We start from the raw sequence: 454,667 nt of genomic DNA, 5'->3' as shown, positions 1-454,667 counted from the left end.
GCCGCGGGCCTTCGTTTGGCGGTGTGCCGCCACTACCCCATTCCCCCCCCCGGGGGGGGGGGGGGGGCCCCCCCGGGGGGGGGGGGGGGGGGCCCGGGCCCCCGGCCCCCCCCGCCTCCTGTGGTCCGAGGGTCGATCAGACCTCGGGCGCGACCCAGTCGCCGGTCGCGAGGTACTGGACCTTCTTGGCGATCGAGACGGCGTGGTCGGCGAAGCGCTCGTGGTAGCGCGACGCGAGGGTGGAGTCGACCGTGTCGACGGCCGCGCCCTTCCAGGTCTCGCCGAGCACCTTGTCGAAGACGCTGAGGTGCAGCTCGTCGATGCGGTCGTCGTCGTTGCGGATCTCTTCCGCCAGGCGGACGTCCTCGGTCGTGAGCAGCTCGGTGAGCTTGTTCGCGATGGCGACGTCGAGCTCGCCGAGCTCTTTGAACGTCGGACGCAGCGACTTGGGCACGACCTTCTCGGGGAACCGGTAACGGGCGAGCTGGGCGATGTGCTCGGCCATGTCGCCCATGCGCTCGAGCGAGGCGCTGATGCGCAGCGCGCTGACCACGATGCGCAGGTCGCGGGCGACCGGGTTCTGGCGGGCCAGGATGTCGATGGCCAGCTCGTCGAGGGCGATGGCGCGCTCGTCGATCTTGTCGTCGTCGGCGATGACCTGCTCGGCCAACGAGACGTTCGACTCGTTGAAGGCCGTGGTCGCGTTCGCGATCGAGACGGCGACGAGGCCGGCGATCTCGACGAGACGCTCCTGCACCTCCAGGAGTTCCTGCTGGAATACCTCGCGCATGTCGTGTTCGACCCTCTCGTCGTGGGGGCTCGGTGGCCCTGGGAGCACGGTGGCTGTGAGCGACGTGCGGGTCGCACGGTCGGCTCGTGACGTGGGGCAGAGTCGCCCGCACAGTCCCGACGATGGTCTCCGGTGAAGGTTAACGACCGGTGATCACCGCCTGAACTCTGACCAAAGTACAGCGGATGGGACGACCTCCCGTTCATCCGCCCGCCGGGGGGTCACTACTGTGAACGACATGGAATCCGCCTGGCTGGTGCCGTTGTCGCTGGCCTTCGGGGTCGTCGTCGGCGCCGCGATCGTGGTGGTCGTCGTCTCGGCCCACCGACGAGCCGTGCGTGCCGCGGCACTCGTCGACGTCGCCCTGCCCGACGGCATCGACGCCGTGCTCGACGCACTCGAGTCGGCGGGCCTCGTGGTCGACCCGTCGGGCAACGTGCTCAAGGCCTCGGCGGCGGCACGTCAGCTCGGCCTGGTCTCGGCCCAACAGCACCTCGTGCACCCCGAGGTCGAGACGATCGTGGACGCGGTGCGTCGGCACGGCGACCCGGTGGTCGAAGAGCTCACCCTCCCGCGCCTGCCCGGCAGCGAGGCCACCATCGCCGTGCACGTGCGGGCTGCCGCACTCGGTGGACGATTCGTGCTGGTGCTCGCCGAGGACCGCACCGAGGGTCGTCGGCTCGACGACATGCGCCGTGACTTCGTCGCGAACATCAGCCACGAGCTCAAGACGCCGATCGGGGCCGTCGGCCTGCTCGCCGAGGCGCTGGAGTCCGCGTCGTCCGACCCCGAGCAGGTGCGCCACTTCGCCGCTCGGCTGACCCGAGAGGCCGGCCGCCTCGGCCGCCTCACGCAGGACATCATCGAGTTGTCGCGTCTGCAGGCGACCGACGCCCTCGAGACCAGCGAGTCGGTCGACGTGCGCCACGTGGTCGACACCGCCGTCGACCGCAACCGCGTGGGTGCCGAGGCGAGGGGCATCGACCTCGTCGTCCGGGGTGGCAAGCACGCGCACGTGATCGGCGACCAGGCGATGCTCGTCACGGCCGTCGACAACCTGGTCGCCAACGCGATCAACTACTCGCCGGACGGTTCGCGGGTCGGCATCGGCGCCACCCTCGACCAGGCCGGCGTGGTCGAGATCTCGGTGACGGACCAGGGCTACGGCATCCCCGACGACGAGCTCGACCGGGTGTTCGAGCGGTTCTACCGGGTCGATCCGGCCCGGTCGAGACGGACCGGCGGCACGGGACTCGGACTCGCCATCGTGAAGCACGTGGTGCAGAACCACGGCGGCGACGTGCGCGTCTGGTCGCAGGTCGGCAAGGGGTCGACCTTCACCCTGCGCCTGCCGGCGGCGGACGTCGACCCCGTCACCCGATCGATCCCGACCACGGCCGCCTCGGCACCCGAGCACCAGGAGACACGATGACCATGGAGACCCGATGACCCACATCTTGATCGTCGAGGACGAAGAGTCCCTCAGCGAGCCGCTCGCCTACATCCTGCAGCGCGAGGGCTACCAGGTGAGCGTGGCCGAGGACGGCCCGGCCGCCGTCGCGGCGTTCGACAAGACCGGTGCCGACCTCGTGCTGCTCGACCTCATGCTCCCGGGCATCCCGGGCACCGAGGTCTGCCGCGTGATCCGCACCAGGTCCCAGGTGCCGATCGTCATGCTCACCGCCAAGGACAGCGAGGTGGACATCGTGGTCGGCCTCGAGCTGGGTGCCGACGACTACGTCACGAAGCCGTACTCGACCCGGGAGCTGCTCGCCCGCATCCGGGCCGTGCTGCGCCGCCGCGTCGACCCCGACGACCTGTCCGACTCGATGCTCGAGGCAGGCGACATCCGCATGGACGTCGAGCGTCACGTGGTGACGGTCCGCGGGGACGACGTCGCCATGCCCCTCAAGGAGTTCGAGCTGCTCGAGCTGCTCATGCGCAACGCCGGTCGCGTGCTCACCCGCGGTCAGCTGATCGACCGGGTCTGGGGTTCGGACTACTTCGGCGACACCAAGACGCTCGACGTGCACATCAAGCGCATCCGCTCGAAGATCGAGGCCGTGCCGTCCGAGCCGAAGGCGCTCGTGACGGTACGCGGTCTCGGCTACCGCATCGAGGCCTGATCCCGAGGGCGGGCCGTCGGCCCGTCCCCACCGCGCCGACGGCCCCGAGGAGGCGCGGTGCACGGAGTACGCGAGAGGCCCGGCACCGCACTCGGCGGGCCGGGCCTCTCGGCTGACGTGGCGGAGACGCTACGGCGTCGGCGACGAGGAGGGTGCTTGCTGGGTCGCCTCGGGCAACGGCGTCGACGACGGCGTGGCCTCGCCGGACGGCGTGGGCGAGGGCAGCAGGGTGGCGTACTCGCCCAGCGCGCCCGTGAGGACGGGTACGACGAACGACTTGCCGGTCTCGGTGCCGTACTGGACGAAGATCGTCACGAGGGCACCCGGGTCGGAGTCGAGGGACTCCATGAGGAACTGGTCCTGACCGGGCTCGGTGCCCAACGAGACCTGCGACGAGCCGTCGACGTCGACGGTCTGGGTCTTCTTGCCGTCGGTCGTGGGGTACTCGAACGAGACCTCGGCGGCTTCGTCGCTCGTGTTGAGCACGACCATGCTGAGGCTGGCGGTGCCGCCGTCGCCCTCGCTCGCGGTGAGGGCGATCGCGTTGCGCACCTGGATGGCGCCCACGTTGACGCTCGTGCCGTCGCTCGCGTCGTACTGCTTGGTGGTGGCCTGGGGGCTGATGAAGTTGCAGCCGGCGGCGGTCAGGACGACCACGGCACCGACGGCGGCGGCCGAGACGAGCCGCGTCGTCAAGCCACGCGACTTCAGGGTTGGGGCTCGCACAGGTGTCCTCCAGGATCAGCGTCACGACAAACGTACGTCGGCCAGCTTATCCGCGCCCGCAGGGGTCGGTTCCTTAGGGCAGCCTTACCAACGACGGCTTATGGTATCCTGGGTGTCGCAGAATGGAGCCTGATTCATGCAGTTCGAGGTCGGCGAGACCGTTGTATACCCGCATCACGGGGCAGCGACAATCTCAGAAGTCAAGAAGCGGATCATCAAGGGCGAAGAGAAGCTGTACCTCAAGCTTCGCGTCACCCAGGGTGATCTGACCATCGAAGTACCCGCAGACAACGTCGACCTGGTCGGCGTGCGAGACGTCATCGGCAAAGAAGGGCTGGACCGCGTCTTCGACGTGCTCCGCGCCCCCTTCACCGAAGAGCCGACCAACTGGTCGCGCCGCTACAAGGCGAACCTCGAGAAGCTCGCCAGCGGTGACGTCATCAAGGTGTCCGAGGTCGTCCGCGACCTCTGGCGTCGCGATCAGGACCGTGGCCTCTCGGCCGGCGAGAAGCGCATGCTCGCCAAGGCTCGTCAGATCCTGATCAGCGAGCTCGCGCTCGCCGAGAAGACCGACGAAGAGAAGGCGTCGAGCGTCCTCGACGAGGTCCTTGCGTCCTAGCACTCCCGACGACCGCTCGGTCGACGACGGCGGGGTCCACACCCCGTCCGCCGCCGGTCGGGCGGTCGTCGTCGTTGCGGCCGGAAGCGGCACGCGCCTCGCCCTCGGCAAGCCGAAGGCCTTCGTCGAGGTGGCCGGGCGCAGCATCCTCGAACGCTCGCTCGACGCCGTCTTCGCCTCGGCCGTGCCGACGCAGGTCGTCGTCGTCGTGCCCGAGGCGCTCGTCGACGAGTCCCGCACCCTCGTCGACGCCCTCGCCGGCCCGGCCCGTGACTACGCCTCCGTCGTCGTCGGCGGTGCCACCCGCCAGCAATCGGTCGCCGCCGGCCTGACGGCCCTGGGGCCCGACGTCGAGACCGTGCTCGTCCACGACTGCGCCCGACCGTTCACGCCCACCGCCCAGTTCGACCTGGTCGCGACGACCGTCGAGGCGAGCGGTGACGGCGTCGTCCCGGGGCTCCCGGTCACCGACACGATCAAACGCGTCGACTCTGACGCCGCCTTCGTCGTCGACACCGTCGACCGCAGCGAACTCGTCGCCATGCAGACGCCGCAGGGGTTCCCGCGCGCCGCCCTCGACCACGCCTACGCGACGGCGTCCGTCGAGCACACCGACGACGCGGCGCTCTTCGCCGCCGCCGGTCACCGCGTCCGCGTCGTGGCGGGCGACCCCGTGGCCTTCAAGATCACCACCCCGTGGGACCTGCGCCGGGCCGAGACGGTCGTCGCCGAGACCGAGGCGACCCGGCCGGGTCCTGACGCGAGCGCTCGACCGGCCCCGCGCCTCCTGACCGGGGTCGGCACCGACGTCCACGCGTTCGACGCGGCCCAGCCGATGCACCTCGGGCTGCTGCACTTCCCGGGCGAGGCGGGCCTCGCGGGCCACAGCGACGGCGACGCGGTCGCCCACGCGATCGTCGACGCCCTGCTCTCGGCCGCGGGCCTCGGCGACATCGGGTCGAGTTTCGGCACCGACGACCCCCGGTTCGCCGGGGCGTCCGGCGACGTCTTCCTCACGGCGACCCTCGAGCTGCTCGCGGCGGCGGGGGCCGCTCCGGTCAACGTCGCCGTCCAGGTCGTCGGCAACCGGCCCCGGCTGTCCTCCCGCCGCGTCGAGATGCAGGCGGGGCTGACGCGCGTGGTCGGCGCCCCGGTGAGCGTGTCGGCCACGACGACCGACGGGCTCGGCTTCACCGGTCGGGGCGAGGGCGTGGCCGTGATCGCGACGGCACTCGTCACGCGCGACGGGTCGTCCACGGGCCACGGGGCGTCCCCGGGCGACGCGACCGAAGCCGCGTCAAATAGGCTGATCACGTGACCATCAGGCTCTACGACTCCCGTCAGCAGACGCTCGTCGACTTCGTCCCGCTCGTGCCCGGCCAGGTCGGGCTGTACGTCTGCGGACCCACCGTCCAGTCGTCGCCCCACATCGGGCACCTGCGCTCGGCTCTGGTCTACGACCTCTGGCGTCGGTGGTTCACCTACCGTGGCCTCGACGTCACCCTCGTGCGCAACGTCACCGACATCGACGACAAGATCCTCGCGCTGGCCGCCGACACGACCGAAGAATGGTGGGCGCGCGCCTACCGCTACGAACTCGAGTTCACCGCCGGCTACCAGGCGCTCGGCATCCTGCCGCCGACCTACGAGCCCCGGGCGACCGCCAGCGTCAGCGAGATGCAGCAGATCATCACGACCCTGCTCGAGAAGGGGCACGCCTACGTCGCCCCGGACGGCTCGGGCGACGTCTACTTCGACACCGCCGCCTGGCCGACGTACGGTGCCCTGACCAACCAGTCGATCGACGACATGGCACCCGCCGCCGACGCCGACCCGCGGGGCAAGCGCGACTCCCGCGACTTCGCCCTCTGGAAGGGCCACAAGGCCGACGAGCCCGAGTCCGCCTCGTGGGCCTCGCCCTGGGGTGAAGGGCGACCGGGCTGGCACATCGAGTGCTCGGCGATGTCGGCCCGCTACCTCGGCGAGGCGTTCGACATCCACGGCGGCGGGCTCGACCTGCGGTTCCCGCACCACGAGAACGAGCTGGCGCAGTCGACCGCGGCCGGCATGGGCTTCGCCTCGTACTGGATGCACAACGGCCTCGTCGCCGTCGAGGGCCAGAAGATGTCGAAGTCCCTCGGCAACTCGATCTTCGCCGCCGACTTCCTGGCGCAGGCCCGTCCCGTCGTCGTCCGCTACTTCTTCAGCGCCGCGCACTACCGGTCGACCATCGACTACCACGAGGGCGCGCTGCTCGAGGCCGAGGCAGCCCTCGACCGCGTCGAGACGTTCCTCGAACGGGCTCAGCGTCGCCTCGCCGACACGCGCTTCGCCGGTGTCGGTGCCCGCGTCGTGCCCGACGAGTTCGGCGAGGCGATGGACGACGACCTCAACGTCCCCCAGGCCGTGGCCGTGCTGCACGACACGGTGCGCGCCGGCAACGTGGCCCTCGACGACGGCGACCTCGACACCGCCGCGCGCTCCTGGCAGCACGTGGCCGCCATGGTGGCCGTGCTCGGCATCGACCCGACGGCGCCCGAGTGGCGTGCCGGTGACGAGGCCGACGCGCACCGCGCGCTCGGCACGCTGGTCGACGTACTCTTGGCCGAACGCCAGCAAGCCCGGGCCGATCGCGACTTCTCGCGGGCCGACGAGATCAGAGGCGTCCTGACGGGCGCCGGCATCACCATCGAAGACACCCCCAGCGGGTCGCATTGGAGCCTCGAACAGTGAAGAACACCAGCGGAGCACGCAAGGGCCGTCCCGGCAGCAGTGCCGTGCGTCAGGGCAGCAAGGGCAAGCAGGTCGGCAGCGGCGGCCAGGGGCGCCAGGCGCTCGAGGGCAAGAAGCCCACCCCCGCGGCGGAGGACCGCCCGTACCACCCCGCGGGCAAGGCCAAGGCGGCGCGCGAGCGACTCGAGGCGGCCCGTGGTCGTGGCGGAGCCGGTCCCCGTGCCGGATCGCCGATCGCCGGTCGCGGCGGACCGGACGCCCCCCGTCGTCGCCCCAAGTCGGCCGACGACCACGAGATGGTGACCGGTCGCAACTCCGTCGTCGAGGCCCTGCGGACGCGCATCCCCGCGACGACGCTCTACATCGCCGCCCGCATCGAGATGGACGAGCGCACGAAAGAGATCCTGCAGCTCGCCACCCGCCGCGGCCTGCCGATCCTCGAGGTCATGCGCCCCGAGCTCGACCGCATCACCGGGCACGACTCCGTGCACCAGGGCGTCGCGCTCAAGGTGCCGCCGTACGAGTACGCGCACCCCGTCGACATGCTCGAGGCCGCGGTCAAGCGCCAGCAGAAGCCGCTCTTCGTCGCGCTCGACGGCATCACCGACCCGCGCAACCTCGGAGCGATCATCCGCTCGGTGGCCGCGTTCGGCGGGCAGGGCGTCATCGTCCCGCAGCGTCGTTCGGTCGGCCTGACGGCGTCGGCCTGGAAGACCTCGGCCGGCGCAGCCGCGCGCATCCCCGTCGCGATGGCCTCGAACCTGACCCAGACCCTCAAGTCGTTCAAGGAGCAGGGCGTGTTCGTCGTGGGCCTCGACGGTGACGGCGACGTCATGCTGCCGGGGCTGGAGCTCGCCGACCGCCCGATCGTGGTCGTCGTCGGCAGCGAGGGCAAAGGCCTGTCGCGCATCGTCGCCGAGACCTGCGACGCGATCGTGTCGGTGCCGATCACCGGTGCCGTCGAATCGTTGAACGCCGGCATCGCGGCCTCGGTCACGTTGTACGAGATCTCGAAGCTCCGCGCCGAGCGCAAGAAGAAGTAGCGCAGGCGCCCGCGAGACGCGGGGCCTCGAGGAGGCGCGGGTCGGCTGGTCGCCGGCCCGCGCCTCCTGCATTCTCAGACCTTGCTGCGCCAGTCCTCGTCCGCGTCGGCCTCGTCGGCCTCGAGCTGGGCGGCCTCGGGCAGCGTGAGGGACTCGGTCGCGGGCTCGATCACCATCTGCTCGTCGCGACGGTGGCGCAGCACGTCGTTGATGTACGAGGTGAGGGCCTCGGCGATCGGCACGTCGCGGTTCTCGGCCTGCGACTGGTACCAGCGGTGCTCGAGCAGCTGGTGGAAGACCTCGGCGGGTTCGAGCCGTCCGCGCAGGTCGCGGGGGATCGAGCGCACGACGGGCTCGAAGACGCGCGAGGCCCACTCGTGGGCGATCATCTCTTCGTCAGAGTCCGACTGGTCGGTGCGCATGCGGTACGCGTCGAGGTCGTTCAACAGTCGACGCGCCTGGTTCTCTTCGACGTCGAGGCCGGTGAGTCGGAGCAGGCGGCGCGAGTGGTGCCCGGCATCGACGACCTTGGGCTGGATCTTGACCTGGCTGCCGCCCTCGGCCGTCTTGATGGCCAGTTCTTCGATGTCGAAGCCGAGGTCGTTCAGGCGCTCGACGCGGTCGTTGATGCGCCAGCGCTCCGAGCTGTCGAAGGTCTCGGCCCCGGTCAGTTCGGTCCAGAGGCTGCGGTACGCGGCGACGATGCCGTTGCTCACGTCGACCGGGTCGAGGTTGTCGTCGAGGCGACCCCCGGCCTCGAGGTCGAGCAGTTCGCCGGCGATGTTGACGCGGGCGACCTCGAGGTCGTTCTCGCGCTGCCCGTTCGAGAGGCCGCCCGGATAGAGCTTGCCCGTCTCGGCGTCGACGAGGTACGCCGCGAACGCACCGGCGTCCCGGCGGAAGAGCGTGTTCGACAACGACACGTCGCCCCAGTAGAAGCCGATGATGTGCAGCCGGACGAGCAGGAGGGCGAGCGCGTCGACGAGGCGACGAGCCGTGTCGGGGCGCAACGTCTGCGAGTACAGCGCCCGGTAGGGGAGCGAGAACTTCAGGTGGCGCGTGACGAGCACCGGGTTCAGCGGCGACCCGTCGGCGTCCTGGCGGTTGGTGATGACCGCGAGCGGGTCGACGCACGGGATGTCCATGCGCTGCAGCGTGCGCAGCATCTCGTACTCGCCGCGGGCCATCTCGCCCGACGTCTCCTTGATGGCGATGACGAAGCCGCTGAGGTGCGCGAACCGGACGAGGTGGCGCGAGATGCCCTTGGGCAGGGTCGCGATGGCCTCGTCGGGCCACTCCTCGAGCGGGAGGGCCCAGGGCAGGTCGAGCAGCGCCGGGTCGGCCGTGGCCGAGGTGATGTTGAGGGAGTCGGGCATGAGGGCCTCTCGTGCGGGGGAGCGCCGCCTGAGGCGAGGCGGCGGGGGTGGTTCGGGAGGCGCGGGGCCGGAACGCGGGACGGCCCGCCGGGCCGATCGGAGGAGTGCTCCGAGCGGACTCGACGGGCCGACCCGACGGGGTGCTACGCGCTGACGACGGCCTTGTCGCCGAGGCGCTCGCCGCTCTCGGTGTCGAAGACGTGCACGTGGTGCGCCTGCGGGGTGACGTAGATCGTCTCGCCCAGCTTGGGGTGGTTGCGACCGTCGACGCGGACGACGACGTCGACGCGGTTGCCGTCGACCTCGGTGTGGCCGTAGAGGTACCCGTCGGCGCCGAGCTCTTCGACGACGTCGACGGTGACCGCGAGGCCCTCGCCGGTCGTGTTGACCACGACGTCCTCGGGACGCACGCCCACGGTCACGCTCTTGCCGTTGGCCTGGCCGACGGTGTCGCGGTCGACCGCGGTGACGGCTGTGCCGAACTGGATGCCACCGTCGACGACGTCGGCGGGCAGCAGGTTCATGGCGGGCGAGCCGATGAAGCCGGCGACGAAGACGTTCTGCGGCTTCTCGTACAGGTCGCGCGGCGTGCCGACCTGCTGCAGGACGCCGTCCTTCAGCACGGCGATGCGGTCGCCCATGGTGAGCGCCTCGGTCTGGTCGTGCGTGACGTAGACCGTGGTGACGCCCAGTCGGCGCTGCAGCGACGCGATCTGGGTGCGGGTCTGCACGCGCAGCTTGGCGTCGAGGTTCGACAGCGGCTCGTCCATGAGGAACACCTGGGGCTGACGCACGATGGCGCGGCCCATGGCGACGCGCTGACGCTGACCACCCGAGAGGGCCTTGGGCTTGCGCGAGAGGTAGGGCTCGAGGTCGAGCAGCTTGGCGGCCTCGAGGACGCGGGTGGCCCGCTCTTCTTTGCCGACGCCGGCGATCTTCAGGGCGAAGCCCATGTTCTCGGCGACCGTCATGTGCGGGTAGAGCGCGTAGTTCTGGAAGACCATCGCGATGTCGCGGTCCTTCGGCGGGACGTCGGTGACGTTGCGGTCGCCGATGTAGATGTCACCCGAGTTGACCTCTTCGAGGCCTGCGAGCATGCGCAGGGTGGTCGACTTGCCGCAACCGGAGGGGCCGACGAGCACGAGGAACTCGCCGTCGGCGACCTCGAGGTCGATGCCGTCGACCGCGGCGCGGGTGCTGCCGGGGTAGAGACGAGTTGCCTTGCTGAACGTGACTGACGCCATGATCTTCTCCTTCACCGGCAGGTACGTGCCGGACGATCCGTTGTGAATGGACGGTGATCAACCTCAGAGGTCTGCGGTGACCACCACCGATCAGCATGCCATGAAAATCTCTCGGATCGCCACGGGAGCGCCTCTTCTCCACCCGCTCTCGCCCGCGCCTGGCGGACTTCTGCCAGGCTCGCCTCGTACCATGTTTCGTGGCCACGACTCGTGGCGACCGTCCCCACCACCCGCTCGACGCGACCATGCGAGGCCGTCGCGCACCGGAGCCCCATGACTGACCTGAATCCCGACGACTCGTCGTTGACCAAGAACCAGCGGCGCGCGGCGGCCCGCCAGAAGGCCCAGCTGGCGCGCCAGAAGCAGAAGCGGCGTCAGCGCGCGGGCAAGTGGGCGCTGCAGGGCGGTCTCGCCCTCGTGGTGATCGCGATCGTCGTCGGCGTCGTGCTGGTGATCACGAACAGCATCCGCCCGGCCGGCCCCGGCCCCGCCAACATGGCCAGCGACGGCATCAAGATCGGCCAGGGCTTCGAGGCCGTGCAGACCGGGGCCCTCGGCCCCGACGACGAGCCCACGGCGTCGGCGTCCACGGCGTCGAGCGACACGGTCGACATCGTCGTCTACCTCGACTACCTCTGCCCCATCTGCGGCGAGTTCGAGCAGGCGAACAACGACTACATCAGCGGCCTCGTCGAGTCGGGGGCGGCGACGGTCGAGTACCACCCGGTCGCCATCCTCACGAACCAGTCCCTCGGCACGAAGTACAGCAACCGGGCGGCCAACGCGGCGGCCTGCGTGGCGAACTACTCGCCGAACTCGTTCTTCGACTTCAACACCGCCATGTTCGAGCAGCAACCCGAAGAGGGCACCCGCGGCCTCGACGACTCGCAACTCGCCGACATCGCGACCGGCGTCGACGGGGTGACGAAGGCGAGCGACATCACGAGGTGCATCGACGACGACGAGTTCGGCTCGTGGGTGACGGCGTCGACGCAGCGGGCCATCGACGGGCCCCTGCCGAACAGCGACCTCGACGCCCTGACGGGCACCCCGACGGTCCTGGTCAACGGCCAGAAGTACGACGGCAGCCGTCCGTTCACGGTGCAGGAGTTCCGCAGCTTCGTCGTGACCGCGGCCGGCAACAGCTACACCGAGTCGGGCACGGCCAGCCCGTCGCCGACCCCGACCGAGTCGGCCCCGGCCGAGACGCCCGCCGGCTAGGTCGTCATGCGGGGGTGCGGAAGCACCCCCGTGCGGTCCCGTGCGGCGACGGGCAGCTCGTGCAGCACCACGTCGCGCACCTCGCCCGCGTCGAGGGTCAGCGTGAGGTAGGTGGCGTGCGGCTGGCGCCGACGGTCCGTGGGTGACCCCGGGTTCAGCAGGCGCAGGCCCGCGGGCGTCGTCGTGTCCCACGGGATGTGGCTGTGCCCGAACAGCAGCAGGTCGGTCTCGGGGAAGGCACGGTCCATGCGGGCCTCGCGCCCCTCCTTGGCTCCGGTCTCGTGCACCACGGCGAGGCGTACGCCCTCGATCGTCGTGCGGGCGACCTCGGGCAGGCGCACGCGCAGCCCGTCGCCGTCGTTGTTTCCCCGGACCCCGATCAGGAGGCTCGCGCGGGCCTCGAACTCGTCGAGCAGCGGTTCGCCGGTCCAGTCGCCCGCGTGCACGACGACGTCGGCCCGTTCGACCGCGGCCCAGACGACCCCCGGCACGGCCTTGGCCTTCTGCGGGACGTGGGTGTCGGACACGACGAGGACGGAGGTCGGCATGCCTTCCACGCTAGGCGCGCGCCGGGTCGCGGGGGCACCGATCCGGCCCGATATTCTCGTGACGGGGTTGGCTGTCCTAGTCGGGCCGATCAGCCCCGCCGCCTCCGTCGGCGCACCGGCACGCGGCCGTGCCCGACCGTGCCTCTTCCGGCGCCCCTCTCGACCCCCGCACCACCAGAAACGAGGACGACACCGTGGGACTCTTCCGCAGCCAAGAAGCCGAGGTGGCCCGTGAGGACGCCGCCGTCCGGCACTCCCTCTGGGCCGACGCCTTCGGCACGCTCGCGACGCGTGCCGTGCAGATCATCGCCGTCCTGATCGTCGCGATCGGCGTCATCTACGTCTTCCTCAGCCTGAGCCTCGTCACCCTGCCGGTGCTGCTCGCGCTGATCTTCGCGTCGGCCATGTTGCCGGTCGTCGCCTTCCTGCGGCGACACAGGGTGCCCTCGGTGCTCGCGACCCTGATCTGTCTCTTCGCCGTCCTGATCATCCTCGGGCTCGTCGCCTGGCTGATCGTGTGGGCCGTCGAGAGCCAGGCCAGCTCGCTCGCCGACTCGGCCACCTCGGGCTTCAACAAGCTGCAGGACTGGATCACGACCCTGCCGTTCTCGATCAGCGACCAGCAGATCGACGACGTCCGCAACGCGGCCGTCGACTTCGTCACGAGCTCGCAGTTCGGCTCGGGGGCGCTCGCCGGGGCTTCGGCGGTCGGCAGCTTCGCGACCGGCCTCGTCCTGATGATCGTCGTCCTGTTCTTCTTCCTGAAGGACGGCCCGGCCATCTGGGAGTTCCTGCTCCGCCCGTTCAAGGGCGAGAACTACGCCCGGGCCCGCCGCATCGGCGACAAGACGGTCACCACGCTCGGCGGCTACGTCCGTGGCACGGCGACGGTCGCCGCGGTCGACGCGATCGGCATCGGCGTCGGCCTCTGGATCGTCGGGGTGCCCCTGGCCCTGCCGCTCGCGGTCATCGTGTTCCTGACGGCGTTCATCCCCCTCGTGGGCGCCACGGCCGCGGGCATCCTCGCGGCCCTCGTCGCCCTCGTCGCACTCGGCCCGGTCCAGGCGCTGATCGTCGTCGGCATCGTGGTCGTCGTCAACCAGCTCGAGGGCAACTTCCTGCAGCCGGTGCTCATGGGCCGCACGCTGCAGCTGCACGGCCTCGTCATCCTGGTCGCGCTGACCGCCGGCACGATCCTCGGCGGCGTCGTGGGCGCCGTCATCGCCGTGCCGCTCATGGCCGTCGTCTGGGGCATCACCCAGGTCTGGAACGGCGACCACCAACCCGCCGAGATGTTCCGGCAGAAGAGGCCCGAAGAGGTCCGCTGACCCGGAAGGCCCTGACGGAGGCGCGGTGCGAGGAGGACTCGCACCGCGCCTCCTGCGTTCCCTCGCGACCGCGTCGCGGAGTTCGAGAAAGATTTCTGCAGCAACTGCAGTGAAATGGTTGCGGATCGTCAACGAAAGCGTATGGTTGACGTTCTGCAACCAACGGACACGGCCAACGGCGATCGGTCCCTCACCATCTCGAACCACCGGAGCGCACCTTGTCGCAGACCACGACCGCCACGGGCACCAAGCCCGCGGCACCCCACGAGCCGGGCGAAGCGCCCGGCATGAGCCATCGTGAAGTCCTCACGGCCCTGTCGGGCCTGTTGATGGGCATGCTCGTGGCGATCCTCTCGTCGACCGTCGTGTCGACCTCGCTGCCGCGCATCGTCAGCGACCTGAACGGCAGCCAGACCTCGTACACCTGGGTCATCACCGCGACCCTGCTGGCCACCACCGTCAGCACGCCGCTGTGGGGCAAGTTCAGCGACCTGACGAACCGCAAGGTGCTGCTGCAAGTCGCCCTCGTCCTGTTCGTGCTCGCCTCCGTCGCCGCGGGTTTCTCGCAGAACACCGCGACGCTCATCACCTTCCGCGTGTTCCAGGGGCTCGGTGCCGGTGGCCTCACCGCTCTGGTGCAGGTCGTCATGAGCGACATCATCAGCCCGCGTGAGCGCGGCCGGTACATGGGCTACCTCGGCGCCGTGATGAGCGTCGGCACCATCGGCGGGCCGCTGCTCGGCGGCGTGCTCACCGACTCGATCGGCTGGCGCTGGAACTTCTTCGTCGGCGTGCCCGTCGGCGTCGCCGCCCTCATCGTCATCCAGCGCACCCTGCACCTGCCCCCGAAGCCCAAGAAGGCCGTCGTCGTCGACTACTGGGGCGCGGGCCTCATCGCCGGTGGCGTCTCGCTGCTGCTCGTCTGGGTGTCCCTCGGCGGCAAGCAGTTCGACTGGAACTCGACCACCAGCTGGTTGATGGGCGTCGGTGCTGCCGTCCTGCTCGCGCTCGCCGTCGTCGTGGAGTTCCGCTCGAAGGAGCCGATCATCCCGCTCACCCTGTTCACGAACCGCACGTTCACCTTCGCCGTGATCGCCTCGCTCAGCGTCGGCGTCGCCATGTTCGGCACCAGCGTGTTCCTCGGCCAGTACATGCAGCTCGCGCGCGGCCAGTCGCCGACGATGGCGGGCATCCTGACCCTGCCGATGGTGCTCGGACTGCTGATCTCGTCGATGGTCGCCGGTGCGCTCATCTCGAAGTACGGCAAGTGGAAGCCCTACATGATCGTCGGGTCGATCCTGCTCGCCGCCGGTCTCTTCCTGATGTCGACCATCGAGTACGACACCAACTTCGCCATCGTCTCCGTCTTCATGGCCATGATGGGGCTCGGCATCGGCATGGTGATGCAGAACCTCGTCCTCGTCGTGCAGAACTCGGTCGACGTCAGCGTCGTCGGTGCCGCCTCGTCGAGCGTCGCGTTCTTCCGCAGCCTCGGCGGCACGATCGGCGTCTCGGTCATGGGCGCCGTCCTCGGCACCAAGGTCTCGGGCTACATCACCGACGGCCTCACCGACGCCGGGGTCGACCCCAGCGCGCTCGGCAGCGGCGGCTCGACGAGCATCCCCGACCTCAGCACCGTGCCCGGCCCGATCCGGACGATCATCGAATCGGCCTACGGTCAGGGCGTCGCCGACGTGTTCCTCATCGCGGCTCCGCTGGCGATCATCACCATCGTGTTCGTCTGCCTGCTCCCGAACGTCGAGCTCGGCACCAAGACCGGTCTCCAGCGTGCGGCGGCGAAGACGGACGGCCCGGCGGCCGACTCGTCGGCGGCCACGGCCTCGGACGACAGCGACGGAGGCGCGGCCCCGGTCGACGCGAACGCCGCGTCCCCGGCCGCCAAGGGAGTCGCGGCCACGGCCGGCCTGGCCCCCGCCGTGTCGAGCGCCCCGGCGACGGAGTCGACGCCGGCACCGGTCTCGCCGATCGACGAGGGACGCGAACCCGCCGAGGGCCAGCGCCGTCACCACGGCCACACGACGACCGCCACCGGTACCATCGACACGATCATCGCGACGGGTGCCGCCGAGGTGGCAGGGCACCCGGTGCCCGCCGACGAACTGGCCGAGAGCCCGGTGTTCTCGTCCCTGGTCGAGGAGAAAGATGTCGCAGCCGACCGTTGACGGCCAGCCCGAGGGTGCGGTGCTCGACGCGCCGCGCCCCTCGGGGGGCGACCCTGCCGACCAGGCCGCACCGCACCTCCTCGGGGCTGCGGGGCAGGCCGCACCGCACCTCCCGGGTCCCGACGACGACGGCCGTGAGGGCCTCATGGCCGGCGTGGTCGACGAGATCGGCTCGATGATGGTCGAGGCCAAGCGCACGATCGCCGCGGCGGCGTCGCGCTTCGACCCGGACGTGCCGCCCACGGCCTTCTACGTGCTGCGCTACGTGATGAAGCACCAGCCGTGCAGCGCCGGTGACATCGTCAAGGCGATGGCGATGGACAAGAGCGCGGTCAGCAGGCAGGTCACGTTGCTGCGCGAGGCCGGGTTCGTCGACGTGGTGCCCGACGCGGCCGACGGTCGGGTCATGACCCTGCGCAGCACCGAGCGCGCCGAGAGCCGCATGCTCGAGGTGCGCCACGAGAACCGCGCCGTGTTCCGCAACCACGTCGAGGGCTGGTCCGACGACGAGCTCGCCGAGTTCGCCGGCTGGCTGCGCCGGTTCAACACCCCCGCCGGGTAGCGCCGGAGCCGTCTGGCAGCGCCCCGCCCCGCGACGACGAAGGCCCCCTCCCGTGACGGGAGGGGGCCTTCGTGCGTGCAGGCGGGTGCTAAATGGTCGCGGTGTCGATCACGAAGCGGTAGCGGACCTTGCTGGCGACGACGCGCTCGTAGGCCTCGTCGACCTCGTCGGCGCCGATCGTCTCGATCTCGGCTCCGATGTGGTGCTCGGCGCAGAAGTCCAGCATCTCTTGCGTCTCGGGGATGCCGCCGATGTTCGAGCCGGCGAGGCTGCGCCGGCCACCGATCAGCGAGCCGGCGCTGAACGACTGCGGGTTCTCGGGCAGGCCGACGAACACCATGGTGCCGTTCAGGCGCAGGGTGCGGGCGTAGGCGTCGATGTCCATGTCGGCCGAGATCGTGTTGATGATCAGGTCGAACGAGCTGCGCAGCTGCGTGAACGTCTCGGGGTCGCTCGAGGCGTAGTAGTGGTCGGCACCGAGCTTGAGGCCGTCCTCCTGCTTGGACAGGGTCTGGCTGATGACGGTGACCTCGGCGCCCAGCGCGTGGGCGATCTTGACGGCCATGTGGCCGAGCCCGCCCATGCCGACGACCGCGACCTTCTTGCCGGGACCGGCACCCCAGTGCTTGAGGGGCGAGTAGGTCGTGATGCCGGCGCAGAGCAGCGGCGCGGCCTCGTCGAGCGAGATGCCCTCGGGGATCGACAGCACGTAGTTCTCGTCGGCGACGATCTGCTTGGCGTAGCCGCCGTAGGTGGGCTCGCCCGAGTACTGGCGGCCGTTGTAGGTCGCGACGTTGCCCTTGACGCAGAACTGCTGCTCGCCCGCGAGGCAGTTCTCGCACTCGCGGCAGCTGTCGACGAAGCAGCCGATGCCGACGCGGTCGCCGACCTTGTGCTTCGTGACGTCGGAGCCGACCTCGGTGACGATGCCGGCGATCTCGTGGCCGGGCACCATCGGGAAGATGGCCTTGCCCCATTCTTCGCGGGCCTGGTGGATGTCGCTGTGGCAGATGCCGGCGAACGCGATGTCGATCTGGACGTCGTTCGGGCCGACGTCGCGCAGTTCGACCGTGGAGTGCTCGAAGGGGGCGCCGGCGGACGGCGTGAGCAGGACGGGGACGGTGGTGGGCATGAGATGACCTCTCTGCGAGTGGTGGTGCGGTGGTGGTGCGCGCCCCGCGGGCGCGACGGATTCCGACGACGTTGTGGGATGCAACCCAGCCTAGGCGGCACCTCCGACACCGGCTCCCAGAGAAGCGGCGGACCGGAGGAGGCGCGGGTCGTCGACCCGAGGAGGCGCGGCTCAGCCGAGCAGCTCGGCCTGCCAGACGAGCGCCGCGGCCCCGACCAGGGGGCTCTCGTCGCTCAGGCCCGAGCGGACGACCCGGACGCGACGGGCGTACTCGTTGACCGGCGCCTCCTGGACCGCGGCCCGGACGAGGTCGAGGTAGTCGTCGCTGACGCGCGAGAAGCCGCCGCCGATCGCGACCACGTCGAGGTCGAGCAGGGTCGTGACCGACGAGATCGCCTCGCCCACGGCGTTCGCGGAGCGACGCACCGCCGCGACGGCGATCGCGTCCCCGGCGACGTAGCCGGCGGCGAGGTCCTCGCCGCGCTCGCCCGTCCAGCCTCGTTGCCGGGCCCAGGCGACGACGTTCGGGCCCGAGGCGATGACCTCGAGCGTGGCGGCCCAGGCGCTCTCGCCCTCGGGGCGGTCCGCGATCTGGATCTGGCCGATGTGACCGGCGTTGCCCGTGCCTCCCGAGAGCAGCCGGCCGTTGACGATCAGGCCGCCGCCGACGCCGGTCGAGACGGTGATCGCGAGGGCGTTGTCCGCCCCCTGCGTGGCACCCACCCAGTGCTCGGCGAGGGCGAGGCTGACGCCGTCGAGCCGTAGCGTGACCGGGGCCGCGTCGGGCAGGGTCGACGCCGCCAGGGCCGCCACCTGCTCGCGCAGCGGATAGCCGCGCCAGGCGTGCAGGTTGATCGGCGAGACGGTGCCGTGCACGAGGTCGACGGGCCCGGCGCTGCCGATGCCCGCCCCGACGAGGGCGTCACCCTCGGGCAGGGCGTCGAGGGCGTGCGCCACGACCGCGCGGACCGCCTCGGCGAGTTCGTCGGACGTCGACCCGGCACCGGTGGGGCGTCGGTCGCGACTTCCGTCGAGGAGGGCTCCGTCGGAGGCGACCAGCGCCGCCTCGACCTTCGTTCCGCCCACGTCGACGGCCAGTGCGTAATCGGTCACGTCGGCCAGCGTAGCGGGGGAGTGCGGCCCGACCGCGTGCCGGAATAGGGTGGCTCCCGGCACGCTGACGAAAGGCACCCCCATGGACACCACCGACGGTCGGGTCGTCGTTCTCGGCGACGCCCTCATCGACGAGCTCCGGACCGACGAGGGCTCGACCGACCACGTCGGCGGGGCCGGCCTCAACGTCGCCGTCGGGCTGTCTCGCCTCGGCGTGCCCACGACCTTGCTCGCCTCGATCGGGGACGACGCCGACGGCGAGGCCATCCGGTCGTTCCTCGCCGAGCACGGCGTCGAGCTCGTCCCGACGATCAACCCCCTCGGCACCGGCCGCGCGGTCTCGCTGCGGGTGGCCGGCGAGCCGACCTACGTCTTCACCGACGCCGCCGTCGCCCGCGGTCTCGACTTCTCGCCCGGGCAGCGGGCCGTGCTCGACGCCGCCCCCGTGGTCGCCGTCAGCTCGTACCCGTTCGACGACGCCCCGCTGACCGATCGCTTGCTGCGCGCGGTCGGCACCGACCCCGTGCGGCTCGTCGTCGACCCGAACCCGCGGCCGGGGTTCCTGCCCGGCGGGGCCGCGCAGATCGCCGACTTCGCCGCCGGCTTCGAGCGGGTCGCGGCCTCGGCCCTGCTCGTCAAGATCGGTGACGACGACGCCGAACTCGTCGCCGGGCGCTCGCTCGACGACTGGCAGGAGGCGCTGCTCGCGGCGGGCACCGGGGGAGTGCTCGCGACCCGCGGCTCGGCCGGGGCGGGTCTGGTGCTGGCCCCGTCGGCCGGCGACACGGCGGGCACCTCGCTCACCCGCGGCATCTCGGACGCCGACGGCGAGGTCGTCGACACGATGGGTGCGGGCGACGCGACCTTCGCGTCGATCGTCGCCTCGTTGCTCGCCGAGCGGCGCGGGCCCGGTTCGGTCGACTGGGCGGCCGCCCTCGGGCGGTCCATGGACGTGGCGGCGGCGACGGTCAGGGCTCCGGGAGCGCTCCTCCGGCTGCCCCGGTGACGTCGGCGGGTCCGGTGGTGCGCGCCTCCTGCGCCCGCCCGCCTCGCCCGCCGGGCGGGAGGCTCAGCCCAGCGACTCGGCGACCGCCCGTGCCTTGCCCGACAGGTACCAGTGCGAGCGGGCGCCGGTCTCGACCGGTTGCATGCCGACGACGACCTTGCCGCGCGAGTGCTGCTCGGCGAGGTCCTCGAACGCCTGGGCGATGTAGTCGAACGGGTAGAAGCCCGAGACGAGCACGCGCAGCTTGTTCTCGGCGATGAGCTTGGCGAGGGCCGAGAGGATCATCGCGGGTTCGGTGTCGTCGCGCTCGGCGCCGATGAAGCGGATCTCGCGCTCGAGGCGGTCCTCGCTCGAGCTGAAGCGCGAAGGCAGCACGCCGAGGTCGGTGCTGAGGGCGGGGTTGTCCCCGCCGAAGTTGTCGATGAACGCCGTCACGTGGCGGTCGGTGCCCGCGGCCTTGTCGATGCGCTCGCGGAGGCCTTCGCCGTAGTCGACGGGCACGACCCCGATCGAGCGGAGGTAGTCGTGGTTGCCCGGGCTGCAGGTGCCGATCACCTTGGCTCCGAGCTGCAGGGCGAGCTGGCACTCGATGTGGCCGACGCCGCCCGCCGCGGCCGTGATGACCACGACGTCGTCGGGTCCGAGGTGCAGGCTGCGGACCGTGTCGTAGGCGGTGGCCCCGGCGAGGTAGAGCCCACCGGCGACCTCCCACGGGACGTGCTGCGGCTTGGGCACCACGGCGCTGGCCGGCACGGCGATGTAGGTCGCGTGCGCGCCGCCGCCCACCGCGTGGCCGATCACCTCGGCGCCGACGGAGAAGTTGCGCACGGCGGCCCCGCGCTTCTTGACGATGCCGGCGAAGCACGACCCTTCGCGGGCCGGGAAGTCGAGGGGCAGCCGGTCGACGAAGTCCCCTTGCCGGATGAAGTTCTCGATGTGGTTGAGGCCGGCACAGATCACCTCGACGACGACCTCGTCGTCGGCGGGCGTCGGCAGCGGCTGCTCGACGAAGTGCAGCTGCGAGACGTCTCCGTACCCGTCGAACTCGATGGCCTTGCCCGGTCGTGCCATGACGCGCCTCCACTGCTGTCGTCGCGGCGGCGCCAGTGCCGTCGCGAGGGTGAGTGAAGTGTGCGCCCTCCGGACCGCCGTCGCCCGGAGGACGCGCTTCGAGTTGCCTGGACGCACCGTGCCGCGGTGCGGCGTCGACCGTCAGGAGGCGCGGGTCGGCCTCGTCGTCAGAGCTGGTCGGTCGGCACCGAGAAGGTGTCGCAGGCCGTCGCGCCCTGGCTGCGCCCGGTCTCGAACCACCTCTGACGCTGCTCGGCCGAGCCGTGCGTCCAGGTGTCGGGGTCGACCTGGCCGCCGCTCGCGGACTGGATGCGGTCGTCGCCGACGGCGGCGGCCGCGTCGAGCGCGTCGGCGACCTGCTGGTCGGTGACGGGCTCGAGGAACGTGGTGCCGTCGGCGTCCGCGATGGTCGACGCCGAGCCGACCCACGCCCCGGCGTAGCAATCCGCCTGCACCTCGAGCCGGATGGTGTCGGAGCCCGGCCCGGTGTCGCTGCGGTCGGCGCGGTCGAAGGCCCCGGTCAGCTGCTGGACGTGGTGGCCCCACTCGTGGCCGACGACGTACATCTGGGCGAGGGGGCCGCCGCTGGCGCCGAACTGCGACCGGAGCTGCTCGAAGAAGTCGGTGTCGACGAAGAGGGCCTCGTCGGGCGGGCAGTAGAACGGGCCGGTGGCGCTCGTCGCCCCACCGCAGCCGGTGTCGGTCGAGCCGCTGAAGAGGAAGAAGTCGGGGGTGCGGTAGTCGGTGACGCCGAGTGCCGGGGCCTCGGCGGCCCAGTACGCGTCGAGCGAGTCGGCCGCACCGACCATGCGGCAGTCGACGCTGTCGTTGGCCTGCGCGCCGGTGGTGCACTCGGACGACAGGTCGCCCTCGCTGACCGGCTGGGCGCCCCCGCCGGCCGTGCCGCCGCCGAGCAGCCCCGAGACGTCGACGCCGGTGACCTGGCTGATGAGGAAGACGGCGATCACGCCGACGATGCCGATGCCGACGCCGGCGACACCCACCGTGCGACCGCGACCGCGTCGCTTGACCTTGCTGCCGTCGAGGCGCGCGTCGTCGTTGAAGGACATGTCGCCGACGGTAGCGCAGGGCGGGGGTCAGTGCCCTTCGGCGGCTTCTTTCGCCTCGCGCTCCTTGCGGAGGACCTCGCGGCCGGCGTTGCGCTCCTTGACGCGCAGTTCTTCTTCGCGCACGTCGGCGTGGATGCCGCGTTCGGTGCGCAGCCAGTCGGGCATCTCGTCGAGCAGGGCGTGGATCTCGTCGGTGGTCATGACGTCGTCGACGCCGGCACGGGCGAGGCCCGAGGTCGAGATGCCGAGCTTCTGGGCGACGACCGGCCGCGGGTGCGGACCGGTGCGGCGCAGGTCGGACAACCACTCGGGCGGGTTCGTGCTGAGCTCGGCGAAGGCCTCGCGCGTGACGGGGGCGGCCTGGAACTCGGCGGGCGTGGCCGGCAGGTACACGCCGAGCTTCTTGGCGGCCGTGAAGGGCTTGAGGGTCTGCGGCTGCTTGCCGGACGGCGCGTCGGAGGTCATCTGCCCAGGGTACCGGGCCGATACCCTCGACCCATGACGACCGAGCCGACCCGCGCCCCGTTCCGCATCGGGGTCGTGCCCGGCGTGACCCTGTCGAAGTGGTCGAGGCTCTGGGAGGAGCGCCGCCCCGAGACCCCGCTGGCCTTCGTGCCGCTCGCCGACGTCGACGCGGTGCCCGCCCTCGACGACGACCGGGGCGACGACCGGGTCGACATGGTCCTGGCCCGACTGCCGATCGAGGTCGAGGGGTTGTCGGTCATCCGGCTCTACGACGAGCGGGCCGTCGTCGTCGTGCCGAAGGACCACGCCGTCGCCGTGGCCGGCGCCGAGGACGAGGTCGAGGCCGTGGCGTTCGCCGACGAGCGCCGGCACGACCTCGACCCGTCCCTGTCGCTCGCCGACGCCGTGGCCGTCGTCGCGACCGGGGCCGGCGTCGCCGTCATGCCGCAGTCGCTGGCACGGCTGCACGCCCGGAAGGAGGTCACCTACCGTTACGTCGCCGATCTGCCGCCGACCACGATCGCGCTGGTCTGGCCCGAGGGCGAGCTCACCGACGACCTCGACGACTTCATCGGCGTCGTGCGGGGTCGCACGGCCCGCAGCTCCCGGTCGAGGAGGCGCGACGAGCCCGAGCAGGAGGCCCCGGCCCGCAAGGGGTCGGCTCCCGACCCGCGCGGGGCGAAGCCGAAGCGCACGCCGCCGAAGGGCCGAGGGCCCCAGCGTGGCACCGGTCGCAGCCGACCGCGCCGAGGGCGCTGACCCCCTCGCCGACGGGTCGACCGGTCTGCCAAGCTGAGCGGGTGTCGAAGGAGACCCGCATGTCGAAGAAGATCTGTCTGCTCACCGGTGCCGGCCGCACGAACTCGATCGCGAACGGCATCGCCCACGAGCTCGCCGCCGACGGCTGGGACCTCGCGCTGACCACCTGGGATGGTTACGATGCCGCCATGCCCTGGGGACTCGCGGCCGTCGACGTGGGGTCGCTCGTCTCCGAGCTCGAGGCCGCGGGTGCGCGCGTGGCCGTGTACCCGGCGGACCTGGCGGACCCCGCGACCCCCGCGCGCCTCCTCGGGGCGGTGAACGACGACCTGGGGCCGGTGACGGCGCTCGTGCTGTCGCACTCGCACAGCGTGGACTCGTCGATCCTCGACACGACGCTCGAGAGCTGGGACGCGCACTACGCCGTCAACGTGCGGGCGGCGTGGCTCGCGATCAAGGCGTTCGCCGAGCAGCTGCCCCCGGTCGACCTGCTCGACGACGGTGCCCGGATCGTCGCCCTGACGAGTGACCACGTCGTGCACAACCTGCCCTACGGCTCGAGCAAGGGCGCCCTCGACCGGCTCGTCATCGCGGCCACCCGAGAACTCGGGCACCTGGGCGTCTCGTCGAACGCCCTGAACCCCGGGCCGATCGACACGGGCTGGATGGACGACGAGATCCGCGCGAGCGGCACCGAGCGGCAACCGACCGGCCGTCTCGGCACGCCCGCCGACCTCGGTCGGGTCGTGCGCTTCCTCCTGTCGCCCGAGGGACGCTGGATCTCGGGCCAGCTGATCAAGGCCGACGGCGGCTTCTCGGTCTGACCGGTCCGGCCCGCCGCCCGACCACGGATCGCCGCGCCCTGTACCCCGCGTCGCTGGGTGACGGGTCGGCGCAGGCGGGGTACCGTCCACGCCACCACCGCGCGGCACCGGACGCCGACGGACGGATCGACACACCAAGGAGGCGCGATGTCGTTCAGCAAGGGAGATCACGTCACCTGGAACACCCCCCAGGGCGAGACCCACGGCACGGTCGTGGAGAAGCGCGTCAAGGAGTTCCAGCTCGACGGGCAGAAGTTCAAGGCCTCGGACGAGGAGCCCTACTTCGTCGTCGAGAGCGACAAGAGCGGGGCGAAGGCCGCCCACAAGGGTTCGTCGTTGAGCCCGAAGAAGAAGTAGCACCAGCCGCACCCCACCCACCACCGCCCCACCCCACCCACCACCGCCCCACCCCACGAGGAGAACACCATGGCCGACCTGAACGACGTGCGCTGGAACGACGAAGCGCGCGACAAGATCCTGACCGACGCCGACAACGTGCTGCGCGACGCCGTCCGCGACGCGGCCGCAGCCCACTCGGGCGAGTCGTGGGAGGAGTCCTTCAAGGCGATCAACGACGCCGTCAAGGACCGCTTCATCGACTACGAGCCCGGCCCGGACGTCCGCAAGTACGCCGAGGCGATCGAGCGCGGCGACTTCAGCTGACCCGCGCCTCCTGGCCGGCGTCGATCCGTCGCACCCGTGAGCTCAGCGCCACGGCCACCGCGACGGCGACCACGAGGCCGGCCAGGGCGGCGAGGGTGGCCGGGGTGCCGATCACCTGGGTGAGCGGTCCGACCACCACCTCGCCGACGGGCACGCCCGCCAACGACGCCAGCGTCAGGCACGAGAAGACGCGCCCCAGGTAGGCCCCCGGCACCTGCCGCTGGACGACCACGTCCAGCGGCACCGTGAAGACCTCGAGCCCGACGCTGGCGGCGAAGAGGCCGAGGCTGATCCAGAAGAACCAGTGCAGCGGGTCGAAGACCACGGGGTCGGTGCCGTAGGCGAACGACAGCAGCACGAGCGGCAGGGCCAGCGCCGCGGCGCCGAGGCAGGCGGCCCACAACCGGAGCCGCCCGCGGAGGGCCCCGGCCCAGTACGCCCCGACGATCAGGCCGAGGGTCTGCAGGGCACCCGCGAACCCCCAGAGCAGACGTCCGAACGACTGGTCGGCCACGAGCGGGCCGACCACCTGGACCCCGCCCGCGAAGGCGAACTGGAACGTGAACGCGAGCGCCGCGGTCGAGACGAGCCAGCGCGTGCGCCAGACGAAGCCGAGTCCGCTGCCGAGATCCTCGAGCACCGACGTCCCTCCGGAGGCGCGGGCACCGTCCCGGGGCAACCCCACGAAGACGACCGCCGCGACCACGAAGACGACCGCGCCGACGGCCAGGGCGACGCCCGATCCGGCGGTCGCCACCACGGCCCCGCCCACCGCCGTGCCGATCACCAACCCGACGTTCATGCCGACGCGGCTGAGAACCGTCGCGTCGCGCAGCCGGTCGTCGGGGACGGTCTCGCGCAGCAGGGCGCTCGTGGCAGGGCCGAAGAAGGCGGCCGCGGCGCCGTTCACCGCGCCCACCGCCGCGAGGGTGGGCAACGTCTCGGTCTGCGTCAGCATCAGGGCGGCCGCGACGACGAGCGACGCCGCCGACAGCCACGACGAGGCGATCGCGACGGTGCGTTTCGAGAAGCGGTCCGCGAGGGCCCCGCCGACCAGGACCAGGGCGATGTTGGGCACCGACCGGGCGACGACCACGAGCCCGAGGTCGACGGCGTCGGCCCCCAGGTCGATCGCCGCGAAGACGATGGCCAGGGGCGCGAAGCCGCTGCCCACCCACGAGAACAGGCGCCCGACCCAGAGGGCCCGGAAGGCAGGCGTTCTCAGCAGCGACCACGGCACCGCTGAACTCTATGCCGACGCACCGTGTGCGGACGCCGCGTCCCGCGGCGTCGTCATCCGCGCGGGGACGACCTAGGCTGACCCCGATGGACGCCCCCGAGCCCGACACGACCCGCGCCGACGTCACCGACGTCCCGCCGGTCGCTGCGGTGCGCGAACCCGGCCGCTACCGCAAGGGCATCGCCAAGCGCGAGGCGATCCTCGACGCGGCCCTGCCGGTCTTCGGCAAGGTCGGGTTCCACGGTGCCACCCTGCGCGAGATCGCGCGGCGGTGCGGCGTCTCGCACCAGTCGCTCATGCACTACTTCCCGACCAAGGACGAACTGCTGATGGCCGTGCTCCGGCGGCGCGACGAACGACTGCGACGCCACTTCGACGACGACGGTGGCATGCGCGTCGACGAGCTCGTCGCGCTCGCCGAGTACAACGTCGACGTGCCGGTCGTCATCTCACTGTTCATCACGGCGTCCGCCGAGGCCACCTCACCCGACCACCCGGCGCACCGCTACTACGCCGACTACTACGAGCGCATCGTCTCGTCGACGTCGGCCTACCTCGGGCTCGCCCAGGCCCGCGGCTGGTTGCGCGACGGCTACACCGCCGAGTCGGCGGCTCGCGTCGTGCTCGCGGTGCAGGACGGTCTGCAGTTGCAGTGGTTGTACGAGCGCGACGCCGTGGACGTCCCGGCCCTGATGCGCCTCGTGATCGCGAGCGTCCTCACGGTGCCGACGAGCGAACTCGACGCCGCCGTGCGCGAGGCGGCCGGGCACGCGGGCTGACCCGCGCCTCCTCGGCGGACGGGCGACGCCAACGGCAGGCGACGGGCGTCCGCTACTTCGCGCTGATGCGCTGGAACTTGCGGATGCACAGCGGCACGAAGACCACCAGCATCACGGTGATGCCGAGCAGGACGGTCGCGTAGGGGTGCTGCATCGTCCAGATGTCGGGCACCGGCGTGGCGCCCAGGTTGCCGAACGAGGTGCGGGCGGCCTGCACGAGCGACGACACCGGGTTCCACTCGGCGAAGACCCTCAACACGGTCGGCAGGGTGTCGCTCGGCACGAACGCGTTCGAGACGAAGGTCAACGGGAACAGGATCATGAACGACGCGTTGTTGATGGTCTCGGGCGTCTTGACGCTCATGCCGAGCAGGGCCATCACCCAGCTGAACGAGTAGCTGAACAGCAGCAGCAGGGCGACCCCGCCGACGAACGAGGCAGGTGAGGCGTTCACCCTCCAGCCGACGGCGAGACCGGTGAGCATCATGATGACCATCGAGATCGTGTTGAGCGCCAGGTCGCTGTTCGTGCGACCGATCAGCACGGCCGACGGGCTCATCGGCAGGGTGCGGAACCGGTCGATGATGCCCTCCTTCAGGTCTTGGGCCATGGCGGCACCGGAGAAGGTCGAGCCGAAGACCACGGTCTGCGCGAAGATGCCCGCCATGAGGAACTGCGTGTAGTCGGTGCCCTGGACCGCGATGGCACCGCCGTAGACCTGGCTGAAGAGCAGGACGAACATGATCGGTTGCAGCACGGCGAAGATCAGCATGTCGGGCGAGCGCTTCACCTTGATCAGGTTGCGCTTGGTGACCGTCCAGCCGTCCGAGGCCCAGGTGCCGAGGCCCGTGTCGGTCGACGGGACGAGCGTCTGCGCCAGGGCGGAGGTGGTTCCGGTGGTGGTCATGCCCGTGCCTCTCTCTTCTTCGCACCGCGCCGACCGCGACCTCGACCGCCGGCCGGGTCGTCGTCGGGGGAGTCGTGGTCGTCGCCCGCGTCGTCGTCGGCCGCGCGGTGGCCGGTGAGCTGGAGGAACACGTCGTCGAGGGTGGGTCGTCGCATGCCGGCGTCGTGCAGCTCGATGCCGGCCGCCCCGAGGTCGGCGAGCGTCCGCTGCAGGGCGGTCGGGCCGTCGGTGACCGCGACCTCGAGCTGGCGGCCGTCGGCCCCGACGGCCGGCTCGGAGTCACCGTGCCGCCGGAGCACCTCGACCGCCTGGTCGGCCCGCGCCTCGTCGACGAGGGCGACGACGAGGCGGTGGCCGCCGACCTGGGCCTTGAGCTGGTCGGCCGTGCCCTCGGCGATGACGGCGCCGCCGTCGATGACGGAGATGTCGTCGGCCAGGCGATCGGCCTCCTCGAGGTACTGCGTGGTCAGCAGCACCGTCGTGCCACCGTCGACCAGCCCGGTGATGATGTCCCACAGGGCGAGGCGGCTGCGGGGATCGAGCCCCGTCGTCGGCTCGTCGAGGAAGAGCACGCGCGGGTTCGTCACGAGCGCCCCGGCGAGGTCGATCCGTCGGCGCATGCCGCCGGAGAAGCCCTTGACCGGCCGGTCGCCCGCAGCGGCGAGGTCGAAGACCTCGATCAGCTCGCGGGCGCGGTCCCGACTCACGCGGCTGCCCAGGTGGTACAGCCTCCCGATCATGTCGAGGTTCTCGAATCCGGTGAGGTTCTCGTCGACCGCGGCGTACTGCCCCGAGACGCCGATCGAGCGGCGCACGGCCTGGGCGTCGGCGACGACGTCGAGCCCGGCGATCGTGGCCGTGCCGGCGTCCGGACGTTCGAGGGTGGTGAGCATCTTGACGCCCGTGGTCTTGCCCGCGCCGTTCGGCCCGAGCAGCGCCTTGACGGTGCCCTCGGGCACGATCAGGTCGAGGCCGGTCAGTGCGTGGACCGGGCCGGACTTCGACCGGTAGGTCTTCGTGAGGCCGCGGGCCTCGATCATCGCCATGGGTGCTCCCGGTGCAGGGGGCCCGTCCATCCGCAGACGGGTCCGTCTTGGCGGGCGCTGTGCACCGCCTGAACGCGCCCAAGGTAGCGCTGTCCGGCCCTCGCCGCCAGTGCCGATCGACCCCTCGTGGAGAAGGAGGCGCGGCCACGTTACGGTCTCGTGTCAAACCTTGCCAGGTGGCAAGTTCCGCCCTACATTCATCCCATGACCACCATCGACGAGACGGCGGGGCCGTCCACCGCTGAACAGCTCCTGCCCGTCGGCATCGGCGACGACGCCGTCGCCCTCGCCCGCCGCTGGGCGCACGAGGCGTCCGGCGCCCCGAGCACCGGTTCGGCCCACCTGCTCGCCCAGGTCCTCAAGGACGAGTCGGGCCTCGCGTTCACGATCGGTTTCGTCGACCGGGTCGTCCGGCCCGAGGACCTCGGCGTCGCGGCCCGCAACCTGTCGACCCTGGCGAAGCAGGCACCGGCCTTCCTGCCGTGGCACATGCGTTCCGCCGTGCGTCTCGGCGGCGTCATGGCACCCGTGCTTCCCGGCGTGGTCGTGCCGATCGCCCGTCGCGTCCTGCGCGGCATGGTCGGCCACCTCATCGCCGACGCCCGCCCCGCCAAGCTCGGTGCGGCCATCGCGAACATCAAGAGGGACAGGACGCGGCTCAACCTCAACCTGCTCGGCGAGGCCGTCCTCGGTGACGCCGAGGCCGAGCACCGCCTCGCCGGCACCCGGGCGCTCCTCGCCCGCGACGACGTCGACTACGTGTCGATCAAGGTCTCGTCCATCGTCAGCCAGCTCTCGATGTGGGCCTTCGACGAGACCGTCGAGCGCGTCGTCGAGAAGCTCACCCCGTTGTACGAACTCGCCGCCCGGTCGCCGAAGCCGAAGTTCATCAACCTCGACATGGAGGAGTACCGTGACCTCGACCTGACGATCGCGGTCTTCACGCGCCTCCTCGACCAGCCGCAGCTGAAGGGCCTCGAGGCCGGCATCGTCCTGCAGACCTACCTGCCCGACGCCCTCGGCGCCCTGCAGCACCTCACCGCCTGGGCGACCGAGCGGGTCGACGCCGGCGGGGCCGCGATCAAGGTGCGCATCGTCAAGGGCGCGAACCTCGCGATGGAGACCGTGGACGCCACGGTGCACGAGTGGCCGCTCGCCACCTACGGCACCAAGCAGGACAGCGACACCAACTACAAGCGCGTCCTCACCTGGGCCTTCACCCCCGGACGCACCCGTGCCGTCCGCGTCGGCGTCGCCGGCCACAACCTCTTCGACATCGCCTTCGCCCACCTGCTCGCCGAGGCCCGTGGCGTGAGCGACCGGGTCGAGTTCGAGATGCTGCTGGGCATGGCCGAGGGGCAGGCCGAGCTGGTCAAGGCCGACGTCGGCGGGCTGTTGCTCTACACGCCCGTCGTGCACCCCCGCGAGTTCGACGTCGCCATCAGCTACCTGATCCGCCGCCTCGAGGAGAACGCGTCGAGCGAGAACTTCATGTCCGCCGTGTTCGAACTCGCCTCGAACGAGGCCATGTTCGAGCGCGAGAAGGGCCGGTTCCTCGCCTCGCTCGCCGAGGTCGACGGAGACACCCCGGCACCGCACCGCGTGCAGAGCCGCCTCGACGCGGCCCAGGCGTTGCAGCCCCGCGCGGCCGGCAGCGGCTTCGACAACGAGCCCGACACCGACCCCGCCCTGGCCGACAACCGCGCCTGGGGTCGTGAGATCGCCGCCCGCTCGGCCGACTCGCGCCTCGGCGTCGAGCTCATCGAGTCCGCCCGGGTGACCGACGAGGCCACGCTCGACGCGATCGTCGCCGAGGCCGTGGCCGCCTCCGCCGCCTGGTCCGACCGCGGAGGCGCGGGTCGTGCCGCGATCCTGCGCGAGGCCGCGGCCACGCTGTCGGCCCGCCGCGCCGACCTGATGGAGGTCGCCGCGAGCGAGACCGGCAAGACGGTCGCCGAGGGCGACGTCGAGGTCAGCGAGGCCATCGACTTCGCCAACTGGTACGCCCACCTCGCCGAAGAACTCGACCGGGTCGACGGTGCGACGTTCGTCCCCGAGCGACTCACCCTCGTCACGCCGCCCTGGAACTTCCCCCTGGCGATCCCGGCCGGCTCGACCCTCGCCGCGCTCGCCGCGGGCAGCAGCGTCGTCGTCAAGCCGGCGGGCCAGGCCAAGCGCAGCGGGGCCGTCATGGTCCAGGCGCTCTGGGACGCCGGCGTGCCCCGCGAGGTGCTGAAGCTGGTCGACGTCGACGAGGGCGACCTCGGTCGTCACCTGGTGTCGCACCCGTCGGTCGACCGCGTCATCCTCACCGGCGCCTTCGAGACGGCCGCGCTGTTCACCAGCTGGCGCAACGACCTACCCCTGCTCGCCGAGACGAGCGGCAAGAACGCCATCATCGTCACCCCCAGTGCCGACCTCGACCTGGCCGCGTCCGACGTCATCAAGTCGGCCTTCGGCCACGCGGGTCAGAAGTGCTCGGCGGCGAGCCTGGTGATCCTGGTCGGCTCGGTCGCCACCTCCGAGCGCTTCCGCCGTCAGCTCGTCGACGCGGCGTCGACCATGCGCGTCGGACTGCCCTCCGACCCCACCACGCAGATGGGCCCGATCGTCGAGCCGGCCCACGGCAAGCTCGAACGTGCGCTCACCACGCTCGGCGCGGGCGAGACCTGGCTCGTCGAGCCGAAGCGACTCGACGACACCGGGCGCCTCTGGTCGCCCGGCGTGCGCGCCGGCGTCGCCGCGGGCAGCGAGTTCCACCTCACCGAGTACTTCGGACCGGTGCTCGGCGTCATGACCGCGAAGACGCTCGACGAGGCGATCGAGCTGCAGAACGCGACCGACTACGGCCTGACCGCGGGTCTGCACACCCTCGACCCCGCCGAGCTGTCAACCTGGCTCGACCGCGTCGAGGCGGGCAACCTCTACGTGAACCGCGGCATCACCGGGGCGATCGTGCGTCGCCAGCCGTTCGGCGGCTGGAAGAAGTCGTCGGTCGGTGCCGGCGCCAAGGCGGGCGGGCCGAACTACCTCGTGCACCTGGGGTCCTGGCAGCCGACGACGCTGACCGAACCGCAGGAGGCGCGCCCGGGTCGCGAGGCCCTGGCCGCCCTCGAGGCCGCGTCGTCGCTGCTCGGGGCGTCGGGTGCGTCGGCCTCCGACGACCTGCGGGCCGCCGCCGCCAGCGACGAGCACTTCTGGGCCACCGAGTTCGGCGTCGCCCGCGACGTGAGCGACCTCGGCCTCGAGCGCGACCTGCTGCGCTACCGTCCCCTGCCCGTCACGATCCGCGCCGCCGACGGCGCGGCCCCGGCCGACGTGGTCCGCGTGCTGCTCGCCGGACGGCGCTCGGGTGCGCCGCTCACGGTGTCGTCGTCGGTCGAGCTGCCCGGCGCCCTCGTCCGTGCGCTCGGCCTCGCGGCATCCGACGTCGTGCACGAGGACGACGCCACGTGGCACGACCGGGTGCGTGCGCGGCGCCTGTCGACCGAGCGCGTGCGGTTGGTGACCGGTGCCGGTGACGCGACCCGCGCCTCCTCGGCCCTGGCGGACGTCCTGGGCGGCGACCCGGCGGTGGCCGTGTTCGCGGCCCCGGTCACGCCGACCGGCCGCCTCGAATTGCTGCCGTTCCTGCGCGAGCAGGCCGTCGCCATCACGGCCCACCGCTTCGGCAACCCCGACGCCTGGAGCGCCTCGGTCATCTGACCCCGCCGGCGCACGCAGACGCCCGAACCCGCCGGACCCTTCGGGAACCGGCGGGTTCGTGTCGTCCACGGTGGTCCGGCGACGGCCCGCCGGGAGCGACGGGAACCGCCGGCCCGAGGCCCTAGCCGGGGACGACCTCGACCTTGGTCCAGCCGGGCTCGCGGCGGTCGAACGCCTCGTAGGCCTCGATGGCCGAGCCGATGCCCTCGTGCTCGGTGATGAACGCCGTGGGGTCGAACTGACCCGAAGCGACCAGGTCGATCAGCGGCGGGGTCACCGAGTGGTGGTCGCAGTTGCCCATGCGGATGGTGAGGTTCTTCAGCATCGCCTCGCCGAAGGGGAACGACGTCACGGTCGGCGAGTAGACGCCGATGACTCCGATGCGACCGTACTTCGCCACGACCTCGACGGCCCAGCGCAGGGCCTGGGTCGGTGCGTTGCCGGGCACCCACTGGTCGCCCTGCGGGTTCGCGTCGGGGGCGACCTGCTCGACCTCGGCGGCGAACTCGGCGGCCGTGTCGGAGTCGGGGGCGGCGGGACCGTGGCTCGCGTGCTGTGCGTCCACGCCGACCGCGTCGATGACGGCGTCCACGCCCGCACCGCCGGTGAGGCGCTTGATGGTCTCGACCGGGTCCTCCTTGTCGAAGTTCACGATCTCGGCGTTCTGGGCGAGCGCCTGCGCCAGACGGGTCTCCTCACGGTCGACCACGATCACGCGGCTCGCGCCCTGCTTGAAGGCCGAGGCGATCGCGAACTGGCCCACCACCCCCGCACCGAAGACGGCGACCACGTCGCCGCGGGTGACCCCGGCGAGTTCGGCGCCGAACCAGCCGGTGGGGAAGATGTCGCTCAACAGGATGGCCTGCTCGTCGCTGACCGTGTCGGGCAGGCGGTGCATGGTGTTCTGCGCGAACGGGACGCGCACCTGCTCGGCCTGCAGGCCGTTCACCGGGCCGGTCGAGGCCGGGCCGCCGAAGAAGCAGGTGCCGGCGTCGGGGCCGTTGGGGTTCGCCACGTCGCATTGAGCGGTCTGGCCCTGGCGGCAGTAGCGGCAGGTGCCACACGACACCGTCGAGTTGATCACGACCCGGTCGCCGGCACTGAAGCCGCGCACGTCGTCGCCGACCGCGGTGACGACGCCGACCGCCTCGTGGCCGAGGATCGTGCCCTCGGCCATGGGCGCCATCGTGCCGCGCACGAAGTGCAGGTCGGTGCCGCAGATCGCACTCCGGGTGATGCGGACGACCGCATCGGTCGGGTCGACGATCGTGGGGTCGGCGACTTCGTCGAGTCGGATGTCGCCGATGCCGTGCCAGACGACTGCCTTCATGGGATGGTCCTTCCGTTGAGCCCTGGGCACCGGAGCTGCCCGGTACCCGTGCGACGGTAGGCGGCACGACGCCGGAGCGACATGTGCCCTCACACAGAGAACGGGGGACGCCGCCTCGCCCTGGTTCCCTCCGCCCGGGGGAGTCGGCGGGCTCCCGTCACCCCTGGCGGGTCATCGCCGACCCGCCGGGCACGACGGGAACCCGCCGACCCGAGGGTGGCCGGGCGGCGGGTCTCAGACGGAGGGCTGCCCGGCGGCGTACCAGGCGGCGAGACGACTCAGGCCCTCGTCGACGCTCACGGCCGGTGTCCACCGCAGGTCGCGCTGGGTGCGTCGCTGGTCGAACCAATGCGCCGTGGACAGCTGCTCGGCGAGGAACCGCGTCATGGGTGGTTCGTCGGTGCCCGGCCGCACGGCCCAGACGCGCTCGACCAACGACCCCGCGGCGCGGGCGATCCCGGCCGGCACCCGCAGGCGAGGCGCGGGCACACCGGCGGCCGCGCAGATCCCGGCCATCAGGTCGGCGACGGTGCGGGGCTCGTCGTTGCTGATCACGTACGACTCGCCGCTGACCTCGTCGACGCGTGCGAGCGCGGCGGCGATGCCGGACGCGGCGTTGTCGACGTAGGTGGAGTCGATCAGGGCGGCGCCGTGGTCGAGCAGCGGCAGGCGGCCGGAGCGCGCACGGTCGACGATGCGCTCGACGAGCTGCGTGTCGCCCGGGCCCCAGACGAGGTGCGGGCGGACGGCCACCACGCGCAGGTCGGCGTCGGCGGCCCCGAGGGCGACCCGCTCGGCCGCGGCCTTGGTGCGGGCGTAGTCGCCACGAGCGTGTCCGGGCGAGGCGGGCAGGGCGTCGTCACCGACGATGGACGACCCGGCGTGCGCCACGGACGGCGACGAGACGAAGACCAGCCGGGGCACCGAGGAGGCGCGCATCGCCTCGACCAGGGAGCGCGTGCCCCCGACGTTGACGGCCTCGAACTCGGCCGGTTCACCGGTGAGCGACACCTTGGCCGCGAGGTGGACGACGGCGTCCTGGTCGCGGACGGCGGCGGCGACGGCCCGCGGGTTCGTCATCGACCCGAGCACGTCGCGGGCGCCGGGCACGCCGGAGGGTCGCCGTTGGAAGGTCGTGACCCCGTGCCCGGCGTCGGCGACGGCCCGGGCGACGGCGCCGCCGAGCAGGCCGCTCGCGCCGGTGACCAGCACCCTCACGGGCGACGCATCCGGCCGCCGGACAGCACGGACGTCGCCCATGCGGCCAGGCCCGTGCGGTCGATCTTGCTGTTGTGTCGCACATCGGTCGGCAGCTGCGGCACGACGAGCACCGCGGCCACGGGTCGACCCGACGCCGACCGGACGGCCGAACGGACCGAGGCCGCCAGGGCCGCGGATGCCAGCCCCGGGCGACGAGCCGGGGGGACGGTCTCGGCCACGACGACGACCTGCTGCGTGCCGGCCGGACCGACGCCGACGACGGCGGCGCGCGCGATGGCGGCCCGCGCCTCCACGGCCTGTTCGGACGCCACCGGCGTCAGCACGCCCGTCGACGTCGTGATCACGTGGGGCAGGCGGCCCTCGACCCAGAGTCGGCCCTGGGCGTCGAGGTGCCCGACGTCGCCGGTGCGGTGCCAGCGGGTCTCGGCGGTCGAGCCCAGGCGGCTGAGGCGGTGCGTCAGCCAGAGGCGGTCGTAGTGGTCCTCGACATGGGGCGCCGAGACGACGATCTCGCCCGTGACGCCGGGGGCGTCGGTGAACGCCGAGGAGGCGCGACCCCCGTCGTCGAGCGGAACGATCCGCACCGTCGTGGTCGCGCCGGGCAGCCCGACGCAGACACCGCCGGCGTCGGGCGCGCCCGCGGCGACGGCTGCCCCGCGGTCGGCGGCCGCGGAGCGCACGCCCTCGAGCGTGACGTCGGTCATCAGCAGGCCCTCGGTCATGCCGTAGGGCGTGTGGGGCGTCGCGTTCGGCATGAGGTCGCCGGCCGCCGCCAGCAGCGCCTCGGAGACGGGCGCGCCCGCCGACAGGAAGGTCTCGACGCCGGCCAGCGCGCGGTGGTCCGCGTCGTCGAGGTCGTCCGACGTCGCGACGACGTTGGTGAGCGCGGCAGGGGAGAGGAACACCACGGTGGCGTCCACCGCCGCCGTGGCGGCCGCGACGGCCCGGGCGGTGAGGGTGCGCGGTTTCGTGACGTCCATGTCGGGGGTGACGCTCGTCGCCCCGAGGGCGGGGCCCAGCAGGGAGAACGGGGCGAAGCCGGCCACCAGGCCCGTGCCCGGACCGACGTCGTATTGCTCGGCCAGGGCGTCGCGCAGGGCCGTCAGCTGGCCGTGCCGGTAGACGACGCCCTTCGCGGGTCCGGTCGAGCCCGAGGTGAACAGGATGGCGGCCTCGGCGTCGGCCGTGGGGGCGTCGGGCAGCTCGGCGAGGGCACCGCGGGCGCGGCGGCCGAGGGCGGCGATCTCGGGCAGCGAGGCCTCGACGCCGAGTGCCCGGGCGGTGACCGGCGACAACGTCGTCGTCGAGATCTTGCGGCCCGGCCAACCGAGGGCGGTGGCCGCCGTGAGCCCCGGGAGCTGGCCGATCACGTGGTCGGGCCACGCGCCGCGGACGGCGCGGGTCAGGCCGCGCACGCCGAGACCGGCATCGGCCACGACCACGACGGCACCGAGGCGGACGCAGGCGTAGAGCACCGCGGTCAGGTCGGCACCGGGCTGGACGAGCAGCGAGACGCGGTCGCCGGGGCGCACGCCGTGCTTCCGCAGACCGAGCGCGATCTCGTGGACGCGACGGGCGAGCAGGCTCCAGCTGATCGAACGCGGGCCGTCGGCACCCGCGGGTGCCATCTCGACGAGCGCGGTGGCCGGGCTGTCGGCCAGGGAGTCCAGGTACGACCAGAGGGGGCGGTCCTGCGGTGAGGCGACCCGCGCCTCCTCGGTTCCGACCGGGGTGGCGACTCGGGCCTCGGTGGCGGCCCGGGCCGGGGCGTCGACGGCGGCCGTCCCGCCGGGCAGCCGGTCGCCCAGCCAGGTGAGCACGGCTCCGGCGTAGTCGACGTCCTCGGCGACGAGGTGGCCCGCACCCTCGAAACGGTGGACGTCGGCGTGCGGCAGGCGGTCGACCAGGTCGTCGAGGTACCGGTCCGAGAAGATCGGATCGCGCGGGCCCCAGAGCATCAGGGCCGGCACGGTGAGGCCGCGCAGGCCCTCGGCGATGCGGTCGAGCTCGGGGCTGCTGACGTGCCCGTCGTCGACCGGGATGTCGGCCACGAAGCCACCGATGCCGCCGCGGCGGTCGGCCTGGCGGTACGGGGCACGGAAGCCGGCCTTCACCTCGGGCGAGAGCGGCGGGTGGGCGAGGCCGAGGGTCACGTCGAGGAACCCGGTGGTGCCGACGGTCGCCCGGCCCAGCACGCCGCGGGCGAGGGTCAGGCGCAGGGGAGCGGGGATCTTCTCGCCCTCGGGCTGGTGGATCGCGGTGTTGAGCAGCATGAGCCCGGCCAGCCGGTCGGGGTGGTCGACCGCCCAGCCCATCGAGACGACGCCGCCCCAGTCGTGGCCGAGGGTGACGACGGGCCCGGTGACCTCGAGGGCGTCGGTGAGGTCGCCCAGGTCGGCGACGCGGCGGGCCAGCGTCTGCGGCGAGCCCGTGCGCTCGGAGAAGCCCATGTCGAGCTGGTCGACCGCGACGACGCGCCACGCGGGCCCCCCGGCGACGGCCGTCTCGACCGTGCGGGCGACGAGGCGGCGCCAGAGGTACGACCAGGTCGGGTTGCCGTGCACGCAGAGGATGGTGCCGACCGGTTCGGCGCCGACCTCGGCCAGCGCCTCGGCGTTGTCGAGGACGTGCCAGGTGCGGGAGGCGCGGTGTGCGCCGAGCCCGTACGGCACGTCGACGAGACGCGACCACGACGGGTCGAGCCCGTCGAGACCCGCGGGGGGACGTGACGCCGGCGCCGTGGCGGAGGCGGACCGCGGGAGCCGACTCACCAGGCGAGCTCCATCATCGCGGTGTTGATGCCCGAGCCGACGCCCATCAACAGGACGCGGTCGCCCTTGCTGAGGGTCTTGCTCTCCTCGACCAGCGTGATCGGGATCGACGCCGGGCCCACGTTGCCGAGGGTCGGGTAGGTGAGCGGGACGAGCTTCTTGTCGATGCCGGCGGCCTTGACGAAGGCACCCGTGTGCACGTCGCTGACCTGATGCATGATGTAGCGGTCCATGCGCTGCCAGTTCCAGTCGCGCTTGGCCTCTTTCCAGGCCGAGACGACGAGTTCCATGCCGCGCTTGAGCAGGGCCTTGGCGTCGGTGAACATGCCGTCGACGCTGCCGACGCAGAGGTCGTAGTTCTCGGTGGCGGCGCGGGTGACGCCGCCGACGATGCGGTGGCCCTCGGGGTGGAGGTCGGCACGGCCGATGACGGCGGCGGCGGCCCCGGAGCCCAGGGTGAGGCTGGCGAACTCGCTCATGAAGTCGTCGCGGCCGTAGCCCTTGGTGAGGAGGCGGTCGATCGTGTTGACCTGGACGTCGTCGGCGTCCTCGCCGTCGATGATGACGGCGTAGTCGATCTGACCCGCGTCGATCAGCTGAGCCGCGAGGGTCATGCCGTTGACGAAGCCGAGGCAGGCGTTGGCGATGTCGAAGTTCGTGGCCGACGAGGGCAGGCCGAGGCCGTGGTGCAGGCGCACGGCCACCGAGGGCTCGAGGTGGGGGCGCGTGACCGACGTGTTGATCAGCAGCCCGACCTGGTCGGGGCGGATGCCGGCCTCGGCCAGCGCACGCTTGCCCGCGTCGATCGCCGCCGCGTCGAAGCTCTGCTCGGTGCTCCAGTTGCGGCGCTCGTACACGCCGGCGACGCGCTGCAGCAGGCCCGTGGGCAGCTTGAGGCGCTTGAGTACGGGGCCGAGCTTCTCGTCGATGCTCTCGGAGGTGGTGACCCGGTCGGCCATGGTGCTGGTGACCGACAGCAACGCGACGTTGCTGTGCCGGGTCGTAGCGTTTCCGTTCAACGGAACTCCCTGTCGAGTTGTGGCGGGGTGGGGCTGCACGCGCGCGCGGGGTCGCGAGCGGAGCCGAACGTCGTGGGCACCGGTTCGGTGCATCAGTCAGTTTACGGCGGCGCACGCTGGGCGGTTGCCAGGTTGACGGGGCACGTCCATGCCCTGAACGGCATGTGACCGGGGGTTCCGGCGTCAGGCCCCGGGGTCGCGGGGCAGCCGGACGATGCGGCGGCGGTCGTCGCGCGTCCACCAGACGAGGTCGGCCACCGCCCAGGTGACGGCACCCAGGCCGGCGGCGACGACGACGACGGTGACGACGGTGACGTGGCCGCCGCCGACCGTCAGGGCGGCGACGATGCTCGCGATCACGACGAGCGCGCAGAACGACGTGACGAGGGGCAGGGCGAGGCCGCCGCGTTTGGTGAGCAGCCAGTTCGGCACGTCGGGATCGACGTGGACGTCGCGTCGTCGCACGGTGCCTCCTCGGCGGATCGGGGTCCCGGCGATCGTAGCCCGCGCACCTTGTACCCTCGGGTGCATGAGCGACCTGCGGCGACCCTGGTTCACCCTGACGAAGACGGGTGCCGTGGTGCCCGCCGTGTTCGAGGTGCTGATCGGCCTGTTCGGCCTCGTCGTGCAGGTGCTCAACATCGCCTCGGGGGTGCCGGTCCAGGCGATCACCGTCATCATCCTGATCGTCGCCGTGCTGCTCGTCGCGCAGGGCGTCGCCGACCTGGTCTGGTGGAGCAAGGACGGCCGCCGGGCGAGGGCGCGCCAGGCCTGACCGCTCGGCAGGGGCCACCCGGCCCCTCGGGTCAGACGGACGCCTCCGGCCGGGGCCTCCGCAGCCGGTGCGTCGCGAGCAGCACGACGACCACCACGCCCACGCCGATGGCGGTGTCGGCCGTCCGGGCCGCCACGAGGGCGCCCACGTCGACGGGTGCGCCGCCGAGTGCCCGCATGCCGAGCGCCATGGGCGTGATGGTGACCAGCGCGAGCCCGTAGTTGCGGACGATCAGCAGCTCGGTCGCGAACTGGAGCACGCCGAAGGCGACGATCAGGGCCGCGACCCCGGGGTGCCACGCCAGCAGCAGAGCGGCGAGGCCCACCCCGACGAGGGTGCCGAGGAGGCGGTGCCCGGCCCGTACGAGCTGGCCCGCCGTCGCGGTCCCCACCACGGGCACCACGGCCGACACCATGGCCCAGTACGGGCTCTGCACCCCGAGGCCGAGGCTGATCAGCCCGGCCGCGATCGAGGCGACCAGGCAGACGGCGGCGTGGACGACCGTCCGCCGGCCGTCCAGGGGACGGGGCCCGCGCCTCCATCGGCGTCCGTCGACGGTCGCGAGCGCGCGACGACCGGCGGGCAGCAGCACGCCCGCGAGCGACGCGAGCAGGGCGAGGGCGAGGCTCGCCGGGGCGACCACGGCCGCGACGGCGACGGTCGACCCGGTCGCGGGCACGAACGCGGTGACGCCCAGGCCGAAGACGAAGAAGAGCGGCCCGGGCGGGCTCCAGCGGCGCAGGTCGGAGAGGGCCGAGGTGATGCCGGCCACGACGCCGATCGTGACGACGAGCAGCCAGACCGGGGCCGCCGAGGCGGCCAGCGCGGTGCCGAGCACCACGCAGGCGACGAGGACGAGCCCGGCCTCGAGCTGCATCTCGAGCCGCTGGAAGCGGGGCAGCCCCCGGCCGAAAGCCGAGGCGAAGGCCCCGAACACCGCGTAGGGCGTCCACTCCACGTGGCCGATCAGCGCCAGCACGACCATCGGTGCCAGGACGGACGCGGCGACGCGGGCTGCCGGTCGGTGGGCGCCGTCGTGCGGGCCGAAGCGGACCAGGTCGCGCGGGTGCGGCAGCAGGCGGTGAGGGGAGGTCGTGGTCGTGATGGGCGGTCCTCTGGTCGGCGCGGCGTGGGCGCTCGTCGTCGAACTGCTTCACGGGTGAATGATCTGCGCATCACTTTACTCGTGAAGCATCGCTAGGCTCAAGGGCATGACCGATCCCGGGCTCCGAGACGTGATGGACGACGTCCACGACCGGTGGCGCGAACTCCGGCCCGACCTCGACGTCTCGGCGATCCCGGTCGTCGGCCGGGTGAACCGGCTCGCCCGCATCGTGCAGCGTCGCAGCGACGACCTCCTGGCCCAGTTCGGCCTGGGGCGCGCGGACTTCGACCTGCTCGCCGCCCTGACCCGCCGCGGCGGACCGATGAGTCCGACGCAGTTGGCGGACGAGACCCTGCTCTCACCGCCGGCCGTGACGAAGCGCGTCAAGGGGCTGCTCGCGGCAGGCCTCGTCGATCGCTCGGCGAACCCCGCCGACCACCGTGGCTACTTCGTCGCGCCGACCGCGGCCGGGCGCCGTCTGATCGACCGCGTGCTCGAGGTCCAGCTCGCGGACGAGCGGGCCGTGCTCGCCGCCCTGCCCGAGGAGGCGCGCTCAGCCGTCGCGGACGGCCTGCGTCACCTGCTCGTCGCCCTCGAGGGCTGACCTCGAGGGGCCGGGGCTCTCGGCGGATGGTCGGTCGGCCCTGGATACGCTCCTGACGTGCGACCGACGACGACCCGGCAGAGCTCCACGGGCGTGGGCCGCCGCGACGAGAAGACCCGATGGCGCAGGTTCGCCGTGATGACGGCCGGGCTGTGGGGCTCCGCGGCGCTGGTCGCCCTCGGGTTGGCCGCCGGGGGACCCGTGCCGCCACAGGCCTCGGCTCCGTCGGTCACACCCGTTCCCTCGAACTCCCCGTCCGCCGGGCAGCCCACCGTCGGCCCGGGCGCGGTCGCGGGCTCGACGGTCGAGACGTCGGACGGCACGGTCGTCGTCAGACCCCAGCGCCCCCGCGGCGACGTGGTCGTGTACTTCCACGGTGCCGGCCAGACCGCGTCGACGATCGTCGACGATCCCGAGACGAGCGGGCTGGTCGACGAGTTGGTGGCGGACGGCTACACGGTCGCGGCCCGAGACGCGGGCGGCAACTCGTGGGGTGACGGGCCGAGCGTGCGGGACTACCTCGACCTCGTCGGCGATCTTCAGCGCTCGTCGCCGGGTGCACGGATCTTCCTGGTCGCCGAGTCCATGGGTGCGGTCGCGGCGGCACAGGTCGCCGGACGCGCCGACGTGGCGGCCTGGGTCGCGATCTATCCGGTCTGCGACCTGTCGACCATCTCGGAACCCGGCCTCCGGGCGCAGATCCGCTCGGTCCACGGCACCGACCCGCCTGCTCGGTTCTCGCCCCTCTCGTGGCCGGACGTGCCGGTGGCCACCTGGGCGTCTCCCGATGACACCATCGTCGACGCCGAGGCGAATGGTCGGTCCTGCACCGAGCGGGTGTCGGGCGTCTTCACGTCCACGGTGGGCGAGCACGGCGACGCGTCGAACTTCGACGGTGCCTCCGTCACCGCGTTCTTCGACGCACATCGCTGAACGGAGGACCGGTCCATGAGGTCTCCTCGGCGATGACTATGCTCGTCCTGTGAGTGACGCGTCGACCGAGCTGGCCCGCAGGCGGAACAACCTCGACGCCATCCGCCTGGGCGGTGCGCTGATGGTCGTCCTCGGGCACTCGTACGTGCTCTCGGGCAAACCCGTCGCCCCGCCGGTCATCTTCGACGTGCCGATCCACACCCTCGGCGTCTTCGTCTTCTTCATCATCAGCGGCTACCTGATCACCAAGAGCTGGCTGCGACGACCGCAGTGGAAGAGCTACCTGGCCGCGCGGTCGCTCCGCATCTTCCCGGCGCTGATCGTCGCCGTGCTGCTCTCGGTCTTCGTCCTCGGGCCCGTCTTCACGGTCATCGACCTGCACGCCTACTTCACCGATCCGAACACGTGGCTGTACCTCCGGAACCTCTTCCTGCAACCCGTCTTCGGTCTGTCGGGCGTGTTCACGACCGTCCCGTACCCGAACGTGGTGAACGGTTCGCTCTGGACGCTCCCCATCGAATTCTCCTGCTACCTGTTCGTCCCGTTGATGATGGTGGTCCCCCGTCGGGCCCGCGTCCCGGTGGTGGTCGCCTTCGGCCTCGCCTGCGTCGCCGCCGTCTTCTTCGCGACGCCCGCCCAGAACGTGTTCGGCTTCTACCTGCTCGTGACGGCGGCCGAGCCGTGGGTCTTCTTCGCCGGGGGCATGCTCTGTGCGCTCCTCCTCGAGCGTCACCTCTTCCGGCTCGACGCCGCACTGCTCGGCCTGTTCGCCCTCACCGTCGTCGAAGCGGTCCGACCGTCTCTCGGCCACGTCATGATGTGGGTCGTCCTGCCGTACGCCGTGCTGGCGCTCGGGCTAGCGTCCTCGCCGATCATCCGTCGGGCGTCCCGTTTCGGTGACTTCTCGTACGGGATGTACATCTACGCGTTCCCGGTCCAGCAGATGGTCTTCGCGACGATCGGAGTGCGGAGCCTCACCGTGAACCTGGTGATCGTCGTCGCCGTGACCGCAGCCCTCTCGGTCGCGTCCTGGCACCTGATCGAGGCGCCGGCCCTCAAGCTCAAGACGAGGTTCGAGTCGACGGTGCCCGCCCGCGGGCGACGACGGGCGAGCTCGAGCCCGAAGACGCTCGTCAGCAGCGACATCGTCGACTGACGTCCCCCAGAGCCGGCCACGGGACTCGAACCCGTAACCTTCCGATTACAAGTCGGATGCGCTACCAATTGCGCCAGGCCGGCGGAGCGTGCCCATCTTACCCAGCCCGCGCCTCCTCACCCGGCGAGCAGCATGCGGTCGGCGCAGGATTGGCGTTCCGAGGCCGAGAAGTGGTGAAGTAGACGCAGCGCACCGCGCCCGCCGGACGCACCGACCTGAGGAGCCCCCTTGTCCACGATCTTGACCGCGCTCGGTTCGCTCGCCATGCTCTTCGTCAGCTTCGCCCTGTTCGCCTACTCGTTCGGCTCGGGCGAGCCCAACGCCTTCGTCTTCTTCGGGGGCATCGTCCTGATGACCGGGTCGTTCTGGCTGCCCATCACCGTGATCGGCAACAGCCACAAGACCTGGTGACCGGCGCGGCACCCGCGACCGGGTGCCGCCGAGGGCGGTCGACCCGCTACGGCGTGCTGACGAACTGCTCGGGGTCGAGCAGCTTGCGAGGCTTGGCGTCGTCACCGTCGCGTCCGCCCACGTAGAGCCAGCCCAGCAACTGCTCGCCCTCGCGCAGGCCGTGCGCGGCCGCCACCTGGGGAGCGCGGGTCAGGACGCCCGTGCGCCAGAACACGCCCCAGCCCTCGTCGTCGAGAACGAGCGACAGCAGGTGCGCGACGCCCGAGGCGACGGATTCCTGCTCCCAGTAGGGCACCTTGCGGCTGTCGCGGGGCGAGACGACCACGGCGACGATCAGCGGCGCCCGCAGCGCCTTCTGCGTGAGCTTGTCGCGGGCGTGGCCCTCGGCCCCACCCGCGTCGGCCAGCGACCGGCCCACGACGAGCCGGTCGTCTCCGCGGAACTCGATCAGGCGCCAGGGCCTCAGCTCGGAGTGGTCCGCCACCGTCGCCGCCGACCGCACCGCGTCGAGCAACTGCTCGTGCGTCGGCGCGACGTCGGTGACCTTCGACCGCGACCGACGACGTCGGGCGGCGTCGGCGACGGCGCTCACTACTCGGCGGCCTTGAAGTCGAGCGAGATGCTGTTCATGCAGTAACGGTCGCCGGTCGGCGTGCCGAAACCGTCGGGGAACACGTGGCCGAGGTGCGAACCGCAGTTCGCGCACCGGACCTCGGTGCGGGTCATGCCGAGCGAGTTGTCCTCGATCAGCTGGACCGCGTCCGGGTTCACCGACTCGTAGAAGCTGGGCCAGCCGCAGCCGCTGTCGAACTTGGTGCCGCTCTTGAACAGTTCGGCGCTGCACGCCGCACAGGCGTAGACGCCGGCACGGCTCTCGTCGAGCAGTTCACCCGTCCACGGGCGCTCGGTGGCGGCCTCCCGCAGGACGGAATACTGCTCGGCGTCGAGCTCTTCGCGCCACTGCTCGTCGGTCTTCTCGATCTTGTACGCCACGATGATCTCCTTGCTTGTCGGGACTCCTCATTCAACACGGTCGGCCGGTGCACGATTCCCCGGCCCCCACCGGGCTGTCAGACTCCTGCTCGTGAGCACCTCCGACCGCTTCCTGGCCGCGGCCCTCGCCTTCGACCGCGAGGGGTCGCCGTCGCAGGCAGAACTCGCGCGGGGCGTCGCGGGTGATCCGGCGGCGCTCGCCGTCGTCGATCGAGCCGAGGAGGCGCGGCGCCAGCCCGTCCTCGTCCTCGCGGTCTGCCGGTGGCTGGGTGCGCCGCACGGCCCCTGGTCGGTGCTGCGGCCCTGGCTGCTCGCCCGCTCCGACGACCTCGTGGCCGAACTCGGCCGACGGCTCACCCAGACCAACGACGTGCGCCGCTGTGCCCCGTTGTCGATCGCGCTGGCCCGCGTGCCGGGCCCGATCGCCCTCATCGAGGTCGGCGCCTCGGCCGGGCTCTGCCTCGGTGTCGACCGCTACGGCTACCGCTCCGGTGGCCGGAGCTGGGGCGATCCGTCGAGCACGGTGCAGCTCGGGATCGACGTCGTCGTCGAGGGCGCGGCCCGGTCCGAGGTGGAGCCGCCGACGGCCCCGCTTCCCGAGATCGTCTGGCGGGCGGGGATCGACCTCGACCCGGTCGACGTCCGCGACCCCGACCAGGTCGCCTGGCTCGCGACGCTGCTGCCCCCCGAGCGCGCCGATCGGCGGGACCTGCTGGGGCGGGCCGTCGCGCTCGCCCGCACCGCGCCTCCTCGTCTCGTGGCGGCGGACGCCGTCGACGGTCTCGCCCCGCTCGCGGCCGAGGCCCCGACGGGCGTCACGCTCGTCGTCGTCTCGACGGGCACGCTCGTCTACCTGCCGGGTCGCCGGCGTCAGGCCTTCGTCGACGAGGTCGGCCGGCTGGGCGCGCGGTGGATCTCGTACGAACGACGAGACCTGCTGACCGACGTCGTCGCCGAGGTGCCCCCGGGAGTGTCTCCCGACGACGCGTTCGCGGCCCTCGCCCTCGACGGCCGGGTGCTGGGGGTAGGGGACGCCCACGGCACGCGGCTGCACCTCACGGCCTGACCACGGGTCGGGAGCTCGCGGCACCGGGCGGCTCCCCGAGCGGGCGGACGGGTTGTCGGACCACGCCCCCGGCCTCCGCGATCGGTCGGGGCGCCGCCCATAGGATGACCCGGAACCCCGAGGAGGGCCTCGACGATGGACGAGAAGGCGACAGGTGACGACGTGCGCTCGAGCGCGTTGTCCGAGCTCGACCGTGCCGTCCTGGACTTCGAGCAGCACGCCCCGGCCGCCGCCGGTGCCCGGGAGGCCGCCGTCCGTCGCGAGTTCGGCCTCGGGATCGTCCGCTACCAGCAACTGCTCAACTCGCTCATAGACCGACCCGCTGCACTGGCCTACGCACCCATGCTCGTCGGCCGCCTGCAGCGCCTGCGAGTCGCCCGCCGCGACGCCCGATCGACCCGTTCGTTCGGTCCGACTCGCTGACCCACGAGAGACCACGCATGCCGAAATTCGACCGAGACCGGTTCGACGACGTCCCCGCCGACCTCGACCGGGTCGGAGCCCACCGGGCCGAGAAGCGCCCCGGCAGCGGCTGGATCGCCTTCGCCTGGGCCGCGTTGGCCGTCGGCGTCCTGGTCGGTGCCGGCGTGGTCTACCTCGGCGTCGCGAACAACAGCTTCCAGTTCGTCAACCCCTCGTCGTCGAGCACCGCCGAGGCCGGGGCTCCCGAGAGCGACACGCCGACCCCGACGGCCACGCCGTCGGTCACCCCCCTCACCGACCCCTCACAGGTCGACCCCTCGGTGACGACCATCACCGTCCTGAACGGCACCGCCACGGCCGGGCTCGCGGGTTCGGCCTCCGAGCGGCTCGAGACCGCCGGCTGGGTCGTCGGCACCCAGGGCAACGCCAGCGAGCGCGTCGCGACGTCCACCGTCTACTACTCGGCGGCCGTCGACGAGGCCGTGGCGCTCGGGCTCGCCCAGCAGCTCGGCATCTCGGACGTCGAGCTCACCGAGGCGTTCCCCGGGGCAGCGGTCACCGTCGTCCTCGGGGCCGACTACAGCGCCTGAAGACGCCGCTCCCGCGGTATCGATCCGAGGAGGCGCGCGTCCCGTCGGGCCCTCACCGCACCTCCCGTGTTACGCCCACGTTTAATAACCGGTGAAATCCTCGTTTTCTGCGGGTGTTTCTCGGTCGGGGCGCGCTTTTCCGCTTTTCCCGTGGTTACCATCTGGAATTGGTCGCCCCTCACGGCTCGCCGACCTGGTGTTCTGCACGAGTGACGCTGTCCCGTCCGGGTTCGCAGGTCGCTGCGTCGACGACCCGGCCCTGCAGCACCGCACGCGCCGTACCACCACAGCAAAAGGGGAGCGACACCATGGCAAACGGGACCGTGAAATGGTTCAACGCGGAGAAGGGCTACGGCTTCATCACCGTCGAGGGTGACGGCCAGGACGTCTTCGTGCACTACTCGGCCATCGACATGAGCGGCTACAAGGTGCTCGAAGAGGGCCAGGCCGTCGTGTTCGAGGTCGGCACGGGCGACAAGGGGCCGCAGGCGGAGTCCGTCCGGCTCGCCTGAGGCCCGTCGGAGCGCCTCGCCGCGCCCACTCCCACGCCGCACGCCGTCACGGTCCACCGTGGCGGCGTGCTCGTGCGTCCGGGCCCCGTCACGTCACTTGCACTCTCATCGGGCGAGTGCCAGAATCGTTGCTGGCACTCGCGACACGTGAGTGCCAATGCTTCTGCTTCATGACGTCCGGGAGGGACGAAAAACACACATGGCTAAGATCATTGCTTTTGACGAAGAGGCCCGTCGTGGCCTCGAGCGTGGCCTGAACATCCTGGCCGACGCGGTGAAGGTCACGCTCGGCCCGCGTGGTCGCAACGTCGTGCTCGAGAAGAAGTGGGGCGCCCCCACCATCACGAACGACGGCGTCTCCATCGCCAAAGAGATCGAGCTCGACGACCCCTTCGAGAAGATCGGTGCCGAGCTCGTCAAAGAGGTCGCGAAGAAGACCGACGACGTCGCCGGTGACGGCACGACCACCGCGACGGTGCTGGCCCAGGCCCTCGTCCGCGAAGGTCTGCGCAACGTCGCGGCCGGTGCCGACCCCATCTCGCTGAAGCGCGGCATCGAGAAGGCCGCCCAGGCCGTCTCCGACCAGCTGCTCGCCGACGCGAAGGACATCGAGACCAAAGAGCAGATCGCTGCCACGGCCTCGATCTCGGCCGCCGACCCCACCATCGGTGCGCTCATCGCCGAGGCGATCGACAAGGTCGGCAAAGAGGGCGTCGTCACCGTCGAGGAGAGCAACACCTTCGGCACCGAGCTCGAGCTCACCGAGGGCATGCGCTTCGACAAGGGCTACCTGTCGCAGTACTTCGTCACCGACCCCGAGCGTCAGGAGGCCGTCTTCGAGGACGCCTACGTGCTCATCGTCAACTCGAAGATCTCGAACATCAAGGACCTGCTGCCGATCGTCGACAAGGTGATCCAGTCGGGCAAGCAGCTGCTGATCATCGCCGAGGACGTCGACGGTGAGGCCCTGGCCACGCTCGTCGTGAACAAGATCCGCGGCATCTTCAAGTCGGTCGCCGTCAAGGCCCCCGGCTTCGGTGACCGTCGCAAGGCTCAGCTCCAGGACATCGCCATCCTCACCGGTGGTCAGGTCATCGCCGAAGAGGTCGGTCTCAAGCTCGAGAACGCGACGCTCGACCTGCTCGGCCGTGCCCGCAAGGTCATCATCACCAAGGACGAGACGACCATCGTCGAGGGTGCCGGCGACGACGAGCAGATCGCCGGCCGCGTCCGTCAGATCCGCAGCGAGATCGAGGCGACCGACAGCGACTACGACCGCGAGAAGCTCCAGGAGCGCCTCGCGAAGCTCGCCGGTGGCGTCGCCGTCATCAAGGCGGGTGCCGCGACCGAGGTCGAGCTGAAAGAGCGCAAGCACCGCATCGAGGACGCCGTGCGCAACGCGAAGGCCGCCGTCGAAGAGGGCATCGTCGCCGGTGGTGGCGTCGCCCTCATCCAGGCCGGCAAGACCGCTCTGGCCAACCTGCAGCTCGAGGGCGACGAGGCGACGGGTGCGAACATCGTCCGCGTCGCGATCGACGCTCCCCTGAAGCAGATCGCCTTCAACGCCGGCATGGAGCCCGGCGTCGTGGCCGACAAGGTCCGCGGGCTCGACATCGGTTGGGGCCTCAACGCCGCGACCGGCGAGTACGTCGACATGCTGGCCGCCGGCATCATCGACCCCGCCAAGGTCACGCGCTCGGCCCTGCAGAACGCCGCGTCGATCGCCGGTCTGTTCCTCACGACCGAGGCCGTCGTCGCCGACAAGCCCGAGAAGAACCCGGCCCCGGCCGGCGACCCCTCGGGTGGCATGGACTTCTAGTCCGCAGCCGCGCGGCTCACGCCGCGCACACGCTCAAGGGCGGTTCCCCTCCGGGGGAGCCGCCCTTCGGCGTCGCCGGGGGAGAGGCGCGCCTCGTGCTCGGTGGTTCGGCCGCTTCCGCTTCCGTGGAACACGCCAGGACGTGGTCACGACGCCACGAGAAAACGTGGTGCAGTGCCCACGTCGTGGCGTCGTGTCCAGGGCGCGGGGTGCCGGCCGTGCCGGTCGGGCTAGGCGGTCACGCCGGCGGGCTCGGCCGCGATGACGGCGTCGGCGGGCATCAGCGGCAGGGCGACACGGAAGGTGGCTCCACCGCCGGGGGTGTCGTCGACGTCCACCGAGCCACCGTGGGCCGCGACGATGCCCGAGACGATGGCCAGGCCGAGGCCGCTGCCACCGGTGTCCCGCGTGCGGGACGAGTCGGCACGCCAGAACCGCTGGAAGATCTTCTCGCGGATCTGCGGCGGGATGCCCTCGCCGTGGTCGACGATGGCGACGGTGGCCACACCGCGTCCGGGGTCGGACTGCACCACGAGTTCGATCGGGCTGTCCGGCTCGGTGAACCGCATGGCGTTGCCCATCAGGTTGGTGATCACCTGACGGATCTTGTTCTCTTCGCCGTGCACGATGGCCGGGGCCTCGAACCTCTGCACCTCGTCCTGCAGCTGGGCGGCCGTCGCCGTGTCGCCGTTGCGGACGGCCCGAGCCCTCAGGCTGCGGAGGCGCGCGAGGGTCGCGCCCGCGAACGAGATCGGGCTCGTCGCGCCGACGGCTGCGCCCGTGAGCGCCGTGCCCGTCGCGGGGGTGTTCGCGGCGGGCGAGGCCGTCTCGGGGGAACGTCCGTCGGCCGGGGTCTCGTCGCCGTCGGCGGGGGTGGGCGACGGCGCGAGGACGGGCTCGAGCACGATCACGTCGATGTCGCGATCGGGGTTCGACGCCATGGTGTCGAGGGCCGAGTCGCGGGCGAGCTGGACGAGGTCGACGGGGCCGAGCTCGAGCGGCTTGGATTCGTCGAGACGGGCGAGGGCGAGCAGGTCCTGCACGAGGACGCCCATGCGGATGGCCTCCTTCTCGATCCTGTCCATGGCCTGGGCCACGTCCTCGGGTTTCGTCAGGGCACCCATGCGGTAGAGCTCGGCGTAGCCGCGGAGGGAGACGAGCGGCGTCCGGAGCTCGTGACTGGCGTCGCCGACGAAGCGGCGCATCTGGTCGATCGTCTTGGCCCGGTCGTCGAAGGCGCTGTCGATCCGGTTGAGCATCGTGTTGAGGGATCGGTTCAGACGCCCGACCTCGGTGTTCGGCGTCGTCGAGTCGAGCCGCTGGGTGAAGTCGCCGTCGGCGAAGCGGGCCGCCGTGGCCTCGACGTCACGCAGCGGCGCGAAGGTCGACGTGACGAGCAGGCGGGTGAGGGCGGCGCCGAGCACGACGACCGAGAGGCCGAAGCCGAGGAAGATGCCGCCGAAGCGCCCGATCGTCGCATTGGTGCCCGCCAGGTTCGTTCCGGCCACGATGACGGCGGGCACGGTCGTCACGCTGCCCTGGGCGTCGGTCGAGCGCAGGGCGGCCGCGTGGGCGAAGAGGCGCCACTCGTTGTCGCGGCTCGAGTTGTACCGGTTGAAGGCCTCGTCGAGGGGAGCGCCGGCGACGCCGACGCCCGTGAGGTCGGGGGCGTCGGTGGCACTCGACAGCTGCGAACGGGTGTCGCAGATGAGGTCGCCCTCGTCGTCGAGGATCGCGACGTAGCTGCTGGTCAGGCCCGCGAAGTTCACGGTGCACGAACGGGAGTCCGCCTGGTCGAACGAGGCGCTGGTGAAGTTGGTCGCCGAGTTCCGCAGGGACGTGTCGACCTGACCCATGAGATAGGTGCTGAGGACGGTCATCGTGCCCAGGCCGGCGACGACGAGGCCGAGGGTGACCAGGGTCACCGTGATGCCGGTGATCTTGGTGCGGATGGAGATCTCGTTCCACCACTGCGAGAGGCGAGCGTGCATGAGGACAGACGCTAGCGGAACCGGCTGGGCGCACCCCGCCCGTCGGAGCACGCACGACGACGCCCGACCGCTCGGGGCGGTCGGGCGTCGTCGTGTTCACGCACCAGGGCTGGTGGTCAGGCCTTCGTGGCCTTGAGCATGTAGCCGAAGCCCCGCTTGGTCTGGATGATGGGCTCCGTCGAGAACTGGTCGAGCTTGCGACGCAGGTACGAGATGTAGCTCTCGACGATGCCGGCGTCGCCGTTGAAGTCGTACTCCCACACGTGGTCGAGGATCTGGGCCTTCGACAGCACGCGGTTCGGGTTGAGCATGAGGTACCGGAGCAGCTTGAACTCGGTGGGGCTGAGCTCGATGGCCGTCTCGCCGATGGTGACCTCGTGGGTGTCCTGGTCCATCGTCAGCTCGCCGGCACGGATGATGGCGTCTTCGTCCTCGTTCATCGTGCGACGCAGGATCGCCTTGATGCGCGCGACGATCTCGTCGAGGCTGAACGGCTTGGTGACGTAGTCGTCGCCGCCGACCGTGAGGCCCGTGATCTTGTCCTCGGTGTCGTCCTTCGCCGTGAGGAAGAGGATCGGCGAGGTGTAGCCCGACGAGCGGAGGCGCTTGGTGACGCCGAACCCGTTCATGTCGGGCAGCATCACGTCGAGGATGATCAGGTCGGGTTCTTCTTCGAGGACCGCCGAGATCGCCTGCGCACCGTTGCCGACCGCACGGACGGCGAAGCCCGCGAAACGCAGGCTGGTGGTCAACAGGTCGCGGATGTTCGGTTCGTCGTCGACGATCAGGATCTTGGGGCCGTCACTCATGCGCCCAAGTATCTGCGCGCCTCCTCGGTGTTTCCTGTGAGCCGGAGGCACGCCACCCGCACGCTGCCGGAGCGGCAGCCCTCAGGTGGCCGAGACAGCGGGACGCATGATCGTGGACGCGGACGCTCAGGCGTCGGGGGCGGACCACTCGACGTTGGGCACCAGGGCGACGCGCGTCGTCAACTCGAGCAGCTCGTCGGGCACGGCCAGCGTGAAGTCGACGCCCTCGCGCCGCTCGAGCACCGCGGTGTAGCCCGAGGCCCGGGTGATCTGCCACCCCGGGAACTCCTCGACCGAGGCGGCGACGACCTGGGCCTCGGAGGCGTCGTCGGTGGCGCCGATCGCGGTGAGGCCGGCGAACAGGTGGTCCTTGACCGGCGACCCGGCGAGCAGGTCGCTGCGTTCGATCACCTCGGGATCGGGGCTCCAGGTCACGATGCTGAGGGTCGCCCCCGCGTGGAGGCCGCCCTGCACCTCGTAGGTGCGGGCGACCGACACGACGACGGACGGGTCCCACTCGGCGAACCGGGCGACCTGGCCGCGGAACTCCATGGCGTCGTGGTCGAGGGAGGCCACGAGCGGACCGAACGTCGCGAACGGGGCCTGGTCGGCCGCGAACACCCTTCGCAGGCTGTCGCGCCAGAGCTCGTCGTCGCCCAGGGGGAGGTCGGCGTCCGTGGCGTCGCTCACGCGGCGACCACCGGCGAGTCGAGGATCGTGTAGCTGTAGCCCTGTTCGGCCAGGAACCGCTGACGGTTCTGGGCGAAGTCCTGGTCGACCGTGTCGCGGCTGACGAGCGTGTAGAACGAGGCCGGCAAGCCCGACTTCTTCGGCCGCAGCAGACGACCGAGTCGCTGTGCCTCTTCTTGCCGCGACCCGTACGAGCCGCTCACCTGGATGGCCACGGTCGCCTCGGGCAGGTCGACCGAGAAGTTGGCCACCTTCGAGACGACGAGCACCTTGAGGTCGCCGTCGCGGAAGCGCTGGTAGAGGCGCTCGCGCTCGTCGATGGCCGTGCTGCCGGTCAGCGTGGGGGCGTCGAGCACCGCGGCGAGCTCGTCGAGCTGGTCGAGGTACTGGCCGATGACGAGGATCTGCTCGCCGTCGTGCCGGGCCACGAGGTGCTTGACCACGTCGAGCTTGGCCGGGGCCGTCGCGGCCAACCGGTAGCGCTCGTCGTCGGGGGAGGCCGCGTACTCGAGCCGCGCCTCCTGGGGGAGGTCGACCCGCACCTCGTAGCACGAGGCCGGCGAGATGAAGCCCTGGGCCTCGATCTCCTTCCACGGGGCGTCGAAGCGCTTGGGGCCGATCAGGCTGAAGACGTCGCTCTCGCGGCCGTCCTCGCGGACCAGCGTGGCGGTGAGGCCGAGGCGCCTGCGGGCCTGCAGCTCGGCCGTCAGCTTGAAGACCGGCGCGGGCAGGAGGTGCACCTCGTCGTAGACGACCAGGCCCCAGTCGAGCGCGTCGAGCAGCGAGAGGTGCGTGTACTTGCCCCCACGGCGGGCCGTGAGGATCTGGTAGGTGGCGATGGTGACCGGCTTGACCTCTTTCACCGAGCCGGAGTACTCGCCGATCTCGTCCTCGGTCAGCGAGGTGCGCTTGAGCAGCTCGTCCCGCCACTGTCGCGCGGAGACGGTGTTCGTGACGAGGATCAGCGTGGTGGTGCCGGCGGCCGCCATGGCCCCGGCCCCGACGAGGGTCTTGCCGGCGCCGCACGGCAGCACGACGACGCCCGAGCCGCCCTCGAAGAAGTTGTCGATCGCCTTCTGCTGGTAGTCGCGCAGGTGCCAGTCGCTCTCGTCGAGGTCGATGGCGTGCGGGGTGCCGGGCGTGTAACCGGCGTGGTCCTCGGCGGGCCAGCCGAGCTTGACGAGCTGTTGCTTGACCTCGCCGCGCGCCCACGGCAGGAGCTCCCACAGGTCGTCGGCCCGCTTGACGCCGAGCAGCTCGCCGACCTTCTTGGCCCGGGTGACCTCGCTCAGCACGGAGCTGTCGGTGCCGCGCAGCAGCAACTGGTCGCCGTCGCGCTCGATGACGATGCGGCCGTAGCGGGCGACGGTCTCGGCGATGTCGACGCTGACGCTCTGCGGCACCGGGAACTTGCTGTACTTCTCGAGCGTGCCGAGCATGTCGTCGGCACTGTGCCCGGCCGCCCGTGCGTTCCACAGTCCGAGGCGGGTGATGCGGTAGGTGTGCACGTGCTCGGGAGCGCGCTCGAGCTCGGCGAAGACGCTCAGGTCGTGCCGCGCGTCCTCCGCCTGCTCGTGCGCGACCTCGAGCAGGACGGTGCGATCGCTCTGCACGATCAGGGGTCCGGTCATGAGGGTCGAGTCTAGGCGCGCCCGGTCTCGGCTCTCACAGCCGGGCACCGGTCGGCGCCCACCCGGCAGGACGAGGAGGCGCGGCTCGGCCGACGAGGGGCGCCCGCCTCAGTCGCGACTCGCGACCGCCACCACGTTCTTCAGCGGCAGCGTGCGCTCGACGTCGGACTTCTTGTCGCGACCGCGGACGCGTCCGCCGCCGATGCCGGTTGGCTCCATGTCGAGGGTGGTGGTGCTGCCGTCGGGCATCGCGACCGTCACGGTGACCGTCAGACGGCCCTTCACGGCGGCGTCGAGCTGGCGGGCGATCCAGGCACGGTCGGTGGACTCGTCACCGGAGCCGGCGTCGGTGTGCAGACGCTGGACGAGTTCGCGCAGCGGGTCACGCGTCTCGATCGGGGCCGGTCGCCGGGGTCGGCGTCGGGACGGCGGGACGACCTCGGCACCGCCCTCGTCGACCACGACGACGGGGTAGCGCTCGTCGCTCAACGACCAGAAGACGGTGTCGCGTTCGAACCGGCTCGCCACGGTCGTCGCGTCGACCCGGGTCAGGGCGAGGGGCGAGAGCGACTGGTCGACCTCGAGGGTGTCGAGGCTCGCGCGGTCGTCCGCGACCACGAGCGACAGCGCGTCGCCCGGCACGCCCGCGGGGGAGCCGCCCGGCGCGATCGCGCGGACGCGGTAGCGCCCGTGCCGTTCGGCGCTCTGCTGGATCAAGTAGTCGAGCGGCTGGGGGATGCCCGTCGACGAGATGCCGCCGAGGAACTCGCGCAGCGAATCGGCGGACTCGCCCTCGCTCAGGGCCCGTTGCAGTCCGCCCTCGGTGATGCGGTAGGTGGCCGCGAGGCCCGCGCTCTCGACCACCGCGATGACGCGGAGCCGGGCGTCGATGGCGGGCGACAGGGGCCCGGGCGACACGACGCTGAGGTCGTGCTGCAGGTAGACCTGCTCGACCGCGTCGGGCAGCAGGGCGGCGACCCGGGTGCGGGCGGCGGCCGGACCTTCGCGGAACAGGGCGACGGCCGCCGAGGTGGGGGTGTCGTCGGAGGTCAGGCCCAGCACCTCGGCGCTGCGCGAGAACGCGGCGATGCGCTCGGTGATCCAGCTGCCCCCGGCCGGGTAGGACCAGTCGGAGAACTCGCGCAGCGGCAGTCCCCACGACGTGTCGACGCGTTGCTCGAGCACCGCGAGGATCTCGGTCGGCAGCGATGCGAGCCAGGCCCGCGTCAGCGTCTGCCACCGGTCGGGCCAGGAGGCGCGGAGCCAGTCGGTCGCGTCGGCGGCCACGACCCAGCCGTCCGGGCTCGGCGCGGCCAACCCGGCCCGCACGGCGATGGCGAGCACGGTCGCCACGTCGTCGACGTCGATGCGGGCGGCCTCGGCGAGGCGCCTCGACTCGGGCAGGGCCAGGCCCCCCTTCGCGAGCTCGCGGGCAGGTGACTGCTCGAGGGCACGGAGGATCTCGGCGACCTCGATGACGACGGCGTACAGCCGCTCGGCCGAGCGGGCGTCGGCGTCGTCGCGGGCCTGGTCGAGGACGGTCTCGAGCACCACCGGCGGTCGTTCGGAGGTCAGGACCTCGAGGGCCAGGGCGGGGTCGTCGTCGAGTCGCTCGCCCACGGCGTCGAGGGTCGAGACGGAGTCGCCGCGGCGGACCACGAGGAAGGCCTCGTCCACGCGGTCGAGCGCGGCGGCCACCGTCTCGCGGTCGACCTCGAAGGCGGCGTCGATGCGCTCGTGCACGGCGTCGACGTCGCCCGGCACCCTCACGACCTGCAGCACGATGAGCGCGACGCGGTCGAGGTGGGTGAGGGCGTCGCGCACGCTGGCCGGCTCGAGCAGGACGTCCGCGAGGTCGAAGGCGTCGTGGACGCTCGACGCCCGGACCTGCCGTCGAGCGAGGCGGCGCAACAGGTCGTCGTCGTCGATGGCGCGCAGGACGCCTGCGAGGTCGAGTGCACTAGCCATGGTCGAGGCCTCCAGCCGTCGTGCAGCCCGGGTCTGCGGTTACCGTCTGGTGCCCCGTGAGTCGCGGCTGCGACGCACGGCGCTCGCCACCACGAATGCGAGGAGCATCGCGAAGGCGATCGGGAGCCCGATGAGGGGCAGGATCGTGAGTGCGGGCCAGACGCCCGCGGTGAAGTCGGTGACACCCGTCGCCACGCCCACGAACCTCGTGAAGAACGCGAGGACCGAGACGACGACGATGGCGAGGATCATGAAGAGGAGGACGCGCTCTGTACGATTGACGTCAGAGGGCGCACTCGGTTCGATCTTCTTGGCCACGGGTCAACGATAGTGCGGTGCGGCCCTACCCGGCGATCTAAGCTGGGGCGACCCACCCTCAGGGTCACCCGTCTTCACGAGAGGTCCAGTCATGCCCACCGGCAAGGTCAAGTTCTACGACGACGAGAAGGGCTTCGGCTTCATCAGCAGCGATGACGGCCAAGAGGTCTTCCTCCACGCGTCGGCCCTGCCCGCCGGCACCGTGGGTGTCAAGGCGGGAACCCGCCTCGAGTACGGCATCGCCGACGGCAAGCGCGGCGCGCAGGCCCTGTCGGTCCGCGTGCTCGAAGCCGCCCCCAGCCTCGCCAAGATGAACCGTCGCTCCGCCGACGACATGGCCGTCATCGTCGAAGACCTCGTCAAGGTGCTCGACAAGGCCGGCGGCGACCTCCGTCACGGCCGGTACCCGCAGAACGGCGCCCGCATCGCCGTGCTGCTGCGCACCGTCGCGGACTCGTTCGATGCCTGAGGCCGCCACGCGCACGCCCTGGTCCGAGCTCGCCCGTCGCGCTCTCACCGAGATCACGCCCGACGAGACGATCGGTGCCGAGGCCGACCCGATCGACGACGAGCCCGGCGTCACCTCGGTGCGCTTCGCCACGCTGCTGCCCGGCTACCCCGGCTGGCACTGGACGGTCAGCGTCGCCCACCTCGACGGCGAAGAGCCCTCGGTGCTCGAGGCCGAGCTCATGCCCGGTCACGGCGCCCTGCTCGCCCCGGACTGGGTGCCGTGGGCCGACCGCCTCGCCGACATGAAGGCCCAGGAGGCGCACGGCGACGACGAGGACGACGAGTCGGACGAGGACGACGACGAAGACGACTCGGACGACGACGACGCGGACGACGAGGACGAGTCCGACGACGAGCGCGGGTCGATCGTGCACGGCGGCGACGTGGACGGCGTCGACATCGACGACCTGGTCGACGCCTCCGAGGACTCCGACGATTCCGGGCGGGCCGTGGACGCACCCGTCGTGCCGGCCGCGCACCCCGAGGCGGACCTCGACGACGACTCGCACGACGACGACTGGGACGGCGAGGATGAAGACCCGCTGAGCAGGCGACGGAAGTAGTCCCTCAGGCCCGACCCGCGCCTCCCGCGTTGGGGTCGGACGGACCACGACGAAGGCCCCGACACGATCGTGTCGGGGCCTTCGTCGTGCGGGCGATCGGTCAGAGGGCGTCGACGACGAACTCGATCGACCGGATCAGCTGGCGGACGTCGTCGGGCTCGATGGCCGTGAAGGTCGCGACGCGCAACTGGTTGCGGCCGAGCTTGCGGTAGGGCTCGGTGTCGACGATGCCGTTGGCGCGGAGCACCTTCGCGATCGCGGCGGCGTCGATCGACTCGGCGAAGTCGATGGTCGCCACGACCTGGGAACGGTGCGACGGGTCGACGACGAACGGGGTCGCGTACTCGGAGGCGGTGGCCCAGTCGTAGAGCGCCGACGACGACTCGCGCGTGCGGGCGTCGGCCCAGGCGAGTCCGCCGTTCTCGAGCATCCAGCGGGTCTGGTCCTCGAGCAGCAGCAGGGTCGTCAGGGCGGGCGTGTTCAACGTCTGGTCGAGCCGCGAGTTGTCGACGGCGTTCTTGAGGCTCAGGAACTCGGGGACGTAACGGCCGCTGGCGGCGATCCGCTCGACGCGCTCGATCGCCGCGGGGGAGAAGATCGCGAACCAGAGGCCGCCGTCGCTCGCGAAGTTCTTCTGCGGGGCGAAGTAGTAGACGTCGGCCTGCGAGGCGTCGACGTCGATGCCGCCCGCCGCGCTCGTCGCGTCGACGACGGTGAGGGCGCCGGGGTCGCCCGCGACCCGGGTGACCGGGGCCATGACGCCGGTCGAGGTCTCGTTGTGCGGCCAGGCGTAGACGTCGACGCCCTCGAGCACCTCCACCTCGGCCAACGAGCCGCCCTCGGCGGTGACCACGTGGGGGGCCTCGAGCCAGGGGGCCGCGACGGCCTTGGCGAACTTCGAGCCGAACTCGCCGAACGACAGGTTCTCGGCACGCTTCTCGACGAGCCCGAACGCCGCCGCGTCCCAGAAGGCGGTCGAGCCGCCGTTGCCCAGCACGACCTCGTAGCCGTCGGGCAGGCGGAAGAGCTCGCCCAGTTCGGCGCGGACGCGACCCACCAGGTCCTTCACGGGGGCCTGACGGTGCGAGGTGCCGAGGATCGTCGCGCCGGCGGTGACGAGGTGCTCGAGCTGGGCGGCCCGCACCTTCGAGGGGCCGCAACCGAAGCGGCCGTCGGTGGGCAAGAGGTCAGTGGGAATCCGGATGTCCGCCATGCGCTCGATCCTAGTGACGCGGCGCGGTGCCCAGCGTGCAGCCGGTAGGCTTGCGGGGTAGTCCACGTGTTCCACCGGGAGGCCCCTGTTGACCGATCTCGTCGACACCACAGAGATGTACCTGCGCACGATCCTCGACCTCGAAGAAGAGAACATCGTGCCGCTGCGTGCGCGCATCTCCGAGCGTCTCGGCCACTCCGGTCCGACCGTGTCGCAGACCATCGCCCGCATGGAACGCGACGGCTTGGTCGTCGTCTCCGGCGACCGACACCTCGAGCTCACGCACGACGGACGCGCGAAGGCGACCCACGTCATGCGCAAGCACCGCCTCGCCGAGCGCCTGCTCGCCGACGTGATCGGCCTCGACTGGGCCTACGTGCACGACGAGGCCTGCCGGTGGGAGCACGTCATGAGCGAGCAGGTCGAACGACGCCTGCTCGACATGCTCGACCACCCGACCGAGTCGCCTTACGGCAACCCGATCCCCGGGCTCGACGAGCTCGGCGACTCTCCTGCGGGGCGCTTCCTCGACGGCGTGGTCAACCTCGTGGCCGTGCTCGCCGAGCATCCCGAGGGTGTCACCCGGCCGATCCGTCGCCTGGCCGAGCCGGTGCAGTTCGAGCCCGAGCTGCTTCAGCAGTTGCAGGGCGCCGGCGTGCTGCCGGGCGGCATCGCGACCCTCCGCTCGGCGGGGTCGTACGTCTTCGTCAAGGTCGAGGGCCACGACGAGGGCCTCGAGCTGCCGACCGAGGTCGCACAGCACATCTACGTCGGGCTCTGACCGCTCACCGAGGCGGGATGCGGCCGCGCGGGATTCTTGCGTCCGTGCGCCGCGCCTCCTGCGTTCTGCGCCGGATCACGCAGTCGTTTACCGATTCGTTACAAATATCCCTCTCGAGGATGATCTCGCAGGGGTCGCTGGGCTACAGTCGCTGAGTCCCCAGGCTGCTGAACCGGCCGCCGGACCCGTGGCAGGACGTCTCTCACGCCCGTCTCCTGCCGTGTGTCGTCGCGATACGAACGAACGGACGGGACAGCTTCCCGAAAGCTGTCGAGACGCAGGAGACCCACCCTCTTGACCCTCCCCGGCTCAGACCACACCCCCGACGTGCGCCCGAACCGCACCGTCGCCACCCGCACCCCCGCCGATCTGCCGACCCGCTCGTCGCTGCGTCGCGCCCAGGCCACGGCCGCGCCCGCCGCCCGCCCGGGCCGCCCGTCGGTCAAGCGCAGCGTGGTCTCGGTGACCGTGATGACGCTCACCGCCGGTCTGATCGGCACGATGGCGCTGCCGGCGTTCGCGTCGAACCCGGCGGCGGCGAACGGCCCGAGCATCGGCGCCGCGTCGACGAGCTCGTCGACCAGCCACGCGCAGAGCGTCGCGGTCGCGGACGACGTCGCCCTCGCGGACGCCACCCGGGACGGCTACACGGCGACGTCGCAGGCGGACCTCAACGCGGCCGCCCTCGCCAGCCAGCGTGAGGCCGAGCGTGCGGCGTTGGCCGCGAGCTACGCCAGCTACACGGGCCCGACGGCCGCCCAGAACGTGGCCGCCGCGACGACCTCGGCGACGGGCACGGTCGCGACGCCGGGCGCGTTCAGCCTCAGTGCCGTCTACGCGACGGCCCTGCAGTACGTCGGCACGCCCTACGTCTTCGGCGGCGCGACCCCGGCCGGCTTCGACTGCTCGGGCTTCGTGATGTACGTCTACTCGCAGTACGGCATCTCGCTGCCGCACTCGGTCACCCGCCAGGGAGCCCTGGGCACGCCGATCTCGGCGGCCGAGGCGCAGCCCGGCGACGTCGTCATCTTCAACGACGGGTCGCACGACGGGTTCTACGCCGGAAACGGCATGATCCTCGACGCACCGAAGCCCGGTGGCTCGGTCAGCGTCCGCCCGCTGTGGACCTCCGCGGTGCACTACGTGCGCTACGGGGCGTAGGCGACCCGCGCCTCCTGGGGCACCGCGCCTCCCGGGACACCGCGCCTCCTGGGGCATCGTGCGCCCGGACGGCGCCCCGCGTGAACAACCTGTGAAGGGTCGTCCTGCCTCTAGGCAGTGCGACCCTTCCGGGGTTAACCTGGCGATCTCGGAGTTCCGTTGAGACCAGGAGCGTCAGATGCCTCGTTCGACCGCCACCCGCACCATGGGTGCGCTGTCGCACGAGCACATACGACACCCCGCCATGTGACAGAGCACCGTCCTCGTGACGGTGCTTTTTTCGTATCGGTGGGCCTGCTGGGCCTGCGCCGCCCCGAGAGATCGAATCCCTGGAAGCCGTCCAGGGTGCTTCGAAAGGGAAAGCATGCGCACTCTCGTCCTGAACGCCGGTTACGAGCCCCTCGCCGTCGTGTCCGACCGGCGGGCCCTCGTCCTCGTCATGAGCCAGAAGGCGACCGTCGTCGCCGCCGATGCGGAACACCCCGTGCTCGGGGCGGTGACGTCGTGGGATCGCCCGTCGGTCATCGTGCTGACGCGGTACGTGCGCATCCCGCACACCCGGCAGATCCCCGTCTCGAGGCGGGGCGTCATGCGGCGCGACTCGCACCGGTGCGCCTACTGCGGTCGGTCCGCGACGACGATCGACCACGTGCAGCCGCGGTCGCGGGGCGGGGCGGACAGCTGGGAGAACCTCGTCGCGTGCTGCCTCAAGTGCAACAACCTCAAGAGCGACCGCACCCCGCACGAGATGGGTTGGGAGCTGCTCTTCACGCCCAAGCCGCCGCACGGGGTCGGCTGGGTCGTGCGCGGCATGGAGCGGACGCAGGCGAACTGGGACGAGTACCTCGCCGCTGCGTGAGGCCTGGCGCCGGCGCCTGCTCGTCTGCCCATGAACCCCGTTTGCGAAGACGAACCCCGCTTCATCGGGGTTCATCTTCGCGAACGGGGTGCATGGTGGGCCGGACGGCAGGAGGCGCGGGTTCGGTAGACTCGCGGGGTCAGCCTCTGTAGCTCAATGGAAGAGCAGTTCCGTCCTAAGGAAAGGGTTGGGGGTTCGAGTCCCTCCAGGGGCACCTGACGTCGCTTCGCGACGATGCCCCTGGAGGGACTCGAACCCCTGCGGCTCCGCGCTCTGCGCGCCCGTCCAGGGGCACTCCTCGCTTGCGCTCGTCGAGCCCCTTGCGGGCCTCGAACCCGCGCGGCCCGACGGCGCTGGCGCGCCGTCCCCTCCAGGGGCACCTGACGTCGCTTCGCGACGATGCCCCTGGAGGGACTCGAACCCCTGCGGCTCCGCGCTCTGCGCGCCCGTCCAGGGGCACTCCTCGCTTGCGCTCGTCGAGCCCCTTGCGGGCCTCGAACCCGCGCGGCCCGACGGCGCTGGCGCGCCGTCCCCTCCAGGGGCACCTGACGTCGCTTCGCGACGATGCCCCTGGAGGGACTCGAACCCCTGCGGCTCCGCGCTCTGCGCGCCCGTCCAGGGGCACTTCTCACGAGCGCCGATCGGCTACGCGGGCAGTTCGGGCAGGGCCAGGAGCGCGATGCCGAGTGCGGCCGCCACCGCTCCCAACGCCGTGATCGCCACGCCCGGCAGGGCGCTGCCGCCGTCCCGCTGCCGGACGATCAGGACGCCGCCGACGATGCCGACGAGCCCGAGGACGAGGAGGGTGATCGAGAACACCATGAGGAGCCTTCCGGTTGGTGGGAGCGGTGCTGACGTCGCCGAGCCCGCGTGGGGGAGTCGCCGGCGCACACGCCACCGTGAGTGCCCATCGCGCTCAGACGGCCGGGAACCACGCTACCTGGAGGCCAGGATCGCCGAGGGGCCAGAGTGGGCACATGCCGACCGCCGCTGAGACCGCCCGCACGACCCGCTACGACCGGCAGATCGGCCGTCGCGACCTCACCGAGTGGCGCTCGAGGCCGGGCCGGCGTCTCGCGTCGCGGCACAAGGCCGTCGCGCAGAAGGTCGGCGCCCGTCGCGCCCTGGTCGCGACGCTCGCCGTCGGCGGAGGCATCGCCCTCGCGGCGACCGCCGGGGCGGCCTACATCTACGACGGTGTCACGGGTCGGGACGGCATCGAGAGCCTCGACCGGCCGGCGCTCGAGCGCGCGAAGAAGCTCCGCTCCCCGGCGACGAACGGCGCGGCCGCCGCCCTCGCCCACGTCTTCGGGCCCGTCGTCCTGCCCGCCGTCACCGTCGGAGCCGCAGCGGCCTTCGGCTTCCGGGATCGCCACCCTAGCCCCGTCGCCCTCGTCGTGGCGGCCGGTGCGGGATCGCTCGCCATGACGGTCGTGGGCAAGAGGCTCATCAAGCGCAACCGGCCCGACCGTCACGAGGCCATCCCGCCGTACGAGAAGTCCCCGTCGTTCCCGTCCGGCCACACGCTGAACACCACGACGATCCTCGGCGTGCTCGCCTACCTCCTGGCTCTCCGGCAGGAGAAGCAGGCACCGCAGGTCGCCCTCGTCGGCGCCGCAGCCGGGACGGCCGGCGTCGTGGGGTTGTCCCGCGTGCTGCTCGGGGCCCACTGGTTCACCGACGTCGCCGTCGGCTGGGTCAGCGGCATCGGCTGGCTCTCGCTGATCGTCACGAGCCACCGGCTCTACCTGAGCACCCAGGACGACGACGACGTCCACGAGTGACGTGGAGCACGACCGACGCGACCACCGCGGAGGGCGGGCGCCGCGCCTCCTCGTCCGGCGCCTCCTCGTCCGGGGCCTCGTAGTCGGACGGCGGCGACGGGCGTCACGCGCGGTCGTGCAGGGTGACCTGGTAGCCGTCGGGGTCGACGAAGGTGAAGGTGCGGCCGAAGGGGCCGTCGACCGGCGGGGTGGCGATCTCGACGTCGGCGGCGACCAGGGCGTCGTGGATCGCCTGCGCGTCGGGGGCGAGCAGCCAGAGGCCGACGCCGCGACCGAGCGGGGCCGCGTCGAGGTCGACGCCGGGCAGCGGGCCCCGCACGGCGAACGCGATCGGGGTCGTGGCGAAGACGACGGCGTGGGGCGGGCCGTCCTGCCGGGTGAGCCCGAGGTGCCGTTCGTAGAACGCGGCCGAGCGCTCGACGTCGCGGACCTGGAGGGAGATGAAGTCGGGGCCGGTGGCGGTCATGGTGCCTGCTCTCGTGTCGTGGCGGTTGATGTCAGTTGACTGACACAACAGAACCTATGTCAGACTACTGACATGAGTCAAGCCGCGTCGACCATCGACCTCGAGACCTCCGTGGGGTATCTGCTGAAGGAGGCGTCGAGTGCCCTCCGCGCCGCCATGGAGGCCGAGCTGCGCCCGTTGGGCATGACGATCACGCACTACTCGTGCCTCGAGCTCCTGGCCCAGCGCCCCGGGCTCTCGAACTCCGAGCTCGCCCGCGGCGCCTTCGTCACGCGACAGTCCATGAACGTGCTGCTGCAGTCGCTCGAGCGCGACGGGCTCGTGCGGCGGGCCGAGCGGGCGCCGTCGGGGCGGGCGCTGCCGACCGAGTTGACGGCGGCGGGCCGCCGCCAGCTGGCGACGGCGAGTGCCGCCGTGCGGGGCGTCGAGGACGCGATGACGCGAGGGCTCGACCAGGAGGCGCGGCGTCAGGTGGTCACGGCCCTGCGGGGATTCGCGGCCGCGTTGCGCTGACCGACGTCGTCCGGGCTCGTCTCGTCGCGCCTCCCCGTGTGGTGCCGGGGACGGGTCAGGCGCTCTCGCGCCACATGATCTCGGTCGGCAGCAGGAGCGCGGTGTGCGTCTCGTCGGTGCCGCCGAGCTGGTCGAGGACCTGGCGGGCGGCCCGTCGGCCCAGCTCTTCGGCGGGCTGGCGCACGGTCGAGAGGGGCGGGGTGCAGCGCAGCGCCCACGAGCTGTCGTCGAAGCCGACGATGCCGAGGTCGCCGGGCACCGAGATCCCGCGCCGGTGGAGGACGTCGAGGGCCCCGGCGGCGACGGCGTCCGACGCCGCGAAGACGCCGTCGACCCGGGGGTCCCGCTCGAGCAGCTCGGTCATGCCGTCGACGCCGGCCGAGTAGCTGTAGAACGGGTTGCGCACCACGAGGTGCGGGTCGTAGAGGTCGTCGAGCGCGGCGCGGAAGCCGGCGAGGCGGTCTTCGCCCGAGTCGCGGTCGAGTCCCGAGGCGAGCATGCCGACCCGGGTGCGCCCCGTCGACACGAGTCGGCGCACGATCGCCTCGGCGGCGGCCTGGTTGTCGATGCCGATGAACGGGATGTCGGGAGCGTCGCTCGGGTGGCCGACGAACGAGGCCGCCAGCCCGAGCTCGGCGACGGCCTGCGAGATGGGGTCGCCCGTCCGGGCGGACAGGATGATCGCCCCGTCGACGAAGCCGCCGCGCAGGTACTCGACCACGCGGTCGCTGTCGCGCTGGGAGTCGATCATCAGCGTGACGAGTTGGTGGTCGGCCTGCGACAGCACGGCGTTGGTGCCGATCAGGATGTTGCCGATGTTCGGGTCGTCGAGCACGACCGAATGGGGCTCGTGGACGATCAGCGCGATCGCGCGCGACCGCTGGGTGACGAGGTTGCGCGCAGCCGCGTTGCGGACGTAGCCCACCTTGGCCACGGCGGCCTCGACGGCCTCGCGCGCCTGGTGCGAGACGTACGGTTCGTTGTTCAGCACGCGCGACACGGTGCCCCGGGAGATGCCGGCCTCGGCGGCCACGTCGTGGATCGTGGCACGCCGACGCGGAGATCTCGGACCGGGCATGTCGGTCACCCTAGCGGAGCCCGGGACCCTCGGGATCGTTCCCGGGAGGGCGAACGGAGGTCGCACGGAGGGCGAAGGACGGGCGGCCGGTCGGGTCACCGTACGATCACGGTCGGCCCCTCCGCTTTGACAAACCGGCGACCGTGGGCTTAGCTCTGTGAACGTTCCCAGAAAATGCCACCCGATTCTTCGGGTCATCCTCTGGGAACGATCACAGAAACCCTGTGAACCTTCGCCGTCGAAGGGCCTCCGGCCGTTCGTGAAGGACACCCGCCGAAGAAGCCGAGGCCCCGTGTGACCCAGACTGCTGCCGAGCCCGCCGTCGTCGCCCCGCCGTCCCCGCGTCCGACGAGACCGCGGAAGCCGTTCCGGTACCGCAAGGCGATCGCGATCTTCATCGTCCCCTTCGCGGCGCTCTTCGCGGCGTTCTACCTGACGCCCATCCTCTACGCCGTCTTCCAGTCGCTGCAGAAGGTCGAACGCGAGGGCACGTTCGGTGCCCCGACCCAGGTCTTCGGCGGCCTCTCGCAGTACGCGTTGGTCTTCCAGAACACCGAGTTCTGGTCGTCCATCGGCCGGGTGCTGCTCTTCGGCGTCGTCCAGGTCCCCGTGATGCTGCTGCTCGCCCTGCTCTTCGCGCTGCTGCTCGACTCGCCCCTGCTGCGCGGCAAGCGGTTCTTCCGCCTCGCGTTCTTCGCGCCCTACGCCGTGCCCGGCGTCATCGCGGCGATCATGTGGGGCTACCTCTACTCGCCGAGCCTCTCGCCGTTCTCGGCCGTCACGTCGCGGGCCGGCCTCCTCGACGGCGGCACGGTGCTCTGGGCCGTGGCCAACGTCGTCACCTGGGTGTTCGTCGGCTACAACATGCTGATCATCTACTCGTCGCTCCTCGCGATCCCCACCGAGATCTACGAGGCGGCCCGCCTCGACGGGGCCTCGCAGTGGCGCATCGCCGTGTCGATCAAGATCCCGCTGGTCGTCCCCGCGATCGTGCTGACCGCCGTCTTCTCGGTCATCGGCACCCTGCAGCTGCTGACCGAACCGCTGGTCTTCCGCCAGTTCACGTCGACCATCTCGTCGACCTTCACGCCGAACATGCTCGTCTACTCGACGTCCTCGGTGCCCAACTTCAACCTCGCGGCGGCGTTCAGCGTCGTCCTCGCGGTCGCCACGTTCATCCTCTCGATCGGGTTCCTCCGGTTGACCCAGCGGAAGGCCGACCAGTGACCGTCGACGCCCCCATCCGTCCCGCCCAGTCGTTCGACGACGCGACGACCCCTGCTCGCCGACGCGGCGGGGGGCCCCGCGAGAGCGTGATGTCGCGAACGGCCGCCATGGTCATCATGGGTGCCTTCACGCTGTACTTCCTCGTGCCGATCTTCTGGCTGCTGGTGTCGTCGACCAAGACGCTCGACAACTTCAACTCGAGTGCCGCCCTGTGGTTCTCGCCGACGTCGGCGCAGGACTTCGTCGGCAACGTCGGCCGGCTCTTCACGTACAACGACGGCATCTTCCCGCGGTGGATGCTCAACAGCATCGTCTACGCGACGGTCGCCGGCGCGCTCGGCACGATCCTGTCGGCGATGTGCGGCTACGCCCTGGCCAAGTACCGCTTCTGGGGTCGGGAGGCGCTGTTCAACATCTTCCTGGGTGGCGTGCTCGTGCCGGCGACGGCCCTGGCGCTGCCGCTGTTCCTGATCTTCAGCAAGGTCGAACTGACCGACACCTTCTGGGCGGTCTTCCTGCCCAGCATCGTCAGCCCGTTCGGCGTGTACCTCAGCCGCATCTACGCCGCGTCGAGCGTCCCCGACGAGATCGTCGAGGCCGCCCGCATCGACGGCTCGAGCGAACTGCGCACGTTCTTCACCGTGGCGATCCGGCTGATGTCGCCCGCCCTCGTGACGGTGTTCCTGTTCCAGTTCGTCGCCATCTGGAACAACTTCTTCCTGCCGCTGGTGATGCTGCGGTCCCAGGAGCTCTTCCCCGTGACCCTCGGCCTCTACACCTGGAACTCCAACGTGAGCCAGTACCCCGAACTGCGCACCCTGGTGCTCGTCGGCGCGCTGGTCTCGATCATCCCCCTGCTCGTCGCCTTCCTCAGCCTGCAGCGCTTCTGGCGCAGCGGCCTGGGGTCCGGTGGCCTCAAGTAGCCGGTCCGCGGCCCCGGCCGTCCCGATCTGCCGCTCCCGTCCTGATCCACCGACCCGCACCTCCTCGACCTCCTCTCCGCAAGGCAACGACGTCGTTCCCTCCCGTGGCCGGCCCCTCCGGCTCCGCACCCCGATTGGACACCAGATGAAGAAATCCCGAGTACTCACGATCGCGGCGGCCGCCGTGGTCTCGACCATGGCCCTCGCCGGTTGCAGCTCCGGCAGCGGCTCGGACGGCGCCTCCGGCGACTCCGCCTCGTGCGAGGCGTCCTCCGGCAAGGTCACCCTGAACTTCACGACCTGGGTGCCGAACATGGACAAGGTCGTCGCCCTCTGGAACGAGGAGAACCCCGACATCCAGGTCAAGGTCTCGATCGTGCCGAACGGCAACAGCGGCACCTACCAGAACTTCTTCAACCAGCTGCAGGCCGGCAACGCCCCCGACATCGGTCAGGTCGAGTACGACACCCTGCCCGCCTTCCGCGTGCAGGACGGACTGGCGAACATCGCCTCGTGCGAGGGCGTCTCCGCCGCGAAGGCCGACTACTCCGACGGCCTCTGGAACCAGGTCACCTTCGGCGAGGACGACTCCGTCTACGCGATCCCGCAGGACTCCGGTCCCATGGCGTTGTACTACCGCAAGGACCTCTTCGAGCAGGCCGGCCTCGACGTCCCCACCACGTGGGAGCAGTACGCCGAGGACGCCGTGAAGATCAAGGAGATGGGCGGCAGCATCACCAACTTCGCCAAGGGCGACGTGAACCAGTTCGCCGGTCTGGTGTCGCAGGCCGGTGGCCAGTGGTTCGACACCGCGGACGGCACCTGGAAGGTCGACATGGGCGACGAGGCCTCGACCAAGGTCGCCGACTACTGGCAGGACCTCATCTCGAAGGACCTCGTCACGACCCTGCCGAGCTTCACCGACGAGTGGAACAACGCGTACAACACCGACCAGGACTGGACCTGGGTCTCGGCCGTCTGGGGTGCCAACACCATCTCGAGCGGCGCCCCCGACACGTCGGGCAAATGGGCCGTCGCGCCCATGCCGCAGTGGAAGGACGGCGAGTCCGCGTCGGCCGCCTGGGGCGGATCGTCGAACGTCGTCTTCAAGGGCAGCGAGCACCCCGCCGAGGCGTCGAAGTTCCTGGTGTGGCTGAACACCTCGACCGAGTCGCTCGAGGCGCTGAACAAGGAGGCCAACCTGTACCCGGCCTCCACGACCGGTGCCGACCTGCCGGCCCTGACCTCGGGCGTCGAGTTCTACGGCGACCAGGCCATCTACGAGGACTTCGCGAAGGCCGCCGAGAACATCCAGCCCTTCACGTGGGGACCGACGATGACGCAGACCTACAGCGACATCTCGGACGGCTTCGGGGCGGCCGCCTCGGGTGACGGCACCCTCCTCGACGCCTTGGAGTCGGGCCAGGAGAAGACCGTGGCCGCGATGAAGGCCCAGTCGATCACCGTCGAGTAGCGATGATCCGAGGAGGCGCGGTGTCGGTGATCCCGGCACCGCGCCTCCTCTGCGTCTCCGGCGGGTGTCCGTCCGCGGCGCCTCAGCGCCCCGCGGTGGCCCGGTTCCTCGCCCGCGCGACGAGGTGCAGCACGGTGCCCGCCGCGAGCAGGATCGCCCCGAACAGCCAGACCTGCCCGCTCTGCTGCGACATCAGCAGCAGGCAGGACGCGACGCCGGCCACCGGCACGGCCGTCCAGACGCGGAAGTGCGCGTGGTCGACCCGGTCGCGACGCAGCACCAGCACGGCCACGTTCGTGCTGATGAACACGAACAGCAGCAACAGGACGACCGTCTCGGCGAGGACGCTGATGTCGCCGACGGTGGTCAACGCCATGGCGACGGCCGTGGTGACCGCGATCGCGGCCCAGGGCGTCTTCCGTCGGGGCAGGACCGCACCGAACGAGCGGGGCAACAGCCCCTGCTCGGCCATGCCGAAGGTCACGCGGCTCGCCATGATCATCGTCAGCAGGGCGCCGTTGGCGACGGCCACGAGGGCGATGAGGCTGAACACCCAGGTGGGCACGCCGACGCCGGTCGCGGCGACGACCGCCAGCAGGGGACCGGTCGAGTCCGCGAGCTCGGCGGGCGGCAACGCCACGGCGCTCGCGAGCCCGACGAGCACGTAGACCACGCCCGCCGTCGCCAACGCGCCGAACAGGGCGCGGGGGTAGACCCGGCTCGGTTCGCGCACCTCCTCGGCGACGTTCGCACTCGTCTCGAAGCCGACGAACGAGTAGTACGCGATGATCGCCGCACCGAGCGTGGCCAGGGCGGGGTTCGCGTCGACGGGGAACTCCCCGACGCGCGAGACGTCTCCGCCCCCGCCGCCGAGCATCACGGCCACGACCACGATCACGATGACGAGCCCGCTCACCTCGACGACGGTCATGACCACGTTGCCCCGCAAGGACTCGCTGATGCCCCGGGCGTTGAGCAGGGCGACGAGTGCCAGGAAGGCGATGGCGGTCGGCACCGGGGGTAGGTCGACGAAGGTGCCGAGGTAGTCGCCGGCGAAGGCCAGCGAGAGGCCCGCCGCACTCGTCACGCCGGCCGCCAGCATGCTGAAGCCGACCAGGAACGAGACCAGTGGCCGACGGAACGCCCTCTCGGCGAAGATCGCCGCCCCTCCTGCCTTGGGGTACTTGGTGACGAGCTCGGCGTACGAACCCGCGGTCAGCAGCGCCAGGAGCAGGGCGAGCACGAGCGGGGCCCAGAGCGCCCCACCGACCTCGGCCGACAGGGTTCCCATCAGGGCGTAGATCCCGGCTCCGAGCACGTCGCCGAGGATGAAGAGGTAGAGCAGCGGGCCCGTGATCGCCTGCTTGAGCTTGGACTGCCCGACGGCCGGGTCTCCGGTCGGGGGCTGCGAGACGTCGCGGGTCGCCGGCTCGGCCATGGGTCCTCCTCGATCGGGCCGGGCGGGGTGCGCAGGCCTCGCCGACGAACGAAGCACGACCGAGCCGTCGGGGGCCGAGTGCCGGCCGGGGGTTGACGAACGGTCGCCTCGTGGGCCATGAGCTGGCCGACGGGGTCGGTCGGGTCGCCGTGTCGGGGCGACCGGATCGCTGCGTCGAGCCGCCCCGGTCGGGCGTCGCGGCCCGCTCAGTCGGTGGGGCGGGCGGCGTCCGACGGCCCGGCCGCCTCGGCGAGCCCGGCCCCGTGCGTCGGGGTGCCGTCCAGGGTGCGGCCGAGCGACACCGTGCCCTCGTCGTCCGCGTAGTGGCCGTAGGCCGCGATCGGCCGGTAGCCGGCCGACTCGTAGAGGCGGATCGCGGTGTCGTGGGCCACGTTGGTCTCGATCACCATCTCGGTGACGCCGGCGTGTGCGGCCGACCGTTCGAGCCAGTGCAGCACGAGCCGGGACAGGCCGTGCCCGCGCCGGTCGGGCCGCACGTACATCCGCTTCAGCTCGGCCCGTCCGTCGGGCAGCAGGCGCCAGGCGCCGAGCGCCACGGGCTCGCCGGCCTCGTAGGCCACCGCGAACGTGCCCCTCGGCAGCTCGAACTCGGAGCGGTCGATCGGGCTGTCGTCGCGCCCGCCGTAGAACTCGACGTACAGCTCTTGCAGTCCCTCGACGAGCTGCTGCACGTCGGGGTGGTCGTAGGGGCGGGGTTCGATGCTCGTCGCGGGCGCCGGAGTGGTCACCGGACCATCTTCGCCGATCAGGCGAGGTGCGGCTCGGCCCGGTGCGGCCCGGTGCGTCAGCCCGCGTCGCGCCCGGTCACCCGGTCGAGACCGGACGAGGAGGCGCGGCGAGCGTCCCCGAGGTCGCACCCGAGGGCCACGAGCACGCGGGCGACCAGCTCGACCGTCCACGCGGGGGTGACGAGTTCGGGGTTCGACCACCAGGTGTGCAGCCCGCCGAGGAGGCTGCCGCCGACCAGGGACAGCGCCAGGTCGACGTCCAGCTCGGCGAAGGAGCCCGCCGCCTGCCCGGCCTGCACGAGAGCCCGTGCCTGCGGCACCAGCGCGGCCTCGGCGTCGAGCAGGCGCAGGCCGTTGCGCGCGACGACCACGGCCACGGCCGGGTCGCTCTCGGCCAGCCCGAGGACCACGTGCATCGCGATCGCCGCGGTCGTCACGGGGGAGTCGTCCGCGCGCCCGAGCGTCGCCATGCGCTCGGTCTGCGCGTCGAGCACGGTCTGCACGGCCTCGTCGAACAACGCGTCCTTGCCGGCGAAGTGGTTGTAGAACGTGCCGAGGCCGACATCGGCCAGCTGCGTGATCTCGGCGACGGGGACGGCGGCGTAGTCGGCCCGCCGCAAGAGGACGACGCCGGCCTCGACAAGCTTGCGACGCGTGTCGCGCGTGCGGCGGGACGTCCTCGAGGGGGCGACCCGCGCCTCCTCGTCGTCCGGTTTCACAGCGGCCTCTCACGTGTCGGGCGGGATGTCTCGCTACATTCTGTCACGACTGACGAATCCGTCAATCATGACGAATCATTCGAGGAGACACCGTGCCCGACGTGACCATCACCGCCGCCCGCCCGGACCAGCTGGACGCGGCCGCCGCCGTGCTCGCCGAGGGGTTCCGCGACGATCCCGTCATGCTCGGGTTCGTCCCGCGCGGGCGGCGGCGCCATGCCCGTCTGGTCGACCTCTTCTCCGCGATGATGCGGTCGATCCCGGCGGGCCGTCGCACGGTCGACGTGGCCGTGGCGGACGCCGGCCGGGACGTCGTGGGGGCGGCCGTCTGGGAGGCGCCGCGCCCCCGACCGTCCTCGCCGCTGCGCCTGCCGGTGTCGTTCGCGGAGCTCGGGCAGCTGCCGCGGTACCTGCGGGCGCTCGGACTCGGCGGGCTCGTGCCGGCGGCCCGCCACCAGGCGACCCTGGCGGCGCCCCGGCCGCGGCTGCCGCACTGGTACCTCGGCGAGATCGCGGTCGGCGACGCGGCCCGGGGGCTCGGCGTGGGCACCTCGTTGATCGAGCACCGCCTCGCGGCGATCGACGAGACGGGCGGCGCCGCCTACCTCGAGTCGTCGACCGAGCGGAACCGGGCGCTCTACCGGCGCCTGGGCTTCGTCGAGCTGGGCCCGATCGGCGGGCTGCCGGGCGCGACGCCCGCGGCGATGTGGCGCCCGGCGACACGGACGACCTGAGCCGCGTGGGCGGGCCGTCCAGACCGGGCATGTATCTTCATGTCGAGAGACTTCTGCGCGGTAGCGTAGAGGCAGCACCACCGAGCACACGCATGCCCGACAACGAGGGAGCACCTGCCGCATGGCGAAGATCATCTACACGCTGACCGACGAGGCGCCCATGCTGGCGACCTACTCGTTCCTGCCCATCATCCAGGCCTACGCCAAGACCGCGGGGGTCGACGTCGAGACCCGCGACATCTCGCTGGCGGCCCGCATCATCAGCCAGTTCCCCGAGCGCCTCACCGACGAGCAGCGCCAGGGCGACGCCCTCGCCGAGCTGGGGGCCCTGGCGAAGACGCCCGAGGCCAACATCATCAAGCTTCCGAACATCTCGGCCTCGATGCCGCAGCTCAAGGCCGCCGTGGCCGAACTCCGGTCGCAGGGCTACGACCTGCCCGACTACCCCGACTCGCCCTCGACCGACGCCGAGCGCGACGTCAAGGCCCGGTACGACAAGGTCAAGGGCAGCGCGGTCAACCCCGTGCTGCGCGAGGGCAACAGCGACCGTCGTGCTCCGCTCTCGGTCAAGAACTACGCCCGCAAGCACCCGCACCGCATGGGCGCCTGGACGGCCGACTCGAAGACGAACGTCGCGACCATGGGCGTCGACGACTTCCGTTCGAACGAGAAGACGGTCGTCATCCCGGCCGACGACACCCTGCACATCGAGTTCGTCGGCACCGACGGCGAGACCCGCGTGCTGCGCGAGTCGATCCCCGTGCTGGCCGGCGAGGTCGTCGACGGCACCGTGCTGCACGTCGCCGCGCTGCACGAGTTCCTGGCCGCACAGATCGCCCGGGCCGAGGCCGAGGGCGTCCTGTTCTCGGTCCACCTCAAGGCCACGATGATGAAGATCAGCGACCCGATCCTCTTCGGCCACGTGATCCGCGCCTTCTTCCCCCGCGTCTTCGAGCAGTACGGTGCCGACCTGCAGGCTGCCGGGCTCGACCCCGCCAACGGTCTCAACGGCATCCTGCAGGGCCTCGCGGCACTGCCGAACGGCGACGAGATCAAAGCCGCCTTCGACCAGGGGATCGCCGACGGGCCCGACCTCGCCATGGTCGACTCCGACAAGGGCGTCACCAACCTGCACGTGCCGAGCGACGTCATCGTCGACGCGTCGATGCCCGCGATGATCCGCACGTCGGGCCACATGTGGGGCCCCGACGGCGACGAGCACGACACCCTGGCCGTCATCCCCGACTCGAGCTACGCCGGCATCTACCAGGCCGTGCTCGACGACTGCCGTGCGAACGGCGCCTTCGACCCCGCGACCATGGGCTCGGTGCCGAACGTCGGCCTGATGGCGCAGGCCGCCGAAGAGTACGGCTCGCACGACAAGACCTTCGAGGTGCCCGGCGACGGCACCGTCCGCGTCGTGGACCAGGCGGGCGAGACGCTCATCGAGCACGAGGTCGCCACGGGCGACATCTGGCGCGCCTGCCAGACGAAGGACGTCCCGATCCGCGACTGGGTCAAGCTCGCCGTCACGCGGGCCCGCGCCAGCCAGACCCCGGCGGTCTTCTGGCTCGACGAGACCCGTGCCCACGACGCGACCCTGATCGGGCTCGTCCGCACGTACCTCGCCGAACACGACACCGAGGGCCTGCAGATCGAGATCCTCTCGCCCGTCGACGCGATGGCGTTCTCGCTCGAGCGCATCCGCCGTGGCGACGACACCATCTCGGTCACCGGGAACGTGCTGCGCGACTACCTGACCGACCTGTTCCCGATCATGGAGCTCGGCACCTCGGCCAAGATGCTCTCGGTCGTGCCGTTGATCAACGGCGGCGGCCTGTTCGAGACGGGTGCCGGCGGTTCGGCCCCGAAGCACGTCTCGCAGCTCGTCGAGCAGGACTACCTGCGCTGGGACAGCCTGGGCGAGTTCCTCGCCCTCGCGGTCAGCTTCGAGCACCTCGCGACGTCGACCGACAACGCGCGGGCGCAGATCCTCGCCGACACGCTCGACCGCGCCACCGGCACCTTCCTCGACGAGAACAAGTCGCCCGGTCGCAAGCTCGGCTCGATCGACAACCGCGGCAGCCACTTCTACCTGGCCAAGTACTGGGCCGACGAGCTCGCCGCCCAGACCGACGACGCCGAACTGGCCGCCGCCTTCGCCGGGCTGGCCGCCACCCTCGGCGGGGCCGAAGAGGCGATCGTCGCCGAACTGATCGAGCCCCAGGGCACGGCCGTCGACATCGGGGGCTACTACCACCCCGACGCAGCCAAGACCGAAGCCGTGATGCGCCCGTCGCGCACGCTGAACGAGGCGCTCGCGACGCTGTAGGTCGTCGGTCGCCGGGCGCAGGTCGCTCGAGAACAGGAGGCGCGGTGCCCGTCGGCACCGCGCCTCCCGTCGTCCGTCGGGTCGGGCCGTCGTCCGGTCGGTCGTCGACTGGTCGCGAATCGTCCTTCGGGGGCGCGCGAAGGACGATTCGCGACCACCCGACCGGCGAGGCGGGGCGTCAGGGGTGCAGGGCGTGGCGGGCGGTGGCACGGACGGCGTCGGTGACGGCCTCGAGGAGGGGCGAGGCGAGGGTCCAGCGCTGCCAGAAGAGCGGCACGTCGACCGGGTCGCCGGCGGCCAGTTCGACCAGACGGCCGGCGTCGAGTTCGGGGCCGGCCTGCGCCTCGGGCAGCATGCCCCAGCCGAGGCCGAGCACGACGGCCCGGGCGAAGTCGGCCGAGGCGGGCACGTGGTGCCGGGGCGCGAGCGGCTCGTGACCGGTGAGCCGGCGCGCGAAGTCGTGCTGCAGGTCGTCGGCGCGGTCGAAGACCACCATCGGGGCACGATCGAGCCGACCGTGGAGGCCCCCGCGCTCGGCGGTTCCCCCCGCGCTCGGTCGGGCGGCCAGCCACCGCTCGACGAACCCCGGACTGGCGACCGCGCGGTAGCGCATGACGCCGAGCGGCTCCGAGCTGCAGCCCTGCACGGGCTCCCGGGTCGCGGTGACGGCGGCGAGCACGTCCCCTGATCGCAACAGCTCGGCCGTGTGCTGTTGGTCGGCCCGGCGCAGGTCGAACACCACGGGCACCGTGGGCGGGACGGCGGCCAGCGCGTCGAGGAACCAGGTCGCCGTCGAGTCGGCGTTGACGGCGATGGGGAGGGTGGTGGGGACGGGGTCGTCACCGTCGTCCCCTCCGTCGGGTCGGCCGGCGCCGAGCCGGGCCAGCGCGTCCGACGTGAGCAGGTCGACCTGGCGGGCGTGACGCAGCAACACGTCACCGGCCTCGGTCGTGGTGACCGGTGTCGTGCGTCGCAGCAGCACCTGCCCGGCCGCTCGTTCGAGCTGCTTGATGCGCTGTGACACCGCGGACTGCGTGACGTGCAGGCGTCTCGCCGCCGCCTCGAACGTGCCCTCGTCGACGACGGTGCGGAGGGTGTCGAGCTGGTCGAGCGCGAAACGGGCCATGAGTCGAGCTTATGCAGCATCACGAACATGAGTTGGCGTGATGGCCTGGTGCGCCCCTAGCGTGTCGCCATGACCTTCGCGACCGTGCTGCCCGCCGCCCTCTTCGGTTTCGGTACGAGCCTCGCCCTGATCGTCGCCATCGGTGCCCAGAACGCCTACGTGCTGCGCGTCGGGCTCCAGGCCGTGACCCGCGTCGTCGTGCCGGTCGTCGTGGTCTGCGCGGTGAGCGACGCCGTGCTGATCAGCGCCGGGGTGGCCGGGGTCGGCGCGCTCGTCGAGGCCGCGCCTCAGGCGGTCGTCGTCGTGCGGATCGTCGGAGCGGGGTTCCTGCTGGTCTACGGCGCCTTCGCCGCAAAGCGCGCGATCCGGCCCGTGGGCGCGCTCACGGTCGAGGCCGGCGCGCCGCCCGCGCGGGTCGTCCCGGCCGTCCTGGGCGCCCTCGCCTTCACCTGGCTGAACCCGCACACCTACCTCGACACGATCGTGTTCCTCGGCTCGGTCGCGAACCACCAGCCGCCCGAGCTGCGGTGGTGGTTCGCGGGCGGGGCCGTCACGGGCAGTCTCGTGTGGTTCTCGGCGCTGGGGTTCGGTGCGCGCCTCCTACGTCCCCTGTTCGCGAAGCCGGTCGCGTGGCGGGTGCTCGACGCGGTGATCGCCGTCGTGATGGTCGCCCTCGGGCTGCGGCTGCTGTTCGGGCTCTGACGGCCGGCCGCCCCTCGAGGGGTCGGGACGGGCCGCTCGGTTCCGCAGGTCGGCGGCACGTCGTGACGTCTCGCCGCCGGTAGGGTCGCCGCATGGTCAGCTTCGCCGACAAGCCCGTGCTCGACGTGACGGTCGAGCAGTGGCGCGAGTACCTCGAGGGCGACCCCGACGTGGGCGGGGTGCGACTGACGCTCCGCAAGGTGCGGTCGACGAAGCCGGGCATGACGTGGTCCGAGGCCCTCGACGTCGCGCTCTGCCACGGCTGGATCGACGGCCAGACCAGCCGGCTCGACGACGACTTCACGCTCACGGCGTTCCAGCCGAGGCGGAAGGACAGCCCCTGGTCCCAGGTGAACCGCGAACACGTCGCACGCCTGACCGCCGAGGGGCGGATGACCCCCGCGGGACAGGCCGAGGTCGACCGGGCGAAGGACGACGGCCGCTGGGACGCCGCCTACCGCCAGAAGGACGCCGTGCCTCCTGACGACCTGCAGGCAGCGCTCGACGCCGACCCGGTGGCGGCGGCGCACTTCGCGACGATGACGAAGACCGAGCGGTTCCGGGTGTACTTCCGGCTGGCCGCACTGAAGCGGCCCGAGACCCGGGCGGCCCGCATCCGCGACGTGATCGCGGCGGCCGCCCGCGGCGAGCAGCACTACCGCTGAGCCGCCGCAGGCCGAGCGCTGGAGGCGCGGGTCGCGTCATGGCCGCATCCCGCCACGATGTAAACAAACCGCCACGCAAACTCGTGGCGGTTTGTTTACATCGTGGCGGGGTGGCGGGGTGGCGGGGTGGCGGGGTGGCGGGGTGGCGGGGTGGCGGGACGTGACGTCGCGGCGGCGGCGCGACGTGCCGAGCGCAGGAGGCGCGGGTCGCGTCAGCGGCGCGAGCGCTGCTTCCAGAAGCGGCCGGCGAGGCGCGCCAGACCGACCAGCGCGACCGACAGCACGGCGAGTGCGACGAGCAGCACGACCATGTAGAGCGCCACGGGGCCGTAGCCGCCCAGCGCCTCCGGGTCGTAGAAGGGGTAGGGGTAGAACGACGTGACGGCGCCGCGGACGAGCGAGTACACGCTGTAGAGGACGGGCACGACGAGGCCGAGGCCCGCAGCGGCCCAGGGCAGGCGACGGCCGACGGGCAACACGAGCCAGTCGACCAGCACGGCGACGGGCATCACCATGTGCACGACGACGTTGACCCAGGGCAGCACGCCGCCGGCCACCTCGGTCAGCAGCAGGTTGAAGACGAGGCCGACGAACACCATGTTCACGACCGCGATCAGCCGGACGACGTCCCAGGCCCGGCTGCCGGGACGGCGGCGCAGCGTCCGGACGCCGCCGACGGTGAAGACCACGACGGCGAACAGGTTGCTCAGGTTCGTGAAGAACGAGAAGAAGTTGACGACGCTGTAGTCGTTCTCGAGGGTGTCCGCGAACTGGGCGGAGACGGCCACGAGGGCGAGCGCGGCGAAGACGAACCGGTACGGGACCATGAGCTGAGCGCGCGTCATGTCCTCACCCTAGTGAGGCGGAGCCGACCCGTAGCCGCTCACGAGGTCATCGGGTCGACGCCGGCGTCCGGGTCAGGCCTGCTCGATCTTCTCGATCAGGGTCGCCTTGGTGTGACGCGACACGTTCGTGATGCCCTTGGTGCGGGCGAGGGCGCGCAGCGCGACGAGGGTCTGCGCGTGCAGGTCGACGTGGGCGTCGTGACCGTCGGACAGCTGGACGGTGGTCTCGTCGACCTCGGGCAGGGGCGGCGTGTAGATCGAGCGCGGCTCGGCCGGGGTGGCGGACGACGTGCTCGACGACGAACCGCTCGACGACGAACCTTTCGAGCCCTGCACGGCACCCTTGGCCGTCTTCTTGGCGTCCTTCAAGCCGGACGTGGCGTCGTCGAGGGCGTTCTCGAGCGGCTTCACCGACGGGCGGCTCTTCTTGGCGAGCTTCTTGGCGCGACGCTTGGCCTCGGCGACCGCGGCGCGGGCATCGGTGACGGCGTCCTCGGCCTTGTCGTAGGCCTTGGCGGCGGATTTCTTGAGCTTCTTCTGGTCGGCCACGGGATCGGCCCCTCTCTCGAACGTGCGGAAATCGTGCCTGTGAGCGTGGCACGCCCACCTGGGACGGCTGTCAGTCGACCGGCGTCGTCTTGCCGCTCGCGATGCGGTCCCGCTCGGCACGGAGCGACTCGATCGTCTCGGGATCGAGGAAGTCCACGAACGGGTTCGGCTGCCCCGTGCGGGCGGCCACCACCTCGGTGTAGGCGGCCGAGGCGCGGCGCACCTTCGCGGTGGCGCGACCGAGCCGTTTGGACGACGACGACTTCGCCGTGACGACCTCGGCGTGGTGCTCGAGGGCGTCGACGAGTTCGGCGAGCGCGGTGGGGATCTTCTTGGCCATGCGGGGGCCTCTCGGGTGAGGGAAACGGGTGGCGGGGCGTCCCGGACCGGTCGGGAGTGGTCACGGACGCCGACCGGATCATCACCCCACCCGGAGAACGGCAGGTGAACGGACCCGCGGCGCGAGTGCGGTCGCGGCTAGGCTCGCCTGCCGTGACGGGCGCGCGGGTGTGGCTGGTCGACCTCGACCTCGACCTCGACCTCGGCCGAGAACGCGACGCCGGCGCGCCTCCGGCGAGCGAGGTCTGCGACGCGCACGAGCGGGTCCGCGCGGCGGCCTTCGTGGACGCGACCGACGCGCGTCGGTACCTGGCCTCGCATCGTGCGCTGCGCCTCCTGCTCTCGTCCGTGACGGGCCGGGAGGCCGGGTCGATCGAGTTCGGACGCGAAGCCTGTCGCTCGTGCGGTGGTCCGCACGGTCGGCCGGTGCCGGTGCCGTCGGACGACCTGCACGTGAGCCTCAGCCGGAGCGGTCGCTGGGCCGCCGTGGCGGTGCGGGCCGGGGCGCCCGTGGGCGTCGACGTCGAAGGGGCCCGTCCGGCCGGTGCGCTTGAGCACCTCCGGCCCGACGTGTGCCCCGAGGACGTCGACGTGGACGTGCTGCGCGCCTGGGTGCGGAAGGAGGCGCTGCTCAAGTCGACGGGGGAGGGGCTGACCACCGCGATGTCGGCGCTCCGTCTGGGGCCCGGGCCCGGGGGCACGACCACGGACGGTCGACGCGGACTGGTCCACGACCGGCGCTCGGCGACCGGGGTCCTCCTCGCCGTCGCCGGTCCGGCCCTGGACGCGGTCGAGTTCACCGACGTGACACCTGGGGTCCCTACCGTGCGGCCGTGAGCCAGACACTGCCCGGCGTGATCGCCGGTTCGCCCGCGGCCCCCGCACCCCGGACGCTCGTCGACGTCCTGCGGGCCACGGCGCTCGAGCACCCGGACGCCTCGGCCCTCGAGGACGAGCGGGGCGCGTGGAGCTACGCGGAACTCGTCGTCCGCGTCGGAGCCGCTTCGCGCGCGCTCGCCGACGCCGGGGTGCGCCGCGGCGACCGGGTGGGCGTGCGCATGCCCTCGGGCGACTCGTCGCTCTACCTGACGATCCTCGCCGTCCTGGCCGCCGGGGCCGCCTACGTGCCGGTCGACGCCGACGACCCCGACGAGCGGGCCGCCCTGGTCTTCGGCGAGGCCGGTGTCGTGGGCATCGTCTCGGCGGGGGGACGCTTCACCCCGCGTGACGCCGACCGACCCGACAGCCTCGTGCTCGCCGCACCGGCCGGGCACGTCAGCGGGCGGGGCACGGCGCTCGCCGACGACGACCGGTCGCCGACCCCGGACGACGACGCCTGGGTGATCTTCACCTCGGGCTCGACCGGCACGCCGAAGGGCGTCGCCGCGAGTCATCGCTCGGCGGCCGCCCTGGCCGACGCCGAGGCGAGGATGTTCCTCTCGTCGCCCGGGCTCGATCCGCTCGGACCGGGCGACCGGGTGCTGGCCGGACTGTCGGTCGCGTTCGACGCCTCGTGCGAGGAGATGTGGCTGGCCTGGCGCAGTGGCGCCTGCCTGGTGCCGGCCCCTCGCAGCCTCGTCCGGTCGGGTGCCGATCTCGGGCCGTGGCTCGTCACCCACGGCATCACCGTCGTCTCGACCGTGCCGACCCTCGCGGCCCTCTGGCCGGACGAGGCCCTCGAGAGCGTCCGGCTGCTGATCTTCGGCGGAGAAGCGCTCCCGCCCGAGATCGTCGACCGGGTCGTCGGCGACGACCGCGAGGTGTGGAACACCTACGGGCCGACCGAGTCGACCGTGGTGGCCACCGGGGCGCTGGTGCGTGCCGGAGAGACGGTGAGGATCGGTCTGCCGCTCGACGGGTGGGACGTGGCCGTCGTCGACGCCGAGGGCGACCCGGTCGCGGAGGGCGAGGTGGGCGAGCTGATCATCGGCGGCGTCGGCCTGGCCCGCTACCTCGACCCCGCCAAGGACGCGGAGAAGTACGCCCCGCACGAGCAGCTCGGTTGGCAGCGCGCCTATCGCAGCGGTGACCTGGTGCGGTTCGACCGGGCCGGACTCGTGTTCCAGGGGCGGGCCGACGACCAGGTCAAGGTCGGCGGGCGCCGGATCGAGCTCGGGGAGATCGAGACCGCGCTGCAGGCCCTGCCCGGGGTCGGCGGCGCCGCCGCGGCGGTGCGGACGACGGCGGCCGGCAACCAGGTGCTCGTCGGCTACCTCGCGGTCGCGTCGGCCGAGACCTTCGACCGAGGCGCCGCCCTCGCCCGCCTCCGGGACGGACTGCCGGCCGCGCTGGTGCCGCTGCTGGCGCTGGTCACCGGCGACCTGCCGACGAAGACGTCGGGCAAGATCGACCGCGACGCGCTGCCCTGGCCGTTGGTCGACTCGTCGACCGGTGGCGACGGGAGAGGTGGCCGGCCCGACGGTGCCGGTTCGATGACCCCGGTCGAGCAGCTCGTCGCCGACCGCTGGCGCGAGGTCCTCGGCGTACCCGTCCCGGACGCCGACGCGAACTTCTTCGACCTGGGCGGGGGATCGCTGGCCGCCGCCCAGCTCGTGGCCCGGCTGCGCGAGCTCGACCCGGAGTTCACCGTCGCCGAGATCTACTCGCACCCCCGGCTCGGCGCGCTGGCCGAGGCGCTGACGGTGGCGGACGTCGACGACGAGGCCCCGCCGGCCGTGTTCCACCGGTCGGTGCCGACCCCGCGCCGCACCCAATGGCTACAGACCCTGCTCGGGGTGCCCCTCCTCGTGCTGTCGGGTGCGCGCTGGCTGACCTACGCCCTGACCGCGAGCACCGTGCTGCGCTGGTGGAGCGGGTTCGACGCCCTGCCGGCGGTCGACGGCGGGCTGCTCGTCGTCGCGATCCTCGTGTTCGCGACCCCGCCGGGACGCATGGCGATCTCGGTGCTGGCCTCGCGCCTCCTCCTCCGGGGGGTCGAGGCGGGCGATCATCCGCGCGGCGGCAGCGTGCACCTGAGGCTCTGGCTGGCCGAGCAGGTCGCGCACCAGATCGGGGCGGTCGGGCTCGCCGGCGCCCCGTGGATCAGTTACTACGCGCGGGCCCTCGGGGCTCGCATCGCACCCGACGTCGACCTGCACGCGCTGCCGCCCGTCACCGGCATGCTGCGCATCGGTCGCGGGGCGTCGGTCGAGCCCGAGGTCGACCTGGCCGGGCACTGGATCGACGGCGACGTCGTCCGCATCGGGGCGATCCGCATCGGTGCGGGCAGCACGATCGGCATGCGGAGCACCCTGCTGCCCGGCACCCGGATCGGCAAGGACGCCTCGATCGCGCCCGGGTCCGCGGTCTTCGGGCGGGTGCCCTCGGGTCAGCACTGGGCCGGTTCGCCGGCCGAACGCATCGGCCGCACTCGCGCCTGGTGGCCGGAGGACCGACCCCCGGCACCCACCCGGTGGTTCGTCGCCTACGGGGCGTCGGCCGTCGTCGTCGCGTTGCTGCCGGTGGCGTCGCTGAGCGCAGGAGGCGCGGTCGTCGCGCTCGGCGTGCGGGGTGCGGGTTCGCTGACGGACGCGTGGTGGCGGGCCCTCGCCCTCCTGGTGCCGGGCACGCTCGTGGCCGGGCTGGTGGCCGCCGTGCTGGTCGTCGCACTCACCCGGCTGTGGGCCCTCGGGGTGACCGAGGGCACCTTCGCGGTGCGGTCGAGGGTCGGTTGGCAGGTCTGGAGCACCGAACGCCTGCTCGACCTGTCGCGCACCCTGTTGTTCCCGCTCTACTCGAGCCTGTTCACGCCGGTCTGGCTGCGCCTGCTCGGGGCCGAGATCGGGCGGGACGTCGAGGCGTCGACCGTCCTGCTGCTGCCGTCGATGACGACCGTCCGCGACGGAGCCTTCCTGGCGGACGACACGCTCGTGGCGTCGTACGAGCTCGGCGGCGGCTGGCTGCGCGTGGCCCGGGCCGAGATCGGTCGGCGGGCGTTCCTGGGCAACTCGGGCATGACCGCCCCGGGCCACAAGGTGCCGAAGGACGGTCTGGTGGCCGTGCTCTCGTCGGCTCCGCGCAAGTCCAAGGCGGGGTCGTCGTGGCTCGGTTCACCCGCGGTGCGCCTGCGCCGCACGGTCGCCGTCGCCGACGAGACCCGCACCTTCCGCCCGGCCACGCACCTCCGGGTGGCCCGCATCGCGTGGGAGCTCAGCCGGATCGTGCCCGTCGTCGTCACCTGCGGCATCGGCCTCGGCCTGGTCGTCGGACTGTGGGCGCTGGTCGACGCGATCGGGGTCGGCGCGACGGCCGCGGTCGGCGGCGTCGTGATGCTCGCCGTCGGGGCGGCGGCCGCCGGGGTCACGACGCTCGCCAAGTGGGCGCTCGTCGGGCGCATCCGGGCCGGCGAGCACCCGCTCTGGTCGTCGTTCGTCTGGCGCAGCGAGGTGTCCGACACCTTCACCGAGATGTGCGCGGCCCCCTGGTTCGCCCACGCGGCGGCCGGCACCCCGGCCCTCGTGTGGTGGCTGCGCTCGCTCGGGGCCTCGATCGGTCGCGGCGTGTGGACCGACAGCTACTGGTTGCCCGAGGCCGACCTGGTGCGACTCGACGACGCGTCGACGGTGAATCGAGGATGCGTCGTGCAGACCCACCTGTTCCATGATCGAATCATGAGCATGGACACCGTCACCCTGGCCGCGGGCTCGACCCTCGGACCCCACAGCGTCGTGCTGCCCGCGGCCCGTCTGGGCGAACACGCCACGGTCGGTCCCGCGTCGCTCGTCATGCGCGGCGAGGTCGTCCCCGTCGGCAGCCGGTGGAGCGGCAACCCGATCGGCCCGTGGCGGGACGTCACGTTCGCGGACTACCACGCCGTCTCGCAGTGACCGGTCCGGCGGCGACCCCGGACGGCTACACGCCCGAGAGCGGCAACACCGGGTACGGCGTGCGCTCGTACGACCTCGTGGTCGGGTACCGCGTGGCGACGAACCGACTGGACGGCGTGGCGACGCTGACGGTCGTGCCGACCGAGGCCGTCCGCACGCTCGTGTTCGACCTGCTCCGCCTCCGTGCCGCGAAGGTGCGGGTGGACGGGCGCAAGGCGCGTCACGCGCAGTCGGCGACGAAGCTCACGGTGACGCTGCCCGAGGAGACCGTGCGGGGTGAGCCGGTCGAGGTGGTCGTCGAGTACGCGGGCTCGCCCGCACCCCGCCGCACCCGCTGGGGCACCCTCGGCTGGGAGGAGCTGACCGACGGCGCACTCGTCGCCTCGCAGCCGAACGGGGCGGCGACCTGGTTCCCGTGCAACGACGACCCGGCGGACAAGGCGACCTACCGGGTGCAGGTCACGACCGAGCAGCCCTACGCCGTCGTCGCCCACGGTGAGCTGACCGACCGGCACACGCGGTCCGGCCGCACGACCTGGGTCTACGAGCAGCCCGAGCCCACGGCGACGTACCTCGCGACGGTGCAGATCGGCCGCTACGAGTTGGTGCCGGTCGTGCTCGCGGGGGTGCCCGGCGTCTTCGCCGGGGTGCCCGCGATGCGGTCCCGCATCGGTCGTGACTTCGGCGAGGTGGCCGACATGATGGCCTGCTTCGTCGAGCGGTTCGGTCCGTACCCCTTCGCGTCGTACTCGGTGGTCGTCACCGACGACGACCTCGAGATCCCGCTCGAGGCCCAGGGCCTCGCGATCTTCGGGGCGAACCACGCCGACGGGGCGGGCGGGTCGCGTCGGCTGATCGCGCACGAACTGGCGCACCAGTGGTTCGGCAACAGCGTGGGCCTGACGACCTGGCGCGACATCTGGCTGAACGAGGGCTTCGCCTGCTACGCCGAGTGGATCTGGTCCGAGGCCTCGGGCGGTCCGTCGGCCGCGCGCATCGCCGCCCAGACCCGCGCGCGGCTGGCCGGTCTGCCCCGCGACCTGCTCGTCGGCGACCCCGGCCCCGACCTGATGTTCGACGATCGCGTCTACAAGCGCGGGGCGCTCGCGGTGCACGCGCTGCGCTCGGCGGTCGGCGACGTCGCGTTCTTCGACGTGCTGCGTGCCTGGACCGCCGAGCACCGACACGGCGTGGCGACCACGGCCGACTTCGTCGCCCTCGCCACCCGCGTCTCCGGCCACCCCGTCGGACCGCTGCTGCGTCCCTGGCTCGACGAGCGGGCCCTGCCGCCGTCGCCGTGACGATAACGTGACGGCATGACCGCCCCGACGCTGTCCGCACCGCCCGTGATCGCCCTGCTCCGCGACCTCGTCGCGATCGACTCGACCAGCGGCTCACCGGGCGAGGCGGCCGTCCTGCGCCGCGTCGCCGCGGAGTTCGAGGGCGTCGAGGAGGCGCGGGTCGCCTTCGCCCCCGGGGCCGACGGCGAGCCCGCGGCCCTCCTGGTCTCGCCGACGTCCGTCGCCGTCGACCGGCCGCTGCTCGTCTTCGCGTCGCACGCCGACGTCGTGCCGGTGACCGACGCCTCGGCCTGGACCCACGATCCCTTCGCCTCGACCGTCGTCGGCGACCGCCTGTACGGGCGGGGTGCCTCGGACATGAAGTCCGGCCTGGCCGCCTCGATCGTCGCCGTGCGGGACCTCCTGCGCCAGGGTGCACCCGTCGCGCTCGCCGTCTCGACCGGTGAGGAGGTCGGCTGCCTCGGGGCTCCTGCCGTCGTCGACCTGCTCGCGGGCCTGCGCGTGGGGGCCGTGGTGATCCCCGAGTCGACCGACGGGCAGGTCGTGCTCGGTCACCGCGGCGCCCTCTGGGCGACCGTCCGCACCTCGGGCGTCGCCGCGCACAGCAGCACGCCCGAGCGGGGCCACAACGCGATCCTCGACCTGGTGACCGTGCTCGGGCGCCTGGACGACCTGCCGCTCTCGTCCCATGCCGACCTCGGGCGCGAGACGGTCAACGTCGGCGTCGTCTCGGGCGGCAGCGTGCCGAACATCGTGCCCGACGTCTGCGAGGCGCGCATCGACCTCCGCGTCGTCCGGGACGACGTCGACGAACTCGTCGACTGGTGGCGTGGCCAGCCCGAGGTGACCGACGTCCGCGTCGACCTCGACCTGGCCGCCGTGTGGACCCCGCGCGACCATCCCTGGCTCGCCGGGCTCGACGCCCCGGTCTCGGAGGCGCCCGCGTCGTACTTCACGGATGCCTCGGTCCTCGTGCGGTCGCTCGAGGACGGGGTGCCCGTCGTGGTCTGGGGCCCGGGCGACCCCACCGTCGTCCACACGGTGGACGAGTCCGTGTCGGTCGAGGCGGTCCTGCGGGCCGTCGAGCAGTTCGGCCACGTCGGCGGGCGGTGGGCCGTCGAGCACTGACCGACGCCCGACGGGGCGGACGGGCACTGACCGAGGCCCGACGGGGCGGTCGGGTCAGGCGGGTCAGGCGGGCTCGGGAGTCGACGACCGCGTGCTCTGCCGGCGGACGAGCCTCGGCGCGAACGAGACGCGCGCACCTCCGAGTCCTCCGTCGTCGGAGCCCCGCAGCGAGAGCAGTCGCAGCGCCTCGGCGGCCATGCGGTCGGTCGGCTGCGCCAGGGTCGTCAGGGCCGGGGTCACGTACGAGGCGAAGACGATGTCGTCGAAGCCCGTGACCTGCAGCTCGTCGGGCACCGACACCCCGAGCTCGCGGGCCGCCCTCAGCACGCCCATGGCGATCAGGTCGTCCGCGCAGACGATGGCGTCCGGGCGGTCGTCGGAGGTCAGCAGTCGGCGGGCCGCCGCGTCGCCGCTGTCGACCGAGTAGTCGCCGAGCACGACCCCGTCGCGCACCTCGCGGATGCCGAGTTCGGCCGCCCAGTGCCGGAAGCCCCGGAGGCGCAGGGTCGTCGACGAGTTCGTCAGCTCGGAGGTCACGAACGCGGCCGAGCGGGCACCGGTCCCGGCGAGGTGCGTCAGGACGAGCTTCATCGCCTCGGCGTCGTCGAGGCCGATCCAGTCGGTGCCGGCGACGTCGACCCGGCGGTCGAGCTGCACCAGCGGGACGGCCCGGGCGGACGCGGCGACGGCCGCCGCGCTCTCGGTGTCGTGCACGGGGCTGACCACGATGCCGTCGACGTGCCGCTCGATGAGCGACCGGAGGTGCTCGGCCTCGACGGCGGGGTCCTGCCGCGAGTCGCAGAGGAACAGCTGTTTGCCCTCGCCGTGCAGCGCGCTCTCGAGGCTGTCGACCAGGGTCGTGAAGAACGGGTTGAGGATGCTCGGGACGACCATGCCGACCGTGTCGGTGCGGCGGGTGCGCAGGGCGCGGGCGATGCCGTTGCCCGAGTAGCCCAGCTCGGCGGCCGCCAGCCGCACGCGGGCCTCGACCTCGCGGCCGACCGGGCGCGACGCCGACATGACGCGCGAGACCGTCGCGGCGGAGACGCCCGCCCGGCGGGCGACGTCCGAGATGGTGACGGCGTTCATGGGCTCCTCAGGGCGTGGCCGCCGGGGACGACGGGTGATGCCGTCATCGTATCGTCCCCTCGCGGGAAACCGATTGCCCGCCCCGGATCTCTTTTACACGTCGGAAACACAAAGGTGTTGACACTCGAAACACGGAGGCGTCACTCTTGACGCAGTTCCCGACGGAAATCGATTGCCCGTCGATCTCGACCCTACCGAGATCGCCCCCTCGCCAGTCCCGCATGCTCCACCTCGTCCTCCCCAGGAAGGCTCCTCATGCCCACGACCCGTACCGTCCTCGCCGCATTCGCCGTGGGCGCCATCGCCATCGGCACCCTCGCCGGCTGCGACTCGTCCTCGACCACCGCCTCCGGCTCCGCGTCCGGCGGCTCGACCTCGACCCGCCCGGCCCCCACCGACGTCCCCCAGGCCTGTGCCCCCGAGGGCGGCGGCACCCTGCAGCTCGGCATGGTCGACATCAACGAGCAGACCGCCTTCTTCACCCAGATGAACGAGGGCGTCCAGGACGTCGCCGACGAGGCCGGTGCCGACCTGCAGATCGTCAGCGGCGACAACGACAGCGCCACGCAGGTCTCGGGCGTCGAGAACCTCGTCGCCTCGGGGGTCGACGCGCTCATCGTCGACCCGGTCGACGCGACCGCGTTGATCCCGGCGCTCACCGCGGCGAAGGCGGCCGGCATCCCGGTCGTCGCGGCCGACGGTTCGGTCGAGGACGCCTCGGCGATCGACTCGTACGTGGGCACGGCGAACGAGGACGGCGGCGCCCAGCTCGGGAAGGCCTTCCTCGACATCACGGGTGGCGAGGGCGAGGTCGGCGTCGTCGGAGCGCTCAACAGCGCGATCCAGATCCAGCGCCAGAACGGCTTCACCGACGCGGTCGAGGCCGGCGGCATGACCATCGGCACGATCGTCGACGGCCAGAACGTCAACGAGGACGCCCAGGCGGCGGCCGAGAACCTGCTCACCGGCAACCCCGACCTCGAGTACATCTACGCCACGGGCGAGCCCGCGCTGAACGGCGCCATCGCCGCGGTGAAGAGCCAGGGCGCCCAGGACCGCGTCACGATCGTCGGCTGGGACCTCTCGCCCTCGGCCGTCGAGGGTCTGCAGGACGGCTACGTGAAGGCCGTCATCCAGCAGGACACCTTCGGCTTCGGCTACGAGGCCGCGAAGGCCGCGATCAACCTGGCCTGCGGCACCGCCGACGTGCCGACGACCGTCGACGTGCCGATCACGATCGTCACGCCCGACAACCTGGCCGACTTCTCGTACTACCTGGAGGGCTGATGACCGACGTCACCACCGGCGACCTGCTCGTCGAACTCGAGGGCATCCGCAAGTCGTACGGCGCCGTCGACGTCCTGCGCGGCGTCGACCTGCGCCTCGCGCGCGGCGAGGTGCTCGGCCTGGTCGGCGACAACGGCGCCGGCAAGTCCACCCTCATGAAGGTGCTCGCCGGTTCGGTCCAGCACGACGGCGGCCGCATCAGCATCAAGGGCAAGGAGGTGCGGTTCCAGTCCCCGAGCGACGCCCAGGCCGAGGACATCGGCATCGTCTACCAGGACCTCGCCCTCTGCGACAGCCTCAACGTCGCCGCCAACCTGTTCCTCGGCCGCGAGCCGCGGGTCGGGCCCTTCCTCAAGGTCGGGGCCATGCACGCCGAGGCCACGGCCGTGCTCAAGGAGTTCGGCGTCCGCGTCACGTCCACGCACCAGCTGATCTCGCAGCTGTCGGGTGGTCAGCGCCAGTCGGTCGCCATCGCGCGCGCCGCGTCGGTCGACCCCGACGTGCTGATCCTCGACGAGCCGACCGCCGCCCTCGCCGTCACCGAGGTCGAGTCGGTGCTGCGCCTCATCAAGGAGGTCGCGGCCCGAGGGGTCGGCGTCATCCTGATCACCCACCGGCTGCAGGACCTCTTCCGGGTCTGCGACCGCATCACCGTCATGTACGAGGGGCGCAGCGTCGACGACGCCCGCATCGACGACCTCACCATCGAGTCGCTCGTCGACATGATCACCCGTGAAGGGAGCGCTGCCGCATGACCGCGACGACCTCTGACCCCACCCGCACCGACGGCCCCGAGCCGGGTCGCGGGCACGGCTCCACCGACGTGCGCGAGCGCCGCTGGGAAGCCCTGCAACGCGTCAACAAGTCCACCCTGCTGATGCTCGTCGTGACGCTGGTCGTCATCGTCGTCTTCTCGGTGGCGACCCCGACCTTCCTCACCGGCACGAACCTGCGGAACGTCGCCGTGCAGGTCGCCCCCGCGGCGATCGTCGCCGTCGCGATGACCTTCGTCATCACGGCGGGCATGATCGACCTCTCGGTCGGGTCGACGCTCGCCCTCGTCTCGGTGATCGGGGCGGTCCTGCTGCGGGCCGGTCTCGAGTCGGTGCTGGTGATCGTCATCTGCCTGGCCGTCGGAGCCTTCTGCGGGTTGGTCAACGGCTGGTTCTCGAGTTACCAGGGCATCCCGTCGTTCATCGTCACGTTGGCCACCATGTCGATCGTGCGGGGCGTCGCCCTGCTGATCACGAAGGGCTACTCGATCGCCATCGGCTCGGGGCTGATCTTCGCCCAGGTCGGGCAGGGCCGGCTGTTCGGGCTCGGGTACCCGGCCTGGCTCGCGCTGATCATCGTCGGCGTCGGCATCGTGGGGCTGCAGCGCATGCGGTTCGGCCAGTACATCACCGGCATCGGCTCGAACGAGGAGTCGGTCCGCCGGGCGGGCGTCGACACCCGCTTCGTCAAGATGATGGCCCTGGTGCTCAGCGGCACGGCGGCCGGCGCGGCCGGCATCATCACCGCGGCCCGACTGGGGTCGGGCGACGCCAACTCGGGCGTCGACTTCGCCATGACGGTCATCACCGCCGTCGTGATCGGCGGCACGAACCTGCTGGGCGGCAAGGGCAGCGTGATCGGCACGGCGATCGGGGCGATCCTGACCGGCGTCATCACCAACGGCCTCACGCTGCTCGGCCTGAGCCCCTACATCGTGCCCATCGTGACCGGCAGCCTCCTGATCATCGTCATCTGGATCAACCTGCGGGGCGGCTCGTTCACCGACCTGGTGCGCAAGCGGGTGACCCGATGAGCCGCGTCGGAGGGTTCGGGGTCGAGACGACCACCGTCGTCGAGGTGCAGACCGTCACCGGTCCCGTGCCGAGCGACCGGCTCGGCTACACGCTGCCGCACGAGCACCTGATCAACAGCATCGAAGAGGGCGGGCTCGAACCCGACCCCGACTTCCCCGAGCTGTTCGACGCCCCGGTCACTCCCGAGATCGCCTGGTTGCTGCGCGACCGTCCGCTCGCCTGCCGCGACAACTGCGTGCTCGACGGCGACGACGACGCGGTCGACGAGCTCGTCGCGTTCCGCGAGCTCGGCGGCAGCACGGTCGTCGAGCTGACCTCGGACGGACAGGGGCGCGACCCCCGCCGTCTCGCCGAGATCTCGCGCCGCAGCAGGGTCGCCGTCGTCACCGGCGGCGGCTGGTACCTCGAGCGGTTCCACCCCGAGGCCACGGGCCGCGACACCGTCGACGACCTGGCCTCGCGCCTGGTCGCGCAGTACCGGGCCGACCCGGCCGAGACCGGGGTGCCCCGGTCGGGCGTGATCGGCGAGATCGGCGTCTCGCCCGGCTTCACCGAGCGGGAGGAGCGTTCGCTGCGCGCGGCCTGCCGCCTGCAACGCGAGACCGGCCTGCCGATGTTCGTGCACCTGCCCGGCTTCGTCCGGCACGGCGGCCGCGTGCTCGACGTCGTGCTGCGCGACGAGGGCGTCGACCCCACGGCGGTCGTCCTCTGCCACATGGACCCGTCCGGCAGCGACCCCGACTACCAGCGCAGCCTCGCCGAGCGCGGGGTCTGGCTCGAGTTCGACATGATCGGCATGCCGTACCGCTTCTCCCTGCCCGGCGAAGGGCAGTCGCCGTCGCCGGTCGAGACGGCCACGGCCATCGCCCGTCTGGCCTCGGCCGGGTTCGGCCGCCGTCTGCTCTTCAGCCACGACCTCTTCCTCAAGAGCATGTTGCGCAAGCACGGCGGCAACGGCCTCTCGTACGTCCCCGCCGTGTTCCTCGACCGGCTGACCGACCTCGGCGTCGACGCCGAGATCGTGCACGGCGTCGGCACCCGCAACGTCCGCGACCTCTTCGAGGGCGCCGCCCTGACCCGCTGAGGGGCGACGACGCGGCACCGAGCCGCTCGCGCCTCCTCGTCCCGAACCGTCCCGTCACCACCGGAAGGCCCCACCATGTCCCGCATCCTCATCGCCGGCGAGAGCTGGATCACCGCGACGACCCACACCAAGGGCGTCGACGAGTTCACCGCCCACTCGTACACCGAGGGCGTCGCGCAGCTGCGCACGGCCCTGCAGGCCGGCGGCCACGAGGTCGTCCACCTGCCCGCCCACCTCGTCGCCACCGACTTCCCCGAGACGCAGGAGGCGCTGGACGCCTACGACGTCGTGGTGCTGTCCGACATCGGCGTCAACTCGCTGCAGCTCGCGCCCGCCGTCTTCGAGAAGAGCATCCCGGGTCGGGACCGCGTCCGCGAGCTCGCCCGCTGGGTCGAGGCCGGAGGCGCGCTGCTGATGATCGGCGGCTACCTGTCGTTCTCGGGCTGGCAGGGTCGTGCGGGCTACGCCCGCACCGAGATCGCCGACGTGCTGCCGGTCGAGATGCTGATCGGGGACGACCGCGTCGAGCGCCCGGCCGGCGTCGTCGCCACCGTGCTCGACGCCGAGCACCCCGCCCTCGGCGGCGCGGGCACGGAGTGGCCGCTGCTGCTCGGCTACAACCGCACCGTCGTGAAGCCGGGCGCGGTCGAGCTCGCCCGCCTCGACGGCGACCCGCTCGTCGTCGTCGGCGAGGCCGGCGCGGGGCGCACGGCGGTCTTCACGAGCGACTGCTCGCCGCACTGGGCGCCGCCGGCGTTCTGCGAGGAGTGGGACGGCTACGCCCGGGTGTTCAACGGCATCGTGTCGTGGCTGACCGGCCGCTGACGATGGCGGGCACGACCCGGCCCGAGGGCGTCGGCACGGGCCGGCCCGAGGGCGTCGGCACGGGCCGGGCGGCGGCGATGGTCGCCCGCTGCTCGGCCGAGCTCGACGCCTCGGCGTCGGTCCCGCTGCTGGCCCGGATGGCCGACGGCACGCTCGACGACCCCGCCTTCGGTCGCTACCTCGCGATCGAGCAGGCGTTCGTCCGGACGGCGGCCCGACTCGCGGGCTACTGCCTCTGGCAGCAGCCCGAGTGGTCCCGCGCCGAGCGCCACGCCGAGGCCGTCGCCGACCTCGTCGGTCCGCAGAGCCGGTACTTCGAGCGGTTGCTCTCGACGCGACCGGTCGACGACGCGACCTCGACCGACCTGCTGCGCCGCGCCTCCGTCCTCGAGGGGGCGGTGACGGCGGCACTCGCCGAGGGCGGCTACGCCGGAGTCGTCACCAGCCTCGCCGCGGCCGAGACGCTCTACCTGCGGTGGTGCACGCGGGCGGCCGAGCGTGCCGTGCCCCGACCGGACGACGTGCAACGGTGGATCGAGCTGCACGTCACCGACGGCTTCCGCGCCCAGGTGGCCTTCTTGCACCAGCTGGTCGACGAGCTGCCCGCCGACGTGACCGACGCCCGGCTGGACGCCTGGTTCGTCGGCATGCTGCGCGCCGAGGACGCGTTCCACGCGAGCGCCCTCGTCGAGGTGGCCGCGTGACCGGCCCGGCCGTCGACCCGGTCGGCCCGGTCGGCCCGGTCGACCCGGTCGGCCCGGTCGGCCCGGTCGCGATCGACCTGCGCGCCGTCGAGGCCCGCCTCGCCGCGGCCGGCATCGCCTCCGAACGGGTGGCCGTCGGACCCGACGCCGTCGTGGTCGTCTCGTCCTACGGAGGCCGCGTCTACGGCCCCTTCTTCGCCGAGGGCGAGGCCGAGAACTGGCTGCCCGATGCGTTCGCCGACGACGACGCGTTCGGCGCGTTGGTCGACTCGGGCGACTGGAACGTCGGCGGCGACCGGGTCTGGATCGGGCCCGAGATCGCCTACATGATCCGCGACCGCAGCGACTACTGGGGCAGCTACGAGATGCCGCCGTCGCTCGACCCCGGCCGCCACGACCTCGGCCGCACGGGCGACCGCGTGACGCTGTCGCGGGTCGCCGAGCTCGAGGCGTTCACGGAGCCGACCGGGCTCGTGCGGGCCGACCTCACGCTCGTCGTGCGGCCGGCGGCCCACCCGCTGCGACACCTGCGCGGGGCGTCGGCCGGGGGCCCCGGCGGCGCACCGCTCGTCGACGCCGTCGAGTACGGCGGCTACGTGACGGAGGTGCGGCTCGGCATCACCTCGGACGGCGCGCACGAGGCCGAGTCGTGGATGCTCGACCAGGTGCGGGCGGGCGGCACGGCGTTCGTCGCGGCCGTGCCCGACACCCAGGTGACCGACTACTACGAGCCGGTCGGCGAGCTGCTCGCCGAGGTGCCCGGCGGCGTCGCCGTGTCACTGACCGGTGCCGACCGCTTCAAGATCGGCTTCGCGGCACCGCACGTCACCGGACGCGTCGGGTACGTGCGCGCGGTCGGCGACCCGGCCGACGACCGTGCCGTGCTCTTCGTGCGTGGCAGCCACAGCGACCCGTCGGCCGAGTACTCGGAGGAGCCCGACCCGTCCCCGGGGGTCCGGGGCGACTCGCTGCACCTGTACGACGACGACGGCGGGCTCGGCGGGTTCGCCGAGATCGAGGCCCGGGGCACGCCCGTCCTCGGGCCGCGACCCGAGGCGGTCACCGACCGGTTCGCCAGCTGGTGGTTCCGGGGGAGGACGGACGACGTCGCCCGCGTGGCCCAGCACCTGCTCGGGGTGCCCGCCACGACGGTGGCGCAGGCCGCCCGGGGGGCCGCGCCGCGCCTCCTCGGTCCGTCGGCCGCGTCGTCGACCGCCACCACGACACCGTCACCGACCCCGACCCCAGAGCCGTTACCGAGAGGCACGACATGACCCACGACACCGACCCGGCCGCGGCGCAGCGCGCGGAACGCGCCTACGACGACCTCGTCGCCCTGGTCCAGCACGGCCCCCGGTTCCACGGCACCGCCGGGATCGCGGCCGCGGCCGACTGGCTCGAGCAGCGATTGACCGCGGTCGGGTGGCCGGTCGCCCGGCAGCCCGTGACGCTGCCCGGCTGGCAGCCGGGCAGCGTGCACCGGGTCGCGGTGCAGCAGCCGATCGCCCGTGAGCTGCCCGCCTGGCCGATGCTCTGGAGCGGATCGACCGGCGGTGCGCGCCGGGGCACGGTCGAGGCCGTCGGCCCGCAGGGGCTCTGGGGCGACTCGATGGTCTGGCAGAAGTTCGTCGTGCGGGCGGACGGCGGCGACGTCGTGGCCTACCTGCACGCGCGGGACGACGGACCCGCCGCACCGCAGCCGCTGCCCTCCGGGTCGGACCACGACGTGGCCCACCTCGCGATCGGCCGCGTCGACGGTCTGCAGCTGACCGAGTGGATCGCCGACGGCAAGCCCGTCGAGGTCGAGATCGAGGCCGACGGCGGCCCGGTCGACGCCGCGACCAGCGACAACCTGGTCGTCGACGTGCCCGGCACGGGCGACGGGTCGGTGCTGCTCTGCGCGCACTACGACACGTTCTTCAACACGGTCGGCGCCTACGACAACGGCAGTGGCACGATCGCCCTGCTGCAGCTGGCCGAGCGGTGGGCGGCGGCCCCGCCGGTCGCGTCGGTCCGCCTCGTCTTCTTCACCGCCGAGGAATGGCACCTGGGCGGGTCCCGGCACTTCGTCGACAGCGCCTCGTCCGACGAACTCGACGCCATCGACTACGTGCTCAACGTCGATGGGCTCGGGCGCGGATCTTTCGTGGAGGCGTTCGGCGCCCCCGAGGCGTTCTCGACGGCGTTCCGCGGGGCGCTGCTGGAGCACGCCGCGGCCACCCGGCCCGACCTCGAGCTGGTCACCCGGTTCCCGCCGACGACCGGCACCGACGACGCGTCGTTCTACCGGGCGGGCGTGCCCAGCGCGTTCCTGACCTTCAACGACCTGCACCGCCTGCACCAGCCCGACGACGAACCGAACCGCGGCATCGCGGCGAACGTCGCGTGGACCGTGCCGCTCGTCGAGCACCTCGTGGCGACCCTGGCGCGACCGACGCGGGCCGCGCCTCCCGGGGTGTTGTAGACCAGGCGGCACGGCACGTCGTGGCGTCGCGGCGTGCCCGGGTGCCGGGCGCCGGGCTCAGGCCACCGGCTCGGCGAAGACGATCCGGTTCTGGTCGTAGTGGCCCGAGCCGCGGTCGAAGACGCCGCCGCAGGTGATCAGCCGCAGCTGGTCGGTCGGCTGCGCCCCGAAGACCCGGGCGGTCGGGAACTCCGCCTTCGGCGCGTCGACGACCTCGGTGACGGCGTAGCCGACGACGTCCCCGTCGACCGTGGTCACGTCGACCCGGTCGCCGACGACGAGTTCGTCGAGGCGGGCGAAGACCGCGGGGCCCGACGCCGAGTCGACGTGGGCGGCGATCACGGTCGGCCCGCGCCCGCCGGGTCGGCCCCCGCCGGTGAACCACCCGACGTCGTCCGCGTCCACGGGTACCTCCATGGCGCCGTCGTCGGCGATGCCGAGATCGATCAGCGGGGCGTCCAGCCCGATGGCCGGCACCGAGACGGCCGCCGGAGCGACGCCCTCGCCGACCACCTCGCCGCTGCCGTCGACCCCGCCGCCGTCGACCCCGCCCACCGCAGGAGGTGCGGTGCCCGTCGCCGACGGAGCCGCGGTCGTCGAGGGGCTCGCCCCCGCCCCCGGGGCCGGCGTCACCGTCGGTGCGACCACCCCGGGTGACGCGCACCCGGCGAGGGCCAGCACGACGCCGACGGCGACCACCGGGCGGAGGGAGCGGAGCACGTCAGGCCCGGGCCGCGCGCTGACGACGGGTCAGGACGTACGCACCCGCACCGAGCAGGGCGAGGGCCCCGGCGCCACCGGCCGCGAGGCCGAGACCGCCGGCCGACGCGCTCTCGGCGGCCGCGCCTCCGAGTCCCGTGTCGACGCCACCGACGGGCACCTGCGTCAGCTGGCCGCGGACGACGCCGGCCGCGAACGTGGCCGTGTGCGAGTCGCCCGTGAAGCCGGCCGGGTTCGCCTCGAGCTGCTTCAGGCTGAAGCCGGTGCCCGTGTCGGCCCCGGCGGCGCTCATGACGCCGGTCGTGAAGGGCCCCTGCAGGCAGCCGCTGCTCGTGCGCGTGCCGTCACCGCGGTCGACCGGGTTCGGGAACGAGATGCGCGGCGGGCCGGCCTGGCCCTTCGCGGCCTCGTGGATGTGCGTCGCGGTCTTCGCCGGGCTCTGGTACTCGCCCGTGACGCCGCGCAGGGTGATGTCGTAGCAGATCACCTCGGTGTCGCTGTTGACGCGGAAGTCGAACGTGCCCGTGGCACCGGCCTCGCCCGGTGTGGCGACCCCGTCGTTGTTGATCACCTGGTCGGGCGTCGCCATGACCGTGTAGGCGCTGGTGAAGGTCGCGGGCTCGGGCACCTCGGTCTCGGCGAACGCGGGCGTCACGCCGAACAGGGTGACGGCGGTGGCGGCGGCGCCACCGATCGTCAGGGTGCGGATGGCGGTCTTCTTGGTCGTGCGCGTCATCTTCGGCATGCTCCGGGTCCTCTCGACGGGGCGGCGCCCGGGCGGGTGCCGCTCGACAGGGCCTACGTCGTCGGGCCTCGATGCGTTCACCAGGTGCCGAGAAAGTTTTCTCGACGGTGCGGTGAACGCCGGAGGCGCAGCGGACGTAGACCCCGTCGGCATCCGCGAACGGCGTGGATAGGCTGGAGGGCAGACGGATGATCGCCGTCATGGGTCGCGCGGGGCCCGTCCCGGGCCGCGTCGCAGATCGGAGCCCGATGAGCGAGGGGTCGTCCGGTCTCGACGTCCGGGCCGCGTTCGTCGAACACGGCTCGTCGCTGCTCGGTTTCGCCGTCAACGCCCTCCGCGACCGGGCGCTCGCCGAGGACTGCGTGCAAGAGACCTTCGTGCGTGCCTGGCGCGCCCGCGACTCGTTCGACGCCGACCGCGGCAGCGTCCGCACCTGGCTGTTCGCGATCGAACGCCGCGTCGTGCTCGACGTGTACCGGGCACGCACGCGCACGCCGTCGGTCGTGCCGCTCGAGCACGCCCCCGACCCCGTGGCGACCGTCGCCGACCCGCTCGAGCGCCTGGGCATGGCCGAGGGGCTCGCCCGCCTGAGCGACGACCACCGGGCGGCCGTGGTGGCCGTCCACCTCGAGGGCCTGAGCTACCGCGAGGTCTCCGAGCGCACGGGCGTGCCCGTCGCGACCCTCCGCACCCGCGTGTTCCACGCGCTGCGTGCCCTCCGCACCCACCTCGACGACCAGGAGACGACCGATGACTGACCGCACGCCAGGGGTGGGGGCCGATGACGGTACCGGTGCCGGGGACGGCGGGGGCGCCGACGGTGTCGGGGGCTCCGACGCCCGCCGCGACGAGTTGACGGCCGCGGCGCTCGCGGACGACCTCTCGCCGAGCGAACGCGTCGAGTTCGACGCGTTGCGGGCCGCCGACCCGTCGATCGACGCCGAGTTGGCGTCGCTGGGCGTCGTCGTCGGAGGGCTCTCGGACTTGGGTCGCTGGGACGAGGTCGCCCCGAGCGACGGACTCCGCGAGCGCGTCCACGCCGTCGCCCGGGCCGGAGACGACCCGGCCGCCGGGCGGGCGACCGATGACGGCATCGCCTCGGACGTCGGCACCGCCTCGGGCGTCGGTACCGCTTCCGACGTCGGCACCGCCTCCGATGCCGGCGCCCTGTCAGGCGCCGGCACGACGGGGGACGACCCGACGCTCCCGCGAATCGGTCCGCACGTCGCCACCGCCCGCTCGGGCCGGGGCCGTCGCCCGCTGCTGATCGCCGTCGCCGCCGCCGCATGCCTGGCGATCGGGGCCGGGGGCGGAGTCCTGCTCGCGATGCCTCGCGACACGGTGGTGGCCGGCCCGGCCGGGACCCTCGGCGCCGTCGAGCACGTGGACTTCGTCGGTCAGCCCGCCGGGGTCGACCTCGACGGGGACCTCGTCGCCCACACCTGGGGCACCGAGACCGTCCTCAGCATCGACGGCCTGCCGACGGGCTCGGCGTTCACGGTCGTGGTGGTCGGGGGCGACGGGCGTGAGTACGAGTCCGGTGCGTTCCTCGGGTCGGACGTGCGCGTCGACTGTCGGTTGAACGCCGCCGTGCTGCGGCCCGACGTCGCGTCCGTCGAGATCCGTGCCGCGGACGGCCACGACATCGCCGTCGCGTCGGTGCCCCCGGTCGCGAGTTGAGCCGAGTCCTGGGCTCGGGCACGGGTGGCCGAGAGGTCCGACGTGCCGCTCCACCCTGGACCTGAGCCACACGTCGTGACGTCTCGGCAGGGTCAGACGACGGTCAAGGAGGCGCGGGTCGCCTCGATCGTCGCGAGCAACGACCTCGAGTCGGCCAGCGAGTGCAGAGGCGAGTCGCGCAGCCCGGCATCGACGTAGGACGCCAGGGCCGTCGCCTGGTAGGCCAGGCCCTGGCGGCCGGTCGGGACGGTCGGGTCGCTCCAGACGGCCGAACCACGGCCCGTGGTCAGCTCGAACGTCGCCGGGAAGACCAGGTTCTGCAGGGTGCGGATCGAGCCGGTCGTGCCCGAGATCGTGCCGAGCCCGGGCGAGGTCGTGAGCAGGCTGGTCGCCGCGGTGGCCAGCACCCCGTCGGCCGTGCGGGTGACGACGGCCGCGTCGAGGTCGACGCCGTCGGCCCGGGTCGAGCCGGTGGCGTGCCACTCGACGGGGTGACCGGTGGCGAACTGGGTGAACCAGAAGGCGTAGACGCCGATGTCGAGCAGGGCGCCGCCGCCGAGGGCCGGGTCGGTCATGCGTCCGCCGGCTGAGAGGTCGTTCGCCCAGGCGACGTCGGCGGTCGCGAGTCGCACGTCTCCGATCGCCCCCTCGGCGAGCAGTTCGGCGATGACGGTGGTGTGCGGCAGGTAGCGCGTCCAGAGCGCCTCCATCGCGAGGACCCCCACGGCGCTCGCCGCAGCCACGATCTCGTCGGCTTCGGCGGTGCTGGTCGCCATCGGCTTCTCGATCAGGACGTGCTTCCCGCCACGGATCGCGGTCAGGGCGTCGGGCAGGTGCCGGGTGTGGGGCGTGGCCACGTAGACGACGTCGACGTCGGGGGAGGCGACCAGCGCCTCCGCGTCCCCGTAGGCGGTGTCGACGCCGTGGGCGCGGGCGAACGCCTCGGCCCGGTCGAGGCTGCGCGAGGCCACGGCGACCACGCGCTGGTCGGTGTGCGCGTGCAGGGCGTCGGTAAAGTCGCCGGCGATCTCGCCCGGGCCGATCACGCCCCAGCGGAGGACCGGCCCGCCCCGCAACGGGACGGCCGTCGAAGCGGGGAAGCTCGGGGTGCTCGGGGTGCTCGGGGTCTGCGGGGACATGCGTTCTCCTCGGGGTCACGTCGTCGTGGGTGCATCCATCTTCGCGGGTGCGGGTGCGGGTGTGGGTGCGGGCGGCTGCCAGTGTGCGTGTGCGTGTGCGGCTGCGCGTGTCCGACGGTCGCCCCTCGCCCTCACTCGTGTTCGGCGAACCGCCCGATGCCGATCACGTCGAGCAAGCGCAGCTTGGCGTCGTCGTCGGACCCGGGCGTCGCCGTCAGCACGAGGAGCGTCTGCGACTGGTCCTCGGTGAAGAGGGCCTGGCAGTCCACCTCGATGCGGCCGAGCTCGGGATGCAACAGCGTCTTGCGGTCGTCGAAACGTTGGTGGACCGCGTGACGGCTCCAGATCGTCGCGAACTCGTCGCTCGAGGCGAGCAGCGCCTCCACCAGTTCGCGCGGTCGCCCGCGGCCGCCCGCCAGGCTGAGCGCCGCCCGCAGCCCGGACGCCTGCAGCTCGAGCTGGTGCGCGTGGTCCTCGACCGGGTAGGAGGCGCGCTCCGCCGGGTCGGTGAACCACCGGTGGAACGCGCTGCGGTCGAGACCCTCGTGCCTCATCTGGTCGCCGAGCAGGGCGACCGCGAGCCGGTTCTGCGCGAGCGTCTCGGCCAGGTCGCTGAGGACGAGCGCGGGGGTGTCGTCCAGACGGTCGAGCACCCGCAGCAGGGCGGGACTGACGTGGTCGCCGCCGCGTGTGCGGCGCGGCGGGTGGTGACCGGTCAGGCGGTAGAGATGATCGCGCTCGTCGAGGCTCAGCCGCAGCGCCCGGGTGAGCGCGACCAGCATCTGCTCGGACGGTTGGGGGCCGCGCTGCTGCTCGAGCCGCGCGTAGTAGTCGGTCGACATGCCGACGAGCCCCGCCACCTCTTCACGACGCAGTCCCGCGGTTCGCCGACGCACGCCCTCGGGCAGCCCGACGTCGGACGGCCGCAGCGCCTCGCGGCGGTGGCGGAGGAAGTCGGCGAGTTCGGCGCGGTCCATCGCCCCATGCTGTCAGCCCCGTGGCTCGCCGACCAGGGAGTGGCGATCCCTGGACGAGCGCTCTCTGCCGCCGCGCGCCTCCCCGGGTCAGAGTGGGGTCGTCGCCCCGACCACCCTCGGCGCGGCGACGACCACCGGCCGCGCCGAGCGCGGCACACCCGAAGGAGCAACCGTGAAGATCAGCGGCAACACCGTGTTCATCCCCGGAGCCACGTCCGGCATCGGCCTGGGCCTCGCCCTGCGCCTGCAGGCCGCCGGCAACACCGTCGTCGTGGCGGGCCGACGCCGGGCCCTGCTCGACCAGATCGTCCGCGACCACCCGGGCCTCGAGGCCGTCGAGCTCGACACCACCGACCCGCAGGCCGTCGTCGACGTCTCGGCCGAGGTGCAACGCCGCTGGCCCGAGACCAACGTCGTGGTCGCGATGGCCGGCATCATGCAGACCGAGGACGTCACGACAGGTGAGTTCCTCCCGACCGCCGAGGCGATCGTCACGACGAACCTGCTCGGGCCGATCCGCCTGATCGCCGCGTGGACGTCGTTCCTGCAGTCACGGCCGGCGGCATCGATCGTGACCGTGTCGTCCGGGCTCGCGAGCGTGCCGCTGCCGATCACGCCGACCTACAACGCGACCAAGGCGGCGATCCACTCGTTCAGCGAGGGCATCCGCGTGCAGCTCGCCGGCACGAGCGTCCAGGTCGTCGAACTCGTGCCGCCGGCCGTGCAGACCACCCTGCTCGGCCAGCAGGACGACCCGTCGGCCATGCCGCTCGACGAGTACCTCGACGAGACCATGGCGCTGCTCGAGGCCCAGCCCGACGCCCACGAGATCCTGGTCGAGCGGGTCAAGTTCCTGCGCAACGCCGAGGCCGAGGGGCGCTACGACGAGGTGCTGGCGCGGCTCAGCGGTCACTGAGGCGGGCTGGGGGCCGCACCCTAGGCTGGGTGGATGAGCACATGGGATGACTGGGGTCCGGCGGTGGTGGCGATCGTCGTGGCGGTCGTGTACCTCGTGATCGTCGTCAGCATCGTGCGTGCCGTCCGACGGCGTGCCGACACGACGCAGCTCGAGCGCACGGTCTGGACGGTCGCCGCCGTCCTCTTCCCGCTCGGTGCCGGTGCGGTCTGGCTGCTGCTCGGGCCGCACCCGCTCGGGCTGCGCATCGACCACGAGCACGACTGAGCCGGACCCGGCCGGGTGTCGGTGGCCGCACCTAGCCTGCGGGGGTGACCAACCCGACGCCCCGACCCGACGACACCTGCCGAGGAGGCACGGGGCGGCTCGGCGACGACTCCTGCGGTCGTCCGGTCGATCCGTCGTCCCCCGTGCCGCTCTGCGATCGGCACCTCGCGCTCGCCGCCGACTGGGCCGCCTCGCTCGAGGGGTCGGGCGAGGGAGTCACCGACCTGCTGCCGTCGCCGTGCCTCGCGTGCGGGTCGCGGCTCGGCGTGCACTGGCCGTCGGGGTGGCTCTGCGCCGTCTGCGAGTGGCGTCAGGGCGACGTGTCCGACGGCGAGCTCGGGGTCGTGCGGGTCGACGTCGTCTACTACATCCGCTTCGAGGACCGCATCAAGATCGGCACCTCGTCGAATCCCCGACAGCGGCTGAGGACGCTCTGGCACGACGAACTCCTGGCCTTCGAGCGCGGCGACCGCCTGGTCGAACGGCGACGGCACGGCCAGTTCGCGGCGTCCCGGTTCGGTCGCACCGAATGGTTCGCCCGGAGTGCCGAGCTCGACGCCCACGTGGCGGCGCTCGCCGAGGGCATCGACGATCCGTGGCAGCGCTACGCCCGCTGGCGCAGCGAGGCGCTGGCCCTGCGCGGCTGAGCCCGACTGGCCTGGCTAGCCTGGCTGGCCCGGGGGTCGCGTGACACCACGTTCTGAACGTCGCACCGTGTTTCGTGCAGCGCACCGCGACGAGATCGAGTGCCGTGCACGAAACGCGGTGCCGTGTCGTGGTCCCGCCCGCCCGCCCGGCCCTGCCGCCCGGGGGCGCGCCGTACTCAGCGGCGCAGGTAGGCGTCGACGAGCAGCGGGCCGCGGATGGCACGCAGCTCGTCGAGCAGCAGGGGCACCGTCTGCCGCGTCAGCCCCGAGAGTTGCAGGTCGTGGGGGCCGAGCCGGGGCAGCTTTCCGGTCCGGAGCCGTACGACCTCCCAGCCGGCGGCCCGCAGCGCGGCGTCCTTGCGGCGGTCGGCGGTCTCGCGGTGCCCGACGTGCTCGAGCCCGTGCCGCCCGGTCGAGTCGTACTCGATCGCGACCCGCAGCTCGCTCAGCACGATGTCGGGCCACACCTCGACGTGGTCGAAGAACGGACGCCCGACCCGCACCGCGTTCAGACCGGGCTCGAACTCGAGCCGGGCCGTCAGTCCGGCTCGCAGCTCGGCCTCGACCGCCGACGCCGGCTTCGGGGCACACGCGCTGACGAAAGGCGTACCGGTCGGCAGGGCCGGCGTCTTGTCGCACACCGGCCGGGAGGCGCGGGTCGGCCGAGGGGCGCGGGCCGGCGGGGAGGAGCGCTCGGTGCGGGAGCCACTGATGGCCGGGGAGGCGAGCTCGGTGCGGGAGGCGCCGGTGGGCGGGGAGGCATGCTCGGTGCGGGAGGCGCCGGTGGACGGGGAGGCACGCTCGGTGCGGACCTCGCTGACCAGCGGCGAGGTGGGGGAGGCGCGGGAGGGCTCGGGACTGCGGCTCGCCTCCGCGCGCGGCGTCGTCGACGGCAGACCCGTGCTCGAGCCGCGGCGACGCCGGGGCGGGGGTGACGGGGCCGCCGGCACCGCGCCTCCTGCGGTCTGGGCCGCCCAGGCCTGGCCGGACGCCGTCCCGGCATCGCTCGGTGCCGGCCGGGCCTGGCCCGGCGCACTCGCGCCCTGCGTCGGCATGCCCTCGGCCTGTGCGCGGACCACCGCCGCCGGTGCCATCGGCGGTCTCATCGGCAGAGCACGCGGAGCGGCGAGTTCGCTGCACTCGGGGCACCACGACGACCGCCGTCGCTCGCGCCCGGGCCGGTGCCGCTGTTCGTCGGGGGTGGCGACGAAGACGTGGCCCGCGTCGCAGAGCCAGCACAGCCACACGTCGGCCGCGGGCGGGATCTGGCTGAGCACGATGCCGCCGTTGTGTTCGGGCCGGTACTGCCGCACGAGCACCGGGTACGACGCCCACGCCTCGCGGTAGCTGCCCACGGGGTAGGGCACGGCGAGGCCGCGCGACGACCGGCGTCGCGCCCACCAGGCGGCGATCGGCTCGGGCACGCGCACACGCTACGACGGGCCACCGACACTCGGCCCGCAGCCCCGCAGCCCCGCAGCCCCGCAGCCCCGCAGCTCCGCAGCCCCGCAGCCCGCCGACACCCCGCCGACGCCGCACCGGCACCCCGACGGGCCACCGGCACCCGGGCCGAGTCCGTCGGACACCCGTAGCATCGACCGGATGCCCGACACCGCCCCTCCCGACGTGCCCGCCGACGCCCCCGCCGACACCCCCGCCGACGTCCACGCCCGCGGTTTCGTCCGCGTCCGCGGCGCTCGCGAGAACAACCTGCGTGCGGTCGACGTCGACGTCCCGCGCGACAGCATCGTCGCGTTCACGGGAGTCTCGGGCTCGGGCAAGTCGTCGCTGGCCTTCGGCACGATCTTCGCCGAGGCGCAGCGCCGCTTCTTCGAGTCCGTCGCCCCCTACGCGCGGCGGCTGATCGCCCAGGGCGGCGCCCCGCACGTCGACGAGATCACCGGCCTGCCCCCGGCCGTCGCCCTGCAGCAGCGCCGCGGCGCCCCGAGCTCGCGGTCGACCGTCGGCACCCTGACCACCCTGTCGAACTCGATGCGGATGCTCTACTCGCGGGCCGGCAGCTACCCCGCGGGGGCCGACCGGCTCGAGTCCGACTCGTTCTCGCCGAACACGGTCGCGGGGGCCTGCCCGCGCTGCCACGGGCTCGGCGTCGCGCACGAGGTGACCGAGGCGTCCGCCGTCCACGACCCCGACCTGAGCATCCGCGACGGCGCGATCACCGCCTGGCCGGGAGCCTGGCAGGGCAAGAACCTCCGCGACGTCACGAGCGTGCTCGGCTACGACATCGACCGCCCCTGGCGTGACCTGCCGCAGGCCGATCGCGACTGGCTGCTCTACACCGAGGAGCAGCCCGTGGTCGAGGTGACCCCCCAGCGCGACCGCGTCGCCAAGCCGTACAAGGGCCGCTTCTGGAGCGCCCGCGCCTTCGTCCTGCACACCCTCGCCGACTCGCAGAGCGAGACCCAGCGGGCCAAGGTCCTGCAGTACGTCGAGAGCGGTCCCTGCTCGCTCTGCGGTGGCAGCGGCCTGACCCGGGCGGCGCTCGCCGTGACCTTCGCCGGCCGGACGATCGCCGAGCTCAACGCCCTGCCGATCGCCGAGCTGGGCGACGTCCTGCGGCCGACGGCGACCCTGACGAGTGCGTCGGCGGCGGTGTCGAACGCGTCGTCGGGCGAGGTCACCGAGGTCGCCGTCCGCATCGCCTCCGACCTGCTGGCCCGGACGACCGTGCTCGCCGACCTCGGGCTGGGCTACCTCAGCCTCGGCCGTGCGACGCCGACCCTGTCGCCGGGCGAGATGCAGCGTCTCCGCATCGCGACCCAGCTGCGCTCGGGCCTGTTCGGCGTCGTCTACGTGCTCGACGAGCCGAGCGCCGGCCTGCACCCCGCCGACGCCGAGTCCCTCGTCGAGGTGCTCGAGCGGCTGCGGGCGAGCGGCAACTCGGTGTTCGTCGTCGAGCACGACATGAGCATCGTGCGTCGCGCCGACTGGGTCGTCGACGTCGGCCCGGGGGCGGGCAGTCAAGGAGGCGCGGTGCTCTACAGCGGGCCCGTCGCGGGGCTCGCCGGGGTCGCCGACTCCGTCACGAGGCGGTTCCTCGACCCCTCCGCCGACGGTCGCGCCCAGGGCGGGTCGCCCGTCCGCCGCGAACCGACCGCCACCCTCGAACTGCGTGGCGTCACCCGGCACAACCTCGACGGCGTCGACGTCGACCTGCCGCTGGGCGTGCTGACCGCGGTCACGGGGGTGTCGGGCTCGGGTAAGTCGACGCTGGTCGGCGGCGTGCTGGCCGAGACGGCGACGAGCCACGAGCGGGTCGACCGCGTCGTGCAGGTCGACCAGAAGCCGATCGGCCGGACTCCGCGGTCGAACCTCGCGACGTACACGGGCCTGTTCGACGCGGTGCGTCAGGCCTTCGCCGCGACCGACGAGGCACGGGCCCGGGGCTACGGCGCCGGACGCTTCTCGTTCAACGTCGCCGGGGGCCGCTGCGAGGTCTGCCAGGGCGAGGGATTCGTCTCGGTCGAGCTGCTCTTCCTGCCCGGCAGCTACTCGCCGTGCCCCGAGTGCCACGGAGCCCGCTACAACGCCGAGACGCTCGAGGTCACCTGGCACGGCGCGACCGTGGCGGACGTGCTCGCGATGACGGTCGACGAGGCGGCGACGTTCCTCGCCGAGGTGACCAGCGCCTCCCGGGCCCTCGAGACGTTGCGGCAGGTCGGGCTCGGCTACCTGCGACTCGGTCAGCCGGCCACCGAACTCTCGGGTGGCGAGGCGCAGCGCATCAAGCTCGCGACCGAACTGCAGCGGGCACGCTCGGGCCACACGCTCTACCTGCTCGACGAGCCCACGACGGGCCTGCACCCCGCCGACGTCGAGCTGCTCGTCACCCAGTTGCAGCTGCTCGTCGACGCGGGCAACACGGTCGTCGTGGTGGAGCACCACATGGGCGTCGTGGCGGCGTCCGACCACGTCGTCGACCTGGGCCCCGGCGGAGGGGACGCGGGCGGGCGCGTGCTCGCCGTCGGGACTCCCGAACAGGTGGCCGGAGCCACCGGTAGTCGCACCGCGCCGTACCTCGCGGCGGCGCTGCCCGCCTGAGCCGCCGGGGGCCGCTGACCCGAGGAGGCGCGGTCCAGCCGACCCGCGCCTCCTCGGTTCCGTCGTCGGTCGGGCTACGGCGAGACCATGCCGCCGTTGACGTTGAGCGTCTCGCCCGAGACGAAGCTCGACTCGGCCGAGGCGAGGAACACGTAGGCCGGGGCCTGCTCGGCGGGCTGGCCGGCGCGACCGAGCGGGGCCTCGCTCGAGCCGAACTCGGGCAGCGACTTGGGGTCGACGCCGTCGGTCACCTGCAGCACGGTCCAGGTCGGGCCGGGCGCGACGACGTTGACGCGGATGCCCTTCGTGATGAGCTGCTGCGCCATGCCCTTCGACAGGTTGTTGACCGCACCCTTGGTGGCGGCGTAGTCGAGGCGGTCGGGCGCGGGCGTGTGGGCCTCGGCCGAGGCGGTGTTGATGATCGTCGAGCCGGGGGCGAGGTGCGGCACGGCGGCCTTGACGATCCAGAACGGGGCGTAGACGTTGGTGCGGAAGGTCAGGTCGAACTGCTCGTCGGTGATGTCGGCGATGTCCTCGTGCCAGACCTGCTTGCCGGCGACGTTGACGACGGCGTCGAGGCCGCCGAGTCCGTCGACCGCCTTCTGCACCAGTTCGCGACAGAAGGAGGCGCTGGTCAGGTCCCCGGGGAGGGCCACGGCCTTCTGCCCCGCGGCCTCGACGAGCGCGATGACGTGGTCGGCGTCGGACTGTTCGCTCGGCAGGTAGTTCAGGGCGACGTCGGCACCCTCGCGGGCGTAGGCGATCGCGACGGCGGCGCCGATGCCCGAGTCGGCACCCGTGATGAGGGCCTTGCGCCCCTGCAGGCGTCCCGTGCCGCGGTAGGTCTCCTCGCCGAGGTCGGGGACGGGCGTCATCTGCGACTGCAGGCCGGGCTCGTCCTGGTGCTGCACCTCAGGGCTGATCGTGGGGTAGAGCGTGCGCGGGTCGGAGAAGGTGTACTGGTCGCGGGTCATGCGGGGTCCTCTCTGGTTCTGGGGTGCCCTGGACGCTACGCCGGACCGCCTCCGCCGACGCGGCGCGTTCGGGGTACGGGCCCGGACGCAGCGGACGAGTGGCCGCGGATCGTGCCCGCCATCGTGGCGGAGGACGATCGGCGACCACTCGTCCGGATCGTCGGCGGGGTGCGGGGGGCCCGTCGGCGGAGTACGGGGGACGCGTCAGCGGGTGACGGCGAACGCCGGGGGAGGGGCGTCCACGATCGTCGCCGCGCCGCACGCGATCGCGCGGCTGATCCGCTCGACCAGCTGGTCGGGGACGGGGCGGCCCCAGCCGAAGGCGACGGTGTCCTTGGCGCGTCGGTGAGGGGAGACGTCACCTTCGAGGGCTTCGTCGAACCGGGGCACGGGGTAGATGCCGAGGTGGCGCGTCCATGCCGCGAAGTAGAGCGTCTGCCCGTCCTCGAAGCGGATGGCCGGCATGCCGTACCGCAGGCTCTCGACGCCGCCGGTGCAGCCGGCGTGGATGGCCCGCCTCACCCGCTCGAGCGCTTCGCGTCTCTCGGGCGGGAACCCTGCGATGTACTGATCGACCACGGTGTCGCTCATGACGAGTCCTCTCGTTCGCTGGGCACCAGTGTGCGACGGAACGAGCGCGGGCGCCAGCCCCCGGGTCGAGCGCTCGTGTGCGGCGTCGAGGTCGGCGTCGGATCACATCGCTTCTTTCACGCCCGACCTGATGAGGAACCAGTTGACGGGATAGGAGGTCGCGAACCCGGCGAGCATGGCGATCTGCATGACGAACCAGAATTCCGGGCTGACGACGTCCGCGCGCCCGCCGAAGAGTGAGGGCAGGACGAGGAACTGGGCCAGCGCCATGACCCCGTACATTCCGACCTGCCACGCCGAGATCGACAGGGCGTCGGCCTTGAGGGCGGCCACGATGCCGGCTCGGAGGCCGAGGCCGCGCATCGGGGCGATGGGGAAGTACTGGAACACGATCCCGAGAGCGAAGGCGAGGACGAAGTCGATGATCCAGCCGGCGAAGATCTCGTCGTCGTACAGGGTGCCCCGGCCGACGACGACGCCGATGACGGGGAAGGCGACGAGGGCGAACTCTGCGACGAGGTCGCCGATCGCGCAACCCGCGCCGCAATGGCTGGTACCCGTGGCGACGGAGACCGCCATCGAACTCCCGCGCTCGTCCTGGCTCAGTCCTCGCAGGGCGGCGCGCGCGGTCCGACGGTAGAACAGCAGCCACGCGAGCCCGCCGAACAGCATCGTCACGGGCCACACCACGTTCATCACGGCCATCGGCTGTGGGCGGCGGGCCACGTCGGCCGCGACACCGACCGCGCAGACGACACCGATGGCGATGAAGGTCCACGAGAGGAACGTGAACCCGACGGGGAACGCGTCGACGGTCAGGACAGGTGAGGCGGCGACCATCCATCGACGCAACACCCTGACGATGCCGAGCGTCGACGTCGACGAGAACGTCGTGAGGCCCGCTGTTCGACGCCGATCTGCTCGGCACGTGCCTCCGGCCCGATCCCGGGGGATGAATCGGTCAGGCCGCTTCCGTTTCTGCGATCAGTCGACGGAGGGTGATCAGGGCATCGCGGATGCGGGTCTTCATCGTCCCGATGGCGACGCCGGCCTCACGGGCAGCCTCGCTGTGGCTCAGCCCGCCGAAGTACACCAGCTCGAGGGCTTGCTGCTGCAGGTCGGTCAAGGTGCGCATGGCCTTCGTCACTCGCTCGTGCTCGACCCGGGTCTCGGCCGTCTCCGCCACGTCGTCCCGTGCGTCGACGAATTCCTTGGCACCGACCGCGAGGTCGCGGTCGCGTGAGGACTGGGAGGCGCGCACCCGGTCGACGGCGCGGCGGTGCGCCATCGTGAGCAGCCACGACGATGCCTTGCCACGCGCGGGATCGAAGCGCCCGGCGGTCTGCCAGGCCTCCAGGAAGATCTCCTGCGTGACCTCCTCGGACTGCGCCGGATCGACCAGGATGCGACGGACCAGTCCGAGGACACGGGCAGCCGTCCGGTCGTAGAAGACCGCGAAGGCTTGCTGGTTGCCTTCGGCGACGAGGACGAGGAGGTCGTCGTCGGAGCGCTCGGTCCCCACGGGTGGCGCAGGTGCAAGAGACATGGCGTCCAGTCCGGGGGGCTCGGGATCGAGGTTTCGTGCCACCGACGGCACCCCTCGAACTCTATGCGCTTGAATTGAAAGCGGTGACCCCAGACCGAGGGTCACGAGTCGTGTCTGCGGTGGTCGTCAGCTGCCGGGCAGACGCGGAGGTGACGGGCGCGGTGAGCACGGCGCTCGTCACCCCCGCCGCGTCTCCTGACCCCCGGCCGTCAGTGCGCGAAGAACCCGGTTCCGAACGATGCACCCCGATTCTTCTGGGTGCGTCGTTCGAAACCGGGTTCACGGCCGCCTGACCCCGGGCCGGGCCCTGGGCGGGCAACGGAAAAACCCCGCCCCGTGCGTGAGCACGAGGCGGGGTCCACCGGGATCGCCGACCCCGTCGAGCAGGGCGGGGCCGGTGCGTCGTCACGGAGACGACCCGGGTTCCAGGCCGCACCTCGCGAGGCGGGGTGCGGCCAGACAGGTACTACTCCGTGGCGGCGGTGATCTTCGCGACGCCGACGAGCATCTCGTCCTGGACGGCATCGGTCTTGAAGGTCTGGTTCAGCAGCGACGCGGCGTCGGGGCTGATGTGCACCGTGGTGCCCTCGAGGACGGCGTTCGAGCCCTCCATCTGGATCGGCTTCAGCGTGCCACCCCAGAGGTTGAAGAGGTAGGCGTCCTCGGCGGCGACGGTGCCGTTGGCGGTCACGGTGCCGTAGAGCTTGCTCTCACCCGGGTCGATGCGGAAGTCGGTCAGTTCGACGACGGTGCCGTCGGCCGAGGTCAGCGACAGGCCGGAGCCGTCGTGGTCGATCTCGCCCTGGACGTAAGGTCGCACGTCGCTGTCGGGGCCGTAGTAGTCGACGTTGCCGCCCGTGATGGGGAAGGCGAAGGTGCCGTCGGTGAAGGTCGCGGTGCCGACGACGCCGGGGGTCAGGCCCAGGCTCGTGAGGGCGTCGACGAAGGACGCGTCCACGGCGACCTGGGTGTCGACGCCGTTGCTGAGGTCGGCGATCGACGCGGCGGGCGTCGACGCGGCGCTGGGCTCGGAGGACGACGAGCTCGACGAGGAGGACGTGTCGGTCGAGGTGCCGGAGTCCATCGAGCACGCGGCGAGGGAGAAGAGCAGGGCGCCCGAGGCGACGAGGCCGAGGGTGGTCTTGGTGATGTTCTTGCGAGTGAAAGCGTTCATGGTGAAGCTCCTTGTCAGTTGGTCCCGGTGGGGATGTACAGGGTTCGCCACCGGGCCCGAAAAGGATTGGAACGCATCAACTTCGTTACCCCGCCGTGACCTCCACCGCCGCGTTCGGCAGATCCGACGTGTCCTAGTCTCGGTCCGTGCTCTCGACCGTGCTCGCCCTGGTGCCGTGGCTCGCCTTCTCGGTCCTGGTCGGCGTCGTCGTCGTCGGTCCGGTCGCCGGACTGTGGCTCGTGGGACGCCGACGGACGACCGGCGTTCTCCTCGGCCTGGCAGTGCTCGCGGTCCTGGCGCTCACGCTGTACCCGGATGGCGCGCCCTACCCGGGCATCACGTGCAACCCGGGCCTGCCGTACCTCTCGCCCACTGCGGTGGAGTCGACCGCGAACGTCCTCTTGTTCGTCCCGGTCTCGTTCTTCGCGGGGGTGCTCTGGCGACGACCGGTGGTGGCAGTTCTCGGTGCCGTCGCACTGTCGGGTGCCATCGAGCTGCTCCAGGCGCTGGTGGTGGTGATCGGTCGGGCCTGCGACACGAGTGACTGGATCACCAACACCGTCGGTGCCGTCGTGGGGGGCGTGCTCGCGGCGAGTGCCCTCACCTGGCATCGACGCCGCACGCCCGGTGCGCGAGGCCGCCTCGGCGGCTAGTCGGTGGGGACCACGTCCCAGTGCTCGCGGATGAGGCCGCCGTCGACGCGGAACAGGTCGGCCGCGAGCAGCGGGTCCCCGGGCTTCGCGCCGACCGCCTGCGAGAAGGTCCAGACGATGTCGCCGTCCGAGAGCGAGATGACGGACTGCTGCGCCGGGAACTGCGCACCGCTCCCGAACAGCTGCTTCAGCGCTGCCGTCCCGTTCGGAGCCACCGGGTTGTGCTGCAGGTACGCGGGGTCGAACGCGCGGTCGAGGATCGACGGGTCGTGGTCCCGGAACAGCGTGTCGTACGCCGACACCGCGAGGACGCGATTGCGTTCTTCCTGACGTTCCGACGGCGCGGCGGTCGGACGCGCCGGCCGGTAGAGGTCGCTGAACATCGAGTTCGTGTTCCCGCTGGCCGGTGTGCCGGTCCGAACGGGCTGCTCGAGCGACCAGTGCTCGACGATCCGGCCGTGCTCGAGGCGGAACAGGTCGACGGCGGCGTCACCGCGTCGTTCGTCGCCGGGGTCCGGCGTGATCTGCCAGTGCACCGCGACGAGGTCGCCGTCGGCTGCGACGTGTTTGATCACGGCGTGGGCACCGGGAACGCGGATGCGGTCCGCCGCGAACTGGGCGAGGAGTCCCTCCGGCCCCGCGGCGGTCCCTGCTCCGTGCGCGACCGCGGTCGGGGAGACGAGCCGGGCCGCGAGCTCGCGGGAGGACGTGCCGTCCGGGTCGGCGAAGGTCTGGGTGAGGAGCGTCCGCACGGCGCAGGCGTTGCGGTGTTCGGTGGTGGTGTCCCGCCGGTCCGCGGCAGCCGTCACGGTCGACTTCGGTGGGGTCCCGGGAGCAGCGGCCGCCGGCGTGGCGACGCCGAGTCCGGTGAGGAGGGCGACTCCGGCGAGGACGGCCGTGCCGCGGGCGAGGCGGCGGGAGGAGCTGCGCGTGGTCAGGTCGTTCGTCATGTGTTCTCCTGCTCGTGTGGTCGGCGGGTGATCGCAGCATCGCAGGAAGCCCCGTCGTCGGCAGGTACGCACTTTCTCGTAAGCCACTCACGTGGAGGTCGGAATCGTGGAACCGCCTGCGCCGACCGCGCAGGATCGTGGCGCACTCGTTCGCGTCCCTGCGGCGTGTCCGACGCGAGTCGTGCTCACGCCCGTCGCGAGTCGGCGGGGCGTGCTCCTGGCGTGCGGGCCGCCGGCACGCGCCGGCGCTGTCGTCCACGACCATCACGCCGTCTCTGCCGGCGCTCGCTCACGGGTCAGAAGGGCAGGGGCGTCAGCAGCCAGAGAAGCAGCAGACACCCGCTGACCGCCAGCCCGAGAAGGCCGAGCGCCATCCCGGCCGTGACGAAGCGCGGTCGGTCGTCAGGAGCCGACTCGACGTCGTCGCGGGCGAAGGCGACGGCGGCGACTCCGAAGAACACGGACACGACCGCCCAGAGATCCAGCAGGATGCTCGCCCAGGGCACGAGTGGGGTGCCGATCAGCGAGGGGGCGTTGCCCGCGACCAGCAGGACCGGGCCGGACAGGCTCAGCCAGCCCAGGGCCCAGGCCCAGGACCGCGGCTCCGACGTCCTTCCCGGTGATGTCACGACGATCCCTCTCTCCCTCGACGACGACCCGTCCGCCTCCTCGTGACCCTCTCAGCATCGAGCCGCGGGCGCGTCCTCCCGACGGATGACACCCCCGGCGGGGTCGCGTGCTGCGGAGCCGCCGAGAGCGTTCCGCGGCACGGGTTGCCGTGCGACGGACGTCCCCGCCCGCCCGCCCCCTCGGCAGGAGGGGCGGGCGGACGGGGACGTCGGCGCGTCGGGGGCTACTCGGCCCGGCGACGGCCTCGGATCGGGCCGACCACGCGACGGCCGCGACGCGAGAGCGCCAGGCCGAGCGCGACCCCGAGCAGGGCCATGGCGGCGATGCCGAGCACCGACGCGCTGCCGGTGAAGGCCAGCTGCGTCGCCGACAGGATCATCGGGAACGACACCGTGACGACCGCCTGGACCGTCTCGCCGGCCGTGTCGGTCACGCGGTACTGCACCGACGCCTTGGAGTCGAAGCCCTTCGCGGGGGTGAAGACGACGGTTCCGTCGACGACCGTCCAGGTGCCCTGCTCGGGCACGGTCAGCGTGCTGACCCCGTCACCGGTGGCCGGGTCGACGATCACGACGGTGCCGCGGTCGAAGGTCGCACCCTCGGTGGGGGCGTCGTTCGCCGTGACGTCGACGGCGACCGGGTGGTCCGTCGTGCCGCGCTGCTCGTCGTCGACCGCGACGGCCGCGCCCAGAACCGTGATGGTCACCGTCGCCCGGGACGTCTGCCCCGAGGCGTCGGTCGCCGTGTAGTCGAACGAGTCTGCTCCCACGAAACCGGCGTCCGGCACGTACTCGTACGAGCCGTCGCGCGTCATCGTCACGGTGCCGTGGGAGGGCTTCGAGGCCAGGGCGACCCAGAGGGCCGACCCGTCGTCGTTGCCCAGCACGCCGCCGACCTTGCCCGAGACCAGGCGCTGACCGGCGATCGTCGTGCCCTCGTCGTCGACGGCCTTGACGCCCACGGTGATGCGGACCGTTGCGGTGGCGGTGCCGCCGTCACGGTCGGCGACCGCGTAGGTCACGGCGTCCGGGCCGGAGTAGCCGGTCGTCGGCGCGTAGACCAGGCGACCACCGGCGTCGATGGTGACCGTGCCGTGGGTGGCGGTGCCCGTCCCGGTGACGCGCAGTCCCGTACCCAGGTCGTTGCCCAGCACGCCCGGGGCGGCCACGGTCAGCGTCGTGTCGGCCGGTGTCGAGGCCCCGTCGTCGACCGCCGTCGGCAGCACCGTGATGGTGACCGTGCCCGTGCGGATCTGACCCTCGGCGTCGGTGGCCGTGTAGGTGAAGGCGTCGACACCCGAGAAGCCGGGCTTCGGCGCGTAGACGTACGAACCATCCTTCGCCAGGTCGACCGTGCCGTGGGCGGGGCGCCCGTCGATCGTCGCGGTCAGCGAACTGCCCGAGTCGTTCGCGAGCACGCCGTGCGTGGCGTCGACGGTCAGCGGCGTACCGGCGCGGGTGGCGCCGGCGTCGTCGACGGCGAGGGCGCCGACGACGATCGTGGCGACGGCCTTCGTGCCGCGGCCCGACGCGTCGGTCGCGGTGTACTCGACGTGGTCGGTGCCCGAGAAGCCCGCGTCCGGCGTGTAGGCGGCCGAACCGTCCCGCTGGGTGACGATCGTGCCGTGCGCCGGGGTGCCGACGCTCGTCACGGTCAGGCCGGTGCCGAGGTCGTTCACGAGCAGGCCGGGGGCCGGCACGGAGAGCGTGGTCGCCGCGGGCGTCGTGTAACGGTCGTCGATCGCGCGGGGCGTCACGGTGACGGTGACCGTCGCGGCGTCGGTTCCGCCGTCACGGTCGGTGACCGTGTAGACGACGATGTCGTCGCCCGAGAACCCGGGGGCCGGCGTGTAGTCGAACGTGCCGTCCGGCGCGACCGTCACGGTGCCGTGCGGCGCCGGAGTGACCGCGGTGACGGTCAGGCCGGTGCCGACGTCGTTGCCGAGCACGCCGGGGGTGGCGACCGTCACGTGACCGTCGGCCACGACGGTGGCGACGTCGTCGACGGCCTTCGGGGCGACCACGACGGTCACGGTGCCCGTGCCCTTCTGGCCGTTGCCGTCGGTGACCTCGTAGCCGAAGGTGTCCTTGCCCGAGGTGCCGGGCTCCGGGGTGTACGTGTACGAACCGTCGGGGCCCGTGGTCACGGTGCCGGCCTTCGGCTGGTCGGTGACCTTCGCCGTCAGGTCGGTGCCCTTGTCGTTCGAGAGCACGCCGTGCGCGGCGTCCACGACGAGGGGCTGGTCGGCCACGGTGCCACCGACGGGCGAGTCGTCGACCACGATCGGACCGACGTGGATCGTCACGGTCGCGACGTCCGCGGCGCCGGATGCGTCGGTGGCGCGGTAGGTCAGCAGATCGGTACCCGAGAATCCGTCGGCGGGCGTGTAGGTGAAGGTGCCGCCGGCCGCGATCGTGGCCGTGCCGTGGGTCGGGGCGTCGACGATCTCCGCGCGCAGGTCGGTGCCGAGATCGTTGCCGAGCACGCCGGGCTCCGCGACGGTGACCGCGGTGCCGGCCTTCGTCGACGTGACGTCGTCGACGGCGTCGGGCACGACGACGACGGTCACGATGCCCGTGCTCTTCTGCCCCTCGGCGTCGGTCGCCGTGTAGGTGAAGGTGTCGGTGCCCGAGAAGCCCGTCACGGGGATGTAGACGTACGAGCCGTCCTTCGCGACGGTCACGTCACCGTGGCGGGGGGCGCCGTCGAGGGCGCCGGAGAGGCCGGTGCCGCTGTCGTTCGACAGCAGGCCCTTCGCGGCGTCGACCGACAGCGGTCGGCCCGCGGTGGCGGTGCCCTGGTCGGCCGCGGCGAGGTCGCCGACGATCACCCAGGCGCGAGCCGTCGCGGTCTGACCCGAGGCGTCGGTCACCTGGTACTCGAACGAGTCGGTGCCCGAGGTGCCGGCGTCCGGCGTGTAGCTCCAGCTGCCGTCGGCGTCGACCGTCACGGTGCCGTGGGCGGGCGTGCCGTGGTCCGTCACGCGCAGCCCGGTGCCGAGGTCGTTGGCGAGCAGTCCGGCCGAGGCGGGCGTGGTCACCGTGGTGCCGTTCGGCGTGGTCGCCGCGTCGTCGACGGCCACCGGCGTCACGGTGATCGTCACCGTCGCGGTCGAGGTGCGACCCGCGGCGTCGGTGACCTGGTAGGTCACGGTGTCGGTGCCCGAGAAGCCGGGCGCCGGCGTGTAGTCGAACTCGCCGTTCGTGGCGACGGTCGCGGTGCCGTGCTGCGGCCCGGTCTCGACCGCGGCCGTCAGGCCGGTTCCGAGGTCGTTGCCCAGCACGCCGGGCCCGTCGAGGTGGGCGTTGCCGCCCGCCGTGACCTGAACCGCGTCGTCGACGGCCTCGGGGGCGACCGCCACGCTGGCCGTCGCGGTGCTCGTGACCCCGTTGCCGTCGGTCAGGGTGTACGTGAACGAGTCGGTCCCCGAGAAGCCCTTCTCCGGCGTGTAGACGAACGAGCCGTCCGGCGACACCACCACGGTGCCGTGCGAGGGGGCGGTGGCGACCGCGGCGGTCAGGGGGCCGGTGCCGCCGTCGTTCGCCAGCAGGCCACGACCGGCCGGGACGTCGAGGGGAGCACCCGCCACGGCGTCGACCGAGTCGTCGGAGGCGCGGGGGGCGACCGTCACGGTGACCGTGGCGGTGTCGGTGCCGCCTTGGCCGTCGGTGACGGTGTAGTCGAAGGCGTCGGTGCCCGAGAAGTCGTCCGCGGGCGTGTAGACGACGTCGCCGGAGGGCGTCACCGAGGCGGTGCCGTGCCCGGGCGTCGAGACCGCGGTCACCGTCGTGTCGAGGCCGTCGTCGTTGCTCGTCAGGTCGCTGCCGGCGATGGTCGTCGGGGTGCCCGAGGCGGCGGTCGCCGTGTCGTCGACGGCGGTGGGCAGCACGGTGACGGTCACCGTGCTCGTGGTGCTCGCGCCCTCGGAGTCCGTGGCCGTGTAGGTGAAGGTGTCGGTGCCCGAGAACCCGTCGGCCGGGACGTAGCGGTACGAGCCGTCACGACCGAGCACGAGGGAGCCGTGAGAGGGTCCGGTCGCCACGGCGGCGGTCAGACCGGTGCCCGAGTCGTTCGCCAGGACGCCCGAGGCCGCGTCGACCACGAGGGCCTGGCCGGCACGGGCGGTCGCGACGTCGTCGCTGCTCGCCGGGGTGACGGTGATCGTGACCGTCGAGGTCGACGTGCCACCGCCTCCGTCGGTCGTCGTGTACTGGAAGGTGTCGGTGCCCGAGAAGCCCGTCGCGGGCGTGTAGACGTACGAGCCGTCGGCCGCGACGGTGGCCTGCCCGTGCGCCGGCTGCGTGTTCGACGTCACGGTCAGGTCGGTGCCCGCGTCGTCGGCGAGGACGCCGGGCGCGCCGACCGTCAGGGTGGTGCCGGAGGCGGTGGTCCCGGTGTCGTCGGAGGCTGCGGCCGAGATCGCCGCCACGGTGTTCGCGAAGGTGCACACGACGTCGGTGCCGTCGGCGCTGGTCGCGGCCGGGAAGGTGAACTGCGCGGTGTTGCCCGAGCCCGACGCGACGGTCGCGTCGTCGGTGACGTTCGCGCAGCGGTACGTCGTCGAGTAGTCGGCGAGGCGCGTCGAGCTGTTGCCCGCCGTCTGCGAGACGGTGTACGTCCGGGCCGGGATCGCGAGCGCGGCGCCGGCCTTCTGGGCCTGGACTCCGTTCGCGGTGCCGGAGGTCGTCGCGGTGGACGGCGACGACAGGTTGCCGCCGTCGACCTTGAGGGCGAACTGGTCGCCGGACTTCCAGCGGCCCGTGACGTCCGCCTTGCCCGTCAGGGTGTTGGCGTAGTTGCAGCTCGCGAGGTCGGAGTACGAGGTGATGTTGCTGATGGCCGGGGTCGTCATGCGGCTGACCTCGGTACCCGAACTCGAGTCGAGCTTGATGATCTGCATGCCCGACGAGACGTACAGGTATCCGTCGGACGAGAAGGCGATGCCGGGGCTGTTGGTGCCCGTGGGCAGGTCGGTCAGCTTGGTGGCGGCGAGGGAGGTGGTGCCGGCCGTGGTCGGGATCGTCTCGTCGTTCAGTCTGTAGACCGCGTTGCTCGCCACGACGAAGAGCAGCCCCTGCGTGCTGAAGGCGAAGTCGCCGTTGCCGGCCTGCAGGCCGGGGATGCGGCCGACGACGCCGATCTTGTCCCCGGTCTTCGGGTCGTACGCCGAGATCGTCGACGGGTCGCCACCGGTCGCGTAGTAGTAGATCCCGGTCACCGGGTTCACGGCGCCCCGCAGGGTCGAGGCGGGTGCGCCCGACGGGTTCGCGTTGGCGACCGTCGTGACGGCCCCGGCCGCCGAGTCGTAGCGCGCGAGCGTGTTGCCGTTCGAGTTGTTGGCCGCGCCGTTGGTGAAGGCGTAGGCGTCGAGGCCGTTCCGCCCGACGCCGAGACCGTTGTTGGCCGGTGAGAACGGGTTCGCCGTCCCCGCGATCACGTCCGACACCGTGTTGGCCGCGACGTTGATGGCGACGAACTGGCCCTGACCGGCCGTCGCGTAGATCGTGTTCTGGTCGCACGAGAGCGCTGCGGCGGCCTGGGCCGGCGCCGGCGAGACGGCCTGGGTCACGGCGACGGCCGCCAGCAGGGAGGCGGTGGCGAAGGCCGCGAACGAGAGGGCGCGACGACGGGGGCGCACGGAGGCGCGGAGAAGCGACATGGGGGTGTCCTCGGGTGGGGGCGTCCGGCCGGGTCGGATCCGGTCGGACGTCGGTCCTGCTCGACACGCGGGGGTTCAGGCGCCCGCGTGTCGCCCCCACGGGTACGGGGGCTCCACGGAAGTGGATGCTTCGACAATAAAGCTTCTCGTTTGTCGAGTGGAGTCCCCAGAGCAGGGGTGATTTCGTCCGCCTTGTGGGGGACATCGGGGTACAGCGGGGCGGATGGCGGTGCCGAGGACGCGATCCGCGCCTCCTGCGTCCTACCGGCGGGGGCGACGCCCGCCGTGGCCCTGGCCCACGGTCGGGATCGACGTCGTGACGACCGCCACCGACGAGGTGATGACCGCGAGCGACGAGGTCGACAGGGTCGCCTGCGCGTGACCGGTCAGCGGGAATCCGCGTCGGCCCGCCACGATCACGACGAGGCTGATCGCGACGATGGCCGCGGCGGCGAACGGCACCGTGGCGAGGCCCGTCATCCCGTAGACCTGCCCGCCGATCGCGGCACCGGCGGCGATGCCGACGTTCGAGCCGGCGTTGATCAGCGCGCCCGCGATGTCGGGGCTGACCCCGCCGGTGCGGATCGCGGCCGCCATGAAGAGCGTCCCGGTCGTGCCGTTGGCGGCCATCCACAGCCCTGCGATGACGAACGTGCCGACGAGCGAACCGTGCACGAACGGCAGGGCGGCCAGGGCGCCGATCATCACCGCGACCGCGACGATCAGCGTCTGCCGGGGTGCCCGGTCGACGAACGCGCCGGCCGCGAGCAGGCCGACCACGCCCGTGCCGCCGAGCACGAGCAGGGCGCCGCCGACGAGGTCCTCGCCGAGGCCGGCCCCGGTCAGGTACGGGCCGATGAACGTGTAGACGACGTAGTGGCCGGCGAAGAGCATGAGGTCGGCCACGACCACGGCGAGCAGCCCCGAGCGTGCCCACGAGCGGACCGAGCCGACGTGCGGCGACGACTCGCCCTGGACGTGCGGCAGGAACAGCGCGGCCACGACGGCCAGCACCGCGGTGGCGACGGCGACCGCGCCCACGGCGGGACGCCAGCCGAGCTGGTCGCCGACCGTCGTCGCGAGCGGCACGCCGACGACGAAGCCCAGCGAGCTGCCCGAGTAGACGAAGGCGATGGCGCGGCCCGCCAGGCGCGGCGGCACGATGCGCGTCGCGTAGGCCGAGGCCACCGAGAAGAACAGGGCGTGCGCGATGCCACCGACCACGCGACCGGTCAGCAGCACGCCGAAGCTCGGGGCGAGCGCGACCATCAGGTTCGAGGCCGTGTAGCCGACGAGGGTCGTGACGAGCACGGCCTTGCGGGGGAAGCGTGCGGTGGCCCAGGTGAGGGGCAGGGCCAACGCGGCGACGGCCACGGCGTACACCGTGACGACGACGCCCATGCGCGCCTCGCTGACGCCGAGGTCGGCGCTCATGGTCGAGAGGAGGCCGACCGGGCTCAGTTCGGTGGTGATCGCGAAGAACGTCGCGAGGCCGAGCACGGCGATGCCGACGACGCCCGAGGGGGTCAGGCGGTGCGGCTGGGGCGTGGGGCGGGTGTCGCGCGGGTGCGTCGACGACGAGCGCGGGGGAGGTGCGGCGGCGGGCGTGCGCACGGCGGGCGTGCTCGAGGTCTGGGGCGGGCGCTGAAGGGTGTCGGTCACGGGAATGCCTCCGGGCCCGGGGCGCGTGCGCACGACGATCATCTCGTCGGGGGCATCGTGGACCTCGGCGGCCGACTCGTGGTCGACCCCGGTCTGCACGATGCAGCACACTCGTCGCGGGCCATGCTGCTGGCGGGTGGATTGGGGGGATTGCCACTCCACGACGAGGGCGCTCCTCCAGTGTGACATGCCACCCCCGGGGGCTCGCAAGGCCCCCGAACGAGAAACCGAACGACGTTCGCTCGCGGCGAGCGAACCGGGCGGCGATCCGGCGTCCGGCCGGATTCCCGGACCGCATCCCCCGGCCGGTCGGGGACGAGGAGGCGCGGTCGGCGTGCCCGAGGCCCGTCACCGCGCGTACCCTGGTCGCCATGAGCACCGACACCGCCCCCGACCGCATCCTGATGTTCGGCGCCGAGTGGTGCCGTGACTGCCGTCGCTCCAAGGCGCTGCTCGACCGCGAGGGCGTGGCCTACGACTACGTCGACCTCGAGGCCGTCGCCGACGGTGCCGACCGCGCCTACGCCGTCAGCGGTCGCACGCAGATCCCCGTCGTGGTCTTCCCCGACGGCAGCCACCTGGTCGAGCCGACCGACGCCGAGCTCGCCGCCAAGCTCTAGCCCGGCACCGCGGCACCGCGGCACCGCGGCACCGCGGCACCGCGGCACCGCGGCACCGCGGCACCGCGGCACCGCGGCACCTCGTCACCTCGCCACGCGCCGACCCTCCACCCCGCCACGAAGTAAACAACCCGCCACGCGAACGTGTGGCGGGTTGTTCACTTCGTGACGGGATGCCCGGCGACGCGCTCGTACGTCGTGAGCGCGTTGTACGACTTCGCCGGCCCGCGCACCGTCCACCGCTCCTCGAACGACGTCGGTGAGAGCACCCGGGTCTCGACGAGGTAGGCGTCCGGTGCGCACGGGTGGTGCGCCTCCCAGGCGCCCGACCGCAGGTCGAGGTCGACGAAGTGGCGGCCGTCGGCGAAGCGCACGTCGAGCGATCCATCACCCCGGGCCGCGTAGCCGAGTCGTCGGGTGGCGGGCGTCCGCCGGTCGGCCACGACCAGCACGCCGGCCTCGTCGTACGTCGCCACGAGGTCGGAGCCCGCCCGCGCCTCCTCGATCGTGGCCGTCCCGTCGAACCGGGCGTGCTCGCCGGTGCGGTGGTCGTCGATCTCGCGCGTGACGGACCACCGGCCGAGCAGCAGCGCCAGCGTCTCAGCCGGCATGCCGGTCGAGGAACTCGTAGACCTCGGTGTCCTCGACGCCGGGGAAGGTGCCGGACGGCAACGGTGCCAGCACGTGCGCGTGCAGGCGGGCGCTGGGCCAGGCCGCGTCGCGCCACCTCGTCGTGAGCCCTGCCGGGGGACGACGGCAGCACGACTCGTCCGGGCAGGTCGAGGTCTCGCGACGCTCGGTCTCGCGTCCGCGGAACCACTTCGCGTCGGCGAACGGCACGCCCACCGTGATCGAGAACTCGTCGTGCTCGGACGTGCCGGTCTGCGACGCCGACCAGAAGGTGCCGGCCGGGGTGTCGTCGTACTGGTAGTGCTCGGTCGTGCGGTTCGTCCGGGCGAAGGCCGTGCGGGCGGCCCAGTGCCGGCAGACCAGCTGGCCCTCGACGGCTCCGGTGACGTCGGTCGGCAGGGGCAGCCCGTCGTTCTCGGCCGCCTTGGCGATCGCTCCGTCGCCCGTCACCCGCAGGAAGTGCATGCGGATGCCGAGGTGCGACGTCAGCAGGTTGCTCATGCGCATCGCCGCCGCCTCGTGGGTGACGCCGAAGCCGTCGCGGAAGTCCTCGACCGAGAGGTCGCGCTGTGCCTTGGCCTTCTGCAGTGACTCGACCGCTGCCCTGAGCGGCATGAGGCAGGCCGACGAGAAGTAGTTGATCTCGAGCCGCTGCTTGAGGAACTCGGCGTAGGTCGAGGGTCGTTCGTGGCCGAGCAGACGGTGCGCCATCGCCTGCAGGGCCAGCGCCCGCAGGCCGTGACCGCCCGGGATCGAGGCGGGTGGCAGATAGATGCGCCCGTTGGCCAGGTCGATCACCGAGCGGGCCGAGTGCGGCAGGTCCGAGACGTGCATGATCTCGAGCCCGAGGCTCCGGGCCATGCGACTCACGCTGCTGTGCGACAGGGCGCCCGAGGTATGGCCCACGGTGCCGAGCAGGTCGGCCGCCGCCTCCTCGACGTAGGGCAGGTGGGAGTCGCGCCCGCGCATCCAGAGCCGCAGCTCGGTGTTCGCCCGCCGCGCCTCCTCGGGGGTGGCGCTGGCCTCGCTGTGCCGACGGGCGAGCTCGCGGTGCAGCCCGAGGATCGTCTGCAGCACCGGCGTGCTCATGCCCTTGTTCGCCTTCACGTCGGGCAGGCCGAGAGAGCGGTACAGCGACCCGCGCTGCGCCTGCGTCAGCTCGATCTCGAGGGCCGCCCGCTCGCTCGGCGGCTCGGCGGCCAGCAGTGTCGCGAGGGGCACGTCGAGGGCCGCCGCCAGGGACCGGACCAGTCCGACCTTGGGCTCGCGACGGCCCGTCTCGATCAGTGAGAGCTGACTGGCACTGACCTCGACCCGTGCCGCGAGCTGGTCGAGGGTCAGGGCACGGGCCGTGCGGGCGTGCCGCACCGCCTGGCCGAGCAGCAGGGGGTCGGCGTCGACCACGGGGCACCCCTCTCGGGAGGTCGTGTTTGACGAGAGCGAAAGAACACCCGATCTTTACGCATCGGCCATCTGCAGATCAAGGGTGTGGGCGCTCATCGTGGAGAAACACCCCTTTCGACGACGAGAGAAGAGATCATGGCATCGGCCCCCACCGCCGCGACGGAACCGCTCGACGACACCACCGCCCGGTACGACGACCGCCAGGACGAGTGGGCCGGGCGCGTGGCGCTCGCCGAGGCGATGATCCCGGTGATCGGTCGGCTGTGGCGTCGAGACGGCGTGGTCGTGTCGATCCACGGACGCAGCCTCCTCGACCGGTCGCCGGTCGGCGTGCTCAAGCTGCACCGTTTCGCCCGCCAGCTCGACGACCACGTTCTCGATCCCGTCGAGACCCTGAAGGTGCTGCAGCTGCTCGACGGCCTCGAGCTCGGCCCGGCGTCGATCGACCTCGCCCGGCTGAGCGCCCGGCACCGGGCCGCCCTCGTCGAGCAGCCCGAGAGGTCGCTCGTCGACGTCGTGAACGTCGAACTCGCCGAGGTGGTCGGACGCCGCGGCGACGGTGGGCCCCCGCCCCGCGACGTCGTGCTCTACGGCTTCGGCCGCATCGGTCGGCTCGTCGCACGGCTGCTGATCGAGCACGCCGGCGAGCGCGGCGGTGCGCGGCTCCGGGCGGTCGTCGTGCGTCGGGGGTCGGCCGACGACCTCGTCAAGCGGGCTAGCTTGCTGCGGCGCGACTCGATCCACGGCCCGTTCGCGGGCACGATCGTCGTCGACGAGGTGGCCGACACGATCGTGGCGAACGGCACGACGATCCAGGTGATCTACTCGGACGACCCCGCGACGGTCGACTACGAGCGGTACGGCATCCGAGACGCGATCGTCGTCGACAACACGGGCCGGTGGCGCGACGAGCCGTCGCTGCGACGACACCTGGAGGCGCGGGGCACGTCTCGCGTGCTGCTCACGGCCCCCGGGAAGGGCGCGATCCCGAACGTCGTGTTCGGCGTGAACCACGAGACGGCGGGCGACGACGTCGTGGTCGCCGCGGCGTCCTGCACGACGAACGCGATCACGCCGGTGCTGACCGTGCTCGACGACCGCTGGGGCGTCGAGTCGGGACACGTCGAGACCGTGCACGCGGTGACGAACGACCAGAACCTGACGGACAACTTCCACCCCGGCGACCGGCGGGGTCGGTCGGCGTCGCTCAACATGGTGCTGACCGAGACGGGTGCGGCGAAGGCCGTCGCCAAGGCGTTGCCGCAGCTCGCCGGGCGCCTGACCGGAAGCGCGATCCGCGTGCCCACGGCGGACGTCTCGGTCGCGGTGCTCAACCTGCGGCTGAGGACGCCCGTCGACCGTGACGAGCTCAACGCGCACCTGCGTCGGGCCTCGCTCGACTCGCCCCTGCGCCGCCAGATCGACTACGTCGAGTCGCCCGAGGTCGCGTCGACGGACTTCGTCGGCTCGCGCCACGCGGGCGTCGTGGACGGGCTCGCGACGGTGGTGTCCGGGGACGGCGACGGTGACGGCGACGGGGCGGGCGACCACGGCTCGGGCCGCCGGGTCGTGCTCTACGTCTGGTACGACAACGAGTTCGGCTACAGCTGCCAGGTCGTCCGCCTGCTCGAGCACCTCGCCGGAGGAACGCCCCCGTCCCTGCCTCGTCCGACCCGCGCCACCTCAGCACCGACCGACGACCTGCTCGACCTGACCCTGGAGGCCACGCGATGATCACCACCCGACCCCTCGACCCCGGCGTCCTCGGCGACGCGACCCGCGCCTCCTCGGTTCCGCCTCCGGCACCCATGACCGACTGGGCGGGGGCTGCGCGGCGCCGCCACGTGCCCGCCCCGTCGTGGGCTCCCCGCACCCTGGTCGCGTGGGTCGCCGAGCAGGTCGACCTGCTCGAGCCCGACGGTGTGCAGTGGATCGACGGCTCGGACGCCGAGGCCGAGCGGCTGACGGCCGACCTCGTCGCGACCGGGGCGCTGATCCCGCTGAACCCCGACCTGCGTCCCGGCAGCCACCTCGCCCGGACCGACCCCGGCGACGTCGCCCGCGTCGAGGACCGCACCTTCATCTGCACCACCGATCCCGCGGGCGCCGGCCCCACCAACAACTGGCGCGAGGCCGGGGCCATGAGGCGCGAGCTCCGGCCGTTCTTCGCCGGCTCGATGCGCGGACGCACGATGTTCGTCGTGCCGTTCAGCATGGGCCCGGTCGGCGGCCCGTTGTCGCAGCTCGGCGTGCAGCTGACCGACTCGGCCTACGCCGTGCTCAACCTGCGCATCATGGCGCGCGTCGGTTCCGAGCCGCTGGCCGCGTTCGGCGGTGCCGACGGAGACGTGCCGTTCGTGCGCGGCGTGCACAGCGTCGGCTACCCCCTGCGCGACGCCGACGGCACCGCGCGGGACGACGTGGCGTGGCCGTGCAACGAGACGAAGTACATCACCCAGTTCCCCGAGACGCGAGAGATCTGGTCGTTCGGCTCGGGCTACGGCGGCAACGCGCTGCTGGCCAAGAAGTGCTTCGCGCTGCGCATCGCGTCGACCATGGGGCGCGACGAGGGCTGGCTCGCCGAGCACATGCTGCTGATCAAGGTCACCAGCCCCGAGGGGCGGGCCGTCCACGTCGCCGCGGCGTTCCCCTCGGCCTGCGGCAAGACCAACCTCGCGATGATGCAGCCCACCCTGCCCGGCTGGCGGGTCGAGACCCTCGGCGACGACATCACCTGGATGAAGCCCGGCGCCGACGGCCGCCTGTGGGCGATGAACCCCGAGACCGGCTTCTTCGGGGTCGCCCCCGGCACGGGTGAGGTGTCGAACCCCATCGCCGTCCGCACCCTGCACGCGAACACGATCTTCACCAACGTGGCGCTGACCGACGACGGCGACGTCTGGTGGGAGGGGCTGACCGACGAGGCGCCCGCGCACCTGACCGACTGGCAGGGGAACGACTGGACCCGCGCCTCCTCGTCCCCGGCCGCCCACCCGAACTCGCGCTTCACCGCGCCGGCCGAACAGTGCCCGTCGCTCAGTCCCGACTGGGACGCGTTCGAGGGCGTGCCGCTCGACGCGATCGTCTTCGGCGGGCGACGGGCGACGAACGTGCCGCTGGTGACCGAGGCGCGGTCGTGGCGGCACGGCGTGTTCGTGGGCGCGACGGTGGCGTCCGAGCAGACCGCGGCGGCCGAGGGCGTCGTCGGCGAGCTGCGGCGCGACCCGTTCGCCATGCTGCCGTTCTGCGGCTACGACATGGGCGACTACTTCGCGCACTGGCTGCGGCTCGGGGCGGAGCTCGGCGATCGGGCGCCGCAGGTGTTCCAGGTCAACTGGTTCCGCAAGGGTGCCGACGGCTCGTTCCTCTGGCCTGGCTTCGGCGAGAACTCGCGGGTGATCGCCTGGATCGCCGGTCGCCTGGAGGGCACCGCCGACGCCGTCGAGACGCCGCTCGGCCTCGCCCCCGCACCGGGAGCCCTCGACCTGACCGGTCTCGACCTCACCGAGGAGGCGCTGGCCGAGTCGTTCGCGGTGCCCACGGACGCGTGGCTCGCCGAGTGCGACCTCACCGACGAGTTCTTCGACCGCTTCGGCTCGACCCTGCCGGACGCGCTGCGCCACGAGCTGGCCGCCCTGCGCGCCCGGCTCGAGGCCGCGTAGCCGCCCGCACGCCTGCCGAGGAGTCACGACAGGCCGCTCACGTCCACACCTGAGCGGCACGTCGTGACGTCTCGCCGGGCCCGACGACTCCCGTCGCCCGTGATCAGGGGGTGACGGGGCCGGGGCTCCGCGTCGTGGGGACGCGGGGCCCCTTCACGCCACACCGCGTCTCGTGCACCGCACCCCGACCATTCGCGGTGCGGTGCACGAGACGCGGTGCCGTGCATGACGAGGGTCTCGAGGGCGTCCGCCGCAGTCGTGCTCAGCCGTGGTGGGAGCTCTCGCGGGGTATAAGTCGGGGCGGCAGGATGCGTGACACGTGCTGGTGGGTCTGCGGGTTCTCGAGCTCGTCGCGAAGCAGGCGCATCGCCTGGACGCCCATCTCGACCCCTGGCTGTCCGACGGTCGTCAAGGGCATCGCCGTGCTCTGCGCGAAGTGGTTGTCATCGTAGCCCGTGATCGAGACGTCGGCGGGTACTCGCACGCCACCGAGCAGAAGTGACTGCACGATCCCGGACGCCAGGGCGTCGGACGCGGCGACGATGCCGTCAGGCCTGGGTGGGGCACCCTGCGCGAGCAGGTCGTCACCGACGGCGAGGCCTGCGCGGACGGTGAGCGCCGTCGTCGGCAGGAGTCGAAGGGGGACCCGGGCCTCACGGGCGGCCGCGGAGGCGCCCTCGAACCGGTGTCTGACTGCCGTCAAGTCGAGCGGCCCCCCGACGAAGACGAGGTCTCGACGTCCTTGCTCAATGAGGTGTCGAGCCGCGAGTCGACCGCCGAGCACTTCGTCCACGACCACGCCACAACTCTCGTCGGCCTCGCCGGGCCAGTTGACGTAGACGACGCGCAGGCCCCGGCGACGCAGCCTGCGGGCCTCGTCCAACGGGCCGTCGAAGGGCGCGAGCACGATGCCTGCCGCCTGGGCGCGTTCGAAGAGGTGGAGGTAGCCCGTCTGTTTGTCGATGTCGACATCGGAGTTGCCCAGCAGGACGGCCTGGCCGCTGAGATCCGCCTCGCGTTCGACACCGCGGGCGATGTCGAGGAAGTACGAGTTGCCCAGGTCGACGGCGACGAAGCCGACCAGGGTGCCCCGTCCGGCCGCGAGGGTGCGAGCCGAGCTGTTCGGGACGAACCCGAGCGAATCGATGGCGTCCTCGACGCGCCGCCGGGTGATCGGCTTGACCCTCGACGGAGAGTTGATCACGTTCGACACGGTGCCGAGAGACACACCCGCCAGCCGCGCGACGTCCGCCATGACCGGGGGGCGTCGCGACGACGGAGGGGACGAGGTGCTCATGGTGTCGTCGAGCTTAGCTCTCGTCTCGACGGAACTCGCGGTTGACAAGCGCGAACCTCTCGGTTGATTATGAAGCGCTTCAACTATTTGAAGCGCTCACCATTCAAGGAGGAATGATGTCCCGCACCTCACGCCGTGCTGCCGCCTTCGCCGTCGCCAGCCTCACCATCGCTGGTCTCACCGCATGTTCCGGTGGAGGATCGGGTCAGGCCGCCACCGAGTTCACCGTCCTCGGCAATGTCGAGAACGAGGTCGTCCCTGCAACGCTTCAGACTCTCGCCGACGGCGCCTGCGCGGCGGAGAACGAGGCCATGCCACTCAAGGTCGAGACCGTTCCGCAGACCAACCTGAACCAGCAGGTCCAGCTCCTCGCCGGACAGGGCGGACTGCCCGTCATGTACGCCGTCGACACGAACGAGCTCGTCCAGCAGCTCGACGACGCCGGCTTCGTCGCCCACTTCGACGAGCTCTTCGACGAGCTGGGCGTGGCCGACTCGATCGAGCCCGCCGCGCGGTCGACCGTCGAGTCGCTCTACGACGGTGAGTTCCTGGTACTGCCGACCGAGTACAACATCGAGGGCATCTGGTACAACAAGGACCTGTTCACAAAGAACGGTGTGGGCGTCCCCGAGAGCTGGGACGACGTCGTCGCCGCGGCCGGCACCTTCCAGGACGCCGGTCTGACCCCCTTCGCCGCGAGTGGCGAGCAGGGCTGGCCGCTGACCCGCCTGGTCGGCAACCTCATCGAGCGCGAGCTCGGACCCGACGCCCTGCAGGCCGTCGCCGACGGCGACGCCGAGCTCACCGACCCCGAATACGTCGCCGCTGCCCAACAGGTCGCCGACCTCGGTGCGTCCGGTTACTTCGGCGAGGGCGTCGGCTCGATCGACTACGACACGTCGATCAACCAGTTCCTCAACGGCAGCTCGCCCATGCTCTACATGGGTAGCTGGGTCCTGAGCAACTTCGCCGACGACACGGCGAACCAGATCGGCGAGGACTCCATCGGCTACCTCCCGTTCCCCGACGTCGACGGCGGCGACGGGGACAGCAGCCAGCTCGTGGCCAACGTCGGTCTGCCGTTCACCGTCAACCCGAGCGTGCTGAACGACGACAGCAAGGCGTGGATCGCCTGCATCGCCGAGAACTACGGTCAGGTGGCACTCGAGGACAGCAGCCGGATCTCGGGTTTCACCGTCTCGGGCGACGCTGCGAGCAACGCGCTGACGACCGAGGTCCGTGACCGGATCGCGGCGACCGACACCACCATCCCGTGGTTCGAGGCGTACTTCAGCACGCAGGCGACGACCACCTCCCAGCAGAACGCGGCGCAGCTCGTCACCGGCGCCATCACGGCCGAGGAGTTCATGACGCTCGTCCAGGGCGACCTGGGCTGACGTCCCGACGGAACGGGGGCGCGTCGGCCGCGTCCCCGTCCCGTCGCGCCCGACCCGATCCGCCCCTCGTCCCGAAGGCCACTCATGAATCCCCTGCTCGGCGACCGGCGCGCGACCCTGATCCTCATCGGTCCCGCCCTGCTCATCTATTCCGTCGTCATGCTCGTCCCGATCGTCGCCTCGTTCGGTTACACCTTCACCACCGGCAACGCCATCACGGGGTTCACGTTCTCCGGGTTCGACAACTACGTCCGGCTCGTCTCCGACGCGCGCGTCCGAGACGCCCTGCTCGTGACGATCCGGTACGCCGTGCTGATGACCGTGTTGCAGGTCGGCTTCGGCTACCTGCTGTCGCTGCTCTACGTCTTCGTGCTGCGGAGATGGTCGAGCGCCGTCCGCACGCTGGTCTTTTTCCCCGTCGTCCTGCCAACCGTCGCCGTCGCGCTGCTCTTCCAGCAGATGTTCGCGATCGCCCCTCAGAACGGTCTCGTCAACACCGCCCTCGAAGCGGTCGGGCTGTCATCGGTCGATTGGTTCGGGGACGGAGGGACGGCCTTCCTCGTCATCATCGTCATGGACGTCTGGCGGTCGATGGGGTTCTACGGCGTCCTCCTCTACGCCGGTCTGCTCGACATCCCGGAAGAGGTCTTCGAGTCGGCCCGCATCGACGGCGCGTCCGGCTTCGGCCTGGTCCGTCGGATCGTCCTGCCCCTCTCGCTGCCCGTGCTCGTCTCGTCGTTGATCTTCTCCGCCAACGGCACCTTGAAGGTCTTCGACAGCATCCTCGCCCTCACCAACGGCGGCCCGGGCACGTCGACCAGCCCCCTGACGATCTACATGTTCGACACGTCGTTCCGTTTCGGCCAGTACGGCTACGGCAGCACCGTCGCGTTCCTGCTCACGATCGTGTCGCTGCTGGTGACCGTCTTCATCTTCCGCGCCAATCGACGCGACCTCACGAAGGACTGACCGATGACCTCAGTCGACACCTCCCTCCCTCCCGCGGCCACGCCCCTCCGTCGTCCCGCACCGCGTCGGCGTCGGGCCCCGCGACGACGCCTCGGGCAGGTCGTCAGCGGCGTGCTCGTGGCGTTCCTCCTCGTCATCGTCCTGGGGCCGCTCGTCTGGATGCTGCTCGGCTCGTTCAAGACGCAGACCGAGTTCCTCGAACAGCCCGTCTGGGCCCTGCCCCGGCAATGGAATCTCGACAACTACGTTTTCGCCTGGACTCAGGGCAACTTCGCGCAGTACGCGCTCAACTCCGTCCTGACGGTCTTCCCGTCGTTGCTGCTCGTGCTGCTCTTCGGCTCGATGGCCGGCTTCGCCCTCGAGGTCCTCGTGTGGAAGGGACGCGGGGCGATCCTCATCACGTTCCTCGCCGGCATCATGGTGCCGACCCAGATGATCCTGTTGCCGCTGTTCGCGGCGTACTTCCGTCTCGGCCTCACCGGCACACTGTGGCCGCTGCTCATCACGTACACCGCGACGAGCCTGCCTCTGGCGGTCTTCCTCATGGCGACGTTCTTCCGCGCCGTCCCCCGCGAGATCTTCGAGGCAGCGACCCTCGACGGCGCCGGACTCATCCGGTCGTTCTTCCTCGTCGGGCTGCCCATGGTGCGGAATGCGCTCTTCACCGTCGGGCTGGTGCAGTTCTTCATGCTCTGGAACGACCTTCTGATCGCGCTGACCTTCACCAATTCGGGTTCGCTCCGCACGCTGCAGGTCGGCCTGCTGAACTTCACGGGCCAGTTCGGATCGGTGCAGTACGGACCGCTCTTCGCAGCCATCTGCCTCAACGTCGGGGCGATCCTCGTGATCTACCTCTTCCTCAACAAGCAAGTGCAGAAGGGTCTGACCGCAGGGGCGGTCAAGGGATGACGATGAGCACGACGGTCATCGACCTCAGCGTCGAGCACACTCGTGAGGCCCTGGGTCTCGGCACTCCGCGTCCCCGTCTGAGCTGGCAGCTCGACGGGCCGACCGGCTGGCGACAGGAGTCCGTCGAGATCGCCCTCGAGTCCGGTGCGCGACGAGTGGCAACGGCCGTCATCTCGACGCGCGATCAGGTGCTCGTGCCCTGGCCCTTCGCCGACCTCGCATCGAGGCAGCGTGTCCAGGTGCGCGTCCGGGTCTCGGGCGCCGATGGCTCGGTGTCGCCGTGGAGCGCCTCGACGGCCCTCGAGGCCGGCCTCCTGGCACCGTCCGACTGGCAGGCCCGGCCGGTGGGCGGCTCGTGGGACGAGGAGGCGGGTACCGACCGGCGGCCCGCCCGGGTCCGGCGCTCGTTCGAGCTCGACGGCGATGTCGTCTCGGCCCGGCTCTACGCCACGGCCCACGGTGTGTTCGAGGCCGAACTGAACGGCACACGGGTCGGCTCGGACGAACTCTCGCCGGGATGGACCTCCTACGGCAGCCGCCTGCGGTACCGCACCCACGACGTCACCGACCTCCTGGTCGCCGGCGAGAACGTCCTCGGGGCGTGGCTCGGCGACGGCTGGTACCGGGGACGACTCGGCTTCAACGGCGGGTACCACGACCTCTACGGGACCGATCTCGCGTTCCTGGCCCAGCTCGAGGTCGAACTCGCCGACGGAAGGCGCGTGGTCGTCGCGACGGACGACCGGTGGGAGGCGCAAGCGAGTCCGATCTCGTTCAGTGGGCTCTACGACGGTGAGCGCCACGACCTCCGCCTCGACGATGACGCCTGGTCCTCCGTCGGGGGCGACGGCCGGGGATGGACCCCTGTGACCGTGGGGGAGCGCGACCCCCGGACTCTCGTCGCGCCCGAGCAGCCCCCGGTGCGCTGCACCGACGAGCTGACCCCCGTGGCGCACCGGATCACCCCCCGGGGCACCGTCGTGCTCGACTTCGGGCAGAACCTCGTCGGTCGACTCTGCATCACGGTCGACGGCGAGGCGGGTCGGGTCGTGACCCTGCGTCACGCCGAGGTGCTGCAGGACGGGGAGCTCTACCGACGCACCCTGCGGCTGGCCGCCGCCGAGGACGTCGTCACGCTGCGCGGTGACGGGCCGGTCACCTGGGAGCCCCGCTTCACCGTCCACGGCTTCCGATACGCCGAGATCGAGGGCTGGCCGGGTGAGTTCGATCCGACCGCGGTGGTCGCCCGCGTGCTGCACACCGACATGGAGCGGACGGGCTGGTTCTCGTGTTCCGACCCCGGTCTCGAACGCCTCCACGAGAACGTGCTCTGGAGCACCCGGGGCAACTTCGTCGACATCCCGACGGACTGTCCCCAGCGGGACGAACGACTCGGCTGGACCGGTGACATCCAGGTCTTCGCGCCCACCGCCTCCTTCCTGTACGACTGCTCGGGCATGCTCGGCTCCTGGCTGCAGGACCTCGCCGTCGACCAGCTTCCCGACGGCACGGTGCCCTGGTTCGTGCCGCGCATCCCCGGCGGCCCCTCGTGGGAGCCGATCGAGCCGGGGGCCGTCTGGGGTGACGCCGCGGTGCTGACGCCCTGGACCCTCTACGAGCGCTTCGGCGACGCGGGGGTACTGGCTCGCCAGTGGGACTCCGCCAAGGCCTGGGTCGACCTGATCGTCTCGAGGGCCGGTGAGGACCGGATCTGGGACGAGGGCTTCCAACTCGGCGACTGGCTCGACCCCGCTGCGCCTCCGGACGACCCGGCCGACGCGCTGACCGACCGCCACCTGGTCGCGACGGCATATCTCTACTGGTCGACCCGGCACCTCGCGATGACCGCACGGGTCCTCGGGAGGACCGCCGACGCGACCCACTACGACACCGTCGCCGACGAGGTGCGGGTCGCGTTCGTCGGTCGCTACACCGACGGCCGGGGTCGCACGACGAGCGATGCGCAGACCGCCCTCGGCCTCGCCCTCGAGTTCGGGCTCGTCCGAGGAGACGATGCCCGGACGGCCGGCGACCGTCTCGCCGAACTCGTCACCGCCGCCGGCAACCGCATCGCCACGGGTTTCGCGGGGACACCCGTCGTGGCTCCGGCCTTGACCGGGGCGGGGCACGTGGACCGGGCCTACGACCTGGTGCTCGAGCGCTCGTGCCCCTCGTGGCTGTACACGGTGGACATGGGTGGCACGACGATCTGGGAGCGCTGGGACAGCATGCTGCCCGACGGAACGGTCAATACCGGAGAGATGACGAGCTTCAACCATTACGCGCTCGGTGCCGTGGCCGACTGGATGCACGCGACCGTCGCAGGCCTCGCGCCCGCGGCGCCCGGGTGGCGACGCGTGAGGTTCGCTCCACGCCCGGGCGGGGGGCTCACGCACGCGTCCGGCCGACACCTCTCGCCGTACGGCGAGGTCTCGGCGGCCTGGCGACTGGCGGGCGAGGCGTTCCACCTGACGGTGACGCTGCCCGTGGGGACCACCGGGGAGGTCTCGTTGCCGGACGGGACCGTTCTCGAGGTCGGGCACGGGCGCCACGAGCTGACCTGCCCGGTCGCCGAGGAGGTCGGCACGGCCTGACCCGTCGAGGTCGAGGTCGGGCCCCGCCGTCAGGACGTCGGCGGGGACCCGGGCACGGTGCTCGCCCGGACCACCAGCTCGGGCGCGAAGACGACGCGGCGTGGTTCGCGGGTCGGGTCGTCGATCTCGTCCTGGAGGATGTCCATGGCGGTCCGACCGATGAGGGTGCTGGGTTGGCGGATGGAGCTCAGGGGCACGACGGCGGCCCGGGCGAAGTCGATGTCGTCGTAACCGATCAGTGCCACGTCGCCGGGCACCCGGAGGTCGCCGAGCATCACGAGTGACTGCAGGACGCCCATCGCCACGAGGTCGTTCGCGGCGAAGATGCCGTCCGGGCGTTCCGTCCTGGGCCTCGCCATCAGCTCGGCGGCTGCGGCCCGCCCGTGTTCGACGGTGAGGCCGGGCACCTCGACGACCTCGAGGGTGACCTCGGCATCCGCCGACCGCGCGGCCGCCCGGGCGCCGTCGAGGCGGTCTGCGACCTGTTGCAGGCCGAGGGGCCCACCCACGAACGCGAGACGCCGTCTTCCGATCTCGACGAGGTGCTCGACGGCGAGGTGTCCCCCTCGCACGTCGTCCACCGAGACGGAGGAGAACGGGGTCAGCCCTGCCTGCCGGTCGACGAGGACGGCGGGCGTGCCGCGCCGACGCAACCTCGCGAGGCGTTCGGTCACGTCGCCCACGGGTGAGATGAGGATGCCGAGCACGCGGTTCTGCTCGAACAGGTCGAGGTAATGCGCCTCGCGCTGTCCTTGCTGGTCGCTGTTGCCGAGCAGTACGACCCGGCCGGCCTCTTCGGCAGCGGTCTCGGCGCCCCGTGCCAGGTCGCTGAAGAAGGGGTTGCTGCCGTCGAGGATGATCAGCCCGACGGCGCGGCTGGCGCCGGCTCTCAGCTGGCGGGCGGCGTCGTTGCGGACGAAACCGAGCTGGTCGATGGCCGCGTGCACCCGGTCGACGGTGGCCGGGCTCACCTTGGCCGGGTGGTTCAGCACGTTCGACACGGTCCCGACCGAGACCCCCGCCGTCGTCGCGACGTCGCGGATGCTGACCGACTCCACCCGCGCCTCCTGATCGTGGCCGTTCGCGCCGGCCGACGGCCGGGGGGTCGACACCGGGCCGACCGGGCCGAGTCTAGGCGGCGGCGCCGTCGGGGCGGGCGGTGCCGCCGGGTCGGGGCAGCGCCGTCGGGGTGCGACGCGCCCGTGACGGAACTGGTGCTTGACGCCGTCCGGCCCCGCCCCTAGTGTCGTCCCCGACCCACTTTGAAACGATTCATTTCTCGATGAGGAGAACGATCGATGACGATCGACCCGACGCCCCCCGGCTTCTCGCCGACGGCTCCCGTCCTCGAACTGCGCGGGGCACGGAAGACCTTCGGTGCCGTGGTCGCCCTGGCCAGCGGCAGCGTGCAGCTCCGGGCCGGCGAGATCAACGCGCTGGTCGGCGAGAACGGCGCGGGCAAGTCGACGATGGTCAAGATCCTCGCCGGCGTGCACCAGCCCGACAGTGGTGACTTCCTCTTCGACGGGCACCCGATCGTGTTCCGCAGCCCGGCCGAGAGCAAGGCCGCGGGCGTCAGCGTCATCTACCAGGAGCCCACGCTCTTCCCCGACCTGACCGTGGCGGAGAACATCTTCGTCGGGCGCCAGCCCACCTCGCGCTTCGGGTTCATCGACCGGGCCGCCATGCGTGCCGACGCCCGCGCCCTGTTCGAGCGTCTCGGCGTGCCGATCGACCCCGACCGCGTCGCCGAGGGCCTCTCGATCGCCGACCAGCAGATCATCGAGATCGCCAAGGCCATCTCGCTCGACGCCAAGGTGCTGATCATGGACGAGCCGACGGCCGCTCTGAGCGGGGTCGAGGTCGAGCGGTTGTTCGGCGTCGCCCGGGCACTGCGCGACCGCGGCAGCGCGATCCTGTTCATCTCGCACCGCTTCGACGAGGTCTTCGGCCTGAGCGACCGCATCACGGTCATGCGCGACGGCGCCTTCATCTCGGAGCACGCCACCGGCGATGTCACGACCGCCGAGATCGTCCGCGCGATGGTCGGGCGCGACGTCGACCAGCTCTTCCCCAAGCAGGATGCGCGGGTCGGCGACACCGTCGTCAGCGTCGACGGTCTGACGCGGCAGGGCGTCTTCCACGACGTCTCGTTCGAGGTGCGGGCAGGCGAGATCGTCGGCCTGGCCGGGCTCGTCGGCGCGGGCCGGACCGAGGTCGCCCGGGCCGTGTTCGGCATCGACCGCTACGACGCGGGCAGCGTGACGATCGCAGGGCGTCCGCTGCCGAAGCGCGACCCGATGGCGTCGATCACGGCCGGGATCGGTTTCGTGCCCGAGGACCGCCGCAAGCAGGGGCTCGTGATGGACATGTCGGTCAGCCGCAACACGACCCTCACCCTGCGCAAGACCCTCAGCCGGTTCGGCCTCGTCAGTGCCCGCCGCGAGCGCGAGGCGGCGGCCGACTGGTCGTCACGCCTCCAGGTGAAGACCGGCAGCCAAGAGTTGCCCGTGTCGACCCTGTCGGGCGGCAACCAGCAGAAGGTCGTGCTGGCCAAATGGCTGGCGACCGATCCAACCTTCCTGATCGTCGACGAGCCGACCCGCGGCATCGACGTCGGCACGAAGAGCGAGGTGCACCGGCTCATCAGCGACCTCGCCGGGCGTGGCATCGCCGTGTTGATGATCTCGTCCGAGCTGCCCGAGGTGCTCGGCATGGCCGATCGCGTGCTCGTCATGCACGAGGGCCGCCTCACCGCGACGCTCGACCGGGCGGAGGCCACCGCCGAGCGCGTGATGCACGCGGCCACCGGTTCGGGTGCGACCGACCTGACCGAGCACGCCCCGACCGGCACCGCCGACCCGACCGGCACCGCCATCCCGACCCCGACCACGGAGGCTGCCCGATGACCACGTCCCACGCCCTCGCCCCCACGACGGGCCGCAGCCCGTTCGCGTCGTTGGTCAAGCAGCGCGAGGTGCCCGTCGCCTCGGCCCTGATCGTGCTGGTGATCGTCACGACGATCGCCAACCCGCTGTTCGTGTCGCCGCAGGGCGTGAAAGACCTCATGCTCAACGCGACGATCACGGTGATCATGGCCGTCGGTCTCGGCACCGTCATCATCACGAACAACATCGACCTCTCGGTCGGCTCGATCCTCGGTCTCGTGGCCTTCGCCACGGGCACGGTGTTCAACGCCGCGCCGGGCATCCCCCTCGTGTTCGTGTTCCTCATCGGGCTCGCGATAGGTGCCCTGCTCGGGGCCGTCAACGGGTTCCTGGTGACGGTGGCGCGGGTGCCCTCGCTGGTAATCACCCTCGGCATGCTCTACATCTACCGCGGCCTCAACAACGCCTGGGCCGGCGGGCAGCAGTACTTCGCCGGCGACCGCCCCGCGGCCTTCGGTCGTCTGTCGGTCGACACGGTGCTGGGCATCCCGATCATCACGATCATCGCCGTGGTCGTCGTCGTGCTCGTCGCGATCTTCCTGGCTCGCACCCGCCCCGGCCGCGACCTCTACGCGATCGGCTCCGACGACCAGGCTGCCCGCCTGTTCGGCATCAAGGTGAGCAAGCGCGTGCTGACGGCCTTCGTGCTGAACGGCACGCTGACCGGACTGGCGGGCGTGCTCTACGCCTCGCGCTTCAACTCGGTGGGGGCGACGACCGGTACGGGCCTCGAACTCGACATCGTCGCGGCGGCCGTCGTCGGCGGCATCGCGATCTTCGGCGGCTCGGGCAGCGTCGTCGGTGCGGCGATCGGCGCCGTGCTGCTGACGACCATCACGAGCAGCCTCACCGCCCTGGGCGTCGACAAGTTCTGGCAGCAGGCCATCGTCGGCATCCTCATCCTGACCGCCATCCTCGTCGAACGGATCGCCTCGATCCGCACCGCCCGACGACTGCGCACGAGCGAGGCCACCAATGCCTGACCGGACCACCACCACGACCGCCTCGGTGACGGGGGCTCCCGCCGTCGACGCCACCCGCGCCTCCTCGTCGCGTCCGCCCTCGGGTGCGCGAGACACCGAGTCGGCGGCCGAGAAGGTGCTGCGCCGGCGTCGGCTGCTGACCGGTCGCGGCGCGATCATGGTCTACGCGCTGCTCGCGACGCTGCTGGTCTGCGCCCTGACGGTGCCGCGGTTCGCCAGCGTGCAGACCACGGGGTTCCTGCTGCTCGACGCGATCCCGATCCTGATGATCGCGATGCCGATGGCCCTCGTGATCATCACCGGCGAGATCGACCTCTCGGTGGCCAGCACGGCGGGCCTGACCAGTGCCGTGATGGGCGTGCTCTGGGCCGCGGGCTGGGGCATCCCCGAGATCTTCGTCGTCTGCGTGCTGATCGGCGTGGTGTGCGGTGCCGTCAACGGTGCCCTCGTCACCACGGTGGGGCTGCCGAGCCTGGCGGTGACGATCGGCACCCTGGCGCTCTACCGCGGTCTCGCCCTCGTGGTGATCGGCGACAACGCGGTCGCGAACTTCCCGCCCGCCCTCACGTCGTTCTTCACGTCGAAGCTCGGCGGCACGGGCATCCCCACGGTCATGGTCGGCGTGCTCGCGATCATCGTGTTCTTCGGGGTGCTGCTGCACAAGAGCTCGTTCGGCCGGGCCCTGCCCGCGATCGGTTTCAGCACCGAGGCCGCGAGCTTCGTCGGAGTCCACGTCGGTCGGGCCAAGTTCTGGATGTTCGTCGCCACCGGCGTCGTCTCGGCCCTGGTCGGCATCTACTGGACGCTGCGCTACTCGAGCGCCCGCAGCGACAACGCCACCGGCATCGAGCTGGCCGTCATCGCCGCGGTGCTGCTCGGCGGCGTCTCGATCTTCGGCGGGCGCGGGTCGATCCCGGGCGTCGTCGCCGGCGTGCTGATCATCTCGAGCATCAGCTACGCGCTGCGGCTCGGCGGCATCAGCGACGTCGTCCTCAACGTGGTGACCGGTCTGCTGCTCGTCGGCAGCGTCGTCACCCCGAGCCTGATCGCCGTCGCCCGGGAGAGATCCCGGGCGCGACGAGCAGCCAGGGACGTGCTGGCGGCCTCGGCCGCGCACTCCTGACCGTTCCCTCCCGCCCACCGCCACCCGATTCCCACCCACAGCAAAGGACAGAACGATGGAGTTCCCCACCTTCCCCCGCGGCCGCACCCTGAGGCGCGCCGCCGCCACCGTCGCCGCCCTCGCCACCGTCACGCTCGTCGCCTCGGGCTGCGCCCTGACGGCCGGCAGCGACGACGCGAGCTCGGGCTCCGGCTCGGGCGGCACCGAGTCGATCGCGTTCGTGCCGAAGCAGCTCAACAACCCGTACACCGACGTCGTGCTCGGCGGCGGCGAGGAGGCCTCGAAGGCGATCGGCTACGACTACAGCGTCGTCGGTCCGCTCGAGGCCAGTGCTTCGTCGCAGGTGACCTTCCTCAACACGCTGACGCAGCAGGGCACGAACGTGATCGTCATCGCGGCGAACGACCCCGACGCGGTCGGGCCAGCCCTGAAGGAGGCGCGTGACGGTGGGGCGAAGATCGTCGCGTTCGACTCCGACACCAACCCCGACTACCGCGACGTGTTCGTCAGCCAGGTCGAGGCCAAGGACGTCGCCCTCATCCAGATCCGTCAGATGAGCGAACAGATCGGCGGACAGGGCGACATCGCGATCCTCTCCGCGACGGCGAACGCCACGAACCAGAACGAGTGGATCAAGTACATCCAGGAAGAGGTCGACACCAACCCCGACTACGCGGGCATCACCATCGTGAGCACCGTGTACGGCGACGACGACGACGCCAAGTCCTTCCAGGAGGCGCAGGGCCTGCTGCAGGCCAACCCCGACCTGAAGGGCATCATCTCGCCCACCACGGTCGGCATCGCCGCGACGGCCCGCTACCTGTCGACGTCCGAGTACAAGGGCAAGGTCGCCCTGACCGGCCTCGGCCTGCCCAACGAGATGCGCGAGTTCGTCAAGGACGGCACCGTCACGGCGTTCGCCCTGTGGGACCCTGCCCAGCTCGGCGAGGTCGCGGCCTACGCCGGACAGGCACTCGTCGACGGCACCATCACCGGCGAAGAGGGTGACACGTTCACCGCGGGCGACCTCGGCGAGCGCACCGTCGGCGCCGACGGCATCGTGATCGTCGGGCCGCCGACCGAGTTCACCGCCGACAACATCGACGACTACGACTTCTAGTCGTCATCGGTGACCGGGGCGGCGGGGTCACCACCCGACCCGCCGCCTCCGGGCACCCTCCCTCGACACCGGACCCGCGCCTCCTCGGCGCCGTCGCATCGGAGCGATCACCCATGAGCACCACCGCCTCGCCGGTCGGCGACCTGCTGCCCCCCTTCCGCCGCCGTCGCACGCGCGTGGGTCTGGTGGCCGGCGGGCTCGGCACCTACTGGCCGCAGTTCCCCGGGCTGCTGCCCCAGTTGCAGGAATCCACCCGTTACGTCGTCGACCGCTTCGGCGGCCTCGACGCCGAGGTGGTCGACACCGGATTCATCTCGGACGCCCAGGAGGCGCGGGTCGCGGCCGACACGCTGCGCACGGCCGACTGCGACCTGATCGTCGTCTTCCTCACCACCTACCTGACCTCGTCCATGGTGTTGCCGATCGCGCAGCGGACCGGTGTGCCCGTGCTCGCGATCGACCTGCAGCCGAGCGAGAAGATGGACCACGACCGCTTCGACACGGGCCTCTGGCTGGCCTACTGCGGTCAGTGCCCGGTGCCCGAGGTCGCCAACGTGTTCCGCCGGGCCGGCATCGAGTTCCGCTCGGTGACCGGACACCTGCGCAGCGAACGAGCCTGGGCCCGGATCGAGCGCTGGGTGCACGCCGCCGGCGTCCGCGCCCGGCTGCGGGAGGCGCGACACGGCCTAATGGGCCACCTGTACCCGGGCATGCTCGACGTCTCGACCGACCTGACCCTGCTCTCCACGCATTTCGGCTCGCACGTCGAGGTCCTCGAGTTCGACGACCTGCGGGTACGGGTCGACGTGGTCACCGACGCCGAGGTGCGCGAGCGGGTCGGCCTGGCGCGCGAGGTGTTCGAGGTCGACGCGTCGGTCGACCAGGAGGACTTCGACTGGGGCGCCCGCGTCTCGGTCGGGCTCGACCGGCTGGTGGCCGACTTCGACCTCGACTCGCTCGCCTACTACCACCGGGGGCTCGAGGGCGAGCAGCACGAGCGGCTCGGGGCCGGGATGATCCTCGGGGCCTCCCTGCTCAACGCCCGCGGGCTGCCCGCGGTGGGGGAGTACGAACTCCGCACGTCGGTCGCCATGCTCGCGGCGCAGGCCCTCGGGGTCGGCGGCTCGTTCACCGAGATCCAGGCGATCAACTTCGACGACGACGTGGTCGAGATGGGGCACGACGGTCCGGCGCACCTCGCGATCTCGTCGTCGCGGCCGATCCTCCGCGGTCTCGGCGTCTTCCACGGCAAGCGCGGCTACGGGGTCAGCGTCGAGTTCGACGTGCAACCAGGGCCCGTCACGACGTTCGGCCTCGGGCAGGACCGCGACGGGGCGCTGTCCTTCGTCACGAGCGAGGGCGAGGTCGTCCCCGGACCCTTGCTCGCGATCGGCAACACGACCTCGCGCGTCGACTTCGGCGGCGACCCCGGTGAGTGGGTCGACCAGTGGTCGCGCACCGGCATCGGGCACCACTGGGGGCTCTGCGTCGGGCACGTCGCCCGCGAGGTCGCCGCGGCCGCCTCTCTGCTCGGCATCGATCACCGGCACGTCTCGGCTCCGTTCGACGACGCCGACGGGTTCGCCCGCAGCCTCGGACCGACGGAGAAGCCGGCATGACCGCCGACGGCCACGAGCGCTACGCCTTCCGCCTGCAGGTGTCTCCGGACCGCCTGACCGAGTACGCGCGACGTCACGCCGAGGTCTGGCCCGAGATGCTGCAGGCGTTGCACGACAGTGGGTGGCACTCGTACTCGCTCTTCGCCTCACCCGACGGGCTGCTGGTCGGCTACGTCGAGGCGCTCTCGCTCGACTCCGCCCAGGCCGCCATGGCCCGCACCGACGTCAACGCCCGCTGGCAGGCCTCGATGGCCGAGTTCTTCTCCTCGCTCGACGGCACCCCGCCCGACGAGGGCTTCGAGCTGCTGACGCAGGTCTTCAACCTCGAGGCCCAACTCGGCCTCGCCGGCGGTGGCCGCTACCGCACCCCGCACACGCACACCACCACGACGGAAGAAGCATCATGACCACCTTCGAGTCCATCGCCCCGACGCTCGAGCGCCAGGCCATCGAGCTGCCCAGCTGGGCCTTCGGCAACTCGGGCACGCGGTTCAAGGTGTTCGGCACGCCGGGCACCCCGCGCACGCCCGAGGAGAAGATCGCCGACGCCGCCCGCGTGCACGAGTACACCGGCCTGGCACCGAGCGTGGCGCTGCACATCCCGTGGGACGAGGTCGACGACTTCGGCGCCCTGCGCTCGTACGCGGCCGGGCTCGGCGTCTCGCTCGGCACGGTGAACTCCAACACGTTCCAGGACGACGCCTACAAGTTCGGCAGCCTGGCGCACAGCGACGCGGCCGTCCGCCGCAAGGCGGTCGACCACCACCTGCGCTGCCTCGAGATCATGCACGAGACGGGCTCGCGCGACCTCAAGATCTGGCTCGCCGACGGCACGAACTACCCCGGGCAGGACAGCCTGCGCCAGCGGCAGGACCACCTGGCCGAGTCGCTCGCCGAGATCTACGCCGGCCTCGGCGACGAGCAGCGGCTCGTGCTCGAGTACAAGTTCTTCGAGCCGGCGTTCTACCACACCGACGTGCCCGACTGGGGCACGAGCTACGCCCAGGTGAGCGCCCTCGGCGACCGGGCGCTGACCTGCCTCGACACCGGCCACCACGCCCCGGGCACCAACATCGAGTTCATCGTCATGCAGCTGCTGCGCCTCGGCAAGCTCGGCTCGTTCGACTTCAACTCTCGCTTCTACGCCGACGACGACCTGATCGTCGGGGCGGCCGACCCGTTCCAGCTGTTCCGCATCCTGTTCGAGGTCGTCGACGGCGGCGGACTCGACGTCGGCTCGCCGGTGCAGTTCATGCTCGACCAGTGCCACAACGTCGAGGACAAGATCCCCGGCCAGATCCGCAGCGTCCTGAACGTGCAAGAGATGACGGCGCGCGCCCTGCTCGTCGACCGTCCGGCGCTCGACTCCGCCCGCGCCTCCCACGACGTGCTCGGCGCGAACGCCGTGCTGATGGACGCGTTCTACACCGACGTCCGCCCGGCCCTCGCCGACTGGCGCGCGTCGCGCGGCCTGCCCCGCGACCCGATGGCCGCCTACCTCGCGAGCGGCACGCCCGAACGCCTCGCCGCCGAGCGCGTCGGCGGCAAGCAGCTCAGCTGGACCTGAGCCGCCGCACCCCGCACCGACCACCGACGTCCCAGAGAGAACGAGTGATGACCACCACGAGCACCACCACCCCCGCCGACCTGATCGCACGCAGCAACCGCCTCGGCGCCGACCCGGTCAACACCAACTACGCGGGCGGCAACACCTCGGCCAAGGGCACCGCGACCGACCCGGCGACGGGCGAGCCGGTCGAGCTGCTCTGGGTCAAGGGCAGCGGCGGCGACCTCGGCACGTTGACCGAGCCGGGTCTCGCGGTGCTGCGCCTCGACCGGCTGCGCGGCCTCGCGACCGTGTACCGCGGGGTCGAGCACGAGGACGAGATGGTGGCCGCCTTCGACTACGCCCTGCACGGCAAGGGCGGCGCGGCACCCTCGATCGACACGGCCATGCACGGGCTGGTCGACGCGGCCCACGTCGACCATCTGCACCCCGACGCCGGCATCGCGATCGCGACCGCCGCCGACGGCGAGCGCCTGACCGCCGAGATCTTCGGCGGTGCCGTCGTCTGGGTGCCGTGGCGTCGGCCGGGCTGGCAGCTCGGCGCCGACATCGCCGCCGTCAAGGCAGCCCACCCGGAGGCGCGGGGCACCATCCTGGGCGGTCACGGCATCACCGCGTGGGGCGACACGAGCGACGAAGCCGAGCGCAACTCGCTGTGGATCATCGAGACCGCGCAGGCCCATCTCGACCGGCACTCGCGGCCCGAACCGTTCGGCCCCGAGCTCGACGGCTACACCGCGTTGCCGCAGGCCGAACGCCGGGCGAAGGCGGCGGCACTGGCCCCCGTGCTGCGCGGGCTCGTCTCGACCGACAAGCCCCAGGTCGGCTCGTTCACCGACAGTGCCGAGGTGCTCGACTTCCTGTCCAGCGCCGAGCACCCTCGCCTGGCCGCCCTCGGCACCAGCTGCCCCGACCACTTCCTGCGCACGAAGGTCACGCCGCTGCTGCTCGACCTGCCCGCCGATGCCGGCATCGACGAGTCGATCGTCCGACTGCGCGAACTGCACGAGCGGTACCGCCTCGACTACCAGGCCTACTACGACCGCCACGCGACGGCCGACAGCCCGGCCATCCGCGGGGCCGATCCGCTCATCGTGCTGGTGCCCGGCGTCGGCATGTTCTCGTACGGCAAGGACGCCCAGACCGCCCGCGTGGCCGGCGAGTTCTACGTCAACGCGATCAACGTGATGCGCGGCGCCGAGGGCGTCTCGAGCTATGCGCCGATCGACGAGGCCGAGAAGTTCCGCATCGAGTACTGGGCCCTCGAAGAGGCGAAGCTGCAGCGGATGCCCGCGCCGAAGCCCCTCGCGACGCGTGTCGCGCTGGTCACGGGCGCGGCGTCGGGCATCGGCAAGGCCATCGCCACCCGCCTCGCCGCCGAAGGGGCGTGCGTCGTCGTCGCCGACCTCGACCTCGCTGCGGCGCAGGCCGCCGCCGCCGAGATCGGCGGCCCCGACGTGGCCCGCGGCGTCGCGGCCGACGTCAGCGACGAGGCCGCGGTCAAAGCGTCGATCGACGAGGTGCTGCTCGCGTTCGGCGGGCTCGACCTGGTGGTCAACAACGCCGGGCTCAGCCTGTCGAAGTCGCTGTTCGAGACGACCGAGGCCGACTGGGACCTGCAGCACGACGTCATGGCGAAGGGCTCGTTCCTCGTCGCGAAGAACGCCGCGCGGGTGCTCGTCGACCAGGGCCTCGGCGGCGACATCGTCTACATCTCGTCGAAGAACTCGGTCTTCGCCGGGCCGAACAACATCGCCTACAGCGCCACGAAGGCCGACCAGGCCCACCAGGTCAGGTTGCTCGCAGCCGAGCTCGGCGAGCACGGCATCCGCGTGAACGGCATCAACCCCGACGGGGTCGTGCGCGGCTCGGGCATCTTCGCCAGCGGGTGGGGCGCCAACCGTGCGGCGACCTACGGCGTCGACGAGAAGGATCTGGGTGCGTTCTACGCCCAGCGCACCATCCTCAAGCGCGAGGTCGTGCCCGAGAACGTCGCCGCCGCCGTCTACGCGATCTGCACGAGCGACTTCTCGCACACGACCGGGCTGCACGTGCCGGTCGACGCGGGGGTCGCCGCGGCCTTCCTGCGATGAACCCGTCTGCGATGAACTCGTCTGCGATGAGGCCCGCCAGGCCGGTCGCGGGTGGCGTCGTCGCCGCGGTCGACCTCGGCGCGACGAGCGGGCGCGTCGTGCTCGGCCACGTCGACCGCGACAGCGTGCGGCTGCAGCACGTCGCCCGCTTCGCGAACGAGCCGGTCACGCTGCCCGAGGGACGGCCCGTCGGTCAGGGCACGAGTGCCGGAGGCGCGGGCCGGGTCGGGCTGCACTGGGACGTCACGGGGCTCTGGCGGTCGGTCACCGCGGGGCTCGCGCAGGCACTCCGCGACGAACCCGGTACGGCCTCGGTCGGCGTCGACTCGTGGGCGGTCGACTACGGCCTGCTCCGCGACGGACGCCTGCTCGGCGCCCCCTACCACTACCGGGACGAGCGGTCGGCGGCCGGCGTGGAGGCCGTGCACGCCGTCGTGCCGCCCGCCGCGCTCTTCGCCCGCACGGGTCTGCAGCACCTGCCGTTCAACACGGTCTTCCAGCTCGCGGCCGACCGCGCCGCCGGGGTGCTCGAGCCCGCCGATCGGGCCCTGCTCGTGCCCGACCTCGTTTCGTGGTGGCTCACCGGCACCGCCGTCACCGAGCGCACGAACGCGTCGACGACGGGGCTGCTCTCGCCCGTGACGGGGGAGTGGGACGTCGAGCTGCTCGGTCGTCTCGGCCTCGCGACCGACCTGTTCGCACCCCTCGTCGACCCGGGTGCCTCACTCGGGGCGCTGTTGCCCTCGGTCGCCGCGGCGATCGGGGCGCCGACCTCCCTCGGGGTCACGGCCGTCGGCTCGCACGACACCGCCTCGGCCGTGGTCGCCGTGCCGCTCGCGGGCGACGACGCCGCCTACGTCTCGAGCGGCACGTGGTCGCTCGTCGGTCTCGAGCTGCCGTCGCCCCTCCTCGGCGACGAGGTGCGGGCTGCCGGCTTCACGAACGAGGGCGGCGTCGACGGCCGCGTGCGCTTCCTCAAGAACGTCTCGGGCCTCTGGCTGCTCAGCGAGTCGATGCGTGCCTGGAGCCGCTCGGGGACCTCGGCCGCCGAGCGTAGCAGCGACCTCGCCGCCCTCCTCGCCGAGGCGGCCGCCGTCACCCGGCCCGTCCCGGTCTTCGACGCCACCGACACCCGCTTCACGCCGCCCGGCGACATGCCCGCACGCATCGAGACGTGGTGCGTCGAGCACGACGTCGCGCCCCCGCGGGGCCGGGCCGAGACGGTGCGGAGCATCCTCGAGTCTCTCGCGGCGGCCTACGCGGCGACCCTCCGGGACGCCGAGCGGCTCTCGGGTCGCACGGTCCGCACCGTGCACGTCGTCGGGGGCGGGTCGCAGAACGAGCTGCTCTGCCAGCTGACCGCCGACCGCACCGGCCGCACCGTGCTCGCCGGTCCCGTCGAGGCGACCGCCCTCGGCAACGTACTCGTCCAGGCGCGGGCCGCCGGTCTCGTCGACCGCTCGTCCTCCCTCGAGTCGCTCCGCGCGCTCGTGGCCGCTTCGTCCGCCCCCGTGACGTACCGCCCGCGGTCGGGAGCGTCCTCGGCCGCCGCCCGCGCCTCCTGATCTCCTCCCTCCCCACCGACCCGGAAGGACCGTCCCCATGGTCGACCGCCGCCTGCCGAAGTTCCACGACCTCGCGCCGCTCATGCAGTTCAAGAAGCCCACCTTCGACCTCAAGGCGAAGCGCCTCCGCGAGGCGTTGACGATCGAGGACCTCCGGCGCATCGCGAAGCGGCGGACGCCCACGGCGGCGTTCGACTACACCGACGGCAGCGCCGAGGCCGAGATCTCGCTGCGACGCGCACGACAGGCGTTCCGCGACGTGCAGTTCAACCCGGCGATCCTGCACGACGTCGCGACGGTGGACACCGGGTGGGACGTGCTCGGGAGGCGGGTCGAGCAGCCGTTCGGGATCGCACCGACCGGCTTCACCCGCATGATGCAGACCGAGGGCGAGAAGGCGGGTGCCGCCGCGGCCGCCGCCGCGGGCATCCCGTTCAGCCTGTCGACGATGGGCACGGCGAGCGTCGAGGACGTCGCGGCCGCCGCACCCGGGGGCCGGAACTGGTTCCAGCTGTACATGTGGAAGGACCGCGACCGATCGATGGCGCTGGTCGACCGGGCGGCGAAGGCCGGGTTCGACACGCTGCTGGTGACGGTGGACGTCCCGGTCGCGGGGGCGCGCCTCCGGGATTCGCGCAACGGCATGACGATCCCGCCCTCGCTGACGCCGAAGACGATCATCGACGCGTTGCCTCGGCCGTGGTGGTGGGTGGACTTCCTCACGACCGAGCCGCTCGCGTTCGCGTCGCTCGACCGCTGGTCGGGCACGGTCGCCGAGCTGCTGAACACCATGTTCGACCCGACGGTCACCTACGACGACCTGGCCTGGATCAAATCACAGTGGCCGGGCAAGCTCGTCGTCAAGGGCGTGCAGACCGTCGACGACGCCCGCCGCGTGACCGATCTCGGCGTCGACGCGCTCATCCTGTCGAACCACGGCGGGCGTCAACTCGACCGGGCGCCGATCCCGTTCCACCTGCTGCCCGACGTCGTGAAGGAGGTCGGCGCCGACACCGAAGTCCATCTCGACACGGGCATCATGTCGGGTGCCGACATCGTCGCCGCGGTCGCGCTCGGGGCCCGGTTCACCCTGATCGGCCGGGCCTACCTGTACGGGCTGATGGCCGGCGGACGCGAGGGCGTCGACCGGGCGATCGAGATCCTGTCGGTCGAGATCGCCCGCACGATGCGTCTGCTCGGGGTCAACTCCCTCGACGAACTCGAGCCCCGGCACGTCACCCAGCTCGAGCGCCTGGTGCCGCGCGCTCGCGGGTGACACCCCACACCGCGTTTCGTGCACCGCACCCCGACCAGTCGTGGTGCGGTGGACGAAACGCGGTGCAGTGCGAGCCGGCGCCTAGTGGCGGGTGGGGTCGTCCGAGTCCTTGGCGACCGTGACCTTCTCGCCGTCGACCTCGTCGCGCTTGGCCTTCTGGGCGTCGCCGCGGGTCTTGGCGAGGCTGGCGATCGTGGCCACGGTGATGGTCGCGCCGATGAAGAGCAGCGAGAACCAGATCGGGATCTCGGGCACCCACAGCAGCGGTTCGCCGCCGTTGATGAACGGCACCTCGTTGACGTGCAGGGCGTGGAAGACGAGCTTGACGCCGATGAACGCGAGGATGATCGCGAGACCCTGCGACAGGTACACGAGACGCTCGAGCAGTCCGCCGATCAAGAAGTAGAGCTGGCGCAGACCCATCAGGGCGAAGGCGTTGGCCGTGAAGACGATGTACGCCTCGTTGGTCAGGCCGTAGATCGCGGGGATCGAGTCGAGGGCGAAGACCAGGTCGACGAAGCCGATCGCGATCACGCAGAGCAGCAGCGGCGTCACGAAGCGCTTGCCGCCCTTCTTGACGGTGAACTTGTCCTCGTGGAACTCGTCGTCGACGGGCAGGACGCGGCGGGCGATCTTGACGAAGGCGTTGTCGGCCGCGTTGCCGCCGTGGTCGCCCTTGATCTGCTGGTAGGCCAGCACGAAGAGCAGGGCGCCGAAGAGGTAGAAGACCCACGAGAAGTTCTCGATCAGCGCGGCGCCGGCGGCGATGAAGCCCGCACGCATGATGAGCGCGATGACGATGCCGATCATCAGCACCTTCTGCTGGTACATGCGCGGCACGGCGAACCCGGTCATGATCAGCAGGAAGACGAACAGGTTGTCGATCGACAACGCCTTCTCGGTGAGGTAGCCGGCGAAGTACTCGCCGCCGAAGCCCCAGCCGCTCACGAAGCCGATGCCGACGCCGAACAGCAGCGCGAGGCCGATGTAGAACGCCGACCAGCGGGCGGACTCGCCGATCGTCGGCTCGTGCGGCTTGCGCACGTGGGTGAAGAACTCGAACACGAAGAACGCGATGGTGACGGCGATCGTGATGAGCCAGGTGGTCAGTGAGACGTCCACGGGGATGCTCCGGGTGGGTCGGGCTGATGAGGCGGGTCGGGCTGAGCGGCGCGAACGGCCGGACAGCGGAGAAGGCTCGTGACGAGCGGAAAGGCTCCTGAGACGACGGTACGTGGGGGTCCGCTGGGGGCGTGCCCTCAAGCGACCGTGACAGTGCTGAGAAGCTGCAGTGCGTGCAAGGCCCGCACCCGCATCACCGGGGCGGCCGATGCCCCGGCCGGCACCGAGGCAGGAGGCGCTCCGGCTACGGCCGGGGCGGCAGGTGCACCCCGGCGAGCATGCAGCGCACGGACCCGCCGGCGAGCTCGATCGTCGGCACCTCGAGCGGCAGTGGCCGTGCGTGCCGCCATACGGTGCGGCGTTGCGACGGGGTGAGGGACGCCCATCCTCGTGCCGAGATCGCCAGCACGGGCCCGTCGGCCCCCGCCAGTTCGAGCGCGTTGCCCGCGAACTCGCCGAGCTGGGCGCGGGTCAGGGCGACCACCTCGCGTCCGGAGGCCGACAGGCGCTCGACCACGCGCCTCCGTTCGCTCGGGGACGCGATCGACTCGAGGCCGACCAGGGCGAACCGCGACGCCACGCTCATCATGACGTTCGTGTGGTAGATCGGCACGCCCGTCGCGTCGGTCGCGGTGAAGGTCAGGGGCTCGTAGCCGAGGTCGGAGCAGACCAGGGCGACGGCAGCCCGTTCGGCCCGGTGCGAGAGCGTGACGTAGGCGACGCGCCCGACGTGGTCGAGGACGAGCGCCCCGGTGCCCTCGACGACGATCCCGCGCCGTTCGAGCGGGGACCGGTCGAGCACCTCGGTGACGCGGTACCGCTCGCGCAGCAGGTCGACGACGTCCGTGCGTCGCTCACCCCGACGGTTGGGCGAGTGCATCGGGTAGAGCACCACCCGGCCGTCGTCGTGGGTCGAGAACCAGTTGTTCGGGAACACCCCGTCGGGCCGGTCGGTCCGCTCGTCGTCGACGAGGTGCACCGTGACGCCCGCCGCGCACAGTGCCTCGGTCGCCCGGGTCACCTCGTCGAACGCGCGCGCCGCGAGCTGGGCCCGGGTCGCGTCGACCTCGGCCGGGTCGGTCTGGAACGCGTTGTCGGCCGCGGTCTGCGGGTTCGGCGTGAAGTGGTGCGGCCGCACCATCACGACCGCGGCGGGCGACTGGAGGGCCGTCCGCGCCTCCTCGTCGGCGCTTCGGGTGCGCGAGGAGGCGCGGAGTGCGGGGGACGCCGGCGGCGTCACCACGGCGGTCGCCGGGGACGAGGAGGCGCGGGGCGGGGGAGCGACGGTCGTCACGACGGTCTCGGCGCGGCTTCGGCGGTGGGTGCGGTCCGGGGCGGTCGGGGACTCAGGCGCCGACGGGTCGGCGGGCGGCGACGAGGCCGAACAGGTCCTTCGGGTCGTCGGGGTCGGCGACGAGGTCGATCTCGACGGCGTAGTCGGTGCCGACGACGTCCTGTCGGAGGTACTTCAGGGCGCACACGTCCTCGACGGCGAAGCCGACCGAGTCGAAGATCGTGATCTGCTCGTCGCTCGTGCGCCCGGGGCGCTGCCCGGCGACGACCTGCCACAGCTCGGTGACGGCGAAGTCGGCCGGCTGGTGCTGGATCTCGCCCTCGACGCGGGTCTGCTCGGGGTACTCGACGAAGACGTCGGCCCTGCGCAGCGTCGCGGGGTCGAGCTCGGTCTTGCCCGGGCAGTCGCCGCCGATCGCGTTGACGTGGACGCCGGGGCGGACGGCCTCGTCGGGCAGGACGACCGCGTTCTGCTTGTCGGCCGTGCAGGTCGTGATCACGTCGGCGCCGTCGGCCGCCTCGCCGGGGCTCGCGCAGACCGTGATGTCGAAGCCGAGCGGCTCGAGGTTGCGGACGAACTTCGCGGTGGCGCCGGGGTCGACGTCGAACACGCGGACCGTGTCGAGCCCGAGGGTCGAGCGCATCGCGAGGGCCTGGAACTCGGCCTGCGAGCCGGCGCCGATCAGGGCGAGCACGCGCGAGTCGGCCCGGGCGAGGCGCTTGGCGGCCATCGCGCTCGTGGCGGCGGTCCGCAGCGCGGTGAGGATCGTCATCTCGGCGAGGAAGGTCGGGTAGCCCGTGTCGACGTCGGCGAGCACGCCGAACGCGGTGACGGTCTGGTAGCCGCGGCCCGGGTTCGACGGGTGGCCGTTGACGTACTTGAAGCCGTAGGTCTCGCTGTCGCTGGCCGGCATCAGCTCGATGACGCCGATGGGGCTGTGGGAGGCGACGCGGGGCGACTTGTCGAAGGCGGGCCACCGGGCGAAGTCGCGTTCGAGGGCGGTCACCATGCCGCTGGTGATCGGGCCGACCCCGCGGTCGGTGACCCATCGGATCATGTTCTGCACATCCACGAAGCGCACCACGGCGACCTCCTCCTGCTCGGCCCGGTTCGGTCGTCGCGTCCGGGTGGCACCACGTTAGGACTGGGCGATGTGCAGCCACAATCACCATCGAGCGCCATTCCGCACGCTCGATCACCCGTTGTGCGCGGTCGTGCTGTACGTTTCGATCCATGGCGGATCTCGACGAGCTCGACCGGCGCCTCCTGGCGGCCCTGCGGGTCGACGCGCGCGAGTCGGCCGCGAGCCTCGCGCGGCGGTTGGGCGTGACGCGGGCGACGATCACCTCACGGCTCGACCGGCTCGAGGCGTCGGGAACGGTGCTCGGCTACACCGTGCGGGTGCGAGAGGCCGACGATCCCGACCTCATCCGTGCGATCGGCTTCATCGAGATCGAGGGGCGGTCGACCGACCACGTCATCCGGCAGCTGCGCGGGTTCCCCGAGGTGGCGTCGCTCCACACGACGAACGGCGGCTGGGACCTCGTCGCCGAGCTGCGCACGTCGTCGCTCGGCGAGTTCGACCGCGTGCTCGCCCGCATCCGCAGCGTCGAGGGCGTCGTCAACAGCGAGACCAGCCTGCTGCTCAGCTCCGTCCTCCGCTGACCGGCACCTGCGCGGCGGCCGCCGTCCTCGGCCGGGTCGCACCAGGGGTGCTCAGGCCGCGCCGCGCCTCCCGGCGACGATGCTCTTCAGGGCCTCGTCGAGGTGCGGGTGGACGAACTCGTACCCGCCGTCGACGAGGCGCTCGGGCAGCACCCACCGGCTCTTGAGCACGAGCTCGGTCTCGGTGCGGAGCACGGCCGTGCCGAGCTCGAGCATCCACCGCCAGGCCGGCAGGCCGAACGGCACGCCCAGCACGCGGCGGAGGGTGCGCATCACGGTGCGGTTGTCGCTCGGGTTCGGGGACGACAGGTTGAGCGGGCCCTCGACGGACGAGTCCGCACGGGCGAAGCGGATCGCCCCGAGCACGTCGTCGACGTGGATCCAGCTGAACTTCTGCCGTCCACCGCCGCGACCCTCGTGGTGGTACGTGCCGGCCGCGAGCCGTGCCCGGGTGGCCGGCCACGGGCCGTCGAACTGCGGCCCGCCGAGGCCCACCCGCACCAGGTTCATCAGGGGGACGAGCGCGCTGCCGTCGCCCAGCACGATGGCCATGCGCAGGGCGACGCGGCGGGTCGCGGGCAGCTCGCCCGAGAAGAACTCGGCCTCCCACGCGGTGGCCACGTCGACCGAGAACCCCGACCCGATCTCGCCGTCCGACTCGGTCATCGGGCGGTCCTCGGCGTGGCGGTAGATCGTCGCCGTCGACGAGTTCATCCAGACCCGAGGAGGCGCGGCGCACGCGAGCACCGCCTCCTTCAGTTCGCGCGTGGTCTCGACGCGCGAGCGCACGATCTCGGCGCGGTTCTCCGGGCCGTAGCGGCAGTCCACGCTCTTCCCGGCGAGGTTGACGAGCAGGTCGGCGCCCTCGAGCAGGGCGGTGATGCCGGCGGTGTCACCCCACGACGCGTCGGGTCCGTGGCGGCCGATCAGGCTGACGCGGGCACCCTCGGCGCGGAACGCGGCCGCGAGGTGCTGCCCGATGAAGCCGCTGGCTCCGGCGAGGACGATGTGGTCGGTCATGGGCTCAAACTAGGGGACCGGACGGTCACCGTCGGCGCGGTCCCTCGACGTCGAGAAGTCCTCACCTGTGGGACGCCGGTTAGCCTCGTCGGCATGAGCCATCCCCTCGTGACCGCCGCCGAGCTCGACGCCACCCTGACGGGAGGGGGAGTCGTGCGCCTGCTCGACGTCCGGTGGCGGCTCGACCGGCCGGACGGCCGTCCCGCCTTCCGCGAGGGGCACCTGCCCGGCGCCGTCTACGTCGACCTCGACTCCGAGCTCGCCCGGCACGGTGAACCCGTCGAGGGGCGTCATCCGCTGCCCGACCGGGCCGACCTGCAGGCCGCCGCCCGGCGCTGGGGACTCCGCGACGGGGACGCCGTCGTCGTGTACGACGACCTCGGCGGGCAGTCCGCGGCCCGCGCGTGGTGGCTGTTGCGGGCCTCGGGCGTCGCCGACGTGCGTCTGCTCGACGGCGGGCTCGTGGCCTGGACCGACGCGGGCCTGCCCCTCGAGCGGGGCGACGCCGACCCGGTGCCCGGCGACGTCACCCTCGGCGACGATCCGTGGCCCGTGATCGACGCCGACGAGGCGGCCTCGTGGCCCACCACGGGCGTGCTGGTCGACAGCCGGGCCGCTGAGCGCTACCGCGGCGACGTCGAACCGGTCGACCCGCGGGCCGGTCACGTCCCGGGCGCCGTCAACCTGCCCACGGCGGGCAACCTCGACCCGTCGGGCCGCTTCGTCGACGCCGCCGCGCTGCGGACCCGGTTCGAGGAGGCGGGGGTCACTCCGGCGACGCCGGTGGCCGTCTACTGCGGGTCGGGCATCACGGCGGCCCACAACGCCCTGGCCGCGACGATCGCCGGGTGCGACCCCGTGCTCTTCGCCGGGTCGTGGAGCGCCTGGTCGAACGACCCCGCGCGACCCGTCGCCACCGGCGACCGCCCCGACTGAGTCGCGACCGGGGTCGCCGGGGCCCGGTCCGTCAGTCGGCGTGACCCGGTTCGGGCACGGTCGTCCGGTCGTCGACCACCGCGTCGACGGCGGTTCGACGCAGGTCGTCGATCGCGTTCATCGCCGCGCCCTTCTGGCGATGGCCCTCGGAGGAGGCGATGACCACGCCGTTGCCGGTGGTGAGGGCGAAGCGGTACTCGCCCGAGGCGTCCTGGGTGACGACGAAGGTGCCTGCCATGGGGGTCCCCTTGCACGAAGTGGTGCGCGCGCTCTGCGTGGCGACAGCATAGGGCCGCACCCCGGGCGGGAGGCCACGCGCGTCGCGGGGTCGGGTGGCGCCTCCCGCGGGTCGGCCACCCGGCGACCACTTGACATGTGACATTCCAACTGTCACACTGTGTGAGTCGGTGCGGCCGCCCGCGAGTCTCGTCCCCCCTCCGAGACCGGGCGGCCGCACCGGTCCGTCTCGGTCGCGCGCCGAGCACACGAGAGCGCCCGACCCCGGATGGCAGTCGCGGGGTCGGGCGCTCTCGTCGTCCCGGGCGGTGGCCGCGGGTCTCGGGTGCTAGGTCAGTCGGCCAGCAGGACCGCCATGGCGCCCTTCAGGGCCTCGCGGTCGCGGCGCAGCTTGGCGACCTCCGCCTCGAGCTCGGCGACGCGTTCGGCCGTGGCGGCCGACCCCGAGCCCGGGGGGCGACCTCGGCGCGGGGCCACGGTGGTCGACGGGGCGGGCTCGTCGTCGTCCGAGGTGACGTCGAGTTCCTTCTCGACCGCGTCGTCGGGTGCCGGCGTGGGGGCGGTCGCCCGCTCGTGGGCTCGGATCCAACCGCGCAGGGACTGCTCGCCGACCTCGAACTCGGATGCCGTCTCACGGATGATCGACCGGTTGCCCGGCTCGGCCTCGCGACGCTCGAGCACCCGGGCGAGCGACTTCTCTCGCGTCTCGTCGCTGTACTTCTGTTCGAAAGGCATGTGCGCTCCTGGTGTCGAGACACGGTGTCGTGTCGGCTCATTGAATAGCCCCCGTGATGACCGTACTGTACGGTGACGTACGAGCGCACGGTTATGACGACAACTCACGTAACCGATCATGTCGCGCATGATGACGGATGGTGTAACACGACCGTCGATGGGCATCAGGTGTCGCCGATGCGTCCGCCGCCGCCGGGGTGCCGCCCCACGGCGACTCGCGGTGGAACCGCCCGTCCTCCGGGAGTTGTCGGGGCGGACCGCTTAAGGTGTCAGGGTGTGGCGAGCCGACAGACAGCATGACAACGACGACGACGAGAACGACTCCGTCGCCGTCCCGACCGGCGCGCCCACGGGCGTGATCACACCCCATGCCGTCAGCCTCGGGCACCCGGGTCAGTCCCTGGGCAACGTGGCCGAGCCCGTCTGGAACACCTGGCGCGAGTCCCTCCGCCGGGTGGGTGGCCCCTCCACGTTGCTGCACTTCGGCGACTCGCAGCGGTCCCGCATCGAGCTGAGCACGACCCACCCCGGTGGCCTCGCGCAGTTCATCACGGGCAAGACGACCCTGCTCTCCAGCCTGATCCGCGACGACCTCGCCCTGCGCACGGCCCGTGCCGCGGCCGGTGAGATCGCCGCCAAGGGGCTCGAGCTGAGCACGGTCCGTGGCATCGACGCCGTCCACCTGGCCATCGGCGTCGCCGCCTGGTCCTTCGCCGGAGAAGACTTCCGGGCGCCCGTGTTGCTGCGGCCGTTGGCGATCCGTCGCCACGGGCGTGACTTCGAGGTCAAGCTGCTCGGCGAGCCCTTCCTCAACCCGGCGTTGGTCGACGCGCTGCACGACCAGTTCGGCATCACGCTCGACGCCGAGTCCTTCGTCTCCCTCGCCAGCCGAGAGGGGTCGTTCACGCCCAACCCGGTCATCGACCGGCTCCGTGGGCTGACCGCCCACCTCGAGTGGTTCACGGTGCAGCCCCGCCTCGTCGTCTCGACCTTCACCGAGGTCTCGACCGAGATGGCCCTCGACGCCCGCGAGCTGGGGCACCCGGTGCTCGACGCGCTCGCCGGCAACCCGATGGCCATCCGTCAGGTCGAGGAGGCCTACCGCCCGACCACCGCCACCCCGCAGGACGAGCGCAGCCCCGAGACCGACACCCTGCTGCTCGACGCCGATCCCGAGCAAGAGAACGTCGTGGCCCAGATCGCCGCCGGCAACTCGGTCGTCGTCAAGACCCTGCCGGGCACCGGTGGCACGCAGACCATCGTCAACGCGGTGGGTCGCCTGGTGTCGCAGAACAAGCGCGTCCTCGTGGTCAGCGCCCGCCGGGCGACCCTGCGCGGCATCACGAGCCGTCTCGCCGAGGTCGGCCTGCCGGGCGTCGCCGTCAGCCCGACCACGCTGCGTCGTGACGTGATCCGGTCGATCTCCCGCAACGAGAAGGCCACCCACCCGCAGATGGGTGAGGTCGACGACGCCCTCGTGCGCCTCCGCAAGGTGCTCGTCGACTACCGCGGCGCCCTCAGCCGCCGGGACCCCGAACTCGGCGTCTCGGTGCTCGACTGCCTCACCGAGCTCTCGCGGCTGGCCCTGCTGCCCTCGGCCCCGGCGACCACCGCCCGCCTCAGCCGACGCAGCATCGCCGCCATGGTCGACGGTCGTGGCCGCGTCGCCGAGACGATGGTCGGTGCCGCCAACCTGGGCGAGTTCAAGTACGGCCCGGGCGACTCGCCCTGGTACGGCGCGCGCTTCACCGAGAGCGTCGGGGCCGGTGACGCGCACCAGCTCGCCAAGAACCTCCACCACCGCGACCTGCCGCGTCTGCTCGAGCGCGCCGAAGAGGTGATCGGCAGCACGCGCATGCGCCCGTTCGAGAGCGTCGCCGAGCTCGGCGTCTACCTGCGCCTGCTCACCGAGATCCGCGACACCCTCGACAAGTTCATGCCCGTCGTGTTCGACCGCTCGGTCGCCGAGCTCGTCGCCGCGACGGCGCCGAAGCGCGAGGCACCCGACATGTCGAGCGCCAACCGCCGTCGGCTCAAGAAGCTCGCCCGCGAGTACGTGCGACCCGGCGTCCACATCGCCGACCTGCACGGTGCGCTGCAGCGCATCCAGCAGCAACGCGTCGTCTGGCAGCGCTACGTGTCGGCGGGCACCCCGCCCGAGGTGCCGACGGGCATCGCCGACACGCACGTGCTGCACCAGCAGGTGTCGCAAGACCTCGAGCGCCTCGACGGCCCCCTCGGCCTGACGGGTGACGACGGGCTCACCGAGATCGGCATCGTCGAGTTGCAGCAACGACTCGAGGCCCTCGCCGCCGAGAGCGACGTCCTGCAGAACCTCCAAGAGCGCACCGAGCTCATGACGACCCTGCGCGACCTCGAACTGACCCCGCTCATCACCGACCTGGCCAACCGCCACGTGCCGGAGCACCAGGTCGCGGCCGAACTCGAGCTCGCCTGGTGGCGCTCGGCGCTCGAGTCGCTGCTCGAGGCCGACCGGGCCCTGCTCGGCGCCAACACCGCGATGCTGGACCGACTCGAGGCCGACTTCCGCCTCGTCGACGAGGCCCACGCCGCGGGCAGCGCCCAGTTGCTCGCGTGGCTCCTGGCCGAGAACTGGAAGATCGGGTTGGTGGACTGGCCCGACGAGGCGTCGGCGCTCAAGGGCCTGCTGCGTCAGGGCCACCTGACCGCTCGCCTGCTGCACGACGCGGCCCCGCACCTGTCGCGCGCCATCGCTCCCGTCTGGGTCGCGTCGCCGTACGAGGTCCACACCATCGCCGACACCGTGCCGTTCGACACGGTCGTGCTCGTCGACGCCGGGGCCACGACCCTGGCCGAGAACGTCGGGGCGATCCGTCGGGGCAAGCAGACGGTCGCGTTCGGCGACCCCGTGACCCAGACCCCGTCCGAGTTCGACATCGGCGTCGTGCCGGGCAAGCCGCCCGTCGACGCGGACGAAGAAGCCCTGGCCGCGTCGCACTCCGAGAGCGCCCTGGCGCGCCTCGCGACCCTGCTGCCCACGCTCTCCCTCACGCGCAGCTACCGTGCCGGCGGAGAAGACCTCGCCGAACTCGTCAACCGTCGTTTCTACGGCGGACGCATCGAGTCCCTTCCCTGGGCGGGCAGCTTCCTCGGCCACGGCAGCATCGCGCTCGACTACGTCTCGGGCGGCACCGCCGTCCCCGATCCCGAGTCCGGCGCCGTCGAGAGCGTCGACGCCGAGGTCGACCGCGTCGTGTCCCTCGTCCTCGAACACGCCCGCACGCGCCCGAGCGAGTCGCTCATGGTGTTGACGGCGTCGGCCAAGCACGCCATCCGCGTCCAGCAGGCCGTGCTGACCGCCGTCTCGGGGCACAAGGACCTGACCGAGTTCGTCGTGGGCGACCGCAGCGAGCCGTTCATGATCGCCACCCTCGAGCAGAGCGTCGCGCAGAGCCGCGACCACGTCGTGTTCTCGATCGGCTACGGCCGCACCCCGCACGGCCGCGTGCTCAGCGACTTCGGGCCGCTCGGCCAGCCGGGTGGTGAGCGCCTGCTGGCCGTGGCCATGACGCGTGCGCGTCGCTCGATGGTCATCGTCACCTGCTTCCAGCCGGGTGACATCGACTCGAGTCGCATGGGCCACGGAACGGTCGCGCTCAGCGAGATCCTCACCGAGGTGCAGGCCAGGACGTCGGCCGAGCACGTCCCCGACGACAGCGAGCCCATGCTCGTCGACCTGGCCCGCCGGCTCGAGGTCAAGGGCATCCCCGTCGCTCTCGGGCACCGGGGCAAGCTCGGTCTCGTCGCCGCCCACGACGGCGTCTGCGTCACGATCGAGACCGACACGACGCTCTCGCGCACCAGCCTGCGCGAGTCGCTGCGCTCGCGTCCCGAGGTGCTGCGGCGGCTCGGCTGGCACTACATCCGCGTGCACGCGTTCCAGCTCTTCACCGATCCCGACGCCGTCGCCGAACGCGTCGCCGAGGTGCTCGGCATCGGTGACTCGCACACGCACGAGGTGCCGGCCCTGTCGGCCAGCCAGCACGTCAACCGTCGATGACCGCAGGAGGCGCGGCGTCCGAGGGCGACGCCCCTCACGCCCTCGAGGCGGCCGAGCCGAGCCCCCTGGTGGTGCGTCGGCGGTCCGGGCGTCGCGTCAGCACCGACCCGGTGCCGGGCAGCGACCCCACGCCCGCGCCCGAACCCGCTCGGCAGGGGTCGAGCGAGAACGACCAGCGACTGCGTGCCGACGTCCCGCCGCACTGGGGCTGAGTCGGCCTCGGGCGGCGACGCACGCCCGACGTCGGCATGAACCACGAATGCGACGATGAACCCCGATTCCGGGGGGTTCATCGTCGAATTCGGGGTTCACGGGCGGTCGGAGCCCGGGGGAGCCGCCGGGGCGTCAGCGGCTGCCGAGCGGACCGTTCTCGCTGTGGGGGTCGCGCGACTCGAGCACGGGTGCGGCGTGGGAGCCGCCGCCCACGGCGGGTGCGGCCTGCGCACGCAGCAGGTCGCGGATCTCGCTGAGCAGTTCGACGTCGGTCGGCGGGACGTCGGCGGGGGTCTCCTCCGCCTTCTGCTTGGCGAAGGTGCGCTTGAGCAGGTTGTTGACCGGCAGCACGAGCACGAAGTAGACGACGGCCGCGATGATCAGGAACTGGATCGCGGACCCGATGACGGCGCCGAACTTCAGCTGGGCCTCGCCGCCGGCGAGCGTCGGGATCGTGACGATGAGCGCCTCGTCGAGCATGGTCGCGTTGAACGCGGCCCCGATCAGCGGGTTGAACACGTTGGTCACGAGCGACGTCACAATGGCGGTGAAGGCCGCACCGATGACGACCGCGACGGCGAGGTCGATGACGTTGCCGCGCAGGATGAACTCTTTGAAACCCTTCACGGGCGACTCCTTCTGATCGGACGAGATGAGATTCTCGACGTCAAGCAAACCACGGAGGCGCGCTCGGGTGGCCCCGCCGGTCGCCGCGGCCGGTCAGGACGAGCTGGACGAGCCGCCCGACGAGCTCGAACCGGACGAGCTCGAGCCCGACGAGCCGGAGCCGGACGAGCCGGAGCCCGACGAGCCGCTGCCGGACGAGGACGAACCCGACCCGCTGCCCGAGGCGCCCGACGAGGACGAGCCGCTCGCGCCTCCTGAGCTCTTGTCGGACGAGCCGGACGACGATCCCTTCTCGCCGGAGCCGCCCGACGAGCCCGAGCCCGACGTGCCCTTCGAACGCGAGTCGGTGCGGTAGAAGCCCGACCCGTTGAAGGTCACGCCGACGGGGCTGAACACCTTGCGGAGCTTGCCCTGGCAGACCGGGCAGACCGTCAGGGTGTCGTCGGTGAACGACTGGACGATGTCGAAGGCGTTGTCGCACTCGGTGCAGCGGTAGGAGTAGGTGGGCACGGAGGCGCTCCTGAAGGAAGGCGAGTCTAGAACTCGTGGATGCCGGAGGGGGTGACGACGCCGTCGACGGGTTGGTCGTGCCGCTCTCGGGGCACCGACTCGACGTACTCGGGGTCGAACACCACAGCATAGACGGGCGGACGACGCTCCATCGAGCCGAGGGTCTTGTCGAAGTAGCCCCGGCCCCAGCCCATGCGCATGCCGCCGTGGTCGATGGACGCCGCGGGCACGACGATCAGGTCGACGTCGTTGACCGCCATCGGGCTGAGCACCTCGCCGACGGGCTCGGGCAGGTCGAAGAGGCCCCGGGTCTCGCTCTCGCCGTCACCCACCGCCCAGTCGAGCAGGCCGTCGGCCCGCGTGATCGGGAACAGGACGCGGACGCCGTTCGCGAAGGCCCAGTTCAGGAACGGACGCGTGTTCGGCTCGACGTCGGTCGACAGGTAGGCCGCGATCGAGCGCACCGACAGGCCCGTCGCGAGGTCGGTGAGGTGCCGCGTGATGCCCTCGGTGGCCTGGTCCCTCTCGTGCGCACCCAGGGTGCGACGCTTCTGGCGGATCTCGGCTCGCAGGGCGCGTTTGGCGTTGCCGACGTCGTCAGTCATGACGACGAGCTTAACCGTCCGACTATTAACCTCCGCGAAACGTCGGGGATGGATACGCTGACCCGCATGGGCTTCACGATTTCTAAAGCAGTCATTCCCGCCGCGGGCCTGGGGACACGATTCCTGCCCGCCACGAAAGCAATGCCGAAGGAGATGCTGCCGGTCGTCGACAAGCCGGCGATCCAGTACGTCGTCGAGGAGGCCGTCAACGCCGGCCTCACCGACGTGCTGATGATCACGGGACGCAACAAGAACGCGCTCGAGAACCACTTCGACCACGTCAGCGAGCTCGAGGAGACGCTGAAGAAGAAGGGCGACCACGACAAGCTCGCCAAGGTCAACCAGTCGACCGACCTCGCCGACATGCACTACGTGCGCCAGGGCGACCCGCTCGGCCTCGGCCACGCGGTGCTCCGCGCCAAGATGCACGTCGGTCGCGAGCCGTTCGCCGTGCTGCTCGGTGACGACATCATCGACGCACGCGACCCGCTGCTGACGCGCATGGTCGAGGTGCAGGGGCAGAAGAACGCCACCGTCATCGCCCTCCTCGAGGTCGACCCCTCGCAGACCCACCTCTACGGCATCGCCACGGTCGAAAAGACCGACGAGGACGACGTCGTCAAGGTCACCGGCCTCGTCGAGAAGCCGGCCCAGGGCGAGTCGCCCTCGAACCTGGCCATCATCGGCCGCTACGTCATCCGCCCCGAGGTCTTCGACGTCCTCGAGAAGCAGGAGCCGGGCAAGGGTGGCGAGATCCAGCTGACCGACGCCCTCATGAAGATGGCCGGTGCCGAAGAGTGGACCGGCGGCGTGTACGGCGTCGTCTTCCGTGGCCGTCGGTACGACACCGGCGACAAGCTCGACTACATCAAGGCCATCGTCCAGCTCGCGTCCGACCGCGAGGACATCGGTGGCGAGCTGCGCCCGTGGCTGCAAGAGTTCACCGCCGGGCTCGAGAAGTAAGCAGGCGACTCGTTCCGTGACGAACATCCCCACGCTGACGGAGGGGGCGGTGACCATCCGCCCCCTCCGTCTCCGTGACACCCGCGACCTCGACCAGGCCCTGATGGAGAACCGGTCGTGGCTGCGGCAGTGGGAGGCCACCAACCCGAACGGCTTCACCAGCCACGACGTGCGCGGCAGCATCCGCTCGTTGCAGACGAACGCCCGGGCCGGGCTCGGTCTGCCGTTCGCGATCGAGCTCGACGGCCGGTTCGTCGGCCAGCTGAACGTCTCGGGCATCGCCTACGGCTCGCTCGGCTCGGCCACCATCGGCTACTGGGTGACCCAGGCGGCGGCGGGCCACAACGCGACGCCGATCGCGGTGGCCCTCGCGACCGACCACTGCTTCCGGGCACTGGGGCTCCACCGCATGGAGATCTGCATCCGGCCCGAGAACGCCCCCAGCCTGCGCGTCGTCGAGAAGCTGGGCTTCCGCTACGAGGGTCTGCGGCGGCGGTACATCCACATCAACGGTTCGTGGCGCGACCACTTCTGCTTCGCGCTGGTCGCCGAAGAGGTCCCCGAGGGCGTCCTGCGTCGCTGGACCACGGGCACCGTGCCGGTCGGGCAGGGCAGCGTGCCCGCCGACGCCCTCGCCGAGGCCGGGCGCGCGCTGCCGCTCTAGCGACTCCGCCCCCGGGGGCGCTCGTCGGGTCGCGAGGCACATCCGTGCCGCGACACGCGGACACACCTGTCGATCAGCGGCCTCCGGGGCCCGCCCGCTCATACCTTGGTCACCATGAACATCGAGTCGTGGGGTGGAGGCGTCGTCCTCGCTCTCGTCGCCGCGCTCTGGCTCGTCTACCTCGTGCCCACCTGGCAGCGCCGACGCGAGTACCTCGCGACCGAACGCAACGCCGTGCGGCTGCAGCAGACCCTGCGCATCCTCGCCCAGACGGCCGAGGTCCCCGACGAGGTGCGCATCGAGGCGAACGCCCGCTCGGTCGCCGACGCGCAGAAGATCCTGCGACACGAGGAGGCGCGGCGCGAGGCCCTGAGGCGTGCGCACGAGGCGGCGCGGCAGCGTGCCGTCACCCGCGAGCTCGCCGCGGCCGCCCCCGTGTTGCGTGCCGCCGACCGCGACCCGGCCCTCGCCGCCCGTCGGCTCCGGCGCTCACGCCTGGTCTCGACCGTGGTGCTCGCCGTCAGCGTCGTCGCCGTCGTCGGAGGCGTCGCCGCGGGCCTGACGTCGTCGTGGGTGCTCGTCGTCGCCGGCCTCGTCTTCGGCGCCGGCGCCGTCGCGATGCTGACCCAACTCGCCGCCGTGTCGCGGGCGCGCGCCCGCCGGGCGGTCGTCGCCCCCGTCGCGCAGCCGCTCAAGGACTTCTCCGGCGTCATGGGCGACGGCGTCGTCATCCGCGACGAGCAGGCCTCGGCCGAGTCGCGCCTGTGGACCCCCGTGCCCGTCCCGAAGCCCCTCTACCTGCGGCGCGGCCGCCAGCGCCCCGTCCCCGACGCCTCGGTGGACGCCGCGTCGGCCGACGACGCGGCGGCCGAGCTGCAGCGGGACTCCCGTCGCTCGGTCGAGTCCCTCCGGTCGGCCCAACACGACGCCCTGCGCGAGGCCGCGCGGGCCGAGGCCGCGCTGCAGTCGACGCGACGGGCGTCGGTGGCCCGCACCGCGCCTCCTGCACCCGTCGCGGCTCCCGCCGTCCCCGCCGAGGAGGCGCGGGTCGAGCCGGTCGCGCCCCCTCGCCCCCCGAGTCGCTTCGCCCGCATGGGCATCATCGACGACCTGCCGCAGTCGGACTTCTCACTCGACGAGGCCCTGCAGCGTCGCCGCGCCGTCTGACCCGCGGAGCGTCCGGCCCGGGTTCATGCGGGTGTCGACGAGGTGCTATCGTGGCAGAGCAGTTTCTGGGGCTATGGCGCAGTTGGTAGCGCGTCTCGTTCGCAATGAGAAGGTCAGGGGTTCGAATCCCCTTAGCTCCACCACATCAGGCCCGGGTCGATCACGACCCGGGCCTTCCTCATGCCGGCGCCGCCGTCGTCGGCCCGGGCGACCTGATGGATCCGCTGTGAGCGGGTGCGGCGGGCCGAGGGCGGTCGTAGCATCCGGGCATGTCACTCGCAGTCAGCATCGTGCAGCACGACGAACACGACCACCCGGTCTGGTACCTGCAGTACTCGTACGCCCGCGCCCTGCCCGGCGCGCCGGCCCGGGGGCCGTACCACTCGCGATCCGAGGCCGAGGAGGCGCTGCGCCACCTGCGCGACGCCGCCCACATGTACGGCGAGTTCGAGATCTCGGTGCTGCCGGCCTGACGACCCCGATTCGGCGCATGACCGCCGAGAGGTTGCGGAGGGTGAATCAATTACGACAGATCGGTAACGAAAACCGGTCGCGCAGCCTGTTCGACCCTCGGGGACGTCGAGATCACGACATGCTTGCCTGATGAGCACTCCGCAGCCGCCCTACGGCTCGTCCGACGAGCCCCGTGACCCTCGCGACGAGAACGGACGCGGCGACCAGACGCCTCCGCCGTCGGCACCCCAGCCCCCGCAGCCGGCCTACGGCACGACGCCCCCGCCGAGTGCTCCCCAGCCCGCCTACGGAGCCCCGCAGCAGCCCTACGGCGGGCAGCCGCAGGGCGACCGCCCGCAGCAGCCCTACGGCGGACAGCCGCAGCAGCCCTACGGTGGCCAGCAGCAGCCCTACGGTGGCGCCCCGACCGGCGCTCCCGCCTACGGTCAGGCCCCGCAGTCGCCGCAGGGCGGCAACGGCCTGGGCATCGCCTCGATCGTCGTCGGCGGCGTCGGACTGCTGCTGTCGTTCGTCGGGTTCGGCGTGATCCCTGCGATCGTCGGCCTCGTGCTCGGCATCATCGCGCTCGTGAAGAAGAAGGGTGCGCGCATGCTCGCCCTGATCGGCACGATCGTGTCGGGGCTGGGCGTCCTGATCGGCATCGCCGTCGTGATCTTCGGTGTCATCGTCGGGCTCGCCTCCGTCCAGGCCATCAACGAGTCCCTGCCCACGAGCGGCTCGATCGACTCGGGTGACACCGGGACGGCCGACGGCGACGCCTCGGCCGAGAACAACGCCTTCGGCGACACCTTCACCTACGACGACGGCATCGCCCTGACCGTCTCGGCCCCCGAGGCGTACACGCCCGGCGAGTACTCGAGCGGCGCCGACCAGGCGGCCTCCGTGGTCTTCACCGTGACGATCGAGAACGGCACCGACGCCAACTTCGACCCGATGCCCTACGAGACGGCCACCTCGGGCGGCGTCGAGGCCAGCAAGGTCTACGACTCCGACATCGAGAGCTCGCCCACGACGGTCGTCCCGGCCGGCCAGTCCATCTCGTACCGAATCGTGTTCTCGGTGGCCGACGCCGACCAGATCGTGTTCCAGATGTCCCCGTCGTTCGACTACGACGACGTGGTGTTCACCAGCTGACGCGTTCCGCGTCCACCGGCCCGTGTCGGGCGGAGCCCCCGTCGTCCGCGACGGGGGCTCCGTGGCGTCCGGGGCGACCGGTGTCGCGCCTCCTGCACCATGATGGTCGGGTGCCTCCGACGACCCCGACCGATGCCCCGACGCCCCACCTCTCGACCGATCCCGAGCTGCTCGCGCGGCTGAGGGCCGACCTGGCGTCGTCCGGGTTCACGGTCGAGCGGCTGCAGGGTGCCGACGCGTGGGGCTCGCACGCCGGGGCCGCACTCTTCCGCGGCGAGCGGGTCGCAGCCCGTCGTGCCCTCGCCCGCAGCGCGGCTCGCGACGAGTCCGTGCGTCCGGCCGCCACGCTCGCGTCGCTCTTCGTGCTCGGCTACCCGCAGACCGTCGACGCGGTGGCCGGCGCCCTGCCGACCCTGGGTGCCGAGGGCGCGGTCGCCCTCGGGCTCGTGGCGAGGGAGGGCGACTCGGTCCGTGCGCTCGTCGACCTCCGTCCGTACGCCTTCGTCGACGCCTCGGGCGAGGCGAGCTGGTGGATCGCCTCCGACCTCGGCGAGCTCGTCGTCGAGGGGGCGCTGCGCGAAGACCACGTGCTCGGCGTCGGGGGAGCCTCGGCGACGCTCGCCGGCCTGATGATCTCGCGCCAGGTCGACCGGGCGCTCGACCTCGGCACCGGCTGCGGCATCCAGGCGCTGCACGCGGCCCGGCACGCGCGGCACGTCGTGGCCACCGACATCTCGCAGCGCGCCCTCGACTACGCCGCGTTCAACGCCGCGCTCAACCTGGTCGACGGCATCGAGCTGAGGCTGGGCAGCCTGTTCGAGCCCGTCGCCGGCGAGACCTTCGACCACATCGTCTCGAATCCGCCCTTCGTCATCACGCCGCGAGCCGAGGGCGTGCCCGAGTACGAGTACCGCGACGGCGGCATGGTCGGCGACGACCTCGTCGCCTCGGTCGTCGAGGGCCTCGGGCGCCACCTCGCGCCGGGCGGCCTCGCGCAGCTGCTGGGCAACTGGGAGTCCGGAGGCGCGGGTGCGGTCGCCGGCAAGAGGGGCGCGTACTCGGTCGCCGACTGGGCGGCCCGGGGTGGCGTGCCCGTCGACGTCTGGGTCGTCGAGCGCGAGGTGCAGGACCCGACCGCGTACTCCGAGACCTGGATCCGCGACGGCGGCACCCGACCCGGTTCCGCGGACTTCGAGCGCCTGTACGAGGCGTGGCTCGGCGACTTCGAGGCCCGGGGGGTCGTCGAGGTCGGGTTCGGCTACCTGACGGTGCGACGGCCCGCAGGCGACGCGAGCCTGCCCGTGGTGCGCACGGAGCGCCTCCTCGGCGGTCTCGGCCAGAACGACGTGGGACTCGGTGCCCACCTGCTCGGCACGCTCGACGCGATCGACCTGCTGCGCGACCTCGACGACGAGCAGCTGGCCGCGCGTCGGCTGGTCGTCGCGGGCGACGTCACCGAGGAGCGCCACTACTGGCCGGGCAACGACGACCCCACGGTCATCTCGTTGCGGCAGGGCGGCGGCTTCGCCCGCACGATCGACTCGGGCACGGCCCTGTCGGCCCTGGTCGGTGCCTGCGACGGCGAGCTCAGCGTCGGGGCCATCGTCGGTGCCCTGGCCCAGCTGCTCGGGGCCGACGAGGCCGCTCTGCGGGCGGAACTGCTGCCCCAGGTCCGCGAACTGGTGACGACGGGCATGCTGCGGGCCTGAGCCGGACGGGCGTGTCCCGTCCCGGGCTCGGGAGACGTGCCGGGCGCCGGCCGGACGGGGTCAGCCGGGGGTCGTCACCGTCGCCAGCGCGAGGCGCCAGACGAGCTCGACGTGCTCGGCCATGTCGGTGGCGGGGTCGAGCATCCACTGGATCTGCATGCCGTCGCTGACCGCGAGAAGGACGGTCGCGAGGCGGGTGGGGTCGACGCCCGCCGGCACCTCGCCCCGTCGCTGTCGGGCGGTGATCGCCTCGGCGACCTGGGCGCGGATCGACGCGTAGCGCTCGACGAAGTACGCGTGGGCGGCATGGCTCGGGTCGCTCGTCGCGGCCGTCGACATGCTGGCGAACAGCTGGACCAGCCCGGGCACGTCGGCGTTGTGCCGGATGACGGTGATCAACTGCTCGACGATGTCCGCCTGCGGGTCGGCGAGGGCGAGGTCGACCTCGTCGCGTCGACGCAGGATGGCCGTGAAGAGTTCGTCCTTGCTGTCGAAGTAGTGCAGCAGCCCGGCCTGGCTGAGGCCGACCGAGTCGGCGAGCTCCCGGACCGACGTGCCGCGGAAGCCGTTGCGGGAGACCACCTCGAGCGCCGTGTCGAGGATCTCCGTGCGCTTGGCCACACCCTTCGCGTACGAACCCCGTTGTGCCATGCGGTCAGGCTAGCGCGACCGTCGGCGGTCGGGCCCGAAACCCACCGTCACTCGGTTTTCGCTGGTAGCGTCACGTCATGACCCTCCACCACGACGGCGACGCGGCCGACGACCAGATCCGAGACGACCAGATCCGAGACGACCAGATCCGAGACGACCAGGCCCGGGACGACCAGGCCCGACTGACCGAGTTGCTCGGGCGACTCACGCTCGACGAGAAGGTGCAGCTGCTCACCGGCCGCGACTTCTGGACGACCCACCCGAACGAGAAGATCGGCCTGCGGCGCATCCTGGTCAGCGACGGCCCCAGCGGGGTGCGCGGCGAGGTGTGGGACGAACGCTCGCCGTCCCTGAACCTGCCCAGCGCCTCCTCGTTGTCGTCGTCCTGGGACCCCGACCTGGCCCGTCGTTACGGTGCCGCGGCCGCCGTCGAGGCCCGCCGCAAGGGCGTCGACGTCGTGCTCGGCCCGACCATCAACCTGCACCGGTCGCCCCTCGGCGGTCGGCACTTCGAGGCGTTCAGCGAGGACCCGGTGCTCACCGCCGAGCTCGCCGCTGCGTACGTCCACGGCGTGCAGGACAACGGCGTCGGCGCGACCCCCAAGCACTACGTCGCCAACGACTACGAGACGGACCGCTTCACCGCGAGCACCGTGGTGAGCGACCGGGCCCTGCGCGAGCTCTACCTGCTGGCGTTCGAGAAGGCCGTCACCGAGGCCCACGCCTGGCTGGTCATGTCGTCGTACAACTCGATCAACGGCGTGACCGCGACCGAGAACGAACTGCTCGAGACGCCGCTGAACAGCGAGTGGGGCTTCGACGGCGTCGTGGTCAGCGACTGGACCGGCGTGCGGAGCGTCGAGAGCGCGAAGCACTCGCAAGACCTCGTGATGCCCGGCCCGGACGGCCCCTGGGGCGACGCCCTCGTCGCCGCCGTGCGGGCGGGAGAGGTGCCGGAGGCCTCGATCGACCGCAAGGTGCTGCGCCTGTTGCAGCTCGCCGCCCGCGTCGGAGCCCTCGACGGCTTCGAGCCGGTCGCCGCGACGCCGACCACGGTCGAGGACGGCATCGCCTTCGTCCGCGAGGCCGCGGCCGCCGGCACCGTCCTGGCCCACGACCGGGGAGGCGCGGTGCCGGTCGACCCCGCGATCGTCCGGTCCGTCGCCGTCGTCGGCCACAACGCGCGGTTCGCGCGGACCCAGGGCGGTGGCAGCGCCACCGTGCTGCCCGAGAAGGTCGTCACGCCCGTCGAGGGCATCGAGCAGGCCTTCCCGGGCGCCACCGTGACCTACTCGGTCGGCGCCGTCGTGCAAGAGGGCGTGGCCGAGCTGCCCCTCGACCGCATCACCAATCCCGAGACGGGCGAACCCGGCGTCCGTGTGTCGTTCCGCTCGGGCGACGACGAGCTGTTCTCGGAGGACCGTCGGGCCACCGCGCTCGTCTGGTTCGGTGGCGACGCCCCCATCGAGCGCAGCGACACGGTGCGCTTCTCGACCCGCTACACGCCGGAGGTCACGGGCGAGATCCTGCTCGGCGTGGCCTCGGTCGGCCACTCGGTCATCCGCGTGGACGGCGAGGTCGTGCTCGACGGCACGAGCGAGGCCGTCGGCGACGACCTCGGCGCGGCGTTCCTCGCACCGCCGTCGCAGTCGGCGGCCGTGGCGGTCGTCGAGGGGCGACCGATCGACGTCGTCATCGACCACACCATCGGGGCGAGCGCACTCGGCGGAGCCCTGAGCTACACCTTCGGCATCGAGCCCGACGACGCCGACCCGTCCGGGCTGATCGACGAGGCCGTCGCGGCCGCGGCGGCCGCCGACCTGACGATCGTCGTGGTGGGCACGAACAGCAAGGTCGAGTCCGAGGGCTTCGACCGCACCTCGCTCGACCTGCCCGGCCGCCAGGACGAGCTCGTCTCGCGCGTGGCGGCGGCCGCCGCGACGACCGTCGTGGTCGTCAACGCGGGATCGCCGGTGACGATGCCGTGGCGTGACGAGGTCGACGCCCTGTTCCTCACCTGGTTCGGTGGTCAGGAGTACGGCCACGCGCTCGGCGACGTCCTCACCGGTGCCGTCGAGCCCGGCGGCCGTCTGCCCACGACGTGGCCCGCCACGCAGGCGGACGTGCCCGTGATCGACGTCACCCCCGTCGACGGCGAGGTCGTCTACGACGAGGGCATCCACGTCGGCTACCGCGCCTGGCTGAAGGCCGGCACGACCCCGGCCTACCCCTTCGGGCACGGCCTCGGCTACACGACCTGGTCGCTCTCGGGCCTCGACGTGACCTCGACGGTGAGCGCAGGAGGCGCGGTGCAGGTGGCCGTCGACGTCACCAACACCGGCGCCCGCGAGGGCAAGCACGTGGTCCAGGTCTACGCCTCGCGCCTCGACTCCGTGGTCGACCGTCCGGTGCGGTGGCTCGTCGGGTTCGCGCCCGTCGTGGTGCCGGCCGGGGGGACGAGCCGCGTCGAGGTGACCGTCCCGGCCCGGGCGTTCGCCGACTGGCGCGACGGGTCCTGGGCCCACGAGCCGGGCGCCTTCACGGTGCACGTCGGGTCGTCCGTCGCCGAGCTGCCGCTCGAGGCGACGGTCGTGCTCGAGGGGTGAGGCGCGCCGCGTGACGCGACCCGCGCCTCCTGGTCCGTCGGATCAGGAGGCGCGGGTCGTCGGTGCGCGGAGGGGGCGTCAGCCGCGGTGGTTGCCCGTGCGCTCGCCCCACTCGCGCCACGAGTACTCGGGCACGAAGCCGAGCAGGTCGCGGGCCTTGTCGCTGCTGAGCAGCGGCTCGACGCCCTCGACCGCCCGGCGCTTCTCGACCTGCGGCCAGTACTGCTCGGCGAGCACGGCCGTCGGCGTGTTCATCACGGTGTCGGCCGCCGCGATGATGAACGCCTCGAAGCCGACGAGGTCGCTCTCGAGCGCCTTGCGCACGGCCTGGGCGCCGTCGCGGGCGTCGATGTACGAGAACAGGTTGAAGGTGCGCTTCTCGGGGGTCTCGTCGAAGGGGTACTCCGAGTAGTCGCCGTCGTCCATCACGTTCGAGAAGCGCAGGCCGATCAGCTTGAGCTGACGGTCCCACCGCGTGAAGTGCCGCGCCATCTCCTCCTCGACGGCCTTGCCCAGCGAGTACGACGACTCGGGGCGCACGGCGTACTCCTCGTCGAGCGGCAGGTACGGCGGATCGATGTCGAACGGGATGCCGAGCAGGGTCTCGCTCGAGGCCCAGACGACGTTGCGGATCTTCGCGGCACGGGCGGCCGCGAACACGTTGTAGCTCGACGTCACGTTGTTCGTGAAGAGGGCGGCGTTCGGCACCAGGCCGGGGGCCGGGATGGCGCCGAGGTGCACGACGGCGTCGATGTGGTCGTACCGGTCGTCCACGCTCGTGAGCGCCTGGGCGACCTGGCCGTAGTCGGTCAGGTCGACCTTGACGAACACGACGCCCTCGACGGGGTCGGGGCTGGGGACGCGGTCGAGCAGGACGACCTCGTAGCCGTGTTCGGCGAGGTCGCGGACGACGGCGCGGCCGAGCTTGCCGCTGCCGCCGGTGACGGCGACTCGGGTGGTGGGGGTGCGGGGAGACGACATCGTCGGCCCTTTCTGCCGGACGCCCGGCGGGTCTGTGGGTGCGCGGATCGGGCTCCGCGCCTCCGTCGTTTCTACTAGCCGGCGGGCCTCCGTGGTCGGACCCGGGTGGTCGGGCCGACTCCGTCCCGACGCCCGGGAGGCGCGGCGGGGGTCCGCATCCGCTGGGAGCCGTATCGGACGTGCCGGGTAGCTTCGGCCTGACCGGGGTCGACCGTCGGCCCCCGAGAGAGGCCCTCATGAGCACGCCCACGAACCCCGCGAACCACGACGCCGACGAGCGCACCGACCCGGCGGCCGTGCACGGCGACAGCCCCGAGGAGGTCGAGCTGAACGGCGAGTCCCCGGCCGACGAGGCCGCCGTCGAAGGCGCCGTCGACCAGGTCGACGGGCTCCTCGGCGGCCCGGGACGCGTCGCCTGAGCCGTCGGGCCGGTCGACGCGTCAGCCGATCGGCTGCAGCGAGTGGAAGGCGGTGCCGTGGTAGACGAGCGGCGCCGCCGTGTCGTCGACCCGGGCGCCGAGCACCTGCAGGATGACCACGACGTGGTCGCCGGCGTGCACCTCGCGGTGCACCACGCACTCGAGCCGCAGCGGGGTGCCCGACACCAGGACGGCCCCGTCGTCGGTGACGACGTGGTCGACGTCGGCGAACCGGGCGGCCCGCGTGCGCGACGAGAGCTGACGACAGAGCAGGCCCTGGTCGGCGGCGAGCACCGAGACGCCGAGGCGTGGCGCCGTGCGCAGGCGGGCCCAGGTCGCCGAGTCCTGACGTGCGGAGAACGTCACCATCGGCGGGTCGAACGAGGCCCCGACCGTGAAGCTCGAGACGACCATGCCGTCCGGGCCGTCGACCCCGGTGGCGGCGAGCGCGGCGACCCCGCTCGGGAAGGCGGCGAACGCCGAGCGTTCGACCGGGTCGAGCGACGTGGTGCGGGTCATCGGGGCTCCCGTCGAGAGATGTGAACCAGTTGGTTCATCGCGACGTTAGCCGTCCGGTGTTTCATCCGGATTACGAGGTGTTCCAATCACCTGGAAGTCACCCACCACCTCGGGCATCGTCCGAGGTACGGTGTAGTGCGCTCACCGGCTGGTTACCGGGGCGCCCGTTCCCGTCAAGCGGCCGACGAACGCAGCGTGGTCTCCTGATCCGACTTCGTGAGGTCCTCGGCCGTGGGTCCGGTGGGCACGCCCTGGTCCGAGCTCCGCTCGTCGACCGGGGCGTGCCCTCTTCTCGTCCCGGAGGTCGTCGCGGACCGCGCGTCCTCGGGGTCGCGAGTCGCGCCTCCTCGTGATTTACTTGAGTCCCCCTCACCTCGTGGAGGTTCAGGGCACGAGGCGGGGGACCGGCCGCGGGGGCGTCGTCGCGCTCCCGCGGCCGGACGACCCGTCCGTGGTCGTCGCCCTCGGACCGGTGGATGGTGCAGGGTTGACTCATCATGTCGCCCGCTCCCGTCGCCCCCCTCGCCGCCCTGCTCCCCTCGACGCCGGGCGCCGACTCGTACGACGCCGACGCGGCGTACACGGCCTTCGCCGAGTGGGCCGAGTCGCGGGGGCTGCCCCTCTACCCGGCCCAGGACGAAGCGATGATGGAGCTGGTCGGAGGCGCCTCGGTGATCCTCAGCACGCCGACCGGCACGGGCAAGTCGCTCGTCGCGGCCGGCGCCCACTTCGTCGCCCTGAGCCAGGGTGGGCGGTCGTACTACACGGCCCCGATCAAGGCCTTGGTCAGCGAGAAGTTCTTCGCGTTGGTCGAGCTCTTCGGGCCCGAGAACGTCGGCATGGTGACCGGCGACTCGTCGGTGAACTCCGACGCGCCGATCATCTGCTGCACGGCCGAGATCCTCGCGAACCTGGCCCTGCGGCACGGGGCCGACGCCGCCGTCGACCAGGTCGTGATGGACGAGTTCCACTTCTACGGCGACCAGTCTCGCGGCTGGGCCTGGCAGGTGCCGCTGTTGCTGCTGCCGCGTGCGCAGTTCCTGCTGATGTCGGCGACGCTGGGTGACGTCACCCGCATCACCGATGACCTCGCGCGGCGCACCGGTCGGCCCGTGGCTCGGGTCACGGGCGTCGAGCGTCCCGTGCCGCTGCACTACTTCTACGCGCAGACGCCCGTGCAGGAGACGGTCGAAGAACTGCTCTCGACCGGCGAGGCGCCCGTCTACGTCGTGCACTTCTCCCAGGCCGCGGCGCTCGAGCGGGCGCAGGCGCTGTCGAGCATCAAGGTCGCCAGCCGCGAGCAGCGCGACGAGATCGCCGAACTGATCGGCGGTTTCCGGTTCAGCACCGGGTTCGGCAAGACCCTCAACCGCCTGGTGCGCTCGGGCATCGGGGTGCACCACGCGGGCATGCTGCCCAAGTACCGTCGCCTCGTCGAGCAACTGGCGCAACGCGGCCTGCTGCGGGTCATCTGCGGCACGGACACGCTCGGCGTCGGCATCAACGTGCCGATCCGCACGGTGTTGCTGACGGCGCTGACCAAGTTCGACGGCATCCGCATGCGCCAGGTCAGCGCGCGAGAGTTCCACCAGATCGCCGGGCGGGCCGGTCGCGCGGGCTACGACACCTCGGGCACGGTGACGCTGCAGGCGCCCGAGCACGAGATCGACAACCTCAAGCAGATCGAGCGGGCGGGCGACGACCCGAAGAAGAAGCGCAAGATCGTCCGCAAGAAGGCGCCCGACGGCTTCGTGTCCTGGGGCGAACCCAGCTTCACCAAGCTCATCGCCGCCGAGCCGGAGGCCCTGACCTCGCACATGCAGGTCACCCACGCCATGCTGCTCAACGTCATCGGGCGCGGCGGCGACGTCTTCGCCAACGTGCGCTCGCTGGTCTTCGACAACCACGAGCCCCTCGCCAAGCAGTACGCCATGGCCCGGCAGGCCATCTCGATCTACCGCACGCTGCGCACCGCCGAGGTCGTCGTACAAGAGGCCTCGCCCGACGGAGGCGCTCCGACCATCCGCCTGACCGTCGACCTGCAGGCCAACTTCGCCCTCAACCAGCCGTTGTCGCCCTTCGCCCTGGCGACCTTCGAGGTGCTCGACGTCGAGTCGCCCACCTACGCCCTCGACATGGTGTCCGTGGTCGAGGCCACCCTCGACGACCCCCGGCCGATCCTGTCGCAGCAGCAGTTCAAGGCCCGCGGCGAGGCCGTCGCCGCGATGAAGTCCGAGGGCATCGAGTACGACCAGCGCATGGAACTCCTCGAAGAGGTCACCTGGCCCAAGCCGCTCGACGAGTTGCTGACCGCCCTGTTCGAGACGTACGCGGCCTCGCAGCCCTGGATCGGCGACTTCGCGCTCAGCCCCAAGTCGGTCGTGCGCGACCTGTACGAGCGCGCCATGACGTTCGGCGACTTCGTGGCCTTCTACGGGTTGGCCCGCTCCGAGGGGCTCGTGCTGCGCTACCTGTCCGACGCCTTCCGTGCGTTGCGGCAGACGGTGCCGGACGAGGCGAAGACCGACGAGCTGGTCGACGTCATCGAGTGGCTCGGCGAACTCGTCCGGCAGGTCGACTCCAGCCTGCTCGACGAGTGGGAAGAGATGGTGAACCCGAGCGAGCTCGAGGCCCACGACGAGATCGTGCCCCCGACGCTCCGCAACCTCACCGCCAACGCGCGGGCCTTCCGGATCATGGTGCGCAACGAGCTGTTCCGTCGCGTCGAACTCGCCGCCCGCGACGACGCGGACGCCCTCGGGGCCCTCGACGCGGGTTCGGGCTGGGACGCCGACCGCTGGGGCGAGGCCCTCGACCGGTACTACTACGAGTACGACTCCATCGGCACGGACGCCGCGGCCCGGGGGCCGCAGATGCTCCAGGTCGAGCAACTGCCCACGGTGTGGCGGGTGCGGCAGATCCTCGCCGACCCCGAGGGCGACCACGACTTCGGCATCTCGGCCGTGGTCGACCTCGCCTCGAGCGACGAGCGAGGCGAGGCCGTCGTGACCGTCACGGCCGTCGGGCCGGCCTCCGAGCGGAGCAGACCGTCACCCGTCGAGGGGTAATCTCGTAGGGTCGCGCCCCACCCCGGCAGCCGACCAGCTCCACCCGCGTTCCACCACGAAGAGGTCGCCATGTCTCGTCTGTCCGGCAAAGTCGCCATCGTCACCGGGGCAGCCTCGGGCATCGGCGAGGCGATCGTCCGCCGGTTCGCCGACGAGGGGGCCCGGGTCGTCGCGACCGACATCGTCGACGGGGCGGCCGTGGCCGCCGAGACGGGGGCCGAGTTCGTGCAGCACGACGTCGCCAACGGCGGCGACTGGAAGCGCGTCATGGACCGCATCGCCGAGCACTACGGCCGACTCGACGTGCTGGTCAACAACGCCGGCATCGTCTCGGGTCAGTCGATCGACGTCACCCAGCTCGAGAGCTGGAACCGCGTCTTCGCGGTCAACGTCACCGGCGTCATGCTCGGCACGCGCTTCGCCATCGAGCAGATGCGCGCGAACCCCGACGGCGAGGGCGGGTCGATCATCAACCTGGCTCCGGCGACGTCCTTCCTCGGCTTCGGTGACGACGCGGCCTACACGGCGAGCAAGCACGCGCTGGTCGGGCTCACCCGGTCGAGTGCCGCTCACGCCGCCCAGGAGGGCTGGAACATCCGCATCAACTCGCTGCACCCCGGCCCGACCGACACCGCCCTGTTCCGCCGTCAGGTCGAGGCCCAGCCGCAGGTGCTCGACGCGTTCCGCGCGATGAGCCCGCGGGGTCGACTCGCCAAGCCCGACGAGGTCGCCGGGCTCGCCCTGCACCTCGCGAGCGACGACTCGGCCTTCTCGACCGGCGCCCAGTTCGTCGTCGACGGCGGGCTGTCGAGCACGCACCCCTCGATGTAGCCGCGCTGCGTGGTGCGGTGCGGTGCGGTCCGGTGTGGCGCGGTGCACGGTGCGGCACCGCGATTCGTGCACGGCACCGCGTCTAGATCAGGTGCGGTGCACGATTCGCGGTGCGGTGCGGGCGGGGCGCGTCAGAAGAGCGTCGCCGGAGGCGCGGGCGGGGTCGCCGGCGCCGCGATCGGGTCGGTCGTGGCGACCGGTGCCCCCGGCCAGCCGGGCCCGGACGGCACGTCGGTGCGGTTCTGGAACGCCGTGGCCGCGCCCCGGGCCCGCACGTCGGCCGCCTCGTTCATCTCGTGGCCGACGTGGCCGCGGACCCACTCGAAGCGCACCTTCCGCCCGGCCAGGGCGGCGTCGAGCTCCTTGAGGATCTCGACGTTGAGCACGGGCTTGCCGTCGGCCTTCCGCCAGCCCTTGCGCTTCCAGCCGGGCATCCACTCGGTGCAGGCCTTGATCGTGTACTGGCTGTCGCACAGGATGTGCAGGTCGTCGTCGGTTCCGGCCGTGGCGCGCAGCAGCTCGAGCACGGCGGTGAGCTCGCCCTGGTTGTTGGTGGCACGCGGCCAGCCGCCGGCCGCCCACCGCTCGTCGTCGACGTACCAGGCCCATCCGGCGGGGCCGGGGTTGCCGAGGGCCGATCCGTCTGCTGCGGCGGTGATGGTCATGCGGGGTGCTCCTTGCGTCGACGGGTTGCCGGTCCACGGTAACGTGCCGGGCGCGACCGACCGGACCCGCGCCTCCTGCGGGGGTGTCGGCGATCGCCCGGTGGGGTGGCGCCCGCCCGTGTCAGCCGTTGTGGTCGGGGTGCGACCCGGTGCGCTCGCCCGTCTCGATGCCCGCGACGGCGGCGAGGTCGCCGGCGTCGAGCTCGAAGCCGAAGACGTCGAGGTTGGCGCGGATGCGCGACGGCGTGACCGACTTCGGGATCACGACGAGCCCCTGCTGCAGGTGCCAGCGGATCGTCACCTGGGCCGGGGTGACCCCGTGCTTCGCGCCGATGCGCACCAGGGCGGCGTTGTCCAGGATGCGCCCTCGCGCCAGCGGTGACCACGCCTCGGTGACGATGCCGTGGGCGGCGTCGAAGTCGCGCAGCTCGCGTTGCTGCAACCACGGGTGCGCCTCGACCTGGTTGATGGCCGGCACGACGTCGGTCTCGGCCATCAGGCGCTCGAGGTGCGCGATCTGGAAGTTGCTCACGCCGATCGAGAGCGCGCGGCCCTCGGCCCGGATCGTCTCGAGCGCGCGGTAGGTCTCGACGTACTTGTCCTGCCGCGGAGCCGGCCAGTGGATGAGGTAGAGCTCGACGTGGTCGGTGCCGAGCTTCGTCAGGCTCTCGTCGAACGAGCGGAGCGTCTCGTCGTAGCCGTGCGCGGTGTTCCAGACCTTGGTCGTGAGGAACACCTCGTCGCGCGGCACGCCCGAGGCCCGCAGGGCCCGGCCCACGCCCCGCTCGTTGGCGTAGAACTCGGCCGTGTCGAGGTGGCGGTACCCCTCGGCGAGGGCGGTCTCGACGACCCGCTCGGCCTCGTCGTCGGCGACCTTGTAGACGCCGAGGCCGAGCTGGGGGATCGTGCGGCCGTCGTTGAGGGTGATCTGGGGCACGTCGATGGAGGGCATGCCCCAACTCTGCCAGCGACCGACCGACGCGTGTCGCACGCACCGGGCGACCGTCCGGTGAACGGTGCGCGCCGGGCCCGACGCCCGAGGGACGAGGAGGCGCGGGTCAGCTCGTCTGGACCGGCACCGGTTCGGTGTCGGGCAGGGGGCTGGCGTCACGGCCGCGGAGGTCGGGCAGCGCCTTGTGGAACGCGGCCCCGACGATCATGCCGACGAAGGCGAAGCAGGCGGCGACGATGAGCCCGCCCTGGCCGCCGACGTGGTCGATCGCGAAGCCGGCGATGGCCGAACCCAGGGCCGAGCCGATCAGCTGGCCGGTGCCGGCCCAGCCGTAGGCCTCGGCCGTGTCGCTGAACTTCACGCTCGACGAGACGATCGCGAACATCACGGCCAGGGCGGGTGCGATGCCGACGCCCGCGATCAGCAGCGTGATGCTGATCGGCCAGAGGCCCGTCGCGAAGATCGCGAGGGTCATGCCCACGAACACGATGGCGATGCGGCGGGCGAGCGCCCACGGGCCGACCGGGACGTGCCCGAGGGCGAGACCGCCGACCAGCGACCCCGCGGCGAAGATCGCCAGGGCGATGCCCGAGTCGGCGCTCCCCTCGCCGAAGAGCGCGACGACGCCGGCCTCGACCGCGGCGCAGGCGCCGATGAGCAGGAACCCGGCGACGGTCGCGAGCAGCACGGTCGGCCGGGCCAGCACCTTGCCGAAGGCCCGCTTGCTGCGGGGGATGCGGACGCGTCCGACCTCGGGCGAGGCGATGAACCAGATGCCGCCGCCGACCAGGAACGCGGCCGCGAGCCAGATCGCCTCTCGCGTGCCGACCTGCGTGCCGACGAAGGTCGTGATGACCGGACCGGCGACCCAGATGATCTCTTGCGCGGACGCGTCGAGGGAGAAGAGGGGGGTGAGCTGGTTCGAGGTGACCATCTTCGGGTAGATGGTGCGGACGGCCGGCTGGACGGGAGGCACGCTGAGGCCCGTCACGAAGCCGAGCGCCATGAACACCGGCACCGAGAAGTCGTACAGGGTGAAGGTGACCATCGTGATGAGGCAGACCACCAGGGTCAGGGTGAGCACGGGGCGCATCGCCCAGCGGCCCATCCACCGGCTGGTGAGCGGCCCCGAGATCGCCTGACCGATGCTCGTCGCCGCGAGGACGAGACCGGCCGCGGCGTACGAGTGGTGGACGTGCTCGACGTGCAGCAGGAACGCGAGCGACAGCATGCCGAACGGGAAGCGCGCGGTCAGCTGGGCCGCGATGATGCGCGAGACGCCGGGCGTCTTCAGCAGGGTCGAATAGGTGCTCACGAGGGGACAAGTCTACGAGTGGGTCCGCGGTCCGCGACACGCCGTGGTCCCGAACTGGGGACATCCGTCGACGAGTGTCGGTGGTGGGGACGAACATGTGGAGAACGGCGCAGAACCGGGGAGAACCGCCCTCGTTCTGTGCAAAACGTGTGCGGTTCCCTGTGGACAACTCTGCGAGACGAACTACAGGCGTGTAACACCGCATCTAGTTGTGGGGGCAACCCCGGGCCACTAGATGTAGTATCGAGGAGTCGCCACGGGCACCACGACCCGCAGGCTCACGAACCACCGATCCGGCCTCAGGGGCCGGCCAGAACACAGGGGATCCCATGGCCATCACCGTCTACACCAAGCCGTCCTGCGTCCAGTGCACGGCCACCTACCGAGCCCTCGACAACAAGGGCATCGAGTACGACGTGCTCGACGTCACGGCCGACGACGCCGCCCTCGAGAAGGTCCGCGCCCTCGGCTACATGCAGGCCCCCGTGGTCATCGCCGACGACGACCACTGGAGCGGTTTCCGCCCCGACAAGATCGCCGCGCTGGCCGCCAAGGTCGACTAGTCGACCCGGCGCACAGCGCCCCACCAGTCGGATGACCCGGGGCTCGGGCCCACAACACGTCGGAGGCGAGGACTCGTCATGACGAACGAACTCGTCTACTTCTCGAGCGTCTCGGGCAACACCGACCGCTTCGTCAAGAAGCTCGGTCTGCCGGCCCGGCGCATCCCGCTGTTCCCGTCCGAGCCGCCGCTCCACGTCCGTGACCCCTACGTCCTCGTCCTGCCGACCTACGGTGGCGGCGAAGGACGAGGCGCCGTCCCGAAGCAGGTCATCCGGTTCCTCAACGACGAGGGCAACCGGCGCCTCATCCGAGGCGTGATCGCGGCGGGCAACACCAACTTCGGAGAGGGCTACTGCCTGGCCGGTGACATCGTCGCCGCCAAGTGCGACGTTCCCCTTCTCTACCGTTTCGAAGTCTTCGGAACACCAGACGACGTACAAGCCGTACACACAGGATTGGAAGAATTTTGGACGCAGCAGTCGATGACCTCGAAGTGATCGCCGCCCCGGGGCAGGGTCTCAGCTCGGGGATGGACTACCACTCCCTGAACGCGATGCTGAACCTCTACGGTCCGTCCGGCGAGATCCAGTTCGAGAAGGACCGCGAGGCGGCGAAGCAGTACTTCCTGCAGCACGTCAACCAGAACACGGTCTTCTTCCACAACCTGCGTGAGCGTCTCGACTACCTCGTCGAGAACGAGTACTACGAGCTCGCCACCATCGAGCAGTACGACTTCGCCTTCATCGAGAAGCTGAACGACCTCGCCTACTCGAAGAAGTTCCGCTTCCAGACCTTCCTCGGCGCGTTCAAGTACTACACCTCGTACACGCTCAAGACGTTCGACGGCAAGCGCTACCTCGAGCGCTTCGAGGACCGCGTCGTCATGACCGCCCTCGGCCTCGCCCAGGGCGACGAGAAGCTCGCCGTCGACCTCGTCGAAGAGATCATCGCGGGCCGGTTCCAGCCGGCCACGCCGACCTTCCTCAACACGGCGAAGGCCCAGCGCGGCGAGCTCGTCAGCTGCTTCCTGCTGCGCATCGAAGACAACATGGAGTCCATCTCGCGCGGCATCAACTCGTCGCTGCAGCTGTCGAAGCGCGGTGGCGGCGTCGCCCTGTCGCTCTCGAACATCCGCGAGGCCGGCGCCCCGATCAAGCAGATCGAGAACCAGTCGTCGGGCATCATCCCCGTCATGAAGCTGCTCGAAGACAGCTTCAGCTACGCCAACCAGCTCGGTGCCCGCCAGGGTGCCGGTGCGGTGTACCTCAGCGCACACCACCCCGACATCATGCGGTTCCTCGACACCAAGCGTGAGAACGCCGACGAGAAGATCCGCATCAAGACGCTGTCCCTCGGCGTCGTCGTGCCCGACATCACGTTCGAGCTCGCCAAGAACAACGAAGACATGTACCTCTTCTCGCCGTACGACGTCGAGAAGGTCTACGGCGTCCCCTTCGGCGACGTCGCGATCAGCGAGAAGTACCGCGAGATGGTCGCCGACTCGCGCATCAAGAAGACCAAGATCAAGGCGCGCGACTTCTTCCAGACGATTGCCGAGATCCAGTTCGAGTCGGGCTACCCCTACATCGTGTTCGAGGACACGGTCAACAAGGCGAACCCGATCAAGGGTCGCATCAACATGTCGAACCTGTGCTCCGAGATCCTGCAGGTCAACACGCCGACGACCTTCAACGAAGACCTCTCGTACAACGAGATCGGCAAGGACATCAGCTGCAACCTCGGCTCGATGAACATCGCCCTGTCGATGGACGCCCCCGACCTCGGCAAGACCGTCGAGACCGCGATCCGTGGCCTCAGCGCCGTCAGCGACATGAGCCACATCACGTCGGTCCGCTCGATCGAGGTCGGCAACGACCAGTCGCACGCCATCGGCCTCGGCCAGATGAACCTGCACGGCTACCTCGCCCGCGAGCGGGTGCACTACGGCACGCCCGAGGCGATCGACTTCACGAACATCTACTTCTACACGGTGCTGTTCCACGCCCTGCGCGCCTCGAACACCATCGCGATCGAGCGTGGCGTCACCTTCGGCGGCTTCGAGGACTCGACCTACGCGTCGGGCACCTTCTTCGACAAGTACACCGAGACCGAGTGGAAGCCCGAGACCGAGCGGGCGGCGGCACTGTTCGCCGACGCCGGCGTCGCGATCCCCACGCAGGACGACTGGCTCGCGCTCAAGGCCAGCATCATGCAGCACGGCATCTACAACCAGAACCTCCAGGCCGTGCCGCCGACCGGGTCGATCTCGTACATCAACCACTCGACGTCGTCGATCCACCCGATCGCGTCGAAGATCGAGATCCGCAAAGAGGGCAAGCTCGGTCGCGTGTACTACCCGGCGCCGTTCATGACGAACGACAACCTCGAGTACTACACCGACGCCTACGAGATCGGGCCCGAGAAGATCATCGACACCTACGCCGCGGCGACGCAGCACGTCGACCAGGGCCTGTCGCTCACGCTGTTCTTCAAAGACACGGCGAGCACGCGCGACATCAACAAGGCGCAGATCTACGCATGGCGCAAGGGCATCAAGACGATCTACTACATCCGCCTCCGCCAGCTCGCGCTCGAGGGCACCGAGGTCGACGGCTGCGTCAGCTGCATGCTCTAGGCCCTGCGCCTCGAGTCCTTGCGCCACCCGGCGCGGGCCGGTCTCGACGACCGGCCCGCGCCTCCTGAACTCACACTCCTGCTCCTGAAAGGCACGTCATGACCCTCACCGATCCGGTCCACGCCACCGGCAAGTCGGTCCCGCTGATCTCGTCGGTCAGTGCGATCAACTGGAACCGCATCCACGACGACAAGGACGTCGAGGTCTGGAACCGGCTGGTCAACAACTTCTGGCTGCCCGAGAAGATCCCGCTGTCGAACGACGTCCAGTCGTGGAACACCCTCACGCCCGAAGAGCAGCAGATGACGATGCGGGTCTTCACCGGCCTGACGCTGCTCGACACCATCCAGGGCACCGTCGGCGCGATCAGCCTGATCCCCGACGCGATCACCCCGCACGAAGAAGCCGTCTACACGAACATCGCGTTCATGGAGTCGGTGCACGCCAAGAGCTACTCGTCGATCTTCTCGACCCTCGCGTCGACCCCCGAGATCGACGACGCCTTCCGCTGGTCGACCGAGAACGTCAACCTGCAGAAGAAGGCCCAGATCGTCCTCGACTACTACACGGGCGACGACCCTCTGAAGCGCAAGGTCGCCTCGACGCTGCTCGAGTCGTTCCTGTTCTACAGCGGCTTCTACCTGCCGATGTACTGGTCGTCGCGCGCCAAGCTGACCAACACGGCCGACCTCATCCGCCTCATCATCCGCGACGAGGCCGTGCACGGGTACTACATCGGCTACAAGTTCCAGAAGGGTCTCGAAGGCGCCTCGGACGAGCGCAAGCAAGAGATCAAGGACTACACGTTCAACCTGCTCTTCGAGCTCTACGAGAACGAGATCCAGTACACGCAAGACCTCTACGACGGCGTCGGCCTCAGCGAAGACGTCAAGAAGTTCTTGCACTACAACGCCAACAAGGCGCTGATGAACCTCGGCTACGAGCCGATGTTCCCCAAGGAGACGACCGACGTGAACCCGGCGATCCTGTCCGCGCTCTCGCCGAACGCCGACGAGAACCACGACTTCTTCTCGGGGTCGGGTTCGTCGTACGTCATCGGCAAGGCCGTCAACACCGAAGACGAGGACTGGGACTTCTGACCCACCCCCGCACCACGCAGCAGGCGTCGCCCATCCCGGGCGGCGCCTGTTCTGCGTCCGGTCCGACCGCGTGCGGGCTCAGTCGGCGAGCAGCGCCGCACGGATCGCGGCGATGCCGATCCGCACCTCGGCGAACGAGGTGCTGAGCGGCGACAGTCCGATGCGCAGGGCGTCGGGGTTGCGGAAGTCCGGCACGACACCGGCCTCCCAGAGCCGCGCCACGATCGACCGGAACGAGTCGTGCGTGATCGTGACGTGGCTGCCGCGGCGGTCCGGTTCGCGAGGCGTCGCGACGGTCACCCCGAGCGGCACGAGCCAGGCGTCGACGAGGTCGAAGGCGTAGTCGGTCAGGGCGAGCGACTTCGACCGGATGGCATCGATGCCGGCCTCGTCGATCAGGTCGAGCATGTCGTGCATCGCGAGCATGCCCATCACCGGGGGAGTGCCGCTGATGAACCGCCGGATGCCGGTCGCCGGCTGGTACCCGTCGGCCATGGCGAACACGTCGGCGGCGCCCATCCACCCCTGGATCGGCTGGTCGAGCTCGGGCAGCAGCGAGGCGCGGGCGTAGACGAACGCGGGAGCTCCCGGCCCACCGTTCAGGTACTTGTAGGTGCAGCCGACGGCGAGGTCGACGCCCCACTCGTCGAGCTGCATCGGCACGACGCCGACGCTGTGGCAGAGGTCGGCCAGCACGAGACCGCCCGCCTCGTGCACGAGCGTCGTGATCGCGGGCAGGTCGACCAACCAGCCCGACCGGTACGACACGTGGTTCACCAGCAGCAGTGCGGTGTCGGGCCCCACGACGTCGCGCACCTGCGACACGGTCACGCCGGTCGCCTTGTCGACGGCGATCCAGCGGATCGTGGCCCCGTGCTCGCGGGCGATGCCCTCGACGACGAAGCGGTCGGTCGGGAACTGGTCGTCGTCGATGACGATCTCGTGGCGGTCGGGCCGAGCCCGCAGGCCCGCACGGATCGCCTTGTAGAGCAGCACGGTCGTCGAGTCCGCCACGACCGTCTGGCCCGGGGCGGCACCGAGGCAGGCCGCCGCGATGCGGTCGCCGAGCTCGGTCGGCAGGGCCATCCAGCGTTCGTCCCACGAGCGGATCAACCGCGTGCCCCAGGCGCCCTCGACGAACTCGGACAGCCGCGACAGCGTGGCGGTCACGGGCCGCCCGAGCGAGTTGCCGTCGAGGTACGACACCACGTCGACGGCCGGTACGAACCGGTCGACGTACGACGCCAGCGGGTCGGTGGCGTCGAGCGGGCCGGCGGGATGCGCCGAGGCCTGCTCGTCGGGGTCGGTGGCGTCGACGGGGTAGGCGAGCGGATCGGTCATCGGGTCTTCTCCTCGAGGGCGACGGCGAGCAGCTCGTCGGCGGTCAGTGCGGTCGCGCGGGCGAGCCAGGCGGCCCGTTCGTCGGAGGCCGCGGAGGCGCGGGGCGCGTCGGCGATCCAGGTCACGCGGGTGAACGGCAGGCGCGCACCGCCGGTGGGCCCGGCGACGTCGGGGGCGAGGGCGTCGAGCAGGCCGGCCAGCCCGAAGCCGGCCCGACCCATCGCGCGCAGCTCGCGTTCGTTCACCCCGAGCGGAAGGTCGCCGTTGCCGAGGTCGGTGCCGTAGAGCACCCGGCCCCCGGCGGCACGGAACCGCGACAGGTTGTCGACGGCTGTCTCGTGCGCGACCCCACCGAGACCGTAGCCATGGATGTCGAGCGTGCTCACCCACGTCGTGGACGCGGCCAGCCGGGCGATGAGGTCGTCGTCGAGCCGTTCGCTGAAGGGCGTGTGGGCGAGCCGGTCGACCCCGGCGTCGGCCGCGCGTGCCGCCTGGCCGACGCCCTGGACGTGGGCGACCACGGGCAGGTCGAGCCCGTGTGCGGCGTCGACGACGGCGGCCAGCATCGCGTCGTCGAGGACGGGGCCGACGTCGGAGTTCAGGGCGACCTTGACGATCGAGGCGCCGAGGGCGTGCTGCTGCTCGACGAGCCGGGCCGCGCGGCGCAGCCGGGTCGAGGCGCGGAGGCCGCCGACCGGGAGGGAGGCGCGGGGCGGCGCCCAGCCCGCCCGGCTCGGGTACCCGCCCGGCGCCGTGATCAACCCGCCGGCGATCGCCACCTCGGGCCAGCCGTCGCGACCCGACCGGCCGAGCCAGCCGGAGGCGACCGTCGGGTCCCACCCGAGGTCGACGACCCGCGAGATGCCGCCGACGGGCAGCTGCGTGGCGTCGATCAGGCCGAGGTGGACGTGCGAGTCGGTGAAGGGGGCGAGCACGGTGCCCGGCACGTGGGGCAGCTCGGCGCCGGCCAGGGTGTCGGCGTCGTGCGCGTCGGCCGATCCGGCGAAGACCACGCCGTGGGCGTCGAGGCGCAACAGGCTGCGACCGGACCACCGGCCCGACCAGGCGTGGTCGACCGTGACGAGCCGCGCCTCCTGGTCCATGACCCGACCCTATTCGTGCGTGCTGCCCGTGCCCTGCAGGCCCGCCCGCGTCCGGGGACGACGAGGCGGGCTCGCAGGGTGGGTGCCGACGAGGCGGGCTCGCAGGGTGGGTGCCGAGGAGGCGCGACTCAGCCGGGCAGGACGGCCCGCGAGCACCGCGCCACGTAGGGCAGGCGGATGAGGTCGGCGCCGCGGGTGTCCGGGTGCGTGTCGAGCAGCCGCTCGACGTCGCGCAGCAGGGCCGCGCGGTCGTCGGGCGAGAGCGTGATGACGTAGCTGCGCGACGCGATCATGGCGAGGAACTCGTCGCGACCCAGCTCGTGCACCCAGGGGACGTCGTACCGCTCGACGGTGCCGAACGGCGCACCGACGACCGGTGCGTCCGACCCCATGTCGCGCTCTCGGGGTTGGCGCATCACCCGGCTGAGCTCCGCCAGCCACGGCACGGACTCGTCGCGGATGTTCCAGACGAGGCCGAGGGTGCCGCCGGGACGCAGGACGCGGGCGATCTCGGGCACGGCGCGGGCGGGGTCGACCCAGTGCCAGGCCTGCGCGACGAGGACGGCGTCCACCGAGTCGTCGCCGAGGGGGATGTCCTCGGCCGACCCGGCGACCGACGTCGCCCCGGGGACGACCTGCTCGAGGGTCGCGCGCATGCCCGGCGAGGGCTCGACGGCCGTGACCGACGGGGCACGGTCGAGCAGCAGACGGGTGAGCTTGCCCGTGCCCGCCCCCAGGTCGACCACGTGACAGGCGCCCTCGGGCAGCAGCCAGTCGACGGCGTCGAGGGGGTACGACGGGCGACCCCTCTCGTAGACGTCGGCGGCCAGCCCGAACGAGGCGGCGAGGTCGGAATCGGGTCGTGCGGGGTCGAAGCCGTGGGCGGCCGGATCGAACCCCTCCTGGAGTGGTTGATGTGTCACCGGAACACTGTCGCACGTCACGATCCGTCACACACCCTCTGTTACGTCGGCCTCGGGCGCAGCATGGAGGGGATGACTTCCTCGCTGCCTCCGACCCCCTCGTCCCCGCGTCCGACCCGTCCCCTGCGGGTCGTCGCGGTGTCCGGCACCCTCAGCACGCCGTCGAAGACCGACGCCCTCGTGCACGAGATCGTGACGGCGCTGGGTGACGTCCTGCCGATCGAGGCGCACGTGATCCGGGTCAGCGAACTCGGCCCCCTGTTCGCCGGCGCGCTCACCCGGGACCAGCTCGACGAGCGGGTCGAGCGCGAGCTGGTCGCCATCGAGACCGCCGACCTGCTGATCGTCGCCTCGCCCGTCTACCGCGCCTCCTTCACCGGGCTGTTCAAGCACCTGTTCGACTTCGTCGAGCAGTACGCGCTCGTGGACGTGCCCGTGCTGCTCGCCGCGACGGGGGGCAGCGAGCGCCACGCGCTGATTATCGAGCATGCGTTGCGACCGCTGTTCGGGTTCTTCCAGGCCCTCACCCTGCCGCTGGGCGTCTACGCGCACACGACCGACTTCACGGCGACCGGAGGCGCGGAGAAGTACGCGGTCACGGCCCCTCTGCTGCAGGAGCGCATCCGCCACGCGATCCAGCGCGGCCTGCCGCTGATCCGCTCGAGCATCGCCGAGAAGGGGCGCATCGAGCAGACCCTCGACGACGGCGACGCGCGCGACGACCTGGCGGGGGACGACCCGCGCGCCGGCGAGCTCGACGTCACGACCCCGACGCGCCTGTTCAGCTGAGCGCGACCCGAAGGCGGGGCAGCCGCTCCGGGATGCCCACCGGTATCGTGATCGTCGTGAACCCCGACCCGACTCCCCGTGGCCCGTCCGTCGCCCGCGCCGAGATCCGCGACAGCGAGGCACAGCGCCGCCTCGGCCTGTTGCCCTCCGGCGTGCTGCCGGGGCGCGCGGCCCGATGGGTGGACGACGGCGTGGACGACCTGTCCGTGCTCGCGCTCGCCGAGGCACAGACCAGCACCGACGACGCCCGCGAGGCGCTCCTCGCCCAGGCGGCCGTCGACCTCGGCCTCGGCTTCGGCTCGGTGCGCGAGGCGCGTGCCCACCACGGTCAGCGCGTCGTCGAGTCGATGACGGCCGCGTCGGCCCCTGCCGACGCCCTGGGCTTCTCGAACGGCTTCACCGACACCATCGAGGAGTCGGTGCGCGACAGCATCGCCCGCCTCTTCAAGCCCCGCGGCTGATCCCGGGCGTCGACGCGACCGGACGCAGGAGGCGCGGTGCCGGTCGTGACCGGCACCGCGCCTCCTGCGGTCGTGCCGTGGGTCAGGCCTTGCCGACCTCGAGCTCGACGACCGCCCACGAGAGGGCGGGCAGGCGGAGGCGCGCGGTGCCGCCGTCGACCGTGACGCCGGTCAGCGGCACGAGGCCCACGGTGTCCTGCGCGCCCTCGGTGTTGGACGAGAAGCGGTCGCCGCCCTCGGGGACGGCCAGGACCTCGGCGCGGGTGACGCGTCCGCCGCTGAAGCCGCGCAGGGCGACCTCGACGTCGGCCGCCTCGTCGAGACCGCGGTTGGCGAGGAAGAACGCGACCGTGCCGGCCTCCTCGTCGTAGGTGGCGCTGACGTCGACCAGGTCGGCGTCGCCGTACTTCTCGGTGTCGACCTTGTCGCTCGTGACGAGGGTGCGCAGGATCTGCCCGGTGGCGAGCGCGGCCATGCGGGCGAACGGCCAGAAGATCGACTGACGCCACGCGGGCCCGCCTGCCTCGCTGCGGATCGGCGCGATGACGTTGACGAGCTGCGCCTGGTTGGCGATCTTGACCCGGTCGCCGTGACGCAGCAGCGAGTTGAGGAAGGTGCCGACCACGACCGCGTCGGTGACGTTGTACTGGTCCTCGATCAGCCGGGGGTGCTCGCGCCAGCCCTTCGACACGTTGTGCGGCTGGTCGTCCGAGTCGAGGCCCGTCTGGTACCAGACGTTCCACTCGTCGAACGAGATGTCGACCTGCTTCGTGTGCTTGCCGGCGGCCTTGACGCCGTCGATCGTCGACACGACCTCCTCGATGAACGCGTCCATGTCGACGGCCGTCGCGAGGAAGCTCTTCGCGTCGCCGTCGTGCTCCTGGTAGTACGCGTGCATCGACACGTAGTCGACCTCGTCGTAGGCGTGCGTCAGGACCTCGTGCTCCCAGGTGCCGAAGGTGGGCATGCCGCGGCCCGAGCTGCCGACGGCGACCAGCTCGATCGAGTCGTCGACGAACTTCATGGCCTTGGCGGCCTCCTGGGCGAGGCGGCCGTACTCGGTGGCCGTCTTGTGGCCGATCTGCCACGGGCCGTCGAGCTCGTTGCCGAGGCACCAGAGCTTGATGTCGAAGGGGTCCTTGGCGCCGTTGGCGATGCGGCGGTCGCTCAGCGCGGTGCCGCCGGGGTGGTTGGCGTACTCGACGAGCTCCCGGGCGGCGTCGACGCCCCGGGTGCCGAGGTTGACGGCCTCCATCACCTCGGTGCCGGCGAGCTTCGACCACGCGACGAACTCGTGCAGGCCGAAGGCGTTGGTCTCGACGGTGTGCCAGGCGCCGTCGAGGCGACGGGGGCGCTGGTCGACCGGGCCGACGCCGTCCTCCCAGTTGTACCCCGAGACGAAGTTGCCGCCGGGGTAGCGGATGACGGTGGCGCCGAGCTCCTTGGTGAGGTCGAGGACGTCCTGGCGGAAGCCGTTCTCGTCGGCGGTGGGGTGGCCGGGTTCGTAGATGCCGGTGTAGACGCAGCGGCCCATGTGCTCGACGAACGAGCCGAACAGGCGGCGGGGGACCGGGCCGATGGTGAACTCGCGGTCGACGGTGATGCGGGCGGTGGACATGGGTCTCCTAGGTGAGGGGATCGGCGTGCGTGTGGTGGGGACGAGGAGGCGCGGTGCGGCAGGGCGGTCGCGTCCGGGGCGGTCGGATCACTGACCTCCGAACCCGGTGGTCGAGATGCCCTTGATGATCTGCCGCTGGAAGAACAGGAACACGAGGATGAGCGGCAGGGCGGCGAGGACCGCGGCGGCCATGTTCTGCGCGTACTGGATGCCGTAGGCGCTCTCGATGGTCTGCAGGCCGACCGGCAGGGTGAGCAGCGACGCGTCGTTCGTGACGATGAACGGCCACAGGAAGTTGTTCCAGGCGCCGATGAACACGAAGATCGACACCGCGCCGAGGATGGGGCGCGACAGCGGCAGCAAGATCGTGAAGAAGACCCGGATGCGCCCCGCGCCGTCGACGCGGGCGGCGTCCTCGAGCTCGATCGGCACCTGGTCGAAGAACTTCTTCAGCACGAACACCATCGCCGGGGCGATCGCCTGCGGCAGGATGATGCCCCAGTACGTGTCGACCATGTCGAAGGCGAGCATCTGGTAGAACAGCGGCACGATCAGCACCTGCGGCGGGATGATGATCGACGCGATCGTCGCGACGTACAGCCACTTCTTGCCGCGGAAGTCGAGGCGCGAGAAGGCGTAGGCGACGAGGGCCGAGGTGGCCACGACGATCAGCGTGATGACGATCGAGGTGAACAGGCTGTTGAACAGCCACACCGGGATGTTGCCCTGTTCGAGCACCCCGCGGTAGGCGTCCAGCGTGAAGCCGCCGGCCGGGATCCAGGTCTGCGGCGTCGCCGCGGCGTCGGTCTCGCTCTTGAACGAGGTGGCGAGCGACCACAGGAACGGCAGCAGCCAGAGGACGGCGAGCACGACCAGGATGGCCACGCTGATCACGGCCATGGGGCCGAACGGCTTCTGGCCGGGCTTGTGGCCCTTCCGGCCCCGGCCGGCGGTGGGGGCCCGCAGGTCGGACGTGGGGGCGAGGGCGGGGGCGGTCATTTCTGGGCTCCCTTGCGGTTGCGGGCGGTGATGCTGAACTGCGCGATCGAGATGACGACGATGACCGCGAAGAAGATGTACGAGATCGCCGACGAGTAGCCGAAGCGGTAGCCGGTGAAGCCGGTGTCGAAGATGTACTGCACGGCCGAGCGGGTGCTTCCCGCCGGTCCGCCGGTGGTCATCTGGTAGATCTGGTCGAAGACCTTCAGCGAGGCGAGCACCTGGAGGATGACGATCAGGCCCGTGGTCGGGCCGAGCTGCGGGATGGTGATCGACAGCAGCGACCGCCAGCGTCCGGCGCCGTCGAGCGACGCGGCCTCGTACTGCTGGTCGGGGATGTTCTGCAGGGCGGCGAGGTACAGCAGGAAGTTGAAGCCGACCGTCCACCAGACGGTGGTCGCGACCACGGCGATCATGGCGGTGTCGGGGTCCTGCAGCCAGGCGGGTTGCGGCAGCCCCAGCGTGCCGAGCACGTTGTTGATCGGGCCGAGGGTGGGGCTGTAGAGCTGGATCCAGAACAGCGAGACGACCGTCGAGGCGAGCAGGTACGGCAGGAAGAAGCTCAGCCGCCAGAGCCACTGACCCGGCAGCCCGGTGTTGACGAGGATGGCGAGCACGAGCGCGACGACGACGAGCGGGATCGTGCTGAGCACCGTGAACCACAGCGTGTTGAGCATCGAACGCCACATGTCGCCGTCGGCGAAGGCCTCGGCGTAGTTGGCGACGCCGATCAGCTCGCCGCCCTGGCCGGTCAGGCTCTGGCCGGTGAAGCTCAGGTAGAAGCCGTGGAGCAGCGGCCAGACCAGGAACACCGCGAAGAGCACGGTGAACGGAGCGGCGAAGCCCCAGCCGATGCGGTTGTCGGAGGGGCCGGTCCGCTTGCGGGAGGCGCGGCTGCGGTCGGTCGCGCGGGCGTCGGACCGCGTGCGCTCGGCGGTGGCCCGGGGGGCCTTGACCGTGGTGGAGGTCACAGATCGACTCCTTCGTCGTCGTGATGGTCGGGTCGTGCGGAGGGGGAGGAGGGCGGTGTCGGGCGGTCGGGGCGGCGGTGTCGTGTCGGCGTGGGGGAGGGCACGACGGTCACACCGGAGCCGGCCGCGACAGCTGTGTGTTGACTCGCGCGACGAACCGACGCATGCCGTCGGCCGCGTCGTCCTTGGCGAGGATCACGGACTGGATCGAATCGAGGAAGTACGTCTGGAAGTCCGAGCCCGAGCCGGTGAACCAGGCGGGCGGGTCGTAGTTCAGGTAGTCCGCCGCCTCGGCGTAGTTCGCCTGCGGTCGCAGCTCGGCGTACTCGGGGCTCTCGACGATCGGCAGGTAGGCCGGGATGTGCCCGGCCGCGGCCCAGGAGATGGAGTCCTTCAGGATGGTCGAGACCATCTTGTAGACGTCCTCGCGCTTGACGTCGTCGACCTCGCTCTGCCTCGGCAGCACGAACGCGTGCGAGTCGGCGTAGACGGCCGGCGTGCCGAAGAGCGTCGGGATGATGCTGCCGTCGAACGGGATGCCCGCGTTCTCGGCGCTCGGGACCTCCCACACGCCGGTGAAGAGCATGCCGCTCTCGCCGCTGACGAACTCGGCGATGCCCGACTGGATGTCGCTGGCCGTGGCCATCGCCGTGCCGTCCGTGAGCTGCTGCATGAACTGGAGCGCGGTGACGGCGGCCTGCTCGTCGTACTCGACCGTGCCGCCCTCCTTCAGCACCATGTCGGCGCCCTGCTGCTTGTAGAACGTGTAGAACATGCGCCACAGCTGTGCGCCGTCGTTGAGGTAGCCCCACGAGGCGCCGTGCTTGCCGGTCACCTGCTGCATGGCGTTCGCGACCTCGAGGAACTGTTCGGGGCTGGTGATCTCGACGAGCTTGCCGTCCGGGCCGAGGGCACCCGCCTGGGCGGCGATGTCGGTGTTGTACAACAGGATGAACGGGTGCGAGTCGAGGGCGACCGAGTAGAGGTCGCCGCCGTTGAAGCCCTTCTTCCACACGGCCTCGGCGAAGTCCTCTTCGCGGACGCCGTACGACGCGAGCTTCTCGACGTCCCACGGGTCGAGCAGGCCGCCGGGGGCGTAGCCGGGCACGCGCGAGGCGTGCATGATCGCGACGTCCGGTGCGCGACCGCCGGCCGAGGCCATGGCGAGCTTCGTGTAGTACGGGGTGCCCCAGGCGAGCACGGTCTGCGTCGCGTGGAACCCCGGGTTCTGCTCGTTGGCCTGGTCGATCAGCGCCGACATCTTGATGCCGTCACCGCCGCTGAGCAGGTGCCAGAACTTCAGCTGCGCGACGTCCGTGCCCGAGCCGGTGACCGCCCCGGGCGCACAGCCCGAGAGGCCCGTGGCGACGAACGCCCCGCCGACGAGGGCGGCCGAGCCGAGCAACATGCTGCGGCGGCTGAGGCCGCGGGGGGTGGCGGTGCCGGCGGTGGTGCCCGGTCGCGGTGCCGGGGTCGTCCGATGGTTCTCGGTCATCTTCACTCCTTCGTGATGCGTGACGAGAGCGACTATTCCATCGTTGTAACGGATGCGCAAGAGGTTTCCGGCACACCATCAGGACAGGGCCACAGCGCCAGGCTCTCTTCTGGCGTCGTGCCCCTCTCGTGGTGTCAGGCGCGGCCGCGGGTGCTGGCGCGCACGACGATCTCGTGGGGGACGATCACGAGTTCGGCCGCGCCCTGCCGGTCGGCGATGCGGGCCGCGAGCAGTTCGAGGGTGCGGTCGACGAAGAGGCGCTTGTCGAAGGTGACGGTCGTCAGCGGCGGCACGGAGAACCTCCCGTCGACGATGTCGTCGAAACCGGCGACCGCGACGTCGTCGGGGACCCGCAGGCCCGCCGACGTCAGCGCGCTGACGGCGCCGATGGCGAGGGAGTCGGTGAAGCAGAAGATCGCGTCGGGCCGGTCGCCGCGCTCGACGGCCGCCCGGACGACCGAGAAGGCGTCGGCCGAGGTCCACTCCGGGCACGAGTACTGCAGCGCGTGGTCGAGGGGCAGGCCGGCCTCGGCCATGGCCTGCTCGAAGCCACGGGTGCGGGCGCGCGCCGTGGCCGTGTCGAACTCGCCGGCCGAGTCGCCGAGGGTGGCGATGCGGCGGTGTCCGGCGGCGATCAGGTGGGCCGTCATGTCGCGGGCCGCGGCGACGCTGTCGACCCGCACCTGGTCGACGAGGGTCTGCTCGACCTCGCCGATGACGACGACGGGCGGCAGCGAGTCGGTGGCCCCGGTGCCGGTGCCGGTGCCGGAGCCGTTGCCGGCGGACGACAGGGCGCTGGCGTCGAGCGTGATCGGGTTGAGGACGAGGCCGTCGACGAGGTGCTCCTTGCCGCGCGAGAGCAGCTCGCCCTCGCGCTCGGGCCGCGAACCGGTCTGCTCGAGCTGGATCGACCAGCCGCGCTCGTGCGCCTGCTCGACGAACCAGTGCGTCATCTCGGCGCTGTACGGGGTGCTCAGGTCGGGGAACGCCAGGGCGATCGACCCGGTGCGCCCGGTGCGCAGGCCACGCGCGCTGAGGTTCGGCACGTAGTCGAGTTCGGCCAGTGCGCTCTCGACCCGGGTGCGGGTGTCGGGCCGGACGAAGACGACGCCGTTGATCACGTTGGAGACGGTCTTCGGCGACACCCCGGCGAGTGCCGCCACGTCCTTCACCGTCGCGCGCATGCGTTCAGGCTAGTGGCGGCAGGCGCTCAGGCGGAGGCGAGCACCTTGACGATGCGTTGCAGCGAGACGCTCTCGCTCGGCCGCAGGTCTTGTGCGAACAGGCTGAGGCGGAACTCCTCGATCATCCACCGGGCGCGGACGAGTGCAGGAGGCGCGGTGTCGGCGGGCGGGAACGTCCCGCCCGCGGCCTCGTACCGCTCGGTCGCCTGCTGCACCTCGCTGAGCCAGACGCGGTCCCGCCCGGGGTTCTCGAGCAGTTTCGCCGTGCGCTTCGTGATGCCCACGAGGTACACCGGCACGCGCTGCAACTGCTGGAGCCCGGTCTGCGACACGAAGCCCGGACGGATCAGGCGATCCCGCTGCTGCCGCATGTCGGTCAGCGCCGCGAGCAGGGTCATCGAGGTCGCACCCTTCAGGGCCTTGTCGGCGTCGCGGGCGGCGGTCAGCGTGCGGGCGACGAGCGAGACGGTCTGGAACATCTGGTCCATCACGGCCCCCGAGACCCGGTCGCGGGTCGAGAGGAACTCCTTCTTCGTCATCACCATGCCGTCGGGCTTGACGCGGAACAGCACGTCGTCGACGACGGCCACGAGACAGTCCGCGAAGAGCGCCGACGTGTTCTGGTACGGGCTCGTCGCGAGGATGAGCTTCTCGGCGCTCGTCAGGTGTTGCTGCACGTAGGCCACGGGCGACGGGGTCGCCAGCATCAGCAGGCGCCGCACGCCCTTCGGCGTCGCCAGGGCCTGGTCGGCGGGCGTCGCCATCAACGTGATCGAGACCGAGTCGCCGTGGTCGACCAACGCCGGGTAGGCCCGGATCACGGTGTCGCCGTGGCGGGTGTCGACGACCGCGGGGAGCTCGTCGAAGTCCCACGACGTCAGGCCCTCGCGCTCGATCGAGCTCGTGGGGCGAGGCGTGACGGGCGTGGCGTCGCCCCCCGCGCCTCCTCGTCCGCGACCCCGGCCACGGCCGCGCTCGTCGCGCCCGCCGCCCTGCGTGACGCGCGCGACGCTGTCGCGCGTGGCGTCGCGCAGCCGGTGCTGGAGCGCGTCGAGATCTTTGTCGGCCCCGACCGTGCGGCCCCGCTCGTCGACCACGGCGTACGTGACCCGCAGGTGCGCGGGCACGCGGTGCAGGTCGAAGTCGTCGGTCGAGACGGGCGTGTAGGTGAGCTTCTTGATCGCCGCGGCCACGGTCGCCGTGAACGGCTCGTCGACGTCGGCCGGAGGTGCGTCGGGCAGCTCGTCCGTGATCTTAGACGCCCAGTCGGCGGCGGGCACCACGTTCTTGCGGATCTGCTTCGGCAGCGACTTGATGAGCGACGTGACGAGCTCGTCGCGCAACCCCGGCACCTGCCAGTCGAAGCCGACCGGACGGAGGCGCGGCAGCAGCGGCAGCGGAACGATCACGGTCACGCCGTCGTCGTCGGCCCCCGGCTCGAACTTGTAGCGCAGGGTCAACGTCTGATCGCCCTGCTGCCACGTGCTCGGGAAGCCCTGTTCGTCGACGTCGGGTTCGTCGTCCCCGAGCAGGTCGGCGGCGGTCATGGTGAGCAGGTCGGGCGTGTCGACCTTGGCCTTGCGCCACCAGCCCTCGAAGTCGCGCATGCTCGCGACGTCGGCCGGGATGCGCCGCTGGAAGAACTCGAACGCGGCGTCGCCGTCGACCAGGATGTCGCGGCGACGCGTCCTCTCTTCGACCTCGGTCAGCTCGCGGATGAGCTGCCGGTTCTTCTGCTCGAAGGCCTGGTGCCCCTCCCAGTCGCCCTCGACCAGCGCGTGCCGGATGAACAGCTCGCGGGCGTAGGCCGGGTCGATGCGCGAGAACTGGATGCGTCGTCGCTCGACGATCGGCACCCCGTAGAGCGTGACGCGCTCGTAGGCGACGACGGCGCCCTGCTTCTTCTCCCAGTGGGGTTCGCCGTAGCTGCGCTTGACCAGGTCGGGCGCCAGCGGTTCGGCCCACGCCGGGTCGATCGAGCCGGCGACGCGGGCGAACAGGCGACTGGTCTCGACGAGTTCGGCGGTCATCACGGCCGCCGGCGGCTTCTTCGCGAGGCTGCTGCCCGGGAAGATCAGGAACCTCGTCTGGCGCGCGCCGACGAAGTCCTTCTTCTGCGGGTCGAACAGGCCGATCTGGCTGAGCAGGCCGGCCAGCAGGCTGCGGTGGACGCCGTCGGGGTTCGCGCTGCGCTCGCCGATGTGCAGCCCGAGGGGCCTGGCCGCGCGGCTGAGCTGGCGGTAGACGTCCTGCCACTCGCGGATGCGCAGGTAGTTGAGGAACTCGTCGCGGCACAGACGCTTGAAGGCGTTGCCGCTGAGCTCCTTCTGCTTGTCCTCGAGGTACTCGAACAGGTTGAGCAGCGTGAGGAAGTCGCCCTTGGGGTCGCGGAAGCGCGAGTGCTTCTCGTCGGCCTGGGCACGCCGCTCGAGGGGCCGCTCGCGGGGGTCCTGGATGCTCAGGGCCGAGACGATGGCGAGCACCTCGCGCGTCGTGCCCTGCGTCTTGGACTCGACCACCATGCGGGCGAGGCGCGGATCGATCGGCAGTCGCGTGAGCTGCTTGCCGACCCGGGTGATCTGGCCGCCCTGGGTGACGGCGCCGAGCTCGCGCAGCAGGTCGAGTCCGTCCTTGATGCCGCGCGAGTCGGGCGGCTGGAGGAAGGGGAAGGCGGCGATGTCGCCGAGGTTCAGGGAGATCATCTGCAGGATGACCGCGGCGAGGTTGGTCCTCAGGATCTCGGGCTCGGTGAACTCGGGACGCTTCTCGAAGTCGGTCTCGCTGTAGAGGCGGATCGCGATGCCGCTGCTCGTGCGACCGGAGCGGCCCGACCGCTGGTTGGCGCTCGCCTGCGAGATGGCCTCGATCGGCAGGCGCTGCACCTTGGCCCGGGTCGAGTAGCGGCTGATGCGGGCCGTGCCGGCGTCGATCACGTACTTGATGCCGGGCACGGTGAGGCTGGTCTCGGCGACGTTGGTCGCGAGGACGATGCGGCGCCGGGTGCCCGCGGTCGTGCTGGGCTGGAAGACCCGGTGCTGGTCGGCGGCGCTCAACCGGCCGTACAGCGGCAGCACCTCGGTGAACGGCAGGTTGCGGCCGCGGATGCTCTCCTCGGCGTCACGGATCTCGTTCTCTCCGCTGAGGAAGACGAGGACGTCGCCGCTCGACTCGCGGGCGAGCTCGTCGAGGGCCTCGTTGATGCCCTGCAGGTAGTCCTTGTCGTCGGCGCGCTGCCTGCGGTCGCCGGCCCGCGCCTCCTGACGGTCGCCCTGGCGACCCGCGGGGCGGTCGTCGTCGTCGAGGTCGCCGTCGTCGTCGCTCGTGGTGTCGTCGGCCACGAGCGGTCGGTAGCGGACCTCGACCGGGTAGGTGCGACCCGAGACCTCGACGATGGGCGCGTCGCCGAAGTGCTTCGAGAACGACTCGGGATCGATCGTGGCGCTCGTGATGATGAGCTTGAGGTCGGGGCGGCGGGGCAACAGCTGCTTGAGGTACCCGAGCAGGAAGTCGATGGTCAGGCTGCGCTCGTGGGCCTCGTCGATGATGATCGTGTCGTAGCGCTCGAGCTCGCGGTCGAAGTGGATCTCGTTCAGCAGGATGCCGTCGGTCATCAGCTTGATCTGCGTGTCGGCACCGACCTTGTCGGTGAACCGCACCTGGTAGCCGACCACGCCGCCGACCTCGTCGCCGAGTTCTTCGGCGATGCGCTCGCTGATGGTGCGGGCCGCGATGCGGCGCGGCTGGGTGTGGCCGATCTTGGTCCGGCCGAGCTCGAGGCAGATCTTGGGCAGCTGGGTCGTCTTGCCCGAACCGGTGGCGCCCGCGACGATGACGACCTGGTTGTCACGGATCGCCGCGGCGATGTCGTCGCGCCTCTGGCTGACCGGCAGCTCGGCGGGATACGTGATGGTGGGGATCATGAGCCCTCCATCGTAAGCCGCCCGGGGCCGGACCGGGCGACGGGGGTTCGCCGTCGGGGTCCCTCCGCTCGTCGTGGTCGCCGGGGGATGTCCGGGAAACGAGTACCGCTCGGCTCCCACGGACCGATGTCGGTGGTGCGGACGATGATGGCCGCGTGTCCGCCCCGTCCTCGACGCTCCCGTCGCTGTCGTCCCGCCGCCCTCCGGCGCTCGGCGACTGGGGCCTCCACGCCGTCGACGAGACGATGATCGTCGGCGGGCTCGACCCCGATGCCGCGGTCTGGCAGGTGCGCGACCGGGCCGGCGACGAGTGGGCGGTGAAGGCCACCCGGCGCGACTGCCGGTTCGGGCTGGCCCTCGCCGCGGTGCTCGGCCCGGGGTCGGGCGTCGTCGCACCGCTGCCGACCCTCGCCGGCCACCACTGGGTCGAGCGCGGTGGGCTCCTCGTGTCGGTCTCACCGTGGGTCCTCGGCGACGACGCCGCCGAGGACGCGCGCGGCCTCGACCTCGCGCAGTGGGCCGAGCTGGGCGCCGTCGTCCGCCGGGTGCACGACCAACCGCCTCCGTCGTCCGTCGCGCCGCTGCGCCACGGCGTCAAGCGCACGGGCCGTCGGGCCCGCGTGCGCCTCCGCGACCTCGACGCCCGCTTCGTCGGCGCCGCTCGGGCCCCGGGGGTCGACCCCTGGCTGGCCGATCTCTGGCACGCCCACCGCGACCGTCTCCGGCTCCTCGAGACGACCGCGCTCCGACTGAAGGAGGCGCGGGGCGCGACCGCCCGGGTCTCCTGTCACGGCGATCCCCACCTCGGCAACGTCGTGGTCGATCCCGAGGGCCGCCCCTGGCTCATCGACCTCGACGAGGCCACCGTCGCCCCACGCGAGGTCGACCTCGTGCTCGTCGAGCTCGGCGTGCTGCCCGGGCTGCCCGTCGAGCCCGAGCACCGGGCGGCGTTCCGCACCGGCTACGGCGACGACGTGGTGCTCGACCACGACCGCATCACCCGGTTCGGCTGCGTCCGCGCACTCGAAGACGTCACGGCGGTCGTCCTGGCGCTCGAGGGAGCACACTCTGCGCAGCACGACGGCGACAGGGCCGGGGTACAAGCCGGTCTCGACGCCCTGCTCGGGCCACACGGCCTCGTGTCGTTGGTCGAGGCACGCCTGACCGCGTCGTGACGGTCGCCCGTCTCGTCGAGACGGGAACGCACCCTCCACAGCACCGATCCGCACCGCACCGCATCGAGCACCCCAGCACCGATCACGACCGCACCGACGCCAGGAGACCCACATGACGACCCGACGCACGACCCGACGCACCACCGCCGCCGCTGCGGCGTCCCTCGCCCTCGCCGCCGGCCTCTCCGGCTGCAGCGGTTTCACCGGCGGTTCCGACGACGCCGCCGACGGCACCCTCACCTTCACGACCTGGGCCAGCGAATCCGAGCAGGACTCGTTCGAGAAGCTCGTCGCCCAGTTCGAGAGCGAGCACGACGGCGCGACGGTCGACCTCAACGTCGTGCCCTACGACCAGATGTTCTCGAACATCGACGCGCAGCTCTCGACGGGCGACGCCCCCGACGTCTTCCGGGTCGACTACGGCAACCTCGGCGTGTACTCGAGCCAGGGTCAGTTGCTCGACCTCACGGGCCGGATCGACGACGAGGACTCCTTCCAGCCCGCCATGCTCGAGGCCGTCTCGTACGAGGGCGCCCCCTACGGCGTGCCGCACCAGACCGACGTCTCGGCGCTGCTCGTCAACACCGAGCTGCTCGCCGCAGCCGGCGTCACCGACCTGCCGACGAGCCAGGCGGACGCGTGGACGTGGGACGAGTTCGGCGAGGTCGCGACGAAGCTCCGCGCGAGCCTCCCCGCCGACCAGTACCCGTTCGGGGTGAACTGGCAGCAGGGTGGCACGCCGCGCTGGCTCAGCTGGTTGTTCCAGGCCGGTGGCGCCCTGCTCGCCGACGACGGGACGACGAGTGAGATCGACTCGCCCGAGGCGGCAGAGGCGCTCGGCTTCACCCAGTCCTTCTTCGAGCAGGGGTGGGTGGCGCCGAGCAGCAGCGTGAAGTCGACGACGTACGCCGACACCGAGTTCGGCGAACAGACGACGGCGATGGCGTTCGTGGGCTCGTTCCTGGTGCCCGAGCTGGCCTCGACCGACTTCGACTGGACGGCCGTGCCGATGCCGGTCGACGAGCGCGGGGCGACCGACCTCGGCGGCAACGCCCTCGTCGCGACGGCCGACACCGACCAGGGCGAGCTCGCGACCGAGTTCCTGAACTTCATGGCCTCGGCCGACGCGATGACGGAGTTCTGCGCCGCGACCAACGAGCTGCCGACCCGGACCGACATCGACGCCTCGTCCATCGACTTCGCCGTGCGACCCGACGTGATGCCGGTGTTCGTCGACCAGGCCACGACCATCCAGCCGAGCGACGTCAAGCAGTTGACCTCGCCGTACCTGGCCGAGATCACCGTCGCGATGCAGGACCAGCTCGAGGCGGCCTTCACCCAGGGGCAGTCGGTCGACGACACCCTGAGCGCCCTGGACGAGGCCGTCGGCCAGGCCACCGACTGATGACGGCGATGCCGGGTGCGCGCCGTCCGGGACGACGCGCCGCCCGCCTCCGGGAGAACCTGGTCGGCTGGGCCTTCATCGGGCCGAACCTCGTGCTGCTGTCGGTGTTCCTGCTCGTCCCCATCCTCTGGGCCGTGCAGCTGTCGTTCCAGGAGACCCGCGGCTTCGGCGACCCCGAGTGGGTCGGCGGCGCCAACTACGCCCGCATGGTCGCCGACCCCGTCTTCTGGCAGACGCTCGGCAACACGGTGCTCTTCACCGTGGTCACCGTGCCGGTCGAGATGGCGGTGGGACTCGGGCTCGCGGTCCTGCTCGACGGGGTGCTCCCCGGTCGACGGACCTGGCGGACGATGCTCGTGTTGCCGATGGTCGTCTCGGGCGTCGCCAGCGCGATGATCGCCGTGATCCTGTTCACCGAGGCGAACGGTCTCGTCAACAAGGTGCTGCGCGCCCTCGGGCTCGGGGCCGTGCCGTGGCAGTCGGACGGCGCGTTCGCGATGGTCTCGGTCATCGTCACGATGATCTGGCTGCGCGTCGGCCTCAACATGATCATCTACCTGGCGGGCCTCCAGTCCGTCTCACCCGAGCTCTACGAGGCGGCCGAGCTCGACGGCGCCGGTGCCTGGCAGCGGTTCCGCTCGATCACCGTGCCGCTCGTCGGGCCGTCGACGTTCTTCCTGCTCGTGCTCAACGTGATCGCGTCGTTCCAGGTCTTCGACCTCGTCTTCGTGCTCACCGGCGGCGGCCCCGGCTACTCCACGTCGGTGCTGGGCACCTACGCCTACCGCAACGGCTTCCAGATCCGCGAACAGGGCTACGGCGCCGCGCTCGGCGTCGTGATCCTCGTCGTCACGCTGGCGTTCACCGTCGTGCAGTGGCGCACCAACCGCACCCGCGACCTCACCGAATGACGAGGAAGAGAACGTGACCACACCCCAGTCCGTCGCCGACGTCCCCGCGGCCGGCGCGCCGCGGAGCACCGTCCGCGGCGCCGATCGCGTCGCCGGCGTCCGTGCCCCGCGCAGGCGACCACGTCGCCGTGGTGGCTTCGTCGTCCTCCGTACCGTCGTCGCCGTCGTGGCGTCCGTCGTCGTCGCGTTCCCGTTGCTGTGGATGCTCGTCGTGGCGTTCTCGCCACGGGGTGAGGTCTTCGGACGCGGCCTCCGCCTCCTGCCCAGCGCCGTCACCCTCGAGAACTTCACCCGGGTGCTCGAGCGGTACCCCGTGGGCGCGTGGTTCGGCAACTCGATCGTCATCGGGGTCTTCGTCACCGTGCTGACGGTCGTCGTGAGCCTGCTCGCCGGGTACGCCTTCGCACAGCTCCGCTTCGTCGGGCGCACGGCGGTGTTCCTCGTGTTCCTCGCGACCCTGATGATCCCGGTGCAGGCGATCATGGTCGCTCAGTTCCGGCTGGTGAACGGGCTCGAGATCTACGGCACCTACTGGGCGGTGATCCTCCCGTCGGCCGCCACCGCGTTCGGGGTGTTCCTCGCGCGCCAGTTCATGCTCGGCATCCCGCAGGAGCTGATCGAGGCCGCCCGCCTCGACGGTGCCGGCCCGATCAGGGTCTTCACCCTCATCGTCCTGCCGCTGAGCGGTCCGTTGGTCGCGGTGCTCGTGTTGCTCACCCTGCTCGGCAGCTGGAACGACTTCGCCTGGCCGTTGATCGCCCTCAAGGACCCGGACCTCTACACGCTGCCCGTCGGGCTGCTCTACCTGAAGGGCCAGACCAACCCGGACTACAACGGCATCATGGCGCTCGCCGTCATCTCGGTGCTGCCCATGGTCGCGTTGTTCCTCGCGTTCCAGAGGTTCTTCGTGCAGGGCTTCGTCCGGAGCGGGGTGCGGTAGCAGGGCCCGCCGGCTCGGACCCGGGCCCGACCCGGGCCCGACCAGGGCCCGACGAGGGCCGGCTTCCCCGCACGGCGTCGTAGGATCGCGTCGAACTGCACGTCAACGGAGACGGAGAAGTCACGATGTCATCAGCACCCAGCCCCCGAGGCCACGCCACCGCATCGGTCGCGGCCATCCTCGCCGAGTCGGCCGGCCGGTACCCCGACGACGTCGCCGTCATCGTCGGGCCCACCTCGACCACCTACGCCGAACTCTGGCAGCAGACCCTGGCCTACGCCGGGGCCCTCCGCGCCCGGGGCGTCGGCCCCGGGGACCGGGTCGCCATGCTCGTCCCGAACGTCGCGGACTTCCCTCGCGTCTACTACGCGACGCTCGCGCTCGGCGCGGTGGCCGTGCCCGTCCACGCCCTCCTCAAGCGACACGAGATCGAGTACGTGCTGCGCGACAGCGGCTCCCGCCTGCTCGTCTGCGCCGCACCGCTGCTCGGTGAAGGAGGCGCGGGAGCGCAGCTCGCGGGGGTCGACGTCCTGACCGTGCTCGCGCCTCCTGCCGGCCAGGAGGACGACGGGCCCGACCGCCTCGAGGACCTCGCCGCGGCCAGCGCACCCCTCGACACCTACGTGCCCCGCGACCCGTTCGACACCGCCACGATCCTCTACACGAGCGGCACCACGGGCCAGCCCAAGGGGGCCGAGGGGTCTCACCTCGCCCTGATCGAGCAGGTCAACACCAACCTGATGACGACGTTCGACATGCATCGCGGCGACGTGCTGCTCGGGGCCCTGCCGCTCTTCCACACCTTCGGACAGACCTGCACGATGAACACCGGGTTCCGGGTCGGCGCGACGATCGTCATGCTGCCGAAGTTCGACGGCGACGCCGCGCTCGCCGCGATGGTCGAGCACGGCTGCGAGGTGTTCATGGGCGTGCCCACGATGTACATGGCCCTCATCGCCGCGGCCACCCGCAGCGAGGCGCGCCCACCGCTGCGCTACGCCGTCTCGGGTGGGGCGTCGCTGCCGCTCGCCGTGCTCGAGAAGTTCCAGCAGGTGTACGACGCCCCGATCCACGAGGGCTACGGGCTGACCGAGACCTCGCCCGTCGCCACCTTCAACCACGTCGGGGTGCCACCGCGGCCCGGCACCATCGGCACGCCGATCTGGGGCGTCGACGTCGAGATCGCCGACCAGCACGTCGAGGACTCGATCGTGCTGCTGCCGCACGGCGAGATCGGTGAACTCGTCATCCGGGGGCACAACCTCATGAACGGCTACCTCGACCGGCCCGAGGACACCGCGAAGGCGATCGTCGACGGCTGGTTCCGCACGGGCGACCTCGGCACGAAGGACGACGACGGCTACCTGACGATCGTCGACCGCACGAAGGACATGATCATCCGCAACGGCTACAACGTGTACCCGCGGCAGGTCGAAGAGGTCCTCGCGCAGCACCCCGACGTCACGATGGCGGCCGTCTTCGGCGTGGCGCACGAACTCCACGGGCAAGAGATCGAGGCGGCCGTCGTCCTCCGTGACGGGGCCACGGCGACCCCCGACGAGTTGGTCGCCTTCGTCGCCGACGAGATCGCGGCCTACAAGTACCCCCGCGTGGTCCACGTCCTCGACGCCTTGCCGCTCGGCCCCAGCGGCAAGGTGCTCAAGCGCGAACTCGTGGACCGGTTCTCGGCCGCCGTCACCGGGGTCGGCGAGGGAGCCGCGGCGCCCCGCTGACCGGGTCACGAGGGCACCCCCCGGACGGGGATCACCAGGACGGGGGCTGCCCGGACGGGGGCTGCCGGGCGGACGATCGGGCTTCTAGCCTCACAGCAGAACCTCAGCCCGATCTGACAGGACCCCCGTGAACCCTTCCATGTCCCGAGTCCTCGGCGTCACCGCCGCCGTGGGCGGCCTCGTCGCCCTGAGCCTGGCAGGCGTCACCGCGGCGACCGCCGAACCCGCCACCGGTTCCTTCACCGGGTCCGACGCCTCCGCGGCGGCGGCCCCCGCCCTCGACCGCTACCAGGGCGCCGACCGTTTCGCGACGGCCGCCGACATCGCCGGCCGGGCCTACCCCGACGGTGCCGGCACGGTCATCATCGCGAACGGCCTGCAGTTCCCCGACGCGCTGAGCGCCGCTCCGGCCGCCGCGCTGATCGAGGCGCCGCTCCTGCTGACGGCTCCGAACGCCCTCCCGTCGTCGGTGGCCGACCGCCTCGTCGCCCTCAAGCCGCGGAACGTCGTCGTCATCGGTGGCGTCAACGCCGTGTCGCCCGCCGTCGCCACCCAGATCGGCAAGATCACCGGGGCGACGGTCGATCGCGTCCAGGGCGCCGACCGTTACGCGACCTCGCGGGCCGTCGTCGACGCGTTCTTCGCCGAGACCGGCGTCTACCGCGCCTTCGTCACGACGGGCCTGAACTTCCCCGACGCCATCAGCGCCAGCGCCGCGGCCGGCGCCGGCAGCACCGACTCGACCGGTGCGCCGGACGCCGTGGTGCTCGTTCCGGGTTCTGCGGAACATCTCGACCAGGCCACGTCGACCCTGCTCGACGACCTCAACGTCCAGACGGTGGCGGTCGTCGGCGGATCGCTGGCGGTCTCCGACGGGATCTTCGCGGATCTCGACGCGCAGTTCCCGGGCGACGTCGCGCTGCTGGCTGGCGAGGACCGCTACGAGACCTCGGCCTTCGTCTCGTTCTTCGCCTTCAGCGACGCGAAGGGCGACACCCCCCGTACCGACGACTCGGGCACCGCGTACCTCGCCTCCGGTCAGAACTTCCCGGACGCCCTCGCCATCGCCGCGGTCGCCGGCGCCGAGAAGTCGCCCGTGCTCCTCACCCCGCCCGGCTGCACGAACTACTACGCCGAGGACCTCATCGCGGGCCTCGAGTCCGAGAAGGTCGTCACGATCGGTGGCACGGCGGCCGTCTCCGAGAACGCGGCCGCGTTGAACTACTGCCCGGGCCCGCCGCGCACCTGACCCGCGCCGTCGGTACCCTCGCACGATGATCGCCATCGTGCTCGCCGCGCTCCTCTGGGGCACGACGGGCACGGTGGCGTCTTCTCTTCCCGGCGACGTCGGCCCGCTCGCCACGGGCGCCGCGACGATGTGCGTCGGCGGTCTGCTGCTGGCGCTCACGGCCCCCCGGCTCACGCGAGCGGTCCTCCGGGGTGGCCCGGCGGCGTGGCGCTGGCTCGTGCCGGGGGCCCTGGGCGTCGTGGTCTACCCGCTGGCGTTCTACTCGTCCATGTCGCTCGCCGGCGTCGCCGTGGGCAACGTGGTCTCGCTCGGGACGGCGCCCGTCTTCGCGGCGCTGCTCGAACGCCTGCTCGACCCGCCCGGCCGGCGGCGTCCCCTCGAGCCCCGCTGGGTGGCGAGTGCGGCACTGGCCGTCGTGGGCGTCGGAGTGCTCGCGGCGACCGGGCAGCACGGTCAGGCGGGCACGGCGGCGTCCCCCGGGTCGGCCCCGCTCGGCATCGCCCTGGGCGTCTTCGCGGGTCTCGCCTATGCGACGTACACCTACACCGCGGCTCGGCTCATGGCCGAGAGCCACCCGTCGCGCGGGGCCGTGTCGGCCCAGTTCGGCCTCGGTGCGGTGCTCCTGCTGCCGGTGTTGCTGGCGACCGGGGCTCCGTTGCTGCAGTCGGGCGCCTCCGTGGGGGCGACGGCCTACCTCGCGATCGGGCCGATGTTCGTCGCCTACCTCCTCTTCGGCCACGGCCTGCGCACGGTGTCGAGTTCTCGGGCGACGACCGTGACGTTGCTCGAACCGTTCGTCGCGACCCTGCTGGCGGTGCTCGTGGTGGGCGAGCGGCTCGAGCCGCCGGGCTGGATCGGCCTCGCCCTCGTGCTGGCGGGTGTCGTCTCGATCGTGCTGACGAGACCCGTCCGCCCCTCCCGTCCCGAGGCGCTCGCCACCTAGAGTGGAGCCTCGACGATCGTGTCGCGGCCCCGTCCCGACACGACCGGCCCGCTCCGGCGGGCCCGCCTCATCACGAAGGAGTGACATGAGCGACACCATCACCGCACCCGCCCCGGCCGCCTCCGACGGTCCCGAGATCCACAAGGGCCTGGCCGGCGTCACGGTCGACCGGACGGCGGTCTCGAAGGTCGACGCGGCCAGCAACTCGCTGCTCTACCGCGGCTACCCGGTGCAGCAGCTCGCCGCCGAGCGGGACGTCGAGGACGTCGCCTGGCTGCTGCTGCACGGCGACCTGCCGACCGTCGACGAGCGACGCGACTTCGACGCCGAGCTGCGCTCGCACCGCACGCTGGCCCCCGGGCTGCAGCACCTCATCGACCTGATCCCCACCTCGGCGCACCCCATGGACGTCGTCCGCACCGCGGTGAGCGCCATCGGCGCCGCCCGGCCCGAACCCACGACGGGTGCGGGCGCCTACGACGTCGCCGACACGCGTCGACTCGCCACGCACCTCTTCGCCGTGCTGCCCGCCGTGATCGCCTACGACCAGCGGCGCCGCCACGACCTGCCGCCGGTTCCGCCGCGGGACGACCTCGGCTACAGCGCCGACTTCCTGCACCAGGTGTTCGACCGCGAGCCCGACCCGCTCGACGTGGACGCGTTCGACACCTCGATGACGCTCTACGCCGAGCACTCGTTCAACGCCTCCACCTTCACGGCCCGGGTCGTCGCCTCGACGCTGTCCGACCTGCACTCGTCGATCGTCGGCGCGATCGGGGCGCTCAAGGGCCCGCTGCACGGCGGCGCCAACGAGGCCGCGCTCGAGCTGCTCGACCGGGTCGGACCCGCCGACGGGGCCGTGGCCTGGCTCGACGAGGCGTTCGCGCGCAAGGAGAAGATCATGGGATTCGGGCACCGGGTCTACAAGAACGGCGACAGCCGGGTTCCCACCATGGAGGACGCCCTCGGCCGTCTGGTCGACCGGGCCCGCGAGCGGGGCGACGACCGGGTCGACGGGCTCAAGGAGACCTACGACGTCGTCGCCGCGACGGTGTTCGAGCGCAAGGGCCTGAAGCCCAACGTCGACTACCCGTCCGGGCTGGCGTACCACCTGATGGGGTTCGAGACGCCGGTCTTCACGCCGCTGTTCGTCGCGTCGCGCGTCCTCGGCTGGAGCGCCCACGTCATCGAGCAGCGCGAGGCCAACTCCCTCATCCGCCCCTTGAGCGAGTACGACGGCGCACCCCTGAGGGACGTCCCCGCGCGCTGACGCCTACCGTGGCCCGCATGCCGAACCAGCTGCGAGACGCCGTCAGCCCCTACCTCAGGTCGCACGCCGACAACCCCGTCGAGTGGCGTGCCTGGGGGACGGGGCCGTTCGTCGAGGCCGTCGAGCGGGACGTGCCCGTGATGGTGTCGATCGGCTACTCGACCTGCCACTGGTGCCACGTGATGGCGCGCGAGAGCTTCTCCGACCCCGAGGTCGCCGCCCAGCTCTCGGCGGGCTTCGTCTCGGTCAAGGTCGACCGCGAGGAGCACCCCGACGTCGACTCCAGCTACCTGGCCGCCGCCTCGGCCTTCACCGAGGGGCTCGGCTGGCCGCTGACCGTCTTCGTCACGCCCGAGGGTCGGCCGTTCTACGCCGGCACGTACTTCCCCCCGGTGCCCGTGCAGGGTCGGCCGTCGTTCCGACAGGTGCTCGACGCGGTCACCGACGCCTGGACCACCAGGCGGTCCGAGGTCGACGCGACCGCGTCGGCGGTGCAGGAGGCGCTGGCTGCGGGGCCCGCGTCGGTCACCGGCACCGCGCCTCCTGGTCCCGGTGCCGGGGTCGCCCTGCCGGGACGGCCCGAGCTCGCCCACGCCGTCGCCCGGCTCGTCGCCCACGAGGACCGCGAGCACGGCGGCTTCGGCGGGGCACCGAAGTTCCCGACGGCGCCGGCCCAGCTGGCGCTGCTCGCCCTCGGCGCGGGAGGGGACGACGGCGCGCTCGAACTCGTGTCGCGGACGCTCGCCCGCATGGCCGCGTCGCCGATGCGCGACCCGGTCGAGGGCGGGTTCTTCCGGTACGCGGTCCGACGCGACTGGTCAGAACCCCACTACGAGCGCATGCTCTACGACAACGCCCAGCTGCTGCTGGCCTACTCGCGGCTCTCGGTGCTCGACCCGGCCCCGGCCCCGGGCCCCGCGCCGACGTCGGCAACTCAGGAGATCGGCTCGGATCCGGCCCGGGTCGCCGCCGGGGTCGCCGATTTCCTGAGTTCCCGACTGCGCACGGCCGACGGGGCCTTCGGCTCGGCGCAGGACAGCGAGAGCACGATCGACGGCGTCCGTGACGAGGGCGGCTACTACCGGAGGGACGCTGCGGGCCGCGCGGCCCTCGACCCGCCGCCCGTCGACGACAAGGTGCTCACCGGCTGGAACGGCCTCGCGATCGCGGCGCTCGCCGAGGCGGGGTCACGGCACGGTCGCCCCGACTGGGTGGACACTGCCCGCGGCGCGGCCGACCTGCTGCTCTCGCGTCACGTGACCGACGACGGTCGTCTCCTGCGCGCCTCCGTCGGGTCGACCGTGTCGGACGCCGTGGCGACCCTCGAGGACCACGGCCTGTTCGCGTCCGGCCTGCTGGCCCTCTCGCTCGCGACGGGCGAGGCCCGGTACGCCGTCGCCGCGCGGTCGTTCGTCGACGCCTGCCTGCTCGACGACGCCGACCCGCGGGTCGTGGCGGCCCCGTCGGGTGGCGACCCCGTGCTGGTCTCGCAGGGCGTGGCCCTGTCGAGCGACCCGAGCGAGGGTGCCTACCCGTCGGGACGCAGTGCGGTCGCGGCGGCCGCGCTCACCCTCCACCAGCTCACCGGGGAGGCGCGCTACCGGTCGGTGGCCGGACGGCTGGTCGCCGAGGTGGCCGGTTTGGCCCTCGACAACCCCCTCGCGTACGGCGCGGCCTTCGGGCTGCTCGTCGAGCTCGAGGCCCCGCTGACGCAGCTGGTCGTAATCGAGCCGTCCCCGGTGGACCGCGCCGACGACGGCCTCGCCCGCCGGGCACGCCGCGTCGTCCGCCCGGGCAGCGTCGTCGCCGTGCTGGACGAGGAGGCGCTGGTCGCCTTCGAGCACGTGGGCTTCGAGTTGTTCGCGGGTCGCTCGGCCCCCGGGCGCGTCCCCACCGCGTACCTCTGCCGCGACTTCGTCTGCCGACTGCCGGTCACGACCGTGGACGACCTCGACGGACTGCTGCTCGAGGGGTGACGACACGACCGCGTCGATCTCCCAGGCTCCGGCGACGCACCGGGTAGGGGCACCCGCCCGGCGAAGCGCCGGGTAGGGGTGCCAGGCGGGGGCGCCCGGCGGGTGAACCGTGCGGGGCGCCGGGCGGGGGCGTCAGGCGGCGGCGCGCACGAGCGGTGCGGTCGGGTCGGCGACCCACTCGGCGAGCGAACCGTCGTACACCGCGACGTCCGAGCGGCCGAGGACGGCGAAGGCGAGGGCGTCGACGCTGGCCGACACCCCCGAGGCGCAGTAGACGACCGTGCGCGGTTCGTCGGGCACGACGGCGAGGCGGTCGCGGAGGACCGGGTCGCGGGCGAGCGTGCCGTCGTCGGCGAGGAGCGTCTCGGCCGGCACGTTGACGCTGCCGGGGATGTGCCCGGCGCGGGTGAGCGGGCTCGACATGCCGTCGAACTCGTCGCGGGGCGAACCGGAGACGAGCGCCGCCCTCTCGTCGCCCGCCACCACGGACTCGACGAAGGCCTTGTCGACCCAGTGGTCGGGACGTTCGGTCGCGACGAACGGGGCGGGCGTCGGCAGGACGTCGCCGAGGTCGTACGGCTTGCCCTGCGCGAGCCACTGCGACCACCCGCCGTCGAGCACCGCCACGGCGTCGTGCCCGTAGGCGCGGAACAGCCACCACAGGCGGGACGCCCAGCGGCCGTCGACCGTGTCGTACACGACGACCGTGCTGTCGTTCGAGACGCCCAGCGCGGCCGCCGCGGCCTGGAAACGGTCGACCCCGGGCCGGGTGAAGGGCAGGTCGGAGCCGGGGTCGCTGAAGTCGACGAGCAGGTCGGCGAGGACCGCCCCGGGGACGTGACCGTCTCGCTCGAACCCGTCGCGGCCCGTGGTGAGGGCCGCCGGGCCATCGCCGCGACCCGGATCGACGCCGCGACCCGGATCGATGTCGAGGTCGAGGTCGACGAGCACCGTCGCGTCGACGATCGTCAGGTCGTCGGCGCCGAGGTGGTCGGCCAACCACTGTGTCGAGACGACGGGTGAGGTGAGGACGGGTGCCATGCGGGCCACGGTAACGCCGACCGGTGACATCGGACCCTGAGTCCGCAATGAAGCGTCACAACGTGTGCGCCGCGACGAACGGGGAAACCGCGACCCGCCCCGACGGTCGTGTCAGCGACCGGCCTTCTTCGCGGTGATGACGCCGGTGTCGAAGCCCATCAGGTTGAGCCCGCCGTTGAACCGGGCGTGCTCGACCTTCATGCAGCGGTCCATGACGACGGTGAGGCCCTGTTCTTCGCCGTACCGGGCGGCCTCCTCGTCGTAGATGCCGAGCTGTACCCAGATCGTCTTCGCGCCGATCGCGAGCACGTCGTCGACGACCGAGCGGATGTCGGAGGCCTTGCGGAACACGTCGACGACGTCGGGCACCTCGGGCAGCGAGGCCAGATCGGGGTAGGCCTTCTGGCCCAGGATGGTGTCGGCGCGGGGGTTGACGAAGTAGACGCGCAGGTCGGTCGACTGCTGCAGGTAGGTCCCCACGAACGAGCTCGACCGGCTCGGGTTGGGCGAGGCACCGACGACGGCGACGCTCTTCGCCGAGCGCAGGATGGCCTGGCGCTCACGGGCCGTGGGTCCGACCCACGTCCGCTGCGACTTGAGCAGCTTGGCGAGGGGCGACGACGCGGGCAACTCGCAGGTCAGCCCGTTGGTCAGCTGCGTGGTGACGGTGTCGGTCACGTCGGGTCACTCGCCTTTCGTCGCCGCGGCCAGCGCCTGGTCGAGGTCGTGGATGATGTCGTCGGGGTCTTCGATGCCGACGCTGATGCGCACCGAGCCGGGCAGCACCCCCGCGTCGACGAGCTGCTGTTCGCTGAGCTGGGCGTGGGTGGTCGAGCCCGGGTGGATGACGAGCGTCTTCGCGTCGCCGATGTTGGCGAGGTGGCTGGCGAGCTCGACCGACTCGATGAAGGTCTTGCCGGCCGGACGGCCGCCCTTCAGCTCGAACGTGAAGACCGAGCCGGGACCCTTCGGCAGGTACTTCGCCGCGCGCTCGTGGTGCGGGTGCCCGGACAGGCCGGCCCAGCGAACGCGCTCGATGCGCGGGTCGGCGTCGAGCCACTCGGCGACCTGGCGGGCGTTGTCGACGTGGGCCTGCATGCGGAACGGCAGGGTCTCGACCCCCTGGGCGAGCAGGAAGGCCGAGTGGGGAGCGAGGGCCGGGCCGATGTCGCGCAGCTGCTCGGCGCGCAACCGGGTGAGGAAGGCGTACTCGCCGAAGTTGCCGGACCAGTTGAGGCCGCCGTAGCTCGGCACGGGCTGGTCGAAGAGCGGGAACCGCTCGCTGTCCCAGTCGAAGCGGCCGGACTCGACGACGACGCCGCCGAGCGTGGTGCCGTGCCCGCCGAGGAACTTCGTGGCCGAGTGCACGACGACGTCGGCACCCCACTCGATCGGCCGGTTGAGGTAGGGCGTGGCGATGGTCGAGTCGACGATCAGGGGCAGGCCGTGCGAGTGGGCCACGTCGGCCAGCCCCTCGAGGTCGGCGACCTCGCCGGACGGGTTCGCGACCGTCTCGACGAAGACCAGCTTCGTCTCGGGACGGATGGCGGCGGCGTAGTCCGCCGGGTCGGAGGACTGCACGAAGGTCGTCTCGACGCCGAAGCGACGCAGGGTGACGTCGAGCTGCGTGATCGACCCGCCGTAGAGGTTCGCGCTCGCGACGATGTGGTCGCCCGCGCCGGTCAGCGAGGCGAACGTGACGAACTGGGCGCTGAGGCCGCTCGCCGTCGCGACGGCGCCGAGGCCGCCCTCGAGGCTGGCGACGCGCTCCTCGAAGGAGGCGGTGGTCGGGTTGGCGAGGCGGCTGTAGATGTTGCCGTACTTCTGCAGGGCGAACCGCGCCGCGGCGTCGTCGGTGTCGTCGAACACGAAGGCGCTGGTCTGGTAGATGGGCAGCGCCCGTGCCCCCGTCGCCGCGTCGGGGATGTTGCCCGCGTGGATCGCCCGCGTGCGGAAGCCGTACTCACGATCTGCCATGCCCCCACGCTAGCCGCTGGTCGTCACGCGGGGACCCGGGACGTCACACGGCGGAACACGGCCGACCCGCGCCTCCTGCGGGGGAGGAGCCGTCGGTCGGCCGACGGCGGCTCCGACGCCTACTTCCAGCTGGGGATCCAGTAGTGCAGCCGGATGAACTCCCAGTCCTCCAGTTGCGCCGTCCACAGGGGGTAGAAGAAGACGGACACGGCGACGGCGACCACGACGACGATCGCCGTGACGCCGATGCCGCTCAGCCGACGGGACCGGTCGTCGGTGCGTCGGCCGAGGACGATGCCGAACACTGCGGCCAGGCCGAGCACGAGGTAGGGCTCGAAGGCGATCGTGTAGAACTGGAACACCGTCCGGTCGGTGAACGCCAGCCACGGCAGGTAGGCCGCCGCGACGCCGACGAGGATCGCCCCGTACCGCCACTCGCGGTACCGCGCGACGCGGTAGACGAGGTAGAGGCAGGCCGCGACCGCCGCGTACCAGATCAGCGGGTTCGCGACCGAGGTGATCGCCTCGCCGCACCGGGCCACGTCGCAGCCGCCCTGGCCCTCGTCGAACCCCTGGTAGTACATGCTCGTCGGTCGCAGCATCAGCAGCCAGGTGAGCGGGTTCGCCTGGTAGGCGTGCGGGGTGTGCAGGCCGACGTTGAACCCGTAGACGCCCGCCTGGTAGTGCCAGAAGTTCTGCACCACGTCGGGCACCCACGCCAGGGCTCCCGTCCACCGCGTGCCGCCGTCCTCGACCCAGCTGCGGTAGTAGCCGCCCGACGTCGCGAACCAGCCGGTCCAGCTCGCCAGGTACGCCACCACGGCGACGGGCACGGTCAGCAGGAAGCTCACCGGTGCCTGCCTGAACAGGGTGCCCGACAGCCAGAACTCCACGCCGGCCCGGCGGCGCGCCACCATGTCGACGACCACCGTGTAGACCGCGAAGAACGCCAGGAAGTACAGGCCGTTCCACTTCACGGCCGTCGCCAGCCCGCACAGGAGGCCGGCCGTCACCAGCCAGGGACGCGCCCACAGGGCGGGGCCCCAGGCGATGTCGCGACAGGCACCGCGCCTCCTCGCCCGCCAGGCCTCGAGCCGGCGGGCGCTCTGCCGTCGGTCGAGCAGCACCGCCCCGAAGGCCAGCAGGCCGAAGAACATGACGAAGTTGTCGAGCAGGGCCACCCGGGACATGACGATCGCGTGCCCGTCGATCGCCAGGAAGAACCCCGCCAGCGTGCCGAGCAGCGTCGATCGCAGCAGCAACGACCCGATGACGGCGACCAGGGCGACCGCGAGGATGCCCACGACGGCCGTGCTGATGCGCCAGCTCGCCGGGTTCTCGGGACCGACCGCCGCCATGCCGAGTCCGATCAGCCACTTGCCGAGGGGCGGGTGCGCCACGAACGATGGTGCCGCGAGGAACCCGCCGACCCCGCCCGCGGCGAAGGTCGGGTCGTAGTCGGCCGGCCACGACCCCTCGTAGCCGAGGTTGAACAACGACCAGGCGTCCTTGACGTAGTACGTCTCGTCGAACACGAGGGTCGCGGGGGAGTTCAGGTGCCACAGGCGCAGCACCGCGGCCAGCAGCGTGACCGCGAGCGGGCCCGCCCAAGCCCAGACGCGCCTCCTGACCGGGGTGCGCAGCACGCGCCCCCACCAGGCGTCGAGCCGGGTCGGGGGAGCCTCGCGGGCGTGGGCCGCGGTCGCGTCGTCGACCGGGGTGCCGACGGGCGGGACGGTCACCCGGTCGGTGAGCGGGTCGGCCGACGCGAGGCCCGGCTCGCCCGCCGTCGGACGGGCAGGAGGCGCGGTGCCGGCCTCGACGAGCGCGTCGAATTCGCGCTCGGGCCCGGTCGTCATCGGGCCATCGTAAGTGGGCGGTCCGGGACCGGGGGACAATGGGCGGGTGATCGTGCTCGCCGCCACCCCCATCGGAAACCTCGGCGACGCCAGCCGTCGCCTGATCGAGACGCTGTCGAACGCCGAGGTCGTCGCCGCGGAGGACACGCGCACGGCGATCCACCTGATGCGCGCCCTGGGCGTCGAGAACCGCCCCCGCCTCATCGCCCTGCACGAGCACAACGAGCGCGAGAAGGCGGGCGAGATCGTCGAGCTGGCCCGCGCCTCCGACGTGGTCGTGCTCACCGACGCCGGCATGCCCGCCATCAGCGACCCCGGGTTCCCGCTCGTCGAGGCCGCCGCGGCCGCGGGCGTCACCGTCACGGCGATCCCCGGCCCGTCCGCGGTGCTCACCGCGCTCGCCGTGTCGGGACTGCCCACCGACCGCTTCAGCTTCGAAGGCTTCCTGCCGCGCAAGCAGGGCGACCGTCTGCGCGTGCTGGGGGCGCTCGCCGACGAACGCCGCACCATGGTGTTCTTCGAGTCGCCCCACCGCCTGGCCGACTCCCTCGGCGACCTGGTCACCGCTCTCGGGGCCACGCGCCGCGTGGTCGTCTGCCGTGAGCTGACGAAGCTGCACGAAGAGGTTCGCCGCGGCAGCGCGGCCGAGCTCGCCGAGTGGGCGGCCGAGGGCGTCCGGGGCGAGATCTGCATCGTGGTCGAGGGCGCCCCCGAACGCGTCGTCGACCTGGCCGCCGGGCTCGCGCAGGTGCAGGCCCTGGTCGCCGACGGCACCCGCCTCAAAGAGGCCACCGCCGACGTGGCCGCCGCCACGGGTCTGTCGCGCCGCGACCTCTACCAGGCCGCCCTCGCCGCCCGCCCGCCCCGCGCGTAGGGCGTGGCGTACCCCGCCCAGCCCGGCGGGTGCAAGCTCGGAGGAGGCGCGTGCCCGGAGGAGGCGCGGCCCACCACGAGCAGGAGGTACGACATGAAGGCGGTCCGTTTCGAGCAGTACGGCGACATCGACGAGCTGAAGGTCGAACAGGTGGCGAAGCCCGAGGCGGGTGCCGGCCAGGTCGTGGTCGCCGTCAAGGCGGCGGGCCTGAACCCCGGTGAGGCGGCGATCCGCGCCGGACTGATGCACGACGCGTTCCCCGCGGCGTTCCCGTCGGGCCAAGGGACCGACTTCGCCGGCGTGGTCGACGAGGTCGGCGCGGGGGTCGACGAGTGGTCCGTCGGTGACGAGGTCGTCGGGTGGGCCAACCGGTCGTCTCACGCCGAATTCGTCGTCGTCGACCACGACGAACTCGTGGCGAAGCCCGAGAACGTGCCGTGGGAGGTCGCGGGCAGCATCAGCGTGACCGGACCCACCGCCTACGCCGCGCTGCGTGCCGTGCAGGCCACCGAGGGCGACACGCTCGTCGTCTCGGCCGCGGCCGGCGGCGTCGGCGTGATGGTGTCGCAGCTCGCCGTCCTCGGCGGGCTCACCGTGATCGGCACCGCGAGCGAGCGCAACCACGACTTCCTGCGGCAGCTCGGCGTCACGCCCGTGGAGTACGGCGACGGCGTCGTCGACCGCATCCGTGAGGCCGCCCCCCAGGGCGTGGACGCGTTCGTGGACTGCTTCGGCCAGGGCAACGTCGGGTACGCCCTCGAGCTCGGCGTCGCGCCGCAGCGCATCGACACGCTCATCGACTTCGCGGCCGTCGAGCAGCACGGCGTCAAGGCCGAGGGCAGCGCCCAGGCGACGTCGCAGGCCGTGCTGTCCGAGCTGCTCGAGCTGATCTCGACCAACAAGATCATGGTGCCGATCGACGGGATCTTCCCCCTCGACGACGTCAAGGACGCCTACCGCGACCTCGAGGACGGCCACGCCCGGGGCAAGTACGTGCTCGGCATGGACGTCGTCGAGTACCCGGGCGAGCACGCCGGCGAGCGGGCGGGTTCCGACGACCGCACCGAGGAGCACGACGCGACCTGACCGGTCGACGCGACCCGCGCCTCCTCGTCCCCGGCGGCGGACGCAGGAGGCGCGGGTCGCGTCATCACGACGGTGCCCCCACCTAAGATGGTCCCCATGCCCGCCGGCGACTCCTTCTTCATCGCAACGCCCATCTTCTACGTCAACGACGTGCCGCACATCGGTCACGCCTACACCGAGGTCGCAGCCGACGTGCTCGCCCGGTGGCACCGTCAGCGGGGTGACGACGCCTGGCTGCTGACCGGCACCGACGAGCACGGTCAGAAGATCCTGCGCACGGCCACGAGCCACGGCGTGACCCCGCAGGAGTGGGCCGACAAGCTCGTCACCGAGTCCTGGAAGCCCCTGCTCGAGACCGTCGACATCGCCAACGACGACTTCATCCGCACGACCGACGCCCGCCACGAGGCCGGCGTGCAGAAGTTCCTGCAGAAGCTCTACGACGACGGCTTCATCTACCAGGGCGAGTTCGAGGGCTTCTACTGCGTCGGCTGCGAAGAGTACAAGCAGCCGAGCGACCTGGTGCCCGGCACCGGCGCCTACGAGGGCGAGCAGGTCTGCGCGATCCACAGCATCCCGGTCGAGGTGCTGCAAGAGAGCAACTACTTCTTCCGCATGAGCGACTTCGAGCAGCGACTGCTCGACCTCTACGAGGCCCAGCCCGACTTCGTGCAGCCCGACTCGGTGCGCAACGAGGTCGTCTCGTTCGTCAAGCAGGGTCTGCGCGACCTGTCGATCTCGCGGCAGAGCTTCGACTGGGGCGTCAAGGTGCCCTGGGACGAGAAGCACGTCGTCTACGTGTGGTTCGACGCCCTGCTCAACTACGTCACGGCCATCGGCTACGGCGTCGACGACGACGAGTTCCGGCGTCGCTGGCCGGCCGTGCAGCTCGTCGGCAAGGACATCGTGAGGTTCCACGCCGTCATCTGGCCCGCGATGCTCATGGCGGCCGGGCTGCCCGTCCCCAAGAACGTCTTCGGCCACGGCTGGCTGCTGGTCGGCGGCGAGAAGATGTCGAAGTCGAAGCTCACGGGCATCGCCCCTCAGCAGATCACCGACGTCTTCGGTGCCGACGCGTTCCGGTACTACTTCATGCGCGCCATCACCTTCGGTCAGGACGGCAACTTCAGCTGGGAAGACATCGCGGCCCGCTACCAGGCCGAGTTGGCCAACGGGTTCGGCAACCTGGCCTCGCGCGTCGTGGCCATGATCACCCGCTACTTCGACGGCACCGTGCCCGTCGCCGGCGACCTCACCGAGGCCGACCTGGCCGTCCGCGAGACCGAACTGCGGGTCACGGCCGAGGCCGACGCGGCGATCGACCGGTTCGCCATCAACGAGGCGCTCGCGTCCATCTGGCAACTGGTCGACCAGCTGAACGGGTACATCACCGAGCAAGAGCCCTGGGCCATCGCGAAGGACGAGTCGCAGCGCGAGCGCCTGGCGACGGTCCTCGCCACCGCGCTGCGGGGTCTCGGCACCCTCACCGTGCTGCTGTCGCCGTTCATCCCGACGGCCACGCGCACCCTGTGGCAGTCGATCGGGCAGGGCGAGCTGACCAGCCAGCCCGTCGATCGTGCGGCCGAGTGGTCGAGCGCTCCCGACGTCCAGCCGCTCGCCGCCGGTCTCTTCCCGCGCATCGAACAGCCCGAGCCCGCGGCATGAGCGACGACACGTCCGGTGGCGGCGGCGCGACCTCCGGGCCGGCCGACGGAGTCCCGGCGACGCACGTCCGCCACCGCTCGTCGGGCGCGGACGGCCAGAAGCGCGACCTGACCTACCCCGCGCCTCCCCAGCCCCTCGTCGTGCCGGTCTACGACAACCACACGCACCTCGAGATCGCCGACGGCGTCGGAGACGACGGCGACGGCCCCCTCGACTACCGCGAGCACCTCGACCGGGCCTCGTCCGTGGGCGTGCGCGGCGTGGTGCAGGTCGGCACCGACCTCGAGACGTCCCGCTGGTCGGCCGAGATCGCCAGCCGCGAGCCCCGGGTGCTCGCCGCCGTCGCCATCCACCCGAACGAGGCCCCGGCCCTCGCGGCCGCGGGCACCCTCGACGAGGCGCTGTCCGAACTGGACGGGCTCGCCGCGAGGCCGCGCGTGCGCGCCGTCGGCGAGACCGGGCTCGACTTCTTCCGCACCGGCGACGACGGTCGGGCGGCCCAGCTCGAGGCGTTCCGCGGCCACATCGAGATCGCCAAGCGCCACGGCCTGGCCCTGCAGATCCACGACCGCGACGCCCACGACGACGTGGTCGACCTGCTGCTCGAGGTGGGCGCTCCCGAACGCACCGTCTTCCACTGCTTCAGCGGCGGGCCCGAGCTGGCGAGCATCCTCGCCGAGAACGGCTGGTACGCGTCCTTCGCCGGCACGGTGACGTTCAAGAACGCCCAGCCCCTGCGCGACGCCCTCGTGCAGTTGCCGCGCAACCTGATCATGGTCGAGACCGACGCGCCCTACCTGACGCCGGTGCCCTACCGCGGTCGCCCCAACGCGCCGTACCTGATCCCCTTCACGCTGCGGTCGATGGCCGAGACGATCGGCACCGACGTGTCCATGCTCGCGGCCCAGATCTCGTCGACGACCGAACTGGTCTACGGCAGCTGGGACAGCGAGCCCGTGACGGTCGAGGGCTGATGTCGCGCGCCACCCTGCTCGGCCCCGCCGAGATCCGTGACCTCGCCGACCTCCTCGGCGTGCAGCCGACCAAGAAGCTCGGGCAGAACTTCGTCCACGACGCCAACACCGTGCGTCGCATCGTCGCCGCGTCGGGTGTCTCGGCGGGCATGACCGTCGTCGAGATCGGCCCCGGGCTCGGCTCCCTGACCCTCGGCCTGCTCGAGGCGGGTGCCAAGGTCGTGGCCGTCGAGATCGACAAGCGCCTCGCCGAACAGCTGCCGAAGACCGTCGCGCAGCTGCAGCCGGCGGCCGACCTCACCGTCGTCGTCGACGACGCCCTGCGCGTGACGACCCTGCCCGACGAACCCACCCACCTCGTGGCGAACCTGCCGTACAACGTCAGCGTGCCGGTGCTCCTGCACTTCCTCGAGCACTTCGGCGGGCTCGAGCACGGGCTCGTCATGGTGCAGTCCGAGGTCGGTCTGCGCCTGGCCGCCGAGCCCGGCTCGAAGGTCTACGGCGGCCCGAGCATCAAGGCGGCGTGGTACGGCGAGTTCCGGGCCGCGGGCCAGGTCAGCCGCCAGGTGTTCTGGCCCGTGCCGAACGTCGACAGCATCCTCGTCGCGTTCGACCGCAAGCCGGCCCGCGGCAGCGAGCTCGAGCGTCGGGCGACCTTCGCCCTCGTCGATGCCGCGTTCCAGCAGCGACGCAAGATGCTGCGCCAGTCGCTGTCCTCCCTCTACGGGTCGTCCGCCGCCGCCTCCGAGGCCCTCGAGCGTGCCGGACTCGCCCCGACCCAGCGGGGAGAGCAGCTCACCGTCGACGACTTCCTCGCCGTGGCCCGGGTCAGCGACGTCGACGCCCTCGCCGGGGCGTCCGTCGCCGCCGTGCTGCACGCCGACGAGGGCGAGGCCGGCTGAGCCGTGCCCCGACGCAAGAACGGCCCCGACGGCGCGCCGTCCGGCAGGGCCAGGGGCAGGGACGGTGGCGGTGACGAGCGCGGGCACGGTGAGCAGCGGCTCAGTGACGCCCGGCTCGGGTCGGGCACCGGACGCGGTGCGGCCGAGTGGTTCGCACGGCTCGACGCCGCGGGGGCGGCGCGACTGTCCCACGAGCAGATCTCGCGCCTCCTGGTCGACGAGTTCGAGGTCGTGCCGTGGTGGGCCGAAGGGATCACGGTGCGCTACGAACAAGAACGCGGCGTCGAGCCGCCGGGGCGTCAGTCCGACGGCAGCTACGCGGTCACCGTCGGCCGCAGCCTGAGGGGTGCACCGCTCGAACTGTTCGACCTCGCCGTCGACCGGTTCGCCCGGTACGCCGGCGGTCCGCCCGAGGTCGTCGCCCGGTCCGCGACGCGTCCGACCGCCGACTGGACCCTCGCGCACGGGGACACGCTGCGCCTCCAGGTGGTGTCGACCGCCGGTCCGAAGTGCTCGGTGTCGTTGACGCAGGGCAGCCTGCGCCTGCCCGAACGGGTGCAGCCCGTGAAAGAGGGGTTGACGCGGGCGTTCGGCGTCATGAGTGATCGCCAGAACTGACTAGGTTGGACGCATGACGTCCGTGGCCGCCCCGACCGTGGTCCACACGCGTGCGCCGGGCAAGATCAACGTCTTCCTCGCCGTCGGCGACCTGCAGGACGACGGTTACCACGACCTCGCGACCGCCTACCAGGCCGTCTCCCTCTACGAGGACGTGCGCGCGCGTCGCGCCGACGACTTCACGGTCAGCGTCACGGGTGGCCCGTCCATCGACGTGTCGGGCGTGCCGACCGACGGGGCCAACCTGGCGATCAAGGCCGCCCGCCTGCTGGCCGAGACGACCGGCTACACGGGCGGCGTCGCCCTGACCGTCGACAAGGCGGTGCCCGTGGCCGGCGGCATGGGGGGCGGATCGGCCGACGCCGCCGCGACGCTGCTCGCGTGCGACACGCTCTGGGGAACCGGCGTCGGTCGTGACGAACTCCTGCGGCTCTCGGCCCGACTCGGTGCCGACGTCCCGTTCGCCTTCGCCGGGGGCACCGCGATCGGTACCGGTCGCGGCGACGAGCTCAGCCCGGCCCTGGCGAAGGGGCAGTTCCAGTGGGTCCTGGCCGTGGCCGACGTCGGCCTCTCGACGCCGCGCGTCTACGACGAACTCGACGCGCACCGTCTGCGGCACCAGGGCGAGATCCGCTCGGTGCGGCACCCCGTCGTCGACGCCGGCGTCCTGCAGGCACTCCGGGCGGGCGACCCGGGCATGCTCGCGGACGCCATGCACAACGACCTCCAGGCGCCCGCCCTGCACCTCCAGCCGGGCCTGGCCGACGTCCTCGAGCTCGGTGAGGGCAACGGGGCCCTCGCGGGCATCGTGTCGGGCTCCGGCCCGACGGTGGCGTTCCTCGCACCCGACCTCGACGGCGCTCTCGAGCTGCAGATCGCGCTGAGCGCCGCCCGCCTCACGGTCGTCCGCGCCACGGGCCCGGTCCACGGCGCCCGCGTCGTCACCGACTAGGCCCGGGCCCCAGGGCGTCGCCGAGCCCCCCCGCGCGCGCAGGGGGGCTCGGCGACGCCCCGGGGTCTCGCGGGCTCAGCGCTCGTACTTGAGCACGTTCGTGCGGGTGAGGTGCCACTCGTCGGCGACGTGGAAGCCCTTGGCGGCGAGGTCCGCGGTGACCCGGGGCCTCCAGTCCTGCTTGTCGCTCGTGATCAGCCAGACGACGTCGAGGTCGTCGGTGCGGTCGATGACGTCCTCGAGCGGGTGCTGGACCTCCCACAGCCCGCCGGTCTCGGCCGCGGGGGTCTCGAGCGTGAAGTCCGACATCCCTTCGAACGCCGCGGGGTACGTGTTCTCGATGATGCGCGACGTGGCCTTCGGGTGTCGACGCACGGGGCCGAAGACGACGCCCTCGGCCGTCCCGGCCGGTTCGAGCGCCCGTTGCTCGCTCACGAGGTCGGCCACCTGGTTCCACGCGGCCGAGTCCTTCGCCTCGGGCTGACGCTGACGTTCGTAGGTCGGGGCGGTGAGCACCACGGCGACCAGCAGGACGAGGGCGATCACCCGCCGCCAGGGGATGGCGGCCACGGCGACGGCCATCATGATCGCGACGGCCGGGGTGCCGAAGGTCAGGTAGCGGGGCGAGTAGAGCGGCTCGGTCACGAGCGAGACGCCCACGAGGCCGACGGTGGGCACGATCATCCAGGGCAGGACGACCTCGGCCAGTCCCCGGGCACGGGGCACGAGACCGGCGACCACGACGACCAGGCTGGCGAGCACCAGCATCCAGCCGAAGACGGCGAAACGGTCGTTCTGGTAGAACCACTGCGTCGTCAGCACCTGGTCGATCGTCGCGAAGCTCGGCCGGTCGAGCCAGCCGACCTGGCCGCTCTGCTCGGACGTGAAGTACACGACGGGCAGGCTCGCGAGTCCGGCGACGGCCGCACCGGCGAACCAGCCGAGGAACGAACCGCGTGCTCCGTGCGGTGCGCCGACGAGCGGGGTCGACGCCACGGCGTCCTGCGACGTCGCCACCGACCCCGAGGAGGCGCGGAGCCGGCGCTCGCGTCGCCACTGCACCAGCATGGTGACGCCGTGCCCCACCACGACGAAGGCGACGTACAGGAAGAAGAGAACCGAGACGACGGCGAGCACGGCGTAGGCGACCCACCAGCGGACGGCCGAGGCCCGGGTGCGGGTCTCGCCGACCTGCGCGGTCCGGCGCGAGGCGGTGACGAGGACGAGGGTCAGGGCGACGGCGAACATCGCCGAGAAGGCGTACGAACGGCCCTCGCCGCCCATCCAGGTCACGCGGGGGATCAGGCAGAACAGCAGGCCCGCCACGACGGCCGTCCGGCGGTCGGCCAGGGTGCGGGCGAGCACGACCGTGAACGCGGCGGCGAGCCCCGTGACGATCGTGCTGGGCACCCGGAGCGAGATCGGCGAGTACGGGAAGACGTCGAACCACAGGTGCATGAACGCGTAGTACGTGGCGTGCACCAGGTCGACGGTCTGGACCATCTGCCAGAGCTGGCCCCAGCTGCGGGTCGCCGAGATGACCGTCGCGGCCTCGTCGTACCAGACGGACGGCACCCAGAGGAAGGCGCCCGACAGCACGGCGGCGAGCAGGCCGACGAGCACGGCGTCGAGATGACGCCAGTGCCGGAGGCGCGTGAGGGCCGTGCTGCGGCCGGTCCCGGGCGTCGTGGATACAGTGGGCGCGGTCGATCGACCGTCGGCCGGATGCAGGAGGTTCGTCATGTCGTCTCTTCCCCCTCTCGGAGGATCTCGCGTGCGACACGGGGGTGACGCGCGCGGGGCGGCCGTGCACGACGGTGGCGTGCACGGTGCCGGCGTGCGCGACGGTGGACACGGCGGCGACCCCGTCGAGGGCGAACGCTACTCGCGAAGCGTGCGCCTGCCGGGGTTCGGTCTGGGCTCCCAGGGGCGCCTGGCGGCGTCGAGGGTGCTGGTGGTCGGGGCCGGCGGGCTGGGCGCGCCGGTCATCCAATATCTCGCAGCCTCGGGTGTGGGAACCCTGGGAATCGTCGACGACGACGCCGTCGATCTGTCGAACCTACAACGGCAGGTGCTCTTCCGCCCCGACCAGCTGGGCTTCCCGAAGGCCCGCGCCGCCGCCGACTGGGTGCGTGCCGCCAACCCGGACGTGATCGTCGTCGCCCACCCCGTCCGACTGAGCGACCGCACCGCCGACCTGCTCGACGACTACGACCTCGTGGTGGACGGCAGCGACTCCTTCGACACCTGCTACCTGGTGGCCGACGCCGCGGCCGAGCGCGGTCTGCCGGTCGTCTGGGGCAGCGTCAACCGCTGGGACGGACAGTTCAGCGTCTTCTGGGACGACGCCCCGGACGGCCGGGCGGTCGACTACCGCGACCTGCACCCTGCCCCGCCCGCCTCGGGCTGGGACGAGTCCTGCGCCGACGTCGGCGTGCTGGGGCCGCTGTGCGGGACGGTGGGCGCGAGCATGGCCGGAGAGGTCGTCAAGCTGCTGACCGGTCTCGGCGATCCGCTGCTCGGCCGGGTCGTGACCGTCGACGCCCTGGGCGGCACCTGGCGGGAGAGCCGGTTGGCCCGCGCCCCGCACCGGGCCGAGGCCCGGGCGACGGTGAACGACGCGCGCCGCGCCTCCTCGTCCTCGGTGCCCGAAGGCCAGGCGACCACCGCCGACGGGCCCGCGGCCCGTGGTCGCCGCGTCGGCCCCGACGTCGACGCGGCCGAGTTGACGACCCTGCTCGGGGCGCGAGCGACGGGCGACGCCGACTTCACGCTGCTCGACGTGCGCGAGGTCGACGAGCACGACTTCGCCCACATCTCCGGTGACGTACAGGCTCCCGGGTACGGCACGCGCACCCGCCAGCGGCCCGAGCTCGATCCGGCGCAGCGGGTGGTCGTCTACTGCGCCCGAGGGCCGCGGGCCCGCGCCGCGGCCGACCTGCTGGCGGGCGAGGGCTTCGACGTGTCGGTGCTGCACGGCGGCATGCTCGGGTGGCAGCTCGCGCAGGGGGCACCCACGCGGCCGTAGGCGGGCGTTCAGCCGCCGGCGAACGGCGGCATGACGTCGATCACCGCGCCGTCGGGGACGAGCTGCTCGCGGTCCCGCGTGGTCAGGCCGTCGACGAGGAACGAGCAGCGCAGCAGCACGTCGCGGAAGTCCGCGGCCGACACGCCCTCGACCGGGCGGACCTCGGTGAGCAGGCGCCCGATGGTCGGACGTTCGCCCGCGGGCACCTCGACGCGCTGGTCGTCGCGGCCCACGGCGGTGCGGGCGGCGGCGAAGAACCGCAGCGTCGCCGAGACGGGGGCCGAGGCGGCTCCGTCGACGGTGGGGGCGGGGTTCGTGGTCGTCATCTCAGCCTCCGATGGCGCTCATGGTGCGTTCCGGCTGCACGAAGTCCGGGTCGTCGATGCCGTGGCCCGAGGGCTTGGCCCACATGGCACCGCGCCAGGCGTCGGCCAGTTCGAGGTCGCTCGCCCCGCTGCGAAGCAGGTCGCGCAGGCCGGTCTCGCCGCCGCTGAAGAGGCAGCTGCGGATGCCGCCCTCGGCGGTCATCCGGGTGCGCCGGCAGTCGGCGCAGAACGGTTCGCTGACCGAGGCGATGATGCCGACCCGCCCGGCCAGTCCGGCGTCGTCGCCGCGGCCGACGGCGTCGAACAGCTCGGCGGGTGCTCCGTCGCGCTCGACGTCGGCGGGGCTGAGGTCGAAGCGCGTGGCGATCAGCGAGTGGATGTCGCGTGAGGTGACGAAGGAGGCGCGGTCCCAGCTGCGGTCGGCGTCCAACGGCATCTGCTCGATGAACCGCAGCTCGTGGCCGCCGCGCAGCGCCCAGGCGAGCAGGTCGGGCGCCTCGTGGTCGTTGATGCCGGGCAGCAGGACGGCGTTGATCTTGACCGGGGTGAGGCCGGCCGCCGCCGCGGCGTCGACGCCGGCGAGCACCTTGTCGAGGAACGGACGACGCGAGACCTTCATGAACGTCTCGGCGTGCAGCGAGTCGAGCGACACGTTGACCCGGTCGAGCCCGGCGTCGGCCAGGGCCTGGGCGCGGTGCGCCAGGCCGATGGCGTTCGTCGTCAGCGACACCTCGGGCCGCGGGTCGATCGCGGCGACCCGTCGCACGATGTCGATGAGGTCGGCACGCAGCAGTGGCTCGCCCCCGGTGAACCGCACCTGCCGGACGCCGAGGTCGCGCACGCCGATGCCGACCAGGCGCACGATCTCGTCGGCGTCGAGCGCCTGTTCACGGGGGAGGGCCGGCAGGCCCTCGGCCGGCATGCAGTAGGTGCAGCGCAGGTTGCACTTGTCGGTCAGCGAGACCCGCAGGTCGGTCGCGGTCCGACCGAAGCGGTCGAGCAGTCCCGGAGCGGCGTCGCTCGACGGCCGCGCGGGCAGCAGGTCGTCGGCGGGGGCCCGGCCGGGCATGGTGGGCAGTCCGAGCGAGACGGTCATCCGTCGAGGTTAAGCCCGCGGGGCCGAACGTGGGGTGTCCATGGGAGGCGACCCGCGCCTCCTTTCGCTCCGCCGTGCACGACGCCCCGCCCCGCAGGCTCGTCCGGGGCCACTCCTTGCGGCTGCGCGACCGCGCATTCGGAACTAGGCTCGCGTCCATGACGCAGATGCGGATCAAGGACGCGGCGGCGTTCCTCGGCGTGAGTGACGACACCGTGCGGCGCTGGATCGACCTCGGCCTGCTCGAGAGCGAGAAGGACGATGCCGGGCGCGGCGTGGTCGACGGGCTCGCGCTCGCGACGCTCGCCCGGAAGAACGCCGTGCTGCCCGCCGACCCGTCCGAGGTGGGGCGGTCGGCACGCAACCGCCTGGTGGGCGTCGTGACCGAGATCACCGCCGACCGGGTCATGGCCCAGGTCGAGCTGCAGTGCGGCCCGCACCGCATCGTCTCGCTGATGAGCAGCGAAGCCGTCCGCGAGCTGGGCCTCGAACCCGGTTCGGTGGCCATCGCCGTCGTGAAGGCCACGACGGTCATCATCGAGACGCCCGGCGGGAAGGCCTGACCATGAGACGGACCCCCCGCGTCGTCACGGCGCTCGTCGGAGCCCTCGCGGTGGCGACGGCCCTCGCCCTGACGGGGTGCTCGGGCGCGACCGTCGACACGGCGACCAGCGCGACACCGACGGCCTCCGACCCGACCCTCGAGGGGTCGATCACCGTCTACGCCGCCGCCTCGTTGACGACGACGTTCACCGAGCTCGCCGACGAGTTCGAGAAGGCGAACCCGGGCACGACCGTCGACCTGACCTTCGCGGGCTCGTCCGACCTGGTGACGCAGATCACCGAGGGAGCCCCGGCCGACGTCTTCGCCTCGGCCGACGAGAAGAACATGGCGAAGCTGACCGACGCCGGACTCGTCGACCCGTCGGCCTCGAAGGACTTCGCCACGAACGTCCTCACCATCGCCGTGCCGCCGTCGAACCCCGCCGACGTCACGGGCTTCGCCGACCTCGGTAAGTCCGACGTGAAGACCGTGGTCTGCGCGGCCCAGGTGCCCTGCGGGGCGGCGACGGTCGCGGTCGAGCGGGCCACCGGCGTCACGATCTCGCCGGTCAGCGAGGAGTCCTCGGTCACCGACGTGCTGGGCAAGGTCACCTCGGGGGAGGCCGACGCCGGGCTGGTCTACGTCACGGACGTCGAGGCCGCCGGCGACAGCGTGACAGGCATCGAGTTCCCCGAGGCCGACCAGGCCGTCAACACCTATCCCATCGCCCCTGTGGCCGACACGGCGAACCCGGCGGTGGCCGAGGCGTTCGTCGCCTTCGTCACCGGCGAGGTCGGGCAGGGCGTGCTGCGGGACGCCGGCTTCGGCACGCCGTGACGCCCGCCCTGCACCGCGCCTACGCCGGCGTCCCGGTGTGGATCGCGGTCGTCGCGGCCCTGGGGGCGGCCTTCGTCCTGCTGCCCCTCGTCGCCATGGTGTCCCGGGTCGACTGGGCCGAGTTCGTGCCGCTGGTCACGTCGGAGTCGTCGGTGGCCGCGTTCTGGCTCAGCCTCCGCACATCGGTCACGGCGACCCTCCTCTGCGTCGTGCTCGGCGTCCCGATGGCGGTCGTGCTGGCCCGCACCGGGTTCCGGGGCCAGAGGGTGCTGCGGTCGCTCGTGCTGCTGCCGTTGGTGCTCCCGCCCGTCGTCGGAGGCATCGCGTTGCTCTACACCTTCGGGCGCCGCGGCCTGCTCGGTCAGGCGTTCGACGCGCTCGGCGTGACGATCGCGTTCTCGACCACGGCGGTCGTGCTGGCCCAGACCTTCGTCGCCCTGCCCTTCCTGGTGCTGAGCCTCGAGGGCGCCCTCCGCACGGTGGGCACGCGCTACGAGGCCGTCGCGGCGACCCTGGGCGCCCGGCCCACGACCGTGCTGCGGCGGGTCACGCTGCCGCTCGTGTTGCCCGCCCTCGTCTCGGGCGCCGTGTTGTCGTTCGCGCGGGCCCTCGGCGAGTTCGGGGCGACGCTGACCTTCGCGGGATCGTTGCAGGGCGTCACGCGCACACTTCCGCTCGAGATCTACCTGCAACGCGAGACCGACCCCGACGCCGCCGTGGCGCTGTCGCTCGTGCTCGTCCTCGTGGCGGTCGTCGTCGTCGCCCTGGCCCACCGGGCGGGCGGGCCGTCCGGCGTCGCCACCCGGAGGCGCGGGTCGTGACGCTCGAGTTCGCGGCGGTCGTCGAGGACCGCGGCTTCGACGTCGAGCTGGAGGTGGCCGACGGAGAGACGGTGGCCGTCCTCGGCCCGAACGGGGCCGGCAAGTCGACGCTGCTGTCCCTGATCGCCGGCCTCCTGCGACCCGACCACGGCACGGCCCGCCTGGGCGACCGCGTGCTGTTCGACGTCGACGGCCGCGGGCGCGGAGCCTCGCTGCGCCCGCACGAGCGCGGCGTCTCGATGCTCGCCCAGGAGGCCCTGCTCTTCCCGCACCTCAGTGCGCTCGACAACGTCGCCTTCGGCCCGCGCAGCACCGGGGTGCCTCGACGCGAGGCCGGCCGCCGAGCCCGCGACTGGCTCGACCGGGTCGACGCCACGGGACTCGCCGAGCGGCGTCCGGCGCAGCTCTCGGGTGGACAGGCGCAGCGGATCGCCGTCGCCCGTGCCCTGGCCGCCGACCCCCGCCTGCTGCTGCTCGACGAGCCGATGGCCGCTCTCGACGTGTCGGTCGCGCCCGCCCTGCGACGGACCCTGCGCGACGTCCTCGCCGACCGCACGGCGGTGATCGTCACGCACGACGTCCTCGATGCTTACACCCTGGCCGACCGGGTCGTCGTGCTCGACGCCGGCCGGGTCGTCGACGCCGGCCCCACGCGCGCCGTCCTCGACCGTCCGACCACGCCGTTCGCCGCGGGGCTCGCGGGGCTCGACCTGCTGACCGGCACGGCCCGCGGGGGAGGCGTCCGGCTGGAGGACGGCACCCTGCTGACCGCCCGATCCGCCGACGGGCTCCCGGCGGGCGCCGCGGCCGCGGTGGCCGTGCGGCCGAGCGCCGTGCGCGTGACGACCGGGACCCCCTCGGGTCGGACGCCGTCCGAGAACGTCCTCGACGTCGTCGTCACGGACCTCGAACCCCGCGGGGACGTCGTCCGGGTCCGGGCCGGCGACGTGTCGGCCGACGTCCCGCCCGGCGTGGTCGCCGGCCTCGACCTCGTGCCGGGCAGTGCCGTCCGGTTCTCGTTCGACGCCGGGGACGCCGTCGCCTACCTCGTCTGAGCGGGCCCGGGGCTCGACGAGGGGGTGGACCGTCGGCGGCCGACGACCCGACGCAGCCGGTCGAGGTCGCGCCCGACGGCGTCGAGCAACCGGTCCGTGAACCCGGGGCCGGCCCGCCAGAGCGTCACGAGCAGGATGACGAGCACGGCCGAGGCGAGCGACGCCCGCTGCAGCGCCATGCCCGGCTCGAGCTGGCGCACGAGCAGCGCGAGCGGGATCGCCAGCCACTCGACCCGCCCGGTCAGCGCGACGAACGGCACCAGCAGCAGGGCGTACCAGGGGTAACGGGGGCTCACCGCCACGAGCGTCACGCCGATCATCACGAGCTGGCCGAGCCACGGGTCGTGAGCCGGGGTCTTCACCCACACGAGCACCGCCGTGACACCGACGATCAGCACGGCGACCGGTGTCGTCCACGCGTCCGGCATGAAGGCCGACAGGAACACGAAGCGCGAGCCGTCCTCGTAGCCCTCTTCGGTCAGGTAACCCGGCAGGTACCCGAGCACGCCCCACCCGGTCATCGCGACGTAGGGCACGTAGAGCACGGCGAAGGTGACGACGGAGGCGCTGATCACCTTCCAGGGCTGCCCGCGCAGCAGGGCGGGTGCCGCGATCACCGGGATCAACTTGGTCGCGATGGCGGCCCCGAGCGCGATGCCGCCGCGGAAGCGCCGACCGGTGGCGACGAGCAACGACGCGGCGACCACGAGCACGGCACCCAGGAGGTCGACGTGCGAGTTCGTGACGCCCTCGCCGACCACGAGCGGGCACCAGCCCCACAGCGCGGCCCAGCGGGGGTCGAGACCCCGCCGGCGCAGGGTCGCCAGCAGGGCGACGGTCGTGCCCAGCACGAGCACGAAGCCCATCGCCTGCAGCGGGAAGAACCCGGCGTCGGGGCCGACCACGGCGGACACCGCCCAGAAGTACAGCTCGGCCATCGGCGGGTAGATGGTCGGCACGTCCGGTCGGTTGATCAGCGTGCAGACGACGTCGCCCGTCTGGCTGTCGTAGGCACGGTGGACCTGGCGGTCGGGTTCGCCGCAGCGCTCGCCGATCGTGCCGTCGTCGCGGGTGAACGGCGTCGACTCGGGGAAGATCCAGGCCGGCCGCAGGTCGCGCAGCTCGCCCGCGTCGGGCGTGTACTCGTACGGCGAGACGCCGGCGGTCTGCACGATGCCGTCCCAGGCGTAGCGCGCCGGGTCGGTGCTCGTGTTGGGGACGCCGGTCAGGCCCGCCCCGCCGACCAGGGCCGTGCCCGCGACGACGAGAGCGGTGACGTGGCGCGCGGGCACCCGGCGCAGCAGCAGAACCGCCAGGGCGAACAACGCCCAGCACACGGCGGTCCAGACGACGAAGTCGGTCCGCAGGTCTTTCATGAGGAATCCGACGTTCACGACGCCCCAGGCGATCGCCCCGGCCAATCCGAGGACGGCCACGGCCGCGAACACAGTACGCACGCCCCCAGTCTGGCCGAATCGGCCCTGGGAGTCGTGCACATCGGAGATGATGAGCCACATGAGACGACCGACACCATGAGGCGCCTGCTGTACGAGGCGCGCCGCGCCGCCTCATCGCCGAACCGCAACGCCCGGTCGGCGACCGTCTTCGGTCGCCTCCTCGGCGCCGCGTTCGTCATCTGCCTGCTGACCGGGCTCTACAGCCACTTCCTGCAGGAGCCGCTCGACGGGATGCGGTTCCCGACGAGTCCCGTCTGGCTCTACCAGGTGAGCCAGGGCGTCCACATCACCGCGGGCATCGCCTGCATCCCCCTGCTGCTGGTCAAGCTGCACTCGGTGTTCCCGCAGCTCTTCCAGCACCCGCCGATCAAGCACCCGGTCGACGTGCTCGAGCGCGCCTCCATCGCCCTGTTCGTGGCGACGTCGATCCTCCAGCTCGTCACCGGCCTGCTGAACACGTACCAGTACTACCCGTGGCCGTTCCCGTTCAAGCAGGTGCACTTCGCCCTGTCGTTCGTCATCATCGGCTCGCTCGCGATCCACATCGCCGTCAAGCTGCCGCTCATCACCCGCTACTGGCGGGCGCGGGACAGCTACGACGCCGAGGGGCGCTTCGTCGAGCCGTCGGCCGAGCTCGACGAGGCCCGCGCCGCGTTCGTGGCCGAGAGCGAGGCGACCGCCGAGCTCGCCCGGTTCCGTGCCGTGCGCGACGCCGACGGGACGCGACGCGACCGTGATCCGCACGCCGCGCCTCCTGCGCCCGCCCGCGGCCTCACCGGACGCGTCCTCCGCTGGATCGACTCCGCACACGAGGTCGACCGCGAACCGGGCCGCGCCCGGGTGTCCCGCCGCGGCTTCTTCACCGCCGCCGGCGTCGCCACCGGGGGAGTCGTCGCGCTCACGGCCGGGCAGTCCTTCGCCCCGCTGTCAGCGCTCAACGCCTTCGGCCCGCGGCAGCGCGGGCTCGGCCCGAACGACCTGCCGATCAACCGCACGGCCGCCGCCGCCCGGGTGCTCGAGACGGCCATGGACCCCGACTGGCGGCTCGACGTCCTGGTGGGCGGCGTCGCGACCTCGTTCACGCTCGACGCGCTGCGCGGGTTCGACGGGGCCGACGAACGCCTGCCGATCGCCTGCGTCGAGGGCTGGAGCCAGACCGGCGCCTGGCGCGGCGTCCGCCTCGTCGACCTGCTGGCGGCTGCCGGCGCCCCGACCGACCAGCGCCTCCGGCTCACCAGCCTCGAAGAGAAGGGTGGCTACCGCGTGACCGAGATGGGCCCCGAGTACGCCTCCGACCCGCGCACCCTCGTCGCCCTCGAGCTGAACGGCGAGCCGCTCAGCATCGACCACGGCTACCCGGCGCGCATGATCGCCCCGGGCCGACCCGGCGTGCTGCAGACCAAGTGGCTCAGCTCCATCGAGGTGCTCTCGTGAGCGCCCGGGTGCCCTCGGCCGCGTCGAGCGCGGGAGGCGCAGGCACGTCGCGCACCGTCCGCGTCGTGCGTGGGGTGCTGATGGCCCTCGGTGTGGCCCTCGTCGGCCTCGGCGGCTGGGTGCTCACCGACACCGTCTCCCCGAACCGGTACGGCGGACTGCTGCTCTGGCTGGCCGGTTCGGTCGTCGTGCACGACGCCGTGCTCGCCCCCGTGGTCGCCGCGGTCTCGCTGCTCGTGCGGCGGACCGGACGCCGCATCCGGCCCGCGGTCCTCTGGATCGTGCAGGGCGCGGTCGTCGTCGGGGCGATCTTCTCGCTCGTCGTCGTGCCCGAGATCGTGGCGAAGGCGAAGGGGCCGAAGAACGACACCGTGCTGCCGTTCGACTACGGCCTGCGCCTGGCCGTGCTGTGGCTCGTCATCGCGGCGCTGACGGCCGCTCTGGTCGCGCTCTACCTGGCGCGCAGGCGGCAGAAGGTGCGTCCGTCGACCGACCAGGTCTGAGCGACCCGCAGGCCCGCGCGTCGAGCGTGGCGGTGCAGGGCCTCGCGGCCGACCTCCGCCCAGGGGAAGGTCGCGCTGGCGTGACCCTGGTCGTCGACCACGTGGGCCTCGTAGCTGTCGTCGAGCGACGCCTCGGGGGCGGTCTCGACGACGACCGAGCCGGTCGCGGTGAGGATCTCGGCGCAGCGGGTCAGCAGCGCCGTCGGGTCGCCGCCGATGCCGACGTTGCCGTCCAGCAGCAGCGCGAGGTTCCACTGGCCCTCGCGGGGCAGCGGGTCGAAGACCGACCCGCCGGCCACGGGCAGGCCGGCCTCGCGGGCCATCGCCACGGCCGTGGGCGAGACGTCCAGACCCAGGACGGTCAGGCCGCGGTCCACGGCGGCGCGCACCATGCGGGCCGGCCCGCAGCCGATGTCGAGCACGGGGCCGGTCTCGCCGTCGAGGGTGGTGAGGTCGGCCGCGTCGGCGTCGGCGCTCCAGCGCGCGACGTCGAACGCCTCGTCGTCGCCGACCTCGGGGGGCGACGCGGGGCGTCCGGCACCGCCGGCCGCGCGGACGAGTTGCAGGAGCCCCTCGTGACGCAGGGCGCGCGCGTACGGCTCCGCGCCTCCTGAACCGAAGGTGGCGGGCTGTTCGGGGGCGATGGTCATGAGGTGACCCCTTCGGTGGCGGGATCGGTCGTGCGGGCGACGCCGTTCGTGGTGGTGGTCGTGGGGGGCGCCTCGGCGTGCCGCAGGGCGGCGGCGAAGCGGCTGTCGGGTGCGACGGACGCGACGAGGCGGGCGTCGTCGATCGTGTCGACGTCGACGAGCTCGGGCAGCATGCGCACGGTCAGGCCGGCGTCGGCGAGTCGGCGGAGCTGGTGGGCACCCGTGTCGTCACGCGACATGGGGACGCCGCGCAGCAGGTCGCCGGTCGGCCGCGAGAGGCCCAGCGCCCAGAATCCGCCGTCGTTCGCCGGGCCGAACCAGGCGTCGACGTCGTCGGTCCACGCGTCGAAGACGGGGGCGAGGGCCTCGACCGTGACCTGGGGGGTGTCCATGCCGATCAGCACGGTCTTCCCGTCGACCTCGTCGAAGAGGGCGCCGAGGCGTGCGTCGAGGTCGCCACCGATCTGAGGGATCACATCGAAGTCTTCGGAGCCGACGGGCCTGCGGTTGCCGTCGAACAACAACACGCGACGCGTGGCGGGCAGCCGACGGACGACGTCGAGGGTGTCCTGGATCGCGGCGGCCGCGACGTCGGCGGCCTGCTCGAGGCTGAGCGGGGGGTGCAGGCGCGTCTTGACCTTGCCCGGGATCGTCTCCTTCGCGATCACCACGAGGGTCGTCATCGGCCGACCTCCCTCAGGAGTCGGGACATGTCCTTGATCGCGACGGACGTGCCGCGGATGGTGCCGGTCACCTTGCTGCGGCCGACCCGGGGCGAGTAGGGCGCGTCCTGTTCGACGATCCGCCAGCCGGCCTCGCTCGCGCGCAGCACCATCTCGAGCGGGTAGCCGCTGCGGCGGTCCTTCAGGTCGAGGTCGAGCAGTGCCCGGCGCCGCGCGACGCGCATGGGGCCGAGGTCGTGCAGGGCGACGCCGCTGGCCCGCCGCATGAGGTGCGAGAGGGCGAGGTTGGCGATGCGGGCGTGCACCGGCCAGGCGCCCCGGGTCGTCGGGCGCCGGCGGCCGAGGACGAGATCGGCGTCACCTGCCATCACGGGGGCGGCGAGGGCGACGAGGTCGGCGGGGTCCATCGACGCGTCGGCGTCGCAGAACGCGACGTAGTCGGCCGTGGCGGCCTCGAGACCGGCGTGGGCGGCGCTGCCGAAGCCGCGCCGCGCCTCCTGCACCACGGTCGCGCCGTGCTCGGCGGCGACGCGGGCGGAGTCGTCAGTCGAGCCGTTGTCGACGACGATCGCGTGCCAGCCCTCGGGCAGGCGGCCGAGGACCCAGGGCAGCGCGCCTTCTTCGTCGAGACAGGGAAGCACGACGTCGACTCGGGGGCTGCTCATCCTCTCGACTGTACGGATGCGATCCCATGAAGGTGATGGGAGCGGGCGGTGCGCACCCGAACGGGGGGCGGCCGCGCCCGCCTAGCGGACGACCGCGGCGCGCAGCGGGGCCGTGGCGAACTCGTGCATGCCCTGCTCGAAGGTCACGCTCGGTCGCCAGCCCAGCTCGCCCTGCAGCCGCGCCGACGACGCCGTCACGTGCCGCACGTCGCCCGCGCGGTACTCGCCCGTGACGACGGGCGTCGGTCCGCCGGCCTCGCGCGCCAGGGCCTCCGCCATCTCGCCGATCGTGTGCACCGTCCCGCTGCCGACGTTGAACGCGCGGAACGTGTCGGTCGGCTGGTCCGCGGTCCACTCGAGGGCCGCGAGGTTGGCGGACGCGATGTCGCGGACGTGGACGAAGTCGCGACGCTGGGCGCCGTCCTCGAACACGCGCGGGGCCTCACCGCGTTCGAGGGCGGAGCGGAAGAGCGAGGCCACGCCGGCGTAGGGCGTGTTCTGGGGCATGCCCGGGCCGTAGACGTTGTGGTAGCGCAGGGCGGCGGCCCGACCGCCGGTGCTGCGCGCCCACGAGGTCGACAGGTGCTCCTGCGTCAGCTTCGTGATGGCGTAGACGTTGCGGGGGTCGAGCGGGGCCTCCTCGCCGATCAGCTGCGGCTCGAGCAGTTCGCCCGCCTCGTCACGCGGGTCGAAGACGCCCGCGTCGAGGTCGGCGATGCGGCGGGGTGCCGGGCGTTCGGTCGCACCGGTCGAGGTGCGGTAGCTGCCCTCGCCGTAGACGACCATCGATGAGGCGACGACGAGGCGGTCGACGCCGGCGCGGTCCATCGCCGCGAGCACGACGGCCGTGCCGAGCTCGTTCGACGAGACGTAGTCGGGCGCGTCCTGGAAGTCCACGCCGAGCCCGACCTTGGCCGCCTGGTGACAGACCGCGTCGACGCCCGCGAGTGCTCGGTCGACGGTCTCGGCGTCACGTACGTCGCCGTGCACGAAGTCGACGCGCGGGTCGACGGTCGGCTCGCCGCCGTGCACGTCGGCCCGCAGGGAGTCGAGCACGCGCACGCGCCAGCCGCGGTCGAGGGCGAGGTCGACGATCGCCGACCCGATGAAGCCAGCCCCACCGGTGACGAGCAGCAGGCCCGGGCCGTCGGTGGACGAGGAGGCGCCGGTCGCGCTCACAGCGCAGCCCTCCGACCCGAGACGGGCCGGGCGAGCACCTCGGCCACCGCCCCGGGCGGCATCAGCTCGCGGGGCGAGTAGTCGCCGGGCATCGCGGCGACGATCGACGCGATGGCCGCGACGATGCGCGGTTGGGCGGCCGCGAGCCGTTCGAAGACGAGCGAGGCGCTCACTGCGTCGGCGTCGGGTGCGTCGCCCTCGGCCGGGGCCAGGCCGGCGTCGCTGTCGGTCACGTACGAGAGGTTGACGGCTCCCATGCCGAGTTCGAGGGTGAGCGGGATCTCGGGGTACATCGTCATGTTGACCGTGTGCGCGCCCGCGGCCCGGAACCACAGCGACTCGGCCCGGGTCGAGAACCGCGGCCCCTGGATCACCACGCAGGTGCCGGTCGGGGAGAACGGCTCACCCTGCGCCTCGAGGGCCGCGATCGCGGCGGCCCGGAGCACGGGGTCGAACGGGTCGGCGGCGATCAGGTGCTGAACCTGCCCCTCGACGTCGAAGAACGTGTCGCGTCGTCCCCAGGTGCGGTCGATGAACTGGTCGGTCACGACCATGGTGCCGGGGGCGACGTCGGGGCTGACCCCGCCGACCGCCGACGACGACACGATGGCCTTCGCGCCGAGCGACGCCAGTGCCCACACGTTCGCCCGGTAGTCGATCAGGTGCGGCGCCACCGCGTGGCCCGCGCCGTGCCGGGTGAGGAAGGCCACGCGCTTGCCGCCCAACTCGCCGATCGTCACCTCGCTCGAGGTCGGGCCGTAGGGCGTCTCGACGACGTGCCGGGTCGCCTCGCCCTCGGCGAAGAGCGAGTACAGCCCCGATCCGCCGATGACGGCGACGTCGACGGGCGGCGGCCCCGAGGAGGCGCGGGTGGGCTGGGGGACGTCGGGCTCGGTCGCGGGGTCGGTCACCCCCGATACGCTACTGACGATCGCCCGAGAGGAACCGCGTGCGCACCATCGAGACCCACCTCGCCGAGGTCACGGCCGTCGTCGAGGCGGCCGTGCGGGCCCGTCCGGTCGACGCGTTGGTGGTGAGCCCCGAGGCGCTCGCCTCGCGCTCCGACCGGTACCGCGACCGCGTCCTCGCCGCCGACGTCGTCGCCCCGATCGACCTGCCGCCCTTCGCCAACTCGCAGATGGACGGCTACGCCGTCTCGACCGCCGGGCTCGACCCCGATGCGCCCACCAGCCTCCGGGTCGCCGCGCGCATCCCCGCCGGGCGGGCCGCCCCCGACCTGGTCTCCGGCGCCGCGGCCCCGATCATGACCGGCGCGGCCGTCCCCGCCGGTGCCGACGCGATCGTGCCCATCGAGAAGGTCTCGCCGGACGCCTTCCCTCCCGTGGGCGTCGAGACCGTCGTCGAGGTGCCGCCGGGCGTCGCCGCCGGGGCCTTCGTCCGCGCCGCGGGCAGCGACGTCGCCGCGGGCTCCGTGCTCTTCGCGGCCGGGACGCGACTGACGCCCGCGCGGTGGGGCGTGCTCGCCGCCTCCGGGATCGACGCGGTCGAGGTACGGAGCCGCCCGCGCCTCCTGCTGGTGTCGACCGGCGAAGAGCTCGCCGCACCCGGTGCCCCGCTCGGGCCCGGCCAGATCCACGACGCGAACGGCGTCGCCCTGGCCGCGGCGCTCGCCGAGGTCGGCGTCGTCGTCACCTTCGCCCGGGTGACCGACGACGCGGCCGCCCTGCTCGCCGTCGTCGCCCGCCACGCCGACGAGGTCGACCTCGTGCTCACGAGCGGCGGGGTCAGCGCGGGTGCCTACGAGGTCGTCCGCGACGCCTTCGAGGGTGCCGGCGTCACGTTCGGTCCGGTCGCCATGCAACCGGGCGGGCCGCAGGGCTGGGGGACGATCCGCGTGCACGACCGAGAGCTGCCCGTCGTCTGCTTCCCCGGCAACCCCGTCAGCTCGCTCGTGTCGTTCGAGGCCTTCCTGCGCCCCGCCCTGCAGGGCGTCACCGGCGTCGGCCTGCCCCGACGGCGCTGGACCGTGCCGATGGCGCACCCCGTGGACTCGCCGGTCGGCAAGCACCAGCTGCGTCGCGGCCGGGTCGACGTCGACGGGCGTGCCCACCTCGTCGGCGGGCCGAGCTCGCACCTGCTCGCCGCCCACGCCGAGGCCACCGTGCTCGTCTCGATCCCCGTCGGGGTCGACCGCGTCGACGCGGACGACCGGGTCGAGGTCTGGGCGCTCGACGACCCCGCCCCCCACGAGAAGGCCGACCGATGACCCCGACCCCGCCCGGCATGCCGCCGGCCGACCTGCCGACCGACGCCCCGACCGACGCCCCGCTCTCGCACGTGCGCGAGGACGGCACCGCGCACATGGTCGACGTGACCGGCAAGTCCGAGACGAAGCGGATCGCCACCGCCCAGGCCGTGCTGACCACCCGGCCCGACGTCGTCGCGCGACTGGTCGACGGATCGCTGCCCAAGGGCGAGGCCCTCGGCACCGCCCGCATCGCCGGCATCCTGGCGGCCAAGCAGACGCCGACGCTCATCCCGCTGTGCCACCCGCTGCCGCTCGGCGCGATCACCGTCGACTTCGAGACCGCGGAGGCGCAGGTCACCGTGATCGCCCGCGTCTCGACCCGGGGCGTCACCGGGGTCGAGATGGAGGCCCTGACCGCCGCGTCCGTCGCGGCCCTGACCCTCTTCGACATGATCAAGGCGGTCGACGCGCTCGCCGTGATCGGCGAGATCAAGGTGCTCGACAAGCAGGGCGGCAAGTCGGGGGACTGGTCGCGATGAGCGGCGTCCCGGACGAGACGGCCGACGTGACCGCGCCCGGCGTGACCGCGCCCGGCATGACCGCGCGCCGTCGGGCCGTCGTCGTCGTGGCCTCCACCCGGGCCGCCGCCGGCACCGCCGACGACACGACCGGGCCGGTCATCCGCGACTGGTTCGTCGCGCGGGGGTGGCTGGTCGAGGGGCCCGTCGTCGTGGCCGACGGCGAACCGGTCGGCGCGGTGCTAGAGGCCGCCCTCGAGTGGGGCGTCGACGCCGTCGTCACCACCGGCGGCACCGGGGTGTCGCCGACCGACGCGACGCCCGAGATGACCCTGCCGCTGCTCGACCGCGAACTACCCGGCATCGCCGAAGAACTCCGGCGCAGGGGTGCGGCCTCGACGCCCCTGGCCGTCCTCTCCCGGGGGCTCGCGGGCGTGGCCGGCGGCACCTTCGTCGTCAACCTGCCCGGCTCCCGCGGCGGGGTGCGCGACGGGCTCGCCGTCCTCGAGGACGTCCTCGACCACGTGGTCGACCAGTTGCACGGGGTCGACCACGCCCAGAACCGCCATCCCAGTCCCGAGGGGGCCGCATGACCGCCGACGATCCGACCCTCCTGCCCGGCGGTGCGTCCGCCGGGGCACCCGCCGCGCCTCCCGCCTCCGAGCGCGTGCTGCTCGCCCGCGTCGTCGACGTGACCGTGTCGGTGGCCGAGTGCTCCGCGCTCGTGACGAGCCGCGCCTCCGGGGCGGTCGTGACGTTCGAGGGCGTCGTCCGCGACCACGACGAGGGGCGGGGGGTCGAGGCGCTGCACTACGAGGCGCATCCGACGGCGACCGAGGTGATCCACGAGGTTGCGGTCGCCGTGGCCGAGGCGCACCCCGAGGTCGCGATCGCGGTCGAGCACCGCTACGGCGACCTCGTCGTGGGCGACGTCGCGCTGGCCTGCGCGGTGGCGTCGGCCCACCGCGCCGAGGCGTTCGCGGCCTGCGCCGCGCTCGTCGACGAGGTCAAGGCCCGCACCCCGATCTGGAAGCGCCAGGAGTTCACCGACGGCTCGGACGAGTGGGTGGCGTCGCTGGGCTGACCCCGGTCGCGCACCGTCGAGTCGGCCGCCCGGCCCGGGCCGTCTACGCTTCTGTGGTGGCTCATCTACTCGGCGCAGAAAACCTCCGTCTCGAATTCCCGACCAAGGTCGTCCTCGACGGGGTGACCCTCGGCATCGACGAGGGCTCCCGCATCGGTGTCGTCGGCCGCAACGGTGACGGCAAGTCGACGCTCATGTCGGTGCTCGCGGGTCGGCTCGAACCCGACGACGGTCGGGTGACGACCCGCCGCGGCCTGACCATCGGCATGCTCGACCAGCGCGACGTGCTGCCCGAGGGCGCCACGGTCGGCAGCCTGATCGTCGGCGACCGCGACGAGCACGAATGGGCCGGCGACGCGCGCATCCGCGACGTCATCTCGGGCCTCGCCACCGACATCCCGTGGGAGGCGCGGGTCGAGGACCTCTCCGGAGGCCAGCGTCGACGCGTGGCCCTCGCGACCCTGCTCGTCGGCGACTGGGACGTCCTGTTCCTCGACGAGCCCACCAACCACCTCGACGTCGAGGGCGTCGCCTGGCTGGCGCAGCACCTCTCGCGTCGCTGGTCGACGAACTCGGGCGCCCTCGTGGTCGTGACCCACGACCGGTGGTTCCTCGACGAGGTCTCGACCGACACCTGGGAGGTCCACGACGGCATCGTCGAACCCTTCGAGGGTGGCTACGCGGCCTACGTGCTCCAGCGCGTCGAGCGGGACCGCATGGCGTCCGCCTCCGAGGCCAAGCGCCAGAACCTCATGCGCAAAGAGCTCGCCTGGCTCCGTCGCGGGGCCCCGGCGCGCTCGACCAAGCCCAAGTTCCGCATCGACGCGGCCAACGAGCTGATCGCCGACGAGCCGCCCGTGCGCGACGCCGTCCAGCTGTCGCAGATGGCGACCGCGCGCCTCGGCAAGGACGTCGTCGACCTCGTCGAGGTCGGCGTCTCGTTCGGAGACAAGCGCGTGCTGCAGGACGTCGAGTGGCGCATCGCGCCGGGGGAGCGCACCGGCGTGCTCGGCGTGAACGGCGCCGGCAAGTCGACGCTGCTGAAGGTCGTCACCGGGGCCATCGCCCCCACCGAGGGGCGCGTCAAACAGGGCAAGACGGTCAAGTTCGCGATCCTCGACCAGCAGCTCGCCGACCTCCACGAGGTCGCGCACGAGCGGGTGAACGACGTCATCGGCCGGCAGCGCACCTCGTACGTCACCGGGGGCAAAGAGATGACGCCCGGGCAGCTGCTCGAGCGCCTCGGCTTCACCAGCGCCCAGCTGCAGACCCCCATCAAAGACCTGTCCGGTGGCCAGAAGCGCCGCCTGCAGTTCCTGTTGATCCTGCTGAACGAGCCGAACGTGCTCATCCTCGACGAGCCCACCAACGACCTCGACACCGACATGCTCGCCGCGATGGAGGACCTGCTCGACGGTTGGCCCGGCACCCTGCTCGTCGTCTCGCACGACCGGTACCTGCTCGAGCGCGTCACCGACCAGCAGTACGCCGTGCTCGAGGGCCGCTTCCGGCACCTGCCCGGCGGTGTCGACCAGTACTTGCAGCTGCGTCGCGAGGCGACCCAGAACCAAGGAGGCGCGACCGACCGCCCGACGGCCGTCCAGGGGGCCTCGGCGTCCGTCGCGGCCTCGGCCGCCGCCTCGGGCCTGTCGGGAGCCGAGAAGCGCAACGCCGAGAAAGAGCTCGGATCGATCGACCGCAAGCTCGCCAAGGCCTCGGGCGAGCGCGAGACCCTGCTGGCCCAGTTCGCCTCCTTCGACCAGTCCGACTTCGACGGCCTGGCCGCGTTGCAGGCGAAGCTGACGGCGCTCGACCACAAGACGGGCGAGCTCGAGGTGCGCTGGCTCGAGTTGAGCGAGTTGCTGGCGTAGCGAGCGAGCGGGCGAGCGGGCCGGCGTGCTCCGCCGGTCGACCCGACTCAGTCGCCGAGCGTGAGGCTCAGCGTCCGCAGCAGGTCGGTCAGCCGGCGGCGGTCGTCGTCGCTGAGGTCGCTGAGCAGGGCGTCCTCGGCCGTGACGAGACGTTCGATCGCGGCGTCGACCGCGCGCCGTCCGTCGCCCGTCATCGTGACCAGGATGCCCCGGCCGTCGTTCGGGTCGGTGCGGCGTTCGACCAGGCCGCGGGCCACGAGCCGGTCGATGCGGTTGGTCATCGCGCCGCTCGAGACGAGGGTCTGCTGCAGCAGCGTCTTGGGGCTCAGCTGGTAGGGGTCGCCGGCCCGACGCAGCGCCGAGAGCACGTCGAACTCCCACGACTCGAGGTCGCTGGCGGTGAACGCCTCGCGACGGGCGCGATCGAGGTGCTTCGACAGCCGCCCGACGCGCGAGAGCACCTGGAGCGGCGCGAAGTCGAGGTCGGGTCGCTCGTGGCGCCACGCCTCGACGATGCGGTCGACCTCGTCCTGCTCGGGCATCCGCCCATCATGCCCGAGGCCGTCGTCGGGTGCGGGAGGCGCGGTGCGGCCCGGCGGGCCCGTCGCCCCGCGCGGGCACCTCGGTCGAGTCGTGGTCTGGCAGAATGGACCGGCGCGCACGCGCGGTCCGCCATGGTGTAACGGCAGCACGACAGCCTTTGGAGCTGTTAGGTCTAGGTTCGAATCCTGGTGGCGGAGCCCCGAGCGTCGCAGGTCGCGGTCGGCTCGTCGGGTCCGTCCCGCCCCGACCGCGGGCGCCCCGGCGTCCATCCGACGACGAGGACTCCAGCCATGTCGAAGACCGATCCCACGCCATCCCTCGTCCGGGCCGTCCTGCTCGGCGTCCTCAGCGGGTCGCGCTCGGCGACGCCGCTCGCCGTCCTGGCCCTGAACCACGACGCCCAGGAGGCGCGGGGCCCCTGGCAGCGCTGGCGCCTGTTCCGCTCACCCCTCGGCCGCGGTGCCCTGGTGGCCGCGGGCGTCGGTGAGCTCGTCGGCGACAAGCTGCCGGCCACGCCGAGCCGGGTCGGTGCCGGCCCGCTGTTCGGTCGCGCGGTCTCCGGCGCCGTCGCGGGGATCGCGATGGCAGGCACCGGCCGTCGGGGCACCCCCGTGGCCGCAGCGCTCGCCGGGGCGTCCGGTGCCCTCGTCGGCAGCTGGCTCTTCTACCGGGCACGCAAGGCCGTCGTCGACGGGACCGGGCTGCCCGACGTCGCCGTCGCACTCGTCGAGGACGCCGTCGCGGTCTCGGGCTCGGTCGCCGTCGTCCGCTCCCGCTGACTCCTCCCCACCGCGTCTCGGCGTCGGCGGCGTCCCCACGCCGGGCCGGTGACCCGTGGTCGGGCGGCCTCCCGTGGGAGGATCGGCGGTGATCACGCGCCACCCCTCACCAAGGAGCATCATGCCCGAACGCCAGCTCGCCGTCGTCGTCCTCGCCGCAGGGCAGGGCACCCGCATGAAGTCCTCGACCCCGAAGGTCCTGCACCGCCTGGCGGGGCTGCCGCTGATCCAGCACGTGCTCGAGAGCGCCGGCGCGCTCCGGCCCGACCACCTCGTCGCCGTGGTTCGGCACGAGCGCGACCTGGTCGTCGCGAGCGTGCTCGACACCGCCCCGCACGCGCTCGTCGTCGATCAGGACGACGTGCCCGGCACCGGTCGAGCCGTCGAACAAGCGGTGGAGGCGCTGCCCGCCGAGTTCACCGGCGACGTCGTGGTCGTCAGTGCCGACGTGCCCTTCCTCGACCACGCGACGCTCACCGCCCTGCTCGACCAGCACCGTGCCGCCTCCGCCTCGGCGACGCTGCTGAGCGCCGTGCTGCCCGACGCCACCGGCTACGGGCGGGTCGTCCGCCGCGAGTCGGGCGACGTCGACCGCATCGTCGAGCACAAGGACGCCACCGACGACGAGCGGGCCGTGCGCGAGATCAACTCGGGCACCTACGTCTTCACCGTCGCCGCCCTGCGCACCCACCTGCCCCGCATCGGGTCGGCCAACGCGCAGAACGAGAAGTACGTCACCGACATGGTGGGCCTGCTCACCGGTGCCGGCGAGGTCGTCGCCGCACGGGCGATCGACGAGACGTGGCGCCTCGAGGGCATCAACGACCGCGTGCAGCTCGCCGCCGCGGCCCGTCGGCTGAACGACCGCATCGTCGAGCACTGGCAGCGCGAGGGCGTCTCGATCGTCGACCCGCAGACCACCTGGATCGACCGCGACGTCTCCCTCAGCCCCGACGTCGAACTGCTGCCGGGCACCCAGCTCCGCGGCGCGACCTACATCGCCCCGGGCGCGGTCGTCGGCCCCGACACCACCCTCGTCGACACCGAGGTGGGCGAGGGGGCGACCGTCAAGCGCACGGACGCGACGCTCGCCGTCATCGGTGCCCGCGCCTCCGTCGGGCCGTTCGCGTACCTGCGTCCCAACACGCTCCTGTCCGCCGACGGCAAGATCGGCACCTTCGTCGAGACCAAGAACGTGCAGATCGGCGCCGGATCGAAGGTGCCCCACCTCAGCTACGTGGGCGACACCGAGGTGGGCGAGGGGTCGAACATCGGCGCCGGCACCATCACGGCCAACTACGACGGCGTGAACAAGCACCGCACCGAGGTCGGGTCGCACGTCCGCACCGGGTCGCACAACGTCTTCGTCGCCCCCGTTAGGATTGGCGACGGAGCGTACACAGGCGCCGGAACGATCGTCCGCAAGGACGTGCCGGCCGGTGCCCTGGCCTTGAGCATCGCTCCACAGCGCAATGCGAGCGGATGGGTCGAGGCGAACCGCCCCGGCTCGGCGGCTGCCGAGGCCGCCGCTCGCGCCGAACGAACGACCGACTGAACCCGGTCGGGTTGGCCCCTCGGGGCCGGAGAGCGAGTGACGTGTCCGGAATCAAGATCACCGGCGAGAACCGACTCGTTCTGATCTCGGGGCGTGCGCACCCCGAACTGGCCAACCAGATCGCCGCCGAGCTCGGCAGCGAGCTGATCCCGACCGACGCCCGCACCTTCGCCAACGGCGAGCTCTACGCCCGCTTCGACGAGAGCGTCCGTGGCTCGGACGCCTTCGTCATCCAGTCCCACTCGGCGCCGATCAACGAGTGGCTGATGGAACAGCTGATCATGGTCGACGCTCTGAAGCGGGCCTCGGCCAAGCGCATCACCGTCGTGGCGCCGTTCTACCCGTACGCCCGGCAAGACAAGAAGGGCCGGGGCCGCGAGCCGATCTCCGCCCGGCTCGTCGCCGACCTCTTCAAGGCGGCCGGCGCGCACCGGATCATGAGCGTCGACCTCCACGCCCCGCAGATCCAGGGCTTCTTCGACGGCCCGGTCGACCACCTCTTCGCCATGCCCGTGCTGCTCGAGCACTTCCGCGCCAAGCTCGACAACACCACCCTGACGGTGGTCTCGCCCGACATGGGGCGCGTCCGCGTCGCCGACATCTGGAGCGAGAAGCTCGACGCCCCCCTCGCGATCATCCACAAGCGCCGTGACCCGTTGGTGCCGAACCAGGTCACCGTCCACGAGATCGTCGGCGACGTCTCGGGTCGCGTGTGCCTCCTCGTCGACGACCTGATCGACACCGGTCGCACCATCGTCAAGGCCGCCGAGGCGCTCAAGGCCAACGGCGCGATCGGCGTCGTGGTCGCCGCGACCCACGCGGTCTTCAGCGACCCCGCCCCCGAGATCCTCAACAGCGAGTTCATCGACTCGGTCGTCGTCACCGACACCCTGCCGCTCACCGAGCACCAGAAGTTCGACAAGCTCGAGATCCTGCCCATCGCCCCGCTGATCGCCCGGGCGATCCACGAGGTCTTCGACAACGGTTCGGTCACCTCGATGTTCGACGGCGCCGCCTAGCCCCACCCCGCCCGACACCTCCCGTCGCCTCGGCGCACGGAGTCGACCGGCCCGACCGTCTGGCCCCGACCGCCCGGCTCGCCTGACTCCGACCGGCCCGGCCGCTCGGCCCCGACCGCTCGGCTCGCCTGGCCCCGACCGGCCCGGCTCGCCTGGCTCCGACCGGCCCGGCCGCTCGGCCCCGACCGGCCCGGCCGCTCGGCCCGGCCGCTCGGCCCGGCCGCTCGGCCCCGACCGGCCGGGCTTGCTCGTCCGATGTCGGCAACTCCGGAGTCCGGCTGCGCCGCCCCTCCTACCCGCCGTTTCGGCGGTCGTTCTCCTGACTTGCCGACGTGGACCTGCTCGACCCCACCCGGCCGCTCGGCCCCCACCGGCCCGGCCTGCCCGTGCGAGTCGGCAACTCAGGCGATCGGCTGCGCCGCGCCTCCTGCCCGCCGTTTCGGCGGTCGTTCTCCTGACTTGCCGACGGGTACCTGCTCGACCCCACCCGGCCGCTCGCTCCCGACCGGCCCGGCTTGCTCGTCGGATGTCGGCAACTCCGGAGTTCGGCTGCGCCGCGCCTCCTGCCCGCCGTTTCGACGGACGTTCTCCTGACTTGCCGACGTGGACCTGCTCGACCCCACCCGGCCGCTCGGCCCCGACCGGCCCGGCTTGCTCGTCCGATGTCGGCAACTCCGGAGATCGGCTGCGCCGCGCCTCCTGCGGGCCGTTTCGACGGACGTTCTCCTGAATTGGCCACGCGGGCGGCGTGGGGCCTGGCTGCGTGCGGCCCGGCCCGCCTGGTCCGCGACCTGCCCGCGCGAAGTCGGCAACTCCGGAGTCCGGCTGCGCCGCGCGTCCTGCGCGCCGTCTTGGCGGTCGTTCTCCTGACTTGCCGACGTGGGTCTGCTCGACCCGCCCGGCCCGTGCCGCCTGGGTCACGCGACCGGCAGGCCACGGCGGCCCGAGCGGCCCGCCTGGCCCGCGACCTGCCCGTGCGAAGTCGACAACTCAGGAGTTCGGCTGCGCCGCGCCTCCAGAGGGCCGATTCGGCGGCCGTTCTCCTGAGTTGTCTACGTCGACGTCGGAAGCTCCGAGATCCGCTGCGGCGGAACGACGAACGGGCGTGCCCGATGCCGCCCGCCGCAGCGGCACCGCATCGACGGGCACGCCCGTCAGGACGCAGGAGGCGCGGTGAGCGCCCCTGCACCCGTCAGTGGGTCGACGGCTCCGTCTCGATCTCGGACCGGTCGCCCGACCAGAGGGTGTGGAACGTGCCCTCCTCGTCGACGCGCTGATAGGTGTGTGCCCCGAAGAAGTCCCGCTGTCCCTGGATGAGGGAGGCAGGCAGGCGTTCGGAGGCGAGCGAGTCGTAGTACGACAGGGCCGAGGCGAACCCGGGCACGGGGATGCCCGAGAGGGCGGCCTTGGCCACGATGCGGCGCCAGGCCTCTTCGCCGTCCCGGACGGCCGCGGCGAAGTAGTCGTCCTCGAGCAGGGTCGCGATCGACGCGTCCTTCTCGTAGGCGTCGACGATGCGGTTGAGGAACTGTGCCCGGATGATGCAGCCGCCGCGCCAGATCTTGGCGATGGCGCCCTTGTCGATGTCCCAGTCGTACTCGTCGGCACCGGCGATGATGGCGTCGAAGCCCTGGGCGTAGGCGACGATCTTCGAGGCGTAGAGCGCCTTCTGCACGTCGTCCTCGAAGCCGTCGCCGGCCTCCTGGATCTCGGGCCGTCCCTGCAGGGTCTTCTGCACGGCCGAGCGCTGGGCGGGCTTCGACGACACGGCGCGGGCGAAGACGGCCTCGGCGATCCCGCCGACCGGCACACCCAACCCGACGCTGTTCTGCACGGTCCAGACGCCCGTGCCCTTGGAGCCGGCCTGGTCGACGATCGAGTCGACGAGCGGGCCGCCCGTCTTCGCGTCCGTCTGGCGGAGCACCTCGGCCGTGATCTCGATCAGGTACGACTCGAGCTCGCCCGTGTTCCACTCCTCGAAGACCGAGGCGATGGCGGCGGGCTCGTGGCCGCCCACCCGGCGCAGCAGGTCGTACGACTCGGCGATGAGCTGCATGTCGGCGTATTCGATGCCGTTGTGGATCATCTTGACGAAGTGACCCGCGCCGTCGGCCCCGACGTGCGTGACGCAGGGCTCGCCCTCGGCCACCGCCGCGATCGACGCCAGGATCGGGCCGAGCGTCTCGTAGGCCTCCTTCGAGCCGCCGGGCATGATCGACGGCCCCTTCAGGGCGCCTTCCTCACCGCCCGAGATGCCGGCGCCCACGAAGTTCAGTCCGCGCTCCTTGAGGGCGGCCTCTCGTCGGCGGGTGTCCTGGAAGTTCGCGTTGCCGCCGTCGACGATGATGTCGCCCTCGTCGAACACGTCGGCGAGCTGGCTGATGACGGCGTCGGTGCCGCGACCGGCCTGCACCATGACGATCGCGGTGCGCGGCTTCTGCAGGGATGCGGCGAAGTCCTCGATCGACTTCGAGGCGATGAACCCGGCGTCACCGTGCTCGTCCATGAGGGTGTCGGTGCGCTCGGGGGAGCGGTTGTAGACGGCGACCGTGTTGCCCTCGCGACTGGCGAGGTTGCGCGCCAGGTTCGAGCCCATGACGGCCAGGCCGACGACTCCGATGTTCGCCTGGGCGGTGGACTGCGATGCTGCTCCGTGTTCGGTCACGGTGCCTCCTTCTCGGTCGGTGGTGTTCGCAGACTATGCCTCGGTGCCGAGCGTCCGACAGGCTCCGTCCGTACCCCTCCACGGCGGCTCGCCTAGGGTTGACGCAACCGTTTCCCCGATCGAAGGCCGTCCGTGACCGATCAGCCCCACCCCGCTCCCTTCCCGCCCGTCGTCGTGATGGGGGTCTCCGGATCGGGCAAGTCGACCGTGGGCGAGCTGTTGGCCGAGACCCTCGGCGTCCCGTTCGTCGACGCCGACGACCTGCACCCCGAGGCCAACCGGCTCAAGATGGCCGCCGGGCAGCCGCTCGACGACGACGACCGGTGGCCGTGGCTCCGCATCGTCGCCGACCGCATCGCCGCGGCGGGGGACGACTCGGTGGTCGTCGCCTGCTCGTCCCTGAAGAAGGCGTACCGCGACGTCCTGCGGGAGGGCGACCCGCGCCTCCGGTTCGTGCACCTGACCGGCGTGCGCGACCTCGTCGCCCGACGTCAGCGCGAGCGCAAGGGGCACTTCATGCCGGCCGGCCTGATGGAGTCGCAGTTCGCCACCCTCGAGCCGCTGACCGACGACGAGGCCGGTTTCGAGGTCGACGTGGAGCCCGGTCCCGACGACGTCGTGGCGGCCGTGACGGCCCTCCTCGGGGTCGTGCGACGAGGCGAACTCGGGCACTGACGAGCCCGACTCGGGCGCTGAGGGGGCGCCCTCGCGGACGGACGAGCCGAGGAGGCGCGGGTTGGCGACACGCCCGGCCGACGTGTAGCCTTGGTAGCTGAACCTCGGCGAGGGGTGCTCCGGCACCCGTGATCGACGCGGTAGGCAGGCGCTCGGTGCTCACGCACCACTCGTGCAGCGGTGATCGTCCCTCGGGCGGCACCCCTCGGGTTGCGGGTCCTTCCTCACGCGATTCGCGTTCGAGTTGACACCGACCACACACCCCCGGGCCGTCACGGCCCCTGCAAGGAGACGACATGTCCGACCAGAACAACCTCAGCGCCCTCGTGCGCACCAGCTTCGGCAAGGGCGCGGCCCGCAAGATCCGTGCCAAGGACCAGATCCCCGCGGTCATCTACGGCCACGGCACCGACCCCCAGCACGTCACGCTGCCCGGTCACGAGACCATGCTGATCACCCGTCGTGCCAACGCCGTCATCACGCTCGACATCGAGGGCACGAACCAGCTCGCCCTCGTCAAGGACATCCAGCGCGACCCGGTCAAGCAGACCATCGAGCACATCGACCTCATCGTCGTCCGCCAGGGCGAGAAGGTCACCGTCGAGGTGCCCGTGCACGTCGAGGGCGAGTCGGCTCCCGGCACGATCCACGTCGTCGAGCTCAACGCCGTCGAGCTCGAGGTCGAGGCCACGCACATCCCGCAGAACGTCGTCGTCTCGATCGAGGGCCTTGAAGAGGGCGCCCAGATCTCGGCCGCCGACCTCGTGCTGCCCAAGGGCGCGACCCTGGTCAGCGAGCCCGAGACCCTCGTGCTCGCCGTCTCGGTGCCCCAGCTCGACCTGACGACCGACGCGGTCTCCGACGAGGACGGCGAGGCCGCCGAGGCCGAGGGCGACGTCGAGTCCATCGAGGACGAAGAGCGCTCCGAGTAACACGACGCAGCTCGAACACCCTGCCGGCGCAGACCCACTGAGAGAACGACGACCACGACGATGGCACTCGACGACCAGTGGCTCGTGGTCGGGCTCGGCAACCCCGGGCCCGGCTACGCCGGCAACAGGCACAACGTGGGGCAGATGGTCCTGGCCGAACTGGCCGACCGGCTCTCCACCGGGTTCAAGAACCACCGCACGAACGCGACGGTCGCCGAGGGGCGCACCGCTCCCGGCGGCCCTCGCTTCGTGTTGGCCAGGCCCGCGACCTTCATGAACGTCTCGGGCGGGCCGACGCAGGCACTGTTGAAGTACTACGACCTCGACGTGTCGCGGCTCATCGTCGTCCACGACGAGCTCGACATAGACTTCGACGTCGTCCGGCTGAAGCACGGTGGCGGCCACGGCGGCCACAACGGCATCCGCGACATCATCGCCGCCACGGGGTCGAACGAGTTCACCCGGGTTCGGGTCGGCATCGGCCGTCCGCCCGGCAGGCAGCCAGCCGCCGACTTCGTCCTCAAGGACTTCTCCTCCACGGAACGCAAAGAACTTCCGTTCCTGGTCGCCGACGCGGCCGACGCGGTCGAGATGATCGCCACCGACGGGCTCACCGCGGCGCAGCTGAAGTTCCACACCGCGAAGAGCTGACGCGTCCGGAGCCCGGCCGACCACGGACGTGGTCGAGTCGCGGACCGCGACGAGCGGGTCCGTCCCGCCGGTGACCGACCTCCGGGCGCCTCCCGGTGTCGCCGACAGCGAACCCCGACCGCGGTGTCGGTGGTGCCGCGTAACATCGTCCGGGTGATACTCGCGGGCTTGATCCAGGCGCTCTCGCGCGCCTCCACGTTCTCTGCCGCCCTCGACCGGGCCGCACGCAGCACCGATTTCTCCGTCGTCGACGGCCTCCGCGTTCCCCTGCTGGCCGGTCTGCTCGACCGTCGCGAGGGTCCGCAGGCGATGCTGGTCGTCACGGCCACGGGTCGGGAGTCCGAGGCGGTGCGGGGGTCGCTCACCAGCTACCTGCCCGAGGCCGAGGTCATCGAGTTCCCCGCGTGGGAGACCCTGCCCCACGAACGTCTCAGCCCCAGCGCCGAGACGGTCGGCAAGCGGATCCACGCCCTGCGGCGTCTCGCCACCTGGCGGCAGGAAGCTGCCGAGGCGCCGGGTTCCGTCCGCCCCATCGTCGTCGTCGCCGGTGTGCGCGCCGCCCTCCAGCCGCTCAGCGACAACCTCGTCGAGCTCGACCCCGTGCGGCTCACCGTGGGCGAGCGCGGCCACGACCTCTCGGGCATCGCCGTCCATCTCGTCGACCTGGCGTACGCCCGGGTCGACATGGTCACCCGCCGTGGCGAGTTCGCCGTCCGCGGCGGCATCCTCGACGTGTTCCCGCCCACGGCCGAACACCCGGTGCGCGTCGACTTCTTCGGCGACGAGGTCGACCAGATCCGTCGGTTCTCCGTGGCCGACCAGCGAAGCCTGGACGGCGAGGTCACGTCGGTCGAGCTGCCGCCGAGTCGCGAGATGCTGCTCACCGAGGCGGTCCGTCAACGGGCTCGCGAGATGCAGCACGAGTTCCCCAGCCTCTCGCAGATGCTCGCGAAGATCGCCGAGGGCATCCCGGTCGAGGGCATGGAGAGCCTGGCACCCGCGCTCGTGCACCGGCTGGTGCCGGTGACGCACTACCTGCCGGCCGGCGCCTCCATCGTCGTCCTCTCACCCGAGCGGGTCGTGTCGCGCGCCCAGAGCCTGGCCGAGACGAACCGCGAGTTCCTGTCGGCCGCCTGGAACGCCGCGACGGCCGGTGCCGAGGCACCCATCGACCTCGACTCGGGCGACTTCCTCAGCCTCCGCGACCTGCGTGACGCAGCGGGCGACCGGTCCTGGTTCACGATGAGCGGCTTCGACTCGGGCGAGGTCCTGTCCGACGACGAGGCGGTCGCGGCGGCCGGCGACTACGTCCGCGTGGACGCGGCCGTCGTCCCGAGTTTCAGCGGACACGCCGAGGGGGCGGTTGAGCACGTCGTCGAGCGCGTGCGCGACGGCTGGTCCGTCGTCGTCACGGCCCGCGGCACGGGGCTCGTCGAGCGGGCCCGAGACGTCCTCGCCGAGCGCGAGGTCGCCGCCCGCCTCGAGGAGAGCCTGCCCGAGACCCTCGAACCCGGCGTCGTCCACCTCGTGGCCGGTGGTGTCGAGGCCGGTTTCGAACTGATGGAGTCCAAGATCGCCGTCCTCGGCGAGTCCGACTTCTACGGCCGTTCGGCCAACTACGACTCGCGTCAGGTCAAGAAGCTCGCGACCCGACGCAAGAACGTCGTCGATCCCCTCCAGCTCAAGCCGGGCGACGTCGTCGTGCACTCGACCCACGGCATCGGCAAGTTCCTCGAGCTCACCAGCCGCGAGGTGTCGAGCGGTGGCAAGAACGCCGTCAAGCACTCTCGCGAGTACCTCGTGCTCGAGTACGCGCCCTCGAAGCGCGGTTACCCCGGCGACAAGCTCTACGTCCCGACCGATCAGCTCGACCTGCTCAGCCGCTACGTGGGTGGCGAGGCCCCGACGCTCAGCAAGATGGGCGGCGGGGACTGGGCGGCCGCCAAGGGCAAGGCGCGCAAGGCCGTCCGCGACATCGCGGTCGAGTTGGTCAAGCTCTACTCGGCCCGCATGGCGAGCAAGGGCCACGCGTTCCCGCCCGACACCCCGTGGCAGCGCGAGCTCGAAGAGGCGTTCCCGTTCGCCGAGACCCCCGACCAGCTCACGACCATCGACGAGATCAAGGCCGACATGGAGCGCCCGATCCCGATGGACCGCCTGCTCTCGGGCGACGTCGGCTACGGCAAGACCGAGGTCGCCGTCCGAGCGGCGTTCAAGGCCATCCAGGACGGCAAGCAGGTCGTCATGCTCGTCCCGACGACCCTGCTCGTGAAACAGCACTTCGACACCTTCAGCGATCGCTTCGCCGGGTTCCCCGTGCACCTCCGGAGCCTCAGCCGGTTCCAGTCGGCGAAAGAGTCCAAGGAGACGATCGCCGGGCTCGGCGACGGCACCGTCGACATGGTCATCGGTACTCATCGACTGTTGAGCGAGGGCATCTCGTACAAGGACGTCGGCCTCGTCATCATCGACGAAGAGCAGCGTTTCGGCGTCGAACACAAGGACGCCCTGAAGAAGCTCAAGACCAACGTCGACATCCTGGCCATGTCGGCGACCCCGATCCCGCGGTCGCTCGAGATGGCCGTCACGGGCATCCGCGAGATGTCGACCCTGGCCACCCCGCCCGAGGACCGCCACCCGATCCTCACCTTCGTGGGCCCCGAGAGCGACCGGCAGAAAGCCGCCGCGATCCGGCGCGAGCTGCTGCGCGAGGGCCAGGTGTTCTACGTGCACAACCGCGTGTCGAGCATCAACCGCATCGCGGCGCAGATCGCCGAGCTCGTGCCCGAGGCCCGCGTCGCCGTCGCCCACGGCCAGATGGCCGAGTCGACGCTCGAGCAGGTGATGGTCGATTTCTGGGAGCGCAAGTTCGACGTCCTCGTGTCGACCACCATCATCGAGACCGGTCTCGACATCGCCAACGCCAACACGTTGATCATCGACCGGGCCGACAAGTACGGTCTGAGCCAGCTGCACCAGCTGCGTGGGCGGGTGGGTCGAGGCCGGGAGCGAGGCTACGCGTACTTCCTCTACGACGCCGACAAGCCGCTCAGCGAGACCGCACAAGACCGGCTCGAGACGATCGCCGCCAACAACGAGCTCGGTGCGGGCATGCAGGTCGCCTTGAAAGACCTCGAGATCCGTGGGGCCGGCAACCTGCTCGGCGGAGAGCAGTCGGGGCACATCGCCGGGGTCGGTTTCGACCTCTACCTCCGCATGATCGGTGAGGCCGTCAGTTCCTTCCGCGGGGACGTCGCCGAGGGGCAGACCGAACTCCGGCTCGAACTCCCGGTCGACGCCCACGTCCCCGAAGAGTACGTCGAGAGCGAGCGGCTGCGCCTCGAGGCCTACCAGAAGCTCTCGACAGCCAGCTCGCCCACCTCCACCGACGACCAGATCGACTCGGTGCTCGACGAACTCACCGACCGTTACGGTGAGCCCCCGGCACCCGTGCTGGCGCTGATCGAGGTCTCCCGCCTGCGTCGGGCGGCCCAGAAGGCCGGCCTCAGCGAGGTCGTGGTCATGGGCAGCAACCTGCGGGTCTCGGGCGTCGACCTGCCCGACAGCATGCAGGTCCGTCTGCAGCGGATGTACCCGGGTGCGCGGTGGTTCGCGCAGACGAACGCCGTCAGCGTGCCCCTGCCGCGAGCGCACGGGCAGGCACCGAGCGACGACGAGTTGATCGTCTGGGTCGAGCAGCTGCTGTCGGCGATCTACGCGGCCCCGGTCGCGCGTCCGGCGACCGACACGGCCGCGGCGAGCTGACCGTGTCGGGTCGCCCGGACGGAGCCCACGACGAGGAGGCGCGGGGCGCCTCCGAACCCGGGGCGGGCGCTCGGCTCGACGAGCTCGTCCGCGTGGTCGACGCCCTCCTCGCCGACGAGGGCGGCTGCGCCTGGAACCGTGCGCAGACCCCACGGTCCCTGATGACCTACCTCGTCGAAGAGACCTACGAGCTCGTCGAGGCGATCGAGGACGGCACCTCGGACGACGTCCGGGAAGAGCTCGGGGACGTGCTCTACCAGGTGGTGCTGCACGGCGCCCTCGCCGCCCGCGCCTCCTCGGGGTCGTTCGACCTCGCCGACGTCGTGCGTGACGTCGCCGAGAAGACCGTGCGGCGTCACCCCCACGTCTTCGGGGCCGACCGGGCCGACGACGTCGACGAGATCGTCCGACTCTGGTCGGCGGCGAAGGCCGACGAGAAGTCGCAGCGGACGAGTGCCTACGACGGCGTCCCCGTCGGGCAGCCCGCTCTCGCGCGCGCCCAGAAGCTCGATGCGCGACGGGCTGCCGCAGGTGGCGTCCGCCCCGAGCCCGATCGGGCACCGACCACGACGTCGGGCACGGAGGTGACGGGCACGGCGGCGACGGGCACGGTGGCGATGGGCACGGAGGCGACGGACGCCCGGACCGAGTCGCGCGAACTCGCGTGGGGCCGATCGCTGCTCGCGCAGGTCGACGAGGCCACCGACCGGGGCATCGATGCCGAGCGCGCGCTCCGGGCCGCCGTGCGCGAGCGCGAGATTCTCCTGCGGCGAGACGAGGCCGAACCGGCCGAAAGTGGGCAGCTCGAGGGCGGCCAGGCAGAAGGCGAGCAGCCCGAGGGCGCCCAGGCCGGAGGCGGCACGATCGAAGGCGGCACGATCAAGGGCCGTCCCGTCGAGCAGGTGCCCCCTCAACCCGAATGAGGGGGCACCTCGGCGTCGCCCGCTCAACCCGAATGAGCGGCGAGGCCGGCGCTCGTCCACCAGAGGGTCGGCCCGAGGGGCAGCGACCCGGTGGGGTCCGAGTGGTGTCCTCAATGTAGAGGATGTGTGTTGACATGTCAAAAGCCGACATGTCGGTGCACTCGGCGTCCCGCCCAGGGTGCCCGGGGGCCTCGCGGATGCCGGTCGACCGACCGGTCGGCCACGACAGACGTCTGTTATGGTCCACTACGACGACGGCGACCGCGCAGGGCGAGTACGACTCGTCGGCACGAAGGAGCGGCACCATGCCTCGCAAGCCTGATCCCACCCGCAAGCCCGAGCTCCTCGGCCAGATCCTCGAGCACCTCCGGGGTCGCTCCCTCGCCACCGTGTCGTTCCGCACCCTGGCCGAGGCCCTGGGGGTCAGCACGTACGTCTTCGTCTACCACTTCGGCAACCGGGCGGAGCTCATCGCCGAGATCGTCCGCGCGGTCGTCGCCCGCAACGACGCCTTGCTGTCGGTCGCGGTCTCCGAGCTCGACCGCGAGGCCTTCGGCAAGCACCTGGCCAAGGTCTGGCACGAGGTCACCACCGAGCGGGGCCGAGACCTGCACCGCCTCGAGCTCGAGGCGGCCCTGCTCGAGACCGTGGCGGGCGAGGTCGGCGGCACGGCCCGCGGGGCGGTCGGGCGATGGGTCGACCACGTGGCGGGCTGGGTCTCGGCGAACGGGGTCGCGCCGGCCGAGGCCAAGGTCGCGGCGCGGGTCTTCGTCGATGCGTTGTTCGGCCTGCAGTACGACGCCATCGTCTCGGGGGACGGACGTCGTGCGTCCGCAGCGTACAAACATGCCGTCGAGACCCTCGTCTCGCGCGTTCCTCAGCACTGACCCTGCTCGCCGTCGGCCTCGGGGTGGGTGGAACCTGATGGTGTCGGCGGGCGTCGGGTCGGGCTGAACCGGGCCGAGCGCTCAGCGCCCGGCCCGGCCAGGGCCCTCACCGCAGGGAAGGGAGGGCCGAGTGGTGTGACCGACACGCAACCCGATTCGCGCCGACCACCCGAGAAAACCATAACGTAGAATGTGACATGCCTGCAAGTCGGTGCCGACGTCAGGGGTGCGGCGTCTCTGGGATGATGTCCTCATGCCGACCCCCGTCAACCCGCCGCGCGGCATGCGCGACCACCTGCCCGCCGACAAGAGGCGCCGCGAGGGCGTGCTCTCGGTCATCCGAGGCGTCTACCGCTCCTACGGCTTCGACGAGATCGAGACGCCCGTGGTCGAAGAGAGCTCGCGCCTCCATTCCGGGCTCGGGGGCGACAACGAGAAGCAGGTCTTCGCCGTCCTCCGGCGGGGCCTCGACCTCGACGACCTGCGATCGGCCGAGAGCGTGCTCGGACTCGCCGACCTCGGACTCCGCTTCGACCTGACGGTGCCGCTCGCTCGCTTCTACGCGTCGCACCGAGCCGAGCTGCCGACGGTCTTCCGCTCCGTGCAGATCGCCCCGGTGTGGCGGGCCGAGCGTCCGCAGAAGGGCCGCTACCGCCAGTTCGTCCAGTGCGACATCGACGTCCTGGGCGAGGCCGGGCCGCTGGCCGAGATCGAACTGATCCAGGCCACGACCGCCGTGCTCGACGCCCTCGGCCTCACCGGCACGACGATCCGCGTGAACGACCGCCGCATCCTGCTGGCGATGCTCGCCCACTGGGCGGTACCCGAAGCGCTGACCGACCAGGCGCTGATCGTCGTCGACAAACTCGACAAGATCGGCGTCGACGGCGTCGTCGCCGAACTCGCCGACCTCGGCGTCACCACGCCGGGTCTCGGCGAGGCGCTCACCCAGCTGGCCGGCGCCTCCTGGGCCATCGGTGAGGCCACGGACGCCCCGTGGCTCGACCGTGCGGCGTTCGCCGACCTCGTCGCGCTGCGCGAGGCGCTGCCGGGCTCCACCCTCGAGTTCGATCCGACCCTGGTCCGCGGCATGGGGTACTACACGGGCACGATCTTCGAGATCGCCCACCCGGACGTGCCCTATTCCCTCGGCGGCGGCGGTCGCTACGACGGCATGATCGGCCGCTTCCTCGGCAGCGACGTGCCCGCGGCCGGTTTCTCCCTCGGCTTCGAACGCCTCGTCGACCTCGTGACCCTCGAGACCGACGGCGACGAGGGGCTCGCGGTGGTCTACGACAAGAAGGTCGAACCGGTCGAGCTGCTCGCCCTGCAGCGCGCGTTGCTGGCGGGCGGCGAACGGCGCGTGCGCCTCGAGAAGAAGGCCAAGAACTTCACCAACCAGCTCGACGGACTGGCGGCGGCGGGGTTCGGCCGCTTCGTCACCGTGCGCGGGGGCGAGTCGGCCGCCGACCTCGAGGTCCGCACGATCGGCTGACCGTCGCCGACGGCTCCTCGCCACGAACCAGGGCAGGAGGCGCGGCTAAGCTGGGCCGCGGACCTCGCGTCCCCAGACGAACGACTACTAAGGAGCTCTCCAGTGGCAGCAATCGACGCCGTAGGCGCCCGCGAAATCCTCGACTCGCGGGGCAACCCCACCGTCGAGGTCGAGGTCTTGCTCGAGGACGGCACGGTGTCGCGTGCGGCCGTCCCCTCGGGTGCATCGACCGGGGCCTTCGAGGCCTACGAGCTGCGTGACGGCGACAAGAGCCGTTACCTCGGCAAGGGCGTGCTCAAGGCCGTCGCCGCCGTGATCGACGAGATCGGCCCCGAGGTCGAGGGGCTCGACGCCACCGACCAGCGCCTGATCGACCAGGCCATGATCGAACTCGACGGCACCGACAACAAGAAGCGTCTCGGCGCGAACGCCATCCTCGGCGTCTCGCTGGCCGTGGCCCGGGCGGCGGCCGACTCGGCCGACCTGCCCCTCTTCCGCTACCTCGGTGGGCCGAACGCGCACACGCTGCCCGTCCCCATGCTCAACGTCATCAACGGCGGTTCGCACGCCGACAGCAACGTCGACATCCAGGAGTTCATGATCCTGCCGGTCGGCGCGTCCTCGTTCGCCGAGGCGCTGCAGTGGGGTGCCGAGACGTACCACGCCCTGAAGAGCGAGCTCAAGGCCAAGGGCCTCTCGACCGGTCTGGGCGACGAGGGTGGCTTCGCGCCGAACCTCGACAGCAACCGCGCCGCGCTCGACCTGCTCGTCGAGGCCATCACCAAGGCCGGCTTCACCCCGGGCAAGGACCTCGCCCTGGGTCTCGACGTGGCCTCGAGCGAGTTCTACGCGGACGGCAGCTACACCTTCGAGGGCGAGAAGCGCGACTCCACCTTCCTCGCGAACTACTACGCCGACCTCGTCGCGTCGTACCCCCTCGTCACCATCGAGGACCCGCTCGACGAGGACGACTGGGAGGGCTGGGCCCACCTGACGAGCGAGATCGGCTCGAAGACGCAGATCGTCGGCGACGACCTGTTCGTCACGAACCCCGAGCGACTCGCCAAGGGCATCAAGGCCGGCGCTGCCAACTCGATCCTCGTGAAGGTCAACCAGATCGGCACGCTGACCGAATCGCTCGACGCCGTCGCGCTCGCCCAGCGCAGCGGCTACACGACGGTCCTCTCGCACCGTTCGGGTGAGACCGAGGACACCACGATCGCCGACCTCGCCGTCGCGACCGACGCCGGCCAGATCAAGACCGGTGCCCCCGCCCGCAGCGAGCGCGTGGCGAAGTACAACCAGCTCCTCCGCATCGAGGAAGAGCTCGGCGACGCCGCGGTCTACGCCGGGTACAGCGCTTTCCCGCGCTTCTCCGCCTGACGCGACCCGCGCCTCCTCGGGGCCCGTCCTGCTCGTGCGGGGCGGGCCTCCGTCGTTCCCCAGAGACGTCCTTTAGGCTCGTCCCATGCCCCGTGAGACCGCGAACCGCCGTGTGCCGGTGACCCTGCCGACCGGCGAGACGCCGACGGGCCACTGGCTGCGGTCGATCCGGTTCTCGGGGTTCAGCGTGCTCATGCTGGTCATCCTGGTCATGTTCGTCGTCATCCTCGCGCCCTCGCTGCGCACCCTGGTGCAGCAGCAGCAACAGATCGCGGCCCTCCAGGACGACGTCCGGCAGCAAGAGCAGTCCGTCGACGAGTTGAAAGAAGACGTCGCGCGATGGAGCGATCCGGCGTACATCGAGGCCCAGGCACGCGACCGCCTGCTCTACGTCTACCCGGGTGAGTACAGCTACCTCGTGATGGGCGACGACGCGGCCCAGGCGCCCGGCACGGCTCCCGGCACCGGCACGACGATCAGCGACTCGCTCCAGACGCCCCAGGTCGACTGGGTGGCGGCGATGACGGCCTCGGTGCTCGACGCCGGGCTGAGCGACGAGCCCGCGACCGAACTCGTCGCCCCCGACATCAGCGGCAGCCAGGTGCCCGCCCCGACCTCCGAGCAGACAGGTGGCACGCCGTGACCACGCCCCCCTTCGACCCCGTGACCGACCACGACGTCCGTGTCGTGACCGCCCAGCTCGGGCGGCCCGCGCGCGACGTCATCGGCATCGCCGCGCGCTGCGTCTGCGGCGCACCCACCGTCGTGGCGACGAAACCGCGGCTGACCGACGGCACGCCCTTCCCCACGCTCTACTACTTGTGCCACCCCGGTGCCACGGCTGCCGTGTCGACCCTCGAGGCCACCGGGGTGATGGCCGAGTTCACCGAGCTCCTCGAGTCCGACCCCGAGTTGCGAAGCCGATACCACGCCGCGCACGAGGCGTACCTGGCCGACCGCGAGGGCATCCAGCACGTGGACGAGATCGACCACGTCACGGCGGGTGGCATGCCCGAGCGGGTCAAGTGCCTGCACGCCCTCGTCGGTCACTCGCTGGCGGCCGGGCCGGGGGTCAACCCCTTCGGCGACCTCGCCCTCGAGCGGGCGTCGTGGAGTCCCGACGTGTGCCGGTGCCCCGACTTCCTGGCCGACGACCAGCAGGCCGCCGCCTCGCCCGAGATCGGTGGGGGAGCCTGACGCGCGTGCGCCGTTCCGGGGGGTTCGTGGTGGCGATCGTGCTGGGGGCCCTCGTCGCTGCCGTCGTGCCGGCGTCGGCCGCATCGGCCGACCAGGTCCGCGATGCCGAGTACTGGCTCGCCGACTACGGCATCCAGCGGGCGTGGCAGACCACACGGGGGGCGGGGACGACCGTGGCCGTGATCGACACCGGCGTCGATTCGTCGGTGCGTGAACTCCAGGGCGTCGTCGTCGGCGGCACCGACGTGTCGGGGCTCGGCTCGGCCGACGGTCAGACGCCCGTCGGCGACGACCCGAACCACGGCACGCTGGTCGGATCGATGGTCGCCGGCCGTGGCACCGGGTCCGGCGACGGCGTGATCGGCGTCGCGCCCGAGGCCGACCTGCTCTCGGTGTCGGTGGGCTTCGGCTCGTCGGCGGTGGACTCCGACGACCAGATCGCCCGGGCGGTGCGCTGGGCGGTCGACGCCGGGGCGGACGTCATCAACATGTCCCTGACCCGCAACACGCTCGACTGGCCGACCAGCTGGGACGACGCCTTCCTCTACGCCATGCAGCACGACGTCGTCGTCGTCGCGGCGGCCGGCAACCGCGGCAGCGGCACGACCGAGGTCGGCGCGCCCGCGACCATGCCGGGCGTCCTGACCGTCGCCGGCGTGGATCGCCAGGGCACGGCGAGCTTCGACGCGTCGAGCCAGGGCATCACGATCGGCGTGGCCGCCCCGAGCGAGGACCTCGTGGGTGTCGGTCCCGGTGACGTCCACTACAGCTGGAGCGGCACGAGCGGTGCCACGCCCCTCGTGGCGGGCATCGTCGCCCTCGTGCGCAGTGCCCATCCCGAGCTCGACGCCGACGACGTCATCAACCGCGTCGTCGCGACGGCCACGCCGAAGGGCGCCACGACTCCCGACCCGCTGTACGGGCACGGCCTCGTCGACGCGGCCGCGGCCGTCTCGGCCTCGGTGCCGACGGTCGCCGAGAACCCCATGGGCGACCTGGCCGAGTGGATCCGCGTGCACCGGCGGGCGGACGTGCCGGCGCCGTCGGCGCAGGCGACGAACCCGACCGTCGAGGCCCCCGTGCCGACACCGGTGACCGATCCGGGTCAGCCGTTGGCGGTCCTGCTGCCCACGGTCGAGACCATGAGGTCGACGGGCATCCCGTTGATCGTCCTCACGGTCTTCGGGGGAGCGGCCGTCCTCGTCGCCGTCGGGGCGGTCCGCCAGTTCAGGCGTGCGCGGCGCTCGGGGTAAGGTCGTCTGCGACACCCCCATCTCAAGGAGACATTCGCCGTGCCCAAAATCCTGATCGTCGGCGGCGGCTACGCCGGTTTCTACACTGCCTGGAAGCTCGAGAAGTGGTTGCGCGCGGGTGAGGCCGAGGTCACGATCGTCGACCCGCTGCCCTACATGACGTACCAGCCGTTCCTGCCCGAGGTCGCCGCCGGGTCGATCGAGCCGCGCCACGCGGTCGTCGCCCTCCGACGCCACCTCAAGAAGACGAACGTCGTCACGGCCAAGGTCACCGGCGTGGACCACGCCTCGAAGACCGCCACGATCACGCCCGAGGTGGGCGACGCGTGGACGATGCAGTACGACCAGATCGTGATGACGGCCGGCGCCGTGTCCCGCACCTTCCCGATCCCGGGCGTCGCCGACGAGGCCATCGGCCTCAAGACCATCGAAGAGGCCGCCGCGATCCGCGACAAGGTGCTCACGAACTTCCAGAAGGCCGCCAACCTGCCGGCCGGTCCCGAGCGCGACCGCCTGCTCACGGTCGTCGTGGTCGGCGGTGGCTTCGCCGGCATCGAGGTCTTCGCCGAGCTGCGCAGCTTCGCCAGCGACCTGCTCAAGAACTACCCCGACCTCACCATCGACGACACGCACTTCCACCTCGTCGAGGCGATGGGCCGCATCATGCCCGAGGTCTCGCTCGAGACGAGCCACTGGGTGCTCAAGAACCTCGCCGAACGCGCCGCGACGGTCCACCTCGACACGCAGCTGCAGTCTGCGGTCGGCGGGAAGATCGAACTGTCCACGGGCGAGTCGTTCGAGTCCGACCTCATCGTCTGGACGGCCGGCGTCATGGCCAACCCGATGGTCCGCGGCACCGACTTCCCGCTCGAACAGCGCGGACGCATCACCGTCAAGGCCGACCTGCGCATCGTCGACGGTGAGACCGTCGTTCCCGACGCCTGGGCCTGTGGTGACGTCGCCGCCACACCCGACCTCACCGGGAAGGGCGTGGGCGGCTTCTGCGTGCCGAACGCCCAGCACGCCGTCCGCATGGGCAAGCGTCTCGCGAAGAACATCGTCGCCTCGCTCCGCGGAGAAGGACTCGTCGACTACAAGCACGAGAACCTCGGAGCCGTCGCCGGCCTTGGGCTCAACGTCGGCGTCTTCCAGAGCGGCAAGTTCGCCATGAAGGGCTTCCCGGCCTGGGCCGCCCACCGCGGGTACCACGGCCTGGCGATGCCCTCCTTCGAGCGCAAGTTCCGCGTCGTCGGCGGTTGGTGGAACAACTTCTGGTTGGGACGCGACATCGTCTCGCTCGACAACCGTGAGCGTCCCCGGGCGGCCTTCGAAGAGTTCGCCTCGCGTCCCAAGGCGGCCGTCGAGACGCCCGCCGAGGCTCCCGCGCCCGCATCCGTCGGTGCCGGCCAGCCCGCCGGCGAGGCGGGGCCCGCGTACGCGAACCCGGTCGAGGACGACGGAACGGCCAAGAAGGGCACGGCCGAGGTCGGCGAGGCAGCGACCGGTGCTCCTCGCAAGGCGCCCGCGCGCAAGCCCGCCGCCGAGTAGGAGATCACCGGCGAGACCGCGGTGACCGACGGGGTGCCCGCCTCCGAGTGACCCTCGAGTACGTCCGAGACGCCCGCCCGCTGCCTGCAGCGTGGCGGGCGTCCGCGTCTCGTAGGCTGGTCGCTCGGGCCCCCGTAGCCCAATCGGCAGAGGCAGGCGACTTAAAATCGCTTCAGTCAGGGTTCGAGTCCCTGCGGGGGCACGTGCCGCCCCTCCCTGCCAGGTCACGTGCCGCCCGAGGTGGCGAGGTGGCATCTGCCCCGGCGCTCGGTGCTGATCGCGGCCGGGCCCCTGCGGAACGCAAGCGCCTCGCTGTCGACCCCGCCGCGCCTCCTGCTCTCGCGTAGGCCCCAGCCCGCGCGTCCGCTCGTCCGCTCCCACCCCGTAGCCCCGCCAGCTCGGCCAGCCATACCGCCCGCCCGCCCGCCCGCCCGCGCGGCGCGAGCATCGTCGGCAACTCAGGAGATCGGCGTGCTCCGGGGCACGTCGCGCGCGTTCCGGCGTCGTTCCCCTGAGTTGCCGACTTCACGCGTCCGGCCGGCGGTCGCGTCAGCCGTGTGGCCGCATCGCCTCGGCCCCTGTCGCGCGCCGTCCGCCCGCGTGTTCCGCTCCGCCGCCCCCTGCCGCGCCCCGAGCTAGCCCGCCGCACCCTGCCGGCCGCGCTCAGCCCTGCTCTGCCGCGCTGTGCCCCGCTCCGCCCTGTCCCTGCCCCGCTCTGTCTGCCCTGCCCTGCCCCGCCCCGCTCCGCCCTGCTCCGTCTGCCCTGCCTAGCCCTGCCCTGCCCTACGTTGACAACTCAGGAGATCGGAGGATCGGCAGGCCGTTTCCGTCCGTTCGTGCGTCGGTTTCCTGAGCTGACGACGACGACGACGGTGACGACGGCGGCAGGCAATGCGGCGAGACCGGGACCACCGGCAGCCCGACGGCCTGGCAGCCGTCCGCGCGACATCCGCCGCCCCGACCGCCGCCGCCCCGCCCGCCGCCGCCCCGACCGCCGTCGCGTGAGCCGCAGTCGAGACGGCCGGCGACGGAGGCGCGTCAGGTCAGGCGTCGTCGGTGTCGATCTCGACGAACGACGTCCAGAGCCAGGCCGCGACGCAGAGGCCCGCGGTCACGGCGGCGGCCACGACCGCGCCTCCGATCGGGAAGGACGACGAGCCGCCCGTGAGCACGGCGGCGGCCGCCGTGACGCCGACGACCGTGAGTGCCACGTGCAGCGGGCGTGACCAGGCCCAGAGGCGTCGACCCGGCAGGGAGCCCACCGGCACGAGCGCGAGCACGAGCGATCCGAGCCCGGTCAGGCAGACCGTCGCGCTCGTCTCGAGGGCCAGCTCGGTGATGAACCCACCGGTGGCGGGGAGGGCGCCGTGGACGGCCCAGGCTCCGGCCGACACGACCACCAGGGCGGCGACCTGGACGAGCGCGAGCAGTCCTGCCTCGCGATCGCCCACCTCACCGGTCCGGCCGTGGTGCGCCGACCGGGGCGCTGCGGCGATGCTTCCGACGAGCACCACCCCGAGCACGAGGGGCGGGTCCAGGCCGAGCGACCGCGTCACCGCGCAGGCGACGACGGCGACGAGGAGGAGGCGCGGTGACATGCGGATGCGCGCCTCGCGGTCCGGGGAACGCCCCATCACCAGGGTGGGGACGACGACCGCGAGCACGTTGACCAGGGCGACTCCGACGACGATCCCGGCGAACAGGCGTGCGTAGCGGACCTCGTCGTCGAGGCCGGCCGCCAGCCCGACCACGGCGGCTCCGGCCGCGATAGTCAACCCGGCGGCGAGGCGCGGGTCCAGGGTGGCGGTCGAGAACGAGGTCGGGAGTTCCCGACGACGGTTCCGGCCGGTGAGCCGCGGGGCGCGAGGCGCGAGGCGACCTCGCATCGCCGTGGCCAGCAGACGTGCCGGGGCGACGACGAGCAGCACGAACGCGACTGCGAGGCCGAGAGCGATCAACCATCCCGACCCGGTCATCGTCCGGCCGAGGGACGGCAGGTCGCGACCGAACGTCGTCGCGGCCGCCCAGGAGTCCGCCGCCGGTGTGGTCGCTTCGGGTGGTACCTCGCCGACGCCACCGGGAGCGCCTCCCGGCCCGTCACCGGTCCCCGGGGCTCCGGGCGCCCCGGCAGACGGCTCGGAGGGGACGGCGCCCCCGGACGCGCCGGGCGCCGCCGGCGGTGCCGGTACGGCCGAGGACGAAGGAGGCGCGGGCTGCGTGGCCGACGACGTCACCGTGATCGAGATGCCCGTGCTGGGCGGCCCGACGTTCACCGACGGGTCGATCTGTGCGGCCTGGACCACGTGCTCGCCGTCGGCGAGGGTGGCATCGGACGACGTGCAGGCCCATGCGCCGCCGGAGACCGTGGCCTGGCAGACGGGGGTGCTGTCGACGTAGGCGGTGACGGTCGCGCCGTCTTCTCCGGTCCCCGAGAAGGTGAGCGGTTGCGAGGCGACCCGTTCGCCGGCCCGGGGCGAGAGCACGGCCGGCGGGGCGGGTGGGTCACGGTCGATCGTGACGGTGACGCCGGTGGAGGTCGAGGACCGGGGCACGGCGGGAACGGAGTCCGAGGACTGGGACGCCGTGACCGTGTACCGGCCGGTCGGCCAGGTCGCCGACGGGAGCACGGCCGACCAGGCCCCGGCGTCGTCGGCCGTCGCCGAGACCGGTGCCGCGCCCCCGCCGACGGTGATGCGGGCACCGGGGAACGCGGTGCCCGCGACCTTGCCACCGACGGCGGGTCCGCCCTGGACCGTGGGCGGGCCGAGCACCGAGAACGGAGCGCTGACGGTGTCGTCGACCACGGCGGCATTCGTCACGTCTCGGACCGTGAGGGTCTGGTCGGCACCGTCCTCCAGCGTCACCGGGCACGACCAGGGGACGCCGGCCGGGTCACCGGTGGGCAGGGTGACCTCGCAGAGGGCTCGACTGGGGACGCGGGGGTCGAGCACCCTCACGGTGGCTCCGGGCGTGCCGGTCCCGCCGACCACGATGGCGTTCACGTCCCGGTCTCCGACGTCGCCGATCGTGGGTGCGACCGGACCGGGAGGGGACTGGCCGAGCGACGGGCCGGGTGCGGGGGTGCCCGACGGACTGCCCGCGGCGAGCGCGCCGACTCCGCCCGACAGGGCGAGCGAGAGACCCAGCACGACCGTCGCGAGGGTCGAGGCGACACGTCGTCCGTGTCGCGGCTCGACCACGAGCCGTCCGTCGACGGGGGTCGACGGACGCGGGGGACGCAGGGTCGGCGGCTCGAACACTGTCACCCATTCAGCACGTTCGCGGGGTACAAGTCAATCCGTTGTGCGGGGGAGTTGTGCGGGGGAGATGCCCGGTCGGGCCCTCCTCGGGAGTCTGCTTCGAGATCACCCGCCGGGCAGGGACCCCACATGCAGCGCATTTATAGTGTCCAACGGACTCCCGACGACCCGACCCCGGTCGCGGGCGACCATCCGGCGCCCGCCGTCATCGGTCCACCACCTAGGAGTGACACGTCATGCAACCGGCCACGATCGGCATCTTGGTAGCAGCAGGGATCATCGTCCTGCTCGCGGTCATCATCGGCATCTACCTCTGGGCCACCTACAACTCGTTGGTGACCCTGAAGGTGCGCGTCGACGAGGCGTGGAGCGACATCACGATCCAGCTCAAACGCCGGGCCGACCTGATCCCCAACATCATCGAGGCGGTCAAGGGATACGCCTCGCACGAATCGTCCGTCTTCCAGAACGTGACGGCGGCCCGTGCCGAGACCATCGGGGCGGGCACACCGGCCGAGGCGTCGGCTGCCGAAGGGCACATGCAGACCGCCCTGAAGAGCATCTTCGCCGTGGCCGAGGCCTACCCGCAGCTCCAGGCGAGCCAGAACTTCTTGCAGTTGCAGTCCGAGCTGGTCGACACCGAGGACAAGATCCAAGCCGCGCGCCGCTTCTACAACGGCGGCGTTCGCGAGTTCAACACCAAGAACCGCGTCTTCCCCAACTCCCTCTTCGCGAAGCGGCTCGGCTTCAGCGAGCGGGACTTCTTCGAGGTCTCCGAGCCGTCGGCGATCGCCGAACCGCCGCGCGTCCAGTTCTGATCCAGTCCGAGTCGTCCTCGACACCGTGTACTCCGCGATCTCGCGCAACAAGCGCAACACCGTCTTCATCGTCCTGATCTTCCTGGTGATCGTCGGGGCCCTCGGGTTCGCCGCGAGCGCAATCTGGAACAACGGGTCGATCGGTTTCCTGGTTCTCGGCGGTGCCGCGGTGTACGCCGTGATCCAGTACTTCGCGGCCAGCGGGCAGGCGCTCTCGATGAGCAACGCCCAGCAGGTCGACGGTGTGACGGCTCCGCGGTTGTACCGCACGGTCGAGAACCTCAGCATCACGATGGGCATGCCGATGCCCAAGGTCTACGTCGTGGTCGATCCGGCCCCCAACGCCTTCGCCACGGGCCGCGACCCGGAACACGCCGTGGTCGCCGCCACGACCGGCCTGCTCGAGATCATGGACGACAGTGAGCTCCAGGGCGTCATGGCTCACGAGCTCGGTCACGTGAAGAACTACGACATCCGTGTGTCGACCATGGTGTTCGGCCTCGTCGTGGCCGTGGGCTTCCTGGCCGACATCCTGTTGCGCATGTCGTTCTTCAGCGCGTTGTCAGGGGGGAACCGCAACTCGAACAACAACGGTGGGGGCGGCGGGAACCCCGTCTTCCTGGTGCTCGGTCTGGTGGCCATGATCATCGCCCCTCTCGCCGCGGCAGGTGTCCAGGCGGCCGTCTCGCGTCAGCGCGAGTACCTCGCCGATGCCACCGGGGCGTTGACGACGCGGTACCCCGAGGGTCTCGCCCGAGCCCTCGAGAAGCTCGGTGCCCAGGGGCGGCCCATGCGGCAGCAGAACACCTCGATGTCGCACCTCTGGATCAGCGATCCGATGAAGCCCGGCGTGATGGACCGACTCTTCAGCACGCACCCTCCGCTCGCCGATCGCATCCAGCGGCTGCGACAGAACGCCGGGACCTTCTAAGCGAGTGGGTCGGCCGGGCCGGCCGCGTCGGCCCGGCCGGTCAGCACCGTGCGGAGTCGGCCCGCCAGGTCGCCCCGATCGGCCACCTCGACGGCGTCCAGTCCCTGCCAGGCGGCCGCTCGGCGCAGCGTCGTCACGAGCCGCTCGACGTCGACGGGGAGGTCGCGCTCATGCCATGCCGCCTGCACCCGCAGGACGCCCGACTGACGATCGCTCTTGAGGTCGACCCGCCCCACCAGCTGGTCGTCCTGCAGGACGGGGAGGACGTAGTAGCCGTGCACGCGTTTCTCGCGCGGGGTGTAGATCTCGATGCGGTAGCGGAAGTCGAAGAGGCGTTCCGCCCGGGGCCGGTGCCAGACGACGGGGTCGAACGGTGACAGCACGGCGTCGGCCTCGAGCCGACGGGGTACGCGGGCGTCACGGTGCAGCCATGCGGTCGCACCCCAACCCGGCACGTCCACGGGTTCGACGACACCGTCGTCGTGGAGCTCGCGCAGGGCGGGTACGACGTCGGCGGCCTTGAGGCGGAAGTAGTCGGCGAGGTCGGCGGCCGTCGCGACCCCGGAGGCGCGGGCCGCGTGGGCGACGAGGCGCCGGTGGGCCTCGTGGCGGTCGACGTCGACGGCCAGGACCTCGGCCGACAGCACCTGTTCGGGCAGCGCGTAGACGCGCTCGAACCGACGGCGACCGGCACTGACCAGGGCGCCCGTGCGGAACAGCGACTCGAGGCCGCGCTTCACGTCACCCCACCCCCACCACGGGCCCGTCCGGTCGGGCTGGGGGAAGAGGGCGGCGTCGGCCTCGACCAGGCTGGCCGGCAGCGGCCCCTTGTCGCGGATCTCGTCGAGCAGCCAGCGTTCCATGCGCGGACTCGTCGACAGCCACGAGGAGGCGTCCCCCCGCCACTTCGCGTCGTAGTCGCGCATGCGCCACCGCAACAGGGGCCAGGTCGACACCGGGACGATGGCGGCCTCGTGGGCCCAGTACTCGACGTACCGCCCGCGGGGAGCGAAGGTGAGGCGGTCGAGGGTCGCGCGGTCGTACGCGCCCAGTCGTGCGAACGCGGGCAGGTAGTGGCTGCGCTCGAACACGTTCACCGAGTCGATCTGCAGCAGGCCGAGGCGATCGACGAGGCCGTTCAGCTGCCGCGTCCCCGGGCGGGCAGGGCCGTCGACGGGCCTCCCGAAGCCCTGGGCCGCCAAGGCGACACGACGGGCCTGGGCGGGGGAGAGCTGCTGACGGGGCACGCGGACGACTGTAGCGACGGCCACCGACGCGCGCCGCGCCTCCTGGTGTCGCCTGGTCCCCGTCGACACATGCGTGCACCGGCATGTGGAGGGGTAGGTGACCGGCCCCGCAGGGCCATAAACTGACGCGATGATCTGGCGGAACCGCCCCACGCGCGGCGACGAGGTGCAGGGCGACGTCACGAGCGGTCGCGCGGCCGGTGTCGTCGCCGATCCGTCGGTGCCGCGGGGCATGGTCATCGCCGGGGCCTGGTCCTGGCGCATCCTGGTGATCGTGGCCGTGGCCGGCGTCGTCATCTGGTCGATCACCCAGCTGCGGGTCATCGTCATCCCCTTCTTGGTGGCCCTGTTGATCTCCGCGCTGCTCGTCCCGCTCTCGGGGTGGCTGCAGCGGCACCGCTGGCCCAAGTGGTTGGCGGTCGTGTCCGTCCTGGTGGGGTTCCTCGTGGTGGTCTCGGGCCTCGTCGTCCTGGTCGTCCTCCAGATCGTCGACGGCTGGCCCTCGTTGCGCGATCGCTCGATCGCCTCCTACGGCGACTTCAAGGACTTCCTGCTGACCTCGCCGTTGCACCTCACCGAGGCGCAGATCAACGGGTACGTGTCCGACGCGGTGGCGGCCGTCCAGCAAGACAGTCAGCCGCTCGTGCGCGGTGCGCTCTCGGTCGGGTCGACCGCGGGTCACGTCGCTGCCGGGCTCGTGCTGGGGCTCTTCGCGACGATCTTCGTGCTCGTCGGCGGGGCCGAGATCTGGCGGTGGGTCGTCCGGCTCTTCCCCCGGGCCTCGCACCCGGCGATCGACGGGGCGGGCCGCGCGGGCTGGCTGACCCTGACCAACTTCGTCAAGGTGCAGATCTTCGTCGCGTTCGTCGACGCCGTGGGCATCGGGTTGGGGGCGCTCTTCCTGGGCCTGCCCCTGGTGGCACCGATCGCCATCGCGGTCTTCCTCGGGTCGTTCGTGCCCGTCGTGGGCGCCGTCGCGACCGGAGCCGTCGCCGTCGTCATCGCCCTCGTCTACAACGGCTGGGTCGTGGCCCTGCTCATGCTCGCCGTGGTGATCCTCGTGCAGCAGATCGAGGGGCACCTGTTGCAGCCGTTCGTCATGGGCAGTGCCGTCAAGGTGCACCCGTTGGCCGTCGTCTTCGCCGTCGCGGCCGGCACCCTGGTCGCCGGGATCCCCGGCGCCCTCTTCGCGGTCCCGTTCGTGGCCGTGCTGAACGTCATGATCACCTACGTCGCGAGGGGTACGTGGCGAGAGAAGCCGCGACCCGTCGAGCACGACGTCACGCGGCCCGGAGGCCTCACCGATGTCTGAACGCACCCTGGCCGGTCCCACCCTCGTCGAGATCGAGGAGGCGCGCGACCGCGTCTCGCAGGTCGTCCGCGTCACCCCGATGGAGACCTCGCAGTACCTCGCCGAGGTGCTCGGTTCGCGGGTGCACCTCAAGTGCGAGAACCTGCAGCGCACCGGGTCGTACAAGATCCGAGGCGCCTACAACCGCCTGACCCAGCTGAGCGACGACGAGAAGGCGCGCGGGGTCGTCGCCGCGTCGGCCGGCAACCACGCTCAGGGTGTCGCCCTGGCGGCCCGTGAACTCGGCATCGTGGCCACGATCTTCATGCCCGTCGGCGTGGCCCTGCCCAAGCTGCAGGCGACCCGGCACTACGGCGCGGACGTCGTCCTCCGGGGGCACACGGTCGAGCAGTCGCTGCGAGCTGCACAAGAGTTCGCCGACACGACGGGCGCCGTCTTCATCCCCCCGTTCGACCACGCCGACGTCGTGGCGGGCCAGGGCACGCTGGGGCTCGAGATCCTCGAACAGGTGCCCGACGTCGACACCGTGATCGTGCCCGTCGGCGGAGGTGGGCTGGCGGCCGGCGTCGCCAGCGCCTTGAAGCAGAGCGCGGCACGCACCGGGCGCGACGTCCGCATCATCGGCGTGCAGGCGGCCAACGCCGCCCCGTACGCCGTCTCGATGAAACTCGGCGTGCGGACCGACATCGACGCCCAGCCCACGATCGCCGACGGCATCGCCGTGGCGAAACCCGGCGTGCTCAACTTCGAGATCATCCGCGACACGGTCGACGAGATCGTCACGGTCAGCGACGACGACACGGCCCGGGCGATGCTCGTGCTGCTCGAGCGCGCGAAGCTCGTCGTCGAGGCCGCGGGTGCCGTGGGCATCGCCGCCATCCTCACCGAGCAGGTGCGTGACCTCGGCACGACCGTGGTGATCCTCAGCGGCGGCAACATCGACCCGCTGATGATGGAGCGAGTGATCGGTCGCGGCCTCGCAGCCGCCGCCCGCTACGTCAAGCTGCGCATCGGCATGCCCGACCGCCCCGGCCAGCTGACCCGCGTCAGCGAAGTGCTGTCCGACGCCAACGCGAACGTGGTCGAGGTGCTGCACACCCGCCACGGTCGCGGGCTCCAGATCAGCGAGGTCGAACTCGAGCTCAGCGTCGAGACGCGCGGGCCGGACCACGTCGAAGAGGTCCTGCAACGGCTCCGCGACGCCGGGTACGAGCCCAACGTCGACTTCTGAGCCGACTCCGCGAGACGCGCCCCGCGCCTCCTGACCGTGGCCGTGCCTCCTGACCAGGTCTGCGCGTCCTGACCGTGTCCGCGCCTCCTGACGGTGGCCCGCGCCTCCCGACCGGGTGTTCGCCTGCTGAACGTGCCCGCGCCTCCTGACGGCCCCTCTGCCCGTCGGCAACTCAGGAGAACGGCCGTCCGCGGGCGCAGGACTGCCGCGGACGACGCCGCATTCCGGAGTTGCCGACACCCCCGTCGAGGGTCCGGGCCCCCGCGGCCGGGACGACGAAGGCCCCCGCTCCGTTCGAGCGGGGGCCTCGGGCGTCGGACCTACGGCTGGTAGGTCTCGACGTTCGTGATCGACACCGAGATGTCCTTGCCGTTCGGGGCGGTGTAGCTGGTCGTCGTGCCGACCTTCAGCCCGTTGATGGCCTGGCCGAGCGGGCTGGTCTCGCTGTAGACCGAGAGGTCGCTGCCGGCGGCGATGATCTCGCGGTTGCCGAGCAGGAAGGTGCTCTCGTCGCCGGCGATGGTCGCCGTGACGACGGTGCCGGGGCCGACGATGCCGTCGGCGGCCGTCGAGTCACCGACCGTCGCGTGCTTCAGCAGGTTGATCAGCGTACGGATGCGCGCCTCCATCTTGCCCTGCTCGTCCTTGGCGGCGTGGTAGCCGCCGTTCTCCTTCAGGTCGCCCTCTTCGCGGGCGGCTTCGATGCGTGACGCGATCTCGCGACGTCCCTCGCCGCTGAGGGTGTCGAGCTCGGCCTGCAGACGGTCGCGGGCGTCCGTCGTGAGCCAGGTGGTCTCGTTGTCAGTGCTCATGGTGTCTCCGTTTCGTGCGGCGGCCGAACCCGGTCGGGCGACTCGAGCCGAGGAGGCGCGGTGCCGGGAGCCGGGGCGAGGTCGCCCACCGAAAAAAGGAGACCGGCCGAGTGGCCGGTCTCGTCGTGCGATTCCGAGCAGTCTAGGGAAGCCAGCACCGGTAGATCAAGCCCGTGACCGCCCGTTCCGACGTCGCGAGCGAGGTCGTGTAGGTCACCGAACGGCGCTCCGAGGCGGGCAGGTGGACGATCTTCCAGCCGACGACCGCGAAGCCGCTGTTCTGGGCTTCGACCGCACAGTCGACTGCCTCGCCCGTGTCCGCGGTGACCGTGTACTGGACCTCGACGGCCCGGTCGGAGGTGACCTGGTAGCCCACGTCGGCGGATTCGAGCTGGGACGAGGTCCCGTCGAAGGCGGCGAAGACGACCCACGCCGCGAAGACGACGACGAAGGCGACGGCGACGGACAGGCCCACGACGAGGCGCCTGCGCCGACCCCGCGGTGAACGCCCGTACCGTGCGTCGAGGCGCGACGAGGGCGAGGTGACACGGGGCGTGGACGTCACGCGGATCTCCGTCCGATTAAGCTGTCCCCAGGGTAGCAACGTCTGCCCGGCACACATTGCGAGGAAGAATTGACCCTGCGCCTGCTGGCGGTCCACGCCCACCCCGACGACGAGTCCAGCAAGGGCTCGGCGACCTACGCCTACTACCGCAGCCTCGGCGTCGACGTCCTCGTCGTCAGCTGCACCGGCGGCGAGCAGGGGTCGATCCTCAACGAGCAGCTCGAGGCCCGAGCTCACGCCGAGCGCGACATCGCGGGCCTGCGCGTGCACGAGATGGCGGCCGCCCAGGCGGCGATGGGCATCGACCACCTGTGGCTCGGCTACGCCGACTCGGGCCTGCCGGCCGAGGGCGAGTCGGTCGCGGTCAACTCGTTCTCCACCATCCCGCTCGAGATCAGCGCCGAGCCGCTCGTCGCGATCATCCGTCGGTTCAAGCCGCAGGTGCTGGTGACCTACGACGAGAACGGCGGGTACCCGCACCCCGACCACATCCGCACGCACGAGATCTCGATGGCGGCCTACCGCGACGCCTCCGACCCCGAGCGCTACCCGGCGACCGGCGACGCGTGGCAGATCGACAAGGTCTACTACGACCGCATGTTCAGTGCCGGACGCATCGGCGCGATGATCACCCACCTGCGCGAGAGCGACCCCGAGTCGCCCCTCATCGAGTCGTTGACCGAGATGCTGGCCCGCTTCAGCGACCGGCCCGACCTGGCCACGACCCGCGTGCCGGTCTCCGACTTCTTCCCCGTGCGCGACGCCGCCCTTCGGTCGCACGCCAGCCAGGTGCCGCTCGACAGCGCGTTCTTCTTCTGGCCCCACGACCTCCAGGTCGCCGCCTGGCCCACCGAGGACTTCCAGCTCGTCGAGTCGAACGTCGGGTCCGACCTGCCCGAGGTCGACCTCTTCGCCGGGGTCGTCGACCCCGACACCGGTCTCGTGGGGGTGCAGCGATGAGCGTGCTCTCCGAATCGGTGGTCGCGGTCACGACCCGTCTGCTGGCGCAGCCGCAGACCCCCGACCCGACGCTGCCGCCGTCCACCATCCCCGACGAGGCCGTCACGCCCGGCGTCTGGGGTTTCGTCGCCATCGCGTTCGTCGCCGTCGCGACGGTGCTGATCGTCGTCGACATGACCCGTCGGGTCCGACGCACCCGGTACCGGGGCGAGGTGCGCGAGCGCATCCAGGCCGAGCGCGACGAGGCGACCGTGGCGGCCGCGGCTCTCGACGACGAAGAACTCCCCGGAGACGCCGATCGGCGGGCTCGCCCCGTCGAGGGCGACCTCGACGACGACGGCGACCGCAGGAGGCGCGAGCGCGACTCGTGACCGACGCGACCGGTGCCGGGGTGGCGACCCGCGCCTCCTCGGCTCGGGCGACCTCGCGCTAGAAGGTCGGCGGGTCCAGGGCCACGAGCAGGATGCCCGTCCAGTGGCAGAGGTACGCCAGCACCGTCATGGTGTGGAACAGCTCGTGGAATCCGAAGTGCCCCGGTACGGGGTTCGGCCTCTTGATGCCGTAGAACACGGCACCCGCGATGTAGAGCGCGCCGCCGACCAGCACGAGCACCATCATCGCGACGTTCGCGTCGAGCAGGTCGACGATGAACCCCAGGGCGCCGACGCCCAGCAGGACGTAGAGCGGCACGTACAACCACCGCGGCGCGTTGAGGAAGAACACCCGGAAGAGGATGCCCAACACGGCGCCCGTCCAGACGAGCACGAGCAGCGTGACGCCCTTCGACGGCGGCAGGGCGATGACCGCGATCGGCGTGTAGGTGCCGGCGATCAGCAGGAAGATGTTGGCGTGGTCGAGGCGCTTCAGGAAGCGTTTCGCGTTCGGGCTCCACGGGAAGCGGTGGTAGGTCGCCGAGATGCCGAAGAGCAGGAGCGACGTGGTCATGAAGACCGCGCAGGCCCAGGTCGCCGCCACGCCCTGCGCGAGGACGACGAGCACCACGCCGGTCGCGATCGCGACCGGGAAGGTGCCCGCATGGATCCAGCCGCGCCAACTCGGTTTACGCTCGATGTCGGGGTAGGCGAGGGCGTCGTCGAGCAACGGCAGGTTCGGGATGTCGGCCCCGTCGGCCCCGTCTGCCCGGTCGGCTCCGTCGACCTCGTCTGCCCGGAGGCTCGCGCGATCTCCGTCGGTGTGGCTGCTCATGGGGCCGAGCCTAGGGGAGCGTCCGAGGAGGCGGGCTGAGAATCCTCGGCTCTGTGGACGGCCCGCCGTGGGCTACCGTAGCCCTGTGAAAAAGCGCCGTCCCTCTCCCCTCGCCAGGGGAGTCCTGTACGGCCTCTACCAGAACCGCATCCGCCGGAGCCTCGACGGTCAAGAGCTGCCGCACCACGTCGCCATGATCGTCGACGGCAACCGGCGCTGGGCCAAGCAGCGCATGCTCGAGACCGCTGCCCACGGGCACCGCGCGGGTGCCGCGAAGATCAGCGAGTTCCTCACCTGGTGCGACGACCTCGGCATCAAGGTGGTCACGCTGTACCTCCTCTCCGCCGACAACCTCGGCAACCGACAGTCCGACGAGTTGACCGAGCTCTTCGGCATCATCGGCGACGTCGCCGACGAGCTCTCGCGTCAGCGGGACTGGCGCGTGCAGCACGTCGGCGCGACCGACGACCTGCCGCCGGCGCTCTGCTCGGCCCTGCGCGAGGCCCAGGCCCGGACCGCCGACAAGACGGGGCTGCACGTGAACCTCGCCGTCGGCTACGGCGGGCGCCGTGAGATCGCCGACGCCATGCGCAGCATCGTGCGGGCGCACGACGCCGCAGGGGGCACGCTCGACGCCCTGGCCGAGGTGCTCACCCCCGAGCTCATCGCCGACCACCTCTACACCGGCGGCCAACCCGACCCCGACCTCGTGATCCGCACGTCGGGCGAGCAACGGTTGAGCGACTTCATGCTGTGGCAGAGCGCCCACAGCGAGTTCTACTTCGTCGAGGCCTTCTACCCCGACCTGCGCGAGGTGGACTTCCTCCGGGCCGTGCGCGACTTCGCCCTCCGGCACCGGCGCTACGGCAGCTGACGCGGGTGCGGCTGTCGGCTCGGTGACCGGGCTGCTGTCGGCAACTCCGGACTCCGGCTGCGCCGCGCCTCCTCAAGGGGTTCTGGTGCGTCGTTCTCCTGAGTTGCCAGCCGGGCGCGCGGTGACCGGGCTGGTGTCGGTGACTCCGGAATCCGGCTGCGCCGCGCCTCCTGCTGGGGTTCTGGTGTGCCGTTCTCCTGAGTTGCCGGCCGGGCGCGCGGTGACGGGGCTGGTGTCGGCGACTCCGGAGTTCGGCTGCGCCGCGCCTCCTGAGGGGGTTCTGGTGTGTCGTTCTCCTGAGTCGCCGGCCGTGTGCGGGCCTGCCGCGCACGCCCCCGCGTGGACGACCGGACGAGGAGGCGCGGGTCGGCGGACCGCGGACGGCACTACGGTGGACCAGTCACCGCCGCCTAGGAGAACACCGTGAAGACCATCGACGACCTCGCCTCGGGGTTCACCGACGAGCCCGGATACTTCGACTTCGCGAAGTGGGGTCCCATCTCGAGCTCCGTCGCCGACGAGCAGCGCTCGTTGGTCGAGGTGCAGGCGAGGGCCCGCTTCGGGTCCGAGATCGCCCTGACCGAGCAGGCCGGTCGCGTCGGACGGGCGATCTCGTCCCTCGTCGGCTTCGCACCCGACCACGTCGTCTTCCAGCCGAACACGAGCGAAGGGCTCACGCACACGCTGTTCGGTCTCACCGGGCAGGTGCTCATGTCGCCGCGCGACTACCCGAGCATGCCCGTCGCGGCGACCCGCTCCTCCGAGGCCCTGCGCGTGCTCGAGCCGGTCTGGATGGACCTCGACCACGACGTGGTCACGCCGGCCGTGGTGCAGCGTCACCTCACCGACTCGGTCACCGCCGTGGCCGTCAGCCTGGTGGACTACCGCACGGGGTACCTGGTCGACCTCGAGGGCATCCGCCAGGTGATCGGCGACCGGTTGCTGATCGTCGACGCGATCCAGGGGTTCGGTGTGGTCGACGCGCCCTACGCCGTGGCCGACGTCGTGGCGTCGGGCGGTCAGAAGTGGGTCCGCGCCGGGTGGGGGACGGGCTTCCTGGCCCTGAGCGACCGGGCGCTCTCGGCCCTGACACCGGTGTTCAGCGGTGTCGCCGGGAGCGACCTGACCCTCGGCGGCTCGTACCACGGACGGCAGCCGACCCGCCCGGGTGCCGCGGCGTTCCAGCTGACGAATCCCGACCCCATCGCCCAGGCGCGCCTCGCCACGGCCCTGGAGGACCTCGCCGACGTGGGCGTCGCCGCCGTCTCGCGGGCCGTGGCCGAGCGGGCCACGCGGGTGATCGACCTCGCCGACGAGTTCGCGGTGCCGGTGGTCTCGCCGCGCGACGAGGCGGAGCGCGCCGGCATCGTCGTGCTCGAACCCGCCCTCGACCAGATGACGACGCTGACGGCCGCACTGATCAACCACGGGGTCACGGCCACCGTGCGCGACACGACCGTGCGGCTGAGCGTGCACGTGTCCACGGGCGACGATTCGTTCGAGATGCTGCGGGGTGCGTTCACCTCGTTCGGCACGACCGTCTTCTACTAGGCGGGACCGCCGTGCGGGGTGGGGCTCGCGCGCCGCACCCTCGACCGTCACATGAGGGTCGTTCACCTGATCGTCACACGACACGGTGGCGTCGATGATGCGGATGTCGGAGGCGCGTCGTAGGTTCGTCACATCGGGCAAGGAGCCCGATCGAGACGGCCACGAAAGTTCGCCTCGCAACTGCTCCGCGGCCGTCTCTGCCGAAGGTACCCGGGTGCCCAGCCGCCCGAGGACGGAGTGGTCGTGACCGCGTCGAACATCACCTCAACCGAACGCAACACCGCAGCAACCGCGGGGGGTGACCAGTCGGTCGCCCAACGCACGTACGTGCTCGACACCTCGGTGTTGCTGTCCGATCCGCAGGCGCTCTTCCGCTTCGCCGAGCACGACGTGGTGCTTCCCGTCGTCGTCGTCAGCGAACTCGAGGGCAAACGTCACGACCCCGAGCTGGGCTACTTCGCGCGCCAGGCCCTGCGCCTCCTCGACGACCTCCGCGTGAAGCACGACCGTCTCGACTTCCCGGTGGCCGTGGGTGACGGGGGCTCCCTGCGGGTCGAGCTGAACCACTCGAACATGTCGGTCCTGCCCTCGGGCCTGCAACTGAACGACGCCGACTCGCGCATCCTCGCCGTCGCGTCGAACCTCGCCGCCGACGGGCTGGCCGTCACGGTCGTCTCGAAAGACCTGCCCCTGCGGGTGAAGGCCGCGTCGATCGGACTGGCCGCCGAAGAATACCGGGCCGAACAGGTCGTCGACAGCGGGTACACCGGGCAGACCTCGATCGACGTCTCGAGCGACCAGATGGCCTCGTTCTACGAGTCCGAGAAGATCTCCGCCCGCGCACTCGCGGACGTCCCCGTGAACACCGGGGTGGTCGTGCACTCGGAGCGGGGCTCGGCACTGGGGCGCGTGGTCGCCCGCGGCGAGGCTCGTCTCGTCCGCGGCGATCGCGACGTCTTCGGGCTGCACGGTCGATCGGCCGAGCAGCGCCTCGCGATCGACCTGCTGCTCGACCCCGAGGTGGGCATCGTGTCGCTGGGGGGCAGCGCCGGCACGGGCAAATCGGCCCTCGCGCTCTGCGCCGGCCTCGAGGCCGTCCTCGAGAAGCAGCAGCACAAGAAGATCATGGTGTTCCGCCCGCTCTACGCGGTGGGCGGCCAAGACCTGGGGTTCCTCCCGGGCGACGCCGGCGAGAAGATGAACCCGTGGGCGCAAGCCGTCTTCGACACGCTGGGAGCGATCGTGTCCCAGAACGTCCTCGACGAGGTGGTCGAGCGGGGCATCCTCGAGGTCCTGCCCCTGACGCACATCCGGGGCCGGTCGTTGCACGACGCCTTCGTGATCGTCGACGAGGCCCAGTCCCTCGAGCGCAACGTCCTGCTGACCGTCCTGAGCCGCATCGGCCAGAACTCGCGGGTGGTGCTGACCCACGACGTGGCGCAGCGCGACAACCTGCGCGTCGGCCGGCACGACGGGGTCGCCTCGGTCATCGAGACGCTCAAGGGTCACCCGCTGTTCGGTCACGTGACGCTGACCCGCTCCGAGAGGTCCGCGATCGCCGCCCTCGTCACCGAGATGCTCGAGTCGAACGACCTGGTGTAGCAGGGACGCAGGAGGCGCGGGTCACCTGACCCGCGCCTCCCGCGGTCCGGCGCCGCGCCTCCTGCGGTCTGGCGCCGCGCCTCCTGCGTGTCTGGCGCCGCGCGTCCTGCGTGTCTGGCGCCGCGCGTCGTGTCGGCAACTCCGGAGATCTGCGTGTTGCGGGGAGGCTCAGGCCGCACCTGGTCGCCGTTCTCCTGAGTTGCCCACCGGACTGTGCTCGGGGTCGCGTGGTGCTCGGTGGTCCGTGACGAGTCGGCGTCTCGGTGCGACCCGTGCCGTGCTCGACCGGCACGAGGGACCACCTGCCGGTCGGCAACTCAGCAATCCGACACGGTTCGAGGCCGTGTCGAGGTCGGTGGGCGGTATTCTCCGGACTTGCCAGCATGGTCGGGAACGCCCGGACGGGCGCGGGGCGCGGGCGTGGGCGCGGGCACGGGCGCGCCGCGGGGTCGACGAGCCGCCGTGAGGGACGCCTCGGCCCCACCTCGCGCGACGCGGACGTTCTCCACCGGCGGGCTCTCGCGTGCCGCGGAGGAGGTGCGGGTCGCGTCAGCCTGTCGGCATGCAGCAGATCGCGACCCACGTCAGGAAGGCAGGCGGCGTCCTCCACAAGCGGGATCTCGTCGCCCTCGGAGCCACCGACCGGATGCTCACCGCAGCAGTGCGATCCGGGCACGTTCACCGGGCCCGACGCGGGTGGTACACGACCTTCGCGCCGGGGGACGCACGGTACGAGGCCGTGCGCATCGGGGGCCGGTTGACCGGGGCGTCGCTCTTGGCCCTGCTCGGGGCGTGGATGTGGACCACCGTTCCGATCGTCAGCGTCGTGGTGCCCCCTGGAGCCTCACGACTTCGGGCCAGGCACGGTGCGAGGGTGCTGTGGCGGTCCGACGGGCGCGTGCCCCCTCGTCCGTCCCCCGGGATGGTGCCCCGTCGGCCGGATGACGACGAACACGGATCGGAGGACGCACGGCGGGCGGCCTGGGCCGTCCCCGTCGGCACCGCTCTGGTGGACGCCGTGACGGCGGCTCCTCTCGACGAGGCCGTCGCCCTCCTGGACTGGGCGCTGTCGAGCGGTCACTTCTCGGTCGCCGGACTGCATGCGGCGTTCGCCGAGGCTCCCGCGGATGTGAGGGGCATCGTCGACTGGGCCGATCTGCGGAGCGAGAGCTTCATCGAGAGCGTCATGCGGGTGACGTTCGCCGACCTGGGGCACCGCGTCGAGTCCCAGACCCGGGTCGGCCCGGAGGACCGCCGCCGCATCGACATCGTCGTCGACGGTGTCGTCGCCCTCGAACTCGACGGGCGCAGGTGGCACGGCGACACGTTCGACGCGGACCGTCTGAAGGACCTCGCGATCACGGTCCAGGGACGAACCGCCCTTCGAGCGAGCTACGAGATGGTGCGCGACCATCGATCGCTCATCGTCGAGGCCGTGCACGCGGTGCTCGACGACGCCCGGCGACCTCGACGGCGACCTCGACGGCGACTCGTCGTGACGACGGGCCGTGCCCCCCGTCCGCGAACCCGGCGCACGCGAGGTCGACGCCCGTGGCATCTGGTCCGACCAGCTCGGGGACGTAGTCCGCATCCGGGTCGGTCAGGATCGGAGACGGCCTCGTCATCAGGAGCATCGTGAGCTCGCCGGAAGGTCTCGTGGACGAGACGGTGTCGCCGGACGGGACGGTGTCGCCGGACGGGACGGTGTCGCCGGACGGGACGGTGTCGCCGGACGGGACGGTGTCGCCGGACGGGACGGTGTCGCCGGACGGGACAATGTCGCCGGACGGGACGGGCTCGTCGGACGGGGATGCGGTTCGAGGTGGTGACGGACCGCGACAGGAGCGCACGCAGGCCCTCGAAGCAGTCGCCGCGGCTGCACTGTCGGCGGTCGCCGTCGCTGCCGCCACACTGCGTCCCGACCCCCTCGTGGGCACGAGCGCCGGGGCGGTGACGCTCGTCGGATGTCTCGGAGTCGCGGCCGTGACTCCGGCCCTGGTCCGGATCGACATCGCCGAGCGTCGACTGCCGAACGTCCTCGTCGGAGTGGCCGCGGGTGCGTGGGGAGTGTCGACCGTCCTGCTCGTCGCGGGGGGCGGTATCGCCACGGCGGCCACGAGCCTGGCCTTCGCCCTGGTCGCCGCCGTGCTCGGTCTGGTGGCCGCCATCGCCGGCGGCCTGGGCATGGGGGACGTCAAGCTGGGCGCCGTGCTGACCGGACTCGTTGCGACGGGTAGCCCGGCGGCTCTCCTGAGTCTCTGGGCTCTTGCCGGAACGTTCGCGGTCGGGGTGGCCGGCGTTCGGACGTTGGGCTCGAGGCCGCGACGGGCCGGCACGCCTCCGCGGCCAGAGCTGGCATCGGTCAGCCGAGGCATCCCTTTCGGGCCGTGCCTGCTCGCGGCCTTCTGGTGTGTCGTGGCCAGCCCGTCGGTGGCCGTCGCTGTCGATGCCGTCGTGACGGGTCCGTGAGGTCCGCGTCGCGGCGTGCCCCCGTCGACGGGAACGGGAACGGGAACAGGAACGCGAACAGGCAGGCGAGAGGGTAGAGAAGCCTAAAGGTCGAGGAGGCGCGTGTCCGTCGACGACGGGCGCGCGCCTCCTCGACGTGCTGTGGTCCCGGCCGGCCGGGGATGGGCTCAGGACGGAGGGCTCGACCCGGGCCGCTCGGGGCTGGACTCAGGCGGGTGGGCTCAGCCCGGATGGGTCATGCTGAGCACGTCGAGTGCGGTGTCGAGCTGCTGCTCGGTGACCTCGCCCCGCTCGACGAACCCGAGATCGACGACGGCCTCGCGAACGGTGAGCTTCTGGGCCACCGCGTGCTTGGCCACCTTCGCCGCGGCCTCGTAGCCGATGACGCGGTTGAGCGGCGTCACGATCGACGGGGACGACTCGGCGAGGGCCCGGGCGTGCTCGACGTTGGCCTCGAGCCCGTCGACGGTCTTGTCCGCCAGGGCGCGGGTGGCGTTCGAGAGCAGGCGGATCGACTCGAGCAACGCCGTCCCCATCACGGGGATCGCCACGTTGAGTTCGAAGGCTCCGGACGCGCCCGCCCAGGCGATCGTCGCGTCGTTGCCGATCACCCGTGCCGAGACCATGAGCACGGCCTCGGGGATGACCGGGTTGACCTTGCCCGGCATGATCGACGAGCCGGGCTGCAGGTCGGGGATGTGCAGCTCGCCGAGACCCGCGTTGGGCCCAGAGCCCATCCAGCGGATGTCGTTGTTGATCTTGGTGAGGCTCACGGCGAGCACGCGCAAGGCACCGGAGGCCTCGACGAGCGCGTCGCGGGCCCCCTGCGCCTCGAAGTGGTCGAGCGCCTCGGTGACGGGCAGCCCGCTGTCGTCCGCGAGGGCGGCGATGACCCGCTGCGGGAAGCCCTGAGGCGTGTTGATGCCGGTGCCGGTGGCCGTTCCGCCCAGGGGGACCTCTGCCACGCGCGGCAGGGCGCTCTGCACCCGTTCGATCGCGAGACTGATCTGCCGGGCGTAGCCGCCGAACTCCTGCCCGAGCGTGACCGGCGTGGCGTCCATGAGGTGGGTGCGGCCCGCCTTCACCACGTCGGACCAGGCCGTGGCCTTCTTCTCGAGGGCGACCGCCAGGTGATCGAGGGCGGGCACCAGGTCGTGAAGCAGCGCGCCCGTGACGGCGACGTGCACCGAGGTCGGGAACACGTCGTTCGACGACTGCGACGCGTTGACGTGGTCGTTGGGGTGGACGGCGACGCCGTCGACCGTTCCGGCGAGGGTGGCGAGCACCTCGTTCATGTTCATGTTCGAGGACGTGCCGCTGCCGGTCTGGTAGACGTCGACCGGGAACTGGTCGTGATGGCTGCCACCGATGATCTGGTCCGCGGCCGAGACGATCGCATCGGCGACGGGACGGTCGATGATGCCCATCTCGCCGTTCACCAGGGCGGCCGCGCGCTTGATGCGAGCGAGCGCGACGATCTGCGCCGGCTCGAGACCGGCCCCGCTGATGGGGAAGTTCTCGACGGCACGCTGCGTCTGGGCGCGGTAGAGGGCCGATGCGGGCACCCGCACCTCGCCCATCGTGTCGTGCTCGATGCGGTACTCGGTCTCGGATGTGGTCACGACGTCGTGGTCCTTTCCTCGGGCCCTGCCGGGCTGCTGCGCCCGTCGAGGGCGCGGGGCGTCGGAGCGTTCGCCCCGACTCGGTTCAGAGTCGGCCGACGACGACCGAAGGGTCGACCCGCCCGTTGGCGAGGTCGTAGTTCGCGCCGACCACGGCCAACTTACCGTCCGCGACGGCGGACGCGATGAGGGCGGACCGGTCGACGAGCGTGCGGACCGACGCCTCGATGTGCAACTGGCCGACCGTGCGGGGGTCGAGGTCGGCACCCGTCTCGAGGTCGAGCTGGGCACGCTCGACCGACGGCATGATCATGTCGATCAGCCCACCCAGGAAGGCCGACCCGGGGGCGGCGTCGGAGCCGATGGAGTCGATGGCCGAGGCGACGGCGCCGCAGCTGTCGTGGCCGAGCACCACGATGAGGGGGACGTGGAGCACCGAGACCGCGAACTCGAGCGAGGCGATGACGGTGTCGCCGACCACCTGGCCGGCGTTGCGCACGACGAAGAGGTCACCGAGGCCGACGTCGAAGATGATCTCGGCGGCCAGTCGCGAGTCGGCGCATCCGAAGAGGGCTGCCACGGGCTCTTGACCGGCAGCGAGGGACGACCGCCGGTCACTGTCCTGGTGGGGGTGGCGAGGTGCCCCCTCGACGAAGCGGTGGTTGCCGTCCACCATCCGGCTCCATGCCGTCCCCGGCTCGGACGCGCTCGCCGGCGCGATGGCCGAGACGTCCGTGGGCAGGGACGTCGCGGTGTTCTCGGGTGCGGAAGGGGCCGCGGTGGCGGGCACACCGGCGGCGGGGTCGTGTCGGGTCACGTCATTCGCTTTCTTGGCTGGAGATCTGCTCGGCCAGGGAGGTGGCCAGGACGTCGAACTCGGCGTCGTCGGCCGTGCCGTAGAGCACGTACGAGCTGCGGTCGACCGTGGTGGTCAGGGCATAGGCGTAGTTGCCCGGGTCGTCGGCGTCGCGCCGATCGTAGACGTCCCAGGTCAGACCGCCGATCGACCGGGTCGACGTCGCCGCCGCGTTCTGCACCTGCAGGCTGACCCAGGTCGGATTGGCGTCGATGCCCTGTTCGAGCCCGATGAACTGCTGGGCCGGCGTGATCAACCCCACGTACCAGGTCGGTACGTCGTCGCGGGTCGTGGAGCGGACCTCGGCGGCGTTCGAGCTCCAGCCGTCGGGCAGCGGAGGCGCGGCCAGGGGGGCGTCGACGCTCGCCTGGGCCTGCGACGCGACCTGGACGTAGTCGATCTCTTGCCGGTTCACCGTGCCACTTGGGCGGACCACGACGAGCACGAGGAAGAGCACGATGCCGAGCGAGGCGACGATCGACAGGGTCAGGTTGATCGCCGTCTGGTTCGCGTAGTGCTTGCGGGTGTTCTCGGCCTTGCGCGCGGCGGTCTCGTCCGGGGTCTCGGGTCGGCCGAGTTCGGCGACGATGCGGGGCTCTCGGGGACGTCGCGAGCCCCGTGGGCCGCCGTCGGAGGGGGAGGTCATTCTGCCGACACCTGACGGCGGGCCGCCTCGAGGCGCTCGCGCGCCCCCATCAACCATTCTTCGCAGCGCCGGGCGAGCGCCTCGCCGCGTTCCCAGAGGGCCAGCGAGCGCTCGAGGGTCGAGGCGCCTTGCTCGAGTTCGGACACGACGGACACGAGCTCGTCGCGGGCCTGCTCGTAGCTGAGCGACGAGACGTCGGGCGGGGTGCTGGTCGGGGTGGTGTCCACGTGACGATCCTAACGAGGGGTGCTGACGGAGGTCGTGGCGGACGCCACGGGTGACGACTCGTCGGGAGCGTCGGAGCCTGGGGAGGAGGCGCCGGTGCTGACGGCGCCCACCGCGCCTCCGTCGGTGGTCACGAGGAGGCGCGTCTCGGCGGGGGCCTCGGCGGGGGACCGCAACACCCCGCCCGACGGCAGCTGCACGATCGCGTAACCGCGGCGCAGCGTGCCCTGCGGCGACAGGGCGCGCAGCTGGGCCGTGAGCTCCGAGACGCGGGTGTGCGCCCTCTCGACGGCCCGGCCGACGAGTTCTTCGCCGCGGGCCACCGCCCGGACGACCTCGTCGGCCCGGACGTCGACGAGGGTCTGGGGCGACGCCAGCACCGGCCGGCTGCGGATCTGTTCGAGCCGGTCGATCTCGGTGGCGACCAGCGAGGTCAGACGCACGCCGATGCGGGTGCGCGCCTGTTGCACGCGCGACAGTTCTTCGGTCACGTCGGGGACGACCCGTTTCGCGGCGTCGGTGGGCGTGGACGCGCGCAGGTCGGCGACGTCGTCGAGTAGCGGCCGGTCCGCCTCGTGTCCGATCGCGCTGACGACCGGCGTGGTGCACTCCGAGACGGCGCGGACGAGGCCTTCGTCGCTGAAGCCGAGGAGGTTCTGGAAATCGCCGCCGCCTCGCGCGACGATGATGACGTCGACCTCGTCGTCGGCGTCGAGGCGCTGGATCGCCGCCGTGACCTCGCCGACCATGCGATCGCCCTGCACCGCGGCGTGCACGACGCGGAACGAGACCGAGGGCCATCTCAGCTGGGCGTTGCGCAGGACGTCTTTCTCGGCGTCGCTGTCCTTGCCGGTGACGAGGCCGATGCAGCCGGGAAGGAACGGCAGGGCCCGCTTGCGCTCGGGGGAGAAGAGCCCCTCGGCCGTGAGCTGGCGTCGGAGGCGCTCGAGTCGTTCGAGGAGGTCGCCGAGCCCGACGTGGCGCATGTCGAAGACCTGCATCGTGAGGCTGCCGCCCTTGACCCAGTAGTTCGGCTTGACGGCGGCGATGACCCGGTCGCCCTGCTTGAGGTCGGCGGGTACGCGTGACTTCACGCTGGACCAGATCGAGAACGAGACGGTCGCGTCGTGTTCGAGGTCGCGGAGCTTGCCGTAGACGTTCCCGCCCGAGACGTTCCACTGGGTGATCTCGCCCTCGACCCAGGCCGTCCCGAGGCGGTCGATCCAGTCGCGCACCTTGCTCGCGAGGAGCCCGACGGGCCACGGGGACTCGGCGGTGGGGGGAGGGGGAACGATCGTCATGGAGCTCCGTTCGAGGGGTGGTCGACACCGGCAGGACGAGCGGCGACCCCGGTGATCGACCGGCCGCGCGGTCGCTCCCAGTACGCGACCAGTCCGGCACACCTAGACTCGTCGGGTGAGCCACATCTCCAACGGCGCCCTCGCCATCGACCTGCCGACACCGCGTGTTCCTGCGGTGCGGAACAGGCTAAAGGATACCCCCGTCAACGGACGCAAGCAGGTGCTGCTCGCGGCACCCCGCGGGTACTGCGCCGGCGTCGACCGCGCCGTCATCGCGGTCGAGAAAGCCCTCGAGCACTACGGCGCGCCCGTCTACGTCCGCAAGCAGATCGTCCACAACGTGCACGTGGTCGCGACCCTCGAGAGCCAGGGGGCCATCTTCGTCGACGAGGTCGACGAGGTCCCCCCGGGGTCGCACATCGTCTTCAGCGCGCACGGCGTCTCGCCGGCCGTCGTGAAGGGTGCGGCGGATCGCGAGCTGCAGGCCATCGACGCGACCTGCCCCCTCGTCACGAAGGTCCACCGCGAGGCCGTGCGCTTCGGCAACCAGGGCCGGCACATCATCCTGATCGGCCACGCCGGGCACGAAGAGGTCGAGGGCACGATGGGCCACGCGGCGGATCGCACCACCCTCGTGCAGAACCCGGGCGAGGTCGACGACCTCGTCGTCGCCGACCCCGACAACCTCGTCTGGCTGTCGCAGACCACCCTCAGCGTCGACGAGACGATGGAGACCGTGCGTCGACTGCGTGAGCGGTTCCCGAACATCCAGAACCCCCCGAGCGACGACATCTGCTACGCCACGCAGAACCGCCAGGTCGCCATCAAGAAGGTCGCCCAGGGCGCCGACCTCGTCATCGTCGTCGGATCGGCGAACAGCTCCAACAGCGTGCGTCTCGTCGAGGTCGCCCTCGAGCACGGCGCCAAGGCCGCCTACCGCGTCGACTACACGAACGAGATCAAGCAGGAGTGGCTCGACGGCGTCGAGACGGTGGGGGTCACCTCCGGCGCGTCGGTTCCCGAGGTGCTCGTCGACGAGGTGCTGGCCGACCTGTCGGACGCCGGCTACGTCGACGTCCACGAGGTCGTCACGGCTGAGGAAGACCTGATGTTCTCACTGCCGAAAGAGCTGCGGAAAGACGCGACGGGCCAGGTCGACGCCCGCGGCCTCGGCGGTCGCACCCGATGACCGACGACCGACCGAAGCCGCGCTACGGCGAGTACGCGCCCGAGGGCTGGGTCAACCCCGCCGCGGCCGAGGCCGACGCCGCCGAGGAGGCGCGGGTCACCGGTCAGGACGCTCGGCCCGCGGTCTCGACCGACGTCCGCCCCGGTGACGAGACCCGCACCGCGCCTCCTGCGCTCTCGACCGGGCGGCGCATCGACCGGGTGGCGACGTTCGCCCTGATCGGGCTGGGTGCCTTCGGGGCGATCCAGGCCGTCGCCCGCGTGCCCGGTTACGCGACGACGCAGCTCGCCCAGTTCGAGACGTTCGGGCTCGACCTCTCGGGGTTCGGCTCGTCCGCTGCGCTGCAGACCTTCGGGGTCGTCATGGCCGTGTTGGCCGTGACGCTGTTCGCCGTCTCGACCTGGTGGACCCTCCGGCGGCTGCGCGCCGGGCGTCTCGGCTTCGTGGTGCCCCTCGTCGCCGGTGTGGTCTTCGGCCTCGTGCAGGGCTTCGGAGCGGCGGCCATCCTGATGGGTGACCCGGCCTTCGCCGAGGCGATGCAGAGCTTCACGAACGACTACTTCTCGGGGTCGAACTGACGTCCGCCCCTAGCCTCGACGACGAAGCCCCCGAGCACTCGCTCGGGGGCTTCGTCGTGCGACCAGGAGGCGCGGGTCAGCTCGCCGACTGACCGTACGACCCGAGCTGCTTCGTCGCCTCGACGACGCGGGCGGCCATGGCGCTCTCGGCGACCTTGCCCCAGGCGCGGGGGTCGTACTGCTTCTTGTTGCCGACCTCGCCGTCGATCTTGAGGAACCCGTCGTAGTTCTTCAACACGGTGTCGGCGATGGACCGGCTGAAGGCGTACTGCGTGTCGGTGTCGAGGTTCATCTTGACGACGCCGTTCGAGACGGCCTCGGCGATCTCGGCGTCGGACGACCCCGAACCACCGTGGAAGACGAGTTCGAGGGGCTTCGCGGCGGTGCCGAACTTCTCTTGGATGCCCTGCTGGATCTCGCCGAGCAGTTCGGGACGCAGCTTGACGTTGCCCGGCTTGTACACGCCGTGCACGTTGCCGAAGGTGAGGGCGGCGATGTAGCGGCCGTGTTCGCCGAGGCCGAGCGCCTCGACCACGCGGGTGACGTCGCCCACCGTGGTGTAGAGCGCGTCGTTGGTGCCTTCGTGCTGGACGCCGTCTTCCTCACCGCCGACGACGCCGATCTCGACCTCGAGGATGGCGTTGATGGCCTTGGTGCGCTTCAGCATGTCCTGCGCGATCGAGATGTTCTCGTCGAGCGGGACGGCCGAGCCGTCCCACATGTGCGACTGGAACAGCGGGTTGCGACCGGCTCGGACCTCTTCTTCGGAGGCGGCGATGAGCGGGAGCACGAAGCCGTCGAGGGCGTCCTTCGGGCAGTGGTCGGTGTGGAGGGCGACGGTCACCGGGTAGTTCTTCGCGACCTCGGTCGCGAACTTGGCGAAGGCGATGGCGCCCGCGGCGCGGTTCTTGACGGTGTGGCCGGCGAAGTAGTCGGCGCCGCCGGTGGTGACCTGGATGATGCCGTCGCTGCCCGCCTCGGTCAGGCCCTGCAGCACGGAGTTGATCGTCTGCGACGACGAGACGTTGACGGCGGGGTAGGCGAAGCCCTTGTTCTTCGCCTTGTCGAGCATCTCGGCGTACTGCTCGGGGGTTGCGACGGGCATTGAATCTCCTTCGATCACGGCTGGTGGCTCATCCACCCTAGTCAGCGCACGTCTGTTCGTCCTGGTCGTCGGAGCCCGGTCGGGAGGCGCGGCGCGGGTAAGATCCGGAGCATGGCTGACACGGATTCCGGAACCCTCTACTCGCACCCCGACCGCAACCTCGGCATGGAACTGGTCCGGGCCACCGAGGCGGCCGCGATCCGTTCGGCGCCGTTCATCGGCAAGGGCGACAAGAACGCCGCCGACAAGGCCGCGGTCGACGCCATGCGCAAGTTCTTGGGCACGGTGGCGTTCGACGGCGTGGTCGTGATCGGCGAGGGCGAGAAGGACGAAGCCCCGATGCTCTTCAACGGCGAGCACGTCGGCAACGGCTTCGGCCCGGCCTGCGACATCGCCGTCGACCCGATCGACGGCACGAGCCTCACCGCGGCGGGACGCATGAACGCCCTCTCGGTGATCGCCGTCAGCGACCGCGGCAGCATGTACGACCCCAGCGCCGTCTTCTACATGGACAAGATCGTCACGGGCCCCGAGGGCCGCGGCATCATCGACCTCGACCGTCCCATCGGCGAGAACATCACCGCCCTGGCCGCCGCCAAGGGCATCGCCGTCGAGGACATGCAGATCGCCGTGCTCGACCGTCCCCGTCACGCCGACCTCATCGCCGAGATCCGGGCTGTAGGCGCGTCGACCCGGCTGCTCCTCGACGGTGACGTCGCCGGGGGGATCAACGCGGCCCGTCCCGACTCCCGCATCGACATGTGCGTCGGCGTCGGTGGCACGCCCGAGGGCATCATCACGGCCTGCGCGGTCAAGGCCCTCGACGGCCTGATCCTCGCCCGCCTCGCCCCGAAGGACGACGCCGAGCGCCAGAAGGCGATCGACGCGGGTCACGACCTCGACCGCGTCCTCGACCAGGACGACCTCGTCACGGGCGACAACGCGTACTTCGTCGCCACGGGTGTCACCGACGGCGCGCTCGTCGCGGGCGTCACGCGCAAGCAGGGCATGATCCGCACCTCGAGCATCGTGCTGCGCTCGCACTCGGGCACCATCCGCCGGGTCGAGGCCGACCACCTCGTCTCGAAGTGGTACGGCGAGAAGGCCTGATCGGCGCGACACCCGCCTGACACGACGAACGCCCGGCCTCGGCCGGGCGTTCGCCGCATCAGGGGTCAGTCGTGGTCGGTGCTGCGGTCACCGAGAGCCGACGCGAGCTCGGGGGCGGTGAGTTCTCGGGGGGACTCCTCGACGGTCGTCGGGGTCGCGAGGACCTTGGACTCGTCGAGCATGCTGAGCCGACGGGCCGACGGGAGGACCGTCCGCTCGAGCGACCCGACGAACCGGTTGTAGTCCGTGACGCCGGCGCGCAGCGACCGGCCGAGCTTGTCGACGTGGCCGGCCATGGTCGACAGTCGACCGTAGAGTTCGCGGCTGAGGTCGAAGAGCTCTTTCGCCTCGGCGGTGACGACGTCCTGTTGCCAGCTGAAGGCGACGGTCTTGAGCACCGACCAGAGGGTCACGGGCGAGGCGAGGGCGACGCGCTTCTGGAAGGCGTAGTCCATCAGGGCCGGGTCGGCCTCGAGGGCGGACGACACGAGCGACTCGCTCGGGATGAACGCGATGACCAGCTCGGGCGAGGACTCGAGCCCGGCCCAGTACGTCTTGCCCGCCAGGGCGTCGACGTGGGCCCGCAGCGCCTTGACGTGCTGCCGGACCAGCTGGTCGCGTCGTGCGCCCTCGTCGCCCGTGGCGGATGCGGGGATGGCGCTGGCCTCGAGGTAGGCGGAGAACGGCACCTTGGCGTCGACCGCGATGTTCTTGCCGCCGGGGAGGTGCACCACCATGTCGGGGCGACCGGAGCCGGCGTCCGACGAGATCGACGTCTGCACGTCGAAGTCGACGCGCTCGACGAGACCCGCTGCCTGCACGACGTTGCGCAACTGGGTCTCGCCCCAGACGCCGCGCGTGCTGTTCGACTTCAGCGCGGAGGCCAGCGACTCGGCCGTCCCGCGGAGCCGTTCACCCGATTCGGCGGCGGTGCGGAGCTGCTCGCTGAGGGCGCCGTACTGGAGGGTGCGTTCGGCTTCGAGCTCGGCCACCTTCTGCTGGACGGCCTGCAGGCTCTCGGCCACCGGGCTGAGCGCGACGAGCACCTGACCGTCGGTGCGCGCCCTCTCGGCCTCGGCGATGCGGACGTCGCGGAGGCGGTCCTGGAACTCGCGGAGGCGGTCTTCTTGCTGCGCGATCTGTCGACGGTACTGGTCGTCCTGACCTTCGAGGCGCTCGCGCGACGCGTCGGCCACGGCGCGGGCTGCGGCGAGGTCGGACGACAGGCGTGCCGTCGCCTCCGCGGCGCGGGTACGGGCGACGAGTGCCCCGACGGCGACGCCGAGGACGAGACCGAGCAGCAGGGCGAGGAACAGCGCGAGCGGAAGGGGCATGGCGGAAGTGTGGCAGCGGCCACCGACACCGGTCGGGAGTCGACGCGATGGGGTCGGGAGAGACCGACGCGCCCCGGGGGCGTCGGACTGGCGTGAGGAGGCGCCTAGCCCAAGGCCATCGGGCGTCGGTCGGCCCGGGGCACGGCGGGCGCCGTCGGCGCCCCGGCCGGCTGCAGCACCTTCACCTTGACCGACGCGATCGTCGCGAGTTCGGCCAGGTCGGAGGCACCGTGGAACAGTGCGGCGTGGGCGACGATGGCCGCGCAGGCCTCGGCGTCGGCGAGGGCGTCGTGGTGGGAGAAGACGTCGAACCCGGCGGCCGTCGCGGCGACCGGCAGCCGGTACGAGTCGAGCGAGTAGGTCTTGCGGGCGACCTGCAGGCTGCAGAGGTACGACCACGGGGGAGGGGTGAGCCCGGTCGCCGCGCAGGCGGCCTTGATGACGCCCATGTCGAAGCCGGCGTTGTGGGCGACGAAGACGTCGTCGCCGGCGAAGTCGGCGAGCAGCTCGAACTGTTCGGCCCAGCCGAAGGCGCCGACGACGTCGTTCGCGACGATGCCGTGGATGCGGGTGTTCCACTCGGAGAACTCGTCGTGCCCGGTGGGTGGCTGGATCAACCAGCCGACCTTGTCGACGACGACACCGTCGCGGACCTTGACGAGGCCGACGGAGCAGGCACTGGCGCTGCTCGAGTTCGCGGTCTCGAAGTCGATCGCGGTGAAGTCGATGGGCATTGACTCATGCTCTCACGCGCCTCCGACACCGCCTCCCCAGGCGCGGTGGGCGACCGTTCCCTCCACAGCGGACCCGGTTCCGACGGCACGGCTCGGCAGGCCCGGTACGCTTGACCCTCGTGGCTCTCACTATCGCGATCGTCGGACTGCCCAACGTCGGCAAGTCCACCCTGTTCAACGCCCTGACCAAGAACCAGGTGCTGGCGGCGAACTATCCGTTCGCGACCATCGAGCCCAACGTGGGCATCGTCAACCTGCCCGACCCGCGCCTCCAGGTGTTGGCCGGTCTCTTCGGCAGCGAGAAGATCCTGCCCGCGCCGGTGTCGTTCGTCGACATCGCCGGCATCGTCAAGGGGGCGAGCGAGGGCGAGGGCCTGGGCAACAAGTTCCTGGCGAACATCCGCGAGGCCGACGCCATCGCCGAGGTCGTGCGCGGCTTCGACGACCCCGACGTCGTGCACGTCGACGGCAAGGTCGACCCCGAGAGCGACATGGGCACGATCAACACCGAGCTGATCCTCGCCGACCTCGAGACGGTCGAGAAGGCGCTCGTCCGGTACGAGAAAGAGCTGCGGCTGAAGCGCGTCGAGCCGATCGTGCACGAGACGGCCGTGGCCGCCAAGGAGGCGCTCGAGCGAGGCGAGGCGCTCTCGGCCACGAGCATCGACCTCGAGCCGATCCGCGAACTCGGGTTGCTCACGGCGAAGCCCTTCATCTACGTCTTCAACGTCGACGAGGCCGTCCTCACCGACGAGGCGCGCAAAGCCGAACTGCAGGCCCTGGTCTCGCCGGCCGAGGCCATCTTCCTCGACGCGCAGGTCGAGTCCGAGCTGATCGGCCTCGACGACGAGGACGCCGCCGAGCTGCTCGCGTCGCTCGGCCAGGACGAGTCCGGTCTCGACCAGCTCGCCCGCATCGGCTTCGAGACTCTGGGCCTGCAGACCTACCTGACGGCCGGCCCGAAAGAGACCCGCGCCTGGACGATCGGCAAAGGATGGAAGGCCCCGCAGGCTGCCGGGGTCATCCACTCCGACTTCGAGAAGGGCTTCATCAAGGCCGAGGTCATCTCGTTCGACGACCTGGTCGAGACCGGCTCCATCGCCGAGGCCCGCTCGGCCGGCAAGGCCCGCATCGAGGGCAAGGAGTACGTCATGCAGGACGGCGACGTGGTGGAGTTCCGCTTCAACAACTGACCCTCCGGCTCGGGGGCGAGCGCCACTCATCTACTCTCAAGCATGAGCCAAACGGATTCCCCGCCCACCGGCACCACCTCCGGCGCCCCCGCACTGCTGCGCCTCGGCGTCCTGGCCACCTCGCGCAAGCCCGACGAGCGGCGACTGCCGATCCACCCCGCCCACCTCGACCGCATCGACGCCGACCTGCGCGCGAGCATGACCCTCGAGCGCGGCTACGGCCTGCGCTTCGGCATCCCCGACGCCGACCTCGAATCCCTCGTGGCGATGGCCGACCGCGAGCAGATCGTCGCGGACAGCGACGTCGTCCTGCTGCCCAAGCCCCAGGCCGCCGACCTCGAGGGCCTGCGCGACGGTCAGACCCTCTGGGGCTGGCCGCACTGCGTCCAGGACCGCGAGATCACCCAGCTCGCCATCGACAAACGGCTCACCCTCATCGCGTGGGAGGCCATGAACCACTGGCAGTCCGACGGCGGCTACGGCCTGCACGTCTTCCACAAGAACAACGAGCTCGCCGGCTACTGCTCGGTGCTGCACGCCCTCCAGCTCTGCGGCTCGACCGGCGACTACGGCCGCCGCCTCAGCGCCGTCGTCATCGGCTTCGGCGCCACCGCCCGCGGCGCCGTCACGGCCCTCAACGCCCACGGCATCCACGACGTGCGCGTCCTGACGAACCGCAACATCGCCGCCGTCGGGTCGCCGATCCCGTCGGTCGACATCTTCCAGTTCGAACACGACCCCGAGACGCCCGGCGCCAGCACCGTGAACACCCCCGACGGGCCGGTCGCCCTCGCTCCGTTCCTCGCCGCCGCCGACATCGTCGTCAACTGCACCCTCCAGGACCCGAACGCCCCGCTCACCTACCTGCGCGAGACCGATCTCGACGCCTTCCGCCCCGGCAGCCTCATCGTCGACGTCTCGGTGGACGAGGGCATGGGCTTCGACTGGGCCCGCGCCACGACGTTCGCCGAGCCGCTCGTCACGGTGGGCGCCACCACGAACTACTACGCCGTCGACCACAGCCCGTCGCTGCTCTGGAACTCCACGACGTGGGAGATCAGCGAAGCCCTCCTCCCGTTCCTCCGCACCGTCATGGAGGGGCCGACCTCGTGGGCGGCGTCCGACACGATCCGCCGCGCCGTCGAGATCGCGGAGGGGCGGGTCGAGAACGAGGCGATCCTCGAGTTCCAGCACCGCGCCTCCTCGTACCCGCACGCACCGCTCGACTGAGCGGAGCCGCAGGCCGGGCGGTCGCGGGGACGGCTCAGACCATAGGAGGCGCGGCGAGGGCCGCGAGGACGCGCTCGGCCCCGAAGTCCCACGCCCTGTCGACGTCGCCGCCCAGCTGGAAGCCGCCGTTGAGCTCCATGATGACGAAGCCCGCCACCCACGCCGTCAGCGTGCGGGCGGCGTCGAGGGCTCGCTCCGGCCCGACGAGCTGCTCGCCGACCCGGAGGGCGGCGGCGCTCGCCGCGGCGCCGAACTCGCGTCGCGCGGTGGGGACGCCGGGCCCGGGCGTCATGACCAGTTGGAACGCGGCCGGACGTTCGTGCCCGAAGGCCCGGAAGGCGTCGAGCACCTCGCGGGCCGACCCCGCCCCGTCGAGCCGCGCGGCCAGGTCGGTGAGGGTGGCCTCCGCGACCGACCGCAGCAGCGCCTCCCGGTTCTCGACCCTCTTGTAGAGCGAGGGTGCACGCACGCCGACCCGTGCCGCGACCGCGGCCATCGTGAGGCCGGACGGGCCGTCGGCCTCGAGCAGCTCGCGCGCGGCGAGCAGGATGGCGTCGGGTGAGGTGCGGTCGGGTGTGGGCATCCGTCGAGTATAGCTATTGACAATAGCCATGATGGCTAACTACCGTAGCCATCATGGAACTCGCCCCCTCCCTCCACCGCATCGGCAACGACATCGTCGCCGCGTACCTCGTCGTCACGCCCGAGGGCGTGACCGTGATCGACGCCGGTCTGCCCGGCCTCTGGTCCGAACTCGTCTCCGAGCTGGCCGCCGTCGGACGCACCCCCGACGACGTGAAGGGCGTCGTCCTCACCCACGGTGACTCCGACCACGTCGGCTTCGCCGAGCGGCTGCGTCGCGAACACGGGGTGCCCGTGTACGTCCACGCCGCCGACGCCTCGCGGGCGAAGGGCGGGCCGAAGCCGGGGAACGGCATGCCGCCGATGAAGCTCGGCCCCCTGCTGGGGTTCGCCGGCTACAGCCTGCGCAAGGGCGGGGCGAGGACCGCGTGGCTCACCGAGGTCGTCGAGGTGCACGGGGGCGAGACGCTCGACCTGCCGGGTGCGCCTCGGATCATCCCGATGCCCGGGCACTCCGAAGGCAGCATCGCCGTGTTCGTCCCGGGCGTCGACGCCGTGTTCGTGGGCGACGCCCTGACCACGCGCCACGTGACGACCGGGCACGTCGGGCCCGCACCGGCTCCGTTCACCGACGAGCCCGAGCAGGCCCTGGCGTCGCTCGACGCCCTGCTCGGGACCGGCGCGACCTGGGTGCTGCCGGGCCACGGCGCCCCCTGGGACGGTGGCGTGGCCGCGGCCGTCACGGCCGTCCGCGCCGCCGCCCGCTGACCCGACCGAGCCGGCTCGGACGGCGCCGCCCGGCGACGGGCCGACCCGGGGTCAGACCCCGACCGGCACCGCCGCCGGCGTCACCCGCACCAGCACGGCCTTCGACACCGGGGTGTTGCTGCCGATCGACGCGCTGTCGAGCGGCACGAGCACGTTCGCCTCGGGGAAGTACGCGGCGGCGCACCCGCGGGCCGTGGGGTAGGCGACGATGCGGTAGTCGCGCAGCACCCGCTCGACGTCGTCGGTCCAGACCGTCGACACGTCGACCTTCTGGCCGTCGGTGAGCCCGAGGTCGTCGAGGTCGAGCGGGTTGACGAAGACCACGTGCCGACCCTTCTTGATGCCGCGGTAGCGGTCGTTGAGGCTGTAGATCGTGGTGTTGTACTGGTCGTGCGAGCGCAGGGTCTGCAGCAGCAGCGTCCCCTCGGGGCGCTCGACGTGCTCGAGGTCGTTGACCGTGATCATCGCCTTGCCGACCTTCGTCGCGAAGGTCCGCGAGTCGCGCGGCCCGTTCGGCAGCACGAAGCCGTCACGGCTGCGCACCCGCTCGCTGTAGCGCTCGAAGCCCGGCACGACCCGGCTGATGTGGTCGCGCAGCCTGTCGTAGTCGTCCTCGAAGCCCTTCCAGTCGATCTCGAGGTCGGCCCGGTCGCCGAGCGTCGCCCGCGCCAGGCGACTGACGATGGCGACCTCGCTGAGCAGGTCGGGCGCGACCGGCGGCACCTGGCCGTGGCTGCCGTGCACCGAGCACACGGTGTCCTCGACCGAGACGAACTGCGGCCCGGCCTCCTGCACGTCGATCTCGGTGCGGCCGAGCGTCGGCAGGATGAGCGCCTCGGCGCCGACCACGGCGTGCGAGCGGTTCAGCTTCGTCGACACCTGGACGGTCATGTCGGTCCCGCGCATCGCGGCCTCGGCGAGCTGGGTGTCCGAGATCGCGGCCACGAGGTTGCCGCCCATGCCCATCCAGAACTTGATCCGCCCCTCCTGCATGGCCTTGATGCCCTTGAGGGCGTCGACGCCGTGCTCGCGCGGCGGGTCGAAGCGGAACTCCTTCTGCAGGGCGTCGAGGAACTCGTCCGAGACCTGCTCCCAGATGCCCATCGTGCGGTCGCCCTGCACGTTGCTGTGCCCGCGGATCGGCGAGGCGCCGGCACCCGGCTTGCCGATGTTGCCGCGCAGCAGCAGCAGGTTGATGATCTCCTTGATGGTGTCGACGGCCTTGCGGTGCTGCGTGATGCCCATCGCCCAGGTGATGATCACGCGGTCCGAGGCCAGGTAGCGGTCGGCCAGCTCATCGATCTCGGCGCGGTCGAGCCCGGTCGCGAGCAGCACCTCGTCGTCGTCGACCTGCGCGATGTGCTCGCGGAAGGCCTCGAGCCCGACGGTGTGCTCGGCCAGGAACTCGTGGTCGAGCACCGTGCCGGGGGCGGCGTCCTCGGCCTCGAGGACGCGCTTGGCGACGGCCTGCAGCAGCGCCATGTCGCCACCGAGCCGGATCTGCAGGAACTGGTCGGCGATCTCCGTGCCGCGACCCGCGACGCCGCGCGGCAGCTGCGGGTTCTTGTAGCGACGCAGGCCGGCCTCGGGCAGCGGGTTGACCGCCACGATCTTCGCGCCCTTGAGCTTGGCGTCCTCGAGGGCCGTCAGCATGCGCGGGTGGTTGGTGCCCGGGTTCTGCCCGAGGATGACGATCAGGTCGGCCTGCTCGAAGTCGTCGTAGGCGATGGTCGACTTGCCGATGCCGACCACCTCGGCCATGGCGAGGCTCGTCGACTCGTGACACATGTTCGAGCAGTCGGGCAGGTTGTTCGTGCCGAAGGCGCGCACGAACAGCTGGTAGGCGAAGGCCGCCTCGTTCGAGGTGCGGCCCGAGGTGTAGAACGACGCCTCGTCCGGACTGTCGAGAGACCTCAGCTTGTCGCCGACGATGCGGAACGCCTCGTCCCACGACACCTCGCGGTAGTGGTCGCTGCCGGCGGGCTTGTGCACGGGCTTGGTGAGGCGGCCCTGCATGCCGAGCCAGTACTCGGTCTTGTCGAGCAGGTCGGTCACCGAGTGCTCGGCCCAGAACGTGTCGGGCACGAGCACCGGGTTGGCCTCCCAGGTGACCGCCTTGGCGCCGTTCTCGCAGAACTCGGCCACCTTGCGGTGGTTCGGGTCGGGCCAAGCACAGCTCATGCAGTCGAAGCCGTCCTTCTGGTTCAGCGACGTCATGAGCTTGACGGTGCGGGCCAGCCCGAGCTGCTTGATGGCCGGGTCCATCGAGTGCAGCACGCCGGGCACGCCGGCGGCCCACTCGCGCGGGGGGCCGACCTCGATGTCGGCGTCGGTCACGTCGGAGACGGGGGGTTTCTCGGTCACGGTCTGGTTCCGATCGTCAGGGGGACGGGCGAGGAGGCGCGCGTCGCGCCGCCGGGGGAGTGGGCGTGGGCGTCGGCGGCGTCGGCGGAGTCGCGGGACGAGGAGGCGCGGGTCGCGTCGCCGGCGTCGCGCGAGCGGGCCGACGGCTCGGTCCCGTCGGGCTCGCCGAGCCGGTCCGGTCGCGAGTAGACGACCATCGACCGACCGCGGAGGAACCCCACGATCGTGACGCCCAGCTCGGTCGCGAGGTCGACGGCGAGCGACGACGGTGCCGACACGGCGGCGAGCACCGGGATGCCGGCCATCGACGCCTTCTGCGTGAGCTCGAACGAGGCGCGACCCGAGACCATCAGGACGGTCCCGCCCAACGGCAGCCGCGCCTCCTTGACGGCCCAGCCGACGACCTTGTCGACGGCGTTGTGCCGACCGACGTCCTCGCGCAGGACGAGCAGCTCGCCCGTGCGGCCGTCGAAGAGCGCCGCGGCGTGGAGCCCGCCGGTCTTCTCGAACACGTCCTGGCCCTCGCGCAGGCGGTCGGGGAAGGTCGCGAGCAGGGCGGGGTCGACGACGAGGGGGTCGTGCCGCACGTCGTGTTGCGACGTCGTGCGGACGGCGTCGATCGAGGCCTTGCCGCACAGCCCGCACGAGCTGGTCGTGTAGAACGCCCGCTCGAGGCTCGGGTCGGGCGCCGGCACCCCGGGCGCGAGCGTGACGTCGAGCACGTTGTACGTGTTGAGCCCCTCGGCGGTGGCCCCGGCGCAGTAGCGGGCGGCGAAGAACTCGTCACCGGTCGAGATGACGGCCTCGGACACGAGGAACCCCGCGGCCAGGTCGAAGTCGTGACCGGGCGTGCGCATGGTGATGGCGAGCGACGTGCCGCCGACGCGGATCTCGAGGGGTTCCTCGACCGCGAGGGTGTCCATGGTCTTGCGGACGCCCGCGCTGCCGTCGTCACCGACCGTGATGCGGGTCACCGGTTTGCGGGACGTGATGCGTGCCATGGGTCAGGTCTACCCCTCGAACCCCGGAATCGAAAGCCGGCGGGGTCCGCACCTCACCACGGGAGGCCGAGCGAGGGGACGACGTCGCCCGCCCGCGCCCCGCCCTCGGGCACGACGAGCAGCCCGTCGGCGTCGGCCAGGCCGCGCAGCATCGCCGACGACTGGCGCTCGGTCGGCACGGCTCCGTCCGGGGTCGCCCGGTACGCCTGCACGAGCGCGCCGGGTCGGGGGTGGGCCACGTCGACGGCGAGAGTGACGGACCCGGGAGGCGCGGGTCGCCTCCCGAGGAGGCCGTCCACCACCGCGGTCCCCACGACCACGAGCCCCACGTAGGCGGCCATCGGGTTGCCCGGCAGGCACAGGTAGACCGTGTCGCCGCGGCGCGCGACGACCAGGGGCTGCCCCGGACGCATCGCGAGACCGTCGACCACCAGCTCGGCGCCCAGCCGGTCGAGGGCGGCGCGGACGTGGTCTGTCGGGCCGTGCGCGGTGCCGCCGGTCGTCACCACGAGGCGACGGTCCGGGCGGTCGAGGGCGGCGATCGTCGCGTCGAGGTCGTCGGCCACCCGCGTCGTGGTCGCGGACGCCGTGCCGAGGGAGCCGAGGAGGCGCGGCACCGGCACCGAGAACACGTCGCGGACCGTGCCGCGCTCGGGCACGCCCTCGGCCACGACCTCGTCGCCGAGCACGGCCAGGGCCACCGTCGGGCGGGTCACCACGGGCACGGCGTCGTGCCCGCCGAGGGCCAGCACGGCGACGCGGGGCGGGGTGAGGAGCGTGCCCGCGGTGATCAGGGCGTCGCCGCGGTCGATCTCTTCTCCGGCTCGCCGGACGTGCGGCGGACGGCGGGGGTCGTCGTCGGCCGTCAGGACGCCGTCGGCCACGTGCCCGGACTCCGAGCGCAGCACCCGGTCCGTCCCGTCCGGGACGACGGCGCCCGTGGTGACCGGTCGCGCGACCCCGGTCGGCAGCGAGCCGTCGTCGTCGGCGACCCGGCCCGCGACGATCGACGGGCCGAGTCGCCAGGGGCCCTCGCCGGCGACCGCCCAGCCGTCCATCGCCGAGACGTCGGAGCCGGGCACGCGCGCGAGGCTCGTGGCGTCCCGGGCCAGCGTGCGACCGACCGCGTCGGCGAGCAGGACGGTCTCGAGGTCGCGGGGCAGGGCCCGGGCGGCGTCGGACGCCTCGGCGCGGGCCACCCGCCAGTCGGCCCGCCGGACCGTCACGCCGGGTCGGCCGTGGCCAGCGCGGTGGCGGTCGCGGTCGCCCGGTCCAGCTCGGCCTGCGATCCGCCGGCGAGCCCCGCGGCGTAGCCGACGAGGAACGTCGTCAGCGGGGCGGCCGGGCGGGCGACGCCGTGCGCCGCGTCGCGGGCGAGGTCGAGCACCACGGGGACGTCGACCACGAAGTCGTCGGGCAGGCCCAGGGCCCGGACGAGTCGTGCGGCCCAGGCGTCGAGTTCGGCAGGTGTGTCGGTCATGGTCGACACTCAACCAGTCGCGTCGGCCTCGCGCCGGACGACACCCAGGCGGTCGGCGTCGGCGACGGTGTCGACGTCGGCGCAGAGCGCGTCGGGCACGGGGACCTCGAGCAGGTCGAGCCCGTCGAGCAGACGGCGGAGCGACAGGCCCTCGAGGGGGCCGTCGGCCCGCAGCCCTCGGAGTCGCGTCCGCAGGGCGTCGGTCCGGTAGAGAGCGAGCAGTGGCTGACGTCGCCCGTCCGAGTCGACGGCGAGCCGACCGTCCCGGTGTTCGTCGTCCTCGGCGCCGCCGGCGAGGAGGGCCGCCACGGCCTCGGGCGCCCGCGGCAGGTCGCAGGCCAGCACGAGTGCCCACGGTGCCGGGTCGCCGACGACGGCGAGACCGGCCGCGAGGGCGGCCACCGGCCCGGACCAGGCGGGCTCCTCACGGGTGAGCAGGGCTCCGGCGGGCGGCACCCGACCGTCGCGCAGGCCGACCACGACGAGGGTCCGGGCTCCGGCCGCCGCCTGGACGGCCCGGTCGAGGAGCGTCGCGTCGCCACTCGTGAAGCCGGTCTTGTCGGCACCGTGCACCCGGGAGGCGCGACCCCCGGCGAGCAGGACGGCGTCGAACCCGGCGTCCCCGGTCATGCCCTGCCACCCGCGTCCACGCCGCGAGCCTAGACCTGCCCTCGACCGGCGTCCTCGGGGCGAGGCCATCCCGGAGGATGATCCGATGTCGTCCTCGGAGCCGAGGCTTCCTCGTGTCGTTGTCGTTAGGCTGGAGAGATCAGCCGACAGACCGGTCCGGCATCGGCCTGGCGAGGGGGAGACGACCATGAAGCGTTCCGTGAACACCGCCCTCGTCGGTCTTGCACTGGCCGGACTGCTGGCCGGTTGCGCGCCGGCGACGGGTGGAGCGGGCGCGTCGACGTCCGGTCCGACCGCCCCGGCGACCGACGTCGCCGCCTCGCCCGAGGCCACCGCGACCCCGTCGGAGACCCCGACGGCGACTCCGTCGCAGACCCCGACGACGCGGCCCGTGTCGATCCCGACGGACTGCACCGACCTGGTGGACGCCGCGACCTACGCCGCCACGATGGGCGACGCCCCCCTCAACGACCCCGCCTACTTCGGTCAGCCGATGGGACAGGTCGCTCCCACGGCACCCGGCGCCGACGCCGACCTGAGGGACGTCGTGGCGTCCGCCCAGGTGCTCCGCTGTGGCTGGGCCGACGTGCGGGCCGACGTCACGGGCCTCTTCGCCGACGTCAGCACGGTGGACGCCGCGACGGCCGCGGCGTATCCCGCCTGGCTCGCCGAGGGACGCGAACCCACCTCGGTCTTCTGGCTCGACGGCGTGGTCTACGACTGCTCCGAGGCGTACGGCGGCTCGCTCTGCCAGTACGTCACGACCCACCCGATGTACGGCGTCGACATGGCGGACACCGTGCTGGTGCGCGACGACGTCGTCGTCACGGTGTCGCAACGGAATTTCCCGACCGACGACCTCATGGGATCGATCGTCACGCGCCTCTGGGGCTGAGGAGCGACCGGACGCCAGGAGGCGCGGTGCCGATCGAACCGGCACCGCGCCTCCTGGGTCTCCGACGGGCGTCAGCCCGCGGCGACCTGCTGGTCGCGCTTCGGCAGCACCCAGCCCGGACGGACGAAGTGGCAGGTGTAGCCGTAGGGGTCCTTCTCGAGGTAGTCCTGGTGTTCTTCTTCGGCCTCCCAGAAGTCGCCGGCCGGGGTGACCTCGGTGACCACCTTGCCGGGCCAGAGGCCGGACGCGTCGACGTCGGCGATGGTGTCGAGGGCCGTCGCGCGCTGCTCGTCGTCCGCGTAGAAGATCGCCGAGCGGTAGCTGTCGCCGACGTCGTTGCCCTGGCGGTCCTTCGTCGACGGGTCGTGGATCTGGAAGAAGAACTCGAGGATCTCGCGGTACGAGGTCAGACCCGGGTCGAACACGATCTCGACGGCCTCGGCGTGGCCGCGGTGGTTGCGGTACGTCGCGTTCGGCACGCTGCCGCCCGAGTAGCCGACGCGGGTCGAGACGATGCCCGGTCGGCGGCGGAGCAGCTGCTGGGCGCCCCAGAAGCAGCCGCCGGCGAGGATCGCGGTCTCGGTCGTGCCGCTGGGGGCGGGGGTGGATTCGGGGGAGAAGAGCGTCATGTAGGCACCGTATCCTTCGGTTTCGAGTGAGGCGTAGGGGACGAAGCGGAGAGCCGCCGAGTTGATGCAGTACCGCAGCCCGCCGGTGGCGGTGGGTCCGTCGCGGAAGACGTGGCCGAGGTGGCTGTCCCCGGCGGTCGAGCGCACCTCGGTGCGCTTGAAGAACAAGCCCTCGCGCTTCTCGACGACGTGTTCGGCGTCGATGGGTCGCGTGAAGCTCGGCCAGCCGGTGCGGCTGTCGAACTTGTCGACCGAGGCGAACAGGGGCTCGCCCGAGACGACGTCGACGTAGATGCCCGCGTCCTTCGAGTCCCAGAACTCGTTGCGGAAGGCGGGTTCGGTGCCACCGCCCTGGGTCACGCGGCGCTGGGTCGAGGTGAGGCGGGCGACCGCCTCGGGGTCTTTCCGGTACTGGTCCGACATGATGCCTCCTGTTCGTCGGCGTCGGTGCGATCGGATGGGTCGGGTGCCCGCCGTCGCCTCGATGCCTCTCACGACAACAACCGGGCGGCGCCGGGTGTTCCGTCGGCCTGCGAGGATCGACGCATGAGCCTGATCCGACTGAACGACGTGACCGTCCGCTTCGACGGCACCCCGGTGGTGCGCGAGGCGTTCTTCCGCCTCGACGAGAAGGAGCGCGTGGGGATCGTCGGTCGCAACGGCAGCGGCAAGTCCACGCTGCTCAAGCTGATGCTCGACCAGGTGCAGCCCGACGAGGGCACGGTCACGCTCGAGCAGGGCGTCCGGGTGGGGTACTTCTCGCAGTTCTCCGAACTCGACGGCACGCAGACCATCGTCGAGGTGCTGACCGGGCTCTTCGCCCACGAGCGGGCGATCGAGGCCGACCTGGCGCAGATCGACGCCGACATCGCCGTGGTCGCGATGGACCCCGACGGCGGGGACGCCCTCGACCAGCTGATCCACCGACAGTCCGAACTGTTCGCCGAGATGGACCGGGTCGACGGCTGGGAGTACCCGCGCCGCATCGACACGGCCCTGAGCGTGCTCGGATTCAGCGACGCGCACCGCACCAGCCCGATCGACGACCTCAGCGGTGGTTGGCGCAACCGGGCGGCCCTCGCGAAGATCGTCCTCGAGGACCCCGACGTGCTGCTGCTCGACGAGCCCACGAACTTCCTCGACGTGGCCGGCGTCGAGTGGCTCGAGTCGTGGTTCCGCGACTTCCACGGCGCGGCCGTGGTCGTCTCGCACGACCGCAGCTTCCTCGACGCGGTCGTCACCCGCATCGTCGAGGTCGAGAACTTCCACCTGCACGACTACCCGGGCGACTTCGCCGAGTACGTCGTGCAGAAGCAGTTCCGGCTGAAGAGCCTCGAGCAGCAGTTCGTGCACGAGTCCGAGCTGCTCGCGTTCGAGGCCGAGGGCATCTCGGACCGTCGCGACGCCGCCAAGGCCGCCAAGCGCCAGGACGGCGGCGACCTGCTCAAGCAGCTCGCCAAGGTCAAGAAGTCGCGGGCCCCCCGCCCCGTCGACCAGATCATCACCGAGATCTACTCGGGCCTGCACGTCAAGGACGTCCTGTGCCGGGTCGACGGTCTCGGCAAGGCCCGCGACGACCGGACGCTCTTCGACGACCTCACGTTCGAGCTGCGGCGCGGCGACCGCCTGGTGATCACGGGGGCGAACGGCAGCGGCAAGAGCACGCTGCTGCGGGTGCTGACGGGGGAAGAACGCGCCGACGCCGGTCGGGCCGCCTGGGCGGGCGGGGTCAAGGTGGTCTCGTACGACCAGGTGCTGGCCGAGCTCGACGCCGACGACACCGTCACGCACTCGGTCAACGCGATGCCCGACAGCCTCGCCCTGACCGCGACGCGGAAGTCGGTCGGGCGGTTCCTCGCGATGTTCCAGTTCAGCGAGGCCGATCTCAAGAAGCGCATCGGCGCGCTCTCCGGTGGTCAGCGGGCCCGCGTCGCGATGGCGCAGTGCCTGCTCTCGGGGGCCTCGGTGCTGCTGCTCGACGAGCCCACCAACCACCTCGACGTCCCGAGCGCCCAGGTCATGGAGCGGGCGCTGCAGCACTTCCCCGGGGCGGTCGTCGTGGTCAGCCACGACCGGTTCTTCGCCGACAAGGTCGCCACGCGGCGTCTGGTCTTCGGCGCGGACGCCGACCGTCCCGAGCGCGTGGTCGTCACCGCAGCCTGAGCCGCGGGGCGCCGGGCGCGGGGCGCGGGGCGCGGGGCGCGGGTCGGGTCCGCGTGCGGCCGGGCTCAGCCCTCGGTCGTCAGCTGCCTGACGACCTCGGCGACGCCCGAGACGACGAGCCCGGACGCACCCCCGTCGAGTGCGGCGCGAGCGGCGTCCAGGTCGGACACGATGTGGCCGAGGACCGGCTTGCCGGTGGCCGTCATCGTCGCCCAGGTCGCGGCCGGGGCGGACCAGTCGAGGCCCAGCATGCTCCAGCTGGCGGAGGTCCGGGTGAGCAGCTCGGGGTCGTCCGCCAGCTCGTCGGCGTAGTAGTACCCCCAGGTCGCGCACCCTTCGGAGGCGGCGAGGTCGCCCCACTCGGTCTGCGTGCAGTACCCCTTGCCGACGAAGGTCTGCGCCACCTCGGACGTTTCGAGCTGCATCCACGCGATCTCGAACAGCTCGGGGTAGAAGCGGGGGTCGACGTACTTCGGGTCGACGAACAGGGCGTGTTCGCGGCCGAACTCGCGCACGATGTCGTCGAAGCGGGCGTACGGCTGGTCGGACTGCTCGGGGTCGTTCGTCTCGGCCGCCGAGATGCGGTACTGCTGCACCTCGCTCCACGTGTGGTCGGCGGGGACGAACCCGGTCGTGCCCGAGGTGCGGTCGAGGGTCTCGTCGTGCAGTCCGAACCAGACGCCGTCCGAGGTGCGGGAGAGCGACACCTCGAGCCCGTCCACCCCGGCGGCGACCGACTGCCGGTAGGCGAACATCGACATCTCGGGCCAGTCGCCGGACCCGCCGCGGTGGGCGACGGTGGAGGGTCGAGCCGCCAGGAGGGTGTCGACGGGCCGAGGAGGCGCGGCTCGGGTGACCGGCGCCTCCTCGCTCAGTCGCGCGGAACGCAACCCGAGGGCGACGGCGGCCGTCCCGAGGACGGCGACGCCGCCGACGCCGAGCAGGACCGTTCGACGGGAGAGGCGTGCCAGGGGCTCGGGCGTGCGGGGCATGTGCCCACTATGGGGGGAGACCGGGTGCCGCGCCGACCACCGCCCGCCGGATCACCCGTCGTTCGCCCGGTTCAGTCGGCCGCGTACTCGTCGAGTGCGGGCAGCGGGCGACCGTCGTGGTCCCACATCGCCTGGTTCTCCCACGCGTTGCCCGAGGTCGGGTCGTCCGGGTCCCATCCGGCACCGTCGACCGCGGTCCACGCGGGTTCCCACGCGACGACGCCGATTCCGCGGCCGCCCGGGGCCGAGGCCACGACGTCCTGGATCGCACGGAAGTTCGCGGCCTGCCCCTCGGGCGTCGCGGGGTAGCCCGCGACGAGCTGCGACGGGTCGACGACGACGTTCTCCCAGAGGTGGTCGGGGTCGTCCTCGAGCGTCCAGGGGTACGACGTCTCGACGATCAGCACGTCGCGGTCGTAGCGCTCGGACAGCGTCGTGACCGCCTGCTGCATGCCCGACAGTCCGCCGTGCCAGTAGCCGTAGTACGACAGGCCGATCAGGTCGAACGGCACGCCGCGTGAGGTCGCCTCGTCGAACCACCAGGTGAGGCCGTCGACGCCGGCGTTGATGTTGGTCAGGTGCAGCACGACCTGCGACGTGGGCGAGGCCTCCTTCACCGCCGTCGCTCCGGCCGTGAGGAACATGGCCAGGTTGCTCCACTGTGCGCCGCTGACGCCGTCGCTCGGGTCGACGTCCCAGGTCTGGCCCAGCGGCCAGACCATGCCGGGGTTGATCTCGTTGCCGACCTGCACGGCGTCCGCCGTGATGCCCTCGGCGGCGAGGGCGTCGAGCACGCTGCGGGTGTGGTCGTGAATCCTCGCGGCGACCTCGGGGGCGCTCAGTCCGAGCCAGGCCCTCGGCATGGTCTGGGCGCCCGGGTCGGTCCACCGGTCGCTGTAGTGGAAGTCCACGAGCAGCTGCATGCCCGCCGCCTTCACCCGCGCCGCCATCGCGACGACGTCGTCCTGGTCGTTGTAGCCGTCGGTCGGGTCGACCCAGACCTTCAGCCGCACCATGTTCGCCCCGTGGTCCGCCAGCTGCGTCACCGGGTCGGTGGGGCGGCCGGCGGCGTCGAGGTAGACGGCTCCGCGATCCTCGTTGCGGGGCAGACCCGACAGGTCGGCACCCCGCACGTCGCGCGTCACCCGCCCGGGCGTGACGGTGACGTCGTCGATGCTCGCCCAGGCACCGGCCGCACCACTCGTGGTGAACGTCGGAGTGCACTGGCTGTGCGTCACCTCGGCCGAGACCGAGAGGCGCAGCCACCCGTCGTCGGACTCGGTCGAGGGGATCACCGTCGTCGCCGCGGCGTCCTTGCTCGCGCCGGTGCCGCACCCGGTCAGCGACAGCGTGCTTGAGGCCAGGCCGCCACCGCTCTTCACCCAGGCCGAGAAGGTCCACCACCCGGGCGTCACCTTCTTGAGCTTCTGGCTGGTCGTGGCCGTGCCGGCCGTCGGCAGCACGTGCGTCAGGCGCGTGGCCGAGTCGTGCCCACCCGCCTCGAGCGTCGTGGTGCCCGACCCCTTCGAGACCCAGCCCGTCGCGCCGTCCTCGAAGCCGGGGTCCTGCACGACGACGGGGCGAGGAGCCGGGCCGCCGGGCACCGCGGTCGCGGGGGCGCCCGACAGCAGGCCGGCTCCCAGGGCCGCCGTGGCGAGGGCGGCGCCGACGGCGAGACCGCGCCGGCCCCTCCGGTCGACGGGGGGCCGGGGTGTGGTGGTGGGTCGTGTCATCGCGTCGTCCTCCTTGACGATCGGTGTGGCGGGGTGCTGCGGGGGCGGTACGGGGTTCGGGACGGTGGGCGCAGGAGGCGCGGTGCAGGTCTCGACGCCGGCACCGCGCCTCCTGCGGTCGCCTCGCGTCGCGGCTCAGCCGCGCGGGCGGCTCACGACGCGGACCGCACCGGCGGGGACGCTCACGCGGCCGTCGACGGCGTCGCCGGTGATCAGCTCGGTGCCCTGACCGACCACGACGTCGGTCGCGGTCTCGGCGTGGTTGACCAGGAAGGTGAAGTCGACGTCGTCCCCGTGGCGCACGACGACCTCGAGCCCCTCGGGGTGGTCCACCGGCAGCGGCACCCCGGCGTCGTCGAGCACCGACCGGACGAGACCCTCGAGGTCGGCCCCGGTCGTGCGCGTCGAGACGTACCAGGCCGAGCCGTCGCCGTGGGCGTGGCGGGTGACCGCCGGACCTCCCGCCGCCGGGCCGTCGACGTAGCTCGCGACCGCCACGGCGCCCTCGAGCACGATGTCGTCGGACCAGCCCGTGCCCGTCGTGCCGTCGTCGAGGGTGACGACCTGGTCGGCGTACAGGGGCAGGAACTCGGGCACCGAGAGGCCGAGCACCTCGCGCAGGGCGCCGGGTGCACCACCGGCGTGGACGGTGTCGTTCTCGTCGACGACGCCCGAGAAGTACGACGCGACGAAGGTGCCGCCCTCGCGGACGAACGCGCCGAGGCCGTCGGTCGTCCGCCGGTCGGCCAGGTACAGCGAGGGCGCGAGCACGAGGTCGTAGCCCGACAGGTCGTCGTGCGGGTGGCGGAAGTCCACCGTCACGCCGAGCTGCCACAGGGCGGAGTACCAGGCGACGACGCGCTCGCGGTGCTGGAGTTCGACCGACGGCCGCCATTCGAGGTCGTGGGCCCAGAAGGACTCGACGTCCCAGAGGATCGCGACCCGCGCCTCCACCCGGCTGCCGCGGACGGCCGAGAGCCGACCCAGGTCGGCGCCGAAGTCGACGACCTCGCGCCAGGTGCGGGTCGAGGTGCCGGCGTGCGGCAGCATCGCGGAGTGGAACTTCTCGGCGCCGTACCGCGACGCCCGGAACTGGAAGAACAGGATCGCGTCGGCGCCCCGGGCCAGGTGGCTCGCGGCGTTCCGGGCGAGCTCGCCGGGGCGCTTGGCGATGTTGCGTGGTTGCCAGTTGACGGCCGAGGTCGAGTGCTCCATCAGCATCCACGGGGCACCGCCGGCGAGCGAACGGGTGAGGTCGGCGTCCATGGCGAGCAGCACGTGGTTGTCGCGGCGCTCGGCCACGAGGTAGTGGTCGTTCGCGACGACGTCGACCTCGCGGGCCCACCTCCAGTAGTCGATGGAGGGGCAGTTGGTGGCCATGAAGTTCGTGGTGACCGGGAGGTGCGGCGCGTGTCGTTTGATCGCGTCGCGTTCGGCGGTGAAGCAAGCCAGCAGGGCGTCGGAGGTGAAGCGGGCGAAGTCGAGGCGCGAGGTCTGGTTCACGACCGTGGCCGAGGTGCGCGGGGCGTCGATCTCGTCCCACTCGCCGTAGGTCTGGCCCCAGAAGCGGGTGCCCCAGGCCTCGTTGAGCGCGTCGAGGGTGACGTACTTCTCCTCGAGCCAGGTGCGGAAGGCGAGCACCGAGTGGGGGCCGTAGTCCTCGCTGATCGGGGCGCCGTACTCGTTGTGGACGTGCCAGAGCACGACCGCGGGGTGGTTCGCGTAGCGCTCGGCCAGCCGCTCGGTGATCGCGAGGGCCGCCCGGCGGTAGTCGGGGCTGCTCGGGCTGACCATGCCGCGGGAGCCGCGACCCAGGGTGACGCCGTCCTGCGTGACCGGGTGGGAGTCGGGGTAGGCCTTCCAGAACCAGGCCGGCGGGACGGTCGTCGGGGTGGCGAGGTCGACGTCGATGTCGGCGTCGTGCAGCAGGCCCAGGATGTCGTCGAGGAAACCGAAGTCGTACTCGCCCTCGCGGGGTTCGAGCAGGGCCCACGAGAAGATGCCGACGCTGACCAGGTTGACGCCCGCCTGCTTCATCAGGGCGATGTCCTCGAGCCAGACCTCGCGCGGCCACTGTTCGGGGTTGTAGTCGCCGCCGTAGCGCAGGTCGGCTCGGCCGGGCAGCCAGGTCGTGGTGGCCTGGGGCGTGGGTCGGGCGTCGAGCTCGAGTGACATGCGGTGATCTCCTTTGACTGTGTGCGCTCCCAGTTGTAACACACCGGTATCGAGCGGCGAAAGGGCCCGTAACGGTGTTGACAAGCGAAAACTGCTGTGCGTAACTGTAACCGCTCACAGGCACAGCGACGTGGTTCTCCGAAGCACGCGCTGTCCCGCCCCCACCACAGCTCTTGCTTTCCTCAAGGAGGACGAATGCGCAGCTCATTCCGCCGTCTCGGTGTCGCCACGGTCGCGACCGCCGCCCTACTGCTCACCGCCGGGTGCTCCGGCGCCGGGGGAGGCGCGGCCGACGACGGTCCCGTCGAGCTCAGCTACTGGGCCTGGGCCCCGAACCTCGACAAGGTCGTCGACCTCTGGAACCAGGACAACCCCGACATCCAGGTCACCGTCAACAAACAGGACGGCGGAGACCCGGCCATCACCAAGCTGCTCACCGCCATCAAGGCCGGGAGCGGCGCGCCGGACCTGATCCAGGCCGAGTACCAGAAGATCCCGACGCTCGTGTCCTCGGACGCGCTCGCCGACATCTCCGACCAGGGCGCCGCCGACCTCGAGGGCGACTTCTCGGAGGGCACCTGGTCGTCGGTGACCCTCGGCGGTGACGGCGTCTACGCCATCCCGCAGGACTCCGGCCCGATGATGGCGTACTACCGCACCGACGTCCTCGACCAGTACGGCCTGAGCGTCCCGACCACGTGGGACGAGTACGCCGACGTCGCCACCAAGCTCCACGCCGCGGACCCGACGAAGTACCTCGGCACCTTCTCGGCCAACGACGCCGGCTGGTTCGCCGGCCTCACGCAGCAGGCCGGGGCCTCGTGGTGGTCGATCGACGGCGACAGCTGGGGCGTCGACATCGAGGGCGGCCCGACGGAGAAGGTCGCCTCGTACTGGGGCGGGCTCGTCGAGAGCGGAGCCATCGACAACAAGCCGATGTACACGCCCGAGTGGAACGCCGGTCTGAACGACGGCAGCCAGGTCGGCTGGATCAGCTCGGTCTGGGCGCCGGGCGTGCTGGGCGGCAACGCCCCCGACACCGCCGGCAAGTGGACCGCGGCCCCGATGCCGCAGTGGGACGCCTCGAAGCCGGCGGACGGCAACTGGGGCGGCTCGACCACGGCCGTGACGACCCAGTCCGAGCACAAGGAGGCGGCGGTCGAGTTCGCGACGTGGCTCAACACCGACCCCACGGCCGTGGCGGCGCTCGCCGACATCGCCGGCGTCTACCCGGCGGCCACCGACGCGGCGTCGGACGCGCTGACCACCAGCCCCGAGTTCTTCAGCCAGCAGGACGACTTCTACGACATCGCCGCCGAGGCGTCCGAGTCGGTGCAGCCGTTCACCTACGGCCCGAACGTCAACGTGGCCTTCAGCGCCTACAACGACGAGTTCGCCAAGGCGGCCGACGCCAAGACGCAGGCGGCCTTCGAGAACGCGGTCGCGGCCATGCAGAAGATCACCGTCGACGACCTGACCAAGAGCGGCTTCTCGGTCAAGTAGCGACATCGGGCGGGGCGGCCGGGGTCGCCCCGCCCGCCCCGTCACCCCTCCGTCACACCCGTCTCGACCCAAGGACACGGCATGGCCGACACCCTCACCCCCCTCAGCCCGCGAACCGACGGGGCCGGCCCTCCGCCGTCGTCGGCCGGCCGCGAGGCGCCCCGCCCGGCGACCCGCAAGGGCAACGGCAGCTTCCGCACGCGGGTGCTGACCCCCTACGCCATGCTGGCCCCCGGCATCGTGCTCTTCGTGCTGTTCATGGCGGCGCCCATCGTCTACACGCTGTTCCTCAGCTTCCAGAAGAAGCAGGTCGTCGGCCTGGGGCTCGGCTCGGGCGGCGAGAGCCAGGTGTTCGCCGGGTTCGAGAACTACGTCGGTTCTCTCACCGACCCCGAGTTCGCCTCCAGCGTGGGTCGCGTCCTGCTCTACGGCGTCGTGCTGATCCCGTGCATGCTCGGCCTCGCGCTGCTCTTCGCCCTGCTGCTCGACTCGAAGCGCACGCGGGCCACCGCCTTCTCGCGGGTCTCCATCTTCCTGCCCTACGCGGTGCCCGCCGTGATCAGCTCACTGCTCTGGGGCTTCCTCTACCTCCCGGCCGTGAGCCCCTTCTACTACGTGTTCGACCGGCTCGGCTGGGACGTCGACGGGGTGCTCGGCTCGGGAACCGTGCTGTTCGCGATCGCGAACATCGCCCTCTGGGGCGGTGTCGGCTTCAACATGATCGTCATCTACACCTCGCTCAAGGCCGTGCCGACCGACGTCTACGAGGCCGCCCGCCTCGACGGTGCCAGCGAGGTGCAGATCGCCCTGCGCATCAAGATCCCCATGGTCGCGCCGGCGCTCGTCATGACCGCGCTGTTCTCGATGGTGGCCACCCTGCAGGTGTTCGCCGAGCCGACCACCCTCCGTCCGCTCACGAACAGCCTGTCGACCAGCTGGTCGCCGCTCATGCTCGTCTACCGCGACGCCTTCACCCGCGACGACATCTACTCGGCGGCGGCGACCTCCGTCGTCATCGCGCTCGCCACCTTCATCGTCAGCTTCTTCTTCCTCCGGGTCGTCCAGAAGCGCGCATTCGGCCAGGAGGACTGACCATGACCACGATCGACCTCGACGGCTCCCGAGAGGCCACGGCCCCGGTGCCCGACCCGACCCGCGCCTCCTCGACGGGCCGCCGTCCCTCGGGCAGGGTGCCGCGCGACCCGTCCGCACCGCGCCTGCACGCCGAACGGCCGAGCGTCGTCTCGACGGTGCTGCTGCTGATCGGCGCCGTCTACTGCCTGTTCCCGGTGCTCTGGGTCGTCATGGCCTCGACCAAGGACGGCGGCGAGCTCTTCTCGACCTTCACCCTGGCGCCGAGCGGCCACCTGCTCGACAACGTCGTCGCCCTGACGCAGTACCGCGACGGGCTGTTCTGGCGATGGATGCTCAACACGGCCCTCTACGCCGGCCTCGGCGCGATCGCCTCGACCTTCGTCTCGGCGCTCTCGGGCTACGTCCTCGCGAAGTTCGAGTTCCCGGGCAAGAAGGTCGTCTTCAACGTGCTGCTGATGGGCGTGCTCGTGCCCGGCGTCATCCTGGCGATCCCGCAGTACTTCCTGCTCGCGAACGTCGGCCTGACCAACACCTTCTGGGGCGTGCTGCTGCCGCAGATCATCAGCCCCTACGGCATCTACCTCGCCCGCATCTACGCCGCGGCCGCCGTGCCCACCGACGTGATCGAGGCCGCGCGCACCGAGGGGGCCCGCGAGATGGGCATCTTCTCGAGGATCGCCGTGCCGATGCTGCTGCCCGGGCTCGTGACGATCTTCCTGTTCCAGTTCGTCGCCATCTGGAACAACTTCATGCTGCCGTACATCATGCTCGGCGACGACTCGCTGTTCCCCCTCACGGTGGGACTCAACGGGCTGCTCAACCAGGGGGCCTCGGCGCCGGCGTTGTACACGCTCGTCATCACGGGTGCCCTGCTCTCGGTCATCCCGCTGATCGCGATCTTCCTCGTGCTGCAGCGGTTCTGGAAGGTCGACCTCGCGGCCGGCGCGGTCAAGTAGTGCGGCCTCGACGACCGGTCGTGCCGGCGGGGCGGAGCGCGCCGTCGGTCCGGCGGTCGCCGCACCCTATGCTGGCCGCGTGAGCAGCACGACCGGCCGCGGCCGACCGACCATCGACGACGTCGCGACCGCCGCCGGCGTCTCGCGGGGCACGGTGTCACGGGCCCTGAACGGCGGCCGGTGGGTCAGCCCCGAGGCCAAGACCGCGGTCGACGCCGCCATCAAGGCCACCGGGTACCGCGTCAACCCGCACGCGCGCAGCCTCGCGACCAACCGCACCGGCTCGGTCGCCTTCCTGCTCACCAAAGACCACGAACAGCTCTTCGAGGACCCGAACTTCTCCATCCTGCTGAGGGGGGCGGCCTCGGCGCTCGCCGAGCGCGACGTCTCGCTCGTGCTGATCATGGCCGGGTCGCCTGCCGAACAGCAGCGGGCGTTGGCCTACATCGGGGCCGGGCACGTCGACGGCGTCCTGCTCGTCTCGGCGCACAGCGGCGGAAGGCTGCTCGCCGACGTGGTCGAGTCGGGGGTCCCCGCGATCGCCTGCGGCATCCCGATCGGCCACGAGAAGAAGATGGGGTGGGTGGCCGCCGACGACCGCGAGGGCGCGCGCGAGATGGTCGCGTACCTCCGCGGCCTGGGGCGCAGGCACATCGCCACGATCGCCGGCCCCGCCGACACCCCCGGCGGCATCACCCGCCTCGAGGGGTACCGGGCCGAGCTGGGCGACGACGCCGACGACGCGCTCGTGCGCCACGGCGACTACGGGCGTGAGAGCGGCCGCGTCGCGATGCAGTCCCTGCTCGCCGAACGGCCGGACCTCGACGCCGTCTTCGCCGCCAACGACCGCATGGCCGCCGGGGCGATCGACGCCCTGACGGCCGCGGGGCGGCTCGTGCCGGACGACGTCGCGGTCGCGGGCTTCGACGACTCGAGCGTCGCGACCGCGACGTCGCCGGCCCTCACGACCATGCGTCAACCGTTCGACCGCATCAGCAGCGAGATGGTGCGCCTGCTCCTGCAGGTCATCGACGGCGAGAAGCCGGCTGCCATGACGTTGCCGACCGAGCTGGTGGTGCGCGCGTCCGCGTGACGCGACCCGCGCCTCCTGCGGTCCCTCGCCCCGGCGTCCCACCGGGACGCGCGCGTAGGGTCGGCGGCATGACCGATCTCGACGGAGCCGTGGTGCTCGTGGCCGGTGCGTCCGGTGGACTGGGGCAGCGTCTCGCAGCGATGCTCGAAGACGAGGGGGCCGTCGTCGTCCGCGCGGCCCGACGACCCGAGTCGCTCTCCGGCCCCGGCGCCTACCTCGCCGACCTGCGTGACCGGTCGGGAGGCGCGGCGCTGGTCCGGTCGGCGCTCGACGAGCACGGACGCCTCGACGGCGTCGTGGTCGCCGCGGGCGTCGTCGCGTTCGGAGCGGCGAAGGACCTCGACGACGACACGCTCGACGAACTCGTCGAGACGAACGCTCTCGGACCCATCCGTCTGGTGCGTGCCGCGCACGCCGCCCTCGCGGAGTCCGCGGCGGCCGGTCGCGAACCCTTCGTCGTGACGATCAGCGGCGTCGTGTCCGAGGCCGCGACCGTGGGGATGGCCGCCTACTCGGCGTCCAAGGCGGCCCTGGCGTCCTTCGCGTCGGCCGCCGGACGCGAGTACCGGCGAGACGGCATCCGCATGCTCGACGCACGCCCGGGGCACACCGACACCGGCCTCGCCACGCGGGCGGTCGCCGGGAAGGCGCCGGCGTTCGGCGCGGCCCTCGACCCCGACGCGGTGGCCGAGCGGATCGTGCGGGCGATCGTCGACGGCGAGAAGGACCTGCCGAGCTCGGCGTTCTCGAGCTGACTCCCGACCGGCCCGACGCTGCTAGCTGAACTCGTCGCCGACGAGCCGCAGCAGGTCGGCGAGCTGGGCCTGCTGGGCGGGTGACAGCGAGTGCAGCCGGGCGCTCTCGGCGTCGACCAGGCTCAGCATGGCGGCGTCGACCCGCGCGATGCCGTCCTCGGTCACGCGCACCAGCACACCGCGGCCGTCGCTCGGGTCGCCGTGGCGTTCGACGAGGCCGCGCTCGACCAGACGGTCGAGTCGGTTCGTCATGGTGCCGCTCGTGACCATGGTCGCCGTGACGAGGTGCTTCGGGCTGAGCTGGAAGGGGTCGCCGGCCCGACGGAGGGCCGAGAGCACGTCGAACTCCCAGATCTCGAGGCCCGCATGGGCGAACGCCTCGCTGCGGATCCGGTCGAGGCGCCGCGACAGGCGGCGGAGGCGCGAGAAGACGTCGAGGGGTGCGAAGTCGATGTCGGGGCGCTCGCGGGCCCAGGCGTCGATGATCAGGTCGACTTCGTCGTTCGTGGCCACGGTGCTGCGTTCCCATCGGTCGGTTTCGGACTCCTCATCTTCGTCCACCTGCCGGTGAATCGTCCGCACGGGTCGCCGGGGCGACCCGGGTGGTGGGCTACTGGTACGTCACGAGGTCGGGCGTCGGCGACACGTCGGCCATCGTCTGCTCGGGGCTCAGCACGGGCACGTCCTCGTCGTAGAAGTTCTTCCAGCCCCAGGCGACCCCGGCCGGAGCGCCGTCGTGCAGCGCGCGCCAGGTGGCCTGCTTGTCGGGCTGCGAGCCCTGACCGTCGGCGTGGATCAGCGTGGCCAGCTCGGGCCGCGACGTGTCGATCGACGCCCGGTCGCGCAGCATGTCGAGTCGGAACTGGTGCAGCACGAACATCTTCGGCGGCAGACCCTTCGAGGCCACGAGGTCGGCCAGCCAGGTCGACACGGCGTTCACCTCGCCCGCCTCGACCCCGCCGATCTGGCGCAACGGCACCTGGTCGGCCTCGAGGCGCCATTCGGGGTCGAGGGCCAAGCCGACGTTCGGCCGCGACAGCAGAGACTCGTAGCGCTTCGCCTGGCTGAGGAAGTCCGCCCGACCCGGCTGCAGGTCGATCACCACGTACTGCCCCGCGGCGACGGCCGCGTCCACGTAGGGCTCGATGCTCTCGACCGACAGTTCGTTCGAGTAGTCGCCGTCGTCCCCGGCGGCACCGGCGGCGACCGTCGCGATGACCTCGAGCATCGGCACCACGGGACGGTCGCTCGCCGCGTCGTAGCTCGCCGCGACGTCGGCGGCACGCTGCACGGTCGCGGCGACGTCCTGCTCGCCGAGGACGCCGAGCGCCCCGGTGCCGGGCGCGCCGTAGAGCGCCACGAACCGCCGGTCTGGGAAGAACCGTTGGCCGCCGCCGGGCAGCTGTGCCCCGGACCGGGCCGCCGCGACCGACCACGCGGCGTCGCGCACGGTCGAGAAGGACGAGCCGATCAGGACGGTGTCGGTCGTCGTCGAGGCGTGCAGCGCGTCGATCGCCTCACCGGAGGCCTGAAGGTCGACGACCCCCTCGGGCAGGGCCTGGACCTCGGCACCCGCGGCCCGGGCTGTGGCCGTGGCCGCGACGTCCTCGGCTCCGGCCACGACGGCGAGGACGTCGTCCAGGGGCGTCGCCGGGTCGGGCACGTCGACCGAGGAGGCGCGGCTCGCGATCTCGACGCCCGCCCCGTCGATCGCGCCCACGTCGCCGACCGCCAGCACGGTCTCGACGCCGAGCCGGTCGAGCTCGGCCGCCAGGACGGACGGCCCGGTCGTGGGGCTGTCGCTCGACGGGCCGGCGGACGGCGACGCCGTCGGCGCCCCCGCCGGGGCGAGCAGCAGGGGCACGCCCAGTCGCTCCGCCTCGTCGGCCGCCTCCGCCTGGCCCGCCGCGTCCCCGTCCGCTGCGACGACCGCGACCGGACTGGAGGCGAACAGCGCCCGGCTGGCCTCGACGGCCCTCTCGGGGGCGGTGGCGCCGCCGACCACCGTGACCCGCGCCTCCTGCTGGTGGGTGACGAGGGCCGTGCGCCCGTCGGCGTCGTCGGTCGACGTGGACGTGCAGCCGGTCGCGGCGAGCAGGGCCACGGTGGCGAGCGACGCCGCCACGGTCAGGCGGAACGGGCGGGAGGGGACGCGGGATCGGCGGGTACGGGAAAGCACCGATCCACGGTAGCCGCGACCGCCGACACGGGCGCGCCGACGGCTCAGCTCAGGACGTCCTTCGTGGTGAACCGGCCGAGTGCCAGGGCACCGAAGACCACGACGTAGCCGGCCTGCAGCAGGGCGTTGGCGCCGAACGAGTCCCACGAGACCGGGTCGCGCATGAGGTCGGCGAATCCCAGCCAGTGGTGCGTGAACAACCAGGGGTCCAGGACGTCCAGTTGCGGCAGCGCATCGACGATCTGGGCGACGGTCGAGAGCACGATCGTGGCCGCCATGGCCCCGACGGGCACGCTCGTCAGCGTCGAGGCGAACAGGCCGATGGCGCTCAGGCCGAGCAACGACATCGTGACGTAGAGCGCCATCAGCAGCAGCCTCAGGGCGTACTCGCCCAGGCCGATCGTCTGCCCGGAGAGCAGGGTGACCGGCCCGACCGGGAACAGCGCCGCCCCGGCGATCGCCCCGAACACGACCACCACGAGCGTGGCGGCGAGGCAGAACGCCGCGGCCGCCGCGAACTTGACGAGCAGGAGGCGCACCCGGCCCACCGGCGTCACCAGCAGGTACCGCAGGGTGCCGAGGCTCGCCTCGCCCGCGATCGTGTCGCCGGCGACGACGCCGACGGTCAGCGGGAGGAAGAGCGGGATCGCCACCGTGAGGGCGGTGAGCGAGACGAAGAGGCCGTTCTGGGTGATGTCGCCGAGGAAGGCGGGCCCGCGACCACCGCCGCCGTCGGACGACGTGACGCGCACGGCGACCGCGAGCAGCACCGGGATGAGGGCCAGCGCGGCGAGCAGCGCGATCGTGCGGACGCGGCGGAAGAGCATCGCCAGCTCGCTGCCCAGCAGGCCGAGGCCCAGCGCGCTCCGGGGGCGGTCGACGGCGGGGGCGGCGTCGGGACGCGCGCCCGCGGACTCAGCCGGCGACATCGAAGCCCTCCCCGGTCAGGTCGACGAACCGGTCCTCGAGGCTGGCACCGGCCACCTCGAACCCGCGGATGCGCACGTCCGCGACGACGAGCGCCGCGACGATCGACTCGGGTGAGAGCCCGTCGACCGCCAGCTCGGCCTCGACGCCGACCGCGCCATCCGCGGTCGCGGGCGTCGCGTCGGGCCGTGCCCGCGCCTCCGGGGAGAGCCCCAGGCGGACGAGCACGTCGCGGGCGGCGTCCGGATCGGGCGTGAGCAGGCGGACCCGGTGCGTGCCGAGCGCGCGCAGGTCGTCGAGCGTGCCCTGGGTCAGCAGCCGCCCGGCGCTCATCACGCCGATGTGCGTGCACATCTGCTCGACCTCGCTGAGCAGGTGGCTCGAGACGAAGACGGTCGTGCCCTCGTCGGCCAGGGAACGGATGAGGGTGCGGACCTCGCGCGTGCCCTGCGGGTCGAGGCCGTTGCTGGGCTCGTCGAGCACCAGCAGGTCCCGCGGCATCAGCAGGGCGTTCGCGATGCCGAGGCGCTGCTTCATGCCGAGCGAGTAGGCGTGGGCCTTCTTCGACGCCGCGTGACCGAGGCCGACGCGGTCGAGGGCGGCGTCGACCCGGGCGCGTCGCGTCGAGGCCGGGGCCGAGCGGTCGCCCGAGTCGAGGCGGTGCAGGTTCGCCCGTCCCGACAGGAACGGGTAGAACGCCGGACCCTCGACCAGGGCGCCGACGCGGGGGAGGACGCGGCGCAGGTCGTCCGGCATCGACCCGCCGAGCACCCTGATGTCGCCGCTCGACGCCGAGGTGAGCCCCAGAAGCATGCGGATCGTGCTGGTCTTGCCCGAGCCGTTCGGACCGAGGAACCCGTAGACGCTGCCGTGCGGCACCGCGAGGTCGACTCCGTCGACGGCGCGCTGGCGTCCGAACTGCTTCGTCAGGCCCGTCGTCTCGACGGCGAACGCCCCTCGGGGTGCGTCGCCGACGGCGGGCACCCGGGCGGCGGGGGTGTCGAGGCTCACCGGCCGGAGGTCACTGCCCGGCCACGGCGGCCTGCAGGGTCGAGGCGTCGACCGCCCCGGCGAACACCCGACCGTCGTCGGTCAGCAGGACGGTTACCAGCGACGTCTCGAGCACCCGGCCACCGTCGACCTTCGTGGTCAGCTGGTCGAGCAGACCCCGGGTGTCGGCATCGATCGACGAGGTGCCGTCGCTCGACCCGGCAGCCGGGGTGACCCCGACGATCGTGCTCCAGCCGGAGCCGATGACGGTCTTCTCGGCGTGGGCCGCGTCACCGTGCGACCGTCCGGAGGCGCCGGTCGGCACGGTCACGTCGGTCACGGTCGCGTCCGCCGGGGGAGTGAACGCGAAGACGGACGCCGCGGGGGCGCCGAAGTCGACCGAGGTGAAGCCGGCCGACAGCGCCGGATCGCTCTGCCCCTTCGCGGCGACGACCACCTTGAGCGGGACGCCGGTCTCGGCGTCGACGGTGAGGGTCGCGCTCGCGACGAGGGTCGAGGAGTCCTTCGGGGTCAGGACCACCTGGTACGCGTCGCGTCCGGCCACCCTCACGTCGGAGTCGGCCGTGACGGTCGTCGTGGGCTCGACCGACGACAGGACGAGGTCGGCCAGTTCGGCGGGCGTCTGCGGCACGGCGGTGCCGTCGGGGAGGGCGCTCGGCGTCGGGGTGCTCCCCTGGTCGGGCAGCGTCGCGTGCGTCGCTTCCTTCGTCTTCGAGTCGTAGGCCCACACGCTCGACCCGTCACGGATGACGTCCCGCTCGGCGAGCTGGTCGATCACCTGGACGCGTTGCTTCGTGGCGCCGTCGGCGTAGACCTTGGCCGTGTGGCTGCCGGTCAGCAGTTCGAGGGCACCGGCGGCGTCGGACGACGATCCGCCGCCCGTGGCCTGGGCCGACACGTCGGGCAGCCCGAGGTCGGAGGTCTGCTCGACCGTGCCCGAGTAGGACGCTCCCGAACTCGAGGCGGCGAGGGCCAGCACCTGCTGCGGCGTCTTGTCGGGCAGGTCGACGTCCGCCGTGGCCGAGACGGCGGGGACCACGATGCTCGCGGCGATGACGGCCACGGGGACGGCGGCGGCGGTGGCCCAGCGGGTGGACTTCTTCATGACGATCGCGACCTCTCACGCCGGGCCCCGAGCGGGCGGCGATTGGGCAGGAGACTACGCGCGAAGCCTGGAGATCGCTGTCATCCTCGCCCCCGGTCGCTCGACGTCGAACGAGCCGTGCCGACGCCGGCCGGACGCCCCGGCGCGACCGTCCCGGTCAGAGGTCCACGACCTCGAACTCGAGCAGGTCGGCACCCGTCGCGACGGGCCCGCGCGGGGCGTCACCGGATCCGGCGGGGCGGGCGTGGGCGGCCTTGGCGCCGTCGGCCGACCAGGCCGCGAAGTCCTCTTCGCTGCGCCAGGTCGTCACGACGAAGTAGCGGTCCTCGCCCTTGACGGGACGCAGCAGCTGGAACCCCTCGAACCCCTCCGCCCCGTCGACCGAGTGCTTGCGGGCGGCGAAGCGATTCTCGAGCTCGGAGCCGGAGCCCTCGGGGACGTGGATGGCGTTGATCTTGACGACGGACACGACGGTGCCTTTCGGTGGGGACGGGAGCGGGAGGGGGAGCGGGTGGGGGACGACGGGAGGCGCGGTGCGGTCGGCGGGACGGCCGCGCGTCAGGCGGTCTTCATGACGTTGGCCGTGAAGCCCTGCACCCGTTCGGCGAGTCCGGCCGAGCGGCGGGCGATCTGCTCGGGCGGGTTGAGGTGCGGGGGAGCGACCCGGATCAGCAGCGAGCAGGCGAGGTCTTCACAGATGTAGGTGCCGAGCGTGTTGCCGTTGAGCCCGGCCTCGCCGGCCTTGGGGGCGGTGAAGAGGCGTACCTGCGTGGCCGGCTGGGGTGAGTGGCAGAGCGAGCACATGGCGGCGATGCCGGGGCGCAGCGAACTGCTCGACGACCGGACGACGAGTCCGACGGGTCGGCCGTCCATCCAGTGGACGATGTAGCCGCGGTGGTGGGCCTGCGGATCGCGCCAGCCGAGGAACTCGCGTTCCTCCCAGAGCATCTCGTGCAGTCCGGGGATCGGCAGGCGGTCGAGGTCGCCCGGCAGGGCGTTGACGAACGACTCGCGGATGTCGGTCTCGGTCAGCGGCTTCATGTTCTCCCTCGTGCCGTCGGGTCTCGTCAGCCTACGCGTCGGTCTAGCGTGGGCGCGTGACGATCCCGGAGACCGACCGCGAGCTGATCGTCGCGCGTCGCCTCCGAGCCGCGGGCTGCGTCTTCGCCGAGGACGAGGCGCGCCTGCTGGTGGCCGCCGCCGACGCCGGAACCCGGCCCGACGCCGACGCCGGAACCGAGGCCGACGCCGACGCTGACGCCGACGCGCTCGAGTCGATGGTCGCCTACCGCGTCGCCGGACGACCGCTCGAGCAGATCCTCGGCTGGGCGGAGTTCGCGGGGCGGCGGATCGTCGTCGAGCCGGGCGTCTTCGTGCCCCGCCGCCGGACCGAGCTGGTCCTGGGGCAGGCCTCCGCGGCGCTCGTGGACGATGCGGCACCCGTGGACGAGGGCTGCGGTCCGGCGACCCGTTCCCCCACCGTGCTCGAGCTCTGCTGCGGTGCCGCCGCCGTCGCGACCGTGCTCGCCGCCGAGCACCCCGGTCTCGACCTCTGGGCCACCGACCTCGACCCGGTCGCCGTGCACTGCGCCCGTCGCAACCTCGACGGGAGGGGGACCGTCGTCCGGGGCGACCTGTTCGACGGGCTGCCCCCGTCGCTGCGCGGCCGGTTCCGGGTGATCGCGGCGAACGCGCCCTACGTGCCGACCGGGGCGATCTCGTCCCTGCCGCCCGAGGCGCGCCTCCACGAGTCGTCGCTCGCCCTCGACGGCGGGGCCGACGGGCTCGACCTCCACCGACGGATCGCCGCCGAGGTCGGCGAGTGGCTGGCACCGGGCGGCACCCTCGTCCTCGAGACGAGCGAGCGTCAGGCTCCCGACACGCAGGAGGCGCTGGTCGCCGCGGGCCTGCGGGCCCGGGTCGTGCGCGACGACGAGATCGACGGCACGGTCGTCGTCGCCGTCGCGCGGTGAGGCGGTCGGCCCCCGGCGCGGTGGTCCGTGACCGGACTCAGACGTCGGCCGGGGTGACGGAGTCGACGACCGGGGCGTCGGGGGTGCCCGAGATCTGGCAGGTCCACTCCGTCGCGGGGCGGCCGTCGGCGAGGTGGCCCATCGTGACGGTGGCCACGGCGCCCGTGGCGCTGTCGCGGACGTCGTCGGCCTCGTAGGCCCACACGTCGCCGAGGTACGGCAGGTCGGGGTACTGCTGACCGATCGCCGTGACGCACGCGTGCCAGGCGGGGGGCGCCTCCTGGGCCTGGGCCGTGGCGGGGGCGGGCGGCTCGGTCGTCGGGAGCGCGGTGGCGTCGGGCAGGGCCGTCGCATCGTCCGAGGCCGTCGGCGTGGGGGTCCGCGACGCCGCGGCCGTCGGGCCCGGCGACGAGGCCGGCGCGCCCCCGGCGCTCCCGGCGCACCCGGACACGAGCAGCACGAGGGCCAGACCCGTGACGGCGAGGGCCGGGGCGGCGGTTCGGTGGGACGGGCGGAGGCTACGGGGCACGAGGGCTCCTCGAGGTGGGTGCGACACGGCGGGGTGTTGCACAGGGTAGCGAGTGGCCGGGCCGCCCACCACGCGCGACGCTGAGCCGACACGGAGGTTCGCCCGGCAGGCTGGTCGGATGACCGACACGGACAACCGCGAAAAGACCGCACTCGAACAGGCCATCAGCAAGGGCCAGGCGGGTGAGGGCGACATGAACAGCGTGCTCGCCGAGTTCGTCAACGCCCAGGTCGTCGTCGCCACGGCCACCGACGCGCAGGAGTCGCTGAACGACCTGCAGCCCGTGCTCTTCGACCGCGAGGGCGTGCCCATGCTGGCCGCCTTCACGCACGTCGACATGATCGGCGAGCAGGTCAGGGGCGTCGCCGAGTTCTCGGCGACCCTCCCGGCGGCCGAACTCGTCCAGGCCATCCCGGCCGAGACCGGCCTCGTCGTCAACCCGGGCAACCGCGAGGGCTTCGAGATGCTGCCCGAGGGCGTCGCCCAACTGGCGGACGACGTGCGCAAGCTCGTCGCCCAGCACGAGGCGGCCGGTTCGCCCGAGCCCGGGCAGCCCTCCCGCGCCGTCTGACGCACCCGCACGACCCCACGACGCCCCGACCGCACCCGGTCGGGGCGTCCGTCGTCGTCCGGGTGGCCCGGATCGCGTGAGATCCCGAAACCTGCGTGTCACACGACGACGCTAGGCTGGCGCCACAATCGAACATCGGGCCACGAACACGTCGCGGGAGAGCCCCGGTGCGCAGAGACTGCGCCGACCGGGCACCGAAGGAGCAAGCTCCCCGCCAATCTCTCAGGTACGCGTACCGCGACGGACTGGCCACTCTGAAAAGCAGGAGGCGCGAGGCGGTCGACAGACCCCCTCGCCGGTCCTCGCCCACGGTGAAAACCGGCCTCGGCCGGTGAAGCTCTCAGGCCCATGACAGAGGGGGAGCCCCGACCGGCGGACCGCCGGACGGGGCTGCCCCGTCGTGCCCCATCCGCACGACACCGTTCCCGGCCGAGACACCTGGCGGCCGGTCCGTCCCTCTCAGGAGCACGATGTCCGACGCAGCCTCGAACCTTCCCGCCGCCCCCGGGCCCGACGACGACGACCTCGGCGGTGCCGACGCGTCCGCCGTGCTCGACGGCGACGTCGTCCTCTCCGACGACGGCACCGAGGGCATCGCCACCGGGCCGGGCGACGCCCACGACCTGACCGGTACCGACGAGCCCGACGAGCGCTACAGCCCGTTGCACGGGGTCCACGTCGCCGCCGGCGCCGTCTTCACCGACTTCGCGGGGTGGCAGATGCCGGTCCGCTACGACTCCGACCTCGCCGAGCACCACGCCGTCCGCACCGCCGCGGGGCTCTTCGACCTCTCGCACATGGCCGAGATCGCCGTGGTGGGGCCCGACGCCGGCGCCTTCCTCGACCACGCCCTGGCCGGCACCCTCTCGACCATCGCCGTCGGGCGGGCGAAGTACTCGCTCCTGCTCGCCGCCGAGGGCGGGATCGTCGACGACCTGGTCGTCTACCGCCTCGACGAGCACGACTTCCTGGTCGTGGCCAACGCGGGCAATCGCGAGGCGGCGTTCGCGGCGTTGGCGACCCGCGCCTCCGGGTTCGACGTCACCGTGGACGACGAGAGCGACGACACCGCGCTGATCGCGGTCCAGGGGCCCGAGAGCGAGGGCGTGCTCGACGAACTCGTCACGGCCGACCGCCTCCAGCCCGACGCCCCGCTGTCCACGCTGCGGTACTACCGCGTGCTGCAGGCCACCTTCGACGACGCCCCCGTGCTGATCGCGCGCACCGGGTACACCGGCGAGGACGGCTTCGAGCTCTACGTCGACCCCGAGACCGCCCCGTCGCTGTGGGCCGCGATCGCCGAGGCCGGCGGACCCCGGGGGATCGTCCCCGCGGGGCTGGCCAGTCGCGACACGCTCCGTCTCGAGGCCGGCATGCCGCTCTACGGCCATGAACTCGGCCTCGACGTCCGCCCCGACCAGGCGGGGCTCGGCCGGGTCGTCGACACCTCGAAGGACTTCGTCGGGCGCTCGAACGTCGAGCCCGCCGCCGGTGCCCGCGTCCTCGTCGGACTGACGCTCACGGGGCGCCGGGCCGCCCGGGCGGGCTACCCGGTCGTCACCGACGACGGCACCGTCGTCGGCGAGGTCACGAGCGGCGCGCTGTCGCCCACCCTCGGCCACCCGGTGGCCATGGCCTACGTCGACCCCGACGTCGTCGACCGCGGTCCCGCCCTGGCCGTCGACGTCCGCGGCACCGCCGTCGCCGCCACCGTCGTCCCGCTGCCCTTCTACAAGCGCTCCTAGGCACCCCCTCCCTCGAAAGGACCGGCCATGACCGATCTCACCGCACTGAAGTACACCGCCGAGCACGAGTGGCTCCTGATCGACGGCGACACCGCCACCGTGGGCATCACCGACTACGCCGCCGACAAGCTGGGCGACGTCGTCTACGTCGACCTGCCCGCCGAGGGCACCGAGGTCGAGACCGGCACGGTCGTCGGCGAGATCGAGTCGACCAAGTCGGTCGGCGAGCTGTTCGCCCCCGCGCTCGGCACGGTCCTCGAGGCCAACCAGGCCGTCGTCGACAGCCCCGACCTCGTCAACAGCGACCCGTTCGGCGACGGCTGGCTCATCAAGATCACCCTGTCGTCGACCGACGGCCAGGGCCTGCTCTCGCGCGACGAGTACGTCGCGCTGACCGCCGAATGAGCGCCGAGCAGACGGGCGGGTCCGTCTTCGGCGGCTGGTCCGACCAGGTCGCCACCGGCTTCGTCGACCGCCACGTCGGCACCACCCCGGACGACCAGGCGACCATGCTCGCCGCTGTCGGGCACGACAGCGTCGAGTCGCTCGTCGCGGCCGCCGTGCCCGACGCGATCCACGCCGCACCCGTCGAGGGCAGCGTGCTGCCCGAGCCGATCGGCGAAGAAGAGGCGCTCGCCGAGCTGCGGGCGCTCGCGGGGCGCAACCGCGTCTCGCGCAGCCTCCTCGGTCTCGGGTACTACGACACCGTCACCCCGGCCGTCATCCAGCGCAACGTGCTCGAGAACCCCAGCTGGTACACCGCCTACACGCCGTACCAGCCCGAGATCTCGCAGGGTCGACTCGAGGCCCTCATCAACTTCCAGACGATGGTGGCCGAGCTGACCGGGCTCTCGACCGCCAACGCATCGATGCTCGACGAGGGCACGGCCGTCGTCGAGGGCATGCTGCTGGCCCGCCGTGCGTCCAAGGCGAAGACCGACGTCTTCGTCGTCGACAGCGACACCTTCCCGCAGACCAAGGCCCTGCTCGCCGGCCGCGCCGAGGCCGTCGGGATCGAACTCGTCGAGCTCGACCTCTCGGTGCTCGACCCCGCCGAGCTGCCCGAGTCGTTCGGCCTCTTCGTCCAGTACCCCGCGGCGTCCGGGTCCGTCTGGAGCCCGCGCGCCGTCGTCGAGGCGGCCCACGCCCAGGGCGGTCTGGCCGTCGTCGCCGCCGACCTGCTCGCGCTCACGCTGATCGAGGCACCCGGCGAGTTCGGGGCCGACGTCGCCGTGGGCACCAGCCAGCGCTTCGGCGTGCCGATGGGCTTCGGCGGTCCGCACGCGGGCTACATGGCCGTCCGCACGGGGCTCGAGCGTCAGCTGCCCGGGCGCCTGGTCGGGGTCTCGCAGGACGCCGTCGGGCAGCCCGCCTACCGCCTCAGCCTGCAGACCCGCGAGCAGCACATCCGTCGCGAGAAGGCCACGTCGAACATCTGCACCGCACAGGTGCTGCTCGCCGTGATGGCGTCGATGTACGCGGTCTACCACGGCCCCTGGGGGCTGCGGCACATCGCGACGCGCGTGCACGGCCACGCCTCCGACCTGGCGGCCGCGATCGGGGCGAGCGAGCTCGAGCTCGAGCGGGACTCGTTCTTCGACACCCTCCAGGTCTTCGTGCCGGGTCGGGCGGCCGAGATCGTCGCCGCGGCACACGCTCGGGGCTACCTGCTGCACGCCGTCGACGACGACTGCGTCCGTCTCTCGTTCGACGAGACCACGACGCGGGACGACGTCCGGGTCGTCGCCGAGGTGCTCGGCGTCGAGCTGCTCGACGATGCCGCACCCTCGGGCCTGCAGGAGGCGCTGCTGCGGACGAGCGACTACCTCACGCACCCGGTCTTCCGCACCCACCGCAGCGAGACCAGCATGATGCGCTACCTCAAGCACCTGGCCGACAAGGACTACGCGCTCGACCGCGGGATGATCCCGCTCGGCAGCTGCACGATGAAGCTCAACGCGGCGACCGAGATGGCCGCGGTCACCTGGCCCGAGTTCGCCGGCGTGCATCCGTTCGCCCCGGCCGACGACGTGGCGGGGTACCTCGACCTGATCGGTCAGCTCGAGGGATGGCTGGCCGAGGTCACGGGCTACGACACGGTCTCGCTGCAGCCCAACGCCGGCAGCCAGGGCGAACTCGCGGGTCTCCTCGCGATCCGCGGTTACCACCTGTCGAACGGCGACGGCGAGCGGACGGTGTGCCTGATCCCGCAGAGCGCGCACGGCACGAACGCGGCCAGCGCGGTGCTCGCGGGCATGCGCGTCGTCGTGGTGGCCTGTGACGAGGGCGGCAACGTCGACCTCGACGACCTGCGCGCCAAGGTCGAGCAGCACGCGGCCCAGCTCGCGGCGCTCATGATCACCTACCCGTCGACGCACGGCGTGTACGAGCACGACATCGTCGCCCTCACCGACGCCGTGCACGCGGCCGGAGGCCAGGTCTACGTCGACGGGGCGAACCTCAACGCCCTGCTCGGGGTGGCGCGCTTCGGTGACTTCGGCGGCGACGTCTCGCACCTCAACCTGCACAAGACCTTCTGCATCCCGCACGGTGGGGGCGGTCCGGGCGTGGGTCCGGTCGCGGCCAAGGCCCACCTCGCGCCCTTCCTGCCCGGTCACCCGATGGCCCAGCAGGCCGACCGTCGCCCGGGTTCGGCCCCCGCGGCCGAGGGGGACCGTCTCGCCCACGCCGGCGTGCCCGTCTCGAGTGCTCCGTACGGGTCGCCGAGCATCCTGCCGATCAGCTGGGCCTACGTGCGCATGATGGGCACCGAGGGCCTCACCCGGGCGACCGGGGCGGCCGTCCTGGCGGCCAACTACGTCGCCGCCCGCCTCCGCGAGCACTTCCCCGTGCTGTACGCGGGCGAGAACGGCCTCGTCGCGCACGAGTGCATCCTCGACCTGCGGCCGTTGCGCGACGCGACCGGGGTCACCGTCGACGACGTGGCCAAGCGCCTCATCGACTACGGCTTCCACGCCCCGACCATGTCGTTCCCCGTCGCGGGCACCCTCATGGTCGAGCCGACCGAGAGCGAGGACCTCGCCGAGATCGACCGCTTCGTCGACGCGATGATCGCGATCAAGGGCGAAGCCGACGCCGTGGCGGCTGGTCGGTACACCGCCGAGTCGAGCCCGTTGCGCGGTGCGCCCCACACGGCCGAGTCGGTCGTCGTGGGCGAGTGGACCGCCGAGTACGGCCGCGAAGAGGCCGTGTACCCGGTCCGCTCGCTCGTGCGCAGCAAGTACTGGCCGCCGGTGCGTCGCATCGACCAGGCCTACGGTGACCGCAACCTGTTCTGCAACTGCCCGCCGGCCGAGGCGTTCGCCTAGATCGCGTCGGGCGCCGACCGCGCCTCGGACGGGAAACCGCCAGCACCCGATCCCGTCGAGTGCTGGCGGTTCCCTCTGGGTCCCTCGGGCGTCGGCCGCCGAGTGTCGCGGAGGGCGTTCACGTAGCGGCGACCGTCCCGATCGACGCCCGGGGGACAGCTCACGCTGTGTGGCTAGCTCGGGGTGCTCCGACCCGTGGGTACATCAGACTCGCCCCCCGAACGAGTGTCAAGACCCAGTTCCGCCCGCGAGCGTCCCCGGACGATCCCTCCCGGTGCGTCAGGACGGCAGCCCGAAGAGGGTGGGGAAGGTCGTCGCGGCCCACGGGTAACCCACGAAGACGGCCGCGTCCATCAGGACGTGCGCGACGACGAGCGGCAGCACCCGGCCGAACCGTACGTAGAGCCAGCCGAAGGCGACGCCCATGACCACGTTGCCGACGAAGGCGCCGAACCCCTGGTAGAGGTGGTAGCTGCCGCGGAGCAGGGCCGCCGTCACGATGATCGACCACGTGCGCCAACCGAGGTCGCGGAGGCGCGCGAAGAGGTACGCGACGACGATCACCTCCTCGGTCACCCCCGCGCGCAGCGCCGAGAGCAGCAGCACGGGGACGGTCCACCAGTGCTCGCCGAGGTTCGTCGGCACGACGGTGACCGTCAGGTCGAGCGCCTTGCCCACGAGGTAGAGGCCGATGCCGGGGATGCCGATGGCGAGGGCCAGCCCGACGCCGCCGAGGGTGTCCCGTCCGGCACGCGAGAAGTCGACGCCGAGACGTCCCAGGTGGGGTCGCTCCTCGCGCCACAGCAGGAAAGCCACGAGCACCACCGGCACGAGGTCCACCGCGACGCCGAGCACCTGGTAGGCGAGGTCGAAGAACTCCCGACTGCTCAGTGGTGAGTTCAGCGTGGCGGTCTGCTGCGAGAGGGCGGTCTGCTGGGTGAGCCGGTTCACGATCGAGAGCACCGAGTACACGGCCGACGCGCCGAGCGAGAGGCCGAGGACGATCGCGATCTCGACCCGGAGGCGCGCACGCGTCATCGGGGCCGGGCGCGGTGCGAGGGCATCGCGTGGTGTCACGGCGGAGGCGGGGTCCTGGGGGCGGCTCACGGGGGCGATCGTACGGGACCGGCGTGGGTGGGCCGACCCGCGCCTCCTGCCGTGGCGGAGAACAATACCTGCCAGGTGGCGGATTTCTCGCAGCCGATTCATGCGAACTTCAGGCCCCACGCGCAACGAACCGGGTGCCGACGCAACGATCCGGCGAGTTGGTTTCCGTCGTGTAACCGTTGACGTCGGGGTTTGGTGATGCCCGAACGGGGTGCCTAGGCTCACACCATCCAACGCGGCACGGCCCCTGGGCACAGTGCTGCGTCCTTTCCCGCATCAGGAGGAACATTGAAGAAGACGCGCATGGGCCTGTCGGCCGTCGCCGTCGTGGGGACGGCAGCACTCGTCCTCACCGGTTGCGCCAGCGGCAGCGGGGACGACGACACGTCGTCCGGTGACGCTACCGCGATCATCAAGACGAACGGCACCGAGCCCGAGAACCCGCTCGTCCCGTCGAACACCACCGAGACCGGTGGTGGCCGCATCGTCACCTCGATCTTCGCCGGTCTCGTCAGCTACAACGCCGACGGCACCACCAAGAACGAGGTGGCCGACAGCATCGAGAGCGACGACGCCACCGTGTGGACCGTCACGCTCAAGGACGGCTGGAAGTTCACCGACGGCACCGACGTCACGAGCGAGTCGTTCACGAAGGCCTGGAACTGGGCGGCGAGCTTCGACAACGTCGCGAACTCGTCCGGCAGCTCGTTCTTCGAGAACTTCAAGGGCTACAGCGACACCGAGCAGAGCGACCTCGACCTCACCGTCGAGAGCCCGACCGAGTTCACGGTCACGCTCAACACCCCCGAAGCCGACTTCCCGCTGCGCCTCGGCTACTCGGCCTACTCGCCGCTGCCCGAGTCGTTCTACGCCGACCCCGCCGCGTTCGGCGAGAACCCGGTCGGCAACGGCCCGTACATGCTCGACGGTGAAGGCGCCTGGACGCACAACCAGGGCATCAAGCTCAAGACGAACCCCGACTACGACGGCAACCGCAAGCCGAAGAACGGCGGGCTCGACATCAACTTCTACACCTCGCTCGACTCGGCCTACGCCGACGTGCAGGGTGGCAACCTCGACGTGCTCGACCAGATCGGCCCGGCGGCGTTCCAGACGTACCAGAGCGACTTCCCCGACACGAACGTCAACCAGCCCGCCGCGGTCTTCCAGGGCATGACGATCCCGCAGTACCTCGCTCACTTCGGTGACGACGAAGAGGGCGACCTGCGTCGTCAGGCCATCTCGATGTCCATCAACCGCGACGACGTCACGAAGGTCATCTTCCAGGGCACGCGGACGCCGGCCAAGGACTTCACCTCGCCCGTCATCCCCGGTTACACCGACGAGCTCGAGGGTGAGAGCGTCCTCTCGTTCGACTCCGACAAGGCCAAGGACCTCTGGGACCAGGCCGACGCGATCTCGCCCTACGGCGACACCACGTTCACCATCGGCTACAACTCCGACGGTGGACACCAGGAGTGGGTGGACGCGGTCACCGCGAACATCTCGAAGACGCTGGGCATCAAGGCCGAGGGCAAGCCCTACCCGACCTTCGCCGAGTTCCGCACCGACGCCTCGGGTGGTGCCATGACCGGTGCCTTCCGTTCGGGATGGCAGGCCGACTACCCGTCGCTGTACAACTTCCTGTACCCGACGATGGCCACCGACGGCAGCTCGAACGACGGCAAGTACTCGAACCCCGAGTTCGACGACCTGCTCGCCGAGGGCAGCGCCGCGAGCGACGTGGACGACGCGAACGCCTCGTACCAGAAGGCCCAGGAGGTCCTGCTCAAGGACCTGCCGATCATCCCGCTGTGGTACGCGAACGTCAACGGCGTCTGGGCCGACACGGTGAGCAACGTCGAGTACGGCTGGGACTCCGTGCCGATCTACGAGAACATCACCAAGTAACCAAGTAAGGTCGTCGCTCACGCGCTCGACCGACGCTCGACGGGGTCCGGGCAGTGTTCGCACTGTTCGGACCCCTTCGGCGGGCCCACCCACCTCTCCCTCCACACGATTGCGATAACGATGCACGCGCAGACGTCCGAGGAAGCCTGATGCTCTGGTACACCGGACGCCGGCTCCTCCAACTGATCCCCGTCTTCTTCGGGGCGACGTTCCTCATCTACTTCATGGTCTTCGCGCTGCCCGGTGACCCCGTGGCGGCGCTGTTCGGCGACAAGACCCCGTCGCCGGCCGTCATCGAGGCCATCCGCGCCGAGTACAACCTCGACCAACCGTTCATCGTGCAGTACCTGCTGTACATCGGCGGCCTGTTCACCGGCGACCTCGGAACGACCTTCTCCGGGCGTCCCGTGGTCGACGAGCTGATCCGCGCGTTCCCGATCACGTTCCGGCTCGCGATGCTCGCCCTGCTCTTCGAGGCCGTCGCCGGCATCGTCGTGGGCCTGATCGCCGGGCTCCGCAAGGGCAAGCTCTTCGACACGAGCGCCCTCGTCGTCAGCCTGCTGCTCATCTCGGTGCCGACGTTCGTCATCGGATTCCTGCTGCAGTACGTCTTCGGCATCCAGCTCGGCCTGTTCCGCACGACGGTCAGCTCGCAGGCGCCCTGGGACGAACTCGTCCTGCCGGCCATCGTGCTCGCCTCGGTGTCGTTCGCGTACATCGTCCGCCTGACCCGCGCCTCCGTGTCCGAGAACTCGAGCGCGGACTTCGTGCGCACCGCGTCGGCGAAGGGCCTCACCCGTGGCCGCGTCGTCACGGTGCACATCCTGCGCAACTCGCTCGTCCCCGTGGTCACCTACCTCGGCGTCGACATCGGTTCGCTGATGGTCGGTGCCATCGTCACCGAGGGAATCTTCAACATCCAGGGCGTCGGCGGAACCGTCTACCGGGCGATCACGCTCGGCGAGGGCCCCACCGTCGTCTCGTTCGTCGCCGTGATGGTGATCATCTTCATGATCGCCAACCTCCTCGTCGACCTGCTGTACGCCCTTCTCGACCCGAGGATCCGCTATGCCAAGTAACGACTCGTCGGCGTTGTCCGCCGACCACTTCGTCGCCGATCTCGACGAGACGCCCGTCAAGGCCGTCGACGCGATCGACGAGTCCGAGAAACCCCGCAGCAGTTGGAACGACGCGTGGGACGCCATGAAGCGTCGCCCGACGTTCTGGATCGCGGCGTTCCTCATCGTCGTCGTCATCATGGTGGCGCTCTTCCCGGGGCTGTTCACCAGCGTCTCGCCGACGGCCGCCGACCTGCCCCGCAGCAACGAGGGCCCGTCGGCCGGGCACCTGCTCGGTTTCACCTTCCAGGGAACGGACGTGTTCGCCCGCATCGTCTGGGGCACCCGTGCCTCGTTGACCGTCGGACTGCTGGCGACGATCATCGTCACGATCGTCGGCATCGTCATCGGGTCGCTCGCCGGGTTCTACGGCGGATGGCTCGACGCGATCGTCTCGCGCCTGGGCGACATCTTCTTCGCGATCCCCACCGTCCTCGGTGCCATCGTGTTGATGTCCATCCTGCCGACCAGGACGCCCCTCACCGTGGCCCTCGTGCTGTCGGTGTTCGCCTGGCCCCAGATCGCGCGCGTCATGCGTGGTTCGGTCCTCAGCGCCCGGGCCGCCGACTACGTCACGGCCTCCGCGGCGCTCGGCGTGTCCCGCTTCCGCATCCTGGTCCGACACGTCGTGCCGAACGCCATCACCCCGGTCATCGTCGTGGCGACCGTCTCACTCGGCACGTTCATCGTGGCCGAGGCGACGCTGTCGTTCCTCGGCATCGGGCTGCCGCCGAGCACCATGTCCTGGGGCAACGACATCAACGCCGCACGCAACTCGCTCCGCGTCGCGCCGATGCCCCTCTTCTGGCCCGCAGCGGCGTTGTCCGTGACGGTGCTGTCGTTCCTCCTCATGGGCGACGTCGTGCGCGACGCCCTCGACCCGAAGGCGAGGGCACGTCGATGACCGACACCTCAACCCGACCCGAGACGGCGGGCACCGCGTCGTCCTCGACGCCCCTGCTCGAGATCAAGGGCCTGAAGATCGGCTTCAAGACGCAGGCCGGGTACGTCGACGCCGTGCGCGGGGTCGACCTGACGATCCGCCAGGGCGAGAGCCTCGCGATCGTGGGCGAGTCCGGCTCGGGCAAGTCGACGACCGCCACGTCGATCATCGACCTGCTGCCCGGCACGGGAGAGGTCACCGGCGGCCAGATCCTCTTCGAGGGCAAGGACCTCACGAAGGTCAGCGCGTCCGAGATGCAGGCCATCCGTGGTCGCGACATCGGCTACGTGCCGCAGGACCCCATGTCGAACCTCAACCCCGTCTGGAGCATCGGCTTCCAGGTCGAGGAGGCCATCCGGGCGAACGGCGTCGCGACCGGCAAGCAGGCCGTGCGCCAGCGAGCCATCGACGTCCTGAAGGAGGCCGGGCTCAACGACGCGGGCGACCGCCTCAAGCAGTTCCCCCACCAGTTCTCGGGCGGCATGCGCCAGCGTGTGCTGATCGGCATCGGCCTGTCGTCGCGGCCCAAGCTCCTGATCGCCGACGAGCCCACCTCGGCCCTCGACGTGACCGTCCAGCGCCGCATCCTCGACCACCTCGAGACCCTGACCCGCGACTACGGCACCTCGGTGCTCTTCATCACGCACGACCTCGGCCTCGCCGCCGAACGGGCCGAGAAGCTCGTCGTCATGTACAAGGGTCGCGTCGTCGAGTCGGGGCCGTCCAAAGAGATCCTCGCCAATCCTCAGCACCCCTACACGCAGCGACTCGTCGCCGCCGCTCCTTCGCTGGCCAGCCAGCGCATCCAGTCGAGCATCGCACCCACGCACTCCCACGGGCTCGCGATCTCCGACGAAGGCGCCGACGACGCCGAGCTCATCGCTCGCGCCCGTCAGCGGGAGGAGGCCGGCAAGAAGGACTCCGAGTACATCTCGGTGACGAACCTGTCCAAGGTCTACAAGATCCGCCAGGGCGGCTTCAAGACGACCGAACTCCGGGCCGTCGACGACGTGTCCTTCTCGATCCCGCGGGGCACGACGATGGCACTCGTGGGCGAGTCCGGTTCGGGCAAGTCGACCGTGGCCAAGCTCGTGCTCCAGCTCGAGTCGATCACCTCGGGCACCGTCGCGGTCGGCGGCCAGAGCGTCGGGGCGCTGAAGGGCCGCGAGCTCTTCGACTTCCGTCGTCGCGTCCAGCCGGTCTTCCAGGACCCCTACGGTTCGCTCGACCCGATGTACAGCGTGGGCAACACCATCGCCGAACCGCTCGTCACGCACGGCATCGGCGACCGGGCCAGCCGTCAAGCCCGCGTCCGCGAGTTGCTCGACCAGGTGTCCCTGCCCGCGTCGACGGTCAACCGGTACCCGAACGAGCTCTCCGGTGGTCAGCGCCAGCGCATCGCCGTCGCTCGGGCGCTCGCCCTCAAGCCCGACGTCATCGTCCTCGACGAGGCGGTCTCGGCACTGGACGTCCTCGTCCAGGGGCAGATCCTCGACCTGCTCACCGACCTGCAGACCGAACTCGGGCTGACCTACCTCTTCATCACGCACGACCTCGCCGTCGTCCGCCTCATCGCGGACAACGTCAGCGTCATGCAGAAGGGTCGCGTCGTCGAGGCCGGCACCACGGACGACATCTTCGCGAACCCGGCGCAGCAGTACACCCGCGAACTGCTCGAGGCGATCCCCGGCGCGAACTTCGAGTTCGGCCGGTAGTCGACCCGCGCCTCCTGGTGTCGAAGGGGCCCCTCCGCCGTGCCGAGAGCACGGCGGAGGGGCCCCTTTACCACGTGCCGTAGACTGTTCCCGCCGGGCTCCGACCCGACCACTTCCCCCTCTCTCTTCTCGTAAGGAATACATCCATGGCGACTGCCATCCGCAGCGACCTGCGCAACGTGGCGATCGTGGCCCACGTCGACCACGGCAAGACGACCCTCGTCGACGCCATGCTCAAGCAGACCAACTCGTTCGACGCGCACTTCGACACCGAAGACCGCATGATGGACGGCAACGAGCTCGAGCGCGAGAAGGGCATCACGATCCTCGCGAAGAACACCTCGGTGCTCTACAACGGTGCCCACGCGACCGACGGCCCCATCACCATCAACGTCATCGACACCCCCGGCCACGCCGACTTCGGCGGCGAGGTCGAGCGCGGCCTGTCGATGGTCGACGGCGTCGTGCTGCTCGTCGACGCGTCCGAGGGCCCTCTGCCCCAGACGCGCTTCGTGCTGCGCAAGGCCCTCGCGGCCAAGCTGCCCGTCATCCTGCTGGTCAACAAGACCGACCGCCCCGACGCGCGCATCGACGAGGTCGTCGCCGAGAGCCAGGACCTCCTCCTCGGTCTCGCCAGCGACCTGAGCGAAGAGGTCGACGACCTCGACCTCGACGCCATCCTCAACGTCCCCGTGGTCTACGCCTCGGGTCGCAACGGCGCCGCGTCGACGAACAAGCCCGACGACGGCTCGCTGCCCGACAACCCCGACCTCGAGCCCCTCTTCGAGGCGATCCTCACGCACGTGCCGGCACCGCGCTACGACGACGAGCACCCCCTGCAGGCGCACGTCACCAACCTCGACGCCTCGCCGTTCCTCGGTCGTCTCGCGCTCCTCCGCGTCTTCCACGGCACCCTGCAGAAGGGCCAGACGGTCGCCTGGGTCAAGTCCGACGGCTCCGTCCAGAACGCACGGATCACCGAGCTGCTGATCACGAAGGCCCTCAGCCGCTACCCCGCCGAGAGCGCGGGCCCCGGCGACATCGTCGCCGTCGCCGGCTTCGACACCATCACCATCGGCGAGACGCTGTCCGACCCGGACGACGTGCGCCCGCTGCCGACCATCACGGTCGACGACCCGGCCATCTCGATGACCATCGGCACGAACACCTCGCCGATCATCGGCAAGGTCAAGGGCCACAAGCTGACCGCCCGCATGGTCAAGGACCGCCTCGACCGCGAACTGGTCGGCAACGTCTCGCTCAAGGTCCTCGACGTCGGACGTCCCGACGCATGGGAGGTCCAAGGTCGCGGCGAGCTCGCGCTGGCCATCCTCGTCGAGCAGATGCGCCGTGAGGGCTTCGAGCTCACCGTCGGCAAGCCGCAGGTCGTCACGCGTCGTGACGAGAACGGCAAGCTCCAGGAGCCGTTCGAGCACATGACCATCGACGTGCCCGACGAGTACCTCGGCGCCGTCACGCAGCTCATGGCCGCCCGCAAGGGCCGCATGGAGAACATGGCGAACCACGGCTCGGGCTGGGTCCGCATGGAGTTCATCGTCCCCTCGCGCGGCCTGATCGGCTTCCGCACGCAGTTCCTCACCGACACGCGCGGCACCGGCATCGCCAACGGCATCAGCCACGGCTACGGCCCCTGGGCCGGCGAGATCTCGACCCGCACCAACGGCTCGATCATCGCCGACCGCTCCGGCGTGGTCACCCCCTTCGCGATCATCAACCTGCAAGAGCGCATGTCGTTCTTCGTGCAGCCGACCGAAGAGGTCTACGAGGGCATGGTCGTGGGCGAGAACTCGCGCGCCGACGACATGGACGTCAACATCACCAAAGAGAAGAAGCTGACCAACATGCGTCAGTCGACGGCCGACAACTTCGAGTCGATGACGCCCTCCAAGGTGCTCTCTCTCGAAGAGGCCCTCGAGTTCGCCGGTGACGACGAGTGCGTCGAGGTCACCCCCGACGCGATCCGCATCCGCAAGGTCGAGCTCGACGCCAGCGCCCGCCAGCGCAGCACCGCTCGCCTGAAGAAGCAGAACGCCTAAGCAGCACCGCTCCACCGCACCACCCATCGAGGAGGCGGTCCGCACCAATGCGGGCCGCCTCCTTCGTGCATCGTCGGCACGTTCCACGCCCGCCCTCAGCGACCGCGGTTAGCCTCGCGGGGTGCTGATGCAGAAGACGACCCTCGCCCGCTCCGCCGCCACGCTCGCGCTGGCGGCCGGCCTCGTGACCGGCCTCACCGCCTGCGGCGCGGGCTCGCCCGTCGACAACATCGTGGGTGGCGCGGTCGACAGCGGCATCGAGAGCCTCAAGGGCACGGCGCAGAAGGCCGTCGAGGACGCCGCCGGGGAGGCGCTGAACGGTGCCGGCATCACGACCGACGGCACCCTGCCCGCGAGTTTCCCGACCGAGGTCCCGCTCGTCCCCGGGACGACCCGCGGTGGGGGAGCCGGTCCCGACGGCACCGGCTGGGTGGCCCAGATCGCGGTCTCGGGTGCCGACCAGTTCACCGTCGCCCAACAGCAGCTCGAGGCCGCCGGGTTCACGGCCTCCGGGGTCGACACCGACGCCGAGAGCGGCTTCGGCACGTTCACGGGTTCCGCTTACCGCGTCGTGCTCACCGTCTCGACCGACAGCGAGGGCCAGGCGATCGCCACCTACGTCGTCACGTCCGTCTGAGCGACCGCGGCGCATCCCGACGGACTGTGCGAGTCCCGCGGGTCTCGGCGAGTCCCGGGGCCCGACGGTCGCGTCAGGCGAAGAGGGTCTCGCCCACCCAGCCGTCCTGGGACGCCCCCGGTGGAACGGCGAAGATGCCCGATCCGACGTGCTTCACGTACTCGTTCATCCGGTCGTTCCGCGACAGCGCCTGCTGGATGGGCACGTACTGCCGCCGCGGGTCCCGGTTGAAGGCGATGAAGAACAGCCCGGCGTTGAGGCGGCCGAGTTCGTCGTTGCCGTCGACGAAGTTGTAGCCGCGGCGCAGCAGCGTGGCCCCGTCGTTGTTCTGGGGGTGCGCCAGGGCGACGTGCGAGTCGGGTGCGATGGCCGGCCCGCCACCGGTCGGGGCGGACGCGGCGAAGTCGGGGGCCGTGAACTCGGTGCCGCCCGAGAGCGGAGCCCCCTCGCCCTTGTCCCGACCCACGACCGTCTGCTGCTCGGCCAGCGAGGCGTGGTCCCACGTCTCGATCGTCATGCGGATCTTGCGCGCGACGAGGTACGAGCCGCCGCTCATCCACCCGGCGCCGTCGGACGCGGTCGCCCAGACGCCGTCCTCCACCGCGGTGACGTCCTCGGCCTTGACGTTGGCCGTGCCGTCCTTGAAGCCGAAGAGGTTGCGGGGCGTCGTCTGGCCACGGGTCGTCGACGAGGTCCGACCGAATCCCAGCTGCGACCACCGCAGGGAGGCGCGGCCGAAGGCGATCCGCGAGAGGTTGCGGATCGCGTGCACCGCGACCTGCGGGTCGTCGCTGCAGGCCTGTACGCAGAGGTCGCCGCCGCTCGCGGCCGCCACGAGCTGGTCGCCCGAGAAGTGGGGCAGGTCGACGAGGGCCGGAGGCCGCTTCGAGGCGAGCCCGAAACGGTCGGTGCCGTCGCTCGTGGTGAACAGCGACGGACCGAACCCGATCGTCACGGTCAGCCCGGCCGCGGGCAGACCCGTGGCCTCGCCCGTGTCGTCCGGAGGTGCCAGGGGGCTGCCGCCCGTGGCGCCCGTCGGGCTGACGTCGAGGCCGGCCGTCAGCCTCGACGCGGCGTAGCTCCAGTCCTTCAGCAGCTCGACGAGTTCGGCGCGGGAGACCCCGTCCGCGACGTCGAACGAGGCGAAGTGCAGGCGGTCCTGCGCGGCGGTGACGATGCCCGACTGGTGCCGACCGAAGAACGGGTACGACGGCGAGGCCCCGGAGGACCCGTCGGCGTGGGCCTGCACGGCTCGGTCCGTGCCGATTCCGACCCCGAGGCCGAGGACGCCGGCTCCGACGCCCGTCCCGACGAGTCCCAGCAGACCGCGGCGCGAGAGGCCGCCTCCCTCCGTCACCGTCAGGCGACCAGCGCGGAGGTGAGCTCGCTGAGCGGCTCGCTGAGGGCGTTGACGGCATCCGACAGCTTCTTCTTGTCGGCGTCGGTCAGGTCGGTGTACGACGGGTACCCCGTGTCGAGGCTGCCGTACCCCGCGAGCAGCGTCTCGACCTTCGTCAGCCGGTCGTCGATGGAGGTCGCCAGCTCGGGGTCCTTCTGGTCGACGATGTCGCGCACGCCGTCGAACGCCACCCGGGCGCCCTCGAGGTTGCCCTGGAAGTCGTAGAGGTCGGTGTGCGACCAGATCTCTTCCTCGCCGGTGATCTTGCCGGTGGCCACCTCGTCCATCAGGCCGACCGCGCCGTTGGCGATCGCGTCGATCCCGACCGTGAAGTCGTCCGCGGTGACCTCGTCGTAGAGGTCCTTCGTGTCGCTCGTCAGCAGGCCGGCGTAGTGGGCACGTTCGTCGGCCGTCAGGGGGACGTACGCCGCGCCTCCGTTCTCGGACGCCGCGGGCTGCCAGAGGTCCTTCTCGATGCGGTGCCATCCGGTCCACTCGGTGCCGGCTTCGACGTCGGCCTCGCGGAAGTCGATCTTCGGGTCGAGGTCGCCGAACGACTCGGCCACCGGCTCGATGCGCTCGTAGTGCGCCCGCGCCGACGGGTAGAGCGACCGGGCCTTCTCGTCGTCGCCGGCGGTGTACGCGGCGAGGAACTCGTCGGTCGCCGTGACGAGCTGCCCGGTCTGGTCCTTCACGTAGCCTACGTACGCCGTCGCCGCGGCGTCGATCTGCTGCTTCTCGCTGCCCGTCGCCTCGACGGCCGCGCCCGAGTCGGTCACCGTGAAGGAGGCGCGGACGCCTTCTCCGACGAGTCCCGGGACGCAGGCGGTGTAGTAGTCGCCGGCCGGCACCGAGACCGTCATCGAGCCCGTCGTGCCGGGGCCGATGTTCTCCTTCTCGCTGATGATGCGGAGACCGTCGTCGGCGAGCAGTTCGAACTCGCTGTTGTCGCTGCCGGTGTTCGTCATGGTGAACGTGACGGGGCCGCTCGGGACCGAGGTGGTCGAGAGCGAACACGTGTCGTCGGAGCCGTCGACGGTCACGGCGGTGGCCGCGGAGGAGCCGGCGGGAGCGTTCGCGACGCAGCCGGTCAGGGCCAGCGCGAGGGCGGCGACGCCCGAGGCGACGGCGAGGGGGCGGAGGGGGCTGGCGATCATCGTGATGCTCCTGCGGTGCGGGGTGACGGGGTGGTCGAGGGGACGGACGTGCCGAGGGTCGCGGACGAGCCGGACGGGGTCGTGGTACCGGGTCGACGTCGGCGGGTCGCCCGCACGAAGAGGGGGACGACGACGGCGAGGTAGGCGAGCCAGACGACGACCTGCAGCCAGCTCGGCGTCGGGGTGAAGTTCACGAGCCCCTGGAGCAGGGTGCCGTACCAGCTGGTCGGCGGAACGGCAGCGCTCACGTCGAAGGCCAGGGAGGCGCGGCCCGGCAGCACGGACGCCTCCTGCAGGTCGCCCACCCCGTAGGCGAGGACGCCCGCCGCGACGACGACGAGGAAGTAGCCGGTCACCCGGAAGAACCGGGCGACGTCGAGGCGGACCACGCCACGGTAGATCGCCACCTGGACGGCGACCGCCGTGACGATGCCGAGGAGCGCACCCACCAGCGGCGTCGCGCCGCCGCCGGTCGACTGCACGGTGGCCCAGACGAAGAGAGCGGTCTCGATGCCCTCGCGACCGACCGAGAGGAAGGCCAGCGCGACGACCGCCCAGGCGCCGCCGCCGAGGGCTCGCTCGAGGCCCGACTCGAGTTCGCCGCGCAGGCCGCGCGCGGTGCGGGCCATCCAGAAGACCATCCAGGTCACGAAGCCCACGGCCACGATCGAGAGACCGCCGCCGATGATCTCCTGGGCTTGGAAGGTCAGCCCGTAGGTGCCGAAGGAGAGCACGGCGCCGAGGCCGAGCGAGAGGACGACCGCGGCGCCCACGCCCAGCCAGAGGCGGGGGAGGACGTCGCGTCGGCCGACCTTGACCACGTAGGCGATGAGGATGCCGACCACGAGAGCGGCCTCGAGGCCCTCTCGGAGTCCGATGAGGTAGTTGGCGAGCACGGGGACGGCTTTCTCGGGGGAGTGGAGCTCGTCGTCGAGCAGGATGGGGATCAGGGACGCGGTCGACCGGTCGGACCGCAGAGGGACCGAACGGGCTGGTATGGTTAGGCTAACCTCACTAAGGGCACCCTGAGCCAGACCGACAGTAGTGCGGCGCGGCATATCCTGTCCAGTGATGAACTCCTCCGCCTCGCCGACGCCCGCGTCGCCCTCGACCGCCGGCGACCCTCGGCTCGAGCGCGTGCTCTTCGTCCACGCCCACCCCGACGACGAGACCATCACCACGGGTGGCACCATCGCCGCGATGGTCGAGGCCGGTGCCGCGGTCACCGTCGTGACCTGCACCCGGGGCGAACTGGGCGAGGTGATCCCCGACGACCTCGCCGCCCTTCGGGCCGACCAGGCCGCCCTCGCCGTCCACCGCGAGGGCGAGATCGCCGCCGCCATGCGAGACCTCGGCGTCGACGACCACCGGTTCCTCGGTTCGGCCGGTGCCCGCACGCCGGGGCTCCCCGAACGGGTCTATCGCGACAGCGGCATGGTCTGGCGGTCGGACGGCGTGGCCGGGCCGACGCCCGACCTGCACCCCGCGGCGTTCTGCGCCGCCGAGTTCGGCGAGGTCGTGAGCGACCTGTCAGCCGTCGTCCAGTCCGTGCGCCCGACCGCGATCGTCAGCTACGACGAGGACGGCGGGTACCACCACCCCGACCACGTCCGGGCCAACCGGGTCGCCGTGCGTGCCGCCCGCCTCGTCGGCGTGCCGTTCTTCGCGATCGTGGCCGGTGCCGAGTCGGCCGAGGGGGCGGAGGCCGAGGCCCTCGCCACCGACGACACCGTGCTGACGACCGACACGCGTCACGTGGCTCCTCGCAAGCTCGCCGCACTCCGCGACCACCGCAGTCAGGTCGAGGTCGTCGACCTCCCGGGTGGCCGGGCCGGCATCCGGTTCCCGCACGGCGCCGTCGAGTCCGTGACGGTCCGCGAGTCGTTCCGCTTCGTGCCCGAGCCGACGGTGGACGAGGGCGATTCCGAGATGGCCCGGATGACGACGGGCGGACGCGTCGTCGCGCTCGTCCTGGCGCTCGCCGCCGGGGCCGTGTTCGGCACCATCGGCACCGTCATGCACCAGTCGACGATCACCGTCGCCGGCTCGCCGTTCTGGTCCGGGCTCGTGCTCGCGTTGCTCATGAGCCTCACGCTCCTCGCCGGTCTCCGCTCGGTCTTCGGCTCGCGGGCGATGGCCGGGGCCGCCGCCGTCGGTCTCATCGGGGCGCTCGTCGTCCTGTGGCAGGCGAGTCCCGGGGGGTCGATCCTCGTGCCCGACAACACGCCCGCCCTGGTCTGGCTCGGCGGAGTGTTCCTGATCTGCCTCGTGGTGCTGGGGTGGCCGCGATTGCGGGGCCCGGCCGCCGGGGGAGCGACGCCGCCCCGCGACGCGGCCCGCGCCTCCTCGGTCGAGGCACAGCCGGCAGACGATAAGCTGGACGCCCTGCCCGACGCGAAGGGAACCCCCCAGACGTGACGTACGTGATCGCACTTCCCTGTGTCGATGTCAAAGACCGTGCCTGCATCGACGAGTGCCCCGTCGACTGCATCTACGAGGGCGAACGCTCGCTCTACATCCACCCCGACGAATGCGTCGACTGCGGTGCGTGCGAGCCCGTCTGCCCGGTCGAGGCCATCTACTACGAAGACGACCTGCCCGACAAGTGGGCCGAGTACTACAAGGCCAACGTCGAGTTCTTCGACGAGATCGGTTCCCCCGGCGGCGCGGCCAAGGTCGGCGTCATCGCCAAGGACCACCCCGTGATCTCGGCGTTGCCCCCTCAGGGCGCCGGCGCCTAGGACGGCCCCCGTGGCGCTCGACCTGCCCGAGTTCCCCTGGGACGCCCTGGTGCCGTACGCGGCCACCGCCCGGCGCCACCCCGGAGGCATCGTCGACCTCAGCGTCGGTTCGCCCGTCGATCCGACGCCCGAGGTCGTCCGTGAGGCCCTCGCGGTCGCGACCGACGCGCACTCCTACCCGCAGGTCGCCGGCACCCCGGCCCTGCGGTCGGCCATCTCGGAGTGGTACGCGCGCCGCCGAGGGGTGACCGGACTCGGCGACGCGAACGTCCTGCCGACCATCGGCTCGAAAGAACTCATCGCCGGCATGGCGCTCTGGCTGGGCATCGGTCCGGGCGACACGGTGGTCTACCCGACGAACGCCTACCCGACCTACGCGCTCGGCGCCGCCCTCGTCGGAGCGACGGCCCTCGCCTCCGACGACCCGGCCGAGTGGCCCGTCTCGACGAAGCTGGTCTGGTTGAACAGCCCGGGCAACCCCGACGGGGCCGTGCTGGGCTTCGAGGCTCTCCGCGCCGCCGTCGCCCGTGCGCGTGAACTCGGTGCCGTGATCGCCGGCGACGAGTGCTATGCCGAACTCGGGTGGACGGGCGAGTGGGCCGACCGCCCCACGCCCTGCATCCTCGACCCACGCGTGGTCGGCGACGACCTCCGCGGCGTCGTCTCGGTCTACTCGCTCAGCAAGCAGTCGAACCTCGCCGGGTACCGCGCGGGCTTCGTCGCGGGCTGCGACCACGTGCTCGGGCAGCTCCTCGCCGTGCGCAAGCACGCGGGCCTCATGCCGCCGGCCCCGGTGCAGCAGGCCATGGTCGTCGCCTTGGCCGACGAGGCCCACGTGGTCGAGCAGAAGGCGCGGTACGCGGCCCGCCGAGCGCGCCTCCTGCCCGCTCTCGAGGCAGCGGGGTTCCGCATCGACCGCAGCGAGGCCGGCCTGTACCTCTGGGCCACGCGGGACGAGGACGCCTGGGCCTCGGTGTCCTGGCTCGCCGAGCGCGGCGTGCTCGTCGCGCCCGGGTCGTTCTACGGGCCTGCCGGTGATCGCCACGTCCGAGTGGCGCTCACGACGACCGACGAGCGCATCGACGCCGCCGTGGGGCGACTCGGCGGCTGACCGCTAGGCTGACCGGGTGACTGACACTGCCAACGACGCCCAGAAGGCCACGCTGCAGTTCCCGGGGGGAACAGCCGAGTTCCCGATCGTCGCGAGCACCGAGGGTGCCTCGGCGATCGACATCTCGACGTTCACCAAGCAGACCGGTTACACGACCCTCGACACGGGTTTCGTGAACACCTCCAACGCCCGAAGCACGATCACCTACATCGACGGTGATCAGGGCATCCTGCGCTACCGGGGCTATCCGATCGAACAAGTCGCCGAGAACTCGACCTACCTCGAGACGGCCTGGCTGTTGATCTACGGCGAACTGCCCACCCCCGACCAGCTCGCCGACTTCGACGCGCGCATCCGGCGGCACACGCTGCTGCACGAAGACCTGCGCCGCTTCTTCGACGCCCTGCCGCACAACGCCCACCCGATGTCGGTGCTGTCGAGCGCGGTCGGCGCACTGTCGACGTTCTACGAAGACAGCATGAGCGTGCACGATCCCGAGCAGGTCGAGCTCCAGACCGTCCGACTGCTGGCGAAGCTGCCGGTCATCGCGGCGTACGCACACAAGAAGAGCCTCGGCCAGGCGTTCCTCTACCCCGACAACTCGCTCAGCTTCGTCGACAACTTCCTCAAGCTGAACTTCGGCACGATGGCCGAGCCGTACGAGGTGAACCCCGTCCTGTCGAAGGCGCTCGAACGCCTGCTCATCCTCCACGAGGACCACGAACAGAACGCGTCGACCTCGACCGTGCGTCTCGTCGGCTCGACGCAGGCCAACATGTTCTCGTCGATCTCGGCGGGCATCAGCGCCCTCTACGGGCCGCTGCACGGCGGGGCCAACGAGGCCGTCCTCAAGATGCTCGCCGAGATCCGCGACAGCGGGCAGGGTGTCGAGCGCTTCGTCGAGCGGGTCAAGAACAAAGAGGCCGGCGTCAAGCTGATGGGCTTCGGCCACCGGGTCTACAAGAACTACGACCCGCGCGCCAAGCTCGTCAAGGAGAGCGCCACCGAGGTGCTCGAGTCGCTCGGCGTGAAGGACGACCTGCTCGACATCGCGATGGAGCTCGAGGGCATCGCCCTGGCCGACGACTACTTCGTCGAGCGCAAGCTCTACCCGAACGTCGACTTCTACACGGGCGTCATCTACAAGGCGATGGGGTTCCCGCCCCGCATGTTCACGGTGCTCTTCGCCATCGGTCGCCTCCCCGGCTGGATCGCCCACTGGCGCGAGATGAACACCGACCCGACGACCAAGATCGGCCGCCCCCAGCAGTTGTACCTGGGCGCGACCGAACGCGATTGGCCGCAGCGCTAGTTCGCCGGAACGATCGGCACGACGCGAAGGGGTGGGCACGACGCCAGGTTCAGACCTGGAGTCGTGCCCACCCCTTTCGGTCGTGGTGCTTGTCGAAGACCTACGCGTGCAGCTGCGAGTTCAGCGTGATGCCGTGGCCCTTGCGGGGCAGCACCTCGACGGCGCCGGTCAGCGAGTTGCGGCGGAAGAGCAAGCCCGGCTGGCCCGAGAGCTCGACGGCCTTGACCGTCTGCGGCGAACCGTCGTTGGTCGGGGTGCCGCCCACGACGACGACCTTGGTGCCCGCCGTCACGTAGAGCCCAGCCTCGACGACGGTGTCGTCGCCGATCGCGATGCCGATGCCGGCGTTGGCGCCGAGCAGGGCGCGGGCGCCGATCGTCACCCGCTGGGTGCCGCCGCCCGACAGCGTGCCCATGATCGAGGCTCCGCCGCCGATGTCGGACCCGTCACCCACGACGACGCCCTGGGAGATGCGGCCCTCGACCATCGACGACCCGAGCGTGCCCGCGTTGAAGTTCACGAACCCCTCGTGCATGACCGTGGTGCCGGGGGCCAGGTGGGCACCGAGCCTCACCCGCGACGCGTCGGCGATGCGGACGCGGTCGGGCGAGACGTAGTCGAGCATGCGGGGGAACTTGTCGATGCCGGTCGCGACGATGCCGGCACGCTGCAGCATCGGACGGAGCCGTGCGAAGTCGTCGGGGTGGACCGGCCCCGCGTTCGTCCAGGTGACGATGGGCAGGTGCGCGAACACGCCGTCGAGGTTGACCGTGTTGGGCTCGACGAGGAGGTGGCTCAGCAGGTGCAGTCGCAGGTACGCGTCGGGCGTGGATGCAGGAGGCGCGCTCAGGTCGATCTCGACGGTCACCGGGACGAGGTCGACCGCGCGGCGCTCGTCGGGTCCGGCCGCGTCGGCCAGCTCGGCCGGGACGATCTCGGGGTCGCGGTCGGCCGGGAGGGTGCCGAGCCGGGGGGAGGGGAACCAGGTGTCGAGCGTGGTGCCGTCGTGCGAGACGGTCGCGAGGCCGTACCCGTAGGCGTGGGTCGGGGCGGTGGCGGTGGCGTCGGAAGTCATGGACCCGAGCGTATCGGCAGCCGCCGACGGACCGCTTCGGAGGTGACCCGTGCCCTGGCCCCGTAAACTCGCCCGCATGGCACCGATCGACCTCTCCGTCTCGCCCGTCGACGTCACCAGGCAGCTCTGCGACATCCGGTCGGAGTCGGGTGACGAACGCCTCGTCGCCGACGAGATCTGGGCCACGCTCGACGGTTGCGACCACCTCGAGTTGTTCCGCGACGGCGACGCGATCGTCGCCCGGACCCGGCTCGGCCGGGCCTCGCGGGTCGTCATCGCCGGTCACATCGACACGGTGCCGATCAACGACAACGTGCCCACGCGCTACGAGACCGAGGACGGGGTCGACTACCTCTGGGGTCGCGGCACCGTCGACATGAAGGCCGGCTGTGCCGTCCACCTGAGGCTCGCGGTCGAGTTGACCGAGCCCGGCGTCGACGTCACCTGGGTCTGGTACGACCACGAAGAGGTCTCCGACGCCCTGAACGGCCTGGGCCGCCTCGCGCGCGTCCGACCCGACCTGTTGGCCGGCGACTTCGCCGTCCTGGGAGAACCGAGCAACAGCGGGGTCGAGGGGGGCTGCAACGGCAACCTGCGCGCCGAGATCCGCACCTTCGGCGCCCGCTCGCACAGCGCCCGCTCGTGGGTCGGCGACAACGCCATCCACAAGGCCGCGCCGATCCTCGACGTGCTGGCGGCCTACGAGGCGCGAGAGGTCGAGGTCGACGGGCTCGTCTACCGCGAGGGCCTCAACGCCGTGGGCATCACGGGCGGCGTGGCCGGCAACGTCATCCCCGACGAGTGCATGGTGCACGTCAACTACCGGTTCGCCCCGAGCCGCAGCGGCGACGAGGCCGTCGTCCACGTCCGCGAGCTCTTCGAGGGCTTCGACGTCACGATCGTCGACCTCGCCCCCGGGGCCCGGCCCGGTCTGGACGCCCCGCTGGCACAGCAGTTCCTGCGTGCCGTGGGCGGCGAGGCCAAGCCCAAGTACGGGTGGACGGACGTCGCGCGGTTCTCCGCGCTCGGTGTCCCCGCGGTCAACTACGGTCCCGGTGACCCGATGCTGGCCCACCACGACGACGAGCGGGTGCCCGTGCAGCAGATCCTCGACAACGAGCGCGGACTGCGGGCGTGGCTGACGGCCTGACCGTCGACGACGCGAGTCGCGCCTCCTCGTCCCCGTCGACGCGGCACGATCCCCGACGACCGACCTCGGCGTCGCGGCGCCTCCTGTTGCGCTACCGGCTCACGCCGTGGTGGGCCCGGGTGCTCGTGGTGTTCGTCCTGTCGCGCGCCGTCAGCACGATCGCGCTGCTCACCTTCGCCGGTGCCCAGCAGGCCAACGCGTGGACCCTCGCGAGCCCGGACTACGGCAGCTTCGCCACGATCTGGGACGGTCACTGGTACAACATCATCGCCGTGGTGGGGTACCCGCGCGACCTCCCCATCACCGGCGACGGCCACGTCGGAGAGAACGCCTGGGCGTTCATGCCCGCCTACCCGTTCGTCGTCCGTGGGCTGATGGGCCTGACGGGCCTGTCGTTCGCGGCGCTGGCCGTCGTCGTGTCTGTCGCCTGTGCCGCGGGGACGGCCCTGTTGTTCTACCGCCTCATGCGGCACGCGCTGCCCGAGTCGACCTCGTTGTTCGCGGTCGTCCTGTTCTGCGTGGCGCCCCTGTCGCCGCTGCTGCAGGTGGCCTACGCCGAGTCGATGTTCCTGCTGCTGCTCTGCGCGAGCCTGCTCATGCTGGTGCGGCGGCAGTACCTGGCGATGCTGCCGGTCGTGCTGATCATGTCCTTCACGCGGCCCGGAGCCCTTCCGCTCGCCCTGGCGATCGGTCTACACGGGGTGCTGCGCTGGTGGCGCCGGCACGACGATCCCTTCCCGGTGCGCGAGCGCGTCCGGGTGGCGGTGTCGGCGGCGGCCACGGGCGTGTTCGGCGTAGCCTGGCTCGTTGTCGCCGGCGCGGTCACGGGCGTGCCGGGTGCGTACACGGAGACCGAACTCGCCTGGCGGGCGCCCTACATCGGCTACGGACCGCTCGTGCCGTTCACCCCGTGGGTCGACGGGGCGAACTGGTGGTTTCCGGGTGGTTCCGGCATCGCCCTCCTCGCGGTCGCGCTCGTCGCCTTCGTGGCCCTGTTGCTGTCACCCTGGGCGCGCCGGACGAGCATCGACCTGAGGCTGTGGGGCGTCGCCTACGGGCTCTACCTGCTCGCGGTGTTCTTCCCGCAGTCCAGCACCTTCCGGCTCCTGATGCCTCTCTTCCCCCTGCTGGGCGTCCTCGCGGTGCCGCGCTCGAAGGTCTACCGGGCGCTGCTCGTCGCCGTGTTCGTGGCTGGGCAGTGGGTGTGGCTCTACTACTGCTGGTGGGTGAACGGGTACGACTGGACGCCGCCGTGATCGGCCGAGGAACGGCGTCGTTTAGGTCGGGGGCCCGAAATCACGGATAATGGGACCAGCAACTTGCGAAAGGGGACTATCTGATGGCAGCCATGAAGCCGAGGACCGGCGACGGGCCTATGGAAGCCGTTAAGGAGGGCCGTCTCATCATCGTGCGTGTTCCGCTCGAGGGTGGGGGACGCCTCGTGGTGTCGGTCAACGACGACGAAGCCAAAGAGTTGCACGACGCCCTCGCCGGCGTCGTCAGCGCCTAGTCGGCCGCCTCCTTAATAGCCCCGGACGCCCCGCCCGCCGCACCTGCGGCGCGCGGGGCGTCCGTGCGCGTGCCCGCTTCCGTGCGCGTGGCCACTTCCGTGTGCCGGCTACCGCGCCGGTTGCCTGCTGCACGGGCAGGGAGCCCGGCGGGGGTGCGTCACCGCTTGATCAGCGAGAGCAGTCCGTCGCCCGCCGTCGAGAGCGAGCTGATCACGGCCGGTGAGGTGGACACCTCGGTCAGCAAGGTGCGGAAGCCCGTGGTCGTGCTGTCGCGGACGGCGGGATTGGCCACCCGTCCGTGCCAGAGTGCGTGCGCGACGAGGACGAGTCCGCCCGGGCGGGCGAGGCGCAGGCCGTGCTCGACGTACTCGATGACCGAGCCGGGGTCGGCGTCGACGAAGACGATGTCGTACGAGTTCTCGTTCATCCGGGGCAACACGTCGGCGGCGCGGCCGTCGATCATGCGGAAGCGGCTGGCAGGGATCCCCGCCTGCAGGTAGGCGTCCCGGGCGGCCTGCTGGTGCTCGATCTCGCGGTCGATGGTCGTCAGGACGGCCGCGGGGGCGCCCGAGAGCAACCAGAGCCCGCTGACGCCCAGGCCCGTCCCGACCTCGATGATCGACGACGCGTTCGAGGCGGCGGCGACGACCGCGAGCTGGGCGCCGACCGCCGGCGAGACGGCCTCGACCCCGACCTCCAGCGAATGCTGTCGAGCCTCGGCGATCGCGTCGCTCTCGGTGACGAGTTCTTCCGCGAACTTCCAACTTGACTCTATCTGCGACACACCCACTCCTCGAAAGGCCAACTCTAGGGGGTTCCCCGAGTCGTCACCGGTTAGTCTGCTTGCGTGTCCATGTTCGGTCTGACGTTCGACAAGCTGCTCATCATCGGTGTGCTCGCGGTCTTCCTGCTCGGTCCCGAACGACTGCCCGGCTACGCGGCGAAGCTCGCCCAGCTCGTGCGGACGGTGCGTGACATGGCCAACGGTGCGAAGACGCGCATGCGCGACGAGATGGGCCCCGAGTTCGACGACGTCGAGTGGCAGAAGCTCGACCCCCGTCAGTACGACCCGCGGCGCATCATCCGCGACGCGTTGCTCGACGGCACGGATGCCGCCCCCAAGCCCTCGGCGCCGAGCATGGCGACGGCCGGTGCCGCCGCCGCGGCTGTGTCCGCAGGGTTGCCGGGGGGTCGTTCCTCCGCACAGGTGGTGCCGCTCGCGACGGGCGAGGTGCCGCCGTACGATTCCGAGGCGACCTGACCCGCCTGCGGCACCGCACCTCCTGACCTCGTCGCCCGCCTCGTGGTCTGCCGTCACGTGGCTCTTCGCCTCCAGCCCCTCACTCGGTCTCCACGTGGCCCGTGGGCGGCGTGGTGGTCAGACGCCTCCGTGCAGTGCCGCCACGCGTGAGGCCTCGGCCCTGAGCGCGTCGACGACCCGTCGCACCGAGGGGCGCTCGGCCCGGTCGCGCCGCATCACGGCGGACACCCAGCGCACGGCCCGGATGCTCTCGAGCGGCACGAGCACCATGTCGTCCCGGGCGTCCTTGGCGGTGAAGCGCGGCAGCACGGCGATGCCGAGGCCGGCCCCGACGAGCGACTCGGTCACCTTGGTGTCGCTGAAGCGCTGGGCGACGCGGACGGGGCTGCCGGTCACCCGCTCGATCTCGCGGTAGACCCACTCGAACGGGAAGTCGTGCGGGACGCCGATCCAGTTCTCGCCCTCGAGGTCGCCGGGTGCGAGCGAGGCGCGACCGGCGAGACGGTGGTCGGCGGGCAGAGCGATGTCGAGGGGCTCGGTCAGCAGGGGGACGGTGACGAGTCCGCGACCGGGCCACGGCTTGTCGTCGGACGAGTGCGCGACGACGACGTCGTGGTCGGCGGCCAGCTCGGGGAACTCGCGGATCGACGGGTCGTGGTCGCTCGCGACGACCACCAGGCCGGGGGTCTCGGCCACCGTGCGCAGCAGCCCCGGCAGCAACATCTGCCCGCCCGTGGGGAAGGTGGCCAGCGTGACCTCGCCCTGGGGGGTGGCGACGAAGTCGTCCCAGACCGCCTGGGCTCGCTCCAGTGCCACGGCGACGTCGGTGGCCGTCTGGGCCAGCACGCGCCCGGAGCCGGTGAGCACGATGCCGCGTCCCACCCGCTCGGTCAACGCCACGCCCGCCTCGCGCTCGAGCACCTTGAGCTGCTGCGAGACGGCACTCGGGGTGCGGTGGGTGGCCCGGGCGACGGCGGCCACGCTGCCTCGTTCGGCGAGTTCGCGGAGCAGTTCGAGACGCTTGACATCCATGTAGCAAATCTACGCTGTTTCGGTAGAAACGTGAGATTGATCTACCGCTTCTCGGGGCGCATCATTGAGGAGTCCCCGGAGCGCGTCGTAGCGCTCCCGAGCTCCGGTCGACCTGGTCCCGGGCTCGGTGGCGAATCCATCCCACCACGCAGAATCGCGCGTCGAACCGCGCCAGAAAAGAGTCCCCCATGCTCACCGGAATCATCGTCCTCGCCATCGCCGCAGTCGTCGGAATCGCCGGCTCGCTCGTCTCGGTCGCCCGAGACGGTTTCCGCGCCATCCCGACCAAGACCTACAACCGCTGGTCCTAGTCCGCTTCGCGGTGGTCGGCGCGTCTCCCTCCTGAGCGTGCCGCCACCGCGTGTGCCGCCTCCGTGCTGGGGTGCGGCACGAGCACGTCGCCGCCCCTCGGGCGAGACGCTGTGACGAAAGGGCACCTCGCCACGCGAGGTGCCCTTTCTGCACGTCCGGGGTGCTCGACCCCGGTCAGGTGACGCTGAGTCCGAGCTTCCGGCCGGCCAACCCCCGGGCCCGCACCGCCAGTCGGCCAGCGAGCTCGTCGATGGCCGTGGCCGCAGGATCGTCGGGAGCGGCGAGCACGACCGGTACGCCGTCGTCGCCCCCCTGGCGCAGGCTCAGACTGAGCGGCACGCTGGCGAGCAACGGCACCTCGGCCTCCTGACCGGACGACAACCGGCGGGCGGTCTCGACGCCACCACCGGAGCCGAAGAGCTCGAGGACGCTGCCATCGGCCTGGGGCAGACCCGCCATGTTCTCGACGACCCCGAGCAACCGCTGACCCGTCTGGCGTGCCACGAGCCCGCTGCGCTCGGCGACGTCGGCGGCGGCCGGTTGAGGCGTCGTGACGACCAGCACCTCGGCGTGCGGCAGCAACTGCCCCACCGAGATGGCGACGTCGCCCGTCCCGGGCGGCAGGTCGAGCAACAACACGTCGAGGTCGCCGAAGTACACGTCGGTCAGGAACTGCTGGATCGTCCGGTGCAGCATCGGCCCGCGCCAGGCGACGGCGGTCGAGGCGTCGTCGACGAACATGCCGATCGAGATGACCTTCACGCCGTGGGCCACGGGCGGCAGGATCATGTCGTCGACGCGGGTGGGCTTCACCGAGGCGCCGTCCGGGCCGACGAGGCCGAGGAGTCCGGGGATGCTGAAGCCGTAGACGTCGGCGTCGACGATGCCGACGGCCAGACCACGGGCCGCGAGGGCGACCGCGAGGTTGGCGGTCACGGTGGACTTCCCCACCCCGCCCTTGCCGCTCGTGACGGCGTACACACGGGTCAGCGTGTCGGGGCCGAACTGCATGCCGCGCGCCGCCCGGCCCGCCCGCAGCTTCTCGGTGAGGGCGTGTCGTTCGTCCTTGGTCATGACGGTCACGTCGACGGTGACGTCGGTGACGCCGGTCACCGAGGCCGTGGCCTCGCGGACGTCGCGTTCGATCGTGTCGGCTGCCGGGCACCCCACGATCGTGAGCTTGACGGCCACCGTGGCCGCGCCTCCTGCGTCGACGACGACGTCACCGATCATGTCGAGTTCGGTGACGGGCTTGCGGATCTCGGGGTCGAGCACCCGCGCGAGCGCGCGACGGACGTCGTCCGGCGTCGCGGGGCGGGTGGCGGCGACCGGCTCAGCCACGGTGGTGGCCGTCGCGCCGGGCGTCGCGTCGTGACGACGAGGAGGTGCGGGTCGGCTCGACCGCGGGGCTCTCGTCGTCGTCGCGCCGGTCGAGCTCGTCGAGCAGCGAGCGGAGCTCGGCCCGGATGAAGTCCTTGCTGGCCATGTCGCGGATCGCGATCCGGAGCGCGACGACCTCACGGGCCAGGTACTCGGTGTCGGCCAGGTTGCGTTCGGCGCGCTGACGGTCCTGTTCGAACTGCACGCGGTCGCGGTCGTCCTGCCGGTTCTGCGCGAGCAGGATGAGGGGAGCGGCGTACGACGCCTGCAGCGACAGGATCAGCGTCAGGGCCGTGAAGCCGATGGCGGCGCTGTCGAAGCGGATGTCGATCGGGGCGACCGTGTTGTAGATCATCCAGACGACGCAGAACAGGGTGAGGGCGATCAGGAAGTAGGGCGTGCCCATGCCCCGGGCGATGGACTCGGTCGCCCGACCGAAGCGGTCGCTGCTGACCCGCTTGCGCCCGGGCAGCACGCGGGGGCGCAGACCCTTAGGGGCGTCGAGGCGGACGTCGTTGCGGTTATCGCGGGCCATCGTCGCTCCTCGTGCTCTGGCCGATCGCGGGGCGACGGGCGCGGCCACGCGGTCGGCTCGGGGTCAGCGGTTGGTCGGGGTCCTGACTGCGCCAGTCGTCGGGCAGGACGTGGTCGAGGACGTCGTCGATGGTGACGACGCCCACGAGGCGGTGCGCCGAGTCGACGACGGGCACCGAGACGAGGTTGTAGGTCGCCATGACCCGCGTGACCTCGAGGGCCGTGGCGTCGACGCGGACCGGTTCGGTGGTCTGGTCGAGGATCGTCCCCAGGCGCTCGTTCGGCGGGTAACGGAGCATCCGCTGGAAGTGCACCATGCCGAGGAACCGGCCGGTGGGCGGTTCGTAGGGTGGCAGGACGACGCAGACCGCCGCGCCGAGCGCCGGGGCCAGTTCGTGACGACGGATCAGGGCGAGGCCCTCGGCGACCGTGGCGTCGGCCGAGACGATGACGGGCTCGGTCGTCATCAGTCCGCCGGCGGTGTCGGAGTCGTAGCTGAGCAGCATGCGCACGTCGTCGGCCTCGTCGGGCTCCATCAGCGTGAGCAGCTGCTCGGTGCGTTCGTCGGGCAGCTGGGCGATGAGGTCGGCCGCGTCGTCGGGCTGCATCTGGTCGAGGACGCTCGCCGCACGGTGGTCGTCGAGGCCCGTGAAGATCTCGACCTGCTCGGCCTCGGGCAGCTCTTCGAGCACGTCCGCGAGGCGGTCGTCGGACAGTTCGCCGGCGACCTCGAGCCGCCGCTCGGGCGTGAGGTCGAGCAGGGTGTTCGCGAGGTCCGCTGGCACGAGGTCGGAGTACGCGGCGATCAGGTGCTCGGCGCTCTGCGCCTCGCCCGGTCCGGCCTCCTCGACGACGTCGTCCCACGCCGCGAACGCCGTCGGCGCCTTGACGAACGGCGACGGCGACGTCTTGGGCTTGCGCAGGAAGAGCTGGCCGACCTCCCAGTCGCCCTCGCTCACCTCGTCGATCGCCACGTCCTCGATGGTGGCGTGGCCGCCACCGTGCCGGAACGACACGCGACGACCGAGCAGGTCGGCGATGACCCGGGTCTCGCCGCCACGCTGCTCGAAGCGGCGGAGCGTGATGACGCCGTTCGTGATGATCTGGCCCGAGCCGATGCTCGTGACGCGTCCGATCCCCACGAAGACCCGGCGCTTGCCGGGGACCTCGACCACGAGGCCCACCACGCGCGGCGCCCCGGTGCGGCGGTAGACCACCAGCACGTCGCGCACCTTGCCGACCTTGTCGCCCGCAGGGTCGAAGACGGAGCAACCGGCCAGCCGGGCGACGAAGACTCTGGTTGCACTCACGCGTCCAATTTAGTCGCTCGCGGGGTCGCCGCCGACGGGTGCCCGGCAGGGGCACCGTGTTTAATGCTGGGATGACGAACCCGGGCCCCGTGGGCCGCCGCCCGCCGATGGTGCCCACCCTGCCGCGGGGCGACGTCCTCGGCACCTACGACACGTATCCCGAGGCGCAGCGCGTGGTCGACCGGCTGTCACAGGCCGAGTTCCCGATCAAGCGGCTGGCGATCATCGGCAACGACCTCAAGACCGTCGAACGCGTCACCGGTCGCCTGAGCTACGGGCGTGCCGCGCTGGCCGGGGCCGTGACCGGACTCTGGCTCGGCGTCTTCTTCGGGCTCGTCATGCTCGTCTTCGCGACCGAGACCGCCACCGCGGCCACCGTCGGGGCGGCGGCCCTGCTCGGAGCCGGCTTCGGCATGCTCTACGGCATCGTCAGCTTCGCGATCACCCGTCGCCGCCGTGACTTCACCTCGACGCACCAGGTGCTCGCGTCGAACTACCAGATCGTGGTCGACCCCGAGGTCTCCGGGCGGGCGCACGAGATCCTCGCGCGTCCCGAGACCCCGCGCCGCTGACGTACCCTGGTGTCGACATGGCACCCCGCGACCCCTCCACGACGGCCACCCGGGCCGAGCGCTTCGCGCGTGGTTGGCTGACCGCCGGTGCGTCGACCCTGGTCGCGGCCTTCTCCCACGTGGCCGGCGGTGGCATGGAGCCCGGACTGCTCGGCGTCGTCCTCGCCCTGGCCGTGGCCGTGCCCGTCTCGATCGCCCTGGCGGGCGTGCACCTCTCGACCGTGAGGCTCGCGGTCGCGGTTGCGCTCAGCCAGGTCGCGTTCCACCTGCTGTTCTCCCTCGGAGCCTCGGACGGCGGGGGCGCCTCGGCGACGGGCGGGCACCACTCCGCACTCGTGATCTCGACGATCGCCGACGGCGCCGCGTCCGGTGGCGGCGTCGGCCAGGCCATGGTCATGGGTGGCCCCGCCATGTGGCTGGCCCACGCGCTCGCGGCCGTGGTCACGATCGTCGCCCTGCGGCGTGGCGAGGGCGCCGCGTGGGCCCTCGTCCGACTGGCCGTCCGCGGTCTGGCCGTCGCGCGCCTCCTGACCGCCGGGCACCGGCCCGAGGCGCCCGTCGTCCGGCGCCCGCCGACTCCGGTCGGCGTCCGTCCGCGCCCGCCCGGCCGACGACACCTCACGGCCCGACCCCGTCGCGGTCCGCCCTGCCCTGCCTGACCCCGCACACCGCCGACCTCCGTCGCCGGTGACCCCGTCGGACGCGCCCGTCGCGCCGTCGGGCCCCATCGTCATGCACCGCAGACCGATCGCACTCGCGATCGAGAGGACCAGATCCATGAACCGCAGCACCAACCCCATTTCCGTCGCGTCCCGCCGTCCCCGGTCGTCCGCCGTCGTCGCCCGTTCGGCAGCGGCCCTCGGCGCCGCCGCCCTGCTCGCGTTGGCCGCGCCCCTCGCGGCCTCGGCCCACGTCCACGTCGAGCCCGGTCAGGCCGAGGCCGGGTCGTACGAGACGTTGACCTTCAAGGTGCCGAACGAGTCGGCGACCGCGGGCACCGTCGGGCTCGTCGTCGACCTGCCCACCGACACCCCGTTCACCTCGGTGTCGTACGAGCCCCTCCCGGGGTGGACCACCGAGGTCACCACCAGCACGTTGCCCGAGCCGGTCGAGCTCGACGGCACGACGATCACCGAGGCGCCGACGCAGGTGACCTGGACGGCCGAGGGCGACACGCAGATCGCACCCGGACAGTTCCAGCAGTTCGTCATCTCGGCCGGTGCGGTGCCCGACACCGGGTCGATCGCGCTGCCGGCCCACCAGCGCTACTCGGACGGCACGGTGGTCGACTGGGCCGACGCGCTTCCCGCCTCGGGAGAAGAGCCCGAGCACCCCGCACCGACCCTCTACGTCAACGACGCGCCGCCGGCCGACGAGCACGCCGGCCACGCGACGGACGACGACGCGACGACCGCGGGTGTCGGCACCTCCGGCGACTCGGCGTCGGGCTCCGGCGACGGCGCGGTCGGACCGCTCTCGATCGGCCTGGGCATCGGCGGTCTCGCCCTGGGTGCGCTGGCGCTCGTCGTCTCGGTCGTCGCGCTGACCCGTCGGCCCCGGGCGACCGCGTCCCGCACCTCGACGAACGGCGGGGTGGACGCGTGACGGCCGCGCGCTCGCGGACACCGCGCCTCCTCGGCGTCCTCGTGACGGCCGGGCTGGGTACCGCGGTCGGTGCCCTCGCCCTCGTACCGGCGGGATCGGCCGCGGCGCACGACTACGTCGTGAGCAGCACGCCGGCCGCGGGCTCGACCGTCGACTCGTCCCCGGCGACCGTGTCGATCACGTTCAACGACGTGATCCTCGACCTCTCGGGCACCGGTAGCTCGAACGTGCTCGAGGTGACGGACGCCGCCGGTCTGCACTACGAGGACGGCTGCTCGACGACCTCGGGACCGACGCTGACGACCGGTGTCGCGCTCGGGTCGCCCGGCGCCTACACGATGACCTACCAGGCCGTCTCGGCCGACGGCCACACGGTCTCGGACGCAGTCCCGTTCACCTACGCCCCCGCCGCGGGCACCGCGGAGGGGGCAGGCTCGCCGACCCGTCCGAGCTGCGGCAGCGCAGGAGGCGCGGCTGGCGGTGCCGGCGCCCCCACCGGTGACGAGACCGAGGCGGCCTCGCCCTCGGCCTCGTCCGAACCCGAGATGACGACCATGGCGACCCCGGGTGACGACACCGTGGCGACGCCGTCGGCTGCGCCCGAGTCGGGCTCGGTGAACGCCGGACTCGTCATCGGCATCGCGGTCGCGATCGTCGTGCTGGCCGCCGCCGGTGTGGTCGTGGCCATCGTCACCGGCCGGCGACGTGACGGGACACCGTCCGAGACCGACGACACGTCGGCCCCGGACGGCGACTCGTCGTCCGACGGTCGATGACCCTGCCTCGCTGATCGGGGTGTGAACGGGCGAAAGGCCCCGGGTGCGATGCACCCGGGGCCCTTCGGTGTCGGACCTCAGTCGCGGGAGATCCACGCCTCGACGTCGGCGACCGTGCGGGGGATGCCCACCGAGAGGTTCTCGGCCCCGTCGGCGGTCACGAGGATGTCGTCCTCGATGCGCACGCCGATGCCGCGGAACTCCTCGGGCACGGTGAGGTCGTCGGGCTGGAAGTACAGGCCGGGTTCGATCGTGAACACCATGCCGGGCTCGAGCACGCCGTCGAGGTAGAGGTCGCGGCGGGCGGCGGCGCAGTCGTGCACGTCGATGCCGAGGTGGTGGCTCGTGCCGTGCACCATGTAGCGACGGTGGTACTGGTGGTCGGGCTTCAGCGACTCCTCGGCGGACACCGGCAGGAAGCCCCATTCGGCCGTCCGTTCGGCGATGACCTTCATGGCCGTCGCGTGGATCTCGCGGAACGCGATGCCCGGACGCACGATCGCGAACGCCGCGTCGGCCGCCTCGAGCACGGCTTCGTACACGAGACGTTGCACGTCGGTGAACCGGCCCGAGACGGGCAGTGTGCGGGTGATGTCGGCCGTGTAGAGGCTGTCGAGTTCGATGCCCGCATCGATGAGGATGAGGTCGCCGTCGCGGACGACGCCGTCGTTGCGGGTCCAGTGCAGGACGCAGGCGTGGTCGCCCGACGCGGCGATCGTGTCGTAGCCGACCGTGTTGCCGTCGGCGCGGGCCCGACGGTTGAAGGTACCCTCGACGAGCCGCTCGCCGCGCGGGTGCGCGACGATGTCGTCGAAGTCGGCGATCACGTCGGTGAACCCCTTGCCCGTCACCGTCACGGCCTGGCGCATCTGCGCGACCTCGTACGCGTCCTTGACGAGACGCAGCTCGCTCAGGTCACGGGCCAGGTCGGCGGAGGTCGCCCGCTCGCGGGGGCGGTCGTCGTCGGAGATCACGACGGCCGTCGTCCCCGCCGAGACGGGGGACTGCTCGGCGGCGGCCTCGACGACGGCGTCGAGACGGCGGGTCAGGTCGGGGTCGGCTTCGCGGACGACGAGGGTGCCGGCGTCGATGGTGCCGACCACGGCCTCGAAGTCGGCCAGGTCACGCGTGGCGAGACCCAGGTCGGCGGCGACCTGCGTCAACGACGGGCGCGGGCCGATCCAGAACTCGCCGATCTCGGGGTTGGCGTAGAACTCGTCCGAGTCACGCCCGGCGCTCGCCCTCAGGTACAGGGTGGCGTCGTGGCCCTCGGCCGTGGGCTCGAGCACGAGCACCGAACCGGGCACGGTGTCGGAACCCCAGCCCGTCAGGTGCGAGAACGCCGAGTGCGCACGGAAGGGGTAGTCGCAGTCGTTGGACCGGACCTTGGCGGAGCCGGCCGGCACGACCAGGCGGGTGCCCGGGTGCAGCGCGGACAGCCGCGCGCGACGGTCGGCGGCGAACGGCGCCTGCTCACGCGGCTCGGGGAGGACGTCGGGGCGGTCGGCCCACTGCGACGAGATGTAGTCCTTGAACGTGTCCGACCCGGGGGTGGTGGAGCGGTTGGTGGTCGCGCGCGGCGCCTTCTGATCTGCCATGCCCACCATTGTCCCGCCAATCGGGCCGGACGCCCAGTCGGTGGGCTCAGGCTCCCGTGCGACTGAGCTGGGCGACGACCGCCCGGTGGTCGCTGCCGGCGTCGTCGAGCTCGGTCACGACCCGGAAGCCGGTCGGCAGCCACTGCTCGGTGGCCATGACGTGGTCGATCGGCGCACCGAGGAGGGGAGGGACGTCGGTCGGCCAGGTCCCGACGCCGGCGTTCGCGGTCGCCTCGGCGGCATCGCGGCAGGCGCCGAGCGCTCCACCGTCGCTGCCGAGCCCGGCCATGTGGTCGAGGGTGGCGTTGAAGTCACCCGCCATGATCACGTCCCCCGACCGGCAGACGTCGGCGAGGTACCCCAGGCCGGCACGCCACTGCCCCATGTGCTCGGGCGTCGGCGACACGGGATGGGCGGCGACGATCGTGGGGCCCTCGCCCGACACGGGTGTCGCGACGACCGTCGGGAGGACGGGCGTCGTCCGTGCGTCGGTGGTGCCGTCGTCACCGATCGCGACCTGGTAGTCGCCCAGCGCGGCACTGATCAGGAGGGTCGTCGAGCGGCCGCTCGCGATCTGGTCGTAGGCCACCGTGTGCACCCACATGGGCTTGCCGGCGGCGGCCATGGCCTCGGCGACGGCGACGCCGACCTCCTGGCGGGTCTCGGGCAGGGCGATCACGTCGGCACCGACCTCGGTCGCGAGGGCGACGACGGCGTCGGCCCCGGTCGCCGCGCCGAGGGTGTTCCACGACAGGACGGTGACGTCGGTGGGCGTCTTCTCGACGAAGTCGGTGCGGCCCAGGCCGCGAGCCGTCACGACGCCCGCCGAGAGGACGCCGAACACGAGCAGCAGCACGGCCGCGCTCGCCGTGAGCGACCGGATCGGCCTCGCGACCAGGCCCAGCACGAGCAGCAGCACCATCAGGACGATCGCGACGGCCCCGGCGACGAGGCGGAACGACACCACCTGACCGACCGGGAAGACGCGCTGCAGCCCGACGGTCTGGGGCCAGAGGGCGGCCAGGAGCACGGCGGCGACGGCGAGGACGAAGACGAGGGCGACGAGACGACGGATCATGGCCCCTGGAGCCTAGGGGAACCCCCGACCGCACGTCGGGCGCCGCACGGACGGCTCGGATGCGCGCCGCCTACGATGGGGGGATGCCCACGCGCCTGGTCGACCTGCACACTCACTCGAGCGTGTCGGACGGCACCGAGGCGCCCGCCGCGCTGGTCGCGTCGGCCGTGCGCGCGGGGCTCGACACCGTCGCCCTGACCGACCACGACAGCACGGCCGGGTGGTCCGAGGCCACGGCCGCCGTCGCCGGTACCGGTCTCACTCTCCTCCCCGGCATGGAGCTCAGCACCCGGCTCGGACTGAACAGCGTCCACATGCTCGGCTACCTCTTCGACCCCGCCCACCCGGGCCTCGTCGCCGAGACGGCCCGCCTGCGCGACAGCCGTCTGCACCGGGCCGAGCGCATCGTCGAACGCATCGCCGCCGACTACGACCTCACCTGGGGCGACGTCCTCGCCCAGGCCAGCTCGGGGGCGACCCTGGGACGGCCGCACATCGCCGACGCCCTCGTCGCCAAGGGCTACGCGCCCGACCGCAGCGCCGCCTTCGCGGGCATCCTGCACTGGCGGTCCGGGTACTACGAGCCGCACGAGGCACCCAGCCCCCTGATCGGCGTCCGCCTGATCCGGGAGGCCGGGGGCGTCCCCGTCATCGCCCACCCGGCGACGCGGGGTCGCGAGCCGAACGTCTCCAGCGAGGGTTTCGAGGCCCTCGTCGACGCCGGCCTGCTCGGCGTCGAGATCGACCACCGCGAGAACACCTCGGCCGGTAAGGTGCGGTTGCTCGAGCTCGCCCGACGGTACGACCTCATCGTGACCGGGTCGAGCGACTACCACGGCGACGGCAAGCCCAACCGGTTGGGTGAGAACACCACGGCTCCCGGACAACTCGACCGGATCGTCGACGCGGCGACCGGGTGGGTGCCCGTCCGGGGCTGAACCGGCCCGCGCCTCCTCGTCCGGACGGCTCCCTGCCGGGCGATGACGTGCCGGACGGCGGCGTTCCGGACGGTGACCTGCCGGACGGCGACGTGCCGGACGCACGAGACCCCCTCGCCGCGGACGGTCGAGGGGGTCTCGTGCTGGATCGGTCGTCAGCCCTGCGGCTGTGACGACGAGTCGCCGGCGGGACGACGGCGACGGTTGCGGCTGCGCTTGCGCGGGGCCTCACCCGTGCCCTCGCCGGCCGGAGCCGCCGCGTCGGGCGCCTGTGCGGCGCCGCGGCCCGTGGTCGAGGGCTCACCGGAGGCCCGCACGGGAGCGTCGCCACGACCGCGACCGCGACCCCTGTCACGATCGCCCTGGGGGCCGCCGGTGCGCTCGCGCGAGCCGACCGAACCCGCCTTGACCGCCGACAAGGAGCTCGCGCGCAGGCGTCCCTTCGTCCCGGCGGGGATGTCGAGGTCGGCGAAGAGGTGCGGGCTCGACGAGTAGGTCTCGACCGGCTCGGGTTGGCCCATGTCGAGGGCCCGGTTGATCAGGGCCCACTTGTGCAGGTCGTCCCAGTCGACGAACGTCACGGCGATGCCGGTCTTGCCGGCGCGGCCGGTACGGCCGGCGCGGTGCAGGTAGGTGTCGTGGTCGTCGGGCACGGTGTGGTTGATCACGTGCGTGACGTCGTTCACGTCGATGCCTCGGGCCGCGACGTCGGTCGCGATCAGGATGTCCTTCTTGCCCGCCTTGAACGCGGCCATCGCGCGCTCGCGCTGCTCCTGGTTGAGGTCACCGTGGACGGCCGCCGCGTTGAAGCCGCGGTCGTTCAGCTCTTCGACGAGCTTGGCGGCCGCGCGCTTGGTCCGGGTGAAGACGACGGTCTTGCCACGCCCCTCGGCCTGGAGGATGCGCGCGATCACCTCGTCCTTGTCGAGCGAGTGGGCCCGGTAGACGACGTGCTTGATGTTCGCCTGCGTGAGGCCCTCGTCGGGGTCGGTCGCGCGGATGTGGATCGGCTTCGACATGAACCGGCGTGCCAAGGCCACGATCGGGCCGGGCATGGTCGCCGAGAACAGCATGGTGTGACGGGTGGCCGGCACCTGCTGGAAGATCTTCTCGATGTCGCTGAGGAAGCCCAGGTCGAGCATCTTGTCGGCCTCGTCCAGCACGACCTCTTGCACCTCTTTGAGGTTCAGGAGGCGCTGGCCGGCCAGGTCGAGGAGGCGCCCGGGGGTGCCCACGACGATCTGCGCGCCGGCCTTGAGTTGCTCGACCTGGCCCTCGTAGGCCTTGCCGCCGTAGATGCTGACGATCTTGGTCGCCCGGTTCGAGGTGGCGAGCTCGAGGTCGTCGGCCACCTGGACGCAGAGTTCGCGGGTCGGGACGACGACGAGCACCTTGACGCCGGGGGCCGGGTCGAGGCCGATGCGCTGGATGATCGGGAGGCCGAAGCCGAAGGTCTTGCCGGTGCCCGTCTTGGCCTGGCCGATGATGTCCTGCCCGGCGAGGGCGAGGGGGATGGTCTGCGTCTGGATGGGGAAAGGTTCGAGGATCCCCTTCGACGCCAGAGCGTCGACCATGTCGGGGTCGATCGCGAGGTCAGTGAATGTCAAAGTGTTGCCCTGTCTCATATAGGGGGATGCGTCGAGTTTAGCCCGTCGCGACGGGCGGCCCCTCGGACCCCGTAAGATGTGGGCGTGGTGTCCTGGCCCGGTCGAGGTGCGAAACGCGGCGTCCCGTCCCTGCAGTGGCCGCGGCCCGCGGCGAAGCCGACCCCCGCGGCCCGGGTTGAGCTCGACCAGTTCACCCCCGACCTGTTGGTCTTCCTGGGGCACGCGGCCTACCTCGAACTCGCGCTCTTCGAGACGCTGGGCCGCTCGTCGGCCTTCGCCCCCGACGTCCGTGCGAAAGAGACCACCGGCCGCATCGCCGAGACGACCTTGGCCCGACACCGCGGCCTGGTGGCCGAGATCGAACGGTCCGGCCACGACGCCACCGAGTCGATGGAGCCCCACATCGCCGCCATCGACGAGTTCCGGGCCCGGACCGGAGGCACGGACTGGTACGAGGCGATCGTCGCGGACTACGTCGCGGCCGGCCTGCTCAACGACGTCTTCGTGCGGTTGGCGGCCGGACTGCCGGCGGACCACCACAAGCGGATCGTGGCGGTGCTCGAGGCCCACGACGACGCACCGCTCGTGGTGCGAGAACTCTCCGCGGCCATCGAGGCCGACCCGCGGCTCGCGTCACGGCTGGCCCTCTGGGGGCGCAGGTTGGTGGGAGACACCCTGTTGGTCGCTCGCGCCGCGGTGTCCGCGTCGCACGTGTCCGCCGACGACGAGCGTCTCGAACCCGTCTTCACGGAACTCATCGCCGCCCACACGCGCCGCATGGACGCCCTCGGACTCACCGCCTGAGCGCTGACCGCTGGTAGTCCTCCGGCTGGCGGGACTGTTCTCGGCGACCTGGCGTGGCCGCCCTGGGCGACCGGCCGTGCATCGAGGGCATGGCGGAGGCGCGGCGTCAGGAGGCGGAGCGCACCAGGCGGGCGAAGTGCTCGCTGTCGTGAGCCCGGCGGCGGGCCGCCGCGACACGGCAGACCACGAACGCGACGACGGCGGGGAGGACGAGTGCTGCGACCCAGATCCATCCGCCGTCGGCGGGCCATCCGGCCCAGGTCAGGACCTCCCACACGATCGCCGCCACGACGGCGCCGGACGCGGGCGCGAGCAGGACGCCGCGGGTGTCGCCGTCGGGCAGCGCGTAGTGGAGGACGAACCCGAGGATGGCGCCACCCAGGACGACGAAGAGGAGTTCCACGACTAGCTGACGAACCCGACCTTGCGGCTCTCTTCGCTGCCGACCTCGACGTAGGCGAGCGATGCGGTGGGGACCAGGTAGGTCTTGCCCTTGGAGTCGGCGAGGGTGACGTACGACTTGCCGCCGTCGAGCGCGTCGCCGACGACCTTCTCGACCTCGTCGGCGGTCTGGGCCGTCTCGAAGCTGATCTCACGGGGGCTGTTGGTGATGCCGATGCGAATGTCCACGAGGTCACGATATCCGACCTCGCCGTCCCGGCTCTGCACGTTCTCTGTCGGCGCACACGGGGTGGCCCGTCGGGCCGTCGACGGTCCACGCGACCGACCTCGATGTCGGTGCCAGCCGGTAGCGTCGGGACATGGCCTCGACCGTCTCACCGCCCCTCTCGAGTCCGGCCCGAGCCTCGGTGCCGCCGGTGCTCGACGACTCGCAGCGGGCCGTGCTCGACCTGGCCGACGGGCGGTCGGCCGCGGTCCTGGGTGCCCCGGGCTCGGGCAAGACCCGCACGCTCGTCGAGTTCGTGGTCGACCGCGTCGAAAGGCGCGGTTGGGGTCCGGCCGCCGTCATGGTGCTCGCACCGACGCGCTCGACGGCGACGACGCTCCGTGACGTCATCGCGTCGAGGCTCACCGTGCCGACCCCGGGGCCCCTGGCCCGCACCGTCTCGTCCCTGGCATTCGACGTGGTCGGCCATGCGGCGCGGCTCGTCGGCCTGCCCACGCCGACCCTGCTGACGGGCGGCGACCAGGACAGCATCGTCCGTTCCCTCCTCGAGGGGCACGAGGTCGACGGCACGGGCCCGTCCTGGCCCGAGGGGCTCGGCCCGACCGTTCGTCGACTCCGCGGCTTCCGCACCGAACTGCGCGAAGTCCTCATGCGGTCGACCGAGCACCGCATCGGGTCCGAGGGGCTCCGACGAGCCGCCGAGAGGGCCGACCGGCCCGAATGGGCGGCGGTGGCCGACTTCCGCGACGAGTACCTGAGCGTCCTCGACGCCGCACGGGGGCGGCACCTCGACTCGGCGGACCTGGTCGACTACGCCGTCGCCGCCCTCGACCGCGGCGAGACCTCCCCGGTCGTCGAGGGGCTGAGGGTCGTCCTCGTCGACGACGCGCAAGAAGCGACCGAGTCGACCCTGGCGCTGCTCCGCGCCCTGACGCGGCGGGGTGTCGCCGTGGTCGCGTTCGGCGACCCCGACCTGTCCACCAGCGCGTTCCGCGGGGGCACGCCCGACGTGCTCGGTCGTCTCGGCCCTCGGCTCGGCCTGTCCGACGTCGAGACCCTGTACCTCTCGACGGCCCATCGGCACCAGCCTCCGTTGCGTGATCTCGTGCAGCGGGTCACGTCGCGCATCGGGACGGCCGGTGCCGGGCGCCAGCACGCCGCGGTGGCGGCTCCGGCGCTCGAGCCCTCCGAGGCCGGGGGAGCGGCGGACTCCGTGGCGGTCCCGATCGTGACCGTCCGGGCCGACAGTCCGAGCCACGAAGTGGCGTCGGTGGCCCGCCTGCTGCGCGAGCACCACCTGGTCCGCAGGGTGCCGTGGTCGCGCATGATGGTGGTCGTCCGCAGCGGTGGACAGGTGGCCGGAGTCGCCCGGGGGCTGCAGCTCGCCGAGGTCCCGACCCGCACCTCCGTCGCCGGACGCGCGGTGCGCGACGAACACGCGGCCCGCCACCTGCTGCTCGCCGCCGCCGTCGCCGTCGGTCGCGACGAGCTCACCGTCGAGCTCGCGACCGAGCTGCTGCTGGGGCCGCTCGCCGGCTTCGACGCGTTGTCGCTCCGACGCCTGAGGCTCGCCCTGCGAGCCGACGAGCTCGGCACGGGCGGCGTCCGCTCGGCCGACGACCTGCTCGTCGAGGCGCTCGAGGGGGCCGGTCGCTTCGTCACGATCGACTCGAGGTTCGCGGCCCGAGCCGGGCGTTTCTCGACCAGTCTCGACGCGGCCCGCCGTGCAGCCGCGACCGGCGCGAGCATCGAAGAGGTGCTCTGGGGCCTCTGGGAGCGCAGCGGACTCGCGGCCGAGTGGTCGGCCCAGAGCGACGGTCGCGGCATCGTCGCCGCCGAGGCCGACCGTCACCTCGACGGTGTCGTCGCCCTGTTCACGGCAGCCAAGCGCTTCGTCGAACGCACCCCCGAGGCACCCGCCGGTGCCTTCCTCGACTCGCTGCTCGGGGCCGAGGTGCCCGAGGACACCCTCTCGCCGCAGGCGACGGCCGAGACCGTGCTGGTGTGCTCGCCGTCGAACGCCGTGGGCATCGAGGTCGACGTGGTCGTCGCCGCTCGGCTGCAGGACGGCGTGTGGCCGAACCTCCGGGTCCGGGGCGGCCTGCTCGCCCCCGACGAGCTGGTCGACCTCGCCGAGCGCGGCCTGCTCCGCGGTGGTCAGGTCGACGACCACGACGACGAGCCGGCAGCCCCCTCCGACGCGCGGGCCACAGTTCTGTCCGACGAACTACGCATGTTCGCCCTCACCGTGTCGCGGGCCACCCGACAGGTCGTGCTCTCCTGCACCTCGAACGACGACGAGGGGCCCTCGCCGTTCTTCCGGCTGCTGCCCGACGGCTGCCCCGAGGCACCCACCGGGCACCCCCTGTCGCTTCGAGGACTCGTGGGGCACCTCCGTCACGTGCTCGTCTCGTCGCCTCACGGACCACGGGCCGACGACGCGGTCGACGCGTTGGCCCGACTCGCCGGCGAAGGCGTGGCGGGGGCGTCGCCGGACGACTGGTACGGGTTGCTCGACCCGAGCACCGTCGAGCCGCTCATCGACCTAGAGGCTCCCGAGGCCCACGTGCCGGTCTCGCCGTCGCAACTCGGGTCGTTCGAGGAGTGCCCCCTGCACTGGTTCGTCGACCGGTTCGGCGGGTCCCCTCCCAACGCGGCGATGGGTCTCGGCACGGTGCTGCACGACGTGATGGAGCACGCCGAGGGCACCGACGTCGACTCGCTCTGGCAGTCCGTCGAGGGGCGCTGGCCCGAGCTCGAGTTCGAGTCGGCCTGGATCGCAGAGGCCGAGAAACGCCGGGCGCGCGACATGACCGAGAGCCTCTCCTCCTACCTGCGGGACTTCGAGGCGTCCGGCGGGAGCCTGCTCGGCGCCGAGTCCACCTTCAGCCTCGACATCGGGCCGGCGCGTCTGCGCGGGTCCATCGACAGGGTGGAGCGCACGCGCGAGGGCGCGGCCGTGATCGTCGACCTCAAGACGGGCCGGTCGGCCCCGACGTCGCCCCAGGCCGTCGCCGAACACCCCCAGCTGGGCAGCTACCAGGTCGCCCTCGCCGACGGTGCCGTCGAGGCCGTGCCCGAGGGCACACCTCCCGGCGGGGCGAAGCTCGTGATCGTGTCGTCGGGCGTCCGGGGCAAGCTCTACCGAGAGCCCGCCCAGGGGGCGTTCGACGACGACCGACTCGCGGCCTTCCGTGCCCGGGTCGTCGACGCGGCCGAGCACATGGCGGGGCGGGTGTTCGTGGCCCGTCTCGACGACCACTGCGAAGGGCGGCACGGCGGATCGTGCCGCATCCACGTGGTGGGCGAGGTGAGCGGCTCGTGACGGCCGGAGGCCGCGCCGCCGACGGGGGTGGCGCCGCGGGCACGCGTGACGGGGTCGACGGACGCCGCGTCGACGGCGCGACGCGCGCCTCCTCGTCCCGGCTCGGAGCAGCCGAGATCTCCGAGGCGCTCGGGCTTCCCACGCCGACCCCCGAGCAGCAAGCCGTCATCGAGGCCCCTCTCGAACCCGCCCTGGTCGTCGCGGGCGCCGGCAGCGGCAAGACCGAGACCATGGCCAACCGCGTGGTGTGGCTGCTGGCCAACCGTCTCGTCGGCGTCTCGCAGGTGCTCGGCCTGACCTTCACCCGCAAGGCCGCCGGCGAACTCGGTGAGCGGATCGAGCGGCGCATCGGCCAGCTCGCCGCCGTCGGACTGCTCGGCGACGAGGCCGATCCCTTCGACGTGCCCACCGTCTCGACCTACAACGCGTTCGCCAACGCGATCTTCCGCGACAACGCCCTGCGGGTCGGTCGAGAGAGCGAGTCGCAGGTGCTCGGCGATGCGTCCGCCTGGCAGCTGGCACGCTCACTCGTCGTGGGCAGCCACGACGAGCGCCTCGCCGGGCTCGGTCGAAGCGTCGACGGCATCACCGAGGCCGTCCTCCGCCTGAGCCACGCCCTCAGCGAGAACGTCACCGGGCCCGAGCCCGTGGCACACCTGGCCGACCGGTTCCTCGACCTCGCGAGTCTTCCGTCGACCAAGGGCAGCGCCTACAAGTCGGTCGTCGACGCCGTCGGCGCGGTGTCGGCGCTCCCGCCGCTGCTCGACCTCGCCGTGGCCTTCGCCGACGAGAAGGCCCGTCGAGGCCTCGTCGAGTACTCCGACCAGGTGGCCCTGGCCCTCGAGGTGTGCGACACGGCGCCGAACGTCGTGGCCGAGTTGCGCGACCGCTACCGCGTCGTGTTGCTCGACGAGTACCAGGACACCAGCGTCGTGCAGACCACCTTGTTGTCCCGCCTCTTCGAGGGCACCGGGGTGATGGCGGTCGGGGACCCCCACCAGTCCATCTACGGGTTCCGGGGTGCCAGCGCCGCGAACCTCGGACGGTTCCCGGTGGACTTCGGAGCCCGGCCCGATGCGGTGTTCAGCCTCTCGACCAGCTGGCGCAACGCGTCACGAGTGCTCGACGCCGCGAACACCGTCGTGGCCGAACTCGCGCGGTCCTCCGGGGCGGTCGTGGGCGAGCTGCGAGCCCGGCCGGGTGCGCCCGAGGGGCGCGTCGAACTGCTCTTCGACCAGACGCTGCCGGGCGAGGCCGACCAAGTCGCGGCCTGGCTGCAGAGCGAGCTGGCCGTGCCCACCATCGTCGACGGCGAGCCCGCCCGCCGAACGGCGGCGTTGCTCTTCCGCTCGAAGAAGACCATGCCCGTCTTCGTCGAGGCCCTCGCCGCTCGAGGCGTCAGGTACCACGTGCTCGGCGTCGGCGGTCTCCTGCAGCGGCCCGAGGTCGTCGACCTCGTGTCCTGCCTCCGGGTGCTGCACGACCCGTCGGCCGGTTCCGAGGCGATCCGTCTGATGGCCGGTGCCCGATGGCGGATCGGCGTTCGAGACATCGCCCGGCTGCGCGACGTCGCCTCGTGGCTCTTCTCGCACGACCACGCCCAACAGCGCCTCGACGACGAGGTAGCCGCCGGGTTCCGGGCGTCGGTCGCCGCGGGTGAGCACGGGTCGATCGTCGACGCCCTCGACTTCGTGGCCACGGCGCCCGTCACGCATCGGCAGCTCTCCGAGTTCAGTGACGAGGGCCTCGTCCGCCTGAGGCGGCTGGGCTCGCAGCTCGCCTTCCTCCGCGCCCGCACCGGTCTCGATCTCGTCGACCTGGTCACGCTGGTCGAGCACGAGATGTTGCTCGACGTCGAGGTGGCGGCGGCCACCGGCGCGCCGTCGGGGGGCGCGTGGCTGCAAGCCTTCGAAGACGAACTGGCGGGGTACGTCGCGACCGACGAGAACGCCGGCCTCGGGGGCTTCCTGTCGTGGCTGGCAGCAGCCGAGCGGCGGGACGACATGGGTCCGCGGTCCGAGCAGGCCGAGCGGGGCACCGTCCAGCTCCTGACCATCCACGGCTCCAAGGGGCTCGAGTGGGACGTCGTCGCGGTGCCACGACTCGTCGAGGGGGAGTTGCCCGGCACCTCCCGCGAAGGCGTGGGGTGGCTCGGTTTCGGCGAACTGCCGTACGAGTTCCGCGGCGATGCCGCCGAGCTGCCCGTGCTCGGCTGGCGGGGCGTGGCCGACCAGAAGGAGTTCGACCAAGCGCTGAAGGCGTTCAAGGACGAGTTGATCGTCCGGCACCAGGCCGAGGAGCGGCGTCTGGCCTACGTCGCACTCACCCGGGCCCGTGACGCCCTGCTCGTGAGCGGCTCCTTCTGGACGAGTGCCGTCCGCCCCCGCCCTGCCAGCCGGTTCGTCGTCGAATTGGCCGAGCGTGGGCTCGTACCGACCGGTGACCTCCCCGGACGACCCGACGACGACGAGAACCCCCTGGCCGCCGCGTCCCGAGAGCTCAGCTGGCCACTCGACCCCTTGGGGCAACGCCGCGCGGTGGTCGAGGACGCCGCTGCACGGGTCACCACGGCCGTCGACCGGCTCTCGCGAGACGAGCCCGCCGACACGCAGCAGCCAGGCACCGCGTCGAGATGGTCGTCCGACATCGACCTGCTGCTGCTCGAGCGCGACGCCGCGCGAGCGGGCGCCGGGGTGGTCCCCCTTCCCCAGCGCATCCCGGCCTCGAGGTTCAAGGACTACGTCGACGACCCCGCCGCGGTCGCCGCCGCGCTTCGTCGTCCCCTGCCCGAACGGCCCTATCGGGCGACCCGCCTCGGCACGCTGTTCCACGAATGGGTCGAAGAACGCTTCCGGCCGACGGGTCGTGCCGAGACCCTCGACGCCTGGGGTGACGAGAGCGACCTCGACGACGAGCGGGTCGGCTCACCCGGGTCGGGGCCGATCGATCCCGACGACGCGAGGCGGTTCGAGCAGTTGGTGACGACCTTCGAGCGCTCGGCCTGGGCATCTCTCGAACCGACGGACGTCGAGCTCGAGATCCACCTCCCCCTCGGCAGTCGTACCGTCATCTGCAAGATCGATGCCGTCTTCGAACGCGACGGCCGGTTCGAGGTCGTCGACTGGAAGACGGGCAAGGCACCCACCGACGACGCCGACCTCGAGCTCAAGCAGCTCCAGCTGGCGCTCTACCGCGAGGCCTACGCCCGGTTCAGGGGTGTCCCGGCGGACACGATCGACGCGGTCTTCTACTTCGTCGCCGACGACGTGGTGCTTCGGCCCCGGCACGTGGCCGACCGCGACGAGCTCGTCGAACTCTGGCAGCGGGTCGAGGCGTCGACTCAGACGTGACGGCGCTCGGTGGCCTCGAGCAGGTCCTCGACCCCGTCGACGTCCAAGGCCGCTGTCGAGCCCGAGCCGATGCCGGCCCGTCGGTCACCGGGCAAGGAGTCGACCAGCTTCGTCATCATCTCGACGGCGTCGTCGACCACCGACGTGTTCTTGGTGCCGGTGCCGTGCAGCAGCCACTTCGCCAGGTCGAGTTCGCGGTAGAGGGTCGCCCGGTGCCGCAGCTGGTGGTCGCTCGTGCCGCGTGCGGTGTTGTAGGCGTCGAACGCCGTGTCGACCGCCGTCGGGCTCGGGGCACCCAGCAACCAGGCGAGGTCACGGGCGGGGTCACCGACCTGGAGGTCGTGCCAGCCGAGCACGCCGCTGACCGTGTCGCCGAGGACGAGCACCGAACCGGCGTCGAGGGAGCCGTTGACGACCGTGGGCTGGAACTGCCACAGCACCGAGTCCTGGATCGCGGCTTCCCAGCGCTCGAGCAGCGCGGCCGGCAGGAGGCGGGTCGAGGCCGCACGATCGACCAAGGCCGCCGACGAGCGCATGGCCTCGAACGGGGTGTGACTGATCAGGCCGGCGTCGGTCACGAAGCTCGTCGGAAGCGAGTGGATCGCCGCCACGGCACGGCCGAGTGCCGTCGGGAGGTCGCTGGTGGCGGTCAGTTGCGAGATCGACAGGTGCTCGCCGGGGACGACGTCGTAGACGATGCCGCGTGTGCGGCCGATCGGGGCCTGACCCCGGTAGGCCGGCACGTCGAACGAGAGCCGCCCTCGGACGCCTGCGCTCAGGGCACGGAGGGCGACGAGGTCGGCCGACTGCTCGGCCTCGGCCCGTTGCGAGCGAGGGACGCGGACGATGCAGTGCTCTCCGCCACGGCCGTCGACGAGTGCGGAGTCGAAGTCGCCACCCGTCTCGCTGCCGTGGCGTGACGCACGCGTGACGTCCAGGTCCGCGACGGCGGCCGTGGCCAGCGCGGCTAGAGTGAGATGAGATCTGGCCATGCCCTCAGGGTAGGCCGCCGCACGCGATGCCCTGCCGTGCGCCACGCTGTCAACTCGCGATGATTGGTCGTCCGATGTCCTCGCCTCTCACGTCCCGGCTCCCGCTGTCCCGACACCAGGTCGACCGGGACTACCTCACCCGTGAGCGTGACGGAGTCGTCGACGAACTGCTCGCGTCGGAGGTGACCCGTGTGCTCCCGGTCTGGCGGGGGCGGACGTTGATGGCCTCCCCGGATTCCCTCGCGCTCCTGCCGGCTGCCGCGGTGCCGGCCGCCGACGACTACGTCTACCTCGGTGTCTCGAAGGACCCCTCCGCCGTGGAGCCGGTGGGCACACCCGTCCTCGCGGCGTTGCTCGACGACGAGCGCGCGCGGTCGCTCTCGTCCGACGACTCCGCCTGGGGCAGCCCGCGCGTCTCGGGAACGGCGTTGAGCGCCCGCGACGCGGGACTCGCCGTCGAGGCCGTCGCCGTGGCGAACTGGCACGACTCGCACCGGTTCTCGCCGCGCACCGGCCGCCGCCTGGTCACCGACAAGGCGGGCTGGGTCCGTCGCGACCCGGACGACGGCCACGAGGTCTTCCCCCGGACCGATCCTGCGATCATCGTCGGCGTCACCGACGCGGACGACCGACTCCTGCTCGGCTCGAACGCCCTGTGGGAGCAGAACCGGTACTCGTTGCTCGCCGGCTTCGTCGAGCCCGGCGAGTCCCTCGAGCACGCGGTGCAGCGCGAGATCTTCGAGGAGTCCGGCATCAACGTCGTGTCGCCTCGATACGTGGGCTCGCAACCGTGGCCGTTCCCTGCGAGCCTCATGCTCGGCTTCCGGGCCGAGGTCGACGCCGACGACCCGGGGACGCTCACGCCTGACGGAGCCGAGATCCTCGACCTGCGCTGGTTCAGTCGTGACGACCTGGTCGCCGGCCTGGGCGAGATCGTCCTGCCCGGACGGACGTCCATCGCCCGGGCGATCATCGAGGACTGGTTCGGCGGCGAGATCGACCAGTGACCGAGGCCGCCGACCTGATCGCGGGGCTCGACGAACAGCAGCGCCGTGCGGCGTCGAAACTGCTCGGCCCCGTGTGCCTCCTCGCGGGTGCCGGTACGGGCAAGACCCGTGCCATCACCCATCGCATCGCCTACGGGGTCGCCACCGGCGTGTACGCCCCGAACCGCGTCATGGCGCTCACGTTCACCTCACGCGCGGCCGCCGAACTGCGCGGCCGTCTGCGTCACCTGGGCGCCGGGGGAGTCTCTGCACGGACCTTCCACGCCTCGGCCCTGTCCCAGCTGTCGTACTTCTGGCCGCAGACGATGGGTGGTCAGATGCCGCGCCTCCTCGACAGCAAGGCCAAGGCGCTCGCCCACGCCGCCGAGTCCCTGAGGCTCAAGATCGACACGGCGGCGCTGCGCGACCTCGCGGCCGAGATCGAGTGGCGGAAGGTCTCTCGGCTCACCCTCGAGGACTATGCCGAGGCGTTGCCGAGCAGGTCGTTGCCGCCGGCCATCAGCGTCGAGAAAGCCGTCGACCTGCACCGTGCCTACGAGGCCGTCAAGGACGAACGGCGACAGCTCGACTTCGAGGACGTCCTGCTCGCGACGGTCGGCATGCTCGAGCTCGAGCCGCGGGTGGCCCAACAGGTGCACGAGCAGTACCGCTTCTTCGTCGTCGACGAGTACCAGGACGTCTCGCCCCTCCAGCAGGACCTGCTCGACCTGTGGCTCGGCGGCCGGAACGACCTCTGCGTGGTAGGCGACGCCAGTCAGACCATCTACTCGTTCGCGGGTGCGTCCTCGGACTACCTGCTCGGGTTCGGTTCACGGTACGACGACGCCACGGTCGTCCGTCTCGAGCAGAACTACCGCTCGTCGCGGCAGATCGTCGACACGGCGAACCAACTCATGCGGGGCCGTCCGGGTGCCCTGCACCTCCACCCGGCCGTCGAGACGACGGGCCCGGTGCCGCCCGTGACCGAGTACGCCAGCGATTCGGCCGAGGCCAGGGGCATCGCCGAGACCATCGCCGACGAGATCCGGTCGGGCGTCGCGCCGGAGGAGATCGCGGTGCTGTACCGGGTCAACGTCCAGGCGGCGGCGATCGAGCGTGCACTCGCCGACGTCGGCGTGTCGACCCGCATCCACGGCGCGACGCGCTTCTTCGAGCTCCGTGAGGTGAAAGAGGCCCTGATGATGATGAAGGGCGCGGCGGTGAGCATCGTGGGCGAGCCGCTCTTCAAGACCGTCAGCGACGTCCTCCGGTCGCTCGGCTGGACCCAGGACGCACCCGACCAGAGAGGCGCGATCCGCGACCGCTGGGAGTCCTTGAACACGATCATGGGCCTGGCCGAGGCATCACCCCCCGGGACGACCCTCCGCCAGTTCGTCGACGAGCTCTTCGCCCGCCAGGCCGGTCAGCACGAGCCGACCATGGCCGCGGTCACCCTGGCGACGTTGCACTCCGCGAAGGGCCTCGAATGGCGCAGCGTCTACCTGATCGGCCTCAGCGAGGGCCTCGTCCCGATCAGCTACGCGAAGGACGACGCGGCGATCGACGAGGAGCGCCGCCTCTTGTACGTCGGCGTCACGAGGGCGCGTGAGCGGCTCCGGTTGTCGTGGAGTCGCTCGGGGCAGGGGCGCGGCGGCGAACGGCGGGTGAGCCGGTTCGTGGAAGAGCTGCGCACCCGCACTCCGGGTGCGGCGACACGTCCGCGCGAGTGACCAGCCCGTCGGCGATCGAGATCGACTCGACCTCGGAGTCCTCGGGGGCGCCGTCCGCGCCGGTCAGACGGGACCACAGCCGGCGGGCGGCTCTCGTGGCGACCTCGTGGACGGACAGCAGCGGAGGCGCGGTGAGGGGACGGGCGCTCAGCTGACCGGCGATCGCGGGCCAGGCACGGTCGGCCTCGCCGGCATGGAGGTCGAGACACCGGGCGCAGGCCGTCGAACCGGGCACCGTCACGGGGCCGATCCGCGCGTGACGATCGCCCACGCGTACGACGAGGTGCGTCAGGTCGGACCTCACCCACTCTCGCACGACCCCGGGGTTGAGCACGTGCCCGCCGACCAGGACGCCCGTGGCGTGCCGCGGCGGAGCCAGGTCGGCGTCGGCCCGTCGGACGTCGGCACCGCAGGAGCCGAGGAGGCGCGCGACGGCATCGGCGACGGGGCCCGGCCCGCCGACGACGACGGTCGGCGGGACGACCGACCGGGTGTCGCCGCCCAGCGCGGGTCGCAGGCGCTCGACGGAGGCTTCGACCGCGGCGCGATCCAGGCCGAGGTGGGCGACGAGGGTGGGCAGGCCCCCCGCGCCGTGCCCCGAGGCGAGGGCCGCGACCACCCGCTCGTCGAGCCTGCTGACCGGACTCAGGACGAGCGTGGGGCGGTCGACGCCGACCTGGAGGGTCGACGGATCGCGCCAGACGACGGGGATGCGGGGATCGAGGACGAGGGGCATCGTCCGATCATGTCGTGGGGCCGGGGCGGATGAGGAGTTGTCCACAGGTCCGCCCGGGCCCCGGTGACGGTGTCCGTCAGGACCGGGGGGCGTCCTGGTCGGGCCCGGACTCGCCGGGCTCGGTCGCCGAGCCGTCGTCCCCCTCGCGGGGGCGGTCGTCGGTCGTGTCGTCGAGCAGGTCCTGGATCGCCTGGTCGACGTCGTCGAAGGTGGGCACGTCCGACGTCAGGCGGGCCACGAGGGCCTGCGGGTCGTCGACGTCGGCGCTGGTGGGCACGATGTCCGGGTGCGACCAGAGGTCGTCTCGGCGCTCGGCACCGACGGCGTCGGTCACGGTCTGCCAGAGGACGGCCGCCTCGCGGAGGCGCCGCGGCCGCAGTTCGAGGCCGACCAGGGTGGAGAAGGCCGACTCGGCAGGTCCGCCGGCGGCCCGGCGGCGGCGGACCGTCTCGGCGATCGCCGCGGACTTCGGGAGGCGCGCCGTGGCCTGGGCGGTCACCACGTCGACCCAGCCCTCGATCAGGGCCAGGGTGGTCTCGAGCCGGGCGAGGGCGGCGAGCTGCTCGTCGGTCTTCGGGGGGATGAGGGCCCCGCTCTTCATGGCTTCCTGGAGTTCGCCGGGGTTCGAGGGATCGAAGTCCACCGCGAGTTCTTCGAGCCGGGAGGTGTCGATGCGGATGCCCTGGGCGAACTCGCGGATGGACGAGATGAGGTGCAGGCGCAGCCATCGGGCGTGCCGGAACAGGCGGGCGTGCGCGAGTTCGCGGACCGCCAGGTAGAGCTGGACCTGGTCGGCCTCGATGTCGAGGCCCTCGCCGAAGGCGGCGACGTTCTGGGGGAGCAGCGCCGCCTGCTGCTCGTCGAGGAGCGGGATGCCGACGTCGCCGCCGGACACGACCTCGGTCGAGAGCTGGCCGACGACCTGTCCGAGCTGCATGGCGAAGAGCGTGCCGCCGACGCTGCGCATGACCTGGCTGGCCCCGGCGAGCATCGAGCGCATCTCTTCGGGAGCCTGCTCGCTGAGCACGCCGGTCAGGGAGTCCGCGATCGACGTGGCCACGGGCTCGGCGAGCTGGCTCCACACGGGCATGGTGAGCCGTGCCCACTCGGCGCGGGTCACGAGGCGCGGCGTGGCGGTGAGCTCGGCCACGAACGTGACGTCGTCGAGCCACAGCGCGGCGACGTGGAACGCCTGCTCGAGGGCGGCGGTCTCGGCCGCGGTCGGCACGACGGCGCTCTGGGCGCCCACGGCGGTCGCCTGTTCGGTGGCGATCGACCAGTCGATGCCGTCACCGCTGCTGTTGACGGCGTTCTGCAGCTGACTCATGAGTCGCGCCACGAAGGCCGGGTCGTCGGGCAGCCCGGCGGCCCCGGCGAGCTGCGACGGATCGATCTCGGAACCGCCGGACAGGAACTGCCGCAGCATGTCACGGAACTCGTCCTCAGGCCCGCGCGGCGAATCATCGGTCATGCTGACTACGCTAGCTGCTGGCCGCACGAAGATCCTGGGATTCGGCCACCGCTCCGGGGGCGTCGCTCCGCTCGTGGCGAACGCGACCCGCGCCTCCCCGGCCGATCCCGAAAGGACCCTCCGTGGCCTTCTTCACGCCCCCGCGCACCGCCCCCTCGTCAGCACGCCGAGCGAGCAGGTTCGGCTGGCCCCTCCTGGGTGTCGCCGTCGTCTCGGCCGTGGTCCTGAGCCTCCTCCCGGGGCCCTACCTGATCGAACAGCCCGGCCCCGTGTTCGACACCCTGGGCAGTGCCGAGTACGAGGGTTCGTCCCAACCCCTGATCACCGTGTCGGGCCACGAGACCTACCCCACCGCGGGCACCCTCGACCTGCTGACCGTGAGCGTGCAGGGCAACCAGGACGTCCGGCCGGGCTGGGTCGACGTCGTCCGCGCGTGGGCGGACCGTAGCCGTTCGGTCATCCCGGTCGAGGCCGTGTACCCGTCGGGGGTGTCGAACGACCAGGTCGACGAACAGAACGCCGTCGACATGCAGAACTCCCAGAAGTCCGCGATCGCCGCGGCGCTGATCCACGAGGGGTACGCCGTCCCCAGCGCCGTGACGGTCAGCCAGGTCTCCGAGGGGAGCCCTGCCGAGGGCGTCCTGCGCGAGGGAGACGTCCTGGTCAGCGTCAACGGCACCAGTCTCGCCACCGATGCGGACGTGGACGTCCTCCGCGGCCTGGTGGCGGCGAACGGGGCGTCGACGCCGGCGGAGGTGGTCCTCGAACGCGCGGGGACGAGCATGACCGAGCAGGTCACCCCGCAAGAAGTCGACGGCACGCCGCTCCTCGGCGTCGGGGTCAGCGTGGACTACACGTATCCCTTCGACGTCACGCTCAAGCTCGACCAGGTCGGTGGACCGAGTGCCGGCATGATGTTCGCGCTCGGCATCATCGACAAGACGACACCCGGCGAGCTCACCGGCGGCGCGAAGGTCGCGGGCACGGGCACGATCACGGCCTCGGGCGAGGTGGGTGCCATCGGCGGCATCCGACAGAAGCTCTACGGTGCTCGCGACGCCGGGGCGACCGTCTTCCTGGCGCCGTCCACGAACTGCTCCGAGGTCGTCGGGAACGTGCCCTCCGGGCTGGACGTCTACTCGGTCGCCACGTTGGACGATGCGGTCACTGCGCTCGAGACGGTCGCGGACGGCGGCGACACGTCGTCCCTGGCCACCTGCACGGCCGGTCGATAGCGTTCATGCAGCCCGCGCAAAGCTGAGAAGGGGACGCTGGGTCGGCCAGGCTCGACACGTAGGATGGCCGTCCACGTCCCCGTCAGCCAGGAGTCCACCCTTGACGTCACCCGCATCGTCGCGAACCGCACGACGCTCGCCCCGATTGCCCGTCCTGGTCACGGTGGCCGTCCTCGCCGCCCTGGTCATCGCCTTCTTCATCTTCTCGTCGCTGCTGACCGACTACCTCTGGTACCAGCAGCTCGGGTTCACGGGAGTGCTCACGACACAGTGGATCTCCCGCCTCGTGATGTTCGCGGTCGGCTTCGTGGCCATGGCGGTGCCGGTGTACGTCAGCATCGAGGTGGCCTTCCGGTTCCGGCCGGTGTACGCCAAGTTGAACTCCCAGCTCGACCGCTACCAGCAGGTCATCGAGCCCCTGCGTCGGGCCGTCGTCATCGGCGTCCCCGCCGTCCTCGGCCTCTTCGCCGGCATTGCCACGTCGACGCAGTGGCAGACCGTCCTCGAGTGGATCAACCGCACCCCCTTCGGTCAGACCGACGCGCAGTTCGGGCTCGACATCGGGTTCTACGTCTTCGAGCTGCCGCTCTACCAGGCCGTGGTCGGCTTCGCCTCGGCCGTCGTGCTCATCGCCGGCATCGCCGCCGTCGCGACCAGCTACCTCTACGGTGCCCTGCGCTTCACCGGTCGCGAGGTGCGCATCTCGAAGGTCGCGCGCATCCAGTTGGCCGTCACGGCCGCCGTCTACCTGCTCCTCCAGGGCGTGAGCCTCTGGCTCGACCAGTACGCGACCCTGTCCGACGGAACGAACAAGCTCCTCACGGGTGCCACGTACACCGACGTCAACGCGGGCATCCCAGGCAAGCAGATCCTGGCCGGCATCGCGGTGGTCGTGGCCGTCCTGTTCATCGTGACCGCGATCGTCGGCCGCTGGCGCCTCCCGGTCATCGGTACGGCCGCGCTCATCATCATCAGCATCATCGTCGGGGGCATCTACCCCTGGATCGTCCAGCGCTTCACGGTCGAGCCCAGCGAGCGGACGGTCGAGTCGCCGTACATCGAGCGAAACATCCAGGCGACGCGTGAGGCGTACGGCGTGGCCGACGTCGAAGAGCAGACCTACGATGCGAAGTCCGACGCCGAGGCCGGTGCCCTGGCCGGTGACGCCGTCACCACCGCGAACATCCGCATCATCGACCCCGCACTCGTGACCGACGCCTTCGCCCAGCTGCAGCAGTACCGCCAGTACTACAGCTTCCCCGAGCAGCTCGCGGTCGACCGGTACACGATCGACGGCAACGTGCAAGACACCGTCATCGCCGTGCGCGAGCTGAACACCTCCCAGCTCGGAAACTCGGCGACGCCCTACAACACGACCTTCGTCTACACGCACGGCTACGGCGTGGTGGCGGCGTACGGCAACCAGCGGTCGGCGGACGGCCAGCCGGTCTTCCTCGAGTCCGGCATCCCGGTGACGGGCGCCCTGGGCGACGCCGGCGACTACGAACCGCGAATCTACTTCGGCCAGGAGTCACCCACCTACTCGATCGTGGGTGGCGACGGCGGCAACGACATCGAGCTCGACTACCCGTCGGGCAGCAACGACAACGGCACCAACGAGACGACGACCTTCGAGGGCGACGGTGGGCCCAAGCTCGACAACGTCTTCAAGAAGCTCATCTACGCCATCAAGTTCCAGTCCGAGCAGATCTTCCTGTCCGACGCGGTGAACGACCAGTCGCAGATCCTCTACGACCGTGACCCCACCGAGCGCGTCCAGAAGGTCGCTCCCTACCTCACCATCGACAGCGCGCCGTACCCCTCCGTCGTCGACGGCAAGGTCGTCTGGATCGTCGACGGCTACACCACGACCAACGAGTACCCGTACTCGAAGCCGCAGGCGTTGTCCGACGCGATCGCCGACACGTACAACGACCGCCCGGTGTACGCCTCGAACAACATCAACTACATCCGCAACTCGGTGAAGGCCACGGTCGACGCGTACGACGGCTCGGTGAAGCTCTACGCGTGGGACACCAGCGACCCCATCCTGCAGACCTACGACAAGATCTTCCCCTCCACGCTGTCGCCGCTGAGCGACATGTCGGCCGAACTGCTCCAGCACGTCCGCTACCCGCAGGACATGTTCAAGGTGCAGCGGGCGATCCTCGGCACGTACCACGTGACGGACGCCGACTCGTTCTACTCGAGCGACGACGCGTGGGTCACGCCCAACGAGCCGACGAGCAACGCCCAGAACCCGCCGTTGCAGCCTCCGTACTACCTGACGCTGCAGCTGCCCGATCAAGACCCTGCGTTCTCGATCTACTCGACGTACATCCCGCAACAGTCGGGTGAGAACGCCCGGAACGTCCTGACGGGCTATCTCGCGGCGAATGCCGATGCCGGGTCGACGCCGGGCGAGATCTCGTCGGACTACGGCAAGCTGACGCTGCTGGCCCTGCCGCGCACCGACACGCTGCCCGGTCCCGGACAGGTGCAGAACAACTTCAACACCGACACGGCCGTGGCCAACCAGCTCGCTCTCCTCACCCGGGGTGACACGAGCGTCGTCCGAGGCAACCTGCTGACCCTGCCGGTCGGCGGTGGTCTGCTCTACGTCCAGCCGATCTACGTGAAGTCGAACTCCGAGACGTCGTACCCGGTCCTGCAGCGCATCCTGGTCTCGTTCGGAGACAAGATCGCCTTCGAGGACACCCTCGACGGCGCCCTCGACTCGCTGTTCGGTGGCAACTCGGGTGCGACCGCCGGCGACAACGGCGTGCCGACCACGGGTGACGGGACCGACGGCACCGGCACCGGCACCGGCGACGGAGCGACCGACGGTGGCACGGCGACCCCCGACACCGGCGGCACCGGATCGGGTACCGACAACGCAGCGCTCGACCAGGCCCTGGCCGACGCTCAGCAGGCCCTGACCGACCGTGCCGCGGCCTATGCCGACAACGACCTGGTCGCGGCGGCGGAAGCCGACACGCGCCTCCAGACCGCGCTCGAGGACGCGGTCGCCGCCAGCGGTCAGTAGGCCCGAGCGGTGATCGTCGACCCCCCTTCCGGCATGCCGGGAGGGGGTTCGTCGTCGATCCAGCGTCGTGGGTGCCTCTTCCGGTGGCTCGATTGGACGGGGGCCGAACGGCGTGCTAGAGTCATTTCTTGTGCCGCGGGGTGGAGCAGTTCGGTAGCTCGCTGGGCTCATAACCCAGAGGTCGTAGGTTCAAATCCTGCCCCCGCAACAAGAACGATGAAGGCCCCGGTCGAATGACCGGGGCCTTCTTCGTGTCCTCGTGCGCGTGATCGGGTCTGTGCCCCGGCCGCCGATCATGCCAAGGTTGAGGCATGTCGAGACTCCGGGTGGTCATCGCGCCCGATTCGTTCAAGGGATCCCTCGGCGCACCAGAGGTGGCGGCGGCCCTCGCTGCCGGCTGGTCACGATCACGGCCGGACGACGTCGTCGTCACCCTGCCCTTGGCGGACGGCGGCGAGGGCACCCTCGACGCGTTCGAGCGGGCGTGCCCCGGGAGCGTCCGCCACGAGAGCGTCGTGGAGGGCCCTGACGGCCGCCCGGTCGACGCCCCCTGGCTCACGCTGCCCGACGGTACGGCCGTCGTCGAGCTCGCCTCGTCCTGCGGGCTCGGCCTGCTGAGCTCGCCCGCGCCGCACGACGCGAACACCCGCGGCCTGGGTGGCGTCATCCGTGCGGCCGTCGACGCCGGAGCCACCCGGCTCGTCGTCGGCCTCGGAGGCAGCGCGTCGACGGACGGGGGAGCGGGCGCTCTGACGATCCTCGGTGCCCGCATCGTGGATTCCCTGGGGGAGCCCGTCGCCTCGGGCAACCACGGCCTCACGACAGCCGCCCGGGTCGATCTGTCGGGTCTCATCGCCCTCCCGCCCGACGGCGTCACCCTGTTGGTCGACGTCGACAGCCCCCTGCTCGGTCCCGACGGTGCCGCGGCCGTGTTCGGGCCGCAGAAGGGTGCCTCCGTCGACGACGTCCTCGCACTCGAGCAGGGTCTCGAGCGTTTCGCGAGCCTCGTCGACGTCGATCCCACGACGCCCGGGGCCGGGGCCGCAGGAGGAACGGGTTTCGGTCTGCTCGCCTGGGGTGCCCGTCTGCAACCCGGAGCGGTCGCCGTCGCCGAGACGGTCCGTCTCGCCGAGGCCCTGGCCCACGGTGACGTCGTCGTCACGGGAGAAGGATCGTTCGACGGTCAGACCGCCGCCGGGAAGACCGTGTCGCTCGTGCGTCGGATGGCCGACGCCGTCGGAGTACCGGTCGTCCTCGTCGCCGGTGCGGTCGACGCGCCTGCGGACGGCTTCGCGGACGCCGTCTCGACCACGCAGGTGGCCGGGGGCGTCGCCGAGTCCACGACCCGCGCCTCCTACTGGGTGGGCGAGGCTGCCGCCCAGGTGGCGGGGCGGTGGGCGCGATGAGCGCCGGCAGGACACCCGAGGTCGTCGTCGCGGTCGTGCAGACCGCACCCGGCGACGACCCGGCGAGCAACCGGCGGACCATCACGGACCTCACCGAGGAGGCGGTCCGCCGCGGAGCACAGGTGGCGGTCTTCCCTGAGTACTCGTCGTATTTTTCCCCCGACCTGGGCCCGGCGTACCTCGAGGCCGCGGAATCGACGGACGGGCCCTTCGTGCGCCATCTGACCGCGCTGGCCGACCGGCTCGGCGTCGTGGTCGTCGCCGGCCTCGTCGCCGTCTCGCCCGACCCGGCCCGGTTCGAGAACCTGCTCGTGGCCGTGGCGCCCGGTCGGGGCGTCGTCGCCCGCTACTCGAAGCAGCACCTCTACGACGCGTTCGGTGGGCAGGAGTCCCGGTGGATCGTGCCGGGCCCGTTGGCCGTCGCCGCGACCTTCGAGGTCGGCGGGCTCGTCTTCGGTCTGCAGACCTGCTACGACCTGCGGTTCCCCGAGGTCACGCGGACGCTCGTCGACGCCGGGGCCGACGTCGTCCTGATGCCGGCCGAATGGGTGCGCGGGCCGCTCAAGCAGCACCACTGGACGACCCTCCTGACCGCTCGTGCGCTCGAGAACACCGTGTACGTCGCCGCCGCGGACCACGCACCGCCGATCGGCGTGGGCTGCAGCACGATCGTCGACCCGACGGGCGTGGCCGTCGCCTCGGTCGGGGACGAGGTCGACGTCATGGCAGTGGCCGGGGTCTCGGCCGACCGGATCGCCGCCGTGCGGCGCCTGAACCCGTCCCTGGCCCTGCGTCGGTACGACGTGGTCCCGCGCCGCGTGGGGGCCGGCGAGACCTCCACGGAGCGCTCAGACCGAGAGTGACGCGAGTCGGGCCGCGGCCTGCTCGAGCACCTCGACGCGCTTGCAGAAGGCGAAGCGGACGAGGGACGACTGCTCGGCGGCGAGCGCCGGGTGGCAGAAGGCGCTGATCGGCAACCCGACGACTCCGACCGATTCCGGGAGGCGCCGGCAGAGCTCGGCCGCGTCGTCGAACCCCAGCGGAGCGGCGTCGGCGACCACGAAGTACGAGCCGCGGCTCGCGCGCACCGCGAAGCCGGCCCGACGCAGCCCGTCCGACAGCACGTCTCGCTTGTGGGCCAGCGTGCGAGCGATCCCGTCGAAGTAGGCGTCGGGAAGTCCGAGTCCGACGGCGATCGCGGGCTGGAAGACCGAGCCGTTCACGAAGGTCAGGTACTGCTTGACGGCGACGATGCGGTCGACGAGTTCGGCCGGACCGGTCAGCCAGCCGATCTTCCACCCCGTCGTGTTGAAGGTCTTGCCTCCCGACGAGATGCTGATCGTCCGGGCCGCCGCTCCGGGCAGAGTGGCGAACGGCACGTGTGCCGCTCCGTCGAAGAGCAGGTGCTCGTAGACCTCGTCGGTGACGACGAGCGCGTCGTGCTCGACGGCGAGTTCGAGCAGGAGGCGCCTGGTCGCGTCGTCGAGGACGCTGCCCGTGGGGTTGTGCGGGTCGTTCAGCACGACGAGGCGGGTGCGCGGTCCGAAGGCCCGTCGGAGTTCGTCCGGGTCGACGACCGAGTCCGGACCCCGGAGCGGGACGGTGACGTGGACGCCGCCCGCGAGCCCGATGACGGCTCCGTACGCATCGTAGAAGGGCTCGAGCGTCACCACCTCGTCACCGCGGTCGACGAAGGCCAGGATCGTGGCCGCCAGCGCCTCGGTCGCCCCCGCGGTCACGAGCACCTCGCGTCGCGGATCGAGGTCGATGCCGTAGAACCGCCTCTGGTGGGCGGCGACGGCGTCGAGGAGGACGGGCATGCCCCGGCCCGGCGGGTACTGGTTGAGGCCCGAGCGCAGTGCCTCGTGCGCCGCCTCGAGGACCTCGACCGGGCCGTCCTCGTCGGGGTATCCCTGCCCGAGGTTGATGCTGTCCGTCGCCGTGGCGAGCGCCGACATCTCGGCGAAGATGGTCGGGGCGAGTCGACCGGCGGCGTCGAGGAGCATGGCGCCGCTCGCCGCGCGTTGCCAGGGTGCTTGAGGAGTCATGATCCCGTCACCGTAGCCGCGGTGGAGGGGCTCTGGGGAGGTCCCGTCCAGCCGCCGCATAAGCTGGGCGCAGTCCGCTCACAGGCTCGCCGTATGATCCGCCCAGCTTGGGCGACCAGGCTGTCAGGGCTTGAAAGGAGCACCATGACCGACACCCCCCGCCACGACGACGCCGACGACGGCGCACCGCGCACGCCCGAGGGCACCGCCGCCGGTTCGCAGGGCGTCCCGGGCGACGACCGGGCCACGAACGACGGTGCCCAGCCCACGACGCCGTACCCGGCGGACCAGGGCGTCACCTACGGTGCTCCGCCTCTCCCCGGCAGCACGCCGCGCGCCGGCGAGTTCGAGTCCGGCCCCGACGGGCGCCGGAACGACGACTCGCAGCCTCGACCCGGCTCGTTCCCGCATTTGTCGTCTCACCAGCAGGCGGGTCCCTACCAGCAGCCCGGTTCGTACCAGCAGACGGGTTCGTACCAGCAGGCCGGGGACCCTCAGCAGCCCGGTCCCTACCAGCAGCCCGGTTCGTATCAGCAACCCGGGTCGTACCAGCAGCCGTCCTCCTACCAGCAGCCCGGTTCGTACCAGCAGGCCGGGACCGACCCCTATCGGCAGCCTGACTCCGACCCGTCGGCGTTCGCGTACGACACGACGAACTCGTACGCGGCGGCTGGTTGGCAGGCGCCTGCGGAGAAACCGAAGAAGAGCCGGCGTGGTGCGGGGTCCGTCGCGGCGGCCCTCCTGGTCGGCGTCCTCGTCGGAGGCGCGGCGGGCGGCGGCGTCGCCGCGGTGCTGTCCCGCGACTCCGGGGCCGGCGTCTCGGCCACGGGTCAGTCGCGAGACCTGACGGTCAACGACTACGACGACGCGACGGTCGTCACGGCGGTGGCGGCGAAGGCCACGAAGTCGGTCGTCACGATCAACGTGACGGCGGGCGAGTCCGGCGGCACCGGCTCGGGCGTCATCCTGAGCGACGACGGCTACATCGTCACGAACACGCACGTCGTCACCCTCGACGGGGCGAGTGCGTCGGGTTCCGTCACCGTCACGCTCAGCGACGGCAGCATCCTGCCGGCCGAGGTCGTTGGCCTCGACCCCACCGTCGACCTCGCCGTGCTGAAGGTCGACGCGACCGGGCTCACCCCCATCGACTTCGCCGACTCGTCGGAGCTGAACGTCGGCGACACCGCCGTGGCCATCGGCGCACCGCTCGGTCTGTCGAACACGGTGACCGACGGCATCGTCTCGACCCTCAACCGCAGCATCACCGTGCAGTCCTCGGCCGCCCCGACGGACGGCAGCGACCAGGGCCAGCAGAACGACAACAACGGCCAGGGGCCCTTCTCCTTCAACAACGGCGACGGCGGCACGCAGAACCAGGCCAGCTCGGTCATCTCGCTGCCGGTCATCCAGACCGACGCGTCCATCAACCCGGGCAACTCGGGCGGTGCGCTGCTCGACTCGCAAGGAGAGCTGATCGGCCTCAACGTCGCCATCGCCAGTTCCGGAGAATCGTCCGGCAGCATCGGCGTCGGGTTCTCGGTGCCGTCGAACCTCGTGCAGCGCGTCGCCAAAGAGATCATGGCGAACGGGAAGGCCAGCCACGGCCTCCTCGGCGCCAGCGTGAACGACGCCACGAGCGACGCGGCCGCCACCCGGGTCGGGGCGCTCATCGTCCAGCTCAGCCCCGGTGGTGCGGCGCAGAACGCCGGCCTGCGGCAGGGCGACGTCGTGACCGAGTTCAACGGCGTGCCGATCAGCGACCGGACGGACCTCACGGCGCAGGTCCGGTTCCTCGCCGGTGGCGCGACGGCCGACCTCACCTACGTCCGGGACGGGAAGACCGACACCACGAAGGTGACCCTCGACACCCTGACCTCCTGAGGCTCTGCCCGGTCGGTGCGGCGGGGTGGGGACGCGACGGCGTCCCAACGGGGGTCGGGACGCGACGGCGTCCCGGCCCCCGTTGGCGTGTTGCTAAGCTCGCCACGATCCCTGCGGCCGTCCGCAGTCCCGACCCGCGCCTCCCCGGCGCTCACGAGCCCGAGGAACGCGATCCATGCAAGCAGGCGACGCCACCCGACCCGGTGTCTCGTACGTCATGCCCGTCCTCAACGAAGAGCACGAGATCCGGGCGGCGGTCGAGAGCCTGCTCGACCAGGACTACGAAGGCCCGTTCGAGGTGATCCTGGCCCTCGGTCCGAGCGTCGACCGCACGAACGAGGTCGTGGCCGAGATGTCGGCGGCCGACCCGCGTGTCCGCAGCATCCCCAACCCCGTCGGATCGACCCCTGCCGGGCTCAACGTGGCCATCCGGGCGTCGGTCCACCCCGTCACGGTCCGCGTCGACGCCCACTCGGTGCTGCCTCGCGACTACACGCGCATCGCGGTCGAGACCCTCGAACGCAGTGGGGCCGACAACGTGGGCGGCATCATGGCCGCCGTCGGGCGCACCCCCTTCGAGAAGGCCGTCGCCCGCGCCTACGGCAGTCGGGTCGGCCTCGGTGGGACGCCGCACCACGTCGGTGGGGCCGAGGGGTCGACCGACACGGCTTACCTGGGGGTGTTCCTGCGGCACCGTCTGATCGAGGTCGGCCTCTTCGACGAGGGCGTCAAGCGCGGTCAGGACTGGGAGCTCAACCGCCGGCTCCGGGCCACGGGCGGCACGGTCTGGTTCACCCCTCGGCTCGTGGTGACCTACCGTCCGCGACCGAGCCTGCGCAAGCTGGCGCGCCAGTTCGTCGCCACCGGGCTCTGGCGGGGTGAACTGGCCCGACGCTTCCCCAAGGCGAACACCGTGCGGTACCTGGTCCCTCCCGCCATGGTGCTCGGCGTGGCGCTCGGCCTGGTGGTCGGCCTGACCGGCCTGGTCGGCCTCGCCCTCGGCACCGCCCTCGGGTGGGCCACGCTCGCCCTCGTCGTACCCGGTGTCTACGTGGTCTTCGTGCTCGCGGCCGCTCTGCTCGCCGCCCGCGGCGACGACCTCCGCACCCGGCTCTGGTTTCTCGTAGTCTTGCCTTCCATCCACTTCGGGTGGGGCGTCGGCTTCGTGCTCGGCTTCCTCGACCTCACGAAGAACATCACCGCCCAGACCGGAAGGTAGCCGCCGATGACCGCGCTGCCCACCAGACCGAGCTCGATCGCCGAGCTGCGACGCGTCGCCCAGCCGCCCGAGGTGCGCAGCCGCGCGAACGCCGAGCACTGGACGGCCTCCCTGTACCTGCGCGACGTCTCGCCCTACCTGACCTGGTGGCTGCTCAAGACCAGCGTCTCGGCGAACGGCGTGACCGGGTTGATGATCCTCGTCGGCTGGTGCACCGCCCTGTCGCTGCTCGTGCCGGGCATCACCGGTGCCCTGCTCGCCCTCGTGCTGGGCCAGCTGCAGATGCTCGTCGACTGCTGCGACGGCGAGGTGGCCCGCTGGCGCGGAACGAGTTCGCCGGCCGGGGTCTTCCTCGACAAGGTCGGCCACTACTCGACCGAGGCGCTCATCCCGATCGTGCTGGGCGTCCGTGCCGCCGGGTTCCCCTTCGAGACCCCGGAGGACTTCCTCTGGACGACCGCCGGCTTCGCCCTGGCCCTCGTGATCGTGCTCAACAAGGCCCTCAACGACATGGTCCACGTCGCCCGGGCGAACGCGGGCCTCGCCCGGCTCGAAGACAAACGAGGAGGCGCGACCCAACCGAGCGGGCGCCTCCTGTCCCGACTGCGCAGCGCCGCGCGCTTCGTGCCGTTCCATCGGCTGTACCACTCGGTCGAGCTGACCATGCTCGTCTTCCTGGCCGCGATCGTCGGCCTCGTCGTGGGCAGTGTCACCGCCGACCGCGTCCTGCTCGTCGCCCTGCTCCCGCTGTCGGTGCTGGCGTTGGTCGGCCACTTCGTCGCCATCATGGCGTCGAAGCGGGTGCGCTCCTGAGCGAGGTCCGGCCCCGGGTCGGAGTCGTGAGCCTGACCCAGGGGCGACGTCCGCGCGACCTGGCCCGGGGGTTGGCCACGATGCTGGCCCAGCGCGACGTCGAGCTGGACGTCGTCTGCGTGGTGAACGGACGAGACGCCGCGATCGCCGAGGTCGAGGTCCCGACCGGGGTCCGCCTGCTCGAACTCGCCGAGAACGTGGGCATCCCCGCCGGCCGCAACCGGGGAGCCGAAGCGGTCTCGGGCGAGTGGATCTTCTTCCTCGACGACGACGCGAGCCTGCCCTCCGAGCGGTTCCTCGCCGACGCCGTCGCGTTGATGCGGGCCCGACCCGAGATCGGGCTCCTGCAGCCGCGGGTCGTGGACCCCGACGGCGCCGCGAACCCCCGCCGCTGGACGCCTCGACTGCGCAAGGGCGACCCTCGCCGCTCGAGCGACGTGTTCTCCGTCTGGGAGGGGGCCACCCTGCTGCCGCGCGACGTCTTCGACGCCTGCGCCGGCTGGGGGGAGCCGTACTTCTACGCGCACGAGGGCATCGAGCTGGCGTGGCGGGTCTGGGCCCAGGGCAGGCGCACCTGGTACGAGGGCTCGCTCGTGGCGAACCACCCGGCCATCGACCCGGCGCGGCACGCCGACTACTACCGTCTGAACGCCCGGAACCGGGTCTGGCTGGCCAAGCGGAACCTGCCCTGGCCGTTGGTCCCCGTCTACGTCGCCTCCTGGACGGGGGTCCAGCTGCTGCGCTGGGCACGCACCCCGCAGCGCCTGCGGCCCTGGTTCGCGGGCTGGGTGGAGGGGTGGCGAGAGGCGCCGGGCGGTCGACGCTCCATCGGTTGGGTAACGGTCCTCCGCATGTCCAGGGCCGGTCGACCTCCGGTCCTCTAGGCTTTCCGGGGTCCGGCGCCGATCGGGTGACGGACCGACCCGAGGAGGGCATGTGCCGCTGACCCGAGACCTGGGGCTCGCCTGGAGCCTCGCCCGCCGGGCCGTCCGTTCCCGCAGCAGTCGACGTCGGCTGGAGCGCGACCCGCGGGTCGCGGTGACGCCGGCTCCGGGCACCGTGCGCGTCGCCGTGTACTTCGCCGACACGGCCGTCAACATGTACCAGATCCGCCAGTGGTACGCGCCTCTCGCCCACCTGGCCGAGACCTTCCCCGTCGCCATCGTCGTCCGTTCGCCGGGCACCATGGTGACCATGCTCGACGAGAGCCCGGTACCGCTGGTCTACGCCCGCAAGGTGGCCGACCTCGAGGACTTCGTCGCCGCTCAGCCGCTGGCCCTGACCCTGTACGTCAACCAGAACGCCAAGAACTTCCAGATGATGCGGTACGGCCGCATGTGGCACGTCTTCGTCAACCACGGCGAGAGCGACAAGATGTACATGACGACGAACCAGTTCAAGGCCTACGACTACGCCTTCGTCGCGGGCGACGCCGCCAAGGACCGCCTCGCCGCCAAGCTCTGGGACTACGACCTCGAGAAGCGCGCAGTGCCCATCGGACGCCCGCAGGCCGACCACTTCTCGGGCGAGGTGCCCTACCCCGACGACGACCGCCTCGTCGTGCTCTACGCCCCGACCTGGGAGGGTGACCGTCCCGCGGCCGCGTACGGGTCGATCGCGACGCACGGCCTCGCCCTCGTCAAGGCTCTGCTGGCCTCGGGGCGTCACCGGGTCGTCTACCGGGCGCATCCGCGAAGCGGCGTGCTCGATCCCGAGTACCGGCGAGCGCACGAGGCGATCATCCGGGCCCTCGGCGAGGCGAACGCGCGTGATCCGGACGCCCACCACGTCCACGACGTGGGGCCCGAGCTCGGCTGGCAACTGGCGGCGGCCGACGTCGCCGTGACCGACATCTCGGCGATGGTCTACGACCGCCTCGCCACGGGCCGTCCCCTCGTCGTGACCCGTCCGGTCGCCGTCGAGGCCGACGTCGACGAATCGGGCTACCTCGGTGACGCCGAGTGGTTGACGGCCGATGGTGCGGGCGACATCGTCGCCCTCGTCGATCGGGTCGTCGACGATCCGGAGGCGCGGGGTCGCCTCGAGCACTGGGTCCGGCGTCACTTCGGTGACACGTCGCCCGGAGCGGCCACGCATCGGTTCGAGAGCGCGGTGGCGCGCCTCGTGCAGCTGCGTGACGACTACGCGGCGCGCCGACCGTCGATCGACGACCCACGTTCGACCGGTTCGGCGGGCGACGCCGACCAGGAGGCTGGCGACGCGGAGGCGTCCGACCTCTGACCCCCGGCACCAGACTCGAGGGGTCTGGGGCACCAGGGCTTTCATGTCTCGGTGCCGTGGACTCTGGATGTCAGACGCTGAGCAGCGTATCCATGAGGCATGCCTGAACCGACGTCCGCCGCCGCCCGCCTCTTCGGAGAACGCATCCGTGACGAGCGTCTGCGCCTCGGGCTGAGCCAGGACGAGGTGGCGCACCTGGCGGGCATGAACGTGTCCAACTACGGAAAGATCGAGCGCGGCATCGGCAACCCCGTGTTGCACACGATCGTCCGTCTCGCCGTCGTGCTCGGGGTCGACCCGGGCGTGCTGGTCACCGACCTCGGGGCCGATCACCTGCCGCCCGTCCTCGAGGCCTTCACGGCTGCGGACTACGTCGCCGAGAGACGCGCTCGGCTCAGCAGCTGACCCGCCACCTCACGGGAAGGGCTCGTCGGCCAGGGTTCCGTCGACCAGGCTCAGAAACTGAACCGCCAGAGGTACTCGTCGCCGCCGGGCCGGAACCATCGCACGACGGCGATCGCACTCCGGCTCAGTTCGACGCCCAGCACGCAGAGGTCGACGGACTGGGCGGGGTCGAGTCGGGTGGTCGCGACGGGGACGAGGAGCCCGGTGCCCACGAGGGTGACCCTGACGCCCGTCACGGTCTCGGGGGAGTCGTTGACCAGCCGGTAGACGCGGGGTGCGCGGGAGCGGTCGAGGCTGAAGGGGACGGTGTAGGCAAGGATCGACGTCGTCATGTCGTCGACCCTAGGAGCGACCGACGCGGGTCGACGCGCGTTCTTGTGGAAGACGGCTGACTGGGGAGGACCCGTCAGGGGCCGGATCGCCGCCTCGCGCGAGGTCCGCGTGGCCGCCTCGCGGACGCCGGGTCGCCCTGGCGAGGGGAACGGTCAGAGCGAGAGGTCGAGGGGGAATTCGGCAGGGGCCGCACCGAACGCCGTGCGGGCCGTCGTGACGACCTTGCGTCCGAGGAGGTGGTTGCCCGTCCCTCCCACGACGGCACCGATGCCGAACGGAAGGGCCCTGCCGAGGACCGAAGCCCCCTGCGACGCGGCGAACCGTCGGACGAACTGCTTGCGGATCGTGTCGGTCAGGCCACTCATCGCCGCCTTGGGCAGTTTCGAGGTCACGAGCTCACCCCAGAACGCGGTCCTGGCCGGGGCCGTCCCCATGGCCTCGCCCGCGAACTGTCGGACGAGGCTGGCACCCGGGCCGCCGAGCAGCATCGCCATGACGAGGGCCCGGGCGCGGTCGGGGTCCGAGACGGCGATGCCGTGGACCTCGGTCACGGACTGCGCGAAGAGGGCGCTCGCCTCGAGGAAGCCCGCGGTCTCGACACCCGAGAGGGCCAACGACACGCCCCAGCCGACACCGGGGATCACGGCGCTGGCCCCGACGGCGGCCCCGCCGGTCGTCACCGCGGCGAGGTACTCGCGTTCGAGGATGGTGATCAGCTTCTGCGGCGTCACCTTCTTGTGCCGACGGCGCAGCGTGGCGACGTGCTTGACGACCACCGGACGTTGGACGGCCAGCAGCTTGTCGAGACGGCGCACCCAGGCGGTGTCCTCGGACCTGTCGGGCGCGGACGTCTGGTAGTGGTACTCGGTCGAGTTCCCGGCGTCACGGGCGACGAGTCGTCCGTCCGCCGTCGAGGCGTCGTGGTCGGGGCTGTGGGGCTGACTGCGTTCGGGCACTCCTCGACCCTACGCCGAGGGGCGGGGAGGGTGATCGGTGGCGTACCGGGCCAGGGCGTCGTCGAGTGGGCCGTCGAACACCAGGGCGCCCTTGTCGAGGTAGAGGCCCCGTCGGCAGAACCGTTTGAGGTCGCGTTCGTTGTGCGACACGAGGAAGAGCGTGCGACCGTCGGCGAGCATCTCGCCGATCCGGGCGTAGCACTTCTCACGGAACGCCTTGTCGCCCACGGCGAGCACCTCGTCGACCAGCACGACGGGCTCCTCGAGCCGCGAGATGACGGCGAACGCGATGCGGACCTTCATTCCGCTCGAGAGGTGTTTGTAGGGCGTGTCGACGAAGTCGCCGATCTCGGCGAACTCGATGATCTCGTCGAAGCGCCGGTCGATCTCGGGGCGGGACATGCCGTGCAGGCCGGCGGTCAGGTACACGTTCTCCCGGACGGTGAGGTCGGCGACGAAGCCACCGGTGATCTCGATGAGCGGCGCGACGCCGCCCGTCACCTCGACGGTGCCGGTGTCGGGCAGGATCACCTCGGCCACCAGCTTCAGCAACGTCGACTTGCCCTGGCCGTTGCGTCCCACGACGCCGATGGCCTCGCCCGGCTGCACCTCGAAGCTGATGTCGCGCAGGGCCCAGAACTCGCCCGGCCGGGACCGCCTGCCGCTGTCGGCGAAGAGGTCCTTGAACGACCGTCGGCCACGTCGGTTGCGGCGGAAGCGGATGCCGACCCCGTCGACGCGGATCACGGGGCGAGGTCCGGCGACGGTCATCAGATCTCCTTCAGGACGGCACGTTCGCTGGCTCGGAAGACGAGCAGCCCGACCGCCAGGACCACGACGCACACGCCTCCGCCGACCAGCACCTCGGTGAGGTCGAACTGTTCCGGGAAGAACGCCGACCGGTAGAGGCCGAAGATGCCGCTCAACGGGTTGAACGCCGCCAGCAGGTGGAGGCTCTCGGGGAGGTCCTGGGTGCCGTAGATGATGGGCGAGGCGTAGAAGGCGAACCGGAGGGCGAGCTTCGTGGCGCGCTCCAGGTCGCGGAAGAACACGACGAGCGGCGCGACGATCAGCCCCACCCCGGCGACGAGCACGGTCTGCATGACCATGGCCAGGGGGAAGAACACCACCTGCCACTGCAGGTGCGCGCCGCCCACGACGGCGAACAAGGCCAGGACGGGAAGGCTGAGGGTGAACTCGATGCCCTTCGAGCCGACGAGCCGGAACACCCAGATCGTCCGGGGGATCTTGGTCGACCGGACAAGCTTCGCCTCGCGGATGAACGCCCGGGTGCTGTCGGACACCGCCCCGTTGAACCACATCCAGGGCAGGAGGCCCGAGAGCAGGAAGACGATGTACGGCTCGTCGCCGACCGACCGCTTGAAGACGACCGAGAAGACGAAGAAGTAGATGCCCGACATGACGAGCGGGTCGAGGATCGACCAGAAGTAGCCGAGCTTCGACGTCGAGTACCGGACCTTGAGGTCGCGGCTCGTCAGCAGCCACAGCGTCTGTCGGTACCGCGCGAAGCCGCTACGACGGGGCCGTTCGGCCAGGTCAGTGCTCACGGACGTCCTTCTCGTTCAGGACACCAGGCACCGGCGCGCAGCCGTCGGGAGACGGCTCGGTTCAGACGAACAGGTTCGCGCGCTCGAGGTCTTCGGCGAAGTCGACCTCGACGGCGTAGAGGTCGGAGATGTCCACGGGCTCAAAGCGTAGCCCGTCCTGGCCGATGGCCAGTTCGATGCCACGCTCGAAGTAGTCCTGGTTGTCGACCTTCGAGAGCTGGTGCATGAGCGTCGCCTTGTCGGCCTTCGACACGAAGTTGATGCCGACGGCCTCGCCCAGACCACCCTTGACCTGCTTCGACAACTCGGCGATGTAGCCCTCGGCGTCGGTCGTGTACTTGACCTCTTCGTCGGACACCTTCGAGGTGTTGACGGTGACGAACGACTGGTCGTCGCGGACCAGGCGGGCCGCGCGAGTCAGGGCCGTGGGGTCGAAGACGACGTCGCCGTTCATCCACAGGACGCCACCGGAGGCGCTGGCCCGCAGGGCGCGGAGCAGGCTCTTCGACGTGTTGGTCTGGTCGTACATCTCGTTGTAGACGAACGAGGCCGACGGGAACGCCTCGACGATGTGCTCGAACTTGTAGCCCACGACGACGGTCACCCGGGCGTCGGGCCCGAAAGCGGCCCGGATGTTGTCGAACTGCTGCTGCATGATGGTGCGGCCGTCGCTGAGCTCGGTCAGTGCCTTGGGCAACGAGCGGCCGAGGCGGCTGCCGAGCCCGGCGGCCAGGATGACGATCTGCTGGCGGTGGTTCGTGTCGTTCTTGCTCACGCTGGTCTCCTCACAAGGGGCGAGCCCATGCGGGACGGGCTCTGCGGTGGCCCCGGCGGTGCGGACCGGACCCGTCTCTGGGTGCGATTCGCCTCGTGTTCGAGCGGTGTTCACCGCGGAGCATCGATCTGGACACGTCGTCGTGCTGTTGCAGACTACCCGATGGGGCCAGGAGCGGCCAGGGACCGTGCCCGAAGCGTGTCCGTTTCGTGATATGAGTCACCCGTCGACCGGTCGGCGTCGCGGCCTTGGTACGGTGGGGCGATGGCTGGACGGCGCGAGGACGAAGTGGGTGACATCGCCCCCGACTCGACACCGGGTGACGACACGGTCGGAGCGGTGGGCGCGTCCGACCAGGGGGAGAACACAGTGGACGACGACTCGACGACCGCGGGGGACGTGGCCGAGGGGACGGCTGAGTCGACGGAGGCCGCGACGCCCCGCGTCCCGGTGACGAAGTCGTCGACCGCGCGCAAGCCCCCGGCACCCCGGAAGCCCGCGTCGCCCCGCAAACCCTCGCAGCGCACCGCCGCCGACCGGTCGGCGGCGGCCAAGAAGGCAGCGGCGACCCGTGCCGCGAACGCGCGCGCCCGGGCCGAGGCGGCGGCGAAGGCCGCGGAAGAAGAGGTCGTCGCCGAACTCGCCGATGCGGGTGCCACGACGGACGGTACGGTCGTCGTCCCCGTCTCGGCCGACGACTACTTCGGCGACGCCCTGACGGCCGAGGAGGAATCGGCGGTCGCCCCGGACGACGCGCTCGCCGCCGACGCACCGACGACCGCCGGCGCGACCGCCCCGGACGACGAGGCCACCGTCGAGGTCCCCGAGGCCGAGACCGAGGCCGACGACGTCGAGGCCGCCGAGGCCCTCGACAGCGAGGGCGACGTCCGACCGACCCGTCAGGTCGACGTCGAGGCGCCCGTCGTGCTGTCGATCTCGGGGCTCATGAAGCGCTACGGCGGCACGGTCGCCGTCGAGAACGTCGACCTCGAGGTGCGGGCCGGGTCGTTCTACGGCATCGTCGGTCCGAACGGGGCCGGCAAGACGACGACCCTGTCGATCGTGACCGGTCTCCTGCGTCCCGACGCCGGCACCGTGACCGTCCTCGGGGCCGACGTCTGGCGCGACCCGGCCGCAGCGAAGCGAAGCCTCGGCGTCCTCCCCGACCGCCTGCGGCTCTTCGACCGGCTGACGGGTGCCCAGCTCCTCTACTACTCCGCGACCCTGCGGGGGCTCGACGGCGTGACGGCGCGCAAGCGCTCCTCCGACCTCGCCACCGCGTTCGGGCTCCACGACGCGCTCGGTCGTCTCGTCAGCGACTACTCCGTGGGCATGACGAAGAAGATCGCCCTGGCCGCCGCGATCATCCACTCGCCCCGGGTCCTCGTCCTCGACGAGCCCTTCGAATCGGTCGACCCCGTCTCGGCCGCGACGGTGACGGACGTCCTGCAGCGCTACGTGGCCGGGGGCGGGACGGTGCTGCTCTCGAGCCACAGCATGGACCTCGTCGAGCGCATCTGCGACAGCGTCGCGGTGATCGTCGACGGCCACGTGCTCGCCAGCGGCACGGTCGACGAGGTGCGGGCCGGACGCTCCCTCGAGCAGCGGTTCGTCGAGCTCGCCGGCGGGCGCGCGGTCACGGAGGGCATGGAATGGTTGCAGAACTTCTCCGACTGAGGCTCCAGACGATCGGCAACACGGTCCGCTTCGGGCCCCGCCGACTGACCGTCGCCGTCGCGTCCGTGCTGGCCGTGTTGATCGCGACCATCGCGGTCGCGAGCCTCGTGAGCGGCCTGCGTGATGCGCCCCTCGACGACGTGCGCGCCCTCGCGGTCGGCGGGGGAGCCCTCTTGCTGGTCGGATTCGCCGTCGTCCCCTTCGCGACCGTCCGTCCTGCCTGGAGCGACCCCCGCCGCCTCGCCGTCCTCGGCGTGCCCGAGGGGCGGGCGGCGATCGGACTCGCGCTCGGTGCCGCGGTCGGACTCCCCACGCTGGCCCTGCTCGTCCTCTCGACCGGATACGTCCGGGCCTGGGGCGAGGGCACCGGCGTCGCCGCCGTCGCGGTCGTGGGGGCACTCGTCGCCGGCGTCACCGCGCTGTTGCTGGCCCTCGTGGCCTCCACGCTGAACAGCGTCGTCCTGACCTCCCGACGCGGTCGCGAACTCGCACTCGTCGGTGCCGTGCTCGTCGTGCTGCTCGCCGTGCCCGTGATCGTCGACCTCGTCCGTCTCTCGCTGCCCGGCCGTTCGGGCACCGGCGTCGTCGCGGACGCCCTCGCCTGGACGCCCTTCGGAGCCGCGCTGGCGCTCCCCGGTCACGTCGCCGCAGGTCAGACCGGTCGCGTCGTGGCCGACGTCGCCATCGCCGCCGTCACGCTCGTGGCGCTCTGGCTCGCCTGGCGGGCACTCGTCGCGCGCGCGTTCGTCGACCGACCCGAGCCCGAGGAAGTCGACGACGGCGACGGACTCGGGTGGTTCGAGTACGTCAGGGCCTCGCCGACCGGGGCCGTGGCGGGCCGCAGCCTCACCTACTGGATGCGCGACGCCCGCTACCGCATGTCGCTCGTCATCATCCCGTTCCTTCCGTTGCTCGTCGTCCCCCTCGGCATCGCGGGTGTCAGCTGGAACTGGCTGGCCCTCGTCCCGGTGCCGATCATGTGCCTGATACTGGGGTTCCTGCCGCACAACGACGTGGCCTACGACAGCACGGCGCTCTGGATGCACGTGGCGTCCGACACGCGGGGTCTGGCGGACCGGGTGGGTCGACTCGCGCCTCCTCTGCTGATCGGCGTCCCGCTCGTGGTGCTCGGCTCGGTCGTCGCCACCTGGTTGTTCGGCGACTGGCAGGCCCTGCCGTCCGAGCTGGGGGTCAGCGCCGGCTTCCTCCTCAGCGGCCTCGGTCTCTCGAGCCTGGTGTCGGCCCTCCTGCCGTACGCCACGGTCCGACCGCACGACGACCCGTTCCAGCAGCCGCAGTCGAACGGCGCGACCGCGGCCTGGGCCCAGACCGTCATGATCGGGGGAGCCGTCCTCGCCACCGCACCCGCCCTCTGGTTCGCCGGTCGCGGGCTCATCACGGGCTACCCCGCGGGTGGCACGTGGGCGCTGGTCCTCGGCGTCGGCATCGGACTCGTCGTGCTGGTCGCGGGTGTCGCCCTGGGTGCCCGGGTCTTCTCGCGGCGGGCTCCCGAGCTGCTGGCGTTCGCCCTCCGCAGCTGAGCCGAGGTCGACGTACGATGTCTGCATGACTGACACGCAGACGGGCGGCGGCCTCGACGTCATGGACCGCGAGCTCGAGAAGCTCCTGAACGACGAGGCGATCGACCCGGGCGACCACGAGCGCTTCTCGCACTACGTGAAGAAGGACAAGATCATGGAGTCCGCGCTGAGCGGCAAGCCCGTCAAGGCGCTCTGTGGCAAGAAATGGACGCCCGGTCGCGACCCCGAGAAGTTCCCGGTGTGCCCGACCTGCAGGGAGATCTACGAGAAGATGACGTCCGAGTGAGCTCGGCGCCTGATCACGCGTAGACGGTCGGCACGACCGGCTCGCCACGACCGAGCCGCAGCGCCTGGTCGGGTAGCTCGGCCACGGCCGCGGCTCGGTGGAGGCGCGCGCGAGCGACACCCTCCGGCCCGGTGTGCCGGGCGTCGATCTCGCCGGCCGTGACGAGCGGGACGTGCAGCGACCGTTCACCGGACGCCGTCTCCGACGACCCGACGCGGATGAGTTCGCGGGTGGCGACCCCGTCCACGATGACGCGCACGGGGGACTTCCGTCCACCCACGGAGGCCTTGTCGGCCGACTTCTTCGCCACGGAGACCCACTCGCCGTCGTCGCCGCGACGGGCGACCAGTTTGAAGACCATGCCGGCGGCCGGGTGGCCCGATCCCGAGACGACCGAGGTGCCGACGCCGAACGAGTCGACCGGGGCCGCGCGCAGGGCGGCGATCGTGTACTCGTCCAGGTCGTTCGTGACGGTGATCTTCGCCGCCGTCGCGCCGAGCTCGTCGAGCTGAGTGCGGACCTGGCCCACCAGCGACGGCAGGTCGCCGCTGTCGATGCGCACGGCCCCGAGCGACGGCCCGGCGACCCGGACGGCCGTGGCCACGGCTTCGGGGATGTCGTAGGTGTCGACGAGCAGGGTGGTGCCCGGCCCCAAGGTGTCGACCTGGGCGCGGAAGGCGTCCTCCTCGGTGTCGTGCAACAGGGTGAACGCGTGGGCGGCGGTGCCCATCGTCGGGACGCCCCACGACCGGCCGGCCTCGAGGTTGCTCGTGGCACCGAAGCCCGCGATGTAGGCGGCCCGGGCCGCGGCCACGGCGCTGCGTTCGCCCGTCCGCCGTGAGCCCATCTCGGCGAGCGGGCGACCGTCGGCGGCCGAGACCATGCGCGCCGCCGCGCTGGCCACGGCCGAGTCGTAGTTGAAGACGCTCAGCGCCAGGGTCTCGAGCAGCACGGCCTCGGCGAACGTCGACTGGATGACCAGCAGCGGCGACCCCGGCAGGTAGACCTCGCCCTCGGCGTAACCCCAGATGTCGCCCGAGAACCGGTAGTCGGCCAGCCAGTCGGCGGTCGTCGCGTCCACGACCCCCGCCTCGCGCAGCCAGGCCACCTCGTCGTCGCCGAAACGGAAGTCGGCGAGCAGCTCGAGGAACCGACCGGTGCCCGCGACGATGCCGTAGCGCCGCCCCTCGGGCAGGCGTCGCGCGAACACCTCGAACACGCTGTCGCGGTGGGCCGTGCCCGCCTTGAGGGCGGCCTCCACCATGGTGAGCTCGTACCGGTCGGTCAACAGCGCGCTGGTCACTCCGCCAGCCTAGGCTCGCCCGGTCGTCGAGGGGGTCGCGGCTCGCGCCGGGTAGGCTTCGTGGTCGTGACGGACGCACCCATCGGAGTCTTCGACAGCGGCGTCGGCGGGCTGACCGTGTCGAGGGCGATCATCGACCAGCTGCCCCACGAGTCGATCCGGTACGTCGGCGACACGGCCCATTCGCCGTACGGGCCGAAGCCGATCGCCCAGGTGCGCGGCTACGCCCTCGCCGTGATGGACGACCTCGTCGCCCAGGGCGTCAAGTTGCTGGTCATCGCCTGCAACACCGCCTCGTCCGCGGTGCTGCGCGACGCCCGGGAGCGGTACACGATCGGCGCGGGCATCCCCGTCGTCGAGGTGATCCAGCCCGCCGTGCGCGCGGCGGTGCAGCAGACGCGCAACGGCCGCATCGGCGTCATCGGCACCGAGGGCACGATCAACTCGCGTGCCTACGAGGACGCGTTCGCGGCGGCCGCGGGTCTCGAGCTGATCACGCAGGCCTGTCCCCGCTTCGTCGAGTTCGTCGAGGCGGGCGACACGTCGAGCCCCGAGCTGCGGGCAGTCGCCGAGGGGTACCTCGCCCCGCTGCGCGACGCCGGCATCGACACCCTCGTCCTGGGCTGCACGCACTACCCCCTCATGTCGGCGGCCGTCCAGTACGTCGTGGGCCCCGACGTCCGTCTCGTGTCCAGCGCGGAAGAGACGGCAGCCGACGTCTACCGCACCCTCGTCCAGCACGGGCTCGAGCGCACCGACCGGGGCGAGCCGCACCACGAGTTCGAGGCGACCGGGCCCGACGAGAAGTCGTTCCTGCGCCTGGCCCGCCGGTTCCTGGGTCCCGAGGTCTCGCGCGTCGGGCACCTCGAGACGGGGGCGATCGAGTTGCCCCCGGGCCGCCGCACCGTCGAGCGGACCTGACCCGCGCCTCCTGCGCCCGTGGGGTCGACGACCCCGCCCGCCACCGTCCATCCCCAGCCGAGAGAAGGCACCATGACCGACACCACGAGCACGACCGTCCGCGCCGACGGGCGCAGCACGACCGACCTGCGCCCCGTCACGATCGAGACCGGGTGGAGCGCCCACGCCGAGGGCAGCGCCCTCATCACCTTCGGCGGCACGAAGGTGCTCTGCACGGCGTCCTTCACGAACGGCGTGCCCCGCTGGCTGACCGGCAAGGGCAAGGGCTGGGTCACGGCCGAGTACGCGATGCTGCCCCGGGCCACCAACTCGCGCAACGACCGCGAGAGCGTCAAGGGCAAGATCGGCGGTCGCACGCACGAGATCTCGCGCCTGATCGGCCGCAGCCTCCGCGCCGTGGTCGACACCAAGGCCCTCGGAGAGAACACGATCGTCCTCGACTGCGACGTCCTGCAGGCGGACGGCGGCACCCGCACCGCCGCGATCACGGGTGCCTACGTCGCCCTCGCCCAGGCGATCGAGTGGGGGCGCGAGAAGAAGTTCGTCGGGCAGAAGGCCACGCCCCTGACCGACAGCGTCTCCGCCGTCTCGGTGGGCATCATCGACGGCGAGCCGATGCTCGACCTCGCCTACGTCGAGGACGTCCGGGCCGAGACCGACATGAACGTCGTCGTCACGGGCAGCGGATCGTTCGTCGAGGTGCAGGGCACGGCCGAGGGCGCGCCGTTCGACCGTCGCGAGCTCGACTCGTTGCTCGACCTCGCCGTCGCCGGCGCCGTCGACCTGAGCCGCTTCCAGCGCGAGGCCCTCGGCCGATGACCCGCGTCGTCATCGCCACGCACAACCAGGGCAAGGTGGCGGAGCTCCGACTGCTGCTCGCCGAGACGGCGCCGGGCGTCGAGCTGGTCGCCTACGACGGCCCCGAGCCGGTCGAGGACGGTGAGTCGTTCGCGGCCAACGCCCTGATCAAGGCGCGTGCGGCAGCACGTCACACCGGGCTGCCCGCCCTCGCCGACGACAGCGGGATCTCGGCGGCGGCCCTCGGCGGGGCTCCCGGCATCCACTCGGCGCGCTACGCCGGCACCCGCGACGCGGACGACAACATCGACAAGCTGCTGGCCGAGCTCGACGGGGCCGACGACCGCTCGGCGTGGTTCTCGTGCGCCGCCGCCCTCGTCGTGCCGCCGCCCGTCGGTGCCGAAGGCCCCGACGGGCCGCCCGAGGCGAGCGCGTGGGTCGAGCACGTCGAGTACGGCGAATGGCACGGCGAGGTGCTGGAGGCGCGGGTCGGCTCGAACGGGCACGGTTACGACCCCGTGTTCCGCCCCGAGGGCGAGAGCCGCAGCGCGGCCGAGCTCACCGCGGACGAGAAGAACGCCGTCAGCCATCGCTCCCGGGCGTTCCGGGCGATCGCGCCCCGGGTGGCCGCGCTCGCGGGCTGAGCCGCGCGCGCCTCCTCGGGGCCCTCGGCCATCGGCCGACGGGCGCCTGGGTGCCCGCGGTGGTCAGGCGTCGTGCGGCGCGGACGACACCTGCGGCGTCTCGACCTCGCCCGAGGCCTCGGCCTTCTTGGCCTGGTGCACCCCGTGGAAGTAGTGGATCGCGATGGGGATCACCGTCGCCAGCACGGCCCCGAGCAGGATGAGGTCGATGTACGAGCTGACGAAGTCCGCGACGGGCGGGATGTGTCCGATGCCGAAGCCCGCCAACGTGATGCCCATGCCCCAGACGACGGCGCCGACGGCGTTGAACAGCGAGTACCGCCGGTAGCTCATGTGGCCGACTCCGGCCATGATCGGCGCGAAGGTGCGGATCACCGGGACGAACCGGGCGATGATGACGGCCATCGGGCCGAACCGCTCGAAGAAGGCGTTCGTGCGGTTGACGTTCGCGACGCTGAACAGCCCGCTCTCCTTCCGCTCGAAGATGCGGGGGCCGACCTTGTGGCCGATGAGGTAGCCGAGCTCGCCGCCGGCGAACGCGGCGATGCTGATGAAGATCGCGATCAGCCAGATCGGCAGGCCGAGGGCGCCGGGGTTCGTCGCGGCGAGGATGCCCGTGATGATCAACAGCGTGTCACCCGGGAACAGGAAGCCGATCAGCAGGCCCGTCTCGGCGAAGACGAGCAGGCACACGCCGAGCACGGCCCACGGTCCGAAGGACGTGAGCAGGTACTCGGGGTTCAACCAGGGGATGGAGACGAGGGGCAGCATCGGGTGTTCTCCGGTCGTGGTGGCCGGCCTGCCGGTCTCGCTCAGGGTACCCGTGCGGGTGGAGGGACGTGAACCCTGGCGGGAGGGGGCACATCGAAGTCGTCATCTGTGCGGGAGAAGGGACGTGAACCCTGGCGGGAGGGGGCACGTCGTTACGGCGCTCTTCGTGCGGGAGAAGGGACTTGAACCCTCACGCTCGAAAGCACAGGAACCTAAATCCTGCGTGTCTGCCAATTCCACCACTCCCGCGGCAGCACCGAGTGTACCGACGGCGACCCTCGGCGGGAACGGGGACGAGGAGGCGCTAGCGCTGCGAGCGGGGCACGTGCGGTGAGTAGCGGGGCACGTAGCGCACGAGGATCGCCGCACCCACGAGGCCGAGGACGCCCATCACCCCGCTGGCGAGCGAGATCGACACGACCGCGGTCACCCCGGAGATGAGCAGGGGCGCCGCAGCGCTGCCCGCGTCGCCGGTGAAGCGCCAGGCGCCGAGGAAGGGTGCGGGGTCGCCTTTGTCGGCCAGGTCGGCACCGAGCGTCATGAGGATGCCGCTGCCGACGCCGTTGGCCAGGGACATCAGGATCGCGACGGCGACGAACCATCCGACCCTGGCGTCGAGGTCGTGCGTGACCGACAGGGCGAGGTACGAGAGCCCGAGGCCCACCATGCAGGGGACGGCGCTCCAGAGGCGCCCGAAGCGGTCCATGATCTGTCCGCTCGTGTAGAAGAGCGCGAAGTCCACGGCGCCGGCGATGCCGATGATGATCGCGGTCTCGGACGCCCCGAGGCCGATGCTGACGGCCCAGAGGGGCAGCATGACCTGGCGACCGGAACGCATGGCGCCGATCAGGGCCGCCCCGCTGCCGAGCTTCAGCAGCACGCCTCGATGACGCCAGAGGGTCGCGAAGAGGCCGTGTGCCTCCCGGGCGACGAGGTCGGCGCCGTCCTCCGTGCCGCTGCCCGGCCGGACGCCGAAGGCAGCCGACGGGTCGCGCAGGACGAGCAGCGCGATCGCCGCGCCGAGGCAGCCGACGATGTGGACGACGAACGCCGATTGCACGGACCCGGTCAACTCGATGACCCCGGCCGAGAGGAACGGGCCGACGAAGTAGCCGAGTCGGAAGACTCCGCCGAGGCTCGACAGCGCCCTGGCGCGGATCTCGACGGGCACGAAGCTGGTCATGAAGGCGTGCCGTGCGAGGGCGAAGACCGCGGTCGCGAGGCCGATCACCAGCACGCCGACGGCGAGGACGATCTCGTTCGGCGCCAGCAGACAGGTGACGAGTCCGCCGATGCTCACGAGCGAGGCACCGATCATCGCGGTGCGCTCGCCGATGCGGCTGACGAGCCATCCGCTCGGGATGTCGCCGATCAGCTCGCCCACGAGGATGAGCGCGGCGACGAAGCCGGCGAAGGGGAGCGAGGCACCGAGCTCGCTCGCCACGACGGGGATGATCGGGATGATGGCCCCCTCGCCGATGGCGAAGAGCGCCGCGGGCAGGAACGCCGCGAGGGCCACCGACCGCATGCTGAAGGCGGGGGAGGAGGAAGACATGTCGCTCGCCACCCTAGGCCCGCTGCGTACACTTGTCGGATGAAGGTCTTGGCAGCGATGAGTGGTGGAGTCGACTCGGCGGTGGCCGCGGCGAGGGCGGTCGAGGCCGGCCACGACGTGGTGGGCGTGCACCTGGCCCTCAGCCGGATGCCGGGGACGCTCCGAACGGGCAGCCGTGGCTGCTGCACCATCGAGGACTCGATGGACGCCCAGCGCGCCGCCAACAAGATCGGCATCCCCTACTACGTGTGGGACTTCTCCGAGCGCTTCAAGCTCGATGTCGTCGACGACTTCGTCGCCGAGTACACCGCAGGCCGCACGCCCAATCCCTGCATGCGCTGCAACGAGCGCATCAAGTTCGCCGCCCTGCTCGAGAAGGCGCTCGCGCTCGGCTTCGACGCGGTCTGCACGGGTCACTACGCGACCATCGTCACCGACGACCGGGGCAACCGAGAGCTGCACCGCGCCTCCGCCTGGGCGAAGGACCAGTCGTACGTGCTGGGCGTGCTCACCGCCGAGCAGCTCGCGCACTCGATGTTCCCGCTCGGGGCGACGCCCTCCAAGGCCGAGGTGCGGGCCGAGGCCGCCGAGCGCGGCTTCAGCGTGGCGTCCAAGCCCGACAGCCACGACATCTGCTTCATCCCCGACGGCGACACCCGCGGGTGGCTCGCCGAGCGGGTCGGTGCCGAGACGGGTGAGATCCTCGATCGCAGCGGTGCCGTGGTCGGGTCGCACGAGGGGGCGCACGCCTTCACGGTCGGCCAGCGCAAGGGCCTCAACATCGGCTTCCCGTCCGATGACGGGAAGCCGCGCTTCGTGCTCGAGGTGCGACCGGTCGACAACACGGTCGTCGTCGGACCGAAGGAGGCCCTCGACATCGCCGAGATCGCCGGCGGCTCGTACACCTGGGCCGGGCTCGCCCCGGTCGACCCGACGGTCGCGTTCGACTGCGACGTGCAGATCCGTGCCCACGCCGACCCCGTACCCGCGGTCGCGCGGGTGTCGGAGGTCGAGGGTAAGAAAGAACTCGTGATCACACCTCGCGAACCCCTCAACGGCGTCGCCCCCGGGCAGACCGCCGTCGTCTACGTCGGCACCCGCGTCCTCGGTCAGTGCACGATCGACCGCACGGTCAGCGCCGTGCCCGTGCCCGCAGTCGTCACCGTCTGAGGCGACCACGATGAGCGAGACCGGCGACGACGCCTCCGCCTCCGGGCCCGCGGTCGAGACCGACGGCGTCCCCGACGACCTGTCCCAGGCGCGAGACGAGGCCGAACGTCTGACGACCCGCATCCTCGAGCTGCGTGACCAGTACTACGAGGGCAACGGCTCGACCGTCTCCGACGCCGACTACGACGGCCTCGTGCGACGCCTCGACTCCCTCGAGCGGGCTCACCCCGAGCTGCAGAAGCCCGACAGCCCCACGCAGACGGTCGGTGGCCGGGCCGAGACCACGCAGTTCGCCCCGGTCGAGCACGCCGAGCGCATGCTCAGCCTCGACAACGTGTTCAGTGACGACGAGCTCGCCGAGTGGGCGGGCAAGGTCCAGCGCGACGCCGGGGCCGAACGCGTGCGGTTCCTCACCGAACTGAAGATCGACGGCCTGGCGATCAACCTGCGGTACGAGGACGGCGTGCTCGTCACCGCCGCCACCCGCGGCGACGGCGTCGTCGGCGAGGACGTGACCGGCAACGTGCTCGCCATGGGCACGATCCCCGAACGGCTCGAGGGCACCGGCCACCCGCCGCTGGTCGAGGTGCGAGGCGAGATCTTCTTCCCGGTCAGCGAGTTCGACGAACTCAACGCCCAGCAGCGCGAGGCGGGAGAACGCGTCTTCGCGAACCCCCGCAACGCCGCCGCCGGCTCGCTGCGTCAGAAAGAAGAGGGCAAGAGCCCCGAGAAGCGCGAGTTGATGCACGCACGCCTGCGCCGCCTGCGGATGCTCGTGCACGGCATCGGCGCCTGGCCGGTCCGCGAACTCGAGCGGGCGACCGAGGTGCGGTCGCAATCCGAGGTCTACGACCTGCTGGGCGGGTGGGGCCTGCCCATCTCGACCCACTACCGCGTCTTCGACACCGTCGACGAGGTCGAGGCCTTCATCCACGACTACGGGGTGCGGCGCTCGTCGGTCGAGCACCAGATCGACGGCATCGTCGTCAAGGTCGACGACCTCGCCCTGCACGAAGAGCTCGGGGCCACGAGCCGGGCTCCGCGGTGGGCGACGGCGTTCAAGTACCCGCCCGAAGAGGTCAACACGACGCTGCTCGACATCGTCGTCAGCGTCGGACGCACGGGCCGAGCGACGCCCTTCGCCGTCATGGCCAAGGTCGAGGTCGCCGGCAGCGAGGTGCGCCAGGCGACCCTGCACAACCAGCAGGTCGTCAAGGCGAAGGGCGTGCTGATCGGCGACACCGTCGTGCTGCGCAAGGCGGGCGACGTCATCCCCGAGGTGCTCGGCCCGGTCATCGAACTGCGCGACGGCACCGAACGCGAGTTCGTCATGCCCGTCGACTGCCCCGAGTGCGGCACCCCGCTCAAGCCCGCCAAAGAGGGCGACATCGACCTGCGCTGTCCCAACGCCGAGAGCTGCCCTGCCCAGGTCCGCGGACGCGTCGAGCACATCGCGTCCCGCGGCTCGCTCGACGTCGAAGGCCTCGGCGAGGTCGCGGCGGCCGCGCTGACGCAGCCCGTCGAGCCGGCCACGCCGCCCCTGCGCACCGAGGCCGGCCTCTTCAGCCTGACGATGGCCGACATCTTCCCCGTACGGGTCGTCGTCCGCGACACCGAGACCGGCATGCAGAAGCTCGAGGCCGACGGGCAGCCGAAACTCGTCACCCCGTTCCGCCGGAAGCGCGCCAAGCGCGACGGCGCCTTCGACCCCTCGGCCACCGAGTTCTCGGGTGACGAGACCTCGGTGCCGTCCAAGACGGCGATCGAGATGCTCGCGAACCTCGAGAAGGCGAAGACCAGCCCGCTGTGGCGGTTCCTGGTCGGTCTGAGCATCCGACACGTCGGGCCGGTCGCGGCCCGGGCGCTGGCCAACCACTTCGGCTCGCTCGACGCCATCCGAGCCGCCTCGCGGGACGAGCTCGCGGCCGTCGACGGCGTGGGCGGCATCATCGCCGATGCGCTGCTCGCCTGGTTCGACGTCGACTGGCACGTCGAGATCATCGATCGGTGGACGGCGGCGGGAGTGCAGTTCGCCACACCCGGTCATCCCGGACCGGGTGCCGCCGAGGCGGCGGGTGGCGTGCTCTCGGGCGTGACGGTCGTGGCGACCGGGAGCCTCGAGGGGTTCACGCGCGAGGGCGCACTCGAGGCCATCGTCGAGGCCGGCGGCAAGGCGGCGAGCAGCGTCAGCAAGAAGACGGACTTCGTCGCGGCCGGACCCGGCGCCGGATCGAAGTTGACGAAGGCCGAGCAACTCGGGGTACGGATCATCGACGCGGAGCAATTCGCTGTCCTCCTTAAGGAGGGCCCGGCAGCTCTCGTTGTCCCCCAGGTGGGGGACGAGGAGACGCCGGAATCATGATTTCCCTGGTCAGGGGCACTTTCGTTTCCTAGGATGTGAGGACGTGTCGTTCTCCAGCAGTAGGGAGCCGGGGTACAGGCACGTGACTAGGGGGAAGACCCGACGTGCTGTTCCTCGCTGCAGCAATGCTCTCTGCCTCGGTGCATCTCGCCGGGGTGGCCGACGCTCCAAGCGTGTCCTCGGCGACCGCCGTGACGCTCGACCGCCCGGCGACCGGATCACCCGTCGGGGCGTCGCCGGACAGCGTCCCGGGAGTCGCACCGGTACAGGACGGTCGTGCCGTGCCCGAGCTCGACGGCTGCCGGGGGATCGAGGCGACCGCCTTCTCGGCCGAGGCCTGCCTCGACCAGCTGGCCCGCGCCTCCTCGGCCGGAGTCGAGCGCTTCGCCGACACCCTCGACGCCGACGGTGACGACGCGACGGCGCTGACGGCGGCGCTCGGCGAGCAGGTCGCGCCCGAGGTCACGGCCGCCTGGTGGTCCGGGCTGGACGACGGTCGGCAGGCGGTCCTCGCGCGCAGCGTGCCGGGCGTCGTCGGCAACCTCGAGGGCGTCCCGTACTCGGTGCGCGACACCGCCAACCGGCAGCTCCTGCGGTACGCGACGGTCGCCGTCTCGCAGCGGATCGGTTCGGACGACGAGGAGCCGGGTGACGCCCGTCGTCTGGCCATGCTCCAGCAGGTGCGGGCGACGCTCGACGGGGCGACGAACGACGTCCCCTTCGCCGGGGCGGCCGACCGACACCTCGTGGCGCTCGACACGGTCCTGCCCGGACGCGCGGCCGTCACCGTCGGCGACCTCGACACCGCCGACGACGTCAGCGTGCTCGTCCCCGGCATGCTGTTCACGGTGTCGGACCAGCTCGTCGACTGGACCAACACCGCCGGCGCCCTCCACGACGAGCAGGCCACCTGGGCGACGTTGCTGGGCCGCGGTGGCCCCGGCCCCGTGCCGACCGTCGCCGTCGTGGCCTGGATGGGCTACCAGACGCCCGACCTGACCAACTTCTACGACCTCGGCCTCGCTCGGCAGGGTGCGTCCCACCTCGTGGACGCGCTCGACGGGCTCGACGCGGCCCGGGCGGACGACGAGCCGCGGGTGTCGGTCATGGCGCACTCGTACGGCTCGACGACGGCGACGATCGCCCTGTCGTCCGGACGCGTGTCGGTCGACTCGCTGGTGCTGCTCGGATCGCCCGGCAGCGTCGTGTCCGACGCCGGGGAGCTCGCGGTCCGCGGTCACGACGTGTACGCCGCCGCCGGCAGCTTCGACCCCGTGGCCGGGAGCGGCTTCTTCGGGGCCGACCCGGCGACGGGCGCCTTCGGCGCCGTCGTGCTGCACCTGAGCGGTGGAGCCGATGCGGTGACGGGACACGCCCTGGCCTCCGCCCTCGGGCACAACGACTACTTCCGGGCCGGCACCGAGTCGATGCGCAGCCTGGCCCTCATCGGGCTCGGGCACGGCGCACTCGTCGACGGTCGCACCGGCCAACCGGGCGAGGGCGGTCCGGAGGCGCCCGCCCTCACGCTCGTGCGGCCGCAGGACGTCTACTTCCGCGACTGAGGGTCCGACGCCGCGACCCCCCACGACCCCGCGCGTCGGTGCCGCCCCGTAGAATCGTGCGGTACCGCCGCCGCGGTACCCCCGCACGACCACGTGAGAGAGAAGCATGTCCGAAATCACGCGCGAGCAGGTGCAGCACCTCGCCGGTCTCGCCCGCATCGCCCTCACCGAGGCCGAGATCGACACGATGACCGCCGAGCTCGGCCACATCGTCGACAGCGTCGCCAAGGTCCGAGAGGTCGCGACCGACGACGTCCCGGCGACCAGCCACCCGATCCCGCTCGAGAACGTGTTCCGGCCCGACGTCGTGGGCGAGACGCTCACGGCCGAGCAGGCCCTGTCCGGCGCCCCCGACCACGACGGCTCGCGCTTCCGGGTGAGCGCGATCCTGGGAGAAGAGCAGTAGCCATGACCGACACCACCTCGCTCGTCCACCTGTCCGCCGCCGAGCTGTCGACCCGCCTCGCCGCCGGCGACGTGTCGTCGGTCGACGTCACGCGCGCCCACCTCGACCGCATCGAGGCGGTCGACGGGGACGTCCACGCCTTCCTGCACGTCAGCACGGCCGCACTCGACACGGCGGCCGACGTCGACCGCCGCCGCGCCGCGGGCGAGGCCCTCGGCCCGCTCGCCGGCGTCCCGATCGCCATCAAGGACGTCCTCTGCACGATCGACATGCCGTCGACCTCCGGCAGCAAGATCCTCGAGGGTTGGGTGCCGCCGTACGACGCCACCGTCGTCGCCAAGCTGCGCGCGGCCGACCTCGTCCCTCTCGGCAAGACCAACATGGACGAGTTCGCGATGGGCTCGTCGACCGAGTTCTCGGCCTACGGACCGACGCACAACCCCTGGTCGCTCGACCGCATCCCCGGTGGCTCGGGTGGCGGCTCCGCGGCGGCCGTCGCCGCCTTCGAGGCGCCCCTCGCCCTCGGCAGCGACACCGGCGGGTCCATCCGCCAGCCCGGTGCCGTCACCGGCACCGTCGGGGTCAAGCCGACCTACGGGTCGGTCAGCCGCTACGGCGCGATCGCCCTGGCCAGCTCGCTCGACCAGGTCGGCCCGGTCAGCCGCACGGTGCTCGACAGCGCCATGCTGCACGACGTCATCACCGGGCACGACCCCCGCGACTCCACCTCGCTGCGCGACGTCTGGCCCTCGTTCACCGAGGCGGCCCGCACCGGTCTCGCTGGCGGTGCCCTGCGGGGCGTCCGCATCGGAGTCGTCCGCGAGCTGAACGGCGAGGGCTTCCAGGCCGGCGTCAAGGCCCGCTTCGCCGAGGCCCTCGAGCTCATGAGCGCGGCCGGTGCCGAGATCGTCGAGATCTCGGCCCCCAGCTTCGAGCACGCGATCAGCGCCTACTACCTGATCCTGCCGGCCGAGGCGTCGAGCAACCTCGCCAAGTTCGACTCGGTGCGCTTCGGCCTACGGGTCGTCCCCGAGGGAGGCGGCACCGTCGAGGACGTCATGGCCGCCACCCGCGAGGCCGGCTTCGGCCCCGAGGTGAAGCGCCGCATCATCCTCGGCACCTACGCGCTGAGCGCGGGCTACTACGACGCCTACTACGGCAGCGCGCAGAAGGTGCGCACCCTCGTGCAGCGCGACTTCGCGGCGGCGTTCGACCAGGTCGACGTCCTCGTCTCGCCGTCCGCGCCCACCACGGCGTTCCGGCTCGGCGAGAAGATCGACGATCCGCTGGCCATGTACCTCAACGACATCACGACGATCCCGGCCAACCTGGCCGGCATCCCCGGCATCACGGTGCCGATGGGCCTGGCCGCCGAGGACGGGCTGCCGACGGGGTTGCAGTTCATGGCCCCCGCGCGCGGCGACGCCCGCCTCTACACCTACGGTGCCGCCCTCGAGCAGCTGCTCGAGCAGGGCTGGGGCCACACGCTCATCTCGCGCGCGCCCGACCTGAGCGCGACCGAGCAGACCGCCGCCACCGAGGGAGTCATCTGATGGCCAAGGCAGACCTGATGGACTACGAGAAGGCCCTCGAGCAGTTCGAGGTCGTCCTCGGCTTCGAGGTCCACGTAGAGCTCGCGACCAAGACCAAGATGTTCTCGGACGCCCCGAACTTCTTCGGTGGCGAGCCCAACACCAACGTCACCCCGGTCGACCTGGGTCTGCCCGGGTCGCTGCCGGTGGTCAACGAGCAGGCCGTGCGCTACTCGATCAGCCTCGGCTTGGCCCTGGGCTGCTCGATCGCCGAGAGCTCGCGCTTCGCCCGCAAGAACTACTTCTACCCCGACAACCCCAAGAACTACCAGGTCAGCCAGTTCGACGAACCCATCGCGTTCGAGGGCGAGGTCGAGGTCGAGCTGCCGGACGGGACCGTCTTCGCGATCCCGATCGAGCGCGCCCACATGGAAGAGGACGCCGGCAAGCTGACGCACGTCGGCGGGTCGACCGGTCGCATCCAGGGCGCCGAGTACTCCCTCGTCGACTACAACCGCGCCGGCATCCCGCTCGTCGAGATCGTCACCAAGCCGATCATCGGGGCGGGCGCCAAGGGCCCCGAGCTGGGTGCGGCCTACGTGTCGACCATCCGTGACATCGTGCGGGCCCTCGGCGTCAGCGAGGCCCGCATGGAGCGCGGCAACCTGCGCTGCGACGCGAACGTCTCCCTGCGTCCGCACGGGCAGGAGAAGCTCGGCACCCGCACCGAGACCAAGAACGTCAACTCGTTCCGTTCGGTCGAGCGCGCGGTCCGCTACGAGATCCAGCGTCAGGCCGCGATCCTCGCCGCGGGCGGCACCATCACGCAAGAGACGCGCCACTGGCACGAAGACACCGGTCGCACCTCGGCGGGCCGCCCCAAGAGCGACGCCGACGACTACCGGTACTTCCCCGAGCCCGACCTGCTGCCCGTCGTCCCTCCTCGCGAGCTCGTCGAAGAACTGCGTCTGGCCCTCCCCGAGGCGCCGGTCGCCCAGCGTCGCCGGCTCAAGTCCGAGTGGGGGTTCGCCGACCTCGAGTTCCAGGACGTCGTGAACTCCGGCCTGCTCACCGAGCTCGTCGAGACCGTCGCCGCGGGTGCCTCACCCCAGGCCGCACGCAAGTGGTGGACCGGCGAGATCGCCCGCCTCGCCAACGCGCAGGGCGTCGAGGCCTCGAGCCTCGTGTCGCCCCTGCACGTCAGCGAACTCATCGCGCTCGTCGAGAGCGGCGAGCTGACCGACCGACTGGCCCGTCAGGTGCTCGAGGGCGTTGTCGCCGGCGAGGGCAGCCCGTCCGAGGTCGTCGAGGCCCGCGGGCTGAAGGTCGTCTCGGACGACGGCGCGCTCATCGCCGCCATCGACGAGGCCCTGGCCGGTCAGCCCGACGTGCTGGCGAAGATCCGCGACGGCAAGGTCCAGGCCGCCGGTGCCGTCATCGGCGCCGTCATGAAGGCCATGAAGGGGCAGGCGGACGCCGCGCGCGTCCGCGAGCTGGTGCTCGAGCGGGCGCAGGCCTGATCGACGTGACCACGGCCGCGGCAGGGAGCGGCGCACGATGAACCTCGTCGCGCGTCTGCGCCCCGCCGTGCCCGTGGCCGTCGCCCTCGTCGGCGTGCTCGTGACGCTCGCGGTGGCCTCGCGCGTCCTGCCCGGCCGGGTCGTGATGGTCCACCTCAGCGAGACGGGTGGATCGGCGTTCGCGGCGAGCCGTGACGACCTCGTCCTCCTCGGCGCCGTGCTCGTGGTCGGCATCGTCGTGACCTGGTCGGTGTCGGCTCTGTTCCTCGCGGTCACGCCCGCCCGCCACGTGCTCGTCCCGCACGCCGCCTTCTGGAAGAACCCGGCCAACCGGGCCGAGATGAGGCGCCGGTACCAGCGCTACCTCGCGGTGGCGACCAGCGCCTCCCTGTGGTTCGTCGCGGCGCTGTTCGTCCTGGCCCTCGTCTCGCAGGGTGGGCCCCTCGCGGCCTGGTGGCTGCCCGCGGCCGTGTCGGCCGCGTTCGTGCTCTTCGTCCTGGGTGGTCTGATCTGGGTGTTCACGGTCGGCTTCACGCCGACCCCGGCGGGCGTCGCGGTCCGCACGGCCGCATCGGACCGCGAGGCGCGGGTCGCGTCGTCACCGTCCTCCACCCGCGTCGCGCTCCCGAAGCCCGACGCGTCGGCGGCGCGTCCGCCGAAGGTGAGCCAGCGCCCGACCGAGGCGACTCCACGGAGCGGCACCGCGCCTCCTGCTCCGTCCCCCCGGCCGGGCCGCACGTCCGGGCGTCCCGAGACCGCACCCGCCGACGGCCCGCGAAAGGGCCCACCCCGCCCCTACCAACCCCGACCACGCTCCGGAGGCCCCCGTGGATGACGACCGGTACGGTGCCGACGTGCTCGCCGGCGACTGGAAGCGCTCGACGAAGCCGGCGCCGACGCCGACCGACGCGGTCCGCGACCTCGTGGTGGAAGAGGTCCGGTCGGGCTTCACGGGCGCGATCGTCCGCGTCGAGGCCGGCACCGTCGAGCTCGAGGACTGGAAGGGCCGGGTGCGGGCCTTCCCGATGTCGGGCTCGTTCTCGATCGACGGCGCCCCCGTGGCGCTGCGGGTGCCGCGGGCGGCGCCTCAGGGTCGGGCGCGCACGGCGTCCGGCTCGTTCGCCGTCGAGGGGGCCAAGGCCCGGGTCGCCCGTCAGAGTCGCATCTTCGTCGAGGGGCGGCACGACGCCGAGCTGGTCGAGAAGGTCTGGGGCTCCGACCTGCGGGTCGAGGGCGTCGTCGTCGAGTACCTCGAGGGCGTCGACCACCTGGCCGACGTGCTCCGCGACTTCCGGCCGGGGCCCGAGCGACGCGTCGGCGTGCTCGTCGACCACCTGGTGCCGGGCTCGAAAGAGAGCCGGGTCGCCGAGGGCATCGCCCGAAGTCCGCTCGGCCGCCACGTGTTGGTGGTCGGGCACCCGTTCGTCGACGTCTGGCAGGCCGTCAAGCCGGGGCGGCTCGGTGTCGAGGCCTGGCCGGTCGTGCCCCGATCGGTCGAGTGGAAGCACGGCGTGTGCGAGGCCATGGGCTGGCCGCACGAGGACCAGGCGGACATCGCGCGGGCCTGGCAGCACATCCTGTCGCGCGTGCGGAGCTATGCCGACCTCGAGCCGTCGGTGCTGGGCCGGGTCGAAGAACTCATCGACTTCGTCACGTCGGGCTGAGTCCCGGCGTCGACGCCAGGGACGCGGCCCGACTCGCGCACCGCCGTCGGCTCCGCCGGGCTGCTCGGACACCTCGATCCCCGGGAATCGCCCGGGCGTGTCGGCGTCCCGGCCGCTTTTCGCCCTAGATTCGAGGCATGGCCGAGCAGATCGAGGGACGTGTGAGCTCTGCCGTCGACGCCTGGCTGCGCTGGCTGCCCCGGTGGCACATCGGCACCGCCCGCGGTCGCACGCGACCGTGTCGGATGTGCCTCGGCTCGCCCGTCGCCACCGCCGCCGGATTCGATCACGACGTGCCGCACGCCGTCCAGCACGCGCTGCTGAACCGGATGCGGCAGATCGTCGACGACGACGTCGACGAGTACACGGCCCGCAACCTCCCGCTCGTCACGCGCGAGCTGCGACTGGCCGAGGCCCAGGAGGCGCGGGGCTACCGACCCGAGCAGGGTCTCGACCCCGAGTTCCAGGGTCTCGATCTCGACCCCGAACCCGAACCGGGCCAGCCGTTCCTCTTCACGCTCGCCGGGCTCGCGGGGATGCCGGCCGACGCCGGCATCGTCCCGCCCGACCCGACCGTCGTGGGCCGGTCCACCGGAGCCACCTCCACGACCGAGCCCGACGTCGCGGCCGCGTCGTTCGACCCCGACGACCTCGACGGCTGGCTGCTGCCGCCCGACTCGGCGACGCCGACCGACGCGCCCCTGCTCGACGATCCTCGTCCGGCCGCCGGATCGGAACACCGACCGGGTCCGGTCCCGCGACCCGAGCCCGAGTACTCGGACGAGGCCAAGGCCGCACTGCGACACGAGATCACCCTGGCGGGCGACCACGCCGAGTCCGTCGGCACGAGCCTGTGCCTGGCCCTGGTGCAGCACCGTCCGCGCATCGCCGAGGCCCTCGACCGCCTCGTGGCCCCCCAGGTCGACGAACTGCTGGCAGAGTTGTCGCGCGCACTCGAGCAGCCGCGGTCGCGCTGAACCCGAGCGACCCGGTCCGCGGCGCGTGCCGACGTCACGAGAGGACACCGAGATGACCCGCCCCAGCCCGACCTCGTCCCCGACGACCCGGCGGCGGGAGGTCGGCCCGGCCTGGTGGCCGATCGTCGTCGACCTCGTCGCGGTCCTGGCCTTCGTCGTCATCGGCCGTCGCAGCCACGCCGAAGGCCTTGACCTGCCCGGCCTGCTCGGCACGCTGTGGCCGTTCGTGGTCGGCTCGGTCGTCGGCTGGGCGAGCGTGACCGGCGTCCGCTGGCCGCTGTCGGCCGTCCGCTCGGGAGCGGTCGTCTGGGTCTCCACCGCCGTGATCGGCGTGCTGCTCCGTGTGGTGAGCGGTCAGGGTGTGCAGGTCAGCTTCGTCGTCGTGACCGTCGTCGTGCTCGGCGTGTTCGTCGTGGGGTGGCGAGCGGTCGCCGCACTCGTCCGCCGCTGACGCGGGGACGTCAGACGACGCAGCGACGTTCGACGACGCGGGCACGTCAGACGGCGCGGGCACGTCAGGCGACGCGGGCACGTCAGACGGCGCGGAGACGTCGGACGACGCGGGGACGTCAGACGACGCGGACCGAGCGCGCCTCGATGCCCACGTTGCCCCGGCCGTCGAGCGCGTAGACGTAGATCTTCCACACCCCGGGGCGGGACGGGGCCTGCACCGTCATGGTCCCCGGCCCCGTGGTGGTCGCCGGCAACGGCCGGAGGGACTCGTCCCCGTCGACGTACCGGCTCGTGGCGTAGACCCGGTAGGTCACGGGGTCGCCGTCGGGGTCGGTCACCGAGGTCGTCAGCGTGACGGGTGTGCCCGGGCGCACTCCCGAGGCCGGGGACAGCGTCATGGAGCGCACGACGGGCGACGTGTTGGTGGGCGCCTCCCCGCCGTAGGCGCGTTGGACCGCGAAGTACGACAGCCGACGGAGACCGTCGGTCCGGAGGTTCAACCAGACGCCGGGCTCGTCGTTCTCGAGGCCGTAGTTGAAGACGGTGGCCCCGAGGGCGACGCCGGGATGGGACAGGACGGCCTGCCACGCGGCGGTGTAGGCCCGGGCCTTGGCCTCGTCGCCGGGTTCGAGCGGGATGCCGTTCGCGTCGTCGGGGACCTCCCACGAGCCGGCCGGACCGGTCTCGGTCACCAGGTAGGGCTTGGTGTAACCGCCGGAGATCCACCCGTCCTCGAGGTACCCGACACCGCCGTACGAGTTGACCGAGTAGAAGTCGAGCGACGGAGCGTGCTCCTCGTAGTACGAGAGGGCGCCGATCCAGGCGTCGGTCGAGGTGACGGGGTGGCCCGGGTCGATCGAGTGGATCGTCCGGGCGACCTCGTCGACGAAGCGGGCGTAGGCGACCCGTTGGGTCTCGCCCTGCCCCAGCATCACCTCGTTGCCCACGTCCCAGGCCAGGAGGCTCGGCCGATCCCGGTAGGCGGCCACGGTCGAGCGGATGCTCGCCAGGGTGGCCGTCTTGTAGGCGGTGTCGCCGACGTAGTCGACGCCGTGGTCGAGCCACAGGCCGGCGACGACATGGAGACCGGACGCCGACGCGGCGTCGAAGAGGCGCCCCGAGCCCGTGTCGGTGCCCCAGGTGCGGACCGTGTTGGCGCCCATCGAGGCGATGTCGGGGAAGTGGGTGGCCGCCTCGGCGGCGGGGGCGCCGTAGGTGACCCCCTCGACCGTGAAGGGCCGCCCGTCGACCTCGAGGTGCCACGAGCCGGCACCACCGGCGAGTCGGACGCCCGGGGTGGCGGACGACGACCCGGTCCGGGACCCACGCACCGTCAGTTCGGACAGCGAGTACCCCGTGCCCGTAACCGAGACCGTCGCGAGCACCCGGACGTGCCTCCCCGTCCCGGCCACGTCGTACGTGTCCGTGCCGCCGTCACCCCGGGTCGTCGACGCCAGCGTGCGCCAGGTCTTGCCGGTCGACGAGATCTGGACCTCGTAGGCCGTCGCCGGGGCGTCACCCCACTGCAGCGAGACCTGCGACACATCGACCTGCGGTCCGATGCTGACCTGCAACCACTGCGAGCCCGCCCGCGCGCTCCTCCAACCCGTCCGCCCGTCGCCGTCCACCGCGGCCGCTGCCGGGGTGGACCGTGAGGCGACCGAGGAGGCCCCCGCACTGCGTCCCTGCGAGAGGACGGCGTCCGAGGCCCGCGCCGCGACGGGGGCCTGGGCCGTCACGAGGGCCGCGACCAGGCCGGCCGTCACCATCGTGGCGATCGCGAGTCGGCCCGCGCTCGCGCGCCTGGCACCCTGCATGACCGCCCCCTCCGTCGCCGTCGGGCCCACGGTACGGAACGGACCCGAACCGGGTCAACGCCTCGAAAGGGGGGAGGCGCGGGTCAGCCGCGTCGTTTGGCGCTGTTGTCGAGACTGGGCTCGTCGGTGAGGACGAGGCCGGACGAGCTGTTCGACGAGGCCGTCAGCTCGGTGAGCCAGTCACGGTTGATCGACGGCACCCGGCCGCCGGAGTACTTGAAGTAGAGCGGGATGCCGGCGTCCAGCCAGATGCTGCTGCGACCGTCACCGACCTTCTGCGTGTCGCGCCACGAGAAGAAGAACGACTCGCGGCGACGCAGCTTGGTGGCGATGACAATCTGGAGGTGTTCGAGCACGCGGTCCTCGAACTCGACCTCGATGCCCGAGGTTCCGTAGATGAGCGATCCCATTGGGGTCCTGTTTCGTGAGTGTGTCCGGCGTCGGAAACCAAGCCGACACAGGTCAATGTAGCAAGCGATGCGGTGTTCCCCGTCAGGCGCAGCCCACCCGGGCGTTGTGGGCGGACGCGCAGGCTGCCCCGCCATACTCGGGGCTGCCGATCCGTTGCGCCCCCGAGCGCCCGACCGACCACCTGGGACCCATGACCTCGACAGCCCTCGTCCTCCGCGCCTCCTCGTCCTCGAGCCAGGACGTCGTCGCCGACCTCGACGGCCTCGTCGGGTTCGCCGCCCGCGTCATCGACGCCCTCGGCGAGTGGGGCGTCGCCCTGCTGACCTTCGTCGAGACCGTGTTCCCGCCGATCCCCAGCGAGGTCATCCTGCCGCTGGCCGGGTTCCTGGCCGGCGCCGGGTCGATGAACATCGTGCTGTTGATCGCGCTGAGCACCCTCGGCGCCTACCTGGGCGCCCTGGTCCTCTACGGGCTCGGGGCCGGTCTCGGCCTCGACCGCAGCATCCGGTGGCTGGCCAAGCTGCCGCTGGTCGACCGCCACGACTTCGAGAAGGCGGCCGGTTGGTTCGAGCGCCACGGGCGGTCCGCGGTGTTCTTCGGCCGGTTCATCCCGGGCGTGCGCAGCCTCATCTCGCTTCCCGCCGGTGCCGAGCGCATGCCCCTGCTGGTCTTCTCGGTCTTCACGATCGTGGGCAGCGGCCTCTGGAACGGGCTGTTGATCGGGTTGGGCGCCGCCCTCGGCACCCAGTACGAGCTCATCGACCGGTACGCGAAGTACCTGGACTACGTCGTGTACGCCGCCATCGCGGGCGTCGTGGTGTTCCTCGTCGTCCGGTCGGTGCGCCGCCGTCGAGCCGGCGTCGACGACGCGTCGCGTGACGCCGTTGATCAGGACGTTCGCGGCTGACGTTCCGTCGCCGTCCAGGCGGCGGGCCGGGACAGTCCGTACCGTGGTGGGCAGACCGACGTCGCGCCCCGCGTGCGGCACCGAGCACACGATCCGACAGGACACCACCATGGGATTCCTCGACCGCCTCCTCGGCCGCGAGCCGCAGCAGGGCCAGCCGCAGCAGCCCTCCGCTCCGCAGGGCTACCGGTACGGGCAGCAGAGCTACGAGCAGCCCGCCGCCCCGCAGCAGGGGTACGGCCAGCAGGGGTACGACCAGCAGGGCTACGGCCAGCAGTCGCCGGTCCCGGCCTCGTCGGCCGGCACCGGACCGGCCCGCAGCGACGACGAGATCGCCGTCGAGCGGTACCGCTACCTGCTGAAGACCGCCCCGCCCGAGACCATCGAGCAGGTGCACGCCGAGGCGTTCGCGAAGCTCAGCCCCGAACAACGCCGTCTCGTCTTCGACCAGCTGACGGCCGAGTCGAGCCCCGGCGAGGCACCGCGCGGCGACGACGCCGGCTCGCTCGCCCAGGCCGCCACCCGGTCCGAGCTGCGACGACCCGGGACCCTCGAGCGCACCCTCGGCGGCGGCCCGGACGGACGGCAGCAGGTCGGGCCGAACGGCCAGCCCCTCCGTCAGGGCCCCGGCATGGGTTCGATCATCGGCGGGTCGATCCTGGGCACGGTGGCCGGTTACGTCATCGGGTCGACCTTGATGAGCGCGTTCCTGCCCGACGCCGGGGCGACGGCGGACGGAGGCGCGGGTGACGACGCCGGCGGCGACCAGGGCTCCGAGGGCGACGGCGGCGCGGACGGCGGTGCCGACGCCGGCACCGAGACGGCGAGCGACGGCGGCGGCGACTTCGGTGCCGACGGGGCCGGCGACTCCGGCGGGGGTTTCGGGGACTTCGGGGGAGGCGACTTCGGGGGAGGGGACTTCGGCGGAGGCTTCGACATCTGACACCTGGGCATCACCCCCGGGACGGACCTCCGGTCGCGGACTAGCGTCGGGGGTCCGTCCACGATCCGCCTATAGGCCCGAGGGAGCACCATGACCAGCACGAGAACCGCCGTCGTCACCGGAGGGTCCGCGGGACTCGGCCGGGCCACCGTCCGAGAGCTCGCCGCGCGCGGATGGGACGTCGCGATCCTCGCTCGGGGACAGGACGGCCTCGACGGGGCCGTCCGGGACGTCGAGGCCGCCGGTCGCCGCGCGCTGGGCATCTCGACCGACGTGGCCGATCGCGCCCAGGTCGAGTCGGCCGCCGATCGCGTCGAGGCCGAGCTCGGGCCGATCGACCTCTGGGTCAACGACGCCATGGTCGGTGTGTTCGGCGAGTTCCTCGAGACGGACCCCGACGACTTCGAGCGGGCCACGGCCGTCAACTACTTCGGCTTCGTCAACGGCACTCGTGCGGCCCTGTCACGCATGGTGCCCCGCGACCGCGGGCAGGTCATCCAGGTGGGATCGGCGCTCGCCCACCGAGGCATCCCGCTCCAGGCTTCGTACTGCGGCGCGAAGCACGCCGTGCAGGGCTTCACCGAGTCGGTGACGACCGAGTTGATCCACAACAAGAGCTCGGTGCGGATCAGCACGGTCGACATGCCGGCCCTCAACACCATCCAGTTCAACTGGGTGCGCTCGACCCTGCCCGAGCACCCCCAGCCCGTGCCGCCCATCTTCGAACCCGAGGTCGGGGCCCGGGCGATCGCCGACGTCGCCGACAAGCCGCGTCGCCGGACCTGGCTCGGCGAGCCCACCGTCATGACGGTGCTCGGCAACCGGTTCGTCGCGAACTTCCTCGACGTCTACCTCGCCAAGAGCGGGTACTCCGGCCAGCAGGCTCCCGACAAGAGCGAGCCCATGCTGCCCGACAACCTCTACGAGCCCACGGCCGGTGACCACGGGGCTCGTGGCATCTTCAGCGACCGCGCGCGCACCACGAGTCCGCAGGTCTGGTACACCCGCAACCGCGCCCTGACCGTGGGGGCCGTGGTGGGGGCGTCCGCGGCCGCCACCGCCGCCGTGGTGGGTCGGGTGACCCGCGGGCGTCGGGCATGAGCGCCGCGCCCGAGGTGGACGCGGTCGTCGTCGGTGCGGGGCCCAACGGTCTCGCGGCGGCCGTGGTGCTCGCTCGGGTCGGTCTCCGCGTCGAGGTCGTCGAACGGGCCGACACGATCGGTGGGGGAGCGCGCACGCAGGAGGCGACCCTGCCGGGCTTCCGCCACGACATCTGTTCGGCCGTGCACCCCATGGCCCTCGCCTCGGGGTTCTTCCAGCGGTTTCAACTCGACCGCCGGATCGAGCTGACGGTCCCCGACATCTCGTACGCCCACCCGCTCGACGGCGGACGTGCCGGCATCGCCTACCGTGACCTCGACCGGACGGCGGACGGGCTCGGTGCCGACGGGGCCGCCTGGGCGCGCCTCCTCCGGGGTCTGGTCGAGACCGAGCCCCGCATGGCGAAGTTCACGATGCGCGAGCTCGTCCGGGTGCCGGACGACCCGGTGACCCTCGCGCGCTTCGGTCTGGCCGCCCTGTCACAGAGCGGCCCCTGGTGGAACGCCGGGTTCTCGGGTGACGAGGCCCCCGCCATGCTCGCCGGGGTGATGGCCCACGCGATCCGCCCGATGCCGAGCCTGTCGACCTCGGCCGCCGGGCTCGTCCTGGCCGTCCACGCGCACGCCCGGGGCTGGCCGGTGCCGACCGGTGGCAGCCAGTCGATCGTCGACGCCATGGCCGACGACGTCCTGGCCCACGGAGGCACCATCACGACGGGCGTGGACGTCACGTCGATCGACGAGCTGCCGAGGGCGAAGGCCACGATCTTCGACACGAGCGCCCGTGCCCTGGCCGACATCGCGGGCAGTCGTCTGCCCGACCGGTACGAGCGCGCCCTGCGGCGCTTCCGGTACGGGAACGCGGCGGCCAAGGTCGACTTCGCGCTGTCGGGGCCGGTGCCCTGGGCGAACGACGAGGCCCGGCGCAGCCCCACGCTGCACCTCGGGGGGACGCGGGCCGAGATCGCCTCGGGAGAGCACGACGTCGCCTCGGGTCGACACGCCCGCACGCCGTACGTCCTGGTGGCCCAGGCGGGCGTGGTCGACGGCACGCGCGCCCCCGACGGTCAGCAGGCCCTGTGGGCGTACACGCACGTGCCGCGCGGGTCCACGGTCGACCAGACCGAGACCGTCATCGCCGGCATCGAGCGCTTCGCGCCGGGGTTCCGCGACACGATCCTGGCCACGAACAGCCGGACGGCGGTCGACCTCGAAGCGCACGACCCCAACTACATCGGCGGCGACATCGCCGCCGGGGCCCCGAGCGTCTGGCAGCTGGCGGCACGGCCGACGCTGTCGACCGAACCGTGGCGCACGCCGACGCCGGGCCTCTACCTGTGCTCGTCCTCGACCCCGCCGGGCCCCTCGGTGCACGGGCTGGGTGGCGCCTACGCCGCGCGCAGCGCCCTGAAGCACGAGTTCGGCATCGACCGGCTGCCGTACCTCGGAGTCGACTCCTGATCGCGTCGACTCCCGACGGGGGAGGCGCCCGACGCCCGATCTGATCCACGGCGGCAGGGGCGCGTCAACGGGGTGCGCGGCGCGCGGGGACCGTGCCAGGATCGACGGATGAGCACCACGCACCGCTTCATCGAGGCCTCACCCCACGACGTCTTCGACGTGCTGAGCGACGGGTGGCTCTTCACGAGCTGGGTCGTCGGGTCGGCGCGCATCCGCGAGGTCGAACTGACCTGGCCGAGCGTCGAGGCCAGGGTCCACCACTCGTTCGGGGTCTGGCCGTTGGTCATCGACGACGTGACGACCATCCTCGAGTGGGACCCTCCGGTCCGGGCCGTGTTCCACGCCAGGGGCTGGCCGATGGGCGAGGCCCGGGTCGAGATCGACGTGCGCAACCGCATGGGCGGCTGCTTCGTCACGATGACCGAGTACGCCGTCGCGGGCCCCGGTCGGCTGGTGCCGAAGGCCCTGATGGACCCGCCGCTGCACTGGCGCAACAGAGAAGCGCTGCAGCGACTGGCCTGGTTGGCCGAGGGTCGCATGACGGATCGCGTCTCGCCCAGCTGAGCCGCGCCTCCTGAGCCGCGGCCGCGGGTGGACCGACCCGCACCTGCCGACCGTCGTCCGGTCGAGGAGGCGCGGGTCCGGTCTCAGCGCTCGGCCAGGGAGTCGCGTACCTTGCGGCGCAACACCTTGCCGATGAGCGACCGGGGGAGGTCGTCGACGACGACGATGCGCCGCGGCACCTTGTACGGCGTGAGGTGCTTGCGCGCGAACGAGCGCAGGGCCGCGACGTCGACGTGGGCGCCCGGCTTCACGACGATCGCGGCGGCCACCTGTTCGCCGCCGGGGGTGGGCAGACCCACGACCGCTGCTTCGGCGACGCCCTCGAACCGGGTCAGGACCTCTTCGACCTCGGACGGCGAGACGTTGAAGCCGCCGGTGATGATGAGCTCCTTGATGCGGTCGACGATGCGGACGAACCCGTCGTCGTCGATGGTGACGATGTCGCCGGTGCGGAACCAGTCGCCGTCGACGAAGACCTCGCCCGATTCTTTCGGCTTGCGGTAGTACCCGCTGAAGACCTGCGGGCCACGGACGATCAGCTCGCCGCGTTCTCCGGCCGCCACGTCGACCGTGGGGTTCTCGGGGTCGACGACGCGCACCTCGGTGCCCGGCAGGGGCAGACCGACCGTGCCCGCGCGGCGCGTCGGACCGACGGGGTTGGCCATGAGGACGGGCGAGCACTCGGAGAGCCCGTAGCCCTCGACCAACCAGCCGCCGGACTCGGCCTCCCACGGCTCGACGACGTCGGCCGAGAGCGGCATGGCCCCCGAGATCGCGACGTCGACGCCCTTCAGCGAGACGCCGGCGTCGTCGGCGGCCTTCTGCAGACGGGCGTAGATCGGGGGGACCGCGGGCAGGAAGGTCGGCGGGTGCTTCTTCATGACCTTGAGCACCAGCGCCGGGTCGAAGGCCGGGAAGAGCACGAGTCGGGCGCCCATGCTCATCGCGAAGGTGAGGCAGAGCGTCAGGCCGTACGCGTGGAACATCGGCAGCACCGCGTAGACGACGCAGGTGCCGCGCTCGATCGTCGGCACCCAGGCCTGGGCCTGCGCGGCGTTCGACAGGAGGTTGTGGTGCGTCAGCTGGGCACCCTTGGGCGCGCCCGTGGTGCCGCTCGTGTACTGGATGACCGCCAGGTCGTCGGTGGCCGGTCGCGGGTGCCTCGCCTTGATGCGGGACGAGCCGACGACTTTCTCCCACGGCGTGGTGCCCGTCACGGTCGTCGTGAGGCGCTCACGGGACTGGCGGGCCTTCTTGATCGGCAGGGCCAGGGCCGCCCGCGTGGTGAACGGCATCGCCCGGGTGACGTCGACCGAGACGAGGTGATCGACGGCCACGTCGTCGGGGAAGGCCTGGATGGTCTCGACCACCTTGTTCCAGGCGATGGCCACCTTGGCGCCGTGGTCCTCGAACTGGTGACGCAGCTCGCGCGGCGTGTAGAGCGGGTTGTGCTCGACGACGATCGCGCCGAGGCGCAGCACCGCGTAGAACGCGACGACGTGCTGCGGACCGTTCGGCAACACGATCGCGACGGTGTCGCCGTGGCCGACCCCGAGCTTGCGCAGCCCCTCGGCCGCCCGCGCGATCTGGTCGACGAGCTCGGAATAGGTGGTCGTCGCCCCGAAGAACTCGAGCGCCACCGCCCTGGGGTACCGCGCCGCGGAGGCCTCGACCAGGTCGAGCAGCGAGCCGTCGACCGGTTCGAGGTCGTGCGGCACGCCGGGTGCGTAGGAGTCGAGCCAGGGACGAGCGCTGTCGGTGGTCACCGGGCCACTCTATCGACCGCCGGGCGTACCCCGTGGGCTCGGTGCCGGCTGGCAACCTGACCGCGGACGAGGAGGCGCGGCGCAGCATGGTCCTCGACATCACGAAGAGAGGAACGACACATCGTGAGCAAGGTCTGGTTCATCACCGGTGCATCCAAGGGCTTCGGCCGCGAATGGGCCGAGGCGGCCCTCGAACGCGGCGACAGGGTCGCGGGCACCGCACGGAAGATCGACGACGTCACGCCCCTCGTGGACGCGTACGGCGACTCCTTCCTGCCCCTCCAGCTCGACGTCAACGACCGTGCGGCCGACGTCGCCGCGGTGCAGAAGGCCGCCGAGCACTTCGGACGGCTGGACGTCGTCGTGAACAACGCCGGCTTCGGCCACTTCGGCATGATCGAGGAGATCACCGAGGACGAGGCCCGTGCCCAGCTCGAGACGAACCTCTTCGGCGCCCTCTGGGTGTCACAGGCGGCGCTCCCGATCATGCGCGAGCAGGGCTCGGGTCACATCGTCCAGGTGTCGAGCATCGGCGGCATCAGCGCCTTCCCGACGGTCGGCATCTACCACGCCTCGAAATGGGGGCTCGAGGGCTTCAGCCAGTCGCTGGCCCAGGAGGTCGCGGGCTTCGGCATCAAGGTGACCCTCGTCGAGCCCGGCGGCTACTCGACCGACTGGTCGGGCCCCTCCGCCTCGCGCAGCGACGAACTCGAGGCCTACGCCGACGTCCGTGAGGCCGCGTCGAAGCGTCCCTCGGCCGCCGACCCCGGCGACCCCACGGCCACCCGTTCCGCGATCCTCACGGTCGTCGACGCCGACGAGCCGCCGCTGCGCGTCTTCTTCGGCAAGGCGCCGCTCGAGATCGCCACGAAGGACTACGAGTCGCGTCTGGCGACCTGGAACGAGTGGCAGCCCGTCTCGATCGAGGCTCACGGGAACTGAGACCCACCCCGAGTCGCACGCCGCGCCTCCTGCCCCTCCCCGGGACGCAGGAGGCGCGGCGTGCGTCCGCTGCGAGCGTCCAGCCACCGCGGCGCATGATCGAGGCATGCCCGCACTGACCGAACCCCTCCGCGCCCGCCTGCAGTACACCTTCAACGGGCAGTACACGGGCACGCCCGAGTGGGTCACCGACCTCGAGAAGGGCGACGACGAGGGGTTCTTCCTGCCGGGCTCGGCGGTGTGGGCCGTGCACGGCGCCATGTCGACCATCCCCGCCGGCGTGCGGGCACTGCTCGTCCAGGCGCTGCACCCGGGGGCGCTCGCCGGCGTCCACGACCACTCGCGTTTCCGCGAGGACCCGCTCGGCCGTCTCGCCGGCACCATCCGCTGGATCTACACCGTCTCGTACGGCAGCCGCGAGGCCGCCACCCACGCGTCGAACTGGGTGTCACGCCTGCACACGAAGGTCGTCGGCACGTACGACGACCGGAACGGCGTGACCCACGACTACGCCGCCAACGACCCGGAGCTGCTCAGCTGGGTGCACATGGCCTTCGCCGACTCGTTCCTCGCCGCCTACCTCGAGTGGGGCCGAGAGCCGATCCCCGGGGGGCCCGACGCCTACGTCCGCGAGTGGGCGACGGCCGGCGAGCTGATGGGCGTGCCGAACCCGCCGCGCAGCGTCGCCGAGATGCAGTCACAGCTCATGGACTTCGACCGCCGGGGCGTGCTCGAGCGCACCGCGCGCACCGACGACGTCGTCAAATTCATCAAGCGACCGCCGCTCTTCCCCGCTCTCAAGGTCGGTTATCCCGTGCTCTTCAACGGCGCGGTGGGCACGCTGCAGCCGCGCTTCCGCGAGTTGCTCGGGCTGCGCGCGCCGCACGTCGGCCCGATCGGCATCCCGACCCGGGCGCCGGCGCAGGCCATGCTCGCGGGCGTCGGGGGAGTCCTCGGCAAGCGACCCGTCGCCGAGGAGCACGCCCTCGCCCGGCTCGACCGCATCGGGTGGACGGCCGCCTGACGGACGACCCGGGGCAGCGGGACCGTGGCCCCACGGCCCCCTGACCGGGGAGGGCGGGCGCGGGCACGCGCTGACAGGATGAGCCGGTGACCGACAGCAGCCCCCTCGCGGACGCGACCGACGAGGGCGAGGGGACCCGCGCCTCCGGGGTCCGCCGGAACCCCACGGGCCGGTGGCTGCTCGAGTTGCTCGCGATCGTCCTGGTGGGGCTGTTGCTGTCCTGGGGCGTGCGGACCTTCCTCGTGCGCAGCTTCTCCATCCCGTCGGGATCGATGGAACGGACGCTGATGATCGGCGACCGGATCATCGTCAACGAGCTGGCACCCGGACTCCTGCCGTTGCACCGCGGCGACATCGTCGTCTTCGAGGACCCGGGCGGGTGGCTCGGCTACGGCGACGACGCCGGTCAGGATCTCGTCAAGCGCGTCATCGGCCTGCCGGGCGACCACGTCAGCTGCTGCGACGCGGACGGCCACGTGCTCGTCAACGGCCTGGCCCTCGACGAGCCGTACCTCACGCTCGCCGACGGCGGACCCCGCGCGTCGGCGACCGACTTCGACGTGACCGTGCCCGAGGGGGCGCTCTGGGTGCTCGGCGACAACCGCGACCGGTCGGCGGACTCCCGCGCACACCAGACCGGGCCCTACGCGGGCTTCGTGCCCGTCGACGACGTGATCGGGCGGGCGTTCGTGGTCAGCTGGCCGGTCGACCGGTGGCGGGGCCTCTGACCACGCCGACCGGACCCGCCGACGGGGCCCCGTCGGCAGAACCCGCCCGGAGGGTCAGCCCGCGGCGATGAGCCGGTCGCGCACCTCGCGCCGCAGCACCTTGCCGATCAGCGACTTGGGCAATTCGTCGAGCCGGACGACCCGCCGCGGCACCTTGTAGGCCGCCAGCTGGCCGCGTGAGGCGTCGCGGATGGCCTCGGCGTCGAACTCGGCACCCGGCTCGAGCACGACGGCCGCCACCACGTCCTCGCCGCCGCCCGACCGGGGCAGGCCGACCACGGCCACCTCGGCCACGCCGGGGGCGTTGCGGACCGCCTCCTCGACCTCGGAGGGGGCGACGTTGAAGCCACCCGTGACGATGAGCTCCTTGATGCGGTCGACGATCGTGACGTACCCGTCGGCGCTCATCGTGACGATGTCGCCGGTGCGGAACCAGCCGCCCTCGAGGAAGGCCTCGGCGGTCTCGTCGGGTCGGTTCCAGTAGCCGCGGAACACCTGCGGGCCCCGCAGCAGCAGTTCTCCGGCGGCCCCGGCGACGACCGGGCGGCTCGGATCGGGGTCGTCGCGGTCGACGACCAGGGCCTCGGTCGACGGGAACGGCACGCCCACGGTGCCGACGCGACGGGTCGGGCCGATCGGGTTGCCGAGGGCGACGGGCGAGGTCTCGGTCAGTCCGAACCCCTCGACCAGCATGCCGCCCGTGACGCCCTCCCAGGCCTGGACGACGGCGGTCGGCAGGTTCATCGCGCCCGAGATCGCGAACCGTGCCGACGACAGGTCGACGCCGCGCTCGCGGGCCGCGTCGGCGAGGCGCTGGTAGATCGGCGGCACGGCCGGCAGGAAGGTCGGCGGGTGCTTCTTCGCGGCCTTCAGCACGAGGTCGACGTCGAACTTGGGGAAGAGGACGAGGCGCGCCCCGATGCTCATCGCGAAGGTCAGGCAGAGCGTGAGGCCGTAGGCGTGGAAGAACGGCAGCACGCCGTAGACCGTCTCGTCGCCGTCGACGAGGCCCGGCACCCAGGCGCGACCCTGCGCGGCGTTGCTGCGGAGGTTGCGGTGGGTGAGGATCGCGCCCTTGGGCGAGCCCGTGGTGCCGCTGGTGTACTGCAGCAGGGCGATGTCGTCGACATCGGGTCGGGGGTGCTTCTTGCGCAGCGGACGGTTCGCGAGCAGCCCCTGCCAGGTGACGTCGCCCTCGGCTCCGTCGGTGAGGGCCGCGCGGCTCTTCTTCGCGGCGGGCACCGGCAGCTTGAGGGCGAGGCGCGTGCCGAGGGGCATGCCCTTCGTCACGTCGACCGAGACCACGGTCGAGAAGCCGATGTCGGCGGGCAGGGAGCGCAGTCGGTCGACCAGCTTGTCCCAGGCGATGGCGATGGTGGCGCCGTGGTCCTCGAAGAGGTGCCGCAGCTCTCGGTCGGTGTAGAGCGGGTTGTGCTCGACCACGACCGCGCCCAGGCGCAGCACGGCGTAGAACGCCACCACGTGCTGCGGGCTGTTCGGCAGGATCAGGGCGACCCGGTCGCCGCGACCCACGCCGAGCCTCCTGAGGCCCTCGGCCGCGCGGGCGACCTGGTCGCCCAGGTCGCGGTAGCTCGTCTCTCGGCCGAAGAACTCGAGGGCCGGCTTCTGCCGGTACGTCGACACGGCGTCGTCGATGAGGTCGACGAGGCTGCCCGTCACGGGCTCGATGTCGGCGGGGACGTCGGGGGCGTAGCTGTGCAGCCACGGGCGATCGATCGGGGCGGTCATGCCCCCACCTTGGCAGGGCCGGGTGATGAACCCCCGGGAGGCGCGGGTCGCGTCGCCGAGGACGCCCACCCGGGTGGGCGGACGGCTCAGCGGGCGTCGCGCCCGGTGAGGGCGAGCAGGCGGATGCGCAGCGGCGCGTCGTCGTCGACCGGGACGGGGGACGCGAACAGGCCCGAGGCCTCGAGGGCGTCCTTCTGCGGCGCGAACACGCCCCAGACGGCCTCGACGAGCGCGTCGTCGAGCTCTTCGTCGGTCCCCACGGCGCGGGCGAGGTCCCAGGTGTGGATCGTCACGTCGGCGACCTGCTCGGCGAGGTACTCGTGGACGGGCACGACGTCGGCGCTCAAGCGCACCTCGGCGTGGGGGTCGGCCGCGCTCCAGGCGGCGGTGGCGGCACCGGACCACCGGTGCCAGGCCTCGACGAGGTCGTCGCCGAGCGGCTCGATGGAGTTCTCCGCCTCGGAGGGGTCGCCGCCCTCGAGCAGCAGCGGCACCCACTGCTGCTCGCGCGTGACGTGACGCACGAGGTCGCGCACCTTCCACTCGGTGTCCGGCGTCGGGGCGTCCCAGTCGGCCACGGCCTCGACGCGACGGGCGAACTCGTCGTGGGCGGTCTTCTGCAGGGTGATCCAGTCGACGGTCATCGGGGAGTCCTCTCGGGGCGGGGCGGTGGCTCTCGGCGTCAACCGCGCGGGACGGCACGGTGTTCCCGAGGGCACTGCCCCGATGGTAGGACCGTCGGCTAGGGTCGTCGGCATGACCCTCGGCCTCTCGATGCTGGCGCCCCTCGCGGCGTTCGTCGAGGCCGTGCTCTCGTCCGGCGGGGCGCCGCTGTCCGCGGTCGTGCTCGTCGGCTTGCTCGGTGCCGCCACCGCGGTGGCCGCGCTCGGCGTCGCCCGCGTCGTGCTCACGCTCTGCGGGCTGGCCGGGGCGGTGCCCGAGGTGACGCTCCGTGAAGAAGCCGGCACGCGCCTCCTCGTGTGGCGACGCGACCCGGACGCCCGCGGGCACGTGCGGTCCCGGGCTCCCGGGCGGGCCGTCCCGGCCGCCTGAGCGCACCCGCGCCCGCGTCGACCCGACGCCCCTCGGCGGCCAGAAGACACCCACCGTCTCTCTGACCGAGGAGTCCGCATGGACCTGTCCACCTTCCCCCCGATCGCCGTCGTCCTCGGCGGTCTGCAGTCGCTCGTCACCACCCTCGGCGTGCTCGTCGAACCGGTGGCCGGGTCGTCCGCCGCCGCCCTCGGCGTCGTGCTGCTCACCCTGCTCGTCCGGCTCGTGCTCGTGCCCGTGGGCGTCTCGCAGGTGCGCGCCGAGGTCGCCCGTCGCCGCCTGGCCCCCGCGATCGCCGACCTGAACCGCCGGATCACCGACCCCGCGGCCCGCAGCAAGGCGCTGATGGCGCTGTACGCGTCCGAGAAGGCGTCCCCGCTGGCCGGCTGCCTGCCGACGCTCGCGCAGGCACCCGTGCTCACGGCGGTCTACTCGCTGTTCGCGCACTCCGAGATCGCCGGGCACGCCAACGCCCTGTTGACGCACACCCTCGGCGGAGCCGCCCTCGGCGCCAACCTGTTCGCGTCTCTCGCGGTGGGACTCCCGGCGATCTGGCCGTACCTGGTGCTGCTCGCGCTGCTCGCCGTCGTGGTCGAGACGAGCCGGCGTGCCACGCTGCGCTTCACCGGCGCGGTCACCGTCACGACGGCCGCACCGGGGCAGGAGGCGCTCCCGGGCATGGCGGGCATGGTGCGCTGGCTGCCCTTCGTCAGCGTGCTGTTCGCGGCGTTCGCCCCGCTCGCGGCCGCCCTCTACCTCGTGACGAGCGCGGCCTGGACGCTGGGGGAGCGCGCCGTGCTGCGGCGCGTCCTCGCGGGATGACGCGGAAGGGCCCGCCCTCGCCGAGCGAGAGCGGGCCCTTCGTGGTGCCGGTGCCTACGCGGCGAGCGTGAACTGGATCTCGAGCGTGACGGTGACGTCGTTGCCCAGCGTGAAGCCGCCGGCCTCGAGGGCCGCGTTCCAGGTGACGCCGAACTCGGTGCGGTCGATCTTGGTGGTCGCCGAGAAGCCGAGCTTGGTCTGGCCGTAGCCGTCGACGACGAGGCCGCCGAACTCGCTCTTCAGGGTGACGGGCTTGGTGACGCCGCGGAGGGTGAGGTCGCCGTGCACGAGGAACGCGTCGTCGCCCTTCTCCTCGATGCTGGTCGACACGAAGGTCATCTTGGGGTGCTCTTCGGCGAGGAAGAAGTCACCGGTCTGCAGGTGGCCGTCGCGGTCCTTCTGGTTGGTGTTGACCGAGGCCACGTCGATCGAGGCGGTGACCTTCGAGGCGGTGTGGTCCTCGGCCGTGACCAGCGAGGCGTCGAAGGACTCGAACGAGCCCTTGACCTTGCTGATGGCCAGGTGGCGGACGCTGAACGAGACCTCGCTGTGGGTGGGGTCGAGGTTCCAGGTGCCGGCGGGGATCTTCTCTGCGGTGATGGTCATGGTGTTCTCCTGAATCTGTGAGGTCGAGGTCGATGACGTGTCATCGAAGCTGGTACGAGTATATGCAAGCGCATCCAGCGGGACAACATTCCCGGGGTGTCCGGACGATGTCCAGGGGATGTCCTGCGGACCGGCCCGGGTCGGGCCGGTCGGGCGTCGGGCCGGACGGGCGTCAGGCCGGACGGGCGTCAGGCCGGGCGGCGCTCGGGGGAGACCGTCTTGCCGGGGTCCTTCTCGGCGAGGTCGCCGAGCGCCTCGTCGATGCGGGCCATGACGTCGGCGGGCACCGTGACGCCCGCCGCCTTGACGTTGTCGGCCACCTGCTCGGGGCGCGAGGCCCCGATGATCGCGGAGGCGACGTTGTCGTTCTGCAGCACCCATGCGATGGCCAGCTGGGCCATCGAGAGGCCGAGGTCGGCGGCGATCGGCTCGAGCTTCGCGACGCCGGTGAGCACCTCGTCGGTGAGGAAGCGCTTGATCGTGTCCGCGCCTCCCTTGTCGTCCGTCGCGCGGCTGCCCGCGGGCAGCTCGGCTCCGGGCTTGTACTTGCCGGTCAGGACGCCCTGGGCGACGGGCGACCAGACGATCTGGCCGAGGCCGTGCTGCTTGCTCGCCGGCACGACGTCGGACTCGATGACGCGCCAGAGCATCGAGTACTGGGGCTGGTTCGAGATCAGCTGCACGCCGTGCTTCACGGCGAGCTCGTGGCCCGCCCGGATCTGCTCGGCGGTCCACTCGCTGACGCCGATGTAGAGCGCCTTGCCGGCGCGGACCACGTCGGCGAACGCCTGCATGGTCTCTTCGAGCGGGGTCTCGTGGTCGTAGCGGTGGGCCTGGTAGAGGTCGACGTAGTCCGTGCCGAGGCGGCGGAGCGACCCGTCGATCGACTCGAGCACGTGCTTGCGGCTGAGGCCGACGTCGTTGTGTCCGCGAGGGCCGGTGGGCCAGTAGACCTTCGTGAAGATCTCGAGTCCCTCGCGACGCTCACCCTTGAGGGCGTCGCCGAGGACCTGCTCGGCCGCGGTGTTCGCGTAGGCGTCGGCGGTGTCGAAGGTCGAGATGCCGGCGTCGAGGGCCGCACGGACGCACTGCGTCGCCACGTCGTTCTCGACCTGGGACGCGTGCGTCAGCCAGTTGCCGTAGGTGATCTCCGAGATCTTGAGTCCGCTGTCGCCGAGGTGTCTGAATTCCATGACCCCACGCTACGCGTCGCAGGGGACGCGGCGAAGGCCCGTGCGGTCGACTGAGGAGGCGTACAGTGACGATTCATCAGATCATGTCCCCCGGCTGGGGGGCACGATCCGTCGGACGTCGCGGTCCCCTGCGGGACCGGACGTCCGAGGCTCCCACTGCCCCGACCCGACTGGATCACCACCGTGACCTCCGCACCCGCCTTCGCGGCGCCCGGCCCCGTCCTGACGCCGACGCTGCCCGCGACGCCGACACCGTTCGTGCCGAACCGGGGCGGCCTGCCCTCCGTCCCGGGGGAGGACGTCTCGGCCGCCCTGCCGTGGGCGGACTGGTCGAGCCTGCAGTGGGCCGGCACGGTGCTGCTGGCCGTGCTCGTCGCGCTGGTCCTGACCGTCACCATCGGTCGCATCGTGCGCAGGCTCTACCTCGTCCGCGAGCAGGAGGAGCTCGGCCACGGCGACCTCGACGGCCCGGTGCTGCCCCCGGCGCACGCGTTCACGGCCCTGGTGCCCGCGCACGGGCCGGCCGGCCTGGCCGTGACGCTCGACCTGCTGGCCCGGCAGCGGCACCCCGACGTGCGCGTCCTCGTGGCCGTCGACGCGGACGACGCCCTGACCCTCGACGTCGCCGCCTCCGCCGTCCGGCGTCACCCGGAGCGGGTCCGGATCGTCAGGACCGGCCCGCTCGCCGGGCGGACGCCCGTGGCCGCCTCCGCCCTCGCGGACGAACTCGTCCCCGACGCTGACTGCATCGTCGGCGTCTTCTCCGCGGGCGACCGACCGCACCCCCGCCTCTTCGCCCTGGTCGACTCGGTGCTGACCCGCACGGATGCCGACGCGGTCCAGCACGCCAGCCGCCCGGCGCTCGCGGCGACCCCCTGGTGGACGCCCCGGTCGACCGTCGACCGCTGGTGGTGGTCCCGGTCGGTGGTCCGCTCCCACGGTCGCGCCGGCTTCGTGCCGCTGTCGGACAGCACGCTCTTCGTGCGTCACGCGTGGCTCGCCTGGGCGGGGGGCTGGGACGCCTCCCGCGTCGAGGCCGGCCTGGCCCTCGGCGTGCGCATGACGGCGGCCGGTGCCCGGATCGTCATCGCGACCTCGGCCGAGGCGACCACGGTCGAGCGGTCCCCGGGTGGGCTCCGCGACCTGGCCCGCGCCCGGGCGACGTGGGTCCGCGGCTGCCTGCAGGTGCTGGGGCAGGGCGACTGGCGTCGGCTCCGGCCGGGCGCGCGGCGCCGCGCCCTCGGCGTCCTCACCGAGCCGCTGGTCGACGCCGCCGTGACGGTCCTCACGGCCACGACGGTCGCCTCGACGGTCCTGGTCCGTGCACCCGTCGTCATCGTCGCGCTCGCGGCGCTCCCGGTGCTGCCCTGGATGCTCTCGCAGCTCCTGGACGTCGGGGCCACGACGGAGGCGGCTGCGGAACAGGGGCGGCGCGCGACGAGCCGGGAGCGCCTCCTGGTCGTCGTCGGTTCGGTGCCGGACCGGCTGGTCACCCTCTGCGCGGTCGTCACGGCGGTCGCGGCCGAACTCGCGATCGTCCGCCCGCGGGTCGTCGGCCCGTCGACGAGCGCCCCGGTCCTCGCCGGGCGACCCGTCGGGCTCGACGAATCCGCCGTCGGATGACCGGCAGATGTCGCCTGTCTGGCAGTTGGCCCAGATCTGCGTACCCCGACCAAACCGATCCGGCGACGTCCCCCGAACCGGTGTCATGCCCGAACCAGAGTCCCCCGTCCAGGGGGCACGTCCCGACCGTGCCGCCACGACGAACCCGACGCCACCCCTGCGCCTCGTCGCACGGGTGAAGGAGCTCGCGACGTTCGGCGCCGTGGGCGGGATCGCCTTCGTCGTCGACGTCGGCGTGTACAACCTGCTGCGCGCCACCCTGCTCGACGACAAGCCCATCGGAGCCAAGGTCGTCTCGGTGATCGTCGCGACGGTCGTCGCCTGGCTCGGCAACCGGTACCTGACCTTCCGGGAAGGACGCAACCAGGCCGTCGTCCGCGAGGCCGTCACCTTCGGCCTCGTGAACGTGGGCGGCCTGCTGATCGCCTCGGCCTGCCTGTTCGTCTCGCACTACCTGCTGGGCTTCACGAGCCAGCTCGCCGACAACGTCGCGGCAAACGGGGTCGGTCTCGTCCTCGGGACCGCATTCCGCTACCTGGCCTACCGCCACCTCGTCTTCCGCGGCTCGCCCGCGGTCACCACCACGGCCGACACCCCCGACCCGTCGGCCGCGCTCGCCACCGTCATCGACCCCCGGCCGACCGACGACCCCATCCCGCAGACCACCTCGCAGGCCCACCTGCACCCGACCCCCTGACTGGAGAGTGATCCTGTGTCGACTGACCCGACCCAGATCCCGACATCACATCTCGCAGCGGGCGAACCCGCCCCGTTGCTCACCCCGCAAGCCCCCGCCGACCCGTCGCAGTTCGTCCCGAACCGTGGCTCGACCGGTGCCGCCGACTCGATGATCGGCTTCCAGCTGCCCGACTGGTCGCCCCTCGAGTGGATCGGCTACTCGTCGCTGATCGTCGTGACGATCCTGCTGACCGCGGTCGCCGTGTCGACCCTCTGGTGGATGCTGCACGCCTGGCGGTCGAAGGACAACCTCGACGACAGCCAGTTCAGCGAGAACCCCCTCGACGCCGCCCACTCGTTCACCCTGCTCGTGCCCGGCCGGCACGAGGAGGAGGTCATGGGCCAGACCCTCGACCGCCTCGCCCAGCAGGACCACCCCGACTTCGAGATCATCGCGATCGTCGGCCACGACGACCCCGGCACCGAGCGGGTCGCCCGTGAGGCGGCCGCCCGTCACCCCGAGCTGATCCGCGTGGTGGTCGACTCGAGCGTGCCGAAGAACAAGCCCAAGGCGCTGAACCTGGCCCTCCAGTCGTCGCGCGGCGAGATCGTCGGCGTGTTCGACGCCGAGGACGAGGTGCACCCCCGCCTCCTGACGCTCGTCGACTCCCGGTTCACCGAGACCGATGCCGACGTGGTGCAGGGCGGCGTCCAGCTGATGAACTTCCAGAGCAGCTGGTGGAGCCTGCGGAACGTGCTCGAGTACTACTTCTGGTTCCGGTCGCGCCTGCACTTCCACGCCAAGGAGAAGTTCATCCCGCTCGGCGGCAACACCGTCTTCGTGCGCAAGGACTGGCTCGACTGGTCCGAGGGCTGGGACGCCGAGTGCCTCGCCGAGGACTGCGAGCTCGGCGTCCGCCTCTCGAGCGCCGGGGCCAAGGTCGTCGTGGCCTACAGCCCCGAGGTCGTCACCCGCGAGGAGACCCCCGGCACCTTCGTCTCGCTGCTCAAGCAGCGCACCCGCTGGAACCAGGGCTTCATGCAGGTCTACGGCAAGGGCGAGTGGAAGAAGCTGCCCCGCCTGCGCCAGCGCCTCATGGCCCGCTACCTGCTGACCATGCCGTTCATCCAGGCCGCCACCGGTCTGCTCATCCCCGTCTCGATCGTCCTGATCCTGACCACGAAGGTGCCGACCGCCATCGCACTCGTGTCGTTCGTGCCCCTGGCGCCGACGCTCGTGCTGTTGGCCGTCGAGTTCACCGGCCTGCGCGAGTTCGGGCGGGTCTACGGCCAGAAGGTCCGGGCCCGCGACTACTTCCGCCTCGTCTGGGGACTGCTGCCGTACCAGATCTTCCTCGCGCTCGCCGCGGTCCGGGCGGTCTTCCGCCAGCTGCGCGGCCTCAACGCCTGGGAGAAGACCGAGCACACCGGCGCGCACCGCGACGAGGTCGCGACCGAACCGCAGGAGGCGCCCCGCGCCTCCTCGACGGAGCCCGCCCTGGCCATGACCGGAGGTGACCGATGACCAGCACGCTGAACCGCCCCCGCGCGGCCGACACCACGGTGTCGAACGGACCGGGAACACGCGTGGTCCCCACGAAGGACCCGCGGGGCGCCCGGCCCGCGTCGTGGTTGCGTCGACACGGCGCGAGCCTCGCCTGGCTGCTGCCCGTCCTCGCGATCGCCGCGGTCGTCATGGCCTTCAACATGGACGGCTCGCCGCAACGCATCGACGACGAGGGCACCTACGCCGCCCAGGCCTGGGCCATCCAGAACCTCGGCGAGATCACCCACTACACCTACTGGTACGACCACCCGCCGGTCGGTTGGCTCCAGATCTCGGCCTACACGGCCCTGACCGGCGCCTTCTCGCGGTACGACGTCGCCGTGCTCGCCGCTCGCGAGGCGATGCTGTTCTTCACGGTCGTCTCGGTGGCCCTCGTCTGGCTGCTCGGCCGCAAGCTCGGCCTCAGCCGTCCCGCGGCCGCCGTGGCCGGTCTCGTGTTCGCCGTGTCGCCGCTGGCCCTGCAGTTCCACCGCACGGTCTACCTCGACAACGTCGCCACCCCGTGGCTGCTGGCCGCGTTCGTCTTCGCCCTGAGCAAGCGCTACCAGCTCGCCGGCTTCGCAGCGGCGTCCCTCTCGTTCGGCATCGCGGTGCTCTCGAAGGAGACGTACCTGCTGGCGCTGCCCTTCCTGGCCTGGATCATGTGGCGCGGGGCCGACAAGTCGACCCGTCGGTACACGTTGTCGATCGCGGGCAGCCTGCTCGTGCTCGTCGGCCTCGGCTACGTCGCGCTCGCCGCGGTGAAGGGCGAGCTGCTGCCCGGTGCCGGCAGGGTGAGCCTGCTCGAGGGCATCCAGTTCCAGCTCGCGACCCGTGAGGCGAGCGGCTCGGTGTTCGACACCGGCAGCCTCTTCTTCGCGACCGTGTCGCAGTGGTGGCAGCTCGACCAGGTGCTCATCGTGCTCGGCACGCTGGCCTCGGTCGTCGCGGTCTTCGTCAAGAGGCTGCGCCCGCTCGGCGTGATGATGGTGTTCCTGATCGCCTTCATGTTCCGTCCCGGCGGCTACCTGCCGGTGCCCTACGTGATCATGCTGCTGCCGTTCGCGGCGCTGCTCGTCGCGGCCGTCACCGACCATGCGGTCCGGGCGTTCCGTGCCCGTCGGGCCGGCGCGCTCTCGACCGCGGCGTCCCGCACCGGTTCGGTGGCCTGGCTCGCCCTCACCCTCGCGGCCGTCGTGGCGATCGTCCCGCTCTGGGCCGTGCAGTTGCGCGGCTTCCTGGACAGCGACCTCGACGCGCCCATGCGCAACGCCGAGAGCTGGGTCGAGACGAACGTGCCGAAGGACAGCCGCCTGCTGGTCGACGACGCGGTCTGGGTCGACCTCGTCAAGGCCGGCTTCGCCCGCGACAACGTGATCTGGTTCTACAAGATCGACACCGACGGTGCCGTCCAGGCGCAGTCGCCGAACGGCTGGCGCGACTCGGACTACCTCTTCGAGACCGAGTCGGTCCGCACCTCGGGGCCGACCTCGCCCGAGATCCGCGAGGCCCTCGCGAACTCGACCGTGATCGCCTCGTTCGGCGACGGCGACCAGCAGGTCAACGTCCGGCAGATCGACAGCCAGGGGGCCGCGCAGGCGCAGACCGAGGCGGACGACGCCGCGTCGGCCCGTTCGCAGGCCGGTGCCGAACTCGCCCAGAACCCGAACCTGCAGATCTCGTCGACCCTGTCGACGGCGCTCTCGGACGGCCGCCTCGACCCGCGCGCGATCATCGTGCTCGGTCAGCTCGCCGCCCTCGGGCCGATCTCGGTCGCCGACCCCGCGGCCCTGCCGGGCGAACAGGACGCCCTGTTCCGGCAGTTCGACGTCACCCCGCAGGGTGGTCAGTCGGTCGACGAGGTGCAGACCACGCTCGAGGGCCTGGGCAGCGTCTACGTCCCCGAGTCGGTCGTCCCCTCGGGCGACGGACTGCGCGTCACCTTCTCGGCCGTCGCACCGACGGGCGTCCTCTCGAACTGATCGCCACGCCGGCGTCCGTCCTCCACGGGCGCCGGCACCTCCTCACCGCGTCCCACCCGTCCCGGGTGGGACACCCGACCGGAAAGGACCAGCCATCGTGGCTTCCCTCTCACGCACCACCACCGCACCCGCCGCCGTCACCGGCGTCCCGTCCCGACGCCGCCGTCTCGCGACGGTGCTCGCCCTCACCGCCGCCACCGGGGTCGCCCTCGCCGGCGCCCTCGTGGGCACGTCGCCCGCGCACGCCGCCGACGGGGACGGCTGGGTCCGCGTCGGCCACCTCTCGCCCGACACGAAGGCCGTCGACGTCACGCTGACCTCGCTCAAGGGAGGGCAGGTCGTCATGGACCTCGACGACGTCACCTACGGCCAGGTCAGCCCCTACCAGGCGCTGGCCGCGGGCACCTACGTGGTCTCGATGACGGCCGCGGACGCACCCACCAGTGCCAAGCCGGTCATCACGTCGAACATCACGGTCGACAGCGGCCAGCCGATCACCGCCGTCGCCTACGGCCCGAACGACGACCTGAAGACCCAGGTCTTCACGGACGACCTGACGGCCCCGGCCGACGGCCAGGCCAAGGTCCGCCTCGTGCAGGCCGCGAACGTCAGCAAGACCGTGACGGTCGCGACGAGCACGGGCACCACCATCGCCGAGGACGCGCCCTTCGGCAGCGCCAGCGGCTACGCGCAGGTCGCGGCCGGCCCCTGGACCCTCGACCTGACCGGCAAGAAGGTGACCGGCACGAGCGACGTCGACCTCGCGGCGGGCAGCATCAACACGCTGTTCGTGCTCGACAACTCGACCGGCGGTCTGACCGTCGTCCCGGTCGTCGACAGCGCGGCCACGGCGCAGGCGCCCGTCGGTGGCGTCCAGACCGGTGGCGGCTACCTCGCCGAGCACCCGCAGAAGAGCGAGACCAAGGGCCTCTGGGCCACCGTGCTCGGCTGGTTCGGGGCCTGACGCCCGGCACCACCCGACAGGACGAGGAGGCGCGGTGAGCGACCCGTCGCACCGCGCCTCCCCGGCACCGATCGCGTCCAGAGCGTCGACCGGGTCGACCGACCGCAGCACCGAGCAGGAGAAGAGAACGACATGACGAAGAAGACGAAGGCGCTGCTCGCAGCGGCCGTCGTGGTGGCCCTCGCCATCACCGCCGGCATCGCCTCCCTCGTCGTCGGAGGGGCCGGCGGCCCGTCGACGGACCAGGCGGGCGCGGACGCGACCGGCACCCCCGGGACGGGTACGGCCACTCCTCAGCCACGGACGGCCGCCGAGATCGGCAAGGACTTCCTCGACGGGTACGTCGACGACGACGGCCGCGTCGTGCGTCGCGACCAGGGCGACGACACCGTCAGCGAAGGGCAGGCCTACGGGATGCTCGTCGCCGTCGGAGTGGGCGACGAGGACCGTTTCGATGCGATCTGGGACTGGACGAAGAGCAACCTGGTGCGCCCGGACGGCCTGCTGGCCTGGCAGTGGAAGGACGGCGAGGTCGTCGACGACATGCCGGCCAGCGACGCCGACGTCGACGCGGCGCGGGCCCTCGTGCTCGCCGGCTCGACCTTCGACCGCTCCGACCTCACGACCGAGGGCGTCGACCTCGGCACCGACGTGCTCGACGAGATGACGGTCTCGACCGACGTCGGCCGCATCCTGCTGCCCGGACCGTGGGCGATGGGCTCCGGCCCGTGGTCGTACAACCCCTCGTACGCGTCGCCCGCGACCTTCGCGCAGCTCGGCGAGGCCAGCGGCGACCCCCGATGGGCCGAGCTCGAGACCGGCTCGCGAGCCGTGACCACGAACATCCTCGCCTCGACGGCCCTCCCGAGCGACTGGGCCCAGGTGCAGCAGGACGGCACGACGGTCCCGCTGCCGAGCGCCGACGGGTCGTCGGGCACCGTGCAGTACAGCTACGACGCCGGTCGGCTCGCCCTGCGCTACGCCGAGTCGTGCCAGCCCGAGGACGTGGCGCTCTCGGCGTCGATGGCCTCCGTGCTGCAGCGCTACGACGAACTGCCCATGCAACTCGACCTCGGCGGGCAGTCGGTCGGTTCGGACCAGAGCCCCCTCGCCTACGCCGCCCGTGCCGCCGCCGAGGCCAGCGACGGCCAGCACGAGCGGGCGACGGCCGACCTGCGGACCGCCGACTCGCTTTCACAGTCGACGCCGACCTACTACGGCAGCGCCTGGGCGGCGCTCGCCGCCCTGCAACTCGAGGGTTCGAGCCTCGGCGCCTGCACCCCCCTGGTGGTGAACGGATGAGCCTCTCGACGTTCGTCGCCGGTCACCGCGCGGCGGTCCTCGCCGCGGTCGCCGCGGTCGTCCTCGTGGCCGGTGGCGTGACGGTGGCCGCCGTCGCCGCCCGGACCGACGCGGACGCACCCGGCTCCGTCGCCACGGCCCCCGCCACCACCGGTGCGACGCCGGATGCGGCGAGCGGAGCGGCCGGTGCCTTCCAGGACCCGGCGGCCCCGTCGTACACCTCGCCCCCGGCCGACGCGACGCCGGTCCGCCTGCAGATCCCCTCGATCGGGGTCGACTCCGGCCTCGAAGACCTCGGCCTCGGCGCCCAGGGCGAGCTCGACCCTCCGAAGGAGTGGCTGTCGGCCGGGTGGTACCAGGACGGCGTCGTGCCCGGCGCGGTCGGGCCGGCCGTGATCGCCGGACACGTCGACTCGGGTGACGCCCCCGCGGTGTTCGTCGACCTCGCGAAGCTCGTGCCCGGCGACGAGGTGCAGGTGACGCTGTCGACCGGCTCGGTCGAGACCTTCCGCGTCACGGGCAGCGAGCGCACCCCGAAGGCGACGTTCCCGACGAGCGACGTCTACGGGGCCAGTCCGACCCCCGGCCTCCGGCTGATCACCTGCGACGGCACCTTCGACCGGTCGACCGGGCACTACGTCGACAACCTCATCGTGTTCGCGGACCTCGTGGCCTCGTGACCTGACGCCCGACCGACGCCTCCGACACCCGACACCCGACACCCGACACCCGACACCTCCGACTCCCACCCGACGGGAAAGGACCCCACCATGAACGACGCCCTCGTCATCATCCCGACCTTCAACGAGCGCGAGAACCTCGACTGGATCGTGGGGCGCACCCTCGCCTCCGGCGCCGCGGTCGACGTGCTCGTCGTCGACGACGGCTCGCCCGACGGCACCGGAGAGCTGGCCGACGCCTACGCCGACCGCGATCCCCGCGTGCACGTGATGCACCGCACCGAGAAGGCCGGCCTCGGCGCCGCCTACCTCGCCGGCTTCGCCTGGGGGCTGGAGCGAGGCTACGACGCCCTCGTCGAGATGGACGCCGACGGCTCGCACCACCCCGAGTACCTGCCCGGCATGCTCGAGCTGCTCCGCGAGAACGACCTCGTGCTGGGCTCACGGTGGGTGCCCGGCGGCGCCGTCGAGAACTGGCCCCTCCGCCGGGAGCTGCTCAGCCGTGGCGGCAGCTGGTACACGCGGGGAGCCCTGGGCATCCGCGTGGCCGACACGACCGGTGGGTTCCGGGTGTTCCGCTCGTCCGCGCTGCGCCGGATCGACCTCGACCGGGTCGAGTCGCGGGGGTACTGCTTCCAGGTCGACCTGCTCTGGCGCGCGCTCCAGGCGGGCCTGCGGGTCGTCGAGACTCCGATCACGTTCACCGAGCGCATCCACGGCGCCTCGAAGATGAGCGGCTCGATCGTCCGGGAGTCGCTGACCAAGGTGACCCTGTGGGGTCTGCGTCGACGGTCCCGCGCCGTCGTCGAGTTGGTCGTGCGACACCGTCGCCTGCCGAGCGTCCGCGCGACCTCGCACCGGGTCGGGCCCGTGCGTGGCGGCGTGTCGACGCGCTAGCAGGGAGGCGGCACGCGCGCGCCCGGGGTGGTCAGCCCCGGGCGCGCGTCATCTGTCCTGGCCCCGGTCGGGCCCGCGTCGGCCGAGTGCGCGTCGGCCGTGCCCGCGTCAGCGGACGATCGCGACCGAGTGCGCCGGGAGCAGCAGGCTCGACCCCGCGGCGATCGACGCGTCGCTGGCGAACAGGACGGTCTCGGCGCTCACCGCGACCCGCGCCTCCTGGTCGGCGAGGTTGATCGCCACCTTCAGGTTACCGCGCGTCAGCACGAGCCAGCGGGCGTCGCCGTCGTACTCGACATCCGTCTCGCCGAAGCGGGGGTCGGTCAGGGCGGGCTCGCTGCGGCGCAGCGCCCCCAGACGGCGGTACGCGTCGAGCAGCACCGCGTGGCGGCCGGTCTCGAGCTCGGACCAGTCGAGCTTGCTGTCCTCGAACGTCGAGGGCTCCTGTGGGTCGGGCACGGACGACTCGTCCCAGCCCATCTTCGCGAACTCCTCGATGCGGCCCTTCGCCGTTGCCTCGCCGAGGTCGTGCTCGGGGTGCGAGGTGAAGAACTGCCACGGGGTCGAGGCGCCCCACTCCTCGCCCATGAAGAGCATCGGCGTGTACGGACCGGCCAGGGTCAGCGCCGCGGCGATGATCAGCTGCCCGTCGTCGAGCGTCGCGGCCAGGCGGTCGCCGATCGCCCGGTTGCCGATCTGGTCGTGGTTCTGGTTGGCCACGACGAGGCGCCAGGTCGGCATGTGCTCGGTGTCGACCGGGTACCCGTGCGTCGCCTCGCGGAACGACGACCAGGTGCCGTCGTGGAAGAAGCCCTTGGTCAGCACCTTGGCCAGGGCGCCGAGCGGCTCGAAGTCGGCGTAGTAGCCGGTCGTCTCGCCGGTGAGCGCGACGTGCACGGCGTGGTGGAAGTCGTCGCTCCACTGCGCGTCGAGGCCGTAGCCCTGGCGGTGGTCGGGGCCGAAGCCGCCGCCGTCGCGCGGGGTGACGAGGCGCGGGTCGTTCAGGTCGCTCTCGGCGATCAGGGAGAGCGGCCGGCGCAGGTGGCTGCTGAGGGCGGCGGTCCGCTCGGCGAGCTCTTGCAGCAGGTGGACCTCGCTGTCGTCCTTGAGGGCGTGCACGGCGTCGAGGCGCAGGCCGTCGACGTGGTAGTCGTCGAGCCACATCGCCGTGTTGTCGAGGATGAACTCGCGCACCTCGTGGGCGCCGTCGTCGTCGAGGTTGACGTTGTCGCCCCAGGTGTTCGCGTGCTTGCCCGACAGGTACGGCCCGAACAGCGGCAGGTAGTTGCCCGACGGGCCGAGGTGGTTGTACACGACGTCCTGCACGACGCCGAGACCTGCCGCGTGCGCGGCGTCCACGAAGCGCTGGTACGCCTCGGGACCGCCGTAGTTGTCGGTCACCGTGAACCAGTCCACGCCGTCGTAGCCCCAGTTCCAGCGGCCGTTGACGCCGTTCACCGGCAGCAGTTCGACCAGGTCGACGCCGAGGTCGACCAGGTGGGGCAGCTTCTCGATCGCCGAGTCGAGCGTGCCCCCGGGCGTGAAGGTGCCGACGTGCAGCTCGTAGACGACCGAACCCGCCAGCTGGCGGCCGGTCCACGCGTCGTCGGTCCACGCGAAGGCGCCCGGGTCGTAGGTCTCGCTCAGGCCGTGCACGCCGTCGGGCTGGCGACGCGAGCGGGGGTCGGGCAGCGGCGTCTCGCCCTCGGGGGAGTCGCCGCCGTCGAGCACGAAGCCGTAGCGGTGACCCGGGCCCCGGTCGAGGTCGGCGGGGGCGCGCCACCAGCCGGTGTCGGGCTCGGCGGACAGCGGCAGCAGCTCGCCGTCGAGGTGCAGGTGGACGGTGGTCGCTTTCGGGGCCCAGACGTCGTAGACGCTCATCGGTCTCCTCGGGTTCGGAAGGGGCGGGGGAGGGGGTCGAGAAGGCACGACATGCCGCTCACGTCGAGAGGTGAGCGGCATGTCGTGACGTCTCGCCCGGGGGCGACGGTAGTCGGGCGCGACGGGGCGCGACCCGACGGGGTCAGTCCTCTGCGGGGATCAGCAGGGCGACGGGGTACGTGTCGAGCACGTCGGCCAGTCGGAGGCGACCGCCTTCGTGCCGGCGGCCGGTGAGCACGTCGCGGTACGCGCCTCCTGCGGTCAGGACCACGGTGTCGTCCCAGCCGCCGGCCTGCTCGAGGGCGACGGGCAGACGGGTCGCGATCGCGAGCGCCCCGCCGCGGTCCACGGCGACGGCCGACGCGGCCTGCTCGCCGAAGACCGGCAACGCGGCGTAGCGCGTGAACAGGTCGGGGCGGTCGCGGCGCAGCGTCAGGGCGTGGTGCGTCACCACGAGCTTGGCGGCACCGGTGTCGTCGATCGCCGGCGTCGCGCCGCCGCGGACCTCGTCCAGGAGGCGCCGGCGCAGGGCGAAGTCGACCTCGCGTCGGTTGTCGGGGTCGACGAGCGAGAAGTCCCACAGCTCGCCGCCCTGGTAGACGTCGGGGCTGCCGGGGCCGGTCAGCTGCATCAGCGCGACGCCGAGGGAGTTGCTGTAACCGGGTGCACGCAGCACGTCGACGATGCGCTCGACCTCGTGACGCACCTCGTCGTCGTCGAACGCGGAGTCGACGGCGGCGTGCATCCGTCCTTCGAAGGCCTCGGCCTCGTCGGTGCGGTCGGTCCACGTGGTCGACGTGCTCGCCTCGCGGGACGCCTTCTCGGCGTAGGCGTGCAGGCGCTCGCGCGACGCGGGCCACGAGCCGACGATCGTCTGCCAGAGGATGTTCTCGAACGGGCCGTCGCCGACCGGGGCCAGCTCGCGCAGGCGTTCGAGGGTCGCCGCCCACTCGGTGGCGACCTCGGCCAGCACCGAGACGCGGGCGCGGACGTCGGCGCTGCGCTTGGTGTCGTGCGTGGAGAGGGTCGTCATGCCGAAGGGACGCTCGGCGAGGCGGACCTGCTGACGCGCGTGGAACTCGTCAGGCGTGACGGAGAACTCGCTCGGATCGGCGCCCACCTCGGTCAGCGTGGCCAGGCGGCTGTAGCGGTAGAAGGCGGTGTCCTCCACGCCCTTGGCCATGACCATGCCGCTCGTCTGCTGGAAGCGCACGGAGGCGGGGTGCGACTCGTCGCGCAGCACGGCGACGACGCGTCCGACGGCGTCGGCCAGGTCGGGGCGGTGGGTCGTGGCGACCTCGGAGGCCTCGGTCAGCCACTCGGCACCCTGCGGCAGGTAGCTGCGGTACACCGGGAAGGCGGCAGCGAGCTCGGCCAGCGCGTCGACCACGGACGGGTCGACGGTGTCGCCCTCGGCGATCAGCCGGGCGAGGCGGTTGATCTCGCTGCCGAGGATGCCGTCGGCGATGCCGCGCTTCGTGCCGAGGATCATCTCGTGCCAGTCGACGGGCTCGTCGCCGGTGGTCTCGTCCGCCCCGGCGGCGTGCTCGTCGGCGTCCACGCCGCGGGCCCGGCGCAGGCGCGCGTCGAGGGCGTCGAGGGCGGGTGCGCCGTTCGGGTCGACGAAGAGGCGGTCGAGGTCGGCGAGGGCGTCGTAGCCCGTCGTGCCGGCCGTCGCCCAGTCCTCGGGCAGGCGCTCGTCCCCCTCGAGGATCTTCTCGACGAGCACGTGGGCGTCACCCGTCAGGGCCGCGAGCAGGTCGAGGTAGCCCTTCGGGTCGGCCAGTCCGTCCGGGTGGTCGACGCGGAGGCCGTCGACCAGGCCCTCCGAGAACCAGCGGCCGATCTCGGCGTGGGACTCGGCGAAGACTCCCTCGTCCTCGACGCGGATGCCCGCGAGGGTGTTGACCGCGAAGAAGCGGCGGTAGTTCAGGTCGGTGTCGGCGCGCTTCCAGTGCACGAGCTCGTAGTGCTGCCGCGAGTGCACGGTGGCGGCGTCGTCGCCGGGCGAGCTCGTTCCCGGGGCGATCGGGTACACGTTGTCGTAGTACTGCAGCTCGTCACCGTCGACCGTGAGGCCCTCGATCGAGCCGTCCGCCGCGGCGGGCTCACCGAGCACCGGCAGCAGCACCTTGTCGCCGCCGGCGGCCCAGTCGACGTCGAACGCGTCGGCGTAGCGGGATGCGCGGCCGTGGGTCAGGAGGTCCCACCACCAGACGCTCGCCTTCGGGGTGGCGACGCCGACGTGGTTCGGCACGATGTCGACCAGGACGCCGAGTCCTGCGGCGTGGGCGCGGGTCGACAGCTCGTCGAGCCCCTCGGCGCCGCCCCGCTCGGGGTCGACCTGGCTGTGGTCGACGACGTCGTACCCGTGGTCGCTGCCCGGTTCGGCGGCGAGGATCGGGGACAGGTAGACCCAGTCGGCACCGAGGTCGCGAAGGTAGGGCACCAGCTCGGCTGCCGCGTCGAGGTCGAAGGAGGCGCGCACCTGCAGGCGGTACGTCGAGCGCGGGTGCATGGTCGGTTCGTGTCGGGTCACAGTTCTTCCTCGGCCGTGGCACGCAGGACGACGAGCGAGCGACCCGCCACGGGGAGTCGATCGCCGGCCCGCAGCGCCGCGGGGGCCTGCGGGGTCGAGGGCGGTTGGGTGGTGGTGGCGGCGCGGGTGGCCGTCGGGGTGCGGGGCGCGGCGCTGGCGGGCGGCGGAGGCGCCGTCACGGTGCTGTCGACGACGACCTCCCAGCCCTGGGCGTACTCGTCGGGCGGGAGGACGAAGGTGACCGTCTCGGCGCTGGCGTTGAAGTACAGGACGAAGTTGACGTCGGTGATGCGACCGCCTCGGGCGTCACGGCCACGGATGCCGTTGCCGTTGAGGAACATGCCGATCGCCTTGGCGTAGGACTCGTTCCACTCGCCCTCTTGCATGGCGTCGCCCTCGGTCGTCAACCAGACGATGTCGGGCAGGGGCTCGCCCTCGCCACGGGTGACGGGACGGCCGTTGAAGTACCGCTGGCGGCGGAAGGTCGGGTGGTCGTGGCGCAGCTTGATGACCTCGGCGACGAACTCGATCAGCTCGCGGTCGGCGTTCGGCCAGTCGATCCAGCTGATCTGGTTGTCCTGTGCGTACGTGTTGTTGTTGCCGCCCTGCGTGCGACCGAGCTCGTCGCCGTGCAGCAGCATCGGCACGCCCTGGCTGAGCAGCAAGGTGGCGAGGAAGCTGCGCTGGCGCTGCTCGCGCAGGGCGCGGATCTCTCCGTCGTCGGTCTCGCCCTCGACCCCGGAGTTCCACGAACGGTTGTGGCTCTCGCCGTCGTTGCCGTTCTCGCCGTTGGCGTCGTTGCGCTTGTCGTTGTAGCTGACGAGGTCGCGCATCGTGAAGCCGTCGTGAGCGGTGACGAAGTTGATGCTCGCGACCGGGCGTCGCCCGTCGCGTTCGTACAGGTCGGCGGAGCCGGTGATCCGGCTGGCGAACTCGCCGAGCGTCGAGGGCTCGCCGCGCCAGAAGTCGCGGACGGTGTCGCGGTACTTGCCGTTCCACTCGGTCCACTGGGGCGGGAAGTTGCCGACCTGGTAACCACCGGGGCCGACGTCCCAGGGCTCGGCGATCAGCTTGACCTGCGAGACGATCGGGTCCTGCTGCACGAGCTCGAAGAAGGTCGAGAGACGGTCGACCTCGTAGAACTCGCGGGCGAGCGACGCGGCGAGGTCGAAGCGGAAGCCGTCGACGTGCATCTCGGTGACCCAGTAGCGCAGGCTGTCCATGATGAGCTGCAGCGAGTGCGGGTGACGGACGTTCAGGCTGTTGCCGGTGCCCGTGTAGTCCATGTAGTGCTGCTGGTCGCCGTCCATCAGCCGGTAGTAGGCGGCGTTGTCGATGCCCTTGAACGAGAGGGTCGGACCCAGGTGGTTGCCCTCGGCCGTGTGGTTGTAGACGACGTCGATGATGACCTCGATGCCGGCGTCGTGCAGCACCCGCACCATCGTCTTGAACTCCTGCACCTGCTGGCCGATGTCGCCGGTGGCCGAGTAGGCGGCGTGCGGGGCGAAGAACCCGATGGTGTTGTAGCCCCAGTAGTTGCTGAGGCCCTTCTCGAGCAGGGTGTTGTCCTGCACGAACTGGTGCACGGGCATCAGCTCGAGGGTCGTGATGCCGAGCTTCTTCAGGTGGTCGATGATCGCCGGGTTCGCGACGCCGGCGTACGTGCCGCGTTCTTCTTCGGGGATGTCGGGGTGCGTCTCGGTGAGGCCCTTGACGTGCGCCTCGTAGATGACGGTCTCGTCGTAGCTGTACTTGGGGGCGCGGTCGCCCTGCCAGTCGAAGAACGGGTTGATGACGACGCCCAGCATCATGTGCGGGCCGCTGTCCTTGTCGTTGCGCGAGTCGGGGTCGCCGAACGTGTAGGCGAACAGCGCCTCGTCCCAGTCGATCTCGCCGCAGGTGGCCTTGGCGTAGGGGTCGAGGAGGAGCTTGTTCGGGTTGGCACGCGAGCCGTTCGCGGGGTCGTACTCGCCGTGCACGCGGTAGCCGTAGCGCTGACCGGGTTGCACGGTGGGCAGGTAGGCGTGCCAGACGTAGGCGTCGACCTCGGTGAACTCGACCCTCGTCTCGGTGCCGTCGTCGTCGAACAGGCACAACTCGACCTTGCTGGCGGCTTCGCTGAAGATCGCGAAGTTGGTGCCGCTGCCGTCGTAGGTCGCGCCGAGGGGGTAGGGGTTGCCGGGCCAGGTGTGCATCGAACCTCCGATTGGGACTCGCTCAGCCTAGGGGCGAACGGGCGCCCCGTCCGCGCGAGGACGGGGCGCCCGCCGGGCCGCACGGGCCGGGCGGGCGCCCCGTCGGGGCGGTGCTCGCTCTGTGGTGCTCCTCCTGCTGGGTCGGCTACTTCGTCACGGCGGCGAGGGCGTCGACGATCCCCTCACCGAACCAGCCGTTGTCGGCCGGCGTGCCGGTGCAGGTGGTCGTGCCGGTCGGGCACGGGGTGTCGGTCGCCTGTCGCTCGAGCAACCCGACGAGGGCCGTGCCGCCGAGACGCGGGTGGGTCGACTTCAGCAGGGCCAGCACGCCGGCGACGTGCGGCGAGGCCATCGAGGTGCCCGACTTGGTCCCGTAGCCCCCGCCGGTCACGGTCGAGAGGATGGCCGAACCGGGGGCCGCGACGTCGACGACGCCCTCGCCGTAGTTCGAGAAGCCCGACTTCGCCCCGGCCGAGGTGGTCGACGACACGGTGACCACGCCGTCGAGCTCGGTCGGGATGTCGAGGCAGCGTGAGTCGATCGGGCGGGTCGTCGCCATGGTGTCGTTCGGGCTGTCCGTGTCGACCGTCTTGTTCGCGAGGTCGATCGACGAGTTGCCGGCCGCCGCGACGTTGACGATGCCCTTCTTCTGGGTGAACTGCACGGCGCGGTCGACGGCGGTCAGCACGGCCGCCTGGTCGACGTCCGAGCCGCACCAGAACTGCCACGGGTCGACGTAGTAGCTGTTGTTCGTGATGTCGGCACCGGTCGCAGCGGCCTGCATGAAGCCGCAGATCGCGGCCTCGGGGTAGATGAAGCCGTCGTCGCTGACGACCTTGACGGCCGACATCGTCACGCCCGGGGCGACGCCCACGATGCCGACGCCGTTGCGGGCCGCGGCGATCGTGCCGGCCACGTGGGTGCCGTGGTCGCTCGTCGTGGGCTGCCAGGCGGCGTAGCTCGAGTCGGGCGTCCCGGTCAGGCAGCTCGCCGAGGCGGCCACGTCGATGTTCGGCTGCAGGTCGGGGTGGTCGCCCTCGATGCCCGAGTCGAGCACGGCCACGAGCACGTCGCGGCTGCCGTCGGTGACCTGGTGCGCCTGGTCGGCCCCGATGGCCGTGAGGTCCCACTGCTGGGCCTCGAGGGGGTCGGCGACGACGGTCGTGGCCTCTTCGAGTCGCTGCTCGGGCGAGGTCGCGGCCTTCGGCTTGCCGGGGTGTCCCGGACCACCGGGTTTGCCTGGACCGCCCGGGTGGCCGGGCCTGACGGGCTTGCCCGGGCCCGGGGCGGTCGTGCCGACGCCGTAGGTCGGGTCGGTCTCGGCGACCGCGGCGGTGCGGGTGGCACCGGCCGACGAGACGGCCTTGTCGCTCCGCACCGAGGGGGCGAAGTTCGCGTTGCTCGACTGCGCCACGACCACGCCGAGCTCGGCGTACGCGGCGATGACGCTGCCGCCCGCCGCGGCGACCGCCCGCTCGACCTGCTTGGTCGCGCCGGGGTTGGCCTTGCCCGCGTTGACGACGTAGTTCATCACCGGCCCCTCGACGACCGGCAGCGTCGGGGCGGGGCCCGGCTTGCCGGGTGCGGCGGGTGCACCGGGCGCGGACGCGGGAGGCGCGGCGACGGCGGCGCCGGAGCCCACGGCGACGAGTCCCAGGGTCAGGGACGCCGCGAGACAGACGGTCGTGACGCGGCGGCGGGTGCCGCGGGCGCGGGGGTCGGTGAAGGTCATGGTTCTCCTCGTCGGGTCGCGCGTGCCGGATGGGACGCGCGGAGCGGATGGCTCGTCGCGGGCCGTGCCCGATGATCCGACGAGCCGCCGTGCTCCTCAGAGGAAGTCTGGAGAATCCGGGGCCACGGCGCAGTGGGCACTTGAGGGGACGCCGCGTGACCCCCATGCGGGGTAAACCGCTGTCGGGGGCGCCGGGTAGCGTCGAGCCATGTCCTCCGATGCCGTGCGCAGAGCTGCCACCCTTCGTCCCCGCCGTCCGTTCCCGGCCCTCTCGATCGTGTCGGGGGTCGCGTCGTGAAGATCGTCGTCATCGGGTCCACCGGCCACGTGGGCGGATTCCTCGTCCCGCGACTCGTCGAGGCCGGCCACGAGGTGATCGCCGTCAGCCGGGGGGAGTCCGAGCCCTACCGGTCGCACGCGGCGTGGTCACGAGTGACGCGCGTGCTGCTCGACCGCGAGGCGGGCGACGCCGACGGCACGTTCGCGGGCGAGATCGCCGGGCTCGGGGCCGACGTCGTGATCGACATGATCTGCTTCACGGTCGCGTCGGCGCGGCAGATGGTCGACGCCTTGCAGGGCACGGGCACCGTGCTGGTGCACTGCGGCACGGTCTGGGTGCACGGTCCGTCGCGTGAGGTGCCGATCACCGAAGAGGACGAGCGCACCCCGTTCGGCGAGTACGGCACGCAGAAGGCCGCCATCGAAGAGTTGCTGCTCCGCGAGTCACGGCGCCCGGGCGGAGTGCAGAGCATCGTGCTGCACCCCGGGCACATCACCGGCCCGGGGTGGCCGATGATCAACGCGGTCGGCAACCTCGACCTCTCCGTCTGGGAGGCCCTCGCCGGCGGGCGCGAGATCGCGATGCCGGGCCTCGGGCTCGAGACCGTCCACCACGTCCACGCCGACGACGTCGCGCAGGCGTTCCAGCTCGCGGCCGAGCGGCACTCGCAGGTGGTCGGTGAGGCCTTCCACGTCGTCAGCGAGCGGGCGATCACGCTGCGCGGTCTCGCCGAGGCGATCGCTCGGCACCACGGTCAGGAGGCGCGGCTGCGGTTCGTCTCGTGGGCCGAGTTCCGAGACCAGACGTCCGACGAGAACGCGGACGCGTCCTGGCAGCACGCGTCGCGCAGCCACTCGATGAGCATCGCCAAGGCGCGCCGTCTGCTGGGCTACTCGCCGCGCTACACCTCGGTCCAGGCCGTCGTCGAGGGCCTCGAGTGGCTCGAGGCCGACGGGCAGCTGACGTTGGGCTGACCCGGGTGGTGATGGTCTGCCGTCATGGCGGACGGGGCCGCTCCGATCGCCGACACCCGGGCCCTCCGCCGGGGTTTCCCGGGCGGCACCACACGTGCGGCCGTGGTCAGCCGCGGCGGAGCAGGTGGGCGGTGACCGCGGCCTGCCACGAGTGGCCGTAACGGGTGGTGCCGGCCGCGGTGCGGACGACGAACGCGCCGGCGCGGTAGGCCAGTCGCCCGTGGCTGACGAGCTGCTCGCCGAAGCGCTCGGCGATCGACCACGTGTCCGACGACTCGAAGCTGATCGCCACGGGGAACCGCGAGCGGGGCAGGTGCACCTCGACGGGCGCGGCGTGGGGATGCGTCGGGAGGTGCCCGAGGAGCATCGGGGGAGTCAGGGGGGAGGCGGTGGGGACCATGGGGTTCCGTTCGTCGGTCGGCGGCGTGGCCAGGGCAGAGGAAACCCCCTCGCGTAGGGGAGCGCGAGGGGGGCCACCGGGATGACCGGTCCTCGACGGAAGGTGAGGGCCGGCGCGTCGCCACGGAGACGACCCGGGGGCCTGCCGACCCGGAGGCCGGCAGGCGGGGGTGTTGCTTATTCGGTGGCGACGGTGATCTTCGCGACGCCGACGAGCATCTCGTCCTGGACGGCGTCGGTCTTGAAGGTCTGGTTCAGCAGGGCGGCGGC

404 protein-coding genes, 7 tRNA genes, 1 pseudogene and 2 riboswitches are annotated in these 454,667 nt (G+C 71.8%); of the genes and pseudogenes, 245 read left to right on the top strand and 167 right to left on the bottom strand.

What is annotated here, in order from left to right; translation table 11 throughout:
* Window positions 1–136: 136 nt before the first annotated feature.
* Window positions 137–790 (bottom strand): phosphate signaling complex protein PhoU, encoded by a 654-nt coding sequence (gene phoU / locus EDF21_RS13830; RefSeq protein WP_043597221.1) that lies wholly within the window; start codon window positions 788–790, stop codon window positions 137–139.
* A gap of 238 nt (window positions 791–1,028) precedes the next feature.
* On the opposite strand from phoU, the gene EDF21_RS13825 reads away from it, so the two are divergent.
* Complete coding sequence (locus EDF21_RS13825) at window positions 1,029–2,222, top strand: cell wall metabolism sensor histidine kinase WalK (protein ID WP_056044479.1); 1,194 nt, start codon at window positions 1,029–1,031, stop codon at window positions 2,220–2,222.
* A 13-nt stretch (window positions 2,223–2,235) separates the two neighbouring features.
* Window positions 2,236–2,916, top strand: a complete 681-nt coding sequence (locus EDF21_RS13820) for a response regulator transcription factor (RefSeq protein WP_056043202.1) — start codon at window positions 2,236–2,238, stop codon at window positions 2,914–2,916.
* 129 nt (window positions 2,917–3,045) lie between these two features.
* Here the strand turns inward: EDF21_RS13820 and EDF21_RS13815 are convergent, their stop codons facing one another.
* Complete coding sequence (locus EDF21_RS13815) at window positions 3,046–3,612, bottom strand: hypothetical protein (protein WP_056043199.1); 567 nt, start codon at window positions 3,610–3,612, stop codon at window positions 3,046–3,048.
* A gap of 166 nt (window positions 3,613–3,778) precedes the next feature.
* Between EDF21_RS13815 and EDF21_RS13810 the strand changes: the two genes are divergently transcribed.
* From EDF21_RS13810 to rlmB, 4 genes are read left to right on the top strand one after another with little or no spacing between them, the layout of a single operon-like run.
* Window positions 3,779–4,261, top strand: coding sequence for a CarD family transcriptional regulator (locus EDF21_RS13810; RefSeq protein ID WP_043597211.1), 483 nt, complete (start codon window positions 3,779–3,781; stop codon window positions 4,259–4,261).
* Window positions 4,251–5,579, top strand: a complete 1,329-nt coding sequence (gene ispD, locus EDF21_RS13805; protein WP_123571715.1) for a 2-C-methyl-D-erythritol 4-phosphate cytidylyltransferase — start codon at window positions 4,251–4,253, stop codon at window positions 5,577–5,579. The genes EDF21_RS13810 and ispD overlap by 11 nt, the downstream gene beginning before the upstream one ends.
* Window positions 5,576–6,994 (top strand): cysteine--tRNA ligase, encoded by a 1,419-nt coding sequence (cysS, locus tag EDF21_RS13800; RefSeq protein ID WP_123571714.1) that lies wholly within the window; start codon window positions 5,576–5,578, stop codon window positions 6,992–6,994. The genes ispD and cysS overlap by 4 nt, the downstream gene beginning before the upstream one ends.
* Window positions 6,991–8,037, top strand: a complete 1,047-nt coding sequence (rlmB, locus tag EDF21_RS13795; RefSeq protein WP_056043187.1) for a 23S rRNA (guanosine(2251)-2'-O)-methyltransferase RlmB — start codon at window positions 6,991–6,993, stop codon at window positions 8,035–8,037. The genes cysS and rlmB overlap by 4 nt, the downstream gene beginning before the upstream one ends.
* Window positions 8,038–8,111: 74 nt before the next feature.
* Here rlmB and EDF21_RS13790 read toward each other — a convergent pair whose 3' ends face one another.
* Window positions 8,112–9,413, bottom strand: coding sequence for a DUF4032 domain-containing protein (locus tag EDF21_RS13790; RefSeq protein WP_056043184.1), 1,302 nt, complete (start codon window positions 9,411–9,413; stop codon window positions 8,112–8,114).
* 143 nt (window positions 9,414–9,556) lie between these two features.
* Window positions 9,557–10,657, bottom strand: coding sequence for an ABC transporter ATP-binding protein (locus EDF21_RS13785; RefSeq protein ID WP_043597318.1), 1,101 nt, complete (start codon window positions 10,655–10,657; stop codon window positions 9,557–9,559).
* A gap of 273 nt (window positions 10,658–10,930) precedes the next feature.
* On the opposite strand from EDF21_RS13785, the gene EDF21_RS13780 reads away from it, so the two are divergent.
* Window positions 10,931–11,878, top strand: coding sequence for a thioredoxin domain-containing protein (locus EDF21_RS13780; protein ID WP_043597205.1), 948 nt, complete (start codon window positions 10,931–10,933; stop codon window positions 11,876–11,878).
* Here the strand turns inward: EDF21_RS13780 and EDF21_RS13775 are convergent.
* A complete protein-coding gene (locus tag EDF21_RS13775; protein WP_123571713.1) occupies window positions 11,875–12,426 on the bottom strand; it encodes a metallophosphoesterase in 552 nt (183 codons plus the stop codon). The genes EDF21_RS13780 and EDF21_RS13775 overlap by 4 nt on opposite strands.
* A 194-nt stretch (window positions 12,427–12,620) precedes the next feature.
* Between EDF21_RS13775 and EDF21_RS13770 the strand changes: the two genes are divergently transcribed.
* The 3 genes from EDF21_RS13770 (at window position 12,621) to EDF21_RS13760 (ending at window position 16,499) form a co-directional block, all read left to right on the top strand.
* On the top strand, window positions 12,621–13,754 hold the full coding sequence (locus EDF21_RS13770; RefSeq protein WP_056228812.1) for an AI-2E family transporter: 1,134 nt from the start codon (window positions 12,621–12,623) through the stop codon (window positions 13,752–13,754).
* A 287-nt stretch (window positions 13,755–14,041) separates the two neighbouring features.
* On the top strand, window positions 14,042–15,937 hold the full coding sequence (locus EDF21_RS13765) for an MDR family MFS transporter (RefSeq protein ID WP_123571766.1): 1,896 nt from the start codon (window positions 14,042–14,044) through the stop codon (window positions 15,935–15,937).
* Window positions 15,918–16,499: a MarR family winged helix-turn-helix transcriptional regulator gene (locus EDF21_RS13760; protein ID WP_056043173.1), complete on the top strand. Its 582-nt coding sequence runs from the start codon at window positions 15,918–15,920 to the stop codon at window positions 16,497–16,499. Before EDF21_RS13765 ends, EDF21_RS13760 begins: the two co-directional genes overlap by 20 nt.
* Before the next feature lie 88 nt (window positions 16,500–16,587).
* On the opposite strand, the gene EDF21_RS13755 is transcribed toward EDF21_RS13760, so the two are convergent.
* Together EDF21_RS13755 and EDF21_RS13750 are read right to left on the bottom strand one after the other, a co-directional pair.
* Window positions 16,588–17,631 (bottom strand): NAD(P)-dependent alcohol dehydrogenase, encoded by a 1,044-nt coding sequence (locus EDF21_RS13755; RefSeq protein WP_056043170.1) that lies wholly within the window; start codon window positions 17,629–17,631, stop codon window positions 16,588–16,590.
* Between the two features lie 171 nt (window positions 17,632–17,802).
* The gene (locus tag EDF21_RS13750; RefSeq protein WP_123571712.1) at window positions 17,803–18,744 is read right to left on the bottom strand and encodes an ROK family protein; all 942 of its coding nucleotides are present in this window, start codon (window positions 18,742–18,744) and stop codon (window positions 17,803–17,805) included.
* A gap of 82 nt (window positions 18,745–18,826) precedes the next feature.
* Between EDF21_RS13750 and EDF21_RS13745 the strand changes: the two genes are divergently transcribed.
* Window positions 18,827–19,750, top strand: a complete 924-nt coding sequence (locus EDF21_RS13745) for a carbohydrate kinase family protein (protein WP_123571711.1) — start codon at window positions 18,827–18,829, stop codon at window positions 19,748–19,750.
* Window positions 19,751–19,813: 63 nt separating this feature from the next.
* Here EDF21_RS13745 and EDF21_RS13740 read toward each other — a convergent pair whose 3' ends face one another.
* From EDF21_RS13740 to EDF21_RS13730, 3 genes are all read right to left on the bottom strand, one after another.
* The gene (locus tag EDF21_RS13740) at window positions 19,814–20,821 is read right to left on the bottom strand and encodes an NADP-dependent oxidoreductase (RefSeq protein WP_123571710.1); all 1,008 of its coding nucleotides are present in this window, start codon (window positions 20,819–20,821) and stop codon (window positions 19,814–19,816) included.
* A 167-nt stretch (window positions 20,822–20,988) separates the two neighbouring features.
* The gene (locus EDF21_RS13735; protein WP_123571709.1) at window positions 20,989–21,891 is read right to left on the bottom strand and encodes a neutral zinc metallopeptidase; all 903 of its coding nucleotides are present in this window, start codon (window positions 21,889–21,891) and stop codon (window positions 20,989–20,991) included.
* Between the two features lie 27 nt (window positions 21,892–21,918).
* Window positions 21,919–22,356, bottom strand: coding sequence for a DUF5997 family protein (locus tag EDF21_RS13730; protein WP_123571708.1), 438 nt, complete (start codon window positions 22,354–22,356; stop codon window positions 21,919–21,921).
* Window positions 22,357–22,389: 33 nt separating this feature from the next.
* On the opposite strand from EDF21_RS13730, the gene EDF21_RS13725 reads away from it, so the two are divergent.
* The 4 genes from EDF21_RS13725 to EDF21_RS13710 all read left to right on the top strand — a co-directional run bounded on the left by EDF21_RS13725 (window position 22,390) and on the right by EDF21_RS13710 (window position 24,602).
* The gene (locus EDF21_RS13725) at window positions 22,390–23,115 is read left to right on the top strand and encodes a LysR substrate-binding domain-containing protein (protein WP_123571707.1); all 726 of its coding nucleotides are present in this window, start codon (window positions 22,390–22,392) and stop codon (window positions 23,113–23,115) included.
* 59 nt (window positions 23,116–23,174) lie between these two features.
* Complete coding sequence (locus EDF21_RS13720) at window positions 23,175–23,939, top strand: SDR family oxidoreductase (RefSeq protein ID WP_123571765.1); 765 nt, start codon at window positions 23,175–23,177, stop codon at window positions 23,937–23,939.
* 147 nt (window positions 23,940–24,086) lie between these two features.
* Complete coding sequence (locus tag EDF21_RS13715) at window positions 24,087–24,296, top strand: DUF2945 domain-containing protein (RefSeq protein WP_123571706.1); 210 nt, start codon at window positions 24,087–24,089, stop codon at window positions 24,294–24,296.
* Between the two features lie 69 nt (window positions 24,297–24,365).
* Window positions 24,366–24,602, top strand: a complete 237-nt coding sequence (locus EDF21_RS13710; protein WP_043597179.1) for a hypothetical protein — start codon at window positions 24,366–24,368, stop codon at window positions 24,600–24,602.
* Here the strand turns inward: EDF21_RS13710 and EDF21_RS13705 are convergent.
* Entirely contained in the window at window positions 24,595–25,842 is a 1,248-nt protein-coding gene (locus EDF21_RS13705; protein WP_123571705.1) for an MFS transporter, read from the bottom strand. The two genes, EDF21_RS13710 and EDF21_RS13705, sit on opposite strands and share 8 nt — an antisense overlap.
* 86 nt (window positions 25,843–25,928) lie before the next feature.
* Between EDF21_RS13705 and EDF21_RS13700 the strand changes: the two genes are divergently transcribed.
* A complete protein-coding gene (locus tag EDF21_RS13700) occupies window positions 25,929–26,621 on the top strand; it encodes a TetR/AcrR family transcriptional regulator (protein ID WP_158612926.1) in 693 nt (230 codons plus the stop codon).
* A 52-nt stretch (window positions 26,622–26,673) separates the two neighbouring features.
* On the opposite strand, the gene EDF21_RS13695 is transcribed toward EDF21_RS13700, so the two are convergent.
* A complete protein-coding gene (locus tag EDF21_RS13695) occupies window positions 26,674–27,528 on the bottom strand; it encodes an ABC transporter permease (RefSeq protein WP_123571703.1) in 855 nt (284 codons plus the stop codon).
* Window positions 27,525–28,574 carry an ATP-binding cassette domain-containing protein gene (locus tag EDF21_RS13690; RefSeq protein WP_123571702.1) on the bottom strand — a complete coding sequence of 350 codons (1,050 nt, stop codon included), beginning with the start codon at window positions 28,572–28,574 and terminating at the stop codon, window positions 27,525–27,527. Before EDF21_RS13690 ends, EDF21_RS13695 begins: the two co-directional genes overlap by 4 nt.
* Window positions 28,575–28,778: 204 nt before the next feature.
* Here EDF21_RS13690 and EDF21_RS13685 point away from each other — a divergent pair, with 204 nt between their 5' ends.
* Window positions 28,779–32,279 carry a bifunctional proline dehydrogenase/L-glutamate gamma-semialdehyde dehydrogenase gene (locus tag EDF21_RS13685; RefSeq protein WP_123571701.1) on the top strand — a complete coding sequence of 1,167 codons (3,501 nt, stop codon included), beginning with the start codon at window positions 28,779–28,781 and terminating at the stop codon, window positions 32,277–32,279.
* A 121-nt stretch (window positions 32,280–32,400) separates the two neighbouring features.
* Here EDF21_RS13685 and EDF21_RS13680 read toward each other — a convergent pair whose 3' ends face one another.
* The 5 genes from EDF21_RS13680 to EDF21_RS13660 all read right to left on the bottom strand — a co-directional run bounded on the left by EDF21_RS13680 (window position 32,401) and on the right by EDF21_RS13660 (window position 39,085).
* On the bottom strand, window positions 32,401–33,609 hold the full coding sequence (locus EDF21_RS13680; RefSeq protein WP_123571700.1) for an alcohol dehydrogenase catalytic domain-containing protein: 1,209 nt from the start codon (window positions 33,607–33,609) through the stop codon (window positions 32,401–32,403).
* Window positions 33,610–33,843: 234 nt separating this feature from the next.
* Window positions 33,844–34,827 (bottom strand): NAD-dependent epimerase/dehydratase family protein, encoded by a 984-nt coding sequence (locus EDF21_RS13675; protein WP_123571763.1) that lies wholly within the window; start codon window positions 34,825–34,827, stop codon window positions 33,844–33,846.
* A complete protein-coding gene (locus tag EDF21_RS13670) occupies window positions 34,824–37,601 on the bottom strand; it encodes an alpha/beta fold hydrolase (RefSeq protein WP_233568503.1) in 2,778 nt (925 codons plus the stop codon). Before EDF21_RS13670 ends, EDF21_RS13675 begins: the two co-directional genes overlap by 4 nt.
* Window positions 37,598–38,620: a 3-oxoacyl-ACP synthase III gene (locus EDF21_RS13665; RefSeq protein ID WP_056043127.1), complete on the bottom strand. Its 1,023-nt coding sequence runs from the start codon at window positions 38,618–38,620 to the stop codon at window positions 37,598–37,600. The genes EDF21_RS13670 and EDF21_RS13665 overlap by 4 nt, the downstream gene beginning before the upstream one ends.
* Window positions 38,621–38,803: 183 nt before the next feature.
* Window positions 38,804–39,085, bottom strand: coding sequence for a hypothetical protein (locus tag EDF21_RS13660; RefSeq protein ID WP_056043124.1), 282 nt, complete (start codon window positions 39,083–39,085; stop codon window positions 38,804–38,806).
* Between the two features lie 64 nt (window positions 39,086–39,149).
* On the opposite strand from EDF21_RS13660, the gene EDF21_RS13655 reads away from it, so the two are divergent.
* Window positions 39,150–39,395 (top strand): hypothetical protein, encoded by a 246-nt coding sequence (locus EDF21_RS13655; protein ID WP_123571699.1) that lies wholly within the window; start codon window positions 39,150–39,152, stop codon window positions 39,393–39,395.
* A 31-nt stretch (window positions 39,396–39,426) separates the two neighbouring features.
* On the opposite strand, the gene EDF21_RS13650 is transcribed toward EDF21_RS13655, so the two are convergent.
* A complete protein-coding gene (locus tag EDF21_RS13650) occupies window positions 39,427–40,380 on the bottom strand; it encodes an FUSC family protein (RefSeq protein ID WP_123571698.1) in 954 nt (317 codons plus the stop codon).
* 226 nt (window positions 40,381–40,606) lie between these two features.
* On the opposite strand from EDF21_RS13650, the gene EDF21_RS13645 reads away from it, so the two are divergent.
* From EDF21_RS13645 to EDF21_RS13635, 3 genes are read left to right on the top strand one after another with little or no spacing between them, the layout of a single operon-like run.
* Window positions 40,607–41,104, top strand: coding sequence for a MarR family winged helix-turn-helix transcriptional regulator (locus EDF21_RS13645; protein WP_123571697.1), 498 nt, complete (start codon window positions 40,607–40,609; stop codon window positions 41,102–41,104).
* Between the two features lie 57 nt (window positions 41,105–41,161).
* Entirely contained in the window at window positions 41,162–42,037 is an 876-nt protein-coding gene (locus EDF21_RS13640; protein WP_123571696.1) for a serine aminopeptidase domain-containing protein, read from the top strand.
* 49 nt (window positions 42,038–42,086) lie between these two features.
* Window positions 42,087–43,193 carry an acyltransferase gene (locus tag EDF21_RS13635; RefSeq protein ID WP_123571695.1) on the top strand — a complete coding sequence of 369 codons (1,107 nt, stop codon included), beginning with the start codon at window positions 42,087–42,089 and terminating at the stop codon, window positions 43,191–43,193.
* Between the two features lie 10 nt (window positions 43,194–43,203).
* Here the strand turns inward: EDF21_RS13635 and EDF21_RS13630 are convergent.
* Window positions 43,204–43,276: transfer RNA gene (locus tag EDF21_RS13630), tRNA-Thr, on the bottom strand.
* 145 nt (window positions 43,277–43,421) lie between these two features.
* Between EDF21_RS13630 and EDF21_RS13625 the strand changes: the two genes are divergently transcribed.
* Window positions 43,422–43,604 carry a hypothetical protein gene (locus EDF21_RS13625; protein WP_055974590.1) on the top strand — a complete coding sequence of 61 codons (183 nt, stop codon included), beginning with the start codon at window positions 43,422–43,424 and terminating at the stop codon, window positions 43,602–43,604.
* Between the two features lie 46 nt (window positions 43,605–43,650).
* Here the strand turns inward: EDF21_RS13625 and EDF21_RS13620 are convergent, their stop codons facing one another.
* Together EDF21_RS13620 and msrB are read right to left on the bottom strand one after the other, a co-directional pair.
* Window positions 43,651–44,196 carry a nitroreductase family protein gene (locus tag EDF21_RS13620; protein ID WP_056043113.1) on the bottom strand — a complete coding sequence of 182 codons (546 nt, stop codon included), beginning with the start codon at window positions 44,194–44,196 and terminating at the stop codon, window positions 43,651–43,653.
* Window positions 44,196–44,597 carry a peptide-methionine (R)-S-oxide reductase MsrB gene (gene msrB / locus EDF21_RS13615; RefSeq protein WP_043593533.1) on the bottom strand — a complete coding sequence of 134 codons (402 nt, stop codon included), beginning with the start codon at window positions 44,595–44,597 and terminating at the stop codon, window positions 44,196–44,198. Before msrB ends, EDF21_RS13620 begins: the two co-directional genes overlap by 1 nt.
* A 91-nt stretch (window positions 44,598–44,688) precedes the next feature.
* On the opposite strand from msrB, the gene EDF21_RS13610 reads away from it, so the two are divergent.
* The 5 genes from EDF21_RS13610 to groL all read left to right on the top strand — a co-directional run bounded on the left by EDF21_RS13610 (window position 44,689) and on the right by groL (window position 49,007).
* Entirely contained in the window at window positions 44,689–45,663 is a 975-nt protein-coding gene (locus EDF21_RS13610) for a DUF2332 domain-containing protein (protein WP_158612925.1), read from the top strand.
* 135 nt (window positions 45,664–45,798) lie between these two features.
* On the top strand, window positions 45,799–46,086 hold the full coding sequence (locus EDF21_RS13605) for a DUF3263 domain-containing protein (protein WP_056043106.1): 288 nt from the start codon (window positions 45,799–45,801) through the stop codon (window positions 46,084–46,086).
* Window positions 46,087–46,103: 17 nt separating this feature from the next.
* Window positions 46,104–46,676 carry a LytR C-terminal domain-containing protein gene (locus EDF21_RS13600; protein WP_123571693.1) on the top strand — a complete coding sequence of 191 codons (573 nt, stop codon included), beginning with the start codon at window positions 46,104–46,106 and terminating at the stop codon, window positions 46,674–46,676.
* A 308-nt stretch (window positions 46,677–46,984) separates the two neighbouring features.
* On the top strand, window positions 46,985–47,188 hold the full coding sequence (locus EDF21_RS13595; RefSeq protein ID WP_054146828.1) for a cold-shock protein: 204 nt from the start codon (window positions 46,985–46,987) through the stop codon (window positions 47,186–47,188).
* A gap of 199 nt (window positions 47,189–47,387) precedes the next feature.
* Window positions 47,388–49,007 carry a chaperonin GroEL gene (gene groL / locus EDF21_RS13590; protein WP_043593524.1) on the top strand — a complete coding sequence of 540 codons (1,620 nt, stop codon included), beginning with the start codon at window positions 47,388–47,390 and terminating at the stop codon, window positions 49,005–49,007.
* Window positions 49,008–49,237: 230 nt separating this feature from the next.
* Here the strand turns inward: groL and EDF21_RS13585 are convergent, their stop codons facing one another.
* From EDF21_RS13585 to EDF21_RS13560, 6 genes are all read right to left on the bottom strand, one after another.
* Window positions 49,238–50,998, bottom strand: coding sequence for a cell wall metabolism sensor histidine kinase WalK (locus tag EDF21_RS13585; RefSeq protein ID WP_123571692.1), 1,761 nt, complete (start codon window positions 50,996–50,998; stop codon window positions 49,238–49,240).
* Window positions 50,999–51,114: 116 nt separating this feature from the next.
* Window positions 51,115–51,807, bottom strand: a complete 693-nt coding sequence (locus tag EDF21_RS13580; protein ID WP_043593521.1) for a response regulator transcription factor — start codon at window positions 51,805–51,807, stop codon at window positions 51,115–51,117.
* Between the two features lie 126 nt (window positions 51,808–51,933).
* Window positions 51,934–52,497: a hypothetical protein gene (locus tag EDF21_RS13575; protein WP_056043098.1), complete on the bottom strand. Its 564-nt coding sequence runs from the start codon at window positions 52,495–52,497 to the stop codon at window positions 51,934–51,936.
* On the bottom strand, window positions 52,494–54,128 hold the full coding sequence (locus EDF21_RS13570) for a DNA repair helicase XPB (protein WP_056043095.1): 1,635 nt from the start codon (window positions 54,126–54,128) through the stop codon (window positions 52,494–52,496). The genes EDF21_RS13575 and EDF21_RS13570 overlap by 4 nt, the downstream gene beginning before the upstream one ends.
* Window positions 54,129–54,236: 108 nt before the next feature.
* Entirely contained in the window at window positions 54,237–56,096 is a 1,860-nt protein-coding gene (locus EDF21_RS13565) for a helicase-associated domain-containing protein (protein ID WP_123571691.1), read from the bottom strand.
* A gap of 39 nt (window positions 56,097–56,135) precedes the next feature.
* Window positions 56,136–56,414, bottom strand: a complete 279-nt coding sequence (locus tag EDF21_RS13560) for a hypothetical protein (RefSeq protein ID WP_054146822.1) — start codon at window positions 56,412–56,414, stop codon at window positions 56,136–56,138.
* Between the two features lie 91 nt (window positions 56,415–56,505).
* Here EDF21_RS13560 and EDF21_RS13555 point away from each other — a divergent pair, with 91 nt between their 5' ends.
* Complete coding sequence (locus EDF21_RS13555; RefSeq protein WP_043593516.1) at window positions 56,506–56,883, top strand: cold-shock protein; 378 nt, start codon at window positions 56,506–56,508, stop codon at window positions 56,881–56,883.
* Window positions 56,876–57,487, top strand: coding sequence for a DUF3027 domain-containing protein (locus EDF21_RS13550; RefSeq protein WP_123571690.1), 612 nt, complete (start codon window positions 56,876–56,878; stop codon window positions 57,485–57,487). The genes EDF21_RS13555 and EDF21_RS13550 overlap by 8 nt, the downstream gene beginning before the upstream one ends.
* Before the next feature lie 100 nt (window positions 57,488–57,587).
* Here the strand turns inward: EDF21_RS13550 and serC are convergent, their stop codons facing one another.
* The gene (serC, locus tag EDF21_RS13545) at window positions 57,588–58,700 is read right to left on the bottom strand and encodes a phosphoserine transaminase (protein WP_123571689.1); all 1,113 of its coding nucleotides are present in this window, start codon (window positions 58,698–58,700) and stop codon (window positions 57,588–57,590) included.
* Between the two features lie 88 nt (window positions 58,701–58,788).
* Here serC and EDF21_RS13540 point away from each other — a divergent pair, with 88 nt between their 5' ends.
* The 4 genes from EDF21_RS13540 to EDF21_RS13525 all read left to right on the top strand — a co-directional run bounded on the left by EDF21_RS13540 (window position 58,789) and on the right by EDF21_RS13525 (window position 61,715).
* Window positions 58,789–59,481, top strand: coding sequence for a metal-dependent transcriptional regulator (locus EDF21_RS13540; protein WP_043593511.1), 693 nt, complete (start codon window positions 58,789–58,791; stop codon window positions 59,479–59,481).
* A 327-nt stretch (window positions 59,482–59,808) separates the two neighbouring features.
* On the top strand, window positions 59,809–60,642 hold the full coding sequence (locus tag EDF21_RS13535; RefSeq protein ID WP_148053712.1) for a C40 family peptidase: 834 nt from the start codon (window positions 59,809–59,811) through the stop codon (window positions 60,640–60,642).
* A gap of 364 nt (window positions 60,643–61,006) precedes the next feature.
* Window positions 61,007–61,501 carry an HNH endonuclease gene (locus EDF21_RS13530; RefSeq protein ID WP_123571687.1) on the top strand — a complete coding sequence of 165 codons (495 nt, stop codon included), beginning with the start codon at window positions 61,007–61,009 and terminating at the stop codon, window positions 61,499–61,501.
* Between the two features lie 142 nt (window positions 61,502–61,643).
* Window positions 61,644–61,715 (top strand) — tRNA-Arg (locus EDF21_RS13525).
* A 431-nt stretch (window positions 61,716–62,146) separates the two neighbouring features.
* Here EDF21_RS13525 and EDF21_RS16780 read toward each other — a convergent pair.
* Entirely contained in the window at window positions 62,147–62,323 is a 177-nt protein-coding gene (locus EDF21_RS16780) for a hypothetical protein (RefSeq protein WP_158612924.1), read from the bottom strand.
* Between the two features lie 155 nt (window positions 62,324–62,478).
* On the opposite strand from EDF21_RS16780, the gene EDF21_RS13520 reads away from it, so the two are divergent.
* Complete coding sequence (locus EDF21_RS13520) at window positions 62,479–63,285, top strand: phosphatase PAP2 family protein (protein WP_123571686.1); 807 nt, start codon at window positions 62,479–62,481, stop codon at window positions 63,283–63,285.
* A 103-nt stretch (window positions 63,286–63,388) separates the two neighbouring features.
* Here EDF21_RS13520 and EDF21_RS13515 read toward each other — a convergent pair whose 3' ends face one another.
* Entirely contained in the window at window positions 63,389–63,751 is a 363-nt protein-coding gene (locus EDF21_RS13515; RefSeq protein ID WP_056043063.1) for a VOC family protein, read from the bottom strand.
* Window positions 63,752–63,823: 72 nt separating this feature from the next.
* Between EDF21_RS13515 and EDF21_RS13510 the strand changes: the two genes are divergently transcribed.
* Window positions 63,824–64,264, top strand: a complete 441-nt coding sequence (locus tag EDF21_RS13510; protein WP_123571685.1) for a MarR family winged helix-turn-helix transcriptional regulator — start codon at window positions 63,824–63,826, stop codon at window positions 64,262–64,264.
* A gap of 55 nt (window positions 64,265–64,319) precedes the next feature.
* On the opposite strand, the gene EDF21_RS13505 is transcribed toward EDF21_RS13510, so the two are convergent.
* Window positions 64,320–65,342, bottom strand: coding sequence for a LacI family DNA-binding transcriptional regulator (locus EDF21_RS13505; protein WP_123571762.1), 1,023 nt, complete (start codon window positions 65,340–65,342; stop codon window positions 64,320–64,322).
* A 294-nt stretch (window positions 65,343–65,636) separates the two neighbouring features.
* Between EDF21_RS13505 and EDF21_RS13500 the strand changes: the two genes are divergently transcribed.
* The 3 genes from EDF21_RS13500 to EDF21_RS13490 all read left to right on the top strand — a co-directional run bounded on the left by EDF21_RS13500 (window position 65,637) and on the right by EDF21_RS13490 (window position 68,966).
* A complete protein-coding gene (locus EDF21_RS13500; protein WP_056043057.1) occupies window positions 65,637–66,569 on the top strand; it encodes a carbohydrate ABC transporter permease in 933 nt (310 codons plus the stop codon).
* Between the two features lie 89 nt (window positions 66,570–66,658).
* Entirely contained in the window at window positions 66,659–67,492 is an 834-nt protein-coding gene (locus EDF21_RS13495; protein WP_056044474.1) for a carbohydrate ABC transporter permease, read from the top strand.
* A 145-nt stretch (window positions 67,493–67,637) separates the two neighbouring features.
* The gene (locus tag EDF21_RS13490) at window positions 67,638–68,966 is read left to right on the top strand and encodes an ABC transporter substrate-binding protein (protein ID WP_123571684.1); all 1,329 of its coding nucleotides are present in this window, start codon (window positions 67,638–67,640) and stop codon (window positions 68,964–68,966) included.
* An 82-nt stretch (window positions 68,967–69,048) separates the two neighbouring features.
* Here EDF21_RS13490 and EDF21_RS13485 read toward each other — a convergent pair whose 3' ends face one another.
* The 3 genes from EDF21_RS13485 to EDF21_RS13475 all read right to left on the bottom strand — a co-directional run bounded on the left by EDF21_RS13485 (window position 69,049) and on the right by EDF21_RS13475 (window position 71,872).
* Window positions 69,049–70,404: an APC family permease gene (locus EDF21_RS13485; protein ID WP_123571683.1), complete on the bottom strand. Its 1,356-nt coding sequence runs from the start codon at window positions 70,402–70,404 to the stop codon at window positions 69,049–69,051.
* Window positions 70,405–70,610: 206 nt separating this feature from the next.
* Entirely contained in the window at window positions 70,611–71,153 is a 543-nt protein-coding gene (locus EDF21_RS13480; protein ID WP_199736372.1) for a GNAT family N-acetyltransferase, read from the bottom strand.
* A gap of 56 nt (window positions 71,154–71,209) precedes the next feature.
* Window positions 71,210–71,872: a TetR/AcrR family transcriptional regulator gene (locus EDF21_RS13475; protein ID WP_056043049.1), complete on the bottom strand. Its 663-nt coding sequence runs from the start codon at window positions 71,870–71,872 to the stop codon at window positions 71,210–71,212.
* Between the two features lie 92 nt (window positions 71,873–71,964).
* On the opposite strand from EDF21_RS13475, the gene EDF21_RS13470 reads away from it, so the two are divergent.
* Window positions 71,965–72,606, top strand: a complete 642-nt coding sequence (locus EDF21_RS13470) for a GNAT family N-acetyltransferase (protein ID WP_233568502.1) — start codon at window positions 71,965–71,967, stop codon at window positions 72,604–72,606.
* A 121-nt stretch (window positions 72,607–72,727) separates the two neighbouring features.
* Window positions 72,728–74,938 carry an NADP-dependent isocitrate dehydrogenase gene (locus tag EDF21_RS13465; protein WP_123571682.1) on the top strand — a complete coding sequence of 737 codons (2,211 nt, stop codon included), beginning with the start codon at window positions 72,728–72,730 and terminating at the stop codon, window positions 74,936–74,938.
* A 178-nt stretch (window positions 74,939–75,116) separates the two neighbouring features.
* Here EDF21_RS13465 and EDF21_RS13460 read toward each other — a convergent pair whose 3' ends face one another.
* Window positions 75,117–76,064: a LysR family transcriptional regulator ArgP gene (locus tag EDF21_RS13460; RefSeq protein WP_123571681.1), complete on the bottom strand. Its 948-nt coding sequence runs from the start codon at window positions 76,062–76,064 to the stop codon at window positions 75,117–75,119.
* A gap of 69 nt (window positions 76,065–76,133) precedes the next feature.
* On the opposite strand from EDF21_RS13460, the gene EDF21_RS13455 reads away from it, so the two are divergent.
* Window positions 76,134–76,766 carry a LysE/ArgO family amino acid transporter gene (locus tag EDF21_RS13455; protein ID WP_123571680.1) on the top strand — a complete coding sequence of 211 codons (633 nt, stop codon included), beginning with the start codon at window positions 76,134–76,136 and terminating at the stop codon, window positions 76,764–76,766.
* 92 nt (window positions 76,767–76,858) lie between these two features.
* On the top strand, window positions 76,859–77,431 hold the full coding sequence (locus EDF21_RS13450) for a YdeI family protein (protein ID WP_123571679.1): 573 nt from the start codon (window positions 76,859–76,861) through the stop codon (window positions 77,429–77,431).
* 212 nt (window positions 77,432–77,643) lie between these two features.
* Here the strand turns inward: EDF21_RS13450 and EDF21_RS13445 are convergent, their stop codons facing one another.
* The 3 genes from EDF21_RS13445 to EDF21_RS13435 form a co-directional block, all read right to left on the bottom strand.
* Window positions 77,644–78,276: a Pr6Pr family membrane protein gene (locus tag EDF21_RS13445; protein WP_123571678.1), complete on the bottom strand. Its 633-nt coding sequence runs from the start codon at window positions 78,274–78,276 to the stop codon at window positions 77,644–77,646.
* A 72-nt stretch (window positions 78,277–78,348) separates the two neighbouring features.
* On the bottom strand, window positions 78,349–78,825 hold the full coding sequence (locus EDF21_RS13440; RefSeq protein ID WP_056043030.1) for a Rho termination factor N-terminal domain-containing protein: 477 nt from the start codon (window positions 78,823–78,825) through the stop codon (window positions 78,349–78,351).
* 70 nt (window positions 78,826–78,895) lie between these two features.
* Window positions 78,896–79,165, bottom strand: coding sequence for a hypothetical protein (locus EDF21_RS13435; RefSeq protein WP_123571676.1), 270 nt, complete (start codon window positions 79,163–79,165; stop codon window positions 78,896–78,898).
* 152 nt (window positions 79,166–79,317) lie between these two features.
* On the opposite strand from EDF21_RS13435, the gene EDF21_RS13430 reads away from it, so the two are divergent.
* From EDF21_RS13430 to EDF21_RS13415, 4 genes are read left to right on the top strand one after another with little or no spacing between them, the layout of a single operon-like run.
* The gene (locus EDF21_RS13430) at window positions 79,318–80,001 is read left to right on the top strand and encodes a 4'-phosphopantetheinyl transferase superfamily protein (protein WP_148053711.1); all 684 of its coding nucleotides are present in this window, start codon (window positions 79,318–79,320) and stop codon (window positions 79,999–80,001) included.
* Window positions 79,998–83,990 carry a Pls/PosA family non-ribosomal peptide synthetase gene (locus EDF21_RS13425; protein ID WP_192122861.1) on the top strand — a complete coding sequence of 1,331 codons (3,993 nt, stop codon included), beginning with the start codon at window positions 79,998–80,000 and terminating at the stop codon, window positions 83,988–83,990. Before EDF21_RS13430 ends, EDF21_RS13425 begins: the two co-directional genes overlap by 4 nt.
* A complete protein-coding gene (locus EDF21_RS13420; protein WP_199736370.1) occupies window positions 83,987–85,291 on the top strand; it encodes a M1 family metallopeptidase in 1,305 nt (434 codons plus the stop codon). Before EDF21_RS13425 ends, EDF21_RS13420 begins: the two co-directional genes overlap by 4 nt.
* Before the next feature lie 15 nt (window positions 85,292–85,306).
* Complete coding sequence (locus EDF21_RS13415) at window positions 85,307–86,419, top strand: M20 family metallopeptidase (RefSeq protein ID WP_123571674.1); 1,113 nt, start codon at window positions 85,307–85,309, stop codon at window positions 86,417–86,419.
* Between the two features lie 63 nt (window positions 86,420–86,482).
* Here the strand turns inward: EDF21_RS13415 and EDF21_RS13410 are convergent, their stop codons facing one another.
* Complete coding sequence (locus tag EDF21_RS13410; protein WP_123571673.1) at window positions 86,483–87,508, bottom strand: LacI family DNA-binding transcriptional regulator; 1,026 nt, start codon at window positions 87,506–87,508, stop codon at window positions 86,483–86,485.
* 255 nt (window positions 87,509–87,763) lie between these two features.
* Here EDF21_RS13410 and EDF21_RS13405 point away from each other — a divergent pair, with 255 nt between their 5' ends.
* The 8 genes from EDF21_RS13405 (at window position 87,764) to EDF21_RS13370 (ending at window position 95,680) form a co-directional block, all read left to right on the top strand.
* The gene (locus EDF21_RS13405; RefSeq protein ID WP_123571672.1) at window positions 87,764–88,795 is read left to right on the top strand and encodes a substrate-binding domain-containing protein; all 1,032 of its coding nucleotides are present in this window, start codon (window positions 87,764–87,766) and stop codon (window positions 88,793–88,795) included.
* On the top strand, window positions 88,795–89,550 hold the full coding sequence (locus EDF21_RS13400; protein WP_056043006.1) for an ATP-binding cassette domain-containing protein: 756 nt from the start codon (window positions 88,795–88,797) through the stop codon (window positions 89,548–89,550). The genes EDF21_RS13405 and EDF21_RS13400 overlap by 1 nt, the downstream gene beginning before the upstream one ends.
* Entirely contained in the window at window positions 89,547–90,602 is a 1,056-nt protein-coding gene (locus tag EDF21_RS13395) for an ABC transporter permease (protein ID WP_052505095.1), read from the top strand. Before EDF21_RS13400 ends, EDF21_RS13395 begins: the two co-directional genes overlap by 4 nt.
* Complete coding sequence (locus tag EDF21_RS13390; protein WP_123571671.1) at window positions 90,599–91,687, top strand: phosphotriesterase; 1,089 nt, start codon at window positions 90,599–90,601, stop codon at window positions 91,685–91,687. Before EDF21_RS13395 ends, EDF21_RS13390 begins: the two co-directional genes overlap by 4 nt.
* 75 nt (window positions 91,688–91,762) lie before the next feature.
* On the top strand, window positions 91,763–92,512 hold the full coding sequence (locus EDF21_RS13385) for a glutamine amidotransferase (protein ID WP_043593262.1): 750 nt from the start codon (window positions 91,763–91,765) through the stop codon (window positions 92,510–92,512).
* Window positions 92,494–93,216, top strand: a complete 723-nt coding sequence (locus EDF21_RS13380; RefSeq protein WP_123571670.1) for a TenA family protein — start codon at window positions 92,494–92,496, stop codon at window positions 93,214–93,216. Before EDF21_RS13385 ends, EDF21_RS13380 begins: the two co-directional genes overlap by 19 nt.
* The gene (locus EDF21_RS13375; RefSeq protein ID WP_123571669.1) at window positions 93,213–94,490 is read left to right on the top strand and encodes a hypothetical protein; all 1,278 of its coding nucleotides are present in this window, start codon (window positions 93,213–93,215) and stop codon (window positions 94,488–94,490) included. The genes EDF21_RS13380 and EDF21_RS13375 overlap by 4 nt, the downstream gene beginning before the upstream one ends.
* On the top strand, window positions 94,487–95,680 hold the full coding sequence (locus EDF21_RS13370; protein WP_123571668.1) for a M28 family metallopeptidase: 1,194 nt from the start codon (window positions 94,487–94,489) through the stop codon (window positions 95,678–95,680). Before EDF21_RS13375 ends, EDF21_RS13370 begins: the two co-directional genes overlap by 4 nt.
* Window positions 95,681–95,737: 57 nt before the next feature.
* On the opposite strand, the gene EDF21_RS13365 is transcribed toward EDF21_RS13370, so the two are convergent.
* Entirely contained in the window at window positions 95,738–96,400 is a 663-nt protein-coding gene (locus EDF21_RS13365; RefSeq protein ID WP_056042989.1) for a class F sortase, read from the bottom strand.
* Window position 96,401: 1 nt separating this feature from the next.
* Window positions 96,402–97,145, bottom strand: coding sequence for a CHRD domain-containing protein (locus tag EDF21_RS13360; protein WP_233568501.1), 744 nt, complete (start codon window positions 97,143–97,145; stop codon window positions 96,402–96,404).
* A gap of 188 nt (window positions 97,146–97,333) precedes the next feature.
* On the opposite strand from EDF21_RS13360, the gene EDF21_RS13355 reads away from it, so the two are divergent.
* Window positions 97,334–97,903 (top strand): RNA polymerase sigma factor, encoded by a 570-nt coding sequence (locus tag EDF21_RS13355; RefSeq protein ID WP_052505210.1) that lies wholly within the window; start codon window positions 97,334–97,336, stop codon window positions 97,901–97,903.
* Entirely contained in the window at window positions 97,896–98,825 is a 930-nt protein-coding gene (locus EDF21_RS13350; RefSeq protein WP_148053710.1) for a hypothetical protein, read from the top strand. The genes EDF21_RS13355 and EDF21_RS13350 overlap by 8 nt, the downstream gene beginning before the upstream one ends.
* Before the next feature lie 92 nt (window positions 98,826–98,917).
* Here EDF21_RS13350 and EDF21_RS13345 read toward each other — a convergent pair whose 3' ends face one another.
* Both EDF21_RS13345 and EDF21_RS13340 read right to left on the bottom strand, forming a co-directional pair.
* Complete coding sequence (locus EDF21_RS13345; RefSeq protein WP_123571666.1) at window positions 98,918–99,964, bottom strand: Gfo/Idh/MocA family protein; 1,047 nt, start codon at window positions 99,962–99,964, stop codon at window positions 98,918–98,920.
* 131 nt (window positions 99,965–100,095) lie between these two features.
* Window positions 100,096–100,941, bottom strand: coding sequence for a helix-turn-helix transcriptional regulator (locus EDF21_RS13340; RefSeq protein ID WP_056042983.1), 846 nt, complete (start codon window positions 100,939–100,941; stop codon window positions 100,096–100,098).
* 172 nt (window positions 100,942–101,113) lie between these two features.
* Here EDF21_RS13340 and EDF21_RS13335 point away from each other — a divergent pair, with 172 nt between their 5' ends.
* Genes EDF21_RS13335 through EDF21_RS13325 form a run of 3 tightly spaced genes read left to right on the top strand, consistent with a single transcriptional unit; the run spans window position 101,114 to window position 102,771 of the window.
* Window positions 101,114–101,857 carry an SDR family oxidoreductase gene (locus tag EDF21_RS13335; RefSeq protein ID WP_056042980.1) on the top strand — a complete coding sequence of 248 codons (744 nt, stop codon included), beginning with the start codon at window positions 101,114–101,116 and terminating at the stop codon, window positions 101,855–101,857.
* 33 nt (window positions 101,858–101,890) lie between these two features.
* Entirely contained in the window at window positions 101,891–102,124 is a 234-nt protein-coding gene (locus EDF21_RS13330) for a PLDc N-terminal domain-containing protein (protein ID WP_123571665.1), read from the top strand.
* Window positions 102,125–102,168: 44 nt separating this feature from the next.
* A complete protein-coding gene (locus tag EDF21_RS13325; RefSeq protein ID WP_370274466.1) occupies window positions 102,169–102,771 on the top strand; it encodes a GIY-YIG nuclease family protein in 603 nt (200 codons plus the stop codon).
* Between the two features lie 176 nt (window positions 102,772–102,947).
* Here EDF21_RS13325 and EDF21_RS13320 read toward each other — a convergent pair whose 3' ends face one another.
* A complete protein-coding gene (locus EDF21_RS13320) occupies window positions 102,948–104,195 on the bottom strand; it encodes a hypothetical protein (RefSeq protein WP_370274465.1) in 1,248 nt (415 codons plus the stop codon).
* Between the two features lie 178 nt (window positions 104,196–104,373).
* On the opposite strand from EDF21_RS13320, the gene EDF21_RS13315 reads away from it, so the two are divergent.
* Complete coding sequence (locus tag EDF21_RS13315) at window positions 104,374–106,833, top strand: excinuclease ABC subunit UvrA (protein WP_123571664.1); 2,460 nt, start codon at window positions 104,374–104,376, stop codon at window positions 106,831–106,833.
* A 74-nt stretch (window positions 106,834–106,907) separates the two neighbouring features.
* Here EDF21_RS13315 and EDF21_RS13310 read toward each other — a convergent pair whose 3' ends face one another.
* The 5 genes from EDF21_RS13310 to EDF21_RS13290 all read right to left on the bottom strand — a co-directional run bounded on the left by EDF21_RS13310 (window position 106,908) and on the right by EDF21_RS13290 (window position 111,118).
* Window positions 106,908–107,807, bottom strand: a complete 900-nt coding sequence (locus EDF21_RS13310) for an SDR family oxidoreductase (protein WP_123571663.1) — start codon at window positions 107,805–107,807, stop codon at window positions 106,908–106,910.
* Between the two features lie 204 nt (window positions 107,808–108,011).
* Window positions 108,012–108,398 (bottom strand): iron chaperone, encoded by a 387-nt coding sequence (locus tag EDF21_RS13305; RefSeq protein WP_056042961.1) that lies wholly within the window; start codon window positions 108,396–108,398, stop codon window positions 108,012–108,014.
* 102 nt (window positions 108,399–108,500) lie between these two features.
* Window positions 108,501–109,238 (bottom strand): DUF4396 domain-containing protein, encoded by a 738-nt coding sequence (locus EDF21_RS13300; RefSeq protein ID WP_123571662.1) that lies wholly within the window; start codon window positions 109,236–109,238, stop codon window positions 108,501–108,503.
* 121 nt (window positions 109,239–109,359) lie between these two features.
* On the bottom strand, window positions 109,360–109,944 hold the full coding sequence (gene sigK / locus EDF21_RS13295) for an ECF RNA polymerase sigma factor SigK (protein WP_123571661.1): 585 nt from the start codon (window positions 109,942–109,944) through the stop codon (window positions 109,360–109,362).
* A 466-nt stretch (window positions 109,945–110,410) separates the two neighbouring features.
* Complete coding sequence (locus tag EDF21_RS13290) at window positions 110,411–111,118, bottom strand: hypothetical protein (RefSeq protein ID WP_123571660.1); 708 nt, start codon at window positions 111,116–111,118, stop codon at window positions 110,411–110,413.
* A 146-nt stretch (window positions 111,119–111,264) separates the two neighbouring features.
* Here EDF21_RS13290 and EDF21_RS13285 point away from each other — a divergent pair, with 146 nt between their 5' ends.
* Window positions 111,265–111,771, top strand: a complete 507-nt coding sequence (locus EDF21_RS13285; protein WP_123571659.1) for a VanZ family protein — start codon at window positions 111,265–111,267, stop codon at window positions 111,769–111,771.
* Here EDF21_RS13285 and EDF21_RS13280 read toward each other — a convergent pair.
* The 4 genes from EDF21_RS13280 to EDF21_RS13265 all read right to left on the bottom strand — a co-directional run bounded on the left by EDF21_RS13280 (window position 111,768) and on the right by EDF21_RS13265 (window position 120,771).
* Window positions 111,768–112,721 carry a nuclear transport factor 2 family protein gene (locus EDF21_RS13280; protein ID WP_123571658.1) on the bottom strand — a complete coding sequence of 318 codons (954 nt, stop codon included), beginning with the start codon at window positions 112,719–112,721 and terminating at the stop codon, window positions 111,768–111,770. The two genes, EDF21_RS13285 and EDF21_RS13280, sit on opposite strands and share 4 nt — an antisense overlap.
* A gap of 296 nt (window positions 112,722–113,017) precedes the next feature.
* Complete coding sequence (locus EDF21_RS16535) at window positions 113,018–113,350, bottom strand: hypothetical protein (protein ID WP_148053709.1); 333 nt, start codon at window positions 113,348–113,350, stop codon at window positions 113,018–113,020.
* 224 nt (window positions 113,351–113,574) lie between these two features.
* Window positions 113,575–119,010 carry an Ig-like domain-containing protein gene (locus tag EDF21_RS13270; RefSeq protein WP_123571657.1) on the bottom strand — a complete coding sequence of 1,812 codons (5,436 nt, stop codon included), beginning with the start codon at window positions 119,008–119,010 and terminating at the stop codon, window positions 113,575–113,577.
* A 261-nt stretch (window positions 119,011–119,271) separates the two neighbouring features.
* Window positions 119,272–120,771 (bottom strand): MFS transporter, encoded by a 1,500-nt coding sequence (locus EDF21_RS13265; protein WP_158612923.1) that lies wholly within the window; start codon window positions 120,769–120,771, stop codon window positions 119,272–119,274.
* 272 nt (window positions 120,772–121,043) lie between these two features.
* Here EDF21_RS13265 and EDF21_RS13260 point away from each other — a divergent pair, with 272 nt between their 5' ends.
* Window positions 121,044–121,292, top strand: a complete 249-nt coding sequence (locus tag EDF21_RS13260; protein ID WP_043594734.1) for a glutaredoxin domain-containing protein — start codon at window positions 121,044–121,046, stop codon at window positions 121,290–121,292.
* 158 nt (window positions 121,293–121,450) lie between these two features.
* Here EDF21_RS13260 and EDF21_RS13255 read toward each other — a convergent pair whose 3' ends face one another.
* A complete protein-coding gene (locus EDF21_RS13255; RefSeq protein WP_123571655.1) occupies window positions 121,451–121,903 on the bottom strand; it encodes a DUF6314 family protein in 453 nt (150 codons plus the stop codon).
* The gene (locus tag EDF21_RS13250; protein ID WP_123571654.1) at window positions 121,893–123,326 is read right to left on the bottom strand and encodes a helix-turn-helix transcriptional regulator; all 1,434 of its coding nucleotides are present in this window, start codon (window positions 123,324–123,326) and stop codon (window positions 121,893–121,895) included. The genes EDF21_RS13255 and EDF21_RS13250 overlap by 11 nt, the downstream gene beginning before the upstream one ends.
* A gap of 135 nt (window positions 123,327–123,461) precedes the next feature.
* Between EDF21_RS13250 and EDF21_RS13245 the strand changes: the two genes are divergently transcribed.
* Window positions 123,462–125,060 (top strand): glyceraldehyde-3-phosphate dehydrogenase, encoded by a 1,599-nt coding sequence (locus EDF21_RS13245; RefSeq protein WP_123571653.1) that lies wholly within the window; start codon window positions 123,462–123,464, stop codon window positions 125,058–125,060.
* A 74-nt stretch (window positions 125,061–125,134) separates the two neighbouring features.
* Window positions 125,135–126,988 carry a phosphoenolpyruvate carboxykinase (GTP) gene (locus tag EDF21_RS13240; RefSeq protein ID WP_123571754.1) on the top strand — a complete coding sequence of 618 codons (1,854 nt, stop codon included), beginning with the start codon at window positions 125,135–125,137 and terminating at the stop codon, window positions 126,986–126,988.
* A 262-nt stretch (window positions 126,989–127,250) separates the two neighbouring features.
* Here EDF21_RS13240 and EDF21_RS13235 read toward each other — a convergent pair whose 3' ends face one another.
* Window positions 127,251–128,285 (bottom strand): LacI family DNA-binding transcriptional regulator, encoded by a 1,035-nt coding sequence (locus tag EDF21_RS13235; protein ID WP_052505216.1) that lies wholly within the window; start codon window positions 128,283–128,285, stop codon window positions 127,251–127,253.
* A gap of 116 nt (window positions 128,286–128,401) precedes the next feature.
* Here EDF21_RS13235 and EDF21_RS13230 point away from each other — a divergent pair, with 116 nt between their 5' ends.
* The 4 genes from EDF21_RS13230 to EDF21_RS13215 all read left to right on the top strand — a co-directional run bounded on the left by EDF21_RS13230 (window position 128,402) and on the right by EDF21_RS13215 (window position 134,154).
* Window positions 128,402–129,682: an ABC transporter substrate-binding protein gene (locus EDF21_RS13230; protein ID WP_233568499.1), complete on the top strand. Its 1,281-nt coding sequence runs from the start codon at window positions 128,402–128,404 to the stop codon at window positions 129,680–129,682.
* An 84-nt stretch (window positions 129,683–129,766) separates the two neighbouring features.
* Window positions 129,767–130,651: a carbohydrate ABC transporter permease gene (locus tag EDF21_RS13225; protein WP_043594739.1), complete on the top strand. Its 885-nt coding sequence runs from the start codon at window positions 129,767–129,769 to the stop codon at window positions 130,649–130,651.
* A 3-nt stretch (window positions 130,652–130,654) separates the two neighbouring features.
* Window positions 130,655–131,560, top strand: a complete 906-nt coding sequence (locus EDF21_RS13220) for a carbohydrate ABC transporter permease (protein ID WP_055974396.1) — start codon at window positions 130,655–130,657, stop codon at window positions 131,558–131,560.
* A 2-nt stretch (window positions 131,561–131,562) separates the two neighbouring features.
* Window positions 131,563–134,154, top strand: coding sequence for a glycoside hydrolase family 78 protein (locus EDF21_RS13215; RefSeq protein ID WP_123571651.1), 2,592 nt, complete (start codon window positions 131,563–131,565; stop codon window positions 134,152–134,154).
* A 29-nt stretch (window positions 134,155–134,183) separates the two neighbouring features.
* Here EDF21_RS13215 and EDF21_RS13210 read toward each other — a convergent pair whose 3' ends face one another.
* Complete coding sequence (locus EDF21_RS13210) at window positions 134,184–135,212, bottom strand: LacI family DNA-binding transcriptional regulator (RefSeq protein WP_123571753.1); 1,029 nt, start codon at window positions 135,210–135,212, stop codon at window positions 134,184–134,186.
* A 240-nt stretch (window positions 135,213–135,452) separates the two neighbouring features.
* Between EDF21_RS13210 and EDF21_RS13205 the strand changes: the two genes are divergently transcribed.
* From EDF21_RS13205 to EDF21_RS13160, 10 genes are all read left to right on the top strand, one after another.
* Complete coding sequence (locus tag EDF21_RS13205; RefSeq protein WP_123571650.1) at window positions 135,453–137,063, top strand: sugar ABC transporter ATP-binding protein; 1,611 nt, start codon at window positions 135,453–135,455, stop codon at window positions 137,061–137,063.
* Window positions 137,060–138,085: an ABC transporter permease gene (locus tag EDF21_RS13200; RefSeq protein ID WP_043594742.1), complete on the top strand. Its 1,026-nt coding sequence runs from the start codon at window positions 137,060–137,062 to the stop codon at window positions 138,083–138,085. Before EDF21_RS13205 ends, EDF21_RS13200 begins: the two co-directional genes overlap by 4 nt.
* A complete protein-coding gene (locus tag EDF21_RS13195; protein WP_082059927.1) occupies window positions 138,078–139,208 on the top strand; it encodes an ABC transporter permease in 1,131 nt (376 codons plus the stop codon). The genes EDF21_RS13200 and EDF21_RS13195 overlap by 8 nt, the downstream gene beginning before the upstream one ends.
* 55 nt (window positions 139,209–139,263) lie before the next feature.
* Window positions 139,264–140,328, top strand: coding sequence for a rhamnose ABC transporter substrate-binding protein (gene rhaS, locus EDF21_RS13190; RefSeq protein WP_043594744.1), 1,065 nt, complete (start codon window positions 139,264–139,266; stop codon window positions 140,326–140,328).
* A 113-nt stretch (window positions 140,329–140,441) separates the two neighbouring features.
* A complete protein-coding gene (locus EDF21_RS13185; protein WP_123571649.1) occupies window positions 140,442–141,947 on the top strand; it encodes an L-fucose/L-arabinose isomerase family protein in 1,506 nt (501 codons plus the stop codon).
* Entirely contained in the window at window positions 141,944–142,354 is a 411-nt protein-coding gene (locus EDF21_RS13180) for an L-rhamnose mutarotase (RefSeq protein ID WP_043594745.1), read from the top strand. The genes EDF21_RS13185 and EDF21_RS13180 overlap by 4 nt, the downstream gene beginning before the upstream one ends.
* Window positions 142,351–143,514 carry an L-rhamnose isomerase gene (gene rhaI / locus EDF21_RS13175; protein WP_123571648.1) on the top strand — a complete coding sequence of 388 codons (1,164 nt, stop codon included), beginning with the start codon at window positions 142,351–142,353 and terminating at the stop codon, window positions 143,512–143,514. Before EDF21_RS13180 ends, rhaI begins: the two co-directional genes overlap by 4 nt.
* Window positions 143,515–143,561: 47 nt before the next feature.
* Window positions 143,562–145,607, top strand: a complete 2,046-nt coding sequence (locus tag EDF21_RS13170) for a bifunctional rhamnulose-1-phosphate aldolase/short-chain dehydrogenase (protein WP_043594748.1) — start codon at window positions 143,562–143,564, stop codon at window positions 145,605–145,607.
* Between the two features lie 26 nt (window positions 145,608–145,633).
* The gene (locus tag EDF21_RS13165) at window positions 145,634–147,172 is read left to right on the top strand and encodes a rhamnulokinase family protein (RefSeq protein WP_233568498.1); all 1,539 of its coding nucleotides are present in this window, start codon (window positions 145,634–145,636) and stop codon (window positions 147,170–147,172) included.
* A 37-nt stretch (window positions 147,173–147,209) separates the two neighbouring features.
* A complete protein-coding gene (locus EDF21_RS13160; protein ID WP_043594750.1) occupies window positions 147,210–148,448 on the top strand; it encodes an alpha-hydroxy acid oxidase in 1,239 nt (412 codons plus the stop codon).
* Between the two features lie 81 nt (window positions 148,449–148,529).
* Here EDF21_RS13160 and EDF21_RS13155 read toward each other — a convergent pair whose 3' ends face one another.
* The 3 genes from EDF21_RS13155 to EDF21_RS13145 form a co-directional block, all read right to left on the bottom strand.
* Window positions 148,530–149,570, bottom strand: a complete 1,041-nt coding sequence (locus EDF21_RS13155; protein WP_056049019.1) for a TerC family protein — start codon at window positions 149,568–149,570, stop codon at window positions 148,530–148,532.
* A 244-nt stretch (window positions 149,571–149,814) separates the two neighbouring features.
* On the bottom strand, window positions 149,815–150,864 hold the full coding sequence (ctlX, locus tag EDF21_RS13150) for a citrulline utilization hydrolase CtlX (protein ID WP_233568497.1): 1,050 nt from the start codon (window positions 150,862–150,864) through the stop codon (window positions 149,815–149,817).
* A gap of 52 nt (window positions 150,865–150,916) precedes the next feature.
* Complete coding sequence (locus tag EDF21_RS13145) at window positions 150,917–151,948, bottom strand: ornithine cyclodeaminase (protein ID WP_056049016.1); 1,032 nt, start codon at window positions 151,946–151,948, stop codon at window positions 150,917–150,919.
* A gap of 149 nt (window positions 151,949–152,097) precedes the next feature.
* Between EDF21_RS13145 and EDF21_RS13140 the strand changes: the two genes are divergently transcribed.
* The gene (locus tag EDF21_RS13140) at window positions 152,098–152,529 is read left to right on the top strand and encodes an Lrp/AsnC family transcriptional regulator (RefSeq protein ID WP_056049014.1); all 432 of its coding nucleotides are present in this window, start codon (window positions 152,098–152,100) and stop codon (window positions 152,527–152,529) included.
* 51 nt (window positions 152,530–152,580) lie between these two features.
* Here the strand turns inward: EDF21_RS13140 and EDF21_RS13135 are convergent, their stop codons facing one another.
* Complete coding sequence (locus EDF21_RS13135) at window positions 152,581–153,549, bottom strand: epimerase (protein WP_123571647.1); 969 nt, start codon at window positions 153,547–153,549, stop codon at window positions 152,581–152,583.
* A gap of 93 nt (window positions 153,550–153,642) precedes the next feature.
* Between EDF21_RS13135 and EDF21_RS13130 the strand changes: the two genes are divergently transcribed.
* Window positions 153,643–154,485, top strand: coding sequence for a sulfurtransferase (locus EDF21_RS13130; RefSeq protein WP_123571646.1), 843 nt, complete (start codon window positions 153,643–153,645; stop codon window positions 154,483–154,485).
* A gap of 31 nt (window positions 154,486–154,516) precedes the next feature.
* On the opposite strand, the gene EDF21_RS13125 is transcribed toward EDF21_RS13130, so the two are convergent.
* The gene (locus tag EDF21_RS13125; RefSeq protein ID WP_123571645.1) at window positions 154,517–154,723 is read right to left on the bottom strand and encodes a DUF1508 domain-containing protein; all 207 of its coding nucleotides are present in this window, start codon (window positions 154,721–154,723) and stop codon (window positions 154,517–154,519) included.
* A 332-nt stretch (window positions 154,724–155,055) separates the two neighbouring features.
* Complete coding sequence (locus tag EDF21_RS13120; protein WP_123571644.1) at window positions 155,056–155,457, bottom strand: hypothetical protein; 402 nt, start codon at window positions 155,455–155,457, stop codon at window positions 155,056–155,058.
* A 274-nt stretch (window positions 155,458–155,731) separates the two neighbouring features.
* Between EDF21_RS13120 and EDF21_RS13115 the strand changes: the two genes are divergently transcribed.
* Window positions 155,732–159,499, top strand: a complete 3,768-nt coding sequence (locus EDF21_RS13115) for an ATP-binding protein (RefSeq protein WP_123571643.1) — start codon at window positions 155,732–155,734, stop codon at window positions 159,497–159,499.
* The gene (locus tag EDF21_RS13110) at window positions 159,496–159,711 is read left to right on the top strand and encodes a hypothetical protein (RefSeq protein WP_056048999.1); all 216 of its coding nucleotides are present in this window, start codon (window positions 159,496–159,498) and stop codon (window positions 159,709–159,711) included. Before EDF21_RS13115 ends, EDF21_RS13110 begins: the two co-directional genes overlap by 4 nt.
* A gap of 133 nt (window positions 159,712–159,844) precedes the next feature.
* Here EDF21_RS13110 and mscL read toward each other — a convergent pair whose 3' ends face one another.
* The 3 genes from mscL to EDF21_RS13095 all read right to left on the bottom strand — a co-directional run bounded on the left by mscL (window position 159,845) and on the right by EDF21_RS13095 (window position 161,454).
* Window positions 159,845–160,339, bottom strand: a complete 495-nt coding sequence (gene mscL, locus EDF21_RS13105) for a large conductance mechanosensitive channel protein MscL (protein ID WP_056049319.1) — start codon at window positions 160,337–160,339, stop codon at window positions 159,845–159,847.
* A gap of 93 nt (window positions 160,340–160,432) precedes the next feature.
* A complete protein-coding gene (locus tag EDF21_RS13100; protein WP_082460604.1) occupies window positions 160,433–160,849 on the bottom strand; it encodes an FmdB family zinc ribbon protein in 417 nt (138 codons plus the stop codon).
* Between the two features lie 26 nt (window positions 160,850–160,875).
* Complete coding sequence (locus EDF21_RS13095; protein WP_043596571.1) at window positions 160,876–161,454, bottom strand: 5-formyltetrahydrofolate cyclo-ligase; 579 nt, start codon at window positions 161,452–161,454, stop codon at window positions 160,876–160,878.
* Between the two features lie 48 nt (window positions 161,455–161,502).
* On the opposite strand from EDF21_RS13095, the gene galU reads away from it, so the two are divergent.
* The 7 genes from galU to EDF21_RS13060 all read left to right on the top strand — a co-directional run bounded on the left by galU (window position 161,503) and on the right by EDF21_RS13060 (window position 167,565).
* Window positions 161,503–162,417, top strand: coding sequence for a UTP--glucose-1-phosphate uridylyltransferase (gene galU, locus EDF21_RS13090; protein WP_369794403.1), 915 nt, complete (start codon window positions 161,503–161,505; stop codon window positions 162,415–162,417).
* Window positions 162,418–162,433: 16 nt separating this feature from the next.
* Window positions 162,434–163,081 (top strand): GNAT family N-acetyltransferase, encoded by a 648-nt coding sequence (locus EDF21_RS13085; RefSeq protein ID WP_056048986.1) that lies wholly within the window; start codon window positions 162,434–162,436, stop codon window positions 163,079–163,081.
* 114 nt (window positions 163,082–163,195) lie between these two features.
* Window positions 163,196–164,248, top strand: a complete 1,053-nt coding sequence (locus EDF21_RS13080) for a hypothetical protein (RefSeq protein ID WP_123571750.1) — start codon at window positions 163,196–163,198, stop codon at window positions 164,246–164,248.
* A 67-nt stretch (window positions 164,249–164,315) separates the two neighbouring features.
* Window positions 164,316–164,391: transfer RNA gene (locus EDF21_RS13075), tRNA-Ala, on the top strand.
* Window positions 164,392–164,517: 126 nt separating this feature from the next.
* A complete protein-coding gene (locus tag EDF21_RS13070) occupies window positions 164,518–164,721 on the top strand; it encodes a hypothetical protein (protein WP_056048981.1) in 204 nt (67 codons plus the stop codon).
* Between the two features lie 130 nt (window positions 164,722–164,851).
* The gene (locus tag EDF21_RS13065) at window positions 164,852–165,856 is read left to right on the top strand and encodes a DUF4190 domain-containing protein (RefSeq protein WP_123571642.1); all 1,005 of its coding nucleotides are present in this window, start codon (window positions 164,852–164,854) and stop codon (window positions 165,854–165,856) included.
* Between the two features lie 110 nt (window positions 165,857–165,966).
* Window positions 165,967–167,565, top strand: a complete 1,599-nt coding sequence (locus EDF21_RS13060; protein WP_199736368.1) for a methyltransferase — start codon at window positions 165,967–165,969, stop codon at window positions 167,563–167,565.
* Window positions 167,566–167,625: 60 nt separating this feature from the next.
* On the opposite strand, the gene EDF21_RS13055 is transcribed toward EDF21_RS13060, so the two are convergent.
* A complete protein-coding gene (locus tag EDF21_RS13055; RefSeq protein ID WP_199736366.1) occupies window positions 167,626–168,216 on the bottom strand; it encodes a TetR/AcrR family transcriptional regulator in 591 nt (196 codons plus the stop codon).
* A 77-nt stretch (window positions 168,217–168,293) separates the two neighbouring features.
* On the opposite strand from EDF21_RS13055, the gene EDF21_RS13050 reads away from it, so the two are divergent.
* Window positions 168,294–170,822, top strand: coding sequence for a beta-glucosidase (locus EDF21_RS13050; protein WP_123571641.1), 2,529 nt, complete (start codon window positions 168,294–168,296; stop codon window positions 170,820–170,822).
* 78 nt (window positions 170,823–170,900) lie between these two features.
* Here EDF21_RS13050 and EDF21_RS13045 read toward each other — a convergent pair whose 3' ends face one another.
* The gene (locus tag EDF21_RS13045) at window positions 170,901–171,803 is read right to left on the bottom strand and encodes an NAD(P)-dependent oxidoreductase (RefSeq protein WP_123571640.1); all 903 of its coding nucleotides are present in this window, start codon (window positions 171,801–171,803) and stop codon (window positions 170,901–170,903) included.
* A 236-nt stretch (window positions 171,804–172,039) separates the two neighbouring features.
* Here EDF21_RS13045 and EDF21_RS13040 point away from each other — a divergent pair, with 236 nt between their 5' ends.
* Window positions 172,040–172,222, top strand: a complete 183-nt coding sequence (locus EDF21_RS13040) for a hypothetical protein (RefSeq protein ID WP_056048970.1) — start codon at window positions 172,040–172,042, stop codon at window positions 172,220–172,222.
* A 21-nt stretch (window positions 172,223–172,243) separates the two neighbouring features.
* Here EDF21_RS13040 and EDF21_RS13035 read toward each other — a convergent pair whose 3' ends face one another.
* Window positions 172,244–172,741: a flavin reductase family protein gene (locus tag EDF21_RS13035; protein ID WP_123571639.1), complete on the bottom strand. Its 498-nt coding sequence runs from the start codon at window positions 172,739–172,741 to the stop codon at window positions 172,244–172,246.
* Between the two features lie 497 nt (window positions 172,742–173,238).
* On the opposite strand from EDF21_RS13035, the gene EDF21_RS13030 reads away from it, so the two are divergent.
* Together EDF21_RS13030 and EDF21_RS13025 are read left to right on the top strand one after the other, a co-directional pair.
* Window positions 173,239–175,809, top strand: coding sequence for an RNA helicase (locus EDF21_RS13030; RefSeq protein WP_123571638.1), 2,571 nt, complete (start codon window positions 173,239–173,241; stop codon window positions 175,807–175,809).
* A gap of 69 nt (window positions 175,810–175,878) precedes the next feature.
* A complete protein-coding gene (locus EDF21_RS13025; RefSeq protein ID WP_043596555.1) occupies window positions 175,879–176,640 on the top strand; it encodes an SDR family NAD(P)-dependent oxidoreductase in 762 nt (253 codons plus the stop codon).
* Window positions 176,641–176,771: 131 nt separating this feature from the next.
* On the opposite strand, the gene EDF21_RS13020 is transcribed toward EDF21_RS13025, so the two are convergent.
* The 3 genes from EDF21_RS13020 to EDF21_RS13010 form a co-directional block, all read right to left on the bottom strand.
* Entirely contained in the window at window positions 176,772–177,305 is a 534-nt protein-coding gene (locus EDF21_RS13020) for a ribonuclease H (protein ID WP_056048966.1), read from the bottom strand.
* Between the two features lie 121 nt (window positions 177,306–177,426).
* Window positions 177,427–178,257, bottom strand: coding sequence for an aldo/keto reductase (locus tag EDF21_RS13015; protein WP_123571637.1), 831 nt, complete (start codon window positions 178,255–178,257; stop codon window positions 177,427–177,429).
* A gap of 106 nt (window positions 178,258–178,363) precedes the next feature.
* The gene (locus tag EDF21_RS13010) at window positions 178,364–179,572 is read right to left on the bottom strand and encodes an MFS transporter (RefSeq protein ID WP_056048960.1); all 1,209 of its coding nucleotides are present in this window, start codon (window positions 179,570–179,572) and stop codon (window positions 178,364–178,366) included.
* Window positions 179,573–179,901: 329 nt separating this feature from the next.
* Here EDF21_RS13010 and nrdH point away from each other — a divergent pair, with 329 nt between their 5' ends.
* The 4 genes from nrdH (at window position 179,902) to nrdF (ending at window position 183,871) form a co-directional block, all read left to right on the top strand.
* Window positions 179,902–180,135: a glutaredoxin-like protein NrdH gene (nrdH, locus tag EDF21_RS13005; RefSeq protein ID WP_043596549.1), complete on the top strand. Its 234-nt coding sequence runs from the start codon at window positions 179,902–179,904 to the stop codon at window positions 180,133–180,135.
* 78 nt (window positions 180,136–180,213) lie between these two features.
* A complete protein-coding gene (gene nrdI / locus EDF21_RS13000) occupies window positions 180,214–180,633 on the top strand; it encodes a class Ib ribonucleoside-diphosphate reductase assembly flavoprotein NrdI (protein WP_056048957.1) in 420 nt (139 codons plus the stop codon).
* 32 nt (window positions 180,634–180,665) lie between these two features.
* Window positions 180,666–182,771, top strand: a complete 2,106-nt coding sequence (nrdE, locus tag EDF21_RS12995; RefSeq protein WP_123571747.1) for a class 1b ribonucleoside-diphosphate reductase subunit alpha — start codon at window positions 180,666–180,668, stop codon at window positions 182,769–182,771.
* A 98-nt stretch (window positions 182,772–182,869) separates the two neighbouring features.
* Window positions 182,870–183,871 (top strand): class 1b ribonucleoside-diphosphate reductase subunit beta, encoded by a 1,002-nt coding sequence (nrdF, locus tag EDF21_RS12990; RefSeq protein WP_056048952.1) that lies wholly within the window; start codon window positions 182,870–182,872, stop codon window positions 183,869–183,871.
* Window positions 183,872–183,949: 78 nt separating this feature from the next.
* On the opposite strand, the gene EDF21_RS12985 is transcribed toward nrdF, so the two are convergent.
* From EDF21_RS12985 to EDF21_RS12975, 3 genes are all read right to left on the bottom strand, one after another.
* A complete protein-coding gene (locus tag EDF21_RS12985) occupies window positions 183,950–185,212 on the bottom strand; it encodes a kynureninase (protein WP_056048949.1) in 1,263 nt (420 codons plus the stop codon).
* The gene (locus EDF21_RS12980) at window positions 185,209–186,315 is read right to left on the bottom strand and encodes a hypothetical protein (protein ID WP_056048945.1); all 1,107 of its coding nucleotides are present in this window, start codon (window positions 186,313–186,315) and stop codon (window positions 185,209–185,211) included. Before EDF21_RS12980 ends, EDF21_RS12985 begins: the two co-directional genes overlap by 4 nt.
* A 128-nt stretch (window positions 186,316–186,443) precedes the next feature.
* A complete protein-coding gene (locus EDF21_RS12975; RefSeq protein ID WP_123571636.1) occupies window positions 186,444–187,238 on the bottom strand; it encodes a class I SAM-dependent methyltransferase in 795 nt (264 codons plus the stop codon).
* Window positions 187,239–187,310: 72 nt separating this feature from the next.
* On the opposite strand from EDF21_RS12975, the gene msuE reads away from it, so the two are divergent.
* Complete coding sequence (msuE, locus tag EDF21_RS12970; protein ID WP_123571635.1) at window positions 187,311–188,027, top strand: FMN reductase; 717 nt, start codon at window positions 187,311–187,313, stop codon at window positions 188,025–188,027.
* Between the two features lie 32 nt (window positions 188,028–188,059).
* On the top strand, window positions 188,060–188,488 hold the full coding sequence (locus tag EDF21_RS12965) for a hypothetical protein (protein WP_056048939.1): 429 nt from the start codon (window positions 188,060–188,062) through the stop codon (window positions 188,486–188,488).
* An 82-nt stretch (window positions 188,489–188,570) separates the two neighbouring features.
* On the opposite strand, the gene EDF21_RS12960 is transcribed toward EDF21_RS12965, so the two are convergent.
* From EDF21_RS12960 to hrpA, 6 genes are all read right to left on the bottom strand, one after another.
* The gene (locus EDF21_RS12960) at window positions 188,571–190,106 is read right to left on the bottom strand and encodes an alpha-N-arabinofuranosidase (protein WP_123571634.1); all 1,536 of its coding nucleotides are present in this window, start codon (window positions 190,104–190,106) and stop codon (window positions 188,571–188,573) included.
* Between the two features lie 87 nt (window positions 190,107–190,193).
* Entirely contained in the window at window positions 190,194–191,105 is a 912-nt protein-coding gene (locus EDF21_RS12955; RefSeq protein ID WP_056048933.1) for a carbohydrate ABC transporter permease, read from the bottom strand.
* Complete coding sequence (locus EDF21_RS12950) at window positions 191,102–191,959, bottom strand: carbohydrate ABC transporter permease (protein ID WP_043593482.1); 858 nt, start codon at window positions 191,957–191,959, stop codon at window positions 191,102–191,104. Before EDF21_RS12950 ends, EDF21_RS12955 begins: the two co-directional genes overlap by 4 nt.
* Before the next feature lie 226 nt (window positions 191,960–192,185).
* The gene (locus tag EDF21_RS12945) at window positions 192,186–193,571 is read right to left on the bottom strand and encodes an extracellular solute-binding protein (protein WP_123571746.1); all 1,386 of its coding nucleotides are present in this window, start codon (window positions 193,569–193,571) and stop codon (window positions 192,186–192,188) included.
* A 134-nt stretch (window positions 193,572–193,705) separates the two neighbouring features.
* Window positions 193,706–194,755 carry a LacI family DNA-binding transcriptional regulator gene (locus EDF21_RS12940; protein WP_123571632.1) on the bottom strand — a complete coding sequence of 350 codons (1,050 nt, stop codon included), beginning with the start codon at window positions 194,753–194,755 and terminating at the stop codon, window positions 193,706–193,708.
* Window positions 194,756–194,781: 26 nt separating this feature from the next.
* Window positions 194,782–198,675: an ATP-dependent RNA helicase HrpA gene (hrpA, locus tag EDF21_RS12935; protein ID WP_123571631.1), complete on the bottom strand. Its 3,894-nt coding sequence runs from the start codon at window positions 198,673–198,675 to the stop codon at window positions 194,782–194,784.
* A 155-nt stretch (window positions 198,676–198,830) separates the two neighbouring features.
* Between hrpA and EDF21_RS12930 the strand changes: the two genes are divergently transcribed.
* From EDF21_RS12930 to EDF21_RS12890, 9 genes are all read left to right on the top strand, one after another.
* On the top strand, window positions 198,831–199,850 hold the full coding sequence (locus EDF21_RS12930; protein ID WP_123571630.1) for a phosphotransferase enzyme family protein: 1,020 nt from the start codon (window positions 198,831–198,833) through the stop codon (window positions 199,848–199,850).
* A gap of 112 nt (window positions 199,851–199,962) precedes the next feature.
* Window positions 199,963–201,255 (top strand): sugar ABC transporter substrate-binding protein, encoded by a 1,293-nt coding sequence (locus tag EDF21_RS12925; protein ID WP_123571629.1) that lies wholly within the window; start codon window positions 199,963–199,965, stop codon window positions 201,253–201,255.
* On the top strand, window positions 201,255–202,166 hold the full coding sequence (locus EDF21_RS12920) for a carbohydrate ABC transporter permease (protein WP_233568496.1): 912 nt from the start codon (window positions 201,255–201,257) through the stop codon (window positions 202,164–202,166). Before EDF21_RS12925 ends, EDF21_RS12920 begins: the two co-directional genes overlap by 1 nt.
* Window positions 202,167–202,179: 13 nt before the next feature.
* Window positions 202,180–203,106: a carbohydrate ABC transporter permease gene (locus EDF21_RS12915; protein ID WP_233568495.1), complete on the top strand. Its 927-nt coding sequence runs from the start codon at window positions 202,180–202,182 to the stop codon at window positions 203,104–203,106.
* 125 nt (window positions 203,107–203,231) lie between these two features.
* The gene (locus EDF21_RS12910; protein ID WP_123571628.1) at window positions 203,232–204,839 is read left to right on the top strand and encodes a long-chain fatty acid--CoA ligase; all 1,608 of its coding nucleotides are present in this window, start codon (window positions 203,232–203,234) and stop codon (window positions 204,837–204,839) included.
* 139 nt (window positions 204,840–204,978) lie between these two features.
* Window positions 204,979–206,088 (top strand): cell wall-binding repeat-containing protein, encoded by a 1,110-nt coding sequence (locus EDF21_RS12905; RefSeq protein WP_123571627.1) that lies wholly within the window; start codon window positions 204,979–204,981, stop codon window positions 206,086–206,088.
* 25 nt (window positions 206,089–206,113) lie between these two features.
* A complete protein-coding gene (locus tag EDF21_RS12900) occupies window positions 206,114–207,031 on the top strand; it encodes a DMT family transporter (protein WP_123571626.1) in 918 nt (305 codons plus the stop codon).
* Window positions 207,032–207,116: 85 nt separating this feature from the next.
* The gene (locus EDF21_RS12895; RefSeq protein WP_056048917.1) at window positions 207,117–208,301 is read left to right on the top strand and encodes a bifunctional 2-methylcitrate synthase/citrate synthase; all 1,185 of its coding nucleotides are present in this window, start codon (window positions 207,117–207,119) and stop codon (window positions 208,299–208,301) included.
* A gap of 17 nt (window positions 208,302–208,318) precedes the next feature.
* Complete coding sequence (locus EDF21_RS12890; protein ID WP_123571743.1) at window positions 208,319–210,277, top strand: thioredoxin domain-containing protein; 1,959 nt, start codon at window positions 208,319–208,321, stop codon at window positions 210,275–210,277.
* A 132-nt stretch (window positions 210,278–210,409) separates the two neighbouring features.
* Here EDF21_RS12890 and EDF21_RS12885 read toward each other — a convergent pair whose 3' ends face one another.
* The 4 genes from EDF21_RS12885 to EDF21_RS12870 form a co-directional block, all read right to left on the bottom strand.
* Window positions 210,410–211,318, bottom strand: a complete 909-nt coding sequence (locus EDF21_RS12885) for a sulfurtransferase (RefSeq protein WP_158612922.1) — start codon at window positions 211,316–211,318, stop codon at window positions 210,410–210,412.
* Between the two features lie 111 nt (window positions 211,319–211,429).
* On the bottom strand, window positions 211,430–211,996 hold the full coding sequence (locus tag EDF21_RS12880) for a CoA-binding protein (RefSeq protein ID WP_056048910.1): 567 nt from the start codon (window positions 211,994–211,996) through the stop codon (window positions 211,430–211,432).
* Window positions 211,997–212,002: 6 nt separating this feature from the next.
* On the bottom strand, window positions 212,003–213,295 hold the full coding sequence (locus EDF21_RS12875; protein ID WP_123571624.1) for an O-acetylhomoserine aminocarboxypropyltransferase/cysteine synthase family protein: 1,293 nt from the start codon (window positions 213,293–213,295) through the stop codon (window positions 212,003–212,005).
* 119 nt (window positions 213,296–213,414) lie between these two features.
* Window positions 213,415–215,154 carry a dolichyl-phosphate-mannose--protein mannosyltransferase gene (locus EDF21_RS12870; protein WP_123571623.1) on the bottom strand — a complete coding sequence of 580 codons (1,740 nt, stop codon included), beginning with the start codon at window positions 215,152–215,154 and terminating at the stop codon, window positions 213,415–213,417.
* Between the two features lie 46 nt (window positions 215,155–215,200).
* Between EDF21_RS12870 and rsmI the strand changes: the two genes are divergently transcribed.
* From rsmI to EDF21_RS12835, 7 genes are all read left to right on the top strand, one after another.
* Window positions 215,201–216,028 carry a 16S rRNA (cytidine(1402)-2'-O)-methyltransferase gene (rsmI, locus tag EDF21_RS12865; RefSeq protein ID WP_056048904.1) on the top strand — a complete coding sequence of 276 codons (828 nt, stop codon included), beginning with the start codon at window positions 215,201–215,203 and terminating at the stop codon, window positions 216,026–216,028.
* 93 nt (window positions 216,029–216,121) lie between these two features.
* Window positions 216,122–217,114 carry an NADP-dependent oxidoreductase gene (locus tag EDF21_RS12860; RefSeq protein ID WP_123571622.1) on the top strand — a complete coding sequence of 331 codons (993 nt, stop codon included), beginning with the start codon at window positions 216,122–216,124 and terminating at the stop codon, window positions 217,112–217,114.
* 96 nt (window positions 217,115–217,210) lie between these two features.
* Window positions 217,211–218,779: a methionine--tRNA ligase gene (metG, locus tag EDF21_RS12855; RefSeq protein ID WP_056049295.1), complete on the top strand. Its 1,569-nt coding sequence runs from the start codon at window positions 217,211–217,213 to the stop codon at window positions 218,777–218,779.
* Entirely contained in the window at window positions 218,776–219,753 is a 978-nt protein-coding gene (locus EDF21_RS12850) for a TatD family hydrolase (RefSeq protein WP_082460596.1), read from the top strand. The genes metG and EDF21_RS12850 overlap by 4 nt, the downstream gene beginning before the upstream one ends.
* Window positions 219,753–220,655, top strand: coding sequence for a 16S rRNA (adenine(1518)-N(6)/adenine(1519)-N(6))-dimethyltransferase RsmA (gene rsmA, locus EDF21_RS12845; protein WP_056048901.1), 903 nt, complete (start codon window positions 219,753–219,755; stop codon window positions 220,653–220,655). Before EDF21_RS12850 ends, rsmA begins: the two co-directional genes overlap by 1 nt.
* A gap of 3 nt (window positions 220,656–220,658) precedes the next feature.
* A complete protein-coding gene (locus EDF21_RS12840; protein WP_123571621.1) occupies window positions 220,659–221,273 on the top strand; it encodes a hypothetical protein in 615 nt (204 codons plus the stop codon).
* A 13-nt stretch (window positions 221,274–221,286) separates the two neighbouring features.
* Entirely contained in the window at window positions 221,287–222,225 is a 939-nt protein-coding gene (locus EDF21_RS12835; RefSeq protein WP_123571620.1) for a 4-(cytidine 5'-diphospho)-2-C-methyl-D-erythritol kinase, read from the top strand.
* Window positions 222,226–222,300: 75 nt separating this feature from the next.
* Here the strand turns inward: EDF21_RS12835 and EDF21_RS12830 are convergent, their stop codons facing one another.
* Window positions 222,301–223,968 (bottom strand): hypothetical protein, encoded by a 1,668-nt coding sequence (locus tag EDF21_RS12830; protein WP_123571619.1) that lies wholly within the window; start codon window positions 223,966–223,968, stop codon window positions 222,301–222,303.
* A 31-nt stretch (window positions 223,969–223,999) separates the two neighbouring features.
* Between EDF21_RS12830 and EDF21_RS12825 the strand changes: the two genes are divergently transcribed.
* On the top strand, window positions 224,000–225,253 hold the full coding sequence (locus EDF21_RS12825) for a ThiF family adenylyltransferase (RefSeq protein WP_233568494.1): 1,254 nt from the start codon (window positions 224,000–224,002) through the stop codon (window positions 225,251–225,253).
* 8 nt (window positions 225,254–225,261) lie between these two features.
* On the opposite strand, the gene EDF21_RS12820 is transcribed toward EDF21_RS12825, so the two are convergent.
* Together EDF21_RS12820 and moaA are read right to left on the bottom strand one after the other, a co-directional pair.
* Window positions 225,262–225,579: a MoaD/ThiS family protein gene (locus EDF21_RS12820; protein ID WP_123571617.1), complete on the bottom strand. Its 318-nt coding sequence runs from the start codon at window positions 225,577–225,579 to the stop codon at window positions 225,262–225,264.
* Between the two features lies 1 nt (window position 225,580).
* Window positions 225,581–226,675: a GTP 3',8-cyclase MoaA gene (moaA, locus tag EDF21_RS12815; protein WP_123571616.1), complete on the bottom strand. Its 1,095-nt coding sequence runs from the start codon at window positions 226,673–226,675 to the stop codon at window positions 225,581–225,583.
* A 158-nt stretch (window positions 226,676–226,833) separates the two neighbouring features.
* On the opposite strand from moaA, the gene EDF21_RS12810 reads away from it, so the two are divergent.
* The 4 genes from EDF21_RS12810 to EDF21_RS12795 are packed head-to-tail and all read left to right on the top strand — an operon-like array spanning window position 226,834 to window position 229,932.
* Window positions 226,834–227,238, top strand: coding sequence for a molybdopterin-binding protein (locus EDF21_RS12810; protein ID WP_123571615.1), 405 nt, complete (start codon window positions 226,834–226,836; stop codon window positions 227,236–227,238).
* A gap of 2 nt (window positions 227,239–227,240) precedes the next feature.
* Window positions 227,241–228,056 carry a molybdate ABC transporter substrate-binding protein gene (gene modA, locus EDF21_RS12805; RefSeq protein WP_123571614.1) on the top strand — a complete coding sequence of 272 codons (816 nt, stop codon included), beginning with the start codon at window positions 227,241–227,243 and terminating at the stop codon, window positions 228,054–228,056.
* Window positions 228,053–228,877: an ABC transporter permease gene (locus EDF21_RS12800; RefSeq protein ID WP_233568493.1), complete on the top strand. Its 825-nt coding sequence runs from the start codon at window positions 228,053–228,055 to the stop codon at window positions 228,875–228,877. Before modA ends, EDF21_RS12800 begins: the two co-directional genes overlap by 4 nt.
* A complete protein-coding gene (locus EDF21_RS12795; protein ID WP_123571613.1) occupies window positions 228,874–229,932 on the top strand; it encodes a sulfate/molybdate ABC transporter ATP-binding protein in 1,059 nt (352 codons plus the stop codon). Before EDF21_RS12800 ends, EDF21_RS12795 begins: the two co-directional genes overlap by 4 nt.
* On the opposite strand, the gene EDF21_RS12790 is transcribed toward EDF21_RS12795, so the two are convergent.
* Window positions 229,920–231,389, bottom strand: coding sequence for a glycosyltransferase 87 family protein (locus tag EDF21_RS12790; RefSeq protein WP_148053708.1), 1,470 nt, complete (start codon window positions 231,387–231,389; stop codon window positions 229,920–229,922). The genes EDF21_RS12795 and EDF21_RS12790 overlap by 13 nt on opposite strands.
* A 75-nt stretch (window positions 231,390–231,464) precedes the next feature.
* Here EDF21_RS12790 and EDF21_RS12785 point away from each other — a divergent pair, with 75 nt between their 5' ends.
* Together EDF21_RS12785 and EDF21_RS12780 are read left to right on the top strand one after the other, a co-directional pair.
* The gene (locus EDF21_RS12785) at window positions 231,465–232,823 is read left to right on the top strand and encodes a molybdopterin-dependent oxidoreductase (protein ID WP_123571611.1); all 1,359 of its coding nucleotides are present in this window, start codon (window positions 231,465–231,467) and stop codon (window positions 232,821–232,823) included.
* Window positions 232,820–233,326, top strand: coding sequence for a hypothetical protein (locus EDF21_RS12780; protein ID WP_123571610.1), 507 nt, complete (start codon window positions 232,820–232,822; stop codon window positions 233,324–233,326). The genes EDF21_RS12785 and EDF21_RS12780 overlap by 4 nt, the downstream gene beginning before the upstream one ends.
* On the opposite strand, the gene EDF21_RS12775 is transcribed toward EDF21_RS12780, so the two are convergent.
* The 5 genes from EDF21_RS12775 to EDF21_RS12755 form a co-directional block, all read right to left on the bottom strand.
* Window positions 233,275–233,976 carry a bifunctional 2-polyprenyl-6-hydroxyphenol methylase/3-demethylubiquinol 3-O-methyltransferase UbiG gene (locus tag EDF21_RS12775; RefSeq protein WP_123571609.1) on the bottom strand — a complete coding sequence of 234 codons (702 nt, stop codon included), beginning with the start codon at window positions 233,974–233,976 and terminating at the stop codon, window positions 233,275–233,277. The genes EDF21_RS12780 and EDF21_RS12775 overlap by 52 nt on opposite strands.
* A complete protein-coding gene (locus tag EDF21_RS12770) occupies window positions 233,973–234,659 on the bottom strand; it encodes a DUF2064 domain-containing protein (RefSeq protein WP_056048862.1) in 687 nt (228 codons plus the stop codon). Before EDF21_RS12770 ends, EDF21_RS12775 begins: the two co-directional genes overlap by 4 nt.
* A complete protein-coding gene (locus EDF21_RS12765) occupies window positions 234,656–235,324 on the bottom strand; it encodes a glycosyltransferase family 2 protein (RefSeq protein WP_056048859.1) in 669 nt (222 codons plus the stop codon). The genes EDF21_RS12770 and EDF21_RS12765 overlap by 4 nt, the downstream gene beginning before the upstream one ends.
* An 81-nt stretch (window positions 235,325–235,405) precedes the next feature.
* Complete coding sequence (locus tag EDF21_RS12760) at window positions 235,406–236,503, bottom strand: NAD(P)-dependent oxidoreductase (RefSeq protein ID WP_233568492.1); 1,098 nt, start codon at window positions 236,501–236,503, stop codon at window positions 235,406–235,408.
* On the bottom strand, window positions 236,500–237,414 hold the full coding sequence (locus EDF21_RS12755; RefSeq protein WP_123571608.1) for an MTAP family purine nucleoside phosphorylase: 915 nt from the start codon (window positions 237,412–237,414) through the stop codon (window positions 236,500–236,502). Before EDF21_RS12755 ends, EDF21_RS12760 begins: the two co-directional genes overlap by 4 nt.
* A gap of 38 nt (window positions 237,415–237,452) precedes the next feature.
* Here EDF21_RS12755 and glp point away from each other — a divergent pair, with 38 nt between their 5' ends.
* The 6 genes and pseudogenes from glp (at window position 237,453) to EDF21_RS17250 (ending at window position 242,185) form a co-directional block, all read left to right on the top strand.
* A complete protein-coding gene (glp, locus tag EDF21_RS12750; protein WP_123571607.1) occupies window positions 237,453–238,730 on the top strand; it encodes a gephyrin-like molybdotransferase Glp in 1,278 nt (425 codons plus the stop codon).
* A complete protein-coding gene (moaC, locus tag EDF21_RS12745; protein WP_370274464.1) occupies window positions 238,727–239,251 on the top strand; it encodes a cyclic pyranopterin monophosphate synthase MoaC in 525 nt (174 codons plus the stop codon). Before glp ends, moaC begins: the two co-directional genes overlap by 4 nt.
* On the top strand, window positions 239,248–239,823 hold the full coding sequence (locus tag EDF21_RS12740) for a molybdenum cofactor biosynthesis protein B (RefSeq protein WP_370274463.1): 576 nt from the start codon (window positions 239,248–239,250) through the stop codon (window positions 239,821–239,823). The genes moaC and EDF21_RS12740 overlap by 4 nt, the downstream gene beginning before the upstream one ends.
* Window positions 239,820–240,314: a molybdenum cofactor biosynthesis protein MoaE gene (locus EDF21_RS12735; protein WP_123571606.1), complete on the top strand. Its 495-nt coding sequence runs from the start codon at window positions 239,820–239,822 to the stop codon at window positions 240,312–240,314. Before EDF21_RS12740 ends, EDF21_RS12735 begins: the two co-directional genes overlap by 4 nt.
* Window positions 240,293–240,839 (top strand): annotated as a pseudogene (locus tag EDF21_RS17255) (ATP-binding cassette domain-containing protein); the annotation flags it as partial. The gene EDF21_RS12735 and the pseudogene EDF21_RS17255, both read left to right, overlap by 22 nt.
* Window positions 240,840–241,030: 191 nt before the next feature.
* The gene (locus EDF21_RS17250) at window positions 241,031–242,185 is read left to right on the top strand and encodes an ABC-F family ATP-binding cassette domain-containing protein (RefSeq protein WP_369794404.1); all 1,155 of its coding nucleotides are present in this window, start codon (window positions 241,031–241,033) and stop codon (window positions 242,183–242,185) included.
* Window positions 242,186–242,232: 47 nt separating this feature from the next.
* On the opposite strand, the gene EDF21_RS12725 is transcribed toward EDF21_RS17250, so the two are convergent.
* The gene (locus EDF21_RS12725) at window positions 242,233–242,727 is read right to left on the bottom strand and encodes a MarR family winged helix-turn-helix transcriptional regulator (RefSeq protein WP_123571605.1); all 495 of its coding nucleotides are present in this window, start codon (window positions 242,725–242,727) and stop codon (window positions 242,233–242,235) included.
* 126 nt (window positions 242,728–242,853) lie between these two features.
* On the opposite strand from EDF21_RS12725, the gene EDF21_RS12720 reads away from it, so the two are divergent.
* The 4 genes from EDF21_RS12720 to EDF21_RS12705 all read left to right on the top strand — a co-directional run bounded on the left by EDF21_RS12720 (window position 242,854) and on the right by EDF21_RS12705 (window position 246,081).
* Window positions 242,854–242,925 (top strand) — tRNA-Gln (locus EDF21_RS12720).
* 93 nt (window positions 242,926–243,018) lie between these two features.
* Window positions 243,019–243,507 (top strand): DUF4126 family protein, encoded by a 489-nt coding sequence (locus EDF21_RS12715; RefSeq protein WP_123571604.1) that lies wholly within the window; start codon window positions 243,019–243,021, stop codon window positions 243,505–243,507.
* A 121-nt stretch (window positions 243,508–243,628) separates the two neighbouring features.
* Window positions 243,629–245,062 carry a bifunctional UDP-N-acetylglucosamine diphosphorylase/glucosamine-1-phosphate N-acetyltransferase GlmU gene (glmU, locus tag EDF21_RS12710; protein ID WP_043596402.1) on the top strand — a complete coding sequence of 478 codons (1,434 nt, stop codon included), beginning with the start codon at window positions 243,629–243,631 and terminating at the stop codon, window positions 245,060–245,062.
* A gap of 41 nt (window positions 245,063–245,103) precedes the next feature.
* Window positions 245,104–246,081, top strand: a complete 978-nt coding sequence (locus EDF21_RS12705; protein ID WP_056048844.1) for a ribose-phosphate diphosphokinase — start codon at window positions 245,104–245,106, stop codon at window positions 246,079–246,081.
* Between the two features lie 1,192 nt (window positions 246,082–247,273).
* Here the strand turns inward: EDF21_RS12705 and gndA are convergent.
* Window positions 247,274–248,677, bottom strand: a complete 1,404-nt coding sequence (gene gndA, locus EDF21_RS12700) for an NADP-dependent phosphogluconate dehydrogenase (protein WP_123571738.1) — start codon at window positions 248,675–248,677, stop codon at window positions 247,274–247,276.
* A 201-nt stretch (window positions 248,678–248,878) separates the two neighbouring features.
* Between gndA and EDF21_RS12695 the strand changes: the two genes are divergently transcribed.
* From EDF21_RS12695 to EDF21_RS12635, 13 genes are all read left to right on the top strand, one after another.
* Window positions 248,879–249,421 carry a gluconokinase gene (locus EDF21_RS12695; RefSeq protein WP_233568491.1) on the top strand — a complete coding sequence of 181 codons (543 nt, stop codon included), beginning with the start codon at window positions 248,879–248,881 and terminating at the stop codon, window positions 249,419–249,421.
* A 296-nt stretch (window positions 249,422–249,717) separates the two neighbouring features.
* Complete coding sequence (locus tag EDF21_RS12690) at window positions 249,718–250,353, top strand: 50S ribosomal protein L25/general stress protein Ctc (RefSeq protein WP_056048841.1); 636 nt, start codon at window positions 249,718–249,720, stop codon at window positions 250,351–250,353.
* A gap of 60 nt (window positions 250,354–250,413) precedes the next feature.
* Window positions 250,414–251,004, top strand: coding sequence for an aminoacyl-tRNA hydrolase (pth, locus tag EDF21_RS12685; RefSeq protein ID WP_123571603.1), 591 nt, complete (start codon window positions 250,414–250,416; stop codon window positions 251,002–251,004).
* Between the two features lie 153 nt (window positions 251,005–251,157).
* Window positions 251,158–254,769, top strand: coding sequence for a transcription-repair coupling factor (mfd, locus tag EDF21_RS12680; RefSeq protein WP_123571602.1), 3,612 nt, complete (start codon window positions 251,158–251,160; stop codon window positions 254,767–254,769).
* 2 nt (window positions 254,770–254,771) lie between these two features.
* A complete protein-coding gene (locus EDF21_RS12675) occupies window positions 254,772–255,692 on the top strand; it encodes a MazG nucleotide pyrophosphohydrolase domain-containing protein (RefSeq protein ID WP_123571601.1) in 921 nt (306 codons plus the stop codon).
* 305 nt (window positions 255,693–255,997) lie between these two features.
* Window positions 255,998–256,579, top strand: coding sequence for a TetR/AcrR family transcriptional regulator (locus EDF21_RS12670; RefSeq protein WP_056048830.1), 582 nt, complete (start codon window positions 255,998–256,000; stop codon window positions 256,577–256,579).
* A 253-nt stretch (window positions 256,580–256,832) separates the two neighbouring features.
* A complete protein-coding gene (gene hisS / locus EDF21_RS12665; protein WP_123571600.1) occupies window positions 256,833–258,074 on the top strand; it encodes a histidine--tRNA ligase in 1,242 nt (413 codons plus the stop codon).
* 102 nt (window positions 258,075–258,176) lie between these two features.
* The gene (eno, locus tag EDF21_RS12660) at window positions 258,177–259,457 is read left to right on the top strand and encodes a phosphopyruvate hydratase (RefSeq protein ID WP_123571599.1); all 1,281 of its coding nucleotides are present in this window, start codon (window positions 258,177–258,179) and stop codon (window positions 259,455–259,457) included.
* Window positions 259,458–259,542: 85 nt separating this feature from the next.
* Complete coding sequence (locus tag EDF21_RS12655; RefSeq protein WP_056048823.1) at window positions 259,543–260,100, top strand: septum formation initiator family protein; 558 nt, start codon at window positions 259,543–259,545, stop codon at window positions 260,098–260,100.
* Window positions 260,097–260,654, top strand: coding sequence for a DUF501 domain-containing protein (locus EDF21_RS12650; RefSeq protein WP_123571598.1), 558 nt, complete (start codon window positions 260,097–260,099; stop codon window positions 260,652–260,654). Before EDF21_RS12655 ends, EDF21_RS12650 begins: the two co-directional genes overlap by 4 nt.
* A 5-nt stretch (window positions 260,655–260,659) precedes the next feature.
* Window positions 260,660–261,907 (top strand): S8 family serine peptidase, encoded by a 1,248-nt coding sequence (locus EDF21_RS12645; protein WP_233568490.1) that lies wholly within the window; start codon window positions 260,660–260,662, stop codon window positions 261,905–261,907.
* Window positions 261,908–261,946: 39 nt separating this feature from the next.
* A complete protein-coding gene (locus tag EDF21_RS12640; protein ID WP_123571597.1) occupies window positions 261,947–263,455 on the top strand; it encodes an NAD(P)/FAD-dependent oxidoreductase in 1,509 nt (502 codons plus the stop codon).
* 128 nt (window positions 263,456–263,583) lie between these two features.
* Window positions 263,584–263,657, top strand: a tRNA-Leu gene (locus EDF21_RS12635).
* Between the two features lie 841 nt (window positions 263,658–264,498).
* Here EDF21_RS12635 and EDF21_RS12625 read toward each other — a convergent pair.
* Complete coding sequence (locus tag EDF21_RS12625; protein WP_148053707.1) at window positions 264,499–266,721, bottom strand: Ig-like domain-containing protein; 2,223 nt, start codon at window positions 266,719–266,721, stop codon at window positions 264,499–264,501.
* 230 nt (window positions 266,722–266,951) lie between these two features.
* Between EDF21_RS12625 and EDF21_RS12620 the strand changes: the two genes are divergently transcribed.
* Window positions 266,952–267,533, top strand: a complete 582-nt coding sequence (locus EDF21_RS12620) for a LemA family protein (protein WP_043597810.1) — start codon at window positions 266,952–266,954, stop codon at window positions 267,531–267,533.
* A 25-nt stretch (window positions 267,534–267,558) separates the two neighbouring features.
* Window positions 267,559–268,464 (top strand): M48 family metalloprotease, encoded by a 906-nt coding sequence (locus EDF21_RS12615; RefSeq protein WP_056048814.1) that lies wholly within the window; start codon window positions 267,559–267,561, stop codon window positions 268,462–268,464.
* Here EDF21_RS12615 and EDF21_RS12610 read toward each other — a convergent pair.
* A complete protein-coding gene (locus EDF21_RS12610) occupies window positions 268,461–269,711 on the bottom strand; it encodes a winged helix-turn-helix domain-containing protein (protein WP_233568489.1) in 1,251 nt (416 codons plus the stop codon). The two genes, EDF21_RS12615 and EDF21_RS12610, sit on opposite strands and share 4 nt — an antisense overlap.
* A 130-nt stretch (window positions 269,712–269,841) precedes the next feature.
* On the opposite strand from EDF21_RS12610, the gene EDF21_RS12605 reads away from it, so the two are divergent.
* Entirely contained in the window at window positions 269,842–271,023 is a 1,182-nt protein-coding gene (locus EDF21_RS12605; protein ID WP_123571595.1) for an AI-2E family transporter, read from the top strand.
* Window positions 271,016–272,254, top strand: coding sequence for a threonine ammonia-lyase (gene ilvA / locus EDF21_RS12600; RefSeq protein WP_056048808.1), 1,239 nt, complete (start codon window positions 271,016–271,018; stop codon window positions 272,252–272,254). The genes EDF21_RS12605 and ilvA overlap by 8 nt, the downstream gene beginning before the upstream one ends.
* A 320-nt stretch (window positions 272,255–272,574) precedes the next feature.
* On the opposite strand, the gene greA is transcribed toward ilvA, so the two are convergent.
* Both greA and EDF21_RS12590 read right to left on the bottom strand, forming a co-directional pair.
* Window positions 272,575–273,066, bottom strand: a complete 492-nt coding sequence (greA, locus tag EDF21_RS12595) for a transcription elongation factor GreA (protein WP_056048805.1) — start codon at window positions 273,064–273,066, stop codon at window positions 272,575–272,577.
* A gap of 142 nt (window positions 273,067–273,208) precedes the next feature.
* Window positions 273,209–273,631 (bottom strand): DUF4307 domain-containing protein, encoded by a 423-nt coding sequence (locus EDF21_RS12590; protein ID WP_043597824.1) that lies wholly within the window; start codon window positions 273,629–273,631, stop codon window positions 273,209–273,211.
* 69 nt (window positions 273,632–273,700) lie between these two features.
* On the opposite strand from EDF21_RS12590, the gene mca reads away from it, so the two are divergent.
* Window positions 273,701–274,591 (top strand): mycothiol conjugate amidase Mca, encoded by an 891-nt coding sequence (mca, locus tag EDF21_RS12585; RefSeq protein WP_192122780.1) that lies wholly within the window; start codon window positions 273,701–273,703, stop codon window positions 274,589–274,591.
* A complete protein-coding gene (locus tag EDF21_RS12580; RefSeq protein WP_123571594.1) occupies window positions 274,588–274,962 on the top strand; it encodes a hypothetical protein in 375 nt (124 codons plus the stop codon). Before mca ends, EDF21_RS12580 begins: the two co-directional genes overlap by 4 nt.
* 58 nt (window positions 274,963–275,020) lie before the next feature.
* Here EDF21_RS12580 and EDF21_RS12575 read toward each other — a convergent pair whose 3' ends face one another.
* On the bottom strand, window positions 275,021–275,797 hold the full coding sequence (locus tag EDF21_RS12575; RefSeq protein ID WP_123571593.1) for a hemolysin III family protein: 777 nt from the start codon (window positions 275,795–275,797) through the stop codon (window positions 275,021–275,023).
* Window positions 275,798–275,882: 85 nt separating this feature from the next.
* On the opposite strand from EDF21_RS12575, the gene EDF21_RS12570 reads away from it, so the two are divergent.
* The 5 genes from EDF21_RS12570 (at window position 275,883) to EDF21_RS16775 (ending at window position 282,293) form a co-directional block, all read left to right on the top strand.
* On the top strand, window positions 275,883–276,671 hold the full coding sequence (locus EDF21_RS12570) for an isoprenyl transferase (protein WP_043597826.1): 789 nt from the start codon (window positions 275,883–275,885) through the stop codon (window positions 276,669–276,671).
* 423 nt (window positions 276,672–277,094) lie between these two features.
* Entirely contained in the window at window positions 277,095–278,222 is a 1,128-nt protein-coding gene (locus tag EDF21_RS12565; RefSeq protein ID WP_056048799.1) for an aminotransferase class V-fold PLP-dependent enzyme, read from the top strand.
* 258 nt (window positions 278,223–278,480) lie between these two features.
* On the top strand, window positions 278,481–279,824 hold the full coding sequence (locus EDF21_RS12560) for a PhoH family protein (protein WP_233568508.1): 1,344 nt from the start codon (window positions 278,481–278,483) through the stop codon (window positions 279,822–279,824).
* Window positions 279,825–280,842: 1,018 nt separating this feature from the next.
* On the top strand, window positions 280,843–281,463 hold the full coding sequence (locus EDF21_RS12555; RefSeq protein ID WP_148053706.1) for a hypothetical protein: 621 nt from the start codon (window positions 280,843–280,845) through the stop codon (window positions 281,461–281,463).
* The gene (locus tag EDF21_RS16775) at window positions 281,460–282,293 is read left to right on the top strand and encodes an A24 family peptidase (RefSeq protein WP_158612921.1); all 834 of its coding nucleotides are present in this window, start codon (window positions 281,460–281,462) and stop codon (window positions 282,291–282,293) included. Before EDF21_RS12555 ends, EDF21_RS16775 begins: the two co-directional genes overlap by 4 nt.
* 221 nt (window positions 282,294–282,514) lie before the next feature.
* Here EDF21_RS16775 and EDF21_RS12545 read toward each other — a convergent pair whose 3' ends face one another.
* From EDF21_RS12545 to xseA, 5 genes are all read right to left on the bottom strand, one after another.
* Window positions 282,515–283,915: a class II fumarate hydratase gene (locus EDF21_RS12545; protein WP_255416446.1), complete on the bottom strand. Its 1,401-nt coding sequence runs from the start codon at window positions 283,913–283,915 to the stop codon at window positions 282,515–282,517.
* Between the two features lie 85 nt (window positions 283,916–284,000).
* Window positions 284,001–284,591, bottom strand: coding sequence for a carbonic anhydrase (locus EDF21_RS12540; RefSeq protein ID WP_056049244.1), 591 nt, complete (start codon window positions 284,589–284,591; stop codon window positions 284,001–284,003).
* Window positions 284,592–284,733: 142 nt separating this feature from the next.
* On the bottom strand, window positions 284,734–285,417 hold the full coding sequence (locus EDF21_RS12535; protein ID WP_056048791.1) for a DUF4245 domain-containing protein: 684 nt from the start codon (window positions 285,415–285,417) through the stop codon (window positions 284,734–284,736).
* On the bottom strand, window positions 285,414–285,644 hold the full coding sequence (locus EDF21_RS12530; RefSeq protein ID WP_123571591.1) for an exodeoxyribonuclease VII small subunit: 231 nt from the start codon (window positions 285,642–285,644) through the stop codon (window positions 285,414–285,416). Before EDF21_RS12530 ends, EDF21_RS12535 begins: the two co-directional genes overlap by 4 nt.
* Window positions 285,645–285,653: 9 nt before the next feature.
* The gene (gene xseA, locus EDF21_RS12525) at window positions 285,654–286,943 is read right to left on the bottom strand and encodes an exodeoxyribonuclease VII large subunit (RefSeq protein WP_123571590.1); all 1,290 of its coding nucleotides are present in this window, start codon (window positions 286,941–286,943) and stop codon (window positions 285,654–285,656) included.
* Between the two features lie 124 nt (window positions 286,944–287,067).
* On the opposite strand from xseA, the gene EDF21_RS12520 reads away from it, so the two are divergent.
* Together EDF21_RS12520 and EDF21_RS12515 are read left to right on the top strand one after the other, a co-directional pair.
* Entirely contained in the window at window positions 287,068–288,132 is a 1,065-nt protein-coding gene (locus tag EDF21_RS12520; protein ID WP_233568507.1) for a 4-hydroxy-3-methylbut-2-enyl diphosphate reductase, read from the top strand.
* Window positions 288,129–288,710, top strand: a complete 582-nt coding sequence (locus EDF21_RS12515) for a DUF6264 family protein (protein ID WP_123571589.1) — start codon at window positions 288,129–288,131, stop codon at window positions 288,708–288,710. The genes EDF21_RS12520 and EDF21_RS12515 overlap by 4 nt, the downstream gene beginning before the upstream one ends.
* A gap of 76 nt (window positions 288,711–288,786) precedes the next feature.
* On the opposite strand, the gene fbaA is transcribed toward EDF21_RS12515, so the two are convergent.
* On the bottom strand, window positions 288,787–289,815 hold the full coding sequence (gene fbaA / locus EDF21_RS12510; RefSeq protein ID WP_123571588.1) for a class II fructose-bisphosphate aldolase: 1,029 nt from the start codon (window positions 289,813–289,815) through the stop codon (window positions 288,787–288,789).
* A 111-nt stretch (window positions 289,816–289,926) separates the two neighbouring features.
* Between fbaA and glpX the strand changes: the two genes are divergently transcribed.
* Entirely contained in the window at window positions 289,927–290,925 is a 999-nt protein-coding gene (glpX, locus tag EDF21_RS12505; protein WP_043597850.1) for a class II fructose-bisphosphatase, read from the top strand.
* Window positions 290,926–290,990: 65 nt separating this feature from the next.
* On the opposite strand, the gene EDF21_RS12500 is transcribed toward glpX, so the two are convergent.
* The gene (locus tag EDF21_RS12500) at window positions 290,991–292,259 is read right to left on the bottom strand and encodes a DNA recombination protein RmuC (protein ID WP_123571587.1); all 1,269 of its coding nucleotides are present in this window, start codon (window positions 292,257–292,259) and stop codon (window positions 290,991–290,993) included.
* Between the two features lie 104 nt (window positions 292,260–292,363).
* The gene (locus EDF21_RS12495; protein ID WP_123571586.1) at window positions 292,364–292,993 is read right to left on the bottom strand and encodes an exonuclease domain-containing protein; all 630 of its coding nucleotides are present in this window, start codon (window positions 292,991–292,993) and stop codon (window positions 292,364–292,366) included.
* Between the two features lie 119 nt (window positions 292,994–293,112).
* Here EDF21_RS12495 and ychF point away from each other — a divergent pair, with 119 nt between their 5' ends.
* Window positions 293,113–294,186 (top strand): redox-regulated ATPase YchF, encoded by a 1,074-nt coding sequence (gene ychF, locus EDF21_RS12490; protein WP_123571585.1) that lies wholly within the window; start codon window positions 293,113–293,115, stop codon window positions 294,184–294,186.
* 42 nt (window positions 294,187–294,228) lie between these two features.
* A complete protein-coding gene (locus tag EDF21_RS12485; RefSeq protein WP_123571584.1) occupies window positions 294,229–295,416 on the top strand; it encodes a N(5)-(carboxyethyl)ornithine synthase in 1,188 nt (395 codons plus the stop codon).
* 34 nt (window positions 295,417–295,450) lie between these two features.
* Here the strand turns inward: EDF21_RS12485 and EDF21_RS12480 are convergent, their stop codons facing one another.
* Complete coding sequence (locus EDF21_RS12480) at window positions 295,451–295,999, bottom strand: TetR/AcrR family transcriptional regulator (RefSeq protein WP_123571583.1); 549 nt, start codon at window positions 295,997–295,999, stop codon at window positions 295,451–295,453.
* A gap of 53 nt (window positions 296,000–296,052) precedes the next feature.
* Here EDF21_RS12480 and EDF21_RS12475 point away from each other — a divergent pair, with 53 nt between their 5' ends.
* Window positions 296,053–296,766, top strand: a complete 714-nt coding sequence (locus EDF21_RS12475) for an MBL fold metallo-hydrolase (protein ID WP_123571582.1) — start codon at window positions 296,053–296,055, stop codon at window positions 296,764–296,766.
* 51 nt (window positions 296,767–296,817) lie between these two features.
* Here EDF21_RS12475 and EDF21_RS12470 read toward each other — a convergent pair whose 3' ends face one another.
* From EDF21_RS12470 to EDF21_RS12455, 5 genes are read right to left on the bottom strand one after another with little or no spacing between them, the layout of a single operon-like run.
* Window positions 296,818–299,130 carry an FdhF/YdeP family oxidoreductase gene (locus EDF21_RS12470; RefSeq protein WP_123571581.1) on the bottom strand — a complete coding sequence of 771 codons (2,313 nt, stop codon included), beginning with the start codon at window positions 299,128–299,130 and terminating at the stop codon, window positions 296,818–296,820.
* The gene (gene fdhD, locus EDF21_RS12465) at window positions 299,127–300,131 is read right to left on the bottom strand and encodes a formate dehydrogenase accessory sulfurtransferase FdhD (RefSeq protein WP_123571580.1); all 1,005 of its coding nucleotides are present in this window, start codon (window positions 300,129–300,131) and stop codon (window positions 299,127–299,129) included. The genes EDF21_RS12470 and fdhD overlap by 4 nt, the downstream gene beginning before the upstream one ends.
* A 53-nt stretch (window positions 300,132–300,184) precedes the next feature.
* Window positions 300,185–301,357 (bottom strand): molybdopterin molybdotransferase MoeA, encoded by a 1,173-nt coding sequence (locus tag EDF21_RS12460; RefSeq protein ID WP_158612920.1) that lies wholly within the window; start codon window positions 301,355–301,357, stop codon window positions 300,185–300,187.
* The gene (locus tag EDF21_RS16770; RefSeq protein ID WP_158612919.1) at window positions 301,354–301,611 is read right to left on the bottom strand and encodes a DUF6457 domain-containing protein; all 258 of its coding nucleotides are present in this window, start codon (window positions 301,609–301,611) and stop codon (window positions 301,354–301,356) included. Before EDF21_RS16770 ends, EDF21_RS12460 begins: the two co-directional genes overlap by 4 nt.
* A gap of 9 nt (window positions 301,612–301,620) precedes the next feature.
* The gene (locus tag EDF21_RS12455; protein WP_158612918.1) at window positions 301,621–302,241 is read right to left on the bottom strand and encodes a molybdenum cofactor guanylyltransferase; all 621 of its coding nucleotides are present in this window, start codon (window positions 302,239–302,241) and stop codon (window positions 301,621–301,623) included.
* Window positions 302,242–302,428: 187 nt separating this feature from the next.
* Here EDF21_RS12455 and EDF21_RS12450 point away from each other — a divergent pair, with 187 nt between their 5' ends.
* Entirely contained in the window at window positions 302,429–303,136 is a 708-nt protein-coding gene (locus EDF21_RS12450) for a hypothetical protein (RefSeq protein ID WP_123571577.1), read from the top strand.
* A gap of 71 nt (window positions 303,137–303,207) precedes the next feature.
* On the opposite strand, the gene EDF21_RS12445 is transcribed toward EDF21_RS12450, so the two are convergent.
* Window positions 303,208–304,188 carry a bifunctional methionine sulfoxide reductase B/A protein gene (locus tag EDF21_RS12445; protein ID WP_082460582.1) on the bottom strand — a complete coding sequence of 327 codons (981 nt, stop codon included), beginning with the start codon at window positions 304,186–304,188 and terminating at the stop codon, window positions 303,208–303,210.
* Window positions 304,189–304,311: 123 nt separating this feature from the next.
* Between EDF21_RS12445 and EDF21_RS12440 the strand changes: the two genes are divergently transcribed.
* Window positions 304,312–305,928, top strand: coding sequence for an ABC-F family ATP-binding cassette domain-containing protein (locus EDF21_RS12440; protein ID WP_123571576.1), 1,617 nt, complete (start codon window positions 304,312–304,314; stop codon window positions 305,926–305,928).
* Window positions 305,929–305,993: 65 nt separating this feature from the next.
* On the opposite strand, the gene EDF21_RS12435 is transcribed toward EDF21_RS12440, so the two are convergent.
* The 3 genes from EDF21_RS12435 to EDF21_RS12425 form a co-directional block, all read right to left on the bottom strand.
* A complete protein-coding gene (locus tag EDF21_RS12435) occupies window positions 305,994–306,920 on the bottom strand; it encodes a glycerophosphodiester phosphodiesterase family protein (protein WP_123571575.1) in 927 nt (308 codons plus the stop codon).
* A 71-nt stretch (window positions 306,921–306,991) separates the two neighbouring features.
* On the bottom strand, window positions 306,992–308,653 hold the full coding sequence (locus EDF21_RS12430) for a glycosyl hydrolase 53 family protein (RefSeq protein ID WP_123571574.1): 1,662 nt from the start codon (window positions 308,651–308,653) through the stop codon (window positions 306,992–306,994).
* A 135-nt stretch (window positions 308,654–308,788) separates the two neighbouring features.
* Complete coding sequence (locus EDF21_RS12425) at window positions 308,789–310,828, bottom strand: beta-galactosidase (protein ID WP_123571573.1); 2,040 nt, start codon at window positions 310,826–310,828, stop codon at window positions 308,789–308,791.
* A 195-nt stretch (window positions 310,829–311,023) separates the two neighbouring features.
* On the opposite strand from EDF21_RS12425, the gene EDF21_RS12420 reads away from it, so the two are divergent.
* The 5 genes from EDF21_RS12420 to EDF21_RS12400 all read left to right on the top strand — a co-directional run bounded on the left by EDF21_RS12420 (window position 311,024) and on the right by EDF21_RS12400 (window position 316,230).
* A complete protein-coding gene (locus tag EDF21_RS12420; protein WP_123571572.1) occupies window positions 311,024–312,331 on the top strand; it encodes an ABC transporter substrate-binding protein in 1,308 nt (435 codons plus the stop codon).
* Window positions 312,332–312,412: 81 nt separating this feature from the next.
* Window positions 312,413–313,423: a carbohydrate ABC transporter permease gene (locus EDF21_RS12415; protein WP_123571571.1), complete on the top strand. Its 1,011-nt coding sequence runs from the start codon at window positions 312,413–312,415 to the stop codon at window positions 313,421–313,423.
* A 2-nt stretch (window positions 313,424–313,425) separates the two neighbouring features.
* Complete coding sequence (locus tag EDF21_RS12410) at window positions 313,426–314,382, top strand: carbohydrate ABC transporter permease (protein ID WP_123571570.1); 957 nt, start codon at window positions 313,426–313,428, stop codon at window positions 314,380–314,382.
* A gap of 79 nt (window positions 314,383–314,461) precedes the next feature.
* Window positions 314,462–315,475, top strand: a complete 1,014-nt coding sequence (locus EDF21_RS12405) for a LacI family DNA-binding transcriptional regulator (RefSeq protein WP_123571569.1) — start codon at window positions 314,462–314,464, stop codon at window positions 315,473–315,475.
* A gap of 68 nt (window positions 315,476–315,543) precedes the next feature.
* The gene (locus tag EDF21_RS12400) at window positions 315,544–316,230 is read left to right on the top strand and encodes an SDR family NAD(P)-dependent oxidoreductase (RefSeq protein ID WP_082460578.1); all 687 of its coding nucleotides are present in this window, start codon (window positions 315,544–315,546) and stop codon (window positions 316,228–316,230) included.
* Between the two features lie 21 nt (window positions 316,231–316,251).
* On the opposite strand, the gene EDF21_RS12395 is transcribed toward EDF21_RS12400, so the two are convergent.
* The 7 genes from EDF21_RS12395 to EDF21_RS12365 form a co-directional block, all read right to left on the bottom strand.
* The gene (locus EDF21_RS12395) at window positions 316,252–316,743 is read right to left on the bottom strand and encodes a MarR family winged helix-turn-helix transcriptional regulator (protein WP_043596034.1); all 492 of its coding nucleotides are present in this window, start codon (window positions 316,741–316,743) and stop codon (window positions 316,252–316,254) included.
* A gap of 97 nt (window positions 316,744–316,840) precedes the next feature.
* Window positions 316,841–318,409 carry a hypothetical protein gene (locus EDF21_RS12390; protein WP_148053705.1) on the bottom strand — a complete coding sequence of 523 codons (1,569 nt, stop codon included), beginning with the start codon at window positions 318,407–318,409 and terminating at the stop codon, window positions 316,841–316,843.
* A gap of 44 nt (window positions 318,410–318,453) precedes the next feature.
* On the bottom strand, window positions 318,454–319,338 hold the full coding sequence (locus tag EDF21_RS12385) for an ABC transporter permease (RefSeq protein WP_123571567.1): 885 nt from the start codon (window positions 319,336–319,338) through the stop codon (window positions 318,454–318,456).
* On the bottom strand, window positions 319,325–320,320 hold the full coding sequence (locus EDF21_RS12380) for an ABC transporter ATP-binding protein (RefSeq protein WP_123571731.1): 996 nt from the start codon (window positions 320,318–320,320) through the stop codon (window positions 319,325–319,327). The genes EDF21_RS12385 and EDF21_RS12380 overlap by 14 nt, the downstream gene beginning before the upstream one ends.
* Before the next feature lie 37 nt (window positions 320,321–320,357).
* Entirely contained in the window at window positions 320,358–321,452 is a 1,095-nt protein-coding gene (locus EDF21_RS12375) for a sigma-E factor regulatory protein RseB domain-containing protein (protein WP_123571566.1), read from the bottom strand.
* Between the two features lie 157 nt (window positions 321,453–321,609).
* Window positions 321,610–321,921 carry an antibiotic biosynthesis monooxygenase gene (locus tag EDF21_RS12370; protein ID WP_123571565.1) on the bottom strand — a complete coding sequence of 104 codons (312 nt, stop codon included), beginning with the start codon at window positions 321,919–321,921 and terminating at the stop codon, window positions 321,610–321,612.
* An 89-nt stretch (window positions 321,922–322,010) separates the two neighbouring features.
* The gene (locus tag EDF21_RS12365; RefSeq protein WP_056048726.1) at window positions 322,011–322,493 is read right to left on the bottom strand and encodes an FBP domain-containing protein; all 483 of its coding nucleotides are present in this window, start codon (window positions 322,491–322,493) and stop codon (window positions 322,011–322,013) included.
* Between the two features lie 56 nt (window positions 322,494–322,549).
* On the opposite strand from EDF21_RS12365, the gene EDF21_RS12360 reads away from it, so the two are divergent.
* Window positions 322,550–323,425, top strand: a complete 876-nt coding sequence (locus EDF21_RS12360) for a putative protein N(5)-glutamine methyltransferase (protein ID WP_233568488.1) — start codon at window positions 322,550–322,552, stop codon at window positions 323,423–323,425.
* Window positions 323,426–323,462: 37 nt separating this feature from the next.
* Here the strand turns inward: EDF21_RS12360 and EDF21_RS12355 are convergent, their stop codons facing one another.
* Window positions 323,463–323,954: a hypothetical protein gene (locus EDF21_RS12355; protein ID WP_123571564.1), complete on the bottom strand. Its 492-nt coding sequence runs from the start codon at window positions 323,952–323,954 to the stop codon at window positions 323,463–323,465.
* Window positions 323,955–324,072: 118 nt separating this feature from the next.
* Here EDF21_RS12355 and EDF21_RS12350 point away from each other — a divergent pair, with 118 nt between their 5' ends.
* From EDF21_RS12350 to gcvP, 4 genes are all read left to right on the top strand, one after another.
* Window positions 324,073–324,525, top strand: a complete 453-nt coding sequence (locus EDF21_RS12350) for an SseB family protein (RefSeq protein WP_123571563.1) — start codon at window positions 324,073–324,075, stop codon at window positions 324,523–324,525.
* Window positions 324,526–324,669: 144 nt separating this feature from the next.
* Window positions 324,670–324,773: riboswitch (glycine riboswitch) on the top strand.
* Between the two features lies 1 nt (window position 324,774).
* Window positions 324,775–324,887: riboswitch (glycine riboswitch) on the top strand.
* Between the two features lie 261 nt (window positions 324,888–325,148).
* Window positions 325,149–326,270 (top strand): glycine cleavage system aminomethyltransferase GcvT, encoded by a 1,122-nt coding sequence (gene gcvT / locus EDF21_RS12345; RefSeq protein ID WP_370274467.1) that lies wholly within the window; start codon window positions 325,149–325,151, stop codon window positions 326,268–326,270.
* Window positions 326,271–326,297: 27 nt separating this feature from the next.
* Complete coding sequence (gene gcvH, locus EDF21_RS12340; RefSeq protein ID WP_056048718.1) at window positions 326,298–326,675, top strand: glycine cleavage system protein GcvH; 378 nt, start codon at window positions 326,298–326,300, stop codon at window positions 326,673–326,675.
* A 104-nt stretch (window positions 326,676–326,779) separates the two neighbouring features.
* On the top strand, window positions 326,780–329,599 hold the full coding sequence (gene gcvP / locus EDF21_RS12335; protein WP_233568505.1) for an aminomethyl-transferring glycine dehydrogenase: 2,820 nt from the start codon (window positions 326,780–326,782) through the stop codon (window positions 329,597–329,599).
* Window positions 329,600–329,878: 279 nt separating this feature from the next.
* Here gcvP and EDF21_RS12330 read toward each other — a convergent pair whose 3' ends face one another.
* Window positions 329,879–330,637 carry a CPBP family intramembrane glutamic endopeptidase gene (locus EDF21_RS12330; protein WP_123571560.1) on the bottom strand — a complete coding sequence of 253 codons (759 nt, stop codon included), beginning with the start codon at window positions 330,635–330,637 and terminating at the stop codon, window positions 329,879–329,881.
* A 357-nt stretch (window positions 330,638–330,994) separates the two neighbouring features.
* On the opposite strand from EDF21_RS12330, the gene EDF21_RS12325 reads away from it, so the two are divergent.
* From EDF21_RS12325 to EDF21_RS12300, 6 genes are all read left to right on the top strand, one after another.
* Window positions 330,995–332,617 (top strand): ABC transporter substrate-binding protein, encoded by a 1,623-nt coding sequence (locus tag EDF21_RS12325; protein WP_123571559.1) that lies wholly within the window; start codon window positions 330,995–330,997, stop codon window positions 332,615–332,617.
* A gap of 149 nt (window positions 332,618–332,766) precedes the next feature.
* On the top strand, window positions 332,767–333,696 hold the full coding sequence (locus EDF21_RS12320; RefSeq protein ID WP_043595472.1) for an ABC transporter permease: 930 nt from the start codon (window positions 332,767–332,769) through the stop codon (window positions 333,694–333,696).
* On the top strand, window positions 333,686–334,639 hold the full coding sequence (locus EDF21_RS12315; protein ID WP_056048708.1) for an ABC transporter permease: 954 nt from the start codon (window positions 333,686–333,688) through the stop codon (window positions 334,637–334,639). The genes EDF21_RS12320 and EDF21_RS12315 overlap by 11 nt, the downstream gene beginning before the upstream one ends.
* Window positions 334,636–336,393, top strand: a complete 1,758-nt coding sequence (locus EDF21_RS12310) for an ABC transporter ATP-binding protein (protein ID WP_123571558.1) — start codon at window positions 334,636–334,638, stop codon at window positions 336,391–336,393. The genes EDF21_RS12315 and EDF21_RS12310 overlap by 4 nt, the downstream gene beginning before the upstream one ends.
* 146 nt (window positions 336,394–336,539) lie before the next feature.
* Window positions 336,540–338,450, top strand: coding sequence for a translational GTPase TypA (gene typA, locus EDF21_RS12305; RefSeq protein WP_043595466.1), 1,911 nt, complete (start codon window positions 336,540–336,542; stop codon window positions 338,448–338,450).
* A 121-nt stretch (window positions 338,451–338,571) separates the two neighbouring features.
* Window positions 338,572–339,087 carry a hypothetical protein gene (locus EDF21_RS12300; protein WP_123571557.1) on the top strand — a complete coding sequence of 172 codons (516 nt, stop codon included), beginning with the start codon at window positions 338,572–338,574 and terminating at the stop codon, window positions 339,085–339,087.
* A gap of 73 nt (window positions 339,088–339,160) precedes the next feature.
* On the opposite strand, the gene efeB is transcribed toward EDF21_RS12300, so the two are convergent.
* Genes efeB through efeU form a run of 3 tightly spaced genes read right to left on the bottom strand, consistent with a single transcriptional unit; the run spans window position 339,161 to window position 342,539 of the window.
* Window positions 339,161–340,450 carry an iron uptake transporter deferrochelatase/peroxidase subunit gene (efeB, locus tag EDF21_RS12295; protein ID WP_056049203.1) on the bottom strand — a complete coding sequence of 430 codons (1,290 nt, stop codon included), beginning with the start codon at window positions 340,448–340,450 and terminating at the stop codon, window positions 339,161–339,163.
* Window positions 340,447–341,643, bottom strand: a complete 1,197-nt coding sequence (gene efeO / locus EDF21_RS12290) for an iron uptake system protein EfeO (protein WP_056048703.1) — start codon at window positions 341,641–341,643, stop codon at window positions 340,447–340,449. Before efeO ends, efeB begins: the two co-directional genes overlap by 4 nt.
* Window positions 341,640–342,539 carry an iron uptake transporter permease EfeU gene (gene efeU / locus EDF21_RS12285; RefSeq protein WP_123571556.1) on the bottom strand — a complete coding sequence of 300 codons (900 nt, stop codon included), beginning with the start codon at window positions 342,537–342,539 and terminating at the stop codon, window positions 341,640–341,642. The genes efeO and efeU overlap by 4 nt, the downstream gene beginning before the upstream one ends.
* 175 nt (window positions 342,540–342,714) lie before the next feature.
* Here efeU and EDF21_RS12280 point away from each other — a divergent pair, with 175 nt between their 5' ends.
* Genes EDF21_RS12280 through EDF21_RS12265 form a run of 4 tightly spaced genes read left to right on the top strand, consistent with a single transcriptional unit; the run spans window position 342,715 to window position 346,807 of the window.
* Window positions 342,715–344,061 carry a PIG-L family deacetylase gene (locus EDF21_RS12280; RefSeq protein ID WP_123571555.1) on the top strand — a complete coding sequence of 449 codons (1,347 nt, stop codon included), beginning with the start codon at window positions 342,715–342,717 and terminating at the stop codon, window positions 344,059–344,061.
* Window positions 344,058–344,384, top strand: a complete 327-nt coding sequence (gene fdxA, locus EDF21_RS12275; protein WP_043595461.1) for a ferredoxin — start codon at window positions 344,058–344,060, stop codon at window positions 344,382–344,384. Before EDF21_RS12280 ends, fdxA begins: the two co-directional genes overlap by 4 nt.
* A gap of 10 nt (window positions 344,385–344,394) precedes the next feature.
* Entirely contained in the window at window positions 344,395–345,495 is a 1,101-nt protein-coding gene (dapC, locus tag EDF21_RS12270; RefSeq protein ID WP_056048692.1) for a succinyldiaminopimelate transaminase, read from the top strand.
* 16 nt (window positions 345,496–345,511) lie between these two features.
* The gene (locus EDF21_RS12265) at window positions 345,512–346,807 is read left to right on the top strand and encodes a citrate synthase (RefSeq protein ID WP_082460573.1); all 1,296 of its coding nucleotides are present in this window, start codon (window positions 345,512–345,514) and stop codon (window positions 346,805–346,807) included.
* A 100-nt stretch (window positions 346,808–346,907) separates the two neighbouring features.
* Here EDF21_RS12265 and dapD read toward each other — a convergent pair whose 3' ends face one another.
* Window positions 346,908–347,882 (bottom strand): 2,3,4,5-tetrahydropyridine-2,6-dicarboxylate N-succinyltransferase, encoded by a 975-nt coding sequence (gene dapD, locus EDF21_RS12260; RefSeq protein ID WP_123571554.1) that lies wholly within the window; start codon window positions 347,880–347,882, stop codon window positions 346,908–346,910.
* Between the two features lie 76 nt (window positions 347,883–347,958).
* Between dapD and dapE the strand changes: the two genes are divergently transcribed.
* From dapE to EDF21_RS12245, 3 genes are all read left to right on the top strand, one after another.
* A complete protein-coding gene (gene dapE, locus EDF21_RS12255) occupies window positions 347,959–349,032 on the top strand; it encodes a succinyl-diaminopimelate desuccinylase (protein ID WP_123571553.1) in 1,074 nt (357 codons plus the stop codon).
* Window positions 349,017–350,288: a hypothetical protein gene (locus EDF21_RS12250; protein ID WP_233568486.1), complete on the top strand. Its 1,272-nt coding sequence runs from the start codon at window positions 349,017–349,019 to the stop codon at window positions 350,286–350,288. Before dapE ends, EDF21_RS12250 begins: the two co-directional genes overlap by 16 nt.
* An 83-nt stretch (window positions 350,289–350,371) precedes the next feature.
* Window positions 350,372–350,542, top strand: coding sequence for a DUF3117 domain-containing protein (locus tag EDF21_RS12245; RefSeq protein WP_071256769.1), 171 nt, complete (start codon window positions 350,372–350,374; stop codon window positions 350,540–350,542).
* A gap of 158 nt (window positions 350,543–350,700) precedes the next feature.
* Here the strand turns inward: EDF21_RS12245 and EDF21_RS12240 are convergent, their stop codons facing one another.
* A complete protein-coding gene (locus EDF21_RS12240; protein ID WP_123571728.1) occupies window positions 350,701–351,327 on the bottom strand; it encodes an O-methyltransferase in 627 nt (208 codons plus the stop codon).
* A 69-nt stretch (window positions 351,328–351,396) separates the two neighbouring features.
* On the opposite strand from EDF21_RS12240, the gene EDF21_RS12235 reads away from it, so the two are divergent.
* Entirely contained in the window at window positions 351,397–351,804 is a 408-nt protein-coding gene (locus tag EDF21_RS12235; protein ID WP_123571552.1) for a Sec-independent protein translocase TatB, read from the top strand.
* Between the two features lie 117 nt (window positions 351,805–351,921).
* On the opposite strand, the gene EDF21_RS12230 is transcribed toward EDF21_RS12235, so the two are convergent.
* On the bottom strand, window positions 351,922–352,836 hold the full coding sequence (locus tag EDF21_RS12230) for a LysR family transcriptional regulator (protein ID WP_056048675.1): 915 nt from the start codon (window positions 352,834–352,836) through the stop codon (window positions 351,922–351,924).
* Window positions 352,837–353,024: 188 nt separating this feature from the next.
* On the opposite strand from EDF21_RS12230, the gene EDF21_RS17165 reads away from it, so the two are divergent.
* The gene (locus EDF21_RS17165) at window positions 353,025–353,147 is read left to right on the top strand and encodes a hypothetical protein (protein WP_255350805.1); all 123 of its coding nucleotides are present in this window, start codon (window positions 353,025–353,027) and stop codon (window positions 353,145–353,147) included.
* Between the two features lie 175 nt (window positions 353,148–353,322).
* Here EDF21_RS17165 and EDF21_RS12225 read toward each other — a convergent pair whose 3' ends face one another.
* The 3 genes from EDF21_RS12225 to EDF21_RS12215 are packed head-to-tail and all read right to left on the bottom strand — an operon-like array spanning window position 353,323 to window position 356,372.
* Complete coding sequence (locus EDF21_RS12225; RefSeq protein WP_233568485.1) at window positions 353,323–354,489, bottom strand: Mrp/NBP35 family ATP-binding protein; 1,167 nt, start codon at window positions 354,487–354,489, stop codon at window positions 353,323–353,325.
* Complete coding sequence (locus tag EDF21_RS12220; protein WP_056048668.1) at window positions 354,482–355,063, bottom strand: DUF1003 domain-containing protein; 582 nt, start codon at window positions 355,061–355,063, stop codon at window positions 354,482–354,484. Before EDF21_RS12220 ends, EDF21_RS12225 begins: the two co-directional genes overlap by 8 nt.
* Window positions 355,050–356,372 carry a magnesium transporter MgtE N-terminal domain-containing protein gene (locus EDF21_RS12215; RefSeq protein WP_056048665.1) on the bottom strand — a complete coding sequence of 441 codons (1,323 nt, stop codon included), beginning with the start codon at window positions 356,370–356,372 and terminating at the stop codon, window positions 355,050–355,052. The genes EDF21_RS12220 and EDF21_RS12215 overlap by 14 nt, the downstream gene beginning before the upstream one ends.
* 71 nt (window positions 356,373–356,443) lie before the next feature.
* Between EDF21_RS12215 and EDF21_RS12210 the strand changes: the two genes are divergently transcribed.
* The 4 genes from EDF21_RS12210 to EDF21_RS12195 all read left to right on the top strand — a co-directional run bounded on the left by EDF21_RS12210 (window position 356,444) and on the right by EDF21_RS12195 (window position 359,325).
* On the top strand, window positions 356,444–356,944 hold the full coding sequence (locus EDF21_RS12210) for a general stress protein (protein WP_056048662.1): 501 nt from the start codon (window positions 356,444–356,446) through the stop codon (window positions 356,942–356,944).
* Between the two features lie 17 nt (window positions 356,945–356,961).
* On the top strand, window positions 356,962–357,603 hold the full coding sequence (locus EDF21_RS12205) for a hypothetical protein (protein ID WP_123571551.1): 642 nt from the start codon (window positions 356,962–356,964) through the stop codon (window positions 357,601–357,603).
* Window positions 357,604–357,721: 118 nt separating this feature from the next.
* The gene (locus EDF21_RS12200; RefSeq protein WP_123571727.1) at window positions 357,722–358,549 is read left to right on the top strand and encodes a YcnI family protein; all 828 of its coding nucleotides are present in this window, start codon (window positions 357,722–357,724) and stop codon (window positions 358,547–358,549) included.
* Complete coding sequence (locus tag EDF21_RS12195; protein WP_233568484.1) at window positions 358,546–359,325, top strand: copper resistance CopC family protein; 780 nt, start codon at window positions 358,546–358,548, stop codon at window positions 359,323–359,325. Before EDF21_RS12200 ends, EDF21_RS12195 begins: the two co-directional genes overlap by 4 nt.
* A 77-nt stretch (window positions 359,326–359,402) precedes the next feature.
* Here EDF21_RS12195 and EDF21_RS12190 read toward each other — a convergent pair whose 3' ends face one another.
* Both EDF21_RS12190 and EDF21_RS12185 read right to left on the bottom strand, forming a co-directional pair.
* The gene (locus tag EDF21_RS12190) at window positions 359,403–360,923 is read right to left on the bottom strand and encodes an aminopeptidase P family protein (protein ID WP_123571725.1); all 1,521 of its coding nucleotides are present in this window, start codon (window positions 360,921–360,923) and stop codon (window positions 359,403–359,405) included.
* A gap of 46 nt (window positions 360,924–360,969) precedes the next feature.
* Window positions 360,970–362,001: an endonuclease/exonuclease/phosphatase family protein gene (locus EDF21_RS12185; RefSeq protein ID WP_123571550.1), complete on the bottom strand. Its 1,032-nt coding sequence runs from the start codon at window positions 361,999–362,001 to the stop codon at window positions 360,970–360,972.
* An 83-nt stretch (window positions 362,002–362,084) separates the two neighbouring features.
* Between EDF21_RS12185 and EDF21_RS12180 the strand changes: the two genes are divergently transcribed.
* On the top strand, window positions 362,085–362,939 hold the full coding sequence (locus EDF21_RS12180; RefSeq protein ID WP_056048649.1) for a PHP domain-containing protein: 855 nt from the start codon (window positions 362,085–362,087) through the stop codon (window positions 362,937–362,939).
* A gap of 155 nt (window positions 362,940–363,094) precedes the next feature.
* Here EDF21_RS12180 and EDF21_RS12170 read toward each other — a convergent pair whose 3' ends face one another.
* Window positions 363,095–364,546 carry a DEAD/DEAH box helicase gene (locus EDF21_RS12170; RefSeq protein WP_123571548.1) on the bottom strand — a complete coding sequence of 484 codons (1,452 nt, stop codon included), beginning with the start codon at window positions 364,544–364,546 and terminating at the stop codon, window positions 363,095–363,097.
* Between the two features lie 84 nt (window positions 364,547–364,630).
* On the opposite strand from EDF21_RS12170, the gene EDF21_RS12165 reads away from it, so the two are divergent.
* Complete coding sequence (locus EDF21_RS12165) at window positions 364,631–365,350, top strand: ferritin-like fold-containing protein (protein ID WP_082460613.1); 720 nt, start codon at window positions 364,631–364,633, stop codon at window positions 365,348–365,350.
* A 106-nt stretch (window positions 365,351–365,456) separates the two neighbouring features.
* Here EDF21_RS12165 and EDF21_RS12160 read toward each other — a convergent pair whose 3' ends face one another.
* Window positions 365,457–365,753: a hypothetical protein gene (locus tag EDF21_RS12160; RefSeq protein WP_056048642.1), complete on the bottom strand. Its 297-nt coding sequence runs from the start codon at window positions 365,751–365,753 to the stop codon at window positions 365,457–365,459.
* Window positions 365,754–365,755: 2 nt separating this feature from the next.
* Entirely contained in the window at window positions 365,756–365,980 is a 225-nt protein-coding gene (locus EDF21_RS12155; protein WP_043595511.1) for a DUF3107 domain-containing protein, read from the bottom strand.
* A gap of 131 nt (window positions 365,981–366,111) precedes the next feature.
* Here EDF21_RS12155 and EDF21_RS12150 point away from each other — a divergent pair, with 131 nt between their 5' ends.
* Together EDF21_RS12150 and EDF21_RS12145 are read left to right on the top strand one after the other, a co-directional pair.
* Complete coding sequence (locus EDF21_RS12150; RefSeq protein WP_123571547.1) at window positions 366,112–369,303, top strand: UrvD/REP family ATP-dependent DNA helicase; 3,192 nt, start codon at window positions 366,112–366,114, stop codon at window positions 369,301–369,303.
* Window positions 369,300–372,653, top strand: coding sequence for an ATP-dependent DNA helicase (locus EDF21_RS12145; RefSeq protein WP_123571546.1), 3,354 nt, complete (start codon window positions 369,300–369,302; stop codon window positions 372,651–372,653). Before EDF21_RS12150 ends, EDF21_RS12145 begins: the two co-directional genes overlap by 4 nt.
* Here the strand turns inward: EDF21_RS12145 and EDF21_RS12140 are convergent.
* On the bottom strand, window positions 372,644–373,645 hold the full coding sequence (locus EDF21_RS12140; protein ID WP_123571545.1) for a phosphotransferase: 1,002 nt from the start codon (window positions 373,643–373,645) through the stop codon (window positions 372,644–372,646). The genes EDF21_RS12145 and EDF21_RS12140 overlap by 10 nt on opposite strands.
* A 74-nt stretch (window positions 373,646–373,719) precedes the next feature.
* Here EDF21_RS12140 and nudC point away from each other — a divergent pair, with 74 nt between their 5' ends.
* Entirely contained in the window at window positions 373,720–374,652 is a 933-nt protein-coding gene (gene nudC / locus EDF21_RS12135; protein WP_123571544.1) for an NAD(+) diphosphatase, read from the top strand.
* On the top strand, window positions 374,649–376,361 hold the full coding sequence (locus tag EDF21_RS12130; RefSeq protein WP_123571543.1) for an ATP-dependent helicase: 1,713 nt from the start codon (window positions 374,649–374,651) through the stop codon (window positions 376,359–376,361). Before nudC ends, EDF21_RS12130 begins: the two co-directional genes overlap by 4 nt.
* A gap of 812 nt (window positions 376,362–377,173) precedes the next feature.
* Here EDF21_RS12130 and EDF21_RS12125 read toward each other — a convergent pair.
* A complete protein-coding gene (locus EDF21_RS12125; protein ID WP_123571542.1) occupies window positions 377,174–378,568 on the bottom strand; it encodes a zinc-dependent metalloprotease in 1,395 nt (464 codons plus the stop codon).
* A gap of 122 nt (window positions 378,569–378,690) precedes the next feature.
* Between EDF21_RS12125 and EDF21_RS12120 the strand changes: the two genes are divergently transcribed.
* The 5 genes from EDF21_RS12120 (at window position 378,691) to EDF21_RS12100 (ending at window position 385,118) form a co-directional block, all read left to right on the top strand.
* Window positions 378,691–379,803: a PDZ domain-containing protein gene (locus tag EDF21_RS12120; protein ID WP_123571541.1), complete on the top strand. Its 1,113-nt coding sequence runs from the start codon at window positions 378,691–378,693 to the stop codon at window positions 379,801–379,803.
* Between the two features lie 154 nt (window positions 379,804–379,957).
* A complete protein-coding gene (locus tag EDF21_RS12115; protein ID WP_056049181.1) occupies window positions 379,958–382,849 on the top strand; it encodes a UPF0182 family protein in 2,892 nt (963 codons plus the stop codon).
* Window positions 382,850–382,983: 134 nt separating this feature from the next.
* Window positions 382,984–383,057: transfer RNA gene (locus tag EDF21_RS12110), tRNA-Met, on the top strand.
* A 103-nt stretch (window positions 383,058–383,160) separates the two neighbouring features.
* Complete coding sequence (locus EDF21_RS12105; protein ID WP_123571539.1) at window positions 383,161–384,255, top strand: glycerate kinase; 1,095 nt, start codon at window positions 383,161–383,163, stop codon at window positions 384,253–384,255.
* Window positions 384,252–385,118 (top strand): carbon-nitrogen hydrolase family protein, encoded by an 867-nt coding sequence (locus EDF21_RS12100; protein WP_056049178.1) that lies wholly within the window; start codon window positions 384,252–384,254, stop codon window positions 385,116–385,118. Before EDF21_RS12105 ends, EDF21_RS12100 begins: the two co-directional genes overlap by 4 nt.
* Here the strand turns inward: EDF21_RS12100 and EDF21_RS12095 are convergent.
* Window positions 385,104–386,303, bottom strand: coding sequence for an aminotransferase class I/II-fold pyridoxal phosphate-dependent enzyme (locus tag EDF21_RS12095; protein ID WP_123571723.1), 1,200 nt, complete (start codon window positions 386,301–386,303; stop codon window positions 385,104–385,106). The genes EDF21_RS12100 and EDF21_RS12095 overlap by 15 nt on opposite strands.
* 144 nt (window positions 386,304–386,447) lie before the next feature.
* Here EDF21_RS12095 and EDF21_RS12090 point away from each other — a divergent pair, with 144 nt between their 5' ends.
* From EDF21_RS12090 to EDF21_RS12065, 6 genes are all read left to right on the top strand, one after another.
* Window positions 386,448–388,187, top strand: coding sequence for a S1C family serine protease (locus EDF21_RS12090; RefSeq protein WP_199736363.1), 1,740 nt, complete (start codon window positions 386,448–386,450; stop codon window positions 388,185–388,187).
* 175 nt (window positions 388,188–388,362) lie between these two features.
* A complete protein-coding gene (locus EDF21_RS12085; RefSeq protein WP_123571538.1) occupies window positions 388,363–389,406 on the top strand; it encodes a glycosyltransferase family 2 protein in 1,044 nt (347 codons plus the stop codon).
* A 6-nt stretch (window positions 389,407–389,412) separates the two neighbouring features.
* The gene (locus EDF21_RS12080; protein ID WP_123571537.1) at window positions 389,413–390,219 is read left to right on the top strand and encodes a CDP-alcohol phosphatidyltransferase family protein; all 807 of its coding nucleotides are present in this window, start codon (window positions 389,413–389,415) and stop codon (window positions 390,217–390,219) included.
* Window positions 390,216–391,103: a glycosyltransferase family 2 protein gene (locus tag EDF21_RS12075; RefSeq protein ID WP_123571721.1), complete on the top strand. Its 888-nt coding sequence runs from the start codon at window positions 390,216–390,218 to the stop codon at window positions 391,101–391,103. The genes EDF21_RS12080 and EDF21_RS12075 overlap by 4 nt, the downstream gene beginning before the upstream one ends.
* A gap of 52 nt (window positions 391,104–391,155) precedes the next feature.
* Window positions 391,156–392,460 (top strand): CDP-glycerol glycerophosphotransferase family protein, encoded by a 1,305-nt coding sequence (locus tag EDF21_RS12070; RefSeq protein ID WP_123571536.1) that lies wholly within the window; start codon window positions 391,156–391,158, stop codon window positions 392,458–392,460.
* Window positions 392,461–392,559: 99 nt separating this feature from the next.
* A complete protein-coding gene (locus EDF21_RS12065; protein WP_056048603.1) occupies window positions 392,560–392,865 on the top strand; it encodes a helix-turn-helix domain-containing protein in 306 nt (101 codons plus the stop codon).
* A 50-nt stretch (window positions 392,866–392,915) separates the two neighbouring features.
* Here EDF21_RS12065 and EDF21_RS12060 read toward each other — a convergent pair whose 3' ends face one another.
* The 5 genes from EDF21_RS12060 to EDF21_RS12040 form a co-directional block, all read right to left on the bottom strand.
* Window positions 392,916–393,197, bottom strand: coding sequence for a hypothetical protein (locus tag EDF21_RS12060; RefSeq protein WP_123571535.1), 282 nt, complete (start codon window positions 393,195–393,197; stop codon window positions 392,916–392,918).
* 153 nt (window positions 393,198–393,350) lie between these two features.
* On the bottom strand, window positions 393,351–394,154 hold the full coding sequence (locus tag EDF21_RS12055) for an EcsC family protein (protein WP_233568483.1): 804 nt from the start codon (window positions 394,152–394,154) through the stop codon (window positions 393,351–393,353).
* A 9-nt stretch (window positions 394,155–394,163) separates the two neighbouring features.
* Window positions 394,164–394,925 carry an ABC transporter ATP-binding protein gene (locus tag EDF21_RS12050; protein WP_123571534.1) on the bottom strand — a complete coding sequence of 254 codons (762 nt, stop codon included), beginning with the start codon at window positions 394,923–394,925 and terminating at the stop codon, window positions 394,164–394,166.
* Window positions 394,925–395,722 (bottom strand): ABC transporter permease, encoded by a 798-nt coding sequence (locus EDF21_RS12045; RefSeq protein WP_173152684.1) that lies wholly within the window; start codon window positions 395,720–395,722, stop codon window positions 394,925–394,927. The genes EDF21_RS12050 and EDF21_RS12045 overlap by 1 nt, the downstream gene beginning before the upstream one ends.
* Before the next feature lie 61 nt (window positions 395,723–395,783).
* The gene (locus tag EDF21_RS12040) at window positions 395,784–396,497 is read right to left on the bottom strand and encodes an NTP transferase domain-containing protein (protein ID WP_123571533.1); all 714 of its coding nucleotides are present in this window, start codon (window positions 396,495–396,497) and stop codon (window positions 395,784–395,786) included.
* A 264-nt stretch (window positions 396,498–396,761) separates the two neighbouring features.
* Between EDF21_RS12040 and EDF21_RS12035 the strand changes: the two genes are divergently transcribed.
* Genes EDF21_RS12035 through EDF21_RS12025 form a run of 3 tightly spaced genes read left to right on the top strand, consistent with a single transcriptional unit; the run spans window position 396,762 to window position 400,001 of the window.
* Window positions 396,762–398,174 carry an ABC transporter ATP-binding protein gene (locus EDF21_RS12035; RefSeq protein ID WP_123571532.1) on the top strand — a complete coding sequence of 471 codons (1,413 nt, stop codon included), beginning with the start codon at window positions 396,762–396,764 and terminating at the stop codon, window positions 398,172–398,174.
* Entirely contained in the window at window positions 398,150–399,715 is a 1,566-nt protein-coding gene (locus EDF21_RS12030) for an ABC transporter permease (RefSeq protein WP_123571531.1), read from the top strand. The genes EDF21_RS12035 and EDF21_RS12030 overlap by 25 nt, the downstream gene beginning before the upstream one ends.
* A gap of 25 nt (window positions 399,716–399,740) precedes the next feature.
* The gene (locus tag EDF21_RS12025; RefSeq protein ID WP_056048588.1) at window positions 399,741–400,001 is read left to right on the top strand and encodes a DUF3039 domain-containing protein; all 261 of its coding nucleotides are present in this window, start codon (window positions 399,741–399,743) and stop codon (window positions 399,999–400,001) included.
* Between the two features lie 13 nt (window positions 400,002–400,014).
* Here the strand turns inward: EDF21_RS12025 and EDF21_RS12020 are convergent, their stop codons facing one another.
* A complete protein-coding gene (locus EDF21_RS12020) occupies window positions 400,015–401,265 on the bottom strand; it encodes a nicotinate phosphoribosyltransferase (protein WP_207114073.1) in 1,251 nt (416 codons plus the stop codon).
* 105 nt (window positions 401,266–401,370) lie between these two features.
* On the opposite strand from EDF21_RS12020, the gene murI reads away from it, so the two are divergent.
* The 3 genes from murI to EDF21_RS12005 all read left to right on the top strand — a co-directional run bounded on the left by murI (window position 401,371) and on the right by EDF21_RS12005 (window position 403,667).
* Window positions 401,371–402,225 carry a glutamate racemase gene (gene murI, locus EDF21_RS12015; RefSeq protein WP_056049161.1) on the top strand — a complete coding sequence of 285 codons (855 nt, stop codon included), beginning with the start codon at window positions 401,371–401,373 and terminating at the stop codon, window positions 402,223–402,225.
* A gap of 72 nt (window positions 402,226–402,297) precedes the next feature.
* Window positions 402,298–403,044, top strand: coding sequence for a ribonuclease PH (gene rph / locus EDF21_RS12010; protein WP_043595412.1), 747 nt, complete (start codon window positions 402,298–402,300; stop codon window positions 403,042–403,044).
* Window positions 403,041–403,667, top strand: coding sequence for a non-canonical purine NTP pyrophosphatase (locus EDF21_RS12005; RefSeq protein ID WP_123571529.1), 627 nt, complete (start codon window positions 403,041–403,043; stop codon window positions 403,665–403,667). Before rph ends, EDF21_RS12005 begins: the two co-directional genes overlap by 4 nt.
* A 63-nt stretch (window positions 403,668–403,730) precedes the next feature.
* Here EDF21_RS12005 and EDF21_RS12000 read toward each other — a convergent pair whose 3' ends face one another.
* From EDF21_RS12000 to EDF21_RS11990, 3 genes are all read right to left on the bottom strand, one after another.
* On the bottom strand, window positions 403,731–404,438 hold the full coding sequence (locus EDF21_RS12000; RefSeq protein WP_056048583.1) for a DedA family protein: 708 nt from the start codon (window positions 404,436–404,438) through the stop codon (window positions 403,731–403,733).
* A gap of 167 nt (window positions 404,439–404,605) precedes the next feature.
* Window positions 404,606–404,687: transfer RNA gene (locus EDF21_RS11995), tRNA-Leu, on the bottom strand.
* A gap of 55 nt (window positions 404,688–404,742) precedes the next feature.
* The gene (locus tag EDF21_RS11990) at window positions 404,743–405,993 is read right to left on the bottom strand and encodes an MFS transporter (protein WP_123571528.1); all 1,251 of its coding nucleotides are present in this window, start codon (window positions 405,991–405,993) and stop codon (window positions 404,743–404,745) included.
* A gap of 39 nt (window positions 405,994–406,032) precedes the next feature.
* Between EDF21_RS11990 and mnmA the strand changes: the two genes are divergently transcribed.
* From mnmA to EDF21_RS11940, 10 genes are all read left to right on the top strand, one after another.
* Window positions 406,033–407,163, top strand: a complete 1,131-nt coding sequence (mnmA, locus tag EDF21_RS11985; RefSeq protein ID WP_123571527.1) for a tRNA 2-thiouridine(34) synthase MnmA — start codon at window positions 406,033–406,035, stop codon at window positions 407,161–407,163.
* A gap of 10 nt (window positions 407,164–407,173) precedes the next feature.
* Window positions 407,174–409,525, top strand: coding sequence for an NAD-dependent DNA ligase LigA (gene ligA / locus EDF21_RS11980; protein WP_123571526.1), 2,352 nt, complete (start codon window positions 407,174–407,176; stop codon window positions 409,523–409,525).
* A gap of 173 nt (window positions 409,526–409,698) precedes the next feature.
* Window positions 409,699–411,087, top strand: coding sequence for an alpha/beta hydrolase (locus EDF21_RS11975; protein ID WP_123571525.1), 1,389 nt, complete (start codon window positions 409,699–409,701; stop codon window positions 411,085–411,087).
* Between the two features lie 106 nt (window positions 411,088–411,193).
* On the top strand, window positions 411,194–411,493 hold the full coding sequence (gatC, locus tag EDF21_RS11970) for an Asp-tRNA(Asn)/Glu-tRNA(Gln) amidotransferase subunit GatC (RefSeq protein WP_043594160.1): 300 nt from the start codon (window positions 411,194–411,196) through the stop codon (window positions 411,491–411,493).
* Between the two features lie 2 nt (window positions 411,494–411,495).
* A complete protein-coding gene (gatA, locus tag EDF21_RS11965; protein WP_123571524.1) occupies window positions 411,496–413,046 on the top strand; it encodes an Asp-tRNA(Asn)/Glu-tRNA(Gln) amidotransferase subunit GatA in 1,551 nt (516 codons plus the stop codon).
* Window positions 413,046–414,545, top strand: coding sequence for an Asp-tRNA(Asn)/Glu-tRNA(Gln) amidotransferase subunit GatB (gene gatB, locus EDF21_RS11960; RefSeq protein ID WP_056048565.1), 1,500 nt, complete (start codon window positions 413,046–413,048; stop codon window positions 414,543–414,545). Before gatA ends, gatB begins: the two co-directional genes overlap by 1 nt.
* Window positions 414,546–414,582: 37 nt before the next feature.
* On the top strand, window positions 414,583–415,380 hold the full coding sequence (locus tag EDF21_RS11955; protein ID WP_123571523.1) for a hypothetical protein: 798 nt from the start codon (window positions 414,583–414,585) through the stop codon (window positions 415,378–415,380).
* Window positions 415,373–416,209, top strand: coding sequence for a DUF3097 domain-containing protein (locus EDF21_RS11950; protein ID WP_192122713.1), 837 nt, complete (start codon window positions 415,373–415,375; stop codon window positions 416,207–416,209). Before EDF21_RS11955 ends, EDF21_RS11950 begins: the two co-directional genes overlap by 8 nt.
* A gap of 137 nt (window positions 416,210–416,346) precedes the next feature.
* Window positions 416,347–417,186, top strand: a complete 840-nt coding sequence (locus tag EDF21_RS11945) for a spermidine/putrescine ABC transporter substrate-binding protein (RefSeq protein ID WP_123571522.1) — start codon at window positions 416,347–416,349, stop codon at window positions 417,184–417,186.
* 52 nt (window positions 417,187–417,238) lie between these two features.
* Entirely contained in the window at window positions 417,239–417,637 is a 399-nt protein-coding gene (locus EDF21_RS11940) for a DUF3054 domain-containing protein (RefSeq protein WP_082460565.1), read from the top strand.
* A 118-nt stretch (window positions 417,638–417,755) separates the two neighbouring features.
* Here EDF21_RS11940 and EDF21_RS11935 read toward each other — a convergent pair whose 3' ends face one another.
* Together EDF21_RS11935 and EDF21_RS11930 are read right to left on the bottom strand one after the other, a co-directional pair.
* Window positions 417,756–419,456, bottom strand: a complete 1,701-nt coding sequence (locus EDF21_RS11935; RefSeq protein ID WP_148053703.1) for a discoidin domain-containing protein — start codon at window positions 419,454–419,456, stop codon at window positions 417,756–417,758.
* Window positions 419,457–419,539: 83 nt separating this feature from the next.
* Window positions 419,540–419,866: a hypothetical protein gene (locus EDF21_RS11930; RefSeq protein WP_056048554.1), complete on the bottom strand. Its 327-nt coding sequence runs from the start codon at window positions 419,864–419,866 to the stop codon at window positions 419,540–419,542.
* A gap of 191 nt (window positions 419,867–420,057) precedes the next feature.
* Between EDF21_RS11930 and EDF21_RS11925 the strand changes: the two genes are divergently transcribed.
* The 5 genes from EDF21_RS11925 (at window position 420,058) to EDF21_RS11905 (ending at window position 424,842) form a co-directional block, all read left to right on the top strand.
* Window positions 420,058–420,774 carry a DedA family protein gene (locus EDF21_RS11925; protein ID WP_123571520.1) on the top strand — a complete coding sequence of 239 codons (717 nt, stop codon included), beginning with the start codon at window positions 420,058–420,060 and terminating at the stop codon, window positions 420,772–420,774.
* A 109-nt stretch (window positions 420,775–420,883) separates the two neighbouring features.
* Complete coding sequence (locus tag EDF21_RS11920; protein ID WP_123571519.1) at window positions 420,884–421,717, top strand: hypothetical protein; 834 nt, start codon at window positions 420,884–420,886, stop codon at window positions 421,715–421,717.
* Between the two features lie 90 nt (window positions 421,718–421,807).
* A complete protein-coding gene (locus EDF21_RS11915; RefSeq protein WP_043594173.1) occupies window positions 421,808–422,818 on the top strand; it encodes an SDR family oxidoreductase in 1,011 nt (336 codons plus the stop codon).
* Window positions 422,815–424,278, top strand: coding sequence for an NAD(P)/FAD-dependent oxidoreductase (locus tag EDF21_RS11910; RefSeq protein ID WP_123571518.1), 1,464 nt, complete (start codon window positions 422,815–422,817; stop codon window positions 424,276–424,278). The genes EDF21_RS11915 and EDF21_RS11910 overlap by 4 nt, the downstream gene beginning before the upstream one ends.
* 108 nt (window positions 424,279–424,386) lie before the next feature.
* Window positions 424,387–424,842 carry an SRPBCC family protein gene (locus EDF21_RS11905; protein ID WP_056048541.1) on the top strand — a complete coding sequence of 152 codons (456 nt, stop codon included), beginning with the start codon at window positions 424,387–424,389 and terminating at the stop codon, window positions 424,840–424,842.
* Between the two features lie 83 nt (window positions 424,843–424,925).
* On the opposite strand, the gene EDF21_RS11900 is transcribed toward EDF21_RS11905, so the two are convergent.
* Window positions 424,926–426,608: a long-chain-fatty-acid--CoA ligase gene (locus EDF21_RS11900; RefSeq protein ID WP_123571517.1), complete on the bottom strand. Its 1,683-nt coding sequence runs from the start codon at window positions 426,606–426,608 to the stop codon at window positions 424,926–424,928.
* 123 nt (window positions 426,609–426,731) lie between these two features.
* On the opposite strand from EDF21_RS11900, the gene EDF21_RS11895 reads away from it, so the two are divergent.
* The 3 genes from EDF21_RS11895 to lepB all read left to right on the top strand — a co-directional run bounded on the left by EDF21_RS11895 (window position 426,732) and on the right by lepB (window position 429,302).
* On the top strand, window positions 426,732–427,550 hold the full coding sequence (locus tag EDF21_RS11895; RefSeq protein WP_233568482.1) for an SDR family oxidoreductase: 819 nt from the start codon (window positions 426,732–426,734) through the stop codon (window positions 427,548–427,550).
* A gap of 106 nt (window positions 427,551–427,656) precedes the next feature.
* The gene (locus EDF21_RS11890) at window positions 427,657–428,574 is read left to right on the top strand and encodes an oxygenase MpaB family protein (protein WP_056048531.1); all 918 of its coding nucleotides are present in this window, start codon (window positions 427,657–427,659) and stop codon (window positions 428,572–428,574) included.
* An 86-nt stretch (window positions 428,575–428,660) separates the two neighbouring features.
* Entirely contained in the window at window positions 428,661–429,302 is a 642-nt protein-coding gene (gene lepB, locus EDF21_RS11885; RefSeq protein WP_233568481.1) for a signal peptidase I, read from the top strand.
* A gap of 54 nt (window positions 429,303–429,356) precedes the next feature.
* On the opposite strand, the gene EDF21_RS11880 is transcribed toward lepB, so the two are convergent.
* Together EDF21_RS11880 and EDF21_RS11875 are read right to left on the bottom strand one after the other, a co-directional pair.
* The gene (locus EDF21_RS11880) at window positions 429,357–431,051 is read right to left on the bottom strand and encodes a long-chain-fatty-acid--CoA ligase (RefSeq protein ID WP_123571717.1); all 1,695 of its coding nucleotides are present in this window, start codon (window positions 431,049–431,051) and stop codon (window positions 429,357–429,359) included.
* An 86-nt stretch (window positions 431,052–431,137) separates the two neighbouring features.
* Entirely contained in the window at window positions 431,138–431,695 is a 558-nt protein-coding gene (locus EDF21_RS11875) for a TIGR03086 family metal-binding protein (protein WP_056048524.1), read from the bottom strand.
* Window positions 431,696–431,807: 112 nt separating this feature from the next.
* On the opposite strand from EDF21_RS11875, the gene EDF21_RS11870 reads away from it, so the two are divergent.
* Together EDF21_RS11870 and yidC are read left to right on the top strand one after the other, a co-directional pair.
* Window positions 431,808–432,104, top strand: a complete 297-nt coding sequence (locus tag EDF21_RS11870) for a DUF6412 domain-containing protein (protein ID WP_056048521.1) — start codon at window positions 431,808–431,810, stop codon at window positions 432,102–432,104.
* Window positions 432,105–432,182: 78 nt separating this feature from the next.
* Complete coding sequence (yidC, locus tag EDF21_RS11865) at window positions 432,183–432,926, top strand: membrane protein insertase YidC (RefSeq protein WP_123571515.1); 744 nt, start codon at window positions 432,183–432,185, stop codon at window positions 432,924–432,926.
* A gap of 54 nt (window positions 432,927–432,980) precedes the next feature.
* On the opposite strand, the gene EDF21_RS11860 is transcribed toward yidC, so the two are convergent.
* Window positions 432,981–433,532, bottom strand: coding sequence for a YceI family protein (locus EDF21_RS11860; RefSeq protein WP_054144994.1), 552 nt, complete (start codon window positions 433,530–433,532; stop codon window positions 432,981–432,983).
* A gap of 188 nt (window positions 433,533–433,720) precedes the next feature.
* Window positions 433,721–434,725 carry an aldo/keto reductase family protein gene (locus EDF21_RS11855; RefSeq protein ID WP_056048517.1) on the bottom strand — a complete coding sequence of 335 codons (1,005 nt, stop codon included), beginning with the start codon at window positions 434,723–434,725 and terminating at the stop codon, window positions 433,721–433,723.
* Between the two features lie 183 nt (window positions 434,726–434,908).
* Here EDF21_RS11855 and EDF21_RS11850 point away from each other — a divergent pair, with 183 nt between their 5' ends.
* The 8 genes from EDF21_RS11850 (at window position 434,909) to EDF21_RS11820 (ending at window position 444,397) form a co-directional block, all read left to right on the top strand.
* Window positions 434,909–436,348, top strand: coding sequence for a glycosyltransferase family 2 protein (locus EDF21_RS11850; protein WP_158612917.1), 1,440 nt, complete (start codon window positions 434,909–434,911; stop codon window positions 436,346–436,348).
* A gap of 85 nt (window positions 436,349–436,433) precedes the next feature.
* On the top strand, window positions 436,434–437,045 hold the full coding sequence (locus tag EDF21_RS11845; RefSeq protein WP_123571513.1) for a GtrA family protein: 612 nt from the start codon (window positions 436,434–436,436) through the stop codon (window positions 437,043–437,045).
* A 15-nt stretch (window positions 437,046–437,060) separates the two neighbouring features.
* On the top strand, window positions 437,061–438,551 hold the full coding sequence (locus EDF21_RS11840; protein ID WP_233568480.1) for a glycosyltransferase: 1,491 nt from the start codon (window positions 437,061–437,063) through the stop codon (window positions 438,549–438,551).
* Complete coding sequence (locus tag EDF21_RS16765) at window positions 438,548–440,554, top strand: glycosyltransferase family 39 protein (protein WP_158612916.1); 2,007 nt, start codon at window positions 438,548–438,550, stop codon at window positions 440,552–440,554. The genes EDF21_RS11840 and EDF21_RS16765 overlap by 4 nt, the downstream gene beginning before the upstream one ends.
* A 97-nt stretch (window positions 440,555–440,651) precedes the next feature.
* Window positions 440,652–441,518 carry a DUF4397 domain-containing protein gene (locus EDF21_RS11835; RefSeq protein WP_056048509.1) on the top strand — a complete coding sequence of 289 codons (867 nt, stop codon included), beginning with the start codon at window positions 440,652–440,654 and terminating at the stop codon, window positions 441,516–441,518.
* A gap of 132 nt (window positions 441,519–441,650) precedes the next feature.
* Entirely contained in the window at window positions 441,651–442,820 is a 1,170-nt protein-coding gene (locus EDF21_RS11830; RefSeq protein WP_123571511.1) for a glycosyl hydrolase family 8, read from the top strand.
* Window positions 442,817–443,500, top strand: coding sequence for a class F sortase (locus EDF21_RS11825; protein WP_123571510.1), 684 nt, complete (start codon window positions 442,817–442,819; stop codon window positions 443,498–443,500). The genes EDF21_RS11830 and EDF21_RS11825 overlap by 4 nt, the downstream gene beginning before the upstream one ends.
* A 90-nt stretch (window positions 443,501–443,590) precedes the next feature.
* The gene (locus tag EDF21_RS11820) at window positions 443,591–444,397 is read left to right on the top strand and encodes a polyprenol monophosphomannose synthase (protein ID WP_056048503.1); all 807 of its coding nucleotides are present in this window, start codon (window positions 443,591–443,593) and stop codon (window positions 444,395–444,397) included.
* A gap of 108 nt (window positions 444,398–444,505) precedes the next feature.
* Here the strand turns inward: EDF21_RS11820 and treZ are convergent, their stop codons facing one another.
* From treZ to EDF21_RS11800, 4 genes are all read right to left on the bottom strand, one after another.
* Complete coding sequence (gene treZ / locus EDF21_RS11815) at window positions 444,506–446,278, bottom strand: malto-oligosyltrehalose trehalohydrolase (protein ID WP_123571509.1); 1,773 nt, start codon at window positions 446,276–446,278, stop codon at window positions 444,506–444,508.
* 142 nt (window positions 446,279–446,420) lie between these two features.
* The gene (gene treY, locus EDF21_RS11810) at window positions 446,421–448,796 is read right to left on the bottom strand and encodes a malto-oligosyltrehalose synthase (protein ID WP_123571716.1); all 2,376 of its coding nucleotides are present in this window, start codon (window positions 448,794–448,796) and stop codon (window positions 446,421–446,423) included.
* A 17-nt stretch (window positions 448,797–448,813) separates the two neighbouring features.
* Complete coding sequence (glgX, locus tag EDF21_RS11805) at window positions 448,814–451,012, bottom strand: glycogen debranching protein GlgX (protein WP_082460561.1); 2,199 nt, start codon at window positions 451,010–451,012, stop codon at window positions 448,814–448,816.
* 145 nt (window positions 451,013–451,157) lie between these two features.
* Window positions 451,158–452,744 carry a S8 family serine peptidase gene (locus tag EDF21_RS11800; RefSeq protein ID WP_123571508.1) on the bottom strand — a complete coding sequence of 529 codons (1,587 nt, stop codon included), beginning with the start codon at window positions 452,742–452,744 and terminating at the stop codon, window positions 451,158–451,160.
* A 294-nt stretch (window positions 452,745–453,038) separates the two neighbouring features.
* Here EDF21_RS11800 and EDF21_RS11795 point away from each other — a divergent pair, with 294 nt between their 5' ends.
* The gene (locus tag EDF21_RS11795) at window positions 453,039–453,998 is read left to right on the top strand and encodes an NAD(P)-dependent oxidoreductase (protein WP_123571507.1); all 960 of its coding nucleotides are present in this window, start codon (window positions 453,039–453,041) and stop codon (window positions 453,996–453,998) included.
* A gap of 106 nt (window positions 453,999–454,104) precedes the next feature.
* Here EDF21_RS11795 and EDF21_RS11790 read toward each other — a convergent pair whose 3' ends face one another.
* Entirely contained in the window at window positions 454,105–454,398 is a 294-nt protein-coding gene (locus tag EDF21_RS11790) for a hypothetical protein (protein WP_056048488.1), read from the bottom strand.
* Window positions 454,399–454,667 lie beyond the last annotated feature (269 nt).

The sequence above is a fragment of the Frigoribacterium sp. PhB118 genome (genome assembly GCF_003751725.1).
GTDB lineage: Bacteria > Actinomycetota > Actinomycetes > Actinomycetales > Microbacteriaceae > Frigoribacterium.
This window is presented reverse-complemented; position numbering and strand designations above follow the sequence as displayed.

What these genes read in the sequence shown, in the direction of transcription:
- EDF21_RS13790 (WP_056043184.1), bottom strand. Translation starts at nt 9,413, where the DNA reads ATGCCCGACTCCCTCAACATCACCTCGGCCACGGCCGACCCGGCGCTG.
- EDF21_RS13445 (WP_123571678.1), bottom strand. Translation starts at nt 78,276, where the DNA reads ATGACGCGCGCTCAGCTCATGGTCCCGTACCGGTTCGTCTTCGCCGCG.
- EDF21_RS12455 (WP_158612918.1), bottom strand. Translation starts at nt 302,241, where the DNA reads ATGACCGGGGACGCCGGGTTCGACGCCGTCCTGCTCGCCGGGGGTCGC.
- EDF21_RS12065 (WP_056048603.1), top strand. Translation starts at nt 392,560, where the DNA reads ATGCCTGAACCGACGTCCGCCGCCGCCCGCCTCTTCGGAGAACGCATC.
- EDF21_RS12965 (WP_056048939.1), top strand. Translation starts at nt 188,060, where the DNA reads ATGCCCACCGGTATCGTGATCGTCGTGAACCCCGACCCGACTCCCCGT.
- nrdF (WP_056048952.1), top strand. Translation starts at nt 182,870, where the DNA reads ATGACCCTCACCGATCCGGTCCACGCCACCGGCAAGTCGGTCCCGCTG.
- gndA (WP_123571738.1), bottom strand. Translation starts at nt 248,677, where the DNA reads ATGGGCTCGAACCTGGCGCGCAACCTCGCCAGTCGCGAGGGCAACACG.
- EDF21_RS13765 (WP_123571766.1), top strand. Translation starts at nt 14,042, where the DNA reads ATGAGCCATCGTGAAGTCCTCACGGCCCTGTCGGGCCTGTTGATGGGC.
- EDF21_RS13515 (WP_056043063.1), bottom strand. Translation starts at nt 63,751, where the DNA reads ATGACCGCCACCGGCCCCGACTTCATCTCCCTCCAGGTCCGCGACGTC.
- EDF21_RS13490 (WP_123571684.1), top strand. Translation starts at nt 67,638, where the DNA reads ATGAAGAAATCCCGAGTACTCACGATCGCGGCGGCCGCCGTGGTCTCG.
- EDF21_RS12125 (WP_123571542.1), bottom strand. Translation starts at nt 378,568, where the DNA reads ATGACCGATGATTCGCCGCGCGGGCCTGAGGACGAGTTCCGTGACATG.
- EDF21_RS11915 (WP_043594173.1), top strand. Translation starts at nt 421,808, where the DNA reads ATGACCAGCACGAGAACCGCCGTCGTCACCGGAGGGTCCGCGGGACTC.
- EDF21_RS12900 (WP_123571626.1), top strand. Translation starts at nt 206,114, where the DNA reads ATGATCGCCATCGTGCTCGCCGCGCTCCTCTGGGGCACGACGGGCACG.
- glpX (WP_043597850.1), top strand. Translation starts at nt 289,927, where the DNA reads ATGGCTGACACGGATTCCGGAACCCTCTACTCGCACCCCGACCGCAAC.
- EDF21_RS12960 (WP_123571634.1), bottom strand. Translation starts at nt 190,106, where the DNA reads ATGTCCACCGCCCGCATCACCGTCGACCGCGAGTTCACCATCGGCCCG.
- EDF21_RS12425 (WP_123571573.1), bottom strand. Translation starts at nt 310,828, where the DNA reads ATGTCACTCGAGCTCGACGCCCGACCCACGCCCCAGGCCACCACGACC.
- EDF21_RS12770 (WP_056048862.1), bottom strand. Translation starts at nt 234,659, where the DNA reads ATGACGACCCTCGTGGTGATCGCGAAGGAGACGATCCCGGGCAAGGTC.
- EDF21_RS13710 (WP_043597179.1), top strand. Translation starts at nt 24,366, where the DNA reads ATGGCCGACCTGAACGACGTGCGCTGGAACGACGAAGCGCGCGACAAG.
- gcvP (WP_233568505.1), top strand. Translation starts at nt 326,780, where the DNA reads ATGCTCGCCGCTGTCGGGCACGACAGCGTCGAGTCGCTCGTCGCGGCC.
- EDF21_RS12785 (WP_123571611.1), top strand. Translation starts at nt 231,465, where the DNA reads ATGAGGCGCCTGCTGTACGAGGCGCGCCGCGCCGCCTCATCGCCGAAC.
- EDF21_RS17250 (WP_369794404.1), top strand. Translation starts at nt 241,031, where the DNA reads ATGGCGTCCGCCTCCGAGGCCAAGCGCCAGAACCTCATGCGCAAAGAG.
- moaA (WP_123571616.1), bottom strand. Translation starts at nt 226,675, where the DNA reads ATGACCGTCTCGCTCGGACTGCCCACCATGCCCGGCCGGGCCCCCGCC.
- EDF21_RS12535 (WP_056048791.1), bottom strand. Translation starts at nt 285,417, where the DNA reads ATGACCTCCCCCTCCGACGGCGGCCCACGGGGCTCGCGACGTCCCCGA.
- EDF21_RS13045 (WP_123571640.1), bottom strand. Translation starts at nt 171,803, where the DNA reads ATGTCGTCTCCCCGCACCCCCACCACCCGAGTCGCCGTCACCGGCGGC.
- EDF21_RS12005 (WP_123571529.1), top strand. Translation starts at nt 403,041, where the DNA reads ATGACCCGCGTCGTCATCGCCACGCACAACCAGGGCAAGGTGGCGGAG.
- EDF21_RS13290 (WP_123571660.1), bottom strand. Translation starts at nt 111,118, where the DNA reads ATGAACGCTTTCACTCGCAAGAACATCACCAAGACCACCCTCGGCCTC.
- EDF21_RS13350 (WP_148053710.1), top strand. Translation starts at nt 97,896, where the DNA reads ATGACTGACCGCACGCCAGGGGTGGGGGCCGATGACGGTACCGGTGCC.
- EDF21_RS13160 (WP_043594750.1), top strand. Translation starts at nt 147,210, where the DNA reads ATGGTCGACCGCCGCCTGCCGAAGTTCCACGACCTCGCGCCGCTCATG.
- EDF21_RS13495 (WP_056044474.1), top strand. Translation starts at nt 66,659, where the DNA reads ATGTCGCGAACGGCCGCCATGGTCATCATGGGTGCCTTCACGCTGTAC.
- typA (WP_043595466.1), top strand. Translation starts at nt 336,540, where the DNA reads ATGGCGACTGCCATCCGCAGCGACCTGCGCAACGTGGCGATCGTGGCC.
- EDF21_RS12105 (WP_123571539.1), top strand. Translation starts at nt 383,161, where the DNA reads ATGTCGAGACTCCGGGTGGTCATCGCGCCCGATTCGTTCAAGGGATCC.
- EDF21_RS13255 (WP_123571655.1), bottom strand. Translation starts at nt 121,903, where the DNA reads ATGCCGGCTGAGACGCTGGCGCTGCTGCTCGGCCGGTGGTCCGTCACG.
- EDF21_RS13695 (WP_123571703.1), bottom strand. Translation starts at nt 27,528, where the DNA reads ATGACCACCACCGGAACCACCTCCGCCCTGGCGCAGACGCTCGTCCCG.
- EDF21_RS12690 (WP_056048841.1), top strand. Translation starts at nt 249,718, where the DNA reads ATGTCCGACCAGAACAACCTCAGCGCCCTCGTGCGCACCAGCTTCGGC.
- EDF21_RS11890 (WP_056048531.1), top strand. Translation starts at nt 427,657, where the DNA reads ATGCCCGCACTGACCGAACCCCTCCGCGCCCGCCTGCAGTACACCTTC.
- EDF21_RS12885 (WP_158612922.1), bottom strand. Translation starts at nt 211,318, where the DNA reads ATGGCACCCGTCCTCACCTCACCCGTCGTCTCGACACAGTGGTTGGCC.
- EDF21_RS12515 (WP_123571589.1), top strand. Translation starts at nt 288,129, where the DNA reads ATGACCGACGACCGACCGAAGCCGCGCTACGGCGAGTACGCGCCCGAG.
- EDF21_RS12205 (WP_123571551.1), top strand. Translation starts at nt 356,962, where the DNA reads ATGGCACCCCGCGACCCCTCCACGACGGCCACCCGGGCCGAGCGCTTC.
- EDF21_RS13070 (WP_056048981.1), top strand. Translation starts at nt 164,518, where the DNA reads ATGTCACTCGCAGTCAGCATCGTGCAGCACGACGAACACGACCACCCG.
- rsmA (WP_056048901.1), top strand. Translation starts at nt 219,753, where the DNA reads ATGTCGCGCGCCACCCTGCTCGGCCCCGCCGAGATCCGTGACCTCGCC.
- EDF21_RS12350 (WP_123571563.1), top strand. Translation starts at nt 324,073, where the DNA reads ATGACCGACACGGACAACCGCGAAAAGACCGCACTCGAACAGGCCATC.
- EDF21_RS13345 (WP_123571666.1), bottom strand. Translation starts at nt 99,964, where the DNA reads ATGTCCCCGCAGACCCCGAGCACCCCGAGCACCCCGAGCTTCCCCGCT.
- EDF21_RS12310 (WP_123571558.1), top strand. Translation starts at nt 334,636, where the DNA reads ATGACCGACACCTCAACCCGACCCGAGACGGCGGGCACCGCGTCGTCC.
- modA (WP_123571614.1), top strand. Translation starts at nt 227,241, where the DNA reads ATGAGACGGACCCCCCGCGTCGTCACGGCGCTCGTCGGAGCCCTCGCG.
- EDF21_RS12495 (WP_123571586.1), bottom strand. Translation starts at nt 292,993, where the DNA reads ATGCCCATCGACTTCACCGCGATCGACTTCGAGACCGCGAACTCGAGC.
- serC (WP_123571689.1), bottom strand. Translation starts at nt 58,700, where the DNA reads ATGGCGGACATCCGGATTCCCACTGACCTCTTGCCCACCGACGGCCGC.
- EDF21_RS12955 (WP_056048933.1), bottom strand. Translation starts at nt 191,105, where the DNA reads ATGACCGCCCCCGCCCTCGCCCCCACGTCCGACCTGCGGGCCCCCACC.
- EDF21_RS12575 (WP_123571593.1), bottom strand. Translation starts at nt 275,797, where the DNA reads ATGAGCAGCCACACCGACGGAGATCGCGCGAGCCTCCGGGCAGACGAG.
- EDF21_RS17165 (WP_255350805.1), top strand. Translation starts at nt 353,025, where the DNA reads ATGCTCACCGGAATCATCGTCCTCGCCATCGCCGCAGTCGTCGGAATC.
- EDF21_RS12430 (WP_123571574.1), bottom strand. Translation starts at nt 308,653, where the DNA reads ATGACACGACCCACCACCACACCCCGGCCCCCCGTCGACCGGAGGGGC.
- EDF21_RS13050 (WP_123571641.1), top strand. Translation starts at nt 168,294, where the DNA reads ATGACCCTCCACCACGACGGCGACGCGGCCGACGACCAGATCCGAGAC.
- EDF21_RS13035 (WP_123571639.1), bottom strand. Translation starts at nt 172,741, where the DNA reads ATGACCCGCACCACGTCGCTCGACCCGGTCGAACGCTCGGCGTTCGCC.
- EDF21_RS13095 (WP_043596571.1), bottom strand. Translation starts at nt 161,454, where the DNA reads ATGACTGACGACGTCGGCAACGCCAAACGCGCCCTGCGAGCCGAGATC.
- EDF21_RS12725 (WP_123571605.1), bottom strand. Translation starts at nt 242,727, where the DNA reads ATGCCCGAGCAGGACGAGGTCGACCGCATCGTCGAGGCGTGGCGCCAC.
- EDF21_RS12655 (WP_056048823.1), top strand. Translation starts at nt 259,543, where the DNA reads ATGCCCCGTGAGACCGCGAACCGCCGTGTGCCGGTGACCCTGCCGACC.
- EDF21_RS12775 (WP_123571609.1), bottom strand. Translation starts at nt 233,976, where the DNA reads ATGACCATCGCCCCCGAACAGCCCGCCACCTTCGGTTCAGGAGGCGCG.
- gatA (WP_123571524.1), top strand. Translation starts at nt 411,496, where the DNA reads ATGACCGACACCACCTCGCTCGTCCACCTGTCCGCCGCCGAGCTGTCG.
- EDF21_RS13305 (WP_056042961.1), bottom strand. Translation starts at nt 108,398, where the DNA reads ATGAGCGACACCGTGGTCGATCAGTACATCGCAGGGTTCCCGCCCGAG.
- EDF21_RS12060 (WP_123571535.1), bottom strand. Translation starts at nt 393,197, where the DNA reads ATGACGACGTCGATCCTTGCCTACACCGTCCCCTTCAGCCTCGACCGC.
- treY (WP_123571716.1), bottom strand. Translation starts at nt 448,796, where the DNA reads ATGCACCCGCGCTCGACGTACCGCCTGCAGGTGCGCGCCTCCTTCGAC.
- EDF21_RS13680 (WP_123571700.1), bottom strand. Translation starts at nt 33,609, where the DNA reads ATGAAGGCAGTCGTCTGGCACGGCATCGGCGACATCCGACTCGACGAA.
- EDF21_RS12480 (WP_123571583.1), bottom strand. Translation starts at nt 295,999, where the DNA reads ATGCCCACACCCGACCGCACCTCACCCGACGCCATCCTGCTCGCCGCG.
- yidC (WP_123571515.1), top strand. Translation starts at nt 432,183, where the DNA reads ATGGACCTGTCCACCTTCCCCCCGATCGCCGTCGTCCTCGGCGGTCTG.
- EDF21_RS13780 (WP_043597205.1), top strand. Translation starts at nt 10,931, where the DNA reads ATGACTGACCTGAATCCCGACGACTCGTCGTTGACCAAGAACCAGCGG.
- EDF21_RS12895 (WP_056048917.1), top strand. Translation starts at nt 207,117, where the DNA reads ATGAGCGACACCATCACCGCACCCGCCCCGGCCGCCTCCGACGGTCCC.
- EDF21_RS12440 (WP_123571576.1), top strand. Translation starts at nt 304,312, where the DNA reads ATGAGCCTGATCCGACTGAACGACGTGACCGTCCGCTTCGACGGCACC.
- EDF21_RS13370 (WP_123571668.1), top strand. Translation starts at nt 94,487, where the DNA reads ATGACCCACGACACCGACCCGGCCGCGGCGCAGCGCGCGGAACGCGCC.
- EDF21_RS12860 (WP_123571622.1), top strand. Translation starts at nt 216,122, where the DNA reads ATGAAGGCGGTCCGTTTCGAGCAGTACGGCGACATCGACGAGCTGAAG.
- EDF21_RS11990 (WP_123571528.1), bottom strand. Translation starts at nt 405,993, where the DNA reads ATGTCTTCCTCCTCCCCCGCCTTCAGCATGCGGTCGGTGGCCCTCGCG.
- nrdI (WP_056048957.1), top strand. Translation starts at nt 180,214, where the DNA reads ATGACGAACGAACTCGTCTACTTCTCGAGCGTCTCGGGCAACACCGAC.
- EDF21_RS13140 (WP_056049014.1), top strand. Translation starts at nt 152,098, where the DNA reads ATGGCGGATCTCGACGAGCTCGACCGGCGCCTCCTGGCGGCCCTGCGG.
- EDF21_RS13390 (WP_123571671.1), top strand. Translation starts at nt 90,599, where the DNA reads ATGAGCCGCGTCGGAGGGTTCGGGGTCGAGACGACCACCGTCGTCGAG.
- EDF21_RS11905 (WP_056048541.1), top strand. Translation starts at nt 424,387, where the DNA reads ATGAGCACCACGCACCGCTTCATCGAGGCCTCACCCCACGACGTCTTC.
- greA (WP_056048805.1), bottom strand. Translation starts at nt 273,066, where the DNA reads ATGAGCACTGACAACGAGACCACCTGGCTCACGACGGACGCCCGCGAC.
- EDF21_RS12500 (WP_123571587.1), bottom strand. Translation starts at nt 292,259, where the DNA reads ATGCCCCTTCCGCTCGCGCTGTTCCTCGCCCTGCTGCTCGGTCTCGTC.
- EDF21_RS12940 (WP_123571632.1), bottom strand. Translation starts at nt 194,755, where the DNA reads ATGCGCGCGACGGTGAAGGACGTGGCGGCACTCGCCGGGGTGTCGCCG.
- gatC (WP_043594160.1), top strand. Translation starts at nt 411,194, where the DNA reads ATGTCCGAAATCACGCGCGAGCAGGTGCAGCACCTCGCCGGTCTCGCC.
- EDF21_RS13595 (WP_054146828.1), top strand. Translation starts at nt 46,985, where the DNA reads ATGGCAAACGGGACCGTGAAATGGTTCAACGCGGAGAAGGGCTACGGC.
- EDF21_RS13715 (WP_123571706.1), top strand. Translation starts at nt 24,087, where the DNA reads ATGTCGTTCAGCAAGGGAGATCACGTCACCTGGAACACCCCCCAGGGC.
- EDF21_RS13565 (WP_123571691.1), bottom strand. Translation starts at nt 56,096, where the DNA reads ATGGCTAGTGCACTCGACCTCGCAGGCGTCCTGCGCGCCATCGACGAC.
- EDF21_RS11920 (WP_123571519.1), top strand. Translation starts at nt 420,884, where the DNA reads ATGGGATTCCTCGACCGCCTCCTCGGCCGCGAGCCGCAGCAGGGCCAG.
- hisS (WP_123571600.1), top strand. Translation starts at nt 256,833, where the DNA reads ATGCCGACCCCCGTCAACCCGCCGCGCGGCATGCGCGACCACCTGCCC.
- EDF21_RS12810 (WP_123571615.1), top strand. Translation starts at nt 226,834, where the DNA reads ATGACGCAGATGCGGATCAAGGACGCGGCGGCGTTCCTCGGCGTGAGT.
- EDF21_RS13270 (WP_123571657.1), bottom strand. Translation starts at nt 119,010, where the DNA reads ATGTCGCTTCTCCGCGCCTCCGTGCGCCCCCGTCGTCGCGCCCTCTCG.
- EDF21_RS13240 (WP_123571754.1), top strand. Translation starts at nt 125,135, where the DNA reads ATGACCGACTGGGCGGGGGCTGCGCGGCGCCGCCACGTGCCCGCCCCG.
- EDF21_RS11820 (WP_056048503.1), top strand. Translation starts at nt 443,591, where the DNA reads ATGAACGACGCCCTCGTCATCATCCCGACCTTCAACGAGCGCGAGAAC.
- EDF21_RS11930 (WP_056048554.1), bottom strand. Translation starts at nt 419,866, where the DNA reads ATGGGATCGCTCATCTACGGAACCTCGGGCATCGAGGTCGAGTTCGAG.
- EDF21_RS13020 (WP_056048966.1), bottom strand. Translation starts at nt 177,305, where the DNA reads ATGACCATCACCGCCGCAGCAGACGGATCGGCCCTCGGCAACCCCGGC.
- EDF21_RS12185 (WP_123571550.1), bottom strand. Translation starts at nt 362,001, where the DNA reads ATGATCCGTCGTCTCGTCGCCCTCGTCTTCGTCCTCGCCGTCGCCGCC.
- EDF21_RS12375 (WP_123571566.1), bottom strand. Translation starts at nt 321,452, where the DNA reads ATGAAGAAGTCCACCCGCTGGGCCACCGCCGCCGCCGTCCCCGTGGCC.
- EDF21_RS12740 (WP_370274463.1), top strand. Translation starts at nt 239,248, where the DNA reads ATGAGCGGCGTCCCGGACGAGACGGCCGACGTGACCGCGCCCGGCGTG.
- EDF21_RS13340 (WP_056042983.1), bottom strand. Translation starts at nt 100,941, where the DNA reads ATGGACCGCGCCGAACTCGCCGACTTCCTCCGCCACCGCCGCGAGGCG.
- EDF21_RS13735 (WP_123571709.1), bottom strand. Translation starts at nt 21,891, where the DNA reads ATGTCCTTCAACGACGACGCGCGCCTCGACGGCAGCAAGGTCAAGCGA.
- EDF21_RS13065 (WP_123571642.1), top strand. Translation starts at nt 164,852, where the DNA reads ATGAGCACTCCGCAGCCGCCCTACGGCTCGTCCGACGAGCCCCGTGAC.
- EDF21_RS12210 (WP_056048662.1), top strand. Translation starts at nt 356,444, where the DNA reads ATGACGAACCCGGGCCCCGTGGGCCGCCGCCCGCCGATGGTGCCCACC.
- EDF21_RS12945 (WP_123571746.1), bottom strand. Translation starts at nt 193,571, where the DNA reads ATGACCGAGAACCATCGGACGACCCCGGCACCGCGACCGGGCACCACC.
- rhaI (WP_123571648.1), top strand. Translation starts at nt 142,351, where the DNA reads ATGACCACCTTCGAGTCCATCGCCCCGACGCTCGAGCGCCAGGCCATC.
- EDF21_RS12540 (WP_056049244.1), bottom strand. Translation starts at nt 284,591, where the DNA reads ATGGTGGACGGCAACCACCGCTTCGTCGAGGGGGCACCTCGCCACCCC.
- EDF21_RS12140 (WP_123571545.1), bottom strand. Translation starts at nt 373,645, where the DNA reads ATGGCCAGATCTCATCTCACTCTAGCCGCGCTGGCCACGGCCGCCGTC.
- EDF21_RS12365 (WP_056048726.1), bottom strand. Translation starts at nt 322,493, where the DNA reads ATGAAGCCGCTGACCGAGACCGACATCCGCGAGTCGTTCGTCAACGCC.
- EDF21_RS13405 (WP_123571672.1), top strand. Translation starts at nt 87,764, where the DNA reads ATGCCCACGACCCGTACCGTCCTCGCCGCATTCGCCGTGGGCGCCATC.
- EDF21_RS13655 (WP_123571699.1), top strand. Translation starts at nt 39,150, where the DNA reads ATGAGCGACCTGCGGCGACCCTGGTTCACCCTGACGAAGACGGGTGCC.
- EDF21_RS13185 (WP_123571649.1), top strand. Translation starts at nt 140,442, where the DNA reads ATGAGCACCACCGCCTCGCCGGTCGGCGACCTGCTGCCCCCCTTCCGC.
- EDF21_RS12030 (WP_123571531.1), top strand. Translation starts at nt 398,150, where the DNA reads ATGGTTGCAGAACTTCTCCGACTGAGGCTCCAGACGATCGGCAACACG.
- EDF21_RS12410 (WP_123571570.1), top strand. Translation starts at nt 313,426, where the DNA reads ATGACCACGATCGACCTCGACGGCTCCCGAGAGGCCACGGCCCCGGTG.
- EDF21_RS11880 (WP_123571717.1), bottom strand. Translation starts at nt 431,051, where the DNA reads ATGACCGCCCCGATCGATCGCCCGTGGCTGCACAGCTACGCCCCCGAC.
- EDF21_RS13180 (WP_043594745.1), top strand. Translation starts at nt 141,944, where the DNA reads ATGACCGCCGACGGCCACGAGCGCTACGCCTTCCGCCTGCAGGTGTCT.
- EDF21_RS12450 (WP_123571577.1), top strand. Translation starts at nt 302,429, where the DNA reads ATGAAGCGTTCCGTGAACACCGCCCTCGTCGGTCTTGCACTGGCCGGA.
- EDF21_RS13230 (WP_233568499.1), top strand. Translation starts at nt 128,402, where the DNA reads ATGTCCCGCACCTCACGCCGTGCTGCCGCCTTCGCCGTCGCCAGCCTC.
- EDF21_RS12920 (WP_233568496.1), top strand. Translation starts at nt 201,255, where the DNA reads ATGACGGCGATGCCGGGTGCGCGCCGTCCGGGACGACGCGCCGCCCGC.
- EDF21_RS13690 (WP_123571702.1), bottom strand. Translation starts at nt 28,574, where the DNA reads ATGGCGATGATCGAGGCCCGCGGCCTCACGAAGACCTACCGGTCGAAG.
- efeO (WP_056048703.1), bottom strand. Translation starts at nt 341,643, where the DNA reads ATGATCGCCAGCCCCCTCCGCCCCCTCGCCGTCGCCTCGGGCGTCGCC.
- EDF21_RS12735 (WP_123571606.1), top strand. Translation starts at nt 239,820, where the DNA reads ATGACCGCCGACGATCCGACCCTCCTGCCCGGCGGTGCGTCCGCCGGG.
- phoU (WP_043597221.1), bottom strand. Translation starts at nt 790, where the DNA reads ATGCGCGAGGTATTCCAGCAGGAACTCCTGGAGGTGCAGGAGCGTCTC.
- EDF21_RS13080 (WP_123571750.1), top strand. Translation starts at nt 163,196, where the DNA reads ATGAACATCGAGTCGTGGGGTGGAGGCGTCGTCCTCGCTCTCGTCGCC.
- metG (WP_056049295.1), top strand. Translation starts at nt 217,211, where the DNA reads ATGCCCGCCGGCGACTCCTTCTTCATCGCAACGCCCATCTTCTACGTC.
- EDF21_RS12020 (WP_207114073.1), bottom strand. Translation starts at nt 401,265, where the DNA reads ATGGTGGAGGCCGCCCTCAAGGCGGGCACGGCCCACCGCGACAGCGTG.
- fbaA (WP_123571588.1), bottom strand. Translation starts at nt 289,815, where the DNA reads ATGCCCGTCGCAACCCCCGAGCAGTACGCCGAGATGCTCGACAAGGCG.
- EDF21_RS13400 (WP_056043006.1), top strand. Translation starts at nt 88,795, where the DNA reads ATGACCGACGTCACCACCGGCGACCTGCTCGTCGAACTCGAGGGCATC.
- EDF21_RS13825 (WP_056044479.1), top strand. Translation starts at nt 1,029, where the DNA reads ATGGAATCCGCCTGGCTGGTGCCGTTGTCGCTGGCCTTCGGGGTCGTC.
- EDF21_RS13505 (WP_123571762.1), bottom strand. Translation starts at nt 65,342, where the DNA reads ATGCCCGGTCCGAGATCTCCGCGTCGGCGTGCCACGATCCACGACGTG.
- EDF21_RS12715 (WP_123571604.1), top strand. Translation starts at nt 243,019, where the DNA reads ATGTCGAAGACCGATCCCACGCCATCCCTCGTCCGGGCCGTCCTGCTC.
- EDF21_RS11800 (WP_123571508.1), bottom strand. Translation starts at nt 452,744, where the DNA reads ATGACCTTCACCGACCCCCGCGCCCGCGGCACCCGCCGCCGCGTCACG.
- EDF21_RS13330 (WP_123571665.1), top strand. Translation starts at nt 101,891, where the DNA reads ATGAGCACATGGGATGACTGGGGTCCGGCGGTGGTGGCGATCGTCGTG.
- EDF21_RS11855 (WP_056048517.1), bottom strand. Translation starts at nt 434,725, where the DNA reads ATGGAATTCAGACACCTCGGCGACAGCGGACTCAAGATCTCGGAGATC.
- EDF21_RS13530 (WP_123571687.1), top strand. Translation starts at nt 61,007, where the DNA reads ATGCGCACTCTCGTCCTGAACGCCGGTTACGAGCCCCTCGCCGTCGTG.
- EDF21_RS13385 (WP_043593262.1), top strand. Translation starts at nt 91,763, where the DNA reads ATGTCCCGCATCCTCATCGCCGGCGAGAGCTGGATCACCGCGACGACC.
- EDF21_RS12400 (WP_082460578.1), top strand. Translation starts at nt 315,544, where the DNA reads ATGACCGATCTCGACGGAGCCGTGGTGCTCGTGGCCGGTGCGTCCGGT.
- EDF21_RS12910 (WP_123571628.1), top strand. Translation starts at nt 203,232, where the DNA reads ATGTCATCAGCACCCAGCCCCCGAGGCCACGCCACCGCATCGGTCGCG.
- EDF21_RS13645 (WP_123571697.1), top strand. Translation starts at nt 40,607, where the DNA reads ATGACCGATCCCGGGCTCCGAGACGTGATGGACGACGTCCACGACCGG.
- EDF21_RS13455 (WP_123571680.1), top strand. Translation starts at nt 76,134, where the DNA reads ATGACCTTCGCGACCGTGCTGCCCGCCGCCCTCTTCGGTTTCGGTACG.
- ilvA (WP_056048808.1), top strand. Translation starts at nt 271,016, where the DNA reads ATGTCTGAACGCACCCTGGCCGGTCCCACCCTCGTCGAGATCGAGGAG.
- EDF21_RS12235 (WP_123571552.1), top strand. Translation starts at nt 351,397, where the DNA reads ATGTTCGGTCTGACGTTCGACAAGCTGCTCATCATCGGTGTGCTCGCG.
- EDF21_RS12085 (WP_123571538.1), top strand. Translation starts at nt 388,363, where the DNA reads ATGCAAGCAGGCGACGCCACCCGACCCGGTGTCTCGTACGTCATGCCC.
- EDF21_RS12905 (WP_123571627.1), top strand. Translation starts at nt 204,979, where the DNA reads ATGTCCCGAGTCCTCGGCGTCACCGCCGCCGTGGGCGGCCTCGTCGCC.
- EDF21_RS13165 (WP_233568498.1), top strand. Translation starts at nt 145,634, where the DNA reads ATGAGGCCCGCCAGGCCGGTCGCGGGTGGCGTCGTCGCCGCGGTCGAC.
- EDF21_RS13040 (WP_056048970.1), top strand. Translation starts at nt 172,040, where the DNA reads ATGAGCACGCCCACGAACCCCGCGAACCACGACGCCGACGAGCGCACC.
- EDF21_RS13450 (WP_123571679.1), top strand. Translation starts at nt 76,859, where the DNA reads ATGGTCAGCTTCGCCGACAAGCCCGTGCTCGACGTGACGGTCGAGCAG.
- galU (WP_369794403.1), top strand. Translation starts at nt 161,503, where the DNA reads ATGGATACGCTGACCCGCATGGGCTTCACGATTTCTAAAGCAGTCATT.
- EDF21_RS13775 (WP_123571713.1), bottom strand. Translation starts at nt 12,426, where the DNA reads ATGCCGACCTCCGTCCTCGTCGTGTCCGACACCCACGTCCCGCAGAAG.
- EDF21_RS12985 (WP_056048949.1), bottom strand. Translation starts at nt 185,212, where the DNA reads ATGACCGATCCGCTCGCCTACCCCGTCGACGCCACCGACCCCGACGAG.
- EDF21_RS13460 (WP_123571681.1), bottom strand. Translation starts at nt 76,064, where the DNA reads ATGGCCCGTTTCGCGCTCGACCAGCTCGACACCCTCCGCACCGTCGTC.
- EDF21_RS12620 (WP_043597810.1), top strand. Translation starts at nt 266,952, where the DNA reads ATGCAACCGGCCACGATCGGCATCTTGGTAGCAGCAGGGATCATCGTC.
- EDF21_RS13125 (WP_123571645.1), bottom strand. Translation starts at nt 154,723, where the DNA reads ATGGCAGGCACCTTCGTCGTCACCCAGGACGCCTCGGGCGAGTACCGC.
- EDF21_RS13520 (WP_123571686.1), top strand. Translation starts at nt 62,479, where the DNA reads ATGCCGACCGCCGCTGAGACCGCCCGCACGACCCGCTACGACCGGCAG.
- EDF21_RS13170 (WP_043594748.1), top strand. Translation starts at nt 143,562, where the DNA reads ATGACCACCACGAGCACCACCACCCCCGCCGACCTGATCGCACGCAGC.
- mnmA (WP_123571527.1), top strand. Translation starts at nt 406,033, where the DNA reads ATGAAGGTCTTGGCAGCGATGAGTGGTGGAGTCGACTCGGCGGTGGCC.
- EDF21_RS13600 (WP_123571693.1), top strand. Translation starts at nt 46,104, where the DNA reads ATGCCGAAATTCGACCGAGACCGGTTCGACGACGTCCCCGCCGACCTC.
- EDF21_RS13810 (WP_043597211.1), top strand. Translation starts at nt 3,779, where the DNA reads ATGCAGTTCGAGGTCGGCGAGACCGTTGTATACCCGCATCACGGGGCA.
- EDF21_RS13435 (WP_123571676.1), bottom strand. Translation starts at nt 79,165, where the DNA reads ATGGCCAAGAAGATCCCCACCGCGCTCGCCGAACTCGTCGACGCCCTC.
- EDF21_RS12765 (WP_056048859.1), bottom strand. Translation starts at nt 235,324, where the DNA reads ATGAGCAGCCCCCGAGTCGACGTCGTGCTTCCCTGTCTCGACGAAGAA.
- EDF21_RS13120 (WP_123571644.1), bottom strand. Translation starts at nt 155,457, where the DNA reads ATGCCTTTCGAACAGAAGTACAGCGACGAGACGCGAGAGAAGTCGCTC.
- EDF21_RS13395 (WP_052505095.1), top strand. Translation starts at nt 89,547, where the DNA reads ATGACCGCGACGACCTCTGACCCCACCCGCACCGACGGCCCCGAGCCG.
- EDF21_RS16780 (WP_158612924.1), bottom strand. Translation starts at nt 62,323, where the DNA reads ATGGTGTTCTCGATCACCCTCCTCGTCCTCGGGCTCGTCGGCATCGTC.
- EDF21_RS12875 (WP_123571624.1), bottom strand. Translation starts at nt 213,295, where the DNA reads ATGGCAGATCGTGAGTACGGCTTCCGCACGCGGGCGATCCACGCGGGC.
- xseA (WP_123571590.1), bottom strand. Translation starts at nt 286,943, where the DNA reads ATGACGATCGTTCCCCCTCCCCCCACCGCCGAGTCCCCGTGGCCCGTC.
- EDF21_RS13055 (WP_199736366.1), bottom strand. Translation starts at nt 168,216, where the DNA reads ATGGCACAACGGGGTTCGTACGCGAAGGGTGTGGCCAAGCGCACGGAG.
- EDF21_RS12150 (WP_123571547.1), top strand. Translation starts at nt 366,112, where the DNA reads ATGGCCTCGACCGTCTCACCGCCCCTCTCGAGTCCGGCCCGAGCCTCG.
- EDF21_RS12835 (WP_123571620.1), top strand. Translation starts at nt 221,287, where the DNA reads ATGACGTCCGTGGCCGCCCCGACCGTGGTCCACACGCGTGCGCCGGGC.
- EDF21_RS13730 (WP_123571708.1), bottom strand. Translation starts at nt 22,356, where the DNA reads ATGACCTCCGACGCGCCGTCCGGCAAGCAGCCGCAGACCCTCAAGCCC.
- EDF21_RS13755 (WP_056043170.1), bottom strand. Translation starts at nt 17,631, where the DNA reads ATGCCCACCACCGTCCCCGTCCTGCTCACGCCGTCCGCCGGCGCCCCC.
- EDF21_RS11875 (WP_056048524.1), bottom strand. Translation starts at nt 431,695, where the DNA reads ATGACCGTCGACTGGATCACCCTGCAGAAGACCGCCCACGACGAGTTC.
- EDF21_RS12925 (WP_123571629.1), top strand. Translation starts at nt 199,963, where the DNA reads ATGACGACCCGACGCACGACCCGACGCACCACCGCCGCCGCTGCGGCG.
- EDF21_RS12475 (WP_123571582.1), top strand. Translation starts at nt 296,053, where the DNA reads ATGGAACTCGCCCCCTCCCTCCACCGCATCGGCAACGACATCGTCGCC.
- EDF21_RS13215 (WP_123571651.1), top strand. Translation starts at nt 131,563, where the DNA reads ATGAGCACGACGGTCATCGACCTCAGCGTCGAGCACACTCGTGAGGCC.
- EDF21_RS13030 (WP_123571638.1), top strand. Translation starts at nt 173,239, where the DNA reads ATGTCGCCCGCTCCCGTCGCCCCCCTCGCCGCCCTGCTCCCCTCGACG.
- EDF21_RS12385 (WP_123571567.1), bottom strand. Translation starts at nt 319,338, where the DNA reads ATGTCGCCGGCTGAGTCCGCGGGCGCGCGTCCCGACGCCGCCCCCGCC.
- EDF21_RS11925 (WP_123571520.1), top strand. Translation starts at nt 420,058, where the DNA reads ATGACCTCGACAGCCCTCGTCCTCCGCGCCTCCTCGTCCTCGAGCCAG.
- EDF21_RS12280 (WP_123571555.1), top strand. Translation starts at nt 342,715, where the DNA reads ATGAACTCCTCCGCCTCGCCGACGCCCGCGTCGCCCTCGACCGCCGGC.
- EDF21_RS12095 (WP_123571723.1), bottom strand. Translation starts at nt 386,303, where the DNA reads ATGACTCCTCAAGCACCCTGGCAACGCGCGGCGAGCGGCGCCATGCTC.
- treZ (WP_123571509.1), bottom strand. Translation starts at nt 446,278, where the DNA reads ATGAGCGTCTACGACGTCTGGGCCCCGAAAGCGACCACCGTCCACCTG.
- rhaS (WP_043594744.1), top strand. Translation starts at nt 139,264, where the DNA reads ATGGAGTTCCCCACCTTCCCCCGCGGCCGCACCCTGAGGCGCGCCGCC.
- nrdE (WP_123571747.1), top strand. Translation starts at nt 180,666, where the DNA reads ATGGACTACCACTCCCTGAACGCGATGCTGAACCTCTACGGTCCGTCC.
- rph (WP_043595412.1), top strand. Translation starts at nt 402,298, where the DNA reads ATGACCGACACCACGAGCACGACCGTCCGCGCCGACGGGCGCAGCACG.
- EDF21_RS12980 (WP_056048945.1), bottom strand. Translation starts at nt 186,315, where the DNA reads ATGGACCAGGAGGCGCGGCTCGTCACGGTCGACCACGCCTGGTCGGGC.
- EDF21_RS16765 (WP_158612916.1), top strand. Translation starts at nt 438,548, where the DNA reads ATGACCAGCACGCTGAACCGCCCCCGCGCGGCCGACACCACGGTGTCG.
- EDF21_RS12330 (WP_123571560.1), bottom strand. Translation starts at nt 330,637, where the DNA reads ATGACGCGTGCGCGCCTCCGGGTCGAGATCGCGATCGTCCTCGGCCTC.
- EDF21_RS13280 (WP_123571658.1), bottom strand. Translation starts at nt 112,721, where the DNA reads ATGACGAACGACCTGACCACGCGCAGCTCCTCCCGCCGCCTCGCCCGC.
- EDF21_RS13570 (WP_056043095.1), bottom strand. Translation starts at nt 54,128, where the DNA reads ATGACCGGACCCCTGATCGTGCAGAGCGATCGCACCGTCCTGCTCGAG.
- EDF21_RS12435 (WP_123571575.1), bottom strand. Translation starts at nt 306,920, where the DNA reads ATGCCCCGCACGCCCGAGCCCCTGGCACGCCTCTCCCGTCGAACGGTC.
- EDF21_RS13605 (WP_056043106.1), top strand. Translation starts at nt 45,799, where the DNA reads ATGGACGAGAAGGCGACAGGTGACGACGTGCGCTCGAGCGCGTTGTCC.
- EDF21_RS13740 (WP_123571710.1), bottom strand. Translation starts at nt 20,821, where the DNA reads ATGGCACGACCGGGCAAGGCCATCGAGTTCGACGGGTACGGAGACGTC.
- EDF21_RS13820 (WP_056043202.1), top strand. Translation starts at nt 2,236, where the DNA reads ATGACCCACATCTTGATCGTCGAGGACGAAGAGTCCCTCAGCGAGCCG.
- EDF21_RS11935 (WP_148053703.1), bottom strand. Translation starts at nt 419,456, where the DNA reads ATGCAGGGTGCCAGGCGCGCGAGCGCGGGCCGACTCGCGATCGCCACG.
- EDF21_RS11870 (WP_056048521.1), top strand. Translation starts at nt 431,808, where the DNA reads ATGACCCTCGGCCTCTCGATGCTGGCGCCCCTCGCGGCGTTCGTCGAG.
- nudC (WP_123571544.1), top strand. Translation starts at nt 373,720, where the DNA reads ATGTCCTCGCCTCTCACGTCCCGGCTCCCGCTGTCCCGACACCAGGTC.
- EDF21_RS12200 (WP_123571727.1), top strand. Translation starts at nt 357,722, where the DNA reads ATGAACCGCAGCACCAACCCCATTTCCGTCGCGTCCCGCCGTCCCCGG.
- EDF21_RS13745 (WP_123571711.1), top strand. Translation starts at nt 18,827, where the DNA reads ATGGACACCACCGACGGTCGGGTCGTCGTTCTCGGCGACGCCCTCATC.
- EDF21_RS12080 (WP_123571537.1), top strand. Translation starts at nt 389,413, where the DNA reads ATGACCGCGCTGCCCACCAGACCGAGCTCGATCGCCGAGCTGCGACGC.
- EDF21_RS12830 (WP_123571619.1), bottom strand. Translation starts at nt 223,968, where the DNA reads ATGACGAACCTCCTGCATCCGGCCGACGGTCGATCGACCGCGCCCACT.
- EDF21_RS13785 (WP_043597318.1), bottom strand. Translation starts at nt 10,657, where the DNA reads ATGGCGTCAGTCACGTTCAGCAAGGCAACTCGTCTCTACCCCGGCAGC.
- EDF21_RS12090 (WP_199736363.1), top strand. Translation starts at nt 386,448, where the DNA reads ATGACCGACACCCCCCGCCACGACGACGCCGACGACGGCGCACCGCGC.
- EDF21_RS13310 (WP_123571663.1), bottom strand. Translation starts at nt 107,807, where the DNA reads ATGACCCGCGACCAGTACACCTTCTCCGACCCGCGCACGCTCTACCCC.
- sigK (WP_123571661.1), bottom strand. Translation starts at nt 109,944, where the DNA reads ATGTCTCTTGCACCTGCGCCACCCGTGGGGACCGAGCGCTCCGACGAC.
- EDF21_RS12415 (WP_123571571.1), top strand. Translation starts at nt 312,413, where the DNA reads ATGGCCGACACCCTCACCCCCCTCAGCCCGCGAACCGACGGGGCCGGC.
- EDF21_RS12890 (WP_123571743.1), top strand. Translation starts at nt 208,319, where the DNA reads ATGCCGAACCAGCTGCGAGACGCCGTCAGCCCCTACCTCAGGTCGCAC.
- EDF21_RS12420 (WP_123571572.1), top strand. Translation starts at nt 311,024, where the DNA reads ATGCGCAGCTCATTCCGCCGTCTCGGTGTCGCCACGGTCGCGACCGCC.
- EDF21_RS13510 (WP_123571685.1), top strand. Translation starts at nt 63,824, where the DNA reads ATGAGTCAAGCCGCGTCGACCATCGACCTCGAGACCTCCGTGGGGTAT.
- EDF21_RS13550 (WP_123571690.1), top strand. Translation starts at nt 56,876, where the DNA reads ATGCCTGAGGCCGCCACGCGCACGCCCTGGTCCGAGCTCGCCCGTCGC.
- EDF21_RS12580 (WP_123571594.1), top strand. Translation starts at nt 274,588, where the DNA reads ATGAGCGTGCTCTCCGAATCGGTGGTCGCGGTCACGACCCGTCTGCTG.
- EDF21_RS12850 (WP_082460596.1), top strand. Translation starts at nt 218,776, where the DNA reads ATGAGCGACGACACGTCCGGTGGCGGCGGCGCGACCTCCGGGCCGGCC.
- gcvH (WP_056048718.1), top strand. Translation starts at nt 326,298, where the DNA reads ATGACCGATCTCACCGCACTGAAGTACACCGCCGAGCACGAGTGGCTC.
- EDF21_RS12485 (WP_123571584.1), top strand. Translation starts at nt 294,229, where the DNA reads ATGAGCCAAACGGATTCCCCGCCCACCGGCACCACCTCCGGCGCCCCC.
- EDF21_RS12870 (WP_123571623.1), bottom strand. Translation starts at nt 215,154, where the DNA reads ATGACGACCGGGCCCGAGCGCGAATTCGACGCGCTCGTCGAGGCCGGC.
- EDF21_RS13485 (WP_123571683.1), bottom strand. Translation starts at nt 70,404, where the DNA reads ATGGCCGAGCCGGCGACCCGCGACGTCTCGCAGCCCCCGACCGGAGAC.
- EDF21_RS13260 (WP_043594734.1), top strand. Translation starts at nt 121,044, where the DNA reads ATGAGCACCGACACCGCCCCCGACCGCATCCTGATGTTCGGCGCCGAG.
- EDF21_RS13225 (WP_043594739.1), top strand. Translation starts at nt 129,767, where the DNA reads ATGAATCCCCTGCTCGGCGACCGGCGCGCGACCCTGATCCTCATCGGT.
- dapD (WP_123571554.1), bottom strand. Translation starts at nt 347,882, where the DNA reads ATGACTTCCGACGCCACCGCCACCGCCCCGACCCACGCCTACGGGTAC.
- EDF21_RS12315 (WP_056048708.1), top strand. Translation starts at nt 333,686, where the DNA reads ATGCCAAGTAACGACTCGTCGGCGTTGTCCGCCGACCACTTCGTCGCC.
- EDF21_RS12050 (WP_123571534.1), bottom strand. Translation starts at nt 394,925, where the DNA reads ATGACCGTCGCCGGACCTCGCCCCGTGATCCGCGTCGACGGGGTCGGC.
- gatB (WP_056048565.1), top strand. Translation starts at nt 413,046, where the DNA reads ATGGCCAAGGCAGACCTGATGGACTACGAGAAGGCCCTCGAGCAGTTC.
- EDF21_RS13235 (WP_052505216.1), bottom strand. Translation starts at nt 128,285, where the DNA reads ATGAGCACCTCGTCCCCTCCGTCGTCGCGACGCCCCCCGGTCATGGCG.
- EDF21_RS16770 (WP_158612919.1), bottom strand. Translation starts at nt 301,611, where the DNA reads ATGACCGACACACCTGCCGAACTCGACGCCTGGGCCGCACGACTCGTC.
- EDF21_RS13220 (WP_055974396.1), top strand. Translation starts at nt 130,655, where the DNA reads ATGACCTCAGTCGACACCTCCCTCCCTCCCGCGGCCACGCCCCTCCGT.
- EDF21_RS11830 (WP_123571511.1), top strand. Translation starts at nt 441,651, where the DNA reads ATGACGAAGAAGACGAAGGCGCTGCTCGCAGCGGCCGTCGTGGTGGCC.
- EDF21_RS12100 (WP_056049178.1), top strand. Translation starts at nt 384,252, where the DNA reads ATGAGCGCCGGCAGGACACCCGAGGTCGTCGTCGCGGTCGTGCAGACC.
- dapE (WP_123571553.1), top strand. Translation starts at nt 347,959, where the DNA reads ATGGCACCGATCGACCTCTCCGTCTCGCCCGTCGACGTCACCAGGCAG.
- EDF21_RS13415 (WP_123571674.1), top strand. Translation starts at nt 85,307, where the DNA reads ATGACCGCCCCGACGCTGTCCGCACCGCCCGTGATCGCCCTGCTCCGC.
- hrpA (WP_123571631.1), bottom strand. Translation starts at nt 198,675, where the DNA reads ATGATCCCCACCATCACGTATCCCGCCGAGCTGCCGGTCAGCCAGAGG.
- msuE (WP_123571635.1), top strand. Translation starts at nt 187,311, where the DNA reads ATGACTTCCTCGCTGCCTCCGACCCCCTCGTCCCCGCGTCCGACCCGT.
- EDF21_RS13685 (WP_123571701.1), top strand. Translation starts at nt 28,779, where the DNA reads ATGACCACCATCGACGAGACGGCGGGGCCGTCCACCGCTGAACAGCTC.
- EDF21_RS12245 (WP_071256769.1), top strand. Translation starts at nt 350,372, where the DNA reads ATGGCAGCCATGAAGCCGAGGACCGGCGACGGGCCTATGGAAGCCGTT.
- EDF21_RS11940 (WP_082460565.1), top strand. Translation starts at nt 417,239, where the DNA reads ATGACCCGCCCCAGCCCGACCTCGTCCCCGACGACCCGGCGGCGGGAG.
- fdhD (WP_123571580.1), bottom strand. Translation starts at nt 300,131, where the DNA reads ATGGCACGCATCACGTCCCGCAAACCGGTGACCCGCATCACGGTCGGT.
- EDF21_RS13465 (WP_123571682.1), top strand. Translation starts at nt 72,728, where the DNA reads ATGGCGAAGATCATCTACACGCTGACCGACGAGGCGCCCATGCTGGCG.
- EDF21_RS12190 (WP_123571725.1), bottom strand. Translation starts at nt 360,923, where the DNA reads ATGGCAGATCAGAAGGCGCCGCGCGCGACCACCAACCGCTCCACCACC.
- glgX (WP_082460561.1), bottom strand. Translation starts at nt 451,012, where the DNA reads ATGCACACCTGGCCCGGCAACCCCTACCCCCTCGGCGCGACCTACGAC.
- EDF21_RS11790 (WP_056048488.1), bottom strand. Translation starts at nt 454,398, where the DNA reads ATGGTCCCCACCGCCTCCCCCCTGACTCCCCCGATGCTCCTCGGGCAC.
- ligA (WP_123571526.1), top strand. Translation starts at nt 407,174, where the DNA reads ATGAGCGAGACCGGCGACGACGCCTCCGCCTCCGGGCCCGCGGTCGAG.
- EDF21_RS13200 (WP_043594742.1), top strand. Translation starts at nt 137,060, where the DNA reads ATGACCACGTCCCACGCCCTCGCCCCCACGACGGGCCGCAGCCCGTTC.
- EDF21_RS13580 (WP_043593521.1), bottom strand. Translation starts at nt 51,807, where the DNA reads ATGAGTGACGGCCCCAAGATCCTGATCGTCGACGACGAACCGAACATC.
- EDF21_RS13205 (WP_123571650.1), top strand. Translation starts at nt 135,453, where the DNA reads ATGACGATCGACCCGACGCCCCCCGGCTTCTCGCCGACGGCTCCCGTC.
- EDF21_RS13355 (WP_052505210.1), top strand. Translation starts at nt 97,334, where the DNA reads ATGATCGCCGTCATGGGTCGCGCGGGGCCCGTCCCGGGCCGCGTCGCA.
- EDF21_RS12180 (WP_056048649.1), top strand. Translation starts at nt 362,085, where the DNA reads ATGCCCACGCGCCTGGTCGACCTGCACACTCACTCGAGCGTGTCGGAC.
- EDF21_RS13700 (WP_158612926.1), top strand. Translation starts at nt 25,929, where the DNA reads ATGGACGCCCCCGAGCCCGACACGACCCGCGCCGACGTCACCGACGTC.
- EDF21_RS13760 (WP_056043173.1), top strand. Translation starts at nt 15,918, where the DNA reads ATGTCGCAGCCGACCGTTGACGGCCAGCCCGAGGGTGCGGTGCTCGAC.
- EDF21_RS11945 (WP_123571522.1), top strand. Translation starts at nt 416,347, where the DNA reads ATGGCCGAGCAGATCGAGGGACGTGTGAGCTCTGCCGTCGACGCCTGG.
- EDF21_RS12220 (WP_056048668.1), bottom strand. Translation starts at nt 355,063, where the DNA reads ATGGCCCGCGATAACCGCAACGACGTCCGCCTCGACGCCCCTAAGGGT.
- EDF21_RS12025 (WP_056048588.1), top strand. Translation starts at nt 399,741, where the DNA reads ATGACTGACACGCAGACGGGCGGCGGCCTCGACGTCATGGACCGCGAG.
- EDF21_RS12605 (WP_123571595.1), top strand. Translation starts at nt 269,842, where the DNA reads ATGATCTGGCGGAACCGCCCCACGCGCGGCGACGAGGTGCAGGGCGAC.
- EDF21_RS12230 (WP_056048675.1), bottom strand. Translation starts at nt 352,836, where the DNA reads ATGGATGTCAAGCGTCTCGAACTGCTCCGCGAACTCGCCGAACGAGGC.
- EDF21_RS11910 (WP_123571518.1), top strand. Translation starts at nt 422,815, where the DNA reads ATGAGCGCCGCGCCCGAGGTGGACGCGGTCGTCGTCGGTGCGGGGCCC.
- EDF21_RS12670 (WP_056048830.1), top strand. Translation starts at nt 255,998, where the DNA reads ATGCCTCGCAAGCCTGATCCCACCCGCAAGCCCGAGCTCCTCGGCCAG.
- EDF21_RS13135 (WP_123571647.1), bottom strand. Translation starts at nt 153,549, where the DNA reads ATGACCGACCACATCGTCCTCGCCGGAGCCAGCGGCTTCATCGGGCAG.
- EDF21_RS13555 (WP_043593516.1), top strand. Translation starts at nt 56,506, where the DNA reads ATGCCCACCGGCAAGGTCAAGTTCTACGACGACGAGAAGGGCTTCGGC.
- EDF21_RS13410 (WP_123571673.1), bottom strand. Translation starts at nt 87,508, where the DNA reads ATGAACGCCGTCACCATCTCGGACGTCGCCCGCCGGGCGGGCGTCTCC.
- EDF21_RS13110 (WP_056048999.1), top strand. Translation starts at nt 159,496, where the DNA reads ATGACCGCAGGAGGCGCGGCGTCCGAGGGCGACGCCCCTCACGCCCTC.
- EDF21_RS13315 (WP_123571664.1), top strand. Translation starts at nt 104,374, where the DNA reads ATGCCCGACACCGCCCCTCCCGACGTGCCCGCCGACGCCCCCGCCGAC.
- EDF21_RS12000 (WP_056048583.1), bottom strand. Translation starts at nt 404,438, where the DNA reads ATGCTGCCCCTCGTCTCCATCCCCTGGTTGAACCCCGAGTACCTGCTC.
- EDF21_RS13130 (WP_123571646.1), top strand. Translation starts at nt 153,643, where the DNA reads ATGAGCCATCCCCTCGTGACCGCCGCCGAGCTCGACGCCACCCTGACG.
- EDF21_RS13585 (WP_123571692.1), bottom strand. Translation starts at nt 50,998, where the DNA reads ATGCACGCTCGCCTCTCGCAGTGGTGGAACGAGATCTCCATCCGCACC.
- glmU (WP_043596402.1), top strand. Translation starts at nt 243,629, where the DNA reads ATGCCCGAACGCCAGCTCGCCGTCGTCGTCCTCGCCGCAGGGCAGGGC.
- EDF21_RS11860 (WP_054144994.1), bottom strand. Translation starts at nt 433,532, where the DNA reads ATGACCATCACCGCAGAGAAGATCCCCGCCGGCACCTGGAACCTCGAC.
- EDF21_RS12820 (WP_123571617.1), bottom strand. Translation starts at nt 225,579, where the DNA reads ATGACGACCACGAACCCCGCCCCCACCGTCGACGGAGCCGCCTCGGCC.
- EDF21_RS13245 (WP_123571653.1), top strand. Translation starts at nt 123,462, where the DNA reads ATGGCATCGGCCCCCACCGCCGCGACGGAACCGCTCGACGACACCACC.
- moaC (WP_370274464.1), top strand. Translation starts at nt 238,727, where the DNA reads ATGACCCCGACCCCGCCCGGCATGCCGCCGGCCGACCTGCCGACCGAC.
- EDF21_RS13725 (WP_123571707.1), top strand. Translation starts at nt 22,390, where the DNA reads ATGACGACCGAGCCGACCCGCGCCCCGTTCCGCATCGGGGTCGTGCCC.
- EDF21_RS11825 (WP_123571510.1), top strand. Translation starts at nt 442,817, where the DNA reads ATGAGCCTCTCGACGTTCGTCGCCGGTCACCGCGCGGCGGTCCTCGCC.
- nrdH (WP_043596549.1), top strand. Translation starts at nt 179,902, where the DNA reads ATGGCCATCACCGTCTACACCAAGCCGTCCTGCGTCCAGTGCACGGCC.
- EDF21_RS11955 (WP_123571523.1), top strand. Translation starts at nt 414,583, where the DNA reads ATGAACCTCGTCGCGCGTCTGCGCCCCGCCGTGCCCGTGGCCGTCGCC.
- groL (WP_043593524.1), top strand. Translation starts at nt 47,388, where the DNA reads ATGGCTAAGATCATTGCTTTTGACGAAGAGGCCCGTCGTGGCCTCGAG.
- EDF21_RS12320 (WP_043595472.1), top strand. Translation starts at nt 332,767, where the DNA reads ATGCTCTGGTACACCGGACGCCGGCTCCTCCAACTGATCCCCGTCTTC.
- EDF21_RS13360 (WP_233568501.1), bottom strand. Translation starts at nt 97,145, where the DNA reads ATGCCGAAGATGACGCGCACGACCAAGAAGACCGCCATCCGCACCCTG.
- pth (WP_123571603.1), top strand. Translation starts at nt 250,414, where the DNA reads ATGGCACTCGACGACCAGTGGCTCGTGGTCGGGCTCGGCAACCCCGGG.
- EDF21_RS11845 (WP_123571513.1), top strand. Translation starts at nt 436,434, where the DNA reads ATGCCCGAACCAGAGTCCCCCGTCCAGGGGGCACGTCCCGACCGTGCC.
- EDF21_RS13300 (WP_123571662.1), bottom strand. Translation starts at nt 109,238, where the DNA reads ATGGTCGCCGCCTCACCTGTCCTGACCGTCGACGCGTTCCCCGTCGGG.
- EDF21_RS13650 (WP_123571698.1), bottom strand. Translation starts at nt 40,380, where the DNA reads ATGGTCGTGCTGGCGCTGATCGGCCACGTGGAGTGGACGCCCTACGCG.
- EDF21_RS13015 (WP_123571637.1), bottom strand. Translation starts at nt 178,257, where the DNA reads ATGCCCTCCATCGACGTGCCCCAGATCACCCTCAACGACGGCCGCACG.
- EDF21_RS13195 (WP_082059927.1), top strand. Translation starts at nt 138,078, where the DNA reads ATGCCTGACCGGACCACCACCACGACCGCCTCGGTGACGGGGGCTCCC.
- EDF21_RS13025 (WP_043596555.1), top strand. Translation starts at nt 175,879, where the DNA reads ATGTCTCGTCTGTCCGGCAAAGTCGCCATCGTCACCGGGGCAGCCTCG.
- EDF21_RS12035 (WP_123571532.1), top strand. Translation starts at nt 396,762, where the DNA reads ATGGCTGGACGGCGCGAGGACGAAGTGGGTGACATCGCCCCCGACTCG.
- EDF21_RS12445 (WP_082460582.1), bottom strand. Translation starts at nt 304,188, where the DNA reads ATGTCGGACCAGTACCGGAAAGACCCCGAGGCGGTCGCCCGCCTCACC.
- EDF21_RS13720 (WP_123571765.1), top strand. Translation starts at nt 23,175, where the DNA reads ATGTCGAAGAAGATCTGTCTGCTCACCGGTGCCGGCCGCACGAACTCG.